The 461,373-nt window shown below is 39.9% G+C and carries 357 protein-coding genes, 3 tRNA genes, 4 pseudogenes and 1 riboswitch (2 of these 365 running past the window's edge); of the genes and pseudogenes, 226 read left to right on the forward strand and 138 right to left on the reverse strand.

Annotation, left to right across the window (positions count from 1 at the left end):
- The 13 genes from CA265_00235 to CA265_00295 form a co-directional block, all read left to right on the forward strand.
- Positions 1-196 carry the 3' portion of a hypothetical protein gene (locus CA265_00235; protein ID ARS38202.1) on the forward strand. The gene continues 53 nt to the left of window position 1, outside the view, so only the last 196 of its 249 coding nucleotides appear in the window; its start codon lies beyond the left edge, outside the window; the stop codon is at positions 194-196.
- Between the two features lie 5 nt (positions 197-201).
- Entirely contained in the window at positions 202-1,332 is a 1,131-nt protein-coding gene (locus tag CA265_00240; protein ARS38203.1) for a histidine kinase, read from the forward strand.
- A 78-nt stretch (positions 1,333-1,410) separates the two neighbouring features.
- Positions 1,411-1,773 (forward strand): hypothetical protein, encoded by a 363-nt coding sequence (locus CA265_00245; protein ARS38204.1) that lies wholly within the window; start codon positions 1,411-1,413, stop codon positions 1,771-1,773.
- Between the two features lie 203 nt (positions 1,774-1,976).
- The gene (locus CA265_00250; protein ARS38205.1) at positions 1,977-2,771 is read left to right on the forward strand and encodes an oxidoreductase; all 795 of its coding nucleotides are present in this window, start codon (positions 1,977-1,979) and stop codon (positions 2,769-2,771) included.
- A gap of 158 nt (positions 2,772-2,929) precedes the next feature.
- Entirely contained in the window at positions 2,930-3,751 is an 822-nt protein-coding gene (locus tag CA265_00255; protein ARS38206.1) for an alpha/beta hydrolase, read from the forward strand.
- A gap of 226 nt (positions 3,752-3,977) precedes the next feature.
- Entirely contained in the window at positions 3,978-5,027 is a 1,050-nt protein-coding gene (locus tag CA265_00260; protein ARS42829.1) for a hypothetical protein, read from the forward strand.
- 62 nt (positions 5,028-5,089) lie between these two features.
- Positions 5,090-5,755 (forward strand): RNA polymerase sigma-70 factor, encoded by a 666-nt coding sequence (locus CA265_00265; GenBank protein ARS38207.1) that lies wholly within the window; start codon positions 5,090-5,092, stop codon positions 5,753-5,755.
- A 9-nt stretch (positions 5,756-5,764) separates the two neighbouring features.
- Positions 5,765-6,724 carry a hypothetical protein gene (locus CA265_00270; GenBank protein ID ARS38208.1) on the forward strand — a complete coding sequence of 320 codons (960 nt, stop codon included), beginning with the start codon at positions 5,765-5,767 and terminating at the stop codon, positions 6,722-6,724.
- Positions 6,724-8,460: a hypothetical protein gene (locus CA265_00275; GenBank protein ARS38209.1), complete on the forward strand. Its 1,737-nt coding sequence runs from the start codon at positions 6,724-6,726 to the stop codon at positions 8,458-8,460. Before CA265_00270 ends, CA265_00275 begins: the two co-directional genes overlap by 1 nt.
- 212 nt (positions 8,461-8,672) lie before the next feature.
- Positions 8,673-11,018 carry a mechanosensitive ion channel protein gene (locus tag CA265_00280; protein ID ARS42830.1) on the forward strand — a complete coding sequence of 782 codons (2,346 nt, stop codon included), beginning with the start codon at positions 8,673-8,675 and terminating at the stop codon, positions 11,016-11,018.
- A gap of 29 nt (positions 11,019-11,047) precedes the next feature.
- A complete protein-coding gene (locus tag CA265_00285; protein ARS38210.1) occupies positions 11,048-11,515 on the forward strand; it encodes a hypothetical protein in 468 nt (155 codons plus the stop codon).
- 140 nt (positions 11,516-11,655) lie between these two features.
- Complete coding sequence (locus CA265_00290) at positions 11,656-12,249, forward strand: hypothetical protein (GenBank protein ARS38211.1); 594 nt, start codon at positions 11,656-11,658, stop codon at positions 12,247-12,249.
- A 49-nt stretch (positions 12,250-12,298) separates the two neighbouring features.
- On the forward strand, positions 12,299-13,267 hold the full coding sequence (locus CA265_00295; GenBank protein ID ARS38212.1) for a hypothetical protein: 969 nt from the start codon (positions 12,299-12,301) through the stop codon (positions 13,265-13,267).
- A gap of 123 nt (positions 13,268-13,390) precedes the next feature.
- Here CA265_00295 and CA265_00300 read toward each other — a convergent pair whose 3' ends face one another.
- A complete protein-coding gene (locus tag CA265_00300; protein ID ARS38213.1) occupies positions 13,391-13,861 on the reverse strand; it encodes a damage-inducible protein DinB in 471 nt (156 codons plus the stop codon).
- A 149-nt stretch (positions 13,862-14,010) separates the two neighbouring features.
- Complete coding sequence (locus CA265_00305; protein ARS38214.1) at positions 14,011-14,403, reverse strand: transcriptional regulator; 393 nt, start codon at positions 14,401-14,403, stop codon at positions 14,011-14,013.
- A gap of 92 nt (positions 14,404-14,495) precedes the next feature.
- Between CA265_00305 and CA265_00310 the strand changes: the two genes are divergently transcribed.
- Positions 14,496-15,236: an oxidoreductase gene (locus tag CA265_00310; GenBank protein ID ARS38215.1), complete on the forward strand. Its 741-nt coding sequence runs from the start codon at positions 14,496-14,498 to the stop codon at positions 15,234-15,236.
- A 55-nt stretch (positions 15,237-15,291) separates the two neighbouring features.
- Here CA265_00310 and CA265_00315 read toward each other — a convergent pair whose 3' ends face one another.
- Together CA265_00315 and CA265_00320 are read right to left on the reverse strand one after the other, a co-directional pair.
- Complete coding sequence (locus tag CA265_00315; protein ARS38216.1) at positions 15,292-16,002, reverse strand: DNA-binding response regulator; 711 nt, start codon at positions 16,000-16,002, stop codon at positions 15,292-15,294.
- An 18-nt stretch (positions 16,003-16,020) separates the two neighbouring features.
- The gene (locus CA265_00320; protein ID ARS42831.1) at positions 16,021-17,082 is read right to left on the reverse strand and encodes a histidine kinase; all 1,062 of its coding nucleotides are present in this window, start codon (positions 17,080-17,082) and stop codon (positions 16,021-16,023) included.
- 231 nt (positions 17,083-17,313) lie between these two features.
- On the opposite strand from CA265_00320, the gene CA265_00325 reads away from it, so the two are divergent.
- Positions 17,314-17,769 carry a hypothetical protein gene (locus CA265_00325; GenBank protein ID ARS38217.1) on the forward strand — a complete coding sequence of 152 codons (456 nt, stop codon included), beginning with the start codon at positions 17,314-17,316 and terminating at the stop codon, positions 17,767-17,769.
- A 93-nt stretch (positions 17,770-17,862) separates the two neighbouring features.
- Here the strand turns inward: CA265_00325 and CA265_00330 are convergent, their stop codons facing one another.
- Positions 17,863-18,624 carry a helix-turn-helix transcriptional regulator gene (locus CA265_00330; protein ARS38218.1) on the reverse strand — a complete coding sequence of 254 codons (762 nt, stop codon included), beginning with the start codon at positions 18,622-18,624 and terminating at the stop codon, positions 17,863-17,865.
- Between the two features lie 89 nt (positions 18,625-18,713).
- On the opposite strand from CA265_00330, the gene CA265_00335 reads away from it, so the two are divergent.
- From CA265_00335 to CA265_00345, 3 genes are all read left to right on the forward strand, one after another.
- Complete coding sequence (locus CA265_00335) at positions 18,714-18,905, forward strand: hypothetical protein (protein ID ARS38219.1); 192 nt, start codon at positions 18,714-18,716, stop codon at positions 18,903-18,905.
- 52 nt (positions 18,906-18,957) lie between these two features.
- Positions 18,958-19,674: a hypothetical protein gene (locus tag CA265_00340; protein ID ARS38220.1), complete on the forward strand. Its 717-nt coding sequence runs from the start codon at positions 18,958-18,960 to the stop codon at positions 19,672-19,674.
- A 192-nt stretch (positions 19,675-19,866) separates the two neighbouring features.
- Entirely contained in the window at positions 19,867-21,993 is a 2,127-nt protein-coding gene (locus tag CA265_00345) for an alpha-galactosidase (GenBank protein ID ARS42832.1), read from the forward strand.
- Between the two features lie 630 nt (positions 21,994-22,623).
- Here CA265_00345 and CA265_00350 read toward each other — a convergent pair.
- Together CA265_00350 and CA265_00355 are read right to left on the reverse strand one after the other, a co-directional pair.
- Positions 22,624-24,165, reverse strand: coding sequence for an FAD-dependent oxidoreductase (locus CA265_00350; protein ID ARS38221.1), 1,542 nt, complete (start codon positions 24,163-24,165; stop codon positions 22,624-22,626).
- A 76-nt stretch (positions 24,166-24,241) separates the two neighbouring features.
- Positions 24,242-25,057 carry an AraC family transcriptional regulator gene (locus CA265_00355; protein ID ARS42833.1) on the reverse strand — a complete coding sequence of 272 codons (816 nt, stop codon included), beginning with the start codon at positions 25,055-25,057 and terminating at the stop codon, positions 24,242-24,244.
- 206 nt (positions 25,058-25,263) lie between these two features.
- On the opposite strand from CA265_00355, the gene CA265_00360 reads away from it, so the two are divergent.
- The gene (locus tag CA265_00360) at positions 25,264-25,593 is read left to right on the forward strand and encodes a hypothetical protein (GenBank protein ARS38222.1); all 330 of its coding nucleotides are present in this window, start codon (positions 25,264-25,266) and stop codon (positions 25,591-25,593) included.
- Positions 25,594-25,605: 12 nt separating this feature from the next.
- Here CA265_00360 and CA265_00365 read toward each other — a convergent pair whose 3' ends face one another.
- Genes CA265_00365 through CA265_00380 form a run of 4 tightly spaced genes read right to left on the reverse strand, consistent with a single transcriptional unit; the run spans position 25,606 to position 28,793 of the window.
- A complete protein-coding gene (locus tag CA265_00365; protein ARS42834.1) occupies positions 25,606-26,961 on the reverse strand; it encodes a two-component sensor histidine kinase in 1,356 nt (451 codons plus the stop codon).
- 1 nt (position 26,962) lies between these two features.
- Entirely contained in the window at positions 26,963-27,637 is a 675-nt protein-coding gene (locus CA265_00370) for a DNA-binding response regulator (protein ID ARS38223.1), read from the reverse strand.
- 5 nt (positions 27,638-27,642) lie between these two features.
- Entirely contained in the window at positions 27,643-28,494 is an 852-nt protein-coding gene (locus CA265_00375) for a hypothetical protein (GenBank protein ARS38224.1), read from the reverse strand.
- Positions 28,495-28,505: 11 nt separating this feature from the next.
- Positions 28,506-28,793, reverse strand: a complete 288-nt coding sequence (locus CA265_00380; GenBank protein ID ARS38225.1) for a hypothetical protein — start codon at positions 28,791-28,793, stop codon at positions 28,506-28,508.
- Positions 28,794-28,987: 194 nt separating this feature from the next.
- Here CA265_00380 and CA265_00385 point away from each other — a divergent pair, with 194 nt between their 5' ends.
- Complete coding sequence (locus CA265_00385) at positions 28,988-29,785, forward strand: hypothetical protein (protein ARS38226.1); 798 nt, start codon at positions 28,988-28,990, stop codon at positions 29,783-29,785.
- A gap of 30 nt (positions 29,786-29,815) precedes the next feature.
- Positions 29,816-30,322, forward strand: a complete 507-nt coding sequence (locus CA265_00390; protein ID ARS38227.1) for a hypothetical protein — start codon at positions 29,816-29,818, stop codon at positions 30,320-30,322.
- Positions 30,323-30,375: 53 nt separating this feature from the next.
- Here CA265_00390 and CA265_00395 read toward each other — a convergent pair whose 3' ends face one another.
- A complete protein-coding gene (locus CA265_00395; protein ID ARS38228.1) occupies positions 30,376-30,654 on the reverse strand; it encodes a hypothetical protein in 279 nt (92 codons plus the stop codon).
- Between the two features lie 45 nt (positions 30,655-30,699).
- Here CA265_00395 and CA265_00400 point away from each other — a divergent pair, with 45 nt between their 5' ends.
- The 3 genes from CA265_00400 to CA265_00410 are packed head-to-tail and all read left to right on the forward strand — an operon-like array spanning position 30,700 to position 34,729.
- Entirely contained in the window at positions 30,700-32,442 is a 1,743-nt protein-coding gene (locus CA265_00400) for a hypothetical protein (protein ID ARS38229.1), read from the forward strand.
- On the forward strand, positions 32,439-33,197 hold the full coding sequence (locus tag CA265_00405; protein ARS38230.1) for a DNA-binding response regulator: 759 nt from the start codon (positions 32,439-32,441) through the stop codon (positions 33,195-33,197). Before CA265_00400 ends, CA265_00405 begins: the two co-directional genes overlap by 4 nt.
- Positions 33,198-33,208: 11 nt before the next feature.
- Entirely contained in the window at positions 33,209-34,729 is a 1,521-nt protein-coding gene (locus tag CA265_00410; GenBank protein ARS38231.1) for a hypothetical protein, read from the forward strand.
- Positions 34,730-34,758: 29 nt separating this feature from the next.
- Here the strand turns inward: CA265_00410 and CA265_00415 are convergent, their stop codons facing one another.
- The 3 genes from CA265_00415 to CA265_00425 all read right to left on the reverse strand — a co-directional run bounded on the left by CA265_00415 (position 34,759) and on the right by CA265_00425 (position 36,659).
- A complete protein-coding gene (locus tag CA265_00415) occupies positions 34,759-35,250 on the reverse strand; it encodes a cupin (GenBank protein ID ARS38232.1) in 492 nt (163 codons plus the stop codon).
- An 86-nt stretch (positions 35,251-35,336) separates the two neighbouring features.
- Positions 35,337-35,588: an FUSC family protein gene (locus CA265_00420; GenBank protein ARS38233.1), complete on the reverse strand. Its 252-nt coding sequence runs from the start codon at positions 35,586-35,588 to the stop codon at positions 35,337-35,339.
- Between the two features lie 168 nt (positions 35,589-35,756).
- Positions 35,757-36,659: an AraC family transcriptional regulator gene (locus CA265_00425; GenBank protein ARS38234.1), complete on the reverse strand. Its 903-nt coding sequence runs from the start codon at positions 36,657-36,659 to the stop codon at positions 35,757-35,759.
- A gap of 149 nt (positions 36,660-36,808) precedes the next feature.
- Here CA265_00425 and CA265_00430 point away from each other — a divergent pair, with 149 nt between their 5' ends.
- The 11 genes from CA265_00430 to CA265_00480 all read left to right on the forward strand — a co-directional run bounded on the left by CA265_00430 (position 36,809) and on the right by CA265_00480 (position 46,799).
- Positions 36,809-37,660 (forward strand): 2,5-diketo-D-gluconic acid reductase, encoded by an 852-nt coding sequence (locus CA265_00430; protein ARS38235.1) that lies wholly within the window; start codon positions 36,809-36,811, stop codon positions 37,658-37,660.
- Positions 37,661-37,673: 13 nt separating this feature from the next.
- Positions 37,674-38,657 carry an aldo/keto reductase gene (locus CA265_00435; GenBank protein ID ARS42835.1) on the forward strand — a complete coding sequence of 328 codons (984 nt, stop codon included), beginning with the start codon at positions 37,674-37,676 and terminating at the stop codon, positions 38,655-38,657.
- A gap of 46 nt (positions 38,658-38,703) precedes the next feature.
- On the forward strand, positions 38,704-39,165 hold the full coding sequence (locus CA265_00440) for a DUF4440 domain-containing protein (GenBank protein ID ARS42836.1): 462 nt from the start codon (positions 38,704-38,706) through the stop codon (positions 39,163-39,165).
- A gap of 14 nt (positions 39,166-39,179) precedes the next feature.
- Positions 39,180-40,250: an alpha/beta hydrolase gene (locus CA265_00445; GenBank protein ARS38236.1), complete on the forward strand. Its 1,071-nt coding sequence runs from the start codon at positions 39,180-39,182 to the stop codon at positions 40,248-40,250.
- Between the two features lie 80 nt (positions 40,251-40,330).
- Positions 40,331-40,960, forward strand: a complete 630-nt coding sequence (locus tag CA265_00450; protein ARS38237.1) for a flavodoxin — start codon at positions 40,331-40,333, stop codon at positions 40,958-40,960.
- A 29-nt stretch (positions 40,961-40,989) separates the two neighbouring features.
- Complete coding sequence (locus tag CA265_00455) at positions 40,990-41,724, forward strand: carboxymuconolactone decarboxylase (GenBank protein ID ARS38238.1); 735 nt, start codon at positions 40,990-40,992, stop codon at positions 41,722-41,724.
- Between the two features lie 20 nt (positions 41,725-41,744).
- Positions 41,745-42,806, forward strand: coding sequence for an alpha/beta hydrolase (locus CA265_00460; protein ARS38239.1), 1,062 nt, complete (start codon positions 41,745-41,747; stop codon positions 42,804-42,806).
- A 2-nt stretch (positions 42,807-42,808) separates the two neighbouring features.
- The gene (locus CA265_00465) at positions 42,809-43,285 is read left to right on the forward strand and encodes a cupin (GenBank protein ID ARS38240.1); all 477 of its coding nucleotides are present in this window, start codon (positions 42,809-42,811) and stop codon (positions 43,283-43,285) included.
- Positions 43,286-43,428: 143 nt separating this feature from the next.
- Complete coding sequence (locus CA265_00470; GenBank protein ARS42837.1) at positions 43,429-44,016, forward strand: hypothetical protein; 588 nt, start codon at positions 43,429-43,431, stop codon at positions 44,014-44,016.
- A 29-nt stretch (positions 44,017-44,045) separates the two neighbouring features.
- Entirely contained in the window at positions 44,046-46,307 is a 2,262-nt protein-coding gene (locus CA265_00475) for an isoquinoline 1-oxidoreductase (protein ARS38241.1), read from the forward strand.
- 30 nt (positions 46,308-46,337) lie between these two features.
- Positions 46,338-46,799 (forward strand): (2Fe-2S)-binding protein, encoded by a 462-nt coding sequence (locus tag CA265_00480; protein ID ARS38242.1) that lies wholly within the window; start codon positions 46,338-46,340, stop codon positions 46,797-46,799.
- Positions 46,800-46,881: 82 nt separating this feature from the next.
- Here CA265_00480 and CA265_00485 read toward each other — a convergent pair whose 3' ends face one another.
- A complete protein-coding gene (locus CA265_00485) occupies positions 46,882-47,997 on the reverse strand; it encodes an acyltransferase (GenBank protein ID ARS38243.1) in 1,116 nt (371 codons plus the stop codon).
- A gap of 193 nt (positions 47,998-48,190) precedes the next feature.
- Here CA265_00485 and CA265_00490 point away from each other — a divergent pair, with 193 nt between their 5' ends.
- The 9 genes from CA265_00490 to CA265_00530 all read left to right on the forward strand — a co-directional run bounded on the left by CA265_00490 (position 48,191) and on the right by CA265_00530 (position 59,722).
- The gene (locus tag CA265_00490; protein ARS38244.1) at positions 48,191-48,508 is read left to right on the forward strand and encodes a hypothetical protein; all 318 of its coding nucleotides are present in this window, start codon (positions 48,191-48,193) and stop codon (positions 48,506-48,508) included.
- Positions 48,509-48,611: 103 nt separating this feature from the next.
- Positions 48,612-52,988 carry a CusA/CzcA family heavy metal efflux RND transporter gene (locus CA265_00495; protein ID ARS38245.1) on the forward strand — a complete coding sequence of 1,459 codons (4,377 nt, stop codon included), beginning with the start codon at positions 48,612-48,614 and terminating at the stop codon, positions 52,986-52,988.
- A 9-nt stretch (positions 52,989-52,997) separates the two neighbouring features.
- Positions 52,998-54,170: an efflux transporter periplasmic adaptor subunit gene (locus CA265_00500; protein ID ARS38246.1), complete on the forward strand. Its 1,173-nt coding sequence runs from the start codon at positions 52,998-53,000 to the stop codon at positions 54,168-54,170.
- Between the two features lie 108 nt (positions 54,171-54,278).
- A complete protein-coding gene (locus CA265_00505) occupies positions 54,279-55,124 on the forward strand; it encodes a xylose isomerase (GenBank protein ARS38247.1) in 846 nt (281 codons plus the stop codon).
- A 147-nt stretch (positions 55,125-55,271) separates the two neighbouring features.
- Positions 55,272-56,120, forward strand: a complete 849-nt coding sequence (locus CA265_00510; protein ARS38248.1) for a 6-phosphogluconate dehydrogenase — start codon at positions 55,272-55,274, stop codon at positions 56,118-56,120.
- A gap of 293 nt (positions 56,121-56,413) precedes the next feature.
- Entirely contained in the window at positions 56,414-56,902 is a 489-nt protein-coding gene (locus tag CA265_00515) for a hypothetical protein (protein ID ARS38249.1), read from the forward strand.
- Between the two features lie 117 nt (positions 56,903-57,019).
- Entirely contained in the window at positions 57,020-57,865 is an 846-nt protein-coding gene (locus CA265_00520; protein ID ARS38250.1) for an AraC family transcriptional regulator, read from the forward strand.
- A 72-nt stretch (positions 57,866-57,937) separates the two neighbouring features.
- Positions 57,938-58,909 carry an aldo/keto reductase gene (locus tag CA265_00525; protein ID ARS38251.1) on the forward strand — a complete coding sequence of 324 codons (972 nt, stop codon included), beginning with the start codon at positions 57,938-57,940 and terminating at the stop codon, positions 58,907-58,909.
- A complete protein-coding gene (locus tag CA265_00530; protein ID ARS38252.1) occupies positions 58,910-59,722 on the forward strand; it encodes an AraC family transcriptional regulator in 813 nt (270 codons plus the stop codon).
- A gap of 29 nt (positions 59,723-59,751) precedes the next feature.
- On the opposite strand, the gene CA265_00535 is transcribed toward CA265_00530, so the two are convergent.
- Positions 59,752-60,207, reverse strand: coding sequence for a hypothetical protein (locus CA265_00535; protein ARS42838.1), 456 nt, complete (start codon positions 60,205-60,207; stop codon positions 59,752-59,754).
- Positions 60,208-60,484: 277 nt separating this feature from the next.
- Between CA265_00535 and CA265_00540 the strand changes: the two genes are divergently transcribed.
- Together CA265_00540 and CA265_00545 are read left to right on the forward strand one after the other, a co-directional pair.
- The gene (locus CA265_00540) at positions 60,485-62,119 is read left to right on the forward strand and encodes a hypothetical protein (GenBank protein ID ARS38253.1); all 1,635 of its coding nucleotides are present in this window, start codon (positions 60,485-60,487) and stop codon (positions 62,117-62,119) included.
- Positions 62,119-64,317: a hypothetical protein gene (locus tag CA265_00545; GenBank protein ARS38254.1), complete on the forward strand. Its 2,199-nt coding sequence runs from the start codon at positions 62,119-62,121 to the stop codon at positions 64,315-64,317. Before CA265_00540 ends, CA265_00545 begins: the two co-directional genes overlap by 1 nt.
- A gap of 180 nt (positions 64,318-64,497) precedes the next feature.
- Here the strand turns inward: CA265_00545 and CA265_00550 are convergent, their stop codons facing one another.
- Entirely contained in the window at positions 64,498-65,268 is a 771-nt protein-coding gene (locus CA265_00550; GenBank protein ARS38255.1) for a hypothetical protein, read from the reverse strand.
- A 275-nt stretch (positions 65,269-65,543) separates the two neighbouring features.
- Here CA265_00550 and CA265_00555 point away from each other — a divergent pair, with 275 nt between their 5' ends.
- Positions 65,544-66,017: a hypothetical protein gene (locus CA265_00555; protein ID ARS38256.1), complete on the forward strand. Its 474-nt coding sequence runs from the start codon at positions 65,544-65,546 to the stop codon at positions 66,015-66,017.
- Positions 66,018-66,158: 141 nt separating this feature from the next.
- Positions 66,159-66,983, forward strand: a complete 825-nt coding sequence (locus CA265_00560; protein ARS38257.1) for a hypothetical protein — start codon at positions 66,159-66,161, stop codon at positions 66,981-66,983.
- Between the two features lie 147 nt (positions 66,984-67,130).
- Here CA265_00560 and CA265_00565 read toward each other — a convergent pair.
- A tRNA-Met gene (locus CA265_00565) sits at positions 67,131-67,204 on the reverse strand.
- Between the two features lie 1,154 nt (positions 67,205-68,358).
- Here CA265_00565 and CA265_00570 point away from each other — a divergent pair.
- From CA265_00570 to CA265_00580, 3 genes are all read left to right on the forward strand, one after another.
- Positions 68,359-68,739 (forward strand): hypothetical protein, encoded by a 381-nt coding sequence (locus CA265_00570; protein ARS38258.1) that lies wholly within the window; start codon positions 68,359-68,361, stop codon positions 68,737-68,739.
- A gap of 30 nt (positions 68,740-68,769) precedes the next feature.
- A complete protein-coding gene (locus CA265_00575; GenBank protein ID ARS38259.1) occupies positions 68,770-70,194 on the forward strand; it encodes a permease in 1,425 nt (474 codons plus the stop codon).
- A 139-nt stretch (positions 70,195-70,333) separates the two neighbouring features.
- Positions 70,334-71,545 (forward strand): bifunctional 3,4-dihydroxy-2-butanone-4-phosphate synthase/GTP cyclohydrolase II, encoded by a 1,212-nt coding sequence (locus CA265_00580; protein ARS38260.1) that lies wholly within the window; start codon positions 70,334-70,336, stop codon positions 71,543-71,545.
- A 1,212-nt stretch (positions 71,546-72,757) separates the two neighbouring features.
- Here CA265_00580 and CA265_00585 read toward each other — a convergent pair.
- The gene (locus CA265_00585; protein ARS38261.1) at positions 72,758-77,188 is read right to left on the reverse strand and encodes a translocation/assembly module TamB; all 4,431 of its coding nucleotides are present in this window, start codon (positions 77,186-77,188) and stop codon (positions 72,758-72,760) included.
- A 74-nt stretch (positions 77,189-77,262) separates the two neighbouring features.
- Between CA265_00585 and CA265_00590 the strand changes: the two genes are divergently transcribed.
- Complete coding sequence (locus tag CA265_00590; GenBank protein ID ARS38262.1) at positions 77,263-78,264, forward strand: tRNA (adenosine(37)-N6)-threonylcarbamoyltransferase complex transferase subunit TsaD; 1,002 nt, start codon at positions 77,263-77,265, stop codon at positions 78,262-78,264.
- A gap of 223 nt (positions 78,265-78,487) precedes the next feature.
- A complete protein-coding gene (locus CA265_00595; protein ID ARS38263.1) occupies positions 78,488-78,685 on the forward strand; it encodes a hypothetical protein in 198 nt (65 codons plus the stop codon).
- Between the two features lie 114 nt (positions 78,686-78,799).
- On the opposite strand, the gene CA265_00600 is transcribed toward CA265_00595, so the two are convergent.
- Both CA265_00600 and CA265_00605 read right to left on the reverse strand, forming a co-directional pair.
- On the reverse strand, positions 78,800-79,813 hold the full coding sequence (locus CA265_00600; GenBank protein ID ARS42839.1) for a recombinase RecA: 1,014 nt from the start codon (positions 79,811-79,813) through the stop codon (positions 78,800-78,802).
- Between the two features lie 135 nt (positions 79,814-79,948).
- Positions 79,949-80,614, reverse strand: a complete 666-nt coding sequence (locus tag CA265_00605) for an endonuclease III (protein ARS38264.1) — start codon at positions 80,612-80,614, stop codon at positions 79,949-79,951.
- Between the two features lie 355 nt (positions 80,615-80,969).
- Here CA265_00605 and CA265_00610 point away from each other — a divergent pair, with 355 nt between their 5' ends.
- Positions 80,970-81,446: a hypothetical protein gene (locus tag CA265_00610; protein ARS38265.1), complete on the forward strand. Its 477-nt coding sequence runs from the start codon at positions 80,970-80,972 to the stop codon at positions 81,444-81,446.
- Between the two features lie 15 nt (positions 81,447-81,461).
- Positions 81,462-83,753, forward strand: coding sequence for a copper oxidase (locus CA265_00615; protein ID ARS38266.1), 2,292 nt, complete (start codon positions 81,462-81,464; stop codon positions 83,751-83,753).
- A 1-nt stretch (position 83,754) separates the two neighbouring features.
- Here CA265_00615 and CA265_00620 read toward each other — a convergent pair whose 3' ends face one another.
- The gene (locus CA265_00620; protein ARS38267.1) at positions 83,755-84,714 is read right to left on the reverse strand and encodes a hypothetical protein; all 960 of its coding nucleotides are present in this window, start codon (positions 84,712-84,714) and stop codon (positions 83,755-83,757) included.
- A 205-nt stretch (positions 84,715-84,919) separates the two neighbouring features.
- Between CA265_00620 and CA265_00625 the strand changes: the two genes are divergently transcribed.
- The 4 genes from CA265_00625 to CA265_00640 are packed head-to-tail and all read left to right on the forward strand — an operon-like array spanning position 84,920 to position 88,324.
- Positions 84,920-85,567, forward strand: coding sequence for a hypothetical protein (locus tag CA265_00625; protein ARS38268.1), 648 nt, complete (start codon positions 84,920-84,922; stop codon positions 85,565-85,567).
- 8 nt (positions 85,568-85,575) lie between these two features.
- Entirely contained in the window at positions 85,576-86,673 is a 1,098-nt protein-coding gene (locus tag CA265_00630) for a hypothetical protein (protein ID ARS38269.1), read from the forward strand.
- Positions 86,663-87,721 (forward strand): hypothetical protein, encoded by a 1,059-nt coding sequence (locus tag CA265_00635; GenBank protein ID ARS38270.1) that lies wholly within the window; start codon positions 86,663-86,665, stop codon positions 87,719-87,721. Before CA265_00630 ends, CA265_00635 begins: the two co-directional genes overlap by 11 nt.
- Before the next feature lie 54 nt (positions 87,722-87,775).
- Entirely contained in the window at positions 87,776-88,324 is a 549-nt protein-coding gene (locus CA265_00640; protein ID ARS38271.1) for a hypothetical protein, read from the forward strand.
- Positions 88,325-88,589: 265 nt separating this feature from the next.
- Here CA265_00640 and CA265_00645 read toward each other — a convergent pair whose 3' ends face one another.
- The 3 genes from CA265_00645 to CA265_00655 form a co-directional block, all read right to left on the reverse strand.
- On the reverse strand, positions 88,590-89,774 hold the full coding sequence (locus CA265_00645; protein ID ARS38272.1) for an MFS transporter: 1,185 nt from the start codon (positions 89,772-89,774) through the stop codon (positions 88,590-88,592).
- Positions 89,775-90,118: 344 nt separating this feature from the next.
- A complete protein-coding gene (locus CA265_00650) occupies positions 90,119-90,313 on the reverse strand; it encodes a hypothetical protein (protein ARS38273.1) in 195 nt (64 codons plus the stop codon).
- 88 nt (positions 90,314-90,401) lie between these two features.
- On the reverse strand, positions 90,402-90,986 hold the full coding sequence (locus tag CA265_00655; protein ARS38274.1) for an RNA polymerase subunit sigma-24: 585 nt from the start codon (positions 90,984-90,986) through the stop codon (positions 90,402-90,404).
- Positions 90,987-91,244: 258 nt separating this feature from the next.
- Between CA265_00655 and CA265_00660 the strand changes: the two genes are divergently transcribed.
- The 5 genes from CA265_00660 to CA265_00680 all read left to right on the forward strand — a co-directional run bounded on the left by CA265_00660 (position 91,245) and on the right by CA265_00680 (position 99,382).
- Complete coding sequence (locus CA265_00660; GenBank protein ARS38275.1) at positions 91,245-94,058, forward strand: excinuclease ABC subunit A; 2,814 nt, start codon at positions 91,245-91,247, stop codon at positions 94,056-94,058.
- Positions 94,059-94,066: 8 nt separating this feature from the next.
- Positions 94,067-94,720, forward strand: coding sequence for a lysine transporter LysE (locus CA265_00665; GenBank protein ID ARS38276.1), 654 nt, complete (start codon positions 94,067-94,069; stop codon positions 94,718-94,720).
- A gap of 494 nt (positions 94,721-95,214) precedes the next feature.
- Complete coding sequence (locus CA265_00670; GenBank protein ID ARS38277.1) at positions 95,215-96,057, forward strand: metallophosphoesterase; 843 nt, start codon at positions 95,215-95,217, stop codon at positions 96,055-96,057.
- An 18-nt stretch (positions 96,058-96,075) separates the two neighbouring features.
- Complete coding sequence (locus tag CA265_00675) at positions 96,076-96,915, forward strand: hypothetical protein (protein ARS38278.1); 840 nt, start codon at positions 96,076-96,078, stop codon at positions 96,913-96,915.
- 25 nt (positions 96,916-96,940) lie between these two features.
- Positions 96,941-99,382, forward strand: coding sequence for a hypothetical protein (locus tag CA265_00680; protein ARS38279.1), 2,442 nt, complete (start codon positions 96,941-96,943; stop codon positions 99,380-99,382).
- Positions 99,383-99,753: 371 nt separating this feature from the next.
- Here the strand turns inward: CA265_00680 and CA265_00685 are convergent, their stop codons facing one another.
- The 3 genes from CA265_00685 to CA265_00695 all read right to left on the reverse strand — a co-directional run bounded on the left by CA265_00685 (position 99,754) and on the right by CA265_00695 (position 101,483).
- Positions 99,754-100,242, reverse strand: a complete 489-nt coding sequence (locus CA265_00685; GenBank protein ID ARS38280.1) for a peptide-methionine (S)-S-oxide reductase — start codon at positions 100,240-100,242, stop codon at positions 99,754-99,756.
- Positions 100,243-100,307: 65 nt separating this feature from the next.
- A complete protein-coding gene (locus CA265_00690) occupies positions 100,308-100,703 on the reverse strand; it encodes a hypothetical protein (GenBank protein ID ARS38281.1) in 396 nt (131 codons plus the stop codon).
- Positions 100,704-100,835: 132 nt separating this feature from the next.
- The gene (locus CA265_00695; protein ARS38282.1) at positions 100,836-101,483 is read right to left on the reverse strand and encodes a hypothetical protein; all 648 of its coding nucleotides are present in this window, start codon (positions 101,481-101,483) and stop codon (positions 100,836-100,838) included.
- A gap of 100 nt (positions 101,484-101,583) precedes the next feature.
- Between CA265_00695 and CA265_00700 the strand changes: the two genes are divergently transcribed.
- Both CA265_00700 and CA265_00705 read left to right on the forward strand, forming a co-directional pair.
- Entirely contained in the window at positions 101,584-102,771 is a 1,188-nt protein-coding gene (locus tag CA265_00700) for a hypothetical protein (GenBank protein ID ARS38283.1), read from the forward strand.
- Complete coding sequence (locus tag CA265_00705; GenBank protein ARS38284.1) at positions 102,753-103,580, forward strand: hypothetical protein; 828 nt, start codon at positions 102,753-102,755, stop codon at positions 103,578-103,580. The genes CA265_00700 and CA265_00705 overlap by 19 nt, the downstream gene beginning before the upstream one ends.
- On the opposite strand, the gene CA265_00710 is transcribed toward CA265_00705, so the two are convergent.
- Positions 103,577-107,698: a hypothetical protein gene (locus CA265_00710; GenBank protein ARS38285.1), complete on the reverse strand. Its 4,122-nt coding sequence runs from the start codon at positions 107,696-107,698 to the stop codon at positions 103,577-103,579. The two genes, CA265_00705 and CA265_00710, sit on opposite strands and share 4 nt — an antisense overlap.
- 270 nt (positions 107,699-107,968) lie before the next feature.
- Between CA265_00710 and CA265_00715 the strand changes: the two genes are divergently transcribed.
- From CA265_00715 to CA265_00760, 10 genes are all read left to right on the forward strand, one after another.
- Positions 107,969-111,028 (forward strand): hypothetical protein, encoded by a 3,060-nt coding sequence (locus CA265_00715; GenBank protein ID ARS38286.1) that lies wholly within the window; start codon positions 107,969-107,971, stop codon positions 111,026-111,028.
- 86 nt (positions 111,029-111,114) lie between these two features.
- Complete coding sequence (locus CA265_00720) at positions 111,115-112,797, forward strand: hypothetical protein (protein ID ARS38287.1); 1,683 nt, start codon at positions 111,115-111,117, stop codon at positions 112,795-112,797.
- A gap of 41 nt (positions 112,798-112,838) precedes the next feature.
- A complete protein-coding gene (locus CA265_00725) occupies positions 112,839-115,949 on the forward strand; it encodes a hypothetical protein (GenBank protein ID ARS38288.1) in 3,111 nt (1,036 codons plus the stop codon).
- Between the two features lie 97 nt (positions 115,950-116,046).
- A complete protein-coding gene (locus tag CA265_00730) occupies positions 116,047-117,798 on the forward strand; it encodes a hypothetical protein (GenBank protein ARS38289.1) in 1,752 nt (583 codons plus the stop codon).
- Between the two features lie 125 nt (positions 117,799-117,923).
- On the forward strand, positions 117,924-120,218 hold the full coding sequence (locus CA265_00735; protein ARS38290.1) for a hypothetical protein: 2,295 nt from the start codon (positions 117,924-117,926) through the stop codon (positions 120,216-120,218).
- A complete protein-coding gene (locus tag CA265_00740; GenBank protein ID ARS38291.1) occupies positions 120,218-122,338 on the forward strand; it encodes a hypothetical protein in 2,121 nt (706 codons plus the stop codon). The genes CA265_00735 and CA265_00740 overlap by 1 nt, the downstream gene beginning before the upstream one ends.
- A 61-nt stretch (positions 122,339-122,399) precedes the next feature.
- Positions 122,400-123,590: a glucuronyl hydrolase gene (locus tag CA265_00745; GenBank protein ARS42840.1), complete on the forward strand. Its 1,191-nt coding sequence runs from the start codon at positions 122,400-122,402 to the stop codon at positions 123,588-123,590.
- A 346-nt stretch (positions 123,591-123,936) separates the two neighbouring features.
- Positions 123,937-125,160, forward strand: a complete 1,224-nt coding sequence (locus CA265_00750) for a hypothetical protein (protein ID ARS38292.1) — start codon at positions 123,937-123,939, stop codon at positions 125,158-125,160.
- An 86-nt stretch (positions 125,161-125,246) separates the two neighbouring features.
- Positions 125,247-126,086 (forward strand): 5-dehydro-4-deoxy-D-glucuronate isomerase, encoded by an 840-nt coding sequence (locus CA265_00755; protein ID ARS38293.1) that lies wholly within the window; start codon positions 125,247-125,249, stop codon positions 126,084-126,086.
- A 71-nt stretch (positions 126,087-126,157) separates the two neighbouring features.
- Entirely contained in the window at positions 126,158-126,922 is a 765-nt protein-coding gene (locus CA265_00760) for a 2-deoxy-D-gluconate 3-dehydrogenase (protein ARS38294.1), read from the forward strand.
- 128 nt (positions 126,923-127,050) lie between these two features.
- Here CA265_00760 and CA265_00765 read toward each other — a convergent pair whose 3' ends face one another.
- From CA265_00765 to CA265_00790, 6 genes are all read right to left on the reverse strand, one after another.
- Positions 127,051-127,896, reverse strand: coding sequence for a hypothetical protein (locus CA265_00765; protein ARS38295.1), 846 nt, complete (start codon positions 127,894-127,896; stop codon positions 127,051-127,053).
- A gap of 32 nt (positions 127,897-127,928) precedes the next feature.
- Positions 127,929-128,333: a hypothetical protein gene (locus CA265_00770; GenBank protein ID ARS38296.1), complete on the reverse strand. Its 405-nt coding sequence runs from the start codon at positions 128,331-128,333 to the stop codon at positions 127,929-127,931.
- A 120-nt stretch (positions 128,334-128,453) separates the two neighbouring features.
- Entirely contained in the window at positions 128,454-129,080 is a 627-nt protein-coding gene (locus CA265_00775) for a carbonic anhydrase (protein ID ARS38297.1), read from the reverse strand.
- Positions 129,081-129,140: 60 nt separating this feature from the next.
- Positions 129,141-129,650 carry a hypothetical protein gene (locus CA265_00780; GenBank protein ARS38298.1) on the reverse strand — a complete coding sequence of 170 codons (510 nt, stop codon included), beginning with the start codon at positions 129,648-129,650 and terminating at the stop codon, positions 129,141-129,143.
- A 295-nt stretch (positions 129,651-129,945) separates the two neighbouring features.
- A complete protein-coding gene (locus tag CA265_00785) occupies positions 129,946-130,557 on the reverse strand; it encodes a hypothetical protein (GenBank protein ID ARS38299.1) in 612 nt (203 codons plus the stop codon).
- Positions 130,558-130,867: 310 nt separating this feature from the next.
- Complete coding sequence (locus CA265_00790) at positions 130,868-131,509, reverse strand: Crp/Fnr family transcriptional regulator (protein ARS38300.1); 642 nt, start codon at positions 131,507-131,509, stop codon at positions 130,868-130,870.
- A gap of 78 nt (positions 131,510-131,587) precedes the next feature.
- Between CA265_00790 and CA265_00795 the strand changes: the two genes are divergently transcribed.
- The 8 genes from CA265_00795 to CA265_00830 all read left to right on the forward strand — a co-directional run bounded on the left by CA265_00795 (position 131,588) and on the right by CA265_00830 (position 140,395).
- Entirely contained in the window at positions 131,588-132,283 is a 696-nt protein-coding gene (locus tag CA265_00795; GenBank protein ID ARS38301.1) for an HAD family hydrolase, read from the forward strand.
- On the forward strand, positions 132,280-132,924 hold the full coding sequence (locus CA265_00800) for a chloramphenicol acetyltransferase (protein ARS38302.1): 645 nt from the start codon (positions 132,280-132,282) through the stop codon (positions 132,922-132,924). The genes CA265_00795 and CA265_00800 overlap by 4 nt, the downstream gene beginning before the upstream one ends.
- A 71-nt stretch (positions 132,925-132,995) precedes the next feature.
- Positions 132,996-133,202: a hypothetical protein gene (locus CA265_00805; GenBank protein ARS38303.1), complete on the forward strand. Its 207-nt coding sequence runs from the start codon at positions 132,996-132,998 to the stop codon at positions 133,200-133,202.
- An 82-nt stretch (positions 133,203-133,284) separates the two neighbouring features.
- Positions 133,285-133,361, forward strand: a tRNA-Ala gene (locus tag CA265_00810).
- A gap of 220 nt (positions 133,362-133,581) precedes the next feature.
- Positions 133,582-133,681: riboswitch (SAM riboswitch) on the forward strand.
- A 242-nt stretch (positions 133,682-133,923) separates the two neighbouring features.
- Positions 133,924-135,051 (forward strand): hypothetical protein, encoded by a 1,128-nt coding sequence (locus CA265_00815; GenBank protein ARS38304.1) that lies wholly within the window; start codon positions 133,924-133,926, stop codon positions 135,049-135,051.
- Positions 135,052-135,494: 443 nt separating this feature from the next.
- Entirely contained in the window at positions 135,495-138,485 is a 2,991-nt protein-coding gene (locus CA265_00820) for a hypothetical protein (GenBank protein ARS38305.1), read from the forward strand.
- 16 nt (positions 138,486-138,501) lie between these two features.
- Positions 138,502-139,950 carry a hypothetical protein gene (locus CA265_00825; protein ID ARS38306.1) on the forward strand — a complete coding sequence of 483 codons (1,449 nt, stop codon included), beginning with the start codon at positions 138,502-138,504 and terminating at the stop codon, positions 139,948-139,950.
- A gap of 13 nt (positions 139,951-139,963) precedes the next feature.
- The gene (locus tag CA265_00830) at positions 139,964-140,395 is read left to right on the forward strand and encodes a hypothetical protein (GenBank protein ARS38307.1); all 432 of its coding nucleotides are present in this window, start codon (positions 139,964-139,966) and stop codon (positions 140,393-140,395) included.
- 166 nt (positions 140,396-140,561) lie between these two features.
- Here CA265_00830 and CA265_00835 read toward each other — a convergent pair whose 3' ends face one another.
- From CA265_00835 to CA265_00845, 3 genes are all read right to left on the reverse strand, one after another.
- The gene (locus CA265_00835; GenBank protein ID ARS38308.1) at positions 140,562-141,557 is read right to left on the reverse strand and encodes a hypothetical protein; all 996 of its coding nucleotides are present in this window, start codon (positions 141,555-141,557) and stop codon (positions 140,562-140,564) included.
- Positions 141,554-142,633, reverse strand: coding sequence for a hypothetical protein (locus CA265_00840; protein ARS38309.1), 1,080 nt, complete (start codon positions 142,631-142,633; stop codon positions 141,554-141,556). Before CA265_00840 ends, CA265_00835 begins: the two co-directional genes overlap by 4 nt.
- Positions 142,634-142,868: 235 nt before the next feature.
- The gene (locus CA265_00845; protein ID ARS38310.1) at positions 142,869-144,185 is read right to left on the reverse strand and encodes a hypothetical protein; all 1,317 of its coding nucleotides are present in this window, start codon (positions 144,183-144,185) and stop codon (positions 142,869-142,871) included.
- A 415-nt stretch (positions 144,186-144,600) separates the two neighbouring features.
- Between CA265_00845 and CA265_00850 the strand changes: the two genes are divergently transcribed.
- The 18 genes from CA265_00850 (at position 144,601) to CA265_00935 (ending at position 176,973) form a co-directional block, all read left to right on the forward strand.
- Positions 144,601-145,173, forward strand: coding sequence for a hypothetical protein (locus CA265_00850; GenBank protein ARS38311.1), 573 nt, complete (start codon positions 144,601-144,603; stop codon positions 145,171-145,173).
- 105 nt (positions 145,174-145,278) lie between these two features.
- A complete protein-coding gene (locus CA265_00855; GenBank protein ID ARS38312.1) occupies positions 145,279-146,436 on the forward strand; it encodes a hypothetical protein in 1,158 nt (385 codons plus the stop codon).
- A 146-nt stretch (positions 146,437-146,582) separates the two neighbouring features.
- Positions 146,583-150,161: a hypothetical protein gene (locus CA265_00860; protein ARS38313.1), complete on the forward strand. Its 3,579-nt coding sequence runs from the start codon at positions 146,583-146,585 to the stop codon at positions 150,159-150,161.
- An 18-nt stretch (positions 150,162-150,179) separates the two neighbouring features.
- Positions 150,180-151,934 carry a hypothetical protein gene (locus CA265_00865; protein ID ARS38314.1) on the forward strand — a complete coding sequence of 585 codons (1,755 nt, stop codon included), beginning with the start codon at positions 150,180-150,182 and terminating at the stop codon, positions 151,932-151,934.
- 95 nt (positions 151,935-152,029) lie between these two features.
- Positions 152,030-153,121, forward strand: coding sequence for a hypothetical protein (locus CA265_00870; protein ARS38315.1), 1,092 nt, complete (start codon positions 152,030-152,032; stop codon positions 153,119-153,121).
- Positions 153,122-153,677: 556 nt separating this feature from the next.
- Positions 153,678-154,646 carry an alkaline phosphatase gene (locus CA265_00875; protein ARS38316.1) on the forward strand — a complete coding sequence of 323 codons (969 nt, stop codon included), beginning with the start codon at positions 153,678-153,680 and terminating at the stop codon, positions 154,644-154,646.
- Between the two features lie 18 nt (positions 154,647-154,664).
- The gene (locus tag CA265_00880; protein ARS38317.1) at positions 154,665-155,594 is read left to right on the forward strand and encodes a hypothetical protein; all 930 of its coding nucleotides are present in this window, start codon (positions 154,665-154,667) and stop codon (positions 155,592-155,594) included.
- Positions 155,594-156,346: a hypothetical protein gene (locus CA265_00885; protein ID ARS38318.1), complete on the forward strand. Its 753-nt coding sequence runs from the start codon at positions 155,594-155,596 to the stop codon at positions 156,344-156,346. Before CA265_00880 ends, CA265_00885 begins: the two co-directional genes overlap by 1 nt.
- An 85-nt stretch (positions 156,347-156,431) precedes the next feature.
- The gene (locus CA265_00890) at positions 156,432-157,454 is read left to right on the forward strand and encodes a LacI family transcriptional regulator (GenBank protein ID ARS38319.1); all 1,023 of its coding nucleotides are present in this window, start codon (positions 156,432-156,434) and stop codon (positions 157,452-157,454) included.
- Between the two features lie 472 nt (positions 157,455-157,926).
- The gene (locus tag CA265_00895; protein ID ARS38320.1) at positions 157,927-159,228 is read left to right on the forward strand and encodes a hypothetical protein; all 1,302 of its coding nucleotides are present in this window, start codon (positions 157,927-157,929) and stop codon (positions 159,226-159,228) included.
- Between the two features lie 274 nt (positions 159,229-159,502).
- Complete coding sequence (locus CA265_00900; GenBank protein ID ARS38321.1) at positions 159,503-161,770, forward strand: catalase/peroxidase HPI; 2,268 nt, start codon at positions 159,503-159,505, stop codon at positions 161,768-161,770.
- A 195-nt stretch (positions 161,771-161,965) separates the two neighbouring features.
- Positions 161,966-167,104 carry a hypothetical protein gene (locus CA265_00905; GenBank protein ARS38322.1) on the forward strand — a complete coding sequence of 1,713 codons (5,139 nt, stop codon included), beginning with the start codon at positions 161,966-161,968 and terminating at the stop codon, positions 167,102-167,104.
- Positions 167,074-168,927, forward strand: coding sequence for a hypothetical protein (locus CA265_00910; GenBank protein ARS38323.1), 1,854 nt, complete (start codon positions 167,074-167,076; stop codon positions 168,925-168,927). Before CA265_00905 ends, CA265_00910 begins: the two co-directional genes overlap by 31 nt.
- Positions 168,915-169,610 (forward strand): hypothetical protein, encoded by a 696-nt coding sequence (locus tag CA265_00915; GenBank protein ARS38324.1) that lies wholly within the window; start codon positions 168,915-168,917, stop codon positions 169,608-169,610. Before CA265_00910 ends, CA265_00915 begins: the two co-directional genes overlap by 13 nt.
- A 429-nt stretch (positions 169,611-170,039) precedes the next feature.
- Positions 170,040-170,768: a hypothetical protein gene (locus CA265_00920; GenBank protein ARS38325.1), complete on the forward strand. Its 729-nt coding sequence runs from the start codon at positions 170,040-170,042 to the stop codon at positions 170,766-170,768.
- A 150-nt stretch (positions 170,769-170,918) separates the two neighbouring features.
- Positions 170,919-171,380: a hypothetical protein gene (locus tag CA265_00925; GenBank protein ARS38326.1), complete on the forward strand. Its 462-nt coding sequence runs from the start codon at positions 170,919-170,921 to the stop codon at positions 171,378-171,380.
- 88 nt (positions 171,381-171,468) lie between these two features.
- Entirely contained in the window at positions 171,469-175,833 is a 4,365-nt protein-coding gene (locus CA265_00930; GenBank protein ID ARS38327.1) for a CusA/CzcA family heavy metal efflux RND transporter, read from the forward strand.
- A 6-nt stretch (positions 175,834-175,839) separates the two neighbouring features.
- Positions 175,840-176,973 (forward strand): hypothetical protein, encoded by a 1,134-nt coding sequence (locus CA265_00935; GenBank protein ARS38328.1) that lies wholly within the window; start codon positions 175,840-175,842, stop codon positions 176,971-176,973.
- A 563-nt stretch (positions 176,974-177,536) separates the two neighbouring features.
- Here the strand turns inward: CA265_00935 and CA265_00940 are convergent.
- Entirely contained in the window at positions 177,537-177,773 is a 237-nt protein-coding gene (locus CA265_00940; protein ID ARS38329.1) for a hypothetical protein, read from the reverse strand.
- Here CA265_00940 and CA265_00945 point away from each other — a divergent pair.
- Together CA265_00945 and CA265_00950 are read left to right on the forward strand one after the other, a co-directional pair.
- A complete protein-coding gene (locus tag CA265_00945; GenBank protein ARS38330.1) occupies positions 177,736-180,867 on the forward strand; it encodes a SusC/RagA family TonB-linked outer membrane protein in 3,132 nt (1,043 codons plus the stop codon). The two genes, CA265_00940 and CA265_00945, sit on opposite strands and share 38 nt — an antisense overlap.
- Before the next feature lie 26 nt (positions 180,868-180,893).
- Positions 180,894-182,450 carry a RagB/SusD family nutrient uptake outer membrane protein gene (locus CA265_00950; GenBank protein ARS38331.1) on the forward strand — a complete coding sequence of 519 codons (1,557 nt, stop codon included), beginning with the start codon at positions 180,894-180,896 and terminating at the stop codon, positions 182,448-182,450.
- Positions 182,451-182,739: 289 nt separating this feature from the next.
- Here the strand turns inward: CA265_00950 and CA265_00955 are convergent, their stop codons facing one another.
- Positions 182,740-183,723 carry an aldo/keto reductase gene (locus CA265_00955; protein ARS38332.1) on the reverse strand — a complete coding sequence of 328 codons (984 nt, stop codon included), beginning with the start codon at positions 183,721-183,723 and terminating at the stop codon, positions 182,740-182,742.
- 520 nt (positions 183,724-184,243) lie between these two features.
- Between CA265_00955 and CA265_00960 the strand changes: the two genes are divergently transcribed.
- The 4 genes from CA265_00960 to CA265_00975 all read left to right on the forward strand — a co-directional run bounded on the left by CA265_00960 (position 184,244) and on the right by CA265_00975 (position 191,571).
- Positions 184,244-187,387, forward strand: coding sequence for a SusC/RagA family TonB-linked outer membrane protein (locus CA265_00960; GenBank protein ID ARS38333.1), 3,144 nt, complete (start codon positions 184,244-184,246; stop codon positions 187,385-187,387).
- 3 nt (positions 187,388-187,390) lie between these two features.
- Complete coding sequence (locus CA265_00965) at positions 187,391-189,280, forward strand: RagB/SusD family nutrient uptake outer membrane protein (GenBank protein ARS38334.1); 1,890 nt, start codon at positions 187,391-187,393, stop codon at positions 189,278-189,280.
- 128 nt (positions 189,281-189,408) lie between these two features.
- On the forward strand, positions 189,409-190,440 hold the full coding sequence (locus CA265_00970) for a hypothetical protein (GenBank protein ID ARS38335.1): 1,032 nt from the start codon (positions 189,409-189,411) through the stop codon (positions 190,438-190,440).
- A gap of 255 nt (positions 190,441-190,695) precedes the next feature.
- A complete protein-coding gene (locus tag CA265_00975) occupies positions 190,696-191,571 on the forward strand; it encodes a hypothetical protein (GenBank protein ID ARS38336.1) in 876 nt (291 codons plus the stop codon).
- A gap of 246 nt (positions 191,572-191,817) precedes the next feature.
- On the opposite strand, the gene CA265_00980 is transcribed toward CA265_00975, so the two are convergent.
- Entirely contained in the window at positions 191,818-192,984 is a 1,167-nt protein-coding gene (locus CA265_00980) for a hypothetical protein (GenBank protein ID ARS38337.1), read from the reverse strand.
- A 270-nt stretch (positions 192,985-193,254) separates the two neighbouring features.
- Between CA265_00980 and CA265_00985 the strand changes: the two genes are divergently transcribed.
- The 9 genes from CA265_00985 to CA265_01025 all read left to right on the forward strand — a co-directional run bounded on the left by CA265_00985 (position 193,255) and on the right by CA265_01025 (position 203,792).
- Positions 193,255-193,752 carry a phosphoheptose isomerase gene (locus tag CA265_00985; GenBank protein ID ARS38338.1) on the forward strand — a complete coding sequence of 166 codons (498 nt, stop codon included), beginning with the start codon at positions 193,255-193,257 and terminating at the stop codon, positions 193,750-193,752.
- Positions 193,753-193,893: 141 nt separating this feature from the next.
- Positions 193,894-194,622 carry an acyl-CoA desaturase gene (locus CA265_00990; GenBank protein ID ARS38339.1) on the forward strand — a complete coding sequence of 243 codons (729 nt, stop codon included), beginning with the start codon at positions 193,894-193,896 and terminating at the stop codon, positions 194,620-194,622.
- Between the two features lie 579 nt (positions 194,623-195,201).
- The gene (locus tag CA265_00995) at positions 195,202-195,531 is read left to right on the forward strand and encodes a hypothetical protein (protein ARS38340.1); all 330 of its coding nucleotides are present in this window, start codon (positions 195,202-195,204) and stop codon (positions 195,529-195,531) included.
- A gap of 92 nt (positions 195,532-195,623) precedes the next feature.
- A complete protein-coding gene (locus CA265_01000; GenBank protein ID ARS42841.1) occupies positions 195,624-196,421 on the forward strand; it encodes a hypothetical protein in 798 nt (265 codons plus the stop codon).
- 46 nt (positions 196,422-196,467) lie between these two features.
- Positions 196,468-197,499: an SAM-dependent methyltransferase gene (locus tag CA265_01005; GenBank protein ID ARS38341.1), complete on the forward strand. Its 1,032-nt coding sequence runs from the start codon at positions 196,468-196,470 to the stop codon at positions 197,497-197,499.
- 96 nt (positions 197,500-197,595) lie between these two features.
- Positions 197,596-198,843, forward strand: coding sequence for an NADP transhydrogenase subunit alpha (locus CA265_01010; GenBank protein ARS38342.1), 1,248 nt, complete (start codon positions 197,596-197,598; stop codon positions 198,841-198,843).
- Positions 198,844-199,071: 228 nt separating this feature from the next.
- The gene (locus CA265_01015) at positions 199,072-199,884 is read left to right on the forward strand and encodes a hypothetical protein (GenBank protein ARS38343.1); all 813 of its coding nucleotides are present in this window, start codon (positions 199,072-199,074) and stop codon (positions 199,882-199,884) included.
- A gap of 10 nt (positions 199,885-199,894) precedes the next feature.
- On the forward strand, positions 199,895-201,133 hold the full coding sequence (locus CA265_01020) for a cyclopropane-fatty-acyl-phospholipid synthase (protein ARS38344.1): 1,239 nt from the start codon (positions 199,895-199,897) through the stop codon (positions 201,131-201,133).
- Between the two features lie 208 nt (positions 201,134-201,341).
- Positions 201,342-203,792 (forward strand): TonB-dependent receptor, encoded by a 2,451-nt coding sequence (locus CA265_01025; protein ID ARS38345.1) that lies wholly within the window; start codon positions 201,342-201,344, stop codon positions 203,790-203,792.
- Between the two features lie 52 nt (positions 203,793-203,844).
- On the opposite strand, the gene CA265_01030 is transcribed toward CA265_01025, so the two are convergent.
- A complete protein-coding gene (locus CA265_01030) occupies positions 203,845-205,479 on the reverse strand; it encodes an ABC transporter substrate-binding protein (GenBank protein ID ARS38346.1) in 1,635 nt (544 codons plus the stop codon).
- 40 nt (positions 205,480-205,519) lie between these two features.
- Between CA265_01030 and CA265_01035 the strand changes: the two genes are divergently transcribed.
- A complete protein-coding gene (locus tag CA265_01035; protein ID ARS38347.1) occupies positions 205,520-205,978 on the forward strand; it encodes a hypothetical protein in 459 nt (152 codons plus the stop codon).
- Positions 205,979-206,066: 88 nt separating this feature from the next.
- On the opposite strand, the gene CA265_01040 is transcribed toward CA265_01035, so the two are convergent.
- Positions 206,067-207,404 carry a sigma-54-dependent Fis family transcriptional regulator gene (locus CA265_01040; GenBank protein ARS38348.1) on the reverse strand — a complete coding sequence of 446 codons (1,338 nt, stop codon included), beginning with the start codon at positions 207,402-207,404 and terminating at the stop codon, positions 206,067-206,069.
- A 190-nt stretch (positions 207,405-207,594) separates the two neighbouring features.
- On the opposite strand from CA265_01040, the gene CA265_01045 reads away from it, so the two are divergent.
- From CA265_01045 to CA265_01070, 6 genes are all read left to right on the forward strand, one after another.
- A complete protein-coding gene (locus CA265_01045; GenBank protein ID ARS38349.1) occupies positions 207,595-210,063 on the forward strand; it encodes a PIG-L family deacetylase in 2,469 nt (822 codons plus the stop codon).
- 100 nt (positions 210,064-210,163) lie between these two features.
- Complete coding sequence (locus CA265_01050) at positions 210,164-211,858, forward strand: sodium:solute symporter (protein ARS38350.1); 1,695 nt, start codon at positions 210,164-210,166, stop codon at positions 211,856-211,858.
- A gap of 179 nt (positions 211,859-212,037) precedes the next feature.
- Positions 212,038-212,556 (forward strand): hypothetical protein, encoded by a 519-nt coding sequence (locus CA265_01055; GenBank protein ARS38351.1) that lies wholly within the window; start codon positions 212,038-212,040, stop codon positions 212,554-212,556.
- A gap of 273 nt (positions 212,557-212,829) precedes the next feature.
- A complete protein-coding gene (locus CA265_01060; protein ID ARS38352.1) occupies positions 212,830-214,914 on the forward strand; it encodes an alpha-mannosidase in 2,085 nt (694 codons plus the stop codon).
- Between the two features lie 71 nt (positions 214,915-214,985).
- Entirely contained in the window at positions 214,986-215,177 is a 192-nt protein-coding gene (locus tag CA265_01065; protein ARS38353.1) for a hypothetical protein, read from the forward strand.
- Between the two features lie 312 nt (positions 215,178-215,489).
- Positions 215,490-215,948 carry an NUDIX hydrolase gene (locus CA265_01070; protein ARS38354.1) on the forward strand — a complete coding sequence of 153 codons (459 nt, stop codon included), beginning with the start codon at positions 215,490-215,492 and terminating at the stop codon, positions 215,946-215,948.
- On the opposite strand, the gene CA265_01075 is transcribed toward CA265_01070, so the two are convergent.
- The gene (locus tag CA265_01075) at positions 215,937-217,040 is read right to left on the reverse strand and encodes a DNA alkylation repair protein (protein ID ARS38355.1); all 1,104 of its coding nucleotides are present in this window, start codon (positions 217,038-217,040) and stop codon (positions 215,937-215,939) included. The two genes, CA265_01070 and CA265_01075, sit on opposite strands and share 12 nt — an antisense overlap.
- Before the next feature lie 173 nt (positions 217,041-217,213).
- On the opposite strand from CA265_01075, the gene CA265_01080 reads away from it, so the two are divergent.
- Positions 217,214-218,071, forward strand: a complete 858-nt coding sequence (locus CA265_01080) for a 6-phosphogluconate dehydrogenase (protein ARS38356.1) — start codon at positions 217,214-217,216, stop codon at positions 218,069-218,071.
- Between the two features lie 59 nt (positions 218,072-218,130).
- Here the strand turns inward: CA265_01080 and CA265_01085 are convergent, their stop codons facing one another.
- From CA265_01085 to CA265_01095, 3 genes are read right to left on the reverse strand one after another with little or no spacing between them, the layout of a single operon-like run.
- Entirely contained in the window at positions 218,131-218,532 is a 402-nt protein-coding gene (locus CA265_01085; GenBank protein ID ARS38357.1) for a hypothetical protein, read from the reverse strand.
- A gap of 12 nt (positions 218,533-218,544) precedes the next feature.
- On the reverse strand, positions 218,545-219,378 hold the full coding sequence (locus CA265_01090) for a permease (protein ID ARS38358.1): 834 nt from the start codon (positions 219,376-219,378) through the stop codon (positions 218,545-218,547).
- Between the two features lie 5 nt (positions 219,379-219,383).
- A complete protein-coding gene (locus tag CA265_01095; protein ID ARS38359.1) occupies positions 219,384-220,034 on the reverse strand; it encodes a transcriptional regulator in 651 nt (216 codons plus the stop codon).
- A 945-nt stretch (positions 220,035-220,979) separates the two neighbouring features.
- Between CA265_01095 and CA265_01100 the strand changes: the two genes are divergently transcribed.
- Genes CA265_01100 through CA265_01110 form a run of 3 tightly spaced genes read left to right on the forward strand, consistent with a single transcriptional unit; the run spans position 220,980 to position 225,775 of the window.
- On the forward strand, positions 220,980-221,369 hold the full coding sequence (locus tag CA265_01100; protein ARS38360.1) for a transcriptional regulator: 390 nt from the start codon (positions 220,980-220,982) through the stop codon (positions 221,367-221,369).
- 29 nt (positions 221,370-221,398) lie between these two features.
- Positions 221,399-223,297 (forward strand): hypothetical protein, encoded by a 1,899-nt coding sequence (locus CA265_01105; protein ARS38361.1) that lies wholly within the window; start codon positions 221,399-221,401, stop codon positions 223,295-223,297.
- A 30-nt stretch (positions 223,298-223,327) separates the two neighbouring features.
- Positions 223,328-225,775, forward strand: a complete 2,448-nt coding sequence (locus CA265_01110) for a hypothetical protein (protein ID ARS38362.1) — start codon at positions 223,328-223,330, stop codon at positions 225,773-225,775.
- A gap of 292 nt (positions 225,776-226,067) precedes the next feature.
- Here CA265_01110 and CA265_01115 read toward each other — a convergent pair whose 3' ends face one another.
- The 6 genes from CA265_01115 to CA265_01140 form a co-directional block, all read right to left on the reverse strand.
- Positions 226,068-227,066, reverse strand: coding sequence for a hypothetical protein (locus CA265_01115; GenBank protein ARS38363.1), 999 nt, complete (start codon positions 227,064-227,066; stop codon positions 226,068-226,070).
- A 64-nt stretch (positions 227,067-227,130) separates the two neighbouring features.
- Positions 227,131-227,310 (reverse strand): hypothetical protein, encoded by a 180-nt coding sequence (locus tag CA265_01120; GenBank protein ARS38364.1) that lies wholly within the window; start codon positions 227,308-227,310, stop codon positions 227,131-227,133.
- Positions 227,311-227,507: 197 nt separating this feature from the next.
- Positions 227,508-228,797, reverse strand: a complete 1,290-nt coding sequence (locus CA265_01125; protein ARS38365.1) for a gluconate permease — start codon at positions 228,795-228,797, stop codon at positions 227,508-227,510.
- A gap of 21 nt (positions 228,798-228,818) precedes the next feature.
- Positions 228,819-229,001, reverse strand: coding sequence for a hypothetical protein (locus tag CA265_01130; GenBank protein ARS38366.1), 183 nt, complete (start codon positions 228,999-229,001; stop codon positions 228,819-228,821).
- A gap of 118 nt (positions 229,002-229,119) precedes the next feature.
- A complete protein-coding gene (locus CA265_01135) occupies positions 229,120-231,654 on the reverse strand; it encodes an ABC transporter permease (protein ID ARS38367.1) in 2,535 nt (844 codons plus the stop codon).
- Positions 231,647-232,336 carry an ABC transporter gene (locus CA265_01140; protein ID ARS42842.1) on the reverse strand — a complete coding sequence of 230 codons (690 nt, stop codon included), beginning with the start codon at positions 232,334-232,336 and terminating at the stop codon, positions 231,647-231,649. Before CA265_01140 ends, CA265_01135 begins: the two co-directional genes overlap by 8 nt.
- A gap of 104 nt (positions 232,337-232,440) precedes the next feature.
- Between CA265_01140 and CA265_01145 the strand changes: the two genes are divergently transcribed.
- Positions 232,441-233,124: an arylesterase gene (locus CA265_01145; protein ARS38368.1), complete on the forward strand. Its 684-nt coding sequence runs from the start codon at positions 232,441-232,443 to the stop codon at positions 233,122-233,124.
- Positions 233,125-233,511: 387 nt separating this feature from the next.
- On the opposite strand, the gene CA265_01150 is transcribed toward CA265_01145, so the two are convergent.
- From CA265_01150 to CA265_01205, 12 genes are all read right to left on the reverse strand, one after another.
- Complete coding sequence (locus tag CA265_01150) at positions 233,512-233,712, reverse strand: hypothetical protein (protein ARS38369.1); 201 nt, start codon at positions 233,710-233,712, stop codon at positions 233,512-233,514.
- A 47-nt stretch (positions 233,713-233,759) separates the two neighbouring features.
- Complete coding sequence (locus CA265_01155) at positions 233,760-235,598, reverse strand: hypothetical protein (protein ARS38370.1); 1,839 nt, start codon at positions 235,596-235,598, stop codon at positions 233,760-233,762.
- 30 nt (positions 235,599-235,628) lie between these two features.
- On the reverse strand, positions 235,629-237,116 hold the full coding sequence (locus CA265_01160) for a hypothetical protein (GenBank protein ARS38371.1): 1,488 nt from the start codon (positions 237,114-237,116) through the stop codon (positions 235,629-235,631).
- A gap of 204 nt (positions 237,117-237,320) precedes the next feature.
- Positions 237,321-237,869, reverse strand: coding sequence for a hypothetical protein (locus CA265_01165; protein ID ARS38372.1), 549 nt, complete (start codon positions 237,867-237,869; stop codon positions 237,321-237,323).
- A gap of 6 nt (positions 237,870-237,875) precedes the next feature.
- Positions 237,876-238,970, reverse strand: a complete 1,095-nt coding sequence (locus CA265_01170; GenBank protein ID ARS38373.1) for a hypothetical protein — start codon at positions 238,968-238,970, stop codon at positions 237,876-237,878.
- Positions 238,971-239,014: 44 nt separating this feature from the next.
- Positions 239,015-239,656: a hypothetical protein gene (locus CA265_01175; protein ID ARS38374.1), complete on the reverse strand. Its 642-nt coding sequence runs from the start codon at positions 239,654-239,656 to the stop codon at positions 239,015-239,017.
- 6 nt (positions 239,657-239,662) lie between these two features.
- On the reverse strand, positions 239,663-240,259 hold the full coding sequence (locus CA265_01180; GenBank protein ARS38375.1) for a riboflavin biosynthesis protein: 597 nt from the start codon (positions 240,257-240,259) through the stop codon (positions 239,663-239,665).
- 135 nt (positions 240,260-240,394) lie between these two features.
- Entirely contained in the window at positions 240,395-240,823 is a 429-nt protein-coding gene (locus CA265_01185) for a hypothetical protein (protein ID ARS38376.1), read from the reverse strand.
- A gap of 24 nt (positions 240,824-240,847) precedes the next feature.
- Positions 240,848-241,291, reverse strand: a complete 444-nt coding sequence (locus CA265_01190; GenBank protein ID ARS38377.1) for a hypothetical protein — start codon at positions 241,289-241,291, stop codon at positions 240,848-240,850.
- An 18-nt stretch (positions 241,292-241,309) separates the two neighbouring features.
- A complete protein-coding gene (locus CA265_01195; GenBank protein ID ARS38378.1) occupies positions 241,310-241,723 on the reverse strand; it encodes a hypothetical protein in 414 nt (137 codons plus the stop codon).
- Positions 241,724-241,757: 34 nt separating this feature from the next.
- Complete coding sequence (locus CA265_01200) at positions 241,758-242,279, reverse strand: hypothetical protein (GenBank protein ARS38379.1); 522 nt, start codon at positions 242,277-242,279, stop codon at positions 241,758-241,760.
- 21 nt (positions 242,280-242,300) lie between these two features.
- On the reverse strand, positions 242,301-242,633 hold the full coding sequence (locus tag CA265_01205) for an import component protein (protein ARS38380.1): 333 nt from the start codon (positions 242,631-242,633) through the stop codon (positions 242,301-242,303).
- 203 nt (positions 242,634-242,836) lie between these two features.
- On the opposite strand from CA265_01205, the gene CA265_01210 reads away from it, so the two are divergent.
- Positions 242,837-244,714 (forward strand): LuxR family transcriptional regulator, encoded by a 1,878-nt coding sequence (locus CA265_01210; protein ARS38381.1) that lies wholly within the window; start codon positions 242,837-242,839, stop codon positions 244,712-244,714.
- Positions 244,715-244,831: 117 nt separating this feature from the next.
- Here the strand turns inward: CA265_01210 and CA265_01215 are convergent, their stop codons facing one another.
- Positions 244,832-245,794: a sterol desaturase gene (locus CA265_01215; GenBank protein ID ARS42843.1), complete on the reverse strand. Its 963-nt coding sequence runs from the start codon at positions 245,792-245,794 to the stop codon at positions 244,832-244,834.
- Positions 245,787-245,987, reverse strand: a complete 201-nt coding sequence (locus tag CA265_01220) for a hypothetical protein (GenBank protein ID ARS38382.1) — start codon at positions 245,985-245,987, stop codon at positions 245,787-245,789. The genes CA265_01215 and CA265_01220 overlap by 8 nt, the downstream gene beginning before the upstream one ends.
- A 2-nt stretch (positions 245,988-245,989) precedes the next feature.
- Here CA265_01220 and CA265_01225 point away from each other — a divergent pair, with 2 nt between their 5' ends.
- From CA265_01225 to CA265_01250, 6 genes are all read left to right on the forward strand, one after another.
- The gene (locus CA265_01225; GenBank protein ID ARS38383.1) at positions 245,990-246,250 is read left to right on the forward strand and encodes a hypothetical protein; all 261 of its coding nucleotides are present in this window, start codon (positions 245,990-245,992) and stop codon (positions 246,248-246,250) included.
- A 404-nt stretch (positions 246,251-246,654) separates the two neighbouring features.
- Positions 246,655-248,985 carry a hypothetical protein gene (locus tag CA265_01230; GenBank protein ID ARS38384.1) on the forward strand — a complete coding sequence of 777 codons (2,331 nt, stop codon included), beginning with the start codon at positions 246,655-246,657 and terminating at the stop codon, positions 248,983-248,985.
- A 26-nt stretch (positions 248,986-249,011) separates the two neighbouring features.
- Entirely contained in the window at positions 249,012-249,905 is an 894-nt protein-coding gene (locus CA265_01235) for a hypothetical protein (GenBank protein ARS38385.1), read from the forward strand.
- Positions 249,906-251,078, forward strand: a complete 1,173-nt coding sequence (locus CA265_01240; GenBank protein ARS38386.1) for a hypothetical protein — start codon at positions 249,906-249,908, stop codon at positions 251,076-251,078. It abuts the gene before it with no gap.
- A 171-nt stretch (positions 251,079-251,249) separates the two neighbouring features.
- The gene (locus CA265_01245; GenBank protein ARS38387.1) at positions 251,250-252,653 is read left to right on the forward strand and encodes a hypothetical protein; all 1,404 of its coding nucleotides are present in this window, start codon (positions 251,250-251,252) and stop codon (positions 252,651-252,653) included.
- Positions 252,654-252,659: 6 nt separating this feature from the next.
- A complete protein-coding gene (locus CA265_01250; protein ARS38388.1) occupies positions 252,660-253,091 on the forward strand; it encodes a hypothetical protein in 432 nt (143 codons plus the stop codon).
- Here CA265_01250 and CA265_01255 read toward each other — a convergent pair whose 3' ends face one another.
- Positions 253,092-254,063, reverse strand: a complete 972-nt coding sequence (locus CA265_01255; protein ID ARS38389.1) for a hypothetical protein — start codon at positions 254,061-254,063, stop codon at positions 253,092-253,094.
- A 152-nt stretch (positions 254,064-254,215) separates the two neighbouring features.
- Between CA265_01255 and CA265_01260 the strand changes: the two genes are divergently transcribed.
- From CA265_01260 to CA265_01315, 12 genes are all read left to right on the forward strand, one after another.
- Complete coding sequence (locus tag CA265_01260; GenBank protein ARS38390.1) at positions 254,216-254,572, forward strand: hypothetical protein; 357 nt, start codon at positions 254,216-254,218, stop codon at positions 254,570-254,572.
- A gap of 173 nt (positions 254,573-254,745) precedes the next feature.
- Positions 254,746-255,486: a GntR family transcriptional regulator gene (locus tag CA265_01265; GenBank protein ARS42844.1), complete on the forward strand. Its 741-nt coding sequence runs from the start codon at positions 254,746-254,748 to the stop codon at positions 255,484-255,486.
- A gap of 2 nt (positions 255,487-255,488) precedes the next feature.
- Positions 255,489-258,167, forward strand: a complete 2,679-nt coding sequence (locus tag CA265_01270) for a hypothetical protein (GenBank protein ARS38391.1) — start codon at positions 255,489-255,491, stop codon at positions 258,165-258,167.
- A 49-nt stretch (positions 258,168-258,216) separates the two neighbouring features.
- Positions 258,217-259,605, forward strand: coding sequence for a hypothetical protein (locus CA265_01275; GenBank protein ARS38392.1), 1,389 nt, complete (start codon positions 258,217-258,219; stop codon positions 259,603-259,605).
- Between the two features lie 3 nt (positions 259,606-259,608).
- Positions 259,609-260,424: a xylose isomerase gene (locus CA265_01280; GenBank protein ID ARS38393.1), complete on the forward strand. Its 816-nt coding sequence runs from the start codon at positions 259,609-259,611 to the stop codon at positions 260,422-260,424.
- Positions 260,425-260,451: 27 nt separating this feature from the next.
- Positions 260,452-261,432, forward strand: coding sequence for a phytanoyl-CoA dioxygenase family protein (locus CA265_01285; protein ARS38394.1), 981 nt, complete (start codon positions 260,452-260,454; stop codon positions 261,430-261,432).
- A 100-nt stretch (positions 261,433-261,532) separates the two neighbouring features.
- On the forward strand, positions 261,533-264,841 hold the full coding sequence (locus CA265_01290; protein ID ARS42845.1) for a glycoside hydrolase: 3,309 nt from the start codon (positions 261,533-261,535) through the stop codon (positions 264,839-264,841).
- 88 nt (positions 264,842-264,929) lie between these two features.
- Positions 264,930-267,089: a hypothetical protein gene (locus CA265_01295; protein ARS38395.1), complete on the forward strand. Its 2,160-nt coding sequence runs from the start codon at positions 264,930-264,932 to the stop codon at positions 267,087-267,089.
- Positions 267,086-269,794 carry a hypothetical protein gene (locus CA265_01300; GenBank protein ARS38396.1) on the forward strand — a complete coding sequence of 903 codons (2,709 nt, stop codon included), beginning with the start codon at positions 267,086-267,088 and terminating at the stop codon, positions 269,792-269,794. Before CA265_01295 ends, CA265_01300 begins: the two co-directional genes overlap by 4 nt.
- 40 nt (positions 269,795-269,834) lie before the next feature.
- Complete coding sequence (locus CA265_01305; protein ID ARS38397.1) at positions 269,835-272,180, forward strand: hypothetical protein; 2,346 nt, start codon at positions 269,835-269,837, stop codon at positions 272,178-272,180.
- 37 nt (positions 272,181-272,217) lie between these two features.
- Positions 272,218-273,492 carry a hypothetical protein gene (locus CA265_01310; GenBank protein ARS38398.1) on the forward strand — a complete coding sequence of 425 codons (1,275 nt, stop codon included), beginning with the start codon at positions 272,218-272,220 and terminating at the stop codon, positions 273,490-273,492.
- Between the two features lie 641 nt (positions 273,493-274,133).
- On the forward strand, positions 274,134-275,957 hold the full coding sequence (locus CA265_01315) for an alpha-1,3-galactosidase B (protein ARS42846.1): 1,824 nt from the start codon (positions 274,134-274,136) through the stop codon (positions 275,955-275,957).
- A 33-nt stretch (positions 275,958-275,990) separates the two neighbouring features.
- Here CA265_01315 and CA265_01320 read toward each other — a convergent pair whose 3' ends face one another.
- Positions 275,991-276,335, reverse strand: coding sequence for a hypothetical protein (locus CA265_01320; GenBank protein ARS38399.1), 345 nt, complete (start codon positions 276,333-276,335; stop codon positions 275,991-275,993).
- 239 nt (positions 276,336-276,574) lie between these two features.
- On the opposite strand from CA265_01320, the gene CA265_01325 reads away from it, so the two are divergent.
- The 16 genes and pseudogenes from CA265_01325 to CA265_01400 all read left to right on the forward strand — a co-directional run bounded on the left by CA265_01325 (position 276,575) and on the right by CA265_01400 (position 294,296).
- Positions 276,575-277,450: a hypothetical protein gene (locus tag CA265_01325; protein ARS38400.1), complete on the forward strand. Its 876-nt coding sequence runs from the start codon at positions 276,575-276,577 to the stop codon at positions 277,448-277,450.
- 41 nt (positions 277,451-277,491) lie between these two features.
- Positions 277,492-278,526 (forward strand): annotated as a pseudogene (locus CA265_01330) (alcohol dehydrogenase AdhP).
- 32 nt (positions 278,527-278,558) lie between these two features.
- Positions 278,559-279,014, forward strand: a complete 456-nt coding sequence (locus CA265_01335) for a pyridoxamine 5'-phosphate oxidase (protein ARS38401.1) — start codon at positions 278,559-278,561, stop codon at positions 279,012-279,014.
- A gap of 147 nt (positions 279,015-279,161) precedes the next feature.
- Positions 279,162-280,943: a hypothetical protein gene (locus tag CA265_01340; GenBank protein ARS38402.1), complete on the forward strand. Its 1,782-nt coding sequence runs from the start codon at positions 279,162-279,164 to the stop codon at positions 280,941-280,943.
- A gap of 57 nt (positions 280,944-281,000) precedes the next feature.
- Entirely contained in the window at positions 281,001-282,191 is a 1,191-nt protein-coding gene (locus CA265_01345) for a PAS domain-containing sensor histidine kinase (protein ARS38403.1), read from the forward strand.
- A gap of 23 nt (positions 282,192-282,214) precedes the next feature.
- Complete coding sequence (locus CA265_01350; GenBank protein ARS38404.1) at positions 282,215-283,246, forward strand: transcriptional regulator; 1,032 nt, start codon at positions 282,215-282,217, stop codon at positions 283,244-283,246.
- A gap of 773 nt (positions 283,247-284,019) precedes the next feature.
- A complete protein-coding gene (locus tag CA265_01355; GenBank protein ARS38405.1) occupies positions 284,020-284,448 on the forward strand; it encodes a hypothetical protein in 429 nt (142 codons plus the stop codon).
- The gene (locus CA265_01360) at positions 284,448-285,794 is read left to right on the forward strand and encodes an oxygen-independent coproporphyrinogen III oxidase (protein ID ARS38406.1); all 1,347 of its coding nucleotides are present in this window, start codon (positions 284,448-284,450) and stop codon (positions 285,792-285,794) included. The genes CA265_01355 and CA265_01360 overlap by 1 nt, the downstream gene beginning before the upstream one ends.
- Before the next feature lie 11 nt (positions 285,795-285,805).
- A complete protein-coding gene (locus CA265_01365; protein ARS38407.1) occupies positions 285,806-288,190 on the forward strand; it encodes a heavy metal translocating P-type ATPase in 2,385 nt (794 codons plus the stop codon).
- On the forward strand, positions 288,187-288,366 hold the full coding sequence (locus tag CA265_01370; GenBank protein ID ARS38408.1) for a cbb3-type cytochrome oxidase assembly protein CcoS: 180 nt from the start codon (positions 288,187-288,189) through the stop codon (positions 288,364-288,366). Before CA265_01365 ends, CA265_01370 begins: the two co-directional genes overlap by 4 nt.
- A gap of 73 nt (positions 288,367-288,439) precedes the next feature.
- Positions 288,440-290,581: a cytochrome C oxidase Cbb3 gene (locus tag CA265_01375; GenBank protein ARS38409.1), complete on the forward strand. Its 2,142-nt coding sequence runs from the start codon at positions 288,440-288,442 to the stop codon at positions 290,579-290,581.
- Between the two features lie 3 nt (positions 290,582-290,584).
- Complete coding sequence (locus tag CA265_01380) at positions 290,585-290,767, forward strand: hypothetical protein (GenBank protein ARS38410.1); 183 nt, start codon at positions 290,585-290,587, stop codon at positions 290,765-290,767.
- A gap of 187 nt (positions 290,768-290,954) precedes the next feature.
- On the forward strand, positions 290,955-291,722 hold the full coding sequence (locus tag CA265_01385) for a cytochrome C (GenBank protein ARS42847.1): 768 nt from the start codon (positions 290,955-290,957) through the stop codon (positions 291,720-291,722).
- Positions 291,706-293,085 (forward strand): cytochrome c oxidase accessory protein CcoG, encoded by a 1,380-nt coding sequence (locus CA265_01390; GenBank protein ARS38411.1) that lies wholly within the window; start codon positions 291,706-291,708, stop codon positions 293,083-293,085. Before CA265_01385 ends, CA265_01390 begins: the two co-directional genes overlap by 17 nt.
- A 39-nt stretch (positions 293,086-293,124) precedes the next feature.
- Positions 293,125-293,598, forward strand: a complete 474-nt coding sequence (locus tag CA265_01395; GenBank protein ARS38412.1) for a hypothetical protein — start codon at positions 293,125-293,127, stop codon at positions 293,596-293,598.
- Positions 293,595-294,296 carry a hypothetical protein gene (locus CA265_01400; GenBank protein ARS38413.1) on the forward strand — a complete coding sequence of 234 codons (702 nt, stop codon included), beginning with the start codon at positions 293,595-293,597 and terminating at the stop codon, positions 294,294-294,296. Before CA265_01395 ends, CA265_01400 begins: the two co-directional genes overlap by 4 nt.
- A 42-nt stretch (positions 294,297-294,338) precedes the next feature.
- Here the strand turns inward: CA265_01400 and CA265_01405 are convergent, their stop codons facing one another.
- The 9 genes from CA265_01405 to CA265_01445 all read right to left on the reverse strand — a co-directional run bounded on the left by CA265_01405 (position 294,339) and on the right by CA265_01445 (position 310,948).
- Entirely contained in the window at positions 294,339-294,917 is a 579-nt protein-coding gene (locus CA265_01405; GenBank protein ID ARS38414.1) for a hypothetical protein, read from the reverse strand.
- A 10-nt stretch (positions 294,918-294,927) separates the two neighbouring features.
- Positions 294,928-295,413, reverse strand: a complete 486-nt coding sequence (locus CA265_01410; protein ID ARS38415.1) for a hypothetical protein — start codon at positions 295,411-295,413, stop codon at positions 294,928-294,930.
- Between the two features lie 1,345 nt (positions 295,414-296,758).
- On the reverse strand, positions 296,759-298,357 hold the full coding sequence (locus tag CA265_01415) for a hypothetical protein (protein ARS38416.1): 1,599 nt from the start codon (positions 298,355-298,357) through the stop codon (positions 296,759-296,761).
- 33 nt (positions 298,358-298,390) lie between these two features.
- Complete coding sequence (locus CA265_01420; protein ID ARS38417.1) at positions 298,391-300,094, reverse strand: hypothetical protein; 1,704 nt, start codon at positions 300,092-300,094, stop codon at positions 298,391-298,393.
- Between the two features lie 22 nt (positions 300,095-300,116).
- On the reverse strand, positions 300,117-303,155 hold the full coding sequence (locus CA265_01425; GenBank protein ID ARS38418.1) for a hypothetical protein: 3,039 nt from the start codon (positions 303,153-303,155) through the stop codon (positions 300,117-300,119).
- Positions 303,156-303,176: 21 nt separating this feature from the next.
- Entirely contained in the window at positions 303,177-304,874 is a 1,698-nt protein-coding gene (locus tag CA265_01430; protein ID ARS38419.1) for a hypothetical protein, read from the reverse strand.
- Positions 304,875-304,892: 18 nt separating this feature from the next.
- Positions 304,893-308,015, reverse strand: a complete 3,123-nt coding sequence (locus tag CA265_01435; protein ARS38420.1) for a hypothetical protein — start codon at positions 308,013-308,015, stop codon at positions 304,893-304,895.
- A 29-nt stretch (positions 308,016-308,044) separates the two neighbouring features.
- Positions 308,045-309,229 carry a hypothetical protein gene (locus tag CA265_01440; protein ARS42848.1) on the reverse strand — a complete coding sequence of 395 codons (1,185 nt, stop codon included), beginning with the start codon at positions 309,227-309,229 and terminating at the stop codon, positions 308,045-308,047.
- Positions 309,230-309,631: 402 nt separating this feature from the next.
- On the reverse strand, positions 309,632-310,948 hold the full coding sequence (locus tag CA265_01445) for a hypothetical protein (protein ARS38421.1): 1,317 nt from the start codon (positions 310,946-310,948) through the stop codon (positions 309,632-309,634).
- Positions 310,949-311,125: 177 nt separating this feature from the next.
- Here CA265_01445 and CA265_01450 point away from each other — a divergent pair, with 177 nt between their 5' ends.
- From CA265_01450 to CA265_01460, 3 genes are read left to right on the forward strand one after another with little or no spacing between them, the layout of a single operon-like run.
- Entirely contained in the window at positions 311,126-313,501 is a 2,376-nt protein-coding gene (locus tag CA265_01450; GenBank protein ARS38422.1) for a hypothetical protein, read from the forward strand.
- A gap of 4 nt (positions 313,502-313,505) precedes the next feature.
- Positions 313,506-314,747, forward strand: a complete 1,242-nt coding sequence (locus CA265_01455) for an MFS transporter (GenBank protein ID ARS38423.1) — start codon at positions 313,506-313,508, stop codon at positions 314,745-314,747.
- Between the two features lie 54 nt (positions 314,748-314,801).
- The gene (locus CA265_01460) at positions 314,802-315,170 is read left to right on the forward strand and encodes a hypothetical protein (protein ID ARS38424.1); all 369 of its coding nucleotides are present in this window, start codon (positions 314,802-314,804) and stop codon (positions 315,168-315,170) included.
- A 338-nt stretch (positions 315,171-315,508) separates the two neighbouring features.
- On the opposite strand, the gene CA265_01465 is transcribed toward CA265_01460, so the two are convergent.
- From CA265_01465 to CA265_01485, 5 genes are all read right to left on the reverse strand, one after another.
- Positions 315,509-315,715, reverse strand: a complete 207-nt coding sequence (locus CA265_01465; GenBank protein ID ARS38425.1) for a hypothetical protein — start codon at positions 315,713-315,715, stop codon at positions 315,509-315,511.
- 262 nt (positions 315,716-315,977) lie between these two features.
- A tRNA-Ser gene (locus CA265_01470) sits at positions 315,978-316,065 on the reverse strand.
- 172 nt (positions 316,066-316,237) lie between these two features.
- Positions 316,238-316,684 carry a DoxX family protein gene (locus tag CA265_01475; protein ID ARS38426.1) on the reverse strand — a complete coding sequence of 149 codons (447 nt, stop codon included), beginning with the start codon at positions 316,682-316,684 and terminating at the stop codon, positions 316,238-316,240.
- A 69-nt stretch (positions 316,685-316,753) separates the two neighbouring features.
- Positions 316,754-317,578, reverse strand: a complete 825-nt coding sequence (locus CA265_01480; GenBank protein ID ARS38427.1) for a two-component system response regulator — start codon at positions 317,576-317,578, stop codon at positions 316,754-316,756.
- Positions 317,563-320,703 carry a hypothetical protein gene (locus CA265_01485; protein ID ARS38428.1) on the reverse strand — a complete coding sequence of 1,047 codons (3,141 nt, stop codon included), beginning with the start codon at positions 320,701-320,703 and terminating at the stop codon, positions 317,563-317,565. Before CA265_01485 ends, CA265_01480 begins: the two co-directional genes overlap by 16 nt.
- Before the next feature lie 745 nt (positions 320,704-321,448).
- Between CA265_01485 and CA265_01490 the strand changes: the two genes are divergently transcribed.
- The 7 genes from CA265_01490 to CA265_01520 all read left to right on the forward strand — a co-directional run bounded on the left by CA265_01490 (position 321,449) and on the right by CA265_01520 (position 332,992).
- The gene (locus tag CA265_01490) at positions 321,449-324,652 is read left to right on the forward strand and encodes a SusC/RagA family TonB-linked outer membrane protein (protein ID ARS38429.1); all 3,204 of its coding nucleotides are present in this window, start codon (positions 321,449-321,451) and stop codon (positions 324,650-324,652) included.
- Positions 324,653-324,671: 19 nt separating this feature from the next.
- Positions 324,672-326,576, forward strand: a complete 1,905-nt coding sequence (locus CA265_01495; GenBank protein ID ARS42849.1) for a RagB/SusD family nutrient uptake outer membrane protein — start codon at positions 324,672-324,674, stop codon at positions 326,574-326,576.
- A gap of 11 nt (positions 326,577-326,587) precedes the next feature.
- A complete protein-coding gene (locus tag CA265_01500; GenBank protein ARS38430.1) occupies positions 326,588-327,289 on the forward strand; it encodes a hypothetical protein in 702 nt (233 codons plus the stop codon).
- 246 nt (positions 327,290-327,535) lie between these two features.
- A complete protein-coding gene (locus tag CA265_01505) occupies positions 327,536-328,513 on the forward strand; it encodes a beta-xylosidase (protein ARS38431.1) in 978 nt (325 codons plus the stop codon).
- Positions 328,514-328,640: 127 nt separating this feature from the next.
- Complete coding sequence (locus CA265_01510; GenBank protein ARS42850.1) at positions 328,641-329,678, forward strand: glycosyl hydrolase family 43; 1,038 nt, start codon at positions 328,641-328,643, stop codon at positions 329,676-329,678.
- A 52-nt stretch (positions 329,679-329,730) separates the two neighbouring features.
- Positions 329,731-330,777 carry a 1,4-beta-xylanase gene (locus tag CA265_01515; GenBank protein ARS42851.1) on the forward strand — a complete coding sequence of 349 codons (1,047 nt, stop codon included), beginning with the start codon at positions 329,731-329,733 and terminating at the stop codon, positions 330,775-330,777.
- 364 nt (positions 330,778-331,141) lie between these two features.
- Positions 331,142-332,992 carry a beta-galactosidase gene (locus CA265_01520; protein ID ARS42852.1) on the forward strand — a complete coding sequence of 617 codons (1,851 nt, stop codon included), beginning with the start codon at positions 331,142-331,144 and terminating at the stop codon, positions 332,990-332,992.
- A 152-nt stretch (positions 332,993-333,144) separates the two neighbouring features.
- Here CA265_01520 and CA265_01525 read toward each other — a convergent pair whose 3' ends face one another.
- Positions 333,145-333,591, reverse strand: a complete 447-nt coding sequence (locus tag CA265_01525) for a hypothetical protein (protein ARS38432.1) — start codon at positions 333,589-333,591, stop codon at positions 333,145-333,147.
- Between the two features lie 536 nt (positions 333,592-334,127).
- Here CA265_01525 and CA265_01530 point away from each other — a divergent pair.
- The gene (locus CA265_01530) at positions 334,128-337,235 is read left to right on the forward strand and encodes a DUF5107 domain-containing protein (protein ARS38433.1); all 3,108 of its coding nucleotides are present in this window, start codon (positions 334,128-334,130) and stop codon (positions 337,233-337,235) included.
- A gap of 57 nt (positions 337,236-337,292) precedes the next feature.
- On the opposite strand, the gene CA265_01535 is transcribed toward CA265_01530, so the two are convergent.
- From CA265_01535 to CA265_01550, 4 genes are all read right to left on the reverse strand, one after another.
- A complete protein-coding gene (locus CA265_01535) occupies positions 337,293-338,114 on the reverse strand; it encodes an MOSC domain-containing protein (GenBank protein ID ARS38434.1) in 822 nt (273 codons plus the stop codon).
- Positions 338,115-338,203: 89 nt separating this feature from the next.
- Positions 338,204-339,316: a Fic/DOC family protein gene (locus tag CA265_01540; GenBank protein ID ARS38435.1), complete on the reverse strand. Its 1,113-nt coding sequence runs from the start codon at positions 339,314-339,316 to the stop codon at positions 338,204-338,206.
- Positions 339,317-339,545: 229 nt separating this feature from the next.
- Positions 339,546-341,894: a mechanosensitive ion channel protein gene (locus CA265_01545; GenBank protein ARS38436.1), complete on the reverse strand. Its 2,349-nt coding sequence runs from the start codon at positions 341,892-341,894 to the stop codon at positions 339,546-339,548.
- Between the two features lie 267 nt (positions 341,895-342,161).
- Positions 342,162-342,761, reverse strand: a complete 600-nt coding sequence (locus CA265_01550; GenBank protein ARS38437.1) for a hypothetical protein — start codon at positions 342,759-342,761, stop codon at positions 342,162-342,164.
- A gap of 450 nt (positions 342,762-343,211) precedes the next feature.
- Between CA265_01550 and CA265_01555 the strand changes: the two genes are divergently transcribed.
- Genes CA265_01555 through CA265_01570 form a run of 4 tightly spaced genes read left to right on the forward strand, consistent with a single transcriptional unit; the run spans position 343,212 to position 347,341 of the window.
- Positions 343,212-344,960: a KaiC 1 gene (locus CA265_01555; GenBank protein ARS38438.1), complete on the forward strand. Its 1,749-nt coding sequence runs from the start codon at positions 343,212-343,214 to the stop codon at positions 344,958-344,960.
- On the forward strand, positions 344,961-345,251 hold the full coding sequence (locus CA265_01560) for a circadian clock protein KaiB (GenBank protein ID ARS38439.1): 291 nt from the start codon (positions 344,961-344,963) through the stop codon (positions 345,249-345,251).
- Between the two features lie 2 nt (positions 345,252-345,253).
- On the forward strand, positions 345,254-345,568 hold the full coding sequence (locus CA265_01565) for a circadian clock protein KaiB (protein ARS42853.1): 315 nt from the start codon (positions 345,254-345,256) through the stop codon (positions 345,566-345,568).
- A 3-nt stretch (positions 345,569-345,571) separates the two neighbouring features.
- Entirely contained in the window at positions 345,572-347,341 is a 1,770-nt protein-coding gene (locus CA265_01570) for a hypothetical protein (protein ID ARS38440.1), read from the forward strand.
- A gap of 15 nt (positions 347,342-347,356) precedes the next feature.
- On the opposite strand, the gene CA265_01575 is transcribed toward CA265_01570, so the two are convergent.
- The gene (locus tag CA265_01575) at positions 347,357-348,106 is read right to left on the reverse strand and encodes a hypothetical protein (GenBank protein ID ARS38441.1); all 750 of its coding nucleotides are present in this window, start codon (positions 348,104-348,106) and stop codon (positions 347,357-347,359) included.
- Between the two features lie 275 nt (positions 348,107-348,381).
- On the opposite strand from CA265_01575, the gene CA265_01580 reads away from it, so the two are divergent.
- From CA265_01580 to CA265_01605, 6 genes and pseudogenes are all read left to right on the forward strand, one after another.
- Complete coding sequence (locus tag CA265_01580) at positions 348,382-350,268, forward strand: alpha-glucosidase (protein ARS38442.1); 1,887 nt, start codon at positions 348,382-348,384, stop codon at positions 350,266-350,268.
- Positions 350,269-350,580: 312 nt separating this feature from the next.
- A complete protein-coding gene (locus tag CA265_01585; protein ID ARS38443.1) occupies positions 350,581-352,902 on the forward strand; it encodes a hypothetical protein in 2,322 nt (773 codons plus the stop codon).
- A 3-nt stretch (positions 352,903-352,905) separates the two neighbouring features.
- Positions 352,906-354,357, forward strand: a complete 1,452-nt coding sequence (locus CA265_01590; GenBank protein ARS38444.1) for a sulfatase — start codon at positions 352,906-352,908, stop codon at positions 354,355-354,357.
- 9 nt (positions 354,358-354,366) lie between these two features.
- Positions 354,367-355,392 (forward strand): 6-bladed beta-propeller, encoded by a 1,026-nt coding sequence (locus CA265_01595; GenBank protein ARS38445.1) that lies wholly within the window; start codon positions 354,367-354,369, stop codon positions 355,390-355,392.
- Positions 355,392-357,554, forward strand: coding sequence for a cytochrome C (locus tag CA265_01600; protein ARS38446.1), 2,163 nt, complete (start codon positions 355,392-355,394; stop codon positions 357,552-357,554). The genes CA265_01595 and CA265_01600 overlap by 1 nt, the downstream gene beginning before the upstream one ends.
- Positions 357,555-357,605: 51 nt before the next feature.
- Positions 357,606-358,876, forward strand: a pseudogene (locus CA265_01605) (MFS transporter).
- Positions 358,877-358,998: 122 nt separating this feature from the next.
- On the opposite strand, the gene CA265_01610 reads toward CA265_01605, so the two are convergent.
- The 44 genes from CA265_01610 to CA265_01825 all read right to left on the reverse strand — a co-directional run bounded on the left by CA265_01610 (position 358,999) and on the right by CA265_01825 (position 400,069).
- A complete protein-coding gene (locus tag CA265_01610; protein ARS42854.1) occupies positions 358,999-359,694 on the reverse strand; it encodes a dipeptidase E in 696 nt (231 codons plus the stop codon).
- A gap of 101 nt (positions 359,695-359,795) precedes the next feature.
- On the reverse strand, positions 359,796-360,191 hold the full coding sequence (locus tag CA265_01615; GenBank protein ID ARS38447.1) for a hypothetical protein: 396 nt from the start codon (positions 360,189-360,191) through the stop codon (positions 359,796-359,798).
- A gap of 201 nt (positions 360,192-360,392) precedes the next feature.
- Positions 360,393-360,944, reverse strand: a complete 552-nt coding sequence (locus CA265_01620; GenBank protein ID ARS42855.1) for a colanic acid biosynthesis acetyltransferase WcaF — start codon at positions 360,942-360,944, stop codon at positions 360,393-360,395.
- 10 nt (positions 360,945-360,954) lie between these two features.
- Positions 360,955-361,551 (reverse strand): hypothetical protein, encoded by a 597-nt coding sequence (locus tag CA265_01625; GenBank protein ID ARS38448.1) that lies wholly within the window; start codon positions 361,549-361,551, stop codon positions 360,955-360,957.
- A gap of 21 nt (positions 361,552-361,572) precedes the next feature.
- Positions 361,573-362,427 carry a glycosyl transferase family 2 gene (locus CA265_01630; protein ID ARS38449.1) on the reverse strand — a complete coding sequence of 285 codons (855 nt, stop codon included), beginning with the start codon at positions 362,425-362,427 and terminating at the stop codon, positions 361,573-361,575.
- Complete coding sequence (locus tag CA265_01635; GenBank protein ID ARS38450.1) at positions 362,428-363,690, reverse strand: hypothetical protein; 1,263 nt, start codon at positions 363,688-363,690, stop codon at positions 362,428-362,430. It abuts the gene before it with no gap.
- The gene (locus CA265_01640; GenBank protein ARS38451.1) at positions 363,683-365,095 is read right to left on the reverse strand and encodes a hypothetical protein; all 1,413 of its coding nucleotides are present in this window, start codon (positions 365,093-365,095) and stop codon (positions 363,683-363,685) included. The genes CA265_01635 and CA265_01640 overlap by 8 nt, the downstream gene beginning before the upstream one ends.
- Positions 365,085-366,329 (reverse strand): hypothetical protein, encoded by a 1,245-nt coding sequence (locus CA265_01645; protein ID ARS38452.1) that lies wholly within the window; start codon positions 366,327-366,329, stop codon positions 365,085-365,087. The genes CA265_01640 and CA265_01645 overlap by 11 nt, the downstream gene beginning before the upstream one ends.
- 37 nt (positions 366,330-366,366) lie before the next feature.
- Complete coding sequence (locus CA265_01650; protein ARS38453.1) at positions 366,367-367,656, reverse strand: hypothetical protein; 1,290 nt, start codon at positions 367,654-367,656, stop codon at positions 366,367-366,369.
- Complete coding sequence (locus CA265_01655) at positions 367,657-368,790, reverse strand: hypothetical protein (protein ARS38454.1); 1,134 nt, start codon at positions 368,788-368,790, stop codon at positions 367,657-367,659.
- A complete protein-coding gene (locus CA265_01660; GenBank protein ID ARS38455.1) occupies positions 368,790-369,644 on the reverse strand; it encodes a hypothetical protein in 855 nt (284 codons plus the stop codon). The genes CA265_01655 and CA265_01660 overlap by 1 nt, the downstream gene beginning before the upstream one ends.
- A gap of 127 nt (positions 369,645-369,771) precedes the next feature.
- Positions 369,772-370,821, reverse strand: coding sequence for a hypothetical protein (locus tag CA265_01665; protein ID ARS38456.1), 1,050 nt, complete (start codon positions 370,819-370,821; stop codon positions 369,772-369,774).
- Positions 370,778-371,446 carry a hypothetical protein gene (locus CA265_01670; protein ID ARS38457.1) on the reverse strand — a complete coding sequence of 223 codons (669 nt, stop codon included), beginning with the start codon at positions 371,444-371,446 and terminating at the stop codon, positions 370,778-370,780. Before CA265_01670 ends, CA265_01665 begins: the two co-directional genes overlap by 44 nt.
- 4 nt (positions 371,447-371,450) lie before the next feature.
- The gene (locus CA265_01675; GenBank protein ARS38458.1) at positions 371,451-372,431 is read right to left on the reverse strand and encodes a hypothetical protein; all 981 of its coding nucleotides are present in this window, start codon (positions 372,429-372,431) and stop codon (positions 371,451-371,453) included.
- Positions 372,394-373,359, reverse strand: a complete 966-nt coding sequence (locus CA265_01680; GenBank protein ID ARS38459.1) for a hypothetical protein — start codon at positions 373,357-373,359, stop codon at positions 372,394-372,396. Before CA265_01680 ends, CA265_01675 begins: the two co-directional genes overlap by 38 nt.
- 3 nt (positions 373,360-373,362) lie before the next feature.
- A complete protein-coding gene (locus CA265_01685; GenBank protein ID ARS38460.1) occupies positions 373,363-374,247 on the reverse strand; it encodes a hypothetical protein in 885 nt (294 codons plus the stop codon).
- On the reverse strand, positions 374,244-374,999 hold the full coding sequence (locus CA265_01690) for a hypothetical protein (protein ARS38461.1): 756 nt from the start codon (positions 374,997-374,999) through the stop codon (positions 374,244-374,246). Before CA265_01690 ends, CA265_01685 begins: the two co-directional genes overlap by 4 nt.
- Entirely contained in the window at positions 374,999-375,868 is an 870-nt protein-coding gene (locus CA265_01695; GenBank protein ARS38462.1) for a hypothetical protein, read from the reverse strand. Before CA265_01695 ends, CA265_01690 begins: the two co-directional genes overlap by 1 nt.
- 38 nt (positions 375,869-375,906) lie before the next feature.
- Positions 375,907-376,740 carry a hypothetical protein gene (locus tag CA265_01700; GenBank protein ARS38463.1) on the reverse strand — a complete coding sequence of 278 codons (834 nt, stop codon included), beginning with the start codon at positions 376,738-376,740 and terminating at the stop codon, positions 375,907-375,909.
- Between the two features lie 124 nt (positions 376,741-376,864).
- Positions 376,865-377,848: a hypothetical protein gene (locus CA265_01705; protein ARS38464.1), complete on the reverse strand. Its 984-nt coding sequence runs from the start codon at positions 377,846-377,848 to the stop codon at positions 376,865-376,867.
- Between the two features lie 2 nt (positions 377,849-377,850).
- Complete coding sequence (locus CA265_01710) at positions 377,851-378,861, reverse strand: hypothetical protein (GenBank protein ID ARS38465.1); 1,011 nt, start codon at positions 378,859-378,861, stop codon at positions 377,851-377,853.
- A gap of 2 nt (positions 378,862-378,863) precedes the next feature.
- The gene (locus tag CA265_01715) at positions 378,864-379,613 is read right to left on the reverse strand and encodes a hypothetical protein (GenBank protein ID ARS38466.1); all 750 of its coding nucleotides are present in this window, start codon (positions 379,611-379,613) and stop codon (positions 378,864-378,866) included.
- Entirely contained in the window at positions 379,606-380,271 is a 666-nt protein-coding gene (locus CA265_01720; GenBank protein ARS38467.1) for a hypothetical protein, read from the reverse strand. The genes CA265_01715 and CA265_01720 overlap by 8 nt, the downstream gene beginning before the upstream one ends.
- Positions 380,271-381,152, reverse strand: coding sequence for a hypothetical protein (locus CA265_01725; GenBank protein ARS38468.1), 882 nt, complete (start codon positions 381,150-381,152; stop codon positions 380,271-380,273). The genes CA265_01720 and CA265_01725 overlap by 1 nt, the downstream gene beginning before the upstream one ends.
- Positions 381,145-382,140 (reverse strand): hypothetical protein, encoded by a 996-nt coding sequence (locus CA265_01730; protein ARS38469.1) that lies wholly within the window; start codon positions 382,138-382,140, stop codon positions 381,145-381,147. The genes CA265_01725 and CA265_01730 overlap by 8 nt, the downstream gene beginning before the upstream one ends.
- On the reverse strand, positions 382,137-382,487 hold the full coding sequence (locus tag CA265_01735; GenBank protein ARS38470.1) for a hypothetical protein: 351 nt from the start codon (positions 382,485-382,487) through the stop codon (positions 382,137-382,139). Before CA265_01735 ends, CA265_01730 begins: the two co-directional genes overlap by 4 nt.
- 110 nt (positions 382,488-382,597) lie before the next feature.
- On the reverse strand, positions 382,598-383,047 hold the full coding sequence (locus tag CA265_01740; GenBank protein ID ARS38471.1) for a hypothetical protein: 450 nt from the start codon (positions 383,045-383,047) through the stop codon (positions 382,598-382,600).
- Complete coding sequence (locus CA265_01745; GenBank protein ID ARS38472.1) at positions 383,044-383,943, reverse strand: hypothetical protein; 900 nt, start codon at positions 383,941-383,943, stop codon at positions 383,044-383,046. The genes CA265_01740 and CA265_01745 overlap by 4 nt, the downstream gene beginning before the upstream one ends.
- 3 nt (positions 383,944-383,946) lie before the next feature.
- Complete coding sequence (locus tag CA265_01750; GenBank protein ID ARS38473.1) at positions 383,947-384,159, reverse strand: hypothetical protein; 213 nt, start codon at positions 384,157-384,159, stop codon at positions 383,947-383,949.
- On the reverse strand, positions 384,147-385,331 hold the full coding sequence (locus CA265_01755) for a hypothetical protein (GenBank protein ARS38474.1): 1,185 nt from the start codon (positions 385,329-385,331) through the stop codon (positions 384,147-384,149). Before CA265_01755 ends, CA265_01750 begins: the two co-directional genes overlap by 13 nt.
- On the reverse strand, positions 385,318-386,439 hold the full coding sequence (locus tag CA265_01760; GenBank protein ARS38475.1) for an aminotransferase DegT: 1,122 nt from the start codon (positions 386,437-386,439) through the stop codon (positions 385,318-385,320). Before CA265_01760 ends, CA265_01755 begins: the two co-directional genes overlap by 14 nt.
- A 4-nt stretch (positions 386,440-386,443) precedes the next feature.
- A complete protein-coding gene (locus CA265_01765; protein ID ARS38476.1) occupies positions 386,444-387,199 on the reverse strand; it encodes a hypothetical protein in 756 nt (251 codons plus the stop codon).
- Positions 387,180-387,629, reverse strand: coding sequence for a hypothetical protein (locus CA265_01770; protein ARS38477.1), 450 nt, complete (start codon positions 387,627-387,629; stop codon positions 387,180-387,182). The genes CA265_01765 and CA265_01770 overlap by 20 nt, the downstream gene beginning before the upstream one ends.
- The gene (locus CA265_01775; protein ID ARS38478.1) at positions 387,626-388,651 is read right to left on the reverse strand and encodes a hypothetical protein; all 1,026 of its coding nucleotides are present in this window, start codon (positions 388,649-388,651) and stop codon (positions 387,626-387,628) included. Before CA265_01775 ends, CA265_01770 begins: the two co-directional genes overlap by 4 nt.
- A complete protein-coding gene (locus CA265_01780) occupies positions 388,648-389,508 on the reverse strand; it encodes a hypothetical protein (GenBank protein ARS38479.1) in 861 nt (286 codons plus the stop codon). Before CA265_01780 ends, CA265_01775 begins: the two co-directional genes overlap by 4 nt.
- Positions 389,498-390,268: a hypothetical protein gene (locus CA265_01785; GenBank protein ID ARS38480.1), complete on the reverse strand. Its 771-nt coding sequence runs from the start codon at positions 390,266-390,268 to the stop codon at positions 389,498-389,500. Before CA265_01785 ends, CA265_01780 begins: the two co-directional genes overlap by 11 nt.
- A 3-nt stretch (positions 390,269-390,271) precedes the next feature.
- Positions 390,272-390,886: a hypothetical protein gene (locus tag CA265_01790; GenBank protein ID ARS38481.1), complete on the reverse strand. Its 615-nt coding sequence runs from the start codon at positions 390,884-390,886 to the stop codon at positions 390,272-390,274.
- Positions 390,873-392,150 carry a hypothetical protein gene (locus CA265_01795; GenBank protein ARS38482.1) on the reverse strand — a complete coding sequence of 426 codons (1,278 nt, stop codon included), beginning with the start codon at positions 392,148-392,150 and terminating at the stop codon, positions 390,873-390,875. Before CA265_01795 ends, CA265_01790 begins: the two co-directional genes overlap by 14 nt.
- A gap of 58 nt (positions 392,151-392,208) precedes the next feature.
- The gene (locus tag CA265_01800; protein ARS38483.1) at positions 392,209-393,063 is read right to left on the reverse strand and encodes an ABC transporter permease; all 855 of its coding nucleotides are present in this window, start codon (positions 393,061-393,063) and stop codon (positions 392,209-392,211) included.
- A 5-nt stretch (positions 393,064-393,068) separates the two neighbouring features.
- Entirely contained in the window at positions 393,069-394,250 is a 1,182-nt protein-coding gene (locus tag CA265_01805; GenBank protein ARS38484.1) for a hypothetical protein, read from the reverse strand.
- Positions 394,240-396,027 (reverse strand): asparagine synthase (glutamine-hydrolyzing), encoded by a 1,788-nt coding sequence (locus tag CA265_01810; protein ID ARS38485.1) that lies wholly within the window; start codon positions 396,025-396,027, stop codon positions 394,240-394,242. Before CA265_01810 ends, CA265_01805 begins: the two co-directional genes overlap by 11 nt.
- Positions 396,028-396,192: 165 nt before the next feature.
- Positions 396,193-396,696, reverse strand: coding sequence for an antitermination protein NusG (locus CA265_01815; protein ARS38486.1), 504 nt, complete (start codon positions 396,694-396,696; stop codon positions 396,193-396,195).
- Positions 396,697-396,848: 152 nt separating this feature from the next.
- Complete coding sequence (locus CA265_01820; protein ID ARS38487.1) at positions 396,849-399,254, reverse strand: hypothetical protein; 2,406 nt, start codon at positions 399,252-399,254, stop codon at positions 396,849-396,851.
- Positions 399,254-400,069, reverse strand: a complete 816-nt coding sequence (locus CA265_01825) for a hypothetical protein (GenBank protein ARS38488.1) — start codon at positions 400,067-400,069, stop codon at positions 399,254-399,256. Before CA265_01825 ends, CA265_01820 begins: the two co-directional genes overlap by 1 nt.
- 497 nt (positions 400,070-400,566) lie before the next feature.
- Here CA265_01825 and CA265_01830 point away from each other — a divergent pair, with 497 nt between their 5' ends.
- From CA265_01830 to CA265_01895, 14 genes are all read left to right on the forward strand, one after another.
- A complete protein-coding gene (locus CA265_01830) occupies positions 400,567-400,941 on the forward strand; it encodes a hypothetical protein (GenBank protein ARS38489.1) in 375 nt (124 codons plus the stop codon).
- A 180-nt stretch (positions 400,942-401,121) separates the two neighbouring features.
- On the forward strand, positions 401,122-401,517 hold the full coding sequence (locus CA265_01835; GenBank protein ARS38490.1) for a hypothetical protein: 396 nt from the start codon (positions 401,122-401,124) through the stop codon (positions 401,515-401,517).
- Positions 401,518-402,086: 569 nt separating this feature from the next.
- On the forward strand, positions 402,087-402,428 hold the full coding sequence (locus tag CA265_01840; protein ARS38491.1) for a hypothetical protein: 342 nt from the start codon (positions 402,087-402,089) through the stop codon (positions 402,426-402,428).
- Between the two features lie 173 nt (positions 402,429-402,601).
- Positions 402,602-402,994: a hypothetical protein gene (locus tag CA265_01845; protein ARS38492.1), complete on the forward strand. Its 393-nt coding sequence runs from the start codon at positions 402,602-402,604 to the stop codon at positions 402,992-402,994.
- Between the two features lie 106 nt (positions 402,995-403,100).
- On the forward strand, positions 403,101-403,841 hold the full coding sequence (locus CA265_01850; protein ARS38493.1) for a hypothetical protein: 741 nt from the start codon (positions 403,101-403,103) through the stop codon (positions 403,839-403,841).
- A gap of 183 nt (positions 403,842-404,024) precedes the next feature.
- Complete coding sequence (locus CA265_01855; protein ARS42856.1) at positions 404,025-405,062, forward strand: hypothetical protein; 1,038 nt, start codon at positions 404,025-404,027, stop codon at positions 405,060-405,062.
- Between the two features lie 648 nt (positions 405,063-405,710).
- Entirely contained in the window at positions 405,711-406,697 is a 987-nt protein-coding gene (locus tag CA265_01860; GenBank protein ARS38494.1) for a type I glyceraldehyde-3-phosphate dehydrogenase, read from the forward strand.
- Positions 406,698-406,864: 167 nt separating this feature from the next.
- The gene (locus CA265_01865) at positions 406,865-408,190 is read left to right on the forward strand and encodes a paraquat-inducible protein A (GenBank protein ID ARS38495.1); all 1,326 of its coding nucleotides are present in this window, start codon (positions 406,865-406,867) and stop codon (positions 408,188-408,190) included.
- A gap of 35 nt (positions 408,191-408,225) precedes the next feature.
- Entirely contained in the window at positions 408,226-409,563 is a 1,338-nt protein-coding gene (locus CA265_01870; GenBank protein ARS38496.1) for a 2-methylisocitrate lyase, read from the forward strand.
- Positions 409,564-410,920: 1,357 nt separating this feature from the next.
- Entirely contained in the window at positions 410,921-411,358 is a 438-nt protein-coding gene (locus CA265_01875; protein ARS38497.1) for a hypothetical protein, read from the forward strand.
- Between the two features lie 5 nt (positions 411,359-411,363).
- Complete coding sequence (locus tag CA265_01880; GenBank protein ID ARS38498.1) at positions 411,364-412,557, forward strand: phosphoglycerate kinase; 1,194 nt, start codon at positions 411,364-411,366, stop codon at positions 412,555-412,557.
- Between the two features lie 289 nt (positions 412,558-412,846).
- Positions 412,847-413,821: a hypothetical protein gene (locus CA265_01885; protein ARS38499.1), complete on the forward strand. Its 975-nt coding sequence runs from the start codon at positions 412,847-412,849 to the stop codon at positions 413,819-413,821.
- A 188-nt stretch (positions 413,822-414,009) separates the two neighbouring features.
- Positions 414,010-414,663, forward strand: a complete 654-nt coding sequence (locus CA265_01890; protein ARS38500.1) for a hypothetical protein — start codon at positions 414,010-414,012, stop codon at positions 414,661-414,663.
- Positions 414,664-414,772: 109 nt separating this feature from the next.
- A complete protein-coding gene (locus CA265_01895) occupies positions 414,773-415,153 on the forward strand; it encodes a hypothetical protein (protein ARS38501.1) in 381 nt (126 codons plus the stop codon).
- 1 nt (position 415,154) lies between these two features.
- Here CA265_01895 and CA265_01900 read toward each other — a convergent pair whose 3' ends face one another.
- Positions 415,155-415,358 carry a hypothetical protein gene (locus tag CA265_01900; GenBank protein ID ARS38502.1) on the reverse strand — a complete coding sequence of 68 codons (204 nt, stop codon included), beginning with the start codon at positions 415,356-415,358 and terminating at the stop codon, positions 415,155-415,157.
- An 814-nt stretch (positions 415,359-416,172) separates the two neighbouring features.
- Here CA265_01900 and CA265_01905 point away from each other — a divergent pair.
- The 5 genes and pseudogenes from CA265_01905 to CA265_01925 all read left to right on the forward strand — a co-directional run bounded on the left by CA265_01905 (position 416,173) and on the right by CA265_01925 (position 428,961).
- Positions 416,173-418,608: a hypothetical protein gene (locus tag CA265_01905; protein ID ARS38503.1), complete on the forward strand. Its 2,436-nt coding sequence runs from the start codon at positions 416,173-416,175 to the stop codon at positions 418,606-418,608.
- Between the two features lie 47 nt (positions 418,609-418,655).
- Positions 418,656-421,586, forward strand: a complete 2,931-nt coding sequence (locus CA265_01910; GenBank protein ID ARS38504.1) for a hypothetical protein — start codon at positions 418,656-418,658, stop codon at positions 421,584-421,586.
- A 428-nt stretch (positions 421,587-422,014) separates the two neighbouring features.
- Positions 422,015-425,284, forward strand: a complete 3,270-nt coding sequence (locus tag CA265_01915; protein ID ARS42857.1) for a SusC/RagA family protein — start codon at positions 422,015-422,017, stop codon at positions 425,282-425,284.
- Between the two features lie 11 nt (positions 425,285-425,295).
- Positions 425,296-427,301: pseudogene (locus CA265_01920) on the forward strand (RagB/SusD family nutrient uptake outer membrane protein).
- 229 nt (positions 427,302-427,530) lie between these two features.
- Entirely contained in the window at positions 427,531-428,961 is a 1,431-nt protein-coding gene (locus CA265_01925; protein ID ARS38505.1) for an aryl-sulfate sulfohydrolase, read from the forward strand.
- Positions 428,962-429,067: 106 nt separating this feature from the next.
- On the opposite strand, the gene CA265_01930 is transcribed toward CA265_01925, so the two are convergent.
- Positions 429,068-430,639, reverse strand: a complete 1,572-nt coding sequence (locus CA265_01930) for a hypothetical protein (protein ARS38506.1) — start codon at positions 430,637-430,639, stop codon at positions 429,068-429,070.
- A gap of 438 nt (positions 430,640-431,077) precedes the next feature.
- Here CA265_01930 and CA265_01935 point away from each other — a divergent pair, with 438 nt between their 5' ends.
- The 22 genes and pseudogenes from CA265_01935 (at position 431,078) to CA265_02040 (ending at position 459,946) form a co-directional block, all read left to right on the forward strand.
- Positions 431,078-434,203: a hypothetical protein gene (locus CA265_01935; protein ID ARS38507.1), complete on the forward strand. Its 3,126-nt coding sequence runs from the start codon at positions 431,078-431,080 to the stop codon at positions 434,201-434,203.
- Between the two features lie 25 nt (positions 434,204-434,228).
- Entirely contained in the window at positions 434,229-436,091 is a 1,863-nt protein-coding gene (locus tag CA265_01940; protein ARS38508.1) for a hypothetical protein, read from the forward strand.
- An 83-nt stretch (positions 436,092-436,174) separates the two neighbouring features.
- Entirely contained in the window at positions 436,175-438,472 is a 2,298-nt protein-coding gene (locus CA265_01945) for a hypothetical protein (GenBank protein ID ARS38509.1), read from the forward strand.
- 178 nt (positions 438,473-438,650) lie between these two features.
- Positions 438,651-438,881, forward strand: a complete 231-nt coding sequence (locus CA265_01950; GenBank protein ID ARS38510.1) for a hypothetical protein — start codon at positions 438,651-438,653, stop codon at positions 438,879-438,881.
- Positions 438,868-439,259 (forward strand): annotated as a pseudogene (locus CA265_01955) (VapC toxin family PIN domain ribonuclease). Before CA265_01950 ends, CA265_01955 begins: the two are co-directional and overlap by 14 nt.
- A gap of 459 nt (positions 439,260-439,718) precedes the next feature.
- Positions 439,719-440,186: a division/cell wall cluster transcriptional repressor MraZ gene (locus CA265_01960; protein ARS38511.1), complete on the forward strand. Its 468-nt coding sequence runs from the start codon at positions 439,719-439,721 to the stop codon at positions 440,184-440,186.
- Positions 440,176-441,081 (forward strand): 16S rRNA (cytosine(1402)-N(4))-methyltransferase, encoded by a 906-nt coding sequence (locus tag CA265_01965; GenBank protein ID ARS42858.1) that lies wholly within the window; start codon positions 440,176-440,178, stop codon positions 441,079-441,081. Before CA265_01960 ends, CA265_01965 begins: the two co-directional genes overlap by 11 nt.
- Complete coding sequence (locus CA265_01970; GenBank protein ID ARS38512.1) at positions 441,078-441,500, forward strand: hypothetical protein; 423 nt, start codon at positions 441,078-441,080, stop codon at positions 441,498-441,500. Before CA265_01965 ends, CA265_01970 begins: the two co-directional genes overlap by 4 nt.
- A complete protein-coding gene (locus CA265_01975) occupies positions 441,490-443,586 on the forward strand; it encodes a cell division protein (GenBank protein ID ARS38513.1) in 2,097 nt (698 codons plus the stop codon). Before CA265_01970 ends, CA265_01975 begins: the two co-directional genes overlap by 11 nt.
- 74 nt (positions 443,587-443,660) lie before the next feature.
- Complete coding sequence (locus CA265_01980; protein ID ARS38514.1) at positions 443,661-445,118, forward strand: UDP-N-acetylmuramoyl-L-alanyl-D-glutamate--2,6-diaminopimelate ligase; 1,458 nt, start codon at positions 443,661-443,663, stop codon at positions 445,116-445,118.
- Positions 445,118-446,365 carry a phospho-N-acetylmuramoyl-pentapeptide-transferase gene (locus CA265_01985; GenBank protein ARS38515.1) on the forward strand — a complete coding sequence of 416 codons (1,248 nt, stop codon included), beginning with the start codon at positions 445,118-445,120 and terminating at the stop codon, positions 446,363-446,365. Before CA265_01980 ends, CA265_01985 begins: the two co-directional genes overlap by 1 nt.
- Before the next feature lie 188 nt (positions 446,366-446,553).
- Positions 446,554-447,942, forward strand: coding sequence for a UDP-N-acetylmuramoyl-L-alanine--D-glutamate ligase (locus tag CA265_01990; protein ARS38516.1), 1,389 nt, complete (start codon positions 446,554-446,556; stop codon positions 447,940-447,942).
- Positions 447,943-447,960: 18 nt separating this feature from the next.
- Positions 447,961-449,145 carry a cell division protein FtsW gene (locus CA265_01995; GenBank protein ID ARS42859.1) on the forward strand — a complete coding sequence of 395 codons (1,185 nt, stop codon included), beginning with the start codon at positions 447,961-447,963 and terminating at the stop codon, positions 449,143-449,145.
- A gap of 84 nt (positions 449,146-449,229) precedes the next feature.
- The gene (locus tag CA265_02000) at positions 449,230-450,333 is read left to right on the forward strand and encodes an undecaprenyldiphospho-muramoylpentapeptide beta-N-acetylglucosaminyltransferase (GenBank protein ARS38517.1); all 1,104 of its coding nucleotides are present in this window, start codon (positions 449,230-449,232) and stop codon (positions 450,331-450,333) included.
- 80 nt (positions 450,334-450,413) lie between these two features.
- Positions 450,414-451,769 carry a UDP-N-acetylmuramate--L-alanine ligase gene (locus CA265_02005; GenBank protein ID ARS38518.1) on the forward strand — a complete coding sequence of 452 codons (1,356 nt, stop codon included), beginning with the start codon at positions 450,414-450,416 and terminating at the stop codon, positions 451,767-451,769.
- A complete protein-coding gene (locus CA265_02010; protein ARS38519.1) occupies positions 451,762-453,012 on the forward strand; it encodes a cell division protein FtsQ in 1,251 nt (416 codons plus the stop codon). Before CA265_02005 ends, CA265_02010 begins: the two co-directional genes overlap by 8 nt.
- A 5-nt stretch (positions 453,013-453,017) precedes the next feature.
- Positions 453,018-454,376 carry a cell division protein FtsA gene (locus CA265_02015; protein ID ARS38520.1) on the forward strand — a complete coding sequence of 453 codons (1,359 nt, stop codon included), beginning with the start codon at positions 453,018-453,020 and terminating at the stop codon, positions 454,374-454,376.
- Between the two features lie 130 nt (positions 454,377-454,506).
- A complete protein-coding gene (locus CA265_02020) occupies positions 454,507-456,138 on the forward strand; it encodes a cell division protein FtsZ (GenBank protein ARS42860.1) in 1,632 nt (543 codons plus the stop codon).
- A 166-nt stretch (positions 456,139-456,304) separates the two neighbouring features.
- Positions 456,305-457,546, forward strand: a complete 1,242-nt coding sequence (locus tag CA265_02025; GenBank protein ARS38521.1) for an 8-amino-7-oxononanoate synthase — start codon at positions 456,305-456,307, stop codon at positions 457,544-457,546.
- Positions 457,547-457,808: 262 nt separating this feature from the next.
- Entirely contained in the window at positions 457,809-457,985 is a 177-nt protein-coding gene (locus CA265_02030) for a histone H1 (GenBank protein ID ARS38522.1), read from the forward strand.
- Positions 457,986-458,294: 309 nt separating this feature from the next.
- Complete coding sequence (locus CA265_02035) at positions 458,295-459,278, forward strand: hypothetical protein (GenBank protein ID ARS38523.1); 984 nt, start codon at positions 458,295-458,297, stop codon at positions 459,276-459,278.
- A gap of 185 nt (positions 459,279-459,463) precedes the next feature.
- On the forward strand, positions 459,464-459,946 hold the full coding sequence (locus tag CA265_02040) for an N-acetyltransferase (protein ARS38524.1): 483 nt from the start codon (positions 459,464-459,466) through the stop codon (positions 459,944-459,946).
- Between the two features lie 122 nt (positions 459,947-460,068).
- On the opposite strand, the gene CA265_02045 is transcribed toward CA265_02040, so the two are convergent.
- Together CA265_02045 and CA265_02050 are read right to left on the reverse strand one after the other, a co-directional pair.
- Positions 460,069-460,359 carry a hypothetical protein gene (locus CA265_02045; protein ARS38525.1) on the reverse strand — a complete coding sequence of 97 codons (291 nt, stop codon included), beginning with the start codon at positions 460,357-460,359 and terminating at the stop codon, positions 460,069-460,071.
- Positions 460,360-460,579: 220 nt separating this feature from the next.
- Positions 460,580-461,373, reverse strand: partial view of a 4-hydroxy-tetrahydrodipicolinate synthase gene (locus CA265_02050; GenBank protein ARS38526.1) — the 3' portion only. Its footprint extends 94 nt past the window's final position; only the last 794 of its 888 coding nucleotides appear in the window; its start codon lies off the right edge, out of view; it ends in the stop codon at positions 460,580-460,582.

Raw genomic sequence — 461,373 nt, forward strand, 5'->3', positions numbered from 1 at the left:
GTTGATGATCAGAAAGCTTAGTGCTTTGAAAAACAGCAGGAGTAGCAAAATCAAAAGAAGTTATGCAACAGAAAAGCAGAACAAGCTGCTTTCCAGGAAGATTTCACTTAAATTTATGTTGGTATTGTTTACGCTTATGATGGTGATCGCCGTTACCATATTGATAGAAAAAAGAATAATGACCGTTACCTGGTAAAGATCATGGAAGAAGAACAAAAAGAAGAATCGGTCAGGCACTTTTTGGATCTGGTTAAAAAATCCAGGCGTGGAAAGCTCAAGATTTATATTGGCATGAGTGCCGGTGTGGGCAAAACTTACCGTATGCTCCAGGAATCGCATGCCTTACTGCGGAATGGTGTAGACATTTGCATCGGTTATGTTGAAACCCACAAAAGAGCAGAAACAGAAGCGCTTGTTGCTGGTCTTCCCATTATTCCGCGACGGAAAATCTTCTATAGGGGCAAAGAAATAGAGGAAATGGATCTCAAGGGGATCATGAACCGCCATCCTGAGATTGTTATTGTTGATGAACTGGCCCATAGCAATGCCGAAGGCAGCAAAAACACCAAACGTTGGCAGGATGTTTTCGATTTGCTCGAGGCAGGAATCAGCGTCATTTCGGCCGTAAATATCCAGCACCTGGAAAGCATTAATGAAGAAATTGAACAGATTACCGGAATAGCGGTTACCGAACGTATTCCGGATAAGATACTGGAGATAGCTGATGAAATCGTAAACATCGACCTTACAGCAGACGAATTGGTTACCCGCCTTAAAGAAGGCAAAATTTACGATCAATCAAAAATCGAAAGGGCACTCGGCAATTTTTTCCAATCTGATAAAATCCTTCAATTGCGCGAACTGGCCTTAAAAGAGGTGGTGCACCAGGTAGAACGGAAAATCCAGACCGAAATTCCAAAATCAATTAAACTCCGGCCTGAACGTTTTTTAGCCTGCATTTCTTCTAACGCCGAAACCGCAGGGGTAGTAATCCGGAAAACAGCAAGATTGGCTTCCTATTACCGATCGCCATGGATTGTATTGTATGTGCAGAGCGATAGTGAAAGCATGGAACGCATAAAACTTGATAAACAACGTCATCTGATCAATCATTTTAAACTGGCTACCGAACTCGGGGCCGAAGTGATCAAAGTAAAAAGTAATGGCATCACCAAAACCATTATCGATGTGGCTACCGAAAAGGAAATTACCACCATTTGCATCGGCAAACCCCATCTTAATATTTTTCAGGTCATCCTGCGTACCGCAGTTTTTAATGGTTTGCTGAAGAATCTGGCGATGAAAGATATCGACCTGGTTATCCTTTCTTAAAATAATAAGGGCTGGTTACATCATTCTCAAATTAATCAAAACCATATCCCTTTATGCGGGGTTGAAATAATAGAACTTATGGAAAGCGATATGGAAAAAAAAGATACTCAAACACGTTTGATTAATGAGATTACCACTACTGGATTGCAAAGTGCGGCCAGGAAACTAGGTGCTTCGGCAAGTAAGGCTCAGATTAGGAAGGGTGTTTCTAAAAACATTAGTTTAATTGATGAATTACTGTGCATTGCGCTGATTAAAAACAAAGATTCGTCTAAAAGGGTACAACAGCGTATCGAGTTTGTTGGCCTGGGCGTTATTGCAGCCCATACCTTTTACCGCGGTTTTAAAAAGAAAAAAAGGTTATTGATTTTAGAAGGCGTTTTTCTCACAGCTGCGCTCGGAGGGGTAATATTGGCTACTCAGCTTAAAACCCTAAAGTAAAAGGTGAATTGATGAAACCATTTATTGAACAAACCTAATGCTGATCGTAAAATCATCAACGTACTGCAGAAATTTACTTTTACCCTTGCCTGGCTTCATTTTTAGCATATTTCTATGACACTTTTTAGCCAGAAAATTGTTCAGTTTGTATAACCCATAGGGCAATTGAAATTTTATCGTAAACATTATTTAAAAATCAAAAAATGGATTTACAGTTAAAGAATAAAACAGCTTTTATAAGTGGCTCTACAGCAGGTATCGGGTTTGCAATTGCCGAAAGTTTATTAAAAGAAGGGGTAAAAGTAATCATCAATGGGCGGTCGCAAAGCAGTGTAGATGATGCCGTGAAATCGTTGCAAGGTATTGCCGGAAACGAATTTATTTCAGGCATAGCCGCCGATTTTTCGAAAGCAGATGAAGTAAGCAACCTGATTGCTCAGCTTCCGGAGATCGATATCCTGATTAATAATGCGGGCATTTTTGAACCTAAAGCTTTTGAAGAAATTAGTGATGAAGATTGGTTTAGGTTTTTCGAAGTCAATGTGATGAGCGGAATCAGGTTATCGCGACAGCTTTTTCCTAAAATGTTAAAGAAAAACTGGGGCAGGATTATTTTTATTTCCAGCGAATCGGCCGTGTTTATTCCGGATGAAATGATCCACTATGGTATGACTAAAACTGCACAGCTGGCGGTTAGCCGTGGCCTGGCAGAATTAACCCAGGGTACGGCGGTAACCGTCAATTCAATTTTGCCCGGGCCTACCAAATCAAAAGGCGTTGGTGGTTTTATTGAAGATTTAGCCAAAAATGGAAACATCTCCATCGCTGAGGTAGAAGCCCATTTCTTTAAGAACATGAGGCCTACTTCATTACTGCAACGCTTTCTTGATGTGAGTGAAATTGCAAACGCCGTTACTTTTTATGTAAGTCCATTAGCCTCCGGAACCAATGGCGCTGCCATTAGGGTAGAAGGCGGCTTAGTAAGATCGATATTGTAATCGGTTAGGGATGATTTACGGGATCATATTAGGCTAATGAGCTTTTAATTTATTATTTTTAGGTTTTAATATTACGCCTCAGTTTTCATGGGGTGACTCATTCAAGAATCATTTTAACGTGCAAATCCAGAATTTTTTAACTACTAAAATCAAAAGCAATGAGTAAGATTACAGTAAAAGACGGAACCGAAATTTATTACAAAGACTGGGGAACCGGACAACCACTTTTTTTTCACCACGGTTGGCCATTATCTGGTGATGATTGGGATGGACAGATGATGTTTTTCCTTAAACAGGGTTACAGGGTTATTGCACACGATCGCCGCGGGCATGGAAGATCCAGTCAAACGGCTGAAGGGCATGAAATGGATACTTATGCCGCGGATGTGGCTGAGCTTACCCAGGCACTTGATTTAAAAGATGCCATACACATTGGCCACTCTACCGGTGGCGGAGAAGTGATTCGTTATGTAGCAAAATACGGAAAAGGCCGTGTAGCGAAAGCTGTGTTAATTAGTGCGGTTACACCCATAATGGTGCAGAACGAAAATAATCCTGATGGTATTCCACTTGCTGTATTTGATGAAATACGTGAAGGTACAGCTTTTAACAGACCGCAATATTTTCAGGATTTTACCATACCCTTTTATGGATATAACCGCGAAGGCGCAAAAATATCGCAGGGCGTTAGAGATAACTGGTGGCGTCAGGGCATGATGGGTGGTGTAAAAGCACATTATGATTGTATTAAAGCTTTTTCGGAAACTGATTTTACTGAAGACCTTAAAAGTGTAGATGTTCCAGTATTGGTGATGCATGGCGAAGACGATCAGATTGTTCCTTTCCCGCTTACAGGGGCAAAAGCCGTAAAACTCTTAAAAAATGGAACATTGATCTCTTATCCTGGTTTTCCTCATGGCATGCCAACCACCGAAGCGGCAACCATAAATAAAGACCTGTTGGCTTTTATCAAATCATAAACCGAAATAATTTTCCAATTAAAACAGAAGCCTTGAAATGTATTTTCAAGGCTTTTTTATTTCGCTTTAAGCTGGTTTCATGTGCGAATCAGCAAAGGTATTGATGGGTACGGAAATATTTTTTTTGCGGCACGTAGGGGTAAGTGCTGTATTGGTTGTCTCATTTTAAAATTAGACAGAAATGAATACAACTTCGACAAAAATTAAAAACAGCTTTTCCGCCAGCATCAGTTTCAAAAAAGCATCTGGTATTAAAGCATTAGGTTTAGCCATACTATTAAGCACGGGATTAAATGGTTTTGCACAAGAAGGCAAAAAAAATAAAGTAAATATTGGTTTGGTATATCCTGTAAGTACGAACGGAACCCACGCGGCGCTGGATACAAATGTATTTTCTTTAAATGCATTGGTTGGTGTTTCAGCAGCAGAAAAAGGGCTCTCCTTCGCAGGGCTCTCTAATATTGTGCGTAAAAATGCAAGCGGAACACAGTTTGCAGGTTTTTCTAACCACATTGGTGGACAAGCAAGTGGGGCACAATTTGCGGGTTTTATCAATACTTATGGTGGTGGAAATGGGGCTGCAATTGCAGGTTTCGCCAATATCTCAAAAGAAAACAGTGGTGCTCAGCTGGCAGGTTTTATGAACTGGACTTCGAAAAATGTTTCAGCCGTACAGGTTGGAGGTTTTATGAATAAAGCGGGTGATGTAAAAGGATCGCAAATTGCAGGTTTTATCAATGTGGCTAAGAAAGTGAAAGGCGTACAGCTTGCGGGTTTTATTAACGTGGCCGATAGCAGCGATTATCCGATTGGGATTATCAATATTGTTAAAAATGGCGAGAAAAGTATAGCCTTAACCACCAACCAGAATTTAACTACGATGGCCACATTCAGATCGGGTGGGAAAGTATTGTATGGTATTATTGGTGCAGGTTATAATTTTAAGAATAAAGAAGAAGTTTACGCTTTCGAAGCCGGTTTAGGGGCTCATTTTTTTCAGTCAGAACACTTTAGGTTAAATGCAGAACTTACCGCCGGCTCATTGCAAAACTTTAAACGGGGCAATTATTTCAAATCTACCTTTCAATTATTGCCTTCACTTAGGATAGGTCCTAATTTAGAAATATTTGCGGGTCCGTCGTTCAATTTTGTATCAACCAATACAGAAGAAGGAAAAACCTTACAGAAACACTACGTAAAAAGTTGGGACAGAAAAGACAATACTTTACATGCCCTGTTTTTAGGTTATACAGGTGGTTTGGCAATTAGTTTTTAAGATAAATGATTGAATGAGTGAGATTTGAATGATTGAATTGGTGCACGAGTTAACATTCGGTTATGCTATCATTCCATCCTTCAGTCATTCCCTTATTCAAAATTCAAAAATTAATAAACATATATTTGACTACAATTAAACCCGTGGAATTAACAGCAGTAGCTTCCGGAATTACAGATCAATACCATGATGATGCCGCATTTGAGCATTTGTTCAAAACGCATTACCATGCGCTGCACGCTTATGCTCAGGTGATTTTAAAAGATGAAGATGTTGCAGAAGAAATTGTTCAGGGAATGTTCTTAAAGTTTTGGGAAAAAAGGGAAAGCCTTAAAATACAATCTATAAAAGCATATCTCTACAAATGTGTTTACAACGATAGTTTAAACTACATTAAACAGGAAAAAACCAAAAGCAAATATCAGGAATTTACGGTACACAGCATGAATACAGAACATGAACCTGCCGCTGCAAAAGTAGAATTTACTGAGCTGCAGCAGCATTTAAGAGATGCCTTGAACCATTTGCCCGAGCAATGCCGCACCATTTTTCAAATGAGCAGGTTCGAAGAATTGAAATACCGCGAAATTGCCGATCATTTAGGTTTATCAATCAAAACGGTAGAAAATCAAATGGGAAAAGCGTTAAGGATTTTAAGATTAAAACTGGCTGATTTTCTGGTGTTTATTTTACTTGGATTATGGTATTATAATGATTTTTTTAATTAGAAGAAGCGCATGACTGATGAATTATTGATAAAGGTTCTTCTAAAAGAAAGTACTGAAGAAGAAAACGAAAAGGTAGAAAAGTGGTTAAATGCTGCCGAAGCCAACAAAAAACATTTCTCGGAGCTGGAAACCATCTGGCAGGTAAGCAACACCCTAAAAAACGAAAACAAGAGGGACGAAGAGCAGGCATGGACAAGTTTTAAGGCGAGAAGAGCAGATTTAAAACCACAGAAGGAAAACATCAGGCCCTTAAATGCCGGTAAAGTGTGGCTAAGGATTGCTGCGGTATTGTTTATTGCCCTGGGCGGATGGATCGCCTACAGTTTATATGGTCCGGGAAAATATACTGAACTCACCGCTACCGCTCAGGTTCGTACGGAAACCTTACCTGATGGATCAGCACTTACCTTAAACAAGAATACCAGAATAAGTTATGTCGCTAACTTTAAAAACAACAGAAAACTGAAATTAGAACAGGGTGATGTGTTTTTTGATGTAGCGAAAGATAAAACACATCCTTTTGTAATCGATATCGAAAAGATAAGTGTAGAAGTAGTGGGTACCTCATTCAACATTAAACATCTTAAAGAGGATACTGAAATTAATGTAGAAACCGGCATTGTGAAGGTTTGTCTGGCCAATGATGTGATTAAACTTTATAAAGGCGAGAAAATTATCATTAATGGCAATACCCGTAAACTGGTAAAAGAACAAAGTACCGATCAGCTTTACAACTATTACCGCAGCAACTTGTTCCAGGCGAATAACATTGCTTTATCCAAACTGGTAAATGCCTTGAATGAGGCCTATGGAAGCAACATCACTTTGGATGAAAAGATTAAGGGCTTAACCATCAATACCACATTAAAAATGGGATCGATCAACCAGAACCTTTACATTATCTGCCAAACCTTAAATTTACAGTTATCCCGTAACGGCAACACCATTTTGTTGTCTGATAAAAAATAATGAAGACAAGACTAATTATTTTATTGCTCTTTATTTCGGGCTATTGTAGCGCGCAGGTTACTACGGTCGATTACAGACGGAATTTGTCAAAAGGAGTAAGCCTGAATGTTAAGCAAGAAAAGGTTGGCAATGTTTTGCAGATGTTAAGCAAAGCCGGCGGATTTTATTTTTCTTATAATGGTGTGCTGTTCAGGCAGGATAGTCTGGTGAACCTGAATGTGAGAAATGTGCCGGTGCGTGAGGTTTTAGATCATCTGTTTGATGGTAAGGTAGATTATAAAGAAAATGCCGAATATATTATTTTACGCTATGCTGTAAATCATTTAACCATAGAAGCGGAACATATTGCTAATGGCGACAATGAATATGCAATAAGCGGTTATGTGGTTGATACCAGGACAGGGAATAAAGTGAAGCAGGCCAGTGTTTACGAAAAAAAACTGCTTCAGGCTGCGCTTACAGATAACAGTGGTTATTTTACATTACGTTTTAGAGGCGAGCACAGTGGTGTCATTTTAACGGCAAGTAAAGAAACCTATCGCGATACCGCCCTGGTTTTTTTGGCTGATATCAATATAAAACCCGGAAAATACGAAGATCCGGATAAAGAGAAAGGTGCATTTTTCTCCAATACTTTTGGCGGAAGGGGAATATGGCGTTTTTTGCTTTCATCAAAGCAACGCATCCAAAACCTGAATATCCCCGATTTTTTAGCGCAGACGCCTTTTCAGGCATCGTTTACGCCTGGCTTAAGCTCGCACGGTAGTATGAGCTCCAGTGTTGTGAACAAAGCATCGTTAAATATCCTTGGTGGTTATACCGCCGGAACAAATGGTTTTGAAATCGCTGGTGTGTTTAACTTAACCAAAGGGGATATTAAAAAGATTCAAATGGCAGGTTTGTTCAATGTCGTAGGCGGATCGGTAAAAGGTACGCAGTTGTCGGGGGCATACAATGATGTAAACCTCAATATGGATGGAGTACAGGTGGCTGGTTTGTTAAACAGAGTAGAAAGTAATGTCAGGGGTTTGCAATTGGCCGGGGCAGGCAACATCGCAGGTAAAGATGTTAAAGGAGCGCAGGTAGCCGGATTGATTAATGTGAGTAAGAATACCACTGGCGTTCAGCTGGCAGGGGTATTGAATAAAACCTCGGGGCGTTTAAAGGGTATGCAGCTTTCCGGATTGGTTAACCATGCTCAAAACATGGATGGTTTTCAGCTTGGCGTGGTTAACCTGGCTGATTCCTCCTCAGGGGTTAGTATCGGTTTAATCAACTTATCCGATAATGGCTACCGTAAAATAACCGTGTATAGCAATGAGCTAATCAATACCAACATCGCTTTTAAAACCGGAAATGCCAATCTATACACCTTATTAATTGCGGGTAAAAATTTTTCAGATACTGCCCGGCTATTTACTTTTGGATTAGGCCTTGGTCATGACTTTATCTTAAACAAACGCTTCTCCGTGGCCGCTGAGGGCACCATCCAATCGATATATCCTGGCCGTGTTGAAGAAGCAAATACCCTATACAGGCTACAAACACACCTGCAGTTTAATGTTTTGTCGAGGCTTGCTTTTTTTGCCGGACCAGCTTATTCGTATTACGTAAAGGGCGAGGCAATTCCTGGTGAAACAGATCAAAAAGAAGTGGCTCCTGCCTGGCATCGTCGCTTTAAAAATGGCACTCAAGGTTGGCTAGGCTGGAACTTCGGCCTTACGGTTTCATTGTAGGAACAGTATTTTACTGGTTTCGCTGTTTGAATTATGGGGCATTTTCTGTAATATTGATTAAGTTCATTTTATTTATGCCTTTGAAAATTTATCGTTTTTATCTGTTGACAGGTATTTTCCTGCTGATCTGTTTTGCCGTTCGGGCTCAAAAACAAGACAGTTCACCTCTTGGTGCATTAACCGATACTACAAAAAAAGGTTTTGTGGCCAAAATGCAGGAGTTTGGCCGTAGGTCGGCTATCAAGAGTAAAAGTGACTTCGATGCCGATAAAGCTACACTTGTGCAGACCAAAATCTTCGATGAAATCAGAACAGTTATGCAAAAGGCAAAAATGTATCTGAAAACCAGTGTGGATACTGTAGGGACAAAAACTGAATTGGAGCAGATCAAGGCAGATTTTATGCTTGCCGGAGATGGTGTTTTTACCAATAAAGGAACCTCGCAAACTTTTAGAAACCTTACTGCTACTTCAAAAATTATAAATGAACTGCTTAATAAAGCCAAAGTAAGGAAAACAAGTCTTGATTTGCGGCAACAGGAACTTGATAATTTCCGTTATCGTTTAGATTCTCTTTCGAGCGTGCCTGCGTTATTTAAGTTTCCAGCAGATTCTCTGGAATTGGCGGGATACCTAAAAAAAATCGCCGTAGTTGCCTATGAAATAGCACCCATTGATACAGCCCTTAAGCAGGCCAGCGGAAATATTCAGACACTTCTGAACCAGATTAATTTAGAAGTGTCGAGCCTTCAGGTCAGCCTGGATGAAATCGATATTTATCAACGTAAAATGGCTTACAATGTCCTTGGACGGGATTTCGGTAATATTTGGCAACCCGTGGGTTTTTACAGGCCATTTGGCGAAATTTTAAGTTTCTCCAAAATAAAAGGTCTGCTCACGCTAAACTTTTATTCCGAAAATAATTCAGGCAAACTACTCATCTTGGTTTTGCTGACAGCCATTTCGTTTATTTACCTGCGTTCATTGAAACGGATCTATACCGCAAGGGAACTTTTAAAAGCAGATTTTGAAGGTCAGCTTGTATTGCGCTACCCGCTGGCATCTGCAATACTACTGGTGCTCAGTCTTTTTCAATTTATTTTTATATCGCCTCCGTTTATCCTCAGTGTTATTTTCTGGTTAATCTCGTGCGTTTGCCTAACCATCATTTTTAAAGGATATATTTCTAAGTACTGGCTCCGTGTTTGGGCTGTTATGGTGCTGTTTTTTATTTTGGCTTCGGCTGATAATTTGATTTTACAGGCTTCCAGAACAGAACGCTGGTTGATATTAATTGCCGCTGTTACAGGCGTAGTGTCAGGGCTTATCATACTCCTCCAGAAAAAGCAACAGGAACTCAGAGAAAAATGGATTACCTATTCTATCAGTTTTATGGTCATCCTCGAAATCTTTGCCGTTCTGGCCGATATATTTGGTCGCTATAACCTGGCAAAAACACTTTTTATCGGCGGTTATCTTAATGTGGTTGTCGCTATTCTTTTTTTATGGGTAGTCAGGTTTATTAATGAAGGTTTATTACTGGCATTCGATGTATATACCGTTCAGGACAAAAAGCTTTTCTATCTTAATTTTGAGCGCGTAGGAAAACAAGCGCCATTACTACTTTATGCGTTGCTGGTATTTGGCTGGCTCATTTTAATGGGGAGGAACTTTCCTGCTTTCGAATATCTGGCAAAACCACTTGGTAATTTCTTTAGCCAGGACAGAACACTCGGTAATTATACCTTTAGTATTAATGGTTTAGTATTGTTTGTGGCCATTATGGCTATTTCGGTATTGGTATCTAAAATCGTTTCTTTCTTCGCATCTGATGAGCATTTAGCGGTTGATAAAGATAGCAAGCAAAAAAAACGCGGACTGGGCAGCTGGATTTTATTGATTAGGATTTTTATCCTGGGCATTGGCTTATTTTTAGCCATTGCAGCGGCAGGTATCCCGATGGATCGGATTACCATCGTACTTGGCGCACTTGGTGTTGGTATTGGTTTTGGCTTGCAAACGCTGGTGAATAACCTGGTGAGTGGTCTGATCATTGCTTTTGAAAAACCGGTAAATGTGGGCGATATTGTAGATGTTGATGGCCAGGGAGGAACAATGAAATCAATTGGTTTCAGAAGCAGCGTAATCTCTACCTGGGATGGGGCAGATGTAGTGATGCCTAATGGCGATCTTTTAAATTCACATCTCGTTAATTGGTCGCTGGCCGGAAACCGGAAGAGGGTATCGATAACATTGGGAATTGCCTATGATGCCGATCTGGAGAAATGCAGACGTGTAATCGGCGAAGTTTTAGATGCAGAGCAGCGGATTAACAAAAACCCTGGCCCGGTAATACAGTACGAACAGTTTGGCTCGAGTACCATCGATTTAAGAATTTATTTCTGGGCGAAACACATCCGTGAGGCGAATGCCACCCGAAGCGACCTGATTGTGGCCATTTCGGAAGCCTTTAAAGCCAATAATATTTCCATTCCTTTTCCACGTCAGGATGTACACCTGCATTATCCAGACAAAGAAGGCGAGCTGCCTCAGGCTTAATAAAGAATGGTTTAATACCTTAAAAATTTATGGCAACCATATCGAAAATTAAAATAGTTGATGATCGGGAACTGAGGGCTGAAATTGATCACCTTTACGAGAAAACAGATCAGGTGGCTTTAGCAAAGTGGGCAATCAGCTGTGCCAAAAATGTATTAACCTTTGTGCCGGACGAAAATATAAATTTATCCATTATTGAAACCGGATTCGAAATAAATAAACGTTGGCAAGCGGGAAAAGCAAGTGTTCATGAGGTTAGACAGGCTGGTTTCAAAATTCATGCGCTTGCCCGCACAAGTAGCACAGCAGTAATGACAAATGCGATTAGAACTGCTGGTCAGGCAGTAGCTGTTGGGCACATGAGAGAACATGCTATGGTATGCGCTGATTATGCCATTAAAACCATTGGCCTGGCTTTCCAAAATGATTTAAACCGGATAAAAGCCGAACGTACCTGGCAATTGGAAACGTTAAAGCATGTTTTAGCTGAAGCTTAAATCAGGTATTATCCAAAATTTTTTAAAAAATTAAAATCCACACTGACATAGGGTTGTCACTGAGGCTGCTAAATTTGTCCCATCATTTAAAATAATTTAAGGGCAATCTGTTTCATCAAAATTATTTTATTGATTGCGAAATGGTAGAAAACAAAGGAAAAGATATAGAAACTTTTTGCCCGGGCAGCATTAATGAATGGCGGAACTGGTTAGTTGAGCATCATGAGCTTAAATCGTCGGTTTGGCTTGTTTATAGCAAGAAAGGCACGGGTTTGCCAAGCATTACCTGGAGTGAAGCTGTAGATGAGGCCCTTTGTTTCGGCTGGATAGACAGTACAAAAAAAACGATAGATGAGAAGACGTTTATGCAGTTTTTCAGTAAACGGAAACCCAATAGCGTTTGGTCGAAAATTAATAAGGAAAAGGTAAAGCGACTATTGGCACAAGAACTGATGACCAAAGCAGGCTTAAAAGCCATTAAAAAAGCTAAACAAAACGGCTCATGGAAAGCTTTAGATGCAGCTGAAACACTTAAAATACCTAAAGATTTAGCTACAGAATTTAAAACCAGAAAAGACGCTAAGATTTTTTTTCTTGGCTTAAGTAAATCGGTTAAAAAATCCCTCCTGCAATGGATTGTGCTAGCCAAAAAAACAGAAACCCGGCAAAACAGAATTCTGGAACTCGTAAATTCTTCATCTGAAAACGTATTGCCAAAGCCATTTCGCCGCTAGCGTGCAAACCATCTAAATTACTGTTAATGTAAATACCTACATTTTAAAAATGGATATTACCAAAAGATTTGACCGGATACTACAGATATTTTTTCTGCTGCAATCAAAATCCGTAGTCACTACAGATGAATTACAAAAGCGGTTCGAAATCAGTTTAAGAACGATTTACAGGGATTTAAAAGCCCTGGAGATTGCCGGTATTCCGATCGTAAATGAATTAGGATCTGGTTATTCGATTATGGAAGGATTTAGGCTGCAACCATCGAGGTTTAGCCAGGAAGAAATTCTCAGTTTAATGGTTGCCGAAAAAGTGATGCAAAAACATGAAACCGACTTTGTTAAAAAACATTTCGAAGCCGCGCTGATCAAAATAAAAAGTTCGTTTCAGGTAAATCAAAAAAGAGATTTTCTACATTTAGAAGATACCGTACATCTTAAAAACGACTTAAAATCTAAAGATTATCTGCCCAATATTATTGATGTTTTACTCAATAGTACCTTAAAGAAAAAAATAACCCATATCAATTATCTCAAAAGTGGAGATATTCATGCGGTTAGCCGATCTGTTGAACCAATCGGTGTATTTTACGAACACAGTCTTTGGTATCTTTTAGCCTATTGCCATTTAAGGAAAGATTACCGCAATTTTAGATTAGACCGGATTAAAAAAGTTTCCATACTCGAAGAAAGTTTCACCATTACACACCCGCCAATTAATGAATTCAGGGATAAAGGCCTATCCGAAAATATGCTGAAAATCGAAATCAGGGTAGACCGGAAGTATGCGCATTTTTTATATTGGGAACGACAGATTTTCGGATTTACAGGCGAAGAAATTTCAGATGATTTTGTGGTCATGTACTTCGACTGTTCTCTTTCTGAAGTTTCTTTCGTGCGCTGGTTTGTTAAATTTGTTGATGTAGCCGAAATTATAGAACCAGCCCATTTGAATAATGAACTGGTTGAGATAATGGAATCTGGTTTAAAGAGATTAAAAAACAAAGAGGCTATATCATAAATATAGAATTGTCATCCTGAGCCTGTCGAAGGACTTATTTAAATACCTCGTAAGGTGTTTGACAGGCTCAACATGACAGTATCTGAGGTGAAATAGCCTTTATGATACAGCCTCTTGCTTTTTTTAATAACGGTCCCAGAAAAATGGAGGCTCAATACCTAAGGCCCTTAAATACACAAAACCCTGGCCGCGGTGGTGTATTTCGTTATCAATGAAATACAAGAGGTGGCTAATGATTGTAAACTCGTACTGCCCGAATAACTTAATGGTTTCTTGAAGCTGATCTTCGGAGATCTGGTTAAAGTATTCCACAATTTTTGGGGTATCCTCATCCCATTTTGTTAGGATCTCTTCCTTGGTATTCAGCGGAAGATCGTGACTAAATGGCGATGTTTCTCTGGTGACCATTTCTTTTAAACCAGGAACATCAATTGATAATAACTCTTTAATTAAGGCAGAAAAAGGCCTCATTCCACCGATCGAAAATTCGAATAATTCTTTTTCTGGAAATTTTTCAATGGTTTTTCTGGTTAGTTTTCTGTGGCCTAACCAATGCTGTAGTAATTCGTTTTTAGTAATCATAATTGCTGACATGATGTGATATTCATTTAATAAAACAAAGTTATATCCGCACTATGACAGCTGTTTGTCAGTCGAAAAACAACATGTTATTTTTTATTAAAATTTTTTGAATCGGGAAGCAGTATAGTCTTAAAAAGATCACAGGTTCACCAGATTTCCGCTTACTTATCCAGCACTACTGAAGCAGATGAATTTTGCATTTGGTTGATCTGTTCGCGGTACATATTGCCCCAGTCAGACATCGCATCCAGCATCGGTTTCATGGTACGGCCCAAATCAGTCAGGCGGTATTCTACCCTTGGTGGTACTTCCGGAAAAACAACACGTGTAATGATCTGGTCTTTCTCCAGTTCTCTTAACTGTGCCACTAACATCCGTTCTGATATGCCAATAATGTCTTTTTTAAGTTCGCCATAACGCATGGTGCCATAAGAAAGGCGACACAATATTGCAGGTTTCCACCTTCCGCCAATTACAGCCAGTGATGAAGACATGCCACAGCTGTCGATCATCATTTTTTCGTTCAAAGCATTAGTTGATGTTTCTTTTCTCATTTCTTACTTTTTTGTTAGTACCTAACAATTTGCTGCTTACCTGCAAATGTAAAGTATCTCTTTTACTTTAGCAGAAAAATTAAAAAATACACATGAAAAAATTAACAGATAAAATTGCGCTGGTAACAGGAGGAAGTCGTGGCATTGGCGCAGCGATTGTAAAAAGGTTAGCTGCAGAAGGTGCAAAAGTGATATTTACTTATGCCCATTCAGCTGAAAAAGCGTTGGCGGTAGTGGCTGAGGTTGAAGCTGCCGGTGGAGTTGCGGTTGCATTAAAAGCAAGCAGTACCATAGCCGGTGAAGTAACGGGTGCCGTGGCTAAAACCATCGCCGATTTTGGCCGTATCGATGTGCTGGTTAACAATGCCGGTATTTACATTGGCAAAGCATTTGAAGAACATACCCTTGAAGATTATAACGAAATTATGGCCGTTAATGTACAGGCGGTTTTTGTAGCTGCTTTGGCAGCTGTAAAAGCTATGCCCGAAGGTGGCCGCATCATTACCATTGGCAGCAACATGGGCGATAATGCTGTTGGTCCTGAAACCACATTGTATACCATGAGCAAATCGGCACTTCAGGGTTTTACACGCGGTTTAGCCCGCGACCTTGGTGCCAGAAAAATTACGGTAAACCTGGTTCAGCCCGGGCCAATTAATACGGATATGAATCCAGCTGATGCACCATTGGCCGATTTTCTGAGAACCCGTATGGCCTTGCCAGATTACGGTACAGTAGAAGATATTGCCTCATTTGTGAGCTTTATCGCAAGTGAAGAAGCGAGATACATTACCGGTTCGTTTTTAACAATCGACGGCGGATTGAATGCTTAATGCGATCTCCAATAAAACGGGACTTTGGTTGGGATAGCAAATCCCGGCCAAAGTTTTATCTGCTTAAATTAATCTTTTGCTCCAGTGTTTCGCGGTAGTTCCGCCCGATCGGGATCTGGTGAGTGCCGATCATGATCCTGTTGTGCTCTATCCGTTTAATTGCCTTATGGGCAACTAGAAAGGATTTGTGTACGCGAATAAAAAGCGGAGCAGGGAACATTTCTTGTACCATCTTTATCGAGCCTTTAATCACAATCCTTTCTATTGGTGTGTGAATAATAGCATAATCTTTTAAACCCTGGATATGCGTAATCTGATCGAAATAAAGTTTAATCCTTTTTATCCCGCTTTTAACAAAGATAAATCCGGGCTCGGGTGCATCCGTTTCCAATTTGTGATCTTGTAATTTAAGCGCAAGGAAATCTTTTACTTTATCCATTGCAGCCGAAAACCTGGGGAAGGAAATCGGTTTAAGTAAAAAGTCGATTACCCCAAGCTCAAATCCTTCAAAGGCATAGTTGCGGTAGGCAGTGGTAAAAATAGTAAGCGGCGGCTCTGATAAACGTTTTAGGAATTCAATTCCTGTCATTTCGGGCATTTCGATATCAAGCAACAATACATCGACCTTATTATTTTCCAGGTAATGTAAAGCTTCACCAGCATGGCTAAACAACGATACCGAATACAGATTTTCAGTTCTTTTCAGATAACCCTCCAATATTTCGAGGGCAAGAGGTTCATCATCTATAACAATAACGTTTAGCATGTTTTTTAATGGTTTAATCTACAGTTCAATGATCAATTTGACGCTGAAAATGTTGTTTTTATCTTCAATCTCCAGTTGATGTTGATTGGGGTAAAGTAGTTCGAGCCGGTTTCGCAAATTGATCAGGCCTATACCTCCATTCCTTTTGTCGCTTATTGAAGATGGTTTGGCATTTTCGATCAGGAAAGACAATATTGATCCTTTCAATCCGATATTTATCCTTAACCAGCTGCTTTCAGTTTGTTTGCTGAGTCCATGTTTAAAGGCATTTTCTACGAGTGGAAGGAGTAACAGTGGTGCAATCTCCTCTCCATTAAGGGTAGCATCGCTGTTCAGCACAATATTGGCCGCTCCACTAAACCTTAATCGCTCGAGTTCGATATAGTTATGAAGATAACTGATCTCTTTTTCTAACAATACCTTTTCGTCATTACTGTCGTACAACATATATTCCATCATCTCTGATAGTTTAAGTACAACATCCGGGGCAAGCTCCGATTTTTTAAGGGTTAGTGCATAGAGGTTATTCAATACATTAAACAGGAAATGTGGGTTGACCTGCGCACGGAGAAAGTTAAGCTCTGCGTTTAGTTTCTCTACGGTTATCTTCTGGATAATAAGCTGCTGGCCATACCAGTCGATACTTAGTTTTAGGGCGAGCATTAAACCCAGGTACCATAGTGTACTAAAAAAGTTGTATGATAAGCTCTCCATGAGGTGGCTGTTGCGCATGGGACCTACCACATAACCATATAAATAATAATCGAAAAGACTCTGAGCGGTTAAATACCCTATTACCGAAATGAGTACCCATCCAAAATAGGCGAAGTATCGTTTTTTAAGCAAAAATCTGGGTAAAAAGTAATGGAGATTAAGGTACGCGATGATCATCAGCAATACAATCCTACCACTTACGCAGGCCACAAAGTAGGGCATGCTGGCTTTATAGATGAGGTACTTTTTCTCATAAATAAAGAATCCTGTAATGAGCAACCAATACGCAACATGAATCAAAACATATTTTAATGAAACGCTGCGTTTAGAAAACGGCAGTTTAAGCGGTTTGTCCAGTGTGTCCATTTTTAGGTAATGATGAGTTGTTGGTACGGTTAATGCCGTTGATGATAAAGGAAACGAAAAGTATTTAGCCCGCAAAATTATATCGACAAACGACATAAATAGTAGATGAATATAATCATAAAAAGACTGATATCTATTATTCTGGTTGTTCGTCTATTATTTTTCTCTTGCCCTTCCCAATAACTTAATATTGTGTAGAAAGAATCAAATTTTTCACTAAAAACGTGTCACATGAAACAAATCAAATTCAATCAGGCGTTTATTAAGATGTTTGCGCTGATTACCCTGTGTTTTACCACCCTTGGTTTTACCGCTAAATTTGGGTTAGACAGTTACGAAATTTTCCTCAACAACAAACTCATTTTAAAGCAGGCTGTAAACCAGCCCCTGAGTTTAAGAATGCTTAAACTGGATGCGGCTAAAGAAAGCGATCAGTTGCGGATCAATTACAGGCATTGTACCGGAAAGGGTGTAGGTACCGATCGGATTATCTTTTTAAAAGATGATAAAGGAAATACGCTGAAAAAATGGGCTTTTGCCAATGCTACCGGTTCAGATCTGAATATGACGATAGCCGTAAAAGAACTGCTGCAATTGGAGAAGAAAAATGCCAACCGCGAATTGAGCCTCCAGTACACCGCCAGGGAGCTTCCTAAGGGCGAAACGCTGGCGATCCTAGACCTTTAAAATTATTTTAGCATTGTTAAATAGTAATGCGTTCAGGTTAAATTGCTGGGCGCATTTTTAGGTTAAGGCCTTATTGTTTGCTTTGCCACTTAATTAAATCATCTTGCTGTTAACCGCCCGAGAAAGCGCTTCAACCATATTACTCACTTCCAGCCGTTCAAAAATCCTTCGCCTGTAATATTTTACGGTATCGGGGGCAACAAATATTTTTTCGGCAATTTGATTAATGGTTAAGCCCTGGGCGTGCAGTTGCAAAATTTCGATTTCCCTTTGGCTTAGTTTTGGTTTCGCTGATTTCTGCCAGATTTTATTTTCGATATTGAGTTCCCACAGCTCATCGGTACCCTGTTTGTAAATACAGATATTACCCGCCTGCTGATGGTGCGAGATGGAGACAATACACATCGCTTTCCACAACTTCCCTTCACTGGTTAAAAATAAGGGGGTCAGTTTATGGTTAATCAGCGTGGATTTACCTTCCTGGTTTTTCAGATGAAAATCGTAAGTAATGCTATAGTGTTTTTTTTCTCCGCCAGGCAGTTTTGCGAAAAAATCGAATCCGGCTTCGTTAATCAGGCTCAATAAGGTGAGATCCTTTTCAGGAACATTTTTAAAATAAAATTCATAACCCAGACCCAATACTTCTTCGGGCGAATAACCACCTAAAAACAAGGGGTTTTCTGAAACATACTCAAATGCCATTTTTTCGTAATCGATCACATATACGCTTTCGTAGGTTAAACGCGCAAAAGCCTTTATCGCTTCCATGTAATTTTGCTGCTGGAGAAGGTCTTCGGCTGATACTTTTTCAACCTTATTCTTAGTCAGCAAAGCGGAGGTAATCGGATCTTTCATTTTGGGGATGGCTTAATCGCAAATTTACACTAAAGTGTAGCCTTTGAAAATATTTTTGTACTCACTTTTACAGCGAACATTTTTTGAACATGAAAAAATACCCCGAATTAAACCTTGTAGAACTAAACAAGCGTAAACTGGCTTTAAAGAGCGCTTTAATCGTGCTCGTCATATTGGGTTTGGTTTTCGTATTCACATTGGTTCTGCTCAAGGCAAAATTTTATTTTATTTATTCAGGTAATGGAGCGGTTTATCGCCTGGACAGGTATTTATTTCTTTAAAAATCAAATTATGCCACATACCAATCAATAGTTTTTTATGATACCCAATACCATGAACTGTAAAAATTGTAACCAAACCGTTAACACTAATTTTTGCGGCCATTGCGGTCAGCCCATGCAGATTAAAAGGGTAGATGCACATTATATCCTGCATGAAATTCAACATATCTTACATTTCGAAAAAGGAATATTGTTCACGGTAAAAGAACTGCTGATCAGGCCCGGACTAAACATCAGAACATTCATTGCCGATAACCGGAGCCGATTGGTGAAACCTGTTATATTTATCATTGTCTGCTCGTTAATTTATACGGTAATTAGTCATTTCTTCCATATTGAAGAAGGTTATGTTGAATTTAAAGAGGTAAAAAAAACAAGTATTGGTTTAATTTACGATTGGGTGCAGGGCCATTATGGTTATGCCAATATTTTAATGGGTGTTTGTATTTCCCTGTGGTTAAAACTGTTTTTTAAAAAATATAACTACAACTTTTTCGAAATATTAATCCTCCTGTGTTTTGTAATGGGCATTGGCATGTTAATCATTTCTGTTTTTGCCATTGCCGAAGGACTTAGCAAAATCAGTTTAATGAAAGTTTCGGGTATTACCGCGGCAGCCTACAGTACCTGGGCCATTGCACAGTTTTTTAACGGGAAAAAAGTAGTAAACTATGTAAAGGCAATGATTGCTTACTGCCTGGGCATGTTCATATTTGGAATTTTGTTAGTGCTTTTGGGCGTTTCAATCGATCTGTTGATCAGACATTAAACGCTCGTAAAATTTCCATATTTTAGCACAACCGAAACAAAGAATATGCTGAAACTAAGGAGGCTGAAAAGTATAACGGCCCGAAAACTAACCAAATTGCCGACGGGCAGCACCAATACATTTTATAAAGCCATTATTTTGCTGTTTGCATTCATTTTAACTGTTGGATGTACCGAAACCTTCGCCCAGCAAATGCCGGTTTGGAAAAGCAGCCAGGATCATTTAAGCACGGTTGATTGGCTGGTGCATGGAGAAGGCCACGTTGCAGCTGTTTTTAAAAGTGCAGATCAAAAAGACCTTATTTTAAGCAATGGGCTCCTTAAACGGGTATTCCGGTTATCGCCAAATGTGGCCTGTACCGATCTTCGTAATCTGAGTACCGGCGAGCAGTTACTCCGGTCAGTTAAGCCCGAAGCCCAGGTAAGCATTAATGGTAAAAAATACAATATCGGCGGTTTATATGGCCAGAAAGAGAATGCCTACATCACCACGGGCATGCTTGGAAGTTTGAGAGCCAGTGAAGGTGATTTTCAGTTCCAGGATTATAAAATCATGGCATTGCCCCAGTTTATCAAATGGAAACCGGGCTCCATGTGGACGGCCAATCAGAAAAATCCAACAGGCAAAACACTAACTTTTACCTATAAAAGTGCAGATGCTAAACTAAACGGTGTGCTGGTTAAGGTAAATTATGCGTTGTATGACGGAATTCCGCTGATGACCAAATGGGTTACCGTAGAGAATAAAACGAATGCTGCTATTAAGGTTGAACAGGTGGTAAATGAAATCCTGGGCGTGGTGGAAGAGGAAAGCGCTGTTGTGGGCAGTACCGATAAAATGAAAACGCCACATGGTATTTATATTGAGAGTAATTTTGCTTTTAACAATGCCATGAAGTACAGTTTAAGTGATCAGAGCACACATTGGAAAGCCGATAGCCTTTATACCTCGCAGGTGAATTACGATAAAACCACCCCTTGTTTATTGGAAGTATACCCAGATAAAGGGGTGAATGTTGAACTGGCTGCTGGTGAAGTATTCAGTTCTATCCGCAGCAATGAACTTTTAATGGATGGTTACGATCGGGAAAGACGAGGTTTAGCCATTCGTAAAATGTATAGAATGATTGCACCATGGACAACTCAAAATCCAATATTTATGCACCTGGTGAGCAAAAACGATCAGCAGGTAAAGAGCGCCATTGATCAGTGTGCGGCAACCGGATACGAAGCGCTGATTTTAAGTTTTGGAAGCCACCTGAATATGGAAGATTCTACTGCGGCTAATATCCAAAAGTGGAAAAACCTGACCGAATATGCCCATGCTAAAAATATAAAGATTGGCGGTTATTCGCTTTTTAGTTCCCGGAGAATTAGTGATGAAGATGATGTGATTAGTCCGCTGACGGGAAAACCCGGAGGTGCCTTTTTTGGTCATGCACCATGTTTTGGCAGTAAATGGGGTTTGAGCTACCGCGATAAAATCAAATACTTTTTTCAAAGAACAGGATTCGATATCTGGGAAAATGACGGGCCTTACCCTGGTGATGTATGTGCTTCGACCACGCATCCGGGACACAAAGGGCTGGCCGATAGCCAATGGACGCAAATGGAAATCCAAAAAGAACTTTACCACTGGTTAAGCGAAAGGGGAATTTACATCAATGCACCAGACTGGTACTTTTTAGACGGTACCAATAAAATTGCAATTGGCTATCGTGAGGTGAACTTTTCGTTGCCAAGGGCTAACCAGATGATCCTGAACCGACAGAATATTTTTGACGGGACCTGGGAGAAAACACCAAGTATGGGCTGGGGTTTTGTGCCACTAACTGCTTATCAGGGAGGAGGAGCTGAAGCCGTGCTCGAGCCACTCGCCGATCACCTGAAAGACTATAAACAATTGATGATGCAATATTATGGGGCAGGGGTGCAGGCCTGTTATCGTGGGCCTCGTTTGTATGATACCGAAGCCACCAAAGAAACCGTAAAAGGTGTAATCAATTGGTACAAACAATACCGCGAAATTCTCAATAGCGACATTATCCACTTACGCAGGGCCGATGGCCGAGACTGGGATGGCATTTTGCATGTAAGCCCAAGTCTGAAAACAAAGGGGTTGTTAATGCTTTATAATCCTTTAGATCAGGATATCGAAAGGGTAATATCGGTTCCTTTGTATTATGCAGGTTTAACCCGTAATGTGCTTGTAACCGATGAAGCCGGAAAGAAAACAAGCCATGTGGTAGATGCGGCAAATAAAATTCAACTTAAAATCAAAATCAAGGCAGAAGGCTATACCTGGCTTAAGATGGAGTAGGATTGTTGAAATATCCCAAAGAAAATGAGGATGTATCACAAAGGTGATTTTACCTCAAATGCTGTCATGTTGAGCTTCCCGAAGAATCGGGACAAGTAGTCGAAACACTTTAAAACGTATTTAAGCTAGCTTGCATTGACAGATCCTTAGAGAAAGGTCGTCATTGCGATAAACGAAGCAATCTTAATGCGTACGATGGTAGCGATCGTTGTAAGATTGCTTCCCCGAAAGGTTCTATCGTATGTACCCATCTTTTGATTTGGGTTTTTTATGCATTTTGCTAACCAACGTTAATAAAGTTTAGGCTTTGCCGAAGAACTTCGTCAATCCCAAGTGGCAGAAAAATCAAAAAAACAGTTGCAGAATAGAACAAATAGCACTACCAAACCTTAAGCGCAGTGGTTTTGTGTTCCATAATCATGATTCCCAGCCTATTAAGGTCTTGAACACAAAACGAAGTGCCGCTGTTTTTTTGATGAGCCTGGGGCAGTGAGAAGCCACCTTGCCGGATTGACAAAGCGCTTTGGGTACTTTGGCGCTCCAAAGTACCATGCCCCCGCGGCAGAGAGCGGAAAAAATAATATTTGTAACTAATTATGGTACAACCTCGTTAATCAAAATGCTGATTTTTTATACAAACCATTGTGCCATTGCTTTTTGCAGCTCGCTGTAATCAATATCATGCTCAGTAGCCCAGGCAACAATCCCGTCGGGGCGGATCAATACCGCGCAAAGGCCCAGTTGATTTTTTGCAGTTGCCGAAATATAATCGATCTGGTCGTTGTATTCATTAACCAACTTTTTGAGTGAAGTATTTTGGTCAAAATCGAGCAATATGCCCCGGCCACTGTGCATCAATTCACCAATGGTTCTCCCATCTTCAAATTCAAAATTAGGAACACTGCATCCAACCAGTGGATGCTTCCCATCGAGATTAATTTGGGTAGAAACGCCCCAAACCCTGCCCGCAAAATAGGTGGCACCATCAATGGTATTGATCAGGTCAGTAATAATGGCATGTAAAGCGCGGGCATTAGGTTCAGGTTTCATAATGGCTGCCTGGGCGCGCGACCAATCGAGTACCTGCGCACCAATGGGATGCCGTTCTGTACCATAACTATCCAGTAAACCTTCAGGCGCTTTTCCGTGGATAGTGGCTGCGAGCTTCCAGCCCAGGTTCATGGCATCGCCCAAACCCAGGTTAAGCCCTTGTCCGCCTAAAGGCGCGTGAATGTGCGCAGCATCGCCGGCTAAAAGTATGCGTCCGTTACGGTAGCTTGTGGCTTGCCTTGCCCGGTCGGTCCAGGTGCTGGCAATATGGAGCTTACTGATGGTGACATCGGTGTTTGAAACACGGCGCAGTACCTCTTGCAAATGTTCGCGCGTAATGGCCTTGGCCGAACCATGAAATGCACCGCCATCAAAATCCTGTATGGCCAGGTAACCCGGCTGCGATTGCATGTACATGCCTGTTGGCGTTACGTTTCGTCCGGGTTTAAGCAACTCTGGATTGGCGAGGTCTATTTTAGCTGAGTAACCGGTAAATTCGGGTTCAGTACCCGCGAATTCAAAACCGCCAGTCTTACGCACCACGCTTCGGCTTCCGTCGCAACCCACAAGCCATTTACTTTCGAAAGATTGACCAGCAGTTTGTACCGTTACACCTTCGCTGCTTTGATGGAAGCCTGTAACGGCAAAACCTCGTTTAATTTCAACGCCCAGGGTTTCTGCACGCAGGGAAAGTATGGTTTCCAGCTCCTCCATTTCCGTAATTAAACTGGTAGGTGTAGAACCTGGCAGGCGATATTTCCATTGTGTGCTATCAATATCGCCATCGTGAAATGGAATGCCAGCGAAATGCCCTGCCTGTCGGCGGGGTCCCTGAACGGCATTTTGATGTGGGTTTTTAAGGTGTTGATGTATTTTAAGTTCTTGCAGCAAACCACGGCGATAAAGTGCTTCAATGGTTGGCGCCGATAAACCCCGGATGCCAAAGGGAAGCTGTTTTAAAGGTGAGTGCGCCTCCACTGCCTTTTCGATTATCAGTACCGAACATTTGGCTAAAGCCAGTTCGCAGGCCAGGAACAAACCTACAGGACCAGCGCCTGAAATAATAACATCGTAAAAGGCATCTGGGCGTTCGAGAATTTTATTTGAATGTGTAGTGTTCATATCGTATGATTAAAACACAAAATTCTGGAATGCCCGGGTATTAGGCTTGTATAAACGCGACAATCGCTAGATGAGGTTAGGATGAGAGGTTAAGCATACCATTGCTTAATATCTGTTTGCCTTTTTTGGCTTTCCGGGCGAATGCTGCGGGGCTGGTGCCGCTGTAACGTTTAAATTCTCTGCTGAGGTGGGGTTGATCGGCATAACCAAACTCATGTGCCAAACTGGCGAGACTGGCATCCGGATCAAGCCACAATTGATTACGCACCTGTTCAAAACGCATCAGGCCGGATACATCTTTCACGGTATGGCCGGAAGATCGTTTAAAGTTTCTTTCCAGTGTACGTACGGTTACATGGGCTGCGGCTGCAACCTCGCTCACGGGTATGGTGCCTTTTGCTTCCTGCATCGCCATCCCGGCTTTGAATAACATGCTGTTGGGAGCAAGCTGCGCCCTGGCCTGTAAGAAATACGATTTAACCTTTGCCACAGCTTCATCTATCTGGCCGGCAATAACAAATGCATTCAGCTCAGCCTGAAGCCTGGCGATGGGGTGTTCGAACAGATGTAAGTCATGTTTTTCGGATGGGAGATCGAGTAAATCGAACACCGTCCATGGAAAACACCTGATCGCAATGATTTCAAAACGGTTTTTCGTGTAAAATATGGCCGGCTGATTAAGTAAACCCATCATAAAAGGGGAGGGTAAAGGCTGCAATTCTCCGTTAACCGAAATGCTACATCCGCCGCCAAAATGAAAAATAATTTCTGCATAACCATCAGGTATAACTTCAAAACCCGATAGTTGCGCTCCAGATACTCTTCTGTTGTACCAAAAGCATTTTATCGTGTCCTGCAGTTCCTCAGGAGCTTCGAATTCTTGATGATGCATTTTTAATAATGGCATATTCGAAGGTAGTGCTTATTACACTTATTTTCAATTGGCTAAAAGTTTGCAGGGGTTTTCAGTCGCTATTTTGTTGAAAAAGAATGACTAATGACTATCTTCGTTTATCAGAATAGCTAACCAAAAAGATGACCACAAGCCATTATTAAAAAATGAAACTAAAAATCATATCCATACTGCTTTTAACCTGCATGATCGGATGTAAAAAAAAGGATGTTTCTTATGATCAAAATACCACCGCCTGTGGAACAAAAAATCCTTTAGCGAATTTAGCCTGGCTTAAAAACGAATTTCAGGATATTGCCAATTATCCTGATATGAATGGTATTGTTTTGTATGAATATAATGGTGAAGAAGTGATCAATATTTATAAATCGTATTATAGCAGTACATACGGAAGACCGTTTTATTGTAATGGTAAACAAATGCAGTTTAATTCGGGTGACGATTTGAAAAACTACCTGGAAAAAAGGAAGAAAATAGCTGTTTTATTCGGTAAAAAATTTGATCTAACACCCTGATTTATGAGGACATTAAACCTCATCTGCTCCCTTAGCTTTCTTTTCGTTTCCGCCTTGTGCTGTTTCGAAAACCACTTTAAAACTTGTTCCTTCCCCTGGTATTGAGCTCACCTGAACTTTTAGGCTAAGGTAGCTGGCTATGCTTTTAACAATGGCAAGACCTAATCCGTAACCGGTATTTTCGGCATGTCCGGTTTTTTTAAAACGATCAAATACATGCGGTATATCTTCTGCTTTAATACCCTGGCCACTATCGCTAACCTGAATGGAATAATAACCTTTTTCAATAAGATCAGCAACCTGTATACTTCCATTTTCTTTGTTAAACTTAATGGCATTGTTAATGAGGTTGTAAAAAAGCTGAAATAAAAGATCGTGATTGATCTGGCTTAAACGCTGATTATGGCTGAGGTTGATGTCGATCTGAATGTTTTTCTCTTCGAGCCTATGGCCTATTTCTTCCACTATTTCATTCAGGAGTACTTGCGGTGCTATCTCTTCCTGTTTAGAGAACTGCTCATTTTCTATTCTTGAAATAAGTAAAAGCGATCGCGATATTTTCTTCAACCGCTCCAGTGTTTTCATCATATCCACAATGTGTTCCTGTACTGTTTCGGATGCTGATTCTTCAGTAAGCAGGTTTTCCATTTTGTTTTGTAAAATACTAATGGGGGTCATAAACTCATGCGAAGCATTCGCGGTAAATTCCCGTTCCTTTTCAAAAGCCTCATTAATCTGGTCCATTAATGAAATAAGGGAATGATCGAGGTATTTAAAATCTTGTGTACTGGTATTAATATGGCCATGTTTCTTTTTAAAAGGGAACCGGCTATTGCTTAGTCTTAATTTAATAATCTGCCCAAGTGGCTTGATTAGCTGCCGGGTAAAAATCAAATCTATAATAATGCTTAAGGCAATAAGAATGATGAGCACATATAAGGCAAAACGTTGTAATGCATCATTGTAAAGATTAATGCTGGCAGTGGTTTTACCGATTTCAAGGAGGTAGTTTTTTTGATTTTTTTTAAAGGTAAAACTGAGTACCCGATAAGCAATGGTATCTTGCTCTACAATACGTTTGGTGTCGCGTATGGTATCTAGTTTCAGGGTTTGCGCTACCGTTTCGAGTGCAATATATTCATCTTTAAGCATGGTGTAGCTGCCATAACTGTTATCCCCTTCGAAGTAATAATCTAATCCTTTTTTATTGATGTTTTGGATTACTTTTTTCTGCTGGTTCCGAAGTGAAAAATTGGTGTAGTTAGAGGCGATCTGCCGGATCAGAAAAGGGAGCAATAGAATAAACAGACCTACAATGGCAAGTTTAGATCCGGTAATAAATAAAGTGAGTTTAGTAGATAGTTTCAAATTATTTTTTAATTCTATAACCAACGCCCCGAACGGTTTCTAACCATTCGGTAGGGGCGTAAATGTTTAATTTCTTTCTGATATTTTTAATGTGTGCATCAATGTAGTTCGAATCGTAATCATCATCTACGAAGTTGCCCCAAATATGTTCGCTCAATTGTATTCGGGTAAGCACCCTGTTTTTATGCAGTAAAAGGTAACTCAAAAGGTCAAACTCTTTGCGCGAAAGCTCAATCTGCTCCTCCTCAAAAAATACAAAACGTTTTTGCAGGTCGATACTAAAGTTTCCGAGTGGAATTAATTCTTCGGTAACCTTAAATTTTCGCCTTGCAATGGCCTGCATGCGCGACTGGAGTTCGGGTAAGAAGAAGGGTTTCGCTAAATAATCGTCTGCGCCCATGTCTAAGCCCGCCACCCGGTCTTCTAATTTACCTCTGGCCGTAAGAATAATGTAAGCGGCATCGGGATTGCTTTTTTTTGCCTTGCCCAGCAGCTCAAAGCCATCCCCATCCGGCAAACCTAAATCAATAAGCACATAATCATATTGGTTCAGCTCCAGCTTATTAACGCCCTGTTTAAAGCTATGGGCCAGATCACATAAGAAAAAAGCCTTTTTAAGGAATTTTTCCATTTCAAAGGCTAGTGTTTTTTCATCTTCTACAATCAATACCTTCACGCCGATTAAAATTGATAGTAAACTGCTAAACCAAAAAAAGATTGCTGGTGTTTTACGTTCTCTTCTTTTCTGTTTCCAAGTATAGAGAACTGATAACTGGCCTCTGCAAGGAAATTTCCGTTACTCCAGTTTAAAGGTAACTTAAAATTGTACGACAATAGTTTAAACTGATTGACTGTGTTCTCCACTACCGATGTCGTATTTCCGTTAACGATTCCGGGGGCTATATCACTTTTTCCCTTTCCGTTTCCATTCGAATTCTGCCTTTTGTTTTTTTCGATGATATATGTTTCGTAAAAATGGGTAGTGCCCGCTGTAATCTCGATGGCTGGTGTAACTGAAATGAGGTTTTTCTCGTTGAACACCGTTCCCAGTTCGATTTCTTTTGAATTTCCAAAACTGATAAATCCATCGGTTTGCTTTCCGAAGGCCACATCTACACTAAGATCTGTTTTAAACCAGGGCCACTGGTAGGCTGCCGATGCATTGATGTTATTATTATTGGATGCCTGGAGCAAAGGAGAATTGGAAGGAAAAAAAGAATGGGTATAGGCTAGTCCTGCAGTGAGTTTTTCGTTAAAATCATAATCATAACCTATGCCTAAATCGGTTTCAGAAATGGCTGAGCCATAATTTAGCAGTTTATAACCACCACCCGAAAAATACAAACCGTTAGGAAATCGTAATGTGGCATTAAAGAGTACATAAGGATATTTTTCAGGGGTAACCTGTCCGTAATAGTTAATGTTACTATTATACATGGTCGCCAGTGTAAGCGTAGCTTTTGTCGAATCTTGCTGTGCCTTTACATTCGATATGACCAAAAACGAGAATAAAATTAAGAGACGTATGCGCATATATTTATCCTTTACGGCCTTTTAATCTTGGGTTTAATAATCTTGATGGGTTTTACCTTTACATTAGGCCTTACCGCCATGGGTTTTAGCTGCTTTTTGGCTTTTGGTACTTCTTTGATTTGAAGCGGCTCAGGTTTTTGATTTTCAGGCTGTTTGTCTTTTTTTCCTTTGTCCTGTTTTTTTATCACTTGTTCTTCTTGCAGATTCGCTACACTCAAAGTGGTAGAATCTTGGCGCATGGCGAAAACACCCGAAAGCGGGGCAATAACCAGACAAAAAATAACGGCGAATCGGATCATTTTATAAATATAAAAAAAGTTTACCCCCTAAGAGGTAAACCCTACCTAAAAACCACCATACATGGTGCGCTCACATTTCAAAAGTAGACTGGCAACATGAAAATAAGATGAAAAAAATAAATTTTAAATTTCATGTTGGTTTCATCTTCGGCCTTCAACTTTGAAGCGTAAAACTTTAAATAAAATCTATAGTTATGAAAACAAATTTTGTAAATACCATTTTGGCGGTCTTCGTTGTAATCGGGATGATTGCCTTTTATGGATGTAAAAAAAATGAATCAAGCCAGGGAACCACTAAAGTTCAGATTAAAATGACTGATGCTCCGGGTAACTTCGATAAGATTAATTTAAGTGTAAAAGAGATTGTGCTGGTATCGGGTGATAAACCTTATGTATTTGCGGCCAGTACGGGTATATTCGATATTCTTGATTTTAGAATCGGCACCAGTAACCCTGATATTTTGGTTGCTTCGGGCGAAATGCCATCGGGAGAAATTACTGAAATCAGACTGGTACTTAACGAAACCGGAAATACGATTGTGGTCAATGGCGTTCAGCAGGAACTTAAAACGCCTAGTGCACAAACATCTGGCTGGAAGGTGAAATTAACGGCTAATCCTGAACTGGTTGAAGGCGCTGCTTATACACTGCTGTTAGATTTTGATGCAGCGAAATCGATCGTCAGTACCGGAAACGGAAAATATTTATTAAAACCAGTAGTACGTGGAATTGCATCAGCAACCACCGGATTAATTTCAGGAACTGTTTTGCCTTTGGCCAGCCATCCTGAGGTATTGGTTATTGCAGGAACAGATACCGTAGGTACCGTTGCAGATCCTTTAACAGGTAAATTTACAGTGGGTGGCTTAGCTTCGGGTACCTACTCGGTTAAATTCGTACCGGTTGTGGGTTATAGAGATAGCACCATTACTGCTGTTAAAGTAGCTTTAGGGGAAAATACACTGCTCGGAACGGTTACTTTAAAACCGTAAAACGAATTGTTCACATCTAAATTTAAACCGATGAAAAAGTTATTCTTGTTGTTATTAATGGTGGTCAGCAGCGGCCTTATTTTTAAATCTCAAGCCCAGGTAAGTGTAAACATCAATATTGGCGCACAGCCTGCATGGGGTCCAACCGGATATGATTATGTAGATTATTACTATCTGCCTGATATTGAGAGTTATTATTATGTGCCTAAAAAACAGTTTATTTATTTAGGTAGCGGAGGATGGGTTTTTACCACAGCGCTTCCACCGAGATATAGGGGCTACGATTTATATAACGGTTATAAGGTGGTAATTAATTCTCCTCAGCCTTACCGTTATTTTGAAACCCACAAAGTAAAATATGCCAAATTTAAAGGCAATCATGGCCAATCGGCTATAGGGAAAAGCAAAGGGCTAAAATATTCGGCGGCGAAGGGTAATGCCAAAGTTTATAAAGGTGATAAGGGAAAATCCTCACCGCATTTTAATAAAGGAAACGGAAATGGCAAAGGCCATGGAAACGGTAAAGGAAAACATTAGTTGTTTGTGTAATTAAAGAAAGAAACCCTCCAGATTTTGGAGGGTTTTCTTTTTTAATTCCTTTTTTGTTGTCCTGGGGCAAAAGGTTTGGCCGATTTTGAGCCTGTTCCTTTTTTAGCTTGTCCTGGGGGCACTTTGCCGCTGTTACCAGCAGTTCTGGTGCTATAACAAGCACTGCTAAGCAGCATTACCGACAACGCTACAATAAGATATATTTGTTTCATAATGGGAACTAAGCGATAACTGTGCCAATTGCTCACCGCGCTTTCGGTGATCGAATTTACCTGATTCAAAATAGAATCTACCAGATTCAAATCAGCGTATACAAGCAATGATTGAAAGCCTTTACTTTGAACTTAATAATTTCAAACAAGCAGATGCGCAGTACCATCCTATTTATCCTTTTCTATTTTTGCCAGATCTTTTGCTTTGCACAAAAGCTGGAGATGAACCTGGATAGTGTCCACCCTGTTATAAAACATGATCAGCATGGTGATTCTATTCGTAAATATTTCTCCAATACATTTTACAGCCACAATTCTAGATTTACACAGCAGAATAACCTATTAATCTCGGCCTTTTATTCCAACAAACTGGCGGTAAACTACAAACATGTGCTGGAAAAAATACCACAATTAAAAACCTATTCCAATAAACAATCGGGGGTATATGCCCAGGCCAGAGATAGTTATGCCGGTGTATTTGCGGTGCCCATCTTTGACTCAACCGGGATTGTCATCACCGTAAATGGCATTAATGCTCAAAATGCGGCTAAATACCAGTTCAGGGTGCTGGAAAATAATAAAAAGGTGGTATTACCCTGGACCACGCCGAAAGTATTTACCAATACGTATTGGATGACCAAAATTGCCGACTCTACTAAAATTGATGATGTGACGGCTTATCTGGGGCAGTTTAAAGGCGCTTATGGCAAAGCCTTAACTTTTCAGGTGCGGCAAACAGACCAGCCAGACAGCATTAAAACTTCCTTATCTGCCTACTGGGTAAAATGGCAGCCCAGAGTGGTTGGTGTATTTACATTTTCGCAGCTCCCTGAGTTTCTAAGCATTTTTAAAGAACAATGGAAAGACCTGAGGATAAATGAAAAACCCATAGACTGGGCTAAGGATTCTACACTCCTAAAATTGAAAAAGGAATTCCGATCCAATGAAAATAACCTGATCTTTTATTTAGACGATATCATCAAGTCTAAAAACATCATCGAATACAACCTTGTAAAAGGTGCCGACAGTACTGGCTGGGCAGTAAACGATTTCGATTTTAACCTGGTTTGGCTCAAAAATCTTTCGCCAGGTAAATACGACTTGCTGATCCGCTACAGTGTGCAACGTACACATGTATGCAAATATACATTTACCATCCATCCGGCCTGGTATCAAACCCTATGGACCAAAATAGGTCTTTGTATGCTTGTTCTGCTAGCCGTTGGATTTATTGTGCTTTTGCGGCGCTCGGCTAAACAGACTGAAAAACTCAAAGCCCAGGATACCTTAAAGCAATTGGTACAAACCGAGCTCAAATCTATCCGCTCGCAATTTAATCCGCATTTTGTATTTAATGCACTGAGTTCGATCCAGGGGTTGATCACCAAAAACGATTCCGAAAATGCATCCAAATATCTGATCGAATTCAGTAACCTGATGCGCGAATCGTTAAAAGCCACTAACAACGAATTTGTAAGCATATCAAGTGAAATAAAGATTTTGGAGAATTATTTAAATCTAGAAAAATTACGTTTCGGGTTCAGTTATGAGATAAAAGCAAGCAGTCAGATAGACAGCAACGCCATAGAGATCCCGAGCCTCTTTTTACAACCGCTGGTAGAGAATGCCGTAAAACACGGAATATCTTCACTGCAGGAGCAAGGAAGACTTATGGTCTTATTTGATAAAACAGGCAACGATATGTCTGTTCAGGTGAGGGACAACGGCAGGGGATTCGATCAACATAATCCATCAAATGGATTTGGGCTGCAGCTCACTAAAGAAAGAATCAAACTATTGAACCAAACACTTAATGCCCAGCAGATTGAATTTTCTGTAAACCGAATACAAAACGAAACACAAGTTACCATCTACTTCAAAAACTGGCTAATATGATAAGAGCTGTAATAATAGACGACGAAAAAAACAATATTGAAACCATGGTAAGCTTACTCCGGAAGCATGAATTGCCTGTTACGGTTGTAGGTTCGGCCACCAATGCCGATGATGCCATTTCGACCATTGTCGCTACCAATCCGGATTTACTGTTCCTGGATATACAAATGCCGGAGAAGAATGGTTTTGATGTGCTCAAAGCATTACCACACTACCAGTTTGAAGTGATATTTGTAACCGCCTTCGATCAGTATGGCATTCAGGCGGTGAAATTTTCCGCTATAGATTATTTGCTTAAGCCGGTGAATCCAGAGGAGCTAAAAACATCAATTCTTAAAGTTGAAGCCAAGCTGAATCAGCGTAAACAAAACGTTCAGCTGGAAAACTTAATGGAGCTCATTAAGAATAAAGATGCCAAAAAAGACCACAAATTAGCCCTGGCCTCCACCAAAGAAATCAGGTTTGTCCATACTGATGAAATTATTCGCTGTGAATCATCCAATGCCTACACTCAATTCTATCTTGCTGATGGCAAAAATATTATGGTATCAAAGCCCATCTTCGAATACGAAGAAATACTTAGCAATTACGATTTTATCCGCTGTCACCAGTCTCATTTAGTCAATGCAAAATTCATAAAAAGTTTGGTTAAAGAGGACAGTGGTTACCTGTTATTAAACGACGATACACGCATACCCATTTCAAGAGGCAAAAAAGAAAACGTACTTAAAGCATTAAACACCATAAAAAAATAAAACCAATCAAAATGAAACGTATCTTATATTTCTTACTGTTATTTACCTGTGTCCAGGTGCATGCACAAAGCAGCGGCCCTCTTCAAATGGAGGATGAAAAAATGAGTAGCTACCTTGCCAACCGCAAGCCGGCAACATTAAGCATTCAGGTCAAAAACCTTCCTGATAGTATCAAAAAGGTGAACATCGAATTAACGCTGGTACAGATGGGCGTTGGTTTTCAGGTTAGCAAATTTGTAGAAACAGATGCCGCCGGCCTGGCAAAAGTTGTGCTCGATCAGAATTTACCTTATCAGCAAATCTGGTTAACTGTTGGTCCCTATCTCTACGCGGGCATTTATGTTAACTCAGGACTAACCGTAGTGCTCGATGCAAAGAAACTAGAGAAGCGGGCATTTATGATTGCCGACGGAGTGGAATACCTGGGCGATGACGGAAAGCTGAACACCGTAATGAATAAAAATGTCCTTTTTAAACGTAAAGAGAAATCAGATCTGGATAAAAGCCTCAACAATTTTAGAAAGCTGAAAGAACTACATAGCGAAGAATTCTTTCTAACGAAAATTGATTCTATAAAAAATGCGCTACTCCAGATTGATGAAGAATTTATTGCCGATCATTCCGATTATGCCTGGGCAATCAAAAACGAAACCCTATCCGGTTTTTACGGAAATATATGCGTAGCCTATCGGAACAATCTGATGCCAGTTAAACTTTTTAATGAGGTTAGCAATCACAAACCTTATTTTGTAAGTAATGATGGCTCCACTTTTTACCGATATCTGCAAAGCTATTCTACGAGTGAAAAACTGACAAAGGGAAAAGGGCTGCCGGGTGCGCTTGCCTTAATAGACAGTTTGTATAGCCCACAGAAATCGGATATATTGAAGTTGTTTCTTCTAGATGATTATAAAGACCTGTTTTCCACCGTTTATCCAAACATCATCAATAGTATAACAACGCCTTGGTGCAAAAGCGTATCAACAAACGAACTGGCCAAAGCTAATCTTAATCAAAAAAAGGTAGAAAACTTATTTGCCACATCAAAACAACCAGAAGATGCAAACATTGGCAAACCTTTAGTGAAATTACCTTTTGAGGCTGACCTTTATGAAGTAGATGAAAAAATAAAAGCGGAAGATTTACTGATTAATCTAAAATCAAAATTCCCCAAAAAGGCACTGATCATCGATATCTGGGCTACCTGGTGTGGACCTTGTTTAGCAGATCTGCCTTCGAGCAAAAGCCTACATGAGAAAAATAAGGATTTGCCAGTAGTCTACATTTATTTGTGTACTACTAGCGGTTCTAATACGGAATTGTGGAAAAAGAACATTGTCAAAATGGAGATTCCTGGTACCCATGTTTTCATCAATGAAAAAGTCTTGGCGCAGTTAAGAACGATCCTGAATGCAGAAGGCGGATTTCCAACTTATGTAGCTGTCGACATGAATGGTAAAGCCAATTCAAAAGTGATTAGCCACATGGGAGCTTTGAATAGAGAAAGCCTCAAAAAAGTAGCAGGGCTTTAAGCGATATATTAAGCACTGTAACGAACTTATTATCCCAGAAAATCCTTCGGATAGGTTTGCTGGTTGTATTTCAAATCCATCTCTTTTAATAATTGTTTTCGCTCTTCTGTTAATTCAGGAATGGGTAGCGTTTGTCCGGGAAGGACAGGCGCACCTATTTCCTGAAATAGATTTTCCAGTCCGGCGGGTACTACCGTGCAAAGCAGTCGTGCAGGTTTTTCAGAGATATTCTTAAAGCAATGAATGGCTCCGCCAAGGGGGATATTGACAAAGCCGTCTTTTGAAACGATTTCTTTGCCGCTTTCCGTTTTAAATTCAACTTCTCCCTCCAATACATGGAACATTTCCTGTGTATCCGGATGCGCATGCGGCGGTGGGCCGCCACCCGGAGGAACCGTCATTTCAATAACGGCATAGTTGCCACTGGTTTGCTCACCAGAAATGATGATCCTGTAATTACCTCCGGCTATGCCTAAATATTCGCCTTCATTTTTATTAATGATCCTGATATTAGATTCCATCTTTCTTAGATTTTTCGATGTATATTTTTACGCTTCAATCCATTTGCCAGGGTCAGCCATCAATTTCTGATCATCAGCCACCTTCCTTATTTCAAGCCTCTTTCTTTTAAAAGATTTTCTAATTCCTGGTTGTCATATTTCGAATTATTGACCAGTTTATAGATGAAAAATAAAGGGATGAGTGTCAAAAAACCTAAACTGTTTTTCATCACGCTGTAAAATACCACACCAGCCAGAAAACCAATTAATACGGCGTTGGTTATGGCTGCTGATTTCTTCTTTTTTGCTTCCTGCAACAATTCCTCATCTGTTAATTCCGTTAATTCTTTTTGTATCATTTTTCCTGTTTTTTGAGCGTAATCGTCTTGTCGGTCACGTTCAAATATACGCGATAGACTCAATTACTGAAAACTGTGAATTAGGTTTAATCAAAAAAAGCCCATCTATCGTGGAGCTTTTAATCAGAAGTTTTTCAAGAATGAATTTATTAACGATTTGGTTAAAATTTATGCTGTCTGGTTGCTCCGGTACTCGTTAGGGGTACTGCCAACCCTTTTTTTGAATAGCCTGATAAAATGCTGTGGATATTTGAACCCAAGCTCATAAGCAATTTCGTTTACCGTTTTACTGCTGTCGAATATTTTATTTTTGGCCACATCAATAATCTTAGCCTGAATAAACTCCTGTGCTGATTTACCGGTTTCTTTTTTAATCAGGTCTCCAAAATAATTAGCCGAAAAATGAAGTTCTTCAGCGCAATAAGCAACAGAAGGGAGACCAATTGAATAAGGTTTTTCTGATTTAAAATAGCCATTTAGTAACTCCTCAAAATTTTCCAGCACACCTTTGTTAACCGTATCGCGGGTAATAAACTGGCGGTCGTAAAAACGGTCACAGTAATTGAGTAACAGTTCGATATTGGAGGCAATTAGCTTTTTACTGTGTTTATCGATAGATTGCTGAAGTTCGTTGTCAATTTTAGCGAACAGATCCAATACCAGTTGCCGCTCTTTAGCCGATAGGTGCAGGGCCTCGCTGGTGTGGTAGCTAAAGAAATTATACTCACTTAAGGTTTTTCCAAGAGAAGTACCGCGGATCAGGTCGGGATGAAATACCAATCCATGCCCTATGGGCTGGTAATAATCTATTTTATTTTCCACATCGATGGTTTGTCCCGGCGAGATGAAAACCAAAGTTCCAGCCTGGTAATCGTAATAATGACGGCCATATTTCAGATCGCCACATTTCACATCTTTTAGAAAAATACAGTACAGCTCAAAATTCATTTTTGAACCTGTTCTTTCTTTTGCTTTTGAAAAATCGATTACACTAACCAATGGATGATGTGTTTCGTGGTTATTGAAATCATTATACGCACTGATTGTATTAAAATTAAATTCCTTTTCCATCGCCTTTTGTCTTTGCTCATACAAACTTAATCAATTCGCCGGGCTTATCACCGCGCGCAATCAGCGATCAGTAATATTGGTAGTAAAAGCAGGAATCTGTATACCAATACACTTACTTATTGAGCAGATATTTGTAATACAATCAGGATATGGAAACAGTTAAATTAAATAATGGCATTGAGATGCCGCTTTTGGGCTTCGGTGTATTTCAGGTAACAGACCTGGCAGAATGCGAACGAAGCGTATTGGATGCAATTGATACCGGATACCGTTTAATCGATACTGCTGCATCTTATATGAATGAGGAAGCAGTTGGCCAGGCGATTAAAAACAGCCATGTACCGAGAGAGGCGCTATTCGTGACCACCAAACTCTGGATACAATCAAACGGTTATACAAATACAAAAAAAGCTTTTGAAGCCTCGTTAAAAAAGCTAAAATTAGATTACCTGGATTTATACCTGATCCATCAGCCTTATGGAGATGTGTATGGCGAGTGGCGTGCGATGGAAGAGCTGTACAAGGAAGGAAAGGTAAGGGCCATTGGCGTGAGTAATTTTCATCCCGACCGTTTAGCTGATCTGATCATTCACAATGAAATTACCCCAGCGGTTAACCAGATCGAAACACATCCCTTTCATCAGCAGCTCGATACCCAGCGTTTCTTAAATGAGAATAAAGTACAGATCGAGTCGTGGGGGCCTTTTGCAGAAGGGAAACACAATATTTTTAATGATGAGCTGCTGCTTGCCATTGCCAGTCAGTACAACAAATCTGTTGCTCAGGTAATTCTCCGCTGGCTTATCCAGCGCGGTGTAGTGGCTATCCCAAAATCGGTGCGGAAAGAACGTATGGCCGAGAATTTAAATGTTTTTGATTTTAAACTGAGCGATGATGATATGAACTCGATTAAGAGCATGGATACCAAATCCAGCAGTTTTTTCGATCACCGCGACCCGGCAATGGTGAAATGGCTTGGAGAAAGAAAGCTGGGACATTAATAAAATGATAAATATGAACAGTAGAATATTAGGGAAAAGTGGATTGGAAGTATCTACATTGGGCTTAGGCTGTATGGGCTTAAGCTTTGGTTATGGTCCGGCTGCCGATCAAAACCAAGCGATAGAACTAATTCGTTCGGCATTTGAACAAGGAGTTACGTTTTTTGATACAGCTGAAGTTTATGGGCCATATACCAATGAAGAACTGCTTGGCGAAGCGCTGGCACCCTTTCGCAATGAAGTTGTTATTGCAACCAAATTTGGTTTTAAAAATGCCAGAACCAGTGAAGGACTTGATAGCCGTCCGGAAAATATCAGGGCAGTAGCAGAAGCTTCGCTGAAGAGGCTGCGTACCGATCGTATAGATTTGTTCTATCAGCACCGTGTTGATCCTGCAGTACCAATAGAGGATGTGGCAGGTACAGTAAAAGACCTGATTGCAGAAGGTAAGGTAAAACACTTCGGACTTTCGGAGGCTGGCGTAGTTTCTATACGAAAAGCACATGCCGTACAACCCGTAACTGCACTGCAAAGCGAGTATTCGCTGTGGTGGCGCGAACCGGAAAAGGAAATATTACCTGTATTAGCAGAACTTGGAATTGGCTTTGTCCCTTTTAGTCCGATTGGTAAAGGTTTTCTAACAGGTAAAATCGATCAAAATACAAGCTTCGATAAGACCGATTTCCGCAATACTGTGCCACGTTTTTCTGAGGAAAACCGGAAAGCAAACCAGGTGTTGGTAAACCTGTTGGGCAGCATTGCAACCAAACAGCATGCCACGCCTGCACAAATTGCGCTCGCCTGGCTGCTTGCTCAAAAGCCCTGGATTGTTCCTATTCCGGGTACAACCAAATTGTATCGTCTGGAAGAAAACCTTGGTGCCGCTCAGATTCAGTTATCCGCAACAGAACTCACCGAAATCGAAACTGCGGTAGCTAAAATTGAAGTGCAGGGTCACCGCTACCCTGAGCAGAGCCAGAAAATGGTTGGCAGGTAAATAAATCAAATTAATCAACAATCTTATAAACCCCTAAAACATGATCATGAGAACATCAATTATCGGATTATTTTTCTTCATCTTTTGTGTGTCATTATGCAAAGCACAAACAGATAACACGCCTACAAAAGCCCAGCAGGAGATCATTACACTTTCTAAAAGCAAGTGGGATTGGATGGCAGACAAAAATGTAGATGCGCTAAGCGCATTATTTGATGAAAAAGCTGTCTTCGTGCACATGGGCGGAAGCTGGGGAAAAGAAAGGGAAATTGCGGTGATTAAAAGCGGCGGCATCCATTATAAAAAAGCAGATATCCATGCGGTTTCCGTAAATATTATTGGGAATACGGCCATACTGTTAAATAACATTACTTTGCTGGCAGTGGTTGGTGGAAACGAAGTTACCAATCCTTTTATTGTCACCGAGGTTTATATAAAAGAGGGTGGAAAATGGAAAATGGGCTCGCTTTCTTTTACCAAAGTGAATAGCCCTGGCCCACAACGTTAAAACAAAGCCATACGATGAAAAAGTTATGTTTATCAGTTGTCGCGCTGTTGATGGGATCAACTTTATTTGCCCGACAAAGTCAAAAGCCACTAATGATTGCAGATCAGGGCAGTTTTCTGGTTGGCGGTACCAAAAGCATACAACCTGGGGTATTCGACATTAAGGATGCATTGAAACCTCAGGGGCAGACTTTTCATGGCGACCATGCTTATGCTTTTTATCAGGTGCCGGTAAAAGCACGTAAATACCCATTGGTTTTTCTGCATGGAGCCGGACAATCGAAAAAAACATGGGAAAGCACTCCAGATGGAAGGGCGGGTTTTCAGAATATTTTTCTAAAACGCAGGTTTAGTGTTTACCTGCTCGATCAGCCCAGACGTGGCGATGCAGGAAAGAGTAATGTTGCCGCAACATTAACACCAACTCCCGACGAACAGTTCTGGTTCAGTCAGTTTCGCATAGGTAATTATCCCGATTATTTTCCAAATGTGCAGTTTCCGAAAGATTCTGCTTCACTCGAACAGTTTTACAGGCAAATGACCCCGAATACAGGCGCTTTTGATGCCGTTGTGGTCAGAGATGCGGTATCGCAGTTATTCGACAAAATTGGAAAAGGTATCCTGGTAACACATTCACAAGGAGGTGGGCCTGGTTGGTTAACTGCCATTAAAAATGATAAAGTTAAAGCTATAGTAGCGTACGAACCGTATAGTGGTTTCGTGTTTCCGCAGGGAGAATTGCCAGCACCCATCAAATCTGCAGGTCTTTTTGGCGAGTTAAAAGGCGTTGAAATACCGCTCGAAGACTTTAACCGCTTGACGAAAATCCCCATTGTGGTGTACTACGGCGATAACATTGCAGCCCAGCCTACCACCGTATGGAACAAAGACCATTGGCGTTCAGGGCTCGAAATGGCGAAGATCTGGGTTGCAACCATTAATAAACATGGAGGCAACGCAACGGTAATCCATCTTCCCGAGATCGGAATAAAGGGAAATACGCATTTTCCTTTTGCTGATCTAAACAATGTGGAGGTGGCTGATGTATTGTCCAAATGGTTAAAAGATAAAGGATTGGATCAGTAATATTGGTTGTAATCTCTGTAATTCATCTACTCCAAAAGGCTTTAATCCTGTGAACTTTGTATCTACAGGAGATCAAGTAGATGAAAACGAAAATTACACTAAGTATCCTAATAAGTACAGCAATCTGTTTATTGTCTGGCTGTTCAAAAGCACAGTCTTCCGTTGCTGACCAGGGGGAAATGTTGAAGGACAAGAAAGTTTTGATCGTTTATTTGTCCCGGACCAAAAATACCAAGGCAATCGCAGATATGATACACCTAAAGGTCGGTGGAACATTAGTGGCGCTGGAATTGCAAAAGCCATATCCTGAAGATTATAAAACAATCGTTGATCAGGTATCCAGGGAAAATGAAACAGGGTTTTTACCACCACTGAAAACGGTTATTGATAGCATCGAAAAATACGATGTAGTTTTTGTAGGTTTTCCTACCTGGGGGATGCAACTTCCTCCGCCAATGAAAAGTTTTTTGAAACAATATAACCTGAAAGGAAAAATACTGGTGCCTTTTAATACCAATGCAGGTTATGGTACGGGTAGCAGTTTTGAAACTGTAAAAGAACTGGCGCCTTCCAGCAAAATATTAGCCGGTTTCTCTACGCAGGGAGGTAAAGAACGCGACGGAATTTATTTTATAATGAAAGGTGAAAAAGAAAAACAGGCGCAGGCCGAAGTTGTAAAGTGGTTGCAGGAGATTAAGCTCCTCAAGTAGGAATTAACCGGTTACTGAAAAAATAATCTATGAAATTATTCAATATAAACTTATTAACGCTCGTACTGGGTGTCACCCTTAGTTTACCTGCAAATCTGATGGCTCAATCAAGCAATGCGAAAAGTACTTTAAGTGCAAAACAGCAAAACCTCATTGCCATTGCAGGCCTCACCGCAAAAGGAGATCTGCCAGCACTGAAAGTAAAACTGAACGCTGGCCTCGATGCGGCTTTAACTATAAACGAAACAAAAGAAACCATGGTGCACCTCTATGCTTATTGTGGTTTCCCAAGAAGTATCCGGGGGCTTCAAACGCTAATGGCTGTTCTGGAAGAAAGAAAAGCTAAAGGCATCGCTGATCAGCGCGGAGCAGAACCTTCTCCTGTAAACGACAATAGGACTAAATATGAGCGTGGTAAGGAAATTTTGGGAAAGCTAACCGGAGCTTCACAGGATGGGCCACGAACAGGGTATGCGGCATTCGCTTCTGAAATTGAAGTTTTCCTCAAGGAACACCTCTTTGCCGATATTTTTGAGCGGGATGTATTGACTTATGCTGAAAGGGAATTGGTAACCGTAGCTGTACTGAGCAGCATTGGTGGGGCAGAGCCGATGTTAAATTCGCATTTGAGTATCTGTTTAAATGTAGGCCTATCGCCCGGCCAATTACAGCAGTTCGTTGGTGTTATCGCGCAGTCAATCGGGAAAAAAGAAGCTGATGCGGCACAAGTCGTTTTAAATGAAGTGCTGAAAAGCAAGAAGTAAAATTTAGAATAGTCATCAAAATGCAGAAAATAACCTCAATAATAGCCTTAGCCATCACAATGGCGGGCTTAGATAATGCAGAAGCACAAAGTAATACAAGAGCAGCTGCTCAAAACCCTTATACGCTGGTTTATGAGGGAGCCATTAGCAAGAATGAAGTTGGAAAAGTAAACATTCATCCCGTTACCTATAAACTAGATGGGATTGATATTGCTGCCAATATTTATACACCTGCCGGGTATGATTCATCAAAGAAATATCCTGCTGTAGTGGTGGCCCACCCCAATGGAGGGGTTAAAGAGCAAACAGCCGGATTGTACGCGCAACGTTTGGCCGAAGAAGGTTACATTACCATTGTTGCCGATGCGGCCTATCAGGGTGCCAGTGGCGGACAGCCGCGCCATGTAGATAAACCTACAAACCGCATCGAAGATATTCATGGTATGGCCGATTTTATTAGTCATTATGCAGGGGTAGATGTAAATCGACTGGGTGTTTTAGGTATTTGTGGTGGTGGCGGTTATACTTTAAAGGCCGCTCAATCCGACAAACGTTTTAAAGCTGTTGCAACCTTAAGCATGTTTAACTCTGGCGAGGTAAGGCGCAATGGCTTTATGAACACACAGCTAGCAACCATACAGGAACGTTTAAAGCAGGCTACCAATGCACGCGCGCAGGAAGCTGCAGGTGGAGATGTGATTTATGCAAGCCTGGCCAATCCAACAGATGAGGAAATTGCCAAAATCCCAACTGATTTATACCGTGAAGGATATGTATATTATTACAGAACACATGCACATCCCAACTCGACCTTTAAATATACCATGAGTAGCCTGCTCGACCTGATGACTTTTGATGCCAGCAGCAACATGGACTTAATCGATCAGCCTTTATTAATGATTGCTGGTAGCAAAGCCGATACTTATTATATGACAGCAGAAGCCTTTAAAAAAGCAACCAACGCCAAAAAGAAAGAACTATTTCTAATTGATGGCGCCACTCATATCCAAACCTATTGGAAACCGGAGTATGTATCGCAGGCGGTGAAGAAATTAACAGGTTTTTATCAAGCGAACTTATAATCATGAAAGATAATCTTAAATATTTCCTTCCCGCTATGCTGGCTTTGTTTACCGCCTGTGTAAGCAATCAAAAGGCAACAACAAAAACGGATTTGGTTTTTCCTAAAGGTGAAAAAGTTACGAACAATAATTTTACCGGAACCGTTTATCTGCACCCCATGGTTGAAGGCGACAGCATAAATCCGAACAGTATTGGTAATGTTACATTTGAACCTGGCGCCAGAAGCAAATGGCACCTGCATCCGGCTGGACAAATTTTATTAGCCACTGGCGGTGTAGGCTATTACCAGGAAAAAGGCCAGCCAAAGGTTACACTCCGCAAGGGCGATGTAATAAAATGTCCACCAAATGTGGCGCATTGGCATGGGGCAAGTGCCGACAGTGCTTTTGTTCAGGTTGCCATTACAGGACGCGAAAAAGGACCAACCGTTTGGCTGGAGGTGGTGAGCGATAGCGTTTACCTCGCTAAGGGAAAGTAATGAAGAGTTAAAGCTGAATGAGTGCCAAGTACATTGCTACAAATTTTAACTATATTTAGATATAACAACTAACAGCACAAAAGATGAATACCCAGCATATTAACAAAGGGAAACAGCGGGGAGCCCTTAGGGCCTTCCTGGTTATGGGAATCTTATCATCGTTGGTATGTATAATGGCTTCAGGTTTAGGACAGGGCAATAAACGCGCTGTGCCAAACCCATTGCAGGTGGTAAAGAAAGACAGTATTGCATCAGTTAAGGCTTTCGAAAAAGTATATGCTGTATTGATGAGTCCACGCTGCATGAACTGCCATCCCGCAGGCAACGTTCCGCTTCAGGGAGATGACAGTCACCTGCATGCCATGTTACCCAAAAGAGGAAGCGATGGTAAAGGCGTTTATGCGATGAAATGCACAAACTGCCACCAGCCTACTAACACACCTGGGCTTCATACCCCTCCGGGCAATCCCAACTGGCATTTACCACCCGCAAATATGAAAATGGTTTTCCAGGGGAGATCGCCACGGCAATTGGCTAAACAGCTTACCGACCTGAAACAGAATGGAAATAAAGATATCAAAAAACTGATCGAGCATGCCGATGACGGTCTTGTGCTAGCTGGCTGGAATCCTGGCGAAGGGCGAAAATTACCACCATTAAGCCATGCCGAATTTAAAAAGGCCTGGATTACCTGGTTGATCACAGGCGCTTATGCACCTCCGGAAAAATAATCAAATGTTCATTTATCAATACACCCAACATGGAAAAGATTAAGACTGACAACAGCAGACGCGCCTTTCTTAAAACCTCTGCACTTGTGGGCGGAGGACTGATGATCCATTTTAGCGGGCTGGCCAAATTAGCTATGCCTACCAACAATGGAGAAATAGAAGCAGCTGTGCAGTGGAGTGAAATAAACGGTTATGTGAAGATCACGCCAGATAATTTAGTCAAAATCATCTGCCCAAATCCAGAGTTCGGACAGAATGTAATGACCTCCCTTCCAATGATCGTAGCGGAAGAGCTGGAGGTAGAATGGAATAAAGTAGTGGTAGAAATGGGACCGCACGATAATGTGAAATTGGGTCCGCAATTTACCGGCGGAAGTAATTCGATGCGGATGTACTGGCGCCCCCTGCGCGAAGCCGGAGCAACAGCCCGCAATATGTTAATGCAGGCTGCGGAGCAGGAATGGGGTGTGCCTATAACAGAAATAACAACCAGGGCCGGAGTGCTTTATCACGAAAAAAGCGGTAAAAAAGGTAAATATGGCGACTTTGCTTCAAAGGCAGCCACTATTCCTGTCCCAAAAGGCGTTAAATTAAAGGAAGTAAAGAATTTTAATGTTGTCAGAAATTCGCAGAAAAATGTAGAAGGTAGTAAGATTGTTAGTGGTAAGCCACTTTTTGGCCTTGATTACCAACATGAGGGAATGTTGATTGCGATGATCCAGCATCCACCTGCTTTTGGTATGAAACTTAAATCTTTCGATGCCTCGCAGGCCTTAAAAATGCCCGGTATTAAAGATGTTTTCAGTTTAAAGCTATACGAAGATGGATTTGAACAGGGCGGATTCGATGTGCGCACTTTTAATGATTTGTTGGTGGTAGTAGGTAAAACGACCTGGGAGGTGATGAATGCCCGGAAAAAACTCCTCGTAGAGTGGATGCCTGCCGGTGATACCAAAGATACTATGGCAGGCAGGAACGGGGGCAGGCAAGTGATTGTCCCTGGAACAATCGAAAATACAACCGACCAATATGCAAAGATGTTGGAGAATGCAGCTAAACCTGCCCAGCAGTTAAGAAAAGACGGTGACCCAGAAACTGCTTTTAAAAATGCAGCACAGGTGATCGAGCGTACTTATACTGCGCCGTTTTTGGCCCATAACTGCATGGAACCCATGAATTTCTTTGCACATGTTACCGATGAAAAAGCATTGCTCGTGGGACCTTTGCAGGCTCCAGGATGGACAGAGCCTACACTCTCGAAAGTTTTAAAACTTCCTGCCGATAAGATCGAAATCCAGATGACCCGCATGGGTGGCGGTTTTGGCCGAAGGGCCTATGGGCACTACCTGGTAGAAGCAGCACTAATTTCCAGAAAAACAAAAGCACCTATAAAGCTGATCTACAGTCGCGAAGACGATACTACCTATGGCATTTATCGTCCAATGTATACCGCTACCTATAGGGCTGCCTTAGATTCGAATAAAAACCTAACGGCCTTTCATGTTAAAGGGGGCGGTATTCCCGAACATGCCATCCACGCGAATAGGTTTCCGGCCGGGGCGGTAGATCATTATCTTGCCGAGGGCTGGCAAATTCCTTCTAATATTACAATAGGGGCATTCAGGGCACCGAGATCTAACTTTAATGCGGCAGCTGAACAATCTTTCCTTGATGAACTGGCCGAAGCCATGGGCAAAGATCCGATTGATTTTCGTTTGGAACTGTTAAAAAGAGCTAAAGAAAATCCGGTCGGTAAAAACAATGAGTACGATGCAGATCGTTATGCTGGTGTGCTGAAACTGATTAAAGAAAAATCGGGATGGAATGGTGCCGACCATAAAAATTACAACCGCGGGGTTGCCGCATATTTCTGTCATAATTCTTATGCGGCGCATGTGGTAGATATGATCGTGAAAGACGGAGAACCTTATGTAGAAAGGGTATTCAGTGCTATCGATTGTGGTATTGTAATCAATCCTGATGCCGCTACCAACATGGTTCAGGGCGCAGTTGTTGATGGTATTGGAAACAGTTTGTATGGCGGTTTGACACATAAAAATGGTGTGGTAGAAGAAAACAACTTCCATAAATACCGGATCATCCGGATGCACGAAGCACCAAAAAAAATAGCAGTCTTTTTTGTGCAGAACGACATTGACCCAACAGGATTAGGTGAACCGCCTTTCCCGCCTGTATTTGGTGCCGTGGCAAATGCTTTACATAAAGCCACCGGAAAGCGTTTTTATCAGCAGCCTTTTGCGATGCCGCAAACAAATGCAGGTAGTGTTTAATCCATTTCTATTATCATTAATGTTTTTAATATGATCACGCTAAATATCAATAAGAAAAACTATAAGGTTGATGCAGACCCCAATACACCTTTGTTATGGGTGCTCCGCGATATCATTGGTTTAGTGGGAACCAAATATGGCTGCGGGGTGGCACAATGCGGCGCCTGTACGGTACATCTCGATGGTGAAGCTGTGCGTTCGTGCGTAACCAAAATAAGCAGGGCCCAGGGTAAAAAAGTGGTAACCATAGAGGGCTTGTCCGAATCGAATAACCATCCCCTGCAAAAAGCATGGCTCGAACTGGACGTATCGCAATGCGGTTATTGCCAGGCCGGACAAATTATGTCGGCTGCGGTGCTGCTCAAAGAAAATAAAAACCCTACTGATGAGGATATTAATGATGCCATGGCCGGTAATATTTGTCGCTGTGGCACCTATTTGCGCATTAGGGAAGCCATTCAGCTGGCAGCTAAAGAACAGCAAAAAGTATAAATGCCCTGTAAGCAACTTCAATGCATGGCGGCCTGTATGCGCACTGGAGGTTTGACCAAACCAGATGAGGTCTAGTCCAGATTTAGGCCAGCTTTTTCTGCAACCATTTGCGTACAGGCTCATCATACCATTTCAACACAGCATAGGCCAAAACAATACTGCCTGTTAAAATGAGCAGGGCATAAGGCCAGGCCTGCACGATTGTTGTGCCTTTATGATTGCTGATCCAGGCCACGTAAAAATAAACCAGTGGATAATGTACCAGGTATAAAGGATAGGATATATCCCCTAAAAATTTGCATAGCCTGTGCTCTCTTTGTGTATGCAGCACACCGCTGGCGCCCAGGTATACGATAAGCGGGAAAACAATGATGATACAAACGGATTCATAAATTCCGTTCATCCACAGGTGTTCCGCACCGCCAATCCGCGGCATATATAATACCATAGCGATTAAAAGGCTGCACCATAAAAAGGCATTTTTAATCCGGGTTGGTTTTGCGATACGCGAGAGTAACAGACCGGCAAAAAAGGGATACAGGGTGCGGGTAAAACCAATGCGTACCTGTTCAATATTCAGTGTCCAACCCCCGCTTACATCGCCGTTTGTAATGGCCAGCTGTGCCAATGCGATGGCAGCGATAACAACCAAAATACTTAAAGCCCTTTTAGAAAACTTCCTGATCCACACCGCATAAAGGATGTTGGCTATGTATTCAAAAAACAACGACCAGCCCACGCTATTCATGGGATGCATCTCCTGCCAGCCACGTATATCAAGCGATAAGGGTATAGGCAGAATCGTATAACCAATCAGCAGCACCAGCAGCATCTTCCAAAGCGGAATGGTATGAATCAATGGCCATATGGTAGAATCTGTAAAATAAAATCCGATAGCACCCAGTGTCATCCCCAAAATTACCATGGGTTGAAGACGGATGATGCGGCGTTTAAAAAAATTGCCAGCCGTCATTTTAGTCCACCGGTCGTCGTAAGCGTAGCCCATTACAAAGCCTGATAATAAAAAGAAAAAATCTACAGCCAGGTAACCGTGGTTAACCAAAATATCCAGGTGCCCGGTTCCTAAAGGCTCGGTGAGGTGAAAGGTAACAACGATGATAGCCGCGATACCGCGAAGACCGTCTAATATGGTATAGTGTGGCTTGGTGGCCAGCGCATTATTCAGGTTAGTTATCATGTAATAGCAGGTAAAATTGCAATGGGTAAAAATAACCAACATTCTTTACCTGATAACTTTGCATCCACAATAATACGTAACGTATTGAGGCTTGTTGAAAAGATAATAGTTTTTTGCCGATCAAAACAGAACACGATTTAAAATAAAAACGGGCTTTATGAATTAAAAACTTTAATCATTACATTTGCCCTTAGTGAAAAACCTGGTATTCCTTTTTTCTCTTTATCTGATCCTTCTGGGCCTCATGCCCTGCCAGGACAAGGAGGATATGGTTTCCAAATCACACACCGAAAGCACTGTGCACAGCGATCATGCAAAAGCTGAACATACGCACGGAGAATCCTGTCCGCCATTCTGCAGCTGTGCCTGCTGTTCTGTTGGTCAGCACTTCCCATCCGAAAAGTTAACAGACCTGATTGTTCCGGTATTCCGGAAACCCTACCCGGTTTTCCAGTGCTCGGCATTAAAGAAACAACCACTCGATATCTGGCAACCGCCTAAAATCGTTTAATCAATTTTTTGAGCTCATGGCACTGTCCATGAAAAGCATGCACATGTTGCACCACACGGTGCAATGTTATCCCGCTATTTATTGATTTTTGATTTAAACAACAATGCTGAACAGAATAATACAATTCTCCATCAGGCAGAAACTGCTGGTGGGAATTATGATGCTGGCGCTGATTGCCTGGGGAATCTATTCTCTGCGGCAATTGCCCATAGATGCGCTTCCCGATATTACCAATAACCAGGTCCAGATCATTACTTCCTCGCCAAGCAACGGCGCAGAGGATATTGAGCGCTTTGTAACCTATCCGGTAGAACAAACCATGGCCACCATTCCCGGAATAGAAGAAATCCGTTCCTTTAGCAGGTTCGGACTTTCTGTTGTAACGGTGGTATTTAAGGAAGATGTAGAGATTTACTGGGCGCGCCAACAGGTAAGTGAAAGACTTGCCGAAGTAGAAAGGGCCATTCCGAAAGGCATCGGTACGCCCGAAGTTGCGCCATTAACCACCGGGCTGGGGGAGATTTACCAGTACGTCATCCATCCCAAAAAAGGATATGAAAAGAAATATGATGCCACCGAACTCCGCACCATTCAGGACTGGATTGTTCGCCGCCAGCTGCTGGGTGTAGAGGGCATTGCAGATGTCAGCAGTTTTGGGGGATACCTCAAGCAGTATGAGATTGCCCTCAATCCCGACAAACTCAGGAGCATGGACATATCCATCAGCGATATTTTTAAGGCGCTTGAAAAAAACAACCAGAATACCGGCGGATCTTACATTGATAAGAAACCCAATGCCTATTTTATCCGAAGCGAGGGACTTATCAAAAGTATAGCGGATATTGAGAACATTGTGGTGCGGACCAATGAGAACAGCATCCCAGTGCTGATCCGAAATGTAGCTGAGGTGAGGATTGGTGCGGCCACCCGTTATGGTGCCATGACCAGAAATGATCAGGGCGAAGTAGTAGGGGCAGTAGTGATGATGCTTAAAGGTGCCAATTCTTCCAAGGTTATTGCCAACGTAAAAACCCGGATGGATCAGATCGCAAAGAACCTTCCCGAAGGAGTTGTTATCGAGCCATTCCTCGATCGTACCAAACTGGTAAACAGTGCTATTGGTACAGTGACCAAAAACCTGGCAGAAGGTGCCTTAATTGTGATCTTTGTGCTGGTACTGCTTTTGGGAAATTTCCGTGCCGGACTCATCGTAGCCTCGGTTATTCCACTTGCCATGCTGTTTGCGGTATGCCTGATGAACCTTTTTGGCGTCAGTGGAAACCTGATGAGCCTGGGTGCCATTGATTTCGGCCTGATTGTAGATGGTGCGGTAATCATAGTAGAAGCTTCCCTTCACCACCTGGGGATCCGAAAGAACAAAAACAGGTTAAGCCAGCAGGAGATGGATACAGAGATTTTTGAATCTGCATCCAAGATCCGTAACAGCGCCGCTTTCGGCGAGATTATTATCCTCATCGTGTACCTGCCGATTCTGGCACTGGTGGGTATAGAAGGCAAAATGTTCAGGCCTATGGCCCAAACCGTGGCTTTTGCAATCCTGGGTGCCTTCATCTTATCCTTAACTTATGTACCAATGATGAGTGCGCTGTTCCTGAACAAAACCATCAGCACCAAAAGAAATATCTCAGACAAAATCATGTCCTTTTTTCAAAGGGTGTATACGCCAATGCTCAATTTTGCGCTTCGGGTGCGGGTGGCCGTGGTGGGCATTGCAATCGGGTTATTTGTCATTTGTCTTATTATTTTCAATTACCTGGGCGCAGAATTTATTCCCACATTAGAGGAAGGCGATTTTGCCGTAGAAACCAGGGTGCTTACCGGAAGCAGTCTTTCTCAAACCATCGAAGCATCTACACGGGCAGCAAAGGTATTAAAGGCCAATTTTCCTGAGGTAAAAGAAGTAATCGGAAAGATCGGCTCCAGCGAGATTCCCACCGACCCCATGCCGGTAGAAGCCTGTGATCTGATCATCATCTTAAAGGATAAGGGCGACTGGACAAATGCTTCGACCAGGGATGAACTTGCCGAAAAAATGCAGGCCAAACTGGAACAGTATATTCCGGGGGTTACTTTTGGGTTCCAGCAGCCCATACAGATGCGCTTTAATGAACTCATGACCGGTGCAAGGCAGGATGTGGTGATCAAGGTTTATGGCGAAGATTTTTCGAAGCTGAGTGGCTACGCATCAAAAATCGGCGCTATCGCCGGAAAAATCGAAGGCGCTGAGGATGTGTATGTTGAACAGGCCTCCGGGCTGCCTCAGGTGATCATTAAATTTCACCGCGAAAAAATTGCGCAGTTCGGATTGAATATTGAGGATGTGAATACCGCTATCCGCTCGGGTTTTGCCGGAGAGGTTGCAGGTCTTGTATTTGAGGGTGAAAAGCGATTCGATATGGTTGTCCGCCTGGAAAAAGAAAACAGGCAGTCACTGGAAGATGTGAAAAACCTCTTCGTAACCGCACCCAATGGCAACCAGATCCCGCTTGAACAGCTGGCGGATATCGAGTACAAAGAAGGGCCAAACCAGATCCAACGCGATGATGCAAAGCGGCGGATTACCGTTGGTTTTAATGTGAGGGGAAGAGATGTGGAAAGTATCGTCAAGGAAATCCAGCAGAAGATTGATGCGGAGGTTAAGTTTTCGCCAGGCTATTACCCAACTTTTGGCGGTACTTTTGAGAACCTGCAGGCCGCCACTAAAAGATTGGGGATTGCCGTTCCACTGGCACTACTGCTCATTTTACTGTTGCTCTATCTTACTTTTTCATCCATTAAACATGCGCTTTTAATTTTTACGGCAATTCCACTGTCGGCTATTGGTGGCGTATTCGCGCTATGGGCACGGGCTATGCCATTTAGTATTTCTGCGGGCATCGGCTTTATCGCACTTTTTGGTGTGGCGGTACTAAATGGTATCGTGCTGATCAGTGAATTTAACAGGTTAAAAAAAGAAGGAATGAAAGATATGCTCGAAATTATTAAAACAGGAACTTCGGTCAGGCTTCGTCCGGTGATTATGACGGCACTTGTGGCTTCACTGGGCTTTCTTCCGATGGCCATCTCGGGTGGAAGCGGTGCTGAAGTACAACGCCCCTTGGCAACCGTTGTTATCGGCGGACTAATCTCTGCAACACTGCTTACCCTTTTGGTGCTTCCGGTACTTTATATCTGGGTAGAAAAAATAGGCAGGAAAAAAATAAAAATAACTCCGGTAGCGGGAATAATGGTGCTGTTTGTTGTCCTGTTTGGATTGCAACCTGCAAATGCCCAGACGGCATTAACCCTTGAGCAGGCCGTATCTTCGGCGTTGGAAAATAACAAGGCAATCAGCGGGGCGAACCTCGGCGTAGGGCTGCAGCAGGCGCTGCGGAAAAGTGCCTTTGAAATGCCCAAAACTGAAGTGTCTATGCTTTACGGGCAGTACAACAGTCTGGTTAAAAACGACAACAACTTTACCGTTTCGCAAAGTATTCCTTTCCCCACACTTTTTGCTGCAAATGCGGCACTCGGGGATGAACGCATTAAAGCAGGCCAGCTTCAGGTGGCTTCGGGTAAAAATGAACTCATTTTTCAGGTCAAGACCGTTTATACGAATCTTCAATACCTGTATTCGAAAGAAAAACTGCTGCTCGGGCAAGACAGCATTTACAAGGGTTTTGTGAAATCTGCTTCGCTGAAGTACAAAACAGGCGAGGGGAACCTGCTCGAAAAGGTCGCCGCCGAGACCCAGCTCAAGGAGGTACAGAACCTGCTCGATCAAAACCAGTCTGATATCGAAATTTATACCGCGCAGATGGCTACGCTTCTGGGCAGGAATGGAGCTCCCCTAATTGCCGACAAGTTTTTAAAAGAAACACCCGAAGTTTCGATTGGAGATACGGCGCTGTTAAATGAAAATCCGGCCATTGCTTATTTCAGGCAACAGATCGTGATCGCCGAAAAACAGCGGAAAGTCGAACTTGCCAAAGCATTACCCGATTTTACACTTGGCTATTTTAACCAGTCGCTAACGGGTTTTCAAAACGTTAACGGAAATGATGTTTTCTTTGGCCGTGACAAACGTTTTCAGGGCTTTCAGGTGGGCCTTTCTGTTCCGCTATTTTACAGGTCCCATGCTGCGAAGGCAAAAGCCGCATTGATTAACAGGGATATGGCCTCGAACGACCTGGAACTTCAGCAGCGAAAACTAACTGGCCAGTATCAGCAAGCCCTGGGCGAATACCTGAAAAACAGGAAACGTTACGACTATTTTCTGACTTCGGCGCTGGCCAATGCCGCACTGATTTTAAAAAACAGCCGGATTGCCTATCAGAACGGAGAAATAGGTTATTCGGAATACCTGCTGAACCTTAAACAGGCAAATGGTATTTACGAGGGGCGCCTGATGGCCCTGCTCCAGTTAAGCCAGAGCATCAATCAGATTGAATTTTTAACCGGTAATCACCAATCATTATAAACATAGCTCATGAGATCTATATATAAATATTTTATCCTGGTATCCTTTCCATTTTATCTGGCTGGTTGTAGCCGTCCCAATACGGAAAAGGAGCCCGAAAAAGAGGCCGTTCACGAAGCAAGTGATATCGTAAGCCTTACCCCGGAGCAGTATAAGTTATCGGAAATTACGCTGGGCGCTATAGAGCAGAAAGAATTAAGCGGAACAACCAAAGTAAATGGCATGCTTGATCTTCCTCCGCAAAGCCTGGTATCTATCTCCACACCGCTGGAAGGGATTGTAAAAAGCACCAGTATGCTGCAAGGAAAGCGTGTAGCCAAGGGGGCGCTTGTGGCGGTAATGCAGAACCCGGAATTCATTCAGATGCAACAAGACTATCTGGATTATAAAAGTCAGCTGCAGTTTTTAAAACAGGAGCTCGATCGCCAGGAAGAACTGGCAAAGGAAAACGTCAATTCTAAAAAAGCACTGCAGAAAGCAAGGAGCGAATACCAGAGTGTGAGCGCCAGATTACTGGGACAACGTTCAAAACTTTCGATTATGAATATCAGTTTCGCAGCACTTGAGAAAGGACAGATCCAGAAAACCTTTAACCTCTATACCCCAATGGCGGGTTATGTTACGCAGGTGAACACCAATATAGGTGCTTTTGCCAGTACCACTGATGTGTTGTTCAAAATTGCCGATACCGAGCACCTGCATGCAGAGCTTACGGTATTTGAAAAGGATGTTCCTAAACTTAAGCTGGGGCAGAAGGTTCGCTTTGTACTGGCCAACGAGGAAAAGGAACGCATGGCCACGGTTTACCTCATCGGCAGGGAAATTAGTAAAGAGCGTACGGTACAGATTCACTGCCACCTGGATCAGGAAGATACACAGCTGCTTCCGGGCATGTACCTGAAAGCTTATGTGGAAAGCGGCATGAATAAGGTAGAAGCCTTACCCGATGCGGCCATTGTTGAATTTGAAGGCAAAAAATTCGTGTTTATCGATCAGCCTGCTGCTAAGGGCACCAACCCTTACCGGTACCGGATGATGGAAGTAAAAACAGGTGTTGCCGAAAACGGTTATACACAGGTTTCTTTTGCGGAGCAGATCGGTGAGGGGAGGGTGGTGATAAAAGGCGCGTACGATCTGTTAAGTAAGGTGAAAAATGCGGAAGAGGAAGGCGAGGAACATTAAAGGTTCAAGTCGGGCTTCGATTTATGGATAAATTTTGTCATATCGGGTTCCCTGAACGTTGAACTACATCAATTTAAATATTAACTTTAGTCGCCAGATAAAATTAAGATGACCACAAGAAGAAATTTTTTACAAACCGGAATATTGGGGCTAACTGCAGCCTCGCTGACCAATATTCCCTCAGTTTTCTCGGAGCCTGTTCAACCAAATGTTGCGGCTAAAGATGCTTTTAAATTAGCCATCGCCGGTTATAGCTTTCTGAACTTTAACCTCGATGAATCACTTAAAATGATGAAAAAGGTTGATGTACATTACCTCTGCATTAAAGACTTTCATTTGCCTTTTAAAAGTACAGCAGAAGAAATTACAGCCTTTCATGCTAAACTGAAAGAAAATAATGTAGTTGGATATGCCGTGGGACCTATTTACATCAAAAATAAGGAAGAGATTGATCAGGCATTTGATTATGCAAAAAGGGTAGGTGTTGATTTACTGATCGGAATTCCGGCCCATGCCGACCTGGAGTATGTGGCCCAAAAGACAAAGGAATATAATATTCGTTATGCCATTCATAACCATGGCCCCCAGGATAAACTATATCCAAATGCGGAAAGCATTTATAATCTGATTAAAAACCTGGATCAACGTGTTGGAATATGCTTTGATATGGGACATAACAAAAGAGATGGGCGGGATTCTGTTGCAGACCTTCAGAAATTCTCGAAACGGATTTTTGATATGCATTTAAAAAATGTAACGGTAGCGGCAAATGAAGGTACCACTTGCGAACTCGGTCGTGGTGTAATTGATATCCCGGCCTATGTAAAAATGCTGAGAAAGGTGAATTACCAGGGCTGCTGTAGTTTGGAATACGAAAAAGACATGAAAGATCCCTTAGCCGGAATAGCTGAATCAGTCGGCTATTTTAAGGGAGTTTGCGATGCTACCCGTTAATATTTGAAATTGATGTAAATTCATGATTGATATGCGGTTTTTAGGCCGCATATCAATTTATATACCGGTATGGACAGGATCAGCCAGATTTTTCTTTGCCTGAAATGCCTGTCATTCGTTACCTTTATCAGATCAATAAAATATTCTATGAAAGCATTTTTGGGAACCGGCCTTTTGGGAACGGGTTTTATTAAAGCCATGCTGCGCCGTGGCGAAGCGGTACAGGTATGGAACAGGACTGCATCAAAAGCACAGGCATTGGAAACGGATGGCGCAAAAGCATTAGAAAATGTGGTTGAGGCGGTAAAAGGTGCAACTGTTATCCACCTTACCCTGAAGGATGATGCAATCGTAAATGAAGTACTGGCCGCTGCCAGCAAAGGTTTTTCGCCGGGCATCACCATTATCGACCATACCACAACCTCAGTGGAAGGCGCAATCGAAAGAACGGCACAGTGGAAACGTAATGGTTTTACTTATCTGCATGCGCCGGTATTTATGGGACCGCCAAATGCACTGGAAGGAACCGGGAACATGCTCGTGTCGGGCGATCAGGCTGTTATTGCGCATCTTGAACCTGAACTGGCCAAAATGACTGGTAAACTGATTAATTTTGGTCCTGAAGAAGGAAAAGCAGCCGGCATAAAGCTCATCGGTAACCTTTTTCTCATCTCGCTTACTGCAGGACTTGCTGATGCCCTTGGATTGGCCAAAGCCCTCGGCATTGATTCTGGAGAAGTGGCCTCACTGTTTAGCTCATGGAATCCTGGTGCAGGTGTTCCTGCCAGGTTCGATAAAATAAGGGCAGGGGATTTTAAACATCCCTCCTGGGAACTCGATATGGCACGTAAGGATGCCGGCCTGATGATAGATGCTGCAAAAGAAAATGGCGTAAACCTTACCGTTCTGCCTGCCGTTATAACACAAATGGATAACTGGATTGCAAAAGGCCATGGCTCGGATGACTGGAGTGTAATCGCTAAGGATAACCTCTGAAAGTTTTAGGTCGAATAAAATACCTCACTAGCGCAAGTCTTAGTGTAGGGGACAACGGGCAGGATGACTTGTGCATTCAGGATATTTGACTAATAAAATTCGTTAATGAGATTAATTTAATGAAAGCACAAGTCTGGCCAATGTTTCCGGCCAGTGACACTAAGACTTGCGCTAGAATGAGGCTAGAATGTAATTTTGAACGAGATTACCAATGAATTGAACGAATACACAAAACCCCTTAAGCTTACTATAGTCACTTTTGTAAACAATAATTACATAATTACAAAAAGACTATGGGACTATCAGGTTTAGGAATTTTTCATACCATCATTGGTATTGTAGCCATTGTAGCGGCAATCATTTCATTTGTACGCTTTGGCAAAATTGATTTAACGCAGCTTAGTGGTAAAATATACTTTTATACAACTAGCGTTACCGCTTTAACTGCATTAGGCATCTCCAAACATGGAGGCTTTAATGCCGGGCATATTTTTTCGGTATTCATTTTTATTTTAGTGGTGGTGGCTTTTTGGCTTTCGGTAAAGCGAAGCGGCAGTAACAGGGCCCGTTATATAGAGAATTTTTTACTCTCTTTCAGCTTCTTTCTGTCGCTCATCCCCACCGTGAATGAAACCTTTACCCGGGTTCCGCTGGGGCATCCACTGGCTAAAAACCCTGCCGATCCGATCATTGCCCAAACCTTGCTGGTGCTCTTAATCGCATTTATTGCCGGCGCCATTTACCAGTACATTAAACTACGTCAAGCGCTTAAAATACGGTAAAGTAAAGCTTGTGATTTTCGGATAAAAGATATTCTATCATATATCAACTAATGCATGGGGGCAGAAAGGCCAAAGCATGCATTAGTTTTGCTATTTTTATAGCTGAAGGTTTTTAATATGATCATTGACCATAAAAAATACGATTTGTTTGGTAAAGCCATTATCCAGAACATCAGGATCAAGGCACCTTTTACCTTCGATTTTCCCATTACCGATAATGCCTGTTTTTTATACATGTTACAGGGTGAAATGCAATATCACCGCAACGAAGATCGCGTAAATATACCGCATAAACACGCTTTGTTTTTAAATTGTATACAAGCCAGCAAAACCATCAGTAACTTAAATGAAGGAGGTGTTAACGAAATGATGGTCGTTAATTTTCATCCCGATATTTTAAAACGGATTTACGACCGGGAGATGCCCGCTATCCTTCAGGCAACCGGCCGTATGGTTTCGAACAAAAGTGCCGAAGTGTTAAGCAACAATTTTTTAATCGAAAAATATATCGAAGGTTTGCTGTTTTATTTTCAGCATCCCGCACTGGTTAACGAAGATATACTGGTTTTAAAGTTAAAAGAAATTATCCTGCTGCTGGCCCAAACTGCTAATGCTCGGGCCATACAAACCATATTTGCACAGCTTTTTTCGCCTGCTACCTATACCTTTAAGCAAATTATTGAGGCCAACCTGTTCGAACAACTCAATATCGATGCCCTGGCACAACTGAATAATTTGAGTTTATCGTCTTTTAAACGCGAATTTGCCAGACATTACAACGATACACCAGCCAATTATATCAAAACCAAAAGGCTCGAAAAAGCGGCCGAACTGCTCTTAATTTCAAACGAAAGGATTAAAGACATTGCTTTTAATTGTGGTTATAATGATCTGGCCAATTTTACCAAAAGCTTTCGCGATAAGTATAAGTGTACACCCAGTGATTTTCGGGAACGCCAGTAACTGAGCCGTACAGACAAAATATTTGAGCCGTAGAAGAAAGCCTCCGGTGTTTCGAATGCTGATCTTTGTTTCATGAACAACATCACAAAAATTCAGTTGGGTCAGAATGGCCCCTTCGTATCTAAACTTGGTTTGGGTTGCATGCGGATGTCTTCTATTTGGGGTGGTGCTACACCCAATGAAGCAGAAAGCATAGCTACCATTCACGAGGCACTAGATCGTGGCATTAATTTTTTAAACACAGGCGACTTTTACGGTGCCGGACATAATGAAATGTTAATTGGCAAAGCGATTAAAGATCGGCTCGATGAGGCCTTTATCAGCGTAAAGTTTGGTGCCATCTTTCACAACGGCCAGTGGCTGGGATTAGATCTGCGACCTTTGGCGATCAAAAATTTTATCAATTACTCGCTAACGCGTTTGGGTATCGAAACCATCGACCTCTATCAGCCTTGCCGAATGGACGACAGCGTGCCCGTAGAAGACATCATCGGAACGGTTGCCGACCTGATTAAAGAAGGTAAAGTGCGTCACATCGGCGTGTCTGAAATTACCGCTGATCAGCTTCGTAAAGCAAACAATACTCACCCCATCAGTGCGCTCGAAATTGGTTATTCGCTGGCCGACCGTCAGATCGAAAGCGAACTGCTGCCGGCAGCAAAAGAACTGGGCATTGCCGTAGTTGCCTTTGCCAATACCGCAGAAGGTTTATTAACCGGTGAAATGAAAGCACCGCTTGCAGCGAACGATTACCATAGCCATTTCTCCCGTTTTCAGGGCGAAAATCTGGTTCATAACCTCGAAAAAGTAGAAGTCTTGAAACAAATGGCCCGGGATAAAGGCTGTACACCTACGCAGCTGGCCATTGCCTGGGTAAAGGAACAGGGTGATCACATCATGCCTCTGGTGAGCATGAGTCGCAGATCGCGTTTACCTGAAAATCTTAAAGCAATGGATATTGTATTTAGCCCGCAGGAAATGAATACTTTAAATACTACTTTTGCAATAGGTGCCATACGTGGTGGTACTTACTTACAACGCTAAATGACCAGTCCAGCAGAAATCCTCCCCGGTGTCATCTTTTATTCATACCTCTCGGCCCAGCGGAAAGAGAAAGTGTGTTTCTGGAACCACCATACCCTGGTACTGCAGGTTTCGGGACAGTTTACCTTAGAAACCTCCGGTCAAAACCTTTCGATGACCGGAGGCGAAGTACTGCTGATTGGCAAAAACCAGCTGGGCACGCTCACCAAAACACCGCTGCCCGGAGGGAACTATGAAACCATCGTGATATCGTTGCAGGAAGAACTCTTACGTAAGATCGTATTGGAAGAAAAGTTAACGGCAGACCAGAAATACATCGGTCCGCCCAATATCCTGATTCCATCAAATGAATTCCTGAAAGGCTATTTTCAATCGATTATTCCCTATGCCCGAAGCTCGGGCGCCACCATGACCGATGAAATGGGCATTTTGAAAGTGAAAGAAGGCATTAAATTGCTGTTACTTGCCCTGCCGGCATTGCGAAACTTTTTGTTCGACTTTTCTGAACAGCATAAAATCGACCTGGAAAAGTTTATGCTGAGCAACTATCATTTTAATGTGCCCATCGAAAAATTCGCCCAGCTGACGGGTCGCAGCCTGGCCGGTTTCAAACGTGATTTTCTGAAAACATTCGGTGTTCCACCCCGTCATTGGCTGCAGGATAAACGGCTAAGGGAAGCCAAACACCTCATTGAAAGCAAACACCAGAAACCTTCTGCCATTTATCTCGATCTGGGCTTCGAAAGCTTGTCGCATTTCTCGCATGCCTTCAAAAAGAAGTTTGGTATGGCACCTACGGCGCTAAATGCGTAAGGTATACCAAGATGCACTAAATAAGTTTTTTATTTTGGTTCGAATTTCCCAAAAATCTTCTGGTCATAATCGTAGTTGCGCTCATCTGGAAAATTTCCATTTAAGTCCGGAAATATGAGTTGTAAATACTCATATTTTTCGTTCCCGTAATGCCTGATTGAAGATAACACATAATCAGATAAACTTTCATTGGTGACCTTGATAAAGTATACCGGAAATCTTTCTGTTAAGTCTGTAATTCTTTTATTTAGCGGAACAGCCCTAAGTTTATATTGATCTGCATAGTTTTTAATTAATTGCCCCGAAAGGTTTGGACCGAGACCCGAAATGAACAACTCCGGGATTTTGAAATACTCATAAATCCCTGTTGAATAAGCAAAAGGTGTAGAATTTTCTGCTTCCAATACTACAGTGGTATGATAGCCATATTTACGGATATCATCATTAACTTCTTTGAAATATTTTTTCCTTTGTGCTTCAGTTATCTTCATGACAAAACTTTTCGCAAAATAGCAGATAATCTAAATATGGGCAACTCCGGTTTTATTAGCTATTCGGATTGAATTTAGTGACACACGCGGCACGTGTACGTTAGCAGGGGGGATTTTTTTAAATAAAATGCATATGCCAATTAAATTTTGATATTTTAGATTATTGAATATAACTAATTTTCCCATTTGTATTGATAGGATTAAACTTAATGTCAGATAACAAGTGTTTTGAATTTTTTTATGTTTTAATGTTAATCCAATCTAAACTCTCATGCTCGACCAGTCCTTTTCCTATAATAACTTTCGCATTATTTTTGAAGTTGAAAACCGTAAAGCTCGGTTCAATACTAGCTTTTTGGATAATAAATACGTTGAAGCGGCAGAGGATGCTTCTGCGTTAAAAAAGGAAATAAGAAAACTGAAAAATGAGTTTGCGGATGATACTTCTATAGAAGAGCTGGAGACGCAACTTTTAAAAGCAGAAACTGAACGCGATATTATTTTAGAAAACTTTCTCTTTTACATAAGCCAACATGTTAATCAACGGGATTTTTCTTTGCGTTTAAATCAGTTTTTTGATAATAATACATGGAAGCAGATCTATACAATAGATAAGACGCCTGCAACTTTTTTTGTAATGAAACAACTGCAATATAATCTTCGAAAAACCTTTAATATTTCTCATTCGGAAAGACATTTAATCGTCAAACAGTTTAAGGATATACTTACTGATGATTTCCCTAAATATATCGTTCGTACTGATATTAAGAGCTTTTATGAGAGTGTTTCGCAAGAAAAGTTAATGTGGATTTTAACGAAAAATTCTCTATTAAGCCCTCAATCACTTAAAATTTTAAGAAATCTTTTCTATGAATACAATAAGCTGACAGGACAATTGAATAGTGACAATAAGAAGGGCATACCCAGAGGCGTTGGTGTTAGTGCTTATCTAGCAGAGCTCTATATGCGAGATATTGATGAAAATATACGACGTTTAGAGGGGGTTAGATATTACGCAAGATATGTTGATGATATAATAGTTGTTTTCACACCTACTTCAAAAAGTCATGTACCTGAAGCCTTTCTTTCTAGTGTTGAGGCGATAATAGTTGGTGAAAAACTAAAAGTTAATAAAAAGTTGGACGATGGATATGTTTATCGTTATTTAAAAACTATAGAAAAAGAAAGTGATGAGAATAAAAAATTCTTTGCAATAGCCAAATTGATAAATAAAGAGAAAGGAGAATTAGCCCCGCCGTACTTCGCAGCTATAGAGAAACAGATTTATAGCGTGTTTTTGCCCTTAAATAAAAGACTGAGAGAGATCGAATCCATTCTGAATCTCGAAAAACAGAATATTGAAAACAATAAAACCTTTCAGTGTGACTTATTTGAAAATAAAACTAATACGGTAATAACTTTTTTAGGTTATAAATTCATTATAAAAGACGGCATTTGTACAACTGTACTTTTGTCTGATAATAAAATGCGGAAATATGCCGAAAGGATCACTCTAGTATTGCAATCATTTATTGCAACGAGGAAATATAATTATCTGAATGCCCGTAAAATGTTACATTATCGTTTGGCATATTTAACTAGAAACACAAAACTTACTAAACCCAAGAAAGGTTTTATTGGAATTTTTTATGCAAATAGTCTTATTAATCCAGATTGTCAAAGCTTAGTAGAGCTAGACGAAATCTTAGGGACAAAAATAGATGAATATTTAAATCCTTTGACAGATAGAGTTTTAATGACAAGGTTGAAAAGATTCAGTTTTGCTGATGGCTTTAAGAACAAGACTTTTTATAATTTATCTACAAAAAAAATGCCCAAAATGAAAGATGCAGAAGGAAATGTGTTAAGATCAAATTTTGAAAAAATAGTAAATATCTGGAAGTGATGAGGTCAAAAAGAAAACAACTTAATCACTCAAGGTACAGAGTAGTGCTATCGGATACGCTTCCTTATGAAACGCCAATAATTTTTTCAAATAGGCATTTCTACAAGTTTTTAGATAGATATAAAGTGGAACTATCTGGTGATGAAAGTGCAACAACCATATCTTGGTCAAGAGTTTATAATGACAAGCCATTAGCACTCATAATGGAGATTTTGTTTGGTTTGGAAAAAGTAATCGGTGCAACTCACAAACTACCAAAAAAGGATCACATGAGAGTTCCATTCAAATACAATATCACTCATAAAGAAGCTGAGTATCGTGAACTTGCTCTTATGCATCCTAAAAATCAACTGGAAATCGTTGAGTTTTATGATAAATTTAAGGAGCTAATCATTTATTACTCCCAACAATCCCCGTTTTCCATTAGAAAACCTCAAGATATTGCAAAGTATGTATATGTGAAGGATTCTCTTCACGATAAACTTTTAGGTGATAAAGACGATTCTGTTGAGATAGGTGGTAAGGAGTATGATACGCTGAAAACCTTTTTTACTTATGAACGCTATTCTAACATTTATAAGTTTTATGAAGATTATTATTATCATCGGGCAGAAAAGAAGTTTGATCTGATGTTTAAATTTGACATCTCGAGATGTTTTACCAGTATATATACCCATTCCCTAGCTTGGGCATTGATTAACAAGGAAATGGTAAAGGATAAATTGAATGAATCCAAAATGACTTTCGGAGGTAGATTTGATCGGGTTATGCAAAATGCAAACTTTGGCGAAACAAATGGCATACTAATTGGCCCTGAAGCTTCCAGGATATTTGCTGAGCTAATACTACAACATATTGATGTCGAAGTTGAAAAGCAATTGAGAGGATCAGATATCCTACATAAAAAAGATTACGAAATTTTCCGCTATGTTGATGATTTCTTTATTTTTTATAACGATGAGAGCACAAGAGCGAGAATTTTTGAGCTTTATGGAAATATGTTTAAAGAGTATAAGCTATCAGTGAGTGAGATAAAGAATAAATTCTACATTAAGCCTTTAATCACTGAGTTGACAATTGCAAAATCTAGAATAGTTGAGCTTTTAGATGAAAGAGCAGGTATTATAATAGACAGCACAGAAAAGCTTAAGGATTATCAAGGTACTCTTAATACATATGTTAAAAATTTTTGCGATGCTAATTATCTAATTACTAGATTTAAAATAATTATAAGCGAAGCGGAGGTTGAATATAAAGATATTGCAAATTACACATTAGCATTAATTAATACGCGGCTGGAATATAGTATTCTTGCATTCGAGAAGCATTTTAAAGCGGTATCCAAAGATGAGTTTAAAAAAACTGAAAACCCAGATACATTCTCCAGTTTCGAAAAGCAAAAAGAGGAGTATACATTTATTCGATATTTAATTGAACTGCTAGACTTTACTTCTTTTATTTACACGGTTGCTCCACGAGTTAATTCTACGATTAAGTTCAGTACTATCTTGTCCACTGTGATAGATTATGTTAAAGGTAATTATAGATTTGACAGTTTGGTCATATCAACTGATGGGAAAAAGATTCGCAAAAAAGGACACTTTAAACGCTTTAGCTCAATTAATACGCACCTAGTATTTAAAAAAATAGAAGATGATATTACATTGGTTCTAGGGAAGCATAAAATGAAAGAACATGTTCAGTTAGAAACATTATATTTGCTTGTTGTTCTAAGAGAGCTAGGTAGGCCATATAGGTTGACTGTTGACCAAATAGCCGCTTTTTTTAGTTTTGAGAAAATATGGAAAGATGGCGTGGATACACAACATTTTTTGCCTAAATATAAATTGAATTATTTTGCTATAACGAGCTTACTGTTTTATATTGAAAACATTGCTATATATATAAACATTAAAAAAGCACTAGAAATCCATATTATTGAGAAAATTAAATGCGTTGCAAGTTCTAGAAGAAGGAGGAATTCAGAACTTACTCTGCTTTTTCTTGACCTGATGGTCTGTCCATTTTTGGATGCAGAATTTAAGAAAAAAATGATGCATATGTTTGGTGTAACTAAAAGAGATAAACCAATTTTGTTGAGTTTCAAAAATCACCAGAGATATTGGTTTATCAAATGGAAAAACTTTAATTTAGCAGAGGAATTACATGCGAAGAAACCATCTGAGCCGTATTCTTAAGATATTTAGGTTGTGCACCAATCAAATTAGAGGCTTTACTGCCACACACCAGCACAATCTGTAGCCTTAATCGGCGTCCATTTGGACTTAAGTAGCTTTGATTGGGAGCTGCTTTTTTATTACACTCCCTATGATCAAAATATTCACAGTAGGTTATTGTTTGATAATAACAAAGGTTATTTAACTATTTGTGATATTTTTCTCGGTTCTAAAGTCAATTTCTGTTTCATCGTATTGGATAACATTTTTCAATGTTTGTTTAATGCCTAAGAATTTAATTTCCTCCGTTAATAAATTTAGGTATTTTGAAAAAAGGGGGACAATATCTATGATTTTACGGTCAATAATATTTGCAAGGTCAGGGTAGTACTTTTTGAAATCTTCTTTGGTGTAAACCTCAATGCCATTAATTAAGCTTATCGTTTGACCTACACGAAAAATCAGACTTTTATACGTGTCTAAATTTCTTTGTGGATCATCAAACAACGATTCGCTAAAATTCAATTGATTTATCTTGTTTAGTATTTGTTCGAAATTTCCATTTATAACAATAGGTCGGAGATCATGTTTGTAGTATTCTTTTCGTTTCGTTATTTTGAAAATAGTTAGTAATGTTTTTGTGCATTTAATAATTGCCAAGAGGATATTTCGTTTTTGTCTACCAATTAAGGGAAAAGCATGAGCTTGTTTGTGTAGGGCATATGTATCGGCCAGACTATTGTGCACAGCATCTATACTACCCTTAGATGGAATTGATTTGGTTATTTTACCGTTGTCTATTTGAATGATATTAATATCCCAATGCGCTATTTCAGGGAATTTTCTTTTCAAATTCTGATACAATTCTTTGTCTGACTCTGCACCCAATGCTTGAGGATGGTCAATTAAAATGTCGATATCATTCGAACTGGCAGATCCAAATCTATAATAATTGTATAAAATGTCAACCATAGCTATTGTTTGAACGCAAAAATAGTTTTTTGAATTTAGATACAGATTAAATCCCAAAAAAAAGCTCCTCGTTGGCGCACACTTACCACGTGTGCATGTTAGCTCGAGCGGAAATTGAGGTTAGTTCAAATCCCTTTAAACAAAAAAAACAAATGTATCCATATAAACCTAGTACGTAGATTCCTAAACAGAGGTAAATTTTGAACTTTAATGTCAAAAAGTTACTTTAGAGCGCATGACGAATTCTTCTGTTCCTGAGGACTTAAACCAAATAAATGATTAATGTACATTTTGAATGTGAAATTTTAAGAGCTAGCAGGAATAGACTGTTGCGCTTAATTGAAACAAGTAATCACGAAATATTATTTAAAATTCCAGTAGGTTTTAACAATAATATCATCTGGCAAATAGGACATTGCATCACTTCTCAACAGCGGCATATGTATATGCGTAGTGGATTACCCATGTATATCTCTAAAGAATTTATGGAGTCCTTCAAAATTGGATCGTCTCCTCGTTCCTGGGGAGTTAATCCAGATGTTAATGAGGTAAAACATTTACTGATTGAGACCGTTAACCACCTTGAATCAGATCTGGAATCCAGATTATTTGTCAACTATGAGCCCTTTGACTTACCGGTCGGATTTCGAGTAAAAAATCATGTCGAGGCCCTGCAAGCCGCTAACTATCACGAAGCGGAACATAGCGGGCAGATTTTTACTTATTTGAAGCTGTTAGTCAAAGAATGAAGTCCATAATCTTAAACTATCTCCCAAAATTAGAAATATAGCTTTTATAGCTAACGATCTGAACGTTTGAAATTGCAACCGTTATACAAAATCCGAAAGGTTATTTATATTCACCAAATATTTATCAAGCGCTTCGCCTTAATGAAAAAACTGTTCACATTGATTACCCTGTTTATCCTGTTGCAAAACGCAACAGCACAAACAAATGCGCTGAAAAAGATTGCTGATAACATTAAAGCAGAGGGGGAAATGCTTTATCGTTCTGAATGGGCTTCAGGTCATAGTACACAGATTTTCAGCTCCAGGTTCGGCGGGAAGAAGCAATTATCCGGGGGATATTTTTCTTATGAGACAGCAAAAGAAATGACCACGATCTTTTTTTCTAAAAATGACGATCCGGTAGTATTGGCGACAGTTAAGTTCAACCGTAGTTTAGATTCGTCTAAATATCGTATAGACACCACAACAAGAAAATTTACCGGAGTTGAAAAAGATTTGTATGCCATCCGGTCAAAAGCTGCACAGGCTGTTTCAAGCGACACGCTTTTTAAATTTTATGAAAATACCAGTTTAAATCTTGTTCCGATCATAAAAAATGGGGCAAAAAAAGTATATGTCATCACCGGGCAAAGCGCACCGGATGAAGTGTTATTAGGAAATGATTACCTGATTAATTTTGACAAAGACAATAATATCATTAAAAAAACAAAGCTTCATAACAATCTTATTCCGCTGGGAACCGGTGGTATAGACAAGATAGAAGCATCCTCACATCAACACTTAGGTGAAACAAGTCCTTATATTACCGCGACAGATATTTGTGCATTTAAATTATGGAAGGGAAAGACCACCTGGGTGATCAGTTTCATTGTCTCAGCCGGATATGTATCTGCATGGCACTTTCGCGATGAATTTTTAGAAATTCTAACCCAGGCCGAATTTGAAAAAATAATGAAAAAGAAATAGTTTAAGGTGTTCACGCCCTAATGCTGGTCGTAGCCCTCGCTGGCGCAGGCCTACCACCTGTGTTTGTTTGCTAGAGCTTAACATTTGAGATTAATTAAAAACCTTTAAACAAAAAAAAAGCCCATCATTCGATGAGCTTTTTCTCAGTAGCGGGGAGCAGGATCGAACTGCCGACCTCAGGGTTATGAATCCTGCGCTCTAACCATCTGAGCTACCCCGCCGGGCTTAATATTTACTGTATAACGTAAATATCGATGTGGTTATTTTTAAGAGTTGCAAATATAGAATAAATATACATTCTATTAAAAAGAAATGTGAAAAATCCTTTAAAGCCTTATTGCTCAGTAAATTTAAATGATTTTAACTGTTTAAAATCAAGCGGATACCACCTTATTCAGGCTTATAAACTACCACGAAATAACCTTATTATGATGGCGGTTAGTCTGGAGTTGTTTAAAAAGAGGCGTTTAGCGTGGATTATTGAAATGATCAGTTTGGAGTCCGGAGTCCAGAGTCGGTAGTCCTGAGTCGATTAACCTACTCGCGTTCGTCATCCTGAATTTATTTCAGGATCTTTTGATAGGTATAAAATCAGTTTCATTATTCGATAAAGAACAACTGAGCTAGCGTTTGGCGCGTGGATGAAGGTTGTTAAAACAATTAGCCGCCCTGCGTTTCTTAACCACATAAGACATATAAGGTTCATATAAGCGCAATCAATACTTTGCGTTTGGCGATCGGCGTTTGGTGTGGATTATTGAAACGATCAGTTTGGAGTCGGTAGTCCTTAGTCGATTAATCCCAATGAACTAATGAACCAATGACTAATGAACCAGTGAACCAATGATAGTCCGAAGTCAATAGTCCTGAGTCCTTAGTCGGTTAACCTACTCGCATTCGTCATCCTGAATTTATTTCAGGATCTAATCATAGGTATAAAATCAGTTCATTATTCGATAAAGAACAACTGAGCTAGCGATTGCTACTCAGCGTTTGGCGATCGGCGTTTGGCGTGGATAGGAGATTGAAACGATCGGTTTGGAGTCCTGAATCCAGAGTCGTTAGTCCATAGTCGATTAATCCCAATGAACCAATGAACTAATGAACAAATGACCAATGACTAATGAACCAGTGAACCAATGATTGTCCGGAGTCGGTAGTCCTTAGTCGATTAACCGATTTAAACAATTAACCGATTAACCTCAATAATCAAAGAACGAATGACAAATGAACCAATGACCAATGACTAATGAACTAGTAAACCACCACCAAAATCCAATAAAAATTATATTGTTGCAGATATAGAATAAATTACCTTTCTTTAGAAAAATAATATTAAAAAATAGTCCGGAAATTATCCTGGTAGTGTACTAACATGGCAGAAAAGAAAAAATTTACACTAGAGTACGAAGTTAGATCGTCACCAAGAATATTGTATAGTTTTATTAGTGAGCCAAACGGCTTATCGCAATGGTTTGCGGACGATGTGAATTTCCGCGATCAGGTATATACTTTTACCTGGGACGATGAGCAGCAAAAAGCAAAACTGGTTTCCATTAAAGAAAATAAGCTGGTTAAATTTAAGTGGCTGGACGATGAACCTCAATGTTATTTTGAGATGGAAATTGTACAGGACGAACTAACAAATGATGTAGCCCTCTCGATTACTGATTTTACTACCGATGAGCTTCTTGCAGAGAAAAAATTAATCTGGGACAACCAGATCGATTATCTGATTAGCGTATTGGGTGCATAATATTATCTTCGTATTGTTTACCTTTGTAGGGTGAAAAAAATACATCTTCTATTAATAAAAGCATTTGTGAAGCCATTCATAGCAACATTTTTTGTTATGATGTTTATTCTATTAATGTTTTTTCTGTTTAAATGGATTGATGATTTAATTGGAAAAGGTTTCGAATGGTACACCATTCTGGAGCTGATGTATTACGCCTCGGCCGCCAACGTATCCATGGCGCTGCCACTATCAGTATTACTTTCTTCCATCATGACTTTTGGTACACTGGGCGAAAATTATGAGCTGGTGGCTATTAAATCGGCAGGGATTTCTCTGCAGAAAGCCATGCGCCCCCTGTTTGTGGTGATTTTGATCCTCACGGTATCCTCCTTCTTTTTCGCCAACTACATGCTGCCCAAAGCCAACTTAAAATTTGGTTCGCTGCTGTACGATATCAGGAATAAAAAACTTTCATTTTTAATTAAACCAGGGGTTTTTAACAATGCCATTCCGGGTTATGCCATCCGTGTCGATTCGAAAGAGGAAGACGGTACGCTGCACAACATCATGATTTACGATCACCGGGAGAATAACGGCATTCCGAAGGTGATTCTGGCCAGAGAAGGTAAAATGAATAAAACCTCCGACGGTAAGTTTTTGGTGCTTAACCTTAAAAATGGTGTGCAATACGAGGAGCAGGCTTCGAAAAACGGGATGTACAATCCAAGGCAGATTTTTACACGCAACCGTTTTAAAGAAACCTCGCCGCGTTTCGATATGTCTTCTTTTGACCCCAGTACCACCGATCCGAATGCTTTCGGAAACAGTACGCCCATGTTAAACCTGAAAGGCATTACAAAAAAGCGCGACTCGCTGAACAAGCAACTGGATACGATGAAGATACGCACCATTGCCAATCTCACCAGTAACTTTAAGCAGTTTAATGTAACGAAAGGTTATATGAAGGTTAAAGCCGTACCGAAAGAGATTGATGATGTCATCCTAAAGGACATCCCTAACGGATCGCGTAAAATGGCCCTCGATAATGCTAACAATACGGTTGCAAATATTATGCAGCACGTACCCAACTGGGGCCCGCGCCAAACGGATTTAACCGGTGAAATTATTTTTGCAACCGTTGAGTACCAGCGTAAATTTACCCTGGCTGCATCCTGTATCCTGTTGTTTTTTATTGGTGCACCATTGGGTGCCATTATCAGAAAAGGGGGCATGGGTTTACCCGTGGTGGTGGCCATTTGTTTCTTCCTGGTATACCACATTATTACCACGGTGGCCGAAAAATCAGCACGTGAAGGTAATCTAAACCCGATCTTCGGGATGTGGATTGCCGTGATTGTTTTATCGCCCCTGGCGGCCTTTTTAACCTATAAAGCTACAGTAGATTCGGCCTTGTTTGATGTAAATTATTACAAGCAGCTCTTCATTCAGTTGTTTAAAAAGAAGGAAAAATAGGCAGCTTTTCCTTTACTTACAGATGATATTTTAATCCAAATATTGCTCAATAAGGTTGTACATTTGTACGGGTTATTGTTTGTGGTATAAATTGATTTTAATACGCCTTACACACCATTTGCCCCATAATGTTTATAAAATGCAAACAAAATTAAACACAATAGAAGAGGCCATCGCAGATATAAAAGCTGGTAAAGTGATTATTGTTGTAGATGATGAGAATAGAGAGAACGAGGGTGATTTTTTAACGGCAGCTGAAAACGCAACGCCCGAGATCATCAATTTTATGGCTACTTACGGCCGCGGTTTAATCTGTGCGCCACTTACAGAAGAACGTTGTAAAGAGTTAAACCTTAACCTGATGGTGGGTAAAAATACGGCTGCTTACGAAACTAATTTTACGGTTTCAGTCGATCTGGTTGGTCACGGCTGTACCACAGGCATTTCGGCAAGTGACCGCTCTAAAACGATGTTAGCCCTGGTTAATCCTAAAACCAATCCTGAAGAGTTGGGCAGACCGGGACATATTTTTCCTTTAATTGCTAAAGATGGTGGCGTCATCCGCCGTGCAGGTCATACCGAAGCTGCGGTAGATTTAGCCCGCCTGGCCGGCATGAAACCTGCAGGTTTATTGGTAGAGATTTTGAAAGAAGATGGCGAAATGGCCAGACTTCCGGATTTATTTAAAATTGCCGAACAGCACCAGTTAAAAATTATATCCATCGAAGATTTAATTGCCTACCGTTTAACCATTGATAGTTTGATTAAACAAGAGGTGAGCATCGATTTGCCTACCGCCTGGGGCGATTTTAAAATGACCGCTTATACGCAGTTAGATAACAACGCCACCCACCTGGCCATTTCTAAAGGCGAATGGAATGCCAACGAACCTATTTTAGCGCGTGTACACAGCTCTTGTGTAACGGGCGATATCTTTGGGTCATGCCGTTGCGATTGCGGGCCGCAGTTGCACAAAGCACTAGAAATGATCGAAAAAGAAGGTAAAGGTATCGTGGTATACATGAACCAGGAGGGCAGGGGTATCGGACTGATTAATAAATTACGTTCATATAACTTACAGGATGCCGGTTTCGATACGGTAGAAGCGAATATTAAATTAGGCTTTAAAGGCGATGAACGCGATTATGGTGTGGGTGCGCAGATCCTGCGATCAGAAGGTGTAACTAAAATGCGTTTAATGAGTAACAACCCCACCAAAAGAGCCGGTTTAATCGGTTATGGTTTGGAAGTGGTAGAAAACATCCCAATCGAAATTGCCAGCAATGTGCATAACGAACGTTATTTGACCACCAAAAGAGATAAAATGGGCCATTCGATTATGAAAGGATAATTCAGTTGGCAGTTAGCAGTTGACAGTTTGCATGGTGCAAACTGAAAATTGTGAATTGAAAACTTATACAAGACCAACAATTGAACAAGTGTTCGATTGTTGGTTTTTTTATGCGTATTTGTAATCCTTCGGTTCATCCGCTTATGCTTGTCTCGGGATCTATTTTTTCTGGGATTCGTCCTCCTGAACTTGTTTCAGGATCTTTATAACCTAAGTCGATTAATATTAGCAGCAGCATATATCTGCTTTTTATCGCTTGCTAATCTAGGGGGCGTGTCATGCTGAATTTATTTTATTAGTAGACTTTATTGCTTCAAAGACGTAATAGGCTACAAGGAATCGTCATTGCCCGAAAGCTTTTTCAGCCGACAGCCTATTCCGATCTTTCCTGTCGTGTGGACTCATTTTTGTTAGCTTGTATTTTTTGGCATATTCTAAAAGCGATCGTCCTGCTGTCCTGAAGCTTCGGGGTCAGCATCTTTCCTGCTAGTAAGAGCCTCTTGTTCTTAAAAAAACTATCTTGTGGTCACAAATATCATTTTTTTCCGCTCTCTGCCGCGGGGGCATGGTAGTTTTTCGCAGATATGTTGTTTTTATTTGTGCTCAAGAATGCTGGCGCATTTTGGAGCGCCAAAGTACCCAAAGCGCTTTGTCAATCCATCAAGGTGGCTTCTCACTTCCTCAGGCTCATCAAAAAAACAGCGGCACTTCGTTTAATCAGGATTTGTTTTTATTTTCTTTGGTCTGATTGAGCCCTTCGGGTTTTGTGTTCAATACCTTTTAAAAGCTGGGAATCATGATTATTGAACACAAAACCACTGCGTTTAAGGTTTGGTAGTGCTATTTGTCCTATTCTGCAACTGTTTTTTTGATTTTTCTGCCACTTGGGATTGACGACGTTCTTCGGCAAAGCCTGAACTTTATGAATGCTGGTTAGCAAAGGGCATAAAAAACCAAAATCGAAAGATGTGCCCACACGATAGGATCTTTCTGGGAGCAATCATACAACGATCGTTACTAGCCTGCGCTTTAAGATTCCCGCCTGCGCGGGAATGACGATCATTCTATTGAAGTCTTACTTCGTTCCTGGCAATGACGATGGTTGGAAAAATGAAACAATGACTAATAAACCAATGGCCAATGAACTATTGACCAATGAACCAATGAACCAATGGCCAGAAAGAACCCCTTAACCCTAACCTCTAACCCCTTCTACCTCCGTTGGTTCCCTTTGCTCTGATTAATTATCGCTTCCTTATTAATCGATTTATTCGTTTTAACAGGGGCCTGACTTTGTTTCCTTTTCAGGTTCCGGCGGTAGGCACCCGAAATTTTCTGAATAAACTCTTTAAACGTATCAAACTGCTGGGTATACACCAAACCAAAAGAGGTTACGTTTGCAGTTGAGCTGATCCCGCTGTTTAAGAATATACTTTGTTGCGTAGGTGGTTTATTTGCCGCTTTTACGGTTAAACTTCCATCTTTTTTAATTAAGAAAAGTGCCTCAACCTCTCTGCCTACATTGTCTTTAGAGAAATCGATCACCGTAAAATCGTTCACACTGTTCCGGTCTACAATTCCTGCATTAATAATTAAACGATCGCTAAAGAATTTAAACGATGCATTGGCCTCGCTTAAAGAGCGTACGTTCAGATCGACAAAGTTTAAGTTTAAGGAAGAAAGCACATTGTTAAACTGGTTAAATACCAACTCCGTAGCGGTACTGGTTGCGGTAGAACTGAGCTGGTTTCCGATCGATTCGCCGCCATTTCCTGGCGCAAAACTTCTTCGGATAATCAAACTGAATGCCTGTAAGTTCAGGTTGTTCTGATCGCTTAAATAGGTTTGCAGTTCTTCTTTAATAGAAGGCTGTGCAGGGAAATTGATATCCAGTTTGATATCTGGTTTTAACAGTAATCCTGTTAATCCCATCTCTACCTCGGTATTTACCCTTTGGTTGGCGTTACTGCTGGCATCGCGGTTGGCGGCCTTGTAAAGGTCATTTAAACTCGCCCTCAATGCATATACTGCTTTTAAGTTGATCTGTGCAGCGGTAGGGTTACCCGTCCAGCGGATGGTTCCACCTTGCCTGATTTCGAATTTTTTATTGATAACCTCCTGGGCTGTAAAGTCGAAACTTCCGGTCTCGATGATATAATCGCCCGACATTTCGAAATCGCCGAAACTATTGATGTTTAAGTTCAGCTCGGCATTACCCTTGCCACTTAAATTACCCAGGGTAGTAAATATATTCGCCGTGGTATTCGGATCGATGGTTAACTTGAAGGTTAAGGTTAAACCATCAAAGTTGGTTTTTTTCTTCACCAGTACAGTCGAATCGCGGCTTACAAAATTAATGAAGTCTTTGTCCGATATGGTTTCAGAACTGTTTAAAGGCAGGTTAAATACGGTTCCCTTCTCCGTTTTCGCCTTAATATCAATCTTCATTTTATTGGTAGGACCAGTAAAGGTAAACACACCAGTACCGTAGGCACGGCCATAATATACCGAATTGTCTTTCGCGGTGGTATTTAAGGCCATTAAACTGTTTGCATTTACCTTAACGTTCAAGGTAGGGTAGTTAATGTCGTTTAAATCTACCGTACCATTTGCGGTGGCTTCGTGGCCTTCCAAATCGTTAAGGACAAAATCTTCGAGTTTAATGACGCTGTTATTGATTTCTACCTTATCGGTAATCACATATGTGGTTTTAAGGTAGTTTACCATCAGTTGTCCTTTATCTAACGATAGACTCCCATTAATTTCCGGTTTCTCTAATTTACCTTTTACGGTTAAATCAGCAGAAATATTTCCTTTTAAATTGGATACGAGTTGTTTCACAAAAGGCTCGAGAATGGTGAGCTTGCTTTCGTCCATTTTTACGTCAAGGTCGATTTCTTTTTCTTTTAGATCCAGATTTCCGGTCAGTTTAAAAGTCTCCGAACCGTCGGCCATGATGCGGGTAAATACGTTTATTTTTTTGTTCTCGTTGCTGTAAGATGAGGTATCAGTTAAGGTGCCGATATAGATATCGTTAAAGTTTAACGAGTCGATTTTTAAATCGTCGGTTACCCTGGGTGCTTTTAATACCCCATATAAATCGGTTGTCCCGTTCAGGTTTCCACCCAATTTAACACCAAAGCCTTTGGTAAAAGGGTTCAGGGTTTTTAAGTTGAAATCTTTAAAACCAACACTAATTAAATCTTTCGGATCTTCAGAAATTAATCCATCAATAATCACCTGCTGCTTTCCGTTGGTTAAATCGAAATTACTGATCTCGGTTTTACCATTGTTGAGCACAATGCGTACTTTCTCCTGGATGCGCCACTCTTCGTTATTAATTTTTAAGATCGAAGGTAATACGCTTAACCTTGCCGTAGTATCCTGGTTTTTGGTAAATTCTACCAAACCGTTTAAATCGAGCTGATTATCCTCTTCCGCGTTCGACATTTTTACGTTGAAAGCCAGACTGTCGTTCCGCAGGATATTGGAAATGTTTACATCTTTAATAAATAAACTATCGTTAATCTGCACACGATCGGAGGTGACAATCAGTTGAAGCTGTTGGGTGGTGGTATTTTCATCGAGGATAATATTGTTGACCACAATGCCATTGTATTTCAGTTTCTTCACAAAACCATTCAGCGTTGCGGTATTATTACGCGAATCGAAATCACCTGTTACCGTTGCACCTTCTTCTAATTCAAGGCCTGGTACAAATATCTGCGCCAGCGGTTCAAACTTTTTAACTTTCAGGTTAAACTGAAAAATCTGGTTTTTGTATTTGATGATATCGGCCTTTAAGGAAGGGATGTAGGTTTTGGCGATGGCTTTGTAATAAGAAACAATCGAATTTAAATCATATTCACCTTTAATGCTGGCATCTAAAATGTCCGAGCGGATATCGAGTACGCGGCTCGTACCGATACCGTTGGCCATTAACTGCACCGAATCGACACTGTAAACACCTTTCGGGTTTTGCAGCCTGATTTCTTCAATTAATAATTTGCCTGATATATTGTTCAGGTTGGTACCCGAGAAATTGGTGGTAAATTTAGCGTCAACCTGCAACGAATCTTTCAGCAGTTTTAAAGCCTTTAATTTTGCTTTAGAAATCGTGGCATTGAAGTTAAATACCGGCAGTTTTGGATTCAGGTTTACCCCGCCATCAAAAACCAGTTTCACATTGCGGTCGTTAATGCTCAGCTTACCGTCGAAATACTTTTTGTTAAAAGTTCCGTCAATTTTCACATTGTGGTAACGGTAACCATTAAAATCGATATAGGTTACATCACCGTTTATTTTCTCGGTTAACTCTTTAAGCTCCGTGCCACGGCCTTTAACATATAGGGAAGAACTGATGCGGCCAAGGCTTTTTTCATCAATCAGGTTACCCAGGTTAAAATCATAACTTTTTACGTTCCCGGTGTAAGAAGGAACATCGTTTTTATCGATTTTCATGTTCACATCCGAAACAATACGGCCCAGTTTGGTTTTAAATTCGCCATAGGCAATAAAGTCGTTCTGGAAACCGGTGAAACTTCCGTTAAAGTTAATGTTGCCAAATTTGTTTACAATTACCGGAACAATTTTTTTCTTGCTGTTGGTAATGCCAGCCAGCACTTCATCCAGATCGGTTTTATTCGTGCCCGCCATTTCAATGTTGAGGTCCATAAAGGTCTCTTTCCATTTCGGCAGCCCTTTTAAAATAAAATCGCCTTTAATGTGTGTGGCTTTTCCGGTTCTTAACGATAGCTTTTTGGCTTTAAGGTTATTCACCAAACCTGTAATCTGGCCATCAACATCCAGATCGAGTTTCATCGTGCTCAGCTCAGGCGCAAAGAAAGCAACATCCCTGGAGGTGATGTGGCTATCCTTAAAAATGGCTTTCATCCGCACATTATCTACATAGTGGTTAAAGTCTTTATAACTTTTAAACCGCATTTGGTAGTAATCGGTTAAACGGCTCTGATTGGTTTCGAGCAACAGGTTTTTCAGCTCAATGGCATTACTGTCTATCGTGGTTTGGGCAGTCAGGTTTTTCAGGTAAAATCCGCTTCTTTCTTTGAAAGTCAGGTTTTTGATGTTGGTTTTAACCAAATGTGTTTTGGTATCGAGCCCTTCAAAAATACCGCTGAGTTCTTTAACATCAACATTATCGAAGTTTACACTTTTGCCCTGAGTGGTATCTTTTGCTGCGTAATTTTTATACCTGAAGGCAAATTTGTTTAAAATAATACGGCTGATATTGATATCATATGGCTTACTTTTCTTTTTCTTTACAGTGGGTTTACCAGAATCGAAGTAGTTTATAATGAAATCGAGGTTAGAAGACTTATCTTTGAAATCCTTTAGGAAAAACCGCCCGTTGTTGATTTGAATGGTATTGATATCGATAATCTTTTTATCAATGGATAATTGATTAATATCGACCATGAACTCCGGGGTTCTCAATAAAGTGTCTTTTTGTAAATCCAATATCAATAAATCTTCCAGTACGATAGATTTAAAGGGTTTAATGTAAAGACTTTTGATGGAAACGGTGGTTTTAAGCTCTTTTGATAAGTACGCAGCAGTTTTCTGCGCAAAATAAGTTTGAACGGACTTAAATTGTAGCGAAAAAATAAGAAGCGCAAGCAGCAAGATTATTGATGCGATTACCCAAAGGAGTATTTTAAATAGTTTTTTAATAATTTTGCAGCTTAAATATTAATAATTTGTCTGTTATACTTGCTATCGAGTCTTCTTGCGATGATACATCCGTTGCTATTTGTAACAACGGCAAAATTACTGCCAATGTTATTGCAAACCAAACAATTCATCAAAATTATGGTGGTGTTATACCTGAATTAGCTTCAAGGGTACATCAACAAAATATTGTGCCTGCCGTACAGCAAGCTTTAATTAATGCTAAAGTTACAAAACAGGACATTAATGCCGTAGCTTTTACACGTGGTCCTGGTCTTTTAGGATCGTTACTGGTTGGTGTTTCTTTCGCAAAATCTTTTGCATTAGCTTTAAATATACCTTTAATTTCTGTCAATCACATGCATGCGCACATCTTAGCGCATTTTATTGATGATCCTAAGCCTAGTTTCCCTTTTATCTGTTTAACCGTTTCGGGCGGACATACGCAGATTGTGCTGGTAAAAGATTACTTTGATATGGAAATTGTAGGCGAAACGTTAGACGATGCTGCCGGTGAAGCTTTTGATAAAACCGCAAAATTACTGGCCTTGCCTTATCCGGGTGGACCACTGATTGATAAACATGCGCAACATGGAAATCCTTTTGCCTTTAAATTTGCCGAACCGCAAATTGCCGATTTGAATTTTAGTTTTAGCGGTTTTAAAACTTCTATTCTGTATTTTATCAGGAAACAGGAAAAAGAGAACCCGCATTTTATTGCCGAAAATTTAGATGATATTTGCGCATCGGTTCAACATAGTATTGTACAGATTTTGCTGAACAAGTTAAAGAAAGCAGCAAAACAATACGGAATTAATGAAATTGCTATTGCAGGAGGTGTTTCGGCAAACTCTGGTTTAAGAAATGGCCTGCAACAAACAGCCGATGAGTTGGGCTGGAAGATATACATCCCGGCATTTCAATACTGCACTGATAATGCGGGCATGATTGCCATAGCAGGTTACCAGAAATACCTGAAGCAGGATTTTGTAGGACAGGATGTTTCGCCAATGGCGCGGATGGAGTTTTAAAGGGATGGTTCATTGGTCATTAGTTCACTGGTCATTTGTGCAATCGACTAAGGACTTTAGACTCCGCACTGGAATAACGCATCATGAAGTTCCGTGTCTTCCTTGGCTAAGGATTGACGACTGAAAACTGAAAACTGCCAACTGAAAAATTAATCTGCTCTTAAACTTCCGACTTCGGACACCCGACCTCGGACTAATAAAAACTATTAAATTAAATATACATATGACTGGAGCATCGTTAATATTTTGGATTGTTTGTGCGATACCGCTGATTGGTATTTTATATTGGTTAATCAGAAATGATAAAAACAAACTGAAAGGGAGTTGGGGGGTAATTATCCTGGGTGCCTTGGTAATCGCTGCACTGTTGGTTATAGTGTATGTAACCAAAGATTTTAGCGCCATTTTTAGTCAAAACTAATAGCTGCGCTTATTCAGCAAAGCCTGTAAATAAATCAGCATAACGTATAAAGCAAAACGCCCTGCTAAGATAATTTTAGCAGGGCGTTTTAATATTGTAGCATTGAAGCCTGGCTTATTTCTCAGCCAGTTTATCGCCTGTTACTTCGGCTTTAATTTTAATTTCCAATTCTTCTGCAAGTTCAGGATTGTCGCTTAACAATTGTTTTACGGCATCTCTACCTTGTCCTAATTTGGTATCTCCGTAAGAGAACCATGATCCTGCTTTTTTGATGATACCAAAATCAACACCTAAGTCGATAATCTCACCGTTTTTAGAAATACCTTCACCAAACATCACATCAAATTCTGCAATACGGAAAGGAGGGGCCACTTTATTTTTAACAATTTTTACTTTAACGCGGTTACCGGAAACTTCATCAGAATCTTTGATCTGCGAAATACGACGGATATCTAAACGTACCGATGCATAAAATTTCAATGCATTACCACCTGTTGTGGTTTCAGGGTTACCAAACATGACACCAATTTTATCACGTAACTGGTTAATAAAAATACAGCAACACCCGGTTTTAGAAATCGTTCCGGTTAATTTACGTAATGCCTGACTCATTAAACGGGCATGTAAACCCATTTTACTGTCGCCCATTTCGCCTTCAATTTCACTTTTAGGAACCAAAGCCGCAACAGAGTCGATTACAATGACATCTATAGCACCCGAACGGATTAAGTTATCGGCAATTTCTAATGCCTGCTCACCATTATCTGGTTGAGAGATTAAAAGGTTATCTGTATCTACACCTAGTTTCTTTGCATAAAACTGATCAAAAGCATGCTCTGCATCGATAAAAGCAGCAATACCGCCTTTTTTCTGTGCTTCGGCAATAATATGTGTAGCTAAAGTTGTTTTACCAGAAGATTCTGGTCCATAAATTTCAATTACACGGCCTTTTGGAATACCGCCAATACCTAAAGCAATATCTAAGCTGATTGATCCGGTAGAAATAAAATCTATCGGCTCAACGGCAGAATCGCCAAGTTTCATGATGGTACCTTTACCGTATGATTTCTCTAGTTTATCTAAAGTAAGTTGTAAAGCTTTTAATTTATCTGGATTTGCAGTGCTCATGTCTTTTTTCATTGATTGCGTAAATATAATCGATTATCGGCTAATATGCTTAAATGTTGATATTTATAATACTAATATATTTAGCTAAGGTAAATGTTTTTTAGCTAATGTCAATAGTAAAGTGAAAATAATTTTTTAAGCTTTTAATTTATCTCTTTCGTTTTGAGCGGTTAAACGTTCGAAGTACCTGCACATGTAGGTAATTTCGCAAACCTCACATTTAGGGCTCCTGGCTACACAAACATAACGTCCGTGCAGAATAAGCCAGTGGTGTGCAATGTGGATATCGTGTTCGGGCAGGTTTTTAACCAGATCTTTTTCAACCGCCAATGGAGTTTTGCCATTGGTTAAACCCAAACGGTTGGCCACACGAAAAACGTGGGTATCAACCGCCATTGCCGGGGCGTTATAAATTACCGAGGCAATTACATTGGCCGTTTTGCGACCCACACCAGGCATTTTCTGTAAATCATCAATGCCCGAAGGCACTACGTCATTAAATTCGTTAAGCAAAATATTCGCCATGCCCACCAGGTGTTTTGCTTTATTGTTGGGATAACTGATGCTTCTGATGTAATCGAAAACAATATCGGGGGTAGCTTCGGCTAAAGCTTTGGCATTAGGAAAGCGTTGAAAAAGTGCAGGGGTTACCATGTTTACCCTTTTATCGGTGCATTGTGCAGAAAGGATTACCGCCACTAAAAGCTGATAGGGATTATGATAATGTAACTCGGTTTCTGCATCAGGCTGCTTGGCCGAAAAATGTTCTACAAAAAGTTTGTAGCGTTCTTTTTTAAGCATGTGCAAATATAGGGGAAAGATGGAAAATGTAAGATGGGAAATGTAAGATGGAAAATGTATGAAGGGTAATGGAAGATGGGAGAGGTAAAACTGCGATTTATTATCATGAGGAGATAATTTATTGCATAAATAAAGCTTAATTACTTCATTCACGCCAACCACCTAACGCCAAACGCATTACCCGATTGTAGGCGATAATTATATAAACATTTTCGGTAAAAGTATAACATCCCGAGAGGCTATGCCGCTAGCTTTGTTTAAAAATAAAACCCGTTCCGGTTTGGCGAGTTAAAGCAAAAAAGCAAGTTGCTGCCGGGTGTGGGAAAATACTGGTAACATTTAACTTAAACACAAAATGAAAAAGTTATTTAAATTATTTACGATCAATGTCATCGCGCTAATGGTGGCAGGCAGTGTATCGGCACAGGAAAAAGCAGCAGCGGTTAGTCCGCTTCAAGCCTATTACGATGTTAAAGATGCTTTAATCGGCAGTAATGCAGGCTTGGCCGGCACGAAGGCTACGGTATTAATTAACGCTATAAAAGCCAGCGAAAAAACCAACGCTTCAAAAGCATTGCGTGATAAAATATTATTTGATGCCGAGCACATTGCCGAGAGTAAAGATATCGAACATCAAAGAGATCATTTCACGTCATTATCAACCGATTTTTATGCACTGGTAAAAGCCATAAAACTTAACGATAAGCCTGTTTATTACGCTTATTGTCCGATGAAAAAAAGCTATTGGTTAAGCGAAGGTGAGGCGATAAAGAATCCATATTATGGCAATAAAATGTTAACTTGTGGTAAGGTTGCCGAAGTACTTAAATAAAACACACGCTACAAAATGAAGTTTATTTTAGTTTGTTGCCTTAGTATTTTGCTCAGCAGTTTTGCTTTTGGCCAACATCAGCACAACGAGGTAAAAGCAGCTGCCCCCAAAAAAAATCCCCAGAAAACAAGCGATATCGAAACTGTAGGTAACAACAAACTGCCAGGGGTTGTTCGTTATGATTTGTATATTGCTGATACAACCGTAACTTTTGGTGGAAAAGCTAAAAGAGCCATAGCGGTAAACGGGCAAATACCCATGCCCACGCTAACCTTTACAGAGGGCGATACCGCAGAAATACATGTGCATAATAGACTTAAAGAGTCAACCTCATTACATTGGCACGGGTTATTTCTGCCAAATCAGTATGATGGCGTTCCGTATTTAACCCAAATGCCTATTGAACCCAATAAGACCCATGTTTACCGTTTCCCTATTATACAGAACGGTACGCATTGGTACCATAGTCACTCTGGTTTGCAGGAGCAAATTGGAATGTACGGTGCGATGATTTTGAATAAAAGAAAAGAACCGGCTATACCTACAGTGCCTGTTGTTTTAAGTGAGTGGAGCAATATGATGCCCCACGAAGTGGACAGGAGATTACATAATGCCAATGATTGGTTCGCGATAAAAAAAGGCACTACCCAGAGTTATGCTGAGGCCATAAAAAGCGGACACTTTAAAACCAAGCTCACCAACGAACTGAAGCGGATGACCGCCATGGATGTGAGTGATGTATATTATGAAGCCTTTTTGGTGAATGGAAAAAATCAGTACCAGGTACCCAACAACCTTAAAGCAGGCGATAAAGTAAGATTGCGTATTGCTAACGGAGGAGCATCTACTTATTTTTGGCTCACTTATGCCGGTGGTAAAATAACGGTAGTGGCTAATGATGGTAACGATGTAACGCCGGTAGAGGTAGACCGGCTGATTATTGCCGTTTCCGAAACCTATGATGTAATTGTAACTGTTCCCGAAAATAAAAGTTACGAGTTTTTGGTAACGCCCGAAGATCGTACCAAATCGGCTTCGCTGTGGCTGGGCAGCGGGCAGAAAGTGCCGGCTCAAAAATTGCCCAAATTGAAGTATTTCGAAGGCATGAAAATGATGAACGAAATGATGGATATGAACGGCAATCTGGTGCAGATGGATGGGATGAAAATGCAGAATCAGGTGATGGATATGAATACGGTCATGTATGCTGAGCTGGATGACGCGGGGAGAGATACGGTTGTTTCGGATGCACACCAGGGTCATGATATGGGCAATGACAAAGGCATGAAAGGTCCGATAACAACATTAAATTACGATATGTTGCGCTCGCCTGAAAAAACGACTTTGCCTAAAGCCCCAACCCGGCAAATGGAGTTTCAGTTAACGGGCAATATGAACCGTTATGTTTGGACTTTGGACAATAAAACCATCTCAGAAGAAGATAAAATCCTCATCAAAAAGGGCGAAAACCTGCGGATCATTTTATATAACAATAGTATGATGCGTCATCCTATGCACCTGCATGGGCACGATTTTAGGGTAATTAATGGTCAGGGCGATTATGCGCCTTTAAAAAATGTACTCGATATCATGCCCATGGAGCGCGATACCATTGAGTTTAGCGCTTCTGAAAGTGGCGATTGGTTTTTTCACTGCCATATTCTATACCACATGATGAGCGGGATGGGTAAAATTTTTAGTTATGAAAACTCACCATTAAACCCCGAAATTCCGTACCCTAAACTGGCACAGCGAAAACTTTATGCTGATGACAGGATGTTTCATTTTATGGCCGAAAACGATTTTGCCAGCAACGGAAACGACGGTATGGCCATGTTGGCAAATACACGCTGGAGTTTTGGAACGGAGTGGCGCTTAGGTTATAATAAAATGCACGGCTTTGAAACTGAAACCCATATTGGCCGTTATGTAGATCGGATGCAGTGGTTAATGCCATTTGTGGGTTTCGACTGGCGCTACCGGAAAATGGAGGCTGGCGAACAGGAAAGTAATATTTTTGGCCAAAAAAGTACAAAGGATAAAAGAACCATGTTTAGTGTGGGGCTTGCCTATACTTTACCTATGTTGATTATTGCGCAGGCAGAAGTGTACCACGATGGCAATGTTCGTTTGCAGTTAATGCGGGAAGATATACCCATTTCTAAGCGTTTGAGGGCAAGTTTTATGGTAAACAGTGATAAAGAGTTTATGGGTGGACTTAAATTTATTACCACGAAATACATGGGCATTTCTGCGCACTACGATAGTGATATGGGTTTTGGCGCAGGTTTAACGCTTAATTATTGATCTAACCATTAGTAATCTCCCTCAACAATTTATCGCATTCGGCAAAGGCATTATATAAATATTTATTGCGGTGTTTTTCTCCCTGCCCGCTAAAAGAAACCGATTTCATAATCAGGCCCTGCATCCATTGTTTAGTTTGTTTGCAATAGGCCTGGTCTTCAGTTCTTAAATAGTTAAAAGTATTAAACCTGTTGTAGCAGGCCATACGGTCTTTAAAATCGACCAGGTAAGCGATGCTTCCCAGTACATCGCAGTTGTACCAGTTAAAAGTATGGCTAGGGTCGATGGTTTTTTTACTGCTGATTGCATACATATTCATATCGGTCAGGCAATACCTTACCTGTTCTACAATTTTCACGGCCAGTTCGGTATCTGTAAGGTGCCCGGCTTCAAATGCATACCTGATCTGTTCAAGTGTGCCTGTTACGGTATCTTTAGACCAAATTTCGGTGCTTGGTATTTCCAGGTAAGTGTTATGCAGCTCCTGCGAAATTTTAATAATTTCATCAGACAGGAAAGAAGAACTGAACGGCATCTCTAGATTATTGGCGCTGTTTGCCCAAAAGAAGAGTTTGAAACTTGTGAGTTCGGGATACTTGAAAAAATGAAATAAAGGAATATCGTCAGTGGTGATGGTGATGTGTTTTTTATGGCTGTTCTTGATGGCTTTAATGTTATCCAATAAATTCCGCAGATAGCCAACCATATCTAAATCTTCGTTTACACTTAAATAGCTAAAAGTAACAGATAACGATTGTTTCGGGCTGTACAGGAAAGGCACGTCAAAACAATCAGAAAGTTTGATGATTTGCTGGAAAGTAAGGTTGCTGTCGCCCCTGATTTTCTTATAGGCTTCATTGGTGCTTATTCCTAACTCTTCGGCTACACTCAGCGCCAGGTTCTGGTATTCAGGTAAGGCTGCTTTGATGGCCTGAAAAAATAATGCTTGCTGATTATCCATAAAGATTAATTTATAAATGAAATCTTAACGTTTTTAATAATCGAATGGATTATTGTCGACAGTTAATTTAATAATTATAATTTATAATCATATTATAGATTCATAAATTTCTTTAAAGGATATTTTTATGATCTATAGTAATCTTTAAGATTAATGGCGTAATGTTCAGTGTTTTAGATTTGATTAACAATTTAAAATACATCAAATGAATATGCTAAGCTCAACCTCCATTCAGCCTCATGCCCATTACAGTAGGCTGAATGATAACCCACGTTACTTTAAGCAGTCTGTCTGCATCATTACTTGTTGGCTGTTTTTTTCGGGCTGTGCTTCTTTCTCTGACAGGCCCATCAGTCGCCATAAGGTTAAACTGGATAAAGATGAAGTATCAAAACTTTCGGGTACCTACCAGTTATTTCCTGATTTGATTTATACCAAAAAAGGGGTAGCCGAAACGCTTGGTAATCAGCCTGCAACCGAGCGCTTTCATCGATACATCAGCAAACGCGAAATCGATTTCAAACCTTCTGAAAACCTCACTGTAGATCTAAAGGTGATGGAGGATAACCAAATCAGCTTTCATTTTAAAAAAGACAATTTGATTGTTGATAGCGTAACCTTATCGGCCAAACTGCAATCACGAGGCTTGTTGCTATTGGGGAATAAATATGTGGAATTTCACGGAGTGCCCTACATTTTAGGGGGTTCAAAGAGTGAAAAAACACGCATTGGTTTAGCAAGTGACGGAGGACTTATCGTGAATCATGCTTATGATAGTTCTGGTGCACTTTTACTATTTATAGGGGCAGGTCGTTCTTACGATTCTGCTTATCATTTTAAAAGGATTAAATAAATAACGACATGAACAAATTAAGATTTATAAAGGATGAAGGCTCAGCATTCTATAAAGAATTAAATGAGCAGGTAGAACTGTATTTTGTTCAAAATGGATTGAAGAAAACCGGGAACGCGAAGATGTTTTTTAAGATTTTCTTATACTTCGGATTGGACATCCTGTTTTATATTTTAATGATCACCAGCGATTCAGTATTGGCATTTTATGTTTTTTACCTGCTGATGGGGCTTTCTGTTTTGTTAACCGCTTTTAATGTTTCGCACGATGCTGCCCATGGTGTAGCGGTTAAAAGCAAGTTTTGGAACCGATTATTGTTCTCTCTCAGTTTTAATCTGCAGGGCAATAATGCCTATGTGTGGGGTAAAAACCATAACGAATCGCACCATTTATATACGAACATAGAAGGTAGCGATATTGATGTGCTGAACAATCCCCTGTTTAGGATGACCGAATCGCAGCCTTTAAAAGGGTACCACCGGTATCAGTTTATTTACGCGCCGTTTCTCTATCTCTTTTATTCTATTAACTGGTTCTTTTTTAGAGAAAGCCTATTGTTGTTCAATTTATCGAGCCGGACGATTAAAGTGGAAATTCCCCGCATTGAAGCCATAAAGCTGGTGGTGTATAAACTCTTGTATATAGGTTATATGATTGTGTTGCCAGTTTATCTGTTGCCTTTCGGCTGGGCAGTAGTTTTGATGGCATTCCTGCTGAATCATTTTATCATTTCGTTGTTATTTGTGGCGGTGTTGGGCGTTGCACACTTATCAGATTATGTGAGCCATCCGGTACCCGATGAAGATAATCAATTGAACATGAGCTGGCCGAAACTGCAGTTGCTTACTTCTATAGATTACCATGCAGAAAGTAAATTTCTAAACTGGACATTGGGTGGCTTTAACGCCCATGCCGTACACCATCTGCTCCCTAATGTTTGCCATGTGCATTACCTTCACATTATTCCAATTTTTAAGGCATTAGCTAAAAAGCACAAACTTACGTACATGGAAATGTCGTACGGTGAATCGTTGGCCTCGCATTTCAGGTTTTTGAAAATGATGGGTAAAAGTGAACATTTAATTCCGATGCGATATGAAGGATAAACACATTCATGTAGCGGCTGATAGTCGGTTGCTAAAAGCGATATACAAACGTGTAGAGCAGGAGCTGGTGATTGATAAACCTGCTTTTATGAGGATGATTGCCGCTAAGTTTCTGGTGTATTTTTCGCTCACGGTATTTGCCTATCTAACCTTGTATAAAATTACCGGTCCGATGAGTTTTATAAGCTGTTTTGTGCTATATGGTTTTATCTCTTTGCTCTTTGCCTTTAACTTTTCGCACGATTTTTCGCACAATACCATTTTTAAAAGTAAGCGGCTAAACCATATCTGCTTTGTGGCTATTTATACATTGGTTGGTGCGCATGCCGAAGCCTGGAAACTGCGCCATGTTAATTCGCATCATTACGCACCAAATGTAGAAGATTATGATTCAGACCTTAAAATATCAAAGCTGATCCGTGTGGTGCCTGATAGTAAACATTATTGGTTCCATGCTTATCAGCATTTGTATGCGCCATTGGCTTATACTACTTATTCGTTGTTCTGGATTTTTATTAAAGATTTTGTCATTCTTTTTAGCAATGATGGCTTTGCCGTTAAAAAGAGTTTTAAGTATTACCTGTCTTTTGCGCTTCAGAAATTAGTCTACATCAGTTTATTAGTGGTATTGCCCATGCTTTTTTCGGCTCAGCCATGGTACTTAGTTATGTTTGGTTTTTTGATGATGCATTTAAGTCAATCGCTATTTTTGTTATTCACGTTTTTTATGACCCATCATGTAGAGGAAACGCAATATCCGAAAGCAGATGCGGAGGGTTACATCAATGCTTCCTGGTTAATGAACCAGATTAAGAGCTCAAACGATATGCATCCTTTTAGTAAAACGGCGAACTTTATTTTAGGTGGTTTTAACAATCATATTGCCCACCATTTATTTCCGCATTATCACCATGTATACTACCCGCAGATCAGTAAAATATTGTACGAAATGTTAAATGAAAGTGGTGTAAAACCCAATTGTACCAGTTATTTCGGCGGGATAAAATCTCATTTAAAGCTGCTTAAAAGAATGGGAGCTGCCGCATAGTCCTCATACTCATCTAAATTGAACGTTATGAAATATTTATTGATATGCTTTTGTTTGTTAGGGTTTACAGCTGCGTCAGCGCAACAAGACACCTTACACAAAAATCATAAATTTTACTATGGTATAGCTTTGAGCGGAGGTAAAGGAACCGAAGATGGTGGTTATGGTGAGCTTCATCTTTATTTGCAGCGTAAAACCAATTACATTGCTTTTAAATCATCGGGTATTTCAGAATTCGAGCTTTTTGGAGATAAGCCTAATCCCAGTATTTCTGATGTTGGGATTATAGTAGGCAAAAGTTATAGTTTCGAACGCTATATCAACATCAAGCTTGGTGCAGGGCTGGCATTTACGGAACAGATATCAAGAGGCGCATTTTTGTACAATACCTGCAAGTCTATGTTTTGCCTGTTTGATCATGATGTTTATGAAGTTGTTACCACCCGAACTCTTGGCATTCCGATAGAAGTAAGGACCAGTTTTTTGGTTGGGAGGGCTGCAGCGTTAACCCTTGGAATAAGTGCCAATCTCAATAGCGCGAATAGCTTTTGTGGCTTCTCGGTGGGCGCTACCTTTGGGCGTTTGAGAGATAGAGTGAAGTGATTATTGAATGATGGAGTTTCGAATGAGCGAATGATTATATTTTCTCATTCACTCATTCAAAAATGGCGCACTGGGTTTTTAATTAACGGTATGACCCTTCATTTTAAACCTGATGGGAGCGGTCCCGATTTTTCATCGGGATAAGCGGACAGCAGGACTGACAATTTTTTCTTGCACTAACCTATGTTTTCCAAAAAAAATGCAATATTATAAATTGCTTCACTCCCATCACAAAATACCGCTTCGTTCGCAATGACGAATATTTTTAGTGAAAAGAAGCAGCGGGTACTTTAACCTGTTCGGTTAGCCCCTGGTTACTTTTGATCAGCCAAAATGCAAAGAAAGCACCAACCAAAGCCATTGCGGCACCAACATAGGCTGGCGAAGTATAATCGAAGCCATATACTAACGGAAGTCCACCGAAGAAAGCACCCAGGGCATTACCGATATTAAAACTCGCCTGACTGGCCGAGGCCGCCAGCATTTCGGAACCTTTGGCGCTCTGGATCATTAACATCTGTATAGGAGCAGCCAGCGCAAAAGAGACAGCGCCGGTAACAAAAGTCATAATTAAAGCTAAGGGCTGACTTGCCGATACGAAGTGCACAATGGTTAGGGTAATCACCATAGTTAATAACAAGGCTGCAGATGCCTTTGCCGGCGAAAATTTATCGGCCAGTATACCACCGATATAATTGCCACATAACATACCAATACCCGCTAACATTAATATATAGGTTACTGCATTTGGCGAAAAACCAGCAACGTCAGTCATTAACGGGGCGATATAACTGTACCAGGTGAATAAACCACCGGTTCCGATTGAAATCATAAAAATGATGATCCATGCTTCTCTTTTTTTGAAGAAACTTAGTTCGGCTTTTAAATCGCGGTTTTTAGTGGCTTCTAAAGCAGGTAACCATAACTTTAAACTTAATAAAGTAACCAGACCAACAAATACCACAACAGCAAAAGATATGCGCCAGGAGAAATTGTGACCAATAAAGGTGCCCAGCGGTACGCCGACAATATTGGCGATGGTTAAGCCCATAAACATGAGCGATACGGCCTGAGCCGCTTTCCCTTTTTCGGCGATTCTGCTGGCCACTACCGAGCCCACGCCGAAAAATGCACCATGTGGTAAGCCTGAAAGCAATCGGGCAATAAACAGGGTATCGAAAGTTGGGGCAAATGCTGAAAAAGCATTGAAAACCGTAAACATGATCATCAAAGCAATCAATATCATTTTTGGTGGATATTTACCCGCAATCATAATCAATAACGGGGCACCGATAACCACGCCCAAAGCGTAAGCTGAAATTAAATGTCCGGCTTGTGGAATGGTTACGGCTAAATCTTTAGAGATATCGGGTAACAAACCCATCATCACAAATTCTGTTATGCCGATGCCTAAACCGCCTAAAGTGAGTGGGAGCAAGTTCTTGTTCATAGCGTACTTAGTGTTAAAATTACACTATGTAAAGGTAAGGCTTTTTATTTAAGGGGATTGTAAAAATTAGGCCATTTATCCATATGTAAGATGGGAGAGGTAGGATGGAGGATGGGAGAGGTGAAATGGAAGAGGTAGGATGTTGTTGTAAAATAGCTTATGGTTAGAAAGTCAATAGCTCATGGTCAAATGGATTGATGGATTAAATTGCTGTCTGACGATCAACCATTAGATCAGCCCAGAATTCACACATCATCCATATTACATTTTCCATCATCCATAGGCACAAAAAAAAGCTTGTCCCACCCTGTGAAACAAGCTTTTTTGGCTCATGTAAAGATTTACTACTTTGTACGGCTGTAAGCTAAAATCTTGTTGATGGTTTCATCTTGAGGATTTTTAGCCAGTCTATCTAACTTACCTTTGATTTGATCATAAAATAAGTCGATTTCTGCGTCCGATTCAATATCAGTTTTAGGCTGAAACATGTTAGGTGTAGGTAAATTTACATTTGTTTTTGATGTAGAGGTTTTTGTCATAAGCAACTGAATGTGATAAGTTTTATAAACTTAACGATAGTTCAGATGCTTTATTTCAAGCCCTAAAAAATTTTATGTAACATTTTCACTACCCTTTGTAGGTCATCTCTTTTGTTTTAAGCATTTTACGCAAATTACTAAGGGCATAACGCATACGGCCTAAGGCGGTATTGATGCTCACGTCAGTTAAATCAGCAATCTCTTTGAAGCTTAAATCGGCGTAATGGCGCATGAGGAGCACTTCTTTCTGCTCATCGGGCAATAAATGGATCATTGCTTTTAAATCTTTATGGGTTTGATCGCGAAGCATTTTATCTTCTGCGCTCTCGTCATAAAAGTGTAGCATATTGAATACATCCATTCCATCAGCACTGGTGATGATTGGTGTTCTCTTTTCTTTTCTGAAATAATCGATAACCAGATTATGCGCAATACGCATTACCCAAGGCAAAAACTTGCCTTCTTCGTTATATCTTCCTGATCGCAGGGTATTAATTACTTTTATAAAAGCATCCTGAAAAATATCCTCCGCCAGATATTGGTCTTTCACCAATAAGTAGATAGAGGTATAAATTTTACTTTTATGTCTTCTTAAAAGTTCCTGCAATCCATTCTCGTTCCCGGTAATATATACCTTTACCAGGTCCTGATCATTATATGATTGTAAATTCATAGGTTTACCTACACTAAATCCCGTACTATTTGCTAAAAATTAATTTGTAGATGTTTAATTTCTATAGCTGCTCTCCTATGTTTTTTGAATGTGTCAGTTTGGTTTTGAGGTTGTTAATATTCAAAGAAAGTTATTTTTTTATCAAAAAACAAAAAATAAAATGTTAAAAAATAAATTAACCATCTCAGTACCCTATTTTTGTATGTTCTTAAAACCCTAACAACATTCTGGGGTTATACATTATATTCGTTATCATACATGAGCAAAAAAGAGGCCGAAAAAGATCCGCATAAAAATATTATCATAAAAGGTGCCCGTGTGCACAACCTCAAAAACATCGATGTTGCCATTCCAAAAAACAAACTTGTGGTGGTAACCGGTATGTCTGGTTCGGGGAAATCTTCGCTGGCATTTGATACTTTATATGCAGAGGGGCAACGCCGATATGTAGAAAGTTTATCTTCTTATGCCCGCCAGTTTATGGGCCGGATGAATAAACCCGATGTTGATTATATTAAAGGTATTGCACCGGCAATTGCCATCGAACAAAAGGTAATTACTTCCAACCCGCGTTCTACCGTCGGTACCTCGACAGAAATTTACGATTACCTGAAACTGCTTTTCTCCCGTATCGGGAAAACCATTTCGCCTGTTTCGGGAAAAGAAGTGAAAAAAGATTCGGTAAGCACGGTGGTCGATTATGTAAATGCCATGCCTGAAGATACAACGGTAACCATTTTTTGCCCGCTATATCCGCACAATAACCGTACGATTAAAGAAGAACTGGCTATTTTATTACAGAAAGGATTTTTAAGGGTCCTGATTAATGATAAAATAGAAAAGATAGAAACAGTTTTAGATGATGCTGATTTTAAGGATGCAGAACTTACAGATGATAAAACCGTTCAGATCCTGATTGATCGTATTGTAACCAATCAGGAGGAAGAAACTTTAAGCAGATTGGCCGATTCGGCGCAGACAGCTTTTTTTGAAGGTAAAGGCGATTGTTATGTAGAGGCCCAGGGTACTACGAAACATTTTAGCGATCGCTTTGAACTGGACGGAATAAAGTTCGAAGAACCTACGCCAAACTTTTTCTCTTTCAACAACCCTTATGGGGCCTGCAAACGCTGCGAAGGTTATGGAAATGTAATCGGCATTGATGAAGATCTGGTGATTCCTGATAAGAGCAAAAGTGTTTACGATAATGCCATTGCCCCCTGGCGTGGCGAAAAAATGAATGTGTGGTTGCAGAATTTTATCAAAGCTGCGCCAAAATTCGAATTCCCGATCCACCGGCCTTATAGTGCTTTAACCGAAACAGAGCAACAGTTGCTCTGGACAGGGAATAAATATTTTGCAGGCCTGGATGCTTTTTTCAAAGAACTGGAAGAGCAGACTTATAAAATTCAATACCGCGTCATGTTATCCCGTTACCGCGGTAAAACCACTTGTCCGGATTGTAAAGGTTCGCGTTTGCGTAAAGATGCTTCTTATGTAAAGATTGCTGAAAAATCGATTATCGATGTGGTGCTGATGCCTTTGGCAAAAGCCCTGGTTTTCTTTAACGAGCTGAAATTAAATACTAACGATACCAAAATTGCCAAACGTTTACTGGCAGAGATTGATAACCGTTTTCTTTATTTAAACAATGTAGGTTTAGGCTACCTTACCCTAAACCGTTTATCAAATACGCTTTCGGGTGGTGAATCGCAAAGGATTAACCTGGCCACATCATTGGGAAGTAGTTTGGTGGGTTCTATTTACGTTTTGGACGAACCGAGTATCGGATTGCACCCACGCGATACGAATAAACTGATTGAAGTATTAATCTCGCTCCGTAATGTAGGCAATACCGTTTTAGTGGTGGAGCACGAAGAAGAAATGATGCGCGCAGCCGATTACATTATCGATATTGGCCCTGAGGCTGGTACCCATGGTGGTAATTTAGTTTTCAGTGGTAACTACGAGGAGATTTTAAAAGATAAAAATAGTTTAACCGGCCGTTACCTGTCGGGATTGGAAAAAATTGCCATTCCGGATAAACGCCGTAAATGGAAAGACCATATCCTGATTAAAGGTGCGAGGGAAAACAACCTGCAGAATATTGACGTGAAGTTTCCGTTGGGTGTTTTTACCGCAGTAAGTGGTGTTTCTGGATCAGGAAAAACCAGTTTGGTTAAAAAAATCTTATATCCGGCATTGCAAAAAGCAATCGGAAATTACGCGGGTGAACAAACGGGTGCTTATGATGGCATTTTTGGCAATTACGATCTGGTCAGCGCTGTAGAAATGGTCGATCAGAATCCGATTGGTCGCTCCAGCCGTTCTAATCCGGTTACCTATGTTAAAGCGTGGGATGATATCCGTGCGCTGTTTTCTGGTTTAGCATCTGCAAAAGCTGCAGGCTTAAAGCCAGCTGCTTTCTCTTTCAACGTAGAAGGCGGCCGTTGCGATGTTTGCCAGGGTGAGGGCGAAGTGAAGATCGAAATGCAGTTTATGGCCGATATTTACCTGCCTTGTGAAGCCTGTAACGGTAAACGTTTTAAACAACAGGTTTTAGATGTGACCTATAAAGAGAAAAACGTATCCGAAATTTTGGATATGACCATTGAAGAAGCGGTTGAGTTTTTTAAGGATGAACAAAAGATCCTCAATAAATTAAATCCATTGGTTGATGTAGGTTTGGGTTATGTGCATTTAGGTCAATCTTCTAATACCTTATCGGGTGGTGAGGCGCAGCGTATTAAACTGGCGTCGTTTTTAATTAAAGGAAATAATGCCAATAAAACGCTGTTTATCTTTGATGAGCCAACAACTGGACTGCATTTTCATGATATTAAAAAACTGTTAAAAGCACTGAATACACTCATTGAACAAGGGAACACGATTTTGGTGATTGAACATAATATGGACATGATTAAATGTGCTGATTGGGTTATCGATATCGGCCCTGAAGGGGGCGATGGCGGTGGTCAGGTGGTATTTGAAGGCATACCCGAAGATTTAGTTCAGGTAGAAAAATCGTACACCGGAAAATATTTAGCATCGCATTTAAATTTAAATCCATAATTTCGGCAATGCTTTTTCTAACGTTTTTCATAGGCATCATTCTCAATGCCATGGGGTATATTCCTCCCGGCAATATTAATCTCACCGTTGCGCAGCTCGCCATTAACAAAGGCATGCGCCAGGTTTGGTACTTTATTCTTTCCTTCTCTTGCGTAGAAGTATTTTTCACCTTTGGGATGATGCGTTTTGCCCGCTGGGCCATGAGCGATATCAATCCGAACGAAGCGGTAAGTGAAGTGCGCTTAAGTACTTTGGTCGATTGTTTCATGATCGTGATGTTTTTGGTGATGGGAACGATTACCTGGAAAAACAGGAAAAAAGTACCCAAAACCAGCAATAAAAAAGAAGATAAACGCAGTGGGAGTGTGTTATATGGATTGATTTTAGGGGTGTTAAATCCTGTTCAGATTCCATTCTGGTTGTTTTTTGGTAACTATGTGATTTTACATCAATGGATCGAAACCGATTACCTGTCACTGGTAATCTTTAGTTTGGGCTCCGGTGTGGGTTCTACACTGGCACTTTACCTATATGCGCATTTTGCAACTTATATTCAGGAAAAGTTTGCGCTGAGCAGTTTAATTATTAATAAATCGATTGCGATATTTTTATATGCATTGGCGGCCTATCTGGTGGTAAAACAGCTGATCGTTATTCTATAGTCTAATCAAAGCGGTTGTATCATAAATATAGAATTGTCATCCTAAGCCTGTCGAAGGATCTACTTAAATACCTTATCCCAAGGTCTGTGTCTCCACAGACCTTTTGTTTTTTGGAAGTTTCCTGAATTGGTAATTTGTTTTTTTTGCCACGGAAACACGGAAAGCACGGAACAGATGCACTTGGTTTATTATCTTGGAAATGTTATCGGTCTGAGCTCGCTGAAGATCGAACAACCGTTTTCTTTCCAAGATCTATGGCCTCACAGACCTTCCAGTTGGCTTTTGTCAAGTATTCAATAGGAAGAAATTATTTGTTTTTCGTTCTGCGAGGACACAGACCGGGGAATATAGTAAAGGCAAGATCCACAGCATGTTTCTGTTATAAAATTGATACATAGTTATGCTTCGGTTAACCTAATCATAACATTAAATTTATGTTTAAGAAGCCTAACCAAGCTAATATTGGGCTTTGATACAAAACATATCTTATCCTTATGTCTAACAGACGATTTTTTCTGAAAAATAGTTTGGCCGCTGCTGTAGTAGCCAGTATTTCGCCGGTTCTTTCCTCATTTGCTGAAGAACACAGCGCTCCCGCCAGACCGGGCAAAGCACCTAAACTTCGTTTCGCCATTGCATCCGATGGGCATTATGGCCAGCCCGGAACAGATTATAAACTTCATCACGAAAATATTGTAAAGTGGTTAAATGAATCTCACGATAAAAATCCTTTAAACTTTGTGATCATTAATGGAGATCTGGTACACGATCGTCCGGAACTATTATCAGAAGTAAAAAAAGAATATTACGATAAACTTAAAGTTCCTTTTTATGCTATCCCGGGTAACCACGATCATGCCGACGCGAAGATCTGGAAATCGGTTTTTGGTTACGAGGATAACTTTTCTTTCGAAAAAAATGGAGTAGGTTTCGTTTTGGCCAACACTTCAGATACCAAAGGAACTTATTTATGCCCTAACAACGATTTTTTAAAACAGGAGCTCGATAAGTTTAAAAACCTAAAAACTGTTTTCGTGGTGCTGCATATCCCACCTCATTTCTGGGTGCCCGAAAGTCCTTTTGTAGAATGTCCGGATACGATTAAGCTCCTGCACAGCTATGCAAATGTAAAAGCCGTATTCCATGGACATGACCATAGTCTCGATGCTGTCTTTTATACTGATAAACTTCCTCATTTCTTCGATGCCCATATTGGTGGAAACTGGGGCACAGCCTACAAAGGTTACCGGATTGTAGAGGTTGATGAAAATGATAAGATCCAAACTTATCAGGTTAACGCAAGTGGATCACCACTGTTGAATGAAACGAAATTCTAACTGATATATTAAACTAAAATGAAAAAGATACTTTTAGCAATCACTTTTGCAGGTATTGCACTGAATTGTTCTGCCCAAAAGATTACAGAAGGTCAGTCGGAAGTTAAGATTGGGACAGACGCTGCACAACCCTTTTTGTTTTCTTTGAACACGCTAACCGCAGAAAATCCCCGCTGGAATATCCATTATTCAGGGAGTTATGGAGAAAGAACCAATGGACAGTTCGGTTATGATGGTTTAGGACAACAGTTTGGGGTTAAGGGATATTTGGGCAGCAGGTTTACTTTGTATGCCACTGCTGCAATCGGTTTTGCCAATTCAGGGGGCGTAACCAGTGCAGAACAAGCTGAAGTAATCAGAGATTTTGTGGGCGGTAAAGGCTTAGCTGGTTTTAGATTAGGTGCTGGTTTAGGCTTAAGTAGAGATTGGTCGAACGTAGGTTCTGCGATTAGCCGGATTACTGCTTCATTCGATCAAACAAACTGGAGAATGGCGGGTAATCTTCGCTTCGAAAAAGCTTTTGATAAAACAAGGGATAAGCTTGATTTTATTACGAGTTTTGGCTATCAGCACCGCGTTTCTAATGTTTTGTACCTTGGTTTCGAAGCCTTAGGACAGGATTTAGAAGGGTTTTGGGAAAAAGACGAGGCAGAAGGTGGTGCAAAGGTAATGATTGGGCCCTCAATCAATCTGGAACCAAACCATTCAAAACTTTCGTTCTCTATTTCCGGCGGACCTGTTTTTTATGCAACCCGCAGTCAGGCTATTCCATCAGAGGCTATACGCGAAATTGGTTCAGTAGCGTCTGGTAATGGTTATACCATCAGGGCCCTGGTTAATTTTAATCTTCATCGCTAGTGCTGCTATCTTCAATTTAAGAAAAATGAAAAAATCATACTTATTATTACTCTTGTGTTTCTTTTTTATCCAAAGAGGATTTGCACAATGGCCGGGCAAAAACGAAAGCACCCAGCAGATTTTATTGCCCAATGGATGGAAACTGAGTCCGGCGGGGCATTCGCTGCAATTGGGCGATTTGCCTTTAAACATGCAACTGAGCGCTTCGGGTAAATATCTTGCCATTACCAACAACGGACAAAGTACCCAGTCGTTACAATTGCTTGATGTCAAAACAGAAAAGATTATTGATGAAAAAGTCCTGAGCAAATCGTGGTATGGAATCGCATTTAGTAAAGACGAAAAACACCTGTATGCCTCAGGTGGTAACGATAACTGGATTTTGGATTTTAATATTCAGAACGGTAAACTGGGCAAAAGCGATACGATTAAACTCGGTCCGGTTTGGCCAAAAGGAAAAATCAGTCCGGCAGGGATTGTGGTAAACAAAAACAACAGTAAACTATATACCGTAACCAAAGAGGATAGCAGTTTATACATCATCAATCCAGCAGAAAAGCAGATCCTTAAAAAAATCCAGCTTCCGGCAATTGCCTACAGTTGTGTTTTATCAACGGATGAAAGTAAACTCTATGTTTCGCTCTGGGGCGGGAAATCAGTTGCGGTAATCGATCTGATATCAGAAAACATCTCACAGCGTATTCCGGTTGGCGATCATCCAAATGAACTATTGCTTAATAAAAAAGGCAATATTCTTTTTGTAGCCAATGCAAACGATAATACCGTTTCGGTCATTAATACCTTGAACAATAAGGTAATTGAAACCATTGCTACTACACTCTATGCCACGCAGTTAACAGGCTCGACTACTAATGGTTTAGCTTTAAGTGCCAACGAAAAAACTTTGTACATTGCCAATGCTGACAATAACTGTTTAGCCGTTTTTGATGTAAGTAAACCTGGACTAAGCCTGAGTCAGGGTTTTATTCCGGTAGGCTGGTATCCAACCAGTGTGAAGGTTCTGGGTTCGAAAATTCTCGTTACCAACGGTAAAGGGAATACGCCTATGGCGAACCCTCAGGGGCCACAACCCATTTCTAAAGTAGATAACAGCGGTTATCACATGGGCAGTACGGCCAATAGCAGACTGCAGTATATTGCTGGTTTGTTTAAAGGTACCTTATCTTTTATCGACGCGCCAAAACCTGAACAGTTAAAGGTATATACCAAACAGGTTTATGCCAATACACCTTTTACTGATAAACGGACGATTACTGCCGATGGTGAAGCCGGAAATCCTATTCCGCGTAAACAGAATGAAAAATCGCCTATTAAACATGTTTTTTATATCATCAAAGAAAACAGAACCTATGATCAGGTGCTTGGCGATATGCCAAAAGGAAACGGAGATTCTAAATTGACACTTTTCGGCAGAAAAATTACACCTAACCAGCATGCTTTTGCCGAAAACTATGTGTTGCTGGATAATTTCTATGTGGATGCGGAGGTAAGTGCCGATGGACACAACTGGAGCATGGCTGCTTACGCCACAGATGTAGTCGAGAAAACATGGCCAACCAGTTATGGTGCACGTGGTGGAAGCACCAGCTTCGAAGGCGGCAGGCCGGTAACCTATCCAAAAGGTGGTTTTATCTGGGATTACTGCCAAAGGGCCGGGGTAAGCTACCGCAGTTATGGTGAGTTTGGCGATTATGGCAAGGCAAATATTAAATCACTGCAAGGCCATATGTGTACCGCTTCGCCGGGTTTTGACATGGACATTAAAGATCAGGTGCGGGTAGATGCCTGGCAGCATGATTTCGATTCGTTATTGGTTGCGGGTGTTGTACCCCAGTTTAATACTTTAAGAATATCTAATGATCATACCAGCGGACAAAAGAAAGGTAAATACTCGCCACAGGCGGCAGTTGCCGATAACGATTTGGCGGTTGGCCGTATTTTGGAGCATTTATCGCACAGCAAAATCTGGAAAGAATCGGTTGTTTTTATTCTGGAAGATGATGCACAAAACGGTCCCGATCATGTTGATGCACACCGTTCGCCGGCTTATGTGGTTGGTCCTTACGTAAAAAGAAATACGCCTGTTCATACCATGTATTCTACTTCCGGGTTTTTAAGAACAATGGAACTTATTTTAGGATTGCCGCCCATGAGCCAGTACGATGCTGCAGCCATGCCTTTATACGAATGTTTTACGGCTACGCCTGATTTTACACCTTATAATGTGATTCAGCCGCTTATTGATTTAGATACGAGGAATGTGGCCGTAAATGAGAGCAGCAGACGTTCTGAACTGTTCAATTTTGCCAAGGAAGATTCGGCACCGGATTTAGATTTAAACGAAGTGGTGTGGAAATCGGTGAAAGGCGAACAATCGGTAATGCCGGCGCCAAAACGGAGTGCTTTTGTCATTCTCGAGAAGAAGAAAAAAGATGATGATGATTAGCGACCAGTCATGATTACATTTTAAACAAAAAGGCAATTTTCGATTCAGGAAGTTGCCTTTTTGTTTGAGTGATCTGCTTCCTTGGTCAGTGTCCTCACAGACCATTTTGTTTTTCTACGTTACATCAAGGATTTATCCAGATGAATTTATATCATCATTTCCTGAAGTGCAACGAAATGGATAAATTTTTTGCTAAAAATCTAGGTGGTCTGTGGGGACACAGACCACGGGGATCAGGATTGACGAAGTTCTTCGGCAAAGCCTGAACTTTATTAACGTTGTTTAGCAAAGTGCATAAAAAACCCAAATTAAAAGATCTGTCCACTATAAGAAGAGTCGAGGCAAGCAGTGCCTTGTAATAACGATCTTATTTATAATTTCCAGTCTGGTCTTTCGAAGTGGCAGGTATAACCGTAAGGGTTTTTCTGTAAATAATCCTGGTGTTCTTCTTCAGCATTCCAGAAATCGGTTTCAGGTACCACCTCGGTTACAATTTTTCCAGGCCACTTGCCAGAAGCATCCAGCTCGGCAATCAATGCATTTGCCGTGTTTTTCTGTTCTTCACTATTGTAGAAAATGGCAGAACGGTAGGATGTACCTACATCATTTCCCTGTCGGTTTCGTGTGCTCGGATCGTGGATCTGGAAGAAGTATGCTAATAATTTGCGATAGGTTAAAACAGTTGGATCAAAGGTAACTTCAATGGCTTCGGCATGTGTGCCATGGTTCCGGTAAGTGGCATTGGGAACATCACCTCCGGTATATCCAACCACTGTGGAGATCACCCCAGGATAATGACGGATCAGTTCTTCTACTCCCCAAAAGCAGCCGCCTGCAAGAATGGCTTTTTCAGTATTCATATATCTTTCCTTTTTTAATTAAATAAAGGTACGGCGAAGATGTGTAAAAGGAAAGTAATTAGTTATCAGTTGGCAGTTCTGTAATTGCAATAAGAAGTTCTGATCGAACGGTTAATCGTTTCATGTGTGCAGGCGGTGGTTTTGAAGTCGAAGTAGGAAGTTTTAAAGTCGCAGTAAGAAGTTTTAAAGTCGCAGTAAGGAGTTTTAAAGTTGCAGTAAGGAGTTTTAAAGTTGCAGTAAGAAGTTTTAAAGTTGCAGTAAGAAGTTTTAAAGTCGCAGTAAGAAGTTTTGAAGTCGCAGTAGGAAGTTTTAAAGTTGCAGTAGGAAGTTTTAAAGTCGCAGTAAGGAGTTTTAAAGTCGCAGTAGAAAGTTTTAAAGTCGCAGTAAGGAGTTTTAAAGTCGCAGTAATAAATTTTAAAGTTTTGGGCGTGCTTTTTATCTGGTTTTATCCCCAAAATCATTTAACCGCATTACAAATGCGAATCTCATCAATCCTCGTTACAAACGAGGACTATATGGTTCAGTTGGCAATTTGCAATTTTCAGTTTAGCTATAAATTGTTAACCGCCAACTGCGAACTGAAAACTGTTCTGCTAGATAATATTCCGTGTAATTTTTCCTTTGATGATGTAAAGTGCCTGAATACTTTTTTTGTGGATTACCGTATCGCCTTTGAAATTTGGATTTGAAGAACGGAGGATGAGTTTGCTCTCATCGGCGTGCTGAAAAATTAATTTTATGGTACGCAGACTGTTACTGTTTTCATCCGTCATTATCACATAAGCTTCGCCCCACTGTAAGATTTCGTAATTGGTAATTTCTTTTATGGCTATAATTTCACCTGCGGCATATTTGGGATACATACTATCGCCATAAACCGGTAAATAGGCGGTGCAATCGTTAAAGGGAAGGTAATTTACCAGGTATTCTGCGCGTTGTTCTTCTACGATGAGCTCTTTAGCATCAGATAGGCTCATGTCAAAATAGGGAACACCCTCTTTGCTTTCGCCAACGGCCCGTTTCTTTTTAAAGAAGGGTTCGCCGGTTCCATTTTCAAGCCAGGTTAAATTTACATCGAATTTAAGCTCGAGTTTATCTTTAATGGAATTGGATACATTGATCCTTTCTCTTAAAATATCCGAAAGAGAGCCTTGTTTGATATTCAACGCCATAGCAAAATCTTTTTGGGTTCTAAATCCCAACAAATCCATTAGTGTTTTTAAGCGCTGATTTTCATTCATAAGGTAAAGATGTTAATAAGTTTTATGTATAATTAATAGTTAAACTTATTTTGTTTTGCTAAATTCGTTAGCTAATATAATCATTTAAAAATATACGGCTATGGAAGGGATCTCAAATTTTAAAAAAGAAACGATGGCATTTATTGATGCTATTGAAAGCTTTTTTTTGTCAAATGGTATAGGCCATCATTTACAGTTTCTCAAAAACTGGTTAAACCCACCTCAAAACGAATTTGATTATTCGCCGCAAAAGCATCCTGCGCAACTGTTGGTTTTTTACGAAAAGCTGTTGCCGCTGTTCGATTATTCAGATTTAATTTTTAATCGGATTGAAACCGATACGGCCTTTGTAAAAGCGATTGAGGCTGATGAATGCAGCCTGGCACGCGAAGCGGTTTTGCTTGAATATTGTCCGAAATTATTGAGCAAAGTGGAAATGGAAAGTCCAAAATTTACCTTTCTCGATATTTTTATCTTCTTTGAATCGGAGAGCTATAAATTAATTTACAAAGAATGGTTACTGGCCGGATTGGAAAATAAGCTCGATCTGGATTGGGACCAGTATATTTTTCCGTTTTATGAAAACACTAAAAAAATGCTGGAGGCCTGCTGGCTCATCCACGAAAGGGTAATCACTAAAAATAGTTTTAAAAGTCTCGATCGCTATTATCACATGGCCATGTTCGAAAGTACATCGCCACTGGCTTTTGATCAGGAATTATTTGATGATCCATTTCAGGCAATTGAATTTTTCTTTAGTTTGGATAACCTTGCAGGTCACAAAGCCTACCTGAAAAAATGGTATAAAATAGCCTTGTCAGAAGATAACCGTGTAAGTGATGTTGCCGATTATTTTTTCCTTTATAACCAGTTTACAAAATTGCTTAATACCGGCTATTTAATTGCAAGCAAAAAACTAATTTATCAGGAAGACTTGCCCGAAGGCCTGGTTGCCACGAAAGGGCGTTTCATATCAAACGATGTGTATAATGAGGGGCTCTGCGAAGTAAATACACTCCCTGCCGAACATATCGAAAACCCTTACCGGTTTGTGGAGTCTTTTTTTGTTCCTGAAAAAATTAAACAGTTGCGCTTAGGGCTTTTAGAATGGCTGTATGCAGCATTTAGTACCGGGAGCAGCATTAAATTGATGGATAAGGAATTTTTATTTGAGCAGTATGAAGCCATGCTGATGATCGTGGAAGCTTTTTTTCTGATCATCGGAAATCCTTCACTAAGTGATGATGTTAAAGCGGAAAGGAGGCCTTTATGCGCAATAAATTTTTAAACCTTAGCCATTATGCCGTAAAAGAAGAAACTGTTATGCGCTTGTTAAAGGGTGTAACAGCGGCGGTACCCACTCAGTATATTTATCTCCACACCCACTTTTTTGCCGGTAAAGCGGTGCAGGAAATGCTGATTATGGTTTCGATTAAACATGTACGTATTTTGAACGAGTTAACACCAGTACTAAATATTGTATTTACCGGGCAAATGGAATTTAGTTACCGGGTTTTTCATGTACACGAGGTTGAGCAGGCTTTGCTGGATGGGAGTTTGTTTTTTTACTATGCCACTGGGGCTCAAAACGCTTTATTCAGTAAATCTGGAAGTTTTCTCGATCGTGGAACAGCTCACCTCCTTGCAGATCGGGTTAAAAGCATCTATCGACAAGAAATTAATAAAGCCAACCAATTTTTATCGGGTGCAAAGTTCTATTTTAAACAACAAAATTTCGAATACTGCACTTTTATGCTGCACGAGGTTTTCGATTTAACGTACCGGGCCGTTGAAGTTTTGGTGATGGGAAAGGATAAAAAAACACACCGCATCAAAGCCCATCAACTGTATATTAAAGCTTACGTAAAACAGCTGTCTGAGCTATTTAGCGATGATGAGGAAGAACTTTGCCTGTTGCATTTGCTTGATGAGGCTTACCTGGCTGTTCGGTATGAAAACAATTACCAGATTGGTGAACCAGATGTAATACGCCTGTTTGAAAAACTAGATTTATTGCACCATGTTGCAGAACAGGTATATCAGGCAATTATGAACAATCATTTCGATCAGCAGGTTACGGAAAGGTTTACTGGTTAATCATTGCTCATGAACTCACTCGGGGTTTTGCCGAAATGTTTTTTAAACTCTGAGCTAAAATATTTCCGGTCGTTAAAACCTACTGAATAAGCAATCTCGGCAATATTTCCTGTACCCTGTTTAAGTAATTGAGCGGCTCTTTTTATCCGCAACGATTTAATAAAGTCGTTTACGGAAAGGTCGGTCAGTGCCCTTATTTTTTTATATAACACAGGTTGGCTCATCCCAACTTCTGCTGATAAGGTAGGTACATCAAAATCAGGATCGGCAATCCGGTCTTCGATAAGTTGAATAATTTTATTTAAAAAATGCTGCTCGGTGGTATTAATCACCATGTTTCTGGGCTCGAGCGTAATTACCTGTGCAAATTTTTTTTTAACGGTTTCCCGGGCATTTAACAGGTTTTGAATGTTCAGTTCGAGTATCTTTAAGTTAAATGGCTTCATAATATAGGCATCAGCTCCGTTTTCGAAACCGTTTACCTGGTGTACGTAAGCCGATCTTGCCGTTAATAAAACTACCGGGATATGGCTGGTTCGCTCATCTGTTTTAAGTTTCCGGCATAATTCTAAGCCATCCATTACGGGCATCATTACATCGCTGATAATTAAATCGGGAATCAGATCTAAGGCGCATTCTAGTCCGGTTGCCCCGTTTTCGCGCTCATATATCTGATATGAAGGGCTTAAAGCCTGTTTAATAAAGGTTCTCACGTCTTCGTTATCTTCTACCAGTAAGATGCTGTTCTTTTTGTTTTTCCCTGAATCATCCTGCAGTACATCATCCTCCTTAATCTGTTCGGTTACCTGCGTTGTAGTACTAAGGCTGTAATTTAAGGCATCGTCGTAATAAACATAATCGGGAATAAAATCGGATGGATTAAAATGTTCTTTTCCTGTTTTTAAACTTACAGTGAAAGCCGTATTGCCAAAGGCCTTATCATTTTTAGGGGTACTTTCGAAACTAATCTGGCCATGATGCAGTTCTACAATGCTTTTAGAGAACGATAAGCCCAAACCTGTACCAATGGTGGTAGTGGCATTGGCCTGATAAAAATTGGTGAATAAACTGGCCTGGTTCTCCAAAGGAATACCCTTGCCATTATCGCAGATTTTAATATTAACCAATTGCTTTTCTGTTTCTATTTTTAGGCTGATTTTTCCGTTTACAGGTGTAAACTTAAAGGCATTTGAAAGTAGGTTAAACATCACTTTTTCCATTTGAACCTTATCAAAATAAAGCTCAATTGCTGCCTGTGTGGTTTCGAACTGGTAATCGATGTTTTTAGAAATCGCCATGTTCTGAAAAGCCAGAAATATTTCCCTGCAGAATTTTACCACATCACCAGGACTTACATGTAAGGCCATTTTTCCGCTTTCTGCCTTTCTAAAGTCGAGCAGTTCGGTAACTAAGTTCATCAAACGGTCGGCATTATTTTTTATCGGTTGCAGATCCCGGTTCAGGGCAGGATCGTCTTTAGCGTTTTCGATCAACTTATCTAACGGACCAACGATGAGGGTTAAAGGCGTGCGTATTTCGTGAGAAATATTGGTAAAAAACTCTAGCTTATGTTCATTAATTTCTTTTTCTTTTTTAAGTACGGCTTTTATCAACAAGTAACGTATAAATACAAAGGAAATGGCTGCAAAAGCACAAAAGTAAAACAGATAGGCCCACCATGTTCTGTAAAATGGCGGCAGAATTTTGATATCTAAGGTGCTGGTTTCATTGGTCCAAAGGCCATCGTTATTACTTCCTTTAACCATAAGTGTATAGTTTCCGGGCGAGAGGTTGGTATAACTGGCTGAGGGGATATCTACATAGTTCCAGTTTTTTTCAAAGCCTCCCAGTTTATAGGCATAACGGTTTTTATCGGATTTAATAAAGTTGAGTAGCGTAAAATCAATTGAAAATACATTCTGATCTGATTCGAAGGTAATTGATTTAATGGTGCTGATGTTTTGTTTAAGTAAACCATCTCCGGTATGCAGTGCTATGGGTTTATTAAACAGTTTTAATCCTGTAAAAATAACTGGTGGGGTGTTTTTGTTCTCTTTGATTTCATTGGGAAAAAAGCTCACCATTCCACTTAATCCACCAAAGAAAAAGGCACCTTTACTGTCTCTCAAAAATGACTTGTAATTAAATTCGTTGCCCGGCAGTCCATCTTTAATGTTGTATGTTTTAAAAGTTTTCTGCCTGGGGTTGTATTTACATAAACCTTTGTCGGTAGTTATCCAAAGGTTATTAAAATCATCTTCCAGTATGCCCATGATGTTGTTGCTGGGTAAGCCATCAAATGTGGTCATTCTAGAATAGCTATGGCGACCAGGGTTGAGCCTAAACAAACCGTTATGCGAAGTGCCCATGAGCAAATAACCAGCTTTATCGGTAGTTAAGCAAGTGATTTCGTTATATTTCAAAATTTCCGGATCGGCAGCAACGCGGCTAATAAACCGCTGGCTATCTTTTTTCAACTGGTAAAGACCTGAGTTGGTCGCTACCCAAAGGCATCTTTTGGCATCTTCAAAAATGTAATGCACCGCATCGGTTAAGCCGTTTACCCGGTTGCGGATAAATTTACCGGTAGTACTGTTAAAGCTATTTAAGCCACCGTTGGTGCCTACCCAAAAGCGCCCATAACTATCTTCAAAAAGGGCTGTAATTTCATCATTGCTAATGGATGAGGTATCGTTTTTGTGCTTGGTATATCTGACAAAAGTTTTGGTTTCTGGTTGAAAAAGGTTTAACCCTCCATAATGTGTTCCTACCCAAATTCTGTTTTTTTTATCCCGTATAACCGATTTTACCAAATTTGCACTTAAGCTTTTGGGATCGTTCGGGTTATTTTTATAACGGGTAAAAGTATCGTTTTTTCTATCGTAGTAATTTAACCCTTCGCCTTCGGTACCAATCCAGAGGTTTTGGTGCTGATCTTCCATGATCGAGCTGACTACGTTGCTGCTTAAGCCATTTGGCGCTGTAGTGCTTCTATAAACCTTAAAGGGTGTATAATTGGGATATACCATATTAATGGCTCCATAATAGGTGCCTACCCATATTATGCCCTGCCGGTCCTGATAAATATCGTAAACAGAGTTTTGGCTCAGGCTGGTTGGATCTTCGGGGATATTATGCAGGGAACTGAAGTTTTTAGTGGCAGGATTGTAGATGTTAATACCATGTAATGTTCCAATCCATAGTTTACCTTCCTGATCCATCATAATTTTGCGGACGTTATTGCTGCTAATTCCTGCTGGGTTAAGACTGGAGTATTGGTAGCTCGTAATGGTTTCCGTGCTGAGGTTTAACTTGCTTACACCCGTTTGTTTGGTGCCGATCCATAAATTATTTTCTCGGTCTTCAACCATGGTTGTAATGTGGTTATCAATCGCTTTGTTCAGCTCTTCGCTAAAATCTTTAAAATACCTGAGGTGTATTTTCCCATCTTTAAAGCGCATGTTTACTAAACCATAAGTTGTACTTAACCATAATGTTCCGTTATGGTCTTCTGTAATGGCATAAATTTGCTGGCGTTGCTTTTGCTTATCTAAAAAGCGTTTAAACTTATACTTTCCATTGGTGCTGAGCAGGTTTAAACCATTTGTGGTACCGATCCAAACGCGGTTCTTTTTGTCCTGAAAAATGCAACTTATTCCAGCATTACTAATGCTATTGGGATCTTTACTGTTGTGCACATAGTGGTCGAAGTTATCATCCCCTTCATTATATTTATTCAGCCCATTTGAGGTGCCAATTAATAATGTTCCATCTTTTAACGCTAAAATAGACGAGAGAAATGACGCATTGCTTAAACTTTTCTCATTATTTTCTTCGTGATAATATACCTTGAAAGATTTAGAATCGTATTTATTTAACCCGAACCGGGTGCCAAACCAGATAAAACCCCTGGCATCTTGAGCAATAGATAATACCGAACTTTGTGTGAGCCCGTTTTCTACATTGAGGTGTTTAAAAGCATATTTGTTTTGAGCATTACTTACAATGATAAAAAATACTAAAGTAAATGTTTGCAGGTATTTCATGTTGGCAGAAAGTGAGGGATGTTTAGCTTTTACCTGATTAAAAGTACAAAATGTTTCTATTATAAAAATCAAATACGTTTGGCAAAGCAATTTTAACACTTTATCTGATTATTTGCCTTGTTTAATGCTGTTTTCTGCCTTTATTTAGGATTTTTATACCTATTTGTTTAGGATTTTACCCCCTTCTTTTTTTCGCTTCTAAATAGATTTGACCCTATGCATTTGTAACTGATTGCATTGTGATAACCAAATATTTAATAACCAAAATTTATCCGTAAGTAAAGCGAATGCCCTGCCATTCCTTAACACCGGACAAGCAACTAGCCAACAAACAAGAACTATATGAGGAAAACTTACTTTAAGCAATTAATGCTTTTTTCGTTAACCGTATACGCTGTATGCCCAGGTGTGGCCAATGCAAATACCATACGAGTCAAAAGCCATGTAAAGGGAAAAATTGGGTTTACTAAAAACCATAGGTTGGAAGTAACTGGAACGGTGACCGATAACTTTGGTAATCCATTGTTTGGTGTAAAGGTTTCGATTAAAGAAACCGGAACCAGTGTTTCTACCGATAAAAACGGGAAGTATAAAATAAGTGCTGTAGAAGGCGATGTTTTAGTCTTTACGCTTAACGGCTATCTGGTAAAAGAGGTAGAAGCGAATCAGGCTTTATTGAACGTGAGTTTAGGCGAAAGTCAAAAACGCCAGGCTACTACACCCGTATTATATGGCGAACAAAGCGTAACAACCAACCTGCAATCTACTTCAACCGTTTATAACAGCGATTTAATTAAGGTTCCGGTAGCCGGAATAAATAATGCATTATCTGGTAGATTGGCTGGTTTGTATACTTTACAAAGCAGCGGCAGGCCGGGTGCCGATGGAACAAGTATTACAGTTAGGGGAAATGTACCATTAGTTTTAGTTAATGGCGTGCCGAGAGATTATCCTTCTATCGACCCTGAGGAAATAGAATCTGTAACTATTCTAAAAGATGGTTTATCTACGGTAATGTTAGGGCAGCAATCTTCTAACAGTGTAGTGATGATAACCACACGTAAGGGGGAAGTTGGAAAACAGCGGATCTCGTTAACCGCACAGGCAGGTTTACAATCGGCTATTAAATTGCCCCAGCCCTTAGGTGCTTTTGATTACGCTACTCTATACAATGAAGCATTGGCAAACGATGGAAAAGCACCACGTTATACTGCTGCTGATTTAAATGCCTGGGCAACCGGATCGGACCCTGTATTTCATCCTGATGTAGATTGGTATGGGACGATCTTAAAACCAAATACAGTTTTTAGCCGGTATAATTTAAATACCTATGGTGGAGGTAATTCTACAAGATATTTTCTTGACGTAGATTATCTCAATCAGAGCGGTATCCTTAAACAGGATGATCAAAATACTTACAGTACCAATACCGATTATAAAAGGTACTTGGTTCGTACGAATATCGATATAGATATTACGCCTACAACTTTATTAAACTTAAACTTATTTGGTCGCATCCAAAATGGCAACCAGCCAGGCGGAGCAGGGGCCAATACTGCCATTTTTACGACTGGTACAACCTTATCAAACTTTGGTGGTAATAATATTTTTGCGCAACTGGCTGCTACACCAAATAATGCTTATCCTGTTTTTAATCCTAATGGCTCGCTGGCTGGTAGTTCTGATTATCAAACCAATTTATGGGCAGCAACAACACGCTCTGGTTATTTTTATAACAGTACAAGAGATGTTTCTGCGGATATCTCTTTACGGAAAACGCTCGATAATGTAACCAAAGGTTTATGGTTAAAAGCCCTGGCCAGTTTTAATACCAGTGTATCAGAAAACATTATCCGCACCAAACAGTATGCGGTTTACAAACTGGCGAGTACCAATCCTGATGTATATCAGAAATTTGGTGTAGATGGTCAGCAGATTAATCTTTCTACCAATTCTGGTCAGAGCAGAAATTTATTTGTTGATTTTTCTGCCGGGCTAGATAAAACTTATGGTAATCACAGTATTAATGCACTTTTAAAATACAATTCGCAAAGTGCGCAAACGGCCAATCAAATCCCAATGATCTTTAGTAATTTATCCGGAAGGCTAGATTATAACTATAAAGAAAAGTATTTGGCTGAGGTTGCTTTAAGTTATAGCGGCTTAAACAGATATGAGGAGGGCAATCGCTTTGGGTTCTTTTATGGCTTTGGTTTAGGATGGAATATTGCGAAAGAGGATTTTTTAAAAGATACCAAATGGCTAAATGCGCTTAAAGTAAGAGCCAACTATGCCTATACAGGTAATGCAAATGCTGGTTATTTTGCTTATAAGCAATATTATGTAACGGGTGGTACTTACAATTATGGCACCACGCCAACAGCAATCGCCGGAACAACAGAAGGTACATTGGCTAACCTGAACATTACCTGGGAGAAAGCAAACCAATATAACTTTGGTATTGATGCAAGTTTGTTTAACAACAAGCTCTCCATCGCTGCTGATTATTTCAATAATGAGAATTTTGATCTGGTCCAAACCAGAGGAAGGAGTTCGGCATTATTGGGTACTTCCTATCCTGCAGAAAACATAGGCATCAACAGATATTCGGGGGTAGAGTTCGACCTGAAGTACAGCAATAATATCGGTAACTTTAACTATTACATTGCTCCGAATGTTTTCTCGCTCCAAAAAATCATTCAATATCAGGATGAGATCGATAGGCCATACCCATGGATGGTTAGAACAGGGCAGCGCGAAGATCAAACCTTTGGTTATATCGCCGATGGTTTGTTTCAAAACCAGGCCGAGATTAATTCAAGTGCAAAAATACAAGGCTACAGCCCGGTACCAGGCGATATTAAATATAAAGATTTAAATAACGATGGCATTATCAACGAGCTTGATATTCAGTCACTCAAAAACAATAATCCAATCTGGTTTTATGGTTTAAATTTAGGTTTTAGCTATAAAGGTTTCGATTTTTCTGCCCTGCTACAGGGTGTTCAAAACCGTTATGTTTATGTTTCCGGCTCAACAGAATGGGCATTCCAGAACAATGGTTTAGGACAGGCATTTGAACAAAATCTTGGCCGATGGACACCTGCCACGGCAGGCACTGCCACACAGCCGCGCTTAACTATTGGTTCAAACCCGAATAACGAAGCCGTCTCATCATACTGGTTGCACGATGGAAGTTATGTACGCCTAAAAAATGTTGAGTTAGGATATACACTTCCGAAACTGCTCACCAGTAAACTAAAACTGGCTTCAATCCGCTTTTTTGTAAATGCTGTAAACGCAGTTACATTATCAGCTTATAATAGGGTAGATCCTGAGGTTTACGGAAATGGTTATCCGCTGCAAAGAGTGGTTAACGCTGGTTTAAATGTGAAATTTTAATGCTGGGTTGATATGAAAGTTCACGGCGTTCAGGGGAATTCTGAATCATGAGCATTTCATCACCATTAAAAACAAATTAGAAACAGATGAAAATTAAGATAAAAGAAATAGTTGGTGTTTTAGCCATTACCATCATTGGTTTTACGGCATGTAAAAAGCCACTATACGAAACAGAGCCAACCAGTCAGGATATTACTTACGTTTTCGATAAAACAGACTCGCTGGGCATACAGGCCAAAACATTTTTAGCAGATATTTATTCTTATCTGCCAAATGGATACAATAGAATAGGCAATGATGTATTAGATGCAGCTTCTGATGATGCCATTAGTTCATCGCCAGCAAGCACCATCGAGTATTTTGTTAACGGCCGTATTTCTGCCGTGGCTACTGTAGATAACTCGTGGGACAATAATTACAAAACCATTAGAAGGGCCAATATATTCCTGGCCAATATTGATGTGGTGCCATTAAATCAAAAAGGATTAAAAGTGTTCTGGAAATCGGAAGCCAGAATACTTAGAGCAATTGCTTATTTCGAACTGATTAAACGTTTTGGTGGTGTACCATTATTGGGTGATAAGGTTTTAGGCCTAGATGATAATATTCAATTGCCCAGAAATACTTACGCTGAATGTGTAAAATATGTGGTTGATGAATGTGATGCTTTAAAGGCTATCGCCAGACCCGATAACACGCTGGCTGCTGACGAAGATTATGGAAGGGTAACCCAGGGCGTTGCACTTGCCTTAAAAGCACGAATTTTATTATACGATGCCAGTCCATTAAACAATCCAACTAACGATTTAACCAAATGGGCTGCGGCAGCACAGGCGGCTAAAGATGTAATGAACCTGAATATATTTTCATTAACTGCCGCTTATACTTCGGTTTTTAACACACGTAAAAATAGTGAGGTTATTCTTGCCTACCAGCGAGCAGTAACTTTCGATCTCGAAACCAGGAATGCACCTGTCGGATATACGGCTACCAATGCATCGGGTTCTGGTTACACCAGCCCTACGCAAGAACTGGTTGATGCTTTTGATATGGCTAATGGTAGAGCGATAAGTGATCCGGCATCAGGATATAATGCCGCAGATCCTTACACAGGCAGAGATCCAAGGTTTTACAGAACTATTTTTCACAACAACGCAAAATGGTTAAATAGAATAATCCAAACCTATGATGGAGGTTTAGACAGACCTGGAAGTGCGGTAAACGTGCAAACCCGGACCGGTTATTACATGCGTAAATTTTTGAACGAAACTTTTGAAAGTGCTTCGGTTTACAGCAATCAAACACACAATTTCCCGATTTTCAGGTATGCCGAAATTCTGCTCAATTATGCCGAGGCCATGAACGAAGCTGCAGATAATGCCGTAAACAGAACTGAAGCTTTTAACCAGTTAAAAGCTTTAAGGTTAAGGGCGGGTATTGCGATAGGCAGCACAGCAGGATATCAACATGGATTAAAAACCACTATGACCCAGGCCGAAATGAGAGAGGCGATCAGACATGAACGTAGGGTGGAAATGGCTTTCGAAGAGCAGCGTTTTTGGGATATACGCAGATGGAAAATAGCCGGAACCGTATTGAATGGCACTTTGCATGGCATGCAGATTATCAAAAATGCAAATGGCACATTCTCTTATACTCAAACAAATGCGCTCAATGTGTCGTTCGATGCCGCTAAGATGTATCGTTATCCAATTGCAGCCAGCGAGGTGAACAAGAACAGAAACTTAACACAAAACCCAGGCTGGTAATTGGAGATTCTAAAAATTGTTAAATGATAACCATACCTATTATGCAAAAAATATTATATAAATTATTAATCCTTTTTACCCTTTTGCCCGGCATTTCTTTGGCGCAAACGGTTATTAGAGGAACTGTAGTCGACAATTCGGGGCCCTTACCTGGTGCTACAATTGTAGAAAAGGGCTTAACCAATAATGGAGCCGTAAGTGATGGTGAAGGTAAATTTCAATTTACTTTAAAAGGCACCTCAAAAACCCTTATTGTTAAATCAATCGGTTACTTAACCCAGGAGGTTAATGTTGCTGGAAAAACAGTAGTATCCATCAATTTAAAGGCCGATACTAAGGGCCTGGATGAAGTGTTGGTTGTTGGTTTTGGTAAGCAAAAGAAAATTACCAATACCGGGGCTATCAGTTCGATTTCGGCATCAGAGATTAAACAGAATCCAAGTGCAAGTATCCAGAATACCCTCGCAGGGCGATTACCCGGTTTTACTTCACAACAAAGAAGTGGCCAACCTGGAGCAGACGGGGCAGCTTTCTTTATCCGTGGCGTAAGTACTTATGCCGGTAGTACCTCTCCTTTAATTATTGTTGATGATGTGGAATATGATTATAACCAGGTTTCCGATATCGATCCCAATGAAGTAGAAACTGTTTCCATTTTAAAAGATGCCTCCACCACTGCTGTTTATGGAATTAAAGGTGCGAATGGCGTATTGGTGATCACCACTAAAAGAGGATTAGCCGGTAAACCACGAATTAATCTAAAGTCGGAGGCAGGTTATCAGATGGATGTAAATACTCCTGAATTCTTAAATTCTTATGAGGCTAAATTATTAAACAATGAGGCACTCAGAAATTCGGGCGATTTAACCAATAAAGCTTATGCTACAGACGCCGATTTGGCTGCTTACCGAGATCATACCGATCCTTATGGACATCCTGATATTGATTGGTGGAAAACCATTTTTAAACCAGGTGCTATGATTACCAGGCAGAACCTCGATTTTCAGGGTGGTACAGAAAGTGTAAAATACTTTGTATCGGCAGGTTATTTATGGCAGAATGGTAATGTAAGGGATTTTAGTTCAGATAACGGTGTAAATAGTAATTTCTATTACAAACGTTATAATTTTAGATCGAACTTAGATATTCAGGCAACCAAAACCTTAAGTATCCGCTTAGATTTAACCGGACGTTTCGGCGAAACCAACCAGCCTTTTAATTCACAACAGGGCAATGCCTATTATGCAAACGGAAATGGTATTGTTGGCGAAATTTACAGTGGTGGTTATTTACCACCCTGGGCTTTCCCGGTTACCAACCCAAATGGCTCGTACCCATACAACCCTTTGTTAACCAATGCAAATACCAGTATTATTGGCCGTTTGGCAGAGTCAGGCTATTCGAGAACTTTTGATAATGACCTGAATATTGTTTCGAGCGCCAGTCAGAAGTTAGATTTTATTACACCTGGTTTGGCGGCTAAAGTATTACTATCATATGCAAGTGCCCAAAGTTATAGCGTAAGTGCAAGTAGGACCGCATTACCTTATTACTTATATAATTCGGCTACGGGGCTTTACCTGCCATTAAATGCTACGCAGTACCGTACTCCGCCATTTGCAGCAGGATACAGCAATACCAGTATTTTCCGTACCTTAAGTACACAATCATCTTTAAATTACGATCGCAATTTTGGCGACCACCGTGTATATGGTTTGATATTGTATAACGATAACCGTGTAATTAATTCCACTACTACAGGTGATGCCAATCAAGGTCCAGGAGTGCCAACAGTAATTACAGGAACAACGCTTAGGGGTGGTTACGATTACAAAAACAAATATCTGATTGAATTTAACGCCGCCTACAATGGTACCGACCGTTTTACAGGTTCGAAAACCAAAGGTTGGTTCCCTGCTGCATCGATAGGCTGGAATATTTCTGAAGAGAAATTTTTCTCGGATAATATCAAGTTTATAGATTTATTTAAAATCAGAGCATCATATGGTATGGTGGGATCGGATGATATTGGTGGGGCGAAAAAATTCCTTCAGCTATATACTTTAGGAACGGGTTCTTACAATTTTGGTACATCACCTACCTCATATAACGGCATTACCGAGGGTAGTTTAGGAAACCTGGATGTAACCTGGGAGAAAGAAAAGAAACTTGATGTGGGTATTGACCTGAACATGTTTAAAGGTAAGCTAAAAATTACTGCCGATTATTTCAACAACGACAGGTACGATATTTTAACCACCAGACAAAGTGTTCCCTTTACCATTGGGGTAGGTTTACCACCGGTTAACCTGGGTAAAGTAAATAACAGAGGTTTTGACGGAGAGGTAAGCTACAACGAAAAAATTAACGATTTCTCGGCAGGGGTTAGGTTAACCTTTTCTTATGCCAAGAATAAAATCCTGTATCAAGATGAAGCACAGCCTGCTTATCCCTGGTTAGCGGCTACAGGCAACCCAATTGGTCAGTATTTTGGATGGCACTTTTTAGGCTTTTATACTGCAGCAGAAATCGCCGATCCTAATGTGGCCAAACCAACAACAGCAGTCGGTCCAGGTGATATGAAATATCAGGATTTGAATGGGGATAAAATTATTGATGATACCGATAAAGGGGTAATTGGCAAACCAAACCTGCCAAACACTACCTATGGGGCAAACTTTAATTTCGGGTATAAAAACTTTTATCTGAATGTATTTTTCCAGGGTTCATATGGTTATAGTACCCGTTTCCACTCGGAGACTATTACTCCTGGAAACTCGAACTATCAGCCGATACATTTGCAACGCTGGACACCAGAAACAGCTGCTACAGCTATCTTTCCACGATTGGGTGGTAATGCGGTAACCAATTTTCCAAACGCAACCAACAATTTCTCTGATTTTTGGACGAGAGACAATTATTATGTGCGTTTAAAAACGGCAGAAATCAGCTACCTGTTTCCAAATGCATTGGCTAAAAAACTACGCCTTTCTGCAATAAGGCTATATGCCAATGGTAACAACCTGCTTACCTGGACCAACGTAACCGACCTTTACCAGGTAGATCCTGAAAATGGAAACAGTACCACAACGGTAATCAGTGTTTATCCAACCCAGCGTATTTATAATCTTGGATTAAATGTTACATTTTAATTAAATGATCATGAAACCATCATGGGCATGCTGTTTAAAAATAGTGATGAATATGCCCATGATAGCTTCATCAACTAGAAAATAAATCATTATACAGATGAAAAAGAAAATTTCCATCATAGCCTTATTTGCGCTTATCATCATCAGCTATTCCTGTAAAAAAGGAGGCTTATTGGATGAGAGTACTTTAACTACCTTAAACGAAGAAACTACCTTTGCCGACAGTATAAATACCCAGGCGTTTTTAACGCGCATCTATCAGCAGGTTGGCTTTCAATATGATATTCAGTACCTTGATGCCGGTGGGCATTCGGGTGCGGCTGATGAAGGTGTTGCGGGCCGTTACAACGGTACCCAAAATTCAGCAGTGGTTATTGCCTTTGGTCTGGTGTCTAAAAGCTCAACCAATAGCGATTTTACCGGTATGTGGTCGGTTCCTTATCAAAATATCAGAAGGGTAAATGTACTTCTGCAGAATATTGGTGGTGCACCATTAAGTGCAGCAACCAAAAAAGGCATGATTGCCGAAGCCAGGTATTTAAGAGCCTGGTATTATTTCCTGTTGATCAGGGCTTTTGGAGGTGTACCATTACTGGGTGATAAGGTTTATGATATTACCGAGGATTTTAACTTGAAAAGATCAACCTACCAGGAGTGTGTAAATTATATCGTTTCAGAATGCGACGCGGCAAAAGCAGATTTACCGACCAATGTAACCATTGTAACCTCTCAGCCCCAAAATTATGGTCGTATTACCCAGGGAACCTGCATGGGTTTAAAATCGCGTGTTTTACTATATGCCGCAAGTCCTTTATTTAACGGTGGTCAACTTGCTACGGGAGGTGAAGTGCGTGAGCTAACAGGTTATGCTGCTTACGATAAAGAACGCTGGAAAAAGGCTGCCGATGCTGCATTGGATATTATCAATACCGGTAACTATTCTTTATATGTAGATAATGGTGCGGCAAGCGGTACAACCAACAGAAACGGATATGGCTTTTATAAGGTTTTTCAGATGCGGGTAAACAGCGAATACCTGTTTGCGGCAATGAGGGGTGCACAACGTGAGTTTGAAACTTTTTTACTGCCACAGAGCAGATCTGGTGGTTATGCCTTTACGGTAAGCCAGCAAACAGTAGATAAGTTTCCGATGATTAATGGTAAAGCCATTAATGAAGCAGGTTCTTTATACGATCCGGCCAATCCTTACGCCAACCGTGATCCCCGTTTTGCCAATTCTGTCATTTATAACGGAGCACCCTGGATTTTAAGCGGTAATAATGCTGCTCCGGTAAATACTTATGTAGGTTCTGGCACAACAGACGCTGTAAGTGGGCCGCTTGGATTTAATACGGGTTACTTTCCACGTAAATATCTGTTAGAAAATTCTACAGGGAATGGAGAGCGGTGCTGGGGGCTAATCCGATATGCAGAAATTTTATTGAATTATGCTGAAGCCCTTAACGAGTATAGTGGACCAGTAGCAGAAGTGTACGCCCAGCTAAGGAAAATAAGAGAGCGTGCTGGTATTACTGCAGGTACAGATGGTAATTATGGAATTAAGGCCGATGCTACACAAGATGAAATGCGCACCATTATACAAAAAGAACGCGATGTAGAATTGTTTATGGAAGAACACCGTATGTGGGATGCCAGAAGATGGAAAACAGCTGCGGTTGATTTTGAAAAACCAATACGTGGCGTTAAGATTACCAAAACAGGCAATACTTATAGCTACGAATATGTAGATGTGCGTGAACATCATTTTCCAGCCAACTATGGTTTATTCCCGATGTTGGCTTCAGAAATCGCAAAAAATACCGCATTGATCCAAAATCCAGGCTGGTAAAAAATATGAAACATCAGTTCAGTCTGATAAAAAATGGTTAGTATCGTTAGTTTGGGGCCACCTTGCCTGGCTTGGTGGCTTTTTTAAATGTTAAAATTTATTATTGAAGCGAAAATTAAATAGAAATGCCGTTTAACAAATTAAGATACACCCGTAGCTTACTGAAAGCATACCTCTCTGTATCCTTGCTGATATTGCCTTTCATTACCTGTGTGGCGCAAATACCAGCTAATGAGGTAAACTGGCCTGTTTTTATGGCCAGGCAAAACTTAAAATGGGATCATCTTGGTAAAGATTATTACAGTGGTATTATTCTGGGTAACGGGTTGCTCGGTACCAATATTTATAAAGAAAACGACAGTCTAATCCGTTTCGATATTGGCAGGAGTGATGTGGTCGATCACCGCGAAAAACTGATGCCTGCCGCAGGTAAATTGTATACGCAATCGCGTCTGCCCATCGGTTATTTTACGCTTAAAACTGAAGGTAAAATAACAGGTGCCAAAATTGAGCTCGATATTTACAATGCCGAAGCCAAAGGCAGCATATCTACAACGCAGGGAACAATCTCCTTTACGGCCTTTGTTGCAGTCAATCAAAATGTAATTAGTATTTCGGTTAATGCCACGCAGCAAGAAAAAGTTTCAGCCTGGAAATGGAACCCGGGTAAAAGTATCAGCCCGAGATACCTGCAAGGCTACCCGACAGATAAACCTGCAAACTATCCCGAAAACCCGCCTGTAAAAATTTCGACTGAAAACGGTTATACTTTTTGTAATCAACCCTTATTCAATAATGGTGGTTATACCACAGCTTATCAAATTAGTGGTCATGCCAGTGCTGGTAAACTGCTGGTGAGTGTGGGCTACGATGGATATAATAATCTTGATGAAACTCAAGAAGCCTTAACTAACCTTAAAAACTTTAATTCCGGTAAGGAAGCTATTGTAGCACACCGCAATTGGTGGCATCGCTATTATCAGCAGAGTTTTGTTGCCCTGCCCGATAAACGCATGGAAAATTTTTATTGGATACAGCTTTATAAACTCGCTTCGATAACCCGTGCAGATAAACCCATAGCCGACTTAATGGGTCCCTGGACAAGTGCTACACCCTGGCCAGCCATCTGGTGGAATTTAAATACCCAGCTTACTTATTCGCCAATTTTTACGGCCAATCATTTAGAATTAGGCGAATCGTTGTTTAAGGCCTTAAATGTTCATCAGCAAAACTTAATCAACAATGTTCCGGCGCAATGGCGTAATGATGCTGCTGCCATAGGAAGGAGCTCTTCTTACGATCTGGTCAGCCCAATTACGGAAGCAGAGATTAACAAAGGGACTTTTGAGCCTGCAAACCTCACCTGGATGTTATATTATTATTACCAGTATTATGTCTATAATAAAGATGAGCAGACCCTCCGCACTAAAATTTATCCTTTATTAAAAAGATCGGCAAATTTTTTAATTCATCAGCTTAAGCAAGATGAAAAGGGGATTTATCATTTTCCAATGTCTCATTCTCCGGAATACAAAAATGCAGAAGATGCAAATTATACCTTATCGAGTTTAAGCTGGGCTTTGCAAACTTTAATTAAGGTAAATAAAGCACAGCAGTTAAAAGATGCCGACGCCGATAAATGGAACTTGATATTGAAAAACCTGGCACCATTTCCCGTTGGAGATACCGGGTTTTTGATTGGTAAAGACGTGCCGTTAAACAGCTCGCACAGGCATTATTCACACTTACTGATGATTTACCCATATAATCTGGTGAATTGGGAGCAGCCAGAAAATAAGGAACTGATCAGCTTATCTTTAAAAAACTGGCTTTCTTATAAAATTGCGCTTGCTGGATTTTCTTTTAGCGGTGCGGCCTCCATTTATGCCGGTATGGGAAATGGCGATATGGCTTACCAGTGGTTAAATGAACTGTTCGATCGTTTTATGCAGGTCAATACCCTGTACCGCGAATCAGGGCCGGTTATCGAAACACCATTGGCTGCAGCAACATCGGTGCAGGAAATGCTGATCCAAAGCTGGGGAGATAAAATCAGGATTTTCCCGGCCATTCCATCCAGCTGGAAAAATGTGTCGTTTAAGCAGCTTAGGGCAGAAGGTGCTTTTTTGGTCAGCGCAGATATGCAAAATGGCGAGACAAAAAACATTAAAATAAACAGTTTAAAGGGAGGGAGCTTAACATTAGTGAGCAACATGGGTAAATTCTCCATCCGGTCGAATAAGCGGAGTAAAGTAGGTTATCAGCTCTTTAAAGAAGGCGAAAGAATCAAAATTGAAATTAAAAAAACCATAATTGGAGAAACCATACAGCTGGTTTCTGCTAGCTTTGAAGAAAAACAAGCGCCAGATTTTCCTTATAGTCAATATCAAAACTGGTTCTGGGGCTTAAATAAAAAATAATGATGTTTGCCGTAAATAAAAAAACAAACGACAAAATAAAGTTTCACCAAAAAGTTAGACTTGGATTCCTGGCGGGATGCTTAGTGCTGATGAGTATATCATCGAAAGCACAAAACGAACCTTTTAATATTATTCTGCAACGGATTAATCAAGATTTGCAGACTTTTGTTAAAGATAAGCCCCTGGCTGATGAGGTTAGCCAGCACCTTAAAAATCTAAATACTGATGGCAGCTGGCAGGATGTTAATTATGCCGATGCCCAATATGATCCCTTAAAACGGATTAAAGATATGGCAACGGTTTATATCCGCCCATCGAACAAGCTGTATAATAACGCGGCGCTCCATAGCGCGATTGTTCAATCGTTACAGAACTGGCTGGATAAAAACCCGAAGAACAAAAACTGGTGGTACAACGATATTTTTTATCCGCAAGCGATCGGGCAAACCTTGATATTGATGCGCAGTGCAAAAACAGGACTTCCTCCAGCCTTAGAGAATGCATTGATTAAACGGATGATCAGAAAGTTAAGAGTTGGTGATGGTGCCAACACTTCTGATGAGGCGTTACATTATTTATACCGGGCCTGTTTAACCCAGAATAAGGCGACCCTAGATTCTGCGGCGAAATATCTCTTCGAACCTATTGCGATAATCGACGGAAAAGAAGGTGTTCAGGTTGATGGCAGTTATTACCAACATGGAAAACAACAGGCCATTGCCAGTTATGGAAGGGTGTTTGCCGGAAATTCGGTTAATGCGGCTTTTTATTTAAGGGAAACGGAATATGCTTTGCCGAAAGATCAGTTGGCTATTCTGGTCAATTACCTTAAAAATACTTTCTTAAAAACCATAAGAGGATCGTTCTACGATTTTAATGTACGCGGACGCGGGATTAGCCGTAAAGATTCGTTAAGCAGCGGTCTGGGTGGTATCGTCAGTAAAATTAAGCTATTCGATCCCGAAAATACGGCTTACTGGGATGCTTCAGCATTAAGAACGTCGGGTAAAAAGCCTGCCGGTTATGGGCTTACACCTGGTCACAACCAATACTGGAAAAGCGGTTATACACTGCATGTTCGTCCTGCATATACTTTTAGCGTCCAAAGCGCATCTACCCTAACCTTGCGTACGGAGCGTGGCAATAACGAAAATATATTGGGGAAATTTTTACCCGATGGGGCAACCAATATTCAACGCAATGGAGCTGAATATGCCAATCTGATGCCGGTATGGGAATGGGATAAAATCCCCGGAACCACCAGTAGAGATTATGCCGATGATCATGGCGCAACCATTAAAAGCGATTGGGGAATTCCGGGTACAACCAAATTTGTAGGCGGAGTTAGTGATGGTGTTTATGGCGTTTCGTGTTACGATTTAAACTACGATAGTGTTCAGGCCAAAAAAGCCTGGTTCTTTTTTGATCAGGAAATAGTTTGTTTAGGCGCTGGGATTAGGAGTGATTCGAAAGAAAATATCACCACCACCATTAACCAGACCTGGTCGAGGGGTGAGGTCATTTCATCAAATGGCGCACATGCTAATGGCAACAGCGAAATCTGGGCACTTCATGATAGTATTGGGTATATATTTCCCCAAGGTGGGGAATTAGAGATTAGCAATAATCCCCAAAATGGAAGCTGGTACCGCATCAATCAATTTCAGAGCAAAACCGAATTGCAACATAAGGTATTTAAAATCTGGTTAAATCATGGTCAAAATCCCCAGCATGCCAGCTACCAATACCTGGTTTTGCCGGGAATTGATGCTAAAGGTTTAAAGAAATACAACCGATCGATGATACAGGTATTAAAAAATACAGAAGAAATCCAGGCGGTAAAACATATAGGTTTAAATATGTTGCAGGCTGTGTTTTACAAGGCAGGCACATTATCGGTTAACGGATTATTCCTCCATGTTGATCAGCCTTGTACCGTTTACATTAAAGAGTTGAATACTAAAAGCCCAGTGCTTTACCTGGCAGATCCTGCACAGGAGCATACTACTGTACATGTAGAACTTAAACTGCCGGGTTTATCAAAACCAAAAAGCATAGCTTGTAATTTGCCAGATGGCGCTTTTGCAGGTGCTACAGCGAGTTTTAAAATAAAAGAATAATAATAAACAGACTATGATATGCGCTGCGAAGGAGCGCTTCATTACCTTTAAAAACACAAATATACAGATGAAAAAAATCAATTTAATTGCCGCATTACTCCTGCTTACGGGGGCTGGCTCATTTGCCCAAACCGCCAGGAAGCCAATGGCCCAGTTAATTAACGATGAATTTAAATTCGCCGCCGACCAATATAAAGTGCTGGCTAAAAATATACCTGAGGGCAAAACACCTCAAAGTTTCGACAAAGGTAAATCTATAAATTACGATATTAAGTGGTGGTGCAGCGGGTTTTATTCAGGCAGTTTGTGGTACATATACGAACAAACCAAAGATCAGAACATTAAAAAAGAGGCAGAGCTGGCCTTAAAAGTAATAGAACCCAACCAAACTTATACTGGAAACCACGATTTAGGTTTTATGATGTACTGTAGTTTTGGGAATGCTTACCGTTTAACAGGCAAAGCAGAATATAAAGCCGTAATTCAGCGTTCTGCTGAATCTCTTGCTACGCGTTACCGCCCGGTTGTAAAATCAATCCAATCATGGAACAAAAGCAAAATGTGGGAGTGTCCGGTAATTATTGATAATATGATGAATCTCGAAATGATGAACTGGGCAAGCGATAATGGCGGAGATAAAAAGTATAAAGAGATTGCTATTACACACGCCAATACTACTTTAAAAAATCATTTCAGACCAGATTTTAGTTCTTACCATGTGATAGATTATAACCCACAAACTGGCGAAATCATTAAAAAAGCAACCTGGCAGGGCGCTGCAAATTGCTCTGCGTGGTCGCGCGGGCAAGGCTGGGCCTTATATGGTTATACCATGATGTACCGTTTTACCAAAGATGAAAGCTATTTAAAACAAGCCAAAGGTATTGCACACTTTATATTAAACCATCCAAATTTACCGGCCGATAAAATACCATTCTGGGATTTCGATGCGCAAGGTATTCCTTTTGCCAAGCGCGATGCATCGGCAGGTGCATTAATCGCTTCGGCATTGTTAGAGCTGGGGCAGTATGCTTCTGGAAGCGAAAAAGCTGAATTCAAATCTGCGGCAGAAACCATGATTTATTCACTCGCGGGTAATGCCTACCATGCAAAATTAGGCGAAAACGGGGGCTTTTTATTAATGCATAGCACCGGTGCTTATCCGTTAAACAGCGAAATAGATGTGCCTTTGGTTTATGCCGATTACTACTATTTAGAGGCTTTGGCGAGATACAAGAAATGGTATTTGTAAAGATATTGATCATGACAGGATTTTAATAAAAAGCGTCGTCATCCTGAATTTATTTCAGGATCTTTCCTGCATTAAAGGATGCTGATGTTGATGCTTTGGGACAGCATGGCGATTCGTAAGGAAAAGAAGCTAAAAATTGATCAATACAAAATCATACAGATCGCTTAATCGGGTAAAATAGTAGCAGTTCACAGGCCACCTAGACCCGATTGAAGTGGACACGAGCCCGATTTTCATCGGGAGAGTAAAACGGAAAGCGGGAAGAAACTTGAATAGTAGTGCAGAGACCTGCTCTCCAAATAATTTAAAATTAACACTGAGTTTTAAGACTCACACTATAAAGAAAATGAAATACAAACTAATTTTTTCGGCACTGCTGATCTTCTCGCAGTTTGCTTATGCACAAAAGAAACCGGCCACCGGCGCCGAAGACCGTGCCTTTTGGGTTAAAACCTTAAACCGTATTGCGTACCCGGTAATCCATAACCTGGCTAACGAAACGTTAAAAAAGAACATGCCTGTAGAAAAAGCACCAGGTTATGGCTTAAATGCGGCTAAAGTTACTTATCTCGAAGCACTAGGGCGCACCATTGCAGGTGTTGCACCGTGGCTGGCTTTACCAGACGATGATTCTGCAGAAGGTAAACTTAGAAAAACCATGCGTACCGAACTTTTAAAAGGTTTGGCCAATTCGGTAAATCCCGAGAGTCCCGATTATATCAGTTACCGCTCAGAAAGTCAGCCTATTGTTGATGCGGCCTATGTTGCACATGCTTTCTTGCGTGCACCAAAAGCGCTGTGGGAACCACTTGATGAGCTCACCAAAAAAAGATTTATAGAAGAATTTAAATCGTTACGTACCCGTAGTGGTGCTTATAACAACTGGCTATTGTTTTCAGGTTTAACCGAAGGTTTTCTGTTAAGCATCGGCGAGCAGTATGATCCTGCCCGTGTTCAGTTTTCGATCAATAAAATGAAAGAATGGTACGTAGGCGATAGCTGGTATAGTGATGGTGAAAAATTTAGCATGGATTATTACAATTCTTATGTTATCCACCCGATGCTGGTTGATCTGTTAAAAGTATTGGTTGACAAGAAAAGAGCAGCTCAGGCCGATTATGATATCGCATTGAAAAGAATGGTGCGTTATTCAGAGTATTTAGAAAGGATTATTTCGCCAGAGGGCACTTATCCGGCTTATGGCCGCTCGATCACTTATCGTACAGCTGCCTTTCAGGCATTGGCCCAAACAGCCTTAATGGAAAAACTGCCTGAATATGTAAAACCATCGCAAGTTCGTGGTGGCTTAACCGCCGTCATGCATAAACTATATGATGGAAAGCAGAATTTTGACGATAAGGGATGGCTGGTGCTGGGCTTTAACGGTCATCAGCCGGAAGTGGCAGATACCTACACTTCAACGGGAAGTTTATATATGGCCACGCTGGGCTTTTTAAGCTTGGGTTTACCAGCCGATAGTAAATTCTGGACAGATGCACCTGCACCCTGGACCAGTTTAAAGGCCTGGAGTGGAGAAACCATAAAAAAGGATTATAAAGTTGAGTATTAATACAAATAATAAGTAAGGTATAAATATATTTGCGGATAGGATCTGATATCAGTTCAGGTCTTATCGCAAAACTCAATTTTTAACCAATGAATAAATTCGAAAGCCGTTACGCTCAAAGCCCTAAAGAAGTTAAACAAATGGATACCGCTGCTTTGCGGGATAATTTCCTGATTGAAAACGTATTTGAGGCAAACCAGGTAAACCTAACCTTATCTCATTTTGACAGATATATTGTTGGTGGTGCAATGCCTGTTGATCAGAAAATAGCACTTCCAAATCCAGATGATTTAAAAGCCACCTACTTTTTAGAGCGTAGGGAACTGGGTATTATTAATGTTGGCGGAAAAGCTATTGTTACTGCTGACGGCGAAAAATACGAATTGGATTATAAAGAAGCTTTGTATATTGGTAAAGGTACCAAAGAAGTGTTTTTTGAATCTGCTATCCCTGGCGAAGCTGCAAAATTATACATCAATTCTGCGCCTGCACACCATACTTATCCAAACAAAAAGGTAAGCAAAGCTGAGGCAGAGATTGTAGAATTAGGTACGCCTGAAACCGCAAATCACAGAATAATTAATAAGTTATTGGTAAATAGTGTTTTGCCTACGTGTCAATTACAAATGGGTATGACCGAGTTAAAATCGGGAAGTGTTTGGAATACCATGCCTGCGCATACACATGATAGAAGGATGGAAGCTTATTTCTATTTCGAAGTTCCAAAAGGACAGAGCGTTTGCCACTTTATGGGCCAGCCACAAGAAACCCGTCATATTTGGATGCAGAACGATCAGGCGGTTATTTCGCCAAACTGGTCAATCCATTCAGGTGCAGGCACAAGCAACTATACTTTTATTTGGGGTATGGCAGGCGAAAATCTTGATTATGGCGATATGGACCACTGTGCCATTACCGAACTGAAATAAATTCTTTTCGTCATCTCGACTGGCACAAAGCGAAGTGGAGAGATCTTTAAAATAGAACTTTAGAAAAAAACATGTCAAACATATTCAATTTAGCAGGTAAAACTGCATTAGTTACCGGCTGTAAAAGAGGGATAGGAAAAGCAATGGCTTTAGCTTTAGCAGAAGCGGGTGCCGATATTATCGGTGTTTCTGCAAGTCTCGAACTTCAGGGCAGTGCGGTAGAGAAAGAAATTTTAGCGCTGGGCAGAAAGTTTTATGCTTACCAGTGTGATTTTGGTAAACGCGAAAATACCCTGGCTTTTGCGGCTCAGGTAAAAGCAGACCATCCCGTTATCGATATTTTAGTCAATAACGCCGGAACAATTTTACGTCAGCCAATTGCTGAGCATTCTGATGAGTATTGGGATGAAGTCATTGCGGTAAACCAAACGGCCCCCTTTATTTTAACGCGTGAAATTGGTAGAGAGATGATTGCAAGAGGAAGCGGAAAAGTGATTTTCACGGCATCATTATTATCATTCCAGGGTGGTATTACCGTTCCTGGTTATGCAGCGAGTAAAGGGGCAATTGCATCTTTAACCAAAGCTTTCGCTAATGAGTGGGCATCAAAAGGGGTAAATGTAAATGCCATTGCGCCTGGTTATATTGCAACCGATAATACTTCTGCTTTACGCGAAGATCAGGATAGAAGCACCTCTATATTATCGCGTATCCCTGCCGGAAGATGGGGCACTCCGGAAGATTTTAAAGGACCAACCTTATTCCTGGCCTCACCAGCAAGTGATTATGTTCATGGAACAATTTTGACCGTTGATGGCGGTTGGATGGGAAGGTAGGTTAGTTCTGAGTCCTGAGTCAGAAGTCTTGAGTCAGAAGTCTAGAGTAGTAACCACAAAGTGTCTAGTCCTTGAAAAAGTTGACTATTTATTTTACTAAATTATAAAAATAAAAGAACCATTAAAATCTATTTTGATGGTTCTTTTTTCTTCCACCGTTTTACAAATATCTTAGGTTTTGAGTGCGCTTGCCTCGGCGTTAACATATTTACTGAAGAGTGTAATCTCATCTGGTTATATAATTCAATCGCCTGGTGCACTTGTTTATATAATTGGGCTTTCCCCTTAAAGACTGCATCCAATCCAAATTCGTCCTTTAAAATCCCATTGACTCTTTCTGCGACTGCATTTTCATATGGATCACCATTTTCAGTCATACTGATTGTGATGTTGTTATGCGATAAAAGCCTGATATAATCATAGCTGCAATACTGTAGTCCCCTGTCAGAATGGTGGATGAGCTGATGCTCATACTCCCTCTTGCTTATGGCCATCTCCAATGCCTTTTTCGTAGACACAGCCTTCATATCGCCACAGACTTCATACCCCATTATTAGCTTCGAGCCTGCGTCGGTAACCAGATGCAGATATTCATTTCCTGCAACCGTTTGTAGGTATGTTATATCTGAAACCCATAGCTGTTCAGGCATGGTTAGTTCCAGGTCCTTAGTTAGGTTGGGGTATTTCCTCATCCAGTGCTTCGAATCAGTTGTTCTGGTATACTTGCGTTTCCGTTGGACCAGCAGATGCTGTGATCTTAATATCCCAAAAAGTTTGTCGCGTCCAACCCACATGTTCTTGCGGGACATGCTTTCCCGTAACATCACATGCAGCTTACGGACCCCGGTCCGCGGTAGCTTATGTCGAATGTTCAGGACCATCTCTTTGATCTCCTGCTCTGCAACAGTCTTTTTTGAGCTATTGGATCTTGCCTTATAGAAAGCCTGTTTCGTGTAGCCAAACAGCTTGCACAACTTAGTAATAGTGTTCTTACTGGATAAAAGTGCTATTTCTTGAACTGCTTGGCGCCAGACTTTTTTCGGATCTCGATGTTCAGTTCCCGCTCCGCGATCTCAACAAATTTCTTGTACATGGAAAGCTGATGTTCTGCTTCCCTTAACTTCTTTTCCAATGCCTTGTTCTCTTGCTTTAACTCGAACTCAAGCTCTTTGAGTCGCTGTTGATCGTTGTCCTTCATAGGCCTGCCAATGCTTTTATATCTTGGATAGGCTAATTTACTATATTTTCGTAACCAATTCTGAATACACTGATTTCCGCGGATATCGTATTTACGTTGCAACTGGTCTTTATTCAAATGACCGTTCTCGTACTCCTCTACCACTAATCGCTTGAAACTTTCACTGTAACTCCGGGGTGAACGTTGCAATTTTTTTAAATTATTATTGACCATTTTGTTAAGATTTGGTCAACCTTTTTTAGGACTCCACAAAGATAATAAAACCCCGCAAGTTTTAAACCTGCGGGGTTTTTATGTCATTAGGACTAAAGACTTCGCACTTATGACTATGGACTAATAAAGGTTATAAATCTCCTTAATGTCTTTCAAAATCTTTTCAAAATCGATTTTTAGATCAATTAAACGACCGGTGTGGATGTCAAATACCCAACCATGAACGGTTAAGCCGCGTCCGGCAATTGCTTCCTGCACGGCTGCGGTTTTTAACAGGTTAACACATTGCTCCTGAACGTTAAGTTCTACCAATCTGTTGTAACGAAGACCTTCGTCCTCAATGGCATTCAGCTCTTCTTTGTGGATACGGTATACATCGCGGATATTTCTTAACCAGGGATTTAATATGCCCAAATCTGCAGGTTGCATGGCTGCTTTAACACCGCCACAATTGTAATGGCCGCAAACAACAATATGGTTTACTTTTAAATGGCGTACGGCATAATTTAAAACCGTCATTACATTTAAATCTACGTTGTTTACCAGATTGGCCACATTTCGGTGTACAAAAGCCTGACCTGGCTGTATGCCCATTAAATCTTCTGCGGTAACACGGCTATCTGAACAGCCGATGTACAAAAACTCAGGGCTTTGACCTTTCGATAATTCAGTGAAATAATCAGGATTAATGGCCAGTTTCTCGGCAATCCATTTTTCATTATTCTTAAAAACTTCTTCTACATTCATGCTTTTGCTTTAAATAGAATTTTTGGATATATAAATTATGATGCGTGCTAAACAAGGTGTTTATACAGCTATAAAACTAAAAAAAGATTTCCTGATTTCTGCATGTTCTTCCTCGCTAATTGTTAGATCCGAATTGAAATAAACATGGCCTTTAAAATCCATCTCCATGTAATTGGCCGTCATAAAAAATGGTGTTGTAAAACCGTCGGGTAAATCGCCATCCGTTCCTACGGCAATTAACTGTACTGTTTTTCCTTTTAGATTTCGGCCCACTTCTTTATTCAGGGTTACCCAATCTGTCAGGCGATCGAACAGGTTTTTCATTCGCCCGCTCATGCTGTACCAATACACAGGTGTTGCAAAAATAAGGTGTTTATGATATAGGATTTCTTTTGCAAAGGTTTCGAAACCATCTTCAACCGGATATTGGTTTTCGTAATTATACGGCAGAAAATAATGCTCCACTAAATTTAGCTGATCAAATGCAATTTCCTGAGTGAGTTTGCTGATAAACTTTTGTGTATTTCCATTCAATCTGGCGCTACCGTTTATAATTAAGATATCGGGCATACTGGTGTTCGTTTAATTAAACAACAAGTTTTAAGCCTTAAATGTTTAGTGTCCGCTCAGGCATTGAGAAACAAAGCGCAGTTGGGCGTTTGTGGAGAGATGTAGCTTAGATATCTCGCAGGAAAGCTATTAATCCTAAAGATTTGAGACTGTGTGATGACGCGTTAAATATTGATAACGACCAATAACTCCAGGGAGCGTATTAAAGTGATGATGAAGGTAAAAAGAAAAGCCAATATCAATATCTTAAGATATATAAGAAGCATTGATATTGGCTTTAGAAATTTAATTTTTTTTAGCTCGCAACGGCTACCGCATTTTTGTTGATGTGGTTAGGCAGTTCTTCAAGTGTATATAAGTTTACCAACGATTCTCTTAGTGCGTTTTTAGCATTGTACCACACATTCTCCTGGGTAAAATGACAAACGCCATTGGTTAATTCTGTAATAATCGCACCAATTAAAGTTGCAAAATGGTTTTCAAAAACATCACCTGAATGATATTTTAAAGAAAATACTTTATTGTACTGCTGTAATTGTGTTTCAACCTCTGCACTTAATTTTACAGGTTTGGCTACTTTCTTTTTTTTCTTCTTCTTAAATAACCCAAATATTTTTTGAACAGCGCTTTGTTTGATAATTTTTTCTTTAAAAAGCTTTTTCTTGTATTCTTTAAGATCGAAAGATTTTAGTGAAACACTAAAATTTAATTTCAAATTATTTTCGTTGAATATTTCCAGGCTTGGCTTGTCCCACTTAAAAACAATTGGAAGAGTCCCGTTTGTATTTCGAAATGAAAAGGATGAGTTAATGTCCAGAACATTTTCATGTTCGTTTAACCGTTTTAAAATTGTTGGAATTAGATCGTCTGTTAAAGAATTGGTGTAGATGTTAATATAAGCACTCATGTTTAATTAAGATTAGCTGAATCAATGTAAATGGCAGAGGTGTTGCCTGCGCCTTATTTAAATGATAATTAAGGATATCGTTTTATTGCAGAGTAAGCTGGTACTCCAGAATATCGATTAACTTGGGAATCTTAATGTGAATTGACGTTTGCAGTTTTTCATTATATATGTGGTTTTTTTGTGTGGCATTGTTTTCCGCAAAAATGCGGCCTTGTTAAATTTCAATTACTTAAACGAATCAAATTGCCGAAACGTTACAGTTAATTTTTAAATACCTTCGAAGCAATAATTATACCACAAATAACGTTGGTTATTTTAATCGTTCGAGTAGCTTTTTCATATTGGTGAGCTGGAGTACATGCTTAAATTCGGGGGTATCAAAACCTCCTTTATCAATCACTTGCTTTAAGCTTCTGTTAAAGCTTCTTACGGAAATGCCCAGATAGGCAGCCATGTCTTCTTTCGAGATGGAGATGTGCTCATCGGCCTGCAGTTTGAGCAATTTTAAAAGCGCATATTCTAAGGTATATAGCTGCTGGAAGGATGCCCGTGTACTGGTTTGTATAATTCTGGTAGACAATTCCTGGAGTAAGATTGTAGTAAATTCACTACTTTTATGAATCAGTGAAAGGAAAAGATGATCGGGAATAACGTAGGCCGAAACATCACTTATTGCCGCTACATTACATAAGCAATCTATCTTTTTTAAAGCCTCCAATTCGCCTACCACTTCGCCTTTACCTAAAAATTCGATAATAAAATCTTTACCGTTTTCTTCAGAAATAAAACACTTGCTAATGCCATCCTTAATGATGTAAATATTGTTGATTTTTTCACCCTGTTCAACAAAACGATGTCCTGCTTTAAAGTTTTTAAGTGTTATGGCTTCTCCTTTATTTTCGGAAGAAAAACGTTCGATAAAGGATAAGAAAGTAAGATTGGTGCGAAGCATATTTATTTAATCGAGACAAATGTCCTTTTTTAACGGTATCTGTTGCTTTACTTTTGTGCTACTAAAGTAAGCATAACCATGAAAAATCAAATTACTGTAATTGCTTTTGATGCTGATGATACCCTTTGGGTAAACGAACCTTATTTCCGCGAAACCGAAGAGCAGTTTGCAGGTCTTTTAGAAGATTTTATGCCCCGGCACAGCATCTTGGCAGAACTTTATAAAACAGAAATAGCCAATTTACCGCTTTATGGTTACGGGATTAAAGGTTTTGTTTTAAGCATGATCGAGACCGTTTTAAGGATAACCGAAGGTAAAATAGATCCTGTTGTGATTAGTAAAGCGATAACACTTGGACAGGAAATGCTCAATAAACCTGTTGTATTGCTTGATGGGGTAGAAGAGGTATTAAAAACCTTACATGGGAAATACAAACTGGTGGTCGCTACCAAAGGTGATTTACTCGACCAACAACGAAAACTGACCAAATCAGGGCTGGACCACTATTTTCACCATATCGAAATTATGAGCGATAAACAGGAAAAAGATTATCAAAAACTGATTAAACATCTGGATTGTAAACCTGAGGCCTTTTTAATGTTGGGCAATTCTCTAAAATCGGATGTTTTACCCGTATTGAATATTGGCGGCCATGCTGTTCACATTCCTTTCCATACCACCTGGGTGCACGAAAGTATCGATCATACCATCGAACATGCAAACTTTTATCAGATGGAAAATCTATCTGAGGTTTTACCAAAATTAATTGAATGAAAGAAAAAATAGATATAAACACCTGGATCAGAAAAGATCATTTTAAATTTTTTAGCGCCTTTGAAGAACCTTTCTTCGGCGTAACCGTAGAAGTTGACTGTACGGCTACCTACAAAGAAGCAAAAGAACATCAAGTTTCTTTTTTTCTGCTTTACCTGCACAAATCGCTTGTTGCTGCCAATCAGGTAGAACCTTTTCGTTACCGCATTATTGATGGCGAGGTTTGGAAGTATGAAAGCGTGCATGCTGCAGCCACAATTAACAGACCAAATGGCACATTTGGATTTGGCTACATGGATTTCTATAATGACTTTGAAGATTTTAGAACAGCGGCCAATAAAGAGATTGAAAAGGTGCAGGCCAGCACAGGTTTAATCCCTTCCTCATCAGGCGGAAATGTAATTCACTATTCGGCACTACCCTGGTTAAATTTCACTTCTTTATCACATGCCCGCAATTATGCTTATCACGATAGCTGCCCTAAAATATCTTTTGGCAAGGTTAGAGATGAAAACGGGAGAAAAATAATGTCGGTTTCCATACACGTAAACCATGCCTTGATGGATGGCTATAACGTGGCCCAATTTGTAGATTGTTATCAGGAGCTGTTAAACAAAAAAGAAGTTAACGAATATATTTAACTCACAACTTTACGCAATTAAACCTAAAGCATATTTAATGTTCGGTTAATATTAGGAATTTATTTTCGGCGATGTTTATAGCTGCCGTTATTATTCCTTTTTACCTTTTGGCTGTTGTAGCCATGTGTTATATGGATACCGCTTTTAAGGCCATTATGTTTTTTGTACTGTTGCTTATTGCCACATTTGTACTTTTTCTGTTCATCAATTATCCTATGCAATCGGTGTTTGCGGTAATCTGTTTAATGGCCTTGTTTGCTTTTAAACCTAAAGATTAATTAAAAAGTGAATTATCATTTGCATTCGAGAAAGTATTTGCTATTTTTGCTGCTCGGGCAGGAAGCTTGAAAATTTAAAATTGGGGGATTAGCTCATTTGGCTAGAGCGCTTCGCTGGCAGTGAAGAGGTGATCGGTTCGAATCCGATATTCTCCACCACATTAAAGGCTACCTGTAAGGTAGCCTTTGTCATTTAAAGGGTTTCTTCCCTGGCATAGTAGCTTAAATATCCACCAAAGTTTGTTACATCAACAGTCATAGATATGCAATTTTCATGAGTGTTTTTACAGGTATAACCACTTTTTTTAGACTTTAAATAAAAAGACTACAAAATCTATAGGAATTATATATATTTGCTCCTGCAAGGAATAATTTTGCAGACTTATCCAGAAAGACTGAGGGAAAGGCCCTGTGATGTCTTAGCAACCTGTTGCCAAATAAGGTGCTAAATCCTTCCTCTAACCAAGGAAAGATAAGAAAGATTTCGCTAAAGAATCTGAATGAGCCTGTGGTAAATTTTAAAGATTAAAAAATGAACATTTATTTAAACACCAGCGCTGACGATATCACTCCCGAAAAAGTTTTTGTAGGGATGAAACCTGATATCTTCCAGCTGAAAGGCAACAACTATTTCGAGCGTGTTTTCAGGTAGTTGAGCTTACATGCTGTTTCAACTTTGAACTTAATTATTTTATAAAAAGAACCCATAAAACCAAAAACCATGAAAAAATCACTACTAATTGCCATTAGTATCCTTCCGGTTGCAGCAATAGCACAGAAACCGTTCTCCATTGAGGGAACCCTGAAAAAATCATCAGCCCCCGAAAAAGTATACCTCAGTTATGCTCAGAATGGACAATCGCTTACCGATTCTACAGAATTAAAAAATGGATCATTCTCCTTTTCTGGCCATGTAGCCGATCCGGTTAGGGCATCGCTCTATAGAAAACCAGTTGAAAAAAACGGAAAAAGGGATGTATTGTCCTTTTATCTCGAAACAGGTACCCTTAAACTTGCCACGGCAGATTCTTTAAAAAATGCTTCAATTTCCGGATCGAAAGTAAATGCCGATAATGATAAGTTAAAAGCGTTAACCAAACCTGTACAGGATAAACTTGCAGCCATAAGCGGCGAATTTGGTAAACTTAGTCCTGAACAGAAAAAAAATAAGGCACTAACCGATTCGATTTATAAACGTTATGAAGCAGCAAGTAAGGCGCTGGAGCCAATATACCTTGATTTTGCAAGGAAAAACCCTAAATCTTACATAAGCTTAAACGCAATTCAGCAGATTGCCACCAGTGAATCCGTACAGGCAGAAGCGGAACAGGTTTATGCTGGATTAGATGGGACGGTAAAAGAGAGTAAAGCTGGTAAAGATGTTTCAATTTACTTCAACGCGGTAAAGAAAACCAAAATTGGACTTCAGGCAATCGATTTTACACAAAATGATGTAAACGATAAACCGGTAAAATTATCTGATTTTAAAGGAAAATATGTTCTGGTTGATTTTTGGGCTTCATGGTGCGGACCTTGCAGACAGGAGAATCCTAATGTAGTAGCAGCCTATAATCAGTATAAAGATAAAGGGTTTACCATATTGGGTGTTTCTTTAGATCAGCCTGGGAAAAAAGAGGCCTGGTTAAAAGCCATTGCCGATGACCAGTTGACATGGACACATGTTTCTGACCTAAAATTTTGGGACAATGCGGTAGCAAAACAATATGGAATCAGATCTATCCCGGCAAACTTTTTAATTGATCCAGATGGAAAGATTATCGCAAAAGGACTTCGTGGAGAAGCATTGAAAGAAAAACTGGCGTCGCTTCTGGAGGCTAAAAGTAAATAGATAAGAATACGGTTCAATAAAAATTAATTAATAAGTTTTAGAAATAATAAGAGAAAAAAGACAGCTGCCCTTTTATGCAAAGTGTACAAAAGGTTACCAGATAAATAATAACAGGGGCGATTGAGGCCGCCCCTGAATCAAGTGATTTATCACGGTATGTGACCAATAATGCGACTTAATGTTTAACCACTCAAACAAATATAATGAAAATATCCTAAAAAATTAGTTCGTCAATTAAATGGATGTCCCTTAGCCGTAAACGATTGTATTACTGCTTAAACTATCCTATTCTCCCAAATTACCCCATTTTTCTTCTTAAAGCATTGTGTTGATTTAAGGCTAGGCAGTTTTTCTGTTAGCAATGAAATCGCTGTGGGTAAAATTTCAATATCTGCCATGAATTGGGAACTGGCATCAACATTCATTAACTAAAACCATCATAAATGAAACGAAAGTTATTTTCGCTTATTATACTGTGCCTTTTTGCAGTCTTTAATGCAAGGGCACAAACCAAAGTTATTACAGGAAAGGTAATAGCTGTGGCAGACGGGCTGCCCATTCCTGCTGTTTCTGTAAGAATATCGGGCAGTAAAATTGCCACGCAAACTGATGCAGACGGGAGGTTTTCCATCGTTGCTCCATCATCGGCAAAAACAATTGAGTTTAGCTACCTCGGTTTTGTAACGCTAAGGGAGAATATTGGTGACCGTAAGGCAATCAATATCAGCTTACAAGCCGATCAAACAGGTTTAGAAGAGGTTATCGTAACTGGTTTCGGCCAAACGGTTAAAAAAAGAGACATTACAGGTGCGGTTTCCAGTATTTCGGCAAAAGAGATTGAAAAAGTGCCTTTAATAAGTTTCGATAGGGCCATGCAGGGTAGGTTACCCGGGGTTAGGGTAACCACCAATTCAGGAACACCAGGTGCTTCGGTAAGTGTATTGATCCGCGGAACGGGCTCATTTAACGCCAGTACTGCACCACTTTACATCGTGGATGGTATCCAGATCAATTCGGGAGATTTATCCAGAAGCTTATCTACATCTAATATTTTAAACAACCTGAATCCCGATGATATCGAAACTATTGATGTATTGAAAGATGCTTCATCTGCATCTATTTACGGCTCACAGGCCGCAAACGGCGTAATTATCATCACAACAAAACGAGGGAAAGCAGGGAAAACCGAATTCGATTTCAGTAGTTACTTTGGTTACGCAGAAGAGGTTAACAGACTTGATGTACTTTCTGGACCTGAGTGGCTATCGGTGTACACAGAAGAATATGTTAACCGGTACGGTGCCAATAGCAGCCAGGTTGTTGGTCCTTCTGGTATCAAAACGGTTTTTGGTTCTGATCCGTCTGCCGCACCATCTTATAGCTGGTATGATGCCGCCTACCGGAAAGGCCAGACACAAAACTATCAGTTAACTGCCCGGGGAGGTGACGCCAAAACCAAATTTTATATTTCTGCAGGTCTGTTTGATCAAAAAGGGCAACAGATTCAGCAGGATTTCAAAAGAGGTACCTTTAAAACCAATCTTGAGCACAATGTAAATGACCGGTTATCGCTGGAGGCAAATTTAAACCTGAGTACCTTTACCCAGAATGGAACGCTGAGTGGTTCAACATTTGCAAACCCTTCATTTGGAGCAAACTTTCTGATTCCAACCCAGGCCATATACACCGCCTCGGGCGATTACAATGAACCTTTGCTCGGTGCAGTAGCCACCAATCCAATCAAATCTGCAAATTACGATATTAACAAAGGGACTACCAACCAGCTTCAGGGGATTTTTGCCTTGAATTATAAAATTATTGATGACCTGAAGTTTAGGGCAACAGGTTCGATCGATTATGGAGATATCAAAGAGGACCGTTTTCAGGATCCAAGAACAAGAGATGGTGCCGCACCAAACGGAAGATATACCTTTTTAGATACCGAGTTTAAAAATTACCAAACCAACGCAACTTTAAATTACAGCCACCTGTATGGAGCTAAGCATAAAGTATCTGCTTTGGCAGGTTTTGAGTATCGCCATCAGGTAAACAACTCCGTAACTACCCAGAAAACAGGTTTTCCAAACTATTTATTCAGGACATTGAACGGAGGTACTGTTCTGGCTTCTATTTCGTCGAGCTTTACAGAGTTTAAAAACCTGGGATATTTTGCCCGGGCAGAATATGCTTTTGATGATAAGTATATTGTTAACGGAACAATCCGTTACGATGGAAATTCAAGGTTTGGTGAAAACCAGAAATTCGGGCTCTTTGGATCGGGATCACTTACATGGCGACTTTCAAGAGAGAACTTTTTAAAGGATGTTAAATGGCTGAATGACTGGAAAATCAGAACCAGTTATGGTAAAGTTGGGAATTCGGGTATCGGAAACTTTGCCTCTCTTTCCACCTTTGGTTCGAACTCAGGTTATAATGGTGTAGGCGGGATTTCGCCGGGCGGCCTTCCGAATGTAGAACTTACATGGGAAGACAGTTATACCCTGAATCTTGGTACCGATGTGTCAATATTGAACAATAGGTTAAGTTTTACTGCCGAATATTATAATAAACTGAATAAAAACCTGCTTTTAACGCGTACACTGCCCAGTACAAGCGGTTATAGCGGAGTGAGCGATAATGCCGGTAAAATGCGTAACCGGGGTTTCGAATTTCAGATAAATTCTGAAAACCTGGTCGGTAAATTTAAATGGAGCAGTTCATTCAACGTCTCGTTTAATAAAAACAAAGTACTCGAACTTATTACCGATGATCTTGATCCACGATTCCAGTTGGTTGGCAACTCCGTAAGCAGGATTCTTTCTTACCAGTATGCGGGGGTAAATCCGGCTGATGGAAGACCGCTTTGGTTAGATGCAAACAATAACCTGACCTATAACCTCACCACCAACGACAGGAAAATTATAGGCGACAGCCAGCAGAAATATTTTGGTGGGTTTACCAATAACTTTTCATACGGTGGAATTGGCCTTGATATCTTCTTCCAGTATGCTACAGGCTTTTTGCTGATCGATCAGAATAAAAACTTCCTGGATAGTTATGCAAATGCATCAAACCGGAGTACGGATGTTTTTAGAAGATGGACAACACCTGGGCAGATTACAGATGTGCCGCTTGCCTATACCGGAGGAAATTATGTAACCGGGGGAATTGCCTCTACTGCATACAGTACGCTATCAACCCAGTGGTATAAGCCAGGAGATTACCTGCGACTAAAAGAAGTGAGGTTGTCTTACAAATTTTCTAAAAATTTCATTTCCAAAGCAAAGCTTAATAATGTACTTCTTTATGCGACCGGTACCAATCTGTTAACCTGGACCAAATATACAGGGACTGATCCGGAAAGCGTACTTTCTGATAATGGGGGAGTACCGCAGGCGAGAACTTATACTTTAGGATTCCAGATCGGATTGTAGATAAAAATAAATCAAAATGAAAAAATACTTATATATACTTATACTAACCGGGCTGGTTGGGATTTCAGGATGTAAAAAAACACTGGAAACGGCGCCCAGAGATACTATAGCTGCGGCTGATGCCTTATCCAGTCTTACAGGCGTTAATAGTCTGCTCAATACCGTTTACAGTAATTTAAGGGGAACCGGATATTACGGGCAGTCGTTTAAAATCAATCCTGATATCATGGCTGATAATATTTATCCGATTCCCGGGCTTAATTCTAACCGTTTGATCACCAATTCGGTTAATGCAGCGGGCGCCCACATGAGCCTTTGGGGACTGTATACTTCGGGTATTAATCAGGTTAACCTGGTTATCGAAGCAACAACTAACCTGGCTGGTGCGCAGGCAGACAAAAATAAGATCTTAGGTCAGGCATATGGCTTACGTGCTTTATTTTACTGGGATCTGGTAAAGTTGTACGGCTATAATCCTCAATTTATCGTCAATGGATTTGATAAAGGTGTGCCGCTTGTTCTGAAGCCGACACCTACACTCGCAGCAGTTACTTTTCCTGCAAGGAATACAGTAGATGAGGTTTACAAACAAATTGAATTGGATTTATTGGCTGCAGAAAGTATTCTGGATAATGCCGCCGGGAACAGGTACATTACCAAAACGGTTGCACAGGCTATTTTGTCTAAAGTTTACCTTTACTGGGGTAAGTATAGTCAGGCCGCCACTTATGCAGATAAAGCAATTGCTGCAGCAGGCTCAACCTTTGTGAGCAATGCCGCATATACCTCCAGTTTTTACGCTGACAATAATCCGGAAGCCATCCTGAATATTGTAATCACTTCCGAACAATCTAATATCAATGAATCCTTACAGTCTTATTACGCCCAGTTTCCCGCTGATTACGGTAAGCGCCAGGATCAGACTGCTTTTGATAACAACAGTGAGCCAAAGGTAGGATATGGCGATTTTACGCCAACACCCGAGTTACTGGCATTGTATGAAACGGGAGATATAAGAAGAGGTACCATTACAACAGGCAAAAAAAGTAATGTAACGGTTAATTATGTGCGCAAATGGGTTCCGACAAATGGGGTTAACTTTTTACAAAATATACCCTTACTTAGGGTTTCTGAACTTTACCTGATTAGGGCGGAAGCCAATTTTAGGGCAGGTTCGGCCATTGGTGCAACTGCCCAGAGTGATCTGGATAAGATTAGAATAAGAGCAGGTTTAGGCAGTGTTCCCGTTTCAATAGCTGCAATTCTGAAAGAAAGAAGGATTGAACTTGCATTTGAGGGGGACAGGTGGTTTGATCTGGTCCGCCTTGGTTTAGATGTTCCAAAATCTACGGCATTGGGAACTATTGCGCCTATTGCCTATAATACCGATTATAGAATCCTTGCCCCCATACCACAGGCCGACCTGAGTGTGAACCCGAATCTTGTTAAAAACCCAGGCTATTAAAATAATAAATCATATGAAAAAAATAATATTTCCAGCCGCTATATTGGCAATACTGCTGTTTTTTGGATGTAAAAAATACAGGATAGAATACGACCAGCCATCGCAGGTAGAATTTAAGCCGGTTACCGTAACACTTGCGAAAGGTACAACGGCTGCTCCCGGAAGCACTACAGTACTTATCCAGCTGGTAGGGCCACAACAGGGTTCTGATATCAACATCGACTATTCGATAGATCCTGCAAGCACAGCTGTAGCAGGTACGCATTATACGATTTCGGGACCGGCAGGGAAAATTACGATTCCTGCCAACAGCAGTTCGGCCCAATTGGTCATCACTGCTATTCCTGCAAATCTGGCAACGGCTAAAAAGCTGATATTGACCTTGAAGGACGGTACCCTGCCGGTGAGCCAAAACTATAAAACCTCAACCATAACGCTTCAATAAATACCCGCGGGCAGTGTTATCTGTGCTGCCCGCATTTTTTGAGTTCCGATTTTATGTTACAGAAATCAACTAGATGGGACTCCAGAGTCAATTGATAATGTTTTTACTTGAAAAATTATAGAGTAAAATATTTCATCAAGCGCTCACAAGTTTGGTATTATAAGGTTTATTCTGCCCTGCCTGTAACGGTTATAGCCAATTTTGCCTTATCCCGACTTATTTTCCAGTTTCCTGAATAATCTTTTGCAAAAAATGTAGCCTCCCCATCTTTGATCAGCTCAAGTCCTACAAAAGGTTTGAAACCAGTTAGTTTGGTAGTGGAAAATGTGTTGTAGGCGATCTGACTTGCGTTTTCAATGTTGGGCAGCCATTGTATGGCGACAAAGAAATCGCCCTTTGGTATGATAATTTTATATTTTGAAATATTCGCCACGATCTTATATGAGTTTTCCGCAGTTACATTGATTTCCTCATTGCATAGATCTTCAGCAGGAAAACCGGCAGCATCGGCGCGATAGATCCTGACCCTGAAAGTGGCATTTTGCAAATCCTCGTATTTGTAAACTCTGCTGTTATCTCCGCCAGGAGCATCTCCATCTTTATAGTTTTTAGTTAAAAAAAGATTTTTATTCTCAGTAATCGCTAGCTCTGAGTTAAACAGGAGCTGGGCAACAGAAATTTTTTCCAGCATATAACGTTCTGCCGGATTATAGAAACGTTGCGCCACCTGTTGGTATGGTAACGGATGAAATGGGTCTGGAAAACCCACGTAATGTTTCACATGATCGATGTTAAACTCGTTAAGCGTTATTTTTTTGGTGCCTTTGATTTCCTTAAAAACGATACCTGTTGCCATTTTTAGCACCAGTTGCACCTTGCCGTTTTCTACGTCGGCTATCCTGATTTTTTTTGATATATAGTTTTGCTTCTCGAGATAAACCGAATCGCTTTTGGCAGCTAATAGGTCCACTTTCCCCTGCGTATTGGCCATGGTATAGGTCTGTCTGGTTTTACAGGACACCAGGGCGCCAATAATCGGTTTTTTTGTCGTACTGTCTGTTATAAAAATCGTAACGCGGTTGATTTCCTGTCCTTGTAAGGTTGGTATCTGTCCAAACAACCCATAACAACAGAAAAGAAGCAGGTGTTTAATCATTTTCATTTGTAGTATGAGATATTTATGGACAGTGCAATTTCCCTGGAAGCATCACCTGCGGGTTTATCCAGGGCATACCACTTTCCGTCTTGTCTGATAAAACGGTTACTCGTTTTATCAGCGGATTGTGGATATAACGCAATAAAAGGTTCGTAGCCAATGGTATATTGTGGGATGAAAACGTTCTGACTATTATATGTCACCATTTTATGGCCGATTTTATAGGTCTGGTTCTGGAGTTCATACAACCATTCTATAATGACAAAAAAACTTGAACCGGGAGGACGGATGTTCAGTTTCCGCAGATCAATCTGGTTCAAGGTCTGATAACTATCCAACATTACTTCTATCTTTTTGTAGTAAAGTAATGTGTCGGGACCATGGCTTATAGAATCTATTCCCGTTACATAAATATTGATCTTCGATGTATCGAGGTGCTTATTCCGGTTAAAATAAAGTTCGTCGTTAATTGGAAATAAAGTAGTACGACCATTTGGTGAAAAAAGTGGTTTGCTTGGTGGAGAATGTTTTTGCGCAAAACGGCCAAGGGTAATATACTCCAGTTTAAAATCGGTAGCCGTCGTCTCAAACATTTTTGCAATAGGCAGGGGTGAGGAAACGAATAGCTCCTGTATTTCCTTTTTAACGCTATAGTTGACCTGATCATAAGAAAATTTACCTAAAACCTCATATTGTTTCTTCACGCTGATCTGTACTTCGTTTAGCGTATAGTTATCTTCTTTCAGCAGTACAGTTTGCCCATTTTTAAAGTTAGCGGTAGGTATCTTTTGAATATTATAACCAATATAACTAAAGGTCAAGGTATCCGGTTGTTCATTGGTATGGATCTCGAAAATTCCTTTTTCGTTTGAAACGGTATCTCTTTGCTGTTGTTGAAGTTTTACCGTTACCAGTGCAAGCGGCTTCTTTTCGTTTTCGCTAATCACAATTCCCTTATAAGTTACCTGCGAGCGTGCAGTACTAAACTGAAATGAGAAGCAGAATAATGTTAGTACAAAAACCAGCTGTTGTAGTGAAAGTTTATTTATGAAGCCAGAGTTGAATGATTCAAGATTTTTCATATCCCTTTAGCGGAAAAGTTTTTAGGAAAAATGAGCTTTTTGGGATCAAGTTTGACCAAAACTAGATTATCCTGAGTGCTGATGTTTTTGAATAAACGATTAAAAATTTTGGCTAAATTCATGAGAGGTTCAGAAATGTATGGTTATCTAATATATATAATTCTGTTTTTAGATTGAAATAAATCTGCTAATCATTCGCTTCTGATGGAGTAATGACTATCCAGGTCTGGAGGAGTTAATCGTGGAGATTTATGGGTAGCTTATCTAAAATTCCTGTTATCGGCCCTTTTGCCCTTATTTTTCGGTTAAAGAAAATAGCGACGAAGACCAGCAGTAAAAGACATATTCCTGATAGCAGATAGCTGAATTGCATCAGTACTTTTGCCCAGCTGACGTTTTTCATGAAAAATTCTTTGTACAATAAAAGGCCTACACTGCCCAGGTAGCCCACAGCATCACAGATGTAAACAAAAAATCCGGCATTTGCTTTTATTTTAAAAAGGGCGATCATCCGTTCAAATAGCACGACCTGGATAGGCGTATAAGCCATAAACATCCCCATTCCTACCAGTAACATCCACCAAAAAGGACTGATGAGGTTAAACTGGAAACACAAGGTGCTGCCTCCACTCAGTATTAAACCTAAAGCAATCAGGTATTGAGTACCCCAAAAACCCTTAATATTATTTCTGATCAAAGATAAGCTGCCAATAAAAAGCAGTACGATCGTCCCTGAGATACCTTCAGTAATAGAAAAAACAGCCTTGTCCCACTGACTGTCAATCTCAGTCCAGATCTCGACCGAAAAATTATCCCGAAAGTCTCTCATCGTAGTAAGCATGGTGTAGATAATGCCAATGCCTATGATCGCAATGCCGTATTCACGCAGACATAACTTTTTGTCTTCCGTATTCATGGGTAAGCGCTCTACGCGGAGGAGTTTATCGGTTTCATTGGGTTCAGGAATAACATTCAGCATCCAAACGAACAGCAGGAAGAGGGGTAGAAAAAACAAGCCTACGGTAGCGGGCATCCAGAATTCTGAAACCCAGGGAAGCCACTCATGTATGGTGAAATATATGGTTTTAATTATTCCGGAAGATACAATAAGGCTAATGCTTAGCCCCATGGCCAGCATTTCTGTAAAACGCCTTCCTTCCAGATAGCTGAATATGATTCCCCAGACCATGCCGAGGGGAAGACCGTTTAAGCATAGAAAAATGAAATTGAAAGGGTATGGAACCAGGCCAAAGAGCAGCAAAGATGCTTCAGCAAAAAGGATAAGGCCAATAATGAGTTTTTTTCTGCCAGATTTTTTAAGCTCTGAGATCACTTTTATGCCAATAAATTTTGAAATCATATAGCCGAGTACCTGCGAGATGATTAAAACAGCCTTGTAATCAAGATTAAAAAACGTTAAACCTGTGTAGGTACCGCTGGTGAAGGGTTTTCTGAAAGCGTACATGCAGAAGTAAGTGCCAAATGCAGCTAACATACACCAGATAATGAAAAACAGCTTAGAACTGACGAGAAGGTGTTTAAGTTTGTTCATGCACGTATCAGTTTATTCGCTTCTAATTGGCTTTCTTAAGGCATATTATGCGCTTCGAGTTTCCGCTTATGGAGTTGAAAAAGTAATTCTGTTAGTTTAATTATACTGTACTTAGTTTAGTGTTTGTACAAACATAAGTGCTAATTATTAAATGAATTTATGTTATACGAAACTTTTTTTAAAATTAGGCGAATATCCATAATTTTAATACTATTGTTTGTTATTGGCGTATTTTCGAAATATAAGTTTACAGTTGCGTTGGTATGCAGATAAAGGTAGTTAATGGATTATGTTGCTGATAAACCATTATTGAAGAATAAAAAAGTATTTTTTTTGTTAAACTTTGTTTAGTATTTATATATTTGGTGTAGCCAAATATGCTGATCATTAGCAGGATTTTAACTTTACTGATGTCATGAAATTAAGTCTAGCCCAAGGTAGAAGTGATGCAGAATTATTAGCACTGATTAGCGTTTCTGATAATCTGGCTTTTAATGAGTTGTACGACCGTTATTGGAAACAGGTTTTTAATGCAGCATACAAACAAATTAAAGACATCTCTTCTGCACAAGACATTACGCAAGATATTTTTACTCAATTGTGGCTAAGGGATAAAGATTCCAAAATTGAAAACCTCAGCGCCTACCTTTTTACTGCCGTAAGAAATCAGTCTTATAAACTGATGGCCAAACAGAAACGCAGCAGCCCCATTCTGGATGTATTAATGGAATCGGAGGTATCTTGCTACCAGGCTGATGATCAGATTTTGTATAAAGAATTTCTCTGTGCTTATGAAGCCCTGATCGATAATTTACCCGAGCAACAAAAAATAATTTTCAAAAAGCGCTTTAACCAAGGCCTAAATACGCTTGAAATCTCCACTCAACTTTGTTTATCTCCTAAAACAGTACGTAACCATTTAGGAAGAGCCCTTGCAAAACTCAAAACAGCTTTGCTCATTATTCTTGTTTTATTCATGCTGGTTTAAGCACCAGGACTCATTTTCTTCCAAACCATAGGATTTAAAAAAATATTTTTATCCTGACTGGGCTTTTTCTCTTTTCGCGGGTCATACTGTTAAAGCAGCCACCTGATGAAACATATAAACGAAAAGCAACTTTTAAAGATTTTAGACAGATACAACAAAGGAACCGCATCTGATGAGGAAAAAAAATTTTTGGAAACATATTCGATGCTGGTTAATAATGAAACCGATATCACAGATGTGCTGGATGAGCAGGCAATTAAAAGTAATATCAAACAGCTTATAGATGCAAATGTAGGGGAGGGAAAGCTGAAGCAGAAGAAGGTTGGGAAGAAAATAGACTATAGATGGCTTTCTGCCGCTGCTGCGATCCTGCTCGTTGTTGCTATCGGTTATTTAAAACTAGATAAAAAACCAGCGCTCGCCGGCAGGCCTCAGGCCAATCCTCAAACCATTACACCAGGTGGTAACAAGGCATTTTTAATTTTAGCTGACGGCAGCAGAATCAATCTGGATGCTGCAGGCAATGGAAAGGTTGCCCAACAGGCAGGAATCAGTATTTCCAAAACGGCCAGCGGGCAATTAAGTTATACGGTTAGCGGTGCATCAAATCAGGGTTCAGCCAGTGCTTATAATACCATCGAAACACCTAAAGGCGGACAGTATCTGGTGAAATTACCAGATGGGACACAGGTTTGGCTAAATGCAGCCTCATCTTTAAAATTTCCACTTGCCTTTTCAGCTAAGGAAAGAAAAGTGGTGTTAACCGGTGAAGGTTATTTTGAAGTAGCAAAAGATAAATCTAAACCATTTAGGGTGATGAGCGGAAATCAGATGGTGGAGGTGTTGGGTACACATTTTAATATTAACAGTTACGCCGATGAAGGTAACATTAAAACAACCCTGGTTGAAGGCCGTGTAAAAGTTCATTCAGCTGCAAAAACCAATACAGATCTGATACTGGTTCCAGGTCAGCAGGCTATAAATACCGGACAACTGATGAGTTTAAATGCCAACCCCAATATTGAAGAAATCATATCATGGAAAGAAGGTTCTTTTCAGTTTAACGATAGCAGTTTATCATCCATTATGCGCCAGCTTTCCAGGTGGTACGATGTAGATGTTGAATTTGTGGGGCAGGTTCCCGATTATCATTTCCGCGGACGGATTTCAAGGGATACCCCGATAACTCAAATTTTTGAAATACTAAAAACCGGAGGCTTAAACTTTACGATTGAAGGAAGGAGGATTATAGTAAGAGACTAACTTGAAATAAAACTGCCAGGCAGTTTTAACCGGATTAAGCCAAAAAAACCGAATGTGTTTCGACCACATCCGGCAATAGTTTAGGCTGAATCTGAAAGAAAAATATTGGATTAACTTTTTACAAAACAACCAAACCAAACAAAAATATGGATTTTTTTACTCCGTACCTACCTATTTATAAAAATAGGCAGGCAAACAGAATTGCCCAGGCTTTTTTTGCCTGGTACATGGGGATAGACCTCGATAAAAAAAGAAGATTTATCATGCGAATCAAACTGACAGCCTTGATCTGTTTTATAACCTGCCTTCATATTTATGCAGCAGGTTATGGGCAAAGCATTACTTTATCCGTAAAGAATGCATCACTGCAACTTGTGCTGGATAAGATTGAAAAGCAGAGCGGATACAATTTATGGGTGCAAACCGAATTGCTTAAAAAAAGCAATAAAGTATCTTTAGCGGTTAAAAACAAACCGCTGGACGCCGTACTGAAAGATGTTTTTAAAGACCAGACACTTAGTTATGCCATTGTAGGCAAAACGATTGTAGTCAAAAACAAGGTTGAAGAGCAAAACAACATCTTCGGTGGCCCCTTGATGGTTTTTGTAAATATTGAAGGTAAAATAGTAGATAGCAAGGGAGCACCGCTTCCCGGAGCATCGGTGAAAGTGAAGGGCACCACAAAAGCCACTACTGCAAATACGGAAGGAAAATTTTCCCTTGTGGCAGATAAAAACGATGTCCTGCTGATTTCTTTTGTGGGTTACAAAACCAAAGAAGTTCCACTAAATGGACAAAGTACGCTAACCATACAACTTGAAGAAAGTGCAGCAGAGCTGAGCGACTTTGTGGTGGTCGGTTACGGATCGACCAAAAAAGTAAATTTAACAGGCGCCGTAAGTACTGTTAGTGGTGATGTATTAAAAGACCGCCCGATTTCAAACATTGCACAGGGCTTGCAGGGTGTGATTCCCAATCTAACCATCACCAATTTTAGCGGGCAGCCTGGCCGTACTTCTGATTTAAACATCAGGGGATATGAGTCCATCAATGGCGGATCTCCGCTTATTGTAATTGATGGCGTGCCAACCACATCAAACAGCAGCCTTTATTCCCTTAATCCACAGGATGTAGAAAATATCACGGTATTAAAAGATGCGGCCTCGGCGGCTATATACGGGGGAAGGGCAACCTTTGGTGTGATCCTAATCACGACTAAAAGTGGCAAATTTAATTCTGGTTTGAATATAGAATTTTCTTCTAATTTTTCAGATAAGCGATTGACCGAATTACCCAATATCGTAACCGATCCGGCAACTGTAATGCGGGTTAAAAATGAGGGTTATAAAGCTTATTACGGAACCGATTTATACAACCAAACTTTTATGGATTATGCGAACAAACGTTCAGCCGATCCGAGTTTGCCTCCTTATTATATAGATCCTGCTGATCCGACAAAATACGTATATGTTGGTTCTACCAACTGGTTTGATGAACTTTTCAGAAAAAATACGCCAACCTGGGATAATAATTTATCCATCAGGGGAGGCACAGAAAAGGTTACTTATAATGTCTCTGCCGGCTATCTGCGTCAGGAAGGATTGTTTGAAGGAAATCCGGATGTGTACAGCAGGTATTCATTGCGTAGCAAAACAGAATTTAAAGCCACTTCATGGTTGAAATTGGGTAATACCACACAGTTGAGCAGGACAGGTTACAAATATCCTACCCTGTGGAATGGCCCTTCGAGAGGTGATTTGTTCCACGCTATTGGTAGAATACCAAGCTTTGAGATTGTAAACAATCCAAATGGCTCCTATACCGCAAATGGCGTACTACTGGGCTATTTAAAAGATGGTGGACGCGGGGAGTCTCAGAAAAATGATTATTTAACCACCTTTGAGGCACAGACAAATTTTTTCAAGAATAGCCTGAGGGTGACCACCAATTATACTTTCCAAAGTGTAAATGGAAATTTTCTAGACCCATATATTCCTTTAGAATATCAGTATGCCAACCCAAATGTAAATATTCAGGATGGACAGAGCGGGCTTGGCCAGGGATATAATACCAGTAAATACAATGTATTTAATGTATTTGGAGAATATGAAAAGAATTTTGGCAAACACAATGTTAAAGCCATGGCTGGTTATAGCCAGGAAGGTTATCATGAAGATAGCAATTCGATATTCCGAAATGACCTGATCAGCTCAAATACACCAAACATTGGTCTTGCATTGGGCAATCCATCCTATACTTCAACAGCAGGTGAATGGGCCTTAAGAAGTCAGTTTTTCAGGGTAAACTATGCCTATGATAACAAATACCTGTTAGAGGTTAATGGACGGAGAGATGGTTCATCCCGTTTCCCTGTTGATGACCGTTATGTATTTCTTCCTTCAGGATCAATAGGATGGCGCGTATCTGAAGAAAATTTCTTCAAAGGATTAAAACCTGCCATCAGCGACTTTAAATTAAGGTTCTCTTATGGTTCTTTAGGTAACCAAACGGTAAGTAAAGCGGGTAGCAGTGACCCGGATTATTATCCATACATACCATTAATGTCAAGTTCATCTAAAATAACCAATATTTTAGGGGGTAACCAGCCACCTGCGGTATATGCGCCAGGTTTGGTTTCACCAAGCTTAACATGGGAAAGACAATACACCAAAAACTGGGGAACGGATATTGCCCTGATGGGAAATAAACTGAATATCTCTTATGACTATTACATCCGGGATGTTAAAGATATGCTAACCTCATCAAGGCAACTTCCCGCTGTACTTGGTACACCTCCCCCTAGAACCAATGCTGCTGATTTGAGAACAAGGGGATGGGAACTCTCCTTAAATTATAATAATAAGTTCAACCTCGCCAGTTCTGATTTTAAATACAATTTCAGATTCGTTCTGGCGGATAATTATACCGTGATCACCAAATTCGATAATCCTAACGGCAATATTGGAGAATATTATGTAGGTAAAAGAATCGGAGAAATATGGGGAATGGAAACTGAAGGATTATTTCAGTCTGATGCTGAGGTAGCTGCACATGCCGATCAGTCTGCTGTAGACGGTTACTATGGTTTTCATGCAGGTGATCCAAAGTACAGAGATTTAAATGGCGACGGAAAAATCAATATTGGAAAACTGACCCTTGGCGATCATGGCGATCTGAAGGTGATCGGAAATAGAGAAGCACGTTATACCTACGGTATTAGCGGTGGTTTTAACTGGAAAGGATTCGATATGAGTTTTTTTTTACAAGGTGTAGCTAAAAGAGATTTCTGGTTAGGTACATCAAGTTATTTCTGGGGTACCTATCGTGCCCCGTGGGAGCATGTTTATCAGCATCAGCTGGATAACATGTGGTCGCCGGAAAATCCGGATGCCTACTTTCCAAGGTATGCGGCCTGGAGAACAGGTGATATTGCAGAATGGCGGGATCTAGATGTCGTGCAGACCCGTTACCTGCAGGATGCTTCTTATCTGCGGTTAAAAAACCTGACCATTGGCTACAGGTTGCCGGAGAAGCTGGTAAAAAGAATCGGACTGAAGAGCTTTCGCTTCTATTTGAGTGGAGAGAATATTGGAGAAATCAATAACATTAAGTTCAAGGTGCTTGATCCCGAAACACTTGGCGGAGACGGCTCATCGTCATGGGGAACTGGAAAATCATATCCTTTCCAAAGAAGTTATTCAGCAGGTATTAATGTAACACTTTAAGATATAAAATTGAAGATCATGTTAAAGAATATAGGTATTTATTTAAGCATTGTTATAATTTTAATATGCTTTGGAAGTTGCAAAAAAGACTTTCTTGATAAACTCCCGATTACGGATATCGCTCCGCAAACTTTTTTTAAAAATGAAAAAGACCTGGAGTTATATTGTAACGGTTTGTACAGTCTGGTTCCTGGTGCAGGCATCATGACCGATGATACACAAAGCGATAATATGGAAACCCTACCTTATGATAAAGTAGTGGCCGGCGAATATCTGGTGCCAAGTACAGGTGGTGGCTGGAGCTGGAGTTATTTGCGGAGTGTAAATTATTTTCTCGAAAACTATGGTAAAGCAAATGCTGCTGCTGAGGCAAAGAACCATTATGTTGGCGTGGCCCGTTTGTTCCGTGCCTGGTTCTATTTCGATAAAGTAAAGCGGTTTGGAAATGTGCCCTGGTATTCGGGAACAATGAACATTAATGACGAGGCGCAGCTGTATAAACCACAAGACCCGCGTACGCTGGTAATGGATTCTGTATTAAAGGATCTTGATTATGCTTCAGCAAATATTCGGACATCTAAAACCCCGCTGTGGACAATAAACCGTTATGTGGCACTATCCTTAAAGTCGCGAATTTGTTTGTTTGAAGGTACCTGGCGCAAATACCGTGGAATTGCCGATGCAGATCGTTTTCTTATTGCCGCAAAAGATGCAGCTAAAAAAGTGATCGATGAAGGAGGTTATTCTTTGTACACTACAGGAAAGCCCGACGTAGATTACCTCAATTTGTTTGCCATGTCTGATGCGCCTCAAAACGAAGTCATATTGGCTTACGAATATAGTACAATATTAAACTTAAGGCATGCATTTAGTGCCGAATCTGGCGCTTATGGCAGGGGTTTTACCAAAGAGATGGTCAATTCTTACCTGATGAAAGACGGTACTCCATTTACTTCAGTTGCCGGTTATGCAACAAAAACCTATATGGATGAATTTGAAAACAGAGATCCAAGGTTGATTCAAACGGTGCTGAATCCACTTTATACCCGTACAGACAGAACAGATGCAAGCAAAAGATTTAGTCCCATTCCTAAAATTCCCGGAGGCACACCAACAGGCTATCTTCAGGTGAAATTTTACCAGGATGATCCGATTAAGGAGATTTACGGTCAATCTGATAATGATGCTCCGGTAATCAGGTATGCAGAAGTGCTGCTAAATTATGCTGAGGCTATGGCTGAGTTGGGAACAATTACCCAGGCGGACCTTGACTTGACCATCAATAAACTACGCGATCGTGTTGGAATGACCGGAGCTGCCCACCTTAACATGGGCGTGGCTATAGATCCGGTTTTGGCTGCGCAGTATCCTGATGTAAGCAGTGCCCTGATTTTGGAAATTAGAAGAGAGCGCCGTGTGGAGCTTGCAGGCGAGGGTTTTAGGTACAGTGATATCTTACGCTGGAAAGCTGGAAACCTGCTCGCAAAGAAGTTTTACGGAATTTATTTCCCTGGACTTGGGGAGTACGACCTGACTAAGGATGGCAAACTCGACTTTGCGATTGTTGCCGCTATACCTGCAGTAAAAACACCAGGCGTTACTTATGCTGTGATTAACAAGGATATCTACCTTTCCAACGGGAACTCAGGCAATATCGTTCCTTATCCAAATCAGACCAAAACATTTAACGAAAATAAAAATTACTTATTTCCGATCCCTACTTCAGAGTTATTACTGAATAAAAACCTTATTCAAAACCCTGGGTGGCAATAAAATTGGTTACCGGTTAGTTTGAGATAGCCCTCCTTCGGGAGGGCTTTTCTACAATTGTTTAAAAATGATCGTATACGATCGATAGAAAAAATAATATGAAAAAAGCAGGTATTCTATTCTTGTTTATAAGTTTGGTTAATCATTTTGCTATTGCACAGCATAGTAATAAAGCCGGGAACCTCATCATCATTTCAATAGACGGATTGCGGTGGCATGAGGTATTTCAGGGAGCCGAACAGCAACTTTTAACAAATAAAAAATACAATTCTCAGGATTCTACCGAGCGGATTAACAAGTACTGGGCCGATAATGAGCAAGACCGGCGGGTTAAACTCATGCCATTTGTATGGCGTACAATAGCAAAGCAAGGGCAGCTTTATGGCAACCGAAAAGAAGGAAGTTTGGTTAACGTTAAAAACACTTTTTGGTTTTCTTATCCTGGCCGAAATGAAAATTTAACAGGTTACCCTGATCCTAAAGTAAACAGTAACGACTATCCTGATAATCCGAATAAAAATATACTCGAGTTTATAAATCAGCAAAAAGGCTATAAAGGCAAGGTGGTGGCCTTTGCTTCATGGGATGCCGTGGCCAGAATTATTAACCGCAATAGAAATGGATTAATGGTGAATAACCCATTTGAGGATGTTAAAGGAAACAACCTTACAGAGGCCCAAAAACTGGCTAATGAAGTACAACATTACGAGCCGCAGTTATGGGGCAGTGGCGAGCGCTGGGATGCAAGTACTTATGCTATAGCAAAATCATATATCACAGCCAACCACCCTAAAGTAGTATATCTGGATCTGGCAGATACTGATGATCATGCACATGATGGTAAGTATGATTTCTATTTGGATGCCACCCATAATATTGATGCCATGATCGGCAGTTTATGGAATTACATTCAGAAGGATCCGTTTTATAAAGATAATACAACAATCATTGTTATGCCAGATCATGGCCGGGGCGAAGGAAAACAATGGACAAGTCATGGTTCCGGTACGCCACATTCTAATGATACCTGGTTTATGGCTTTGGGACCAAATATAAAACCGCTGGGCGAAGTGAAAAATAACGGACAGATTTATCAGGATCAGTACGCTAAAACAATTGTCAGGTTATTGGGCTTTAATTTTACTTCGGTAAACCCTATAGGCGATGTGATTGAATCTGTTGTGAAATAACAGGAACATGAAATGATAAGCCATTTTTTCGCTGTAGATACCCATTTGTCAAAAACCAGGCAAATGCACAGTTAAGCTTTAAAATATCGGCAGCCTACCATTGGCAGGATATTAGACCTCATATCAGCTTTATTTTCTATATGGGGAAAAACTTAACCCAATCCAATTAATGTTGATGCACGAGCTTCTATTATATTTTCATCAGATCAGGCAGCAGTAATACCCGGTTTTCAATTATAAGCTGACAGATTATTAAGCGCAAATTAAAACAATCGTCATTCTGTTTACCGGCTGATGTTTTTTTGTGTATAAGTTATTGTTAATCACGCAGGTAAGCAGGAGTGTGCATCATAAAATAAAATAAAAAATAAATTAATAGTTATAAACTTTGTTTAGTATTTGTATATTTGGTATGACTGAATATTAACTGATAGTAGTCGTATTTTAACTTGTTGATGAGGCGGGCTGGTTTTGAATAAATCCGCTTATCTCCAAAGATAACCCTGCGTTTGCAGCAGAAAAATATACCTAACAACTAAGCCATAATCTAAAAATAATGGACAGGAAAGAATTTTTAAAAACAACAGGACTAGCGGGTGGAACTATGCTTTTTGCCCGGTTTCCTGACTTAAGTCCGGCCAAAAAGAAAGTCAGGATTGGTATGATCACCGATCTTCATCATGATGTAATGCATGATGGCATATCGCGCCTATCTGCATTTATTGATGAAATGAACAGGGAGCAGCCCGATTTCATTATACAGGGTGGTGATTTCTGCTATCCAAAAAAAGCAAATAGTCCACTAATGGATGTTTGGAATCAGTTTAAAGGTCCTAAATACCATGTAATTGGTAATCACGATACCGATGGCGGATATACACGCGATCAGGTCGTAACCTTTTGGAATGCCAAAGCTAAATATTACGCTTTTGATGTTAATGGTTTTCATTTTGTCGTGCTGGATGGAAATGAGCATAACGAAAGTGCCGATCGGCCAAAAGGTTATGCCCGTTTTATTTCGCCTACACAACTCGACTGGCTCAGAAAAGACCTTGAATCAACTGATTTAGAAACCGTGGTTTTTTGTCATCAGGGACTGGATAATGATGCAGGTGGACTGGAAAACGGCACATTGCTGCGGTATACGCTGGAGCAGGCCAATAAAAAAGCAGGGAAACAAAAGGTAATTATGGTCATCAGCGGCCATCATCACCAGGATTACTACAATTACATTAATCACATCCATTATGTGCAAATCAACAGCGCATCATACCAATGGCTTGGCGATAAGTATAAAGAAAGCCGTTATTCGGAAGAGGTAGATAAAACACATCCATACATTAAATATACCGTGCCCTATAAAGATCCGATATGGGCGATGATTGAAATTGACCATAAAAACAGAATTACAATTAAGGGTAAAAAGACTGTTTTTGTAGGTTCCTCGCCCGAAAAATCAGGGGTAAATATGGACGATTACATATATCCGATCGTACCCTATATTTCAGACCGAAACTTAGGATAAATAAATTTAAACACACAAATGAAAAGAAGAGATTTAATTAAAACACTTGGAGCTACGATAGGAACGATTGCTTTGACGAGTGTTGCAGACACATCAGTTGCTGCGCCAATCAAGAAAAAGAAGGCTTTAAAAATTGCACACATTACCGATGTGCACATCAGACCTGAGCACAATGCTGTTGCCCGCTTTAAGAAATGCCTCGAAATGATTAAAAAGGATAAAGTAGAGCTGATTCTTAATGGTGGCGATTCTATTTATGCGGCTGATTACGATCACATTACCAAAGATCGGGTAGAGCAGCAATGGGCCTGCTGGAACGAAAGTGTGCAGGTTGTAAAAGGTATCCCCATGCACCACGTGTTGGGAAATCATGACATGTGGTGGAAAGGTAAAGATGATGAGTTGGGCGGTAAAGCTGGGGTATTAAAGATGCTGGGCATGAGCAATAATTATTATAGCTTCGATCAAAAAGGCTGGCATTTTATCATGCTGGATAGTAACCATCCAACAAATCCGGGTATGCTGGATGACGAACAATGGAACTGGTTTGTAGAAGATGTAAAAAAGAACAGTCAGGATAAGCCTACACTAATCATGTCGCATTACCCATTGTTGAGCTGTACCGGTATTGTAGATAACAAAGCAGATTTTAGAGGGCCATTTAAGGTTAGCGGGAGTTACAACCACCTCGATATTATGAAGTTTATTGAAGTGTTTAACCAGAATAAGAACATTAAACTTTGTTTAAGTGGCCACATTCATTTACTGGATAAGGTTTGGTACAATGACGTTGCTTATTTATGTAATGGCGCAACCAGTGGTTTCTGGTGGGAGCCGGGAGATGATGGTAAAAGTGCCTATAAACAAACCGTGCCAGGTTATTCTCTTCTCAATCTGTACGATGATGGAAGTTTTGAGCATGAATACATAAAGTACGAATTGAAGTAATGAAACGGATATTTACATTGGTTTTAGGTTTAAAGCTGATTTTAATTTCTGCTGATCTTTGCGCACAAGTTACCACTTACAATCAGTTTTGGAACGATTTCCAATTTGTAACACCGATAAAAGGCAGGTGGAGCAATGAAATAAATCTTGGCCAGGTATGGACGGGTGTGCCCGCAAATAACAATCCTTTTTATGCCAATGCACAACTTTATGCCAGAGTATGGATTCATTATTCACTTTCAAAAGCTAAATTTTCGGTGTTTACCGGCTATAACCATAACCCCGAAATTATACTTGCCGGACAGGATGGTCTTCCGGAAATCAGATCTGCCATTCAGGGTATTTATTATTTCAGAAAAACGCCTTTTACCTTATCTGCCCGACTGAGGTTAGAAGATCACCGTGACAAACGAAGTTTAGGTGGTTTTGATGAAAGTTACCGGGTAAGGAGTCAGTTGAAGCTGGTAAAGCCCATAAATGCATCACAAATAGTTAAAGGAGCAGTTTACATGGTCGCTTCTGAAGAAGTATTTACGCAAACTGCGCCCAATGTGTTTAGTCAGCCAAGGCTGGGAAGTAATAGACTGACCATTGGGTGTGGATATGCACTCACCGATGATTTTTTAATCGAAGTGGATTATGCTAATGATTACTACCCTGATAAAATACAGCAGCTTTCTTACCACAGTATGCAACTGAATTTAAGCTGTTATAATTGGGTGAAAAACCTAAAGGATGCTTTGCTGAAGTGAGATGAAATATGATACCAATAAAAAAATAAAATATCCAGTCTGGCATGCTGGAGTTACAATCAATTTACCTTCTAAATAAAATAATATGAAGTCGAAACCTGCAACATTAAAGGAAATTGCTGATTTACTTGGTCTTTCTATCAGTACTGTTTCACGGTCCTTGATTGATCATCCAACCATTTCTCTGGTGACCAGAGAAAGAGTGAAAAAATTAGCAAAGAAGGTTAATTACAGGCCAAACCATTCGGCTCTTTCTTTTAGGTCGGGACGTACATTTACCATTGGACTTATCCTGCCTGATCTTTCCGAAACCTTTTTTTCTACGGCAATGACTGCTATAGAGGAAATGGCAATGGCCAATAATTATGCGGTTTTTGTAGCCCAGTCTATGAATAGTGAAGAACAAGAAATAGCCCTGGTAGAAAAAATGATTGATTTTAGGGTAGATGGCTTATTGATTGCGCTGGCAAAAGAAACGCAGACTTTTGGTCATTTTTCCAGGCTTAAAGATAATGGTATTCCAGTTGTGTTTTTCGATCGCGTTCCCCCTTATTTCAGCATCAATTCAGTATGTTGTAACATCGAATTAGCCACCCAGCAGGCGGTTGATTTTTTATTAAAGAAGGGGCACCGGCGAATAGGCATGATTAACGGACCCGAAAGCCTGCTTTCGAGTACGGAGCGTAAAAACGGTTATATCAAGGCGCTGGAAAGAGAGCAAATCTCTTTTGATCCGTCCCTGTATACAGAATGCGACCTAACAGAAAGTGGCACCGAAAAAGAAATGGATAGGCTTTTAGCAGTACCCGGCAGGCCAAGCGCAGTGCTTGCATTTAACGACTATGTGGCCATTTATGCAATCAGGAAACTTAGGGCACAACACATTACTGCTGCTGAAGCAATAGACTTTGTCAGTTTTTCAAACCTTTCCGTTTTACGGTTTATGGATTACAGACCCATTGCCACGGTTGAGCAATCACCAGCCCTGCAAGGCAAAACCGCAATGCAGATCTTAATGGACCTCGTCAATTCCAGGTACAATGGCTCGGTATCAGAACAGCGGTTCAGAAATGTTGTTCTTGAAGGAAAACTGGTGCTTGATCAATAATTTTACATTACCATCTTAAAAGAATTAAAGTTCTGATATGCATTGGTGCATGTTAGATTAAAAGCCCTGCAAATTAATTGCAGGGCTTTCTGTTTATCTACGTTGATTCTATTAAACACCATCATTAGTGCGCATTTCGGCCAAATTTTATTTTGTATGTTTAATAATATTTGTCAGACTTATTTATTTGTATTTTAAAATCAAAATCCGGTATAATTTGGTTAATAAACGGCCGTTTTTGTGTTTAGCATTTGTTAACTTCGGTTATGTTATTTTATAAATTATTGTAAGGATTTTTTTTCGTGTTTTATAACGGTGAAAATGAATTGGAGGTTTCTTAAACACTGAATGGCTTTTTAATGGCGTAAAAACAATTAAAAGCAGATAAATCTTGGTTTGGGGCTTAACAGAGGCGTTAGGCAAAATATGCTGTCGCATTAAATCATTCAATCTAACCATAAAACAAAAAGTAATGAAAACAAACAAAAAGATTTACCTGGGCGTATTCACAGCCATCCTACTCAGTATTTCAGTTATAAGTTGTAAAAAACAGGGCATCGAAAACAATGCTGAAACCGATGTGAAAAAGCTAGACAACATGCATGAGTTTAATTTCGGAGGAAATAAAATCCTGGTGAAAGAAGATAAGGGCATCTATTACCTTTCAGACGATGTTATCTTAACCGAACAACAATTTAACTTGTTGAAAGCCAATAACAATGCCGCAATGTCTTCCACAGCAAGGGCGTTAATTATGAATTCGCTGGTTAAACGCTGGACAAATTCCATCGTATATTACAGTCTGAGCAATCTGGGGGCAGATACCGCTTCTTCGCTAAAAGCCATGCAATATATCGCCAGGGTATCGCCACTTACTTTTGTACAAAGAACATCGCAAACAAATTATATCAATTTTGTTAAATCTACCGGGAACAGTTCTTCAGTAGGTATGGTTGGGGGTGCTCAAAACCTCAATTTATACAATTATAATACACCTGGCATTATCATTCATGAGCTGTTTCATGCACTGGGCGTAATGCACGAACAATGCAGAACCGATCAAAGCAGTAATGTAATTATCCATCCTGAAAACATTCCCGATGATAAAGAATTTAACTTTAATCAGGTGTCGGCTACCAGTTATACCAATCATGGTAACTTCGATTTCGAGTCGATTATGATGTATGAGCCTTATGCTTTTTCGAGCAATGGTCAGCCTACCATTACCAAACTCGATGGTTCTACTTATCAAACCAGTTATCCGGCAGCTAACATGTCGCCAACAGATATCGCAGGTATCAACCAGCTTTACACGGGCTTTACATACGTAGGTTTACCGGCAAATACCAGTTACGAAATTGCTTCAGCATTGGATAATACCAAATTGTTAAATGTACCTGGCAGCGCTACTGCTGATGGGACACAGGTAATTATTTACACCGATGGAAACTCTAATAACGCAAGATGGAGTGTAACCAAAAATGCTGATGGATATTACAGGCTATCACCTTTACATGCACCTACTAAAGCGCTTACGGTAGTAGGCAGTGCTACAGCAAACGGAACCAAATTAGAAATCAGGACCCACACTGGCGCCACTTCGCAACAGTTTAACATTACACCTGAGGCTAGCGGTTATTATATTATTTCGCCTCGTAATGCCCCTTCAAAAAATGTGGATGTTCCGGGCAGTGCTACCGCCAATGGTACATTACTTAATATCTGGAGTTACGGTGGTGCCAATAACCAAAAATTTAAGTTTAATACTTTCTAACAAGTCATCTCCATATATACCTGTTTCATCCTGCCCCCCTAAAGTTAATGCTTTGGCGGGGGCATTTTATTTTAAGCAGGAATTAACCTAAGATTAAATTTTAGTGATTTAAACCCCATCACCCTTCTAAATTGCTGATATAGCACATTAATAGATTCTAACTATTCCATTATAGAATTAAATGATTGTGATTAGTTATTTCAATTCTCTAAATTTATAATTATCCGGTCAATCTGTTAAAGGATCAGAATTTCACTAACAAAATAGTATACATATGGAAAAAGAATCGAACGATATTAGCAAGTGCCCGTTTCATAATGGCAGCATGAAAAGTAATGTAGGTGGTGGCGGTACCAGAAATGGCGACTGGTGGCCAAAGCAGTTAAAGTTGAGCATTTTACGCCAGCATTCTAATTTATCCAATCCAATGGATGGTGAATTTAATTATGCCGAAGCTTTTAAAAGTTTAGATTTAGCCGCCTTAAAAGCAGACCTACATGCACTGATGACCGATTCGCAAGATTGGTGGCCGGCAGATTTCGGTCACTATGGAGGTTTATTTATCCGCATGGCGTGGCACAGCGCCGGAACTTACCGGGTAGGGGATGGTCGTGGTGGTGCCGGTGCCGGATTACAACGTTTTGCACCGCTGAACAGCTGGCCAGACAATGTGAGCCTTGATAAAGCCCGCAGGTTACTTTGGCCAATTAAACAAAAATACGGGCGCAAAATTTCGTGGGCAGATTTAATGATTTTAACCGGGAATATCGCTTTAGAATCGATGGGTTTTAAAACCTTTGGTTTTGCCGGTGGGCGCGAGGATGTCTGGGAAGCAGATGAATCGGTATATTGGGGTTCAGAAACAACCTGGCTGGGTGGCGATCTTCGTTACGCACATGGTTCTGACGGCGCAAATAAGGCACATGGAGTAGTGGTTACTGATGATGATGCCGATGGCGATGTGCACTCCCGTAATTTAGAAAAACCATTGGCAGCAGTGCAGATGGGATTAATATATGTAAACCCTGAGGGACCGGATGGAAATCCAGATCCAATTCTTGCCGCTAAAGATATTCGCGATACTTTTGGCCGCATGGCGATGGATGATGAAGAAACGGTAGCATTAATTGCAGGCGGACACACCTTTGGTAAAACCCATGGTGCAGCTTCGGCCGATCATGTGGGCAAAGAGCCTGAGGCCGCTGGTATCGAAAGCCAGGGTTTTGGCTGGAACAATAGTTATGCTTCTGGTAAAGGTGCAGATGCCATTACGAGTGGATTAGAAGTAATCTGGACCACAACACCAACGCAATGGAGTAATAACTTTTTCGAAAACCTGTTTGGATTTGAATGGGAATTATCGAAAAGCCCTGCTGGTGCACATCAGTGGAAAGCTGTAAATGCAGAAGCCATTATTCCTGATGCATTTGATGGATCAAAAAAACACCTGCCAACCATGCTGACCACCGATCTTTCTTTAAGATTCGACCCGGCATATGAAAAAATATCAAGACGTTTCTTAGAAAACCCCGATCAGTTTGCTGATGCATTTGCAAGAGCGTGGTTTAAATTAACCCACCGCGATATGGGACCGCTGGCGCGTTACCTGGGACCAGATGTACCTCATGAAGAATTGCTTTGGCAGGATCCAATACCTGCGGTTAATCATGCATTGGTCAATGAAAGTGATATTGCCGCATTAAAAGCAAAAGTACTGGCTTCGGGATTGAGTGTGGCCGAACTGGTTTCTACCGCCTGGGCATCGGCTTCTACTTTCCGAGGTTCTGATAAACGTGGTGGTGCCAATGGTGCACGGATCCGTTTGGCTCCGCAAAAAGATTGGGCTGTTAACAATCCTCCGCAATTACAAAAAGTATTGGGCGTATTAGAAGGAATCCAACAAGAATTTAATGGAGCACAAGTTGATGGCAAAAAAGTTTCGCTTGCCGATTTAATTGTACTGGCGGGTGCTGCTGCAGTAGAAAAAGCTGCAGGGCATTCAGTTACCGTTCCTTTTGCACCAGGCCGAATGGATGCTTCGCAAGAACAAACCGATGTAGAATCTTTTGGTTATTTAGCGCCTGTTGTTGATGGTTTCCGTAACTACCGTAATTCAAAATCTCCGGTTCCTACAGAAGAATTCCTGATTGATAAAGCCCAGTTGCTTACTTTAACAGCACCTGAATTAACGGTGTTAATAGGCGGCTTACGTGCGCTCGATACCAATTTCGATGGTTCTAAAAATGGGATCTTGACTATAAGACCAGGTCAGCTGACCAACGACTTCTTTGTAAATCTATTAGATATGGAAACCGCATGGAAAGCCATTGCTGAAGATAAGGAACTTTACATTGGAAGCAGTCGTGCTACGGGTCAGCCAAAGTGGACCGCAACCCGTGCCGATCTGGTATTTGGTTCTAATTCAGAATTAAGAGCAATTGCAGAAGTATATGCCAGTGCAGATGCAGCAGGCAAATTCGTAAAAGACTTTGTGGCTGCATGGAATAAAGTAATGAATTTAGATCGTTTTGATTTGAATTAATTTTAAATACAACGCAACATTTAAAGGCACCGGAAATTTCGGTGCCTTTTGTTTGAAATGGGAATCGCAATTCTTAAAATATTCGATCATTAAATTAGCTTATACCTAGTAATTTACATTGTTCGTACTATTGTTTTATTGGGGTAATAACTTTATTTTCGTCTTACCAAACAAACTGACACAGCGCTCCATTTAATGAAGAAATTTCTTATTTCTATTTTAATCTGCATTCTGCATTTTAATTTATCCTATTCGTTTGCCCAAGTACCTGTAATCAATAGCTTTAATCCCAAAACAGGGCCAGTTGGTTCTGATGTTGAGATTTTGGGGACAGATTTTAACCCTAATGCTGGATCTAATACCGTTTTCTTTGGAGCAACGCAGGCGCAGGTTAAATCAGCAACAGCAGGCAAACTTATTGTTAGCATTCCTAGTGGGGCCAACAATAAGCCGATAACGGTCCTCAACCGATCAAACGGTCTTCTTGCGCAAACCAAAACTTCCTTTATGGTTACTTCACCGTTTAATGGGAGCATTACAGCCGATGATTTTTCGTCAGGACAAAATTTTACCACAGGGAATGCCCCGAAAAATTTTGCCATTGGAGATTTTGATGGCGATGGAAAACCTGATGTAGCAGTTACCAATACTGAGCAGGGAACCATTAATGTTTTTAGAAATACCTCAAATAAGAATGAAAACATTGCCTTTGAAATGCAGCAATCTTTGTGGCTTGCTTCAACAAATGTAATCGTTGCAGATTTAAATGGCGACGGAAAGCTTGATATCGTTGCTACCGGGCAATACAACATAAATATTTTTGTTTTTATCAATAGATCTGCCCCTGGCAATGTACGTTTTGATTCTTTGTCAAGTTTTAGAGCAGCAGGCGAATGCACCCACATCGATGTAGTTGATTTTGACGAGGACGGAAAACCTGATATTGTAGCTACAACAGTTGCATATTATAACAAAACAATATCTATCCTTAAAAATACTTCAATAAACGAAATATTGTCTTTTGATAGTTTTATGGATTTTAACGGGACAGACAATGGTTATTATTTAAGCTGTAAGGATTTTGATGGTGATGGAAAGGTCGATATATCAGTAAGCAACGGAGGCTCGGTAATTTTTCTCCGTAATACCTCCAGTATAGGTAAGATAAATTTTGCTGCCAAGGTTAGTTTTAAGGCCGAAGGCTGTTATGATGCAGGCGACATCGATGGGGATGGAAAGCCTGATTTTATTAGTGTAACAAGAGAGCCTGGTGTTGTTAGTATTTTCAAGAATAGTTCTTCAGCAGGTAATCTGAATTTTAGCTTGGCGAAATCTTTTTCTACTTCTCCTTATCCTAGTACTGTGTTTATTCAGGATGTTGATGGAGATGGTAAGAATGATTTTTTTACCTATGATGGTATTGGAAAGCCTCGGGTCTTTCGTAATATCAGTTCAACAGTTATCGATTTTGACCTAACGAGTGGAATAGTAATTGACGGTATTGATATTGCTGTTGCAGACATGAATGCAGATGGCGTAGCAGATATTTTAACTTCGAAATGGTCTTCGGGTGTAATTTGTGCTTATTTAAACGTTAGTCAACGGGTAGTTAATACTTCTGTCCCCAAAATCACTTCCTTTAGCCCTCTAGCTGCCTCTAAAGATGCTTCAGTGCAGATAAAAGGTTCCGGTTTTTCGGCCGTTGCCGCAAACAACGATATTTTTTTCGGATCAACAAAAGCTGTTGTAACCAAGGCAAGTGGCAATGAGCTTACCGTTAAGGTTCCGCAGGGAAGTGCTTACGAACAGATTTCTGTATTGAACAGGGAAAGCCTGAATACCGGAAGATCTGCTTTTCCGTTTACTTATTCTCCATTCTTATCAAAGAAAGCTATCTATAGCTCAGATTTTGACCCAGAATTCAAAATATCTGGACCACAGTATTTCAATAATTCAAAGTTTGCCGATCTGGATAATGATGGGAAACCTGATTTAATTGTCTCAAATTCTAATACAAACGGAAACGGCATTTCAATTTATCGCAACATAGCTAGCCCTGGCGCTTTAAATGCCAGTTCCTTTGCTTCCAAAATAGATCTTGGTGTTAACGGAAAGGTTTACTTTGTGAGTACAGGAGATGTTAATGGCGATGGCAAAATAGACCTTTTGTTAACTATTGATCATAGACTGTTGATTTTTATCAATACAACAACCAATGGAAACATTTCATTTGTCAATAAAATCAATTTGGAATACAATAGCTCGGCCGAGGAAGTTTTGGTGAATGATGTTGATGGTGATGGGAAGGCAGATCTAATAGCTGTGGGCTCGGGTTATATAGCAATGGTTTTTAAGAACACCTCCATTATGGGGCAAATCGAATCAATATCATTCGCAAGCCCAGTAACACTTTACAGTAAAACCCGTATACACGATCTTAGGTTAGGCGATATCGACGGCGATGGAAAGATTGATCTTACATTTCTAGAAGAATACGTTGGCAACATGCCAGCAGGTTTTGTGATCATGTTGAACAAGTCTGTACCAGGCAATATCAGTTTCGATTTAGGTACAAAAATTACCGTTTACAATAATAGCTTATGTTTTAATCTTATTGATATTGATGGGGATAACAGGTTGGATGCTGTGGTAGGATGTGGCTCTGGTTCGGGCTTTCTCCTGTTTGCCCAAAATGCATCCACACCTGGTAATGTGAGCTTTGGCGGCCTGATGGTAAAGCCTTTGGAAAACAGTCTTTCAAAAATTGATATAGCTGATATTGATGGCGATGGCAGACCAGACCTTGCTTTTGCAGATAATAGTAAGAATTTTGTGGCGATTTTCAGGAATGCTTCGGTGAATGGCACATTTGATAAGGATGTTTTCGGACAATTGGCTAAAATACCAGTTAGTGCTGAAAACCCAAAAATAGTGCTTGCAGATATCGATGGTGATGGCCGGGTCGATATCCTCACAACCGGTTATACTTCGCTGTCGTTTTTAAGAAACAATCCAAACCCCTTACAGGCACCGCCAACTATTACCTCCTTTTCGCCTTTAAATGCAAAAACGGGCGCTTTGGTAAGCATTACAGGTAAATTTTTAAGTAATGCCACAAATGTAAGTTTTGGCGGCAAGGCTGCCCTGAGTTTTAAGGTTGTTTCCGATAACCTGATCGAGGCCACTGTAGCCAATGGTTTGTCTGGTGTAATACGTGTGGTAACACCAGATGGTGCTGGAGAAATCGATGGTTTTAAATATGATGCGCCACCGGTTCTGTCCTCGTTTTCTCCCGTACTGGCATCAGCGGGCGAAACCATTACCATAACAGGGAGCAATTTAACAGGTACAACCGCTATAAGTTTTGGTGGAGCCCCGGTAAAATCATTTAACGTAATTTCCGATCAGAAAATAGAAGTTGTGCTGGCTGAGCATACAAACTCAGGTAGTATTATCATCACAACACCAAATGGAACTGGAGCGATTTCCGGTTTTAAATTCCCCTTACCCAATATTTCTATCGATGCAAAAAAATCTTTTTTAGCTGGAACAAAAATTACACCTATCGAAATCAAAAATTCTGGTGGGCGTATTCCAAATGCCCTTTACTCTGAAGTATCCACTCATGCAGGAAGTGGTAACGAAGGACTCATCAACGGTACTGGACTGGCCGCATTCTTCAATCTTCCAAGCTCAACTGCCACAGATAAAGATGGAAATGTATATGTAACAGATAGTAAGAACAATGTCATCAGAAAGATTACGCCTGCAGGGCTAACTTCAACTTATGCGGGGAACGGTAAAGCAGGATCGGCAAACGGTACAGGTCTATCTGCGAGCTTCAATTCACCAATGGGTATAGCCGTAGATCTTAACAACAATGTATATGTAAGTGACTATACCACCAGCCTGATCAGGAAGATATCTCCAAGTGGCGAAGTATCTATTTTAGCTGGCGGGGGAGCAAGCGGTGCTGATGGACAGGGAACTGCAGCTGGCTTTAATAATCCCGCTGGTATTGTAACCGATTTTAACGGAAATATATTTGTTTGCGACGTTTCTAATCATAAGATCAGAAAGATAACGCCGGAGGGTTTGGTAAGTACCGTTGCAGGTAGTGGTATTGGCAGTGCAGATGGCGTTGGAAATGCTGCAAGTTTTAATAGGCCATACGGAATTTCGACAGATGGAATGGGCAATTTTTATGTTGTCGAATATACTGGGAATCTTTTGCGTAAAGTTACCGAGAATGGGATTGTGAGCACGATCGCCGGAACAGGCAATAGTTTTGCTACACTTGATGGGCAGGGAAAAGATGCCCGCTTTAATCAGCCTGCAGGGGTTGTAGTAGATGGCGGCGGCAATATTTTTGTATCAGAGAATTATAATTTTATCAGAAAAGTAAGTCCTTCCGGTTATGTAACTACTATTGCCGGTAATGGTAAGCAGGGCAATCAGAATGGGATAGGTACATTGGCCATGTTTAAACTGCCCTATCAGATCAGCGCCAATGGTTTTGGCGATATTTTCGTGGCAGATATGTATAATCATCAGATTAAAAAGATAAGTACTGTGGGCTACCAGGTTACGCCTACATTGCCACAAGGTTTAGAACTCAATGTTGATGGAACCATAACAGGTACTCCAACAGAAGAGGCTACGCTAAAAGAATATACTGTTACAGCCTATAACGTTTCTGGATCCAGTTCTGCAAAAATTACGATAGAAGTAACCATTCCAGGCGCGCCCATTATAACAGCATTCAGTCCGTTAACTGCAAAAGATGGCGAAACAGTCAAGATTTCGGGAACTGGTTTTACCGGAGCAACAGAGCTCTCTTTAGGTGGCATTTCAGTTGCTTCATTTATTGTAGATTCTGATAGCCAGATTACTGCAATTGTAGGCATGGGCAGATCGGGTGATGTGAAAATTATTACTCCCGGAGGAGAAGTAAGTAAAACTGGTTTTGTTTATTCTGGTCCGTATATCGAATCGTTTATGCCACAGGCAGCTGCTTCCGGACAAAGTATTACCATATCCGGATCTGGATTTTTGGGAACAAACCAGGTAAGTTTCGGTGGAAGGGCAGCTGCCAGCTATAATGTAGAATCGGATACCAAAATAGTAGCTGTACTGGGCATTGGAGGAAGTGGTGATATTTTGGTTAAGAACAGTATCGGAACAGGCAGAAAAATGGGATTTCTTAAGATCAAAGCAACCCCGGTTACGATCAGCTATGAGAATAAACATATTTTTAATGTAAACCGTACCGTAAAAGTATTGCTCCTACGGTTCAGGGAGGTGTGGTACCCGAAGAGATATATACAAACGTAACGACCTACGCCGGAACCTTTGAGTATGGCGCTACTGATGGCCCTATAAGCCAGGCATCATTTTTTTACCCATCTTATATGGCCATCGATCAGGCTGATAATATTTATTTGGTTGCTGGCCAAACTTCAGCCATACGCAAAATTTCGGCAGATGGGGTAGTTAGTACCTTGGTACCAACTGCAGCACTCAGTTTTCTCGGAAGTTCATACGTTAGTGCAATTGCGATTGATGCCAGCGGAAATCTGTATGTTGCTGTAGGTAACGGACTGATGATAAAAAAAATCAGTCCATCTGGGATGGTTACCCATTTTGCCGGCAGCGGTAATGTTGGTTCTAATGATGGAAGTGCCAACGACGCGAGCTTTAATAACATCATGGGGCTGGTGGTCGATTCACATGGCGACGTATATGCAAGTGATAATGGGAATAATATGATCCGCAAAATTTCCCAGACAGGGGTTGTAACAACCTTTGCCGGTAGTCCTTTTGGAGGAACCAGGGACGGCAACATTTCGCAGGCGCAGTTTTTAGGCCCTGCGGGTTTAGTCATTGATCCAATAGGGAATATTATTGTTTCGGATAGCAAAAACAATCTGATCCGGAAAATTTCTACCACTGGTAACGTAACTACGCTTGCTGGTAACGGAACAGCTAGCTATGCCGATGGCTTAGGCAACGCCGCTGCATTTAATAGACCAAACGGTATATCGGTAGATGATTTAGGCAATGTTTATGTGGCAGATTTCCTGAACTACCGTATACGTAAAATAAGCCCTGCGGGGCAGGTTTCTACATTGGCTGGAATGGGCACCTTTACCTCAAAAAACGGCGTAGGCACTGCTGCGGGTGTATTGACGCCGATGGGTATTGTGGTCGATCAAAAAGGAAGTGTGATTTTCAGCGAATATAACGGTTCGATGTTAAAACGGATTTCGCTCAACGGTTACACTATCAGTCCGGCCTTACCGATAGGTTTAGTGCTTGATAGCAAAACCGGTATCATAAGCGGTACACCCACCAAAGAATCTGCTGCTGCAGATTATATTATTACTGCAAACAACCAGGGCGGGGCAGGTACCTCAATAATTAATATTGCGGTAACCGCATTCAATTTGCCAATGGACAATTTTGTTATAAAAGGTACCTCTTCTACCTGTCCCGGTGCCAACAGCGGTTCAATTGAAATTACCGCAAAAGAGAAATTGCCTTACCGCGTGGCCATCACAGGATACGGTCCAATAAGCGGCCAATTTAATGATCGTATTGTTTTTAATGATCTTCGCCGATTTATATATACCGTTTGTATTACCATTGATGGACAACCTGATTTTAAACGTTGTTTTACCATTGCTATCGATGAACCACCACCACTAACCGTATATTCTGCTATTAACAATGATAATAAAATAGTGAAACTCCAACTTGCGGGAGGTGAAAATTATCAGATTACACTTAATGATAAAACTTATAGTACGTCCCAGTCAACGTACAATCTTAAACTGGTAAATGGTATAAACAACTTAAAGGTACAAACAGATATGGCTTGTCAAGGCATTTATACTGATAAGATACTGATAAGTAATAAATTAATGGCTTATCCAAATCCCTTTAGTGATGAGTTAAATATATTACTGGAAGAAGCAGAAACTGGCAAAGCCAATATAGAGATAGTAGATGCCTCTGGAAAAAAGGTTTACAATAAACAACACGATATTAATTCAGGCACCACTACATTACAGCTTTCACAAATGGTGCCTGGGGTATACGTGGTAAAGGTTCGTTTGGCGGCAAAAACAACAATATTTAAAGTATGGAAAAAGTAAGAATAGTAGTAATAGTTTTGGTAATTGCCATTTTTGCTGGATGTGCTAAAAACCCTGGCGAGCCTGATGTTTTGCTTGGGAAGGCAAATTTACTTCTTCCTTTAAAAGATCAACCATGTTTAACCGGAACCAATATTACTGCCACAGAAAGTACTGTTGCCTTTAGTTGGCAGCCAGCAGAAAATGCAGAAGGTTATGATTTGATCATAAAAAATCTGCTTACCAATCAAGTTATTACAATGCGTACGGCTTCGGTATCGCAGAACATAAATTTATTATTGAATACACCATATTCTTGGCAGGTAAAATCATTGTCGACAAGATCAAGTGAAACACCATTAAGCGAGGTTTGGAAATTTTTTAATGCCGGTCCCGGTCAGATATCCTTTTCACCTTATCCTGCAGATATGATTTCGCCTTATATGAACCAAAAAATCACAGCTGTTAATGGAAAAGTAAACTTAAAATGGTCTGGAGCAGATCCCGATAAAGATATTGTGGGCTATAGTGTTTATTTCGGTACAATTGCCAATAACCTGAATACGATTATCGACAATAAGATGGTTACGGAAGCTTCTGATATCAGCGTAGTTCCGGGAAATGTGTATTATTGGAAAGTAATTACCAGAGATGCAAGAAGCAATATTTCAGATTCAGGTACAATAAGTTTTACAGTAAATTGATATCAGCTTTCTGATGGATATAAAATCTGGTTTTAAATTTGGTGTAGGACTAAAACATATAGAATAAACTTACCTGGGCTACATTATTCTTTAGGTTAGGGCTTATATTGCCAGTGGTTTTTGCGCCATGAGTATAAAACAGAATTTCTTCTTTCTGTTAAATTCCGAAAATTTATTAACTTTGTGTCATCCTAATGAACAATCTTTTTAATGTTTAGGAATTATGACAGCATATATCTACATATCTTCCCCTTCCCAAATTGCCTAATAGGCGATAAAATACTATAATTTGTTTTTATTTGATTGGCTGCCTCAAAGGTATTCAATTTGCTATTGCACAATGTTTTATTTTCCAATCAAGGGGTATATCCTTACTCAAGGACGAATTGAGACCCACATTCAAGTTAAAGGAAATTAAATGGAAGTCCGATGGACACACATGAACTGCCATGCAAGATTAGAAGCGCACGGCAGAAAAAGCGGTTGGTAAAAACAGATCGCGACAAACAACTTATCCGGCTGAGTAAAAGAAGATCGGAGCTTTGGATACAAAGGCGTGCACTGCCGATGGTACCTCTAGATAAACCCTATCAAAGAGGCTGGAAAAGATATTTTGTACTCAGAGCAGATATTGCATTTAGCGTAAGAGCAGAGTTTTATACCGCATTACTTGCTAAGATCAATACAGTTGAATACCACCACGATAAAACATTCCAACGAAAAAAACGCCGTAAAGGAAGGTATGGATATGAAATCAAAAAGCAATTGCTGCGCGAACTCTCGTCATATTTATGGGAGAGCAGCAATTTAGACCTTACTGAACAGGAAAAAGCTTGCTTTAGCCAAGTTGAAATGTACAATGTTAAAACACGTCAACAAGAAATTAGGTATGTTTTTAACGAACCGTGGCGGTATAAGTTAAAAATCGCACCCAATATGGTTACACATAAAAAATTATTGGATACCGATCTTGTAAGGGAATTGGATCTTATTGATAGCCATATCGAACGCAATAACTTAGAGGGGCGCATACATTTGTTAACTAATGGCCGGAAGAATAATTTTTGGCGGTATTACCAAGGGTTGGCTAAATACAATATGGTGAAGAAAATCCCGAAATACAGATCGAAGGAAGCATATTTGGAATTATATTTTTAAAATTTAATCAATATTTAAAACAAATCTCAAACTTATTTGTCTTTTAATTTCATTAGTTTGTTTGGTTTGGTCTTATCCGTGGATGCTGATAAGACAAAATAATTGGCCTCATAGAAATATGGGGCTTTCTCATTTCTTAACCCGGCATTAATGAAAAGTGTTAGTGGTTTGGTAACAGACATGATAAACATTGCAGTTTGTTTTACACCAGCTCATCATTATATTTGCAGCGTGAACAAAGTTATCCTTTTCTTACTGTTCCCCATATTGATCTTTAACACGTCTGTTCGTGAAGTTATAAAGGCACCCCAACTTATTGTACATTTTATCCAGCATCATGATATCGATGCACAGATCAGTTTTATCGATTTTTTGCAGATGCATTATTTTGGACAGGATCTGAATGATAATGACGAAGAAGAGGATATGAAACTGCCGTTTAAAAAAATAGATGGCCACCATATCATCTCAATTGGTGTGCCGGCAGAAAAGTTTATTTTATTAAAAGCGGTGTGTCTGAGTCTTTTAGATGATTTTGCTTTCAGCTACCAGCGTATGCACCACAATCCTACATTCGGAAGCCTTTTCCGTCCGCCGATTCTTTCGGTTTAATCCCTACCTATTTTTATGCTAGTTTTTCCCTTGCCCTTTTTAAAACGGCTTTATGGGATAATATGTCGATCCTTTTAAAATAATTATCATGTTGAATAAGATCATTGGCTTTTCCGTTAGGAATAAGCTGATTATTGCTTTATTCGTGCTCTCGCTTGTAGGCTGGGGCGCATATGAAGTTACCAAATTACCTATTGATGCCCTTCCCGATATTACCGATAACCAGGTACAGGTCATCACCGTTTCGCCTTCATTGGGCGCGCCGGATATTGAACGTCTAATTACTTTTCCTATAGAACAATCCTGTAGCAGTATTTCAGGATTAAAACAGATCCGAAGTTTTTCACGCTTTGGACTTTCACTCGTTACTATTGTCTTTAACGAAGAAACTGATGTGTATTGGGCACGGCAACAGATTGCCGAACGCCTGCAACAGGTTCAACAGGAAATTCCGCAGGGTATTGGGTCGCCGGTAATGGCGCCTGTTTCAACCGGTTTGGGCGAAATTTACCAATACGTAGTAAGGCCCAGGAAAGGTTATGAAGGTAAGTATGATGCACAGGCACTCCGTACCGTTCAAGACTGGATTGTAAGAAGACAGCTTTTGGGAACACCCGGTGTTGCTGAGGTTTCTAGCTTTGGCGGACGGTTGAAACAGTACGAAGTGGCTGTAAAACAAGATCAGCTTAAGGCCTATGGATTAACTATTGCAGAGATCTTTGATGCCCTGGAGAAAAATAATGAGAATACCGGAGGGGCGTATATTGAAAAAGGCCCGACTGTGCTCTACATCAGGAGCGAAGGACTGACGACAAGTTTGGCTGATATTGAGAAAATTGTAGTGAAAACCCTTGATAACGGAATGCCCGTGCTGATGGGGCAGGTAGCCAAAGTACAATACGGCTCGGCAATACGTTATGGCGCAATGACTTATAACGCACAGGGTGAAGTGGCAGGCGCTGTAGTCATGATGCTGAAGGGCGAAAATTCTTCGGTTGTAGTAAAAAGAGTAAAGGATAAGATAGCCGAGATCCAAAAAATGGTGCCCGAAGGTGTGGTGGTAGAGCCTTTTCTCGATCGGACCAAGATGGTAGATAATGCCATTAGTACAGTGGAAACCAATTTAATGGAAGGTGCACTGATTGTAATATTTGTTCTGGTTTTTTTTCTAGGCAATCTGCGTGCTGGGCTGATCGTTTCGTCGGTCATCCCACTATCCATGCTGTTTGCCATTATACTGATGAACACCTTTGGGGTTGGCGGCAATTTAATGTCGCTTGGTGCTATTGATTTTGGGCTCATTGTTGATGGATCGGTTATCGTTGTGGAAGCTATTCTCCACCGGTTTTCGCACAGCAAACATTTCAGAACCCTTAACCGGATCGATCAGAACCAGATGGATGCAGAGGTTGAAAAATCAACTGGCTCAATGATCAAATCGGCCGTATTCAGTCAGATCATTATCCTCATTGTATATCTGCCTATTTTATCATTGGAAGGCATTGAGGGCAAAATGTTTAAGCCTATGGCCTGGACCATTGCTTTCGCTATTCTCGGTGCTTTTATACTCTCGATTACCTATGTACCCATGATGTCTGCATTGTGCCTGAACAAAGTAATCAGCCACAAAAAAAATCTAACCGATAAATTAATGGCATGGATAGAACGCCGGTATCAGCCTGTACTGGGTAAGGTGCTTTATTTCCCCAAAACCATATTGGCCGTTACCTTATCCCTTTTCGCCATTTCTGTTTTCATTATGGGCACACTGGGTGGAGAATTTATCCCACAGTTAGAAGAAGGCGATTTTGCAGTAGAAACACGTTTATTAACCGGGAGTAACCTGAACAATACCATCGAGACTACCCAGAAAGCTTCGAAAATTCTATTGGAAAAATTTCCTGAGGTACAGAAAATAGTGACCAAAATTGGAAGTGCTGAAGTGCCAACAGACCCTATGCCTTTCGAGGCCGGAGACATGATGGTTATTCTAAAACCTAAAAAAGAATGGACATCGGCCAAATCTTTCCCAGAACTCAGTGCAAAAATGACCGAAGCAGTGGAAGTTATCCCCGGGATTACCGTTGGCTTCCAATTCCCTGTGCAAATGCGTTTTAATGAACTGATGACCGGTGCACGGCAGGATGTAGTGTGTAAGATTTTTGGTGAAGACCTCGATTCGCTGGCCATTTATGCAAAGCGGCTGGGCGCTATTATCGGTACGGTAAACGGTGCCATTAATGTTTACGAAGAACAGGTTACCGGAATGCCCCAGGTGGTTATTAAGTACAACCGTGATGGAATGGCCAAATATGGTATAAATGTAGGCGATGTAAACCGTGTAGTAAATACGGCCTTTGCCGGACAGATTGCCGGGCAGGTGTATGAAGGCGAAAAAAGATTCGATATGGTAGTGCGGTTGGATGAAGCCGCCAGAAAGGATATGCGTGATGTAGAAAATCTGATGGTACTCACCAAATCAGGTAACCAGGTTCCCTTAAGTATGGTTGCCAATATCGAAGAAGTAGAAGGCGTAAACCAGATTCAAAGAGAAAATACCAAAAGAAGAATTATTGTCGGCTTTAATGTTAAGGACAGAGATGTGCAGTCTATTGTTGAGGAACTACAGCAAAAAGCCGGGCAAAAATTAAACCTCTCTAAAGGCTACACCATATCTTATGGCGGCTCTTTCGAAAATATGACGGCCGCTAAATCACGTCTGGCCATTGTGGTACCCATTGCACTGTTACTGATCTTTTTACTTTTATATTTCGCCTTCAGTTCAGTAAAGCAGGGTTTATTGATCTACACTGCTATCCCCTTGTCTGCCATTGGCGGAATACTTGCCCTTTGGATCAGGGATCTGCCTTTTAGCATCTCTGCCGGGGTAGGCTTTATTGCACTGTTCGGGGTTGCTGTACTAAACGGGATTTTACTTGTTACAGAGTTTAACCGTTTAAAAAAAGAAGGCTGGACTGATGTTAAACGCATTGTAATACATGCCACCAAATCAAAACTCCGTGCGGTGTTAATGACGGCCCTGGTTCCTTCCCTGGGCTTTATCCCGATGGCCATTAGCACTGGTGCCGGAGGCGCAGTACAAAAACCCCTGGCTACAGTTGTAATCGGAGGACTACTGGTTTCTACCCTGTTAACTTTGTTTGTTTTACCCATGTTGTATATATTATTCGAAAAAGGTTTCAGTTATTTCCGTCAGCAAAGAAAATTGGCCGTTATCGCCATTTTTATAATTATTGGTTTGCAAAATGCCAATGCCCAGCAGCAGATCAGTCTTAAATCAGCACTAGATACTGCAATGAAAAACAATGTGTTGCTACACATAGCAAAAACTGAAGTGCAATATTATCAGCAGCTCGTTAAAACCACTTTCGATGTACCTAAAACCGCGGTAAGTTTCGACTATGGCAAGTTCAACAGTCTTGCAAACGACAATAAGGTTTCTGTGGTGCAAAGTTTAGATTTCCCTACGGTTTATGCCAGGCAGCATGCGGTACATAAAATCAATGTAAAAATCAGCGAAGAACAGGTAAATGGAAAAAAACTTGACCTTAAAACGGAGATAAAGTCTGCTTATTACAATCTTATTTTATTGAAAGAAAAACGTAAACTGTTAATCTGGGCCGACAGTGTGTATAGTGCTTTTCTGAATAAATCTTCCCAGCGCTTTAAATCGGGCGATGTGGATGTGCTGGAACTGCGAACGGCCGAAAACCAAAAACAACAGATCGCCAATCAGCTCGAAGTATTGAAAACGGATTATGCACAAAACCTCAACCACTTTAGGTTTTTGCTGGATAGTAAAAGTTTGTTAGAACCTGCAACAGACAGTGCCATTTATCACGCAAATTTCTTGTTAAAAGCTGAGACAGATAACAGTCCTGCAATTAAACTGAGCGAAGCCCAGCTGGAACTTGCCCAAAAACAAAAAGCACTCGAAAAAAGCAAACTTATGCCATCATTAAATTTTGGCTACAACAATTCAAGTATTGTGGGTTGGCAGAGCAATAATGCAGGCGCTGAGCAGTATTTTGATAAGAGCAAGCGGTTTTCATCGGTTAGTGTAGGTGTGGGAATTCCTATATTTTTTGGGGCGCAGCAGTCGCGGATCAAAGCTTCGGAAATTTTAATACAGCAGAAACAGCGGGAACTGGAGCTGACTAAAAAGTCCCTAGATAACGAACTGGAAAATGCCAGGGAACGTTACCAGCAGCTGGAACGGTTGATCGGATCTTATCAAAAGGTTTCACTGGCCAATGCAGGCGACATTATCAGATCAGCTACAGCAAAACTTAATGCAGGTGAAATTGCTTATCTCGATTGGGTGATCCTGATCAACCAATCGATACAGTTAAAGGCAGAATATTATGATAAAGTGCAACAGTTTAATGAAGCGGCATTTGCAATTGAAAGAATTACAGCAACAGACAAATAAGATATAATGAAAAATAAACTGATAAGTGGATTGATGTGCATCGCTATTTTGATCGCATGTGGTAGCCCGGAAAAAAATGAAAAGGCAGCAGAAACTCCAAAAAACCTAAATACGGATGAGGTGCAGTTGAGTGCCGAACAGGTGAAAAATGCAGATATCCAACTCGGAAAGCTGACAGAAAAAGTACTGCGTAATACCATTAATGTAAACGGGGTGGTGGATGTGCCACCAGAAAATACCTACTCGGTAAGTGTACCAATGGGTGGATACATTAAAAAAATGACACTCATTCCCGGTATGATGGTTAAAAAAGGGAGTTTGCTGGCTATTGTCGAAGATCAGCAGTACATCCAGTTACAGCAGGATTACCTCACTTCAAAAAACAAGCTGAAGTTTAGTTCGGCAGATTATACCAGGCAAAAGGGATTAAACCAGACCAAGGCCACCAGCGATAAAATCTTTCAGCAGGCCGAAAGTGAGTTCAACAATCAAAAGGTATTGGTTAAATCGCTTGCAGAAAAATTAAGGCTCATAGGAATTAATCCCCTAACCTTAAACGAAGATAATATCAGCCGGAGTATCCGGATTAATGCCCCCATCAGTGGCTATGTAACCAAGGTAAACGTAAATACAGGTAAATATGTAAATTCTGCAGATATTCTGTTTGAACTGATCAGTCCGGACGCATTGCATGCCAACCTTACTGTGTTCGAAAGGGATGCTGCACAACTAAAAATTGGTCAGGAGATTTTGTGTACAACTACCGCAAATCCAGATCAGAAATATGTGGCCAAAATCCACCTCATTACACCAAATATCGAAGACGACCGCACTACCAGTGTGCATTGCGACCTGAAAAATGGAGATAGCAAATTATTGCCTGGAACATTTTTAAATGCCGTTATTTCGGTTTCCAGCGCAGCTGTACAAGCTGTACCGGAAGATGCTGTCGTGAAATGGGAAAATAAACATTATGTTTTTGCAGATCTTGGCCGTAACCACTATAAAATGATCCCTGTTGAGATTGGTACCAGCCTTGATGGGTTTACAGCAATACATTCGAAATCCAAACTGGATAATATCGTGGTTAAAAATGCTTATGCCATTTTGATGAAAATGAAAAATAGTGGAGAAGAATAAGGCTGATTAGGCAATAGATACCATTCATGATACATAAAACTACCGGGTTTTCACTGATAAACAGCTGAAAGCCCGGTTTGCTATTCAGAATTTAGGTGGATGATTTTCATTCGGTCAAGCATTTTTCATCCCAGCAACAATTAAGCCTTTTCTAAACCTGCAGTACAAATATAATCCAGATAAAAAAGCAGGTTCCACCTGAAAAAAAGTTAAAAATTCTGATTAATTCTGGTGTTTTATATTTAAGTAATTGATAGATAGGTCGTTTATAACGATTTTATGCGGCTTGTTTTTAAATATTAATTCAAAAAAAATATTCCCTGTAAAAGTAATCATACTGTAATCGGATTTATACGATTAAGTATTTCTAATCATCAAAATATTATTCTTGATTTTGTGATAAAATATTTAATATTGAGTTGATAAATCGTTTTATCAACAACCGAATATGATGATGAGCTTAGGTGCATTTATGCCTTATGGTGTAGTATATGTCTGTGTAGTTTATTTGCGTGTAGTTTTTAACCAATTTAAAAATACGATCTCCCATCACGCAATGGCCTTTAACCCCAAGCCTTCTGATTAACATGATTATTTGCCGTCAATTGTTTTTTATTGAATAATTGATAAAACGTTTTAGCTTCTAGCAGTTGAATTATATTATTAACTAACCATTTACTAAACCTAAAACCGATGAAAATCAATCTACTAAAGATTTCAGGGCTTACCGTGCTTTTTTTGCTCAATAGCCCTGTTTTTTCGATGAATCTGGTTGCTGAAAAATCCGAAGGGTTTTCCAAGCTAAGTATGCCTTTAGTGCATATCCAAAACCGAAAAATAATTACAGGAACCGTATCAGACGAAAAAAACATGCCTATTCCAGGAGTGGGCATCAAAAACATTTCTTCAGGTAAAACTGCTGTAACTGATGAAGCTGGTAAATTCAGCATTGAGGCCAACCCAAACGATGTGATCCGCTTTTCTTATGTGGGCTATCAAAATAAAGATGTTACGGTAGGCAATGAAGCCAATATTAGCGTTAAAATGGTACCTGCCGAGGCCAATAAGTTAGATGAAGTAGTGGTAATTGGTTATGGATCCGTGAAAAAAACAGATCTTACCGGTTCTGTTGGTGTGGTAAAAGCCAGCGAACTACAGGAACGCCCCTCTTCATCGTTAAACCAGGCATTAGCTGGCCGTATTTCCGGTGTACAGGTAAATACCAACTCGGGTAGGCCAGGCGGTCAGACCAACATTAAAATCCGTGGATTTAGCTCCATCAACACGAGTAACAATCCGCTTTATGTGGTAGATGGTGTGGCTTTGCCAGTGGGGTCGCAAACGCAGAACAGTAACGCTATCGATTACATTAACCCCAGCGATATCGCTTCAGTAGAAGTGTTAAAGGATGCTTCTTCGACCGCCATATACGGCGCAAGGGGAGCCAACGGCGTAATTTTAATCACCACCAAAAAAGGATCTGCTAATGCACAGCGCATTACCTATGATGCAGATTTTGGCGTAAATACGCTTGCCGCACACCATGTGAAGATGCTTGATGCGTTCGAGTATGTTAAAGTGCAGGACCTGGCTTACGAGAACATTAAAGTTTACGATCCGGTAGGATGGGCAGCAGGAAATTATGCATCTACACCTGTTCCAAAAGCATCGAGAATAGCTTTACCTCAGTTTTTCGATGGCAATGGAAACCCATTATATAACACCGATTGGTTAAAAGAATCTACACAGAACAAACTTTCGCAAAATCACCAGCTGGGTTTTACAGGTGGAAACGAAAATAGCACCTACGGCGTTTTTGCAGGTTATCGCGATGACCAGGGACTTTTATTGAACTCTTATTTAAAACGTTATTCGGGCAGATTTAATTTCGATAGCAAAATTAAGCCCTGGTTAAAAGTTGGCGGTAATTTGAGCTACAATAACCAGGATGAAAACATAGTTGATCAGGGAACAGGTGGTTTAAACTCAGTCCGCATGATTACCGAAGCATTTCCTTTTCTCCCGATTAAACTGGCAGATGGCAAGTGGGGCGATAATAAACTGATTCCTTGGGCAGAAGGAGGCTCCAATCCGGTGCATATCTTAACCGATCAAAAATATGGAATGATCACGCAAACTGCTTTGGGAAGCATTTATTCTACCATTAGCTTTAATAAAGATTTAGAGTTTCGTACCCAGTTAGGGGCTAATGTTGTAAGCCGTAACATTAACGAGTACAATGCCAAACAATTATACGGCATATCTGACGGGCAGAACGGTACAGCAAATGTGACCAATGACCGTGAAACTTTCTGGTCGCTAGAAAATTATTTAACCTATAACAAACGTTTTGCCGAATCGCATGCCATTAATGCCTTATTGGGTATCTCCTGGCAGGCCACCAGTTTCTTCAGCAATACCAGTCATGCGGAGAATTTTGTAACCGATTTTTACGGGAACAATAATATGGGCTCTGGGAGTAAATCGATTACGGTGGGCTCCAGCCGCAACAGATCGGCTTTTAACTCTTATTTTGGAAGATTAAACTATGCCTTTAAAGATAAATACCTGGTGACTTTTACGGGTAGGGTTGATGGATCGTCCAAATTCGGAGAGAACCATAAATTCGCCTTTTTCCCTTCGGCAGCACTGGCCTGGAAAGCTTCAGATGAAGATTTTCTGAAAGGGAACAAAACCATTTCAAACTTAAAACTAAGAACCAGTTACGGTTTAAGTGGTAATTCAGAACTTCCTGCTTATCAGTCTTTAGCCACACTGGTTAATAACTCTGCCATTATTAATGATGGTAAGGTAACCGGTATTGGTATAGGTCGTTTAGCAAATCCTGATCTGGTTTGGGAAAAAACAGCACAGGTTGATGCTGGTTTAGAACTGGGTTTGTTTAACAACCGGATTAATTTAGAGGCTGATCTTTATTACAGAAAAACAACCGATATGTTATTGGATGCTCCTGTACCACGTACCACAGGATACTCAGTAATCAGAAAAAATATCGGGTCTATGCAGAACAAAGGTTTGGATCTGGGTATCAATACCGTTAACATTCAAACTGACGATTTTACCTGGAAAACCAGCTTTAACATCTCCCTTAACCGCAATAAGGTACTTTCTTTGGCTACGCCTGACGATATTTTTGGTGTGGGTAATCCAAATTTCACCAACCAAACGGGTATTATCAGGGTAGGTGAGCCTGTGGGCTCATTCTGGGGACTGGTGCGTTTAGGAACCTGGAGCGAAGCCGAAAGGGCAGAAGCAGCTAAATATGTAAGTTACCGTGGCGGTAAAACTTTGCTTCCGGGCGATATTAAATATTTGGACGTAAACGGCGACCATGCCATTACAGATGCCGACCGTCAGATTATTGGTAACGGAACGCCAAAAGGCTGGGGATCGTTTGGCAACTCATTCCGCTATAAAAATTTAGAGCTGATTGTAGAGCTCCAATACTCTTATGGTAATGATGTGTTGAATATGACCCATCACTCCGGTGAAGACAGACAGGTACAGGCCAATAGTTTTGCCAGCGTATTAAATGCCTGGACTCCTCAGAATCAAAATACACCGATTGCCGCCATCAGGGATCAATCTGCCGGATATGTAACCAACGTGGATACCCACTGGTTAGAAGACGGTTCTTTCATCCGTGGTAAAAATCTTTTACTCGGTTATACTTTTGATAAAACACTTGTCGAAAAATTACGCTTAAGCAAACTCCGCGTTTATGCATCTGTTCAGAATTTCTTCCTGGCCACCAAGTATACCGGTAACGACCCTGAGGTAACCACTTATGGAAATGCATTTGCACAAGGCCAAACATTTTTCGATTATCCAAAGCCCACTACTTTCATGGTAGGCTTAAACATTGGATTATAAACATTAACTAAAGAAAGGATATCAAAATGAAAATAAACATAAAAAATATCGCTGCTTTGTTGTTGCTAAGCGGTGCTATCATCGGGAACTCGGGATGTAAGAAGTTTTTAGATGAAACAGATCCCACCAATCTTTCGCCCAGCAGTTTTTATACTTTACCAGAACATGCAGAAGCAGGTATTGCCGCGGTTTATGCAGAAATCAGGTTTATCGGGGCCGGTGCTGGTATTTATTCCAACAACTGGCAAATGCTGGATGCACCAACGGGGATACAATCAACTGAAACCGCGCAAAACTCCGATCTGAACAATTTATATTCTCTGATTTATGATGGAACAAACCTTCATGTTAACCAAACCTGGAACGGTTTCTATAAGGTAATTGCGCAAACCAATCTGGTGTTGGATAAAGTTCCGGGCATTAACCCGATGGATAATGCACAGAAAAAAAGGATTTTGGGCGAGGCATCTTTCATCAGGGCCTGGGCCTATTTTTACCTGGTGCGTTTATGGGGTGATGTACCTTTGATTACAAAACCAATTACCAGTCCTAACGACCCCAATTTTTCTCCTTCCCGCACACCGCAGGAGCAGGTTTACAAACAGATTGTTGATGATCTGGTGACTGCAGAGGCAGCTGGTTTGCCTTTTATGGATGCAAGTGGACGTGTTTCTACAGCAGCCATTAAATCTGAACTGGCAAAAGTATATTTAACCATGGCCGGACAGCCCCTTAACAAAGGTGCAGCTTATTATAAATTAGCTGCAGATAAAGCGAAAGAGGTCATCGATTATTCAACCGGAAATCCGGCATTACTCGGTTTGTTTCCAGCTTACGGAGCGTTGCATGATGCAAAAAATGACAATAAAGTAGAGCATTTATTCGGCATCCAGTACAATGATGCTGCCGGATTTGGCAACCCCTTACAGTCGTCATACCTGCCATTGCACCAGCCATTGGTTTCTAAAATTGATGGAATTGGAACTTCTATCCCAACTGCCAGTTTTTATGGCTCGTATGAGGCCGGAGATTTAAGGGCTAAAAACAGAGATGGTTATTTCTTTACCGACTATTATACCGATGGCTTTAAAATGCCGCTGATTAACCGTGGTAAACCTTATGTTTTTAAACATTTCGATCTGATTGCAAATGGAACGTTAGGGGTGGAGGGTACCAGCAGAAGCGATTTGAATATTCCACAGATCCGTTATGCAGAAACACTCTTAATTTATGCTGAAGCGCAGAACAGGGCAGATGGTAGTGCGAATGTTGCGGCCTACGCTGCGGTAAATGCTGTGCGGAAAAGAGCACAACTGGCTGATCTGGCAGGTTTGGGCCAGACACAGTTTGAAGAAGCCGTATGGAGGGAACGCTGGCACGAGTTATGTTATGAAGGCATTACCTGGTTTGATATGGTGAGGTTGCGTAAAGTATATAACGAAACCACTAATGGTTTCGATAATTTTGTTGGCCACATTAATAAAAGTGTAAACCAGCCTTTGCAAACCAAACATTTGTTGTTCCCGATTCCGACTTCGGAAATCAAAAATAATCCTAACCTGACTCCAAATCCAGGTTACTAAGCAGGTATTAAAGTGGTTGGTGGTACATCGACCATAAATAAAAAAACGGGTGTCCGATATGAGGCACCCGTTTTTGTTTCAATAACGTTATTTATTGTCCTTTCATTTCCTAAACCTAAGAATTATCATCTATATCGTTGACTGGAAATGAATGGTTCCTTGTTTTTGGCACCTTTTGTCCCGCTTTTCCTCCTGCCAATTTGAAGGAAATTGGCATCCGTTTCAATCGGGTTTATTTAACTCAAACCAGTGCAAGAACTGAAACTTTTCCTCCGCAGATAGATGAATCTCAAATTTTCCCAAGCTCACCATCAATAAAGGCAAGCTCTTCCTTACTGATCTCAAAGTCCATTGCAGCTGCATTTGATACCGCTTGCTCAGCATTCCTGGCACCTGCCAGTACAACGGTGATGCCTTGTTGAAGCGTTGTCCAGCGCAGGACCAATTGCGCAATGCTGGCATTTTTCTCTTTTGCCAATGGCGAAATGCGCTCCAGAAATGTTTTAACAGCGTCAAGATCAAACTGACTAAAATATCCATTACGGTGGTCGTCAGCTTTAAGTTTTTCTTTTTCAAAATACTTGCCCGATAACAGCCCTCTTTCCATTGGGCTATAAGCAATAATGCCGATATTATTTTCCAATGTGTAAGGGATTAAATCATCCTGGATAGCCCTGTTGAGCATGCTAAATGGTACCTGGTTTGATGCTGGCAGATTTACAGCAGCAGCTTTTTCCAGCAATGCATGATCAGCATTCGAAAGCCCGGCGGCCAGTATTTTACCATCTTTAATGAGCTGTGCCATGGCCTCCATTACCTCATCTATCTCGGTTGTTGGATCGGGCCAATGTTGCTGAAGAAGATCAATATAATCCGTATGCAGGCGTTTAAGGCTGTCTTCAACCTCTTTAATAATCGATGCCTTTGTAGCGTAGCGATAAATGGGTACCGCTTTACCATCGTTTTGTGCATCAAAAAAATGTTCGCCTGCACCATTATTGCTACCGTCCCAAACCAGGCCGAATTTGGTTAATAATTGTATTTTAGTTCGGTCGTACCCTTTAATGGCTTCACCGATTAGCGCTTCACTAAGTCCAAAGCCATAAAAAGGAGCCGTATCAATTGTCGTTATTCCATTATCTATTGATGCTTTAACTGACTCGATAGAATCCTTTTTTTCGTTTCCTCCCCACATATTGCCACCGATGGCAAAGGCGCCATATGCGATTGCTGATAACTCCAGCCTTGTATTTCCTAGTTTTCTGTATTCCATGATATGTACTATTTTTTGTGAGGCAAAATTTCACAAATAGCTGCTATTATCAAAATAAGTTAAATTGCATGATGGTATCAGAAAAATGATAGTATTGAGCGCTGTTCATGAAAGGGAAAGGTACTAGGCTCTGCTTTTCATGACAAATGTATTCGGTGTTCGTTGCGCTTCCGTGGCTAAGTAAATCACACTAACAAGAGCCGTGTTTAGCTGTGCCATCTGTGGTTCATCGTGCCCATAAATATAAAACCCTAAATTAATTACATCGTTGTAAATTCAATCTGACGCAGATTTAGGGCTTATTCTGATTATAGTTTTTTATATCTGGCGCTGCGGGTTTTTATATTAGATAAAATAAGTCTAACCAAATCATCCATGTTCAAGAGTCAAGCAAGGCAGCCATTTGCCAGCGTTATTCCTTTTTTTTCAGGCTAATATCCATTTCAATTTCAGCAGCCGATTTGCTATTAACTTATTGTGATCTGAAATTTCACAGGTAATCATTAACTAAACTATAACTATGAGTAAAATTTACAACCAAAGAGGAGTATTGCTATACCTCGGGCGTATCTGCGCAGGTAAAGCAAAAATTTTAGCGGTTTTGCTGCTGGTGCTGTCCGGGAGTTTTAGCGCTTTTGCCCAAACCGTTATTGTGGGTACCATTAAAGATAATAAAGGGATCACGCTTCCGGGCGTAAGCGTAAGGGTAAAAAATACATCGGTCGGAACCTTAACCGATGCTGCGGGTAAGTATAGCATAAAGGTTCCTGATGGCAACCAAACCCTGGTATTCACCTTTATCGGTTTTACCACACAAGAAGTGACCTTAAATGGGCGAAGCACCATCAATATTACGATGGATGACGGTGCACAAGGCCTTAACGATGTAGTGGTCATTGGATACGGTACTGCACAGAAAAAAGATGTTACCGGTGCGGTTTCGAGCATTAAAGCCACGCAGCTGGAAAACGAAAATCCAAATAGTGTTACCGATATCCTTCGTGGTAACATCCCGGGTTTAACGGTTGGTTTTAACAATAGCGCTAAAGGTGGCGGAGATCTGCTCGTACGCGGAAAAACAACGCTAACGGGGACCACAACACCGCTGATTGTGTTAGATGGGGTTATTTTTATCGGTCAGCTGTCTGATATTAACCCTAATGATATTGAATCGGTTGATGTACTTAAGGATGCAAGTTCGCTTGCGGTTTATGGAGCAAAAGCAGCAACCGGTGTAGTCGCCATTACCACCAAAAAAGGAAAAAGCGGTGCACCAACCATTACGGTAAATACAAACTTCGGGATGGCTACCCTGGCTCAAGATCAACCTGTGTACGATGGTCCAGGTTTTTTGAACTGGCGTGCCGATGTACAACGCAGTGGCGGGGTAAATCCACCTTACATTTATAACGATCCCAATAACCTGCCAGAAGGCGTAACGCTTACCCAATGGTTAAACGGGCAAACCACCACCAATCCAACCGATCTTTGGTTAAGCCGTCTGGGTCTTTTGGCTAACGAAAAGGCCAATTATCTTGCCGGAAAAACAACCGATTGGTACGATATGCTTTTTGTTACCGGCCAACGCCAGGATCATACCCTCAGCCTCAGCGGGAAAAAAGAAGAGGTTTCCTATTACATGTCCTTAGGTTATCTTAAAAACGAAAGCATTATTGCCGGAGGAGGCTTCAGTACCTTCCGTACCCGGTTAAATCTGGAAGGTAAAGCGGCTAAGTTTTTAACGCTGGGTATGAATCTGCAATTTGCCGACCGCGATGAGGGAGCTATTGAAGCCCAGTTTTCGCAACTGCCAGATTTATCTCCTTACGGCGATTTTTATAATGCAGATGGCTCTTTAAGAAGAATCCCTACCGATGATAACGGCCTCAATGCCCGTAATCCTTTTCTCGACCGGACTTATAATTCAAGGTTGCAAAAACAAAGCACTTTGTTCGGTAGTCTTTATGCCAAAGTGCAATTGCCGTTTGGGATCACTTACCAGGCAAATTTTAGTCCGGGTTTAGATCAGTACCGCACCTTTAATCACCAGTCTTCTAAAAATCCAAATGTAACCATACCTGGTGGTTCAGCATCAAGGGCACAGGAAACCAGATACAACTGGCAGCTGGATAACCTCTTAAAATGGAACCGGACTATTGCAAGAGATCATAACATTGATGTAACGCTATTGGTCAATGCCGAGAAATATTCTACCTGGTATACCATCGCCAGTAATGAAGGCTTTGCACCAACTGATGTATTGGGATTTCATAACATTCAAAGCGGTAATAAACCAACCGTAAGCAGCGATGATAAAGTTTATACGGGCGATGCTTTACTGGCCAGAGTGAATTATTCGTACAAAGGTCGGTATGCTTTAACAGGCTCTGTTCGTAGAGATGGGTATTCTGCTTTTGGAGCCTCTAAAAAACGGGCTAATTTCCCTGCAGCGGCGGTAGCCTGGACCGTAAGTGAAGAAAACTTTTTGAAACCGGTTAAATGGATCGACTTTTTAAAACTGCGTCTATCTTACGGTATCAATGGAAACAGAGAAATCAGGGATGCGAACAACGTCATTGATCCATATGTTGCCATCCAGACTTTAACCGGAGGCAAGTATCAATCCGTTAGCGGTAGCGGTACACCAGGAGAGGTGAATACCGTGGTAAACAGCCCGCGTTTGGGTAATCCAAACCTGGAATGGGAAAAGACAAAATCGTTGAATCTTGGTTTGGATTTTGGATTTTTGAACAATAGAATCAACGGATCTATTGAACTTTATGATAAGAAAACATCAGATCTTTTAATCGGCCAGTCCTTGTCATCTGCATCGGGTTATGCAAATGTTATTGCCAATTTAGGTCGTGTAAATAACAGGGGGTTTGAGCTGAGCATCACCAGTAAAAACTTTACAGGTGGAAATATTACCTGGAGCACTTCAGCAAACCTGTCGCTTAACCGCAATAAAATTGTTGGCCTGGCCACACCGAATGATGATCCGGGTAACGGATGGTTTATTGGTAAAGACATCGATGTAATTTGGGAGTATCAAATTTTAGGCGTATGGCAGGAAAATGAAGTAGCAGAAGCCAATAAATTTAACAAGGGCATTAAGCCAGGTGATTTTAAATTATTGGATGTGGATGGAAATTATGTGTACAACGATCTGGATAAACAGTTTATCGGCTACAAAAGCCCAAGGTTCAATTGGTCGTTCCGCAACGATTTTAATATCTATAAAAATTTCGATTTTTCATTCCAGCTTATCTCAAGCTGGGGACAGCTTAGGGCCGATAACCAGACCAAAAACCAGCCCGGAAGTGTAGGTTTTGGCCGATCGAGCTCTTATGTTATCCCTTATTGGACACCAGGTAATCCCCTTAATGATTATGCCCGCCTAAACTCGGGTTTAAGTGGGGTTAGTTTTAATGCTTACCGTAAAAGCTCGTTCATCAGGTTAAATACCATTGCACTCGCCTATAGCCTGCCAAAAGATTTTCTGGGCAAACTCAGGATACAAAATGCAAAAATATATGCCAATGTAAGTAATGCGGGTGTATATGCCCCAAATTGGAACCAATGGGATCCGCAAACTGCAGATAATAACGGAAATCCTGTTCCAACACCTAGAGTTTACACTTTCGGACTGAATGTTACCCTTTAAAAAATGAAGAAGATGAATATCACATATAAAAAAATAATTCCGTTTGTGGCCCTGGCCCTTCTGCTGTCGGCAAATGGATGTAAAAAATCAAATCTGGATTCAGAATTATTGTCGCAACTGGAACCGCAAACCGCTTTAACGAGTGTAGCGGCGATGAAAGCGGCTATTGCAGGCATTGGAGCCAATGTGAGGAGAGAATTTACAGGCGATATGGCACCGATCGTTACCGAATCTATCTTTTCGGAAGTTGCTGTAGATGGAACAACGGATAAAACCACACAAGCCCAGGATATGGATACCCGGATAACACCGGATGCCAACCTGGATAACCCCGATTTTAACAGGATCGGGTTTTACTGGACTGAAGGTTTTAGAGGGGTACGTATGGCCAATACCGTTATTACCTATATCGACAATGTAACCTATAAAGATGAGGCCGAAAAAAATGCTATTCTTAGTGCTGCCTATTTTTATCGTGCCTATTACTATTATCGTTTGGTACACCAATTTGGCGATGTGCCATTGAATTTAAAAGATATCACCTCCCCTAAACTGGATTATTTTTCTACCCGCCGTGAGGTGATATTAAAAAAAATGCAGGAAGATCTTTTATTTGCCGAAAAATGGTTGAAAGATAATGTAGATCGTGGTGATGTTACCAAAGGTGCGTGTAGCCACCTGCTGACCAAAGTTAACCTTGCTTTGGGTGATTTTGATGCAGCCATCACCTCAGCCAACAATGTCATCAACAGTGGGACGTATAGCTTAATGCGGAACCGTTTCGGGAGTACCGCTGGTGATGCCAGTAAAAATGTGGTTTGGGATTTGCACCGGATGGATAACAAGGCCATTCCTGCCAACCGTGAGGCACTTTTTTTAACCATCGACAGAGAAACGCTTGCAGGTGCTACCGATTTGGGATCGCAGGTAATGCGTAACTGCGTACCTGCCTGGCATTTTGCCAATTTGAAAACACCATCTGGTGCCACCCAGGCCATTGTTGATGGCGTTAATGTAGAAATACCCTTAACTTTAATGTACGGCAGAGGGATTGGGCGCTACCGTGGTACCGCCTATAGTACCAAAAACATCTGGACAGATAATACCGATTACCGCCACGCCCCAGGCATGTGGATGAACATGACCGACCTGGTGTATAACAATCCTGCTATTAAAACAGGAAGTAACGTTGCTGAAAGAGCGTTATATGGCAAACCTCTGGTAGATGTGACCCCCGGCAATGTAAATAACATGTTTCTGAACAAAGGTTTAGATACCATCCGCCATTTTTTCGGCTGGCCACACTATAAAACTTTTATCAATTCTACCAATGCACTTGCGGCTGATAAATATTGGACGCCGCCAAGAGGAACCAATACCGACTGGTATATCTTCCGTTTGGCCGAAACCTATCTGTTAAGGGCTGAAGCTTACTATTGGAAAGGCAACCTTGCTTTGGCCATGGCAGATTTAAACCAGGTACGCTCGCGGGCCAATGCAGCTTTGCTAACCGATGCTTCGGCAATTAACATCGGCACCATACTGGATGAAAGAGCAAGAGAGCTGTTTTATGAGGAGCCGCGAAAAACAGAACTTACCCGCATTGCCTATATCTTCGCAACGACTGGAAAGCCTGCCTACAACGGAAAAACCTATAACCTTGCCTCTTTCTCTGATAATAATTTCTTTTACGACAGGATTATCGAAAAGAATGATTTTTACCGCAACAAGGTGCCTACTGTATTGGGCGTAAATTTCAGGATTTCTCCATACCACGTGCTTTGGCCGGTTCCGGCAGCAGCGCAGCGTTTTAATACAGAAGGCCGCATCAATCAAAATAAAGGGTACACCGGTTATGAAAACAATGTTCCGGCCCTGGATAAGATTCCATAGATAGTTAATTGTTTAGCGGGTTAGTGCTTAGTTATATATAATAAACACTAACCCCTAATCCCTAACCTGTAAAAGGTTACGAGGCACCAAACGCTAACCACATTGTAACGCTTAAACATCCTTTACCTATGGAAAATAAACCTGTTACATTAAAATTAATTGCAAAAGAATTAAAGCTGTCTATTTCTACCGTTTCCAAATCGTTAAAAGATTATCCACGGATTAAAGAGAGTACCAGGCTTCGGGTAAAAGAACTCGCCGCCAGATTAAATTTTACGCCCGATATTTCTGCGCTAAGGCTTAGAGACCGTAAATCGAGGATTATTGGCATTATACTGCCCAATCTTTCCGACCATTTCTTCACGCGTAGCATTTATGGCATGGAACAGCTGGCTACAACAAACGGTTACAATATTATTATCAGTCAATCGCACGATAATTTTGAAATGGAGGTGACCGCTGCGGCCACGCTTTTAGGATCGAGGGTTGATGGGTTAATTGTTGCCATTTCCAAACATACCTCTGATTTCGCCCACCTCGATCAATTCGAGAAAATCGGGATCCCTGTGGTTTATTATACCCGCAATCCGAGCTTTAACCTTAACTGCCATAAAGTATTAGGTAATACCCACCAGGGATGTTATATGGCTACAGAGTACCTGATTAACCGCGGGCATAAAAGAGTAGCTTACCTGGGCGGACCAAAAATGGTTAATTTCAGTCACGATCGATTCTCCGGATACATTAATGCACTTAAGGATAACGAAATCCCTTTTAATGCCAACCATGTGGCCTATACCGATTTTGATGATGAAAATACCCTGGCGGCCATTAAAAACCTTTTTAACGATCCTGAAAACGGACCGACAGCTTTAGTGGCTTTTAAAGAAAAGTTGTTGTTCGATACGATTAAATTTTTGCGTTCGGTTGAGCATCCTTATGCTAAAAAACTCGAATGTATTGGTTTCGGTAACGATCCCATTATAACTTATCTCAGCACTCCGCCAATTGCTTCGATCGAAGAAAATCCCGAGGCCTTAGGCGAACAGGCTGTTATGTTGCTGGTGAAACTCATTAATGGCGATATTGAAGCCAGGGATTATAAAAAAGTAATTGTGAACTGCAGTTTAAAAATCCACGAATCTTACGCCATATTATAAAACAAGGTTTTCTAATACTTTAATCGAAAATATTTCAATCGTTGTAACATCAGTTAAACCCCATTTAGCTGTTTTTAAGGTCGTTGTCGTCTGTTTGGGATTACATTTTTGATTAGGTTAGGGTATCAGATCAAGCTAACCCAAGAATAAAAAACAGCGACCAAATTAAATCCGTAATAAACTATCAAGGATAGGATATTGCATTTCACCCGAAAAAAAATCACTAACCAAATTTAAATCTAAACTAAAATTAACATGAGTCAGAAAATGAATTCAACGCATTTTATTGCATCACTAGTGCTTATATTTTCCCTTAGCCTTTATGGTTGCCAGAAAGAAAAAGTAGCAGAATCAATCCCCGAAAACATCGATGTTGCCGCGCAATCAAATGCCAAAGCGACTACAGAAGCTATTCCAAGTAGCATCAATACCGGTTTTACCCATGCCGATGGGACATACACTTATGGCGAAGCCAGTGCCGATTTTGGTGGCGCGACCTTAACGGGCTGGAACGAAAGCAGGGCCTACATTTCGGGTAATTGGGCCAGGGCTACCCTTGCACCTAATTCTGTTTCAAATGGTTTAATCGCAGGTGCTGACATATCAGATGGTTCAGCATACGAGGCTACCTTTAAAGTACGTTTCCATAGCCAGTTCGATTGGAGCAGGGGTGGAAAAGTTGGCTTCGGCTTCCTGATTGGGGAGGGTAATACCGGATGCGACATTGCCAGCGACGGAAACGGAGGAAGTTTACGCTTAATGTGGTACAATACCGGTAGCCGTGTGTTTTTTCAGCCCTATGTTTACCACAGAGATATGGCTGGCCCTTGCGGCGATACCTTCGGCAAGTCTTACCCTTCATCGGGTAGCCTGGTAAAAGGCGATACTTATACCGTTCATCTTTATGTGAAAAGCAATACCGGATCGAATAAAAATGGACAGGTACAAGTAATCATCAATGGAACAACGGTATTGGATCAATCTATCCGCTGGACGACCAACGATGCACAACGTTTGATTAAGAGGTTATCATTCCACAATTTTAGAGGTGGAAAAGATGTAGCCGTTTGGGGCTCAAGCCAAACCAGCTATATTTATTTCGATGATCTTGTGGTGAATAAGATTCAGTAATTTAAAAGATTATCAAGTATAGAATCCTTAAATAAAGTCGTCATCTCGACTGAAGCGCAGCGAAATGGAGAGATCTATAGTATTTAGATTTAGCTTCGCTGAGCACTACGTGGTTCTCGGCTGCGTTGCACTCCGCTCGAAATGACGACCTTTTGCCAATTTTTAAACAGTTTATGTGCTTTAATTGTTTATCTCGACATGACAATCGCATCCAATGAGTAATTAAAAAATCCCTTTTTTAATCAATTACCGCTTTACCACTTCAGCCTTTACATTTTTAAAACGGTTCTCCCCAATGATATTGTCAAAAGGAGCAACACTTTGCATTACTGGTGAAGGGTATCTTTTAATATCGAATTTCCCTGTCCAGTCTGCATCCTTACTATCGCCAATCAATATCCCGGTTGTGGCATTCGATAGGGTGTTATTTTTTATCGTACAATTGCTTGCTGCGATATAAAAACCAATTTCTTCTTTTCCTTTTGCCATGCCATACATTAACCGAATGGCTGTTTGGATGCCATCAATTTTATTATTGATCACCATGTGCCCCGTTCCATTAATCCTAATGCCGCCTGTACCACCTTTAAATGTATTATCGGCAATTACACAATTATGTCCGCCACGCATCACCAGTTCCCCGTCGTTATCTTCGAAATAATTGTTCAGGTATTTATTGCCACTGCTTTTATTGCTGATCACTTCGTTTTCGCCATTACAGTGGATAAACCTGTTTTTATGTACAGTACTTTCGGGACGCTGATTTCCCAGCAATACCGGGTCTTGACCTACCTGTATGCACTCACCACCATTACCGTTTGGCCAGCTCACCTTCACTTTATCACTAAAAATATTATTTTCAATCAGCGTAAATTTCGGATAAGATTCTTTGGTGATTTTAACCTGCACATCCTGGTTATCGACATTTGCCACAAAACTACAACCATCTATAACATTATTGCTGCCATTACCTGATACGATTACCAAGGGCGTAAACTGCGATTGAACTTGATTTGCAGAAAAATTACAGCCTGATATCCTGCAATTATTGCTGGTGTTTAGTTCAATGAGCACACCCGTTTTGCTTAGTACCGCATTTTTGAAATTAATCCCCTTTATAAAAATATAATCTCCGGAAATTTTAAAAACCGGTTTAGTAATGCTCCCTGAAAAAGTAACCAATCCCGATTTCTCTGCACGGATAATAATCGGTTTGGCCAGGCTACCTTTAGCGCTGATGGCTATCGCCCAATTGTTATAATTTCCATTTTTAATTTCTACTTCATCGCCCGGAACCAAAATAGATTCAATTGCCTTCAATTCCTTTTCACTGCTGATAAGGTAAACTTTAGCAGCAATTTTTTGGGTAAAAACAAGAAAAAAGAAAATATAGGTAACGAATTTTTGGATCATTTTTAGCAGCTATTTATTGTTCATCAAACATACTAAAGCAAAGGGGGATATCACACTTACTAAAAGGTTTTTATCAGTAATTTTACAGCCTTTAACCAGTGTATAGGCGGGTTTTAAGACAATTCGTAAATTGAGTTTAAAAAAATAAAAGGCGCAAGAAGGCTTTTTTAATTTATTAGGCTTATTTTTGCGCCAAATTATAGAACCACACAGGCGACTAATTCATACCTGTGCGCCTCGACAATCATTAGAAAAACTAATATTTTACCAATGACAAACGACAAAAAAGAAATATTCGAAAGCGTAGCACAACGTTTAAAAATTGAAGGTTTTAATGTAGTAAACCGTGATGAAACCCGTCCTTGGGGTGGTTTCTTTGTAATAGACGAAGCGCAGGCGCAACAATTTGCCGATACTTATTTTGATGGTTTAAATGTTGAAGACCTTAAAATTGGTGGTAAATTAAGCCCGAAAATTTTAATCGTTGCACCAAATACACGTCTTTCGTGGCAATATCACCACCGCAGAGCTGAAATCTGGCAAGTGGTTACGGGTACAGTTGGTATCAAAACCAGCCAAACAGATGAAGAAGGTGAAGTGAAAAAATACGCACCAAAAGACCAGATCAAATTACAACAAGGCGAACGCCACCGTTTAATTGGTTTGGAAGACTGGGGTGTTGTGGCTGAAATATGGCAACATACTGATGCTTCAAACCCATCAGATGAAAGCGATATCGTACGTGTTCAAGACGATTTCGGCAGATAATAAAATAATTTAAAAATGGAATCCTGTTCTATACCCTGGAACAGGATTCTTTTTGTCTAAACGCTTAAACCAGCCTAGTTTTTATACACCATGAAAAACTAAACGCCCTCAAAATACGTTTATATAGCATACACCCCATACATGATCATCTTCATTTTTTTTCTTTGCCATTGGTTTTTATCCCTGTTTAGCCAAACCTTTTTCCTTCACCGTTACTCATCACACAAGATGTTTAAAATGGAGCTTTTTTGGGAACGGTTTTTCTACCTGGTATTGCTGATTTCGCAGGGTTCTTCATTTTTAAACCCGCGTGCATATGCCATTCTGCACCGGATGCACCACGCTTACAGCGACACAGAGAAAGATCCACATTCTCCACATTTTTTTAAGGATGTTTTCGGGATGATGATTGCAACGAAAAATATGTACATGAATTACCTGCAATTTAAGATACAGCCAGAACCAGCTTTTCAGGGGAATTATCCTGAATGGCCGATGGTTGATAAGATTGGAAATTCATGGGCCTGGAGAATTGCATGCGGGCTGTTTTATATCGGCTTTTATGTGGCTTTTGCCAATTACTGGTGGATGTATTTATTGTTGCCTATTCACTTTTTAATGGGACCGCTGCATGGCGCAATTGTAAACTGGTGTGGTCATAAATATGGCTATTCAAATCACGATAACGACGACCATAGCAAAAATTCATTACCCTGGGATTTCTTGCTGATGGGTGAGCTTTTTCAGAACAACCACCACAAAAAACCAAACAGTCCTAACTTTGCTACCAAATGGTGGGAATTTGATCCAACCTATCCGGTAATGAAGGTATTGCACTGGATGCGTATTATTAAGATCAGAAAGGTTTAAGGAGAGGTTGAAAACATATTTAGCTAATTAATTTGCTACCCTGAGCGTAAGCAAAGGGTTGCTACACAATTATAAGGTCTGTGTCTTCACAGACCATTTTTTTTGCCCTATTTGGTTCACTCAATAGGCCTTGTCTTTTTTCGCCACGGAACCATTGAAATCACGGAATTAACGGTGCAAATTGTCATCTTGAGCCCGTTAAAGGAATAGTATAAATTTCATTTGATGATTCTCCTTCGATGCTGTTTCTTGCACAGTTTTACCCCATCTAAACCCGACAGCAGCGAAAATCCTTTTTGTTTGCAGCAACTTTAATACGCGCCGATGCTGAGGCATGAAGCAGCTGTTCATAAGCGCCAAATACCTGGTGCCCGCGCAAAAGTACCTCAAAAAGATTGTAGCGAATGGCGGGACTGCCCTAGCCGAAACAAACAGCAACATGCTTTTCAAAACACACATTTACTTTTAGCTACGGATGCACGGAAATCACGGAGAATATCCCGGGGTTTTTACAATAAAATCCTTTTTGCTTATCTTACCGTATATAGGGCAATCTGTTTTAAATAAATTTCCATTCCGATGATCAACTTCCTCAAAATTGTTTTCTCAGCCTTGTTGGTTTTTATGTGTTATAAGGTAATTGCTACCTCACTGGAGAGTAACCTGTTCGATCAATGGGACTTTCTAGGCAGCATCCCCTGGATGCGCGCCACATTGTGGGATTTTTATGCTAACATCTTCATTATCACCCTTTGGATGTTTTATAAAGAAAAAAGCATTATTCTTAAAATCTCTATGACCATTTTGTTCGTATATTTAGGTAGCATAGCAACCTTAGCCTATGTTTTGGTGCATTTATTCAAACTAAAAGATGGCGAAGGTGTTAAAGAATTACTGATTAAGGCATAGGATGTAGGATTGAGGGTGTGGGGCTTTTGCTTTGAAGTTTAATAAGCTTGCTCGTTGGGCTTTTTGGCCTTAAACCTTTTACCTTAAACCTTATGCAGCAAACCAAACATCTACTTATTATAGCCCTCATCTCTCTTATTGCCTGTTGTTTAATTATGGGCCTGGTTTGGCTCTGGGCAAAGAAAATCAAAAATGCCGGAGTAGTTGATGTTTTTTGGGCGTTGAATTTTCCGGTAATTACGCTGATTACTTTTTTTCTGTCGGACGGATTTGATCCCCGCAAAATTTTAATCTGTGGTATGTTTTTAATCGCCGAGCTCAGGCTGGGTATGCACCTTTGGCAGCGCGTTATTGGTCATTTAGATGAAGAAGAGGGGCGGTATGCGCAACTTCGTAAAGAATGGGGCGACAAAGCGGACCGGAATTTCTTTATATTTTTTCAATTTCAGGCGATATCCAATGTTATCCTGGCCATTCCGTTTTTTATTATTACGGCCAATCCTTCACAAGCTATTTCTGGTTTAGAATATATTGGCGCTGCGGTTTGGGTAATTGCATTCTTTGGTGAAATGATTGCCGACAGGCAGCTTGCTGCATTTAAAAAAGATCCGGGTAACAAAGGTAAAGTGTGCGATACCGGATTATGGTACTACAGCCGGCATCCAAACTATTTTTTCGAATGGTTAACCTGGATGGCTTATTTCATTTTTGCCCTGGCCTCGCCCTGGGGTATTCTGGCGATCATCAGCCCTGCTATTATTTTGTATTTATTAACCCGGGTTACCGGCGTTCCGAATAATGAAGAGCAAAACCTACGGAGCAAACCTGTAGCTTATCAGAAATATCAACAAACAACGAGCGCTTTTTTTCCGTGGTTTAAGAAGAAATAATTGAATTCTTCAAAAACCCTTAAACCTTTTAACCTTCTACCTTAAAATGTGGTACGATAAACTTTTAGAAAACGACAAACTTCCGGATACGGCATTGCGTATCGGCATCAGAAAATTATGCAAACAACGCCTGGATGATGAAACGCTGGGCAACGAAGAATTACAGCAGGAAAAATTTATGGACCTGGTTGCCGAGCTTAAACAATCGCCTATCGCGGTAAATACGGCCGATGCCAACGAACAGCATTATGAATTACCTACCGCATTTTTTCAGTATTGCCTTGGCAAAAACTTAAAATACAGTAGTGGTTACTGGAAAGCAGGCGTTAAAGATATAGATACCTCGGAGGATGATATGCTGGCCCTAACCTGCAAAAGGGCCGACTTGCAGAATGGCCAAAATGTTTTGGAACTGGGCTGTGGCTGGGGCTCGCTTTCGCTTTATATGTCGGCAAAGTTTCCGGAGAGTACTTTTACCGTCGTATCTAATTCTGCTACACAGAAAATTTTTATTGATGAAACGGCGAAACAGCGCGGCATACAGAACCTAACGGTTTTAACTGCCGATATGAATACGTTTACGATAGCCGATACATTCGATCGGGTAGTTTCGGTAGAAATGTTTGAGCACATGCGTAACTATAAATTCCTGTTAAACAAGGTGGCTTCCTTTATGAAACCTGATGGCAAGTTATTCGTGCACATATTTACCCACAAAACCCTAGCTTACAAGTTTGAGGTGATTGACGAAACCGACTGGATGAGTAAATACTTTTTTACAGGCGGTATTATGCCTTCCAATCACCTGTTTTTTTACTTTAACGACGACCTCAAGATCGATAAACATTGGGTAGTAAATGGAACCAATTACGGTAAAACCTCCGAAGCCTGGTTAAGCAATATGGACAAACATAAAAAGGAAATCATGCCTATTTTAGAAACGACCTACGGTAAAGATCAGGCGGTAAAATGGTGGGTTTACTGGCGGTTATTTTACATGTCCTGCGCCGAACTGTTCAATTACAATAAAGGGAATGAATGGATGGTGTGCCATTATTTATTTGAAAAGAATAAATAATGTAAGAGGTAAGATGGAAAATGATGGCTGCTAAATTTCCATCTTCCATCTCACATCTTCCGTCATCAATATTACATTGTCCATCTTACATTTTTCATTATGAAAACTCTCGCCATCATTGGCTCAGGAATAGCAGGCATGGGTTGTGCCCATAAACTGCAACACAAATATGATATTACGCTTTTCGAAGAAGCCGGTTATATTGGCGGACATACCAATACGATCACACTAGAAGAGGATGGTAAACCTATTTATCTGGATACTGGTTTTATGGTTTTTAACTATCAGACTTACCCAAACCTGACTGAAATGTTTGCAGAAATCGATGCACCGGTCATTAAAACCGATATGTCTTTCAGTGTTCAGTTTCTGCCTAAAAAGTTAGAATATAGCGGTTCGGGTTTAAACCATTTATTTGCGCAACGCAAAAACCTGTTTAACATTTCCTACCTGAAAATGCTGATACAGATTAATCGTTTCAACAAACAAAGTGTCGAGATTCTCGATAATCCAGTATATCAGGATTATTCTATTGGAAGGTTTTTTAAGGAGTTTGGTTACAGCGATGATATGCTTTGGCAATACCTGATTCCGATGAGTGCTGCAGTGTGGAGTGCGCCAATGGAACAGATTCTGGATTTCCCTGCCGTTACCCTCATCCGTTTCTTTAAAAATCATGGCTTTTTGGGTTTAGATACCCAGCATCAGTGGTACACCCTGCAAAATGGTAGTCAGTCCTACCGTGAAAAACTGATTGCACCTTTCCGCGATCGGATTAAAATCAACCATAAAATTATTTCAGTCAAACGATTAGAGAACGGTAAAGTTGAAGTCGAAAACGATAAAGGTGAAGTATTCGAATTCGATCAGGTGATTATGGCTACTCATGCCGACCAGACTTTCGAAATTGTGAAAGATAAAACGGATTTAGAAACTGAACTGCTTTCTAAATTCAAATATCAATTGAATAAAGCAGTGGTACATACCGATGAAAAACAGATGCCTGAAGCCAGGTTAGCCTGGAGTAGCTGGAATTACCGCGTAGAAAAACAGGGCGATAAGTTATTGCCGAGTACCATTTATTGGATGAATAACCTGCAGGGTGTTTCTAAAAAACAAAATTACTTTGTTTCCATTAACCCGACCGGAACCTTAAACCCTGATAAGGTTATTAAAGAAATCGATTACCATCATCCTTTGTTTGATGTTTCGGCCATGCAGGCGCAAGCGCAATTGCACAAGTTAAACGATAAGGGACCGATATATTATTGTGGTAGCTATTTTAAATATGGTTTTCATGAAGATGCGTACAAAAGTGCGGTTGATTTATGCATAGAGTTATAGAGTAGTTACGTCATTCCCAACTTGATTGGGAATCACGATTGCCCATCGAAGATAATCGTAACGCTTTAGTCTGGCTTGTATCTTGTATTAAGATTCCCGCCTGCGCGGGAATGACGTTAAGTTAGCGAGCGCGCCCTGGATATAGATTTCTCGACTGCGTTGCACTTCGCTCGAAATGACGAACTCAAAATGGAGACATGAACTATAAATTTCGTAAATTGTAATATAATGGAATTCACATCAAGCATATATACCGCAAAAGTGATGCACCATCGCTTAGCGCCAAAAAAACATTCTTTTTGGTACAGGGTGTATATGTTCTATATCGATCTGGATGAATTGGACCTGCTGAGTAAAAAGCTTCGCTGGTTTAGCCATAATAAATTTAACCTCTTTTCTTTTCGGGATGCAGAACACCTTCAATTACCAAAAGATAATCCCGATCAAACTAAAAATACCCGTCAGCATTTAGAAGATTATTTAAGAGAAAACGGGGTAGATGGTGCTAGGCTGAAAATAAAACTGCTTACCAATCTTAACGTTTTGGGCTATAATTTTAATCCGGTTTCTTTTTACTATTGTTTCGACCAACAGCACAATCCGGTTTGTTGCGTGGCAGAAATTAGTAATACCTACCGGGAAATGAAACTTTTTTTCTTTGGAAAAGACGAATTGCAGGGCGATACTTTCAAAAAAATAACCACAAAATATTTTTATGTTTCCCCATTTATAGATCATGATGATACCTTCGATTTTAAATTAAAAGTACCGGTGGATACACTCGATATTAAAATTGATGACCTGGATAAAAATGGTAATCTGTTTTTTATCAGTACCTTAAAGGGAGCGAAAAAAGCCTTAACCAACAGCAATATGCTGAAGTATTTTTTCTCCATTCCACTAATTCCATTGCAGATAATGGGCATGATCCACTGGCAGGCTTTTAAACTTTGGGTAAAAAAAATACCTTTTCACCCAAAAGCCGAAAACCCTGAGCTACAACGTAACGTATATAAGCCCTATAAACCACAAATAAAATAGATTGAAGATTATGAATACGCTTACCGCTACCAAAACATCTACAGGTTTTTTTGAAAGAGTAGTGCTTAATGCACTTTCTAAAATGACCCTGGGCAAATTAGAGCTATCATTGCCCAACGGACAAATGCTGGTTTTTGGTAATGGTGAACATAAAATTGAAGCAAATATCCAGGTCAATCACCCCGATTTTTTTAAATCAATAGCACTTTATGGCGATATTGGTTTTGGCGAAGCTTATACAGTTGGTTTGTGGGATACGACGAATATCACTAACGTAATTAAATGGGTAATCCTAAATATCGAAAATGCACCTTCTGTTACCGGGAGCAAAGTAAAATCTATGGCATTAAACCTTTTTAAATGGGTGAATAAAATTTACCATGTGCGCAGGGCGAATACACTGGCCGGATCGCAAAAAAATATTTCAGAACACTATGACCTCAACAACGATTTCTTCGCTACTTTTCTCGATAAAAGCATGACTTATTCTAGCGGTTACTTTTCTCCGGAGCACTTAAGTTTAGAAGAATCGCAATATGCCAAGTACGATCGATTGGCGAAGCAGCTAAAAATCAAAGCCACCGACCATGTTCTGGAAATCGGAAGCGGTTGGGGTGGTAATGCCATTTTCTTAGCTAAAAATTACGGCTGCAAAGTTACTTCGGTTACGATATCGAAAGAACAGCAGAAGTTAGCGATTGAAAGAGTAATGGCTGAAGGTTTAGCCGATAAGGTAACTATCCTGATTCAGGATTACCGTAAAATTGAAGGTACTTTTGATAAGATTGTTTCCATCGAAATGCTCGAAGCGGTTGGCCACCAATACCTGGAGACCTATTTCGAAAAATGCCAGGAGTTATTAAAACCCGATGGAATTTTTGCCTTTCAGGTCATTACCTCGCCTGATAGCAGGTATGATAAATTAAGAAACGGGGTTGATTGGATTCAGAAGCACATTTTTCCAGGATCACTTTTGCCTTCGGTAGCGGCGATAAATAAAGCGATAAATGAAACCGGAGATTTAACACTTGTTGATTTAAAGGATATGGGCTTAGATTATGCCCGAACATTACATTTATGGTTTATCGAATTTAATAAGAACCTTGAGCGGGTTAAGGCATTAGGTTTTGATACCACCTTTATCCGCAAGTGGAATTATTATTTGAACTATTGCGAGGCAGCCTTTGCCATGCGGAATATTAATGTTATGCAAATGGTTTATTCAAGGCCGAATAATATTTCGAGATAATGTGTAAGGTAAGATGGATGAGGTAAGATGGAAAATGTAAGTTAACTTTCCCATCTTCCTTTTCCCATTTTCCATCCCCTATGATTCCTTTTACCGATAAAAGCGTAGTGTTTGCCGACTAATTAAAAGAGTTGGAGTGAAAAGTATAGGTTATAATTGTAACAAAATGCAATTTGCGTAGACTAATTACAAAAGACTAACTTTTAACATGAAAAAACTTCTACTACTTACCTTCACCCTAGGACTATTTTTTACCGCACATGCCCAGTTTACGGGTGGCGGCTTTGGTGGAGGAGCAAAAAAATCTACTGTTACCGGACGTATTACTGCTACTATACTCGATTCATTAACTAAAAAACCAATTGATTATGCAACGGTATCGTTAATTAATACAAAGGATAATAAATCTGTTAATGGTGGTGTAACTGATGAAAAAGGAAAATTAAGCTTACAAAATGTGTCACCTGATTCATATAAATTAATGATCGGTTTTATGGGTTACAAAACAAAATCTGTTTTGGTGACCACTACGCCATCAAAACCCGATAATAATATGGGTACAATTTATATATCATCAAGCGAAAATACTTTGGCCGATGTTCAGGTGCAGGGAACCAAAGCCGTTATCGAAAATAAAATCGATAGGATGGTTTATAACGCCGAAGCGGATGGAACAAATGCAGGTGGCGATGCTACTGATGTAATGCGTAAGGTACCAATGCTTTCGGTTGATGTTGACGGAAATGTTCAGTTACGCGGTGGCGCAGTTCGTGTATTAATCAACGGTAAACCTTCCGGAACCATGGCAAGCAGTGTTGCTGATGCTTTAAAAATGATCCCTGCAGAACAAATTAAAAGTGTGGAGGTAATTACCAGTCCATCTGCAAAATATGATGCAGAAGGTTCGGGTGGTATCATCAATATCATTACTAAAAAATCAAATGCTCAAGGGGTAAGTGGAACAGTAAATGTAGCTGCCGGTACTCGTCAAAATAACGGCGCTTTTAATTTAACTGCTAAAACCGGCCGGTTAAGCGTAAACGCAAGTTTGGGTACCAATTTAGCTTATGCTCAGGATTCGAGAGTTTTATTCGAAAATAATACACGTACCGACACTATCGGGAAAACAACCATCACTAACATTATTCAGGACGGGGTATCTAAATGGAGCCGTCAAGGATATAATGGTGGTTTTGGTGCTGATTATGATTTTAACGCCTACAATAATGTAAGTACCAATTTAAAATACAATAACTTTTCAAACGGAGGCCCGGGAAGCGCTGATTATGTTTTAAATGGCATGCCTTTTAAAAATAAAAGTGATATGGATATGGGCTTTAATAATTTCGATTGGAATGTTGATTATAAACATACGACCAAAAAAGAAGGGGAAGAATTTACTATTTCTGGTCAATTATCTTCTGGGAGGAATACAACAGAATTCCAGAATGAAATTATCGGTAGTTCGTTCCCTGCTGTAAATAATAACAATACAGGTAAAAATAAAGAATACACCATACAAACAGATTATACCTATCCGTTTAACAAATCCACTACTTTGGAGGTTGGTGCAAAAGGGATTTTCAGGAACATCAATAGTGAATTTTCTAATGATGCGAACCAGGATTTTGAATACAAACAAGATGTAGCCTCTGCCTATGGGGTAATCAGCTTTAAACTGAGCAAAAAATTAAATTTTAAAGGTGGTTTAAGGTCTGAATATACCAGTATCAATTTTAATACTGCTAAAGCGGGCATCCAAAAAAACGATTACTTTAACTTATTTCCAAGTGCAATCATTTCTCAAACACTTAAGGGAAATGCAACTTTAAAACTAAGCTATAACCGTAGGGTACAAAGACCAAGTTTAGCTTATTTAAATCCTTTCCGTAATGAGAGCGATCAGTTTAATATCCGTCAGGGAGAGCCGACGTTAAGCCCTGAGTTAAGTGATAATTTTGAGCTGGGTTATTCAACTTTTATTAAAGGATCTGTAATTAATGCATCAGTATTTTATCGTCGTACAGGTGGAGTAATCGAAAGTTCTATAATTCCATTAAAAGAAAACGGCTTTGAAAAAACATTATCTACCTATATTAATGTGGGCGTAGCGCAAACTTACGGAGCTAACGTTTTTGCTTCTTATAACCCAAAACCAAAATGGACTTTGATGACTAACCTTGGGGTTAATACCTACGAGGTGAGCAATTCATTAACAAATGTAAGCACAGGTACCTATTTAAATTATAACATCTTTGGCCGTTCTGCATATGGTTTTGGTAAAGGTTACAATTTCGAATTGTTTGGTGTGGTAAATTCACCAAGAAGAACTTACCAGGGTAAAACAGATGCCATGGTATTTTATGGAGCATCGTTCAAGAAAGATATACTGAATAAAAAAGGTTCAATAGGAATTAATACCTTAAATCCATTTACCCGCGATTTACATATTAAAACGGTAAATAACTCTGTAACTACGCTCGGCAATAAAACAAGTACACTTTATCAAAGTACCAATATTTATTACCCATTGCGTTCTTTTGGTGTTAATTTTAGCTACTCATTCGGTAAATTGAAATTTACAGAAAAGAAAAAGATCAAAAACGACGATGTTAAGCAGGATCAGCAACAAGGAGGTATGGGCGGCGTTCAACAATAAAACCCAATCTAAATATATAGTTCAGGCCTCCCGATCAAATCGGGAGGCTTTTTTAGTTTTTCTTTATCCGTTTTAAAATCATCAAACTCAATGGATTGAAAGAATACCCGCTAATGTTATTTTGAAGCATTACCACCGATTGATCATAGAAAAGCGGAACAACCGGGGCATAATCCATTACCATCTGATCCATTTTGCGGTAAAGCTCAAAGCGTTTTTCGTTATCGGTTTCGTAATAGCTTTTCTCGAATAACTGATCGAATGTTTTATTGTAAAAAGCGGTATAATTCGGTCCATAAGGGACTTTGTTTTTGGAGTAAAACATAGATAGGAAGTTCTCGCCATCGCCATAATCGGCCAGCCAGGAACCACGGAAAAAGTTTACACTGTTTTTCGACATTAAATCCCTTAGGCTGGCACTTGGGCTTACATCAATTTTAGCTTTAATGCCTACTGCAGTAAGCTCGCCCTGAATAAATTCGATCAGGTCTTTATATGTTGTAGTAGTATTTAAGGTTACCTCTCCCATGCCTTTCCCTTCCGGGAAACCTGCTTCTGCTAAAAGTTTAGCGGCAAGTTTTGGGTTATAGGCATATCCCCGAACGGCCAAGCTGTCAAAACCGGGCATACCCTTGGGAATGAAACCAGAGGTTGCCGCTACGCCAATGCCATTTCTTAGGTATTTTATTAATCGGTCACGGTCGATCGCATAGTTAATGGCCTGCCTGATTTTTTTTAAGCGCAATGGCGATTTCTTCACAATCGAAAGATTGGTATCTACCAATATCCCCACATATTCGGTACACAGGTATGGGCTTTTGGTTAATGTAAATTTTCCTTTGTATTTTGAAGTCATTTTTCCGCTTTTGGTCAGGATATCATCGCGGTAGCTGCCATCTACATTATAATAAAAATCAAGATCCTTTTTCAGGAAACTCATAAAACCACTTTGTTTATCGGTAATGAAACTGGCTTTAACGGCATCGAGATAGGGTAGTGCCATTCCTTTGGCATCTTTTTCAAAATAATGGTCATTTTTTAAAAGCACCAGTATCTCGCCTTCCTTCCAGTATTTAAATTTGAAAGGGCCTGTACCGACAGGATGACTCCTGAAATCTTTACCATAATGTTCTACAACTTCCTTGGGCACAACAGAACAATATTGCGTAGTGAGTAAACTCATAAACGGTGGGAAAGGACGGACCAGTCTGATCTGGAAAGTAGAGTCGTTTAAGGCGATAAAATTATGTTTATCCTTTACTTTATCACTAAAAATCCACCCGCCTGAGGAGGCTACTTTTGGATCAATTAAGCGATAAAAACTGTATACAAAGTCGCTTGCTATAACTTTCCGTCCTTTACCGTTCTTAAAAATAGGATCATCATGAAAGTAAACATCATTGCGCAGGTTAAAAGTGTAGGTTAACGCATCTTCCGAAACCTGCCAGCTTTTGGCTATACAGGGCAATGTTTGCAAGGAGGAATCGATTTGTACCAAACCATTAAAAATCTGGTTGGTCATCCAGATCGCATTCTGGTTGCGCGCAAATGCCGGATCGATGGAGGTTAGCCCCTGATCGAGATTAATATTGAAGACTTTTTTGTCTTGATGATCAGCATGCTCCTTACATGAAAAGAATAAGCTTATACAAAAAAGACAAAATATATAATTAAATGAGCCTCGCATGCGATCAGGAATGTTATTTTTGCACAAATTAATAAATTTAATGCAGATGTCTTTTTTAAACGATTTATTTATTGGCCTTGATGCGGCTAAACAGGAAGAATTACAGGAACGTTTAGATTTAGTGGAGCACAAGATTAAATTTATGGATAAAATGCCTGTCGCCTGCTTAGATACGGACAACAATCCGGCTTATTTTTTATCAGAAGAAATTTCGCTGGCTGGCGGAATGCTAGAGACTGACATCCTTAGTGCTGTATTTATTATTTATTATCAACCCGGTAAAACGTTAACCGATTTAATGAGAGAAGTGCCTACGGCATTAAATACCAATTGGCAAGCCGTGCAAAATAACCGTATCATTTTATTGAATGATGATGTTAACCGCGAAAGAACGGCCGAAAATGCGGTTTCACTCATAGAAGATATTGCCGAAATGTTACACCCCGGTTCTTTTATCTTTGGCCACGAAGGTGATAAATGGATCAGGTTTGGCGCATAGGAATAATGTAAAATGGATGATGGAAGAGGGATAATGGGCCAGTATTTCTACCCAAAATCTTTCAACTTTTCCAATCTCCAACCTTCGCTCAAATTTCCCTAATCTGGTATTCTTCTATTTTACGGTAAAGTGTGGTTAAGCCGATACCCAATAATCGTGAAGTTTCCGTTTTATTCCCTTTGGTATGGATGAGTACTTTTTGGATGTGCTGTTTTTCTATCTGCTGCAGGTTATAATCGTTTTCTATTGGTGCAAATTCAAAAAATTCAGGAGGCAAGGCTGTAACGCTTAAGGTATCGCCATCTGACAGGATGACCAAACGTTCAATCACATTCTTAAGTTCCCTGATATTTCCTTTCCAGCTATGATCGCTCAATAAGGATAAGATTTTATCATCCATTTTTGGTGTAGACCGGTTTACCTTATCCGCAAATTCTTTCAGGTAATACTTTGCCAATGCAGGGATATCTGCTTTGCGCTCGCGTAGCGGGGGTAAGGTGATGGTAAAAACCGAAAGCCGGTAATAGAGATCGGAACGGAATTTTCCAGATGCCGCATCAGCTTTTAAATCTTTATTGGTGGCGGCTAAAATCCGAACATTTACTTGTTGTGTTTGGGTATCACCCACCTTGATAAAAGTCTGGCTTTCGAGTACACGCAATAATTTTGCCTGTAAATCGAGGTTCATTTCACCAATTTCATCCAGCAACAATGTGCCCCCGTTTGCTTCTTCCAGTAGTCCTTTTTTGTCTTTATTGGCACCTGTAAAAGCGCCGGCTTTGTATCCGAATAATTCGCTTTCCAGTAAATCAGGACTAAAACCACTGCAATTTAGGGCAACGAAGGGTTTTGCAGCCCTCGGACTCTCGTAATGAATAGATTGCGCGAAAACTTCTTTTCCAGTTCCTGTTTCGCCCAATAACAAAACGGTAGTATCGGTTGCACTCACTTTTTTCGCCAGATCAATCGCTTCCATTAAAGACTTTGATTGACCAATAATGGTTTGGAAGCTATGTTTTTTTGCGATTTTGTTTTCCAGGTCAGAAACCCGGCGTTGCAGATTTGATTTATCCATCGCCTTGTACAAAAGCGGAATAATCTTGTCGTTATCGTCGCCTTTTACGAGGTAATCAAATGCGCCGTTTTTAATAGCCAAAACGCCATCGGCAATGGTGCCATAAGCCGTAAGATTTATAATTTCGACGTAAGATTTAATAGCTTTAATATCCTTAACCAATGCAACTCCATTAACATCAGGTAGTTTTACGTCACTGATTACAATGCTTACATCGTTGTTTTTAAGCAATTTAAGGCCTTCTTTTCCAGTGTTGGCCTGCAAGGTTTTGAAACCCTCTAATTCTATAATCCTGGAAAGTAAACTGCAGATTTTCTTTTCATCATCGATGATGAGCACCATGCCATTCATAGGTAAAATTTATGCTGCAATATTAAGTATAAAAATATCGAAAGATGATGAGGTGGATAAAATAAACGGCTTGGTGTTTAAGCCCCGGACTTCAGACTGCCGACTCCGGACTTATTTTGTACCTTTTTCGTTTCCGAAGCATTAAAGTAAAAGCTTTTTAAGCATATTTGGTTTTTGCAAAACAAATTCTATGTTTAAGAGACTAACCGCAATATTCATATTTTGCTTTCCGGCTGTTTTTTGTGCTGCCCAACAAGTACGCCCATCCAAATCTTCAGAAATTTATAGAGAGATAAAAACGTTAAAACATCTTCCGAAAGTTTTATATCTGGCTGCTCACCCTGATGATGAGAATACTGGTTTATTATCCTGGTTGATCAACGATCAAAATGTAGAAACGGCTTATTTGTCGCTGACAAGGGGAGATGGTGGACAAAACCTTTTGGGCACTGAACAAGGCGCAGCTTTAGGCCTGATCAGAACACATGAACTTTTGGAAGCCCGCAGATTAGACGGTGCGCAACAATTTTTCACCAGGGCAATTGATTTCGGCTTCTCTAAAAATACGAATGATACTTTTAAACAATGGGATGCAGATAGCATTACTGCCGATGTGGTTTGGGTGATCAGAAAATTCATGCCTGATGTGGTCATTTGCCGTTTTCCGCCAACTGCAGCTGCGGGGCACGGACAACATGCTGCTTCAGCGGTTGTTGCAGAAAAAGCATTTAAGGCTGCTGCCGATAAAAATATGTTTCCAAACCAGCTTAAATATGTTTCTGTTTGGCAACCCAAAAGATTGTTATGGAATACCTTTAGGTTTGGCTCTGTTAATACCACAGCCGAAAATCAATTAAAGGCCACAGTTGGTCAATACGATGCACAGTTGGGAATGGGTTATGGTGAATTAGCGGGATTAAGCCGGAGTTTACATAAAAGTCAGGGGGCAGGAACACAATCGGTGGCTGGTGTACGTTCCGATTATTTTACCCATGTTTTAGGCGATCCTGCCAGGAGAACGCTTTTTGATGGGTTAAGTGTCAACTGGTCAGACAAAGGTATAGGCGATATTGATGAACTGATTGATATTATACTATTATCGTTCAATTATAATCAACCTGATAAAAGCCTGCACGGACTGTTGATGCTGAGAAAGAAAATTGCAGAACTGCAGGATGTAGCGTTGAGAAAAGATAAACTAACGGCTATCGATAACATCATTTTAAGCTGTGTAGGTTTTATGGGCGAGGTGGTAACCAATCAACCTGAAGCGATTGCCGGTAACAGTTATAATTTCCGTTTAAACTTAATTTCAAGATCGGCTACTCCGATAACTGTAGAAAGTGTGAACTGGTTAAATCAAACGGATAATTTAAATAGAAAGCTTGCTAACGATTCGCTGATTACCATTGAACGTAAAATCCAGATTCCTGCAGATGCGGCGCTTACTGAACCTTATTGGCTGGCCCGGCCTGCAAAAAATGCGGCAACATTCAGTGTGGCTAATGATACTTTAATCGGACTTCCCGAAATGCAATCGCCCGTTAATGTGTTATTGTCGCTGAAAATCGAATCGGAAAAATTTGAGATCAGATTGCCTTTATCTTATAAAAAATTAGATCCTGTTAAAGGTGATGTTGTGGAAGCCCTGAGGATCATCCCAGCACTCGATTTAAGTTTTAGCGAGCCGGTTTATTTTGCTAAAGAAAAAGAAGTTTTAAATGTTAGCCTTCGCTTAAAGGCCAATAAGAACATTAATTATGGCAAGGTGAGTTTCAAAATTGGTAACCAGGTAGTGAAAACTTTTCAGGGGATCAACCTGGCCGAGAATACCATTAATACGATGAACTTTCTTCTCCCGGTTGAAGATTTAGCCAAAATTAAAACCAGCCAGAATAAGCTGGAAGCTGTTTTTTCATCAGAAGCGAATGAATATTCGAAAGGACAGGTATTAATTCAATATCCTCATTTGCCGACGCTGCAGTATTTTGTTCCGGCCACAACATGGTTGATTAAAGGCGATGTAAAAGTGCTGGCAAAAAAGGTTGGATATATTGAAGGGGCAGGAGATCTGATTCCCGAATTTTTAAGACAGGCAGGTTTACAGGTGGATGTATTGACCGAAGCAGATATTCTAAACACGGCCAAGCTGGCCAGCTACGATGCCGTGGTAACAGGAGTAAGGGTAATCAATACCGAAAAAAGAATTAAAAACTGGCAAACTGCTTTACGGAGTTACGTAGAAAACGGTGGAACGATTGTGATGCAGTACAATACCACACAGGATATGGCCCTGCAGGATTTTGGTATTTATCCGTTCAGTATCAGTGGTAAAAGGGTGACTGAAGAAAATGCTGAGGTTAAATTTTTGAAACCTGAGCATAAACTGTTAAACTATCCGAATAAAATTACCGCTGATGATTTTAAAGGCTGGGTGCAGGAGCGTGGTGCTTATTTTCCTGATAAATGGGATGCTAAATATGAACCACTTTTCGAGATGCACGATACGGATGAAGAACCGCTTCAGGGGTCGACACTTTATGCCAGATACGGTAAAGGGAATTTTATTTATACACCTTTAGCCTTTTTCAGACAATTGCCTGCCGGGAATGTTGGTGCAGCCAGGTTGTTCTTTAACTTTTTATCAGCAGGGAAGTGATGAAAAATCAATTTAAAAACTGGAATACCTGGTATATATTACTCGCTTTGGCGCTGGTATTTCAGATTGTATTTTATTACCTGTTTACTAAATTCTGGGCATGAGTAATATCGATTGGGCAGTATTGATATTTACCCTGATGGCTGTGGTAGCCTATGGCGTTTTTATTGGTCGTGGGCAAAAAAGCAACGCATCTTATTTAAAAGCCGATAATAAAATGCCCTGGTATATTGTGCTTTTGGGTATTATGGCTACACAGGCCAGTGCCATCACTTTTTTATCGGCGCCCGGGCAGGCTTATACCGATGGCATGCGCTTCGTGCAGTATTATTTTGGTCTGCCACTGGCCATGATTGTGATCTGTATTACTTTCATCCCGATTTTTCAGCGATTGAATGTATATACGGCCTACGAATACTTAGAGAACCGTTTCGATAAAAAAACAAGGGTTTTAACTTCATTGCTATTTCTGTTCTCGCGGGGATTATCGACCGGGATTAGTATTTATGCACCCAGTATTATTCTCTCCAGTGTTTTAAACTGGAATATTTATCTGACCAATATTCTTACTGGTGGGATTCTATTGATTTATACCTATGTTGGTGGCGCAAAAGCAATTGCACACACACAGAAACTGCAGTTTTTAATCATTTTAGGCACGATGGCCTTTGCCGGATACCTTTTGATGCAAAATATGCCCAATGGAATCGGATTTAAAGACGCGCTTTACCTGGCCGGGAAATCGGGTAAATTAAATGTAATTACCACAGAATTCGATTGGAAAGATAAATATAACATCTGGAGTGGTTTAATCGGAGGCTTTTTCCTTGCACTTTCTTACTTCGGCACTGATCAGAGCCAGGTGGGAAGATACATTACCGCCAAAGACAATACCAATGCTAAAATGGGTTTACTGTTAAACGGACTGGTTAAAATCCCAATGCAGTTCGCTATCCTGTTAATTGGTGCGTTATTGTTTGCTTTCTTTTCTTTAAAACCCGCACCGATTTATTTCAATGAGCGTTCTTATCAATATTTAAAAGAAACCCAGCCCTTGCAGGCAGCTGCTTTCGAAAAAGAACACCATACTTTAGCGCAGCAATTTAACCGGCAATCAAAAGATATCCTGCTAGAAAAGGAAAAGCAATCACCACATCTAAATTCTTCGATTGCGAATTTTAAATCAACTCAAAAAAAGGTGAAAGATCTGCATGGCAGGGTAGAAGAGGCCATTAACAAATCGAATTATAATGCAGAGAAAACTGATACCAATTATATCTTTTTATACTTTGTGAAGAATACCCTTCCGGTTGGGATGATCGGGCTGCTTTTCGCAGTCATCTTTTTGGCCAGCTGGGGGTCTATTTCAGCAGCACTCAATTCATTGGCTGCCTGTTCGTTAAAAGATGTACACCTCATTTTTAATAAAAAAGAAGTAGATGACGAAACCGAACTAAAATACAGCCGTTTGCACACTTTGGCCTGGGGCATTTTTTCAATAGCTGTTGCCATGTTTGCTACGCAAATGGGCTCGCTAATAGAAGCCGTTAATGTACTGGGCTCGCTTTTTTATGGACCAATACTGGGTATTTTTCTGGTCGCATTTTATTTTAAAAAGATAAACGGGCCTATTGTATTTATTGCGGCTATCTTATCCGAAATTGCTGTTGTCGCGGTGTATGAGTTCGATATTGTTTCATTTCTTTGGCTCAATGTAATTGGCGCAGCAGCAGTAATTATGTTTTCGGTAATTGGCCTCTTGTTTTCTAATCCAAAAGCCGTAGCCGACAGATAACATTTAAAATCAGATTTGTTGGAAGAAAGAAATAAGGCGGTTTTAATCTGTACGTAGAAATAAATTTAAAGTAACAAAAGTTCAGCTCAATTTTTTCGACACTAGGATTATAGTTTTTATCAACCTAAAGCCATAAATTCGTAAAATCAAAAACAACAAAAACAGATAAATATAATACTATGAAAACGATGATTAAATCAATCGCGTTGCTATTTACAGCAATTACTATTTCTGTAAGTGCAATGGCACAAGATGCTCAGCCTAAGCCAAGTCCTGCAGCTACAGCAACAGGAAAAGTAAAAGGTGCAACCATTACCATCAATTACAGCAGCCCTGCCGTAAAAGGACGTAAAATCTGGGGCGGTTTAGAAGCCTTTGATAAAGTTTGGCGTGCAGGTGCTAACGAGGCTACTACTTTCGAAACCGATAAAGATATCGTAGTTGAAGGTAAAGCTTTAGCCGCTGGAAAATACAGTTTCTTTTTAATTCCTAAAGAAAGCGGAACCTGGACAGCAATTTTTAACAAAGAACCAAAACAGTGGGGCGCTTACAAATACGAAGAAGCTAAAGATGCTTTGCGTGTTGATGTTAAAACCAAAGCATTAAAAGCAACACAAGAACGTTTGGTTTACAAAATTACCAAAAGCGGCTTCGCTTTAGAATGGGATAAAATTTCTGTTCCGGTTAATATTAAGTAAGAAGATAAAATTATTTAGCGCCGTTCCGATGTAAAATTGGAACGGCTTTTTTATGCCTTTTTCAATGATTGAATTAATAATGATATTGAAAAATAGTTTCATCAATAATGAATTGTAATGTTAAATTATTTTCAGCATCCTTATATAACTATAAAGACCCTGAAATAAATTCAGGGTGATGAACAGAAAAGCCCCTTTTGTAAAGAACCTAAAACATAATATCTACTTCATGTTAAAATGCTAATTTAGGCCGATTTAAAAACAACACAAATAATGAAGCTTTCCCTTAAACTACTGGCTTTACTGCCAATCTTTTCGTTAAACGTTTTAGCTCAGCAAAAAGCACAGAATTTTTCTGTTAAAACAGCTAAACCTGTAGATCAGGTGAATGTTTTTTTAGGTTCTTCTGCAGATCACGGGCAGATGTCGCCGGCGGCTTCGGCTCCTTTTAGCATGTTGAGTATTGGTCCTCAGACTTATCCTAAAACGCATACGGGTTACGAATACCTGGCGAAGAAATTTGAAGGCTTTACGCACAACCGTTTCGAAGGGGTAGGCTGTCAGGGCTCGGGTGGTAATATTTTCATCAAACCGTTTTTAGGGGGCGATCCGGCGAAGTCAGAACTAATCAAGGTTGCTGAAAAAGCAAGTCCGGGTTATTATGAAGTTGGTTTTGAAAATAAAATTAAAGCCAGTTTTACTGTATTAGGCAAAGCCGGGAAGCATGCCTATCAATTCCCCAAGGGAGCCAAAGGTTTTTATCTCGATTTGGGTTATGCTTTTAATGGTGCTTTTGTGGCCGAATCGCACGAGGTAAACGGTAATACCGTAAGCGGATGGATTAGCTCGAAAACAACTTGTGGTGCAGGTAAATACAAGTTGTTTTACTATATGGAAATCAGCGATAACGTATCGTGGAAAGTAATCGACGACCACAAAATGATAGCCATGCTCAAAGGAGAAGTAACTTCGGTAGGAATCAATATTGCACTTTCTGCAGTAAGTGAAGCAGCTGCAAAAGCTTCCATCAATAAAAACCCATTTAATACCGTAAAAGAACAAAGCAAAGCCGATTGGAATACAAATCTCTCTAAAATTGCCGTAAATGGAGATCTGGAAAGTGCAAAACTTTTTTACTCACTTTTATACCGTACCATGCAGTCGCCGTATGTGATTTCTGAAACCGACGGTACCTATCGTAATACAAAAGGCGAAATTCAGAAAGATAAAGAAATCCGTTATAACGGCTGGGCCATTTGGGACAATTACCGCACGCAATTACCTTTGCTGTCTTTAATTGAACAGGATCGATATGCCGGAATGGTGAGTTCTATTGCAGATCTCTATCATTCTGGCAAAAAAGATTATGCCGGGCAAAATGAGCCATCAAATACCGTGCGTTCAGAACATGCCATTGTGGTTTTGCTTGATGCCTACCGCAAGGGTTATCCGGTAGATTTTAACAAAATTACCGATTCGTTAGTGAAAGAGGTAAATGGCCTGGATTATAAATCTCCGGATAAAGCACTGGAATCGAGTTACGACAACTGGGCATTGGCGGAAATTTTTAAGATTTTGAAGCATAAAGAAAAATCTGATTTTTATCTCAATAAAGCGCTTGAATACAAGAAATATTGGAATAAAGATTTTAAAGATATGACGAAAAATGATGTCGACCGCATGCAGGCCCGTGGTTTATATCAGGGCACCATCTGGCAATACCGGTGGTTTGTTCCCTATGATTTTAAAGGATTGATTGAACTGGATGGAGGAGAGGAAGCTTATCTGTCAAAGTTGGATGAATTTTTTGCCCGCGATTTATATAACCATGCTAATGAACCGGATTTGCAGGTTCCATTGATGTATAATGTTACCAGGTCTGGTTATAAATCTCAATACTGGATGCATCAACTGGCTGCTGATACCGTAATCCAGAATTATTTTAATGATAACAGCCGCGGAATAGGGAGTTATATTGGTAAAATTTACCGAAACCAACCACATGCCTATCTCCGTACGATGGATGATGATGCCGGAGCAATGAGTGCCTGGTATGTGTTTGCAGCAAGTGGTTTTTCACCTGCTTGTGTAGGCTGGCCAATTTATTATTTAAATGTGCCTTTATTCCCATCGCTAAGTTATCACCTGCCAAAAGGAAAAACTTTTACCATTGAAACGGAAAATTTTAGCCTGAAAAATAAATACATCAAGGCTGTGTTCCTCAACGGAAAACTTTTCAATAAGAACTACATTACGCAAGAGGATATTAATGCCGGAGGCGTACTGAAAATTGTTGCTTCGGCTTTTCCCGTAAAAATTTCGGACACTAAAAACTGGATTTCGAGTCTTGAAAAATAATTTTAAAAATTTACAAAAAACAACAAACTTATTTCCGATAATCCTGTTGTTCTAGTATAAATTTCAAGATCATGGCACCTTTAAAATTAAGCGAAGAACAGCATGCTACATTAGGCAATAGAAGCACATCAGAACAAATTAACGAACAACCTTTAGAACTTCACCCCGAAGCCTATAAAGTGAAAGGCCCATCTCCGGATAAGATGAAGACGGTATCGTCCTCTTTAAGGAATTATGCCCATGGGTTGTACGGGTTGTTGTAAAACACCTCTAACAAAATCTCAACATATTAGATTATATAAAGCAGCCAGGATTTAAAAACCCTGGCTGCTTTTTTATTGCGATATACGGTAGTCTACTGTTACAGATGTTCGCAAGCACTTTTAGGTCATTGAAAGTAATCAAAGATATCCTGTTGCAAAACAGATGCTGAAACAAGTTCAGCAAGACGTAAGGTTTGTCGTTGTTAATTCCTAGAAAGTGTCGTCATCCTGAACTTGTTTCAGGATCTTTATAGAAAGATGTTAAAGCAAGCTAACTTTTAGTTTTTAATTACAAATCCCTACCTTACCCTTATGAAACAAAGCGCAGGAATATTGCTCTTCAGAAGAAAAAATCAGCAGGTAGAATTTTTTCTGGTTCATCCTGGCGGACCGTTTTTTGCTAAAAAAGATCTTGGCTTTTGGACAGTACCTAAAGGCGAATTAAATGAAAGTGAAGAGGCCCTAACGGCAGCTATCCGTGAATTTAAGGAGGAAACAGGTCAGGACATAGCCGGCAACTTCATTGAATTAGCTCCAATAATACAGAAGGGCGGCAAAAAAGTATTGTGCTGGGCCTTAGAAGGGGATCTTGATCCTTCAACAATCGTTAGCAATACCTTCGAAATAGAATGGCCACCCCGATCGGGTAAAAGGCAAAGTTTTGCGGAAGTAGATAAAGCTGAGTGGTTCACTTACAGTAAAGCCATTACATACATCAATGAAAAGCAGATTGCTTTACTCGATGAATTAAAATCCAAACTAAGCCTTTAATTCGAAGTGTGAAATTTCCTTTTCGGCACCATTAATAATTATCGAAATCTGGTGGTCGCCCAAATGGAATTTACGCGTGGTAATCAGCACGAATTTTTGTTTTCGGATCACGTTTATTGTTGCACCTGCAGGATAAATCCGCTCCGAAATCTTATACACTTTCCTGGTATTCTGCCCATTTTGTTTTTTATAATAAATAGCATATTCCAGCCTTACTTTTTGTTCAGTTGGATTTTCGTTGAGAATAGAAAAAGAAAATTCCAGGCTTTCGCCGATTTTGATCTCGGGCGTTAAAATTTTGAAATCTTTTAATAAAATCCCTGTGTCATCTAGTCCATAATGTTTAAGGATATCGGTATGGCCCTGTTTAAGTAAGGTACGGCTGCCATGTTTAATAATGGCATCTGTTTCGGTACCCAAACCCGACCAGTTTTTAGCCACATTTAAAACCACCTGAGGATGATCTTTGGCAATGTCGTTTAAGCTATTGGCAACGCTCCGCCTTACATATTCAGATGGATCTGTTTTAAGGTTTTCCAGTATGGGTAAAATAGATGTAGGATCTTTTTTCAGAAAGGGGATACCCATAGCCCAGGGCAACCGCGGACGGCTGCCTTCGCTGGCGAGCCTTCTTACTTTATGGCTTTCGTGTAACGACCATTGCTGCATTTTTAAAATCATTTCATTTTCGTATTTTAAAATGAAAGGACGAACGGCAAATTCGCAGCTCACAAACTGCGTCACAAATTCGAGCGCTTCTACAGAGTTTTCGAAATCATCAATGCCATAAGTTTCAATGTAATCAGGAAGGAACATATAAGCCAGGCCATCCTCCCCTATACCCTGAAGCCTTAACTGTGTGATTGTTTTTTTGATCAGTGCGATCGTTAGTGGATAATCTTCCGGTAAAAAATCGTGTAATACCTTCGAAGTATGTTTCATCCGCTCTTTCAATTCTTTTGATTCAAATTCGGGAGTGAAAATCTTTTTGATAAATTTCCCTTTGTCGAAACCCGGAATGGTAATCGCTAATGCATGGGTTAATCTATCGTAAAAGGCAGGTGAATATAAATCTTTAAGCGGGCTGGCCATATTGTTAGGTAATGAATTGAGGGATCAAGTGTATAATAGATTGTAAATTTACTAAAAAAATTAGTATTCCGATGTGCTTCAATCAAATAATTGTTTCATCGTATCATTTTTACCTGGCATTTAATAATTTCAGCTTTTTCTTTGCCACATTTGTTTAATCATAAAATAGCGAAATGAATCATACAAAAATAGGTTGGATCGGGTTAGGGAACATGGGTATCCCGATGGCAGAGCAATTGATAAATGCAGGTTATGCAGTTATGGTCTACAACAGGAGCAAGGACAAGGAAGCTTCGTTGAAAGAGATGGGGGCATCAATTGCCCAAACACCTCAGGATCTGATTACCACTACCGATGTTGTAATCGTTATGGTTTCTGACGATGCCGCCATAGCGCAGATTTTTAATGGAGAAGGAGGTCTTTTGCGTGTAGAAACTTCGGGTAAGATCATCATCAATATGAGCACGGTTTCTCCTTCGATTTCAAAAGAAATGGCTGCGCTGTGTAAAGCCAATGGAAATTTTTATTTAGATGCGCCAGTTTCAGGAAGTGTAAAGCAGGCAGAAACCGGTCAGCTGGTTATTATGGTGGGTGGTGAAGAAGATGTATTTAACCAGGTAAAACCGATTCTTGAAAAAATGGGCAAACTAGCTAAGCTTGTAGGCGAAAATGGCGCGGGTAACAGTGCAAAACTGGCCATCAATTCACTTTTGGCTTTATATGCCCAAGGCTTGGCCGAAACCGTTTTGTTTGCCAATAAACAAGGGATTAAAACATCGGATTTATTAGAATTGATCAATAACGCAGCCATTGGCAATATTTTCACTAAAATTAAAGGTGATGCTATTATTGCTGATCATTATAAAGCTGCTTTTGCGCTTAAACATATTGTAAAAGATCTGAACCTGGCTAAAGCAGAAGGCATTTCATCGCCTTTGGCTAAAACCGCACTGAATACTTTCGGCGATGCCGCTGCAAAATATGGAGAAGAAGATATTATTGCGATCATTAAACAGCTTAGCGGCAATTAATTTTGATAACTGAAAATGCTGTTTTTACCACAGCATTTTCAGTTGTTTTTATCAAAGGGTTAAATTTTTAATCCACCAAAAGTACTGCCTAATATAATTGCCAGTACAATTAAGGTAATGACCACATATAGTTTATCTTTTTCCTGGATAAAGGCAAATAGCGAAAATACGATCCGCATAATGGGGGTGATGATTAAAAGCAAAACGCCGAACTGAATAATTGCCATAGGTTTTAGGGTGAAAACACCCATAAAAATTCCTTCAAAAGTAATGTAGCTGCTTTCTTGCCCCTTGAAAATGTGGTAGTCGGGTCTTATTCCTGTTCCATATTGTATCAGGAAAAGTATGCCGCCTGATAAAACAATTAAACTGGCGGTTATTACACCAAACCTTAATAATTTTCCAACAATTTTTTCTATATCGCGGTCTTGTATGGGATGGGTTGAACTGATATTTTTCATTACTTTTTTTAATTAAAATTTATGTTGATATCCATTGTAAATCATTTCGAAGGCCACAAATGTGATGGCGATACAGAAAATGATCCTTAAGGTAGATGGATTGATGCGGGTCAATAATTTTGCGCCCGTAAATGCTCCTCCCAGTACACCCAGTACTACCGGAAACGCTATTCCCGGATCCATATAACCACGTTGCAGGTAAACTACAGCACTAGCTGCTGCGGTAACACCAATCATGAAATTACTGGTGGTTGTACTTACCTTAAATGGAATTTTCATTGCGGTATCCATGGCCAGTACTTTTAAAGCGCCGGATCCGATACCGAGCAAGCCCGACATTACTCCGGCTACAGTCATGATCGAAAAGCCTGCACCAATGTTCCTGAGTTTATACTCCACAGTGCCGGCTGGTGTAGGGTAACTGCTGTTCAGCTTCAGGATGGCGGAAAGTTTACTGCCCTCCGTTAAGGCTTCCTGGTTCTTTTTCCTCAGCGTCATTGCTGCAGAGAAAAGCAGTACACTGCCGAAAAGAATGGCAATGGTATTTGTAGGGGTGTAAACAGCAATTAAGGCACCAATAACTGCACCCACTGTGGTGGCAATTTCCAAAAACATCCCCAGGCGTATATTGGTAATTCCTTCTTTAATGTATGCACTTGCTGCGCCGGATGAATTGGCGATAGAGGCTAATAATGCTGCGCCTATTGCATAACGAATATCGACATGGAAAACGAGTGTAAGTAACGGAATGACAACTACTCCTCCGCCAAGACCGGTTAATGAACCAACCAGGCCAGCAAGGTAGGCGCCAAGGATTAAAATTAGGGTAAAAGTTAAAATTGACATGATATTTAGTGATTATTATTCAGTATTGTAACAGTTATTTCTCTGGCACGCTCTGCATTACCCTCTTTTATTGCATTATACAATGCCTGGTGCAAATGGTGACTCATGGCAAAATGCGCAATACCAGAGGGCGCACGTTTGGCAAAAAAATCGCGGATAATTACCGTAAAGCTTTCATAGATATCGGTTAGTACACGGTTTCCTGATGCCCGTGCAATAGCCATGTGAAATTCGATATCGGCATTGGTACATTCGGTTCTTAGTGCCTGTTCAATAGAAATTTTTCTCCTTTCGAGTGCCTCACTGATCAATTGGAGATCGGTTTCACTTCGGTTTTGCGTAGCCAAACGAACAATTTCCTGCTCAAGCAAAGCCCTTACCTGATTAATCTCTTCAAAATCAGAGCTGCGCAAGCGTTGTTCTATCGGTTCGGTAGGAATGGCATTTACCTTGGTGCCAAATCCTTGTTGAACGGTTAAAATTCCGGATAAAGTAAGCGATTTGATGGCTTCCCTGATGGTAGAACGGCCAACGCCATATAACTCCATTAGGGCAGGTTCCGATGGGATTTTTTCGCCCACTTTAAATTTTTCCTCTTTAATATCCTGACGAATTTTTGCTGCTATCTGCTCGAAAAGTTTGTGCTCCTGTTTCATGATGATGAATTTACAGCACAAACATACGATGTTTGTTTTGAACATCAGATGTTTAATGTCTTGTTAATATCATTTTGCAATTGGGCTAGTGTTTGAGGGCTTAATGATCGATATTTGGAGGTAAGCCCTTAGGTGCTGCATTAGCATCAACAAGCTATTGATGAAAGAGGTCTGGTTAAAATCTGGAAATGAAAGAATGGTGTTTCATGGGAGTGGGTTAGTCCTGCTTTGCATTACAAGCCCACGCTCGTGCCCCGCTTGCGGGCTTTTCATTACAATCAGTTTTATGAAGAAAGTATTGTAGCCTTGCAACCTAATAAATGAACTAAGTTTTCGCCATCTAGTCCCGGTTGCAGCGTTACCCTGCAGCAACGAGGTACGAGGAAGCGAAGCGTAAAAGTGTAAAACGGGAAGGAACTTTTTGTGGTGTACAGGCCTTGCGCTCCAAATGAAAATAGATGTTTTGGCTATTAGTTGGTGTCTCACCGACCGAAATTAAAGGCGTACCTATTCGCATAATCATGTTTTTATGGTTAGGAAATGAAGGGCTCGTGACTCTTGGCAATTTACAGCCCCGCTTTCGCTTATAGTCCTCGCTGCACTCCGGGCTATTCCGCTTTATCGGGTTTAGCAACCAGGGTTTGTGCGCCCTGCAACCTAACAAATGAACTATGTTTTCGCCATCTAGCCCCGGTTGCAGCGTTACCCTGCAGCAACGAAGCATCCCGAAGTTTCGGGAAAGCGTAAAACGGGAAGGAACTTATTGTTTTGCACAAGCCTTGCGCTCCAAATAATAAAGATGTTTTTCTTTAGAAAGAAAGAACTTACCGATCTCTTGTTAATTTATTTTTATTTAAATCGTTCAAAATGAGGTTCTTGTGTTTTTTTTATAAAAATATTTAACCTAATATTTGTATCGTACGAAAAATATCGTACCTTTAGAATATGAAAAGTAATCAATCCGAAAATAACCTGCCCGAACCTACTAAAGCTGAATTGGAAATTCTTCAGGTATTGTGGGAGTTCGGTCCATCTACCGTTCGGTTTGTAAACGATAAATTGAACGAACAGCGGGAGGTGAATTATACCTCAACTTTAAAGCAGATGCAGATCTTAACCGAGAAAGGGATATTAAAACGTGATGAAAGCCAAATGAAGCACATTTATATTCCTGTCGAGGCTGAAGAAAAAACCAAAGTGCAGTTGTTAGACCGTTTTGTACATACTTTGTATAAAGGATCTGCTTCACAGTTAATGATGCAGCTTCTGGGTAACGAAAAAACCTCAAAACAGGAAATAGAAGAGATAAAGCGGCTATTGGATAGCATGGAATAATTAATAACAGCAGATTCTAAAGAACCACAATGATGGAATTTAAGTTAATTAACCTTTTACCCGAAAACTGGCTGCATGCCCTCGGCGCAACTTTATTCCACTCGCTATGGCTTGGGGTAATTTTGGCTTTGCTGGCTGGCCTGGTGATGTTTACCACCCGAAAAGCAAGTGCTGTAATGCGCTATAACCTGCTCACCATTTGTTTAGTGCTGTTTGTTGTAGCCATATTCTTCACCTTTTGCAGAGAACTGCAAAAGCCTGTGGGTTCTGGTGCCGATCAGGTCGTAATTAATCTCCCTGAAACCGGACAACCTGTAATTGCAAACGTTCAGCAGGACATGTATTCGGGCCTGAACAAAATTCTTTCTTTGTGGAATGCATATGCTTATCAGATTGTACTGATCTGGTTTTTAATTATCTGTGGGAAAAGCATTCAGTTAATGGTAGGTTTAAATGGTGTATATCATTTACGTAAACATAAAACCTATGCTGCGGGTAAAAAATGGGATGAAAAATTAGCTGTGCTGGCCGAAAAATTAGGTTTAAGTCAATCGGTTAAAATCATGCAATCGGGTATTGCGCAGGCGCCAATGGTGGTGGGGCATTTCAAACCCTTAATTTTAATTCCTTTAGGTTTGCTTACCGGCCTGTCAGATGCAGAAGTTGAGGCGATTCTTGCTCACGAACTGGCCCACATTAAACGCAAAGATTATCTGGTAAACCTGTTACAAAGTTTTATCGAAATCGTTTTCTTCTTTAACCCAGCGGTACTTTGGGTATCACAATTAATAAAAACAGAACGCGAACATTGCTGTGATGATTTGGCCATTGCCAGTGTAAGCGATCGCAAAAACTACGTTCAGGCCCTCATCATCTGTCAGGAGTTTAAGCAGCGTGCACCTGCTTATGCTATGGCGATAACGGGTAAGAAAGGTAGCCTGCTGCACAGAGCAAGCAGGATGTTATTCAACACCAATTCAACTTTAAACAAAATGGAAAAGACAATATTAACCATCGCCCTGGTATCGGTAGTGGTTTGCAGTGCCGCCTTTAAAAGCGTGGGCCATGCAAAAACAGTTACCAGAAAAAAAATAGCTACTTCAATACAGGTTTTACAGGATACAGCTAAAAAATCTAAACCTGTTGAAGGGAAATCTGCCGATCAATTGGAAAAAGAAATCAATTCGAAAATGGATCGTCAATTGAAACAGCTAGCAGAAAACAAGCGAATTAAACGTAATGAAACCGCTGAAGATGCAAAAATGAGAATTGCTGATCAGCAGGCCAGAAAGGAAGATGTTAAAAAGGCATTAGAAGATGCAAGACTGCGGAAAGAAGATGCTAAAGCCAGAACTGCCGACGAAAAACTAAGGATAGCAGACGAGAAACTTGCAAAAGAAGATGCTAAATTAGCTAAGGAAGACGCCAAATGGGCAATAGAAGATGCCAAATGGGCACAGGATGATAAAGAAGGTAGAGGAAACCGTGTGCCAAGAGCACCTCGTCCGCCGCGCCCACCAAGAGCGCCAAGGGCACCCCGTGCTGCTACATATGCTGTACCGCCAGCCCCACCGCTACCTCCGGCTCCGCCAGTGCCAACTAATCTACCAGCTCCGCCTACACCACCAACACCTCCTGTGTATAACGAAAGAACAAGTACCAGAACTGGCGTGCAGCGTACAGTTACCTCGAAAAGTGTAACCAACGGAGATGGACGTGATTATACCAAAGAAATCAATCAGGAATTGATGAAAGACGGCATTATTACCAGTACCAATAAACTATCGTACAAACTCAATAAAAACGATTTAATTGTAAATGGCGTAAAACAAAGTGCTGATGTGCAGAAAAAATACAAGCAACGGTTTTTGAAAAACGAAAATCATTCGCTGATGTATAATTTCCTGGTAGAAAATCATAAACAATAGATTCTAAAAGCGCTAATCCAATCAACACCCATGAAATATAAGCTTGTGGCTTTTTTAGCCGTATGGATAAATATTGCCTTTACTTTTGCTCAAGCCCAAACCTCTCAATCCAGAATTTATGGTCGTGTATTGGATGCCGAAGGAAAAAATATAGAATTTGCCACCATTGCGCTGCTTAAAGATTCGGTGTTGGTTAAAACAACCTTCACCGAAAAGGATGGATTGTTTAGTTTTGATCAGCTCGCTTATGGAAAATACCTGATTAAAATATCGGTAGTCGGATCGCCAGTTTATCAAACCGATACATTGGTGCTATCAGCCAACCATGCCGTTATTGGCCTATCAGATATCAAGATCAAAGCCGTGGCCACCAATTTAAAAGAGGTAAACATTTCAGGGCAGAAAGCTTTTGTGGAGCGAAAAATAGACCGTACTGTTGTGAATGTTGATGCTTTGATTTCGAATGCAGGTACAACCGCACTGGATGTACTGAGTAAATCGCCTGGGGTTAATGTAGATCAGAACGGGGCAATTTCGCTGAAAGGTAAAAACGGGGTGGCCATTTTTATTGATGATAAACCAACTTATTTATCGGGTTCCGATCTGGAGAATTACCTGCGTTCGCTGCCTTCCTCTTCTCTTGATCAGATTGAACTGATGACCAATCCGCCGGCTAAATATGATGCCGCCGGAAACGGAGGCGTAATTAACATCAAAACCAAGAAAACCAAAACCGCTGGTTTTAATGGTGGGATTAACCTGAGTTTAAATCAGGGGGAGTTAAGCCGCTCGAACAATAGTTTCAACTTTAATTACCGCAAGGATAAGATTAATGTTTTCGGCAACCTGAGTTATAACCTCAATAACAGTTTTACCGATCTTGACCTGAACCGGAAATATAAAAATGCTGATGGTAGTGCCAAATCCTACTTTAATCAAAATTCTTATTTCCGCAGGCATGGCAATACTTTTAACCTGAAAACCGGACTTGATTATTACGCTTCAGACCGTACAACCTGGGGCGTGGTACTCACCGGAATGAACCGGATTTCTAAACAGGTAAATAACAATACCAGTAACCTGTCTAATGCTTCAATGCAGTTAGATTCGATCATCAGGGCCGAAAATATCGATCAGATTAAATACCAGAATGGGGGTGTAAATTTAAATTACAGGCACAAGTTTAAGCAGGCAGGGCGAGAATTAACCTTTGATGCGGATTACCTGCTTTATCGCAATCAAACCGATCAAACGTATTATAACTTCAGTTACCTGCCTGGAGGAGCCTTAAAATACCAGGATATTTTAACAGGTAATCTGCCTTCGAATATAGATATCTACACCGCTAAAGTAGATTATTCACATCCACTGGAAAATAAGTGGAAGCTTGATGCGGGGGCTAAAACGGCTTATACCAAAACCGATAACATTGCCGATTACTTTAATACTGCAAACGGAAAAACCAGTGCCGATTATGAAAAGAGTAATCACTTTTTATATGAAGAAAATATCAATGCGGTTTACCTGAACATCAGCAGGGAAGGAAAACGGTTTTCGCTTCAGGCTGGCCTAAGGTATGAAAACACAGTTTCTAACGGGCATCAATTGGGGAATCTGATTAAACCCGATTCGAGTTTTAAAAGAACCTATAACAGTTTATTTCCAACGTTTTATTTCTCCTACAAACTTGATACTGCAGGGAACAATCAACTGGGGCTGAATTATGGAAGAAGGATCGATCGTCCGTATTATCAGGACCTTAATCCATTCTTTTCTCCTTTGGATAAGTTTACTTATTATGTTGGTAATCCCTTTTTGAAGCCTTCTTTTACGCAAAGTGTAGAACTGTCGCATACGTATAAAAATAAGATTACCACTACATTTGGTTACAGCTGGGTGCGGGATGAGGTGAACGAAACCATCGAAATTTTAAACGGAACTTACTATAGCAGACCGGCAAATGTGGGGAAAACAAGAGTGGCCAATGTTTCGGTAAATGCAGAGATCGACCTCGCAAAATGGTTAAAATTAAATGCCTATATGGAATTTGCCAAAATAGTTTCAAAAACCGATTTCTATACTGGTTTTTTGGTGACCAATGGCAGTTATTTTAGAACAAACCCCAATCTGCAATTTAAAATCAGTCAGACATGGAATGCAGAAATGAGTATGAGCTACCAGAGTAAACTTTCTAATGTTCAGTTTTTACTCGGCTCGGTGCATGAGTTTGGTGCAGCAGTGCAGAAAAAGCTCTCGGCAAAAAGCACCTTGAAATTAACCGCAAATGATATTTTCAGAGACCGGATATTTAACGGTGTAATTAACAACCTGGCGGCAACCGAGGCCAATTGGAAAAACAAGCAGGATTCGAGAAACTTTGTTTTGAGTTATAGTTATCGTTTTGGTAAAGCTTTTTCTTCGCCCGCCAAACACGAATCTTCCGGTGCCGATGCAGAAAAGAACAGGGTGAAGAATTAAGGTTTTTTGATGGTTTCGTCATTGCGAGGAACGAAGCAATCCTATAGCCAGGGGTGGAAGCAATCATTCAGGTGGAAGCAATTTTTTTGTAAAGCATTACCTGTAGTGCTTCGGTTCCGCTAGTCCCGCCCTTTGCTTAATCCCTTTGAATCCCGATGTAAAATCGGGAGGGATAACGCTGTCGGTCGGGTTTATTTTACCCTGGATAGCAGTACTATTTAGGCCCACTAAACCCGTATTCTATGGTTTATGCAAATAAAAAGTTTTTTTTCTGAGAAGCATTACTTTAGATTTATGCAGCAGGCTCCAGGAGGTATGGCGTACCTCTTTTAACAGCAGCAAAAGCTCTGCTCAGTAGCTTATTTTTTATCACATTCAGTACACACATAGCGTTTTTTCCCTCAGCTTTTTTTCGATCATAGTATCGTTTGAATTCGTTATCTTTTTTTATCGTGTTTAGCGCACACATGGTCAGTAACGCCTTTAGTTTTTTATTGGCGAGGTTGCTTACCCGGTTTCTCCCTCGTATACTCGTCCCCGAGCTATGTGGAAATGGGACTATTCCACAATAGCTCGCAAACTTTCTGTAGTCTGAAAATGCAGCGAAGGCTTCAGTATGGATCAGGATAAACATAGCCGTCTGCTTTCCGATCCCATGCACGCTCTGCACAAGGCTGAACTGTTCGTTTAGTTCCTGGTCCTCTGTTATTAAGGCTGCCAACTCGATATCTACCTTTTTTATCCGTTCGGCGTAAAGGGCAAGCATTTCCTGGCTATCGGCTATGCAATAGCCAGCGTTCTCCCTATCAAATCCTTTAAGCTCTGAGCAAGTGCATTTAAAAGAGGTCTGGTGTCTTACCAACTGTTCGCGGTGTGCCAGCAGGTGTTTGAGTTTTGAGCTTGTTGCCGAAGGAAGGAGGTAAGGACGGGCTTTGTGCTGATTTGAAAAAGCATAGCTTGCGATTGCCTGTGCGTCAGCCTTATCAGATTTCCCCCGTTTAAGTCCAATGGAACGCTTAATGTGCAGCCCGTTTTCAACCCATATAGATAAATCATTTGCATGCATAAAGTTGGTTATGGGGCAGATATAAATACCTGTATGCTCGCAACAGAAAAGAACCTTCTTAGGCGCGATACCATGTATGGAAAGCCATTCCAGCATTAGGCCAAAGCCATCATAGCTGTTCTTAAAAACATGGTGAAGGGGCTTGTCGAAACAGGCCTGTGTAACAACAGCAACATCGATGGTTGATTTGGAAATATCTATTCCAACAAATAGTTCATAATTCATAACTTTACGGTTAAGTGAAATGGAAATCCTAAAGTTGAATAAAACTGAATCCCTTAATAGTCCGCTAGACTAAAATTCTATATGGTTCTTGTTCAACTAAAAAGCAGAGGTCTGTTACAGGTTCTAGATCGTAAGTCTGGATCGCAGCATAGTTCACCTCTGCTTTTAAGGTTTCCTTTGTCAAATTTAATTCTTTGATAATCTTTCTCAAACCTAAGGGATCGAAGTGGTTTCGATTCTTCATCGAAAAGAACGGAGAGTGGGCTGTTTTAACCTAAAAGCTTCTGCCATTGCTTTCCCGAAAAAAAAATACTACAGATGAATCGCCATCCCAATTGTAGTGCAATCCTGAACTTTCGGGAGAGGGATCTTTGAGCTTGATTTAAGTACAATAGATAGATTTCTCGGCTTCGTTTCACTCCGCTCGAAATGACGGGATCGCTACACAAATTGATTCAACACCAGCACCCCAACAAGCCCTAGAACAGAAACCAGGCTTTCCATCATTGTCCAGGTGCGAAATGTTTCTTTCAGGCTCAGGTTAAAATATTCTTTAAACATCCAGAAACCGGTATCGTTTACATGCGAAAACATTAAACTCCCTGCGCCAACTGATAATACCATTAACTCTGGTGGCGTGCCAGGCCCTATTAAAGGCAACACCATACCTGAAGCGGTTAGTGCAGCCACTGTTGCGGAACCTAGTGTTACCCGAAGTGATGCGGTGATTAACCATGCCAGTAATAATGGCGATAAATTTAGGCCGCCTGTAAGTTGTTTTACGGTTTCGCCCATACCACTATCAATCAAAATCTGTTTAAAGGCGCCGCCTGCTGCGATAATGAGGATAATCATGGCAATACTTTTTACTCCTTCGGCACAAGATTCCATTGCTTTCGTAATCGAAGTTTTTTGAACTACTAAAGCAATAATAACCGAGATTAAAAGGGCTGCAGTAGGATCGGCTAAAAATATAAATAGCGGTTTACAGATATAATCGATTTTGAAACTGCTTCCTATGGTTCCGGCGATGATTAAAAATACCGGCAGCAATGCAGTGATGAAACTCCTTGAAGCAGAAGGAAGGTTTTCTTCTTCACTGATACTAAAATGTTGAACAGTTACTGATTGATCTCGTTTAAGGATCAATCGTGGGAAATAGATTCCGGCAATAACCGCAATAGGTACACTTAAAGTTAATCCGTAAATTAATGTTTTACCAATATCGGCATGGAAAATACCAGCCAGTGCGACAGGACCAGGGTGAGGTGGTAAAAAACCATGTGTTACCGAAAGGGCTGTAGCCATTGGGATGCCAATGTATAATTTTGATAATCCTGTTGTGGCCGAAATGGCAAAAACCAAAGGGATCAATACCACGAAACCTGCATTGTAAAATAAAGGAATTCCGACTAGTAAACCGGTGAGAAGCACCGCCCATTGAATGTTCTTTTTACCAAAAGCACCGATCAAAATGAAAACGATCTTTTTTGCCGATCCGCTGTCTTCAATCAGTTTGCCCATCATCGCGCCAAGCGCCAAAACCATAACCATGCTGCCCAATGTGCTGCCAATCCCATTGCTGATAGAAGCCATTACTTTTGTAGCTGGCATGCCTAATAAAAGACCTGTAATAATCGCCACCGCAATTAGGGCAATCATGGGGTTGATCTTTTTTAAGATCAGCACGAAGAGCAAGAGGATACCGAAAAGCAGGATAAATAATGACATTTGGTTAGGGCTTAGGGTAATTTACTTTTTAATAGTAATGGTTCGTCCCGTTACCAGATTAAATTCGTAAACCCGGTACAGTCCATCATCACTAATTTCTATATTTTCTACCAAACCTGTTTTGCTAAAGGTATCGGTTACCATATCGCCGATTTTTACATCCTGAAGAACGTCGCTTGGCGTATCGTTGTTTAATCTAATCATGATGTAAATGTATTATAAATTGCTAAAAGCTGTATAAACAGTTTTCAGTTGGCGGTTCATAGTTTTCAGTTATATGCAAACTGCAAATTGAACACTTAAAACTGTCAACTGGACTCGCTTAACTTTCCGTCCTTAAAATCTTCAGCGGTGGCTGGTTCAGGATGCTTCTGGTACTTAATATTCCTGTAATTACCACCAGCAACACTATTGAGCCAAATAACAATATGGTTGGTATAAACGGAGGTACGAAGCTTGCATCGAAAGTAAATTTAGCTAATGCCCAGCTTCCGCTGATGGCTAAAATTAATCCTGCCCCGGCTGCAAAAGCCCCTAAAAAGAAATACTCAATGGCATTTATCGCTAAAATCTGTTTTCTGCTCGCACCCATGGTCCGCAATAAAATGCTTTCTTTTATTCGCTGGTTTTTACTGGTTAATACCGAAGATATTAAAACAATCCAGCCGGTAACCATGCTAAAGCCAGCCATAAACTGAATCACAAAACCAATCTTGCTTAGCAACTCATCTAAGAGTTTTAATACGAGATCTAAGTCAATGACTGAAACATTTGGAAATTTTTGCACGACTTCACCCTGAAAACGAGCTGAAACTTCGCCCGATGGTACCCTGGTCATTAATACATGAAACTGTGGTGCTTCCTCCAATACCCCAGCAGGAAAAACAACCCTGAAATTGGTCTGCATCCGGCTCCAGTTTACTTCCCTCAAACTTCCAACCACTGTAGGGATCATCATACCCTGCACATTGAAAAGGATTTTATCATTCAGTTTAACATGGATTTGCTGGGCATAACGTTGATCCAGAGAAATATAAACCGTTTCATTGGGTTTTATTTTTCCGATCCATTTTCCCGATGTAATTTTCTCTGCTGCGGTTAAAGTATCCTGATAAGTAGCCCTGATTTCGTTGCGATAAGCCCTTCTGTTATTGGTATCGGCACTGGCTTTCTTTCCGTTAATTTCTTCAATCCGCATCGTAATTACGGGAACCTGGTTCATTAACGGCAATTTGAAAGCTTTGGTTAAACTGTCTAATCCTTCCTTTTGCGTATTCTGGATGTCGAACATCACCATATTGGGCTGGTTGGCACCTGATGAAAGCGTAACACGACTCATTAATATCCCCTGAACAAAAAACAGTGTGCAGATAAATGCAGTGGATAAACCTATTGAAACGGTAAGCATCAAGGTTTGGTTATTGGGCCGGTAGAGGTTAGCAAAACCCTGTCGCCATAAATAAGGCGATGAATTAGGCAAGAGTTTTCTCACCAGAAACATCAATAGTTTAGACAGTATAATCAACAGCACAAAAGCGATGGCAATACTGGCGGTAAAAGCCAGCGTTTGGAACCATGTTTTCATCTGCAAATGCGTAAAAGCCGTAATAAAGACCGCCATAAGCAGATATACCAGCCAGGTTAGCGGATCTCTTTTTCCGGATGCTTTTTCGAAAGATATCCGGATGGCATTTAAAGGTGAAATCCTTCTAACGGAAAGGAGTGAAGGGAGGGCAAAGAGGACCGAGATGATGAGCCCCAATAAAACACCCTGACCCACCGCCAGCCACGAAACCTGCATGCTGATCTCGATTGGCAGAAAATCTTTTAACACCAGGGGAAGTAAAAACTGTATGCCTGTGCCCAAAGCTGCCCCTAAAACGGAGGCAATTAAGCCGATGAAAAAAACCTGGATCAGGTAGATTAAAAAGGCATGGCGTGATTTTAGTCCTAAACACCTCAGCGTGGCAATCGCGCTTAATTTTTCCTGAATGTACACATGGATGGCACTGCCTACACCAACGCAACCCAGCAGCAAGGCGATAAAACCAGATAAAGCCAGGAAACGGTTTACATCTTTAAAAGATCTTCCGGTTTGCTCTTTTCGCGATTCAACGGTGTCGGCATCAAAACCTTCTTTCTCTAATTTGCTGTCCTGCTTTTTTACCCATTCATCTATTTTGGAGGGATCATTATACCGGAAATAAAATTTATTGTTGATCCGGCTTCCGGTTTTAATCAGATTGGTTTTATCGAGTGTTTGTAGTGGAATATAAACGGTAGGCGCAATACTTGCACCAATACCGGTTTGGCCAGGGGCTTTGGTTAACGTACCCAGGATATTAAAATTGAGATCGCCTATTTTTACCGAATCGCCCACTTTTGCATTAAACTGCATCATGAGGGTTTGATCTACCAATGCATTTCTCCCCGATTGAAAATGTTTTGCGGCAGCCAGTGGAATGGTTTCTATGGTACCGTAATAAGGGTAGTTTCCCTCCAGGGCTTTCATTTGTACCAAACGGCTGCCTCCACCTTTCTGAAAATAAATCATCGAAGCAAAGGTTTTCTCCTGCGATCGCTCATCACCAAGTGTATCGAGCATTTTTTGTATGGCTTTGCTTACCCCTTTGCGGCTATCTAAAACAAGGTCGGCCCCGGTAAGCTCTTTTGCCTGTGCATCAATATCTTTTTGCAGGTTATCTTTAAAGGAATAAACGGCAACAAGGGCAGCAATACCCAAAACAATGGATGAGATGAAGAGCAATAAACGTGCACGGTTTTTCCTGCTATCGCGCCAGGCCATTTTAAACAGCCACGAAAACTTTATAGATTGTTTTGGGAGGTTATTAGGCATAAGTAGAATTTTCGTCTGAAATGATTACGCCGCCTTTAATTTTAATGCTTCTTGCCGTTCTGGCAGCCAACTCTAGATCGTGTGTTACGATAATCAAGGTGGTCCCTGCATCTTTATTTAAATCAAAAAGCAATTTGATTACCTTTTCGCTGGTTTCTGCATCAAGGTTTCCGGTAGGTTCATCTGCAAAGAGAATAGCCGGTTGATTGGAAAATGCCCTGGCCAGCGAAACGCGCTGTTGCTCGCCGCCTGATAATTGTACAGGATAGTGATGCGAACGATCGGCCAGGCCAACTTTATCCAGCAGTTCTAAGGCATGTGCACGGATGTTTTTTGCACCCCTTAATTCTAAGGGTACCATTACATTTTCGAGCGCCGTTAAAGTGGGTAAGAGTTGAAAATTCTGAAAAATGAAACCCACATACTGATTTCTAACCGCTGCCCTTTCATCTTCATTCAGTTTCTCTAAGGCTATACCATTCAGCTCAACCGTTCCGCTGCTGGCCCTGTCTAATCCGGCACATAAGCCGAGCAAGGTTGTTTTTCCACTTCCCGAAGGACCTGTTATGGCTACTGTTGAGCCTGCTGTGATCGAAAAGTTAATGTTATCCAAAACGGTGAGTTCCCGTCCGGCACTTTGGTAAATTTTGCTTACATTTCGGATGTTCAATATGCTTTCCAATAGCTGAATTTTTAAGGTTTGCGTATAGATGATGGCCAAACATAACAGGGCGCTGCCTGTTAAGGTAATGGTTTAAATAATAATTAGATATAGATTAAATAGATATGTTACGAAAACGATTAATGGGGCTATTTGTTTTGAGCCTTGTACTGCTAAGCTGCGGAAACCGTGAAAGTAAACGCGATACGGATAAAACTTTAGATTCGGCTGACCAAAAAACGGCAGTTACAGCCGTTAAACAGAAGAATATCCTCTTTTTTGGCACCAGTTTAACAGCAGGTTATGGGCTCGACCCAACAGAAGCTTACCCGGCATTAATTCAAAACCGGATCGATTCTTTACAAATGCCTTACAAAGTAATTAATGGTGGTTTAAGCGGAGAAACTTCTGCTGGTGGAAAAGGCCGGATTGATTGGTTACTTAAACAGCGTGTAGATATTTTTGTGCTCGAACTTGGCTCCAATGATGGTTTACGTGGCTTACCTGTATCGCAAACGATTAAAAACCTTCAGGCGATTATTGACCGTGTAAAAGCTAAATACCCGGATGCTAAAATGGTGCTGGCCGGTATGCAGGTTCCCCCAAATATGGGCGCAAAATATGCTGCAGATTTTAAAAACATGTTTCCTGATCTGGCAAAGAAAAATCAAATGGCGCTGATCCCGTTTTTATTGGATAAGGTAGGTGGTGTTCCGAAATTAAACCAGGCCGATGGCATACACCCCACCGCCGAGGGCGATAAGATCCTTGCTGAAAACGTTTGGGTGGTATTGAAGGATTTGTTGTAGTTTATGCATCGTCCTCGTTTGTAACGAGGATGGATGAGATAGGTGATTTTATCGCCACACAACTTTTTATTATGAGTTACAAATGCATGTCTCGCTAATTATGGTTAATTCCCTCATTCATCTTACATTTTCCATCTTTTAAGATCCTGAGCTAAACTCAGGATGACGCCAAGGGTATATGGGAGGGGGAATTTGTCGTCACTGAACACTTGTTGTGCATTACAAATGCATGTCTCGTTAATTATGGTTAATTCCCTCATTCATCTTACATTTTCCATCTTTTAAGATCCTGAGCTAAACTCAGGATGACGCCAGGGGCATATGAGTGGGGGAAAGCCGATTTTATCGCCACTAAACTCTTGTTGTGCATTACAAATGCATGTCTCGCTAATTATGGTTAATTCCCTCATCCGTCTTACATTTTCCATCTCTTTTAAGATCCTGAGCTAAACTCAGGATGACACCAGGGGTATATGGGTGGGGGAAAGCCGATTTTATCGCCACTAAACACTTGTTGTGCATAACAAATGCATTTCTCGCTAACATTGGACTCAAGGTTAATTCCCTCATCCATCTTACATTTTCCATCTTTTAAAATCCTGAGCTAAACTCAGGATGACGCGAGCATATTCTATTTATGGACGATCTTCCAGTGTGCCTAAAAATGCAATAATCTGTTTGATCTCCAGTTTGCTTAAGTTCAGCTTATCGGCTGATAAAGTCTGGTTTTGAACATCGATTCCCATGCCTGCGCCACCACCTCGATTATAAAAATCCATCACCTGTTCTAAGGTTTTATAAACACCGTTATGCATATATGGACCTGTTTTGGTGATGTTTCTTAAAGTAGAGGTTTTAAAAGCGTGTTTATATTGTGGGTACGCATAAAGGGCATACCGGCCTAAGTCAGCATCTATTTTAGGTTTTAAGGTGTCTGTAGTGGCGGGTACGCCTAAAACTTCTGCTTCACTTTTGATAAAGAGTGGTGCCTGTGTGCCATTAAATAAAGGTGCAAAATGACAGCTACCACACTTTGCTTTTCCCATAAAAAGATTAAAACCCGCTTTTTCTTCCTGATTTAACTGTTTTTTATCGCCCTGCATGTAGCGGTCAAACCGGGCGTTAAACGGAGATAAGGAACGGATATAAGATGCCAGTGCATGCTGGATTTTCCAGGGATCGGCTTTTGCAGTTTTATCCTGATAGGCTTTTTGAAATAAAGTTAGATAGTTTTTTGATGAATTAATTCTCGTTGCGGCCTGGGTTAGTGAACCATTCATTTCCTGTTTATGATGGACCACATCAAGCGCTTGATCTTCTAAGGTTCCGGCCTTTAAATCATAAAAAAATCCACGCTGTAACCCAGCATAAGTTAAGGTTGGTGTATTCCTCAGTAAAGATTTACCATTTGATATTCCTGTTGCTTTAGTTAAACCATCGGTAAAGGCAAGTGATTGCTGATGGCAGCTGGCGCAGCTCCGGTTATTTCCATTAGAAAGTATAGCGTCGTTAAACAAGATTTTCCCAAGTGCAATTTTATCATCATTAATAAATAGGGTACTGTTGCCTACAAATTTGTTTACATTAAAGGCATTTACCTGAAACATACTTGTTGCATCATCGCGTAACGCAGCCCCGCTGGCAGCAGTGGGTATTTTTTTTTCTAAACGAAGTAAATTGATGTGCTTGCTGATTGGATCAAGATATTCGGTAATAAAAGTCAAACGATCGAAATGATTAAAATCGGGGTTTTTATCCAGGTAGCTTATCGCTGAAGGTATCAATTTAGCTGATGCATTATTTTCATACTTTGCCAATACGTTTGCGATTCCCTGTAGTGCTGAAGCCGTTTCGGGTATCGATTGTAAAGCGTTTGGGGTATCAAAACCTGTAATGCCTAAACTGGTAATCCTGAAAATTTCTAAACGGATGGCATCAAATAATTGTGCATCGGTAATCTCGTACTGTTCATTAAAACGACTAACACGCTGCAGGTTGAGCTGCATTTTTTTTACCTCGTTCCCTAATTCTTTTCGGTTTTCTGTTGTTGGTTTTTCATAGATAATTTCTTCCATCACCTGAAAGCCTGTTGGATTTTCAATGAGATTTTCACCCAGTTCAATTTCATCTATGGGCGCTCCGTTTAGCAGGGCAGAAGTTGAAGGAAAAAAGTATTCGATATAATACTCCAGCTCTTTGTATTTTTTTCTGGCCTGTAAAAAAGTTTGTTTTATGGCTTTTTCGTCCCTGTTTTGAACTGCATTCGATAATTTTTGGTCAATAATGCTTTGAAATTCAGTGAGCTGCCGATCAAAATCTGCTTTTATCAGTGCTGCGTTTGATCTGTTTTCCGTTTTACAGAAAATGGACAACAGGCTAGTAAGGGTAATCAATACAACGAAAAAAACAATTTTTTTAAGGCTAAACATGCTTAGGAAGGAGTTGAAATAAAATAGAAAAATCCCTTCCAGCATTTGCCGGAAGGGATAGAGAGGTGATTTGAGTTATTTAGAAACGCCGCGAACAATTACAACTTGTCCGCCTTCGTTATTATTTACCAATCTTGTTGTACCACCATCCGCATTTTTGTATTTATCACTTGTCCAGGTGTGCGGGTGTAAATTAACGATGAATGTATCAGGAATGCCTGTCAATGCAGAGATATCATACATCGCCCCATATTCCCATGTACTTAATTGTACACTGTTTGATGGATTATATTTAGCGTTAAAAGTAGCATCTGTTCTGCGGTGGTTCATTTGTAACATCGGTTTTAACGATTTTGAAGCCATTGAAAATTGCCAGATGGTTCCATCATGATCATTGTTTTTATAGAACGAATCCCCATCTTCCTGGATGTACACATAGTTTTCAGTTACACATAAGTTATCGGGATTGACAATGCTTTTTCCAGGGTTGTCATTGCCATCAACCGCAACTTCTAATTTACCTTTTAACGGATTGCTTGCATCCAATACCAATTTGTATACACGGCCCCACATGGTTTTTCCACTTACGGGTGTAAGTTTATCGCCCTGACTAACACCGGTTGCGGTAAAATATACTTCGCGTCCGTTTGCTGCACTGCCTTTTCTGTAATCGATATCTTCTACACGAGCCAGCATTAAAGCTTTTTTATCGATCGTTTGTTGCTGTAATTGTGCGCCTGTACTGCTTTTTACATTGTCTAGCTCCACAAATTCAACATCATAACTTTGTCCTTTGTCCATGTTGGTTTCTATCGGATCGTTATTGCTGCGTTTCATCACATATAACTTTCCATTTTCTAAATCACCCTGGGTGTTAGATACATACATGGCCAATTGTCCATCTGTTTCATCCTCACCAATCAGGATAACGGTTTTGCCAGAATATGATGCTTTAGGTAGTGGTACCGCATTTTCAGCACTCCATCTGCCCAATGCACTGACTGTTCTTTGTTTGTTCTTTTTATCTGCAGCGGCAAGTGGATCGATCGCGTGGATCATTGATTCTGCACCACTTTCTCCTGCCGTTAAGAAAACTGGTTTAGAAAAGCCATGTTCTTCTGGCGTTACCATTGTAGCAGAACATAAACGGGTCATACCGCCATCAGAATCTACAATATATTCTCCTTTAACAGGTTTGAAATTTTTATCTAAATATACCCTCGATACTGATTGAAGAATTTCATGGTTATTAATCATGATAAAACCTTCGCCAGCTGGATTTTTAATAATTCCAGCTCCATCGGGTTGTGCGCCAAATATAAAATTTGGTGATTCTGCCAGTACATCATCCGAGCTAATTAAAGTAGTAATATTCAGACTTTCGAAACCAGGCATGGCTTTTACCAATGAAGGGTTTACCGAATAATCTTTAAGCGTAACCGGAGTGGTTTCAGGGCTTTCTGGCTCATTATTCTTTTTACAGGCACTGATCACAATTGCCGAAGTAACGAATGCAGCTACAGCAAGGGCTAAAGCCTTTTGCTTTAATAATGTTTTGTTCATAAGTTTTGTTTTCCGTTTGAGGCAAAATTACATGGCCCATGTTTCCGGAAATTAAAGTATATGTTAAGCTAATCTGCATTGTGTTATTTAGAATTGTTCTTGCGATCGTGAATTTATTTAAGACTCGTAAAAAATGGTGATTCACTCCAGGCATAATATTGTATCCTCTTACATAAACCGGCAAATATGGTTTTCAGCTGTTTATTATTTGAGTTGCTGTTTTTCGTAATCACTTCCTTTTAATGCTATGGCCATTGCCTGCCAATAAAAATTCCTTCCGAAAAAGCGATAAAATGGATTTCTGTATTGTTTCATTGCCAGTAAATCCCACAATCCGAGATAGGTCCATTCCATGGTGCCAAATAAAGTTGACTTAAGCGCTTTACTTATTTTTTTAAATTCATGCTGATCGATTCCAATATCTGTTAATTGCTGGTTCTGTTCCAACATTACTTTCGGATTAAGTTCAGTATCCAGATAATCCCTGGTCAGTATGGCCCAGGTATCGATATGCGTAGTTTGAGGGATTTTATTTCTCGCTGCAAATGCTGGTAGCAATTCCGTATCGCCATGATTTAGGAAAATAATTTCCCTGTTATCGATAATCAGCGAATGTGGTGAGGTGTTGAGATCGACAGCGTTTATTCTATCCCGGTTAACTATTCGGTTTTGGTGGAGCGTGCTAAAGAACAGGTTATACCATTCAAATTCAATACTGTGCGCTAATATGCTGTAGCTGCTCTCTTTTATCATCGTAGGCTAATTTTGTGTGTGATCAGTATTGCCTGATTGAAAACCTTTGATTACCTGATGTTTACTTTTTAATATTTGCTGATCTACAAACGCTTTACAGCCATTTCGGATGACATCGGGCAAAAGGTCAATACCATTTTTACGCCAGGCAATTTCTTTAATCGGCCAGTCGCAGTTTTCAGTATATGCTTTATGGGCTTTCAGCTTTTCGCTTGTTACTTTAAAGTCGTTAATCAGATAAGCGTGACCTAACCTAAAATTGTTATAAAAGCTATCCATGTCATCAAATAGCGCATGGATATATGCTGAAGTTTTTAATATATTTTGCCATGCCGTTTCTTCCGTAATTAAGCCTGCCATAAAAGAAGTTCGCGATAGTTCTATGATGCGCTGGAGGTCGAAACCCCAAAGTAACAATGGAGGTTGATCATCTTTTGTTTCCCAGCATGCTTGCACATAACTTTCGGGCAGTTGTGTAAGGTCGGCCAGGCGGGTGATCATTTTTTTGATTTCTTCTGCTGGCATCAGGTGTTTCTCGGTAGCAAACAGTTCGCTGTGCATGCCGTTAAAAAGGCGGTCAATAGTTTCATTGTACGATTTTTCTGACAATACGCCCCAGCTTTGGTCGTTGCCTTCCAGCCGTTCTTCTTTTGTGGTAACGATAAAGGTTTTAAAATCCACTTTTTTAGGCAACCTTATTTCGCAAGGCCAATACTCAAGGGTTTCAATCCATTCTCCATATTTATACCCATCAGGAGCATCTAACTGCAGCGCTTCCCGTTTTGGTTGAGGCAACCAGTTTGCACCCGTTAATTTGTAATATTTCTTCTGCTCGTTTATTCTTCTCCGCGTTATTTTCTGGATAAAAATTTTACCTATTAATCCCCCGAGAACCAATGCAATGGCAAGCCCCACATAATACATCCAGGTTTCTATTTTATTGATCTCTTTTAGCCTGGAGAGCACGGCATAAGTAATTATTACGGGTACACAGGCCAGTACCAAAAACGCCCAACCTGCACTATTGGTATTGCCATCCTGCGGATTGTACCTGGGCTTTGCTTCTGTTTCGCCGGGATGGTTCTGAATAAATTCCTCCATTATATTTTATGTATCCTGGTTATTGCTATTATTTTATTTTCCTGTTATATTATTTGCATGGTTTGATAGTCTAATAAACTTAGGCCTAAAGGTCTGGGGTGTTTTCTCCACATCATCGTTCTATTGTCTGTACTGCCTTCAGTAAAATCCTCGCAGATAAAAGAAAACAGGTAAATATTATGTTTTTGAAACACCAGTTCGTCATCTTTAATCAAGGGATTTTCCTGCAGCACAGAAGCCATTTTTTTGATTAAACTTAATGGGTTGGAGAAAACAGCAGTGCCCTGGAAATGAAGTTGCCTGGCCCTGTCATCGGCAAAAAATTCAGTCAGTTTGCCGTCTTCGTATTCCAGCGTTATCCCTGTTGCCCTGTGCTCCGTTTCTATAACCCCACGTTGTGCACCTGCTTCCTCTAAAGCTTTCATAGCTGTTTTTAGATCCTCTTCGGTAAAAAAATCCTTAAGCATATGGAAAGTGTCCAGCAACTGTTCTTTTTGTGACAGAGAATTTCTTTCGGCAGTAATCTCGCCTAAAATATTTTTAAATGCGTTTACCTGTAATCGGGTCATCTCAAATGCCACTTTGCCCAGCCCAACACCAGGTAACAGGGCCCAGTTATTATCGTATGGTATGTTTGTTGGCATGACATTAATTTTATTCTGATTACGTCCAGGCAAACTCACCATTAAGTTTTATTTCCTGTTCAAATCGGTTATTAATAATGGATTGTCTTGTTGTAAACGATCGATTAATTCTTTCACAGCTGCCATTGAAGGATTTTGCTTAAGTTGTTCTACTTCTGCATTGGTAATGTCCACCAACTGTAAAAAACTTACCTCGCCGTGTGGAGTATCTATTTTCCCCAGTTCTGGATCTAATGCAAAAACAAATCCTGTTATTTCAGTGTCGGCATTTAGTTTAATAGGGCCGTTAGCTGGGATAAAGTGGTTCTCTTCAAACCATTTCCCGCTCGAGAATACATACCTGGCCAGGTTATTCATCACGTTTATGGCCCAGATGGGATCATGCTCATCATCTTTGAATGGGACCAGCCTGAACGTAAATTCAAAACCCCATTTGCTAAATTCTCCGCCGGCTTTATCTTCACTATAATACAGTTCGCTCATACCATAACTGATGATGTGCCGATGAAAGGTTTGGTGGCTGCAATCATAAATACTGGCGCCATCTATCGGGTCTGTTCCACCAGCCATGTAATGGATTCCGCACAATGGCGGGTAATGGCGTGCCTCTAAATCACCGTATATCTTCTCCAATTGATCATCTATCGCCTGCCATCCTGGTGTATCTTCAGAGGTAAATTGTTGTTTAGAGTTCTGGGTTCATCATGTTTTTTTATTAAGCCAGTTCAAAGATTTTGCCATTTCTGCTGTTAGGGCAATTAATCACTATCTACGTAATTATTACAGCTTGTTCATTACATAGGTAAATGATTCTTCATAAGTCACATTGTTGATGGTTTCTGTTTCACGCTGCGATAATTCCAATTGCGTATCAGAATTAAATTTGAATTTAAAGAAAACAGCACCATTTCTATCTCCTCGCATGATCATTTCATCGCCCTCTATAGTAAACGAATAACGCTGTTTAGAACTACTTTTTTCGATATAATTTAGTGTGTTGCCCGCAAATTCAAAAATAGTCGTGCCACTTGCAATCTTTTCCTCATCTTCAACCTTTTTGCCATTATTAAAAGTAACGGACCGGGTGAGTACCAGATCCCATTTGCCTTGTATTTTTTGATTATTGATGTCGTTGTCGCTCACTTTATCTTTTTTACATCCGGTAAGTGCAGTTACGGTCACTAATAAAACCAATATATAAAGTTTCATAATTTTAAGTTTTGGTGCTGTTCGTTATTTTCTGCTATAAATGGTTTCTGTCACTTCTTTCATTTCAATAGCGTTGTTTTTATAATCATATTCTTCAGTATGGGAGTGCTGCGTATCAGAATAAAATTTCAATTGATAATAAACGCCACTGTTATCTTCTCTTAACCTTATTTCGGTACCAATAATGGCATAGCTGTAAGTATCTTCAGGGGTTCCGTTAAAGTAATAAGTTATTTCATTTCCCTTGTATTCAATTTCCCTTTGGTTGGCTATATAAGGGGTTGTTTTTTCGGAGACCAGCTTGTTGCCAGCCTTCTCGTAAACCTTTTCTACCTGTGAGGTAGCCATCCATCTGCCCTGTAATTTGGCTATAGTGGCCTGGCTGCTATCGGTTTCTTTATCTTTTTTGCAACTGGTTATGAAAACTGCAAATGCCATAATCAGCATGATCATTAGGTGTTTTTTCATTTTTATCTAATTTAATTGTTACCTGTTCAAAATCATGGTAAATCTTGAGGTTGTCGTATTGTTGCTTTGTACTGATTCTATTACGAACCTGTTGGCGGTCAGTTCTTTAATGTTATAAGTATAATCTCCTATGCGCATAGAAGTATTGCTGGTAACGGTATACGGTTCTTCTGCATCGCCCTCCAGATTATTGAAAGAAATCCCATTTGTGCGGAATTCAAAATACATACCCGGCCTGCCGGTAAGGTTTTCTGTTTTTTCTGGATTGGGCGGGTTTGTGGTAATGATAGTGCCTGATTCAAAATTCCATTTGCCTAATACCTTGGCTTTAACTGCTTCTGCTGGGTTTTCAGTTGGCGCTTTATCTTTTTTGCAACTGCTTATGGTGAGTGCTGATGCGGCAATAAGCAGGAGTAATATTAATTTTTTCATTGGTTTTGATGTAAAGGGTTTACAAATTGTCTACCTATTCACTTTTATCTGCTGGTTTTGCCATGGTAAAAATAGTGATGCCGTCTACCGTCAGTGATTTTACATAAATGCTGATTTGCGGAAAACTATTGGTTGTCGTGGCGGTGTAAAAGCTTTCAGATGAGCTGCCAGTCTTTCCATCGGTAAAGACAATTTTTCGTGGTTTTTTTACGCTGCCTATATGTACAATCGTAATTTCTCCAGAGGCATTTTTGATGGCTCCTGCAACCCATTTCAATAGAAATTCATCTGCTTCCTGCGCCATATCAATACTAATTCCACAGCTCCCATTATTTATCAGCTTACTTTCATCTTGCATGTAATAAGGGTTATTTACTGAATAATTGATGCCATAAAGTTTATAAGTCTGGCTTTTATTGCTTGCGTGATCCGTCAGTCTAAATTCAATTTTAATCGTTGAATCTTCTCCTCCGCGCTCTTCTACCTGGGCAAATACGCCGAACCCAGATAACAGCAACAATAGCATTAGCGCAGCGCGATACCATTTGGTTTTCATAATTTCTGGTTTTAGTGTTGTTTATGAAGCGAAATTGAATTTTCCCTCAAATACTTTCCCGATAAGCGGTAAAGGTTTTTCTACCTCATTATTGGCCGCTATAATGCCGAGCAAGAGTAATACAAATGGAATTAATAAAATGAGATAAAAAACACTTCCCAAAGATGGGATGATGGCCAGCACAACGCCACTTACAATACTTAAAAGGATAGAAGTGATGATAAGCCCGAGCGATTGGCCCAGGTGATAATTAACCAGCGTGCTTTTTTCTGTTGATTTTTTAAACTCGAGGTAAGAAATGATCCAACCGATCAATGTAATGTAGGCCAGGATAGCCATTGTTTTCTGTTTCATAGGATTAATTTTTTTGTTGAATTGAATAATCCAAAATTACCAGGGTATGGACGGGCAGCCAAGAAAAGTGAGACTACTCTGCGACTACCTGTTTTCATCAGAGCGACTACAAGGAGTCTACAGAAAGCGTTTAAACTGTTATATTCCAGTTATTTGTTGTAATTCTGCTTCCTCAAAAGTGTTTCTTTTTTCTATTTTTGATTATGCAGCTACCACTGAAAACATTATTAATTACCGTATCATTTGTCCTTATTTTTTTTAAAAGTGCGGATGCTCAGCAGATATACCTCGATTCGTTACGCGGCCTGCTTTCGAAGGATGGTGTTTCAAAAGAAGTACGTGTACAACTATTGTGTAAACTGGCTAAAGCGAATTTTGAAAAGAACCTGCCACTTTCTTTCCAGCAGGCCAATCAGGCGCTCCAAACCAGCGAAGGGCTAAAGGATGGAAAGAGTAAAGCCATAGCCTATGCAACCTTAGTTCACCTGTATGTTTGGAAAAAAGACTTAAAGCATGCTTACGAAAGCCTGGATAGTGCTATGTATTATGCAAAAAGAACAAAAGACCCGGTTGCTTTGGGCTTTGTATGGTTCAGGAGCGGTTGGTTAGACCTAATCAATGATGAAAGCGATAAATCTATAGCAAAACTGCTTAAAGCCCTTGATTTTTTTAAGGGACAACAGGCATATGAATACGAAAGCACCATCTATCACTATTTAGCCAGCTTTTATGGATATGGTAATAATCCTGCAAAACAAAAAAAATACGCCGATTTATGCTACTCCACTGCTGTAAAAAGCCAACAGGTTGATTTGTTAAATAATGCCTATTTTACTATTGGACAGACCTATTTCGACCGATTTAAGCTGGATACCATTAAGCGTAACCTGCTCGATTCGGCTTTATTGATTTACAAAAAGGCACTATTGCTGTCTAAAAAACAGGAAGGACGTCTGCTGATCCACAGCAATACAGCAGCAATTGCCTTAAACACGGCTAATACTTATTTTCAATATTTTCCAAACACCTACCGTGATAGTGCCGAAAAATATGTAGATATCGCGATAGAAATTGCAACAAAAACCAATTTACAAGAGGTGTTGTTAAACTGTTATGGTCTAAAGAGCGAATATGCGCTGCGTGATGGAAATTATGATGAGGCAGAAAAGACATTGTTAACCGGACTGAACAAAATTGCCGATGGCGTAGTAAAAATGCCACTTACCCAGGCCAGGATTTTCCAGGGACTTGCCAATATAGCCGAGAAAAAAGGAGATAAAGCAGCAGCACTAAACTATTTAAAGCAATATTTAACTTATTATAAAAAAGCTTTCGATGAAGAGAAAGTAAACAGTATAATAAGGGTAGAAGCACAATATCAGTCAGAAAAAAAGGAACAGGAGATTGCTTATCTCCATCAACAAACCGCATTTACCAAAAAACTGAATATTTTTTACATTATTTCTGGTCTAAGTGGAATAGCCGCATTACTTTTTCTGCTTATATCGTATAATTATAAACTTAAAGCATCGGTGAGGAAGCAGGAACTGATTGATCAGGAAAAAGATGCTGCTGAGCTGAGGGCACAGTTAAAAGAAGCAGAGGCTATTCAACTTCAAACAGAACAGGCCCTGCTTAAAGAACGGCAGGAACGTTTGGAGAAAGAGGTGCTGGCGGGTAACTTACAGATAGAGGAAAAAAATGAGCTGTTGGAATTATTGTCGGGTAAGGTAAATCACGAAAGCCATCTTTCGCTTGATGAACAGATTAAAAGAATTGTGAATCAACAGAAAAAAATGGATAAAGACTTTGAAGAGCATAAAACTGATTTTTTTGATACCAACCCTGTTTTCTTCGAACGTTTGCAACAAAAGGCTAATCATACGCTTACACGACTCGATTTAAAATATTGTTCGTACATGCTTATGGGTTTATCCAATAAGGAGGTTTCTATCCGTTTAGGTATCGAACCTAAAAGTGTGCGCATGAGTCGTTATCGCTTAAAACAGAAACTGGATTTAGGCAAAGACGAGGATCTGAATTTGTTTTTGCAGCAGGTGGCTAAGCCACAGGGGACGTAGGGGGAATGATTAGAGGTGTTGGATTTTGTCAAGTGAGTCCGGACGCTTAACCTAACAGCCCTTGTTTAGCCAGCCAGTAAATCAAAAGGCCAGGCTTTTATGCCCGGCCTTTTGATCTTAATTTTTAGCGAGTGTTGCACCCGGTCGGTAATAATATTCCTCTTCCTCAAAAACATCATCAGTTTTATGCTGAATATGGATTACAGGCGTTGGTTCGTCTAACCTCACCATCGGCCCGTTTTTTGCCAGTTCGCTACCAGGCACTTTCGATTTAAAGATAGGCCATAACAATTGTGCATACCATTGGTCGCCTTCATAGTGCGAAATGCCATAAGCCTTAGGGTATTTCCTGGTAATTAAAGCTGTACCGAAAATGATATCCCACAAGAAAAACATGTTGCCAAAATTTCCTTTGTAATAGCCAATGCCGTCATCGGTAGTAGCAGCATGATGTGCATGATGGGTTGCAGGTGTAGAAATTGTTCTTTCTAAAACCCAGGCCAACGGGTGCAAAATTTTGTATTTATAAAAGGGTTTATCCCATGGTATACTTGAGTGTGCCAGTGTAGTAATTGTACTTTTTATGCCTTTTACCACAATGGCTGGAATGCCCAGTCCTAAATAAACCAAAGCTGTGGTTAAATAAGTCTGTGAGAAAAACAAGGTATAAATGGCATTTTGCCGGCTCGCCATGGCCATGCCCATGTAAGATGCAGAATGATGTGTACGGTGAAAGCGCCATAACCAGGGAATTTCGTGATGTAACCTATGGTACCAGTATTGGGTTAGATCATCTGCTACGGCAATAATGAAACAGCCCCAGAAGAAAGGGACCCATTCAAATGCATTTTTAAGATCCGGCAATACAGCAGGCAAGAACTTTAATCCATAATAGGCAACAACTGGTCTGATAACCAGTCTTGGTAAGGTAAAGCAGGCTATATCTACAAAACGTTCATTTTTTGGCCATTTGCCCTTGTATAAACCAAATGAAAACTCCAATACGCCAATAAAGAATACTAAAAAAGGAAAACCGAAACCATTCAGGTTTTCAATAATGTTTTTGATAAAATTAATCACTTGTTCCATTGTTTGTCGCATTTTTAGGGGTTACAGATTTATTTTTTTCGGTTTTATGCTTTTGTTTTAGCCAGGGTCTTTCACCGGTTATGGTAAAAGTGGCAAACATAAGGGCGATGGGTAGCGCGTAGATAAAAAGGCTTAAAAATGCGTTTTTTATAATCCGCTTTCGGGTAGTTTCCTCAATTTTCATAGATGAGTTCTTATTTTGTATTAATGATGTTGGTTGATTTTTTATCGCTTAGTAAATGCCTGGTGAGGTATAACCCACCAAAAATGATAATGAAAGGAACTAAGGTTACAACAATGCCAACCAATATTTTTTTTCCCAAAATGGTAAAATCTGATAATGTCATTTTTTTAGGTTTTATAGAGATGATTAAAGTTTGGGTAATGCCTTGCTGTAAAAACAGGATGGATGTTTTTAATTTGACATTAAACCGCACTTCATTTTAATAAGGGTGAGTTCGATGCTACTGAATTAGCAACAACAGGGAGGGTACATGCGCATAGAAAAAATAAGTAAGTGTGACATATATTTTTATTAAGCGTTAATATTCAACGTGTTTTGACAAATATAAAAATTTTTATTAAAAGACTATAAAAACTATAGAATTTGTAGTTATTTTTTTGAACCCTGTTACAATGCCTTTAAAAATTGTTGCTAAAGACAATGCAAAAAGGAGATTAATTTCAGTTAGAGCCGATAAATCCTGTGGCAATCATTCAATTATTGAATTGATGATATTCTTGATGGTACATTCGGAGTGGTTTAATTTAATAACCTGCTGCGAAAAAAACATAGGTATTAGTTAAGTTAAGGGTAGTTTAGATTTGACCAAAATTGAACCTTTACAGGGATGAAATTAATGATGAGCATAAAGAACTTAAAAATAGCTTTAATCTGTTTGTTAGTGCCAGGCACTGGTATTGTTGCTGTTGCGCAACAACCGCTTAATAAATTATTGAAGAATTTGAATGGTTCTTTAAAAGTATCCGTTAAAGAATTCAATGGCACTGATTTATTAACCGAACATATTTTTCATAAAAATTTCCTTCAAACTAAAACAGGCAGCTGGGCTTTACAGTTAAAAACAACAAGCCCCCCCGGGCAGGGAGATGTTATAGAAGCAGTTGCCAGCTTTCGCCTGAATAGCGGCGTAGCAAAATCTACTGCAGTTTCGGTGTCATTTGATTTTAGCAAGTGGAATCCGAAAAACTACGTACTTGTTCCTGCTGCGGTATACAATGGCAACCGATACAGATCAATTGGTAATGGTTATAATCCAGATTATCCAAAGGATATGTATTATAATCCCCTGGTACCCCTTACCATTTCCAATAATCCCAGGCTTTCCAATGAAGATGGAAAAGCATCACTAATTGAGTTACAGACCGGCAATGTAGCCACACCAGCCATGTGCTTTTTTTCGGAAACCGAGAAAAAGGGTTTTATTGTGCTTACCGGGCAATTGACAAAATTAGGGGCTAATGGCTTAACCATCAGCGAAACTGCAAAGAAAGATAGTGCTTCGTTTGATATTTCAGTGCCTGCAGTACGTAAAATGGCTGCCGGATTCGGCGATTTTCATTTGAGCAGGGACCTTGCCCCAGACTGGAAACAGGGCGATGAAGTGGAGCTGAAGTTTAAGGTATTTGTGTTTAATGCGGAGAATATCCCTGCACTTTTAAAGAAATTTATGGAAGTGCGCAAAAGCCTGTCAGGTTTAAATCATCCACGCAATTTATTGCCCATGAGCAAAACTTTCGAAGTGGCTACAAATATATGTAAGGGCAATTTTGTGCAGGTAGAGGCCGGCTCCTATTATCTGCCAGAAAATAATAAGGATTTTCAGCTCGGCTGGGTAAGCGGGATGATGAATACCTATCCCATGCTGGCTTTGAATGATAAAAAAGAACGGGAGAGGGTGATGGCCGAATTGGATTTTGTCGTAAATAAACTTCAGGGGAAAAGCGGATATTTCTTTGGAGGCATTAAGGCCACAGGCGAGCTTATCCCCGAAAAGATGTCGCCGTATTTTAAGCCCATGCAAACCCTGGTGCGAAAGAATGCAGATGTGCTGCTTTGGTTAACCAAACACTTGTTGTTGTTAAAGGCACAAGGTTATGGAGCCAGTATTAAGCCGGAATGGGAAAATGCTGCAAGAAAGCTGGCTACAGCTTTCGTTCGTACCTGGAAAAAGGACGGTCAATTTGGGCAGTACATTGTTCCCGAAACCGGAGAAATTGCGGTATACAATTCAACTGGTGGAGCAATTGTGCCTGCAGGTTTAGCGATGGCCTCCGATTACTTCAGGGAGAAAGAATGGATGAAGGTAGCGGCTAATGCTGCAAAATTTTACTATAAAAGAGATGTAGAAAAGCAGGGTTTAACCGGTGGGCATTGTGGCGATATATCGCAGGATGCAGATTCTGAATCTGCCTTTGGATTTCTGGAATCATTAATGGCCTTGTATTATTATACCGGACAAAAGGAGTGGTTAGATAGGGCTGAGGTTCAGGCGGCTTTAGGTGCATCGTGGGTATTTTCTTACGATCCGGTTTTTCCACCAAACAGTGCGATTGGCGGTTTAACAAGTAATATGGCCGGAGCCATTTGGGCCAGTATCCAGAATAAACATGCTGCACCGGGTATATGTACGGCATCAGGCGATTATATCTTCAAGTTATTTAGGGCAACCGGAAATATGTTGTATGCCGACTTGATCAGGGATATTCAGCATGCCCATGCCGAGGCAATAAATATGCCCGGGCACATCACAACCAATTATCTTATTGGCTCTTCTATGGAAAGGATTCAATTGAGTGATGCCGAAGGAAAGGGAAGTATTGGTAACTTTATACAAACACGTAATTCCTGGACCGAAACCAACGGTATGCTGATGGCCCTCGAAATTCCGGGAATTTACCTGAATGTAGATACAAAGAATTTATACGTTTTTGATCATGTTAATGCCGAACTCCTTTCTGGCGATGGGTCTGGGATGATTTTACAGCTCCAAAATTCTACAAAATATGATGCTGATGTATCGGTGATGGCAGAAACAGAAAAGGAGAAACTAAAGCCGATGGCTTATACCGCATTTTTAGACTGGCCTAAAGTTAAGGTTAAAGCGGGCGAAACCATTCGGATTAAGATTAGCCCTTCAAAAGGCATTACAGTTTTATAGGTAAAAAAATCGTCGATAATTAAATCATGACAGGCTCAGTAATAGACAATGTAATTTTAGGGACTGCTGCCCTGGGTGGGATCTGGGGAAAGATTCGACCTGAGGAATCGGCTATTACCATTTTTACAGCCCTTGAACATGGGATTCAGGCAATAGATACCGCGCCGGCCTACGGCGATGCAGAAGATATATTAGGGAAAGTGCTCCGCCAGTGGGAAGGTAAACGCCCGCAAATCAGCACAAAAGTTGGGCGTAAGAAATGTTATGCAGTTGACGATGGTCACTATGATTTTACCCCTGATGGCATGTTAAGAAGTGTAGAAGATAGCTTAGAAACGCTCGGGATCCCTGAAATAGACATCCTTTTTCTTCACGATCCGGATGCCATTGTTCAAGCGGATATTGATGCCGTTTTAAAACAACTCGAATACTTTAAGCATGCTGGTTATGCCAAAAAGATTGGTTTAGGCGGAAATCCACCCGCGGCGCTTGAACCCTATCTTCAATCTGATCTGTTCGAAGTTATTATGGGCTTTAACCGGCTTAATGCCTGCAATATTGAGGCTTTGGATACCATCATTCCCTTTTGTGCACAAAATAATAAGGCCTATTACGCAGCCAGCCCCCTAAATATGGGGCTGCTGGGGGCTAAGTTTCCTGAATTTACGGCCTCTCCACCGTATTGGCTCGGTTTGGAAAGTGTAACACAGGCTAAAAAGATAAATGAGATCGCCAAAAAGTACCATATGCCCCTTCATGAACTTGCCCATCGCTTTCTTTTTACAATCGAAGGAAAATTTAAAGTGGTAATGGGGGCAACAGATAAAGAACAGTTAACAGACACATTGAGGGCAATAGAACAAGGCCGGTTGTCGCCGGAAGTATATACCGAGGTATTTAAAACGCTAAATCAACGATAGATGTATAATATAGATAACGAGATTTTTGATATAAAAAAGATTCGGATAAGAGTTTTAGAAAAGGTTAAAGCCATAACCCCATTTCAGGATGCAACTATGGGCCCCTTCCCGCATTATTCGATATCCATTATTACCATTGAGGATGTGGACGGAAATATTGGAGAGGCGCCCATATATAACAGCTATACCAATATATTAGAAACCTGCCTGTTTCCTATATTATTCCACAGTCAGGGCATGCCTTATCAGGAATTTTATCCAAAATTATACTGGTCTATCCGGAATGAAGGGTTTAAAGGCGCGGCTTCGGCTTTGCTGGGACAGATTGATATGGCGCTGTACGATTTGGCCGCCAGGCGAAAAAAAGTTCCTTTGCACCAATACATCGGGGGCCTTCGGGGCGATGTGAAAATGTATGGAAGCGGTGGCGGAACCAATTATAGCCTAAAACAATTAGAAACAGAAGCTGGCTTATTTATAGATGCCGGAGTTGACTGTTACAAAATGAAGGTTGGAAAGGATTTCGGTAAGAAATTGAAAGAAGATATTGAAAGGGTAAAATTTGTAAAAAGCCTCCTAGGTGATAAAGTTAAGCTGGCGGTAGATGCCAATCAAATCTGGTCGTGTGCCCAGGTGTTTAAGTTTATCGATGCCGTAGGAGAAGAAAATATCCATTGGCTGGAAGAACCGATTCATTCGGCCGCTTACGATCAGATCGAGATGCTTTGTGGAAAAACCTCCCTTACCATAGCTTATGGCGAGTCGGAGAGAACCTCAAAAATTTTCAGGACACTGGTGAATAGCGGAGTGAAACATTTGCAGCCTGTTCCCACGCAATTGGGGGGCATTAAAGAGTGGTTAGAAATAAGGGATCTTTGCGAAGCAGAAAAACTACAGTTTTCTTCAGGAGGGTATTCTTTGTATTCAACTTTCTTAATGACCACCGCCAATAATAATGCAATGATCGAATATTTGTATTCCATTATGTATGGACTGGAAAAATATTTTCTGCTTAAACCAGAATGGAAGAACGGCAGATTTTTCCTCCCTGAAATAGAAGGACTGCCGGTAAGAATTGACTGGGAATATTGTAAAAAAGAAAATAAGATCATTAGGGAGCAGTTATGGGAACAACAAGATGTTCCGAAATATGCGCCTGTGGTATCCATGTAAAAAAAGAACCCGACTGTGAGTTTATCATTCAACTATATAGATTATTTAATTTTAGGCCTTTACGCCCTTGTCTTATTTTTTGTTGGCTTTCGCTTTAGTAAAAAGGGAAAAAATGATGAAGATATTTTCTTAGGGGGGCGAAGCCTGAAATGGTGGCAGATCGGCTTTTCTATGTTTAGTGCAAATGCAGGCCCAATGATGTTAATTGGTTTTGCCGGCGTTGGTTTTTCACATGGCATTGTGGGCAGTAATTTCGAATTATTAGCCTGGATATTTTTAATGTTATTATCCATGGTCTTTCTGCCTTATTACCTTAAAGCCAAAATATCAACTATTCCACAGTTTTTAAAAATCCGTTTTGGTAACCGGTCTTATAACTTCCTGGTGATCTACAGCCTGATTTCGATACTGGTGGTGTGGCTTGGCAGTGCCCTTTATGCCGGAGGCCTGCTCATTTCTGGAGTATTTGATTGTTCGTTATTTACGGCAATTATCATCATCGCATTTGTAGCCACAAGTTTTACCGCCATTGGTGGCCTAAAGGCTGTGGTGCGTACCGGTATTTTTCAATCTATCATTATTATCATATCTTCTATAGTACTTACCTTTTTGGGTTTTCAGAAAATTGGAAGTATAGACGCATTGGTTGGCCAAACACCAGAATCCTATTGGAAACTTTTTCTGCCGGCATCACATCCCGAATATTCATGGGTTTCTATTGTTTTGGGCTACCCGGTTGTTGCTATTTATTACTGGTGTGCAGATCAGACCATTGTGCAAAAGATGTTAGCCGCTAAAAACCTAAAAGAAGGACAATATGGGGCTTTATTTATCGGTACACTTAAAATTATAATGCCCATCATATTTATTCTTCCAGGGGTGATGTGTTATGTATTATTTAAAGATTCGGCACAACCGGATACGGCTTATATCACCATGATCAAAAGGCTGATGCCGCATGGCCTGCTCGGCCTGAGTATTGCCGCATTGATTGCTGCATTAATTGATACGGTATCGTCGAGTTTAAACGCCTTCTGTACCGTTTTTACTTTAGATGTTGTTCCGCAGTTTACACCGCTTAATCAGAAACAGCAGATAAAAATGGGCAAATGGATTACCATTGTGGCCGCTATTGCCGGGGTGGGGATTGCCATGCTTTTCTCTTATTCGGGAAAAAACTTTTTTGAATTAAGCCAGGGCCTGGTTTCTATACTTTCGCCCCCATTGGCTGTGGTTTTTCTGGCCGGAATCATCTGGAAACGGGTGAACAGCATCTCTGTAGAAACTGTGCTTTACGGTGGAGGCCTGCTCTGTTTACTTTTGGGTACCTGCCACGTATTAAATTATCCGTACAAAGGATACTGGCCCCATTTTTTGCTATTATCATTTTATATATTTATAGCGCTAAGTGTTGCCATTGTGGTGTTAACCTTAATTACAAAGCCACCAGTGGTACAGGTACAGCCATCACTTCTTGAAACGAAACATCAGGTGGCCGATAGCACGAAACCAATATGGTTAATGTGGCTCGGCCTGGCGGTGATCATAGTTTTAATTTATTTACTTTTCAACTAAATCAACATGAAAAATAGCGTTCTTCTGTTTGTATGCATAATTTTTGGATGTACCTTGCTGGGCTGCGGTTTGGCAGGCAATGAAGGTAAAGCGGATGAATATGCCGAAAAAGTATTTGTTGTGAATACCGTTGATAATCAAAAAAAACTGAAGGAATACTTACAGTACCACAAGAATATATGGCCAGAGGTAGAGGGGGGATTTAAAAAAGCTGGATTTAAAAGTATCAGTCTCTACCGTTTTAACGACCTTATTGTGATGCGGGTTACCTTTCCGAAAGGTGCTGATCTGAATAAAATGAGCCAGTTGTCAGAATCTTTTAGTCCCCGCTGCGCCGAATGGAATAAATTAATGAATAATTATCAGAAGGGCGTTAACGGTACTTTGCCAGGGCAGAAATGGGTGGAGGTTATTCCTTTTTATAAGTTCAGTAACTAATTAAGCGCTGATTTTATATTGTTTAACAAATTCTCTTGGCGATAAGCCTTTTACATCTTTAAAGTGTTTGTTGAAATTGGAAATGTTATTATAACCACTCTGGTAACAGGTTTCGGTTACATTATAATTGCCTTCCATTAACAATTTGGCGGCGTGCCCAACCCTTATTTCTTTAATAAACTCTACTAAAGTGCGGTTGGTTTTTTGTTTAAAGAACCTGCAGAAGGCACCTGTAGACATGGGTACAATATCGGCCACATCGTTTAATGAAATATCTTTCTTAAAGTTTTTAAATATATAATCGAAAACGCGGTTAATCTTGTTTGCCTCGTTAGAGGTTTCAACAATACTGAATGATGGCGAGGAGAGTGTTTTATAAGAATCAGATCCGGCAAGCACATCTAAAAGCTGCAGCATTAAACCCGCCCGGTAAAGGCCTGTTTCAAACAACATCTCGTTCATGATGGTTTTAACTCTTGCAATGGTTGTGTCTGTAAATAAAATACCTTTTGCCGCATTTTTAAAAAGTTCGTTCAAACCAGCTGCCTCAGGTTTGGTTAAGAGTTCCTTCCCCAGGAAATCAGGGAAAAAATGTAACACAATTACCTTAGGCTGCAAACCAGGGTCTACAGTGCTGTAATATTGCCAGCAATGTGGCAAATAACTTCCCAAAAGAACGAGCTCTGTTCCGCTGAAGTCTTCAATATGATCGCCTACAAAACGTTTTCCACAGCAATTTTCGATCAGGGCGATTTCAAAATTAACATGTGATTTTAATGAGGCGTATTTTTTTATTTCCAGTATTTCCGAACGTACCGTAAAGGACTGATCGGGCGGAAAAGTGAAGTTCTCATAAATATACTGCATGCTGGTTAGTTTTTTTTGGTCAACCGAGAGCGTTTGGTGTATTAAATATACCCTAATATTTTCGCGAAAATAAGCAAATGCAAAAAAAACATCAGAAATAATCAAATTAATGGTAGTTGCGTCAGGTTATTCTCCTGAGTTTAGCCGCAAGAGGGAAAATCGTTGAAACTAATATTCAAAAGCATAATTATGGTGAAACTGGCGGAATCCTGCTAGCAATTTTACAAAAAAATTAATCCCGGCGACCGTTTATGTCAATGCAGCGGGATGAAATACTGCCTGCCTGCATTTTTAATTTAGCCGATAAGATCATATTGCTGAACTTCAGGATTCATCTACTTCTTTCTAACTTAACCAAACACATGATGAAAAGAGCAAAAAATACCTACACTACCGATGAGAACATCATAGAAAGTGCTATGCCTGCAGGAATAAGTATCAGTAGAAATTTATCTATTGACCAGCTGGAAGCTTTAAGAGAAGGGCAGTTAGTCACCGACGAAAAGGGGATGTCTGCCATTTTATTGAATGTGGAGATTAAAAGCCACCTAACCGAAAAACATGTATACCTCAAACTTTCCTCTTGTCCGAAAACGATTCTCATTATCAAATAACCATTTAACGATTGTTGTAAGTATTGAGCCTGGAAGCTCCGCTTAGATTTTCCGCTGGAGCGCTTTTCTATTTTATTAACACGCTTAAGGCCAATAAAAAGACCATTTTACAGGCTTTAATTTTTTTATTGAAATGTGGTAAAATGTTATAAATTTGTAATATGTATGAACATATGAACAAAATATCTCAGTTGGATCATGATAGTAAAGTACCACTGCATTATCAGGCAGAAGAGCAATTGAGAAAATTAATTCAGCTTCCTGAGTTTAGTAATGGAGAGTTATTTCCAAAAGAAACGGATTTGGCCATGCGATGGGGAATCTCCAGAAATACACTCCGACAGGCCATCAACAACCTGGTAAACGAGGGATTACTGGAACGGAAAAAGCGAGTGGGAACAAGGGTTACACAACGAAAAATAACGACTAACCTAACGAACTGGATGAGTTTCACACATGAAATGGAAGATATGGGATTGATTTTTAAAAATCTCGTACTCGATGTGCAGAAAAAAAAGGCCAGTGAAGAAGTATCAAAATATTTGCAGATCGAAGCCGATACCGATGTAATCTGTCTTAAACGTATCCGCAGTATTGATGAAAGTCCGATGGTGTGTTTCGAATCTTACTTTCATCCCCGTATCGGGCTCTCTGAAGATGAAGATTTTAAAAAGCCTTTATACGACCTACTGGATATGGACCACAATATTGTTCCCATGTATTCTCAGGAAGAAATAAAGGCGATCGCTGCTACAGCGGAAATAGCCGATCTGCTGGGCATAAAAAAGGGTTTACCTGTGCTGGAAAGGAAAAGATTGGTGCTCGATGCAGGCAGAAAGCCCATAGAGTACAATATCTGCTACTACCGTAACGATTGGTTTACCTATAGTATTGAAATTAAGCGTTCGGTGTAAAAATGGCAAACCATCAAAAATTTGGGATCGATGTAGGCGGAAGTCATGTCACAATAAGTGTCATTGATGTAAATAACCCATTGCAAACATCCTCGGCTCTGGTACGAAAAGATCTTGACGCATTCGATACAGGATTTAACATTGTAGCCACGATTGGTAAGGGGATCAGGGAAGTGATGACGAAAGCGGGGATTGTGCCTGATGCGGTTGGAATTGCTTTTCCGGGGCCTTTTAATTATGAGAAAGGGGTGAGCACCATAGCCGGCGTAGGCGGGAAATTTGAACATACATTCGGAATTCATCTGCAACAGGCATTAGCAGATTATACAGGTTTAACCCATACAGCATTTGTTTTTTCAAATGATGCACATTGTTTTGCTGAAGGAACTTATAACCGCCATCAACTGAATAGTAAAAAAACGGTGTTTTTAACATTGGGGACGGGTTTTGGCTCTGCATTTATGGAGAACGGAACACTGCTTACCCAACATCCGGCATTGCCTGCTTCGGGCGCTTTTTACGATCAGAATTTTTTAGATGCCAAAGCTGATGATTATTTTTCTGTGCGCTGGTTCCTGAATGAATACAAAACATTAAGTGGTAGAGAAGCAACATCCGTTAAAGATATTGCCTTCATGAACAGTGAACTTTCACTTTCTATTTTCGAGCAGTTCGGCACCAATTTAAGCGCTTTTTTACATAGCTGGTTAGCGCACTTCGAATGTGATGAATTGGTTATCGGCGGCAATATTGCAAAAGCCAGTTCACTATTTCTTACACCACTAAAAGAAGGCTTAAAGCACCTGAATAAAGCAATAAAAATTACTTTCTGCAATGATACCGAGGAATGTATTTTAACCGGAGCAGCTGTTATTGCAGGCAAAAAAACAAATATTTACATGGATACTGATCAGAAATTAAAAAGAAAAACAACTCAACCCGTTTTACCACTAAAAGCAGTTGTAACCAATCATTCGGGCTACGAAGTTTTTCCGTCATTTCATTCCGATGCCGGGGTTTACGCAGGTTTTGATACCCTTGCTGATAAAATAGATCAGGAAAAAACCATCATCATCGACGGGTTTGAAGGTGTTTTATGGGAGGAGTTCAGGACACAGTTACATGCATATTTGCTTTCGAAAAACAGAAAAGTATTTTGGTACGATATCAATTCTTGTCTCAAACCTACTGCGGAGATCGATGCGATGGTAAGCGCCAATTTAAATGGAACTGATCCGGTTTTTGGGAATAAATATCAGGGCAGTCTGTCTGATTTTTTTGATCTGCAGAAACTGGAAATGTTGCAGCCCGATCCATCAGTTGACCTGTGTATCCTCTATGGAACCGGCGCCGAACTGGCTAATTGGAAAGGATTATTGCTATATGTTGATGTGCCCAAAAATGAAATTCAATATAGAATGAGGGCTGGTGCAGCAAAAAATATGGGCTGTACAGAGTTGGCTGATCAGACGCAAATGTACAAACGGGCTTATTTTGTAGACTGGCCTGTATTGAATAAACATAAAGAACAGTTGCTTTCCAAAATGGATGTGATTGTTGATGAACAGCGCGTGACTGAAATTACATGGATGTGCGGTGATGATTTCAGAAATACTTTACATCAAATGCTCAAGCAGCCGCTTCGCGCACGACCTTGGTTTGAGGCCGGTATTTGGGGCGGGAACTGGATGAAAAAGCACATTAAAGGACTTAACGAGGAGGAAATAAACTACGCCTGGTCTTTTGAACTGATTACGCCTGAAAATGGAATTGTGATCGAGGGCAATCAATATCTACTCGAAGTATCATTCGATTTTCTGTTATTTTATAATAATGAGAAACTTTTGGGAAAAGCAGCCCGAAGGTTTGGAACAGAATTTCCGATCCGTTTTGATTTTCTGGATACCTATGACGGCGGCAATCTTTCAATTCAATGCCATCCGCGTACAGCTTATATCAAAGAGAATTTTGGCGAAAATTTCACACAGGATGAAACCTATTATATCCTGGATTGTGAGCCTGATGCCGATGTTTATTTGGGTTTTCAGGAAGATATTAATCCGGATGAATTTAAAACGGCCTTACTGGACGCACAAAATAAAGGCATCGAAATGGATGCCGAAAAATATGTGCAGAAATTTAAGGCCAACAAGCATGATCTCTTTCTCATTCCAAATGGAACTGTTCATGCATCGGGAAAGAATAATATGGTACTGGAGATCAGCAGTACGCCATACATCTTCACTTTCAAAATGTACGATTGGTTGCGACTGGGCTTAAATGGCAAACCCCGTCCAATTAATATAGAACACGCTTTTAAGAACCTTTATTTTGACCGAAAAGGCGATTATGTTTCGCAGGAGCTAATTTCTAAACAACAGGTAGCAACCGAATGGGATAATGGAAGGAAGTTATCACTTTCAACCCATCAGGAACATTTTTATGCGGTAGATCGATACGAGTTTGTTGGAGAAACGGTTATTAGCACCAATGGCCAATGTCATATTTGCATGCTGGTTGAAGGGGAAGCGGTAACAGTTATTACAGGCAATACAACCAGCCAGTTCAGCTACGCCGAAACTTTTGTCATACCTGCAGCCATAAGCCAGTATACCGTTCGGTACCAGGGAGTGCAAAAAGCCTTTTTGGTTGTGGCGTATGTAAAAGAAGATTGTTGTTGAAAGCTAACCAAATCATCAATTAAAAAAACAACCAAATAACCAAACCATTATGAGAAAACAAGGAGCAAATTATTTTATCTTCCTAATCACGCTTATTGCGGCATTAGGTGGTTTTTTATTCGGCTTTGATATGGCCGTGGTCAGCGGTATCATCGAGCCTTTAAAGTCGCAATATGGATTGTCGTCCGCACAGGAAGGATTATTTGTATCCTGCGCTTTATTGGGCTGCATTGTGGGGGTATCCTTTTCGGGTTACCTCAGCGATAAAGTTGGCAGAAGAAAAGTCTTGTTTTTGGCTGCCATATTATTTTTAGTGAGTGCGGTTGGTTTTGCATTTTCAGTAGCTTATCCTGTATTAATTTTCTTCCGGGTGCTGGCCGGTATGGGGGTGGGTGTGGCTTCTAATGTATCGCCACTGTATATTTCTGAAGTAGCCCCTTCACAAAAGAGAGGTCGTTTAGTCGTTTTTTATCAGCTGGCCATAACCATAGGTATTTTAGCAGCTTATATCAGCAATTTATTCTTGCAACGTTACGCCACTGTCCATGCGGGTGCCGGCGAGGGTATATTACACTGGTTATTTGTAGAAAATGTTTGGCGTGGAATGTTTATTGTTGGGGTTGTTCCGGCAGCTGCATTTTGTTTGTTATTGTTAATTGTGCCCGAAAGCCCAAGATGGTTGGTGCAATATGGCAGAAATGAAGAGGCTTTAAACACGCTGATCAAAATAAACGGAGCGGAAACAGGCCGTTTAGAACTCGATTCCATTAAAGAAATGGCCAGTCAAAAATCGGGTGGTTATAAAGAGCTGATGCGTTTGCCTTTAAGTAAACTGCTCGCACTGGCTACCATTCTTACGGCCTTATCACAGTTTAGTGGAATTAATGGCGTTATTTTTTATGGCCCGACCATTTTAAAATCAGCAGGTATTGTAACCAGCGACGCGCTGTTTTACCAGGTCATATTAGGATCGGCCAATGTGCTGTTTACTTTTATTGCCATTTCAAAAGTAGATACCTGGGGACGCAGGCCTTTATACATCATCGGTTCATTGTGTGCAGCAGGTGCTTTGGCTTTAACGGGTTTTTGCTTTTTAATGGACATCACCGGATGGTTCATGTTATTTAGTATTATTCTGTTTCTCCTGTTCTTCGCGTTCTCACTAGGTCCGTTAAAATTTGTAATCTCTACAGAAATATTCCCCACGCACATCAGAGGGACAGCTTTATCGATGTGTATTATGACCATGTGGGTTTCAGATTGGGTTGTCAACATGTTATTCCCAATCATGAGGGATGGCCTGGGTATTGCAACTACCTTTTTCATCTTCTCGTTCTTCTGTATCCTGTCCTTCTTGTATGCCAAGAAAAAGTTGTTTGAAACCAAAGGGAAAAGTCTGGAAGAAATTGAAAAAGCCTGGAATTCGGAAGTAAAATAGATCATGAAGATACAATTCTATTATCCGCGCTGGGGTTCTGAAAATATCAATTGGGATCAGTTTTGCCATGATGTAAAAGAGGCAGGATACGACGGTGTTGAAGCTCCTGTTCCTGAAAATTCAGATGAGCAAAACATCATGATCACTGCACTGAAAAAATATAAGCTGCTTTTGATTGCGCAGTATTATCAATCTTTCGAAAAGGATTTTGAAAAACATAAAGCTAACTATACAAAATATTTACGCTTTTATGCTTCGCTACAACCAGTAAAGATAAACGCACAAACGGGAAAGGATTATTTCAGTTTTGAGCAGAATGCCGAACTGTTTGCTATTGCAGATGCAGTAACTCACGAAACCGGGATTACCACATGTCATGAAACGCATCGTAATAAAGCATTGTTTGCCGCTCATATAACGCATGATTTTTTAAAAAAACTTCCTGATTTAAAAATAACAGCCGATTTTTCTCATTGGTGTAATGTAGCCGAGAGTTTATTGGAAGATCAGGAAGAGGCCCTTGCTTTGGCGTGTAAACAGGTTGAACATCTCCATTCGAGAATAGGTCATTCACAAAGTGCACAAGTAATAGATCCACGGCTGCCAGAGTTTAAAGCCGAGTTAAATGCCCATTTTAACTGGTGGGATGCCATTGTAAAAGCGTATCATGATAATAAAAAAGAGGTGTTAACCATCACCACTGAATTTGGTCCTGCTCCATACATGGTTCATTTACCCGCTACCAATATGCCGATAGCCAATCAGTGGGATATCAATTTGTATATGATGCAGTTACTAAAGGAGAGATATTGTAAATAGTTGATTTTAAGCTTTAAGAAAAATAATATGGAAAAGGTAAATCTCCATCTGTCTAATGATCTGGCCGATTATAGCCATCCAATCGCCAATATGTTTGTTCAACCAAAATCTGCAAAAGAATGGGAGCAATACATGTTGTCTGATGAACAGGTGGCTGCTTTTAAAAAAGATGGTTTCATCAAAGGGATTAAAATTCTGTCTGAAGAACAGGTAAATCTGCTTAATGCAGAGCTGATTAAATTACAGTCCTTAAATGAAGCCGATAAAAAACTATTTTATCACTATGAAAGCAACGAATCAGAAGATCCGGACAAAGTACTTTTTCATGCCATTGGCGCCTGGCGTTTAACGCCTGGCTTTCACGATTTATTATGGGCACCTGCCTTTCGCATGGCTGCTTATCAGTTGTTGGGGCAATCTTTTAGGATTTTTCATGATCAATTGTTCTGCAAGCCGGCTAAACATGGCGGCGTAGTGGCCTGGCATCAGGATTTTTCGTACTGGACGTTCACCAAACCCATGCATCACCTTACCTGCTGGATCGGATTGGATGATGCCAATACCGAAAATGGCTGCCTTTATTTTGTTCCCGGAAGTCATAAATGGGGACTGCTCCCGATTACCGGTTTAACAGGTGATATGGACGCCGTGAGAACGATATTAAATAAAGAACAATTGGAGGCATTTGAAAAACGGGTACCTAATGAACTGCCAAAGGGTTACGCCAGTTTTCATCACCCCCTGATGATGCATGGCTCTTATGCCAATACTGCTAATCGACCAAGAAGAGCAACAGTGCTGAATACAATGAGTGCGCATACGCTTGGAAACACTGCGGGGTACCACAGGCAGGAAGCCTTAAGCAGCTTTCCGCCAATGCCCCAGGATCAACAGCTTGATGGTAAATTTTTCCCCCTTTTATTTGATGGAGATAAAGAATTAGCAGCTTTCGGAAAAGCAATCCCTAAAGTGGATTATAAGGAGTTATACGATTACGATACCCAATAATTCGAACGATACTTTTCCCTTAAAAATGAAATTTTATATACCACATCTAAATCAATCAGATATGTTTTTAAATAACTTTTACGGCAGTCTTAAAAATGCAATGCTGTTACTGATCATTACCCTGTTTGCGCAAACAGCATTGGCGCAGAAAGAAGTGCCCTATTTTGGGAAAATCAACTGGATCAACGGTTTTGCAAAAGAAATAAGTGGCGAAAACATCACTTACTTTTCGGCTTTTCCGGATTATGCCACCAGTGCTTTGTTAACCCGGGCTACTGATGGAAAGAAAACCATCGAATGGGAAACCGCTAAAATCCCGCAAAACAGTAAAGGTGATTATGTTTATTTCAGTTGGGTAGCCGCACATTCTACGGCTACCAGTAGCGGTAACCGCAATTTTGATTTATATGTTAACGATCAGAAATTATTAACCTTTACTACACTACCAGGAAATAAGACACCCGATTGGATTTCCAAGGCAGAAGATGGTTCTGCATTGGTTTTTCAACAAACCAAAAGAGATGGTGCCAATGATGCCCACGGGCTGGCTTTCTTACGTTTGCCTGCGAGTAAGGTAAAACCGGGACAGGCGATACGGATTAAAGTGATTGGTCAGGCGCAAAATAGCAATGATTGGTACATGACCTTCAAATTTTCATTCGAAGAAAAAGTGGATATTAATCCCATGCCTTTTCTATTGAAAAATGGAAAACAGCCTATTGTATTAACCGCTTTGCATTTTGGAAAAGATGAACAACTTAAGGTTAAAGTAAATAATAGCGAATCTTATGCTTTCGTGATAAAAGATGGTGTAAACAATTTTGATATCCCTGTAAATGCCGTAAAAAAGGATGACAGTGTTCGGATTTTGGCCGTTTCGGCTGGAAAAACATTGGTTAATAAGTTTATCGCTGTAAAACCGGTTGTTTATCGCGAATTAAATTTCATACACCACTCCCATACCGATATTGGTTACTCGCACCTCCAACCTGAGGTTTTAAAAATTCACCTTAAAAATATTGATGATGCTTTGGCGATGATCGAAAAAACGAAAGATTATCCTGTGGAAGCCAAATTCAAATGGAATATAGAATCGTTATGGGCAGTCGAAAATTATTTGAAACAGGCCTCACCAACACAAAAGGAAAAATTTGTTAAAGCCGTAAAAGAGGGAAGTATTTGTTTATCGGCTTTGTATGCCAATATTCTTACGGGTTTAAGCCAGCCTGAAGAAATGTTTCACTACACAGATTATGCCGCTCAACTCAGAAAAGAATTTGGTTTCGAAATTAACAGTGCCATGATTTCGGATATCCCGGGTTTTGCCTGGTCTACAGTAACCGCTTTATCCAAAGGAGGAGTAAAATATTTTTCGAGCGGGCCAAATTTTATGGGCGAAGATCACCCTTACCTGGGCGATAGGGCAGGATATTTTGTAAAAGCCTGGGGCGATAAACCGGTATGGTGGACATCACCCTCAGGAGAAGAAAAAGTATTATTCTGGACGGGTGCCAAAGGCTATTCCTCCTGGCATGGAACAGCCATAGGTGGCGTATTTGATCGCGGACCAAAAAAAATAGCAGCCTATTTACAAGAGCTTACCGCCAAAAATTATCCTTATGAAACAGTACAATGGAGGTACAATATTGTGGCAGATAATGGACCAATTGATACCGGAGTTTCCGATTTTGTAAAACAATGGAATGAAAAATATGCTTCTCCAAAAATTGTACTCAATACAACCGAAAAACTTTTTGAAACTTTTGAAAAGCGATACGGAGCGCAGATCCCAACAGTTAAAGGAGATATTAGTCCCTACTGGGAAGATGGGGCGGTTTCTACCGCTTCTGAAGAAGGAAAAAACAGAACCAATAGTTTGCATTTGCAGCAATTAACAACATTGTATTCGATGTTAAACGCCAAGCAATACAATGCGCAGCAGTTTTACGAGGCCTGGACGAATATTATCATGTTTCATGAGCATACCTGGGGCGCGCACAACAGCATCACCGAGCCTGATGTACCATTTGTTACCGAACAATGGCGCATTAAAAAACAATTTATGCTCGATGGAGATGCGCAGATTAATAATTTGGAAGAAAATTTATTGCAACCATTAACCGATTCAAAGTCTAAAAAAATTGCGGTATTCAATACTTCATCCTGGAAAAGGACCGGACCGGTCGTACTATCGGGAACCATAGCAGGGCGATCAGTAAAAGATGCGGCAGGCAATAAAAAACCTTTACAAAAACTAAGTAACGGAAACTATGTGTTTATGGCCGATGTACCCGCTTTAGGTACCGCGACTTATGAAATTTCTAATGACGCGCCAAGTAGCTCAGCAAGTCAATTTACTGTTGCCGAAAATTCGATCTCGAATGGGAAAATTGGATTTACCTGGGACAAAATCAATGGCAGTATTACAGGACTAAAAACAGAAAATAATTTCAATTATGTTGGTGGTTTTAGCAATCAGGGATTAAACAGCTATTGGTATGTGCCGGGCATGAATCCACAAGAGGCCGTAAGTAATGGGAAGGTGCAGGTAAAAGTGATGGAGAACGGGCCGGTGCTGACCAAGGTGTCGATTATTTCGGATGCACCGGGCGCGAATAAACTGGAAAGAACATTGTCTTTATTCGCGGGGAGCGATGCCCTGTTGATCGAGAATATTTTAGATAAAAAATCAGTTCGTTCTAAAGAAGCCGTTCACTTCGGTTATCCCTTTGATGCCGCGCTAACCGAAACAACTATCGATGCCGGTTATGGCACCATGCGTTATTTAAAAGATCAGTTGCCAGGTTCGAATATGGATTATCTGTATGGCCGCAGATGGCTGGATGTATCAAAAGCCGATAAAGGGATACAATGGATGTTACTCGAAATGCCTTTGATAGAACCAGGAAATATGATTGATGAAAGGCAGACCATGCCACCGAAGCATAAAGAATGGAAAAAAGAAGGGCAACCCACTTCAACCTGGTTTAGTTATGTGATGAACAATTATTGGCATACCAATTACAAGGCTGATCAGGAAGGAGCAGTTCATTTTAAATATGCTTTACGCCCACACAATATGGTGAATGATGTTGAAATGGAAAAAGCTGCAGCCGAGTTTACGCAGCCTTTAATTGCCGTGCCAGTTAAAAAGGAGCAAACACTCCCGGCAACACTTTTCGAATTAAGCAATCCAAAAATTGTGGTGACCAGCATTACACCAAATGCAGATGGAACATATGTAGTGCGTTTGTTTAATCCGGAACAAGCTGTTCAGCAAACACAATTTGTGTGGAAATCATTGCAGCCAAAATCTTTTATCGAAATGAAATCAGGAGAGAACAGGTCAGCTACTACTAAAGTGAATATGGCCGCTATGGGCGTTTCGGAATTCTTATTAATCAAATAGATTTAGATCGGGGCATCATATGAAAAGATATCAATCAGGAGGAAATCACAAAAGCATAAACTGGAATTATAACTATGAATAAAGAATCATGAAAGTTATTAAGCTGTTTTTTTTATTGTTGTTAGGTAATAGCATGGCTTTTGCGCAAAGTTATGCCCCTGAATTTAAAAATAACTGGACAAAGCCACCTGTTCATATCCCAAATCATGTTTCTATTGATGCCCCTTTAATGGGAAATGGAGATGTGGAAATGAGTGTGGGGTATCAGACCAATCAGTTACGTTATTATGTATCGAAAAATGATTTTTGGAGGTTAAAATCACAATCGGATAATTTGTCCGGACCGCGTGTAGCCGGTTTTGTTGATCTTAATATTGAAGGTTTTGATGGCGCCGGTTTTTCTGCTGAACAAGGCCTCAAGAATGGTGTTACGACTTGCCTGCTTCATAAAAACGGGCAAAAAATTGAAATAAAATCATGGGTATCGGCAACTGATAATTTAATATTTATTGAACTCAATGCGATTAATAAAGCCGCAAAAGTCTCCATTAAGCTAACAGTGCCTGAATCTCCACATGCGAAACTAAAAAGCGGTAAGGTAAATGATACTTACTGGCTTACCCGTGCATTTGTCGACAGTGTAGATATCGCTACTGAAGTGGCTATTGCCTTAAAATCTATCAATTATACTGACAGTAACCTTGTAATACAGCCTGGGAAAAAAATGATTGTTGCCCTGGCTGTTGAAAGCAGGTTCAAAAAGAAAGAACCGCTGGGATATGTGCTCGGTCGAATCAAAAAAATCAATAAAAATGCTACGGTAACCTTGATGCAGCAGCATAATCAATGGTGGGATCAGTACTGGAATAAATCGGTCGTTTCTCTGGAAGATACTGTACTGATGAAAGCTTATTATCAGGGACTTTACACCATGGCTGCCTGCAGTCGTGATCCAAAATTTCCACCGGGAATATTTGGCTGGACAACTACCGATAAACCAGCCTGGAATGGGGATTATCATTTGAATTATAATTTTCAGGCCCCGTTTTACGCCCTGTATTCTGCCAACCGTTTAGCACAAGGAAAACCACATGATGCGCCGCTGATTGATTTTATGCAAAGAGGTGCATGGTATGCCAAAAATATAACACATACAAGGGGTATTTTATATCCTGTAGGCATTGGTCCGCTTGGAATCGAAGTAACCCGTAATCACCCTGCTCACCTAAACAGCAAAGATGAGGAACAGGGAGGTTTGTTCTTAGGTCAACGCTCTAATGCAGCTTATGGATTAATAAACATGGCACAACAGTGGCGCTGTACTTATGATGCGAATTACGGTAAAAAGATATATCCCTACGCACTTGCGGTTGTGAATTTCTGGGAGGATTATCTAAAGTCTGAAAATGGAAGATATGTCATCTATGGAGATGCAATTCATGAAGGTTCCGGAAATGATAAAAACCCGGTTTTATCGCTCGGGTTGATCCGGAATGCCCTGAACCTCATTATTGACCTGAGTTCTACATTGAAAATAGATGAAAACAAACAGGCAAAGTGGAAAGAAATTTTAGCCAAACTGAGTGCTTTTCCGGTTCAAATGCGGGAAGGAAAAAAGGTTTTCCGTTATACCGAAGTAGGTACGGCCTGGTGGAACGACAATGGTTTAGGTATACAACATATTTATCCGGCGAATGCAATTACCCTTGATAGCAGTGAAGAATTACTCACCGTTTCCAGAAATACTATCGGAGAAATGAAACGCTGGCAGGACAATAATACATCGAGTAGTTTTTTTGTAGCCGCCATTAGGGTAGGATATGATCGCGAAGTGATTCTGAACGAACTGCATCGATACGCTTTGCACACGCATCCAAACGGCTTCCAGTTAAACAATCCGCATGGTATAGAAAACAGTTGTACGGTAGCCAATGCAATCAATGAAATGTTTTGTATGAGCGCAGGAAATAACATTCGTTTGTTTAACGGCTTCCCCAAAAATAGGCAGGCAAGTTTTAAAAATATCAGAACATGGGGTGCTTTCTTGGTTTCCGCAAGTTTAAAGAATGAAATTATTGCTGACGTTAAAATTGTAAGTGAAAAAGGAAGGCTTTGTAACATCGTCAATCCATGGACTGATCACAAAGTACAATTGGTCAGAAATGGTAAAAAGGCTGAAATAATTGAAGGCGCTCAACTTTCTTTTAAAACAGCCGTAAATGAAACTGTAGAATTGAAATTTTTATGATAAAGAAGCTAAAGGCACTTTTTATTCTTGTCCTGCTCACTTCGGGATTAGCTGCACAAGAGCAGAAAACGGTGAATTCAAAAGTGACTGATGTATGGGTCGTATTTAAAACGCATTTTGATCTGGGCTTTACCGATTTACCTGAAAATGTTTTTAAACGCTACCGTGAAGAAATGATGGATAATGCGTTGAGTGTAATAGAAAAAAACACTGGAAACGGAAAACAGTTTGCCTGGACGGTACCTGGCTGGCCTTTGTATGCCCAAATTCTGGGGCCTTTACAAACTCCGGAACGTAAAGCTAGGATAGAGAAAGCAATTAAAGCAGGCTCAATTGTAGCTCATGGACTCCCGTTTAGTACGCATACAGAGTCATTAGATTATGAGGATTTAGTTCGAGGTCTTGGTTATTCATCCAAAATTTCACGCACCTATGGGATTCCCTTAACCATTAGTGCAAAAATGACCGATGTGCCCAGCCATTCCTGGGTATTGCCAACTTTATTAAGCCATGCTGGTATAAAATTTTTGCAGTTGGGCTGTAATCCCGCCAGTCAGTATCCGCGCTTTCCGGAACTTTTCTGGTGGGAAGGAGCTGATGGTTCAAAGATATTGTGCAACTATACCGCTTTATACGGATCGGATATTAAACCAACAAAAGACTGGCCCAGCAAAAATTATTTAGCCATGCAAATGACAGGTGATAACCATGGCCCGCCTAATGAGCAAGATATCGCCAGATTGTTAGCTTACGCAAAAAAGGAAATGCCAGGGATAAAGATCCATTTTGGAACCCTCGATGATTTTGCCAAAGCTGTTTTAGCTGAAAAACCAAACCTGCCTACGGTCAAAGGGGATACACCAGACACCTGGATTCATGGATTACTTTCAAATCCTCAGGAAACCAAAATTGCACGCAATATTCGTCCATTAGAATCAGCACTCGACGGACTGCATACACAAATGGGGATCTGGGGCATACCTGCTGGATCCATTTCCGAAAAACTGGCCAAAAGCTATGAGCAGAGTCTTTTATATGCCGAACATACCTGGGGTATGAATGCTGAATATGGTCCGCGTTATAGCTATGGTGAGGACTGGAAAAAGTGGATGGCGGAAGTTGCTGCAGAGCCTGTTCCTGAAAATGGAGATTATTCAAAACTGAAAAATAGCGACGCGCATAATACCAAAGTGGGGAGTAAAAGAAAGTGGCTGAATTCTTATGATGTAAAACGTCAGTATATCCTCAACACAAATGACATCGTAAGCGGCGAGTTAAAGACCCATCTCGATTTACTGGCGAATGCGGTGAATATAAAAGGAAAACGCATGACGGTATACAACCCACTGTCATGGGCCCGATCCGGAATGGTTGCGAATCCCTGGAATCCAGGGGAATCTATTTTTGTGAAAGATGTGCCTGCAGGAGGATATGTTTCCATATCAGCCTCAGAAATGAAAAAAGAAACCATTTCTACTGATGAAAAAACGTCGTTCAGTACGCCCTATTTCAACGTAGTTTTTGATTTAAAAAGAGGAGGCATATCGTCATTAATAGAAAAAAAGACAGGTCGTGAATTAGTTGATCAATCTTCAAAATATGTTGTAGGTCAGTTTTTACACGAACGCTTCAGTACAAATGAAGTAGATCAATGGTTTAATGCCTACAGCAGGATAAAAGACGGCTGGGGTTTAAATGATTTGGGAAAACCCGGCATGCTTAATGCTCAAAAAGCACCTTATGTTGCATTTACGCCAGATGACTGGAAAATCATAGTATCTCATGCTGACCTGGCCGATATTGCGACCCTGACCGTTTCTGATACAAAAGGTTTTGCCGGTAAATACACCTTAACATTTACCTTTCCCCGAAATGCGGCTTATGTAGATGTTGAATGGTCGGTTAATGCTAAAACACCAGACAAACAACCTGAAGGTGGCTGGCTTTGTTTCCCTTTTGCGGTTAAGGAACCGACATTTACGGTAGGGCGTTTGGGTGGTCCGGTAAATCCGGCAAGAGATATTATTTCGAGCACCAATAGTTATTTGATGGCTGTAAATTCTGGCGTTTCAATTACACAGACAGATCAGTCGGGAGTTGCCCTATCGCCAATGGATTCTCCTTTGATTAGTCTGGGCGAACCTGGGTTATGGAAATTTTCCCTGACTCATGTACCAAAGATTCCATCCATATTTGTCAACATTTATAATAACATGTGGAATACTAATTTTCCATTATGGCAGGAAGGTTCATGGACTGAACGGGTTCGCATATGGGCAATTGATCAGCATACACCAACCGTTCCAAATCTCACCCGAAATTCATGGGAGGCTCGTTTGCCCCTGTTAACGGGAGTTGCAAGCGGAGAAGCAGGGAAGCTACCCTTAAAAAATCAGGGCATAACAATTTCAAGGGCAAGTGTTTTAGTAACCGCCTTTGGCGAAAATCCTGATGGTAAGGGAACGCTTTTGCGCTTGTGGGAACAGGGAGGTATTTCGGGCAATGTCATCGTTACTTTACCGAACAGATCAAATTACACAAGTGCAATACCTGTAAATCTTCGTGGCGAAATAACCGGTAAGCCAATCCCTGTAAAAGGGGGCAGGCTGACCTTTCCGTTAAAAGCGTATGCACCTGCCAGCTTTATTTTGAAACCGGATTTTCATGAAAGGAAAGCCACAGTAGCCACTGCCATCAACCAGTAACAAGGGTTGTTTATTAATTAAAAATTAACCAATTGCATACATGAAAAAAATAACCACTATTTTTTTAATCTTCTTTATACCATTTCTGAGCACCTCGGCACAGCAGATCAGTCTAAAAAGCGAAGGTTTGAGCCTTAATTTGTCTGCTAAAGGACAAATAACTGCACTGTCGAACCCTGTTTCAGGTAAAAATTACCTCGCCACTGGCGAAAAAGCACCATTATTACAAATCCGGGTAGGCAAGGAGTGGTATCAGCCCGCTGAAGCTACTTTTAAATCGGGCATAATTACGTTCGTTTATCAGCCTGTAAAAGTTACAGTTCAGGTTAAAGTAGCCCAAAAGAAAACACACCTCACTTTTGAGTTGCTGAAAATGGAGGAGAAGGATAAAGTAAATGCAGTGGTTTGGGGATCTTACCCAACCATTATCAACAAAACGATTGGTGAAGTGGTCGGGGTGGTGCGCGATGGGGAATACGCTATCGGCATCCAGGCTTTAAATCCAAAAACAGTTGGCGGTGTTTTAAATAATGATGAAGGTGCCAATGAATTACGCGGTTCAACTGCGATTGCACAATCTTATGGAAGTAGTTTGCAGGCATTTAGTTTGGATCGTTCGAAAGATCGAAAAATTACCGTTTGGGGCCGCCCCGAAATGCCTGTAAAGGCCATTCCAAACGAAACCACCATAGGTTCTAAAATCGCTCTTTTTGGATGTGCTGAGCCACAGGTTTTATCACGCATTGGCGCAATTGAGGTAGCAGAAGGTCTTCCTCATGCACTGATTAATGGCGTTTGGTTCAAACAATCGCCCGAGACCGGAAGCGCCTATCTGATCTCTGATTTTAATGAAAAAACAGTCGATGCCATGCTGGATTATACGCAGCAGGCCGGTTTGGCTTCATTGTATCACGAGGGGCCCTTTAAATCATGGGGGCATTTTATTTTGGATGCTAATGCTTTTCCAAACGGACTAGCGGGGATGAAAGCCTGTGTGGATAAAGCCAGTAAAAAAGGTTTAAGAATTGGGGTACATACCCTGAGCACTTTTATTAATACCAACGACCCTTATGTAACACCAATTCCCGATAAACGTCTTTCCATAACAGGTTCATCGGTTTTGACTGAAAATATAAGTGCAACTGCAAATGAAATCCCGGTTTTATCTGATCAATATTTTAAAAATATAAAATCCAGTACGTTACATGCGGTAAAAATCGGAGATGAAATCATTCGTTTTAGAGAGGTTTCGGCAGCGGCGCCATATAAATTATTGGATTGCCAGCGGGGCATGTATGGTACAAAAGCTGTTGATCATCCAAAAGGTGAAACGGCCGGTATGCTGTTCGATTATCCATATAATACTTTGTTTCCTAATTTCGAATTACAACAGGAAATCGCGGGGAATCTGAGTCGTTTCTTTAATGAAACTGGTGTTTCTCATATGGATTTTGATGGCCATGAAGGTTGTTTATCGGCAGGTGAAGGTGAATATGGGATGCAGGTTTTTGCCGATAAAGTAATTAAGGATACCAAACAGACTTTGGTAAATGGCACAAGCCGCTCTTACCACTACTACTGGCATCTTTGTCATTACTGGAATTGGGGAGAGCCCTGGTATGGTGGATTCCGCGAATCTCAGGGCGATTACCGTTTAGAAAACCAGCCTTTTCTTGAGCGTAATTACATGCCCAATATGTTGGGATGGTTTTTACTTTCATCAACAACTACCGAAGAGGATATTGAATGGATGATGGCCCGTGCTGCGGGTTATCATGCAGGTTTTGCATTGGTAGCCCGATATAAAAGCCTTCAAACCAACCCGAATACGGGCAAGTTACTTGCATTGGTTAAACTTTGGCAGGAAGCCTACAGGTCGAACATTTTCTCTGCTGAACAGACTGCCCGATTGAAAAAACCGGAAAACGATTTTCATCTTGAAAAAGTAAATAACAGCTGGAAACTGTATCCCTTTAAGAAATACAAATTTGAACATGAGAAGAAAAACCTTCAACCGGGCGAGCCTACTTTTTCTCAATGGGAATTTACAAACAAAGAAGCAGAACAGCCGCTTAATTTTACCTTAACCTTTATGGGTAAAGAAGGAAAAATCAGCAATCCCTGGTTAGAATTAGATGGTTATTTTAAAATGGAATTACCTGGCGACTACGAAGCGGGAAGTTCATTGGTTTGTGATGGAACCAGCATCAAGTTGTATAACAAGAAAGGTGCTTTTATGAAGAATATTGCTTTAAAACAAACGATTCCTGTGCTAAAAGCTGGAAAACACATGATAAAATTTGATTGCCAGTTTACGGAAGATCAAGAATTAACCAATCGATTTATTATTAAAACCATAGGCAACCCGGAAATCATTTCGAAATAAATAATTTTTAATCAGCTGGTTCAAAAACTAAAAATATATGAGAAGTTATTATGCGTTAATAGGATTATTATTTGCCTTTGCAAGTAGTTCCGCACAAGTCAAAAATGGTGAATTTAAAATTCAGAACGAAGCTTATTTTCCATTTGTAAAAAACAAAGCCCTGGAAGTAATGAAATCAGGATTTAATGCTGGCGATGGCTATCGCGAAGTATGGATCCGCGATTACAACACTTTTATCGGACTGGCCGCCCAGGTAAATCAAAAGGAAGTTTTGAAAGAAAACCTGTTGGTTTTTTGCAGAATGCAGGGGGAAGATGGCAATATAATAGATGGATTTACCCCGATTGAAAAAGTAGGTACTGCTGCATCCGATTTTTCATATTCGAAATTAGAGTCTCGTTATGCCGCGCACAAGAATACCGTCGAAACCGATCAGGAAAGCTCTTTGGTTCAGGCCGTTTACAAATACATTCAACTAACAGGCGATCGAAGTATTTTGGACGAAAAAGTAGGTGATAAAACGGTCGGTAAACGATTGGAGTGGGCTATGGATTTCCTCATGAAAAACCGGTTTAACAAACAATACGGGTTAATTATAGGCGCTACAACAGCCGATTGGGGCGACGTACAACCTGAACACGGTTGGGGAGTTGATTTGGATCATAATACACACACGGCTATTGATATTTACGATAATGCCATGTTTCTGATCGCTTTAAATAACCTGACGGAAATGCTGCCGGCAATTCAGCAAAAATGGAATGTGATCAAAAAAGAAGTAGCCCAAAACTGCCGGAAGTATTTATGGGATAAAAAAGCGCAAAAGTTTATTCCGCATATTTATCTGAAAGGTTCGCCTTTCCCTGCGGATTTTGATGAGCATAAGATTTACTATTTCGGCGGGACCACCATTGCCATTGAAGCCGGATTGTTGAGTAAAAAGGAAGTAAAAGTATCGTTGGATGAAATGGTGAAAAGGGTAAAACAGGCGGGCGCCGGCTCAATAGGATTAACCTTATATCCGCCTTACCCGAAGGGATATTTTGAAAACAAAATTATGAACCCCGAGTACAGTTACCAAAACGGTGGCGATTGGACCTGGTTTGGCGGCCGAATGATTCAGCAGTTAATTAAGTATGGATTTGTTGAAGAAGCGTATGAACAAATGCTTCCGATGGTGAAAAGGGTAAAAGACAATAATGGTTTTTATGAATGGTATTCGGTAGATAATAAACCAAGAGGCTCGGGAACTTTTAGGGGCGAAGCCGGCGTTTTGTATACCGCCATTATGATGTTCGAAAAGCTGAAATAATCCTTCAATACAAAACCATCTGACAATTGGTTCAGGCTGGAATTGAAGGCTTATATAAGCCAATGCTGATGCATTGATATAAAATGCAGATACAATAATATAAAATGCAGGTGCGATAATATAAAATGCACATGTAATAATATAAAGTGCACATGCGATAATATAAAATGCACATGCAATAATATAAAATGCGGATGCGATAATATAAAACGCTGGTACAGTAATATAAAATGTAGATGCGATAATGTAAATTGCTTGCAATACATTTTTTGCTGCCATTTAGTTTTTTTCAGCAAACGTTTGTCTGATAATATATTTATAATAAACTCAACAATTCACAACTATGCCGTAACCATGGTTTTTTGTTTTGGTTAATAGCGCTTAAATCAGTTATTTGTTTATGAAATCTTATCAGACAGCTTTTTATTGGCACCTGATATTGTTGCGGTCGAACAAACGTTTGAGCTAAAATTAAAGGCTTTTATTTGGCTAATAATGATGCTGCTTTTATAACTTTAGAGAACAAATTTTTACCATAACAATTATGATGGCACAGGGTATATTAATAATATGCCTGTGGTCATTTCTAACCAAAGCCTATTTAATATTAAGATAATCATATGATGAGCTTACCGAATGCATTGAAGCGCTTAAAAATTATAAGCCTATCCATTATATTTTTCAGTTTAACCCTTTCCCTAAGTGCGCAGACAAAAGTGAAAGTTTATCATCTTTCTACTTACGGAATTATACCCAACAATGGAAAAAACAGTACATCAAAGTTATCGGAGGTACTTAAGAAGATTAAAAATGAAACAAAATACAATGACTCCGTAGTCGTAAAGTTTAAAAAAGGGCGATATGATTTTTATCCCGAAGGAGCCGCAATAAAAACGTATTACGTTTCCAATCACGATCAGAATAATCCGAAAACTGTTGGAATAGCACTGGAACAATTCAAAAACCTCACGATTGAAGGCAATGGTGCTGATTTAATGTTCCATGGGCGTATGCTTCCAGTTGCACTTGTGGAGGCAAGTAATGTAAAACTCCAAAACCTAAGTATCGATTTTGAAAAACCACAAATTGCACAGGTCAAAATTATTGAAAATGATACCATAAAGGGAAATATCGTTTTTGAAACCGCGCCATGGGTGAAATATTTGATCAAAGACAGCGTATTTTATAATACAGGAGAGGGATGGCAAATGCAACCAACATCGGGCATTGCATTTGAAGGCAAAACCAAACATATTGTTTTTAATACCGGAGATATCCGGGTAGGAACGAAAGGTGTTTCCGAAATATCACCAGGTAAAATAAGGGCTTACAACTGGAAAAACAAGAAGCTGGTTCCTGGTACTGTAATCGCCATGAGAAGCTGGGCGCGCCCTGCACCGGGTATCTTTGTGCATAAAGGTAAAAACATCAGTTTGGTGAATGTAAAAGTGCATTATGCTGAGGGCATGGGACTGTTGGCCCAGTTAACAGAAAATATTTATATGGATGGTTTCGGCGTGTGTTTAAGAGGCGATCATGATCCAAGATATTTTACCACGCAAGCAGATGCAACACATTTTTCTGGTTGTAAAGGTATTATTACCTCAAAGAATGGCTTATATGAAGGGATGATGGATGATGCGATTAACATACATGGTACCTACCTGAAATTAGTTAAAAAGATTGATAGCAAAACGGTTATTGGTAATTATATGCATAGCCAGAGTTATGGCTTTGACTGGGGTTATGCAGGCGACAGTGTACAGTTTATCCAATCCAAAACAATGGAGCTGTGGGATGTTAAAAATACCATTGCCGCTATCGAACCCATAAGGGGCAATGAAAGCGATCCGATCAAATCATTTAAGATTGAATTTACAAAGGAGCTGGATGCAGAAATAGATCCTTCAAAACAGGATATCGGGATTGAAAACTTAACCTGGACACCTGCCGTGCAATTTACCGGCAACACCATCAGGAATAATAGGGCAAGAGGAGCACTCTTCAGTACCCCCAAAAAAACATTGGTGGCCCGAAATCTGTTTGACCATACATCCGGAACTGCTATTTTGCTCTGCGGCGACAGTAACGGCTGGTATGAAACCGGTGCCTGCAGGGACATAGAAATCACAGATAATAAATTTGTGAATGCTTTAACCAGTATGTATCAGTTTACAAGTGCAGTTATCTCCATCTATCCGGAAATTCCGGATCTTAAGAACCAAAAGAAATATTTTCATTCGGGAATACGGATACATCATAATCAATTTGACACGTTTGACTATCCGATTTTATATGCAAAATCAGTTGATGGACTAACGTTTAGCGACAATAAAATAATCATGAACAAAGAATATCCGGCATTTCATGCCAATAAAAATGTAATCAGTTTTAATCGTGTCGTTCGCGCGGATATCAGGAATAATTCGGTTAACGGACAGGTAACAGATCTTTCCGTTAAATAATGCTCAAAGGAATCTTTACTTCCTAAAGTCAGATTACCTAAACTGGCCTTTTTCCAATAGTGAAATTGTACTGAGCTGAATCTTATTTAACCTTTCCTGAAGTTCGAGGGCTTTGTTCTTTTCAGTGAGCAAAGCCTTTAACCTATCAACCTCTGCTGTCAGCCGTTTTTTTTCCTGTAGCTCGATCTTGGAGAAAACCTTTCCGCTTTCGTAATAGCTGAAAAAATTGTAATTCAGGAATTCACTCACGCGTACCAGCGTCAGGATATCAATCGTTGCGGCATTCAGCATTTCCTGTGCCTTTGTTTTGCTGATCTCAAGCGCGGCAGCAATGTCTGAAACAGAAATATCTTTCTGCTTCATTTCCTTCCAGATCATTAAGCCTATATGCACACTCATCTTGTATAATTTTAAAACATTGAAATTACGGAAAGCATAACGATTTAATCTTTTTTTGTGGTAATGATAATTAGTCTAAATATTTATTTAGCGGCTTGTAATAACTACATCACTTTTTAACGGAAGCGTTTGGTAGACAATCATTTTAATAACTGATGCTGCTCATATTTTTAACCTCAGGTTTTTACAAACTTTATGCTAGTTAAACGGCATAGAATATGAAAAAGATCCTGGTAGCTGTTGATTTCTCTGCAGCGGCAGAGAACGCAGCTGATTATGCAACCAATCTGGCCCATGGTATAGGTGCCCGGGTAGAACTGTTAAATGTTTTTCAGGTTCCGGAGTTTTCTCCTGCCGCCGCATCTCTGGTATGGCCGCTCGAAGAATATAAACTTATAGAGCAGGAGGCTAAAAAAGCCTTAAACCAACTGGTTGAAAAAGTTGAAGAAAAATATAAAATGGCCCATCATGAGCCTGGTTTTAAAGCAGAAGTGTTTGGAAGATCTGTTCGTGGCGAAGTAGAACAAGAGGTGAGTAAATATTTTGCTGATTGTAAAATGAACCTCGTGGTGGCGGGATTAAACCGGGCAGATAAGTTAACCAAAACACTTATGGGCAGTGTGGCCCGAAAAATCATCGAACAGGAAATACCTGTTTTGCTTATTCCTGCGGGATATCGGTTTAAGAAACCAAAAAAAATCGCTTTCGCCACAGATTTTAGCCATAGCGATATCCCGGTTTTATGTACACTTGCCGAATTTGCAAAACCTTTTAATGCTGATATCCTCATTACACATACCGGTAATTCACAATCTGATCCGAGGCTTCACAAACAAGAAACCGAAGATTTTTTAAATCGGGTTGCCGATAGGGTTAACTATAGAAATATCTACCACAGGCATGTAAACAGTGAGCGGGTTCAAGATGGCTTAAACTGGATTGTCGAAAACGGACAGATCGATATTCTGGCCATGGTGCACCGAAAACACAGTTTTTTTCATCGCCTGCTTAAAGGGAGCTATACCCTGAACATGTCTGATCATATTCAGATCCCGCTTTTGGTTTTACCTCCCGAACATTGTACCCCAATGTAACAGCTTATCATTATAAAATTCAATTCTTAAACAGACTATATATGTATCCCAAAACAATGAAAGCCGCAGTTATTCATGAATATGGCGGACCACTGGCCATAGAAGAATTGCGGGTTAGACCGCTCAATCAATATGAGATTTTGGTTAAGGTAATTTCATGCGGAGTATGTCATACTGATCTTCATGCTTGTAATGGAGACTGGCCGGTAAAATCAAAAATGCCGTTGGTGCCCGGCCATGAGGCCATCGGACTGGTAGCGGCAATGGACCATGATGTTAAAAGTGTTCAGGAAGGCGATGTAGTTGGAGTGCCCTGGTTGTACAGTGCTTGTGGTTGTTGCGAATTTTGCTTAACTGGTTGGGAAACATTGTGCTACGAGCAACAAAATGGAGGATAAAGTGTTGATGGAGGTTTTGCAGAATATGTAATTGCCGATTCGAGATATGTTGCCCATTTCCCTTCGCATGTAAATTTTGCAGAAATGGCACCCATTATCTGTGCCGGCGTTACCGTTTATAAAGGTTTAAAAGAAACTGATGCAAAAGCAGGCGAATGGGTTGCCATATCTGGTATTGGTGGCCTCGGCCATCTTGGTGTTCAATATGCAAAAGCGATGGGCTTTCAGGTTGCCGCAATTGATATTTCCAACGATAAACTGGAGATGGCTAGAAAACTGGGGGCAGATATTGTGGTTAATGCACAGGAACATGATCCAGGCGAATTTCTTAAAAAACAAACTGGTGGTATGCATGGTGTATTGGTAACGGCGGTAACGCCTGTTGCATTTAGCCAGGGGCTTTCAGCCTTGCGCAGAAAAGGTACTTTATCCCTAAATGGCTTACCTCCAGGCAGTTTTGATCTGCCTATATTCGATACCGTGTTGAATAGGATAACCATTAGAGGTTCAATTGTAGGCACAAGAAAAGATATGCAGGAAGCCATCGAATTTGCGGTAGACGGAAAGGTAAGGGCGCAGGTTAAAGGAGCAAAATTGGAAGACATTAATAATGTGTTTGATCAAATGAAAAAAGGAGAGATTGAGGGACGGATTGTCCTGGATATTTCTGGTGATTAGGTGTTTATTAATCAATATTTAACGATAAGAAGATGTTAGGCATATTAAAAGAAGAGGAAATAGAAAAGCTCCTTAAAGAACAATATATTGGCCGTTTGGCCTGCCATGCCCATGGCGTAAGTTACATTGTGCCCATCAATTATGTGTACAATAACGGCACGGTTTACGCGCACTCTGCTCCCGGGCAAAAAATCAGGATGATGAAAAGTAATCCTCAGGTATGCTTTCAGACCGACCAGATCCGCGATACCTTTAACTGGAAGAGTGTAGTGTGCTGGGGCAAGTTTGAAGAAATCAATGATAATGCAGAAAAGCAAAGAGCACTTCAGGGGATTATCCACCGGATGATGCCTTTAACCAATACCCCTTCGGCACAGCCGTCACATGGTACGGGCAAAGCAGATACTTATGATGAAGATATTATCGTGTTTAAAATTATCTTACACCTTAAAACGGGCAGATTTGAGGTTCACGATACCGTAGAGTAAGTACTTTCCGTAAAATCATTAAAAAGTGATCTCACTCACTTTTCGTTTTGACTGGCATCATGCTTTGGTTGGTTCAACTGCGATAGTTTTGCTGTCGAAATCATCGGCTTTTTGTTATAAAAGGCCAAACCTATATCACAAAATATCATGCCACATTCATTCCATATCCCCGTATTAGGCTTAGGTTATTCTATTGATACCCCACTTAAAGTTGCCAGATACGGTATTTCATCCGTGCTTTCTATTGTTGATGACGAACTGATCGAGCGAATGCGTGCTTATCATTCAAAAAAACGCCTGATTCATTTCGATGCAATTCCAAAAGGAGAAACGGATAGCCGGAGTAAACGCATCACCGCCTACCTCAATTTTTTGTCGGATACCATCACCGACGATTTCAAAACTTTAAAACAACAGGATTTTTCAATTGGAAATGATATTTGCCGCTATTTCGAACTTTTGCCCGATACCGCTAAATTAAAACATGGGTATGATCTGATGTTGGAATATCCTGAAGGTGAAACCAAAAAGACCTTCCAGTCGCTTTTAAAAAATGCGATGCGGATGGGGGCTATTGATGTGAACATCATGGCCAAGGTAGATAAAATGAATTATGCAGATGGCGAATATTCCGGCGATATGAATACCGATGCATTGGCGGCACTTCGTGGTTTTGCAGAAAGTAAACTGAGCGCTTCAGTGGTGTTATCTGCAGGTATGAACCCGAAATTATACAGTTATATGGAAAATTTTGAAGACTTTTTTCCAGATGAAAATGGCAAGCTGAAAAAGAAAATCATCTTAAAAGTTAGCGATTTCAGGTCGGCATTGATCCAGGCTAAATTTTTGGCAAAAAAGGGTTTGTGGGTTTCAGAATTCAGAATAGAATCGGGCTTAAATTGTGGTGGCCATGCCTTTGCAACGGAAGGATATTTATTGGGGCCGATTTTGGAAGAATTTAAGCTCAAAAAAAATGATATGCTCATCGAGCTTTTTAAAATGTACCAATTTGCTTTGGCGCAAAAGGGAATCCAAACAGAAAAACAGCCTAAACAACGGATCAGTGTGCAAGGTGGCATAGGTACTGCAGCAGAACACGATTTCCTCCTTCAATATTATAATCTAGATGCCACAGGATGGGGAAGCCCTTTTCTGTTGGTACCCGAAGTAACCAATGTAGATGCCGAAACATTAGTAAAATTGGCCGGCTCGACAGAAAGCGATTTTTATTTAAGCGGGGCCTCTCCGCTGGGTATCCGGTTTAATAATTTTAAAAATAGTACAATAGATCTCCAGCGCACCGAGCGGATTAAAAAGGGCAGGCCCGGAAGTCCGTGTACCAAAAAATACCTCTGCAACAATACCGAATTTACCGAACAAGCCATCTGTACGGCATCCCGCGAATATCAGCACTTAAAGATCAAAAGCTTAAAAACAGCTAGTCTATCAGAAGATGAATACCAGAAACAGTTTAACCTGGTAACCGAAAAAGTTTGCCTTTGTGAAGGCTTATGTTCCTCAACTTATTTGAAATATAATATGGTTAAACCAAAAGAAAATACCGCAATAGCCATTTGCCCGGGACCAAACCTGGCTTATTTTTCTGATGTATATTCATTTGAGGAGATGGTTGGCCATATTTATGGAAAAATTAACCTGCTGAGCAAAGTGGAAAGGCCACATATTTTTATCAAAGAGCTTAACCTATACATCGACTATCTTCAGGAAGATATCAAACAGCAGCTTCAAAATTTTAGCGATAAAAAAAGAAAGCAATTAAACGGATTCAAACTCCAGCTGGCCGAAGGCATTAATTATTATAAAAAGCTTTTTGCCGAGGTTGCCGATCAGGCATCTGGTGAATTAAAAGGATTGTATGAGCAACTGGCGAAGTCGAAAGACAAACTGGATGGATTGATTGTTGAATAAGGGAAAAAAGATCGGGAATAACTTTTCTATATTTACAAGGATATACTGATGTGATACATGGATAGATCGAAATTTTTAGATGCAATTATTGAAAATGCCATTGATGGAATTATCACTATTGATGATAAAGGGATTATTGAACATTTAAACCCGGCTGCACTTGAGCTTTTTGGTTATGATAAAGCAGAACTGGTGGGAAAAAATGTTTCGGTTTTAATGCCGGAGCCCGACCATTCGCGCCATGATGGCTACTTATCCAGATATGAACATACCGGGCAGAAACACATTATAGGTGTTGGGAGAGAAGTTTCCGGAAAGCGTAAAGATGGTTCTGTTTTTCCCTTTAGGCTGGGCGTAAGCGAAATAGAATTTAGTGACCGTAAAATTTATACTGGTTTTATCCACGATCTGAGTAAAGAAAAAGCCAATGAAGAGCAGATTAGAAGTTACACCGAAAAACTAGAGGTTAAAATAAAAGAGCGTACACACGATCTGGTTAAACTGGTATCCGAACTCGAAATGGCCAAAGAAAATATGCAGGCGCTATTTCAGAAAGAGAAAGAACTTAATCAGCTCAAAACAAGGTTTGTTTCCATGGCTTCGCATGAGTTTAGAACGCCACTTAGTTCTATACAATTATCAGCTTCTTTAATAGATAAATATACTTCTAAACAGGATGTGGCCAGTGTAGAAAAACATACGCTGAAAATCAAAAATTCGATCAATAACCTCACTACAATCTTAAACGACTTTCTTTCGCTGGAAAAACTTGAAGCCGGAAAAGTAGAAGCATCTGCCCAAACTTTCAATATCATCAGCTTTGCAGAAGAAATTGCAGAAGAAATGCAGATGATGACCAAAGAGAACCAGCATATTATTTACGAACATACCGGTACAACTGCCGAAGTTTATCTTGATCCGAACCTATTGAAAAATTGCGTGATCAATCTGATTTCCAATTCGATAAAATATTCTGGTGCCGACACTTTGATCCAGTTCAATTCTATTTTAAAAGATGATGAGCTCCTTCTGGAGGTGAAGGATAACGGCATTGGTATTCCAAAAGTGGATCAGAATAACCTGTTCGAACCTTTTTTCAGGGCACATAATACAGGCGATATCCCTGGCACAGGTTTAGGGCTAAACATTGTAAAAAGATATGTAGGCCTGATGAATGGTACTGTAGCCTGCCAGAGTGAACAAAATTCGGGTACGGTTTTTACACTCCGCTTTACCTTCCGTAAATAATTTTACAGTTAATACCCATTCCCATGAACAAGAAAGTTTTGATTATTGAAGACAATGATGACATCAGGGAAAGTACAGCCGAAGTACTGGATCTGGCCGGTTACGAAACTTTTACCGCTAAACATGGTAAGTTAGGTGTAGAAATGGCACTGAACCATTTGCCGGATGTAATCCTTTGCGATATCATGATGCCGGAACTGGATGGTTATGGGGTGCTGTACCTGCTGAATAAAAATCAGAAAACGGCAAACATTCCTTTTATTTTCATTACGGCGAAAACTGAGCGGGCAGACATGCGAAAAGGTATGGAAATGGGAGCAGATGATTACCTCACCAAACCATTTGATGACATCGAACTCTTTAAGGCTATAGAAAGCAGGTTTAAGAAAAAACAACAATCATCGGGCTTTAATTCAGGCACAGGCAATAGCGAAACGGTGATGAACGAACTTCGCAAAAGGGGCAAATCAAGGCCAATTGCCAACAAACAAATTATTTATGTGGAAGGGGATGAGCCGACCCATCTTTATTATCTAGTTAAGGGCCAGGTAAAAACCTACAAACGTTTTAAGGATGGCAGGGAACTTTCATCCAGCTTGTATCATGACGGAGATTTTTTTGGATACGAAAGTTTATGTAATGGCGAGGTATACACAGACAATGCGGCAACCTTAATAGAATCAGACATTATCCAGATCCCCAAATCCGATTTTATGGAATACTTGCTCAACCATCAGGCGGTATCCAAAACTTTTATCGCTTTATTATCTGGAAATGTACGCGATAAAGGAAAGCAAATGCTCCAGCTGGCTTATTCATCCGTACGAAAACGTGTGGCAGAAGCATTGTTACAGGTGGCCGTTAAATTTGGCGACGGTACTGAAGACAGCTGTACCATCAGGATCTCGCGCGATGATCTTGCTGCATTGGTAGGTACAGCCAGCGAAACAGTAAGCAGAATGCTCGCTGATTTTAAAGATGAAAAGCTTATCGATAAAACAGGTAATGCCATTAATATTCTCTCCTTAGAAAAATTACGGAATATTAAACAGTAATTGGGTTGGTTGCCCAGGGGTTAATCGGTTAATTGTTTAAATCGGTTAACTGTAAATTGCAAACTGAGAACTGTTAACTGGTAGTTGATAAATTAGTCGACTCCAAACGCACAAGCCCAAGCTCCGAACCCAAGGTTTAATCGGTTAATTGTAAATTGCAAACTGAGAACTGTTAACTGGTATTTGATAGCCAGGTTGTTGATAAATGGTTGATTGCCCAGTGGTTAATCGGTTAATAGTTTAAATTGGTTAACTGTAAATTGCAAACTGAGAACCGTTAACTGGTATTTGATAGTCAGGTTGTTGATAAATGGTTGATTGCCCAGGGGTTAATTGTTTAAATTGGTTAACTGTAAATTGCAAACTGAGAACTGTTAACTGGTATTTGATAGTCAGGTTGTTGATAAATGGTTGATTGCCCAGGGGTTAATCGGTTAATTGTTTAACTGTAAATTGCAAACTGAGAACCGTTAACTGGTAGTTGATAAATTAGTCGACTCCAAACGCACAAGCCCAAGCTCCGAACCCAAGGTTTAATCGGTTAATTGTTAATTGCAAACTGAGAACTGAAAACTGGTAGTTGATAGCCAGGTTGTTCATGGATTAATCGACTATGGACTAAAGACTTCAGACTGTGGACTAATCAATCAGTTAATCGATCCCAGACGCCCAACTCCAAATTCAGAAATGTAACAAAAATCATTTTTTTCTCTAAGCATCCTCATCTGTTGCCGCTTACTTCCACTATAGTTTTGTGTAGATAAACTCTGTATATGAAAGCTATAGCTTATAACATCAAACCCGATGAAAAGGAATGGTTGGTACTGGCCAATTATAAAAAACACGACATTACCATAATTGCCAACAGTTTAACCGCCGATACACTTTCATTTGCAGCAGGAAAAGAGGCCTTATTGGTCTTTAATAATGATGAGCTGAGTGAAGCCATGATTACAGGCCTAAAAGCTTTGGGCATAAAATATATAGCCACTTCATCATCCGAAACCGATCATCTTGATTTAAAAGCCGCCGGTTCGGCCGGTTTAAAGGTAGCAAATGTTCCCCTGGCCGCTGGAGATGCAGAAGCTAAACTCCGCATGGAGCAGGTCATTAAAAACCTCGATCAATGGGCTGCAGGCAAATGTGTAGGTAAGGCATGTTGCTGCCAAAACGAATGTTCTACCCTTAAAATGCTAAAATAATGGAAACTTCGGCATTGCTTAAAAAATATAATGTTGCGGCCCCCAGGTATACCAGTTATCCAACTGTTCCCTACTGGGATAATGAAAGTTTTAATAAGCAAAACTGGTTAACAACCGTAGCAAAAACCTATGCAATACATCAGGAAGAAGGAATAAGTTTATACATCCATCTGCCGTTTTGCGAAAGTTTATGTACCTATTGTGGCTGCAATACGCGCATTACTAAAAACCATTCAGTAGAGCTGCCCTACATCATGGCCGTACTTGCCGAGTGGGAAATGTATGTTAAAGCCTTAGGTTGCAAGCCCAAATTAAAAGAGCTACACCTTGGCGGCGGAACACCTACTTTTTTTAGTCCGACCAACCTCGAAATACTCATTAGCGGAATTACCCTAAACTCAGCATTGGCTCTGGATATAGAATTTTCTTTCGAAGCGCATCCTGCAAATACTACTCCCGAACATCTTGAAACCTTATTCAAACTCGGCTTTAAAAGGTTAAGCCTGGGTATACAGGATTTTGATCCTAAAGTTCAGTTTTTAATTAACCGGTTTCAAACGCCTGAAGAGGTTGCACAGGTTACCATAAAAGCCAGGGAAATTGGTTATCGCTCCGTTAATTTTGACCTGATCTACGGTCTTCCGGGGCAAACCATCTCAGGCTTATCAGATACCATGCAAGAGGTTATTGCTATGCAACCCGATCGGATTGCTTTTTACAGTTATGCTCATGTGCCCTGGTTAAAACCCGGCCAAAGACATTATACCGAAGAAGATCTTCCTCTGGGCGACGAAAAATTTGCGCTCTACCAGTTGGGCAGGCACTTGCTCGATGAAGCGGGTTATAAAGACGTAGGCATGGATCATTTTGCACTGAAAAGCGATTCTTTGTTTAAGGCAATGACCGAACAGAAACTGCACCGCAATTTTATGGGTTACACTAACAGCCATACCCATTTATTGATTGGCCTTGGGGTGTCCTCCATCAGCGATAGCTGGACGGCTTTTGCACAAAACCCGAAAAAGGTAGAAGATTATCTTGATAAAATTGAACAAGGTGTACTACCGGTAGAAAAAGGACATTTCCTTACAGCGGAAGATCTTGAAATAAGAAAACATATCCTTAATATCATGTGTAAGGAAAATACCGTGTACAAAGAAGGTATCCCCGAACTTGTTTATGACAGGTTGTTGCCCTTATTACGCGATAAACTGATCTGGGTAACCGAAAAAGAAATCAGGATTACCACCAAAGGGCGATCGTTTTTAAGAAACGTGTGTATGGCTTTCGACGAGAAGCTATGGCTTAAACAGCCCAAAACCCAGTTGTTCAGTTCATCAATTTAAGTAAGGCAATAATGGAAGATCAAAATAAAACCGCAACACAGGCCCTTTGCTACCATTGTGGCGAAGATCTGCCCAAGGTAAAATACCATACAGCAGATAAAGATTTTTGCTGTGCCGGATGTATGGCTGTTTTCAAGATCCTTTCTGACAATAATTTATGCAATTATTATGTGTACAATAACAACCCGGGCAGGCAATTTAAAAATGAAAGTCATTTAGAATACCTCGACGAACCTAAAATTATTGAGCAGCTGCTGGATTATAAACAGGAGCGTTCGAGTATTATTACCCTCTATATCCCGGCCATCCACTGCAGTTCGTGTATCTGGTTGTTAGAACACCTCTATAAAATCAACTCCGCTATATTTAGCTCAAGGATCGATTTTCTTAAAAAACAGGTTACCATAAGTTTCAATCACACCGAAATCTCTTTGAGGCAGCTCGTAGAAACTTTAAACCAGATTGGTTATGAACCTTTAATCAGTCTGCAGGATGTAGTAAAGGAACACAGCAGTTCGGTAGATAAAGCTTTGGTATTAAAAATAGCCGTTGCCGGATTTTTAATGGGCAATGTAATGCTCTTCAGTTTTCCGGAATATTTTGGTTTATCTGGTTTTGAGAGGCAGTTTCAATCGCTGTTTGGCTGGCTAAACCTTGCTTTCTCTATTCCTGCGGCATTTTATTGTGGCCGCGATTATTTTACCTCGGCCATCACAAGTCTTAAACACAGGCATATTAATCTCGATACCCCTTTAGCGTTGATTATTGCAGTACTTTTCCTACGCACAGCTTTTGAGGTTGTTTTAAGCACAGGTCCTGGTTTTGCCGATACCCTAACTGGGTTGGTATTTTTGCTTTTAATGGGGAAATGGCTCAAACAGCGCACCTATCATCACATTTCATTTGATCGTGATTACCGCTCCTACTTTCCAATTGCAGTAACTAGCTTGTTAAATGGCAAAGAAAAGCCGGTATCGATAAACGAAATCAAGATTGGCGACAGGTTATGGATCAGGAACGGCGAACTGGTTCCGGCTGATGCCATTCTGATGAAAGGTGAGGCCTGGATGGACATGAGTTTTGTTACAGGCGAATCGGAACCCGTACACAAAGTTTTGGGTGAGATCATTTATGCAGGGGGCAGACAAACCTGTGAGGCCATAGAACTCGAGGTAATCAAACCTGTTTCACAGAGTTATTTAACTGGTTTATGGAACAACGATAATTATAAAAACAATACCGAAAAACAGAATTTTAACGATACTGTAGCGAAATACTTCAGCCTGGGTGTTTTCCTGACCGCATTTACAGCTACCACATATTGGTTGTTCCAAAACGATAGCCACAAAGCATGGTCGGCATTTACAGCAGTGATTATTGTGGCCTGTCCATGCGTACTGGCTTTAAGTACCCCATTTACCTTATCTGCCATTTTATCGGTTTTTGATAAAAAGGGATTTTATGTAAAAAATACAGATGCAGTTGAAGAACTTGCCAAATGTGATACCCTTATTTTCGATAAAACAGGTACGCTAACGAGTAACGAAAATGCCGAAATTGGTTTCAACGGATCTCTAACAGGCGAGGAAAAAAGTATGGTAGCCTCATTGCTGCGAAACTCTATCCATCCCCTAAGCCGGCATATTTTAAAAGCCTTAAATGTTGACCGGTTTTATTCGCTCAGCGATTATAAAGAGGTGGTTGGAAAAGGTTTGACCGCCTTAATAAACAACCACAGTATTTATGCCGGGCACCTGTCTATGTTACCGATTGCGGTAGAGTCTGCAAGTGAAAGTGGAGTGCATGTGGTGATCGACCATGTTTATAAAGGATGTTTTGACATCAAACAGCTGTGGCGTTCAGGTTTGGCTGGATTGATTTTAAAACTTTCGAAATTTAAGTTAAAGGTTTTATCTGGTGATACCGATAAAGACCGGTGGATGCTAGATACCATTTTTACAAAAAATACAAGTATCAGGTTCCGTCAGAGCCCGCATCAAAAACTGGATGCCGTTCTACAACTTCAACAGCAAGGAAATAAAGTAATGATGCTGGGTGATGGCTTAAACGATGCCGGTGCCTTAAAACAAAGTAATTTTGGAATCGCGATAACCGATAACATCAATAATTTTACGCCCGGCTGCGATGCCATTTTGAAAGGTGATGCCCTAAATTTTCTGCCTGACTTTATCCAGTTAAGTAAGGACGGGCTGAAGATCATTAAAACAAGTTTCGCTATAGCCATTGCGTATAACTGCATTGGTATTTATTTTGCCGTGCAGGGAACCCTTTATCCTTTGGTGGCCGCAGTGCTGATGCCGATTAGTACGGTTACCATTATCTCCTTTACCACCCTGGCAACCCGATGGTTTGCCCGCAAAAATAAATTGATATGAGCATCCTTTACTTTTTAGTGGGCTGCAGCGTTTTAATGGCACTCATTTTTCTTGCTGCGTTCTTTTGGGCCTACAAAACTGGTCAGAACGATGATGTACATACCCCAGGTATCCGTATGCTCTTCGATGATGAGATTGAAGCCGAAAAAAGTGAAGAAGATCACTTTTCCAGCTAATTGCTATCATACTTTGTCAGCCCACTGCCAAATACCTTTGGTGTACAAAACATACAAAAATTCAGCTTCTATTATGCAGTTAGAAAAATTTACTTACGATAACAAGATTGTCCGGAACTTTGGTATTGCCACCCTGGTGTGGGGAATTATAGGGATGACAGTTGGTTTGCTTGTTGCAATGCAACTGTTTAAACCTGCAATGAACATGGGCAGTCAGTATACCACATTTGGCCGGATCAGGCCGCTGCACACCAATGCTGTCATCTTCGCCTTTGTGGGCAATGCTATTTTTATGGGCGTTTATTATTCCCTTCAGCGTTTGTTAAAAGCACGGATGTTTAGCGATGCGCTAAGCAAAATCCACTTTTGGGGCTGGCAGCTCATTATTTTATCCGCGGTAATCACACTTCCGCTGGGCTTTACCACCTCACATGAATATGCTGAACTCGAATGGCCGATTGATATTGCTATCACCATTATATGGGTAGTTTTTGGGGTAAACATGTTTGGAACGATTTTTAAAAGAAGAGAACGCCATTTATATGTGGCCATCTGGTTTTACATTGCCACTTTCGTTACCATTGCGGTATTGCATATTGTAAACTCTTTCGAGTTGCCCATTTCTTTTATGAAAAGCTATTATGTGTATGCTGGTGTTCAGGATGCACTGGTACAATGGTGGTATGGACATAACGCGGTGGCATTTTTTCTAACTACGCCTTATCTGGGCATGATGTATTATTTCTTGCCAAAGATGGCCGGAAGACCCGTTTACTCCTATAAGTTAAGTATCCTGCATTTTTGGTCGCTCATTTTTATTTACATCTGGGCAGGCCCTCATCATTTATTATACACTTCACTACCTGGATGGGCACAGTCATTAGGTGTTGCCTTTTCGATCATGCTGATTGCCCCAAGCTGGGGCGGTATGATTAATGGTTTATTAACCTTGCGTGGTGCCTGGGATAAGGTAAGAGAAGATGTAACCTTAAAATTTATGGTGGTTGCCCTTACCGCTTATGGCATGGCCACTTTCGAAGGCCCGTTATTATCCTTAAAACAGATAAACGGTGTAGCCCACTTTACCGACTGGATTGTGGCGCACGTGCATGTTGGCGCTTTGGGTTGGAACGGATTTTTAACATTCGGTGTACTGTATTGGTTAATCCCGCGTATTTACAAAACAGAATTATACTCTAAAAAATTAGCGGGTTTCCATTTCTGGATAGGCACTTTAGGTATACTTTTTTATGCTGTACCCATGTATTGGGCTGGTTTTACCCAGGGTTTGATGTGGAAAGAATTTACGCCCGAGGGTTTATTAAAGTATCCGAATTTCTTAGCCACGACACTACAGATTATACCAATGCATGTTTTACGTTCAATCGGCGGGGCACTATATTTAATAGGGGTAATTGCCATGACTTATAACTTGGCGAAAACCATGTTAAGAGCTAAACTGCTGGCCAACGAACCGGCCGAGGCCATGCCTTTAACCAAAATCATTGTTGAAACTTCTCCAGCTGATAAAGCCTGGCACAGGGTTTTGGAACGCAAACCGATGAAATTTATGGTGTTATCGTTGATTATTATCCTCATTGGGGGCATGGTTGAAATGATGCCTACTTTTACGATTCAATCTAACGTGCCCACCATTGCCAGCGTAAAATCATATTCGGCGCTAGAGCTTCAGGGCAGAGATTTATACATCAGAGAAGGCTGTGTAAACTGCCATTCGCAAACGGTAAGGCCTTTCCGTTCAGAAACTGAGCGATATGGCGAATATAGCAAAGCCGGAGAGTTTGTTTATGATCACCCATTTTTATGGGGAAGTAAAAGAACAGGCCCGGATCTTCACCGCATAGGGGGAAAATATTCAGATGCCTGGCATTACAATCACCTGGTCGATCCTGCATCCATGTCACCAGGAAGCATTATGCCTCCATACCCATGGCTCATCGAACAGAAACTGGATATCACAACCACAGCCAGCAAGATCAGGGCCATGCAAACGTTGGGCGTTCCTTATCCGGAAGGCTATGATAAACGTGCTAATGATGATTTAAAAGTTCAGGCCGAAAAGATTGCACTCGAGCTAAAACAAAACAACATCAAGGTTAAAAGCGACAGAGAAATAGTCGCCATTATTGCTTACCTGCAACGTTTGGGTACTGATATCAAAGCTAATAAAGAAAACATTCCTTCAAATCAATAAAAGATGTTCAACCAGATCAAAGATTTAGCCGGTGGTGAACTGTACCTCATCACCTCATTGCTCATGTTCATGGTGTTTTTTGTAATTGTGGGTATTTACCTGCTCAAACTAAATAAAAAACATATCGAAGTGATGAGCCAGCTTCCTATTCAAGATAACCAACCTAATGCACATGAAGAAGATTAAACTATTGTTATTGTTCCTGTTCATATCAGTTACTGCCCTTGCTGCGGATGAGAAAACTGCAGAAACCATAACACCTGCTCAGGCAGGGTTGGGGTTAAACCAGTCGGAAATACTGATTATCATCCTCCTGGTTTTCGCAATTGTGCTGCTTTTCGTTTCTGTAACGCTGCTAAATGCATTTAAGGTCATGTATCAGGAACAGTTAAATCCTACACCATACACCGAACCGATAAAAGAACCAGTCTTAGATTACGATACCTGGTTAAAACAACAACCGGTTAAACCTTCCATCTGGACCAAAATTTTAAGTTTAAGGCCCATTGAAGAAGAAAAGGATCTGGTAATTGATCATGCTTACGATGGTATTAAAGAACTGAATAATCCTGTTCCCGCATGGTTTAACTTTCTTTTCTACGGGACCATGATTTTCGCAGCAGCTTATCTTTTTTATTACCACATCGGTGGATATGGAGATTTGCAGGACAAAGAATATGAAAACGAAATGGCCAAAGCGCAGGTAGAGAAAGCGGCTTATCTCGAAAAATCGGCCAATACTATTGATGAAAACTCAGTAAAGTTTGATAATACAGCAACTGTATTGGAAGACGGTAAAACTATTTTTAATACCAATTGTGTGGTTTGTCATGGCGATAAAGGCCAGGGCCTCATCGGGCCGAATTTAACTGATGAGTATTGGTTGCATGGAGGCGGTGTAAACAATGTATTCAAAACCATAAAATATGGGGTTCCTGAGAAAGGAATGATTAGCTGGGAGAAAAACCTGAACCCAAAACAGATCAGTGCCGTTACCAATTTTATCCTATCGCTAAAAGGAACAAACCCTGCAGGAGCCAAAGCGCCTCAAGGCGAGAAATACGAAGCAAAAGATTTAAAAGACAATGAAATGAAAGCGCCGAAAGACAGTGTGAACAAAGCCGATGTTATTAAAAAATAAAAAAGAAAATAAAGGCAAGGGCAGAAATTTTATCTATCCTAAAAAACCATCGGGCAGGTTGTATACTTACCGGAAATGGGTAAGTTATGTGTTGCTGTTGTTTTTATTCTCCTGTCCGTTTTTAAAACTTAACGGCGAGCAGTTGGTACTGCTTAATTTTATTGAGCGAAAATTTGTATTCTTCGGATTAATCTTTACCCCGCAGGACTTTTATCTTTTCGCCCTTGCCATGCTGATTTTCATCATGTTCATCGTGTGTTTTACAGTCGTGTTGGGCAGGTTATGGTGCGGATGGGCTTGCCCGCAAACGATCTTTATGGAAATGGTATTCCGCAGGATTGAATATTGGATTGAAGGCGATGCCAATAAACAAAAAAAACTAGACCAGGCCGATTGGAATGCAGAGAAAATATTCAAAAAAGGAAGTAAACATTTTATTTTTCTGGTGATTTCTTTTGCCATTGCGAATACCTTTTTGGCATACATGATCAGTTCGGATGTACTCCTTAAAATTATAACGGAGCCGGTATCAGACCATATTTCTGGCTTCGTATCCATCTGGCTGTTTACATTTATATTCTATGGCGTTTTTACCTATGTGCGCGAAGTGGTGTGTACGGTAATCTGTCCGTATGGAAGGCTGCAAGGCGTGCTGTTAGACAATCAGAGTTTGGTTGTTGCCTACGATTTTACCCGGGGAGAACCGCGTGGTCGTATGCAGAAACAGGAGTTGGCTTTAAACATGGGTGATTGTGTTGATTGTGGGCTTTGCGTACAGGTTTGCCCCACAGGTATCGATATCCGTGAAGGTACACAGCTTGAATGTGTAAACTGTACCGCCTGTATCGATTCGTGTAACGAGGTGATGCTTAAACTCAACAAACCCAAAAATCTGATTGGTTTTTTTAATCAGGATTTTATTAATGCGCGTAAACCTTATAAAATTGGCTTAAAATCATACGGTTATGCTGCGGTACTGTTTGTTGTAATGATGGTTTTTTCTTCATTGATTTATAAAAGAGAAGATATCCAGACTACCGTTTTAAGAGCAAGTGGCACCTTATACCAGAGCAGGGGAACAGACAGAACGAGTAATTTGTATAATGCAGAGTTGATTAACAAAACCAATAAGGCTGTAAAATTTACTTTCAGATCGAAAGATAAGGGAGACGAAATTAATTTTATCCAAAAAGCTGATGTTTTGCCAAAAGAAGGTTCAGCACATCTCACATTCTTTTTAATCAGAAAGAATAAATCCATCAAAAAATATAAAACCGATGCGGTTTTTGAAATTGTGGTAAATGGCGAAGTTTTAAGTACGGCAAATACAAGTTTTTTCGCGCAGCCGGAAGGAATGGAGTGATTGAATGAGAGATGATTGGCATGTGGAATTGCCGTTAACATGAAGTCATTCAAAATTCATGCATTCAAAATTAAAAAAAGAGATATGAACTGGGGAACAAAAATAGTATTGGGTATGCTTACATTCATGATGTTTATTGTGTGTATGGTGGTTTATATGTTTCATATACACGGACGTGACGCCCTGATCGAAGAAAATTACTATGAAAAGGGTATCCATTATAATTCAGAATACGATGCCAAACAGCGTGTTATAGAGGATAATGCCAGACCCAAAATTACCGTTACAGCAACTCAGATTATTATCGAAATTAAAGATAGTGCTACTTACCACCTCATTTTAATGCGCCCTGTTAATAGTGATGATGATGTTAAACTAAAAGGAAACACCTCGGGAACGGCGAATCTCATTCTGGTCGATAAAACTAAAATGGCCAGAGGAATGTGGTTTTTAAACCTTCAATGGCGCGCTTCAGGCAAAGATTATCTGTTTAAAGACAACATCACGCTATGACCAATTTTTTGCCACTGGCATTTTTGATGGGCCTTTTCGGAAGCCTGCACTGCGCTGTAATGTGCGGTCCGATTATGTTGGGTATGCCATTCGCGAAACAGAATTTCTTTCGAAGCGGGTTTCAGCTTTTGCTCTATCAATTTGGCCGCATTGCGATATATACCATTTTAGGGCTTTTAGTAGGCATCTTAGGAAACAGTATCCGCATATTTAGCGATCAGAAAACACTGAGTTTGTTAATCGGTTTTGTACTTATCCTATTCACTGCCCTTCAGTTCAGTCAGGCATACACCTGTAGGTTTTCAAAAATACAGTTAAAGCTATTACAACCACTTGCCAGGCTTATGGGTAAAGTATTCGGCATGCCATGTTGGGCGCTGTTTGCGGGGATGCTGAATGGCATCATCCCATGCGGAATGGTGTATCTGGCACTTGCAACTGCTTTAAATACGGGTAGCATTAAATCTGGTGCTACTTTTATGTTTCTTTTTGGTTTGGGTACCGTACCACTTATGCTCATGATTTCTCTTGGAGGAATTTTTCTGAAGAAATACATTCACTTTAATACCAACAAACTTATCCCCTGGTTTATGTTTTTTATGGGTGCCTTACTTATATTGCGGTCGGCCGATTTGGGTATCCCTTTTATATCTCCTAAGACTACCAGTGCCTATGGCCATGCCATAGACTGCAGATAAAATAATCCTAATAAAACCTAAAAGACTACAATAAACAAAACATTAGGTTAAGCGGAATTTACGCAGTACGCTGGTAATTTTCGTTAATATCTGTTTCTTCGACATCAACATCGTATGATAAGTCCTTTTATCTTTAGGTTGAGGCAATAGGTAGGGGGAAATGTCCGCAGGTATCCGCCAAAAATCGGGAGGTGGATTTTCTTTAAAAATCAAGATATAAAGTTTCAGTGTTTCCAGGTACCAATCCTGATGTTTATTATATTCCACTATACCGCCTACATTTGGGTAATGGTGTAATTCCCGCTCCAAAACCAAAGGGCAAAATTTTTTCCAATATTCCACCGTATAAAGCAAGTGCATGTGCCATACCTTATCTACCACAACAGAAGGTGATGCCCCGTTGCGTAATATGCAGCAGAGGTACACAAAACGCTTATATTCTTCAATTGCCAATAAGGTAAACCGCCTTGTCCAGCCTTCGGTAACCGCCAGTTTCCTGGAGAATGGGATCGCGAAATCATCATTATCCGGCGAATAAGCATCAAGTCGTTGCCACAGTGGATTTTGTGTATAATTTTGATGTTCCTCATCCGGTACTACAGTGGTGAATATAGGTTTCATCATGATTTATTTAACAGCCGCAGGAAGACCAGGTTTCATAGGTATAGATACTTTTGGGGTAGTAATACTTATTCAGTAACTGGCAGAAGTCGTCAAAATCGTACCCCAGATCTGTATCCAATAAATTCAGTTTAAAGTCTAACGCTGGCGATGTACCAATAGAAACTGAGAGCTCCCGGTTAATAATCTGAATATCTGTTATTGATCTCCATTCGATCAAGGTGACATGCTTATAATATTGGAGCCCCTCTTCAGATACCTTTAACCGCATGTTTTTTGCTTCATGTTTAGACTTATAAGCGATTAGTCTTATGCCCAATAATACCAATAGGAGCACCCCCATGGCGTAAAGCGCAATATGCAAGGCCCCATTCTCGTCCGAAAAATAGGAAATGATTATCATGACAAAAAATGTAAACAGTAGCAAAGATGCCATACAGGAATACCCGCCATAATCGTGCGATTTTTGGTGTAAAACCATTTCATCTTTCGTCATAAAACACATTAGTAGCTGTAAATATGGTGAAGATAAGGAAAAATATGTTTAAGATAGTTTGGTTCACTCCAGACGACTTTTGTGCAGGCTAATTTTCTTAAAGGCAAGCCCTGGGTCTTTTTTTCACAACCAATTCTAAATACACTGATTCCCGCGGATATCGTATTTAAATTGCAACTGGTCTTTATTCAAATGACTGTTCTCTTATTCCTCTACAATTAATCGTTTGAAACTTTCACTGTAACTCCGGGGTGAACGTTGCATTTTTTTTAAATATTATTGACCATTTTGCTAAGATTTGGTCAACCTTTTTTAGGATTCCAAAAGCAAAAAAAAAGGCCCGTAATCATACGATTTGCTGGTTTTGTAAGGACTTAGTACCATTTAGCGGGAGGAAGGCGTCCATAAAGATACCTTAGTGGTATTTTCTCGATTTTGAAGCGTATTTACTGAAAATATAACACTCTGAGTCGATTAGTGCTATTTCAATAAGTATTAATGGGCGGGAATTACATTAATGATCTTTCCATTCTTTTGGAATTGATCTTTTTGTGAAATAGTGACTATAATCCCTTCCTTAATATTAAATAATTCCAAGGCTTCAATCATACCATTGATTTCTCTATCCAAGTTATTTGGACAAGAGTTTTGGCTGTTAAAAAACTATTGTATTTTTATATCAATAGATATCTTCAATGTCATCGGTTTCAAATTAAATTCGAAATAAGCTTTGGCCTCATTCAATGCACATTTTCTTAGATATATAAGTGTAAGTGATTCTTATTATGGCTTGGAGTAATATTTAATAAAATTAAAGTAGAACTTGTGAGAAGTCAATCAGCATATTTGGAAGCATGGGAATCGGAATCAGCACAAAATAAATATCAAATCAAGACTAATTAAGCATCTATTAATTGCTGTCGCGAGGACTCTATATAAGAGATAAATTTAAAATGATTAATGGCGTTTTATGTTACTGGAGTAGTGCCAGGAAAGTCAAAGCCTAAGCTATTACAAGGCCTTCGAATCCTTGTAATTTTTTCGATAGTGGCAAATTGTTATTTCATGCATGTTTGGACAATTTATTCCTATCGATGTGCTTCCAATTAAAAAGCTTCAATATACTACAAAAATTAAGGGCCGCATCCCGATTAGCAACGGCTTAAAGCCCAATCGTCCCTCACCGATAGTCTGTCCTGTCAGATACAGGCAAGGATCGATACCAATAAAAATATACCTTTAATGATAGATAGCAGCATATTGAATTTTAGTTAATTCATCAATTGATGAATTAACTAAAATTCAATATATGAAGGCTGATATTGTTTTTTAATGGTTTCGTATGTTAAAACATTCCCACCTCTCCAATTCCGGAGTCGTTTGTACCGTCCCAGTTTGAAGTGACCACTAACCTAAAATATCTGGCCGTTTGTGGGGCGCTAAAGGGAAATTTTGTTTTGCGGTTATTGTTGGGAACTTCAAAAGTGCCAACAGTGACAAAATTCGTTGTAGGGTTATTACTTAACTGCACTTCGATATTTTTTACGGTTTTTAAACCATCTACGCGCTGGCTGAGTGTAAAGCCGTTCAATGTTTTTACACTTCCCATATCCACCCTAAAAGTATGCGGTAAGGATGCAGGAGAACTTGTATGCCTGGATCTCCAGTAAGTTGATTGGTTCTCATCAATCAGGTTCGTGGCAGGATATGAACCCTCCTGAGAGCTTTGACCAATTACGCTCCAGCCTGTTTTGTCCATATCGCTAGTAATATCGATAACCGGCACATTATTTACAAAATCGAAAGGATATATGGTTTGAAATACTGTACCGTTCTGGTGCACTAATTTAACTTTAAGTTCATAAGGGGTCGTTCCTTTTACCTGCATCTCGGCAATTGGAACCTGAACATAAAAACTATCAGTGCCAATTACATCACTCTTCCAGGTATTGGCATTATAATCTTTATTTGTACCTACACCTTCATTGTTCACGTTAGGATCCAGGTAATACACGATATTGGTTACAGGTGTATTGGATTGGAATTTTCCCGAAACGATAATATTGCCACTCGTTACATTGTAAGATGAATAAATTCTTTTGATTGTTGCGCTTACAGCGGTGTAGTATGTAATTGAACTACTGGTTTGAAAAACCTGGTTCACATTTAAGATAGCACAATCTGCCGGGCTTAGAAATGTTGGCGACTTTCCGTAGGTATAATTTCCGCCTCCCATGAGCGTAGTCCCAAAATTAGGGTCGTTCTTCTGAGATACCAGTTCTTTATTGTGCGGGAGGTTTAAGCCATGGCCCATTTCGTGGAACATACCACCGATCCACTTTGTGGCTCTGTTGCCCAGCGTGGTATTTTGTCCTAGGTATTGGAGATCAAAGTCTGGGTAATCCAAAGCGTAATCCCACCGACCTGTCCCATAAAAGGGTACACCACCAGGTTCGCCATTCGCATCATAACTGGCTGCTGGCATAATCACCAGTACATGGTCACTCGTAAAATCAGCGGGATGAGTGGCCTTGTAGGCATTAACTTCGGCAGCAACAGCTGTTGATCCACCCTCGTAAGGGTAATTCGCTTTAGGCTGACTACCATTTATAACGATAATTTTTACCTGCTTGGCCGCGGTATCCCTTAGAAGACCAAATGTTTTAAAACCGTACCCACGAGCCTGCATCTGCTCACCATAAAACTGCTGTGCACGCAACAGGATGGCGCCCAATCTTGTTTTCCAACCTGGAATGGTGTCGTTATCATTAGGTATAAAATATACTACGGTTAGGTTCTTGTCGTGATCGCTCGTAAAAACGGGATCAGCCACTAGTTTGGTAACCTGCCCATTTGAAGAACTGCTTTGCGTTTCCGCCATCTTTTTACAGGAGGAGCTGATGAGGGCTGCCAATAGCAAAACTAGTAATGTGTTTTTTTTCATGTTTTTTAGGTTGTCTTAAGTTGTGGTTCAATGTTATTTTGACCAACCAGGGTTCTGCACTAATTTCGGATTGGCTAAAATTTCACGCTGCTGTATGGGGTATAGGTTCATAAACTCCTTAAAAATCCGGTCTTCAATTTTATAAGGAGTATAGGTGAAAGTACTTCCTGTTTTCACGATTTTCATTCCCGTAAATGGACCATTGAATGCATCTTTGGCAATATTCCACCTTCTTGCATCCCAGTATCGGTGGCCTTCGAAAGCAAGTTCTACACGGCGTTCATTTCTGATCCGATCACGCATTTGCGCTTTGGTTAAGCCGGCAGGTAAGTTAGGCATGGTAGCCCTTGTGCGTATTCTGTTGATCGCTGTGTAAACATCTGCAACTGGCCCATCTGCTTCATTTCTGGCCTCAGCGTAGTTCAACAGCATTTCTGCCAGCCTGAAATAGATAAAGTTGTGCTGACTTGCCTGCGCTTGGGTAAGGTTCAGGTTAACATCCAGGTGTTTTTTCATATAGTATCCGGTTAATGAACCATATACTTTCTGCGGTCCATCTAATCCACCATCAAAGGTTTCGATGGATCTGCCCGTTTTAAAAAGTGCACCATTGTAAAAGATGCTAGCTGCCAACCTTGGATCTCTGTCGTTATAGGGGTTGGCAGGGTTGTAGCCGCTTGTGGGGTCGCTAATGGGTTTACCACTGGTTTTCATCTCATAGGCATCAACAAGCGCTTGTGAAGGGTTAATGCCACCTGTACTCCCGTCTATTCCAATAGGGAAATTAGCTGTTTCGAGGCTATTTGAATTTGTTGCGGGTCTGGACCAGATGATTTCGGTAAGGCTTGCAGTATTGCCCCTAAATAAGGCTTCGTAGCCAGCTATACCAGGGTTCAGTGTCATGGTTGGCGTTACAGGTGTAACATCAAAAAAGGGCTTTGCAGCGGTGTAGGCTGCTATCCACTTAGCCGCATCATTGTTAGGGTTATTAATCGCGCTAGCTGCATATAACAATGTTCTTGATTTAAGTGCCTGTGCAGCCCATTTCGTTGCTCTGCCGTAATAGTTTGATACTGATATACTTCTTGGACCTGCAATTAAATAAGACGTAGGTAGTTTAAGCGCAGCTGCATCGCAGTCATCTACAATCTGTTTAACGACCTGATCGTAGGTATTTCTAGCTAAGTCCAGGTCATCGTTAACGCCCAGTACCTGTGTAACCAAGGGCACACCGCCGTAACGTTTTAGCAGTTCTGCATAAAAATAAGCCCTCAGGTAAAGTACTTCACCAATCAGCCTGTCTTTTTGTTCTGTTGCGGTATAACCGTTTATTTTAACATCAGTGGTATGGTCTTTAAGTTTTACCAGATCAATTTTGCTCAAAAAAAGGTTGCATTTGCGAATGCCGGCATAACAGCTGGCATATTTATCATCTGAATTTACGGTAATACCCCAGCTATCGTTGGTGAAACGGTAGCTGCCATTACCCGGGTTACCATGACGCGCATCGTCTGTAGCGGCTTCATTAAATGTTGAAGCAAAATCGGTGTACCCACCAGGTAAAGTTGCATAAATATCGGTTACAAAATCTGTCGCGTAATTGATGTAGCCAAAAACCAGTGTGTCCTGAACCTCAATATCCAGAGGCCTGTCGAGCACACTTTTTTTGCAGGATGTTATGGTGAAAAGCAAGCCGAAGGTTAGGCTTATGCAGATCAGGTTTATTGTCGTTTTCATAAAATCTAATTATTTATGAGGGTTAAAATTCTACGTTAAGTCCAAAATTGAACGATTTGGTTCGTGGATAGCTTCCCAGCCCTGCGCCTAAAAATTCTGGATCAAGGTCAGATGGAAGATCGCTCCAGGTATACAGGTTAAAACTGTTGACGAAAAAGCGTGCATGAGCCAGTTTGACCTTGCTTACCAGGTTTTGTGGAAGTGAATAACCCAGTTCCAGGTTCTTTAACCTCAGGTAACGGCCATTTCTTAACCAAAAGGAAGATGCCTGATAGTTATTGGCGTTGGTACCTAATGATAGCCGGGGAGAAGTAGCAGTTTCTGCAGTAGCTGGTGTCCACCTGCCCAATATAAAGTCGGTAGGTTTATTGCCATCGCTGAATCCCTGCGTGGCAGAATTGAGTATGCTTACGTTTCTGCTGCCAGCACCCTGAAACAGTACCTTTAGGTCGAAACCTTTAAAGGCTAAATCTAAACTTGCCCCATAATATAATTGCGGAAGGTTTGGGTTGCCCAGTTTAACCTGGTCGTAAACATCAACCACGCCGTCGTTGTTCTCATCTTTGTACTTAATATCACCAGGTTTTACAGTACTAAAATTCTGTTTAGGACTATTGTTGATGTCGTTCTGATCTTTAAAGAAACCGATTGAGGTTAAGCCAAAAGGTGTTCCTAAAGCATTTCCCGTACGGTACAGGTAATCGTATGGCTGAATTTGTTCTTCCTGGTTGATGACCTTATTTTTTACAAAAGAGCCTAAAGCATGCAAGGCAAAAGATAAATCACCGATTTTCTGCTTATAATACACATCCCACTCTATACCCTTGTTTTCCATAATACCTACATTAAAGGGTTTGGTGGTAAATCCGCCGAGGCTTGAAATTGATGAGGGGAAGGCGAGAATGTCTTTTCTTCTTTCCATGAAAGCATCAACGCTACCACCAACAGAATGCTTAAGTATTTCGAAATCAGCTCCAATGTTGGCCATTTTATTGGTTTCCCAGGTAATGTTCTCATTGCCCAGCTGGCCTTCTCTTCTTCCTCCGGCGCTTGCAGGATTATTACCAAAGACATAACTGCCTCCGGTTTCGTAATTGCTGAGGTAAAGGTACCTTGCCCTGGCATCTCCGCCGATTCCAAAATCGGTATTGCCAAGTATGCCATATGATGCACGAAGTTTGAGCAGATCGACATAGTCGCTTTTTGCGAAAGCCTCGTTACTGATGATCCAGCCCAAGGCCAGTGATGGGAAGAAACCATAACGTTTTCCCTTTGGCAGGTTTTCACTCCCATTATAACCAATATTTAGTTCGGCCACATACTTTTTATCGTAATTGTAAAAAGCCCTGCCAAAAAAGCCTTGTGTAGCATAGGGATAATCATCACCCGATGGTGTATTTACACTTTGGTTAAAGCCCACACTTGCATCAAGTTCGTGTTTAGTGCCGAATGAGTGCTGGTAATCGGCCTTGGCCCAAAAGATGTTCAACCTGTTCTGCGTAGCCGTTCTCGCTCTTACGGCAAGGGCAACATCGTTACCGAATTTCTGATAAGTGCCGTTCGGCTGAAGTTCGTATGTGGCAAAATCCATAGTTCTGCCTTCGATGTTGTTATAGTTGTTATAATATGAAAAAGCACCGGTTAAACTCAGTCCTTCTATTACTTTATTGAGATTTTGGGTTATGCGCGTAGTACCCAGCAGGTTGCGTGTAGCAATATTGGTATAGCCTGTGCGGGTAATAATGCCATACGGGTTACGAGCATACTGGCTGTTACCACCGATGTTTCCATTGCTGTAAATCATTGGAAAAAGGCCTGAAGGGTAGCGGGAAAGATTTAACCAGATACCATTTGTACCTGATGTTCCGGCACCGGGCGACCTTTGGTTTTCTACCCGTCCGCCCAGATCTACTGAGGCGGTAAGACTAGGGGTGATGGCAAAATCGATATTTGTTCTGAAATTATACCTGTCGAATGAGTTATTGCTATTGAATTGATATACTTCTTCATTATAATCACCATATTTGAAAAGCCCGTCTTGTTTGGCATAACCTAATAATACAAAATAGCGCACGGCATTGGTACCGCCTGAAAAGGTAAGGTTATATTTTTGCTGAACCGCTTCAGTTTTAATCAGCTCTCCATACCAGTTTACATCAGGATATCTATCCATATCTCTGTTGGGGTTATCGTAAGCCGCAATTTGGTCGGTGGTAAACCTTGCAGGCAGACCATCATTTGCAGCAGCTTCATTATACAAATTCATATAATCTTTAGCACCTAAATAATTTTGTGGCGCATTAGGTTTAATAAAGCCAAACTGTGAATAAAAATTAATCTTGTTCTGGTAAGCCACACCTCTTTTGGTCGTTACAATTAACGATTTGTTTGCTCCTGCGATACCGTAGGTGCCATTAGCACTGGCGTCTTTTAAAATGGATAACTGATCAATTTCGAGCGGATCTAGCTGGCTAAAAGTTAATGGTACATTGTCTACATAGGTAGTGATACTACCAAAATTATAAGTATTGGTTCCTCTGATATAAAGTGAGGAACCGTCGTAACCTGGCTCATCACTTCCTTGTACAGTAATTAACCCGGCCATACTGCCTGCAAGAGAATTGGAATTGTTGAGGTTATGGTACCTCGACATGGCTGCACCAGTTGTGGTGCTTATTGCGCCGGGATAATATTTCTTCTGTACGCTGGAATTCCAGGGCAGGGTAAGCGTTTCATCGAAATGTTGTTCAGCTTGGAGAACAATGGCATTATAATCTTTTATCGCTTTAACGGCCTGTTTATAAGTTTGGTAACCTGGCTTGCTGATGTAAATGGTATCTGCATTTTTGTCGCCTATCGAAAAAGCACCTTTACTATCTGTGATAATGGGGTATTTTGATGTTCCTGCATCTACCCGTGCACCCGCAACAGGTTTTCCCGATCGGTCGGTAACGGTGCCTTTTGTTACTTCCTGCGCCAGCGCGCAAAAAGTCATAGAAAACAGGGCAATTACAAATAATAAAGCCTGTTTTTTTATCTTGTTATAGAAATTATTCATCATAAAAATTGTTAGCGTTAGCAATTAATAACCTGGATTTTGGACAATGTTTGCCCCCTTAAAAATTTCTACATCTGGTATTGGGTAGAGGTACATCCTTGGTTGAAACTTTCTAACTTCGAGCGTATAACGGTTGTGGGTAATGGTGCTGCCATTTTTCTCAATCACAAAACCCTGAAATGGGCCGTTATCGGTTTGTTCTGCAATCTTCCATCGCCTCACGTCAAAATAACGCTGGTTTTCAAAGGCCAGTTCTACTGCGCGTTCGTTCTGTATACGCAACCTCATCTGGTCTTTTGATAAACCTGCCGGAAGGGGAGGCATCAATACGGTAGCCCGGTTTCTAACCGTATTAATGGCAGTATAAACCTCAGCGGTGGGTCCACCAACTTCATTTGCAGCTTCGGCAAGCATCAGGTATACATCGGCTAGCCTGATGTAATGATATTTGGTTACAATGGTTCCATTGTCTGGCCTTTGGAATTTTTTTATTGTCATCCCGGTCTGGTTCTGGCTTCCCCAATCCAATCCTGGTAGATTTTTGTTTGAAACATCTCTTGCCCAGAATTCCATGGTATTTCCTCTCCACAAATCACCGTTCCTTAGCACACTAAAGGCAAGGCGTGGATCGCGGTTTAACCACCATTGCTGTTCGTTATAACCTGAACCCGCATCATTGATGGCCAAACCTGATTTCATTTCGAATTTATCTACCAGGTTAAGGGATACATCGTAGCCTGTAAAGCCACCCAGCCGGTTTGGCGGATTAAAATAAGTAGGATCGAAATTTCCTGTTGTTACGCCCGAGCTTTGTTTATACCAGATAATTTCCCTGTTATTTGGATCTCTCGACTCGGTGAAGAGCTTGTCGAATCCACCGGCGTAAAGTGAATACCAATTGGCACCTGCTGTATTTTTGGTGAAAAAGCTGCGCGCAGCATCTAAGGCCAGCTGCCATCGGGCAGGATCTGCTGTTGGGTAGCCCGTTAACTCGTTGCCTGAGCCATTGAATAACGGACTTGCAGCAACCAATAAAACCCTTGCTTTAAGTGCAGCACATGCCGCTGCAGTAACCCGCCCTCTTTCAAGATCGGAAGGTGGCGACCAGGGAAGCACAGTCGCTGCGGAATCGAGCTGTTTCACAATAAAATCTACGCATTCTGCATAAGTATTGCGTTTGATGCCTTTTTTTAGTTCGGCCTGGGCATCAAAATCCTTGATCTGCTCATAATCTATTGGAGAGGTGATTATGGGCATGCCGCCAAAGCGTTTTAAAAGTTCGGTATAAAAGAATGCCCTTAAAAAACGGGCTTCTGCAATATACTGGTCTTTCAGCGCAGGGGTAAAGGTCATCAGGTCTTTATTGGCAAGCATTACATTGCATTTGCGAATTTTCCGGTAATTATCGTTAAGCGAGGCATTATCGGGATTGTTACTGCCGTTAAAAGAGCCTACGTTACTGGCATTTGATGCATAGTAAGCATAACCTGCTTCTGCTTCATCGCACATGTTGGTAAAACCAGTACCAGCTCCAAACTGGTCTGGGCTGCCGGATAGTTCTGAATAGATATTGGCCAGAAAGCCAGCAGTTTGTAACGGATTGCCAAATATGGCCTTTGCATCAACCACGCTTACTGGTGGGGATGATAAAAAGTCTTTTTTACAGCTTACTACGTTCGCTATAACAATAGCTGCCAGAATATATAGATATGCTTTTTTCATTTTTCTTGATCTTTGGGGTTAAAAAGAAACTGTTGCGCCGAAGTTAAAAATGCGCTGTTGCGGATAATACCAGGCCCTAACGTCCCTATTTTCAGGGTCTAAGTAATTTACCTTGTCCCAGGTGTATAAATTAAAGCAGTTGGCATATAACCTGGCATTAGTTAGTCCTATTTTCTGAATCCATGAAGTTGGGAGTGTAAAGCCCAGTTCTGCCGATTTAAGGCGTAAATAACTGGCATCAATTAAGAAAAAGTCGTTATCGACATAATTATGCTGACTTTGGTTAGGCGAAGATGATAATCTCGGGTAAGTTGCTGTAGCTGCCGTTTCAGGGGTCCATCTTCCTAAGTGGAGATCCATTACTTTGCCCTTGTTAAAAAATTCGTAACCAGCTTCCAAGGTTCTGATCATTGAAGTTTTTTCTGCACCCTGCAGGAGCAGGCTAAAATCAAAGTTCTTATAACTTAGTGATAGGGTACCTCCAAAGGTGAAAACGGGGATTAGGGGATTACCTATAGGCACCTGATCGTAAATATCGATTATACCGTCAGCATTTTGATCGATGTATTTAAAATCGCCTGGTTGTAATTTGCCAAGTGGACCTGGATCGAAGGATGATTTTGCCCAGTTATCAATTTCTGCCTGGTTATTGAAAAATCCTGCAGTCTGGTAACCCCATTGCTGACCTATTGATTGCCCCGTACGGCGCATCCAGGGATATTTTGTGCCTGCTTCATCCCTAAAAATAATTTTATTGCGGGCATAGTTCAGGTTTGCTTTAATTGTATAACTAAAATCGTTTATCCTGTTATTGTGCCCCAGTTCGATCTCGTAACCCTTATTCTCAACAATACCAAGATTTACTACAGGAGAGGTTTGTCCAAAAGTGGTTGGAATATTGCCGTATCTGCTTAAAATATTACTGCGCTTATCGTAGAAGAGATCAACGTTTAGCGTGATTTTATTTTTTAGGAATGCACTCTCCAGACCTATGTTGGCTTTGTTTGCCTTCTCCCAGGTGACAGTTGGGTTACCAAAAGCGCCTTCTACATAACCGGTAACTGCACTATTGTTCGTGAGGCCAAATGAGTAACCGGTACCAGTTGCATAAGAGTTTTGAATAAAGAGAAAACGATCAGTTGTATTGGTCTCACTTCCATATTTGTCATTGCCCACCTGGCCATAAGAGCCTCTGATTTTTAATAAACTGATCCATTTGGCAGGCTTTAAAAAACCTTCATTCGAGGCTACCCAGCCGCCCGAAATAGATGGAAAGAAACCATACTTTTTATTGGTAGGAAAGTTTTCTGAACCATTATAGCCTAAATTTCCTTCTATAAAATACTTATCATCATAATTATAAGTAACCCTACTCACGATACCCTGGTAAGAAAACGGCCAGTCATATGCGGCATTATTCCTGATTTTGCGGCTTCTATTACCCAATATCAGACCCGTTACCGTGCTTTTACCAAAAGTGTTGTTGTAATTTAATGAAGCCTCTAAGTAAGTGGTTCTGGCAACGGCAGGATCAAATGTCTGCGAAAAACCCAATGTTGGGTTGTATGAGCCGGCAGCCTCACTATAAATATAAGTGCCATCAGTATTTTTACCCAGGATTTTATATTTTAGGTAATCTGCATAAGAACGGGTGATGGTATGCGTATATTCATTGGTAAAGGAAACATTGGTTTTAAAGCTCAGGCCCTTTAATAGTGATCCAAGTTTATAATCCAATACCACAGTACCTTCGAGTTTGTTGTTGTATTCTTTTGAAAAGCCAGATTGAAACTGTGCCAATACATTTGCCTGCCTAAAATTATAACCATAAGTGCCATCAGGATTGGTAAGCGGTGCACTATTTGGCGGAAAAGCAACCAGCGAACTAAATAGCGTAGATGTTGAAGTAGCCGGACCGTTTCGCGTTTCTGCTCTTGCGGCCAGGTTTGTAGATATGCGCAGGTTTGGCGTAACATCCAGATCTACGTTCGACCTGAAGTTGTAACGACTATAATTCAAATCTCCGTTAAAAGCATTTTCATTCGTACCCGTATGTTTATAAAGTCCATCTTGTGAAAAATAGCTGCCCGAAACGAAATACTTTGCAATCCTAGTACCTCCCGATACGTTGGCATTAAAGTTATATTGCTGTGCAACCGGTTTTAAAAACTCTTTCATGTAGTCTACATCCGGGTAGAGATATGGGTCAGTATGGTTTTTAAAACCATCTAAGTCTGCCTGAGAATAAGCGTAAAAGAGCCCTTTACCTTCATTTGCATAAGCCTCATTTAAGAGCAGCGAGTAATTGTAGGCATCAAGGTAATTTGGCAGGCGGGTAGGCTGTTGTAGTGCATTATTTGCTGTTATACTCACCGTGGTTTTACCAAGGGCACCACGTCGCGTGGTAACAAGAATTACCCCGTTTGCTCCCCTTACACCATAAACGGCTGTTGCAGAAGCATCTTTGAGGATACTGATATTTTCTACCTCATTTGGGTCGATGGTACTAAAAGTACGTTCCACACCATCCACCAAAACCAGCGGTGATGCATTGTTATAAGTTCCCTGTCCCCGAATTAATAACGTTGCTGCATCTCTTCCCGGGTCGCCGGAAGTCTGTTGCCCAATTAAACCTGGTAACCTGCCCACCAGTGCATTATTAAGGTTGGCAACAGGTGATTGTTTAAGTTCTTTTGACGAAACAGTAGATATAGCTGCGGTAACACTGATTTTTTTCTGCTGACCAAAACCTACAACCACGACTTCTTCGAGATCACTATTGTTTTCTTTCAGCACCACATTAATGTTATCGGACGATGAAACGGTCACCTCACGGGTGGTATAACCGGTAAAAGTAATCACCAGTACATCTCCCGGATTGGCTTCAATGCTGAACTGGCCGTTATTGTCAGTGCCGGCGGCTTTTTTGGTGCCTTTTACAGTAATGGTTGCCCCGGGGAGGGCCAGTCCTTTTTCATCAATAATTTTTCCCTTGATCGGTTTGAGAGATCTTTCTCCAGGAATATTGGCCGTGCTTGCTGTAACTGGTACAAAATGTGTATTTCCGTAAGCCTGAAGCCCGGATGACACCATCTGCACAGTTACCAAGCCAGTTAAGCATTTGGTAAAAAATTTATTCATTTGTTTAAAATTGTTTGGTTGGTATTGTTTTACTTTATGGTTTCTAGATCTCTTTCGGTAATTTTTTTATCCCCTTCATCTCTAAATTGCATGTAGGTTTTGGTGTTCAGTGTTGGGAAACCTTCTTTTCTTATTTTTAGTCCGACTTCAGTTAAAGCTTTTTTATCCACGGGTACAATGGCGCCATCTGGATAGGGGCCAATGTTAAGTAGTAAGTTTGCGTTGTTTTTAGCCGTGTTTTCTAAGAGTTTCCAAACATCAGCTGCTGATTTATGCGTTGAATTTTCATCGTAGCCCCAACCTTTATTTTGCATGGTGGTACACATTTCTGCTTTTTTAGTGCGGTTGCTTTGCCAGGCTTTTTCAGCCATTTGTGCAGTTTTTTCTCCTTGTACCTGACGCATCAGGGTGGTTAACGATTTTACTTCATGCTCGCAGGAAATAAAATCTTCATTACCATTAAAACCAGTTTTGTAAGAGACCAATGCCTGCGGCTGCAATCTTTTGATCATGTCATAAATATCCTGTACCTGAAATAGTTCCGGATTGGTGTAGGCACCTCCGATTGGATCGAACCAGAAACCAGCGATGTCTCCATATTGTGTAGAAAGCTCAAAGATTTGGGCTTTAACGGTATTCCAGTAATAAACAAAGTCGGATTTATCTTTAAACCTGATCTCTGGTTGCTCTGTTTGGTAAGCGGGGCGTGCTTCGTTATAATATTTTTTGCTCAAATAGAAGGGATGCGTCCAGTTAATGCCCAACGAATAGTAGATAAACAAGCCCAAACCTGATCTTTTACAGGCCACAACAAGCTCTTTTAAATAATCGCGGTGTGCATTGGCATTCATACTGTTAAATGGATTTGCCTTGCTATCGTACATCGCAAAACCATCATGATGTTGTACCACATAGGTGATATATTTCATTTGGGCTGTTTTGGCCAATGCGACAATACTATCTGCATTAAATTTCTCTCCGGTAAATTTCATCGCCTGTTCTTTATACTCGGCAATAGGGATTTTGCTGTAAAACATATTCCATTCTCCTTTTTTGTAAAAAGTAGATGGTCCCCAATGAATGAAAAGGCCAAATCGGGCATCGTCAAACCACTTTAAGGCTGCTGCGTGCGGATCTTTACGATACAGTTGCTTATACGATTGGAGGTAATTAGGCACCGCCTGTTGGGCAATTGCACCGCTTCCAATAATCATTAAGCATAGCACTGATAATAATTTATATCTCATAGTTTATATTTAATCGTGGTTAGTATCCTGTAAGTAAAATGGCATTGCTTACAGGGTTAAGGATGGGATCAGTTGCTCGGTTAATGTAAATTTATCGCAATAGGGAGGCGATATGTTGCATTTTCACATTGCAAAATAATTGCAAAAGAATGTATAACTTAAATAGCTGTTAGCTAGTTGTTTATGTGTTTATTCTGGTTGCTTATGTACAAGCCTTTGGCATAGCCATAGCCGCTTTTACAGGGATGCCTAAAAAGATGAGATCGTGTAAAAACTATTTTCTGTGCTGAAAATTAAAATTTTTATAAACTGCTGGTTTCTTTGCAGGTCATTATGGGGAAAGAAAGATGCAACTTTTAATCGCTTGCTTTAAAAGCTTTGACCTGTTTTAAGATCCTTTAGCTCCAGGTTTTGAAACTGACCGAGGCCAGCAAATAAGATTTTTACACCCATTAGCTTCCCAATTGGTTTTTTATACTGGGTTTGAAAAACCAATTGTTTATTGATATATAGCTTTACTTTTTTGTCTGCAATGTTTAATGTAACATTTGCTCCAGCGGTAAGATCGTGACCTAGTGCCCTTAGGTCACTTATTTCTCCATCTTTTTGAATTTCTGAAAATTGATAGCTGGCCCAGGCTACGCATTCGGGTTTAATCACATCGATGAAATGTCTATCCACTTCTCCATATAGGTATATATTAAACTGTGAACACCTTACTCCAGGTCTGTTTGCCGAGGTTTTTACATTTACTTTGAGCTTCAGATTATCTGCATTGATAGTTGTTGGCTTAATATTAATATATGATACATAAAATGTTTTATTGGTATCGATTCCTGCTGCTGAAATCTCTGCCGCAGTTGCTCTAAAAACACCATTTTGACCATTAATTTTGGAGTAAACGGAATAAAATCTTGACGTATCTGCAGGTAGGCTCGTTAATATTGACCAACCTTTTGTTTTAAGATAAACTACTGCAGTATCCACTACTACATCCTTAGCATGAAGGGTGGGATAAAAGCGTCCTGGCAACTCATAATAATGATTGACTGCCTGATTGGGCGCGATATTTTTTTTGCGCTTTCTGTCTCCAAAATCTATGGTAAAATCTGAGGGGATATCAGTTCCTTTTCCCTTTATAGCTAAATTGAATATGGCCGAATGTGGTGTTCCACCTTCGGGATTTATACAGATGAGTTTAATCTGTTCAATTTTATTAAAGTTTGGATAGAAAAAATAAAAGCCAAAACCAAGCGATAGAATAAGCAGAAATAATGTCCCAAATAAATAAGCCATCTTTGTTGCAGGTGATTTAGTTACGGGCTCGGTTTCTGGTTCCGCCATTGGCTGCTTTTGGACCGAATCTATTTTTTCGATCTGTAAGGGATTTAATAATTCAAATTCATGCCAATCGCGGTAACCTATAAATTGAGCCAGCGCATCTCTTGTTGCTTTTTGAGGGAAATAACGGGTAGAGGTTTTTAGTTTTCCAAAGATTCTTTTTAGGGTATGATCGCTTAAAGTAACCTTGGTTTGATCGTGTAATAGCTCACTTAGTTTGATGAAATCGCTATTTTTCCACTCCGAAATATCCTTCTTGCCGACCTTAACCGCTACTTTTTTACAACAGATATCCAACTGCTGAAAAAAGACTGAATTCTCCCCTTGTACAGAATCATTTTTCATACAATATAACAGTTTGTTTTTGAGTAAGATATCTTGTACATAACATTGGTTCAGAATTGCATAGTTCCTTAATCAACTTTAGAAGCGGCACCTGCTAAATTTACATAATTGCTCAATATTTCAAAATGATTGAGAAACTAATCAAATAAAACTTTATCAACAAACCAATAACAATTAATGAAGATCAAAAAAACATCCCTGCTATTTGCGGTAACATTGTTTGTATCAGCTCATATTAAGGCGCAGAACCCTAAACCACTACAAGTGAGTGGTATTTACCCACATTTAGCCACTTTTAACGAAGGATGGACATCGGGTAGCAAAAAAACCAGAGATGATGGTTTCGAAAATGGTATTGGTGCCATTACACCCTGGGCAGGACAGTTATGGATGGTCACTTACTCACCGCACGATCCAAAAGGGAGCTCAGACAAATTATATAGTATTGATGATAAGCTAAATGTAACCATTCATCCGGAAAGCATTGGCGGGACACCCGCAAACCGGATGATCCATAAAGAATCTAATCAGCTTATCACCAGTAATTATTTTATAGATAACAAGGGCAAGGTTAGGGTAATTCCATTTTCAGTGATGCCGGGTAGAATGACGGCAACAGCACGCCATTTAACAGATCCGGGAAACATGGTTTACTTTTACGATATGGAAGGCATGCTCTATGAAACTAACGTGCATACACTTGCGGTAAAAAAACTTTTTAATAAGCCAGTACCCGGATGGCATGGTAAAGGTGCCTACACAGCTCAAAAACAATTGGTGGTAGCCAATAATGGGGAAGATGCTGTTTTTAAGCTGAAAAAAGAAAATCTTGAGGCAGGCGATTTACCCCAGAACGCAGAAGAAAAAGGTGTGTTGGCCAGTTGGGATGGAAAGGCATGGAAAATTATTGAACGCCGCCAGTTTACCGACGTAACAGGTCCTGGTGGCATCTATGGATCGCCAAATGATAAAAGTCCGCTGTGGACGATGGGCTGGGATAAACGTTCGGTAATGTTAAAATTATTAGATAACGGCCAGTGGTATACTTACCGCCTGCCAAAAGCAGCGCATACCTACGACCATAGAGGAGGCTGGTATACCGAATGGCCGCGCATAAGAGAAGTTGGCAATGGTAAAATGATTATGGATATGCATGGTATGATGTATGATTTTCCAAAAACCTTTTCGAGAAACAATAGTGGTGGCATTGCGCCTGTAAATAGTCATTTGCGCTACATACCTGATTTCTGCAGTTGGAATAACCAAATCGTCATTTCCACAGATGAGACTACCGTTTTGGAAAACCCAATGGCTGGGCGTGCTCAATCCAACCTTTGGTTTGGGCAATGGAATGATTTAAAAACATGGGGTGCCGCGACAGGTTGGGGCGGCCCCTGGGAGAACGATCAGGTTAAAGCAGGAGTTGCATCCGATCCTTTTTTTACCAAAGGTTTTGAAGAGAAAGTGCTCCATCTCACACAGAAATCAGCTCAAGCTGTCAATTTTACCATCCAGATTGATAAATTGGGTAACAACAAATGGGAAGATTTCAAAACCATTGCTGTTCCGGCAAATGGTTATCAGTATGCCATATTTCCGGCGGGTTTTAACGCCAATTGGGTACGTTTTAAAACCAATAAAGATTGTACAGCTTCAGCATTTTTTCATCTTACAAGCAAAGCACAACAAAGCCAGCCCTCAATGTTTAGCAGTATTGCCGGGATTAACGATCAAACCGCTGTTAACGAAAACCTGATCCGTCCTTCTGGATATAATAAGAACCTGCAGGTATTAAATATTTCAAACGGCAAAAAATACAGTGAAGTTGATGAGAAACTAGCGTTTGTCGCCAATGCGCCAGATAGTACCGCTCAGGTGGAAAAATTATTAACCTTAAAGAAAAACTATACCATTGATGAAGCATCGGTAATTATAAAGGATAAAACAGGTACGTTCCGTATACCTAAAAATGCTGCTGCTTACGAAACATTTGCTTCACGCGATAAACGTGAAACGGAATCAGAGCGCTTTATGTTAAATATTCAGGGTACTTTTTATGAAGTTGGACGTGAATCTGGATTTATTGCTGTTCGCCCGGTTACTACCCACCATAAAAAGATAATTGATTTTTGTACCTGGAGAGGTTTATTGGTATTGAGTGGTACAAAAAAAGATGCTAAAGCCGATGGTAATTATTTTGGCACGGGCACCAATGGCTTATGGTATGGCGGTATTGATGATTTATGGAAGATGGGTAAACCTGTAGGTGAGGGCGGTGTTTGGAAAAATACTGCAGTAAAGGCCAATGAAGCATCTTTACCGTATTTGATGACTGGTTATGACCAGAAAAAGGTATCGATTACTTCTGATAAGGACGTGAACATCACTTTAGAGATCGACTTCGACTTAACAGGTTTTCATCAATATAAAACCTTTGCTATAAAAGCCGGCCAAAGCATTAATTATGAATTTCCAAAAGGCTTTAGCGCGCATTGGGTAAGGGCTATAGCTGATCAGGATTGCCAATCGACTGTAATGTTTACCTATCTGTAGCGAAATGAGCATTAACGAGAATAAAAAAACATGGCAGTACTTGTTTAGTGCTGCCGTGATTGTTGCCGCACTGGGTTATTTTGTAGATATCTATGATCTCTTACTCTTTGGAATTGTAAGGATACCCAGTTTAACCGACCTGGGTTTGAATGAGGCACAAAGATCCATAGAAGGCGCCAGTATTTTAAACTGGCAAATGAGCGGTTTGCTGTTAGGCGGTATCCTGTGGGGTATTTTAGGTGATAAGAAGGGAAGACTTTCTGTTTTATTCGGTTCTATTATTACTTATTCGATAGCCAATTTTGCCTGTGGTTTTGTTCAGGATGTGACCTTGTATAAAGCACTTCGTTTTGTGGCGGGGATTGGTTTGGCTGGCGAACTCGGCGCAGGCATTACATTGGTGTCAGAAAGTTTACCGAAAAAATTAAGGGCTATTGGTACTTCGGTGGTGGCAGGTGTGGGGCTTCTGGGTGCCGTAGCTGCCTATTTTACCGTAGAACTTTTTAGCTGGAGGTATGCCTACTTTACTGGGGGCGGACTGGGGGTATTATTATTGTTTTTAAGGATAGGGGTTTTTGAGTCGGGGATGTTTAAGCATATGGCAGAAAAAAGCCACCTGAAAAAGGGCGACTTCTTATCGTTTTTTACCAATAAAAGACGTTTAAAACTTTATGCTAAATGTATAGGGATTGGACTTCCGACCTGGTACGTGATTGGTATTCTGGCAACCTTTAGCAATGAGTTTGCTTTAGCTTTAGGTATTACCGAGGCCGTAAAACCTGGCCTGGCCGTAATGTGGTGTTATATCGGCTTAGCTGTAGGCGATTTATTGAGCGGAGTAATCAGTTATTACCTTTCATCGCGTAAAAAAGCTGTAGCTATCATGATGCTTTTTACCCTGGCAGGCACTGTAATTTATCTGTATGCGGGGATTGAAAGTGCCAAAGCGTTGTATCTGATGTGTCTATGGTTAGGCTTTGGAATTGGCTACTGGGCCATGTTTGTAACCATTGGCGCAGAACAATTTGGCACCAATGTACGCGCTACAGCAGCTACCACAATTCCAAATATGGTACGTGGTACTGTAGTGCTAATGACGACTTTTTATGCCTATCTCAAACCTGAGGTACTTGAGCTGCATGCTGCTGCTATATTGGGATTGATCTGTTTTGGGATAGGGTTTTATTGCATTCTGACCATACCTGAAACACATGATAAAGATCTCGACTTTACTGAGCCAGAATAAATCCAAATACCAGCAGCCTTTTAAATTCAAAGAAATTAGAGAGAATAATCTGCAATGGATATGATTAGCCATGAGGAATATCTGGAGGCACTCAAAAAAGTGAAGCTTTTTCACCTCCAATTGGAAAAGGAAATAGTAAAAGTGAAAATTACTGATAGCAATGCAGCAGGAAAAGGGATTTTAGAACTTTTAGCGCAGAATGCGAGTAATCGGTTATTTCATGCAGTGAAGTATTTTTTAGAGCTTGAAACCTCCTATCGTAAAATACCCTACCCATCTGCAGAAGATGTTCCAGTGATTTTTTTTACAGAGGAATATACCATAAAACAGTTAAAACCTGTTCGAAACTTGGGTAACAGTACCCTAGTGTTGCTCAACAGCATTTTAAGAAATGCCGGATACAGTACCCTGAGGGAATTTTAGCAACAGCGATAATTTTAGTTATCGCCAACGCCGGATAGTATGTGATAAGGGTTGAGGGTAGTCGGTAGTCTTTTAACAACATCAAATAGGAGAAGAGTGTATATGGAACCAAAATGAGATGGGTACTATGTTTCAGAATGGGTAGGTGTGCCTTTTAAATCGACTGAAAGCCGAAAATATAAATATACGATGAATTTGTACAGATTAGTCGACCAAAATGTTGGAGCAAAAGGGAGTCGAACTTGCGTATTTCGGCAAAAGTGGTTCTTCCCCACTTTTGGTAGTAATTACAAGGATTGAAGGTGAATGTTCGTTAGAAGTTTATGAACATTACGAACCTAATCTTCTCTTCCGCTGACGTATTTAAAGTTATTTCGGTAGATAATAATGCTGATCGGTAAATATATACGAGCAAAGCCGGCAGAAGACATGTCTGTATCCAAAATCTGTTTTTCTTCTTTTCCTAGAAACTTACCACGTATGAAGCCAGCTGTAATTGTTTCTTTCCGAAGGGTCAATTGCCTATTGATCTCAAAAATTTTCATTTGAAGGTCTGTCAAATAGTCATTTAACGACTTTAGATCTTCCTTTTTCCGTTTACTCTACCTGCAAAAATGATCCATTTCTTAGTTCACATGATCTTTCTGCAGTGATTTCGGATCTATTTGCATCAGCATAAATCTGCATGTAGATGGCTTTTCAATTACTCACCGAATCACTCATCTGAACCATGCAAATTCATGCATATTTGAGTATACCGGAAACTAAAAAAGCCTGAAATATCTCTATTTCAGGCTTCAATTTTTTCGGCGGAGAGCGAGGGATTCGAACCCCCGGACCTGTTACAGTCAACAGTTTTCAAGACTGCCGCATTCGACCACTCTGCCAGCTCTCCGCTGCAAAAGTACGAACTTGGCGCAAATCTGCAAATGATTTCGAATCAAATATTTGCATAAATATTTTAAGCGTTGCTAATCATTTAGTTAGCTCGCGTAAAAACGTTCAAAAAAATAAATAAAGGGCCAATATTGGCCTTTTTAAGCGAAATTTTGGACTTCAGCTTTAAGCTAAAGCGCCTGTTTAGGGTAAATTTTTTCCCGATCTACCGATAAAACGCCATTTCCCTCAATTGCAAAACAAACGAGTCCGATTAATACCGAGACCGAAAACCAAAATTCTGAATAGGGTTTAAAAATACCACCGGAAATATTCACAAAGAATACCGCCCCGATGAGTATGGGTAAATTAACCAGGCAAAATATGCGGGTATGGGTGCCCAGTGTAATGGCTAAACCCCCGATAATATGTAGCATGATAATCAGGTGAGCCAGCAAACTTATGCTCACCGCTGTGCCTAAGAAAGCGCCCCTCATTAAATTACTAAAGGCTTGCATATTGATGTAAAAATCAATGCCCTTCCAGATTAAAATAAGGCCTAATAAGATTCTAAAATAGTCTAACCATTTTGGGTGATGGTGATCGCCCCAGTGCTGGATTTTCTTAAGCATGTTCATAACTTCTATATTTTGGTTATGACAATTTACGGAAAAATAAAGAAAATAACAATGCTTAACTCTTTGATTTTAAGGCTTTTTTTTATCGGCGGTTTTACTGTTTACATAGTCGGTAGGCGACATGCCGAACTGCTTGGCAAAGTTTCTTCCAAAGTGCGATTGAGAGCTGTAACCTACCATCTCGGAGATTTCATAAATTTTTAGTACCCCTTCATTTAGAAGTTCGGCAGCTTTTTTTAACCTGGCCAAATTAATCAGTTCATTCGGACTCAGGTTAGAAATAGATTTGATTTTCCGGTATAAGGTTGGCCGGCTCATGTTCATCTTCTCAGCCAGATGTTCTACATCAAGGTCCTGATTGCTGATGTTTTTGTTAATGGTATCCTGTAATTTTTCTAAAAACAATTCATCGGCCTTAGAATAAGCAATGCTTTTAAGGTGAAGGAGGGGAGAGCTGGAGAAATATTCCTTAATCTTATTCCTGTTTTTAATCAGACTGGAAATCTGTACCTGCAGAAATTCTGGCGAAAAGGGTTTTTCCACATAAGCATCGGCACCCAGCTCTAAACCTTCAATTTTAGATTGCAATGAATTTTTTGCAGTAAGCAGGATCACGGGGATGTGGCTGAATTCTAAGGTGGATTTTACTTTTGCGCAAAATTCGAACCCGTCCATTTCGGGCATCATTACATCACTGATGATGAGCTGAACAATTTCACGCTGTAATATGGCTAATGCTTCTAATCCATTTCTGGCCTGTAACACCTGGTATTTTTCTTCCAGATCATCTGAAATGAAATCCAGGATATCTTCGTTATCATCAACCAATAACACTACAGACCTTTCCATATCTTCAGTATCTTTTATGGTATATGTGCCTACAATTTCTTCCATTTTCCGTTCAGGTTAAATTCTATAAGTTGATGGATAGGCAGTTCTAATACAAATATATTAAAATCACGGTCATTAAAATCTAAATAAAGCTCTCCTCTATGCAACTGCGCAAGCGATTTTGAAATCGATAAACCTATTCCGGTTCCTGCCTTTATTTCTGTTTCTTTGCCCCTGAAAAAAGGCTCGAATATTTTATCCTTAATTTCAATAGGGATTCTATGCCCATCGTTTTTTACCATCACCGCAAACTGATCACCTTCCTGTAAGGATAAGTTAATTTGTACCGTGGTTTTTCCATATTTAATGGCATTGTCGATCAAATTGCTGATCATTTTGTAAAACGCCTCTACATCGATATAAGCATGGAGCTTTTTTTCGGGTAAATGCAGGTTATACTTAATGTCGTGCTGTTCGGCAGCGGGTTGAAACTGAAGAAATACATCTTTCAGGATTTCAGAAATATCGGCTTTTACAAAGTTTAATGAAAATTCGCTGGTTTCGGTTTTTCTGAAATCCAATAACTGATTGGTCAGTTTGAGCAACCGATCGGTATTTCGCCCCATAATCCGTAAATTCTTTTCTATCGCAGGTACGGCATCGGCCTGCTTAATCAGTTTCTCCATCGGACCGATAATCAGGGTGAGTGGCGTTCTGATTTCGTGCGCAACATTAGTGAAAAATTCAATTTTAGCCTGATAAACTTCTTTTTGTTTTTCATGCTCAAAAACTTCCATCCGCCTGCTGTTTTTTAGCGCAATTTTTCGGTGGTACCTTCGCACCAGGAAGAAAATAATTCCGCCGGCAGCGATCAGATAAAGCAGGTAAGCCAACGGGCTGAGGTAAAAAGGAGGATGTATTTTAATCAGGAGTTTGGCATTTTTGGTGCTCCAGGTACTGCTTCCTTCAACCAATGCTTTCACTTCAAAAATATAATTCCCCGGGGCAAGTTTGGTGAAATAAACCTTCCGGTTGGTTTTTAAATATTCCCAGTTTTTATAAAGCCCGGTCATTTTATAAGCATACTCTGTCATTTCGGGCGACAGGTAACTTAAGGCGGCAAAATCGATACTAAAAGACGATTGGTTATAGTTCAATTCGATGGTATCGGCATAAACAATCGATTTGTTGGCAACAGAATCAGTCCCGTTTAAACCTATTTCAGAACTGTTAATCTGAAATCCGGTTAAAAATACCGGGGTTTCATAGGTCGTTGCCTTTAAATTGGCCGGATTAAAGCTCACCAGCCCTTTTACGCTCCCAAAATAGGTTCGGCCAGTTTCGTCCTGATAGGCAGAACTGTAGTTGAACTGATCGGTAAGCAATCCGTTGGCTTTAGAATAGGTTTTGCTCAAACCAGTGGTGGGATCGAAATGGATAAGTCCCCTGGTGCTGCTTATCCAGAACTTATTTGCCGCATCTTCTTCAATACGGAACAGGTAATTGCTTGGAAAACCATTCTTGATGCCGTAACGCTTAAACTGCTGTGTTTTCTGATCAAACCTGCAAAGTCCGCCACCATCGGTGGTTACCCAAATTTGTTGTTTGCGATCTTCAAAAATACTATTTACAGTGTTATGGCTTAAACTTTTAATAACTGTTGGATTATTCCGATAGTTCACATAACCGGGTTTGGATAAGTTAAACTGAAATAAACCATCGTTAAAGCTGCCTGCCCAGATATTGCCCTTGCTATCTTCAATAACCGAATCGTAAAAAATAAAGGGGAGGCCGGCAATGGGTTCAAAATCGTCGCGTTTGCGGTTGTAACGATAAATCCCGTTAATGGTTCCAACTAAAATTTCGCCCGACCGAGTTTTACAAAAAGTAACAATAAAATTGGTGCGTAAAGCATTTCCGGCACCTGCCTGATAATGTTTAATTACCTTTTCTGTTTTCAGGTCTAAAACATCCAACCCATGTTCGAAAGTGCCAACCCAGAGTTTGTCGCAGTCAACCAATAAACCGTGGATGTTGGAATAAGCAATGCTCCCGGGTTTTCCGTCCGGTAAAAAGTGTTTAAATAACCCTGTTTTGATGTCGAGTTTATTCAGTCCGGCATCTTCCGTACCGATCCAGAAATTCCCGTTAGCATCTCTGGTAATTTCCCTTACATCACTTCCGCTAATCGAATTGGTGCCTTTTTGCGGAAAGTATTTAGTGAACAAAGATGTGCGACTCGAATAATAATTCACCCCTCCAAAATAGGTGCCTGTCCAAACCCCGCCTTCACGGTCAAGGCAAATGGTATAAACGGCATTATCACTTAAAGAATAATCATTGTTATATTGCTTTTTGATGTGGATAATCGTTTCGTTTTCATCATTATAAATGTATATGCCCGATTCTGTGGCAATCCAAAACTCATGAGCTCCTGTTTTTTTGATGTCCCGTACAAAAATTGGCGTTTGGTCGTCATTTAAGCTGAGTATATTTTTTGAGGCTAAGGTAACCGGATTAAAGAGTTTAACCCCTTGATTGGTGGTGCCGACCAATAAATTGCCATTTTCGGTTTCAGCAATTCTCGATACCCAGCCATATTCGGTTTTGGCATTTTTTCCATTGATATTAAACTGTTGAAAATTATTTTCCCTGGGATTGTATTTTTCGAGCGTTCCTTTTCCGGTACTGATCCATACACTACCATCCTTTAAAACCGTTACCAGCGAGGCATCGAAAGGTGCATTATGGGTAAAAGCCTGTATTTTCCTGGTACGCTTTTGATATAGGTATATTTTGAATGAAGATAAGATCCATAAATTTCCACGCTGATCGCTGGCCAGATCGATAATCCGCATGCCTTTGGTTTCTTTGATGATGGCGAAGCTTTCTTTTGCAGCATTGTATTGGTATACGCCATTATTTGTGCCTACCCAAAGGCTTTGTTCCTGATCATGGTGCAGCGCATAAATTAAATCGTTGCCTAAACTGCCAGCCTGATCCGGATCGTGTCGGTAGGTTTTAAAAGAATAACCGTCTAAACGGTTTAAGCCATCTTTTGTGCCAAACCACATAAAGCCCTTTCCATCCTGTACACTGCAAAACGCTGTATTGTTAGAAAGCCCGTTTTCTACCTGATAATGCCTGAAATAATAGGGTTGCGCCCAAAGCAGGTGTACCGTAAACAATAGGAATAAAAGGGCGAAGAGTTTTTTCAAGATATCTTGGTCAGCTGCATCAAATATATTAAAGAAATGCTTTGCTTTCAGGCTAAATTGAATTTGAGCAGATTAGTAGAAAGATTGAGACAGATCGTTGTATGGGTAAAGAATACTTTTTCTAAACTGCAAACTGCCCACTGCAGACTGATTTGAACGCTATCCATTTTTATAGACCTGAAAACTGCGAACTGTTAACTGATATGGGCGTTCCCCAATCCCGTGAAATACGGGAAAGGGTCGGGCTTTTCAGGGCTGCGCTTCGCTCCGGTACCGATGAAGGATCGGTACTGAACCCTTACAATCCCTAACGCAAAAAAACCGTGTACAAATCTGTAAGTCTGATTTCAATATTGCTACTGGCCTTTGTTAAATAAACCTGATAGAACGATCCCGACGTAAAAAGTCGGGAGAAGAGATAGCAGGGCTTCCTCGAAAGGTCGATTTCATAGAAAGGTCGTCATTTCGACTGGAACACAGTGGAATGGAGAAATCTTTGGACTATATTAAAAGATCTCTCCACTACGGTCGAGATGACGATACTCAGCGTTGACGACCACCTTAAAGTAACAGCTGTAATACAAATCGAGACAAAATGAAGAAAGATTGATACAAATGCGTATCCCTCTGAAAAGCTAAAAACCGAATCTTTGGATAAGAATTAAATAGAACTAAATCCATTTACTTCTATAACTAACCAAATCCCTAACCTAATATGAAAAGAAGTTTATTCTCTTATGGCGGCTTTGTCCGCCTGGATGGGTACCTGCTTCAAAAAATGTTTTTGAAACGCAAAGTCCTCTCCGTTATTTTTACTTCCATCACCTTAATTTTACTTTCCTTTCAGCTCAGGGCTCAGGAGCAGACAGCCGTTACCGGAACAGTAACTGATGAAAAGGGCGAAACGGTTGTTGGCGCCAGTATTAAAGTTAAAGGTACCAGCACGGGCGTAACTACTGATGGCAATGGAAAATTCAGGATTCAGGTAGCCGATAAAAATGCCACACTGATCTTTATTTACGTGGGTTATGTTAATCAGGAAGTTGCATTGGCTGGCCGTACGCAAATCAGCGTTCAGCTTAAGCCATCTAATAATGACCTGACGGAAGTTATTGTGGTGGGCTACAATACACAGAAAAAGGAGGCCATTACAGGTGCTATTTCATCAATCAGCAGCAAAGACCTTGAAAAAGTGCATGGCGGTTCTACCGTGAGCACAGGTTTGGCAGGAAAGTTACCTGGTGTATCTTTCAGGATGCCTGACGGAAGGCCGGGTTCGAGCGCCAATATCCAGATCCGTAACATGGGTAATCCACTTTATGTTATCGACGGTATTCAGCAAGATGCCGGCCAGTTTAATAATATTTCACCTAACGATATCGAAAGTATCAGTGTGCTTAAAGATGCATCGGCTGCGATTTACGGTAGCAGGGCATCAAATGGTGTAATTTTGGTAACCACCAAAAGGGGAAAAAATAGTACACGAAATACCTTTAGTGTTGATGCTTATACTGGCTGGCAGAACTGGGTACGTTTTCCGGAAACGACTGATGCTTACCAGTGGAAAGTAGGGCAGGCTACTGCAGAAATGAATCAGAACGGATCAACCAGTATTACCCAGGCCGAACTGGATAAATGGAAAGCAGGTACAGAATATGGTTACCAGAGTCAGAACTGGAAAGATATTATTATTGCGCCAAACGCACCACAAACTTCAGTAAACTTAAGTGCTTCGGGTGGAAGTGACCGGGTAAACTATTACTTTTCGGCTACCCGTTTAGATCAGAAAGGTGTATATGGAAAAGCAAGAGAATTCGATTTTAACCGGACCAATATCCAAAGTAATATCGAGGCTAAAATAACCGACCGTTTTAAGGTGGGTATGCTCATCAACGGGCGTATCGAAAGCCGCGACCAGCCAGGCGTACCGGGTGGAGATGATTACTGGGCCGCCCGTTTTGCTTTGTTGAGAAACAGACCTACTGAACAGGCTTACGCCAATGGCAATCCAAATTACCCGAACGATATCGGTCACAATACCGAGCAGTTTGCTGTACAGAGCAAAGCTCTAAGCGGTTACTGGAAATCAGACTGGAGAGTTTTGCAAACCAATTTATCGGCCTCTTATGAAACGCCAATAAAAGGTTTGGAAATAAAAGGTTTATATTCCTATTACATTGCCGATAACGTAATCAATGGACATGAGTACACTTATAATGTATATACCTATCATCCGGAAACAGGCATTTACGAAGAAAAAGTAGGCAGTTCAAATCCTTACAGAGAGCGCAGAAACGAAAAAGTATATACCAATACCTATCAGCTACAGGCGAATTATAACCGCACTTTTGGCAAACATACGGTAGGCGCTGTATTGGTGGCCGAGCGTTTAGACCGTTTTAGAACCTATACCTTTCAACATGCGGTACCACAGACTAATATTTTGCCTGTGCTGCAGTTTGCCGATATGGATGGGCAGGATTTTGCTGATATACAGGAAGAGCAGGCCCGTATTGGTTATGTGGGCAGGTTAAACTACAATTACGACAATAAATATTACCTGGAGCTTTCCGGTCGTAGAGATGCTTCATGGAAGTTTGCGCCAGATAGACGTGTAGGTTATTTCCCTTCAGCATCAATTGGTTGGAGAATTACGCAAGAGAAATTTATGAAATCGCTTTTGGGTGAAAGCAATATCTTAAACGATTTGAAACTCCGTGCTTCTTACGGACAGCTTGGGGATGATGATGTGGGTATCGATCCTTTTGCCTATATCCCAGGTTATAACTACAACCAGGGCAGTGTGATATTGGATGGAAAAAACATTACCACTTCAAGGGATAAAGGTCCTATTATCAATAACCTGAGCTGGTTTAAAAGCAAAATTACCGACATCGGTCTGGATTTTACGATGTTCGGCAGTAAACTTTCCGGAACTGCAGATTATTTTTATAGAAAACGTTCTGGTTTACCGGCCATTAAAAACGACGTCATTGTTCCAATAGAACTAGGATATCCTTTAAATGTTGAAAACCTGGAGAGCGATGCACAGTTTGGAGGTGAATTCTCTTTAAACTACAGAGATAAAATCGGTGAGTTTAATTACAATGTTGGTGGAAACATTTCCATTAGCAGAAAGAAACTTTTAGAAAGATATAAACCACGTTTTGGCAACTCATGGGAAAATTACAGAAGTAATGGTACCGATAGATATGCCGATATTTTTTGGGGCTATGAAGTAACCGGTCAATTCCAGAGTATCGATGAGATCAATAACTACAATGTGAATATTGATGGAAAAGGCAACCGTTCTTTATTGCCGGGCGATTTAATTTACAAAGATCAGAATGGCGATGGAATTATTGATCCTTTAGATGAGAGACCAATAGGATATACCACAGCAGGGCAACCAAATGTAGGTTTTGGATTTACCATTGGCGGTTCTTATAAAAACTTCGATTTTACGGCCGATTTTTCTGGCGGTGCCATGTATTCCTGGAACCAGAACTGGGAACAGCGCTGGGCATTCCAGAATGGAGGGGCTTTGCTGCAGAATTTTGCTGACGACAGCTGGCATCGTACTAATCTCTATGACCTGAACAGTCCCTGGGTGGCTGGTAAATATCCTGCAATCCGTTTTAATGACCGCGATCATAGTAACAACACCAGAAATTCGACTTTCTGGTTGCACAACGTGAGGTACCTGAGGGCGCGTACACTTGAGATTGGTTATACCCTGCCAAAAAGATGGGCAGAAAAAATCAAGATCCAGAATGCAAGGGTATATGTAAACGGATACAACCTCTTCTCGATCGATAACCTGAAAGATTATGGTGTAGATCCTGAAATTGCAGACGATAATGGATTGCAATATCCACAGAATAAGTTTTTTAACATCGGTCTTAAATTATCGCTATAACATGAAAACGACTAATCAAATGAAAAAATATATATACACATTTGCTGCCATTGCATGTTTAAGTTTTGCGCAGTCATGTAAAAAAGATTCTGAGTTTTTAGATAAACAACCCACCAGTACCTTACCCATTGATGCGGTATGGAAAGACCCCAATCTGGTGCTTACCGTAGTTGGTGATCTGTACGATCGTTACCCTGATTTTCAGCGCATCGAATCGTGGTGGCTTTTTGCCGATTTTGATGAGGGTTTTGCTTCAGCAAGTGGTGACTATGGTCGCCACCAGAATTTGGAATACGGATATGATGCCTGGAGATACTGGGATATGGGCGTTTACAGGCTCATAAATGACCTGAACCTGTTTATTAAACGCGGGCAGGAAGCGACCGCTTTAAAAGCTGAAGACCGCGACCGTTTTTTAGCCGAAGCGCGTTTTATCAGGGCTGGTGTATACTTCGAGATGGTAAAAAGAATGGGCGGTGTTCCTTTGATTACAGTTCCCCTGGCCTACGATTATAGCGGCGATCCAAGTTACCTGCAATATCCAAGGGCTAAGGAATCAGAAATTTATGATTTTGTGATTTCAGAATTGGAAGCCATTAAAACCATACTTCCTGATAATGCGACCATCCAGAGCAGGGCTACAAAAGCTGCGGCGCTGGCCATGGAATCCAGAGCTGCTTTATACGCTGGTTCGATTGCCAAATACAGCAATGCTCAATTAAGCCTTCCGGGTGGAGAGGTTGGCATTCCTGCGGCAATGGCTAATGGTTATTTTACCAAAGCCTTAAATGCGGCAAAAGAAATTATCGATGGCGGTAAATATTCACTTTACAAAAAGAACCCAAACCTATCCGATAATTTTGCGGCCCTTTTTACCGATAAAGGCAGTAATCCGGAGGTGATCTTTGCTAAAGATTTTAAATTGAAAACCAATAAGGTTCATGGTTTTACCATCGATAACCAGCCGCGTTCTTCTGCCGAAGAAGCACAAGGTGGAAGATTAAACCCATCATTAAATCTGGTTCAGTCTTTCGAAAAACTGGATAATACCTATGCCTCTTTGGCTTCGGTTGATGGCAGTGGAAATCCGGTTTATTATACTAACATCACAGATATTTTTGCTGACCGCGATGCGCGTTTAGCCGGAACGGTAATTCTCCCTGGAACACAGTTTAAAGGGAAAACGGTAGACATCTGGGCGGGCTACCAATTAGCCAATGGTACCATCATTACCGGAGATAATTTCGGGCAGAGCAAAAAAGAGGTACTGCCAGATAATCCGGCATCGGTACAGGTGGTGGGAAGAGATGGCCCTGTTGATGGTTTAGAATTCAGTGCGCAATCAGGCTTTTACGTGCGTAAATATTTAGATCCTGCTACAGGTTCGGGCCAGATTGGGACCCGGAGCGATGTATGGTGGATCCGCTACCGTTATGCAGAAGTATTGTTAAATGCTGCCGAAGCCGCTTTTGAACTGGGTGATGCCGCTACAGCAGCCAATTATATCAAACCGGTAAGAGACCGTGCAGGATTAACCGTTGCATTAAGTCCGGCAAATATTACTTTCGACCGTATCGTACACGAACGAAAAGTAGAATTTGCTTTTGAAGGACATCAGCTTTGGGATATGAAACGCTGGAGGCTGGCCGACAAGGTATGGAACGGCAACAACATGTCGGCCGCCGATTTTATCAATGCAGCCAATATTGGAAGCGCAACGCGCACCAGTACACAGGTGTTTGGCTTGTGGCCATATAAATACTACAACCCGGGTAATGCCAATCACCTGAAGTATATTTTTAAGGTCATTAAACCCAGCCGTGTTACCGCGGCACACCGCTTCCGCATCGGTAATTACTACTCATCTATCGGGCAGGATGTACTTAACGGCAATCCGAAAATTATCAGAAACCCTAATCAATAATCATATATAACATGAAAAATAGATTTTATTTCATCATAGGGGCAATTATAGCCATGTTTTTTTCCTCTTGTAAAAAGGATAATTACGAGGCACCTGCAGCCGATTTCACAGGCAGGATCGTATACAAGGGCGAAGCCATTAATGTTCAGTACGGCCAGGTAAACTTCGAACTTTGGCAGTCAGGCTTTGGTAACTACTCCGCACTTAACGTAAATGTAAGTCAGGATGGTAATTATTCAGCTAAATTATTCGATGGGAACTATAAACTAGTTTTCTCACCCAACCAGGGTCCGTTTTTATGGAAAAAGAATGCCGCAGGTAAACAGGATACCCTGGCGGTAAACATTAGCGGGAACAAGGTAATGGATATTGAAGTCATGCCTTATTACATGATCCGCGGTGCTAGCTTAACTGCCGCTTCCGGCAAAGTGAATGGATTCTGCAAACTGGAAAAAATCATCACCGATGCCAATGCAAAGGATATAGAAAGTGTATCGCTGTATATCAATAAAACACAGTTTGTAGACGGAGGCAATAACTTGGCAATACAACAACTCACCGGAACGGCAATTGCCGACCTGAATAACTTAAATATGAGTGTAAATATCCCTACGATTGTACCGGCACAAAATTATGTTTTTGCCAGAATAGGGGTTAAAATTGCAGGAGTAGACGACCTTATTTTTACGCCTGTTACTAAAATAAATTTTTAGTTAATGACAGTATCCACAAAAAAAAATCGTCATCTCGACTGTAGCGCAGCGAAATGGAGAGATCTAATAGATTTAGCTTCGCTGAGCACTACGTGGTTCTCGGCTACGTTGCACTCCGCTCGAAATGACGATCTCTTAAGTTGATATTTATACTTTAAAGTTTCGTCATTCCCGCGCAGGTTGGGAATGACGATCAATCGAAATATTATTGATATCAATATCTTACCTTTAATTAATCATGATTAAATGAAATATCTTTTTGCCTTTTTTTTATACTGCTTCGTATTTTCTATTGGTAAAAACGCATTTGCCAAGCAATTAAACGATACCATTTACCTGGCCGATCCAACTATTTTTTTAGACAAGGGTATATACTATTTATATGGTACCAGCGGCGATGAAGGCTTTATGGTTTATGCTTCCCGCGATCTTAAAAACTGGACTAAACCGGCCGGAAAAAATAAGGGATTTGCCTTAAAAAAGGGCGATGCCTTTGGAACTAAAGGGTTTTGGGCACCACAGGTATTTAAAAAGGGTAAAACCTATTTCATGGCTTATACCGCTGATGAACAGATTGCTATTGCCCATAGTAATAGCCCAACAGGTCCTTTTGTTCAGAAAGAATTAAAAGCAATATCAGGTATAGGGAAACAGATCGATCCATTTGTATTTACCGATACCGATGGAAAAAACTACCTCTATCATGTAAAGCTTGATCAGGGTAACCGGATTTTTGTAGCAGAACTGAAGCATGATTTTTCAGATGTAATCCCTGAAACAACAAAATTTTGTTTATCAGGAACTGAGCCCTGGGAAAATACGGCAAAAACCGATTGGCCGGTAACCGAAGGCCCAACGGTTCTAAAAAAGAACAATCTTTATTATCTTTTTTACTCCGCAAATGATTTCAGGAATCCGGATTATGCCGTGGGTTATGCTACTTCAGGCTCAGCTACAGGACCTTGGTTAAAATATACAGGCAATCCGATCATCAGCAAAAAGACCTTACAGCTAAACGGAACCGGTCACGGAGATTTTTTTACGGATAAAAGTGGTCAGCTGCAGTATGTATTTCATACCCATTACACGAACCACAAGGTATCGCCGAGGGCAACCGCTGTTGTCAAAGCGGCTTTTGTAAAAGATAAAAATGATCGCTACCATATGCAAATCGACGCTGAAAGTTTTCGGTTTTTAAGGCAAAGTGTTGCAAAAACATTCTAGGGTTAAATTGATTGCATTTGTAGAAATATTGAGATGAAAATGAATCGGTTTAAGAGAAGAAATTGCTTTTTTTAAGGATTGGCGAATGCCACTAATCGAAAAACATAAAAGATGTAAAGCTTTAAAAATGAACGCTTTGAAAATAAGATATTTGCTGAGTACTTTATGCCTGTTATGGGCAGTGGGCTTGCCTGCACAAACATTTACCAACCCTTTATTGCCATCCGGGGCCGATCCTTATAGTTATTATAAAGATGGTTATTACTATTATACCCATACCACTGGCAACCGGGTAGATCTTTGGAAAACCAAAACCTTAGATGGCTTAAAAGATGCAGAGCGGAAAACCATCTGGCATGCACCTGCAGGCACCATGTATAGTAAAGAAATCTGGGCACCGGAAGTCATGTTTTTAAGAGGCAAATGGTACGCTTACTTCGCTGCCGATGATGGAAGAAATGAAAACCACCGCATGTATGTTTTAGAAAATGCTTCAGCCGACCCCATGAAAGGCGAGTGGGTATTTAAAGGTAAAATTGCCGATCCAACTGATAAATGGGCCATTGATGGGGATGTAATCGATTTTAAAGGCCAGTTATATATGATCTGGTCTGGATGGGAGGGTGATGAAAACGGCAAACAGGAAATTTTCATCGCCAGGCTTAAAAATCCATGGACGGTAGAAGGAAAAAGAGTGAAGATTTCTACACCAAAATTTAACTGGGAAAAAATAGGGGATTTGGGTGGAGGAGCCCATGTGGATGTAAACGAAGGGCCTCAGTTTTTGCCGCATGGAGATAAAATATTTGTCATTTATTCAGCCAGTGGCTGTTGGACAGATTTTTATGCCCTGGGTATGCTTTCCGCGTCGGCTAAAAGCAATCTGCTCGATCCTGCTTCCTGGGCAAAATCTGATCAGCCTGTTTTCCAGCAGTCGCCAAAAGACAGCATCTACGCGCTGGGTCATAACTCATTTTTTAAATCGCCAGACGGAAAAGAAGACTGGATCCTATATCATGCCAACGATAAACCGGGTCAGGGTTGCGGAGGTTTCCGCTCACCCCGTGCCCAAAAATTCAACTGGAATACCGATGGTACACCAAATTTTGGAACTCCGGTAAAAGCAGGACTGAGCATCACCTCACCATCAAACCGAAATAAATAATAATCAGATAAATACCGATATGAATTTAAAAAACTATGCGCTTCTTGCTGTACTGAGTTTGAACATCAGCCTGGGTTTCGCGCAAAAAACAAAAAAAAGTACTGAGCCTGCAAAAGTTTGGTCAGTAGAAAAAGCCAATGCCTGGTACAAGGAACATAAATGGTTAACAGGTGCAAACTACATTCCTTCCAATGCCATCAATCAGCTGGAAATGTGGCAGGCCGATACTTTTTCACCCGATCTGATTGATAAAGAACTGGGCTGGGCCGAAGGAATTGGTTTTAACACGCTGCGTGTATTCTTGTTCAGTAAGGCCTGGAGTCAGGATCCTGAGGGTTTTAAAAAGAGAATGGATCAGTTTTTAACCATTACCCAAAAACATGGTATTAAACCGATGTTTGTCTTTTTCGACGATTGCTGGAATAAAACTTCAGCCATTGGTAAACAGCCGGCACCTAAAACAGGTGTTCACAATTCGGGCTGGTTGCAAGATCCCGGTGATCCTGCTTTTAAAGAAGAAGCCAATTTCCCTGAACTCGAAAAATATGTAAAGGATGTACTTAGCCATTTTGCACACGATAAAAGAATTTTACTTTGGGATTTGTACAATGAACCCGGAAATAGTGGAAAGTTAGAGGCTACCATTCCCTTGTTAACCAAAACCATCAGCTGGGCAAGAGCAGTCAATCCCGATCAGCCGATTTCTATCGGATTGTGGAGCTGGGGTTTCGAAAAGCTTAACGAAATACAGCTGGCCAACTCAGATATTGTAACCTACCATAACTATGAGGCACCAGACTGGCACCAAAGAACCATTGATCTGTTAAAAGCCAGCGGCCGGCCACTGATCTGTACCGAATATATGGCCCGATCACGCAACAGCCGCTTTTCAAACATTTTGCCTATGCTAAAAAATGAAAATGTTGGCGCCATTAACTGGGGATTTGCTGCGGGTAAAACCAATACCAAATATGCCTGGGATACCCCGCTTGCCGATGGATCTGATCCGATTGAGTGGTTCCACGAAATCTTTCAGCCCGATGGCACCCCATACCGCCTGGATGAGGTAAACCTGATTAAAAAACTCAATAACAAATAAATTTTTTTCAGTAGGAAGATCCGAAGAATGGATTCATAAAAATTATTGTCAGTCTGAGCGGAGTCGAAGACCCTTAGTTGAAAATTGAAATATTTGTCTTTCCAGAGGCTATCATTGATAAACCCCAATAGAATAGTCGTCATCTCGACTGTAGCACAGCGAAATGGAGAGATCTATCTAGACAGATTTCTCGACTGCGTTGCACTTCGCTCGAAATGACGGTAACTATGGGGATTTTAAGCGTAAATTAATTGCTGTCATTCATATTGACTTTTATGAAACAAATAAGCCCTCAGGATGAAACTATTCTTTGCTTAAATTAAAAACATTGCCAAACCCAACCTTAACACACAAATTTAAACCAATGAACAAAAAAGTATCCATCCTTATCTCGCTGCTGGGGCTCTCGTTATCCCTTTCCGCGCAACAGGACAAATCGTGGTCGATGGTAAAAGGGAAAATCTCTTCACCATGGGCACAGGAAGTTAATCCTAAAAATGTTTTGCCAGAATATCCACGCCCACAGTTCGAGCGTGCTGGTAACTGGAAAAACTTAAACGGACTTTGGGATTATGCCATTTCCGGAAAATCGCAACAACCGGCAATCAATCAGGGTAAAATTCTGGTTCCTTTCGCGGTAGAATCTTCACTTTCGGGTGTGGGCAAAACCGTTGGTAAGGATAGCCTGCTCTGGTACAAAACCAGCTTTACCGTACCGGCCAATATGAAGGGTAAAGAAATTTTGCTTCATTTTGGCGCGGTTGACTGGAGAAGTACCGTGAGCATCAACGGTAAAGTGGTAGGTAAACATGAAGGCGGTTTCGATCCTTTCAGTTTCAATATTACGCCGTTTCTGAACAAGAGTGGAAACCAGACTTTAACTGTAGAGGTCTGGGACCCTACAGATGAAGGCCCTCAGCCAAGAGGAAAGCAGGTGAAAAAGCCTGAAGGCATCTGGTATACCCCGGTAACCGGTATCTGGCAAACCGTTTGGATTGAAGCGGTAAATAAAGTACACATCGATCACCTTAAAATAACACCAGATATCGATCAGCAAACGGTAGCGGTTACCCCATTTTTAACAGGCGCTGGTACTGGCGATCAGGTTAAGGTTTCGGCATGGGATGGCACTACGAAAGTCGCTGAGCAGATTGCTGATGGTAACGGTGCAATCAATTTAAAAATTGCGAACCCTAAACTTTGGAGCCCTAAAAATCCGTTTTTATACGATTTAAAAGTTGAACTGATTGCTAAAAATAAAAAGGTAGATGAGGTGAAAAGTTATTTTGCCATGCGCAAAACCTCAATGGGCAAAGATGAGAATGGTATTCAGCGTATGCTGTTAAACAATGAATTTGTTTTTCAGTACGGTCCGCTAGATCAGGGCTGGTGGCCAGATGGTCTTTACACTGCACCAACGGATGCAGCCTTAAAATTTGATGTCGATAAAACCAAAGAAATGGGTTTTAATATGATCAGAAAACACATTAAGGTAGAGCCCGCACGTTGGTACTACCATTGCGATAAAGCGGGTATGCTGGTTTGGCAGGATATGCCAAGTGGCGATTTGGGTAATGGCTGGGAGAACCGTCCGGGTATTTTAGACCATGGCTCAGATCAAAACAGAAGTGCAGAATCTGAAGGCTATTATAAAAAAGAGTGGAATGCGATTATCGATGCGCTTTACAATGTGCCTTCAATCGTCGTATGGACACCTTTTAACGAGGCCTGGGGCCAGTTTAAGACGGTAGAAATTGCCAAATGGACGAAAGAGAAAGATCCTTCAAGGCTTGTAAATACGGCTAGTGGAGGTAATTTTCATCCGGTAGGCGATATTATCGATCTGCATAATTATCCACATCCGGCTATGCCGAGCCCTGATTATTTTGGGAAAGATTATGTGCTTGTGCTTGGTGAGTTTGGCGGACTTGGCCTGCCTATTGATGGCCATGTTTGGCAACAGAAAAACAACTGGGGTTATCAGAGTTTTAAAAACAAAACCGATCTGTTTAACAAATACGCCCAGTTTATGAAACGTTTGGAAGAATTAATCCCCTTAGGACTTTCTGCCGGCGTGTACACGCAAACGACCGATGTGGAAGTAGAAACCAATGGATTAATGACCTATGATCGAAAAGACATTAAGTTTTCGGAAACACAGATGAAAGCATTACATGATAAATTGTACAATATTAGGATTCCAATTAAAAAGTAGATTCCTATAAATGCAATTTGTATTTAGCGCTAATAAAAAGACCGCAGCATTAACTTTCTGCGGTCTTATATGTAATAGGCCCTACTAAATAACTCCTCTGACTATAAATATTAGAGATAAATCTTAATTCAGATAAGTTAAACGATAAAAATTTAATTCATCTTTTTAAAATAAAAAACAGGTTTTGGCATTTCATCTGGCTGTGAAACCCAACCTCCTGATAGTTCTTTATCATTTAATAAAAGTATTCGAAAACTATTTCGATTCGATTGTGCACCTACAAACGAATAAAAAAACTGACCACCAACCTGACTTTGGTTTATTAAATAAGCGTTTGGTAAGCAATACCACTTGCTTTTATTTGTGCGATACGAAATACTTGAAAAATCGAATATTTGTCCTTGCATCAAATCGATTTCTTTATGTTTCTGCGAACCATTAAAATTTCCGTGTGAAAATTTCCATCTTCCAATTAGCAGGGATCTTATTTCGGCAGTCTTCAAGTTTTGGTTTGATTTATTATAAATGGCTATGCCGAAAGGCCATGATATCATCGCAAGACCAATACAAATAATAGCTATAATGATGATCTTTTTCATTTGGTAGTTTTAAGTTGCTTAAAATCGATTCCGTCAAGTATTGAGGGTTGTGCATCTTTGTAGCGTACTGTTAAAGATTCTGATGAATCAGGAAAAGAGCGCTTATTATCTTTTAATTTTTTCAAAATCTTGTTTTCAAATGCTTATTAATCTTGATTACAGTAAATAGAATCAAAAAATAAATATTGCTAAAATAAATTACACTTTTTATTAAAATGGCAATTTGGAAGAATTCTTTTCTTTAATCAAGCGATTATCAAAATACACATATGGATGTTCCAGGTATGCGCTGCTATATTCTTACTTCAAAGGACTAAATTTTGGCTATTGGCCTTACAGATTATCATTACTAAAAACCATCCCTACGGTTCATTGCTGATACGATAAAATGAACAGGAAATTCTATCTTAGTTAAGTTCAACTAAAAAGGCTTAAAACAAGTCAGAATTAACGATTTGAAATAGTCGATCTAGTTATATGCTAGCCAGGAAATGTTTCAATAGTGGTTCAGGTTATTTCATCACATAAAGGTTACAATGAAAAAATATTTATGCTTCGCATTTTTAATCTGTGTCGTTACAGTCAATGCTTTTGGTCAGGAGGCTGCCCGTATCCGCGAATATAAGAAGGCATTTAAAACTTATCCCTTTTCTGATCCTAATCCAATTCCTTCGTTTACCCACATTTATCCTTATTTCCGCTACGATGGATTTACCGATAAACCCGTACAAAAAGAATGGAAAGTTATTGAGCTGGAAAATGCCTATTTAAAACTGACCATCTTACCAGAGATAGGAGGAAAGATATGGTCGGCCATTGAAAAATCGACAGGAAAATCTTTCGTTTACGATAACCATGTGGTGAAATTTAGGGATATAGCCATGCGCGGCCCCTGGACCAGTGGTGGAATTGAGCCGAACTATGGCATTATGGGGCATACACCTAACACGGTAACGCCGGTAAACTATTTGACCAGAAAAAATGACGACGGCAGTGTAAGCTGTTTTATTGGGGTACTGGATCTGCTAACCCGGACAAACTGGACAATGGAAATTAATCTGCCCCGGGATAAATCATATTTTACCACCAAATGTTTCTGGTTTAATTCAACACCTGTTGAGCAGCCCTATTACCATTGGATGAACACGGGGATAAAGGTGAGTGGAAATTTAGAATACATTTATCCGGGCACCCATTATCTGGGGCATGAAGGCGAGCACAGCGACTGGCCGATAAATAAGGAGAATGGTAAAGACATTTCTTTTTATGATAACAATAATTTTGGTGGGTATAAATCTTACCATGTATTTGGCAAATACACTGATTTTTTTGGGGCTTACTGGCATGATGACGATTTCGGAATTGCAAGATATTCTGGTCACGATGATAAGGCAGGTAAAAAGATATGGATCTGGGGACTCTCAGATCAGGGCATGATATGGGAAAAGCTGTTGACCGATACAGATGGTCAATACTCCGAAATCCAATCCGGAAGATTATTCAATCAAACTGCTGATAAGAGTACCTTTACGCCATTCAAACATAAAAGTTTTTCACCTGGCGCGGCTGATTTATGGACAGAATACTGGTATCCTGTTTTAAAAACGAAAGGTTTTGTAAAAGCCAATGAGTATGGCGCATTGAATGTGAAACATGAAAATGGCTGGTTTAAAATTTATTTGAGTGCTGTACAGCAGATTTCAGAAACACTAAAGGTGACGCAGGGAGGGAAAAATATTTATGATAAAAAAATAGCAATCGCCCCATCCAAAACTTTTACTGATTCTATAAAAATGGATGTGAATCCTGGAGATCTGGTTGTTACTTTAGGCGATAATAAGCTGATTTACGAGTCTAAACCGGATGCCTATAACCTGAGCCGCCCGCTTGAATCGCCCAAAGATTTTAACTGGAATTCGGGCTATGGCCTTTATTTGCAGGGTAAGGCGCTGATGGATCAGAAAATGTACGCCGCTGCAGCAGAAAAATTAAAATCATCGTTAGCTAAAGAACCTAATTTTTTACCCGCATTGGTTAAAATGGCCGAATTAATGTACCGCAATATGCAGTATGCCGAAGCTTTAAAAGTGATAAAAAAAGCATTAAGTATGGATACGAATGATGGTGCAGCTAATTATTATTATGGCATCATCAATGCAGAAATGGGCAATGTAATTGATGCTAAAGACGGTTTTGATATTGCAAGTTTGTCCATTGAGTACAGAAGTGCAGCTTATAATGGTTTAGGTAAATTATATCTGGTAGAAAAAAACTGGAACAAGGCAATGGAGTATGCAGGCAAAGCGATTGATTATAACCGTTTTGATATTGCTGCACTACAAGTACAGGCTATTGCCCTTCGCTATCAAGATAAAAATGCTAAACCGGTATTGGATACGATTTTGTCATTTGATCCACTTAATCATTTCGCACGTTTCGAAAAATATCTGGCAAAGCCTTCAGCAGAAAACAAAACAGCATTCACTTCAATGATCCGCGATGAGCAGCCAACCGAAACCTTTTTAGAATTGGCTGTTAGTTATTACAAAAGCGGGTGTTATGAGGAATGTGAAAAAGTATTGAACCTGGCGCCTACAAATGCTTTGGTAAATTATTGGCTGGCATTTTTGCAGTATAAAAAAGGATTGTCTTCCTCTCTACTATTAGAACAGGCCGATGCTACCTCTCCCGCATTTGTATTTCCGTTCCGATCAGAAGACCTCGAAGTATTGTTATGGGCAACACAAAACAGCAAAAGCTGGAAACCAAAATATTACCTTGCCCTTTTATATAAAGACCGGAATAACATCACTGAAAGCAAAAAGTTGTTTACCGCATGTGGCGATCAGCCAGACTTTGCAGCTTTTTATGCCGCCCGTGCCGCAATGCTAATGGGGAACTCAGATCTTGCTGATCTTAAAAAGGCAATTGCATTAGATAAAAATGACTGGCGTTACATTAAACTATTGGGCGATTATTACATTAGCCATAAGCAGAATGCGCTGACGGTAATTGAACCTTATTACAATGCACACCAGGACAATTATATCATCGGTATGTTGTATGCAAAAGCGCTGTTGCTTAATAAGGATTACCGAAAATGCACTGAACTTTTATCAAAAATCAATATCCTGCCGTTCGAGGGGGCTACAATCGGGCGCGAACTATATCGGGAGGCAGAGCTGATGCAAGCCATTGAAAGGATACAACATCACGATTATAACACCGCAATTACTTTCATTGATGAGGCAAAGAAGTGGCCGTTGAACTTAGGGGTGGGTAAACCCTATCCGGAAAATCTGGATGAACGTTTAGAAGATTGGATGAGTTATCTGTGCTATAAACAAATGGGAAAACGAGCAGCCGCAAAAGCCTCTTTACAAAAGATTATTCAGTTCAAATCTAAAATTGAGAATACCGTGAATAATTTTATCGCTTCCAATCATCTGGCAACGGCCTGGGCACTTGAAAAACTTGGAAAAAGAGCAGAAGCCAGCAAATGGCTGAAGGGGCAGGTTAAACAATATCCCGACAATAAAATAATAAATTGGTGTTTGCAGGTATTCGAAAATGAACAATTGCCGAAAACCGACATAGATGATGCGGGAATACGCTTACTGGAAAAGCTAAAACCGTTTAAATAAAGTTACCACAATGCAAATGAAATAGGTCTGCATTTGCTTATGGAATAGGGAAGCGTGTTAATGCGCTTCCTTCCAATCTTTAACTTTTAATTCATCACCAACACGTATTGTACCTAAATGATGATGAAGCAGGTTTTGTCCGAACATGATTTTTTTGCCTGCTGTACGGTAACCGGCCAGCGTTCTCAATGGTTCCTGGCCTTTTTCGCCGGTTTGCTGATCGATCGTGATTAATACACATCTTGCACAAGGTTTTACCGCAGAAAACAGTACCTCGCCAATATGAAAACTTTGAAAACCGTCCTCCACATGAGGCTCGCCACCCGTAAAAACAAAATTTGGACGGAAACGGTCCATCAGAATGGGTTGGTCTAGCTTGTTGTTAAGGCCATCAAGCGAAGACTGACCGATAAGCAAACAGGGATAACCATCGGCAAAACTCACTATTTCATCATTCAAAGCATAATCACGGTCTACCCATCGTTTTTCAGTTAAAGGCATTTTTACCAGTCTAACCTTAAAGTTCAGGAAATCAGAAAACCAGTCGCTTACCGTTTTATTTACTTCAAGTGCTGTAGCGGTATCGTTCCAGATTACAACTGAAATTTGCTCCCCGGTATCTTCATCCAAAGAAAAGAATATACTTTGCTCAGGTAATTTTTTATGGGAAACTGTTAATTTACCATCGCTAATATTTACCTGCAATAGTGCCAGTTCAAAGTGTTTCCTTTGGGTAATAAAGATACCTTCCTCGTCAACAAGCATCCATCTTCTATCATATTGCAGGCCCCTTTCTTCGAGTTGCGCTTTTTCAAGGCGTATTCCACCCAGCGATTTGATGGGATAAATATTGATTTCAGAAAGGATAAACTTGTTCATGCTTTAAAGATAAATACACTTTTTTGATTTATCCTACTGGTTTGGACAAATGAAAAGTCATTGTTCTTCAGTACGGCCTAAAGTGTCTTTTATCCCTTCAAAATTTGAATAAGATCATCATTAATATAAAATACTTCTCTACCATCTTTAGCTGCACTCACTATTTTTGCATCTTCAAGTTCTCTGAAGTATTTAGTAAGTGTCGTTCTTGAGCTAACACCAAGCAGATCTCCAATAAATTTAGGTCTAATATAGGGCTGGCTGAAAATAGCTTCATTAATTTCTTTATTATACCATTTGATCTTGGATTTTCCATAAGATAGGGTAGCTTCCATCTGATTCAGAATACTTATGATCAACTGGTTAGTTAATACAGCAGTTTTTTCTACAGCATCAAGCATATATAGGAGCCAGGGTTTCCATGAACCTCTCTGGGTAACTACCCCTAGGTGATAGTAATAATCATCTTTGTTTAGGATAATGTATTTGGACAGATATAATATAGGTTGTTGTAATAAATCTTTGTTGACTAAATATAAAAGGTTTAGAATTCTTCCAGTTCTTCCATTTCCATCGGTGAATGGATGTATTGCTTCAAATTGATAGTGGGCGATGCACATTTTTATCAGTGGGTCTGATGGGTACTTATTATCATCGTTTAGATATTCAATCAAATTGTCCATTTTTGCTTCAATTATGCCCTCTCCTCTAGGTGGGGTATATACAATCTCGCCTGATCTAAATTGACTTTGCCCTCTTCTGATCACTGTTAAACTTTGTTGGGGCCTGAAACCTGCCGTTGTATTTTTAATCTGTCTGAATGTACTGATGATACAATCCTTATCTATTTTTCCGTTTATTACAATCAGTTTATACCCTTCCCAAAGTGCCTCCCGGTACCTTAATACCTCTTTCGTTGCGGGCTTAATGTTATCTTCTCTAAGCGTATCTGAAACGGCCTTATATAATTCATCTTCTGTGGTGAATATATTTTCAATCGCGGTTGAGGTTTGTGCCTCCTGTAGTGCAATAGTGTTGACTAACATTGTTGGATTGGGCAGGCGATAAAGGCTGCTATTTGTTGTAGCCAATGCTCTTGAAGCTGTTACTAATTTTTTTAAAATATCTATATCCTCCTCAATACTTTCTAAAGGAGGTAAGAGTGGGAGATCATTGAAAGGACGTGTTCTATCATATACCATAAATGTTCATTTTTATTATATCCTTAAGCGTATGTGTATAATATTAATTATTAATGGACAGACTTTAGGCATGTGTTCATATTTTACGAAATATTGAACATATCACAAAAATATGTAATATTTTGAACAGAAAAGCATAATATGTTCATTTTTTTAAAAATAATGAACATATTATGCCATTTGGTGTAGATTACTGACTTTATAATTCTTTTAGTCTATAATATTTGGATTATAAAATGTCGATGTTGTTCTGCTCAAACACCTCAAATATCTGCGCATTGATCATGCTTCTTGTGAGATCAGCTTTAGAAATATCCTTACACCAGAAATAAATGTTGATATTGCTGTTGAGCTTACTTATCGGGCTGATCATAATGATCGGTTCTTTGCTGATAAAAACATTGCTGTTCTCTACAATAATTTCTCTGATCAGGTTTACCACTTCAGTTGAATTAAAGGGTTTGGCAATTGATAAAGAAATATCTACCCGCATCTGGTTATTACTCAGTGTCCAGTTGATGATGTTGTTCGATAAAATGGAGCCGTTAGGAATAATAATTTCGGCGCCTTCGTCGCTAAGTAGGGTACTGGCGCGTACGCCGATTTCCTTTACCCTTCCTTTTTTATTGCTCAGTTCTACAATGTCACCTATTCGGATCGTCTTATCAAAAATAAGGATAATGCCCGATACAAAATTGCTTACGATATTCTGTAAACCCAAACCAATTCCCACACCTAATGCACCCAGGATCACCGTTATTTTATCGATTGGCAGTCCGGAGGCTGCAACGGCGATTAAAAAGCCGCCAATTAATAACACCAAACGGGTAACCAGTAATTTAGATCGCTCTCCTTTGTTATCATCAAAGCTATCATCGCCGGTATCGCCAAAGAAATAAGCAATGTATTTCTGCAAAAAGTTGGCAATCCAGATAATACCCAAAAACAATACAATGCCACCAAAAGTAAAAGAGAAACTGCCTATCGTTCTTTTCTCAGTCAGGATTTCCATTACCGATTCATACAGCCCGTTAAAAATATTCAGGTTGGTAGTAAAGATGACAAACCAGATTAGGGTAGCGCCAATACCCGTGAGCCTTTTAAGTCCGGCAATTACTGGCTGCCAGTCGAAATATTCCGGAAATCCCTTTCTGATCCTGCTGCTTTTCATCTGTAGCAAAAAGGCTTCTACCAATACTTTGGCCAGGATGGTTAACGATATGGCGTTTAAAAGCGAGCTTACCCCGGCAGAATAAAAAATCTGCGTGAGGGTAAAGCGGCCAAATAGATTACAAAAGGTAGCTATGATGGCAAAGACAACATAAATAAAACCCGTGGTCAGGATCATTTTATATCGTTTGGTTTGCTCATCGAGCATTTTCCATACCATAATGCCATAGGCCACCGAACTGGTCGTGAGGAACAGCAGGAGCCAGCGCTGGTATCTTGGTGGCATACCCAAAAGGCGTAAAAAAACCGGGGCAAGAAGGAGTACCACAAATATGCACCAATAGTAAAATAACTTTGCGCTTAGCTTTTTGCGGAAAAATACCGTGAGCAAAATAGCCAGTATAATCTCCACCGCTTCTATGTAAAGTGCAGGCGCCCGCAGATCAAAGATTGGCGCCAGTGCAAAGAGCATAATAAAGGTGATGAGGTAAGGCTGCGGACTGATCAGCGAAAAACCATCAAGGGTTTCTAAACGGCCACGCTGTTTTACACTTCTGAAATTGAAGAATACCCAAAAGAAAAATATGGTACAGGTGAACAGCAATAAGAGCCGGCTGCTTCGGGTATATACAAAATAATAGCCTGATATTTCCTGCTCTCCTTTGATAAACCTGCGAAAGCCCATGCTTTTATTGGCCCGTTTGTTTACCGATTCCCATAAGTAACGGCGCTCTTTACCAAAAGCTTTAATGCTCACCGCATCGAGCTGACTATCGGTCAGGTACATTAACTCTTTAATATTGATCAGGTTAGAAGAGGTTCTGGCCTGCAGGTTGTTAATTGATAAGGTAGTTGTTTTCAATAAACTATCCATCACTATCCGTTTCTTCTTTAACTCTGCAAACTGATCTTTAAACATCACCTGTATGGCAGGCACCGTAAATATTTTAATCAGTACGGTATCTTTACGCAGGTTCAGAATCTCGGTTTTTAAAGCCCGTAGCTCCTTTTCATATTCATCAAGGTCTGATAAACAATCTTTGTTATTGCCTTGTAGTTCTTCCAGCAGGGTTTGGTCCATCTGCAGGTTTTGCAGGTTTGGAGACCTGTCACTTTGTGTTAAACGGCTTTTAAGCAGTGCCAGTGCAGCTTCATCCTGCGTTAAATGTGCTTCTATGGGCTTAAGTTTCTTAAAAGAGCCAACAGTAACCGGAACTTTATTAACGGTTTCAAATACTTTTTCCAGATGCGTGAGATAATCACCCCTGGTCAAGGTAGCAGAATCGGAAAGAATAGCTACATCCTGACCTTTATCTTGCTGCGCAAACACATGAGCAGAAAAAAACAGGATAAAAAGTAACGATATGGAGTTCCGGATGGCCGGGTAAAAAGAATTTCGTGTTATCATCTAGCTTAAGCAGTATTGAATATTATCTTTTATTGAAAATATGGGTTTTCAAAAATAGGGATTAGAATTGATTTTCTGAGCGTATCACTTCGGCCACATTCTTTGGCCATTTCTTAAATTGCCTTACTGTAAAGCGAAATCAGTTTCAGATCAATGGTGAAGTTATGTGCGGATAAGACCAAAGGAAGACTTATTTCTGAACAAAAATTTCAACAAAAAAAGGGCGGCAAAATATTTTTGCCGCCCTTTACTAATATTGTGATGAACTTATTTTGCTAATGAAGCTGTTTGTTCTGTACCAGTTACTGGAGAGCTCATTTGTGTTTTCAATGCTGCAAACCTGTCAAGATTCAATTTTGGAGTGCTTCCCATTACTAAGATGTGTTCTCCTGTAGCTCCGCTTAATTTTAAATCGGCACGGCCTTCAATTACAGTATATAAACTTTCTGTATCTGAATCGATTTCAGCAACCGCATTTCCTTTTAAGAATAACTGTAGGTATTTAGCATCTAATTTACCAGCTGTTTTTACTACTGCATTTTCAGAAGCCTGTACTCTGTAGATATTGTTTACATAAACAGTAATCTTAGCGGTATTTCTATCTGCCGAACTAATTTTTAATGCATGTCCATCCTGGATTACTTTTACTTTACCAGTGTTATCATCATTGTAGCTTACGCCTTCTTTTTCTCCTTGTATCAATGTAATTTCTACATTTCCACTTACGATAACCTGGCTGATGTTTTTAGGTGCCGACATTTTAACTGGCTGTTTTTCGCCTGCCATTACACTTGTTGAGAAAATAGCAGAACTTAAAACGATAGCTGCTAATACTGATTTTGTTAGGGTTTTGATTGAGGTTTTCATAATGCTGTTATTTATATTTTTAATTAATATTTTGTGATTGTTTTGTAGATAAGACGCCACTATGGGCAAAACGTTGCAGCAGAAAATGCTCAATTATACCAACGCAGTGTAATTCTCGACGAACAGGTTTAAAAATCGGGCGAAAAGGAGTTCGTTTTTAGAGATCATTCTGGTTCGGGCGAGAATTCTCCCAATGATTTGGGATCAACATGGTAATAATAGGGGCTATCAATAATTGCAGGGCAGACCTGAAATGATCAGCGGTACAACGATGAATCTTGCATCCTGCCGTGATAACTTATGGTGAAAGTTATTTCAAAAGCGCTACGACTTTTAGATGGGATATATGTGCGCTGGTGGCAAACATTTTTTTATATTCCCTGTTTGTTTGAAAAGAGCTGATCTGAGGTTATAATTAATTAATAGATTTAGGCTTTAAAATTTAAATGAATGGCTAAAGTAAAAAAGCAGTCGGAAACGCGCTCATCAGGTACAATTCCTAAAACACTTACTGGTATTTCCGGACTTGATGAAGTCACGCTGGGGGGACTACCCTCGGGAAGGCCTACACTTGTCTGCGGCGAAGCGGGTTCTGGGAAAACACTTTTTTCCATAGAGTTCATCGTAAAAGGGGCACTGGATTATAACGAACCCGGCGTATTTATGGCTTTTGAGGAAAAAGCTGAAGAACTTAAAGCGAATGTAGCCTCACTCGGATTTGATCTGGATCGCTTAGAAAAGGATAAGAAAATAAAGTTGGATTATGTACACATCGACCGTTCGGAAATAGAAGAGACCGGGGAATATGATCTGGAAGGACTTTTCATTCGTTTGGGTTATGCCATTGACAGTATAGGTGCTAAAAGAGTTGTGCTGGATACCATCGAGAACTTGTTTTCGGGGCTAAACAACGCTGCAATATTACGGGCAGAGATCAGGAGGCTTTTTCAGTTTCTAAAATCGAAAGGGGTTACTGCAATCATCACAGGGGAGCGCGGTGGAAATGGGCTCACCCGTCAGGGACTGGAAGAGTATGTGTCAGACTGTGTGATTTTACTTGACCATAGGATTATTAACCAAATCTCCACCAGAAGGCTTAGGATTGTAAAATACCGCGGATCGGTTCATGGAACCAATGAGTACCCTTTCCTGATCGATGATGAAGGTATCTCGGTACTTCCGGTTACCTCTTTGGAACTGAATCATGAGGTTTCTTCGAAAAGCTTATCTTCAGGTATTCCTGCACTTGACAAAATGCTGGGAAATTCTGGCTTTTATAAAGGAAGCAGTATATTGGTTTCAGGTACGGCTGGAACGGGCAAGACCAGTATAGCGGCCACATTCGCCAATTCTACCTGTGCGCGAGGCGAAAAATGTCTTTTCTTTGCTTTCGAAGAGTCCCCAAAACAAATTATCAGGAACATGCGCTCTATTGGTGTTGATCTTCAAAAACATGTAACCAAAGGGACCCTGGAGTTTTATGCTTCACGCCCTACTTTATATGGCCTGGAGATGCATTTGGTGGCAATTCACAAGGCGATCAAAAAATTCAAACCCTCCGTGGTTGTGCTTGATCCGATCACTAACCTGATCACGATAGGATCTGTAAGTGAGGTGAAAACCATGCTTGTGCGTCTGATCGACTTTCTACAGGCTGAGCAGATTACGGTAATGTTTACCGCACTTACCCTCAATACTATCGTGAACGAACAAACCGACGAGGGTGTATCTTCGCTTGTTGATGCATGGTTATTGATCCGGGATATCGAGAGTAATGGGGAAAGAAACAGAGGCCTGTATATCATGAAATCAAGGGGCATGAAACATTCCAATCAGATTAGGGAATTTGTCATTACCGATCAGGGGCTTAACCTGATGGACGTATATCTTACCGAGGATGGTGTGCTTACCGGATCGGCAAGAGAGGCACGGGTATTGCTAGAACAAACCGGTGAAGTGATCCATGCACAGGCAGTCAGCCGGAAAGACCGTGAACTGGAACGTAAGCGGAAAGTTTTGCAATCAAAGATTGAAAGTTTAAGGTCAGAATATGAATCTGCAGAAGAAGAGCTTAATAAAGTTTATGTAGAGGAGGCCTTAAAAAAACAGATTATGGGCGAAACCATAAGCAAAATTGCCGACATGCGCAGGGGAAATACGGGTAGAGAAGAACAAAATAGAAATAAAAAAAAGAAATAAATAGTGGGTAAAGCATACGAACTCCGGCTGTATGTAGCCGGTAAAACGAGTAAATCGGTAGCGGCACTGGAAAACCTGAAGAAGCTCTGCGAAGAACATCTGAAGGGAAAATATAGCATTGAGGTGATCGACCTTTTGGAAAAACCACAACTGGCTGAAGGTGATCAGATATTTGCAATTCCGACACTGGTGAAAAAAGTGCCTGAACCCGTTCGCAAAATTATAGGTGACCTTTCAAATGAGGAAAAGGTTTTAGTGGGACTGGATATACGTACAAAGGTTAATAATTAATGATGTCTACAGGAAATCCAGATCATCCAGATAGTACCCCAAGCGCAGAATTTTTTTCGCTTAGGCTTTTCATTGCAGGTGCATCACCGGTTTCCGCAAGGGCCATTGTTAATATCCGTGCAATCTGCGAGGAATTTATTGCCGGCAGGTACGAGCTGGATATTATTGATGCACATCAGCAACCCTTACTGGTACAGCATGAGGACGTTACCGCCATTCCAATGTTGATCAAAAAATCTCCTCTTCCTACCAGAAAGCTTATCGGTGATTGTTCCGATCGTGAAAAAGTATTGAAGGGCTTGGGTATCAGGTATTAAATTATGCAGAAGACAAGTGAACATATTCAGCTTGAACGTGCCTATGAGGAACTTCGTCTCCAGCTGGAAGAAGCGAACGATATCATCCAGGCCATCCGCTCGGGGGAAGTTGATGCCCTGATTGTAAATGGTGAAGATGGACATCAGCTCTTCACGCTCAAGAGTGCTGATCATACCTACCGGATTTTTATCGAACAGATGACCGAAAGCGCACTCACCCTTGATGGGTTTGCTCGGATATTGTATTGCAATTCGCAGCTGGCCAGGCTTTTAGAACTACCTTTAGAAAAAGTTATCGGCCGAAACTTTTTGACATTTTTTTCAAGAGAAGACCAGGCGATTGTACAAGAGCTGATTAATAGTGCCTGGCAGGCAGATACTAAGGCAGAAATCAATATTATAAGCAGTTCAGGCATCTATTTGTCCGTACAGCTTTCTTTGAAAGTGCTTAATCTTGATGAAGGTACCGCGCTAAGTGTCATTGTTACTGATCTGAGTGAGTTGAAGAAAAACCAACTGCTTTTAGAAACCAGGAATAAGGAGCTTGAAGCAGCAAGAAGAACGGCTGATGAACTTAATGAAAATCTTGAAAATACCGTTAGGCTAAGGACAAGAGAACTGGAAGCGATCAATGAAGAGCTCGCGGCAGTTAATGATCTTCAGACAGAAATCAACGATAAACTCAATGATGCACTTCACGCCTTAAAGGAAAGTGAAGATAACCTGCAATCGGCCTTCGATGCCGCTGAGCTGGGTAGTTGTAACCTGGATATTAAAACAGGACGGGCAGAAGTGTCACAAAGATTCAGGGAACTTTGCGGCATGCCTTTGGAAGAAGAGGTGAACCGGGCAATGGTGCTGGCTTGCGTTGATACCGAATACCTTTCCGATCTCGAGCAGGCTTTTCAGGATTGTATCAATCTTAGAAAACCATTGGATTATACCTATCCGATCAGGCAGCTTATTTCAGGCGAGCGCCGTTGGGTAAGAATAGTTGGCAAGGCTAAAAAAGGCAGTAATGGCGATTTTGACAGCATTTATGCCGTGCTGATGGATGTAACAGATCAAAAACGCGATGAACAGCGGAAGAATGACTTTATTGCAATGGTGAGCCACGAACTTAAAACACCGCTTACTTCCATGAAAGGTTATATCCAGGTTATGCAACTGAAAGCCAGAGGTAATCAGAATGGCTTTGAAGATAAAGCCCTGCAGCGAGCTGAACGCCAGGTGAATAAAATGACAAGCATGATCAATGGTTTCCTTAACCTGTCACGTCTGGAGTCAGGCAAAATGTTGATGGATTTTCAGCCCGTAGAAATGTCTGTACTGCTTGAAGAAGTGCTTGAAGAATATATGGCCACAGTAAACAGCCATAACATAAAATTTGCCTTCCAGCCAGGGTTTTTTGTGAGCGTGGATAGAGACAAGCTTGGACATGTGGTTAATAACCTGATCAGCAACGCGGTGAAATACTCACCTGTGGATAGTGAAATAAGTGTAGACTGTTATCTTGAAGGTGAGACTGCCGTATTCCGGATTAAGGATCATGGAATGGGAATAGATGAAAACGATATTCCAAAGCTTTTCGAACGGTTTTACCGGGTAGAAAGTAACCGGATGAGCACTGTTGCCGGTTTTGGAATAGGACTTTATCTGTCTGCGGAGATTATTCACAGACATGGCGGGAAGATATGGGCAGAAAGCCAGATAGGAAAGGGATCTGTTTTTTATTTTAGCTTGCCTTTAATTAATTCTTCCATAAACCTTTAGGCTTAAATCATAGCACTAAAATTTAATTGATAGTTTCTCCGAAACAAGAATATTGTTTTTGTAGTACTCGAAAAACCAGCTTCCATTCTTTTTTAAAACGACGCCATTTGCACTCCCATTATTCGAAATATAACAATCCTCTGCTGAAGTTTTGAGTAAGGTCATTACAATTTTAGGCGTCGCGTCTATCAGTTGATAGCCATTGCTGATGGGTTGTGCATATAATAATCCTTCTTGTTGTTCTGTTTTGACAGCTACTGGCTCATTAACGGGTACAGGGGCGGTTTTAGCTGCTGTATTTACCGTGGCTGGTGCCGGGCTGGTAACCACAGTCGGGTTGCCCGCTATATATTTAAAATCGTTGAAGGAGGTGAAAGCATCTCTCAGCGCCAGATTATACGAAGTTTCATATTCTTTTTCCCTGCTTTTGCCTGCCTTGCTTTTGATCACTACAGCGCCCTTACAATCTTTAAGCAAAAGCGTAAGGTTGGTCACAAACATGCTGTTGTTTTCCTGCAGTTCTACAATCAGGGCCTTGCATCTATCGCCTGCAATTTCTTCAGGTATCTCCGAATTATCAAAATATACCGTAAAACCTTTCTCCTCAAAAAATGACTTGGTCAGGGTATTTAAGCCATATTGATTAACCTGCTTTAAAAAATTGAATTTCTCGGGCACGATAATGTATTTGTAATTGCCTGCATTAGACTGTGCCTGTACAGAAAAAGAGATGGCTAAAAGGATAATAAAAAGATACCTTTTCATAACGGTTAATGGAGTTTGGATAAGATTCCGCCTCAATTTATAGAATGAAACGGAGAAAATCAAATTTTATGCTCCACATCCAATATTATCTAGAAATTAGCTGCAGATTTGTTATCATTGAGCTGGCCAAATATCTTATTGACATGAAAATCATCCAAACCAACCAGAAAACCCATCTGTTTAAAGAAATCGTAATACGGTATTGAGGCTTCATTGCTCGCCGCTAACCCACCATACAAATTAAATGTTGATCCCGATCGCACAGACAAAATAACATGAATAAGTTTCTTACCATACTGTTTTTGATAACACTAAGCCGGTTTGTACAGGCAAAAGAAGTTAAGATTTTGAGCCCGGACAAAAAAATACTGGTGACCCTCAATACAGAAATGCATAATAAATCTGCATTAAACTATAGTGTTATGTTTCAGGGAAGTGTAATAATCGCTGCATCACCGCTTGGGCTTGAACTTGAAGGAGAAGATCCTTTGTCTGCTCATCTGGAAATTGTTTCAGTTAGCCAAAAACTAGTGAATGATACCTGGAAACCGGTTTACGGAGAGAAAAATATATATGCTGATCACTATAGGGGACTAACCATCCGGTTTAAGGAGAATACAAAACCTTTTCGTTCTTTTTCGATGGATTTTCGCTTATATAATGAAGGATTGGCCTTTCAATATAACATCGATAACAAGAAACCGGTAACGATTACCCGTGAGCTTACTGGTTTTCAATTTACCCGGGATCATGCTTCGTGGATAGCCAGGGAGTCGCAGGCAAGTTATACCAGGGAGCGTGTGAGCAAAACACCAAACGGTACTGAGCGTCCTTATGTGATTGAAATCGATCCAAAATGTGTGGTAGCATTGGGTGAGGCTGCTTTAACTGACTATGCACAAATGAAATTTGACCGTTCTCCAAAAGACAGCTTGTTGATAACAGCAGCACTAAAAGGAAAATCGGTTTTTGATAGCAGTTTTTCAACACCTTGGCGTTATGTAATGATTGCAGAATCACCAGGCAGACTATTAGAAAATAACTATTTCATACTAAACTTAAATAAACCATCTTCATTGAAGGATGTATCTTGGATAAAACCTGGAAAGGTAATCCGCGAGGTCACTTTAACAACAGCTGGAGGCAAGGCCTGCATAGATTTTGCTGCCAAACATCATCTCCAGTATATAGAGTTTGATGCCGGCTGGTATGGTCACGAATATGATAACGCATCCAGCGCGCTTGCCGTAAATGTAGACGCTTCAAGGTCTCCAGGTCCATTGGATCTAAAGGAAGTTATTGCTTATGGAAAAAGCAAAGGTGTTGGGGTAATCCTCTATGTCAATCAAAGAGCGTTAACAAAACAGATCGATACAATCCTGCCTCTGTATAAATCCTGGGGCGTGGCAGGATTAAAATATGGCTTTGTAAATGTAAATTCACAGCAGAATATGAAATGGCTTCATGAGGCCATCAAAAAAGCAGCAAATCATCAACTGATGCTGGATATTCACGACGATTACCGCCCAACAGGTTATTCGAGGACTTATCCGAATTTAATGACCCAGGAGGGCGTGCGTGGTGATGAAGAAAGTCCTGATAGCAAACAGGCATTAAGCACCATGTTTACCCGGATGCTGGCTGGTGCTGCCGATGCTACAAATTGTTATTTTGCGCCAAGGGTAGATCAAATGGGCTCGCATGCCTCGCAAATGGCGAAAGCAATCTGTTTATATAGCCCATGGCAATTCGTTTATTGGTATGACCGTCCTGCTGATGCACCCAGGGCTAAGGGAGGGGCAGGATCGGCCGCCTCCGTAATAGATGAAATACCTGATCTTAGTTTTTATGATGCTTTGCCAACCGTTTGGGATGATACCAGGGTATTCGATGGGAAGATAGGTGAATACGGTACTATAGCCAGAAAAAATGGAAACGATTGGTACCTGGGTACAATGACCGATCAATCAAGAAGTTTCACTTTACCGCTTAATTTTCTAGACAGAAAAACAAAATACGAAGCCACGATTTATACCGATGATTCTTCACTACAAACGGCCACAAAAATTCTGATCAGGAAAATAGAGGTAAATTCTTCAACCGTGCTGTCGTTTGATTTAAAAGCAAAAGGTGGAGAGGCTGTTATTTTCAGGGCATTATAAAAATAGCCGATTACGATACCATTTGGTTTTACACCTGCAAAAAAAACATAAGTAATTGTCAAATTACTTGTAGTGGGGCGCCCATTATATTTGAACCTTTATAAAATTAAGAATACCGGATGTTTTTTCTTTGGCATTTATGCTGCTAATAAAGATTGCAAGTTTTTGAGCTTACCGTGCTGTTTTATAGTAAGATAGTCCATTGTAATGAGTAGGATAATCCATTGTGTTAATCGTTTTAGTTATTTATTATTATACCAGCCCTACCGATGATCATCTCATCAGCGAGGACCGAAACCAAATATAATCAGTATGAACCGCAGGCTTATTTATTTAATGCTGTTGTTTTCGGCTATTGTGTATGCGATACAGGCATGCAATAGCTCATCAACGAGCCAGATCGCCGAGGAGCAGGTGCCTGATAGCATCAGTTACAATTTTCATGTCAGGCCGATTCTGTCCGATAAGTGTTTTATCTGCCATGGCCCCGATGCCAATAAACGTGAAGCAGATTTAAGACTGGATATCGCTGAAGAAGCCTATAAAGCTTTGAAAGATAAACCTTCAGCGCACGCATTAGTCCCGTTTAAGCCCCTATCCTCTGAACTTTTTTTGCGCATATCTAGTCAGGATTCAACGCAGCTTATGCCTCCTAAATCCTCTAATCTCAAATTAACCGCACATGAAATTGCCGTCATTGAGAAATGGATCAAGCAAGGCGCTAAATATGAGCGGCACTGGGCCTTTACGCCCCCAAAAAGTCCGCGGATCCCAAAAGTAGAAAATAAAGCGTGGGCAAAAAATGAAATCGATTATTTCATCCTTCAGAAACTGGAGCAAAAAGGGTTAAAACCAAATGAGCAGGCAGACAAAGAAAGGTTATTAAAACGCGTCAGCCTCGATCTTACCGGCCTGCCACCGGACATGGAGACAATGAATAAATTTATGGCCGACAATAGTAGCGATGCCTACGAAAAAGTTGTAGAATCGCTCATTCAGCGCCCGGCATATGGGGAGAAGATGGCATTACATTGGCTGGATGTAGCCCGTTATGCCGATTCACACGGTTATCAGGATGATAACTATCGTAGTCAATGGCCCTGGAGGGACTGGGTCATCCATGCATTCAATACCAATATGCCCTACAAGCAGTTTATCACCTGGCAATTGGCGGGAGATCTGATGCCCAATGCCACCAAAGAGCAGCTACTGGCCACAGGCTTTAACCGCAACCACAAAATCACCGAAGAAGGTGGAGTAATAGATGAAGAATACCGCGTTGAATACGTAACAGACCGGGTGAATACCTTTGGCAAAGCCATGCTGGCCGCAACTATTGAATGTGCGCATTGCCACGATCATAAGTACGATCCCTTCTCTCAAAAGGAATATTATCAGCTATATGCTTTTTTTAACAATGTTAAAGAAGTCGGACTTCAATCAACTGTAGGTGGTCCCGAAACCTATGCGAAAAAGCCACTGATGGAAATCAGCAATGAGGACATCAAAAAGATCCTAAGCTTTGTAAATAAGAAAGATACCAATAGACTGATTGTATCGGTAATGGGTGATAGAGATACGTTGCGTAAAACCTACATCCTCAACAGGGGTGTTTACGATGCGCATGGACAAGAAGTACAGGCGGGCACCCCGAAATCGTTGCTCGCTTTCAGCGATAAATATCCCAAAAACCGCTTGGGTTTAACCCAATGGCTTTTCGATAAGCAAAATCCACTTACCGCAAGGGTATTTGTGAATCAGATCTGGCAGGAGTTTTTTGGACGCGGCATTGTTAAAACCTCAGGTGATTTTGGGATGCAGGGTGAACTTCCCTCTCATCCGGAGCTGCTGGATTGGCTGGCTGTAGATTTTATGAACCATGGCTGGAACATCAAACGACTGGTTAAACAGATGGTATCCTCAGCAACTTATCGCCAGTCGGCAATCGTATCCAAAGAGAAATTAAAAACCGACCCTGAAAATATTTTGCTCGCACGGGCGCCGCGTTACCGCATCCCGGCGGAATCTATTCGAGATGTGGTACTCGCCAGTAGCGGCTTATTGGTGAAAACCATAGGTGGCCCGAGCGTAAAACCTTATCAGCCTGCCGGGCTTTGGGAAGGAGCAACATCCGGGCGGGGTATATTGGCCGCTTACCGGCAGGATCATGCTGAAGATTTGTACCGCAGGGGCATGTATACCTTTATCAAACGTACAGTTCCACCACCTTCAATGGGTATTTTCGATGCCAGTAACCGCGATCAGTGCGAGGTGAAACGCTTAAACACCAACACCCCGCTTCAGGCCCTGGTGATGTTAAATGACCCTACGGTACTGGAGGCTTCACGCGTTCTGGCAGCAAAGCTTTTACAGGAAAAGAATACGACTGAGGCAAAAATCAGGAAAGCATTCAGGCTGATTGTATGCCGCATGCCGAACGAAAAGGAAATAAAACTGCTCATAGCTTATTATGCAGATCAGCAAAAGGTATTTGAGCAGGGGAAAGATGCAGAAAAAGTACTGGCCGTGGGCGAATATCCCCTTGCTAAAAACGTCAATAAGGTCACACTGGCCGCAATGATGGAGGTGATTACCACCATTTATAATCTAGAGGAAACGATTACAAAAACCTGATATATGGAAAAGGATTTCTTAGAACATGGCCTTAACTTTAACAGGCGTCGTTTCCTGTCCAGGCTAAGTTTAGGACTTGGAAGCGTTGCCCTGGGCTCCTTATTAATGCCCGATCTTTTTTCAGGGGCCCTAGATGATGGCGATATTTTAGCCGGTCTTCCTGATTTTGCACCAAAAGCCAAAAGAGTAATCTACCTGTTCCAGAACGGGGCACCCTCACAGCTGGAGTCTTTTGATTATAAACCCAAACTCAGGGAGATGATGGGGCAGGAACTTCCGGCATCCATCCGTGCCGGACAGCGGCTTACTGGGATGACGGCCAATCAGGCATCCTTTCCGCTGGTGGGATCCTATTATGATTTTAAACAATATGGCGAATCCAGGGCGTGGATAAGCGACCTGTTTCCGCATACAGCAAAGGTAGTTGATGATATCTGTATCATTAAATCCATGTTTACCGAGGCGATAAACCATGATCCGGCTTTAACTTTCTTTCAAACCGGTGCACAACAAGGCAATAGGCCAAGTATGGGGGCCTGGCTGAGTTATGGGCTGGGCAGTGAAAATAAGAACCTGCCCGCTTTTACCGTTCTGCTCTCGCGTGGCAAAGGTAACGGGCAAGGGGTATACTCGAAATTATGGACTAATGGCTTTTTGGATTCAACCCATCAGGGGGTACACTTCAGCAGTGGTGAAGATCCAGTACTCTACCTTAAGGATCCTGAAGGACTGAACAGGTTTGAAAGGAGAAAAATGCTCGATAAGCTGGCGGAGATGAACGATCTTTCCTACAAAGAGTTCGGAGATCCGGAGATCAATGCAAAAGTGCAGCAATATGAAATGGCCTACCGGATGCAGACTGCGGTACCCGAAATCACCGACCTTTCCAAGGAACCGGATGATATCATCAAACTCTATGGATCAGATTGCCTGGTACCGGGAACCTTTGCAGCCAATTGTCTGCTTGCCAGAAAACTAAGTGAAAACGGTGTCCGCTTTGTACAGCTCTACCATCAGGGATGGGACCAGCATGGAAACCTGCCTAACGAAATGGCCGGGCAGGCAAAAGATGTAGATCAGGCTTCTGCTGCATTGATTACCGATTTAAAGCAACGCGGGTTATTGGACGAAACCCTGGTGATTTGGGGAGGTGAATTTGGCAGAACCAATTACTCTCAGGGTAAAATGACCAAAGATAATTACGGACGCGACCATCATCCACGCTGTTTTAGCATATGGATGGCCGGTGGAGGGGTAAAACCCGGGATCGTGCATGGCGAATCAGATGAATTTGGTTACAACATCATTAAAGACCCTGTACATGTGCATGATTTTCAGGCTACCGTTCTGCACCAACTCGGATTAAACCACGAGAAACTGATATTCAAACATCTGGGCCGCCGTTACAGGCTGACCGATGTATCCGGTAAGGTAATCAATGACATTTTAATATAGACTCCGTTTATGGACAGAAGAAAATTTATAAAGCATACTACAGTAGTTTCAGCAAGTTTTTTTATTGCCAAAGATCTGCTGGCAAAACCTAAAGGACCTGTATACGGACATAATACCATGCGTTATATGCTGGATACCAAGTGGGGACAATTGAATCCTCTGCAACATCCGGTAAACGATTGTCATGAGATGGTGCAGGATGCTAAAGGAAGGATTATCCTGCTGACCAACGAGACCAAAAACAATATTCTCATTTATAATAAATCAGGAAAACTGCTTGACTCATGGGGACATGAATTTCCTGGTGGCCATGGGCTTACCCTGGCAAAAGAAAACGGGAAAGAATTTCTTTTTATCACCGATACAGCGCGCCATCAAGTCTATAAAACCACATTGGATGGCAAGATCCTGATGACTATTGACTACCCGATGGAAACCGGGCTGTATAAAAAGAAAGAGGAATTTGTGCCTACTGAAACCGCAGTAGCTGATAACGGCGATTTTTTTATTGCAGACGGTTATGGTCAGCAGTATGTATTTCATTATAGTGCCGATGGTAAATTACTCAGTTATTTCGGGGGCAGGGGAACGGAAACCAAACATCTTGACAATGCACATGGTGTGTGTATTGATAAACGAAGTGGAACACCATCGTTACTGGTCACAGACCGTACCCGCAACTGTTTTAAACGTTTTGATCTGCAAGGTAACCTGAAAGAAGTTATCACCCTCCCGGGCGCCTGTGTTTGCAGACCGGTGATCAAAAATGATTACCTGTATGCAGCGGTATTACGCTCACCTGATCTGGGTAAGGATGGAAGCGGCTTTATGACCATTTTGGATAAAAACAATAAAGTGATATCCAATGTTGGCGGAACGCTCCCGGTTTACAAAGATGGTGTATTGCAGCCAATGGCCCAGGCCGAAAAGATATTGTTGAATCCACATGATGTCTGCGTGGATAATGATGAAAACCTTTATGTAGCGCAGTGGGCATCAGGAAAAGTTTATCCTTACAAATTCACACGCATATAATGAAGATCACACTCAAGGGTTTTGCAGAGAATGTGCTGTTCATGGCAAATGCCTTTATTATTTTTCTGCTGGTCTTTGGCAACAGGATTGCAGTGCCGTATTGGTTACAGCCTCTGGGAAGAATGCATCCTATGGTATTACATTTTCCGATCGTTATTTTGCTATTGGCGATGCTGCTGGAGTTTTTCCGTTTTAAAGATACCTATGCCAAAGAAAAACTCTACCATGATTTTACTTCCTGGCTACTGCTTGCTGGTACCCTTTTTTCTGCAGTAACCGTTATCATGGGGCTATTCCTCTCTAAAGAGGAAGGGTATTCCGGAAATATATTGCAATGGCACAAATGGACGGGTGTTAGTATCGTTTTCATCACCACCTTTATTTATTACTGCAGGAATGCTGCCTGGTATAAACTGCCCGTGGCAAGAGGCGGTGCTGTGCTTACCATACTTTCTGTAATCCTAGCGGGCCATTATGGTGCGGCGTTGACCCATGGAGACAATTTCGTGCTCGAACCGGTAAGTAGCCCTGCAGAAAGCGCTAAAGTTCCACTGGAGCAGGCAAAAGTATTTGAAGATGTGGTGATGCCGATATTTTCTCAGAAATGTCTAAGTTGTCACAATATCGAAAAGGCTAAAGGCAATCTGATCATGGATAATGCCCAGGCAATTCTTAAAGGCGGGAAAACGGGGAAGCTGTTTGTGCCCGGCAAACCCGAGCTTAGTTTGCTAATAGAACGGATACACCTGCCATTGGATGAAAAAAAACATATGCCTCCAAGAGGAAAATCCCAATTGACCGAAAAAGAAATACAGCTTTTGAAACTTTGGGTAAAAAACAATGCCGAAATGAAGAAGAAAGTCGTGGACTTGCCTGCAACTGATTCTTTAAGGTTATTGGCAACGACCTTTTTGGCTCCTGTTGAGACTCCCGAAGAGAAATTCGAATTTGCTGCAGCAGATGAAAGCACTGTTAAAAAGTTAAACAATAACTACAGGAATGTCTATTCCTTAGCGAAGGAATCACCGGCACTGGCGGTGAATATTTATAATAAAAGTGTTTATAAACCGTCGGTGTTAAAGGAACTCAGTGAGGTCAAAAAACAGATCATATCCTTAAACTTAAGCGGCATGCCGGTAAGCGATGATGACCTGAAAATCATCTCCGGCTTCGAAAACCTGCGTAAATTGAACCTGAATTTTACGAACATCACAGGAACGGGATTAAAACATTTGGTCATCTTGCCTCATTTAAATGCATTGTCGCTCTCTGGTACCAAAGTCAGTTATAATCTTGTCAAACAGGTTTTGAATATGGGTGGACTCAGGCAGCTGACTTTATGGAACACGGGTTTAAGTGAGGCAGAAGTGTCTCAGCTACAAAAAATAAACAAGAACCTGACTGTAGTAACTGGTTTTAAGGATGATGGAAAACACCCCGTTAAATTAAATAAGCCACGCCTAAATACGGATATAACAGTTTTCAAAGATGCCATTACCCTGCAGATGAAACACCTGATCAACGGGGTTAAAATCAGGTATACTACAGATGGAACTGAACCTGACAGCCTGAAATCTCCTATCTATAACAAGGAAATTGTCCTGAGCGGGAATACAACCATAAAGGCTAAAGCATATAAAGCCGGCTGGTATGGCAGTGATGTGCTGGTCGCTAATTTTTACAGGAGCACCTATAAACCCGATAGCATATCATTTTTATTGCCGGCCAATGAGAAATACAGGGCCGGTGGAGCAAAGGTTTTGATCGACAATCAATTGGGAGATTATGATTTCAACCTGGGTAAGTGGATCGCTTTCAGGGAAAATAATATGGAGGCGATGCTGTATTTTAAGCAACCCGTAACCCTGCAGTCGATAACCTTACATGTGATGAAGCAGATACAACCGTACATATTCCCACCTACCGATGTGGAGGTATGGGGTGGGGCAACTCAGAATAAACTGCATTTATTGGGAAGGTTAAGACCCGATATCCCCAAAAAAATGGAGGAACGGGAGTTCATTAAAATTGAGGCTAAGTTCAAGTCTCAGCGTATTTCCTGTCTGAAAATTGTGGCCAAAAACCTCAAGAAACTACCTGAATGGCATCCGGCTAAGGGACAACCAGCCTGGCTCTTTGTAGATGAGCTATTTCTGAATTAAGAAAAAAACTTTTGTTCATTCCAAAATTAAAACCAATATAAACCTAAACATATGCTTAACATTCAAACGACCAAACTATTCTGGGCAAGCTGCCTGGCATTATTGGTAACTTCCCTTTCCTTCGGTATCCGTGCGGGGATCATGAACCAGCTGGGGACCGATTTTCAATTAAGTACCAGCCAATTGGGCACCATTACAGCTGCGGCCTTCTGGGGATTTCCGCTGGCTATTGTGGTTGGAGGATTTGTAGTTGATATGATCGGCATGAAACGTTTGCTGGTGATGGCCTTTATCTTTCATCTGGTCGGAATCGTCCTCACTATTTTTGCCCAGGGTTACTGGAGCCTGTTTTTATCTACCCTATTGATCGGTATAGCCAACGGTACGGTAGAGGCCGCCTGTAATCCGCTGGTTGCTGCTTTGTACCCGGAAAATAAAACCACTCGCTTAAATCATTTTCACCTGTGGTTTCCTGGAGGTATTGTGATTGGCACTTTGCTGGTGACCTTGTTTGTCCAACTCGGACTGGGCTGGAAAGTGCAGGTTGCCATGATGATTATCCCTACTTTGATTTACGGGTACCTGTTTTCAAAACTGGATTTTCCGGTTACCGAAAGGTATCCTCTGGTTATTCCAGTTCAGATATGTATAAAGCAGTACTTTCGCCATTGTTTATCTTTATGTTCATTTGCATGTTCGGTACCGCCATTACCGAGTTGTTTACTGGTCAATGGATCGGTTTACTACTCAAAAACGTAACGGACAATGCTATTTTATTACTCACCCTGACTACCGGAATTATGGTAATCGGCCGCGGTTTTGCCGAACCTGTGGTTCACCGTCTTGCTCCTCAGGGTGTATTGCTCTTATCAGCAATATTTGCTGCGGCTGGGCTTTACATGTTGAGCACTTTTACCGGAAATTCCGTTTTCTTCGCTGCCATTATCTTCGGTATAGGTGTTTGTTATTTCTGGCCAACGATGATCGGTTTTGTAGCTGAGAATGTTCCGAAATCGGGAGCGCTGGGCCTAAACCTGATGGGCGGGGCAGGGATGTTTGCGGTTTCTATTTATACGATGTTTATGGGAAGTTTTTACGATAACCTGATCGTTAAACATTTACCTTCCGGAGCCTCGCTTGACACTTATTTAAAAGCGCCGGAAAGTTCTGCATCAGGGCAGGCGCTGGCCAATGCTAAAAATCTGGCAGGCCCTGAAATCCTGCAGGCTACACTAATTATCCCTGTAATATTGATCGTAGCTTTCGGCGGACTAGTGATATATCTTCGTTCACGAAAAAAGAGCAGATCCTTAGCTTTATAATTAAAATGTAATTGACTTTATAAGATCACCGTTCTTATCGGTGAGAAACATAATGGCTACAAGTCGATGATCCTAATTCCATCCTCACTTGTAGCTATTTAGCGTTTTATTTAAATTGCCAATTACAATAACGAACTACCTGGTGAAAGCTCATATGGGGCTTTGCCTGTTTCAAAAATCCTGGTATCTTCACTTCCCTGCGTAGTAATTTCCTTTCCCAAAATCCTGATCCAGTTGCCCTCGCGTAGTCCAACTACCTTTATTTCGTTCTGCGTTAGAAACTCCATGATCCTGGTTTCTCTGGTTTCCCCGTTATGTTTTAACTCCGGATTTGGATCAAGGTAATGCGGGTTAAGGTTGAAAGGAACCAGGCCCATGCAATCAAAAGAAGGAGGATACACAATCGGCATATCATTGGTGGTTTTCATATTCAGGCCGCCAATATTGCTTCCGGCGCTACAACCCAAATAAGGTTTGCCCAGTTTAATGTTTTCACTTAAGGGACTCATCAGTCCCAACTCATGCAGGGTTTTGACCAGCAGAAAAGTATTACCACCACCGGTAAAAAAGCCTTTGGCAGGATGGATGGCCACAATAGGGTCATTAAATTCGTGCAGGCCTTTAACGCTGATATTAAGTTTTGAGAAAAAATCGCGGGCTTTGGTTGTGTATTCTTCATGCGAAATACCTCCCGGCCTAGCAAAAGGAATAAATATAATTTCATCTACCCCGGAAAAGAGCGTAATAAGCTCATCTTTTAGGTATTCCAGATAATTGCCGCCAAACAGCGTAGAGGTAGAGGCCAGGATAACATTCATTTTGTTTTGGATTGCTTTCAGCAATTATACTATTTTTCCAATAAAATAGTTGTCCTTTACAATATGCTTAAAACGTGTTCTCTTGATGCTTCAAATAAAAACTAATGCTGGGTGTTAGGCAGCCCTGTCGCAGAAAAATATCTCCTTCGCTCATTTATCCACCCTTTTAGCTTTGGGAAAACATACAGGATTGCAAATGCCAGTATGGAAATAACCACCTGTAGTGAGAGGTTTATCTTGGTCACCGGGCTAATATCTGCTTCACCCATTACAATGAACAGGCGGTATATGCTCCTGATAATAATTAAGACCAGCAAATATTTGCTCCATTGGAACCTGCGTTTGATTAGGATAAAAAGCAGATAGCGCGTGATAAGGATCGATATAAAAATAACCAGTTCCTGCGTACTCTTATAATCGTAGAAAAAGAGATTTACGATGCCGATTAAAAAAGTAATTAAAATAAGATTTGAAGATAAGGAATACTTATTCTTCATTAATTTAAAATTTATCACTTAACTAGGTTTAGGACGACAGACTGTACAAATGTCTAGATAATTTTTTTATATCAGGTAATTTCTTGTGCCAAAGAAATGTAAATCTGTTGATATTTATCAATATAATGAGTTGACGACAAAAAAAAGCGGATTACTTTTTTTGTAATCCGCTTAAGCTATTCTGTTTAGGTTAAAGTATTATCAGTTCATTACACGGCCTTTAACCTTCAGGGCAGGATTGCCCTGGTAAATAACATAAGGCAACAAATCTTTTGTTGCCATGCTTCCCATCGTTAAAACTGCATGACTGTGCAAGGTTACCCCGGGGCCAACTTTAGCTGCGGCACCTATCCATGCTCCATCTTCCAGCACAATAGGACCAGTCATTAAGTCAAAATTTGTGCTGCTATAATTGTGATTTCCGGTAATCAGAACAGCCTGCTGCGAAATACAGCAGTTTTTGCCGATTTTTACCTGGTCCAGGTTGTCTATATAACAATCAGCCAGCCAGCTATAATCGCCAATTTCCAGTTTCCATGGATATTTAATGTGGATACCAGGTTTGATGCGTACCTCTTTACCCACCCTGGCACCGAATAACCGTAACAAAGCAACCAATACCGCGCTGACTGGCATGATGCGGCTCTTAAAAAAGATAACATCTGTAAAGTACCACAAAAACTGCTTAACAATAGAAGCGCCCACCTTAAAATTGCCGGTATCAAAATCTTTATGTAGCTGTGTTTTTAGCAAAATTTCCGCTTTATCTGTTGTTGGCAATGGTTTGATTTTTAGCTAGTTTGTTGCTTTTTCTGATCCACAAATATAACATCGCGAAAATGCAGATGTATACAATAATATTGAAAATTTCATGGTGATAGGTGAAATTGTTCCGCTGCGATTTAAAGAATCCGAGTAATACACCCAGACCTGCAATACGTAATACATTCAGAACGTAAATCGCAATAAAACCGATGATGAGCATTTTAAAAGTCGATTTCCATGATGCAGGAAAAGCAAGTACGAAAGCGGCTAAAAAACTCATCACACCAAGGCCAAGGCAGGAATAATTGACGCGGAGATAGGGGCCGGCTACAACCATTACATCCATTTCGTTATAAATGGCGTAAAAGCCGAAAGCTTTAATAATCCATACCGCTGGTACTATTAATGCTGTTTTCAAACCCTGGATATAATCAAAGTGATCAGCAATATAGGCATTATGAAATCTGGAACCAGGTGTCATTACACTATTCATAAACAGATTTCCCTGGCTGAACAGGATATATAAGATAAACAGGGCAACCACAAATTTGATGGCCTTTTTATTCGCTTCTTTTTTTGCTTCTTCTGGAGTCATATATTATCGGCATTTATAAATTTAACTTCTGTTTTTTTGAATGACTTTAATTTTTTTATCTACCAGTTTTCTAAACCAGAAACCTTGAAGATAATGGAATTTGATACCTGTGGCGCCCTCAAATATACCGAGTTTAAAAAACATCCGGTAACTAAAGTAAAGATAGGGGCGAAATCCAAGAGGGAGTTTCCACCACAATTGTTTTAACCATGCCCGTTTTTCGTCAGGGCTGCCCAATAGGTTGGGCTTTAAACTTTGTGTACGCAGCTTTAACATCCTTTCTACTTCTTCCTGCGCAACCAGATCACTGTAGCGTTCGTGTTTAGCTTTCCAAAAGGTTATATCGTTTTCTTTTAAGTTTTCTTCTAAAATCCATCCTTTTTTCCAGATTTCGGTTTTCCCCGGTACAATAAAACGGTGATCCATATTCTCGTTCAGATCAGAAAAACCGACCCCAGTCCTGAACATTTTTAAAAGGTAAAAGGGATAGAAGGTGCCAAACCTGATCCAGCTTCCCTGAAAGAAATTTTTGCGGTTAAAGTAAATACCATTAACATCAGCGTGGTCTTCCTCTTTAAAGTTGGCCAGCATTTCGAACAGCTCAGGGGTAACTGTTTGATCCGCATCGAGGCCAATCGTCCATGGTGTTTCTACTTTAAAATTTTTTAAGGCAAAATCCCATTGTTTTGGGTGATTTATAAAAGGATTTTGTTTTACCTCAGCGCCATAGTGCTCGGCAATTTTCAAGGTTTCATCAGTGCTTCCACTATCTAAAATAAATACCTTGGCATTTAGTTTTTTAATCGATTCCAGTAATCTGGGCAGATGTATCTGCTCATTAAAGGTTAATATGATAAAACTAAAATTTTGATTCATTTAAGGATTAATTGCTGATGGAGTAGCTAAAATTTCTTCGTAAAAGTCGACGTATTGTTTAGCCAAAACATCATCGTTAAAATCAGTATTGATTTGTAATGGAGCAGTCGTCCTGATTGCCTTTCTTTTTTCAATATCCAGCTGGGCCGAAATTATTCCGGTTTTGATCTCTTCAATGTTTAGCCCCGTGATCCATCCCAGGTTTTTATCTGCCACATAATCAGCAAGACCAACAAATTTGCTGATCAACACAGGTGTGCCCACGCTTAAACTTTCAACCACCACATTAGCGAAATTTTCGTTATAAGAGGTGAGCACAGTTAAATCATGAGCGGCCATTAAGTTAAACTTCTCCTCATTACTGATCAGTCCGAGCCAATTAATTCGTGCGCTAAGTTTTAGCTTTTCAGCCTTGTCTTTTAAACCTTGTATATATTCTTCCTGCCCTGTGCCTCCAATAGTTAATCTCCATGGAATATCGACAAGAGTTAAGGCGTCAAAAAGTAATTCAAGCCCTTTCTTCTCTTCAATACGGGAGAGGAAGAGTAAGCGAAATATGTCATTAGTTGATATCTGAAAACTGGAAGTTGAAAACTGAAAACTGACCAAATTAGGAATGACTTTGATGCTTTTTGGCGTAATTATTTTAAGGATATCTGTCTTCTCCTGTTCGCTAGTGGCGTGAATATGGCAATATTTTAATAACTGTTTACCCAGTAAGTTGTGAATGATTTTTTTCGAAAAGGAATTCCGGTTACCAAATGTATAAGAGGTGAGCATTCCACGCGGTGACAAAAGCACGGGGACTTTATACCATCTGGCCACTAAACAGCTTAATACCGAAACCAAATTCCACCAGGCATGAATGTGGATAATGAGTTTGGCGTTTGGGGTTTGGCGTTTAGTATTACTGTCATTCTGAGCCTGTCGACGGATCTCTTTCCTTAGTCTCAGTAACAATCCCGGCGAAAAATGACTGTGATCTTTTGACCAGCGTTTAAAATATGTAACCTTTACACCCTCAACCAGTACAGGTTTACCTATTGCCACATCGAGCTCATTTGTTCCATTTGCCGTTGTCGTTAATATCTGCACATCATTAATGCCTAACTCCTCACCGCTCACCGCTAACCCAATTAAGGCTTCGCACAACTTCCCAACACTCTGTATAGGCCCGCCGTAAATGTACGCAGGTTTGTAAGAAGCAGTAATGTGAATAATTTTCAATGTAAATTCTTTAAAACAACTAACCCTCTTAATCAAACACAGGCTTCAATACCTTTATGGTTCTGAGCAGGTAAAACAGGAACCACATAATTACATAACCCCAAAAAATATTATTGAACATAAATTCGAAGTTATTTCCCCGCCAAAGGCCTTGAAAAATACTGTTAAACATAATTACACAGCCCAGTTCGTAGCCACCGAATAAACTTTCAGCTAAATCAGAAAAATGTTGGACCATCATTCCATATAAGAGCATGAAAAACAATACCCCAACAATCCCCCAACTTAAATAGGCATCAACAATTGGGCGGGTTTTAGCTGAAACTGTCGACAGAGGATGTGCAACACCGGCATCATAAACGCGTTGCATCGAAACTGTTTCCATATTGGGTTTCCCTGACCAAAAAATCCGGGGTATGAGTCCTTCCAAAGAATTTTCAACTATTTCCCAATCATAATAAGGATGATGGTCAGGTACATAGTCTACAAATTGAGTAAACATCTCAATCTCACTCAGCCTTTTGGTAAGGAAGCCCCAGTTAGTATCCTCAATTTGTTCCTCGTTTTTAGACTCAAGGTTTTCAAAAGCTTGGTTTTGTGCTTCCTCCGCACTTACTTCTCCACCCCAGCTCTGTCTTACAGTGTTATTATAAGTTGGTAGGAAATAAAGTAATATGTAAGCGACAGGAATGCTCAAATAAAGTATGGCCTTTTTATAATAGGGAAAAAATACACAAGCTATAAGGATCACATTGATAATGATTGGTTCTTTATATCCGGATAGAGAGGCATGTATAAAATTAAGGATGAAAATAGTAGCCCCTATACTAAGATATCTGATATTTTTTGCCGTAAATCCCTTAACGAATAGTACGGCTGCGCATGAAATTCCGATAATGGTAAGGGGAAGAGAAATTTGACTAAGTCCGGAAAAACGTTGGCAGATTGAACCAATCCCGAAAACAATAATACTGAGCCAGATTAAAAAATCATCATTTTCAAAAGTTTTAGCACTTTTAATTATGATGGTATTCTTTCTTACCAATAGCATGCCTGCAACCAACGCAGCATGTCCCAATAAACTCATCCGTTGGCAACTGGCAATGAGTGAGGTTTGTTCACTTTCTTTAAATTGTGCGCCATAATTAACTTCTGTTAGATACCGGTAACCTAAATGATCCATAAAGTAAAATATAGATGTAGTACACATAAAGCCTGCAAAAATCAGCTGCGTTAAAAAGATGGGTCGCATAATTTGCTTATGGATGGGTAAGTCCTTATTAATAATTGCAGCTGGTGACAAAATGGTAGTATAAAAGATAAAGAGTGAACCAAACCAGGCTACAAAATAAGATATGATCGGACTATTTACCAATAAATAGGAAATTAATACCGGGAAGAATAAAGTTAATATAAGTCTGGTAGGATTGTTATTTTGCATCAATGTTATTATTAATCGTATTAACAATTGCTTCTAACTGTTTTTCAAACGACCAGTTTTGAATTATTTGCTGGGATGCTACTCCCATTTGTGCTAATTTTTCTTTATCATCTGTTAATGTGCTCAATTTATTAATCAGATCTTCAATATTTCCTGATTTGAATATTTCTCCATTTACAGATGTTTTGACCAGATCTATTGCGCAGCCAACCATAGTTGATACCAGAACAGCCTTTCCAGCTGCCATCGCCTCATTAACAGCTAAACCCCAGGTTTCAGCAGGTCCTTGAGAAGGTAAACAGAATAGATCACAGGCCTGATATACGACTGGCATTGTACTTTGATTTTGAAAATCCATAAAATGAATTCTTCTTTTGATACCGTCATTCAGAGTATAGTCTAAGGAGGGCTTAGTTTTCATTTTCTCCGCTAATCCCTCGCTGCTAATTCCTAAACACTCAACCTTCGATTTCAAATTTTCCTCTAGTACTCCATTTCCTACAAAAAGCAAATGCGTGGTTTTTACATCCATTTTTATAAACGCATTCAATAAAAGTTCTGGATTTTTTTTTTGCTCAAGTTTGCCTGCGAACAGGATAAGTATTTCTTCAGGTCTGATACCCAGTGTTTTTCTGAATTGTTCTGCCTCCATAGAACGGTTTTCTGCAAAACGCTTATTATCAACGGAATGAGGAGCAAAGATTAACTGATGATCTTTAATGCCAAATTTTTTATAATAAGCCTTATTTGCCATTCCAACGTAAAGTGCCTTATCAATATGCCGATAAAGCCATTTTAGAAAAAAATACCTTAAATATTTTTTGAAATTATTATTGCCCTCATCGAGCAAATTAGAATCACCTCTAAACCAAATTGGGATTTTATTTTTGAAATAGCGCATTGCCGATAGGTGGCCATGATAAGCCCATCCATAAATTAAAATAATATCAGGATCGAATTTGTTAATGTTATTAATCAGGCTGGGATTAACAATTCCCTTATAGCTATGCGAACCTGGATCTTTAGACGTATTGGTTACAAGCTCATAAGCATAATCATTTAATAAAGGAATATCCCACTTAATTTCTCTTTTAAAATTAGGATCAAAATAGCTAAGGGCTTTATCTTTTCCGATAGTATAAAAAACCTTTAACTCACATACTTTAGCCAATAGCACAAAGAAAGGTGAATAATATTGTATAGGATGTGTTATAATAATGGCTAACCTTTTCAATTAAAAACTTCGTTAAAATAGAGATGTATTGTTATGGTTAATTGTTAATTACTTGATTAAACAATTCGCACTGACTTTTACACATGTTTTCGGCAGAATATAGATTAATGTTGTCCCAATTTACTTCATTTTTTTTTCGCTGACCGCCAGCAACACGCAAAATATACTGGTAAACCTGTTCTGTTAAATCTTTCATTTCTAAACCTAAGGGAATAACTATTCCGGCATTATTGTCAGCTATAATTTGATAAGCGCTGCTTTTCACATTAAAAAACGCTAAAAGCGGCCGCTCAGCTAAAATATAAGGAAATATTTTTGATGCAGTGTATTGTGGGTCGTTCGAACCAATGATCAATAAATGATCTGCTTCTAGCAATGAATAAATACCCTGATAAAAGGAGATGCGATCGGTCTGCTCATGCACATATTCTAAAACTCCCATTTCAAGAGCAATAGGCATAATGCTAGGAATGCCTTGTCCATTAGGTGCATAACTTGTGCCAATAAAATGAAACCGGATCTTATCAAAGATTTCAGGCTGCTTAGCTAGCCCTTTTTTAAATGCGGTAAATAACAGTTTTAAAGAATCTTTCATATCTGCTCCCCCTCTGCCAATATACACGAAATTGAAAATACCATTTTCTTTAAGATAAGGTAGATCAAAAGAATCATAATTTTCTTTAACCAGATCAAAATCCGGTTTGAAAAATCCAAAAGTTATTACCTTTTTCGGAAGGTGGGTTAAGCGGGGGTAACGTACGGTTAAGGTGTCTAAATAGCTTTGAGAAACACTGATTAAACCGCCTACTCTTTTCATGGCTATGGGTTCTAGAAATTTATTTAATCTATATGAGAACCAATGTTTAGAAGGTCTTTGGTTTTTAGGTTTATCCTGGTAGTAATTAGAATGCCAGGGGTCCTGCATATCAATAACGTAAGGAACGCCGTACTTTTTTTTCCAATAATTGCCCAAAACCAAAACTGGAAATTGCGTAGTAGAAAAATAGATTAGGTCAAAGCACTCTTTTTCTAAAATCTGATTAACTTTTTTCCAATAAAAATATAATGATCTTAAGGCAATGCTTCCTAAACCGAATTTACCTGTCCAACTTTTTTGCCAGGCGCTAACAGTATGTATTTTTATCTTTCTTGGTATTGAATTGAGCAGAAGATTTTCTTTTACAAGATCAGCAAAGTTAGCATTCACCGTTACAATTTCAGCAGTCCAACCGTAATTCTCGAAGTAAGGTAGGCTCATTCTTACCCGCTGCATATCGGGTGCATTACATGGTGGGAAATAAGGAGAAATAATAAGAACTTTTTTCAATTATATAAAAGGATTGCCTGTTAATAGAGCCCTCAGCTTTTTGCCCTGCTGTAATGCGGTAGGGGTACTTTGTTTTATTTTGTTGATTTCAATGGCTAAGGTATTATAATGAATTGAATCGGATTCAAGTTTTAACATTTCATTGGCGAATTCAATAGGAGTATTTCCAGTTTCGATCAAACTTCCTTCTTGCCAAACGTATCCTCTTTTACCCGCAATTGTGGTAATAATTGGTATTTGCCATTCTATAGCTTTAGCTAGTTTCATGGATGCACCCCTGGAATAATAAAAGATTGGATTAATAAAATATTTCCAGTTTTTAACTTCAAGCAATAACTCATCATCTTTTAATCCACCCAGGTATTTTACAAATGAATATTTCGCTTCCAGATTTTTTCCAATATGGATGGGTTGTCCAACAATTCTAATTTCCGAATTTATTCCTGTTTTTTTTAAAAGATCAAAAAGCTGGGTTAAAGCCAAAATATTTGGCGTGTGGTTGAGGGTGCCAACATACCCAAATATATTTTTTGTGGGGTTTCTAATTATATTTTCTTCTTTATTTATAAGTCTTGATATATAAAATGGATTATTGATACCCAACCACTTTTCGATAGCACTTTCTTCTTCAGACATTGTACAAACCAGATCAACATAGTTTTTCCTGTATAGAGATTCTGTATAAAGATTTAACCCTAATTTAATTTTACCAAAAAAAGCATAAAACCGGTTAAAAATTGAATTAGGATTGGTCAAATTTCCCAAAAGATCTCCACTTTCGTTACCATGAGACATGATAATAATTTTAGGGATAGTTTGGAGCTGAAATTCTTTAATCAACTTAGAAAAACGAAGTAATTCTGACTTATTTATAAAAACATGAGAAATTTTGTTGTTTTCTAGTACGGCTTTTAATTGTTGCTTGTAATGATGAGGCTGATAGCTCAAATAATTATCGAGATTTAATTTATAAAGGATTCTGAACAATATTGATTTGCTATGCCTCACCTTAAAAAAATGAAGTTCGTCAACCGTATTTTTAATAATTGATAAAAACTCTTTAGAGCAAATTTGGACTCCACCTGCGATTTCAGCGTTTAAATCAACTTCATTATATAAAAATAAACCTATCATTATTTATGAAGTGTATTGGCTAATGATGTGTAAATATGATAATATTCTTGTGCACATTTTTCGAGTGTAAGATTTTCTAAAATATAATCAAGTGGTTTAAACTGATTTTCGTTTTTTTTGGAAACAAATTCTAAAAGTTTTACTTCAAATTCTTCAATTTTTTTAAATTTTACACCACATCTATTATCCCAATAGGGGACAGAACTTACAGGGCCGAATTTAACTTTCTCGGGATAATAGTATGGATCCAGCCAAAAATCTTGTTGGTCGTATGCTAAAATGGGTGTATTGGTAGCCAAAATCTGTTGATAAGCCAGACCCTGGGTTTCGTGTTCGCATAAAAAAATTACAGCCTTACTTTTAGCCAGTTTTTCTAACAAATCTTCATGCTTGTACTCACCATAAACGATAGATGTAAAAGTTAAGTTGTTTTTTGTTAAGGTTTGTTCTATTGGTTCAACAAGTTGTTCTTTGAAATGTGTTTTCTGCCAGCGTATTTTATTATAAATTAAAAAATCATACTTAAATTTTTCCTTTATTTTGGGATTCCATTTTTCCGTATCTATGCCCACAGGCCAGGTTTTTACTTTTGCTCCATAATAAGGCTCAAACATTTTCCTCATCCAATCTCCCGGAACAAGCACTTCTTTAATGTTACTATATTTTTGTAATAAATCAGGAGATTCAATAGCATGTGAAAATATACTTGCTCCGAATAAAATTGGATTTTTAAACTTTTTCTCAAATATTAAATGAGATTTACCAATTACTCCTATTAATTCATGAGGATGTTTCCTTGCATAGCTATAATCATTGAATCGATATGGTATTTTTAGCTTATCCAGGCCCTTCATCAATTCCAAAGCGACCATCATTTGACCGCCAGGTTTATGTTTCCCTCTTATTATACGTCTAATTAGTTGACGAGGATATCTGTCGTATTTAATCCAGCGGTCTGAGTTTGGTTCAGAATAAAAAATATTAATAGCTGGCATAATTAGGGTCTGTTAACATTTTTGCTTTCTTATGATAGCTGATTTTTTTTGACTTTTCTGCAAAATATTTTTCAATAAATAAGTAAAATATATAGGCAATTATAATGCAGATCATAAACGACAATAAGAACAAAATGACATGAAAATTGGGATTAATGCCGATTGATTTAACAAGAAAATAACTAATCAAGGGTAAAAAGGACCAATGTGAGATATATAGCGAATAAGATATTTTCCCAAAGAAATCGGTTATTCTATTTAGAAACGATGCAAAAGCCAGATAAAATGCTGACATTATTCCAACCAGTGCAAACATTGTACTGATTTGAAATTTTAGCAGGATCCCTAAGGCAAGGATGGCAATTATATACTCATTTCTATTTATTTTATTTATCTTAAAATAAAATGTAACAATCCCCATTACGAAATAAGTAACCCACCTGGGTAAAAAATCCATACTATGGCTTATCAAATTAAGACTTAAAATTGCAGAAATTGTAAATAGTATCACCCATCTGTTTTTATGTATAAGCAGGGGAAATATGAAGGCAATAATAAGATAGTATTGAAATTCTATTGCTAAGGTCCAGAAAACACTGGATATCCATTTTTCATGTGTGAATGGGATTAAATAGGCAACATGTAAAAGGAGATTATTAAAGCTAATGACGTTTGATCTGTTTAGTGAAAAATTAATGATTAAGGTAATGGCAATCATCACTAAATATGGAGGATCGATTCTTAAGATGCGTTTCCATAAAAATAAGCCAATGTTTTTTAGTTCATATCCTGCAGCAAACATGGAGTATGGTATGATGAATCCCGAAATGACAAAAAATACTTCAACACCCAAATACATCTTTTGCATAGCCAGGTATAGAAAAGGGATTTTAGGGTAAAACATCCAAATATGATGAAGTAAGACAAGACAAGCAGCAAAACCCCTTAGGGTCTGTACAGCGTTCAAATACGGTATTTGTGATTTTGTCACACTATTTAATATCAGCTTCCATTTTCTTTTTGGCAACAAGGCCATAGCTCATCCCACAGGCCATAGGTGACCTAAGCTCTAAATATCTTTTTGCTAACCGTTTAAAAATTCTAAATGGATTTTTAATTAGATTCCTGTCGAAAAGAGCGGTTTTTCCATCAAGCATGTTCCATTGTTCAATTACAAAACCATTATCAGTTAATAATCGCTCAATAACATGGGGCCAGGGTGTAAACACATGATGGTTTAATTCTAAATCTGCAACTGTAAAACAGGGCATTTTTCCCTCTGCAAATAAGGTAAATCTCGATTCGCTCCAAAAAGGGTTTGGTGTGGTTAATATTAGCTTTCCGCCCGGTTTTAATACTTTGGCTAAGTTTGATAAACAATTCCATGGATTTGTTAAGTGTTCAACAACTTCTAATAATAACACATAATCAGCGCTATTAGATAGTTCAGGTAGTTCATTATTAATATTCCATGTTTTTATAGAAGTTATTTCGGGTGCCATATCAAATCCCTGATATTTGATCTTTTTTGTAATGGAGCTTGTAATTATACTATCTTTTGCGCCTATATCGAATACAACTGGCTCAACTTCTGTAAGGTTATTGATAAATGATGAGGCCCATTGATAACGGTTTAAACTTAATGTTTCATTAATCACCATAACTTTAAAATAAGGCTTTAATTGAGCGGTTTAGGTTTAATAACTGATGTGTAAGCTTAAAACCAAAAAATGTATATAGTTTTCCAATGTTATCTTTTCTGTTGATACTAAAATCCGGGTTCAACTCTTTTGCCCAGTTAATCATTGCGATGGATGTTTTTAAATCGCTTCGGGCAATCCATTCTGCTAAAGAAAAAAGACTTTCGCTAGTTGCAATTTTTCTTGAAACTGTCAGGTCATTTGTTTCACTCAACCTCATTATTATTTTTTTATAAATGTTTAAGTGTTGATAATTTGCTGCTTGAGAAGATAAGCCATTATAGCTATTATTCATCTGGTTATGGTGTTTAACCCAATAACCAGCGCAACCTGATAAATAGGCGATTCGTGGATTTAACAGCCCATATTCTAAAATAAACATTCTGTCTTCCCGCAATGCAAAATCTGGTCGGCGGGGAACAAGTTTAACCCAGTCGGTTTTAAATAACATTCCTAAAAAATGGCTGCCGTAAGTATTACCCAATTGAACAGTTAAAAAATCATCCCAGTTGACATCAGCATGTTCAATTATCCTGCCCGTTTCTTGGAAATAATCATCAACCCTATTACAAACCAAATCTGCATTTTTCAATTCAGCTTCTTTAAATTGAAGATCAATGATTCCATCTGCAAGAAAATCATCGCTATCTAAAAAACGTATATATTTCCCTCTGGCAATATTAGTCCCGGTATTAACAGCATAAGTCTGGCCTTGATTTTTTTGATTGATCTTAACAATATCATTTTGAGTTTGCAGCCATTCCCATGTTTCATCAGTACTTCCGTCATCAACAACAATAATTTCAATCTTACAAAAGTTCTTCCTGCAACTTTCAATAGCCCTTGGTAAAGACCAGAATCGGTTATAGGTAGGTATAATTATCGAAACATCAACCATGGATAAACTTTTAAAGTCGTTCTGATTTTTTAATTGTATTTGTACCAAATAATAACCTATATAAAGGTCTTAGCATACTTTTGCCAAAGATTTTAATTCGCTCACCATATTCAATTTTAATGATAGTGAAAAAATTAGAGATGGGATTAAGTTTATTCTCCATTTTTAATTTTAATCTTAACACTTCTCTTTCATAAGGATAATGTTGCGTGTAATAACCTAAAAAATGAACGATTAGTGGCGTTACTGTAGTGAACGGATACCAGTTTTGGTGCAGTGGACTAGGTGCAGGAGGATTAATTAAATACCTCGAGCCATTAATTAAATCAATTTTGTAACCTCCAGGACAAGCTTGTGGATCGCTCATTATTGTCCCATCATCAGGTATTGTATGCATTCCATTGAGTTGCATGGCTAAAGCCATTATTACTTCATCGTTGGGTTTGTTTCTTAATCTTTTAAAGCCAATAGCATCATATTCTTTTTCTAATCGGCGCGCATCTTCATATACTTTAGATGCATTTTGACCTTTTTCTAAATAATATATGCCGCCATTAAATTTTGGAAGACAAGGGACATTAAATTTTTTACAGATGGATTTAATATCTCCAAACCATTCACCCTCATTAATATATCCGCCAATTACACTTACATCCTTACCTTTAAATCTATCAAAGATCCCATCTATATTGCCAAATATTAAACAATCACTATCAATAAACAAAGTTTGTCCGGACGGGGCTAATTTATCTAAATGCAATTTCGTTGAAAATCCCTCGCCCAATTCTCCAGATTTTATTTTTATGATTTGTATATACTCAAGAATGTCTTTCGGAATTAAACTGGCTTGGTCGGTAACCATATAGAATTTAATGGTTGTGTGCTTGTTCCAGTAAAAAAAGGAACGGGCTAAGTTTACAGCAAGGCTTATATATAAGCTTTTACCGGTTGCAATTGTTATGATGTTTTTATTCAAGCGTTATTTTTTGAGTAATCCAATTCGCATAAAAAACGCATCTCGCCAAAATAAATGTCGTACGGGGCCAATGTAGTGCCTGGCAATGGGGTTGTTTTTATTTGGAAAAAAATGATATTGATCTTTCAGGCTAATTTGGAATTCTTGTTCGTCCATTCCGAAGCCTCCGCAAATTTTGTTTAAATATGAAAAAATAGTTTGCTCGGAAAAATGATTTGATTCTTTTGCAACCAGTGGTAATATTCTCGCCAGATTTTCTTCAATGGTCTTAGTTGTTAATTTATACAACAAAATGCCGGCGCAAAAATAGGGCGGACTATTTAATATGGATAAATTCCCTCTTTCTACCAAAGCCTGATCGTAAGCAGGTTGAAAATCATAAGATAAGCTAAGTGATATTTGATCATTGGCCAGCATCTCATTAATCAGATGTTTTGGGTCGCCAAACCATAGTACATCCGTGTCACAATACAATACAGGCTTGCCCTGAGCGGCTGTCTGTAATATTGCAGCGAGCTTTAAGCCCATTGGATTCATTTTTGCGAAAGATACTAAATCTTGATTTTCTTTATGAAAGGAAATACAGTCATTGGCGCTGATGATGTTTATCGAAGTTTGTTGCTGCCAATTTAAAACTTTATAACATTCTTCAGGACTTAAATTATTATCAGTAAAAATGAAAATAGATGGAATATCCCTGAAATTTTTAATGATGCTGTTCAAAGTTTCCCGAAGCATTGATAGCTGTGCTTTTCCAACTAATATTGTTAAATTAAAGTCTTGATCCTGAACTTTATTCTTTCTAATAGCTAAGCTGTATTGTTCTATTATTTTCTTGTAAACAAGTGGTAATCTAAAAACCAGGCTATTTTTAATTCTTCGAATCATGAACGGATTTTCCTTCCCAGATAAATATGAAAACTTTTTAAAAGTTGTAGAAAGGGATGTATAACAGCTAGCCTGAAAAATTGATTTCCATTTAATTTAATGAGTTTTGTGTTGATAAATAAAACTTCCCGCCAGTCTTGATTTGAGATTTTTAATGTGAAAAAATGATTTTTCTTTAATTTACTAACCATTCTTTTTACACTTGTTACATCATGGTTGAGAAAGTCATGAAATTCAACAGATATCTGCGCAATTTTAGTTAATGTTTGGGCAGATAAATCATCTAACATTGCAATTTCTGCGCCTTCAATATCTATTTTAACAAGGTCGATCTGTTTTTGGATATTGAGTTTTTCAATTAAGCTGTCAAAGGTTATTCCTGATACGATTTCATGATTTTCCGTTCCCCACACTCCGGCAATATTCTTGTCCATACTGTTCGCTTCATTATTACTCGAAAGATAAAAAGTTACATCATCATTTGTATTTCCCAGCGCATAGTTGTACACATCAACATTGTTAATTTTTGGGAGTACTTGAAATAATGATAAGGATGCTTCTACTGCGATATAATGACCTCCAAATCTTTGTTGCATATTGCGGTAAAAATTACCTTTGTTGGCGCCAAGGTCAAAAATCAAGCTGTTTTGATTAATTTTTTCTCTTAAGATATAATGCGAACTCACCTCAATAATTTTAGCCTTATTTAAATTTGAAACCAATAATTTGTTGATTAATGAAAATAGGCTCATTAAGATTTGAATTTTTTTAGTTTAGCGGTATAGATTCTGAAAGCAAAATCGTAGGCTTCTCTATCTTTAAAAAGCTTTACACTTAGTAGCAGTGTAGCATACCAAAGTTTTAATAAAATATTAACTTTATTTTTGTAAGTTATTTTTTTATCGGATCCAAAGCCTGATATATAGCTTTTCTGATTTTCTGAATCATTGTCTTCAAGTGAGTTAATCATATGGAATTTTCGATTAGTACTTTCCAGTGCACCCAGATGGATGGCATGAGGGATGGGCCCGGAATCCATTAATGCAAACGGAAAATTATTTTGAATCAGATAATCTGAAATAAATGTTTCAAATCCATAGGTTGTTGTTTTATCAGATTTGGGAAAATCTATCATTTGCTTAATTGCATCAACTATATACTGCGTGCGGCATAATGAAGGAGAAACCGATAACCCATATTCGGGCAAGTAAAACTCATCAAAATAATGCTTTAGCATCTGTTCCTCTTTCAAGGGTTCAATTTTTGTTAAAAAAATGGTCGACCAGTTTTTATGTTTGGTTAACACATCCACTATCCGGTTAAGATTTACCGGCTGGTTAAAATAATAATCGTCTTCTAACCAAAAAAAGAAATCAGTTTTAATACAGTTAAGCGCATTAATAATGTTAAAAACATATCCCTTTCTTTTAAAGTTTTGAACAATCAGATCTGGTTTAATACTTCGTATTACGTTCTCATCTATTACCCCATCAACGGCTAAAATTGTTTGCGAAAACGTATAATCACAATTTTGTATAAAACTTTCATAACACTTTGGGAGAAGATGTTCCTTGCCCTCACATGTAAAAATTACTAAAGTAGTCTGATTTGGAGTAATCATGTTTTATCTTAATGATTTTGAGATATTACTTTTCATCATTAGCTTAGGGGCTTTTTGAAAAAGCTGTTATTTAGGTTAATCTTAACTGAATTATGAATGGCTAGTATATTTTGATATCTAAAAATCTCATGAGATGAGGTATATTCTCCCAATGGATATAAATGACCTGAAGCCATAATCCTAAAGAAAGAATAGTTTGGTAAAGTGTTATAAAAGTCTTTCATAAAGCTTTTTGAAATGATATTAAATTCATTAAATTCAAATTGAATTAGCTTTACAACATCCTTTCTAATGGTTTCAATGGCACCCCTTAGCACTTTTAATTCATGACCCTCAACATCAATTTTTAAATAATCGATGGAAAGAATTTTATTCTCTGTACAATAGTGATCAATTGTAATAAACTTACATCTTGTTGGTTCGATCTCTGTTTCTTTAAATTGTTGAAATATCGACCCTAGCGCTTCAGGATAAAGGGTTGCCATTGCGCTATTTTCATTATCTAAACTGATAAAAAGTTCGAGCTCTTCGGCTTTTTCCCCGAAGCCACAATTGTTTAAAATAATATTTGGATGGTCTACATGCTGTTTAAGCTGTAGAAAAGTTACTAAAACTGGTTCAAATGAGTGTATTTTAGCATTCGGAAACTTAACATTTAGCATTTTTGTATACTCTCCAATATTCGCACCAACATCAAATATTATACTTGGCGTATTACCTAATAGTTTAGCAATAACAACATCGGCAACAAAGAATTCTCCAGATTGATAACAATTATGACCAGCACCAGCTTGAACATGTGCATGTGCCAATAAATCAACGTTCATCATCTTCAATGTTTTTACCAGTAATCTTTCTACAGTTTTTTTCATTTAAATAATTGCGTGAGCTTAAATACCAACTTCTAAACTTCTTAAGCTAAAAATTAATAAAGGTTCGAGATTTCGTTTGCCTACTGTTAAACCCAACAGATGAAAGGTGAAAATTATTAAATTGTTATTTATTAAAATTTTTAAGGTAGCTAATCCAGGCAGCGGTTTTCCAACCAAATAGTTTTGAAACTATTTTATAAAAAGGGGTATGCTGGTAATAATTTTTAGGGATCGAAGCTAAATTATCTGCTTCTCTCATTGCCTGGTTTGCAATTTTTATTGATCTAGGGTAGGCTGCAAGTGCAACTTCACCAAAGTACCTGCTAATTGCTTTTTTTGCTCCAACGCTATCGATTTTGCTTAAAAGGTGGTTTTTCTTTAAAGTTATGCTATTGAAAAAACTAGTTAAAGCTCGAATGTTTTTTTTACTACTTAAGCTGTTTTTTTGCTTTCTGTAGTAAGCAATAGCTTGAGGCGCATATTTAATTTCTACTGCATTTAAAACAACTCTGCAAAAATACTCTCCATCATCATTATAGCTTAGGTCTTCATTCCAAAAACCAGCTTTATTTATAACCTCACGAGGTGTTAACCAGGCATGTATAGTAATCATTCCTCCATAATTTGGACCTATTAAATCACCGCCATACAATTTTATTAAAAAATCAGGCATATTGGATGAGCCTTCTTGGTACCATTCATGATTTAGTTGATTTGCGTAGGGGCTTGTTCCATGTTGGAAATACACCGTGGGGCCTATAGCTAACTTTTCGGTATTGTTATTTAGTAATTTTACCTGTGATTCTATTTTATTTAAAGAAAGTAAATCATCAGCATCTAAAAACTGGATATAATGGCCTTTTGCATTTTTTAAGCCAAGATTTCTGGCTGCAGATGCTCCTTTATTTGATTGTTGAAGAATAATTACATGCTCGCACTCAAATTTCTTAGCAATTTGTAAGGAATCATCTGTCGAACCATCATCAACTATGATTATTTCGATCTTTTTCCAGGTTTGATTAAGGGCACAATTAATGGTCTCTGCTATATATAATTCTGAATTATACATAGGGATAATGATAGAAACAAGTGGTTGATTGGTGATCAATATTATTTGCGATTAAATATGGTCATCCAATGTTCTTTATTAGTGGTTCCCATATCAACAGTATTGTTTTTAAACCAGGGTTGCCTTAAATATGTGGCATACAAATCTTGATTTTTATCTATCTCGATAACGCTGTCAATTACTTCTGAAAAATCCAGGTTATTGAATTGTAGTTTCATTTTTAAATTTCTTCCCTGGATTTTTATTTTTCTTATCGCTTTCTGCATGAATCCATTATGTGTAGCAGGCCGGTAATCGGTAAAACTTTGCTGGGATAAACGTTCCAGTGTTTTAACCATAATGCCAGTTTTTTTTTCTAGATAATCGGAAACATTAACGAAACTATCAGTATTAAAGATTTTGTTAATATTAGGGTCCCCACAATATATTGGCAAACTATTGCAAAGCATAGCATCATATAATTTTTCGGTTTGATAACCGGGATAAACATAATTTTCAAAGGCAATGGTAAATTTATAAGGAGATAAAAATTGCCTTTTAATGTCCCAAATGCCTCCGGTAAACTGATTATCTATTGATGGCATATTGTTCATCGATTTACCCGGTGCATCTACTTTTTTGTATTTCGATAATTGTTTAAAAAATGCTTCACGATAACTCACTTTGTTTGAATAGAGAAAGTTGCAGAAACTGGTTTTTTGACTAATGATTTGATCTATATCATTTTCGGTTAAATGTTTTATTAATTTATTTGGATTTAAGCCATGCCATTGAATCCGATAATATCGTTTATTTCTAATTTCATCCTCTGATGGAATACCAAATGCATAATCACAGATAGAAAAATCGGGTAAGATGTTTTCACAGAAATAGCCAATTCTGATGTATTTACCTGGTTTAGGTATATCATTTCCGTATGGTCCAAATAAAATAAAATCGGGTTGATTAGATTCAACGAAATGAAATTGGTCCATTAATTCAAAAAAAATATCGTCAACTGCATCAGCTAAATTAATTCCGTTTGTGCATTTTATTTTAATTATTTTAGCCAATTTTAATGCGCTTTAAGTATTAATCTAAGGTAGTATTTAACTTTAGCCGCTATAAATATGAGTTTATTATGATGGCGCCATTTATAATTGTAGTAGGCCTTTGCACTTTCCTGAAGTTTAAACTGACTGCGGCTTTTTTCTGAACTCAAAGTTTCACTTCTGATATGTGTGACTTTGGCATTTTTAATTAACCCATGTTTAATAGCATGTTTTTCTAAAGAGAGTCTAAAATCATCATCTGCAAACCAAAAATTAAATTTTTCATCAAACTTTCCAACCTTATTAAAAACTGATCTTTTTACAAGGAAACACCAACCTGTAAATAATACGCCATTTTTATATCCGTAATTGATTTCATCAGGAATTTGGTCTAATTTATCTGCATGAAAATTTGGACAGAACATGCCAACACTGTCTAATCCGTTATCATCCTGCATTGATTTAACAATTGCTGACGCCCAGCCTTTATGAAATATTAAATCATTGTTGCAAAAGCACACTAAATCTTTACTGGTTTCGTCCAGCCCTATATTTAAGTATTTATGAAAACCAAATTTAGTTTCCGGATAAATTGTTTTGGCATTAGGGTACTGATATGGTTTAATGGATGTGCATGATTCAATAACCAAAATCTCAAACTTAATCATTGAGTTGTCTTCCGATTCCAATAAACTCTGTACGGTTTGCCTGGTGAGATCGATTAACCTCTTGCTTTTTCCATTACTAAGAATTATGATATCAATATTAATCATTTAATTGAGCCTGGGTAGCGAACTGTTGAAAAGAAGTATCCTCAAACTTTGTAATTCTTAAAAAACTTAAAATCTTAAAAGGAATTGAAAATTTTTTGGGTACAAACCGGTTGATTCCCTCATGTTTTATGATCTTGAAACCAAGTTTGCTAAAAAGATTAATAATACTTTTACTGGTAAAAAACCTGAGATGTGTATTGTCCATTATACCAGCGTCTTCATATTCAAATTCTCCTTTGTACACTAATCTGTATAGGTAGGGAATATGCCTCATATTGGGAATCGAACTTACAATGTACCCGTTTTTGACTAAAAGACTTTTACAGTTTTCAAGTGTTAAAAAAGGATCTGTCAAATGTTCTAATACATCATTGAAGATGATGCAATCAAAATAATTATTAGGCAAACCATCACACTTATCTAATGTATTGTTAAAGAACTTGTCTATATTTTTTTGTGCAATTGTAGCAAATTTTTTTTCTGGCTCAATTCCCCAATAAATGCAATTTTGTCTTTCTTTTATCAATTTACCAAAAGCACCATTTCCGCAACCAATTTCTAAAATATGTTTGGCATCTAATGGTACAAATGCCATCATTTCACGTCTTTCGTGCTGATAATAGCTTTGGTCTTTATCTTTAATGTTCAGTATCTCCATTATTTAGTAATGAATTGACCGTCGCTTTCTGAGTTGATTTTATTTATACGCTCGTAAAAGTGATTGTAAATTTCAGTCAGATTAATTTCGTGGTAAGTATTTGTATTTGCCGGCTTAGCATAAATTATTTTACCGATGGCAATTTTTATTTTGCTCCAAAAACTAATGCTCTTGTTATCTCCGGGATAACCGTATAAGGCTTGACCAATTTTGGCTTCATTCTGGAGTGTTTTTTTAGAAACTGTAGAAGAAACATTATTTGGTGAGCCGACATTTAGCGCGTTGTAACCAGTATAATAGCTGATATTTACATTCAAAAAGCTCATTCTTAAGCTATATTCCCAGTCAATCATCACAAAAGATGTGTTATATAAACCTATGTAGGGCAAAATGCTTTTTCTCACCAGCATGTGTACATCAGAAAAAGAAAAGCAATTTATTTTTCCGGCTCTCCAGTCTTTGTAGTGCTTAAGTCTGGATGAATTGACATCAATATTATTATAATTTAATATCCCTGACGATAAATCGCTGGATATCACAACATCAACATCAGGATTTTCAAACATATAATCAGCACATTTCCTTATTTCATTATAATCAAAAACATCATCGTCAATGATTTTTTTAAACAGAATCCCCCTGGCCATGAGCATAGCCTTATTCCAGCCATGGGCCTGATTTTTATCTGGTTCTGATATAAATTGATGAATTTTTCCTTCCTTTAAAAGTTCTTGTAAGTATAATGTTGAACCGTCTGTACTATTTGCATCAACAACAACTATTTCCTCATCCGGTAAAACCTTAGCGATAAGCCTTTCCAGATTTATTTTCAGGTAGGGAAGTCTGTTTCTGGTTGAAATAAGATATGACAGTTTAATCATCGAACTTTAGTGTGCTTATATCTTTATACATTTTTTTGATTTGTTTATTATATCTTAAAAATTCAAATCCCAAGATCATCCAGCTTTTAATATGGATGGTTTTAACATCACCTTCCTTATTTTTGATAATATTGTGGAAGTGTAAAAAGCTATACTTTATGGTGCGCGCGAAATATAAGAAGCTTTTTTTTAGCCAGTAAAATTCAGGTAATTTACTTCCATTTAAAACTAAATCATAAACGTGGAGTGGTACAAAAGAATAACTAAAACCAATATGAAGATTTTGTAAGTATTTCCAGGTTAGCCGGTTCGTTGTTAAAAAATGATAGAAGGTTAGTTTTTCTGAGTAAAAAATTTTTCCACCCAATAATTTTACGCGGAGACAAGTTTCGGAGTCTCCTCCTGAAGATAATCTTGTACCAACTCTATCATTTAAAAAAAATGGTATAGCATAAAACTTCGGATTTTTCAAAATGGTTTTCCGAATTCCTAATCCTGCACCATATACCAAACTTACAAACCCTGATTTTACTTCCTGTTTACCAACAGCATAACTTTGGTAAAAATTCTCAAACCAAAATGGCTTATCAGATTCGAAAACAGGATTTCCTTGGCCTCCTAAAATCATAATTTCTTCATCGGCGTCAAAAAGCTGCATGGTATTTATGGCATAATTTTCGTCTAACCAGTTATCATCATCGCAAAAAATCAAATAATCGTATAGTGCAACTTCAATTCCTTTTTCTCTGGCCTTTGTTAAACCTGGTTGAGCTTCAAAAGCTATTCTTAAAGGAAAGGGATTATTGAGTTCTTCCCATAAACTTTTGGCAACTTCTGCCGTATCATCCGATGAATTGTTGTCAACAATAATTACTTCAATTCCTTTTGTGATATTTTGTTTAGCTAAATGAAACAAAGTTTTGGGTAACCTTTTAGCACTATTATAACAACAAACTATTATAGAAACACCTGCGCTATTTTGCATCATGATCTTCGAACAATCTTTTTTGTTGTTAACTTAATGAAAAGATAAAATTGGTGGGGCCAGCTTATTGTAAGGTTTACAAATGCAGTTGCCATAAGAGTTGGAATTCCAGTTCTGTTGAGTGTTAATAATGTTTTTTGCGCGATATATAATGGAGAATTCATGTTTTCTCCGCCAAAATGAAATAAAAGGGGCGATTTTATTTTAAAGTCTTCAGTTTTTCCACTGGTGGGAATAGTTTTTTTAATTTTACCTGTTAGTACGTTTAAATTATTTATTTCATTGGCTTTTGAAAATCCTGCAACAATTAAACCACCATCATCAATCGGTCGTTGTTTATGAGCCGTCATTGAAACTGAAACCAGTTCTTCCTCATTTTTCCAGCCATTCTGTATCCTAACGAAACCATATTCATCGTATTTTTCAGAAAGTTTTCTAGCTTCACTATATATTTTCTTTGTTAATTCAGTTTTTTAAGATAGTACAGCCCGCCATTAAATAAAATAGACTGATCTATATTAAATTGTTTTCTAGCAAATACAGCACCTTCTTCGCCCCAATAGTCTTCAAGTTTAACAGGAGTGCCCAAGACAGTTACATCCATAGAACTGCAGAGGTCAAAAACTGGGCTAAGATCACCAAAGCAAAGCATGTCAGAGTCAATGTAAAGTGTTTCTTCTGTTTTTAAGAAAACATCTAAATAAAGCTTGGTTTCAATAAATAGCTTGGCAATATCGTTTTCAATTTTTATGAAATCTATGGCATCGGTATTTTTCTCTGGAATAATATTAGTACCGACAAATATTTTTAAATCTGGATTATATAACCTGATTGACCTGGCACAATTTATAGCAAAATTTAAATATTTTTTGCTATTGGTTCCTAAAATTAAAACAGAACGATCCTTCATTTATTCTCTGAATTAATATATTCTATTTGCCAGTTAGAAGGGTAAATATCTGGTGGAATTGTTTGCTTGATATGAAAACCAAGAAAATATTTTGGACAATAAATAATCTTATCCGGTTTGGCATTTAAATAGGCACCCCACCAGCTAAACGTGCTATTGCTGGTAATGCAAATATCTGCATTCATCAGGAGCTGAAAATCAATTATTTCATTTTCTGTAGAAATATATTTGTTTTGCACGTAGCCAAATTCATTTTCAATAAATGAAATGTCATCGCCAATAAAAATAAACTGGTAGTTGTTGGCTGATTTCTCTAGTTTATTGATCAGCTGATGATAATATGTTGCAGGAAGTCTTAAATCGGCATTACCCAGGTCTAATATTTCTAAATGCTGATAATCAGTTCTTCTGATATGAACCACAACCGTTTTATAACCCGGCTTATAGATTTTGCTAAAATTATCTTTAAAATCATTAAGGTATTTTTTTTTGATTTTTAACAAGTTTTTAATTTCTCTTTTGTGTGGTTCGAAATATAATTCTGATTGAAAATAACCCTCAAATGATCTGTGATTATTTATCGTTTTAATCGCATTGAGGTAAGGTTCGTCAAATGGTATAAATTGGCTGTTTGTTTTGAAAAAGCCATCAATGAATTTATAGAATGATCTTCGAAAATGATGATTAAAGATGTTTTTAAATCCTTTTATGGAGAAAAGATAAGTATCTAGTAGATGAAAGGGGCCCGTGCTGATATCAAAAAACTCTATCAGGGAGCACCGTTCAACTTTTTGATTTAAGCAATAATTGGTTTTTTTTTGTTTTGAGATATGGTAAGCAAAGGCAAATTGAAATAACTGATTACCTAAACGTCCATTTAAAACAACATTAATCATAAATTAAATTTCATGTTTAATTAACCAATTCTCCCAAATGAAATCGCAAAGGTAAGTTGGGTGATGTGTTTTTGATAATAAAGTCCGTAGTTCATACATCTTATTTCCCGCATCAGGTACAAAATCATGGAATTGGATTTGAAGATTTATAATGTTAGGACCAGTAAATAATAACTTATCGCTAAGCCATTTTGAAATATTAATTAAGCGCCCCATGTTCGTCTTATACTTATACTTTTAATCATAATATTTTTAAATGATTCAATTGCATTCTCTATTGAGTAGGCAGTGATCTGATGATTTGTTTTAGAAATAATTGGATCAATTGCTTTATCTTTTAAACTATCCAAAGCTTGTTTAATTGCTAATGGCTCTAATGGATCAAAATATATCGCTAAATCTCCAGCCATTGCAATATGCCCCTTTAAATTTGAACAGGCTACATTGCATTTTAGAGCTATTGCCTCTAAAATAGGCATGTTGGTAGGTCCTAATAATGATGGAAATACTAAGCCAATTGAGTTAATATATAACCATTTTAGTTCTTGATCAGAAATAAAACCTGGTAATATGATTTGCTGAGCTAAGCCCAATTCTTTAATTAAAGAATTGATATATTGTCGATTACCCTGGTCACTTCCTGGTAATACTAGAATATAATCTTTGTTTTCTTTAACGAAATCTTTAAAGCCTAAAATTAAATTGTAATGATTTTTGTGTGCCCAAAACTGCGCAGGATAGATAAAGAATTTTTTATGATTATTCATCCATAAAGGTTTTTGCACCTCTACTATTGGATTAACAATTTTGCTTGGAAAGAGGGGTAAAATTACAATTTTTTCTTCCGGTAACTGATACTGCTTTATAATCTCATTTTTCCCCGATTCGGACTCTGCACAGACTAATAAAGCTTTGTGTAGGTTTTTTAAAATATGGCTTTCCCTGCTTTCCCATTGACCATCCATCGCTATTTCCGGAAAGGCATAAGTAGTTCGATGACCCAAATCCCAGTTTACAATTATGTATGGATAGTTTTCAATAAAAACTTCGGGGGTAGGATAGAATATAATATCTATTTTATGTTCTCTGAGTAGATTTTTTGTATTAATATAGTTTTGTTCGATATCTTTTCGGGGAATTGATGAGCCAAAAAACTTATGATAGAAATTTACTTTTTTCTGGTATAAAAAACTTTTCTTAAAAGGGAAACTTATTGTTTTCTTTTTAAACTCGACGCTTAAATTAAACCCAACAAAATAAATTTCTATTTCAGGGCCAAAATCTTCATTATCAATTCGTTCTACAAGCTGAGATAAAAATGAATACCCTCCTCCCGATTCTGGTACAAAAGCTTCATTAATCCATATGGCAACTCTATAACAACTCATAATCTAAAACTGCATTTATCACTAAATCTTGTTCAAAATCTGTTAAACCCAGTCCGCTGGGAAGGTAAAAACCATTTCTGGCTAATTTTTCTGCATTTGGATAATTTTCTCCAGTAAAAAGCTGCATTTCTTTAAATACCGGTTGCTCATGCATGCACCAAAAGAAAGGGCGGGTGCCAATTTTTTTTGTACTTAAATAAGATGTAATTTTTTCTTTTATTTCTTCTGATGGACATACAATTGCAAATACCCAATAAATATTTGTAGCATAAGCTGTTTTTTCAAGAGAAAGCAAAAAACCTTTAGTTTTAAGTTTTACCAGATTTTTTAGGTAGTTATTGCCAATTTTCCTTTTTAATTTAAGGAAAGATTCTAGCTGTTCTAATTGTGCTAAGCCCAGGGCGGCTTGTAAGTTGGTCATTCTATAATTCCAACCCAATTCATAATGTACAAACCGTGGTCCATTAGGTTCAAAACAAAGATTACGTAATTTTTTACAGCGTTCTGCCAATGCCATGTCGTTAGTTAAAATCATGCCACCTTCACCAGTTGTGATGTGTTTATTGGGATAAAAACTAAAGATACTGATGTCGCCAAAACTACCACACATTTTACCATTATAGGTTTGTCCGTGCATTTCTGCCGCGTCTTCGATAATTTTAAGATGATGCTTTTTAGCCAATGTTAAAACAGGGTTCATATCTACAGGTAAACCATAAATATGAACCACTAAAATGGCCTTTGTTTTTGATGTGATTTTGGCCTCGATCTGGTTAACATCCATATTCCAGGTTAGTGGATCGCTATCAACTAAAACTGGCGTAGCACCTGCATTAATTACTGATTGAGCAGGGGAGATTATGGTAAAAGTTGGCATTATTACCTCGTCTCCCTTTCCAATATTTAAGGCTTTGATTGAAATATCGAGTGCTGCTGAGCCGCTAGAAACTGCAATGCCATATTCTTGACCTATGTATTGGCTGAATTTTTCTTCGAATTTTTGAATAAATGGTCCTTCACTACTTATCCAGCCCGTTTCAATACATTCTGTTATATATTTTAACTCATTGCCATTAAGTAAAGGTGTGTTAACCGGTATTGGATTCATGAGTTTATAATTTTCTTAAAATATAGCAAACACCCCAGGTATGATTTGAAGCGGGTGCAGATGTTAAAAATTCTTCTGAATGCAGTATCTGGAAGCCTGTTGCGTAAGCTAAAAGCTCTATTTCTTGCTTACTGAAATGTCGCATTGGATGTATTTCTTTAATGTTGATTTCTTTATTGGTTTTTAAGTCTTCAACTTTAATATCATAGTTAACTTCTACAACATTTTCTTCGTACAGGATAGTCGGATTGGCTTTTCTGGTAATCCTTATTTCTGCATTTTCAAGTCTCTTTGTTCTTTTTTCCGGAACTTGAAAATTTACTGCAGGACTGTGCCAGACATCAAAAATAAATAACCCATTAAGATTTAATGATTGATGAACATTTAAAAAAGTTTTTATTAAATCCTTGTTATTAGTCAAATAACTGATTACATGAAAAATTGATAATGCAATATCAAAAGATTGATTGGTTTTGAACTTAACAATATCGCCAATTTGAAAATCAACATTTTCTGTTTTAGTTTTATTTGCGATCTCAATCATTTGTTCACTGCGCTCAATGCCTAAAATCGTATATCCTTTTTTCGCCAGAAGGCTAGCGTGTTTTCCTGTCCCGGAACCTAATTCGATAATTTTACTGCTTTCTGGCCGATATTTTTTTATAAGATTAACGATATATGCTGTTTCGGCAAAATAATCTTTGTCCTGATAGAGCAGATCATAATATTGACTGTAAAGTTTAAAATTCTGAATTGTCATTTTTATCAATCAATTTAATGGGCACAGGCTTATGGTCAAATCTTACTTTATCTTCATCTCCACAATAGGGGCCTTGTTTTATTTCGATCATTTCAGCATCTTCTAACATCTCAAATCCATGTCCACCTGCGGCTAAAAGAATCACATCTCCTGTTTCAACAATCCTGCTTTCCAGGTATTGTTTATCCTCATCATAAAAATCTACCCTAACTTTCCCCGATTTAATATACAATACTTCTTGTGTTAGTGTTACTTTTCTTTCGACCAGGTTATGTACATGTGGCTCTATCACGTATCCTTTCTGCCGGTTCATATAACCTAATTGTTGTGAGAAATCTCCAGGTGTAAAAAAAGCAATGCCTTCTTTTTTGTATGCAGCTCTAATAATGATGGCCAATGTTTGATCTAAATACTTTACCTCTTCAATCATTTTGGTAGTTTAAATGTCCAATAGTTTTTTCTTAAAACCCATTCTTTAACTAAAGGATCGTTTTTAAAGGCTTCCTGATGGTAGTTGTAGCCTGCTAACTCGGCAGCTTTTAAATCTGACAGTATTGAATTTATTTCATCCGGCAATTTTTTCACTTCTGTTTTACTGGATTTTCTTATCCATTTATAATAGGGATGCAAAGCATTTCTAATCTTTCTTGAAATCGAAATTTTTGATGAATCCTTTATTGGTTTGAACAATATTTTAGTTCTTATTTCTGTAAATGAATTGCAAACTCCTTGAAAAAATGCCCTTTTATTGAAGTAATTTTTAGTGCATCTTTCTTGATTAACATGATGATAAAGTGATAAACCTGGGACATAAATCGCAGTACATCCTTTCAGTGCAGCCTTTAATGTTAATCCTGTTTCGCCATCGCCCTGAAATTTTTGCAATCGCTTAGGCATCGAATCTGGATGAAACCCACCTAGTTCAATAAGTACTTCTCTCCTGATGCAGAAGTTCAGTCCCCACACAAAATTTGGATGAATGGTATGTTTCTGATTGCCAAAATCCAGCAGACTTAACCAAGCGCAAAATCGCCCTTCATTAGTTTCATCCCACATATAGTTTAACCATCCGGGAGGTTCAGCTTCGTATCTGGGAAGGCATGGGCCTGTTGCCAATTGAATGCGCTCATCATTGAACGTATGAATAAGATTCTCAATATAATTATTGTTAATTTCTACATCATCATCTAAAAAGCAAATAACAGGTGCTCTGGATTTTGAAAAGCCCACATGCCTTCCGGTAAGTAAGCCAGGTGTTTCATCATATAAATAAACCAAATTAGGTTTAGCACTGAAAACTTCGCAAACTGACCTGGTACTATCTGTTGAGCCATTATCTACAATGATCAATTCATAATTTTGAAATTTATTGGCAAAAACACTCTCAATAGTTTTCTTTAGTGATACTGCTCTATTTAACGTAGGAATGATTATAGAAACTTGTGGTGTCATGCTTCAATTTCAGTAAATTCGTTGGGAATAATTCCATTCGGAAATTCTTCTTTTTCTACGAAACCCAGCCAATATTTTGGAGCATATATTTTTGGTTTTTTTTTGTTTAAATATGCACCCCACCAGCCAAATGTACTATTAGATATAATGCAGATATCGGCATTCATAAGGAACTGAAAGTCGATAATTTCATCATGATTTGATATATACTTATTGGTTAAATAGCCAAACTCTTCATTAATGAATTTTTTATCATCAGAAATTACAATATAGAAATTGTTCTCATTATAAGTTTCTTTTATGGCGCTGTGGTAATATGTAGCAGATAAACAAATATTTAATTCTATATAATCTGTTCTTCTTATCTGTACTACCACAATCTTTTTGTCTTTCGGAATGGTATTAAAAATTTGGTTAAAGGATATTTGATGCCTTTTTTTAATTTTAAACTCTTTTGTTATTTCTGCTCTGTATTGCAAAAAGTAATCTTCAGATTGAAAAAAACCGTGATATTTTGTATGGTTATTTATTTTAATTAGCTGCTTACTTGGTGCTTCTGTATCTGAAAAGAAAGCCTCATTTCTGATGGTTTTTCTTTCAATTAAAGCATAAATCCCAAGCCGTAAAAATGAGCTAAAGAATTTTCTAAAGCCCCCGATCGAAAAAACGTATCTATCTAGTTTAGAAAAAAAATCATTTGATAACTGAAAGTATTCAGATAGCACATATTTCTCATACCGTTTATCGATATAAAAATTACAGGAGAGCTTTTTTGCACTGGCATAAGCAAAAGCATATTGGAAAAGTTGATTTCCTAATCGTCCTTGCGCAACAACAGCGATCAAATTATAAATGATTTAAGATTTGTTTTAATTTGTTTTTTATTTGTTTCAACCAGCTTGTTTTTATTTTTCTTAAATGATTGTGGCCACCATAATTGTTCTTGTCAAGAATAATTATCTTTTTTTCATATGGTAAATCCCAGCCTTCGGGATAACCATATGATGAATCTAAGATTTTAACAGACTTACCAATTAAGTAATTGTTTAAATGAGATTCATCATGCCAAACCGCAATAATTTTATTCTTTAAATCAATTTGAATTCTATCGGCAAGTTCTAAAATTAAGGCAAGGTAATCTGCTGATTTTCCACCATTGAGTCCGCCCATGAAATAATCAGATCCTTCATTTTCTGCAATGTAAGCGGTTGATTTAGGGTTTGTTTCATAAGTGAAATTAATGCGGTCTTTTTGATAGAAACTTGGGTGAATAACGGCTAATAAGCTTTCTTTCTCTGGCAGAAATGAGCCATCAATTTTTTTACGAAAGATCATATTCGAATTGAAGAAAAAAATGTAATCGAAGTCCCTAAGCTCCCCGGCTATTTTTTTAAACATTTCGAACCGCAATAAAGTATCGTATGGCCAACCCAATTGCTTTTGATGAATTTTATGGACCTTCGCATTATCTTCCTGCTCAATGTTTATGGCATCTGTAAAAACAAAATATTCTTTACGGTAATCGTTAAGGAAATTTTCCTCACAAGAAGAATAAAAATTCTTCCAAAATGAGACGTATTTTCCTGTACATATGTAAAGTATGGCAATGTTTTTCAAGTTTTAAACTTTAGTGCATTCGCAGCAAACCATCGTCTCATCTTCTAATAGATATACATGATCAACTTTAAGGTTAGCATATTTGGTAATCACATTTTTGAGCGTAAAAGGGCTAAACCAACAGTTGTGATCGGGATGAACAATTTCTACAAATAGATTGTTACTTGCTATATTTCTAGACATATGCTCGGGAGCAAAACAATTAGGTCCTGTGATAATGAATTTTTCAGCATTAACTTTTCCCAGGCTTGAAAGAAACGTCCCTATATTTTCAACATGTTCGATTGTTTCGGGTACCAGGCATACATCAAATTTTTTATCACTCAATTCAGCAAAATCTGAAAAATATGGCTGGTTTACATGCTTCTGTAGTTCTGCTAATCCCTGAACATCAATATCAAAGCCGCTTAATTCTTTGCAAATTCCTGCTAGCCAGATGTGTAGGTTTGTAGCTGGATCGAAAATTGGCCAATCGGTACAACCAAAATGTAATATATTTTTAGCCGAGCATGTAGCTTTAAAATAGTCGTACTTGCTCATTATTTTTGTTAATTCAACTTTTTGACTCCAGAATTCGCCTGGATCTTCCTGTTTCTTTTTTTTACTAAATAATTTCATTTCGCTTATTTATTTGCCATTCAAAATTGGGCCTAATCATTCCTTCATATCCTCCTATATAGTTTTTTCTTATGTTAATGCCATCTTCAACCTTAATTGTCAAAACATCATTTAACAATTGTGGATTTTCAAAGTTCCTGCCGTATATATTTAAAGATATGGAGTAGTTTATGTTGTTTAAAAAACTCCTTTCAATTTTACAAACTGACTCATAAAATCCTGGTTTCTGAACATCAAATGGGGTAGGATTACTAATGGAAATAAATACTATTTCAGCATGTTGATTCCAGAAGCCTAAAGTAAAACCAACTGTGTTTTCTTTTTTTAGTTCGTAGGCGATTTTCACATAAAATTCGGTATCAGTATCTATGTAAGTAAGGTTTATGTTTTGGTGATCAAAAACTCCTATAGAAATTAGTCTGACATCATTAATTTCTTCTAAGCTTAGGTTGTGATTATAATAATTTTCTTTATTGTTATTTAAGTAACGAACAATACAGCGATCTACTTCATCCTTTAAAGAAATTAGTCCATTTTCTAGCACGATTCCTTTTGTACACAGGTTTTTAATGGATGCCATATTGTGGCTCACAAAAAGTACTGTTCTTCCTTCGCCTTTGCTCACTTCGCCCATTTTACTAAGGCACTTTTTCTGAAATTCTGCATCCCCAACGGCAAGCACTTCATCTACAATTAGTATCTCGCTTTCCAGGTGAGCTGCAACTGCAAAAGCGAGTCTTACATACATCCCAGAACTATACCTTTTTACTGGTGTATCCAGGTATCGTTCAATTCCTGCAAAATCCACAATTTCATCCAATTTGCGTTGGATTTCCTTTTTGCGCATGCCCAAAATAGCCCCATTTAAAAAAATATTTTCTCTACCGCTGAGCTCTGGGTGGAAGCCAGTACCTACTTCCAATAAGCTTGCAATTCTGCCCTTGCCAGATATTTTTCCGGTGGTAGGGGCTGTAACCTTGCTTAATATTTTAAGTAGAGTGCTTTTTCCTGCTCCATTTTTTCCAATAATACCGACTGCATCACCCTGCTCAATTTCGAAATTGATATCCTTTAAACTCCATACTACATCGCTTTCACTTTTGGTATTTTGATTATTGCTTTCCCCTATACGTAAAAAAGGATCTTCCTTACCACGAATTCTCGCATACCAACGTTCTAAATCGCGGCTGATCGTTCCTGTACCTATTTGGCCCAATTGATAAGCCTTACTGAGATTTTCTACTTTTATTGCAATGTTAGACATTTAAAATATGCTTAAAGTTATGCTTTCCATTATCCATATTACATCTTCCATTTCCCATTTATACGGTGTCAACAAAATTCCGTTCTACTTTATTGAAAACTACTGTGCCAATCAACAATAAAAAAATCGTAACAATTGTAGCATAACCTAAACTAAACCAGCTAAAGCTTCCTTGTCCTAAAAATCCATATCTAAAAGTTTCAATTATTGGCGTCATCGGATTATACTCGATAATCCAGGCATAAGCCGGATATTTGTTAATAGCCTCAGATAAGGGATAGATTACAGTAGTCGCATACATCAATAGCTGCACACCAAAACCGATGAGAAAAGCCAAATCCCTATATTTCGTGGTCATAGCCGAGATAATCATCCCTGCACCCAAACCCAATAAAGCCATTAATATTACAATTACCGGGAACAGGCAAATTGCCCAGCTGATGTTGAAGTTTGCGCCTGAGAAATAATAATAGGCCATTAATATGAGAAATAACAGCATCTGTACGCCAAAGCGCACCAGATTGCTTACCACAATACTTAATGGCATAATTAACCTGGGGAAATATACCTTGCCGAAAATACCAGCGTTATCCCTAAAAACAGATGATGTTTTGGTTAAACAATCAGCAAAGTAATTCCAGGCCGTAATTCCGGCCATATAAAATAAGGGCTTCGGTAGGCTATCGGTAGAGATACCTGCAAGGTTGCCAAAAATAAAGGTAAAAATGATGGTGGTAAACAGGGGTTGAATAAAAAACCAGAGTGGCCCCAAAATGGTTTGTTTGTAGAAAGAGACAAAATCCCTCCTGACCAATAATACCAACAAATCCCGATAGGCCCAAACCTCATGCAGTTTTAGGTCAAACAAGGATGATTTAGCCTCAATGGTCCACTGCTGTTCTTCCTTAACCATAAATATTAAGCTTGTTTATCTGCATGTTTTTTTTGTTGATCGCTACTTGATGCTGTATGATTAATTGAGCCTTTTAAAATCAAGTTTTTTACTGATTGAAGATAGTGGGTATATCCAAATGCTTTCATACATTTCTCTTGTAGGCTGTTTTTCTGCTTTTCAGTTTGACGATGTTGTAGCAGTTTGAATATGCTGTTTAGCATTTCTTGTTGATCGTCAGGATCTACTAATAAACCAAGTGCTCCGTTTTGAAGTGCATCTACGCTGCCATCTTTATTGCCGGCAATTACCCTAAGGCCGCTTGCCAGGGCTTCGATAAATACAATTCCGAAACCTTCTTTTTTACTGGGTAAAATAAAAATATCAGACAGTAAAAAATGTTCGGTAAGTTCGGCTTCATCAATAAAACCGATCATTCTGATATGCTCCTGCAGTTGATTCTTTACAATTAAGTCATCTAATCTTTTCTTTTCTACAGCATCCCATTTACCGCCCAATAGGTAAACGAGGTTAGGGTATATCTCCAATAGTTGCGGCAATAGCTCAATGGTATGGTCGTATCCTTTATACTTCTCTGAAGAGGATAAACGGGATAGTGAAAAAAGGATTAAATTTTCGCGGTTTAGATGATACCGATCCAATAAACGCTGCGGTTTTTCGAACTGTGTAGATAAATAATAAAAAGGATCAAGACAATTGTTTAATACTTCAATCCGATCTGCAGGAATGTGATGCATCTCCATAATTTTATCTGCAGTAAAATGACTTACACAAATAATCTTATCCAGCTGGTTTAACATTTTGAGTTTGGAATCAGATAACTTTTTCCAAATTTCTATACCATGTGCCAACAAATAGATTCTTTTATGGGGATGTATTTTCTTGATGAAATAAACAATGTTGATTAAATGGATATGGCTCAACAAAATCACATCAGCTTTTAAGCCACTTAAAAAAGATTGTACTACAAAGCGTTCTTTTTTTCCGTTAAAACCATGAAACTGCTGTTTGCTCAGGTACCTGGAATCACGGTCAGCATTTTTATCATACATGGAATATACCGTCGATTGAACAAGTTCTTCTTCACTTAAATCGTATAATACACGGGATAAACTTCGGCAAACTTTTTCAATACCACCAGTAAAACTAAACGTTTTAAGTGTTAAAAATAGAACCTTAACTGGCATGATATATTCTGTATAAGGCTAGGGCAGAACTCCAGTGCAATTTGTTTTCTCCAAAGTTCTGCATGAGTGATTTCGCCCTTTTATTTGCATAACGGGATGGATCGGCAATGTCGGAGCTTTTTCTCATCCATTCTTGAAACGGGAAAGTGAAACCCATTTTTGATCTTTTCCAGGTTTCTACGGGTAGATCTTCTTTGTAAGCCTCTACCAGGAGTTTTTTCTTCTGTTCGTAACTGAACTTTATTTCTGTTGAGATGGAAAGAACCAGATCAACAAAATTACGGTCCAGGAATGGAACCCTCACTTCAACACCATGGCTCATGCTCATAAAATCGGTATCTTTTAATAACTGATTTTGCATGTACATGTTAAATTCGAACCAGCTCGCTCTTGTTTCGTTACTGGTTTTCTTAATTCCGGGGTGAAGGGGGATGTCTTCCAGGCAATCGATAACGGTTTTCATATCGATGTCTAACAATTCGGCGATCACATCAGGAGAGTAAACTCCTCTCAAACATAGGTATTCGCCAATGGGTGAGTTTAAGCTGAGGTAATATAAACGTTTAAATTTGGTGTTATTGGAAAAACGCGTACTGCGTAAAGCGCTTTTACTCAACCAATTTAGATTTTGTATTTTATGGATCCGATCAAAAGATGGGTATCCGCCAAAAAGCTCATCAGCGCCTAAACCCGATAGCACCACTTTTATCCCGTTCGCTTTTGCTGTTTTACATACAAACCAGGTATTGATCCCATCATTTGTGGGTTGATCCATATCTGCTAAAACGGTTTCAAAATTCTGCACGAAATCGCGATAGGTAATCAGCTGTTCAATTTTTTGAAGATTTATTTTTTGAAGTAAACTATTCCGCTGTTTTTTTTCGGAAAAATCTATCTCATTAAAATTGGCAGAAATACTAGACAACTGTTTGTTATTATATTGATTAGCCAGTATCGTAATGATGCTCGAATCGAGCCCACCACTGAATAATACGCCAATATCAACATCAGAAATCATTTGCTGTTTGATAGAGTGGCCAAGTTGTTCGCGGATTCTTTCAATCGCATAACTTTCGTTATGAATATAAGAAGTGCTTTCAAATTCATGGTACGATTGAATAAGATGCTGAGCGCTTCTAATGTTGTATTTCAGAAAAGAACCTTTGCCCAGGCTACATACATTTTTAAGTGTAGTATAAGGTTCGGGGATATGGCCAAAAGCAAGGTAGTAAATCCGCCAGTTATCATTTTCCTGGTCAATATTAGCGTGTTTAAATGCTTTTACTTCTGATGCAAAGGTTAAAGTTTCGTTAGCAAAATGATAATAAAGTGGTTTTATTCCGTTTTGGTCCCGGACCAGGTACACACATTGTTCCCGTTTATCAAAAATGCAGAAGGCAAAAATACCATCAAGTTTTTCGAATGCTGTTTCTCCCCAATGCTGATAGGCATAAAGGATGACCTCTGTATCTGTTTGTGTTTTAAAAATATAGCCTAAATTGATTAATTCAGTTCTGATCTGCTTATAATTATAAATCTCGCCATTGTAAGTGATCACCAGATCTTCTTTATGGCTTAGCATCGGTTGATGTCCAGTGGAACTAAGATCTAAAATAGCCAACCTACGGTTACCAAGGCATAGCGGTGTTTTTTCAGCCGTATAGATACCATGATCATCAGGGCCACCATGTTGCATACTATCGCACATGGCTTTTACCTGTTGATTGACTTTTTCGAATGAATTTTTGCTATTAATGATGCCTGCTATGCGACACATTGATCTTTTTTTACTAAAATTTGGGCTACTTATTTTGCACCGGATACAGCTTCGCCCGCTCAGTCACATTTTTATTTTCAAAATGTACTGATCACTTGTTATATATTTTGCTGAGTCCTACATCACATTTCAGGACTCAAATCTCATCTCACACATCATCCGTCCCTAGATTGGTTCTACAAAAGCTATCGATGTATTAATATTTATCGAATAACCCATGTTTTGTAAACGTAAAATAATACGTTGCTTATTATGTACCGATACCAATTCGGCAATTACACCTTTAAAAGGTCCGGCTTTAATCAATACCCTTTCACCTGGTTTAATGTCATAATCAATGAGTTCCAGATCGGCATCTGTAGCGAGCAAGAGTTTAAGATCATGGATTTGTTGGTCAGGGATAGAAGCGATTTGGCTGGAGAAATAAATAAATCTGGCAACACCATTGGTCATCAGAACTTCAGCATATTCTCTTGCCGAAATATAGGCAAATAGATAAGATTTAATCAAGGGCTCTTCTACGATTTTTTTACGGTCGCTCCATTGCTTAACTGCCTTTTTAAGAGGTAAATAAGTTTGGATTCCTTTCCTGTTCAATTCCTCATTCGCTTTTTTTTCTGCTCTCGAACGCGTATAAACCGGGTACCACCTGTAATTTTGATCTATCATGAATTATACTATATCAACAATTAATCTCCATTTGCATCTTGTCAATCAACCAATTTAAACTTTAAGCGATTAAGCCATCCATTCTAAACCATTAACCATTAACTACTAAGCTAACCCTTCCATCATCCATTTTCCATCTCACCTTTTCCATTCTATTTTCTCTTCCAAAATTCCCACCAACTCTTCTCATCATCATAATAGCCACTTTTTCCATAGCCGGTATAGTTAGAGTAGTAATACGTTCCGGTATTGCTATGGGCATAATTGGTGGTATAAATGTTGGCATGCAGCTTCTCATCACCAAATGAATTTAGGATAATTGCAATGTTGTTAAGGCCATATTCTTTTGATAAACGATCGGGAATGGTGGCGGCCCTGAATTTAGAAACGCCTGAACGGATAATAAACAGGTTAATATCTGCTTTCCGGATGAGCGGAACAGAATCTGAAACTAGGCCTACAGGAGCCGTATCGATAATAATATATTCATAACTTTCTCTAAGCTTTTCAATCAATGTTCCCATGGCCTTGTGGTGTAAAAGTTCAGAAGGATTTGGAGGAACCGGGCCAGAAGTGATATAATCAATATTATGTCGTTCATCAGTAAAGATGATATCTGCTAAATCAGCCTGTTTTGATAAATAACTGCTTAAACCAATGTGGTTGTCCGAGCCAAAAGCATAGTGGAGTTTAGATTTTCGTAAATCCGCAGCAATTAAAATCACTTTTTTGTCAATAATAGATAAAGTACCGGCAAGATTTAGACTTACGAACGATTTCCCTTCTCCTGAAACCTCTGAAGTAATACAAATTACCTTAGTTTCCTGATCACTGGCCATAAAACTTAGGTTCGTTCGCACCGACCTCACCGATTCGGCAAATATAGATTTTGGGCGTTCTATCGATAAAACGCTTTCACCAAGGCCAACTTTTTTAGGGTATTTTAAAATTACCCCAATAATAGGAGTTGCGGTTAAGCCCTCAATCGTCTCAATATCGTACAGATAAGGATTTAATATTCTGACCAATAAAATTAAACCCAGGCCCGAAAACAAACCCATAAATAAATAAGAAGAATAAATTTTCTTCGGCACAGGAGAGATCGGGAAAAAGGAAGGCTGTGCGACACTGATAATGGTGGCGCCCGAAATTACGGCTGCTGAGCTAATCTGCGCAGAGAGTTTTCGTTCAAACAGCATCGAAAACATACGCTGGTTGATGTCGAAATTGCTTTGTAATTTTGCAAAATCATTTTGTTTGGCTGGTATACTACCCAGAGCCTGATTGGCCAGGCCAATTTGTCCGTTAATGTAACTGATGGTTTTTTGATTACGCTCGTGCAATAACCGGATATTGGTTACAATAGCCTGTTTCACTTCATTAATTTGCCGGTTAATATCTTGTATGGGTTGAGCATCAGCATTGAAATTCTGTAACTTATTTTCTCTATTAATGATAAGTGCATTGAGTTGTGCTATTAAACCAGTTAAGAGCGTACTGTTGGTGCCCTCTAAGTTAAGGTTAAGCTGTATCCGATCCTTATTGTTTTTTACTTGTGTTTCTAATTGCTGAATACCCAATTCTTGCAGTTGTAATTCAGCAATCTGGTTTTGTAGATTGCTGATTTTCGAATTTCCCAGTTCCCTATCGCTAGTTGGATCGATGAGTTTGTTACTGCTTTGAAAGGTGGAAAGTTTGTTGCCCGATTTATTTACCTGGGCATCTAAAAACGCAATCTGACTATCCAGATAGTCTATAGTTTGTTTAGCTGACCTTTTCTTAAGCCTTGCATCATTTTTTACATATTGTTTGATAATCTCATTCAATACATTGGCGGAAAAAACCGGATTACTATCGGTATGTGTAACCCCCATAATATTGGTGTTTTTCTCCTGTTCGAACACATTTAAGCCACCAGCAGCCCGGCCATACAGATCTCTGGTTCCATTAAATTTGAAGCTATAATTACCAGTAGCTGGGATTTCTGTTTTAACGGTAAAAACCATATTCCCCATGCTTATGGCCTGCCCATAACGATATTTTTTCAAATGCTGATTATTATCGTCGCTGCTTGATAGTTCGAAAGTCCGGTTATCAACAGGTTTAACTGCATAGGTAGCCCTGCTGAAATTAACAGAATCTTGCGTTAAAATATCAACCTGAAATGGCTGTGTGGGATAAAGTTCGGTTACCCGTACTCTCCCTTCCAAATAATAGCTAATTTTATAATCAAGATTCTTTAATGCATTTAAAATTACATCTTCCGATCGCATAATAATACCTTCGGTTTGAATCTGATTCTGATTAAAAGGACGATAATTTACAGGAGAACCAGGCAGAGAAGTCATTTGTTGCTGCTGGTCGCTGTCTAGTTTTAGCGAAGCCGAAGTAATATAAATAGGGGTAATGCTCCGCACATAAAGCCAGGCCATTACAAAGCTGATCAATACTGTTCCGGCAACCCAATACCATCTACTCAAGAAAATCAATACGATTTTCCAATAGTTAATGGTCTGGCTGGCTAACTTTCTATTTTCGGTTGGTGTAGTGTTATCCATTAGCGGGTTAAGGTAAAGATTAATACAGCCAGATTGACTACCACCAGCAAGGGTTGTACAATGTTATTCACACTGGTTAGCTTTTCGCTCAATGCCGAGCTCTTGGTTTGTTGCAATACGATAATATCGTTATTTTGAAGAATCAGCTTTTTACTGGCTAAACTGTTAATGTCGTTTAAGTTAACGTAGATAATTTCAGGATGGCTTCTGTCGCCACGAATAATTTTTAGGGTCTTAGGATCAGCGGTTTTGTTAATACCCCCTGCTTCACCAATAATATCAATTAAGGTGGTATTTTCCCGCTCGAGTAAAAAATTCCCTTGTTTGCCAAACTCTCCTAATAAGGTCACTTTTAAGTTTACTACACTTAATTCGATAATGGGGTCGCGAAGCAGTTGTTTTGCATATAAATCCTGAATTTTAATGGCCGCATCCCGTCTGCTTAAACCGATCACATCCACCTTTCCTATAGCTGGCAGGTTAACTTTACCATCAATATCTACCGGATAAGAAAGTATATTATTTATGGAACCTCCTGCATTTTGGGAGTTGTTCGAACCTGATCCAGATGATGCAGTAGCCCCAAATTCTTTGTTCTGTACATTTCGGATGGCCAATTGATCATTCACCTTTATTTTATAATAGGCATCACTAATACCCTGATCGTTTACCACATACACCTGCTTAATGGTATCGGTAACGACATCACTTGGGGCGTTAAATAGACTATGCTCTTTTCTGGCGGCACAGCTGGCAAGGGCAATAGTAATAGATAAAATACAAAGAAATTTTAAAATTGCTTTTGTCGGGATCATATTTAATTCGGGATGTAGGATGTAAGCTTAGGGCTTACGTACAAAAATATGGGTTAAAGATGCTTAAAAAAAATTAAATTAGAATTAAGGCTCGTCGATTGCCTTTTATGTACCTAATGGGCTCACTTGATTTTTTTAATCATTAATTCCAGATATACTTTGTAAACAACACTTTCCGATTTTTAATTGTGCTGTTTTTAACTCATGATGAGGCGTGTCTGAATTCAAAGCCATTTTTTGTGTTGATATAAATCAACGTAAAAGTTTAACTGTGTAGTTTTGATACTACAGTTATAAGGTATATTTGTCCATATTTATTTAAGCTATAAAGCTGGTTTATTGTTTTTATGCTTATTTAAAAAGTCGCTATCCCTGTAAGTATAATTCAAGTTGCATATCGCCTGCAGGCGTGTTGTTATTCGGATTTGCCACTATTTTAAGGTTGTTAGGGGCTGTTATTAACCTAAAATGAATAACAACTTTAAGATAATTGGTGTATGAGGTGTTTAAGATTTTCTCTGCTGGCTGTATTTATTTGTTTTATAGGAAATGTTCAAGCTCAATCGGGTTGCATAAAATATTATGGGCCGGGATTCGAAGCAATTTATTACCCAACTAACTTAGGTACTACCGGTGTATTTGGCCCTGATTATGGAGGAAGTCCCCTTAGCATTCCTGCTGGTTGTTCTCCAACCGAACCAGCAAGCACACTCACAAGAGAATGTACTATAGGAGGGATTTACGGAGGCCTGCTCTTGCAAGATCATATTCGGTGTCCTATCGATGATTATGTACCTTTCTTAACATTGTTAGCCAGTTGTGCCGGAGCAATGTTTATCAGGAACAGGTTATGGTTTAGTGAAGGTGAATGAATATGAAATCGTTGATCGGTAAGTTTTGAATGCTGCACGTTTTCTTTTTGGTTAAAAGGTTAACAGGAGGTATGGCGTACTCATAATTGATACCGTAAATATTTTATTTGTATTATTTTATCTACATTTAAGTATTTTTGAGTTGCTTTTTTTAATCTTTGCGAGGTAATGCTCCCGAAGATGCTCAAGATCCTTTTATCCTTTTTAATTTCACTGGTCATTTCGCTGACTGCGGCTGCCCAGACAGGCTGTTTAGTGCTGAATTTTGATACCTATAATAAAGTTTTTAATAACCATGAAACGGCTACCCAATTTTATACCGGAGATGGGAATAACTTTGTATGGTGGGAAGGAGTATGTGGTCCACACACCTACTTGGCAACATCTGGCTCTCCGCAAGGTACCTGTACTTTAAATGGTTCTTCAAAAACTGGCCAGATTTACACCATTTCAACTACTTTTGAAGCGCCATGTGGTTTACCACTAGATGATCATGACATTTTCTTGTTAGCTTTTGCAGGGCTTTTAGGAGCCTGCATGCTGAGGAGTAAATGGAGGTTAAAATATCTGTCGTAGGCCAGGTCCACAATCTATAGATCTTTTTTCTTTTGTTGGTGCAATTAGCTTTTAATATGTTCAACAACCTTGCTTTGATTTTCACCTTTATCAAAGCATATTGTTTAGGGGCTTCGAAATTTTGGGTAAATTACTTAACGTTTATGTATTGCTTCTATAAAAAGAACGTTTGAGTGAGTCGAAATTTTAGCTCAAAATTTTTATTAACCTTGCGATTTCTACAGTTACTGTTGAAACTAATCTTTTAATAATCTCCTGTTCACTAAGCAATTTTCAATTTACTCGTTCATTTTGTTCATGATATTTATCAATAAGTTGATTTGTACTAACTAAAACGTTTTTTAACTGAAAATAGCGCTAATTGTAGTTTTAAATGAGATTTCTTATCATTTGTCATTAATTCTATTCCTTTAGTAGTGTTTTTTAATTGTCTTTTTTGAAAACCAAGCTGAAAACGCCATCGTATATAATTCATTTATTTTCAATATTTGTATTTATTGTAGTTTTTATAATACGTTTTTATGCGCTTCCTGTTCATTTTTACAGTCTGTTCAATAGGTCTTTTTTTTATGCACATACCCATAGCATCTTCACAATCAGGTTGCATTGATAATAATCATGGCGGCGATTATATTTATACCGTTATAATTTCAGGAACAGAGTATGATGGCAATAGCGCGAAGGTGCCGCATACTTATAACAGCACTACTGATTGCAATGCTGTAATTTTACCTTCTTCACCATATAGTAGCTGTACCATTACTAAAAATGGTATGCTTTATGGTACTGGATCTTTGGTTAATTATTCATTGGAAAATTGCCCTCTGGATGATTACAGTATTTTTTCGCTATGTCTATTAGGAGGAGCTGGATATTATTTAATTAAACGAAAACACTTAATACTTTGTTAAGATTTGTTTAACTCTTTAATGTATAAAGATTGCAACTGAGTTTAATAATTTACTACTAATGTAGTTTTTGTCTAATAGCCTAGACATAGATGGCACCTATTTATTGAACAAAAGGAACAACGAATCCATAATGCAAGCAAGCTAATTTTATATCGAATCAGTACCGATATGAAATGAAGGAATGTTTGCTAGCCATCATATTACTTTTTACTTTAAATCCTTTAAGTGTAACTGCTCAGGGAACAGTAGACGGCTGTTTGCTTTCTGATAATTTAGTTTACACAGACTATACTTCACTATTAGGTGCACGACTCTATAGTTCAACACCGACTACGTCTCTGTCGGCGAATTATTGTTCGTGGACAGCTTCCTCCACTGTTTCATGTAATGTGTGCTTTGGGGCTATAAATGCCCTTGCATTGTTATGTGTGGGTGGACCAGTGGTTGGTGGGCAACGAGGCGTTTATACCATGGTAGAGTGCAACCTCGATGACCATTCCTGGGTTTTAGGTGCAGCGGCAGGCCTATTTGGTCTCTTCATTATCAAAAGAAGAAATAAACTGTAAATCATCTTTGTGCGCTTGATAGAAAACCATTCGGCATATGTAAGGCTATTGTTTATCTTTACCCAATTTTTAAGCTTAAAAAGCCAAAGAATCCCGTTTGGTAAACATGAAAATATCCCTAATCACAGTCGTTTACAACGGCGAAGCCTTTTTGCAACAGTGTTTTAGTTCGGTAATGGCGCAAACTTATGCCGATATAGAATATATTGTGATTGATGGAGGATCGACAGACCGAACCCTGAATATTATTCAGGAAAACCAATCTGCCATTGATTATTTTATTTCAGAAAAGGATAAAGGTTTATATGATGCGATTAATAAAGGAATTAATAGGGCAACAGGAGAAGTAATCGGGATTTTAAATGCCGATGATTTATTTGCACATCCTGATGTATTGGCTTCAGTAGCCAAAACCTTTATCGATCAGCCAGAAATAGATGGACTTTATGGTGATCTGAATTATATCCATCCCACAACGCATAAAATTATCAGGACCTGGAAATCACGTCAAAACACAGCGGAAGATCTTAAAAAAGGCTGGATGCCCGCACACCCTACGCTGTATTTGAAAAGATCGTTGTTTGAAAAGAATGGAAATTATGCCTTAGATCTGGGCACGGCTGCCGATTACGAATTAATATTACGTTACTTTTATACCCATAAAATCGAAGCGGTTTATTTACCCATCTTAATGGTGAATATGCGCACAGGTGGTGTAAGTAACCAATCTTTAAGGGGCAGGATCTCTGCTTTTGTTAATGATTATAAAGCGCTGAAGAGAAACAGCATACCATACCCGCTTTTTGCCCTCATGAGGAAAAAGCTGAGTAAACTCAGTCAATTTTAAATCTTTCCTGATTAATTTGGCTACAGCTCCGGTTGAATCATTCTAAAACTGCTTCTCTTTGATTTATGTCATGTTAAACATTTATAAACGACAGTTTGTTATGGGGACATTACTTATATTTGTGTATCAAGTCATCCCGTTTTGCTTAAAGATATCCTGAATACCAATCCAAACTATTTCTGTATGGCCATATTTATTTTGGCCTTTTCTATCGTGGTGATCAGTATTCCAAGTGTAATCTATACCTCATTAAAATATGGCCTTTTTGATAAAAACGACCTGCATCGTAAAAACCATAAACGTAATATTTCACGCTTAGGTGGCCTGGCCATTGTAGGTAGTTTTACCGTAAGCATCTTGCTTTTTTCTGCCATTATTAATTTTAAAGAAGCTAATTTTTTAATTGCGTCGTGCATTATCCTTTCGGCGTTGGGGTTAAAAGACGATGTTTATGGTACCAATACCAGTACAAAATTTATTCTGCAGATTGTGGTGGCTTTTATTCTGGTTTTTTTTGGTGCTTTCCGTTTAACCAGCCTTTACGGTGTATTGGGCATAGGAGATATGTTACCTTTATGGGGAAGTCTTTTTTCAATTGCATTGATTATTTTCCTCAATAATGCATTCAATTTAATAGATGGTATTGACGGGTTGGCAGGTGGAATCGGCATTTTGACGAGCCTGGTTTTCGGTATTTTGTTTTCTTCTATGGGGCAGATAGCATATGCATTTATTGCCTTTGCCCTGGCGGGTGCCATAGCTGGTTTTTTAAAGTACAATTGGTTTCCAGCTAAAATATTTATGGGCGATACGGGTGCATTAATCATCGGACTTATTTCTGCTGCGCTGGCCATTAAATTTATAGAGCTTAATAAGTTCACCGGTGGGAGTAAGCCTGCTTTTTATTCTGCACCAGCCATAGCGGTAGCCATACTCATTGTGCCGGTTTTCGATTCTTTAAGGGTGTTCACTATTCGTATTTTAAAGGGCGGATCTCCGTTTAAGGGCGACCGTAACCATATTCACCACCGTTTAGAGCAGTTAGGCTTAAAGCCCAGCTGGATCGTAATTTCGACTGCGGGGTTTAATCTGGCTACGATAGCGGCTACCATTATTCTACAGCATCTTGGAAATTTTGTGCTGATTCTGCTTATTATTGGCCTCTGCATTGCCTTCAATAGCCTGCTCACCTTAAGTCTGCTTAAAAAGAAAGGCAGGTAGTCGTCTAATTGTTTCTGTATTGTGCAGATCAGAAGTTTCTAGCCCCGGTCGCAGCGGCATCCCCAAAGTGCAACGAAGGGATATAGCGGAGAACGGGAGCCAACACTAATAGTAGCTCAGTCTTTGCGCTTCAGAAAATAAATTTTATTTTTTTGTAAAGCAGGTGTTTGCCTATCGGTTACGGCAGTCCTTCTTTCCGCTCCTATCTTTTTGTGATGGTTAGTGAGATGTTTTTAGATTGGTAGAACAAAAAGGATAGCCGCTACAATAAGGTTTATTTAACGGAGGTTTGTGAAGCAAAACAAAGTAGTATTTCAACTATAAAATGGTGAGCAGTTTTGTGTTTGCCTCCTTGCAAATCAGAAATGCCTAGCCCCGGGCGCAGCGGCATCCCCAAAGCGTAGCGGAGGGATATAGCGAAGAACGGGAACCAACACTAATGGTAGCTCAGCCTTGGCGCTTCGAAAAAAAAAATATTTTTTTAAAAAACGCGTGTTTGTTACCCGGCTAACCTTCATCATTTTGTAAGAATATTAGCACATTTTTGGCCTTACAACCAAAAAGCATCATCCCTTTTCCATCTTATATAATCAGGTCTTTGCTTTGATAAATAAATACTAATTTTGCGCTCTAATTTTTATAATAACAATGAGGCTGGCAATAAATGGTTTTGGTAGAATAGGAAGAACATTTTTACGCTTGGCATTGGCTGAGGGATTTGAAGTAGTGGCCATTAACGACCTGGCAGAAGCCAAGACGATGGCTCACTTATTTAAATACGATACTGTTCATGGTGTTTTCGCGGGTAATGTTTCAGCAAAACCCGATGCCTTGGTGATCAATCAGCTTTCTATTCCGGTTTTCGCCATTAAAGATGCCGATGAATTACCCTGGTCGGCACTTAGGGTAGATCTGGTTATCGATTGTACAGGCAAAAATTTAACCAAATCGCTCGCTGAAAAACACATTACCTCAGGGGCTAAACAAGTGCTGATTTCAGCGCCGGCAGCCGAAGATATTCCGATGGTGGTATTGGGGGTAAACGATCATCAGATTGATTTAACCAGTGCTGTACTATCAAATGCGAGTTGTACTACAAACAATATTGCCCCGATGATTAAGATTTTGAACGATAACTGGGGGGTTGAGGAAGGTTATATTACCACCATCCATTCCATGACCGGCGATCAGAACCTGCATGATGCAAACCACAAAGATTTGCGCAGGGCAAGGGCAGCCTCATCTTCCATTATTCCAACCACAACTGGGGCAGCAAAAGCCATTACCCATATTTTTCCTGAACTGGATGGTCGTTTAGGTGGAGCAGGGATCAGGGTTCCGGTTTTAAACGGATCGTTGACCGATTTTACCTGCCTGCTCAAGAAAAAGACAACCATCGAAGAAATTAATGCTGCTTTTAAACACGCTGCCGAAAATGAATTAAAAGGCCTCCTGGAGTATACTGAAGATCCAATTGTATCTGTCGATATTATCGACAACCCGCATTCTTGTATTTTCGATTCGCTATTAACTTCTATTGTTGGCGATCTGGTTAAAGTGGTAGGCTGGTACGACAACGAATTTGGTTATAGCAGCCGTTTAATCGATGTGGTAAAGAAAATTGATCGATTGTAAAATATAAGGTTTTAAGTAATTTTAAAAAAGGTTTAGCTTTTGCTAAACCTTTTTGTGTTTTATTGGTTTTATCTGCCAATAGCTGGTCAGATTTTGCATTTCCTAAATGCAAGGACTTCAATCTGGACAGGAAGAAGAAAAGAGACTAAACGTGTAAACTGAATCGCTTGGAAACACAAAAAACACACCTTAAAGAGCGGAAGTCTTTTCTTCCCAAATTATTGCTCATCCTCTCACTAGCCGCACTGCTGGTTGCGGAAGGATATTTCGGACTGAGGCTGCACCAACTTTCCGATCAGCAGGAACGCATAAAGGAAGATTATTCCAATATCAATAACATTACCTACGGACTGTTTTCTGTGCAGCAATGGAAAGATAATGTTTCAAGGATTGTGCACCATCAGGTACGCAACCTGAAAATGACCAAAAAACAAAAGAAAATATTACAAACAGAAGTGCAAAATGTGCTGCTCGCCCTTATAGACAAAGCTGAGGCACTGGTTAATAAACCCAAAAAAACAATCAGTGGCAAGATTCAGAAATTTGCGATACGCAATTTTGTAAACTCCGACAGCATCAGGGCACAGGTGCCGGCTTTTGCCAAAAAGATTATTGCCGAGGTAGATAATCCCAAAAACAAGCGGCAACTGAGTAAAATGGCCATGGGCGAGTTTAACGAACTGGCCAATGAAGAAAAGCTCGATAGTGCATTTGTGGCCAACGGAGCTTCTGTAAGGGCATTGTACAAAAAATATCATGTAAGCTCTACCGATGCATTGAATAAAAACCTTGTTCAAACGTTATCCGAAATTCGTAGTAAAACCTACAGTTATTCATTTGGTATGCTGGCTTGCGTGGTGGTGGTGCTGGGTTTTTGGTGGGGGCTTCGCAAACGCCGTGATCTGCATACCACACTCTTTGTCATGTCGTTGCTCTTTGCATTTATCCTCCTGGCTGTCGGCCTCACCGCATCAATGATAGAGGTTGATGCCCGTATCCGTTCGCTGGATTTTGTGCTGCTCGGCGAGCATGTGGTTTTTAAAGATCAGGTGCTGTTTTTTCAGAGCAAAAGTATCATGGACGTGGTAAGCGTACTCATCAGTCAGCCTGGCATCGATTCTATCCTGGTCGGTGTGCTGATATTGGTTTTTAGTATTCTGTTTCCGGCAGTCAAGTTAAGTTCGACGGGAATACACCTCCTGGGGAATAAAAAGCTGGCCGAAAATAAGGTAATTAAATACTTCGCATTCCAATCGGGTAAGTGGAGTATGGCCGATGTTATTGTCATTGCCATACTCATGGCTTATATCGGGCTGAATGGCTTGCTCGAAGGGCAACTTCAGGCACTTAATATCAAAAACGATTCGCTTACCATTCTAACCACCAACAATACGGCATTGCAGCCCGGATATATCATATTCATCAGCTTTGTGTTATATGGCCTCATTCTCTCAACGATATTGAAGTTCATTACACCGCACGATGCCCATTAATCCAATTTAATTGCAGCTGTTTGATTCATTTTTTTATGGCAACAACAACACATAATCCTAAAAATACTCCGGCAAAAAAGAACTGGTTAGCACCTTTTGTGCTAATTACAGCACTTAGCCTGCTTTTAATTGGAGAAGCCTATTTCGGTTACCGCTTCCACCAGCTTTCTTACGAACAAAAACGGATTAAGGAAGATTACAGCCTATCGAACAACATTACCTTTGGCATCTTCTCGGTAGATCGATGGGGAGAGAAGATTTCGGCTGTGGTAGACCGACGGGTAAAAGGCTTCAAGTTAACTGCCAAACAGAAAATAGAGATGCGCAAGGGCATTGAAAAGGAGCTGCACGGATTGGTTAATCAAGCAGTTTCCGAAGTAACCAAGCCTCAGAAAACCCTTGGTGGCAAACTCAAAAAACTAGCCTTTAACAGCTTTGTAGACGTTGATGAACTCCATGCACAGGTGCCATCTTTCGCCAAAACTATTGTAACAAAGATCACAAGTCCGGCCAGTTTAAAGCGGCTCAAAAACGTTGCGGCGAGCAAAGTAGACGAGCTGGAAGAGCAAACCTACGATAGTACCGATACCACCATTACCACGGTAGAACATAATATTTATCAAAAGTACCATGTTGCCGGAGCAAGCGCTTACAATCGTTTGGTAGAGGCCAAACTTGCACAAATTAAACACGATACTTTTCAATGTGCATGGGCGATGCTGGCTTGCGTTGCCATTGCATTAATGCTCTGGCTCTTTTTAAGAAAACGGGTGCAATTGCACGTTCCATTGTTTGTGATGTCGCTGCTCTTTGCTGTTGTTTTGCTTACAGTAGGGGTTACCTCCCCAATTATTGAGGTTGATGCACGTATAAAAACATTAGAGTTTGCATTGTTGGGCGATAAAATCGCCTTCACTAATCAGGTGCTTTTTTTTCAGAGTAAAAGCATACTGGGCATTATCGGAACATTAATCGAACAGCCGAAACCAGATGCCGTGCTCGTTGGTGCATTGTTGCTCTTATTTGTTGTGGCATTGCCGCTACTCCGCATCGTGGCAAGAGGTGTACATGTATCCTGCGGACATCTTTTCGGAAGTCAGAAAGTATTGCGCTTTATGGCATTCGATCTCGGAAAATGGGATATGGCTGATGTAATGGTGGTGGGCATTGCAATGACCTATATCGGCTTAAACGGAATATTGAAAAGCCAGCTCTCCGGCCTGAACATCGAAAACGATACGCTAACCACTGTTACGGCCAATAATTCGGCACTGCAGCTCGGGTTCTTTGTGTTTGTGGCTTATGTGGTTTACGCAAAGGTATTGTCCTTTTTACTTAAGCGGATGGATGAGCGAAACGGCTCGTGTGAGTAGAAAGGGAATATGGTGCTTTCTTAAAAAAAAAAAACGTGATTATGCATTTGTCTAATCTTTTTTAGAAGCGCAGTGCCTGTGCAGCTATTCAAGTTTGTTCCCGTTCTCCGCTATATCCCTTCGCTGCGCTTTGGGGATGCCGCTTCGCCCGGGGCTAAACACTTCCTTTTTGCAAGCAAGCCGATGCAATTCGCCTATTTATTTGGTTGTAATGTAGTTCTGTTGTTTAACAGGCCTTTGTTCAATAAACCTTATTGAAGCGGCTATCCTTTTTGTTCCACCAGCCCACAATATTCCACTATACGATCACAAAAAGATAGGAGCGAAAAGAAGGACTGCCGTAACCGATTAGCACATCACTCGCTTTCCTAATAATGATATATGATCGATTGTTTTAATCTTTTTAGGAGCGCAGCGCCTGTACAGCTATTAAAGTTTGTTCCCGTTCTCCGCTATATCCCTTCGCTGCGCTTTGGGGATGCCGCCTCGCCCGGGGCTAAACACTTCTGATCTGCAAGGAAGCCGATGCAATTCGCCCGTTTATTTGGTTGTATTGTAGTTCTGTTGTTTATAAGCCCTTGTTCAATAAACCTTATTGAAGCGGCTATCCTTTTTGTTCCACCAGCCTACAACATTCCACTTAACGATCACAAAAAGATAGGAGCGGAAAGAAGGACTGCCATAACCGATTAGTACTTCACTCGCTTTCCTAATAATGATATATGATCCATCATTTTAATCTTTTTTGGAGCGCAGTACCTGTACAGTTATTCAAGTTTGTTCCCGGTCTCCGCTATATCCCTTGCTGCACTTTGGGATGCCGCTTCGCCCGGGGCTAAACACTTCCTTTTTGCAAGCAAGCCGATGCAATTCGCATGGTGATAATGTCGTTTTTCTCTTCCACAAGCCTTTGTTCAATAAACCTTATTGAAGCGGCTATCCTTTTTGTTCCACCAGCCTACAACATTCCGCTTAACCATCACAAAAAGATAGGAGCGAAAAGAAGGACTGCCATAACCGATTAGCACATCACTGGCTTTCCTAATAATGATATATGATCCATTGTTTTAATCTTTTAGGAGCGCAGTGCCTGTGCAGTTATTCAAGTTTGTTCCCGTTCTCCGCTATATCCCTCCGCTTCGCTTTGGGGATGCCGCTGCGCCAGGGGCTAAACGCTTCTGATCTGCAAGGGAATCGACACCAAGCTGTCCATTATCCCTTTCTTTTTAATTCAAACCTAACGGTAGCTAAAATGTTAGAACTTTCTGACGGATATTATTATTGGGTTTCAATTGCTTTATTAACTTTGCAAGCGTTGCGGCGCTATGTCTTCAGATATAGCTAATGATAAAAAAATATGGTGAAATTTATTCTTCCAGAAGAAGTACTGCCCTTAAGAAGCCTGGTTTTACGCAATGGCAAACCGTTCGAAGCATGTGTTTTTGAGGGCGATCTTGCCTACGATACTTTTCATCTTGGTTTTTTAAAAGATGGAGAAATAAAATCCATTGCTACTTTTATGCGGAACGATTTTTTTCCGGAAGAGGGAGAGGGCTATCAGCTAAGGGGCATGGCTACACATCCTGATGCCGTTGGCAATGGCTACGGCGCTGCATTGGTTACTTTTGCCATCGAATATTTAAAAGAATATAAAACCGATTATTTATGGTGTAATGCCCGTTCAACAGCGGCAGCTTTTTACAAGAAAATCGGCTTCACGACCGAATCGCCGGAATTTGATATCCCTGGCATCGGTTTCCATTACGAAATGAAATTAAACTTAAATCAAAAATAATTAACATGAATACAATTGACCAGTTTGACTTTAAAGATAAAAAAGCATTAATCAGGGTAGATTTTAATGTGCCTTTAGATGATGAATTTAAAATTACTGATGATAAAAGAATCAGGGCGGCTTTGCCAACCATTTCTAAAATCTTAAAAGATGGTGGTGCGGTTATTTTAATGTCTCACTTAGGTCGCCCGAAAGATGGCCCTACTGATAAATACTCTTTAAAACACATTTTATCTGATTTATCTGCACTTGTTGGTGTTGAAGTTAAATTTGCTGATGATTGTATTGGTGAAAGCGCCGTAAAACAGGCAGCCGATTTAAAATCTGGTGAAGTTTTATTGTTAGAAAACCTTCGTTTTTACAAAGAAGAAGAAAAAGGTGATGTTGCCTTTGCAGAGAAATTATCAAAATTAGGCGATGTTTATGTAAACGATGCCTTTGGTACGGCTCACCGTGCACATGCCTCCACTTCAATTATTGCCCAGTTTTTCCCGGATGCGAAATACTTCGGTTATTTAATGGCCTCGGAAGTTGAAAATGCCGAAAAAATATTAAACCACGCAGAAAGACCTTTTACAGCCATTATGGGTGGTGCTAAAGTATCTGATAAAATTCTTTTGATCGAGAAATTATTGGATAAAGTAGATAATCTGATTATTGGTGGTGGTATGGCTTACACCTTTGCCAAGGCACAAGGTGGAGAAATTGGTACCTCTTTATTAGAAGCCGATAAACAGGAACTTTCTTTAGAACTGATCGAAAAAGCAAAAGCAAAAGGGGTAAACCTGATTTTACCTGTTGATACGGTAATTGCAGATAAATTTGCAAACGATGCCGATAAAAAGGATGTAACATCAGGTCAGATTCCTGCAGATTGGATGGGATTGGATATAGGTCCGAAATCAGTGGCATTATTCCAGGATGTAATTAAAAACTCTAAAACTTTATTGTGGAATGGCCCAATGGGTGTTTTCGAAATGGAAAGTTTCCAGGTGGGTACTAAAGCTGTGGCTGAAGCTGTTGTGGCCGCAACTAAAGATAACGGTGCATTCTCATTGATTGGTGGTGGTGATTCAGCTGCAGCAATCGCAAAATTCGGTATGGAAGATGAAGTAAGCTACGTTTCTACAGGTGGCGGTGCTTTGCTTGAATATATGGAAGGTAAAGAATTGCCGGGTGTTAAAGCCATTAATGGATAAAATGTCATTCTTCACATAAACAGGGCCCTTGCAGATCAATTTGCAAGGGCTTTTGTTTTTAAAATTATTTTCAACACATACACCTTTTGCGCTTGGTGTCAACTCTGCTTTTTTACAAAGTCTTATTATTATTGTAGTGCAGTATATCTTGTAACGATACTGTTCAGCAGCCAAAAGGCACTTGCGCTTAAAACAAATAAGTCCTACCTTACTGGCAATTTACCTTGGTCTGTAACGTAGTGGTGGTCTTGGGTATAAAACATCAATTCATTATAAATCAAATTACAATATGAGAAAAGAAATCTTTTCGTTTGGTATAAGCTGCCTGCTCCTTGCTGCACCGTCTCTAAAAACATCAGCTGCAACAGTTACTAAAACTGATCACCTTCAATTGGCGGTTGAGCCTGCAGCACTGATCGGCCGTTGGGACATTACAGTCGATATCAACGGAAAACCGGCACCAGCATGGCTGGAAGTAAAACTGTCTGGTTATAAAACCTTAGTAGGATATTTTGTATCTACTGCCGGTAGTGCGCGTCCGGTAGCGGAAGTAAAGTTCGACAATGGAAAGTTTAGGTTCGAAATCCCGCCACAATGGGAAAACGGGTCATCGAATTTAATTATCGAGGGCACGGTAGCCGATGCAGGGATCCAGGGGACAATGACCAATTGCGATGGTAAACAATATAGCTGGAAAGGTGTTAAGGCACCTTACCTGAAAAGGACTACTGCACCAACCTGGGGCAAACCTGTTAATTTGTTCAATGGTAAAGACCTGTCAGGATGGAAAGCCAGCGGACAAAATCAATGGGTCGTAAAAAATGGCATTTTAACCAGTCCGAAAGCAGGTTCAAACCTCGTTACCGAAGAAAAGTATAATGATTTTAAGCTCCATGTCGAATTCAAATATGCTAAAGGAGGAAATAGCGGGGTATACTTAAGGGGCCGCTACGAGGTGCAGATTGAGGATAGCAAAAAAGATGCACACCCTAACAGCGTACTTTTTGGTGGTATTTACGGTTTTTTAACGGCCAATGAAATGGTTACCCTCGGCCCCGGCGAATGGCAAAGTTACGATATTACCCTCGTGGGACGTCTGGTAACTGTGGTAGCCAACGGCAAAACCATCATCAGTAACCAGGAAATTCCGGGCATAACGGGTGGCGCGCTGGATAGTAATGAAGGTGAGCCCGGACCTATTTACCTTCAGGGAGATCACGAACCGATTGAATACCGGAAAATCGTGATTACACCCGCAAAATAATGATGTACATTTCATCATGTTAGATGCTACTATCTGGCATGATGAACATTCAGTTATCATTTAATAAATTGTTTGATCAAGTTTTTTATTAAGTCCAAATAAAAAAATACAAATACAGGCAAACGTACATTATCATACTATGTTTCTACTGAAAATAACTTATCTACAGTGCTAAATAGTTGGCAAAAATGTATAAAAAGAAAATTTATTTGATTATAGCTTTTTTTGTTGTAATCATTTCTCTCCTCAATATAAAAGATTTTTACACGAAAATAGCCGTTCCGGTAGATGGTGCTAAACCGATCATCAATTGGAATCAGAAAAGTTTTTGGTATTACCCTTGGGGAGAATTAGGTAGCCACCGGGGCATTGATATTTTTGGCGAGTTGGATGCGCCAATTTTAAGCCCAGTCAGCGGTATCGTCATCAAAAGTGGGTTTAGTACCAATGGCGGTAATTATAATTATTTAGATCAAAAAGATTCTATCTCCATAATTGAAGAATCATTGCATCATATTTTAGGTAAAAAAGTTTTACCAAAGGAATATTATAATCAACCTTTGCAAATTATCATACCTGAAAATTTACAGCATACCGAAATCTTTATAGATGGAAAGAAGTGTATTCTTTTGCCCATAAATACAGATGTGAAACAGCTCATGAAAGGGATGGATATTTTTAAACCAATTACATTGGTAGAATTGGGGGATTTGAAATTAGATAATAAACTCATTTTTATTGAACTAATTTTCAGAGCCACTGGACATAATTTTTTATTAGAACTTAAAAAAGATAAAAGTGGAAGGTTCAAAATTATAAATGTACGTGAAAGAACAATATAAAATATAATGACCTTATTAATCTATTGGATTCGACCAATGTTTTTAATACTTACAAAAAGCGATGATAATAGCTTAAATACTCACCATAGAAAGAAATTGATTTAAAAAGATGAAAAATAGAATAATTTTTGTGGTAAATATTGTTTTTGTGCTTTTTCTTAGTAATTGTGCTATAAACAGAAATAATTATTCAGTAAGTAAATTCAAAACAACTTCTAATAAAATTATCATTACCGGATTAGTTTCAGATGGAAAAAGCAAAATAAGCTTGGGCGGCTCTGGAATTCAATCAACAAACTATGAGTTGTTAGGTAAGAGTGATTATCTAAGTGGAAAATATAAAATTGAGGTATCGAAAGGTACTTATATTTTTCGTGCAGTTGCAATCGGATATAATCAATTATCAACTAGAAAAATTACTATTGTCGAAGGAGATTCTTTAGTCATAAACTTTAGGTTAAAGGAATCACTTCAACAAACTGTAGATTAAACTATCTGAAACCAATCAAATACCGGAAAATCGTGATTACACCCGCAAAATAATGATCTAATTTTAGAGGCCTGGAAAAACCCAGGCCTTTTTTATGACCAAAGTTTCCAGTTTTCATGAGCTGGCCTGTAACTTTGAATGGTAAGCAATAAATAACATTAAATTTATAGCTAACGCTGTTTATTTGAGATTGAAAGATCTCCATTGCAAAAACTACTTTAGAATAAATGCTTAAAATAATTTTGTTATTCTATTATTAGTTATTAAATTAGTTTCTACGATTGCATAATCTATTAAATCCCTTTAATGGTAATGGCAATCTTTCTTTATCAGGTATTTCAACCTGAATCACATCCCAACTGAGGACGGAAGTCCAATCATCCCACATTTATATTGCTTTGGCCAGTGGGCCCGGAGCATGCTGTTTTTATATTTTATTATGCCGTAGCTGACCGAATGTTGGCTGTAGCAAATAATTTGTAGTAAACTGACAATTGATCGTGGAAGCCAGGAATTATTCCTGTTGCTTTCGCATTTGATAAGGTCAGCGTAGAAATTGATGCTGAAACTGTAGAAATCAATGCTGGAAAACTGATACAGGTGCGCGCATAGCGCATACCTGGCGGCTGGAAATTCGATGGAGCAACAGCGCATAAGCGTGATTAACAAAAGATAACCATTTATAAACCTTTATATAAAAATAGAATGATGACTCAGAAAGATGAAAATACTTAGCCCTGGCGATCATAACACTTCTAAAAATTCAGGCAAACAGACCTGCTTGAACCAAACAAGACCATTACCGAGATCCAATAATGTGAAAAAATTACGGCCTGACTGGCTGTAAACTGCTGGTTATAGCCTGATGTATTGTATGTGCCTCAATTCCTTTAAAGGACAGGAATACAATGCGATCAGTTGTTTTGCCAGTTGCTAAGAGATTTAGGTTACCAAACGAATTTCATCCAAATCTTATACGCTGCCAGTCAGTCCTCCTGAAAATATTAAAACATATAAAAATGAAAAATTACATTGCTGTACTGGCAATATTTATTCCATCACTAACTTTTGCGCAGGACAACCTGAAGCTTTGGTACAAGCAACCTGCCAAAGAATTTACAGAAGCTTTGCCGCTAGGCAATGGCAGGCTTGGTGCTATGGTATATGGCGGGGTAAAGCATGAATTGATCCAGTTGAATGAAGCTACTTTATGGTCGGGCGGCCCTATGCGTACCAATATGAACCCGGGAGCTTACGCCAACCTGCTGCTGGCACGCGAGGCCCTCTTGAAGAATGAGGATTATGCGGCGGGAGATCAATTAGCCAGAAACATGCAGGGCAATTACAGCGACTCCTATTTCCCTTTGGGCAATCTTTCCATCACGCAGGATCTCCCTGACAACGATCCATCTGCCTATTACCGCGACCTGGATATCAAAAATGCCATAACGACCACCAGGTTCACTATCGGTGGAATAACTTATACCCGGCAAATGATCAGCTCAGCACCCGACCAGGTAATGGTGATCCGCTTTACGGCAAGCAGGCCAGGCGCCCTAGGTTTTAAGCTGGCCACCAGCAATGTATTAAAGCACCAAAACGTAGCCATCTCCAATAATGGATTAGCCATGAGGGGCAAAGTACCTGCGCATATCCAACCCAATTATATCAATACCAAAAACCCGATTGAGTGGGACGACAGTCTGCATCAACGCGGCATGCGTTATGAACTATTGGTGAAAGCGATAAACAAAGGCGGCTCGGTAAGCACCGATACATCAGGCATCACTGTAAAAAATGCCGATGAGGTGCTGGTTTACCTTTCGGCAGCGACCAGTTTTAACGGCTTCGACAAAAGTCCGGTTACCCAAGGGAAGGACGAGAATAAACTCGCCACAAAGTACCTTGCCAAAGCATTGATGAAAGCATGGCCTGCTTTGCTGAGTGCGCATACAGCAGATTATCATCATTATTTTAACCGGGTAAACTTCAACCTGGCCGTTCCGGCAGATAATTCAAATGCCACGCTACCTACTAACGAACGCCTGATAAAATACACGAATGGTGTACAAGACCCATTGTTCGAAACATTATATTTTCAATACAACAGGTATTTGCTGATATCCTGTTCGCGGCCGGGTGGGATGCCAGCCAATTTACAGGGGATCTGGAACAAGGACCTCCGCCCCGCCTGGAGTGCAAATTATACCACCAACATTAATGTACAGATGAACTACTGGCCCGCAGAGGCAGCCAACCTGTCGGAAATGCAATTACCATTTATTGATTATATAAAAAATGCGGCCGTAACCGGCAAAATAACGGCTACCCAATATTACCATGCACGCGGATGGGCGGTGCATCACAACAGCGATATCTGGGCCATATCTAACCCGGTGGGCGAGGGTACAGGAGATCCAAGGTGGGCTAACTGGGCCATGGGTTCGCCATGGCTGTCGCAGCATTTATGGTGGCATTACCAGTTTACACAAGATAAAAACTACCTGCGCCAAACTGCTTATCCTTTGATGAAAAGTGCAGCACAGTTTTGTATGGACTGGCTGGTGCCTCATCAGGGTTACCTGGTAACGGCCCCCTCGGTATCGCCAGAGAATGCTTATCGTGATCAGAATGGAAAGGAGCAACATGTGTCTATCGCCACCACTATGGATATGTCTATCATCCGGGATCTGTTCACCAACGTTATTAGCGCTTCTAATATATTAGGTTATGATAAGGCTTTCCGCGATAGCATTATAGCTAAACAGGCTTTGCTTTATCCGCTGCACATCGGCAAAAAAGGCAATTTGCAGGAATGGTATAAAGATTATGAGGATATCGAACGGCAACACCGCCATGTATCGCACCTGTTTGGATTATTTCCCGGAGCCGAGATATCGCCTGTTAAAACACCCGAATTTACGGCAGCAGCCAAAAAAGCACTGGAGTTAAGAGGCGATGGCGGTACAGGCTGGAGCCTGGCCTGGAAGATTAACTTTTGGGCACGGTTGCTGGATGGTAACCACGCTTATAAAATGATACGTGCGGTGATACACCACATCAGCGGAGAAGGTGGATCCTATCCTAACCTGTTTGATTCATGTCCGCCATTCCAGATAGATGGCAACTTTGGCAGCTTATCCGGTATGTGCGAAATGCTGTTGCAGAGCCAGTCGGATGAGATTAATATGCTGCCCGCCCTGCCCGATGCCTGGGCTGAAGGCAATATTAGCGGACTAAAAGCGCGTGGCAATTTCACGGTGGATATGGATTGGAAAAATAAGCGGCTCGTGAGCGCTTCTGTATTATCAGGAGCGGGCGGCGCATGCCGAATCCGTACGGCCAACCCTGTTAAAGTTGCGGGTATTGCGGCCAAATCAACAAAAACTGCAAATGGCTATATCACTACGTTCACTTCAAAGAAAGGGCTAAACTATCGCATTACAGCAATTTAATTTGAATTAAAATAGATAAAAAACCATCACCTGCAACAGTTGACCAAATGTTATTTTCTCATACCATGAAAAGAAGTACAATGTTTAATTTCTGCAAGCGCATGCCTGTATTTACTTTGTTGTTTTTCAACTTAAGTGTAGCTGTTGAGCTGTATGCACAGGCACCTCTCACTCAAAAATCTTCTGCTGATATTTCGAACAAATTATCCTTAGCAGGAAATTGGCGGGTATTACTCGATCCGATGGATGAAGGAAAAAAAGCCATGTGGTTTTCAAAAGATATTGACACTATCCGTATAGAAAAATCCCTGGCAGAACGGTTTATCAAATATCATGGAGCAATTACACTCCCCGGATCACTTGAACAGGGCGGTTATGGAGAGCCTATAGGACAAGAGAATTTTAGCTTATTTGAACATAAACTCCCGGGTCCGCTGGCAAGATTAAACAGAACCCGTCGCTACACCGGTAAAGCCTGGTACCAGCGGTCGATAGTTGTTCCCGAATCGTGGAAAGGCAGCCAGTTGTCGGTTTCATTGGAAAGATGTATGTGGAATACCGAGTTATGGGTAGATGGCGCATCCTTTGGTTCACAATCGAGCCTCTTGTCACCTCACGATTATCAACTGGGGCAGTTGACTCCGGGCAGGCATACTATTTCCATCTGTATTGATAATGCAAGAATTTTTAACATAGGGGAATGGAGCCATGCCTATTCCGATGAAGTACAAACCATTTGGAACGGTATCATCGGCCGGATGGAAATGTCTGCACATAAAAGTATGGCTGTTGAAAGTATAAATGTTTATACCAATCCTGATCTAAAACAATTTGAGGTACATGTAAAAGCGCATAACTCGCTTGACAAAGGAGTAAACGCCAATATTGAACTGCGTATTTCAGGTTCTAAATCAAAGGATATCATCTATAGCATAAATCTTCAGCCACATTTAAAGAGCGGGGATACTACACTAAAAGTTGTTGTGCCCATCGCAAAGGGCTTTAAGTTATGGGATGAATTTCATCCGAATCTGTATATGGTGCAGGTCAGTCTGGCAGCAAAAAATATCAGGTGTGTGAGCACGCAGTTATTCGGCTTACGGTCATTTGAAACCAGGGGCGGCAATTTCGTGATCAATAAACAGCCTGTTTTTTTAAGGGGGACACACGATGAAGGCGCCTTTCCGCTAACCGGTTATCCCTCAACGGATAAAAAAGACTGGATTAGAATTATGGGGATCATCAAAAGTTACGGCTTGAACCATGTAAGGTTCCATTCTTTCACCCCGCCCGACGCAGCCTTTGCAGCGGCAGATGAGCTTGGAATCTATCTTCAATGCGAGCTGCCTTTGTTCAATATCAATGCGCCGCCTATCGGTAAAGATGCCGCCCGCGATCAATTCCTGAAAGATGAACTGAAGAGGATACTGATCACCTACGGAAACCACCCTTCTTTTTGCCTGATGAGCATGGGAAATGAATTAACCGGAGATTACGGGATATTGGATCGGCTGGTGGTTTATGGGAAAGCCATCGACAATAAACGTCATTTATATACCCGCACCACAAACCCAGAAGCTGGGGGTGCTTTAAAGCCGGGCCAGTTTGATCAATACCTTGCGCTTCATGCCGGATTGGAAAATGGAAGGCGGATAATGAAACGAGGCGAAGATGTTTTCGATCGTTCTGTCCCTCAATCATCTTCAGATTACCGAAATGCACTCTCTTACTTAACTATACCCTGCATTTCCCATGAGATAGGACAATGGTGTGTGTACCCTAACTATAATCAAATAAAAGATTATACGGGTATACTCCGTCCATTAAACCTGGAGTGGATGCGACAATCCATGCAGCAAAAAGGCCTGCTGCCATTAAATCAGGCTTTTTCGGCCGCATCGGGTAAGTTCGCCCTGTTACTTTACCGCGAAGAAATAGAACGTTCTTTGCGTACCCCGAATTATGGTGGCTTTCAACTCCTCGATCTGCATGATTATCCTGGACAGGGCACAGCACTTGTTGGGATTCTTGATGTTTTTTGGAAATCAAAAGGCATAATCTCACCTGCTGAATTCAGGCATTTCTGCTCGCCGGTTGTACCACTCTTGCGATTGGAAAAATATGTTTGGCTGAATACTGACACCATAAAGAGTGTGGTAGATTTTGCGAACTATTCAATGGAAAATATTACCCTCAAGCCCTATTATGTAGTTCTTGATCAGCAAAAGAAAATAATCGGACAAGGGCAGTTGCAAAACAAGCCCATTCTATCGGGTGGGTTAACACGGGTTGGAGCCGTTCATTATTCGCTAACAGGTGTAAAAAAAGCACAGCAACTAACCATTCAGATTCGTACCTCAAATGCAACAATTGTTAACGAATGGAATATTTGGGTTTATCCTTCAGATCAATCAGTATCGGTAACGGGTTTATCGGTAACCAGGCGGTTGGATGCTGCAGCCATGAAGCGTCTTGAAGATGGCCAAACGGTAGTTTTATTGCATCCTGAACTAAAACAGGCACAGGCAATACGATTCCCGACGCCGTTTTGGAATGTACTTCTTTTTTCAGCTCAACCTAAAACCTATGGGATATATTGTAAGCCTAAAAATCCTGTTTTTAATTATTTCCCAACCGCAGATCATTCCGAATGGCAATGGTGGAATTTAACCCATGCCGATGGCAGGACAGACAGTTTTAGTAATGGTGCAATGGTACTGGATGAACTTCCCCATGAGCTAAATCCATTGGTTTACGTGATTGACGATCCTACATTAAACAATAAACTGGCCCTTTTATTTGAGTGTAAGGTTAAGAAAGGCAAATTAATCGTCTGCTCACTCGATTTGCAAGGCAGACTTAAGCAGGATATTGTAGCCAAACAACTTTACAAAAGTATAATGATGTATGCACAGTCAGCGGCATTTAATCCCCCGGTGACCTTAACTAAAGCACAACTGGATTTAATATTGAAATGACAAGCGCTTTGCTAAACAGCTAATAAACAACTAACACAAATGAGTTGAAACACCAAAGGGATGTTGGGCAGCAGCAGTTTGAGAAGTTCTGAATGTTGCCCTCTCCCCTAGGTTGGGTAGGCCTGAGTGACTTATTTATAAACCAAGAATAAACCAAATAATAATAAACTAAAAATTAATGTATGGAGAAAAAATACAACAGACATGAAAAAGTGAGTCCGTTACAGGGTTAGCTCCGCAGGCCTTGAAAATCTTTCGTTTTTCCTGAAAAAATAGGTGACAAATAGCCTGAATGACGCTGTTGTATGCTGTTTTCAGGTTCTGAAAAGGCCTTAATTAAAAAAAATGATTACTGATTAAAAAAATTAATTATGAAAAAAAAATCTCAGACCGCACTCTTTTTTAGTGTTGTGGTTATAAATACTTTCATGGTATTTTTATATGGTGGTGCAGAAGCACGTGCGCCGATCCATATTGATGCTTTTCGAAATACTTTGGGATCTTATAGCCCTGGTGTATTGGATCATTCAAAAATGATCAGTCGGGAAATCCCAAAAGACAAAATAATCACCGGTAAAGTTACCGATGATAAAGCAAATCCACTTCCTGGAGTGGGGGTAACGCAGCGTGGCACAGGGAAGGGTACAGTTACCAATACAGATGGCAGCTATTCATTAACCGTATCGGGAGATGATGCGGTGCTCGTATTTTCCTATATGGGCTTTGATACACAAGAAATCCCTGTAGGTGGTCGAACAGTGATTGATGTGAAGATGCAATCAGATAACCGGGTACTTAATGAAGTGGTGGTGGTAGGATTTGGTACCCAGAAAAAAGTAAATTTGACTGGCGCCGTTGGAACCGTTAGTGGTAAGCAACTGGAAAACCGGCCCGTTATTAATGCCTTACAATCATTGCAGGGCATTGTACCGGGATTGAATATTACGCAATCAAACGGTGCATTTAATACACCGCCGTCTATCGATATTCGTGGAACCGGTAGTATTAGCTCGGCTTCGAGTGCAGCGCCGCTGGTTTTGATCGACGGTATGGATGGATCATTAACCGCACTTAACCCCGCAGATATAGATAATATATCCGTTTTGAAGGATGCTTCCGCCTCTTCTATATATGGCTCAAGGGCAGCCTTTGGCGTAATTTTAGTCACTACCAAAAAAGGAAAGATTGGTAAAGTATCAGTGAATTACAATGATAATTTCCGCTTTACGAGCCCTGTTACATTGCCAAAAACGGTCGACTCCTACACCTTTGCGCTGGTTTTTAATGAAGCCAGCAGAAATGGAAATTCTTCGGATATATTTCGGGCAGATCAATTGCTGCGTATACAGGATTATATGAGCGGCAAGATTACTACAGCTATTATTCCTAATCCAAATAACCCATCACAATGGGGTGATGGATACGCGTATGGCAACGATAATATTGATTATTTTAAGGTGGTTTATGCCAATTCTGCCTTTTCACAGGAACATAATTTAAGTTTAACCGGTGGCGATGCGAAAACCACCTATTACTTATCCGGAAACTATCTGGGCCAAAAGGGTTTGCTGGCCTTAAATCAAGATCTGTATAGCCGTTACAGCGTTACCGCCAAGATCAGTACAAAAATTTCTGATCATGTTACGGCTAACTACACTACCCGTAACGTACGCGAACAGATACAGCAGCCCAGTGCATTGGGCGGTGGGCTTTATGAGAGTTTGGCAAGACAAGGCTGGCCAACATTACCACTTTATGATCCCAATGGCTTTTTATTCGAATCTCCCTCATTTGCAGCACCCTTACTAAATGGAGGGTTATATAAACACCAGCAAGATCTGATGGTGCATCAATTGCAGTTAGTGGCAGAGCCAATAAAAGGCTGGAAAACCTTTGGGGAATTTAATTTCCGTACGATGAATTATTTTGATCATACCGATTATCTGCAAAGATATAACCATGATGTAGCGGGCAATGCCATCATTTATTCAACAGGTTCAAGCGTGAATGAAAAAGGATATAAAGAAGATTACCTGGAAAGTAATATTTATAGTTTTTATGAGAAGAATATTAAAAATCATTATTTCAAGATAACCTTAGGTGCACAAACGGAATCTTTCAAGTATCGCGATATATATGCTTCGAGAGATGGAGTTATTGTACCAGAGTCACCCACAATCAATACCACTTCGGGTTTAAGCTACACCGGATTGGTAATTCCTCCAAATGTTAGTGGCCAATATCAGAAATGGGGTACAGCCGGATATTTTGGACGGATCAATTACAGTTATGACAATAAGTATCTGTTCGAAGCAAACTTAAGATACGATGCTTCATCAAGGTTTCGTGAAGACAAACGCTGGGCTTATTTTCCTTCTTTTTCTGCAGGATGGAACGTAGCAAATGAAGATTTCTTTAAAGAGCATGCCAAATTTTTAAATACTTTTAAATTTAGGGCTTCGTACGGCAGTGTAGGCAACCAGAATACAAACCTCTTTTATCCAACCTATATTATCATGCCGGTAGGCACTGCTAATGGCAGTTGGTTAGTGAATGGCATACAGCCCAATACCGCGGGCGCTCCCAGACCTGTAAGTACAACGCTCACCTGGGAAACGGTTAGAACATTAAATTTAGGTATTGACTATGGATTTCTTAATAACCGGCTAACAGGTTCTTTCGATTGGTATAACCGCAAAACTTTAAACATGCTAGGCCCTGCAGTAGAATTGCCGGTGACTTTTGGTATTGAAGTACCTCCCACAAATAACACTGATTTAAAAACAGAAGGCTGGGAGTTAACGGTTGCCTGGGAAGACCGTACAAAGGGTGGACTTGGTTATGGTTTTAACCTTGGTTTATCTGATGATCAAACGACCGTCACCAGGTACCCCAATATTACTGGTACAACTAACACCTATATACCAGGGCAGAAAATCGGAAACATTTATGGTTTCACCACAATAGGAATAGCCAAAACCGAGGCAGAGATGGATGCACACCTGGCTAGCAGCAGCAATGGCCAAAGTTATTTTGGTTCTTCCTGGGGCGCCGGCGATATTATGTATGCCGATTACAACAACGATGGCAAAATAGACGCAGGCAATGGAACAATAGGCAATCTGGGCGATCGGCATGTTATTGGTAATACAACACCACGTTATAAGATTGGATTTAATATGCATTTTGACTACAAGGGTTTTGATATGAGCGCCTTTTTTCAAGGGGTATTAAAACAGGATTTCTGGCCTGGTGGTACTAATATTGACAATTATTATTATTGGGGAATCACGGATAATGTATACTATTCTACAGTTCTTGAAGGAGAGCAACTAGATTATTTCCGTGCTGATCCTAATAACCCTTTAGGCCAAAATTTAGATGCTCATTTTCCGAGACCAGTGTTTGGCACAAATAAAAACCACAATATGCAAACCGCTTATCTACTTAATGGCGCCTATTTGAGGTTGAAGAATCTTCAGCTGGGATATAGTTTATCGCCATCATTAACCAAACGTATCGGCCTGCAAAAATTGCGAGTGTACGTTTCAGGTGATAACCTGTTTACCTTAACCAAAGTTCCGTCCCAGTTTGATCCCGAAACTATAAACGGAGGTGCAAAGGACACGCCCAGAGCGAGAGGAAACGCATATCCGTTAACAAAAGTTATCTCCTTCGGTTTAAATGTTACATTTTAAATAAATAAGAAATGAAGAATTTAAGAAATAAAAACTATGCCTGGTTTATCATCATTGCGTTAGCTGTGTTAATAATTCCATCGTGTAAAAAGAATTTACTTGATGTAACTCCCCCCTCTGATATTACACCGGATGATTATTTAATTGAGGAATCCCAACTGGGCGCTTATGCCATTGCCCGTTATGGTATGCTACCATCGCACGCGCAGGTGGGTAATTATACTTTTGGAACTTTTTCACTTGATCAGGCAACCGACAACCAGGTGGGCACTTCTCAGGACAACAGATTTGCACCTGGTTTAGTGAAAGTTCCTTCAGGTTTGGATGGCAACTGGAACTTTACTGATATATTCCAGTGCAATTACTTCCTTCAAACGGTTATACCGCGTTGGAAAGCCGGAAAAATAACCGGCAGCCAAAACAATATAAACCAGTTCATTGGAGAAATGTATTTTTTACGGGCTTTCGCCTATTTTAGCAAGCTGCGGAATTTAGGCGATTTTCCCATTATAAAGACAATATTTCCCGATGATAGCCAGATATTAACGGAGGCTAGCAAACGCGCGCCACGTTCGGAAGTTGCCCGCTTTATTTTGTCGGACCTTGATTCTGCAGCAATGTTGATGCAGCCTCAGTACAATGCCGCAAAAAACAGACTTTCCAGAAATTGCGCATTACTGCTCAAATCTCGCGTAGCCTTGTACGAAGGCACATGGCTTAAATATTTTAAAGGTACAGCATTTGTGCCAAACGGTCCAAACTGGCCAGGCGCAGCAAAGGCTTATAACGCCAACTACCAGTTTAAATCAGGAAGCATAGACAATGAGATTCAATATTTTCTGGGAGAAGCCATGACCTCGGCAAAAGGAGTTGCTGATGCGGTAACGCTGGTAACAAACACCGGAACCATCGTTTCTCCCAATAATGAAAATCCATATTTTAGCATGTTTGGTGCGCTGGACATGTCGGGTTATAGCGAAGTGCTGTTGTGGCGGCAGGCAACAAACGCTGTAGGGACACATAACGTACCGGTATATGCGCAATTGGGCAACAATGCAATTGGCCTGACGCGCAGTATGGTAGAAAGTTTTCTGATGGCCAATGGATTACCAATTTATGCCCCTGGAAGCGGTTGGGCCGGTGATGACTATATTACCAATCAGCGAACAAACCGTGATGGCCGTTTAAATCTTTTCTTAAAAGAGCCTGGACAGTTAAATGTGTTGATAAACAAAGGCAAAGGGAGTCACGAAACCGATGTTGAACCTACCCCTTTGATATATGCTTCGAACGCAGAACAAAGGTATACTACCGGTTACACCATCAGGAAAGGTATAAGTTATGATGGAGCCCAGGCAAATAATGGTGGAGGTTATACCGGCAGTATTGTTTTTAGGGCTGTTGAAGCTTATCTGAATTATATAGAGGCCTGCTATGAAAAAAACGGATCTTTGGATGCAAGCGCTACAAGTTATTGGCAGAAAATCAGGGCAAGAGCCCAGGTTAACCCTGATTTTAATATCACTATCGCAGCGACCGATATGTCTAAAGAAAAATTAGATTGGGGGGCATATTCGGCCGGTCAGTTAATTTCGCCGACATTATATAATATTCGCCGTGAACGACGTGATGAGCTAATGGCAGAAGGCTTAAGGTACATGGACCTGAGGCGCTGGAGAGCTATGGACCAAATGATTACTACGCCAGCCCATATTGAGGGATTTAAACTATGGGGACCTATGCAGAACTGGTACACCCCTAAGCAAATCGTTTATGGGCTTCAAATAGTGACGCAGTTGTTTCTGACCCCGCATTGAGTGTTTATTTAAGGCCGTTTGAAGTAAAAAGTAATGCCGATTCTTATAAGGGGGTGCGTTGGGCAATGGCACATTATTTAAGCCCTATCGGTATTCAAAATTTTTCCATTACTGCAAACGGCGGAGATTTAGCCTCATCTCCCATTTATCAAAATCCTGGTTGGCCACTTAGCGGGGGGGGCTCTCCAATCGGATATTAAAAAAATCATCATTACATCGGCAAAATGATAATGATTGATAATGGGCCTGGGTTTACCCGGGCCTTTTTATTATGGCTTTAATTCGGGGGCGCTCCAATTGACAATATATCGTTTAAATGAGTTAATAAACTGTTATTATATTTGTTTGGTATTGATGAAAATTGTTGATGTTAAGAAGACGAAGGTCTGCTCATTAATCATTAGTTAAAATCCATTTAAAAACATCCCTATGAAGACATTCATTAAAATATTTTCTTTAGCCGTGTTAATAAGCTTTTCCTGCTTAACCCTTTATTCCCAGAATAAACAGGTGAAAACCAAACCCAACATCCTGCTCATTTTTGCTGATGATCTTGGATATATGGATTGTGGCTTTACCGGCAGTAAGCTTATGGAAACACCAAATATTGATGCGCTTTCGAAAAAGGGAATGGTATTTAATAATGCTTACGCTGGCGCAGGCAACTGTGCACCCAGCCGTGCTTCGTTAATAAGTGGTCATTATACGCCCAGACATGGCGTTTACGCAGTAGGAAGTACCACCAGAGGTCCTGTAGATCAGATGAGGCTGGTTCCGGTACGCAATAATACGGAGCTGAACCCCACATTTGTAACCATAGCCGAGGGATTAAAAGGGCAGGGCTATGCTACAGCTATTTTTGGTAAGTGGCACCTGGGCGAAACGCAGGAAACTCAACCGGAAGCACAAGGCTTTGATCAGTATTTCCGTGGACCAAAAACCAATATGGGAACCGACGGGCAGATTGATCCAAAAGGGGTGTCTACCTTAACTGATGAGGCCATCAGGTTTATGCAAACCAAACGGGAAAAACCTTTTTTCGCTTACCTTGCGCATAATGCCATTCATTCTAAACTGGAGGCAAAACCAGAAACGATAGAGAAATTTAAGCAAAAAGGTTTAAAAGGCAACATGGCACTCTATGCCGCCTGCACCTACGATTTTGATGCCAGCATCGGGGTATTGATGGATTTTATGAAAAAATCAGGGCTCGATAAAAATACCCTGATTATTTTTACAAGCGATAATGGTGCTACACAACAATCTTCGCAAGAACCTTTAAGAGGGAATAAAGGATCCTATTACGAAGGAGGAATAAGAGAGCCTTTTATCGCTTACTGGCCCGGTCACATCAAACCGGCAGCTGTAAATTCTGCACCAATTATCAATTTAGATTTTTACCCTACTTTTATGGCCATCGCTGGCAACAATACATTCAAAGGTGATGGTGAAGACCTGAGTCCGCTTTTATTTGGGCATAAAACAGAAACAAGCAGAAAGGCTATATATTGGTATTTTCCTGGATACCTCGATAATCCGGTAATCAGAGGGCGCGATAAAGTATTTAGAACTCGGCCCGTTGCGGTAATTAGAAAAGGCGATTTTAAATTGCACCTCTACCTCGAAGAGTGGTTGTTGGATGGAGGAAAAGCCAAAATTAACAGTAACCATGCCGTAGAATTATATAATATCAAAACAGACGAGGGCGAACACAATAACCTGGCGGATGCTGACCTGAAAAAAAGAGATGAACTATTGGATGATCTTTTAAGCTGGATGAAGAAAACCAAAGCGCCACTCCCAACCAAAATTACCGCGACCAATAAACCTGTTGAGGGCTCGGTAGCTGGCGAAAACTAGCAATGAAACTGAAATGAATAGCTTGATCTGGGGTAACCTGGTGCGTTATTCCATATTACGATATGTTGTCAGATCTTTCCATCTGACAACATTATATAAATTCCTTTTAGAAAACCTCAAAACCTGTATTGAGCAATAGCATATAAACTGCCAGATAACAGACCATAAATGCGGTTGATAATGCGAAGTAGCGGGTTACCTTGTGGCTTCCTTTTTTAAATGGAAGGAGGAACAGGATATTGAATATTTCTGACAACAATGCACATATAAAATTCAAACAGACCATCACGCAGCTAAAAGCCACTACAAAAATAGCAGGTTGGATAATGATTCCGGAAGGAAGGCCGTAGAGTGCACCCATCATAAAACTGAGGGGAAGGATAATCAAAGCATATTTCAATCCCGATTTAAACTGCAAAAGAAAATACCTGCCTAATTTCGGAAGTGGTGTTTTAATTTTCACTGGTTTTAATTCCTTTTCAACTATTGGAGTTTCCAATGCCTCATTCAATACGGCTTCACTGGTTTTTCGTTTTTTACCTCTCTTTTGTTTCTTATAACGTGGCCACCAAATGATAAAACCTGTAATAAAGAGGGCCAAAGGTATTAATCCGGCAATAATGGCGATAACCTGTGTCGGCCTGCCACCAAAGCTTCCATAATGGATGGGTGTTAACCAGCTGAGATAAGCATTGCCAACATTTGGGAAATCCTTCCGGCTGTTCAGTAACACTTTGCCCGTATATTGATCAACAATAAGCATTTCTCTTTTTCCAACCTTAGGTAGGTTTCCGCTCACTACATCCAAACGATAAGTTCCCATTTTATCGGCCGGAAAGGCAATCCCGCCAATATAACCGTTTGGCATTTTTTCTTTGGCTGCGGCAACAACCTGTTTAAGCGGAAGTGGCACAGCCTGTGCATGCCATGCCGATTTTGCCCCTAACAATTTGGCAACTCCTTGCGGCGACTTCCCGCTAAGCACGAACAACAGTGGAATAATAAGTGTAGAAAAAGTAATCGAAAAACCGGTAAGACTCAGTATTGCCACAATGGGAGAGGAGTAAAAACCGAGTGAATTGTGCCAGTCGTAATTTTGCCGCTTAAGTGATCCGCTAAACCTTACGGTAAGTACCGATTTTAACTGTTTCCATTTCTTAGGGATCCATAAACGTAAACCTGAAATGGTTAAAATTAAAAGACAGAGTGAAGCTAAACCACAAATGTAACGTCCCGCAACAGGAATAAGCAAAGTCCGGTGCAGTTCGGTAACTATATGAATAAAAGAACTGGTGTGTATTCTTTTGCCAGTTGTTTTTCCTGTATAGGGATTAATAAAGGTTTCTCCGCCAGTTTTTAAATTCAGAACGCTATACGCTTCATTAGGATTTTTGAAGTTATTGAGCATCAGGTAATCGATTTTTAACCTGGGGTAATTCTTCTTAATTAAAGGCACGATCTCCTCAACAGGCAACTTTTGTTTCTGTGCAATCACCTCGAACAGCTTAGGGTTTAGTGCACGGTCTATCTCATCCTGAAAAACCAGGATACTGCCGGTAACACCAACAAAAGCAACAATTGCCCCGGCAATAATACCAAGATAAAGATGCCATTTACCAAACCACCTTTTTTGATGTTTTGCCCAGTTTGGCCTTCGAGGAGTATGTTCAGATTTCATTTTTTTAGCTTGGTTTCCTACCCGGGTATCACGATAGGGAATTTGGTTTACGCTTACAAAGAAATTGTTTTAATTGCTTTCATCCAAATTATATTTAATAAGTCTAAATAATAATTCATCAGATATTCTCGAAATGGAAATTGCTATCGCTTTTTAATTCAATACGTCTGGCTTATACGCTCAATAGTTGATTAGAATGGGAAATCGAAATTTTAGCGTATGGCCCCTGCTGCGGGTTTAATTGATGATTCAGGTCATTTTATCCGTAGGAACAAGGGGAAAAGAGGGCAAAAAAAACATTGTAAACGATCAAATTAGTGGTAGTTGCGGCTAGGTATTCTTCTGAGATTTATCCTAATAGCATGGATGGTTTGGTTGGGCTCCAAACCATCCGGCAAAAAACCAAACAAGAAAACTAACCAACCAAAGAATTAGATTATGAAACAGGTATTACAAATGCACTTACGGGTGCTCGGAATCGTCTTCATTTTACTGCAGTCCTATCATGTTTTTGCTCAGGTAAAAATATCGGGAACGGTAGTAGATGCAGAAGGAAAGATCCCATTGGCGGCTGCCACAATTTCCGTTACAGGGAGCGCTGCATCCTCGGTAAAGGCAGACGAGTCGGGTAAATTTACAATTGCTGTACCCAGTGGCGCGATGCTAAGGGTTACCATGACCGGCTATAAAGCGATAACTGTTGTGCCTAAACAGGGAATAGTAATAGAAATGGTCTCTACTGCGATCAATTTAAACGAAACGGTGATTGTCGGTTACACCAAGCAAAAGAAAGAACTTTTGAGCGGGTCTGTCGCTTCTGTTAAATTTAAAGAGACAGACACCGAAATCCCGACTACATCAGTGGGTAACTTATTGGCAGGTAGAATGCCGGGCTTATATGTCTCCACGCCTAGTGGGATACCAGGAGCACAGCCCAGCATTCGCATCAGAACGCCAAGCTCATGGAATACAGCGCCGGTTTTATATGTAATTGACGGAAAAGTAACCAGTGATGCGGCAGAATTCAACAATTTAAGCCCTAATGAAATTGAAGATGTAACCATTTTAAAAGACGCGGCGACTACAGCTGCTTATGGTGCCCGTGCAGGCGGGGGAGTGATGTTGATTACCACCAAACGTGGTAAGGCCGGAAAAGCATCTGTAAACTATTCGGTGAACACCGGAAAAGATGTCCGTGGAAATAACATGGAGCTAACCAGTATCATGGAGTGGGGAGCGATTCAAAACAGAATTTGGGGCGAAGCTGGCGGACCGGCAAATACTCCCTGGACTGCGGATGCAAAAGCATACTTTCAGGATGCGGATTTTGGTGGCGGCAAGGGCTACGGGTTTAATGCCTTAAAAGATGTTTATGTCGATCCCTCTATTACTACGCATAATTTAAGTGCTTCGGGCGGGACAGATAAACTTCAGTATTTTATCGGCGGCTCTTATGTAAACCAGGAAACTTTTATCAAAAACACCAACGAAAAAAAGTACAACGTCAGGGCAAATATAACGGCTAACCTGACCAAAGATGTAACGGTTTTCGCTGGCTTTAGCATAAACAATAATAAATTTAATGCCCCTCAGGGCGATTGGTCGGGAGATATGTTTCCTAAACTTTTGGTATGGCAGCCATATATGCCATCCTTTACGGCTTCAGGCGACCCAGTGTATTACTTCTGGATTACCAATAAACCAGGCGAAGCGCAAGGACTGGCAGGTTACAATAAGTCAGAGGCCATCAAATCTGTTGCGAATTTAAATTTAACGTATAAAGCCCCGTTTTTGGAAGGATTAAGTGCTAAAGTGGGCTATATAAAAAGCTTTACGAACACCAATCAAAAAATATATTCACATCCTTTTACCTATTACGAACTGAAACAGATTACACCAGTTATCTGGGATTTAAATACTGTTGTAGGGAAAAGTCTTACACAACATTCGAATTCTATAGAAAAACTATCTGCCTGGAACCAGGAGGAGCAATTGAACTTTCAGTTAAACTTTGAACGAAATTTTGGCAAACATCACGTAAACGCGGCACTGGTGTACGAACGTCAGGAACGTTCCGGCGACGGTATTGATGCGACCATCAATGGTTTTCCTATTTATACAACTGACCAGTGGTGGGCCTCTACCGGAGGAGCAGGTGTGGTCAACGGTACGGCAACAAAAAGTATCAGCAACACCTATGGTTTCGAGGTAACAACTGGTCGTAAATCGTATGTTGGACAATTTGCTTATGATTATGGAGATAAGTATATCGCTACTTTCACCTATCGTTATGATGGTTCGGTAATTTTTGCCCCGGATAAACGTTGGGGATTCTTCCCTGCCGGTTCTGCAGCCTGGGTGATCTCTAAAGAAAACTTCTTTAGAAATGTAAAAGGAATTGAATCATTAAAATTAAAGGCTTCTTTCGGAATAACAGGTAATGATAACGTTGCACGCTGGCAATATGAAGATAAATATGTTCCGGGAGGCAGTGCATTTTTTGGCGAATCGCCTGCACTTAACCCTGGGATACGATATGATGTATTGCCCAATCCCGACATTACCTGGGAAAAATACCAGAACAAGAATATAGGGATCGATATCAGTTTCTTAAAACATTTTACGGCCTCAGCTGAGTATTGGCATAACCTTACCTACGATATCCTGGCTGCAAAGATCCAGTCTACCCCACCAACCTTTAGCCGCCCATTACCATCTGTGAATTACGGTAAAATGAAAGCTAACGGTATTGATATCGGCCTGAACTACAACAACAGGGTTGGCGAATTTAATTATAGCGTAGGTGCGAATTTCACTTATGGCGATTCATGGTATGTGATGAGGGATCAGAATGTAACTTACGATTATCAGGATATACTCAAAGAGGGACGTTCTGCGAATATGATTACTGGTTACACTGTTGATAAGATGCTCAGGTCGCAGGCGGATGTGGATGCTTTATTGGCGGCTAAACCTGGATATACTTTCAATGGCATTGCGCCTAAACCCGGACAGCTGGCCTACGTGGATTTTAATGGTGACAATAAAATCAACGACAATGACATTACCGTGCTAAACAATAGCAATAATGCCAAAGTAGTCGGTTTAAATTTAAGTGCAGAGTGGAAGGGAATAAGTGTGAATGCCAATTTCAACGGTTCGTTCGGTTATAAAAAATCTTTCAATGACTTATCCGGAGGAGTAGAATGGAACAGGATGTGGCGTCCTTGGTACGATGAGTCATGGAGCCCGGAAAATCCTGATAACTCCTGGTTGCCTTATCGCTACAGTGCAAATGATGCCGTAAGAGGTGTTAATACAGCAGGAAGTAATTTCTGGCTGGCAGATGCAAGTTTTCTACGCCTGAAGTTTTTGAATGTTGCTTATAATGTTCCGCAAAAATTATATAAAAAATACGTAAACAACATTCGTTTTTATGTATCCGGATCTAATCTTTTTGTGATCAGCAAATTCAACAAAAAATTCTATGATCCTGAAATGGGTGGAGGTACGGCTTTCCCAATTGTTAAATCCTACAATGCCGGTCTAAGCGTAACGTTCTAAATTTTAACATTAAAAGGAAATCAAAATGAAATATCTAAATCAAAATAAATTTATCCTTTATATCGCCCTGATTATTGCCCTGGGCTCGTCTTGTAAAAAAGGATTGGATTATGAAAACACAGGAGCGATAAATCCAAAGAATGTATGGACAGATTCTGTTTTAATCAAGTCCTATTTGAACGATGTATACAGCGGCCTTATGCCCGGATGGCCGCTTGGAAGTGGTGCGAATGCTGATGAGGGCATTAATGCATCAGGAGGGAACTTGAGTGGTTTCCAGCGGGGTATCGTCGATTTAGTAGCAAATGCGACCAATCTCAATTATACGAATATTGATAAAACCAATTATTTTATGGATCAGGTGAGGGATTTGCCTGAATCGGTAATCAACCCAAATACCAAAAACAGGTTAATCGGCGAGGCTAAATTTTGGCGTGCCTGGACTTACTGGGGGATGGTCAGCTCGGTAGGTGGGGTACCATTGATCTTAAAGACGCAAAACGGGAACGATGTAAACTCGCTGAAAGTAGCACGGAGCAAAACATCTGAATGCGTTGCACAGATTATAAAGGATCTGGATGAGGCGGCTGCCGTTTTGCCTCCCAACTACAGTGGAGTTGATTACGGCAGGATTAACCGCGCTGCTGCGCTTGGTTTTAAAGCAAGGGTACTTTTATGGTATGCCAGTCCATTATTTAACCCTTCAAACGATCAGGTCAGGTGGGCAAATGCCTATAATGCTGCCAAAGCCGCTGTACAGGCTGCAGATGCAGCGGGTTTTGGTTTGTTTGCCGACTACAAGTTAATCTGGTATTCGAGGAACAAAGAGCATATTATGACCAGGCAATACTATTATCCGGATAGTTACATGAACTTTAACGCCATCAGGCCCCTTCCTTTTACAAATGGAAATACCAATACCGATCAACCCATATTACCTCTACTGATCGCTTATCCAAAACGTGATGGTAGCCCTATGCAGTTTGATAAAAACCAATTATCTAATGCAGCTTATAATCAGCAGTTTCTAACTGATTTTTACACCAACCGCGACGACCGGTTTTATGCAACCATTTGGTGTGGTGGTACAGTGTACCCAACGCCTGATGTGAATACAATAGGTATGACCGCGCCAAGATCCCGTACTTACTGGCAAGCCTGGACCTGGAAAGCATCGGCAACGCCCAGCACTGTGCTCCCGGAGAAAAATACGACCTTATTCTCGGGTATTTCTCCGCTTGTTCAAAATGGAGATGAAAATGGCGTAACAGGTTTTTTTCAGCGTAAAGGTTTAGATACACTTATAGACAGGGCAGCGCTTGTAGGCGTAGCAGCCGGTGCTAAAAGCTGGTTCTCGCCTATGCGTTATGCTGAACTTCTCTTAATGCTTGCCGAAACTGCAAACGAAACAGGTAACAGTAACGAGGCCGTAACGGCTTTATCTTCCATCCGTAAACGTGCGGGTATTGCCGCTGGCGTATCCGGGAAATATGGCATTACAGCAACTTCACAGCCCGATCTTCGTACAGCGATCATGAACGAACGCCAGGTGGAACTCGCTTTTGAAGGTTTTAGATTTAACGATTTAAGAAGGTGGAGACGTTACGATATCCTGAATACCCAGACCACCAGGAGAGGTTTATTCCTGATGCTGAATAAAGGTGAAGCTTTGCCTGGAAATACAGACAACATTATGACTGCTGCGGTAAGGGCTAAATTCTCTGCAGTGATCGTAGAAAATCTGGATAAGACGGCCTCGGCTAATCAGACTTATAACCTTGATCTTAATCATTGGTTTAATGCTTTGCACCCAACGCAGATATCTGCTGAACCTGATCAGTTGCCACAGAACAAAGAATGGGGCGGCCCTTTTGACCCGCTACAATAAAATACAAATAATCAAGTAGGCGGATAAAGAAAGTTCGCCTACTTTTATACAACACAACACAAACACACAAATAGATACCTGAAATGCAAAATAATTCTTTAAATATCGCCGCAAAAGCTACTGTATTGCTAATGGTGATCACCTGCTGGTTTTCGGTGAAGGGATATAGCCAGACCGAGTTTTCGACTGATTATTTTAAAATCAGGGTGGATAACAAAGGTTTCGTCACCAGCATGAAAAATAAGACTAAAGCCCCTTACCGGGAGTTTAGTCCTGCTGACAAACCTTCACCTCTACTAAGTTTATATAGTGATACCAAAAAAAAATACTTTGAACCCACTAAAGCGGTTTATATAAAAGATAAAAAAACACTCGCACTATATTATGCCAATGGTTCGGTGGCAAACGTTAAACTGGAGCCTAAGGCGAAATATTTTAAATTAACCTTGCTCTCACTCACTAACCGAAAAGGTATCGATGTGATTGAATGGGGGCCATTACACACTCAGATCAATAATCTATTAGGCGAAATCATCGGTGTAGCCAGGGATACAAGTGCTGCCGTAAACTACTCTATTGGTATGATGGCATTAAATGATAATACCTTGGGTGGAAAAGCGGAAACCATTGGCGATGCTGCACCGTTTCAATACATTGTTCATACTCCTGATGCTAAGCGTTTTCCTTTGCCCTCGAACCTGCATGAAGGTCAGGTATTTACATTGGGCGGAAACGGGGTCAGCGATGTTGCTTTTTATGCACATAAAGAACCCTGGTACCGCATCATGTATGGTAATGCGGCAACTGTAGATAAAAACGGGAGGATATCACTCGCTTATCAGTCAAGAGACCGTGGTTTTGAAAGAGAGGTTTACTTTTCGCTCATTCCTAATATGGCTGCGAACACGCCCAACCATTTACAGGTACAACCGTTACCAGGTGTAGATTATATCGGATCATCGGTCGCCTTGTGGGGAAGCCCTGACAGTACGGCTTTGCTGGATGTGATCCAGGATATTGTCCTGAAGGAAAAGCTCCCGCATCCAACCATTAATGGAAAATGGATAAAAGACCCGGCTGCATTTGTTCCTGACCTCCTAACAAGTGGTAATTTAAATGATAGCACCATTTCTTATACATCCAGATTGGGCTTTAAAACCATAAGTTTATACGATCAGGGCTTCTTAAGAGCCGACCGAGGCAATAACGGTTATATCGACGGAAAGAATTTTGAGAAAAAGCCGATTAAATTAACAAACGGAAGTGTTTCGCATAAGGAGTTTTCTGATATGGCAGCCAAACTAGGGATCAGTATCGGCAGGACTCCAATTACAAATGCTTTGGCCCCAGGCACCCTGGATGCAAGTCCAATCCCGAGCGACAGCCTGTGTTATCAGCAAAAACGCTTGTTGGTGAAAAATATCAGCGCAACCGACACGGTTATTTTGGTAGACAATCCCACTTATCTTGATGAGATTGCCAGTTGGGAAGGTCATTGTGCCAACTTAAACATGATCAAAATCGGTAAAGAACTTATTCATTATATGGGCGTTTCAAAGGAGAAACCCTACAGGCTGTTGAATGTGAAGCGGGGATACTGGAAAACCACTGCCTCAAACCATGCCAATGGCGATACCATTTACAAACTTCAGGTAACGGTTAATTATGGATACGATGGTCTTATTCCGAATATGCAGCTGCAGGACAAAATCGCTGAACACTTTGCTGAAGTCTGCAAAGTCAATGGCATTTCTTATTACGATTTCGATGGCCAGGAGTTTTTGTTTAATAACGGACATGGTTATTATTCTACTAAACGTTTCTTTGGTAAAATGTTCGAAAAGGCAGCACAGTTAGGTGTCCCATATATCCGTTTCACAGGTGCTACCTTGTCTGAAGGATCCTGGCATTATCAAAGCATCTGGAATGTTGGTGGTGGGAAAAATCTATACGACGCTGAAACCCGCGAATGGGGCAGTACCACCAGTCAGGGAAAGGATCTCCGTGATGTATGTTATGCTAACTTTTTTCCTGTGGGTATGGGGGGCAACTTCCCGATCAATGCCAAATCCAAAGTTGAAGAATATGAGCATATACAAGCCATTTCAGTAGGTGTTGGTACAACATATAGTTTAAAAATGAACCAAAAGGACGTTGAAAGTTGTCCGCAGAAAGAAGCTATTTTTAAAGTAATAAGAACCTGGGAAAATGCAAGAGCCGCCAACGCTTTTCCACGAGCGGTAAAAAGACTGCTGGCAGACCCTGCAAATAGCTGGCAGCTGGAACAGGTTGACAACAATAAATGGAAACTTTATCCAATTGTCAAAGGAGAAAGAAAAACTGTGATCAACTTAAACAGAGATGTGGCAGGAGGGTATTAAGTATTTCCAACGAATTTTGAAGTTCCCATCTTTAAGAGAATACGTTCCGAATATGTCCTCCTCTTTTGATTCCATCAATGGAGAGCGAAATGGACAACCTTACCACCCTCAATTTGAGGATGGTAAGGTTATTGTAGAAATAATTCTTTATTTTTGTGTTATACTTAATATCACATCCATGCACATAGAAACACGTAAATTACTTTTGATTGAAGAAATGCTCAAAGTAAAAAGTGAAGCTACTTTAGTTGCTTTGGAGAACCTATTAAAAGTTGCAAATAATAAAACGGTTAAAAAAACACCAAGCGTAAGAGATTTTTCGGTAATCTGGTCTAAAGCTGAAGCGGAAGAAATGGAACGTATTATCGCAGAATCCTGTGAAACAATCCACCCGGATGATTGGAAATAACCTTTTAGACACTAATATAGTGATCGAGTTATTTAAAGGAAACCCGACGATCACAGCATTTCTTGAAACCTAAAGGAGGAAATCAATATTCCTTTTGCTGTATTGGGAGAGCTTTATCTGGGTGCCTACAGATCGGCTAATCCAAAGAAACACATTAAACAAATCAACTTTTTTCTGGAAAAATGTAATGTCCTTATTGCTGATGATGAAACGGCTAATCATTATGCTTTAATCAAAGCAGCATTATTGCAAAAAGGTAAGCCAATACCGGAGAATGATATATGGATAGCAGCAATAGCAAAGCAATTTGACTTAAAATTGCATACAAAGGATAGGCATTTTAACGAAATTGATCGCCTTAATTTACAAAGCTGGTGACAGATTAGCCAAAAAAAAAATATATATTATTTTTCCTCCTACCGCTTGATTCTCTCGTGACATTCTCGATGTCGTCTTTACGGAGTGGTATTTTTCGGTTTCCTGTCAGACCTAAGCGCCCTACTTTTTGCTATTTCCCTTGCCCGCTCATTAAAGCTGAGATTTTACAGGAACGGTCATTAGCTGAATAATTGTGGCTTCTTTAATACGCTCATTTTTAGCGTTATTTAAATTTTATGGGAAAAACTGGGCCAAGGTGACACTTTTTAATAATCTATTTTTAACCTGCTAATTATCAGTGGATAAAGGTTTTTTGCTTGTGCGGTTAGGCTTATTCTGACTATATTGTGAGACCATTATTGTAACAAAAAGGATGTGGAAAACTTTTTTGTGGTAAAAAGTGGTAAAAAGTGGTAGAACTATTTACTTTTACACTAGATAAAAAGTGTAGATACCACTATGACCCAACTTTTAGGAGAATTCGATTGTAAACTTGACGCAAAGGGCCGCCTTATGGTTCCCGCTGCGCTTAAGAAACAATTGCCTGAATCTGAGAAAGAAGGGTTGATTATTAACCGTGGTTTTGAGAAAAACCTGGTGATCTATCCAAAGAAAGTTTGGGATGCTATCGTTACCGATTTAAGCAAACTGAACATCTACGAAAAAAATAACCGTGAATTTATCAGGTCGTTTACCCGTGGTGCAACCGAGCTTTCGCTTGATGCGGCTGGTCGTGTGCTTTTGCCTAAATCGCTGGTTGATTATGCGGGTATCGGAAGCGATCTTGTACTGGCTTGTCAGTTAGATCGTATCGAAGTTTGGGATAAAAAATCTTACGAAGATATTTTTGATGACGTACCGGAGAATTTTGCAAACCTTGCCGAGCAGGTGATGGGTGGTAAGAAAGGAGGTGCTGATGGCGAATAATTACCATGTTTCTGTAATGTTGCAGCCCTGTATTGATGGGTTGAATATTAAACCTGACGGCGTTTATGTTGATGTAACCTTTGGTGGTGGCGGTCATTCAAAAGAAATTTTAAAACATCTAGGACCGAAAGGGCGTTTGATTGCTTTTGATCAGGATCCTGATGCGCAGGCAAATATCCCCGCTGATGATCGTTTTATTTTTATCGACCAGAACTTCGGTTTCCTGAAAAATAATCTCCGCTTAAAAGGATTTAAGCAGGTTGATGGTATCCTGGCTGATCTTGGTGTTTCTTCGCATCAGTTCGATGTGCCGCAACGTGGTTTTTCGATCCGTCATAATGCCGATCTGGATATGCGTATGGATCAGCACCGCGATTTAACCGCTGCCGAAATATTGAATACCTATACCGAAGATAAGCTGCATAAAATATTTGGGATTTATGGTGAAGTGAAAAATGCGAAATCTTTAGCGCGTGCTATTGTGACTTCGCGTTTGGAGCAGCCTTTTACTGATATAGATAGTTTGAAATCAGCTATTGCTGGTTATATCCCGAAAGGAAAAGAAAATAAATATTTAGCGCAGGTTTTTCAGGCACTGCGTATAGAGGTGAATGCCGAAATCCAGGTGCTTGAAGATTTTTTACAGCAAGCTGCTGATGTGTTAAAACCTGGTGGTCATTTAGTGGTGATGTCTTATCATTCTTTAGAAGACAGGCCGGTTAAAAACTTTATGGCGAAAGGTAAATTTCAGGGTGAGGTAGAAAAAGATTTCTTCGGAAATCAGCAAAAGCCATTTAATGTAATTACACGCAAAGCGATAATTGCCACTGATGAGGAAATTGCTCAAAACAACAGGGCTCGCAGTGCGAAACTAAGAATTGCAGAAAAGATATGAACAGGTTTAGGGAAGAGATAGAGGAAGAAGAGGTTGGGCCTGAACCAGAGTTAAAAGCTGCGCCCAGAAGGCCAAAAACTGCCGAAGAAAAAATGGATAGTAATTCATTTATCAGTAAGCTTTTTAATGATGGATTAGTAAGTAAAGAGGCGGCAACTGATGCTTTGCCTTATTTGTGTTTTCTGGCCCTTTTGGGGATGATTTATATTGCCAATAGTCACTTTGCGGTAAACAATGTTCGCCGCATTGATAAATTAAATAAAGAAGTAAAAGAATTAAGATGGGAGTATAAATCCCTTAAAGCTGACCTGATGTTCAAGAGTAAATTGACGGAGGTTGCCAAAAAGGTAGATACCCTTGGGATAAAAGAACTGATTGAACCACCAAAAAAAATAATTGTTAAAAGCGATGAATATTAGAGCAAACATCTTGCTTCGTGTATATCTGGCATTTGGCTTAATTGTGCTTTTTGCTTTCGCGGTGTTTTTACGCCTCGGTCAGGTACAGTATGTGCAAGGGAAAAAATGGAAAGCTATGGCAGATAGTCTTTCTACACGATATGTAAGCGTGGAGGCTACCCGTGGGAATATTTATTCGAACGATGGTAGTTTACTGGCTACTTCTATACCGGAATACGAACTGCGTATGGATATGTTTGCCGGTGGTATTGCCGAAGATAAGGTATTTAATGAAAAAGTAGATTCGCTGGGTTATAAATTAGCGCAGCTCTTTCAGGATAAAACCGCTAAAGAATATGCGCGTTACCTGCGTAAAGGACGTCAGGATAGTGCACGTTATTTGCTGATCCATCGTAAAGTAGGTTATGCTGATCTGAAAACCATCAGGACTTTTCCTTTATATAACATCGGCAAGTTTAGCGGTGGTTTAATTGCTGTGCAGCAGAACAAACGGATCCTTCCTTTTCAGGCTTTGGCGGCCCGTACCATTGGCTATAAAAACGAAAATGTTAAAAACGGTGTAGGTTTAGAGGGAGCATATAAAGAATACATCAACGGCGAAACCGGGAAAAGACTAATGCAGCGCATTGCCGGTGGGGTTTATGTTCCGGTAAATGAAGAAGCTGAGGTGGCGCCGAAAGATGGTGCAGATATCATTTCGACCATTGATGTAAATATGCAGGATCTGGCCCAGAGTGCATTAGAGAAACAGTTGATTAAGTACGATGCCGACCATGGAGCGGTAATTGTAATGGAGGTTGCTACTGGCGAAATCAGAGCAGTAGCCAATTATTCTAAAGTAGAAGAAGGGGTGTATAAAGAGAAATTTAACTACGCTATTGCGGGTAATCAGGATCCAGGTTCAACTTTCAAATTAGCTTCTTATATGGCTTTACTTGAGGATGAACTGGTTGATACAAACATGATGGTTGGAACAGGAAATTATAAAATTCCTGGTCACATGATCAAAGATTCGCACGGAAGTATTGGTGTTGTGACAGTGAAAAAAGCATTTGAGCAATCATCAAATGCCGCTATCGCTTATTTGATTAATAGTAAATATGGTGCTAATCCTAAAAAGTTCACCGACCATTTGTACAACTGGCACTTAAACGAAAAAATGGAATTGCAGATTCCGGGTGAGGCCAAGCCAACTATTAAAAATCCATCTAATAAAAGCTGGGGCAAAATGACCTTACCACAAATGGCGTATGGCTACGAGATGGAGCTAACGCCGTTGAAAATGCTTTCGTTTTATAATGCAGTAGCCAATAATGGAAAGTATATCGCTCCAATTTTTGTGAAAGAAATCAGGCGGCTGGGCAACCCGATTGAGCAGTTTAAAGCCAGGGTAATTAACGATAAAATATGTTCTGATGTTACACTTAGTAAAATCAGAAGCATGTTGGAAGGAGTAGTTACCGAAGGTAGTGGGAAGCAATATGTACATAACCCGCTTTATAAAATTGCCGGAAAAACGGGTACAGCTCAGGTAGCTGACGCAAACAAGGGTTACAAGGCTAAAAAGCAGTATCAGGCTTCTTTCGTAGGTTATTTTCCTGCAGATAAGCCGAAATATTCAATGATTGTGGTAATCAATGATCCTAAAGGGGGTTATTACGGTGCCTTGGTTTCAGGTCCGGTGTTTAGGGAAGTGGCTGACCGCATCTACGCCAGTGATATGCAGATGTACAACGATGTTCCTACCCGTTTGGTTGGGAATACCGGTACGCCGCCTACAAAAGCCGGACAGAGTAAAGCTACTCAGAAAGTGTATAAAGCATTTGGTTTTAAACCGCTTTTTGCTTCAAAATCTGAATATTACAACATTATAGATACCAGTGCAGGAACAATTTTTCAGGAAAATAACGAACGTAAAGGTGTGATGCCAAACGTGGCGGGTATGGGACTGAAAGATGCATTGTATCTGTTAGGAAATGCAGGCTTAAAAACCAAAGTTTTTGGTTCTGGAAAAGTAGTGAGCCAATCTATTATCGCCGGAACCAAGGTGGGTAAAGGATTGGGTGTACAAATAGAGTTGAATTAAGGTGTAAGGTAAAAGGTATAAGGCTTAAGGTCTTGCTGCTTGATATTAAATACCTGATACTAAAAGAATAAAAAATGCAATTACAAGATTTACTTTACGGCGTAACGATTAAAGAATTGGTTGGTAAAACCGATAGGGAAATCAATGCGCTGAATTTCGATTCGCGTAAGGTAGGTAAGGATGATGTCTTTTTTGCAATTGTGGGTACTTTGGCTGATGGGCACCAGTTTATCGGGCAGACCATTCAACAGGGAGCAGCGGTAATTATCTGTGAGAATTTACCAGAAATCCAGGATTTTACAATTACTTATATTAAAGTAGAAAATACATCGGTTGCTTTGGGGATCATTGCTGGTAATTATTTTGGAAATCCATCAGCAGATTTAAAACTGATCGGTATTACCGGAACCAACGGGAAAACCACCATTGCCACTATTCTTTTTAAATTATTTAAAGATTTAGGGTATAAAACCGGGCTCTTGTCAACGGTAGAGAATTACATCAACGATACGGTAGTGGCAGCAACACATACAACACCGAATCCAATTGCGCTAAACCAGCTTTTAAGAGAAATGGTTGATGCAGGCTGCGATTATTGTTTTATGGAAGTGAGTTCGCATGCGGTATCGCAACACCGGATCGAAGGATTGACTTTCTCTGGTGGGGTATTTTCGAATTTAACACATGATCATTTAGATTTTCATAAAACTTTTGACAGTTACCTGAAGGCTAAAAAGGCATTTTTTGATGTTTTACCTAAATCGGCATTTGCACTAACCAATATCGACGATAAAAACGGTGTGGTGATGTTGCAGAATACCAAAGCGCATAAAAAGACTTATGCACTTAAACAACTGGCCGATTTCAAAGCAAAAATTATCGAAAACCAGTTCAGCGGGCTGCATTTAGATATCGATAACGAAGATGTATACTTCAAATTGGTAGGTTCTTTTAATGCCTATAACCTGCTAGCCGTTTATGGAACTGCCATCTTGTTAGAACAGGATAAATTAAAAGTGTTGACTTTGTTGAGCCGTTTATCAGGCGCTGAAGGAAGATTTGATTATATCACTTCTGCCGATAAAATTATTGGTATTGTGGATTATGCCCATACGCCAGATGCGGTGCAGAATGTGTTGAGTACCATTGCCAATATCCGCAAAGGAACTGAACAGGTAATTACGGTAATCGGATGTGGAGGAGATCGTGATAAAACCAAACGGCCGATTATGGCTCAGGTGGCCTGCGACTGGAGTGATAAAGTAATTCTGACCTCTGATAATCCACGGACAGAAGATGCACAGACCATAATCAACGATATGGAAGCTGGGGTTTCGCCGACAAATAAGCGTAAAACCTTGTCCATTTTAGATAGAAGAGAAGCCATAAAAACAGCCTGCCATTTAGCGCAGCCAGGAGATATTATTCTTGTTGCAGGCAAAGGGCACGAGAAATACCAGGAAATTAATGGTGTAAGGAACCATTTTGATGATAAAGAAATTTTACTTGAACAATTAAAACCAATCAGCTAATGTTATATTTATTATTCGAATACCTGCATAAGCATTATGATATACCTGGGTTGAGGTTGTTTCAGTACATCACTTTCCGTGCATCTATCTCTATTATTTTATCGTTGATCATTACCACCGTTTACGGACGTAGGTTGATTGATTACCTGCATAAAAAACAGGTTGGAGAAACGGTAAGGAATTTAGGTTTAGAAGGACAGATGCAAAAACAAGGTACACCAACAATGGGGGGTATCATTATTTTGCTGGGTATCCTGATTCCAACCCTGTTATTTGCCAATATTTCCAATATTTACGTCATCCTGATGATCATCACAACCATTTGGATGGGTGCAATCGGGTTTCTGGATGACTATATCAAGGTTTTCAAAAAAAACAAAGAAGGTTTAGCTGGCCGGTTTAAAGTGGTTGGTCAAGTAGGTTTAGGTCTGATTGTAGGCACCACCATGTATTTCCACCCCAATATTGTGGTAAGAGAAACGGTTCAGGATAATGTTAAAAGCACTTCTACGGTTCCGATGGTACTGCGCCAAAAAGGCGAAACCTTTTATTATACGCAAGATGTAAAATCGACCAAAACCAATATGCCTTTTTATAAGAACAATGAGTTCGATTATGCCAAGGTATTGAAGTTTTTAGGTGGCGATTATCAGAAATATGCATTTATCATATTCCTGATCTTTACTGTGTTTATCATTACAGCGGTTTCAAATGGGGCCAATATTACCGATGGTATTGATGGCTTAGCCACCGGAACATCAGCTGTAATCGGGATTACCCTTGGTATTTTAGCCTATGTTTCTGGTAATACCATTATGGCCGATTACCTCAATATTATGTATATCCCGAACTCGGCCGAGCTGATGATTTTTGCCGGTGCCTTTGTTGGGGCCTGCGTTGGTTTTCTTTGGTACAACTCTTATCCTGCTCAGATTTTTATGGGCGATACCGGAAGTTTGGCTATTGGGGGTATCATTGCCGCATTTGCGCTCATGATCCGTAAAGAACTTTTGATCCCGATTTTATGCGGAATATTCCTGGTCGAACTGGTGTCGGTAATTATGCAGGTATCTTATTTTAAATATACCAAGAAGAAGTTTGGCGAAGGGCGAAGGATTTTCCTGATGTCGCCTTTACACCACCATTACCAGAAAAAAGGATATCACGAAGCTAAAATTGTAACCCGTTTCTGGATTATCGGAATTATGCTGGCCATTATGACCATCGTAACATTGAAACTAAGGTAAGTTAAGGTTGAAGGTCGTGGGTTTGAAGGTTTAATAGAAAAGCTCAAAGACTAAAGCTGAAAGGTAAAAGAGAGCGTAATAAATAAAATGACCTAGTGGTAAATAAAAAATAAGTAAAAAGTTAAGTGTGATGGTATTAATGTCTTGACTAGATACTCACCACTTGATACTAAAAAATAAAAAAAATAATGAGCACGAATAATATCACATCAAGCAATACGAAGTCAGCAATGACCGGGCAGGGCCGTGTGGTTATTCTTGGGGCCGGCGAAAGTGGCGTTGGCGCCGCAAAACTGGCTCAGGCTAAAGGTTTCGATGTTTTTGTTTCCGATTATGGTGTAATTACCGATAAATATAAGGCTGCTTTAGAAAAACTTTCCATTCCCTTCGAGTCTGAAAAACATACTGAAGAGTTGATCTTAAATGCTAGCGAAGTCATTAAAAGTCCGGGCATTCCACCTACCGCACCAATCATTAAAAAATTGGTGGCCAAAGGGATTTCAGTGGTTTCAGAGATTGAGTTTGCCAAAAGATATACCCATGCTAAAACCATCTGCATTACGGGTTCCAATGGTAAATCAACGACGAGTTTATTAACCTATCACATCTTAAAAAATGCGGGGTTAAATGTAGGCTTGGCGGGTAATATCGGTCAGAGCTTTGCCGCACAGGTGGCTACAGAAGATTACGAATATTATGTGCTGGAAATTTCAAGCTTTATGCTTGATGATATGTTCGAGTTCAGAGCAGATATCGCTGTTTTACTTAACATTACCCCAGATCATTTAGATCGTTACGATTATAAACTGGAGAATTATGCCGCGTCAAAAATGCGCATTGTTCAAAACCAGACAGCAGAAGATGTTTTCATTTATTGTGCAGATGACGAAGAGAGCTTAAAAGCCATCGCACTGGCTAAACCCCTAGCGAAAGCTTTTCCCTTTTCAATTACTAAAAAAGTTGAACCGGGCGCTTATTTAGAAGAAACTACTATACATATCCTTACAGAACCAAATAACCAACTAACCATGTCTATTTCAGATTTAGCCTTACAGGGCAAGCACAACATTTACAATTCTATGGCCTCAGGCATTGTGTCGAAAGTTTTAGAATTAAGAAATGAGTCCATTCGCGAAAGCATGGGGAATTTCAAAAATATTGAGCACAGGTTAGAGCATGTGGCCAAAATTTCAGGGATCGATTTTATCAACGATAGTAAAGCCACCAATGTAAACTCTACCTGGTATGCTTTAGAGAGTATGACCAGCGATGTAGTGCTCATTATGGGCGGTGTTGATAAGGGGAACGATTATAACATGCTTAAGGATTTGGTTAAAAGTAAGGTAAAGGCCATTGTTTGCTTAGGTAAGGATAATAAACGTATCCACGATGCTTTTGAGGATGATGTAGAAGTAATTGTAAATACTTTTTCGGCTGAGGAAGCGGCACAGATTGCTTTTCATTTAGCTAAACGTGGCGATGCGGTATTGTTATCGCCTGCTTGTGCAAGTTTTGATTTGTTTAAAAATTACGAAGACCGCGGTAATCAGTTTAAAGCGGCAGTTAGAGAATTATAATAGGAGGCTCAATATATGTTGCAGGCACTACTTAATAAAACAAAAGGCGATAGATGGATCTGGTTGATCATCATCCTGCTTTCGCTTATATCTGTAATGGCAGTGTACAGTGCAACAGGTACCTTAGCCTATAAAAAAGGAGAAGCCGTAGAGAAGCTTTTGCTCACCAAGCACTTAATTTTTGTGTTGATGGGTATCGGGATGATCTATATCGCCCACCTGCTCGATTACCGCTATTATGCAGGTATTTCGAAGGTGCTGATGATTGTAACCATTCCGCTGTTGTTTTATACGCTGATATTCGGAACCAACTTAAATGATGCTTCCAGGTGGGTTAAAATACCGGTAATCGGATTAACTTTTCAAACTTCCGATTTAGCCAAGCTGGCCTTGATTACTTTTTTGGCCCGGATGCTGACCAAAAAGCAGGAAAATATTAAAAATGTTAAAGAGTCATTTATACCAATTATGGGCTCGGTTTGTGTGGTATTCGTTTTAATCGCACTGGCTAACCTGTCTACAGCATTAATGCTGTTTGGTGTAAGCATATTGCTGTTAATTATTGGTAGGATCAGTATTAAACAGATCGCGATTGTTTGTGCAGGCGGTTTCGTACTGCTGCTGTTTGTTTTCTTTTTAGGACCAAGAAGGAAAACCTACATGTCGCGTATCAATACGTTTATACATCCCGAGATGCAGCATTCAGATAAAACTTTCCAGGCAGATCAGGCAAAAATTGCCTTAGCTACTGGTGGTGTTTTTGGTAAAGGACCAGGTAATAGTACGCAGCGCAATTTCCTACCACACCCGTATTCCGATTTTATTTTCGCCATTATTATTGAAGAATGGGGAACTGTGGGAGGAATTGTAATCATGATACTATACCTGGTGCTTTTATACCGATGTATCAAGATCGTAACCCGAGCGCCCAAGGCCTTTGGTGCGCTGCTTGCAGCCGGACTGAGTTTCAGTCTCACCATTCAGGCCTTCGCCAATATGGCGGTAGCTGTAGGGCTGGGGCCGGTAACAGGGGTTCCGCTTCCATTGGTTAGTATGGGTGGTACATCCATGATCTTTACAAGTGTGGCTTTTGGGATTATCCTCAGCGTAAGCCGTGATGTAGAAGAAAATGCAAAACTCACACCGAAAGAAGAAAAAATAAATAATAAAATAATTGTTGGAGAGATTCCAGCGATAGCGTAATTAATGATTGTATTATAGAATGTAATGATTGCTGTTAAGTACTCACTCAATCAAAATTCACTCATTTAATAATTAAGAAATAAAATGAATAATTCCCCAAAAATTATCATATCAGGTGGTGGCACCGGCGGGCATATTTTTCCCGCCGTGGCCATAGCCAATGCGCTAAAACGCATGGTGCCAGCCTGTGAAATTTTGTTTGTGGGTGCTATAGGTCGAATGGAAATGGAAAAAGTTCCTGCAGCCGGATATAAAATTATAGGATTGAATATTAGCGGGATGCAACGTGGCTCGATTATTAAAAATCTGGCGCTCCCCTTTAAGGTAATCGGTAGCGTGCGCAAAGCCATGCAGATTATTAATGATTTTAAACCCGATGCCGTAGTAGGTGTGGGTGGTTATGCCTCAGGGCCGCTATTGTATGCAGCCTCTTTGAAAGGAATTCCTTACCTCATACAGGAACAGAATTCTTATGCCGGAATAACCAATAAGTGGTTAGGTAAAAAAGCTTCGAAAATCTGTGTCGCCTTTGATGACATGGATCAGTTTTTTCCGGCGGATAGAATTTTGAAAACAGGGAATCCTGTCCGCCAGGAAGTGGTGGATATAAAAGGCAAACATTTTCAGGGCGCCGAACTGTTAAAACTCGATCCATTGAAAAAGACCATTATGGTTACCGGTGGAAGTTTGGGCGCAGGCACATTGAACAAAGCAATTGAAAAACATTTACCAGCTATTCTTGCACAAGATGTACAGGTGATCTGGCAAACAGGTAAATATTACTACAAAGGGATTATAGAAAGATTGGGCTTAGACTATCACCCCAATGTTCGCATCCTGGAGTTTTTAAATAAAATGGATCTGGCTTATGCCGCAGCGGATGTGATTGTGAGCCGGGCAGGTGCCGGAACCATAGCAGAACTTTGTTTAATTAAAAAACCGGTGATACTGGTGCCTTCGCCAAATGTAGCAGAAGACCATCAAACTAAAAATGCGATGGCCCTGGTTAAAAACGGAGCAGCAATATTAATTAACGACCGCTCTGCAGAAGATACCCTGGTTAAAGAAGCATTAGCCCTGTTAAACAATAAAGAGCAGTGCGAAACGCTTGCCGAAAATTTAGCTAAGATGGCATTGCCAGAAGCAGATGAAATTATTGCGAACGAAGTATTGAAATTGATTAAGTAAAGATATGAGAAACTAGATGTAGGATATGAGTTCAGACTATTTGTCTAGTGCCTCAAATCTCCCATCTCAAATCTAATAAAATGGAACTAAGTAAAATAAATAGGGTTTTCTTTGTAGGTATCGGTGGTATCGGCATGAGTGCGCTTGCCCGTTATTTTGCTAAACGCGGACAGGTAGTTTGTGGTTACGATAAAACCAGGACCAGGCTGACCGAAACCTTAGAGCAGGAAGGCATTCTCATTACTTATCTTGATGAAGCCTCTTCGCTGCCTTGTGCATTTTTGGATAATCATGATGATACCCTCGTGGTTTACACCCCGGCGATTCCAAAAGATTCCAAAATTTTAAACCATTTTATAAGTAAAGGTTTCGCGCTTAAAAAGCGTTCTGAGGTTTTAGGGATTATCAGTAAAGGGATGTTCTGTATTGCGGTTGCGGGTACGCATGGCAAAACTACGACATCTTCTATTGTTGCACATATTTTAAAAGATACCGGCTACGATTGTACGGCCTTTTTAGGCGGGATAACCAGTAACTATAACAGTAATGTGCTTTTTGGGAAAAACAACGTGGTAGTGGTAGAAGCTGATGAATATGATCGTTCGTTTCTAACCCTGCACCCGGATGTGGCCGTAGTAACCTCAATGGATGCCGATCATTTGGATATTTATGGCGATAAAAGCCATCTGGAAGAATCTTTCCGTTTGTTTGCCGGCCAGTTGAAAGCCGAAGGGGTACTTTATGCACATGAAGGATTACCGCTGGAAAAAAGCATCAGTTATGCCGCAAGTTCAACAGCAACAGCGAGGGCGGAAAATTTAAGGGTAGAAGGATCGAAATTTGTTTTTGATTATACCGATAGCACCCAAAGTGTCAAAGACATCAGTTTAATGCTTCCCGGTAAGCACAATGTCGAAAATACAACGGTTGCCATTGCTATTGCCTTACAGCTAGGTATCGATGCTGAAAAAGTAAAACAAGCGGTTGCAAACTTCAAGGGTGTTAAACGCCGCTTCGAATATATTGTGAATAATGGCAGTCAGATTTATATTGATGATTATGCACATCATCCTGAAGAACTGAGGGCTTGTTTTGATGCCGTGAGGCAGTTGTACCCTGATAAAAAGTTAACCGTAATTTTTCAGCCGCATCTGTTCACACGGACAAGGGATTTTGCAGATGAATTTGCAAAAGTTTTAAGCACTGCCGACGAACTGATGTTACTGGAGATTTATCCGGCGAGAGAATTGCCCATTGAAGGGATAAATTCACAGTTTTTATTGGATAAAATCACTTTAGCAGATAAGAAAATATGTGGAAAAGATTTTGTGGTTCAGCAGGTTAAGAACACAAAACCTGAATTAATTTTAACAGTGGGTGCGGGAGATATCGATACGATTATCGAGCCCCTTAAAAATATATTAAACAATGCTTAAACGGATAAACTGGAGCGCAATTTTTACTGGCTTTGTCTGGCTGATCAGCCTGGCAGGGGTGGTGGTGCTTTTGAGTTTTATCAATGTGAAGAAACAGACGGTTAAATGTACCGATGTTAAGATTTTAATTCCAGGCGCTGATAATTTTATTGAGCGTGAAGAAATTGATGCCATTTTAAAAGAAGATCAGGGTGTGCTTTTAGGGCGTAACCTCGAAAACATCAATATTCATAAGATCGAGAAAAAACTGCAGTCTAATCCTTACATCGGCTTTGCCAAGGTATATGTAGATATGGATGGAGTACTGCACATCGAAGTAAAACAACGCCAGCCTATCCTTCGTATATTGAACGAAAACGGGCAGGACTTTTACATTGATAATGATGGATTGAAAATGCCTATTTCTTCAAACTTCACTGCTAATGTACTTGTGGCAACAGGACATATTACAGAAGTTTTTGGAAGTCGTGTAGATACCCTGCATACCCAACTGGCAAGAGATTTATATAAAACTGCTCAGTACATTAAAAAAGATACCCTTTGGGATTCGCAGATTGAGCAGATTGTGGTTGATCAGAAAAACGACATCGAACTGATACCAAGGGTCGGTAATCAGCGGATTGTTTTGGGTAATGCCGATTCGCTGGAGAAGAAAATGAAGAACCTGTTATTGTTTTATAAAAAAGCAATGCCTCAGGTAGGCTGGGATACTTATAAAACCATCAATATTAAATATACCAACCAGATTGTTTGCGAAAAAAGAGATTCGACAGAATTAGGAAAAAAAGCAAAAACAATTTCTGCCGCCGATAGTTTGAGGATACAGCGAAACGTGACCGATTCATTAATCAAGAGTACAATTGTTGCTGCGATGGATGACCGGCCTGAGGCAGATGAAGCAGAGAAGGAAGCGCCCAAAAAGCCCGAACCTAAAAAAGTGGAACCAAAAAAGGTAGAAGCACCTAAAGCTGAAGTGAAAAAGGCAGAGCCCAAAAAAGCTGAAGTAAAAACAGTAGTGCCTAAAAAAACGGAACCCATTAAAACAGAAGTAAAAAAGCCGGCAGTTACGCAGGCCACTAAACCAAAGGAAACAAAACCTGCGGATAAAAAAGAAAAACCGAAGCAAACGGTAACAACACAGCCAAAGCCGGCAAAATCTGAGGCAGATTTAAAAAAACAGAGAGAGGCAAGAGAGAAAGAAATCAGGGCCCTGGAAAAACAGTATAAAACTCAGCAAAATTAACGAATATGGACAAGGCAAAATTTACCAGTCAGTCGCCCATTGTAGTAGGATTGGATATCGGTACTACAAAAATTTGTGTTATCGTTGGTCGTAGAACACAACACGGTAAGATAGAAATCTTAGGAATAGGCAAAGCAGAATCGGCGGGTGTGACACGTGGAGTGGTTTCTAACATTCAAAAAACCGTGCAGGGTATTGCTCAAGCAGTTGAAGTAGCAAGCGGACAATCTAATGTAGAGATACAGGTGGTGAATGTGGGTATTGCTGGTCAGCACATTAAGAGCTTACAGCACAGAGGAATTTTAACAAGAAGAGAATTAAATAACGAAATCGGTAAAAAAGATATCGATAAGTTAATTGATGATATGTTTAAACTGGTAATGCCACCGGGTGAGGAGATCATCCATGTATTACCACAGGAATTTACCATCGATAACGAGCCGGGAATCAAAGATCCGATTGGTATGGCAGGGGTTCGCCTTGAAGCTAACTTCCATATCATTTCAGGTCAGGTTACGGCTGTAAAAAATATTATCAAATGTGTAAACAATGCAGGCTTGCAAACTCAGGATTTAATTCTTGAGCCATTGGCTTCTTCTGAATCGGTGTTGAGCGAGGAAGAAAAAGAAGCTGGTATTGCATTGGTTGATATTGGTGGTGGTACTACAGATATTGCCATTTTCCACGAAGGTATTATTCGTCACACAGCAGTGATCCCTTTTGGTGGCAATAGTGTTACCGAAGATATCAGAGAGGGTTGCTCTGTTATGCGTAACCAGGCTGAGTTGTTAAAAACACGTTTTGGTTCGGCATTGGCTGAGGAGAATAAGGAAAACGAAATTATTTGCGTTCCGGGTTTACGTGGCCGCGAACCAAAAGAAATTTCGGTTAAAAACCTGGCTTACGTGATTCAGGCCCGTATGGAAGAAATTATTGAACACGTATATTACGAAATCAAATCTTCCGGATACGAGAAAAAACTGATCGGTGGTATTGTAATTACCGGAGGTGGTGCTTTATTAAAACACTTGTCTCAGGCGGTTGAATATGTAACCGGTTTAGATTGCCGTATTGGTTACCCGAACGAGCATTTATCTAAATATGAAGATATGCCTAAAGCCATTTACGATGACCTGAAAAGCCCGATGTATGCAACCAGTGTTGGCTTGCTGATCAAAGGAATCCAGAAAGCAGAAGAGTTAATTGAAGAAATGAAACAGCCCGGTGTTTTTGTAGAAAAACCAAAAACAGCAAAAGAAAAAGAGAAACGAGGACCAGGTTTGTTTGATAAATTACTGGCAAAAACAAGAACTTTCATTCAGGATGACATGAATGTAAGCGATGAAGATTACTTAAAAAGTTAATTATTTTTCCACAAAAGATGAGTTTTCCACATTATTAACAGTTGTGGAAAACGTCTGTTGAAAAAGTGTTAATATTACATTGAGTAATGAACAGAATTTAAAAATTTTTAAACAACTGATTCATAAAGATATGCAGTTCGAAATGTTAAAAGATAAGTCTTCAATCATCAAGGTAATTGGTGTTGGAGGCGGTGGCGGCAACGCAGTGAACCATATGTACCTGTCTGGTATTACTGGTGTGGATTTTATTATTTGTAATACAGATGCCCAGGCTTTGGAATCTAGCCCTATACCTAACAAGGTACAATTAGGTGCTAGCTTAACCGAAGGAATGGGGGCTGGTTCTATTCCTGAGGTTGGTAAAAACTCAGCTATAGAGAATATAGATGATATTAAGGCAATGTTAGGTAGTACAACCAAAATGCTTTTTATTACAGCAGGAATGGGTGGTGGTACCGGAACAGGTGCTTCTCCAATCATTGCAAAAGCAGCTAAAGAACTTGATATTTTAACTGTGGCCATCATTACTACACCATTTTCTTTCGAAGGAAAAAGACGTAGACTGCAGGCCGACGAGGGAATGGAAGAGTTGAAGAAATACGTAGATTCTTACCTGGTGATCTCTAACGATCGCCTGCGCGAAATCTTCGGAAACTTAACCCTGGGTTCTGCATTTGGTCAGGCCGACGATATTTTAACGACGGCAGCAAAAGGTATTGCAGAGATTATTACGGTGCCAGGTTATATCAACGTGGATTTTAAAGATGTGCGTACGGTAATGAAAGATAGTGGCGTAGCCATTATGGGTAGTTTTGCCGCTGAGGGCGAAGACCGTGCATTACAGGCTGTAGAGGGCGCTTTGGCTTCTCCATTATTAAAAGATAACGAAATCGAAGGTGCCCGTTACATTTTATTGAACATCAGCTCTGGTTTACGTGAAGTAACCATGGATGAGGTTTCGATCATTACGGATTACATTCAGGAGAAAGCCGGTTTGTCGGCTGATTTAATCTGGGGTAACTGTACCGACGAATCTTTAAGCGATAAACTTTCGGTAACCATTATTGCTACAGGTTTCCAAACATCAGAAGAACGCGTAAACGAAGAAAAAAATAAAAAGAAAATATCACTTTTAACACCTGAAGAAGCGCCGTTGGTTCGTCCCGTTGAACCAGTAAATTCTTTCATTCAGCCTAAAACAACGCCATCTTACGAGCCTGTTTTAAAAACGAAGGAAGAAGTTTCGCAGGCAGATCTTTTTGGTGGTATGTTCAATAAATCTGAGCCTCAAAAGGTTCAGGAGCCAGAAAATAACGTGGTTCGCCATACTTTGATGGAGGAAGAATCTCAGGTAGAAGAAGTACAGGAAACTGGTTTTGAGTTTGAAGTAAAATTAGCTGAAACTAATTTTGTATTCGAAACACCGGTTGCCCAAATGCCGCCAATGCCTGAGCCTGAACCAGAAATCGAAATGCCGGTTGTAGGTTTAGACGACGACAAAAGTGATGAATCGATGGAAGAGCAATTAAAAAAATCTAAAGAACGTATCTTACGTTTGAAAGATTTAAGTATGAAATTGCGTACCACCAATGGTTTACAGGAATTGGAAAACGAACCTGCTTACAAACGCAAACAAATGCAGTTGCAGCAAGTTCAGCATTCTTCAGAATCGCAGGTGAGCAGGTTTACTTTAAGCAACGATCAGGACGGTGGTACTGAGATCAGACCGAACAATTCTTTCTTGCACGATAACGTTGATTAAAACAAACCAAATATAATTTTAAAGCCCCGATGTAAAATCGGGGCTTTTTTGGCATAAAATTGGAGTGTTAAAAAATCTTAATTAACACCTAAAAGATCATTAGGTTGATTTTAAGACGAATAAAGCTTAAATTCGCAAAATTTTATTATAAAAAACACATAATACATTGGATATATTTGATAAGATAGCAAAGCACATGGGGCCACTTGGCCAACACCAGAAATGGTCTCATGGGTATTTCTCATTTCCAAAATTAGAGGGAGAAATTGCACCTCACATGCAGTTTCGTGGAAAAGAGCATTTGGTTTGGAGTTTAAATAACTACTTAGGCTTAGCCAATCACCCGGAAGTTAGAAAAGCAGATGAAGAAGCTGCTGCAAAATTTGGTATGGCTTACCCGATGGGTGCCCGTATGATGAGCGGTAACTCAAACTATCACGAACAGCTGGAGCAAGAACTTGCAGAATTTGTAGGCAAACCTGATGCATTTTTATTAAACTACGGATATCAGGGTATGGTATCTATCATCGATACCTTAGTTGATCGGAATGATGTGGTGGTATATGATGCAGAATCGCATGCCTGTATTGTAGATGGATTACGTTTACACATGGGTAAACGATTTGTTTACAAACATAATGATATTGAAAGTGCCCGTAAGCAATTAGAGCGTGCAACCAAACTGGTTGAAGAAACTGGTGGCGGTATTCTTTTAATTACGGAAGGTGTTTTCGGAATGAGCGGTGCCCAGGGTAAATTAAAGGAAATTGTTGACCTTAAAAAAGATTTCAACTTCCGTATCCTGGTTGATGATGCACATGGTTTTGGCACAATGGGTAAAACCGGTGCGGGTACACACGAAGCACAAGACTGTATTGAAGGAATTGATGTTTACTTTGGAACCTTCGCCAAATCAATGGCAGGTATTGGTGCTTTCGTTGCTTCAACAGAACAAATTACCAACTTCTTAAGGTATAACATGCGTTCTCAGACTTTTGCTAAGGCATTACCTATGCCAATGGTAATCGGTTTGTTAAAACGCTTAGAATTGCTAAAAAGCAAGCCTGAATTAAAAGATAAACTTTGGGAAATTGCAATGACCTTGCAAAAAGGATTACGCGAACGCGGATTCGATTTAGGGGTTACCGATTCAGTAGTTACGCCTGTTTTCTTAAAAGGTGAACTTTCTGATGCGACTGCAATTACTTACGACTTACGCGAGAACTACAGCATCTTTTGCTCAATCGTAGTTTATCCGGTAATTCCAAAAGGCATGATTGAACTGCGTTTAATTCCTACAGCTGTTCACACGCTGGAAGATGTACAACGTACTTTAGATGCTTTTAGCGAAGTTGCTGAAAAATTAGAAAACGGATATTATAAAGAGAATCTATTCGCTACCGTTTAAGATCAATGAAAATTTTACAAAGCCCTTTAAATGCGTTTAAAGGGCTTTTTTATGGAGTGGTTTTTTGTAAAAACCTGTATTACAGCTGTTTGAGCTGGTTATTTTTCAGGTAATATGTTTATAAATGCATAGAATGTGGAAAAAAACGGCGTAGAAGGCCGTTTTTTATTCTTCTAAAAATTTTTTTATTTCATCAAACCCTTTAAATTAGAGTAGATAATTAAAAACTAAAAACCTTAAAGAACCATAGGAGTAATTAAAAATGAAAAAATTCGAAGAAGTAAAAAGTTTAGTGGCAGCTTTAGAAGCTGATGCAGACAAATTTTATAACAAAGGTAACAGCGCTGCTGGAACCCGTATACGTAAAGGTATGCAGGATTTGAAAAACTTAGCTCAGGCCATTCGTTTAGAAGTTCAGGAAACCAAAAACAAAGCTTAAGCGACCAAAATATTATAATGAAGAGCCTCAGGATATTTCTGAGGCTTTTTTTGTACACTACATTTTCCTATTGCTATTTATCACTAAATATCATCTTTACTGTAAAATATATAAGACAAATTATCTTTCATTGCTTAACTTTCCTTAGCTTTCTATTTATTTGCTCCAGCCAGCCTTTTAGGTACAAACATTAAACGAAAATTTTGATTTTAGGGTATATGGAAAGCTTTGTGTTCAGTCAAAGTAGATAAAGCATACCAATTGCGTCATTCATTTGGTATGAAGTGCTAACATTATTAACGGTATAAGGTGTCAAAACATTTGCAATACAATAAAGCAGAAAGTAAGGATGTAGGGTATGTGTTGAATGTGCTGGGTAGCGTGCATCCTGTAGATACTAAATTGAAAGAAGAATTTGAGCAACACCTTTTAACGCTAAGTATTAAAAAAGACCAGATACTGTTCAATGAGAATGAAGTATGCGAGTACATCTATTTCATTGTTAAAGGCGCTGTAATGGGTTGCACCACCCATAATAAACAGAAAATAACAACCTATATCTCAGTCGAAAATGATTTTGTAAGTTCTATATCAGGTCTTCATGGATCGGGTTATTCGGAAGAATATGTGGTAGCTGTTGAAGATACAGATCTGTTGGCCATCCACAATAATGAACTCAATCGGCTTTTTGCACATCACTTCGAGCTCAATTATATCTTTAGGGTTGTTTTAGAAAAATATTACAAAGATGCCCAGCACAGAGCACATATTATACGTGTGGGGAATGCAAAAGAAAGGTATCTGTATTTTGCCAAAACTAATCCGGGTTATTTAGACCGTCTGCCTTTGGAACTGGTGGCTTCTTTGCTGAATGTTAAGGCCTCTACACTTTTATCCATCAAGAAAAATTTTTCAAAACCTAAAGAGCGTAGCAGAGACCTGGAAGAATGTGGGCGAAAATTGGAACTCTACGTGAACAAACATCAATTGTTCAGGCAAAAAGATATCAGGCTCCATTCTCTCGCTCAGAAAATAGGGATAAGCAGTCATCAACTTTCTGTTGTATTAAACAGCTATTTCAATAAAAGCTTTATTGATTATATTAACCAGTATCGGGTAACCTGGATCAAGGATAGCATCCGCAATCCGGAGATTATGCAAAATTTCACGCTGGAGGCATTGGCTTACAGTGCAGGTTTTTCTTCCAGGAGTGCTTTCTATAACGCTTTTAAAAAAGTAGTGGGAATGAGCCCTGTTGAGTATTCAAAGAACATCGGGAAAGAAAAACGTTAGCTTAACGTTTTTGTTACAGAAACGTCGCTTTAAGCTGCTTTTTGCCGGCTAGTTGTACTGATTTATAATATAGGACAAACTTGGTCCGGTTATCTTCGCCAGAAGTGGCCTGAATAGCTAATTTCGTTCAATAAACGTTAACGATATAGCTTTCACTGGCTTTTTAGCCACAATTGATTAAAACTATGATAAGAATAATGCGTGCTGCAGACTGGAGTGAGGTTAGTGCTATTTATCAGGAAGGAATCGATACAGGTACGGCGAGTTTTAGAACCCCTGATATTTCCTGGAAAGACTGGGATTCATCACACCTTAAAGCTTGCAGGTTTGTGGCCTGCAAAGGTAAAGAAATTATAGGCTGGAGCGCGCTTTTGCCGGTATCTGCAAATTACGATATTGGTAGGGTAGGCGAGATAGAAGTGTATGTTAAACATGGCTCCAAAGGCCAGGGGATAGGCTCCTTATTATTGGATGCCTTGGTTAAAGAAAGTGAAAATAAAGGCATTTGGATGCTTCAGGCAGGAATTTTTCTACAAAATTCAGCCATATTGAAAATCCACGAAAAAGCGGGCTTTAGGGTAGTAGGATACAGGGAAAAAATAGGCAAAGCCAAAGGCGTATGGCAGGATAACCTGCTGATGGAACGCCGGAATAAATTAATTGCTTAATATTTTTATAAGAGAGATTGTATTATAAATGCAATCTCTCTTCAAATGCTTTCATGTTGAGCTTGTCGAACATATTTCAACAGGCTCAGGATGACAAATCTTATAAAAATCTCCTTTTCTACTTAACGGATAAATTTATAATCGTCTAATCGGTCTGATTTTACAAAACGCGTAAGTTTTCCCTGATAAAAATAAAAGAATGTAAATGGTTCCGGTTTGGGAATAAACGATGTGGTGATAATGCGATAAATACTCGTTCCATCATCATTGGCCAGCATCAGTTCTGCAGAGCGGTTAGCACGTTTAAATTCATTTTCCGGCATACCGATCGTAATCGACGATTCCTGGTAGGATCTGCTCTTGCAGCCCATAGCCATTACCGCCACCAGGGCGATTAATACTAATTTTTTCATTGTGTGTTTAATTTGTGTGTATCGAAGCCAATTCAATAATGATGCCCTTAATATGCTTAAAACGCTTGTAGGATTGCAGTTTTTAGCGTTTGTTTTAAGGTGTTGATTGTCAGAATATTAATTTGCGTAATTTTTTATTTACACACAAAAAAACAGATTGTCTTCATTTACTTTTCAGCAAAATCAAACAATCTGTTCTAAAATATGATTATGGAGCAGTTTAAGCTACTTCACTCAGTTTTTCTATTTCTGCTATAATTGATTTTTCTAATGATGCAGAAGCTTTAACCAATGGTAATCTTACCGTATCGCCACAAACACCTAGATGTTTTAATGCCGCTTTTATTCCTGCCGGATTCCCCTCAGCAAAAGCCAAACGGGTGAATTCTATTAAGCCTAAATGAGCAGGCAAAGCAGCTTTATAATCGCCAGCTAAACATAGTTTTACCATATCAGAGAACTGTTTAGGTAAAGCGTTTCCGATTACTGAAATAATCCCTGCAGCACCTAACGCGATCATGGGCAAAGTAACCGGGTCATCACCAGAGATTAAAAGAAAATCTGCTGGTTTATCTCTCATTATCTGGTTAAACTGATCAAAACTACCTGAAGCTTCTTTGGTAGCAATAATGTTTTTAAAATCATGCGCCAGTCTGCAGGTCGTTTCCGGACTCATGTTGCTTCCTGTACGACCTGGTACATTATATAAAATCAAATCTAAAGGAGAAATTTCAGCTAAATATTTATAATGCTGATAAATTCCTTCCTGAGTAGGTTTATTGTAATAAGGACTAACCGATAAAATTGCGCTATAACCAGCAGCATCCAAAGATTTAATATCTTCAGCCACGGCTAATGTGTTATTGCCACCTATGCCGGCAACTAACGGTAATCTGTTGTTATTAATTTCAGCAGTATAGGCCCACACCTTCTTCTTCTCGTCCTTGGTCATTGTAGCGGTTTCGCCGGTTGTACCTAAAGAAACGAGGTAATCTATCCCTCCGTCTACCAAAT

This window comes from Sphingobacteriaceae bacterium GW460-11-11-14-LB5 (assembly GCA_002151545.1).
Classification (GTDB): Bacteria; Bacteroidota; Bacteroidia; order Sphingobacteriales; family Sphingobacteriaceae; genus Pedobacter.

What these genes read in the sequence shown, in the direction of transcription:
- CA265_00240 (ARS38203.1), top strand. Translation starts at nt 202, where the DNA reads ATGGAAGAAGAACAAAAAGAAGAATCGGTCAGGCACTTTTTGGATCTG.
- CA265_00245 (ARS38204.1), top strand. Translation starts at nt 1,411, where the DNA reads ATGGAAAGCGATATGGAAAAAAAAGATACTCAAACACGTTTGATTAAT.
- CA265_00250 (ARS38205.1), top strand. Translation starts at nt 1,977, where the DNA reads ATGGATTTACAGTTAAAGAATAAAACAGCTTTTATAAGTGGCTCTACA.
- CA265_00255 (ARS38206.1), top strand. Translation starts at nt 2,930, where the DNA reads ATGAGTAAGATTACAGTAAAAGACGGAACCGAAATTTATTACAAAGAC.
- CA265_00265 (ARS38207.1), top strand. Translation starts at nt 5,090, where the DNA reads ATGCTATCATTCCATCCTTCAGTCATTCCCTTATTCAAAATTCAAAAA.
- CA265_00270 (ARS38208.1), top strand. Translation starts at nt 5,765, where the DNA reads ATGACTGATGAATTATTGATAAAGGTTCTTCTAAAAGAAAGTACTGAA.
- CA265_00275 (ARS38209.1), top strand. Translation starts at nt 6,724, where the DNA reads ATGAAGACAAGACTAATTATTTTATTGCTCTTTATTTCGGGCTATTGT.
- CA265_00280 (ARS42830.1), top strand. Translation starts at nt 8,673, where the DNA reads ATGCAGGAGTTTGGCCGTAGGTCGGCTATCAAGAGTAAAAGTGACTTC.
- CA265_00285 (ARS38210.1), top strand. Translation starts at nt 11,048, where the DNA reads ATGGCAACCATATCGAAAATTAAAATAGTTGATGATCGGGAACTGAGG.
- CA265_00290 (ARS38211.1), top strand. Translation starts at nt 11,656, where the DNA reads ATGGTAGAAAACAAAGGAAAAGATATAGAAACTTTTTGCCCGGGCAGC.
- CA265_00295 (ARS38212.1), top strand. Translation starts at nt 12,299, where the DNA reads ATGGATATTACCAAAAGATTTGACCGGATACTACAGATATTTTTTCTG.
- CA265_00300 (ARS38213.1), bottom strand. Translation starts at nt 13,861, where the DNA reads ATGTCAGCAATTATGATTACTAAAAACGAATTACTACAGCATTGGTTA.
- CA265_00305 (ARS38214.1), bottom strand. Translation starts at nt 14,403, where the DNA reads ATGAGAAAAGAAACATCAACTAATGCTTTGAACGAAAAAATGATGATC.
- CA265_00310 (ARS38215.1), top strand. Translation starts at nt 14,496, where the DNA reads ATGAAAAAATTAACAGATAAAATTGCGCTGGTAACAGGAGGAAGTCGT.
- CA265_00315 (ARS38216.1), bottom strand. Translation starts at nt 16,002, where the DNA reads ATGCTAAACGTTATTGTTATAGATGATGAACCTCTTGCCCTCGAAATA.
- CA265_00320 (ARS42831.1), bottom strand. Translation starts at nt 17,082, where the DNA reads ATGGACACACTGGACAAACCGCTTAAACTGCCGTTTTCTAAACGCAGC.
- CA265_00325 (ARS38217.1), top strand. Translation starts at nt 17,314, where the DNA reads ATGAAACAAATCAAATTCAATCAGGCGTTTATTAAGATGTTTGCGCTG.
- CA265_00330 (ARS38218.1), bottom strand. Translation starts at nt 18,624, where the DNA reads ATGAAAGATCCGATTACCTCCGCTTTGCTGACTAAGAATAAGGTTGAA.
- CA265_00335 (ARS38219.1), top strand. Translation starts at nt 18,714, where the DNA reads ATGAAAAAATACCCCGAATTAAACCTTGTAGAACTAAACAAGCGTAAA.
- CA265_00340 (ARS38220.1), top strand. Translation starts at nt 18,958, where the DNA reads ATGAACTGTAAAAATTGTAACCAAACCGTTAACACTAATTTTTGCGGC.
- CA265_00345 (ARS42832.1), top strand. Translation starts at nt 19,867, where the DNA reads ATGCCGGTTTGGAAAAGCAGCCAGGATCATTTAAGCACGGTTGATTGG.
- CA265_00350 (ARS38221.1), bottom strand. Translation starts at nt 24,165, where the DNA reads ATGAACACTACACATTCAAATAAAATTCTCGAACGCCCAGATGCCTTT.
- CA265_00355 (ARS42833.1), bottom strand. Translation starts at nt 25,057, where the DNA reads ATGCATCATCAAGAATTCGAAGCTCCTGAGGAACTGCAGGACACGATA.
- CA265_00360 (ARS38222.1), top strand. Translation starts at nt 25,264, where the DNA reads ATGATCGGATGTAAAAAAAAGGATGTTTCTTATGATCAAAATACCACC.
- CA265_00375 (ARS38224.1), bottom strand. Translation starts at nt 28,494, where the DNA reads ATGCGCATACGTCTCTTAATTTTATTCTCGTTTTTGGTCATATCGAAT.
- CA265_00380 (ARS38225.1), bottom strand. Translation starts at nt 28,793, where the DNA reads ATGATCCGATTCGCCGTTATTTTTTGTCTGGTTATTGCCCCGCTTTCG.
- CA265_00385 (ARS38226.1), top strand. Translation starts at nt 28,988, where the DNA reads ATGAAAACAAATTTTGTAAATACCATTTTGGCGGTCTTCGTTGTAATC.
- CA265_00390 (ARS38227.1), top strand. Translation starts at nt 29,816, where the DNA reads ATGAAAAAGTTATTCTTGTTGTTATTAATGGTGGTCAGCAGCGGCCTT.
- CA265_00400 (ARS38229.1), top strand. Translation starts at nt 30,700, where the DNA reads ATGCGCAGTACCATCCTATTTATCCTTTTCTATTTTTGCCAGATCTTT.
- CA265_00405 (ARS38230.1), top strand. Translation starts at nt 32,439, where the DNA reads ATGATAAGAGCTGTAATAATAGACGACGAAAAAAACAATATTGAAACC.
- CA265_00410 (ARS38231.1), top strand. Translation starts at nt 33,209, where the DNA reads ATGAAACGTATCTTATATTTCTTACTGTTATTTACCTGTGTCCAGGTG.
- CA265_00415 (ARS38232.1), bottom strand. Translation starts at nt 35,250, where the DNA reads ATGGAATCTAATATCAGGATCATTAATAAAAATGAAGGCGAATATTTA.
- CA265_00420 (ARS38233.1), bottom strand. Translation starts at nt 35,588, where the DNA reads ATGATACAAAAAGAATTAACGGAATTAACAGATGAGGAATTGTTGCAG.
- CA265_00425 (ARS38234.1), bottom strand. Translation starts at nt 36,659, where the DNA reads ATGGAAAAGGAATTTAATTTTAATACAATCAGTGCGTATAATGATTTC.
- CA265_00430 (ARS38235.1), top strand. Translation starts at nt 36,809, where the DNA reads ATGGAAACAGTTAAATTAAATAATGGCATTGAGATGCCGCTTTTGGGC.
- CA265_00435 (ARS42835.1), top strand. Translation starts at nt 37,674, where the DNA reads ATGAACAGTAGAATATTAGGGAAAAGTGGATTGGAAGTATCTACATTG.
- CA265_00440 (ARS42836.1), top strand. Translation starts at nt 38,704, where the DNA reads ATGAGAACATCAATTATCGGATTATTTTTCTTCATCTTTTGTGTGTCA.
- CA265_00445 (ARS38236.1), top strand. Translation starts at nt 39,180, where the DNA reads ATGAAAAAGTTATGTTTATCAGTTGTCGCGCTGTTGATGGGATCAACT.
- CA265_00450 (ARS38237.1), top strand. Translation starts at nt 40,331, where the DNA reads ATGAAAACGAAAATTACACTAAGTATCCTAATAAGTACAGCAATCTGT.
- CA265_00455 (ARS38238.1), top strand. Translation starts at nt 40,990, where the DNA reads ATGAAATTATTCAATATAAACTTATTAACGCTCGTACTGGGTGTCACC.
- CA265_00460 (ARS38239.1), top strand. Translation starts at nt 41,745, where the DNA reads ATGCAGAAAATAACCTCAATAATAGCCTTAGCCATCACAATGGCGGGC.
- CA265_00465 (ARS38240.1), top strand. Translation starts at nt 42,809, where the DNA reads ATGAAAGATAATCTTAAATATTTCCTTCCCGCTATGCTGGCTTTGTTT.
- CA265_00470 (ARS42837.1), top strand. Translation starts at nt 43,429, where the DNA reads ATGGGAATCTTATCATCGTTGGTATGTATAATGGCTTCAGGTTTAGGA.
- CA265_00475 (ARS38241.1), top strand. Translation starts at nt 44,046, where the DNA reads ATGGAAAAGATTAAGACTGACAACAGCAGACGCGCCTTTCTTAAAACC.
- CA265_00480 (ARS38242.1), top strand. Translation starts at nt 46,338, where the DNA reads ATGATCACGCTAAATATCAATAAGAAAAACTATAAGGTTGATGCAGAC.
- CA265_00485 (ARS38243.1), bottom strand. Translation starts at nt 47,997, where the DNA reads ATGATAACTAACCTGAATAATGCGCTGGCCACCAAGCCACACTATACC.
- CA265_00495 (ARS38245.1), top strand. Translation starts at nt 48,612, where the DNA reads ATGCTGAACAGAATAATACAATTCTCCATCAGGCAGAAACTGCTGGTG.
- CA265_00500 (ARS38246.1), top strand. Translation starts at nt 52,998, where the DNA reads ATGAGATCTATATATAAATATTTTATCCTGGTATCCTTTCCATTTTAT.
- CA265_00505 (ARS38247.1), top strand. Translation starts at nt 54,279, where the DNA reads ATGACCACAAGAAGAAATTTTTTACAAACCGGAATATTGGGGCTAACT.
- CA265_00510 (ARS38248.1), top strand. Translation starts at nt 55,272, where the DNA reads ATGAAAGCATTTTTGGGAACCGGCCTTTTGGGAACGGGTTTTATTAAA.
- CA265_00515 (ARS38249.1), top strand. Translation starts at nt 56,414, where the DNA reads ATGGGACTATCAGGTTTAGGAATTTTTCATACCATCATTGGTATTGTA.
- CA265_00520 (ARS38250.1), top strand. Translation starts at nt 57,020, where the DNA reads ATGATCATTGACCATAAAAAATACGATTTGTTTGGTAAAGCCATTATC.
- CA265_00525 (ARS38251.1), top strand. Translation starts at nt 57,938, where the DNA reads ATGAACAACATCACAAAAATTCAGTTGGGTCAGAATGGCCCCTTCGTA.
- CA265_00530 (ARS38252.1), top strand. Translation starts at nt 58,910, where the DNA reads ATGACCAGTCCAGCAGAAATCCTCCCCGGTGTCATCTTTTATTCATAC.
- CA265_00540 (ARS38253.1), top strand. Translation starts at nt 60,485, where the DNA reads ATGCTCGACCAGTCCTTTTCCTATAATAACTTTCGCATTATTTTTGAA.
- CA265_00545 (ARS38254.1), top strand. Translation starts at nt 62,119, where the DNA reads ATGAGGTCAAAAAGAAAACAACTTAATCACTCAAGGTACAGAGTAGTG.
- CA265_00550 (ARS38255.1), bottom strand. Translation starts at nt 65,268, where the DNA reads ATGGTTGACATTTTATACAATTATTATAGATTTGGATCTGCCAGTTCG.
- CA265_00555 (ARS38256.1), top strand. Translation starts at nt 65,544, where the DNA reads ATGATTAATGTACATTTTGAATGTGAAATTTTAAGAGCTAGCAGGAAT.
- CA265_00560 (ARS38257.1), top strand. Translation starts at nt 66,159, where the DNA reads ATGAAAAAACTGTTCACATTGATTACCCTGTTTATCCTGTTGCAAAAC.
- CA265_00570 (ARS38258.1), top strand. Translation starts at nt 68,359, where the DNA reads ATGGCAGAAAAGAAAAAATTTACACTAGAGTACGAAGTTAGATCGTCA.
- CA265_00580 (ARS38260.1), top strand. Translation starts at nt 70,334, where the DNA reads ATGCAAACAAAATTAAACACAATAGAAGAGGCCATCGCAGATATAAAA.
- CA265_00595 (ARS38263.1), top strand. Translation starts at nt 78,488, where the DNA reads ATGACTGGAGCATCGTTAATATTTTGGATTGTTTGTGCGATACCGCTG.
- CA265_00600 (ARS42839.1), bottom strand. Translation starts at nt 79,813, where the DNA reads ATGAGCACTGCAAATCCAGATAAATTAAAAGCTTTACAACTTACTTTA.
- CA265_00605 (ARS38264.1), bottom strand. Translation starts at nt 80,614, where the DNA reads ATGCTTAAAAAAGAACGCTACAAACTTTTTGTAGAACATTTTTCGGCC.
- CA265_00610 (ARS38265.1), top strand. Translation starts at nt 80,970, where the DNA reads ATGAAAAAGTTATTTAAATTATTTACGATCAATGTCATCGCGCTAATG.
- CA265_00615 (ARS38266.1), top strand. Translation starts at nt 81,462, where the DNA reads ATGAAGTTTATTTTAGTTTGTTGCCTTAGTATTTTGCTCAGCAGTTTT.
- CA265_00620 (ARS38267.1), bottom strand. Translation starts at nt 84,714, where the DNA reads ATGGATAATCAGCAAGCATTATTTTTTCAGGCCATCAAAGCAGCCTTA.
- CA265_00625 (ARS38268.1), top strand. Translation starts at nt 84,920, where the DNA reads ATGAATATGCTAAGCTCAACCTCCATTCAGCCTCATGCCCATTACAGT.
- CA265_00630 (ARS38269.1), top strand. Translation starts at nt 85,576, where the DNA reads ATGAACAAATTAAGATTTATAAAGGATGAAGGCTCAGCATTCTATAAA.
- CA265_00635 (ARS38270.1), top strand. Translation starts at nt 86,663, where the DNA reads ATGAAGGATAAACACATTCATGTAGCGGCTGATAGTCGGTTGCTAAAA.
- CA265_00645 (ARS38272.1), bottom strand. Translation starts at nt 89,774, where the DNA reads ATGAACAAGAACTTGCTCCCACTCACTTTAGGCGGTTTAGGCATCGGC.
- CA265_00650 (ARS38273.1), bottom strand. Translation starts at nt 90,313, where the DNA reads ATGACAAAAACCTCTACATCAAAAACAAATGTAAATTTACCTACACCT.
- CA265_00655 (ARS38274.1), bottom strand. Translation starts at nt 90,986, where the DNA reads ATGAATTTACAATCATATAATGATCAGGACCTGGTAAAGGTATATATT.
- CA265_00660 (ARS38275.1), top strand. Translation starts at nt 91,245, where the DNA reads ATGAGCAAAAAAGAGGCCGAAAAAGATCCGCATAAAAATATTATCATA.
- CA265_00665 (ARS38276.1), top strand. Translation starts at nt 94,067, where the DNA reads ATGCTTTTTCTAACGTTTTTCATAGGCATCATTCTCAATGCCATGGGG.
- CA265_00670 (ARS38277.1), top strand. Translation starts at nt 95,215, where the DNA reads ATGTCTAACAGACGATTTTTTCTGAAAAATAGTTTGGCCGCTGCTGTA.
- CA265_00675 (ARS38278.1), top strand. Translation starts at nt 96,076, where the DNA reads ATGAAAAAGATACTTTTAGCAATCACTTTTGCAGGTATTGCACTGAAT.
- CA265_00680 (ARS38279.1), top strand. Translation starts at nt 96,941, where the DNA reads ATGAAAAAATCATACTTATTATTACTCTTGTGTTTCTTTTTTATCCAA.
- CA265_00685 (ARS38280.1), bottom strand. Translation starts at nt 100,242, where the DNA reads ATGAATACTGAAAAAGCCATTCTTGCAGGCGGCTGCTTTTGGGGAGTA.
- CA265_00690 (ARS38281.1), bottom strand. Translation starts at nt 100,703, where the DNA reads ATGATTTTGGGGATAAAACCAGATAAAAAGCACGCCCAAAACTTTAAA.
- CA265_00695 (ARS38282.1), bottom strand. Translation starts at nt 101,483, where the DNA reads ATGAATGAAAATCAGCGCTTAAAAACACTAATGGATTTGTTGGGATTT.
- CA265_00700 (ARS38283.1), top strand. Translation starts at nt 101,584, where the DNA reads ATGGAAGGGATCTCAAATTTTAAAAAAGAAACGATGGCATTTATTGAT.
- CA265_00705 (ARS38284.1), top strand. Translation starts at nt 102,753, where the DNA reads ATGCGCAATAAATTTTTAAACCTTAGCCATTATGCCGTAAAAGAAGAA.
- CA265_00715 (ARS38286.1), top strand. Translation starts at nt 107,969, where the DNA reads ATGAGGAAAACTTACTTTAAGCAATTAATGCTTTTTTCGTTAACCGTA.
- CA265_00720 (ARS38287.1), top strand. Translation starts at nt 111,115, where the DNA reads ATGAAAATTAAGATAAAAGAAATAGTTGGTGTTTTAGCCATTACCATC.
- CA265_00725 (ARS38288.1), top strand. Translation starts at nt 112,839, where the DNA reads ATGCAAAAAATATTATATAAATTATTAATCCTTTTTACCCTTTTGCCC.
- CA265_00730 (ARS38289.1), top strand. Translation starts at nt 116,047, where the DNA reads ATGAAAAAGAAAATTTCCATCATAGCCTTATTTGCGCTTATCATCATC.
- CA265_00735 (ARS38290.1), top strand. Translation starts at nt 117,924, where the DNA reads ATGCCGTTTAACAAATTAAGATACACCCGTAGCTTACTGAAAGCATAC.
- CA265_00740 (ARS38291.1), top strand. Translation starts at nt 120,218, where the DNA reads ATGATGTTTGCCGTAAATAAAAAAACAAACGACAAAATAAAGTTTCAC.
- CA265_00750 (ARS38292.1), top strand. Translation starts at nt 123,937, where the DNA reads ATGAAATACAAACTAATTTTTTCGGCACTGCTGATCTTCTCGCAGTTT.
- CA265_00755 (ARS38293.1), top strand. Translation starts at nt 125,247, where the DNA reads ATGAATAAATTCGAAAGCCGTTACGCTCAAAGCCCTAAAGAAGTTAAA.
- CA265_00760 (ARS38294.1), top strand. Translation starts at nt 126,158, where the DNA reads ATGTCAAACATATTCAATTTAGCAGGTAAAACTGCATTAGTTACCGGC.
- CA265_00770 (ARS38296.1), bottom strand. Translation starts at nt 128,333, where the DNA reads ATGGTCAATAATAATTTAAAAAAATTGCAACGTTCACCCCGGAGTTAC.
- CA265_00775 (ARS38297.1), bottom strand. Translation starts at nt 129,080, where the DNA reads ATGAATGTAGAAGAAGTTTTTAAGAATAATGAAAAATGGATTGCCGAG.
- CA265_00780 (ARS38298.1), bottom strand. Translation starts at nt 129,650, where the DNA reads ATGCCCGATATCTTAATTATAAACGGTAGCGCCAGATTGAATGGAAAT.
- CA265_00785 (ARS38299.1), bottom strand. Translation starts at nt 130,557, where the DNA reads ATGAGTGCTTATATTAACATCTACACCAATTCTTTAACAGACGATCTA.
- CA265_00790 (ARS38300.1), bottom strand. Translation starts at nt 131,509, where the DNA reads ATGCTTCGCACCAATCTTACTTTCTTATCCTTTATCGAACGTTTTTCT.
- CA265_00795 (ARS38301.1), top strand. Translation starts at nt 131,588, where the DNA reads ATGAAAAATCAAATTACTGTAATTGCTTTTGATGCTGATGATACCCTT.
- CA265_00800 (ARS38302.1), top strand. Translation starts at nt 132,280, where the DNA reads ATGAAAGAAAAAATAGATATAAACACCTGGATCAGAAAAGATCATTTT.
- CA265_00805 (ARS38303.1), top strand. Translation starts at nt 132,996, where the DNA reads ATGTTTATAGCTGCCGTTATTATTCCTTTTTACCTTTTGGCTGTTGTA.
- CA265_00815 (ARS38304.1), top strand. Translation starts at nt 133,924, where the DNA reads ATGAAAAAATCACTACTAATTGCCATTAGTATCCTTCCGGTTGCAGCA.
- CA265_00820 (ARS38305.1), top strand. Translation starts at nt 135,495, where the DNA reads ATGAAACGAAAGTTATTTTCGCTTATTATACTGTGCCTTTTTGCAGTC.
- CA265_00825 (ARS38306.1), top strand. Translation starts at nt 138,502, where the DNA reads ATGAAAAAATACTTATATATACTTATACTAACCGGGCTGGTTGGGATT.
- CA265_00830 (ARS38307.1), top strand. Translation starts at nt 139,964, where the DNA reads ATGAAAAAAATAATATTTCCAGCCGCTATATTGGCAATACTGCTGTTT.
- CA265_00835 (ARS38308.1), bottom strand. Translation starts at nt 141,557, where the DNA reads ATGAAAATGATTAAACACCTGCTTCTTTTCTGTTGTTATGGGTTGTTT.
- CA265_00840 (ARS38309.1), bottom strand. Translation starts at nt 142,633, where the DNA reads ATGAAAAATCTTGAATCATTCAACTCTGGCTTCATAAATAAACTTTCA.
- CA265_00845 (ARS38310.1), bottom strand. Translation starts at nt 144,185, where the DNA reads ATGAACAAACTTAAACACCTTCTCGTCAGTTCTAAGCTGTTTTTCATT.
- CA265_00850 (ARS38311.1), top strand. Translation starts at nt 144,601, where the DNA reads ATGAAATTAAGTCTAGCCCAAGGTAGAAGTGATGCAGAATTATTAGCA.
- CA265_00855 (ARS38312.1), top strand. Translation starts at nt 145,279, where the DNA reads ATGAAACATATAAACGAAAAGCAACTTTTAAAGATTTTAGACAGATAC.
- CA265_00860 (ARS38313.1), top strand. Translation starts at nt 146,583, where the DNA reads ATGGATTTTTTTACTCCGTACCTACCTATTTATAAAAATAGGCAGGCA.
- CA265_00865 (ARS38314.1), top strand. Translation starts at nt 150,180, where the DNA reads ATGTTAAAGAATATAGGTATTTATTTAAGCATTGTTATAATTTTAATA.
- CA265_00870 (ARS38315.1), top strand. Translation starts at nt 152,030, where the DNA reads ATGAAAAAAGCAGGTATTCTATTCTTGTTTATAAGTTTGGTTAATCAT.
- CA265_00875 (ARS38316.1), top strand. Translation starts at nt 153,678, where the DNA reads ATGGACAGGAAAGAATTTTTAAAAACAACAGGACTAGCGGGTGGAACT.
- CA265_00880 (ARS38317.1), top strand. Translation starts at nt 154,665, where the DNA reads ATGAAAAGAAGAGATTTAATTAAAACACTTGGAGCTACGATAGGAACG.
- CA265_00885 (ARS38318.1), top strand. Translation starts at nt 155,594, where the DNA reads ATGAAACGGATATTTACATTGGTTTTAGGTTTAAAGCTGATTTTAATT.
- CA265_00890 (ARS38319.1), top strand. Translation starts at nt 156,432, where the DNA reads ATGAAGTCGAAACCTGCAACATTAAAGGAAATTGCTGATTTACTTGGT.
- CA265_00895 (ARS38320.1), top strand. Translation starts at nt 157,927, where the DNA reads ATGAAAACAAACAAAAAGATTTACCTGGGCGTATTCACAGCCATCCTA.
- CA265_00900 (ARS38321.1), top strand. Translation starts at nt 159,503, where the DNA reads ATGGAAAAAGAATCGAACGATATTAGCAAGTGCCCGTTTCATAATGGC.
- CA265_00905 (ARS38322.1), top strand. Translation starts at nt 161,966, where the DNA reads ATGAAGAAATTTCTTATTTCTATTTTAATCTGCATTCTGCATTTTAAT.
- CA265_00915 (ARS38324.1), top strand. Translation starts at nt 168,915, where the DNA reads ATGGAAAAAGTAAGAATAGTAGTAATAGTTTTGGTAATTGCCATTTTT.
- CA265_00920 (ARS38325.1), top strand. Translation starts at nt 170,040, where the DNA reads ATGGACACACATGAACTGCCATGCAAGATTAGAAGCGCACGGCAGAAA.
- CA265_00925 (ARS38326.1), top strand. Translation starts at nt 170,919, where the DNA reads ATGAAAAGTGTTAGTGGTTTGGTAACAGACATGATAAACATTGCAGTT.
- CA265_00930 (ARS38327.1), top strand. Translation starts at nt 171,469, where the DNA reads ATGTTGAATAAGATCATTGGCTTTTCCGTTAGGAATAAGCTGATTATT.
- CA265_00935 (ARS38328.1), top strand. Translation starts at nt 175,840, where the DNA reads ATGAAAAATAAACTGATAAGTGGATTGATGTGCATCGCTATTTTGATC.
- CA265_00945 (ARS38330.1), top strand. Translation starts at nt 177,736, where the DNA reads ATGAATCTGGTTGCTGAAAAATCCGAAGGGTTTTCCAAGCTAAGTATG.
- CA265_00950 (ARS38331.1), top strand. Translation starts at nt 180,894, where the DNA reads ATGAAAATAAACATAAAAAATATCGCTGCTTTGTTGTTGCTAAGCGGT.
- CA265_00955 (ARS38332.1), bottom strand. Translation starts at nt 183,723, where the DNA reads ATGGAATACAGAAAACTAGGAAATACAAGGCTGGAGTTATCAGCAATC.
- CA265_00960 (ARS38333.1), top strand. Translation starts at nt 184,244, where the DNA reads ATGAGTAAAATTTACAACCAAAGAGGAGTATTGCTATACCTCGGGCGT.
- CA265_00965 (ARS38334.1), top strand. Translation starts at nt 187,391, where the DNA reads ATGAAGAAGATGAATATCACATATAAAAAAATAATTCCGTTTGTGGCC.
- CA265_00970 (ARS38335.1), top strand. Translation starts at nt 189,409, where the DNA reads ATGGAAAATAAACCTGTTACATTAAAATTAATTGCAAAAGAATTAAAG.
- CA265_00975 (ARS38336.1), top strand. Translation starts at nt 190,696, where the DNA reads ATGAGTCAGAAAATGAATTCAACGCATTTTATTGCATCACTAGTGCTT.
- CA265_00980 (ARS38337.1), bottom strand. Translation starts at nt 192,984, where the DNA reads ATGATCCAAAAATTCGTTACCTATATTTTCTTTTTTCTTGTTTTTACC.
- CA265_00985 (ARS38338.1), top strand. Translation starts at nt 193,255, where the DNA reads ATGACAAACGACAAAAAAGAAATATTCGAAAGCGTAGCACAACGTTTA.
- CA265_00990 (ARS38339.1), top strand. Translation starts at nt 193,894, where the DNA reads ATGATCATCTTCATTTTTTTTCTTTGCCATTGGTTTTTATCCCTGTTT.
- CA265_00995 (ARS38340.1), top strand. Translation starts at nt 195,202, where the DNA reads ATGATCAACTTCCTCAAAATTGTTTTCTCAGCCTTGTTGGTTTTTATG.
- CA265_01000 (ARS42841.1), top strand. Translation starts at nt 195,624, where the DNA reads ATGCAGCAAACCAAACATCTACTTATTATAGCCCTCATCTCTCTTATT.
- CA265_01005 (ARS38341.1), top strand. Translation starts at nt 196,468, where the DNA reads ATGTGGTACGATAAACTTTTAGAAAACGACAAACTTCCGGATACGGCA.
- CA265_01015 (ARS38343.1), top strand. Translation starts at nt 199,072, where the DNA reads ATGGAATTCACATCAAGCATATATACCGCAAAAGTGATGCACCATCGC.
- CA265_01020 (ARS38344.1), top strand. Translation starts at nt 199,895, where the DNA reads ATGAATACGCTTACCGCTACCAAAACATCTACAGGTTTTTTTGAAAGA.
- CA265_01025 (ARS38345.1), top strand. Translation starts at nt 201,342, where the DNA reads ATGAAAAAACTTCTACTACTTACCTTCACCCTAGGACTATTTTTTACC.
- CA265_01030 (ARS38346.1), bottom strand. Translation starts at nt 205,479, where the DNA reads ATGCGAGGCTCATTTAATTATATATTTTGTCTTTTTTGTATAAGCTTA.
- CA265_01035 (ARS38347.1), top strand. Translation starts at nt 205,520, where the DNA reads ATGCAGATGTCTTTTTTAAACGATTTATTTATTGGCCTTGATGCGGCT.
- CA265_01040 (ARS38348.1), bottom strand. Translation starts at nt 207,404, where the DNA reads ATGAATGGCATGGTGCTCATCATCGATGATGAAAAGAAAATCTGCAGT.
- CA265_01045 (ARS38349.1), top strand. Translation starts at nt 207,595, where the DNA reads ATGTTTAAGAGACTAACCGCAATATTCATATTTTGCTTTCCGGCTGTT.
- CA265_01050 (ARS38350.1), top strand. Translation starts at nt 210,164, where the DNA reads ATGAGTAATATCGATTGGGCAGTATTGATATTTACCCTGATGGCTGTG.
- CA265_01055 (ARS38351.1), top strand. Translation starts at nt 212,038, where the DNA reads ATGAAAACGATGATTAAATCAATCGCGTTGCTATTTACAGCAATTACT.
- CA265_01060 (ARS38352.1), top strand. Translation starts at nt 212,830, where the DNA reads ATGAAGCTTTCCCTTAAACTACTGGCTTTACTGCCAATCTTTTCGTTA.
- CA265_01065 (ARS38353.1), top strand. Translation starts at nt 214,986, where the DNA reads ATGGCACCTTTAAAATTAAGCGAAGAACAGCATGCTACATTAGGCAAT.
- CA265_01070 (ARS38354.1), top strand. Translation starts at nt 215,490, where the DNA reads ATGAAACAAAGCGCAGGAATATTGCTCTTCAGAAGAAAAAATCAGCAG.
- CA265_01075 (ARS38355.1), bottom strand. Translation starts at nt 217,040, where the DNA reads ATGGCCAGCCCGCTTAAAGATTTATATTCACCTGCCTTTTACGATAGA.
- CA265_01080 (ARS38356.1), top strand. Translation starts at nt 217,214, where the DNA reads ATGAATCATACAAAAATAGGTTGGATCGGGTTAGGGAACATGGGTATC.
- CA265_01085 (ARS38357.1), bottom strand. Translation starts at nt 218,532, where the DNA reads ATGAAAAATATCAGTTCAACCCATCCCATACAAGACCGCGATATAGAA.
- CA265_01090 (ARS38358.1), bottom strand. Translation starts at nt 219,378, where the DNA reads ATGTCAATTTTAACTTTTACCCTAATTTTAATCCTTGGCGCCTACCTT.
- CA265_01095 (ARS38359.1), bottom strand. Translation starts at nt 220,034, where the DNA reads ATGAAACAGGAGCACAAACTTTTCGAGCAGATAGCAGCAAAAATTCGT.
- CA265_01100 (ARS38360.1), top strand. Translation starts at nt 220,980, where the DNA reads ATGAAAAGTAATCAATCCGAAAATAACCTGCCCGAACCTACTAAAGCT.
- CA265_01105 (ARS38361.1), top strand. Translation starts at nt 221,399, where the DNA reads ATGATGGAATTTAAGTTAATTAACCTTTTACCCGAAAACTGGCTGCAT.
- CA265_01110 (ARS38362.1), top strand. Translation starts at nt 223,328, where the DNA reads ATGAAATATAAGCTTGTGGCTTTTTTAGCCGTATGGATAAATATTGCC.
- CA265_01115 (ARS38363.1), bottom strand. Translation starts at nt 227,066, where the DNA reads ATGAATTATGAACTATTTGTTGGAATAGATATTTCCAAATCAACCATC.
- CA265_01120 (ARS38364.1), bottom strand. Translation starts at nt 227,310, where the DNA reads ATGAAGAATCGAAACCACTTCGATCCCTTAGGTTTGAGAAAGATTATC.
- CA265_01125 (ARS38365.1), bottom strand. Translation starts at nt 228,797, where the DNA reads ATGTCATTATTTATCCTGCTTTTCGGTATCCTCTTGCTCTTCGTGCTG.
- CA265_01130 (ARS38366.1), bottom strand. Translation starts at nt 229,001, where the DNA reads ATGATTAGATTAAACAACGATACGCCAAGCGACGTTCTTCAGGATGTA.
- CA265_01135 (ARS38367.1), bottom strand. Translation starts at nt 231,654, where the DNA reads ATGCCTAATAACCTCCCAAAACAATCTATAAAGTTTTCGTGGCTGTTT.
- CA265_01145 (ARS38368.1), top strand. Translation starts at nt 232,441, where the DNA reads ATGTTACGAAAACGATTAATGGGGCTATTTGTTTTGAGCCTTGTACTG.
- CA265_01150 (ARS38369.1), bottom strand. Translation starts at nt 233,712, where the DNA reads ATGGAAAATGTAAGATGGATGAGGGAATTAACCTTGAGTCCAATGTTA.
- CA265_01155 (ARS38370.1), bottom strand. Translation starts at nt 235,598, where the DNA reads ATGCTGGAAGGGATTTTTCTATTTTATTTCAACTCCTTCCTAAGCATG.
- CA265_01160 (ARS38371.1), bottom strand. Translation starts at nt 237,116, where the DNA reads ATGAACAAAACATTATTAAAGCAAAAGGCTTTAGCCCTTGCTGTAGCT.
- CA265_01165 (ARS38372.1), bottom strand. Translation starts at nt 237,869, where the DNA reads ATGATAAAAGAGAGCAGCTACAGCATATTAGCGCACAGTATTGAATTT.
- CA265_01170 (ARS38373.1), bottom strand. Translation starts at nt 238,970, where the DNA reads ATGGAGGAATTTATTCAGAACCATCCCGGCGAAACAGAAGCAAAGCCC.
- CA265_01175 (ARS38374.1), bottom strand. Translation starts at nt 239,656, where the DNA reads ATGGTGAGTTTGCCTGGACGTAATCAGAATAAAATTAATGTCATGCCA.
- CA265_01185 (ARS38376.1), bottom strand. Translation starts at nt 240,823, where the DNA reads ATGAAACTTTATATATTGGTTTTATTAGTGACCGTAACTGCACTTACC.
- CA265_01190 (ARS38377.1), bottom strand. Translation starts at nt 241,291, where the DNA reads ATGAAAAAACACCTAATGATCATGCTGATTATGGCATTTGCAGTTTTC.
- CA265_01195 (ARS38378.1), bottom strand. Translation starts at nt 241,723, where the DNA reads ATGAAAAAATTAATATTACTCCTGCTTATTGCCGCATCAGCACTCACC.
- CA265_01200 (ARS38379.1), bottom strand. Translation starts at nt 242,279, where the DNA reads ATGAAAACCAAATGGTATCGCGCTGCGCTAATGCTATTGTTGCTGTTA.
- CA265_01205 (ARS38380.1), bottom strand. Translation starts at nt 242,633, where the DNA reads ATGAAACAGAAAACAATGGCTATCCTGGCCTACATTACATTGATCGGT.
- CA265_01210 (ARS38381.1), top strand. Translation starts at nt 242,837, where the DNA reads ATGCAGCTACCACTGAAAACATTATTAATTACCGTATCATTTGTCCTT.
- CA265_01220 (ARS38382.1), bottom strand. Translation starts at nt 245,987, where the DNA reads ATGAAAATTGAGGAAACTACCCGAAAGCGGATTATAAAAAACGCATTT.
- CA265_01225 (ARS38383.1), top strand. Translation starts at nt 245,990, where the DNA reads ATGAGTTCTTATTTTGTATTAATGATGTTGGTTGATTTTTTATCGCTT.
- CA265_01230 (ARS38384.1), top strand. Translation starts at nt 246,655, where the DNA reads ATGAAATTAATGATGAGCATAAAGAACTTAAAAATAGCTTTAATCTGT.
- CA265_01235 (ARS38385.1), top strand. Translation starts at nt 249,012, where the DNA reads ATGACAGGCTCAGTAATAGACAATGTAATTTTAGGGACTGCTGCCCTG.
- CA265_01240 (ARS38386.1), top strand. Translation starts at nt 249,906, where the DNA reads ATGTATAATATAGATAACGAGATTTTTGATATAAAAAAGATTCGGATA.
- CA265_01245 (ARS38387.1), top strand. Translation starts at nt 251,250, where the DNA reads ATGTTTAGTGCAAATGCAGGCCCAATGATGTTAATTGGTTTTGCCGGC.
- CA265_01250 (ARS38388.1), top strand. Translation starts at nt 252,660, where the DNA reads ATGAAAAATAGCGTTCTTCTGTTTGTATGCATAATTTTTGGATGTACC.
- CA265_01260 (ARS38390.1), top strand. Translation starts at nt 254,216, where the DNA reads ATGCAGCGGGATGAAATACTGCCTGCCTGCATTTTTAATTTAGCCGAT.
- CA265_01265 (ARS42844.1), top strand. Translation starts at nt 254,746, where the DNA reads ATGAACAAAATATCTCAGTTGGATCATGATAGTAAAGTACCACTGCAT.
- CA265_01270 (ARS38391.1), top strand. Translation starts at nt 255,489, where the DNA reads ATGGCAAACCATCAAAAATTTGGGATCGATGTAGGCGGAAGTCATGTC.
- CA265_01275 (ARS38392.1), top strand. Translation starts at nt 258,217, where the DNA reads ATGAGAAAACAAGGAGCAAATTATTTTATCTTCCTAATCACGCTTATT.
- CA265_01280 (ARS38393.1), top strand. Translation starts at nt 259,609, where the DNA reads ATGAAGATACAATTCTATTATCCGCGCTGGGGTTCTGAAAATATCAAT.
- CA265_01285 (ARS38394.1), top strand. Translation starts at nt 260,452, where the DNA reads ATGGAAAAGGTAAATCTCCATCTGTCTAATGATCTGGCCGATTATAGC.
- CA265_01290 (ARS42845.1), top strand. Translation starts at nt 261,533, where the DNA reads ATGCTGTTACTGATCATTACCCTGTTTGCGCAAACAGCATTGGCGCAG.
- CA265_01295 (ARS38395.1), top strand. Translation starts at nt 264,930, where the DNA reads ATGAAAGTTATTAAGCTGTTTTTTTTATTGTTGTTAGGTAATAGCATG.
- CA265_01300 (ARS38396.1), top strand. Translation starts at nt 267,086, where the DNA reads ATGATAAAGAAGCTAAAGGCACTTTTTATTCTTGTCCTGCTCACTTCG.
- CA265_01305 (ARS38397.1), top strand. Translation starts at nt 269,835, where the DNA reads ATGAAAAAAATAACCACTATTTTTTTAATCTTCTTTATACCATTTCTG.
- CA265_01310 (ARS38398.1), top strand. Translation starts at nt 272,218, where the DNA reads ATGAGAAGTTATTATGCGTTAATAGGATTATTATTTGCCTTTGCAAGT.
- CA265_01320 (ARS38399.1), bottom strand. Translation starts at nt 276,335, where the DNA reads ATGATCTGGAAGGAAATGAAGCAGAAAGATATTTCTGTTTCAGACATT.
- CA265_01325 (ARS38400.1), top strand. Translation starts at nt 276,575, where the DNA reads ATGAAAAAGATCCTGGTAGCTGTTGATTTCTCTGCAGCGGCAGAGAAC.
- CA265_01335 (ARS38401.1), top strand. Translation starts at nt 278,559, where the DNA reads ATGTTAGGCATATTAAAAGAAGAGGAAATAGAAAAGCTCCTTAAAGAA.
- CA265_01340 (ARS38402.1), top strand. Translation starts at nt 279,162, where the DNA reads ATGCCACATTCATTCCATATCCCCGTATTAGGCTTAGGTTATTCTATT.
- CA265_01345 (ARS38403.1), top strand. Translation starts at nt 281,001, where the DNA reads ATGGATAGATCGAAATTTTTAGATGCAATTATTGAAAATGCCATTGAT.
- CA265_01350 (ARS38404.1), top strand. Translation starts at nt 282,215, where the DNA reads ATGAACAAGAAAGTTTTGATTATTGAAGACAATGATGACATCAGGGAA.
- CA265_01355 (ARS38405.1), top strand. Translation starts at nt 284,020, where the DNA reads ATGAAAGCTATAGCTTATAACATCAAACCCGATGAAAAGGAATGGTTG.
- CA265_01360 (ARS38406.1), top strand. Translation starts at nt 284,448, where the DNA reads ATGGAAACTTCGGCATTGCTTAAAAAATATAATGTTGCGGCCCCCAGG.
- CA265_01365 (ARS38407.1), top strand. Translation starts at nt 285,806, where the DNA reads ATGGAAGATCAAAATAAAACCGCAACACAGGCCCTTTGCTACCATTGT.
- CA265_01370 (ARS38408.1), top strand. Translation starts at nt 288,187, where the DNA reads ATGAGCATCCTTTACTTTTTAGTGGGCTGCAGCGTTTTAATGGCACTC.
- CA265_01375 (ARS38409.1), top strand. Translation starts at nt 288,440, where the DNA reads ATGCAGTTAGAAAAATTTACTTACGATAACAAGATTGTCCGGAACTTT.
- CA265_01380 (ARS38410.1), top strand. Translation starts at nt 290,585, where the DNA reads ATGTTCAACCAGATCAAAGATTTAGCCGGTGGTGAACTGTACCTCATC.
- CA265_01385 (ARS42847.1), top strand. Translation starts at nt 290,955, where the DNA reads ATGTATCAGGAACAGTTAAATCCTACACCATACACCGAACCGATAAAA.
- CA265_01390 (ARS38411.1), top strand. Translation starts at nt 291,706, where the DNA reads ATGTTATTAAAAAATAAAAAAGAAAATAAAGGCAAGGGCAGAAATTTT.
- CA265_01395 (ARS38412.1), top strand. Translation starts at nt 293,125, where the DNA reads ATGAAGTCATTCAAAATTCATGCATTCAAAATTAAAAAAAGAGATATG.
- CA265_01400 (ARS38413.1), top strand. Translation starts at nt 293,595, where the DNA reads ATGACCAATTTTTTGCCACTGGCATTTTTGATGGGCCTTTTCGGAAGC.
- CA265_01405 (ARS38414.1), bottom strand. Translation starts at nt 294,917, where the DNA reads ATGAAACCTATATTCACCACTGTAGTACCGGATGAGGAACATCAAAAT.
- CA265_01410 (ARS38415.1), bottom strand. Translation starts at nt 295,413, where the DNA reads ATGACGAAAGATGAAATGGTTTTACACCAAAAATCGCACGATTATGGC.
- CA265_01415 (ARS38416.1), bottom strand. Translation starts at nt 298,357, where the DNA reads ATGAAAAAAAACACATTACTAGTTTTGCTATTGGCAGCCCTCATCAGC.
- CA265_01420 (ARS38417.1), bottom strand. Translation starts at nt 300,094, where the DNA reads ATGAAAACGACAATAAACCTGATCTGCATAAGCCTAACCTTCGGCTTG.
- CA265_01425 (ARS38418.1), bottom strand. Translation starts at nt 303,155, where the DNA reads ATGATGAATAATTTCTATAACAAGATAAAAAAACAGGCTTTATTATTT.
- CA265_01430 (ARS38419.1), bottom strand. Translation starts at nt 304,874, where the DNA reads ATGAAAAAAGCATATCTATATATTCTGGCAGCTATTGTTATAGCGAAC.
- CA265_01435 (ARS38420.1), bottom strand. Translation starts at nt 308,015, where the DNA reads ATGAATAAATTTTTTACCAAATGCTTAACTGGCTTGGTAACTGTGCAG.
- CA265_01440 (ARS42848.1), bottom strand. Translation starts at nt 309,229, where the DNA reads ATGATTATTGGAAGCGGTGCAATTGCCCAACAGGCGGTGCCTAATTAC.
- CA265_01445 (ARS38421.1), bottom strand. Translation starts at nt 310,948, where the DNA reads ATGAAAAATGATTCTGTACAAGGGGAGAATTCAGTCTTTTTTCAGCAG.
- CA265_01450 (ARS38422.1), top strand. Translation starts at nt 311,126, where the DNA reads ATGAAGATCAAAAAAACATCCCTGCTATTTGCGGTAACATTGTTTGTA.
- CA265_01455 (ARS38423.1), top strand. Translation starts at nt 313,506, where the DNA reads ATGAGCATTAACGAGAATAAAAAAACATGGCAGTACTTGTTTAGTGCT.
- CA265_01460 (ARS38424.1), top strand. Translation starts at nt 314,802, where the DNA reads ATGGATATGATTAGCCATGAGGAATATCTGGAGGCACTCAAAAAAGTG.
- CA265_01465 (ARS38425.1), bottom strand. Translation starts at nt 315,715, where the DNA reads ATGAAAATTTTTGAGATCAATAGGCAATTGACCCTTCGGAAAGAAACA.
- CA265_01475 (ARS38426.1), bottom strand. Translation starts at nt 316,684, where the DNA reads ATGAACATGCTTAAGAAAATCCAGCACTGGGGCGATCACCATCACCCA.
- CA265_01480 (ARS38427.1), bottom strand. Translation starts at nt 317,578, where the DNA reads ATGGAAGAAATTGTAGGCACATATACCATAAAAGATACTGAAGATATG.
- CA265_01490 (ARS38429.1), top strand. Translation starts at nt 321,449, where the DNA reads ATGAAAAGAAGTTTATTCTCTTATGGCGGCTTTGTCCGCCTGGATGGG.
- CA265_01495 (ARS42849.1), top strand. Translation starts at nt 324,672, where the DNA reads ATGAAAAAATATATATACACATTTGCTGCCATTGCATGTTTAAGTTTT.
- CA265_01500 (ARS38430.1), top strand. Translation starts at nt 326,588, where the DNA reads ATGAAAAATAGATTTTATTTCATCATAGGGGCAATTATAGCCATGTTT.
- CA265_01505 (ARS38431.1), top strand. Translation starts at nt 327,536, where the DNA reads ATGAAATATCTTTTTGCCTTTTTTTTATACTGCTTCGTATTTTCTATT.
- CA265_01510 (ARS42850.1), top strand. Translation starts at nt 328,641, where the DNA reads ATGAACGCTTTGAAAATAAGATATTTGCTGAGTACTTTATGCCTGTTA.
- CA265_01520 (ARS42852.1), top strand. Translation starts at nt 331,142, where the DNA reads ATGAACAAAAAAGTATCCATCCTTATCTCGCTGCTGGGGCTCTCGTTA.
- CA265_01525 (ARS38432.1), bottom strand. Translation starts at nt 333,591, where the DNA reads ATGAAAAAGATCATCATTATAGCTATTATTTGTATTGGTCTTGCGATG.
- CA265_01530 (ARS38433.1), top strand. Translation starts at nt 334,128, where the DNA reads ATGAAAAAATATTTATGCTTCGCATTTTTAATCTGTGTCGTTACAGTC.
- CA265_01535 (ARS38434.1), bottom strand. Translation starts at nt 338,114, where the DNA reads ATGAACAAGTTTATCCTTTCTGAAATCAATATTTATCCCATCAAATCG.
- CA265_01540 (ARS38435.1), bottom strand. Translation starts at nt 339,316, where the DNA reads ATGGTATATGATAGAACACGTCCTTTCAATGATCTCCCACTCTTACCT.
- CA265_01545 (ARS38436.1), bottom strand. Translation starts at nt 341,894, where the DNA reads ATGATAACACGAAATTCTTTTTACCCGGCCATCCGGAACTCCATATCG.
- CA265_01550 (ARS38437.1), bottom strand. Translation starts at nt 342,761, where the DNA reads ATGAAAACCTCAATCAAAACCCTAACAAAATCAGTATTAGCAGCTATC.
- CA265_01555 (ARS38438.1), top strand. Translation starts at nt 343,212, where the DNA reads ATGGCTAAAGTAAAAAAGCAGTCGGAAACGCGCTCATCAGGTACAATT.
- CA265_01565 (ARS42853.1), top strand. Translation starts at nt 345,254, where the DNA reads ATGTCTACAGGAAATCCAGATCATCCAGATAGTACCCCAAGCGCAGAA.
- CA265_01570 (ARS38440.1), top strand. Translation starts at nt 345,572, where the DNA reads ATGCAGAAGACAAGTGAACATATTCAGCTTGAACGTGCCTATGAGGAA.
- CA265_01575 (ARS38441.1), bottom strand. Translation starts at nt 348,106, where the DNA reads ATGAAAAGGTATCTTTTTATTATCCTTTTAGCCATCTCTTTTTCTGTA.
- CA265_01580 (ARS38442.1), top strand. Translation starts at nt 348,382, where the DNA reads ATGAATAAGTTTCTTACCATACTGTTTTTGATAACACTAAGCCGGTTT.
- CA265_01585 (ARS38443.1), top strand. Translation starts at nt 350,581, where the DNA reads ATGAACCGCAGGCTTATTTATTTAATGCTGTTGTTTTCGGCTATTGTG.
- CA265_01590 (ARS38444.1), top strand. Translation starts at nt 352,906, where the DNA reads ATGGAAAAGGATTTCTTAGAACATGGCCTTAACTTTAACAGGCGTCGT.
- CA265_01595 (ARS38445.1), top strand. Translation starts at nt 354,367, where the DNA reads ATGGACAGAAGAAAATTTATAAAGCATACTACAGTAGTTTCAGCAAGT.
- CA265_01600 (ARS38446.1), top strand. Translation starts at nt 355,392, where the DNA reads ATGAAGATCACACTCAAGGGTTTTGCAGAGAATGTGCTGTTCATGGCA.
- CA265_01610 (ARS42854.1), bottom strand. Translation starts at nt 359,694, where the DNA reads ATGAATGTTATCCTGGCCTCTACCTCTACGCTGTTTGGCGGCAATTAT.
- CA265_01615 (ARS38447.1), bottom strand. Translation starts at nt 360,191, where the DNA reads ATGAAGAATAAGTATTCCTTATCTTCAAATCTTATTTTAATTACTTTT.
- CA265_01625 (ARS38448.1), bottom strand. Translation starts at nt 361,551, where the DNA reads ATGACTCCAGAAGAAGCAAAAAAAGAAGCGAATAAAAAGGCCATCAAA.
- CA265_01630 (ARS38449.1), bottom strand. Translation starts at nt 362,427, where the DNA reads ATGAATCAAAATTTTAGTTTTATCATATTAACCTTTAATGAGCAGATA.
- CA265_01640 (ARS38451.1), bottom strand. Translation starts at nt 365,095, where the DNA reads ATGCAAAATAACAATCCTACCAGACTTATATTAACTTTATTCTTCCCG.
- CA265_01655 (ARS38454.1), bottom strand. Translation starts at nt 368,790, where the DNA reads ATGATAGGTTTATTTTTATATAATGAAGTTGATTTAAACGCTGAAATC.
- CA265_01660 (ARS38455.1), bottom strand. Translation starts at nt 369,644, where the DNA reads ATGAAGGGCCTGGATAAGCTAAAAATACCATATCGATTCAATGATTAT.
- CA265_01665 (ARS38456.1), bottom strand. Translation starts at nt 370,821, where the DNA reads ATGGCCTTGTTGCCAAAAAGAAAATGGAAGCTGATATTAAATAGTGTG.
- CA265_01670 (ARS38457.1), bottom strand. Translation starts at nt 371,446, where the DNA reads ATGGTGATTAATGAAACATTAAGTTTAAACCGTTATCAATGGGCCTCA.
- CA265_01685 (ARS38460.1), bottom strand. Translation starts at nt 374,247, where the DNA reads ATGATTCGAAGAATTAAAAATAGCCTGGTTTTTAGATTACCACTTGTT.
- CA265_01690 (ARS38461.1), bottom strand. Translation starts at nt 374,999, where the DNA reads ATGAGCCTATTTTCATTAATCAACAAATTATTGGTTTCAAATTTAAAT.
- CA265_01695 (ARS38462.1), bottom strand. Translation starts at nt 375,868, where the DNA reads ATGATTACTCCAAATCAGACTACTTTAGTAATTTTTACATGTGAGGGC.
- CA265_01700 (ARS38463.1), bottom strand. Translation starts at nt 376,740, where the DNA reads ATGAAAAAAACTGTAGAAAGATTACTGGTAAAAACATTGAAGATGATG.
- CA265_01715 (ARS38466.1), bottom strand. Translation starts at nt 379,613, where the DNA reads ATGATTAATATTGATATCATAATTCTTAGTAATGGAAAAAGCAAGAGG.
- CA265_01720 (ARS38467.1), bottom strand. Translation starts at nt 380,271, where the DNA reads ATGGAGATACTGAACATTAAAGATAAAGACCAAAGCTATTATCAGCAC.
- CA265_01725 (ARS38468.1), bottom strand. Translation starts at nt 381,152, where the DNA reads ATGATTAAACTGTCATATCTTATTTCAACCAGAAACAGACTTCCCTAC.
- CA265_01730 (ARS38469.1), bottom strand. Translation starts at nt 382,140, where the DNA reads ATGATGCAAAATAGCGCAGGTGTTTCTATAATAGTTTGTTGTTATAAT.
- CA265_01735 (ARS38470.1), bottom strand. Translation starts at nt 382,487, where the DNA reads ATGACGGCTCATAAACAACGACCGATTGATGATGGTGGTTTAATTGTT.
- CA265_01740 (ARS38471.1), bottom strand. Translation starts at nt 383,047, where the DNA reads ATGAAGGATCGTTCTGTTTTAATTTTAGGAACCAATAGCAAAAAATAT.
- CA265_01745 (ARS38472.1), bottom strand. Translation starts at nt 383,943, where the DNA reads ATGATTAATGTTGTTTTAAATGGACGTTTAGGTAATCAGTTATTTCAA.
- CA265_01750 (ARS38473.1), bottom strand. Translation starts at nt 384,159, where the DNA reads ATGGGGCGCTTAATTAATATTTCAAAATGGCTTAGCGATAAGTTATTA.
- CA265_01755 (ARS38474.1), bottom strand. Translation starts at nt 385,331, where the DNA reads ATGAGTTGTTATAGAGTTGCCATATGGATTAATGAAGCTTTTGTACCA.
- CA265_01760 (ARS38475.1), bottom strand. Translation starts at nt 386,439, where the DNA reads ATGAATCCAATACCGGTTAACACACCTTTACTTAATGGCAATGAGTTA.
- CA265_01765 (ARS38476.1), bottom strand. Translation starts at nt 387,199, where the DNA reads ATGACAATTCAGAATTTTAAACTTTACAGTCAATATTATGATCTGCTC.
- CA265_01770 (ARS38477.1), bottom strand. Translation starts at nt 387,629, where the DNA reads ATGATTGAAGAGGTAAAGTATTTAGATCAAACATTGGCCATCATTATT.
- CA265_01775 (ARS38478.1), bottom strand. Translation starts at nt 388,651, where the DNA reads ATGACACCACAAGTTTCTATAATCATTCCTACGTTAAATAGAGCAGTA.
- CA265_01790 (ARS38481.1), bottom strand. Translation starts at nt 390,886, where the DNA reads ATGAAATTATTTAGTAAAAAAAAGAAACAGGAAGATCCAGGCGAATTC.
- CA265_01795 (ARS38482.1), bottom strand. Translation starts at nt 392,150, where the DNA reads ATGTCTAACATTGCAATAAAAGTAGAAAATCTCAGTAAGGCTTATCAA.
- CA265_01800 (ARS38483.1), bottom strand. Translation starts at nt 393,063, where the DNA reads ATGGTTAAGGAAGAACAGCAGTGGACCATTGAGGCTAAATCATCCTTG.
- CA265_01805 (ARS38484.1), bottom strand. Translation starts at nt 394,250, where the DNA reads ATGCCAGTTAAGGTTCTATTTTTAACACTTAAAACGTTTAGTTTTACT.
- CA265_01810 (ARS38485.1), bottom strand. Translation starts at nt 396,027, where the DNA reads ATGTGTCGCATAGCAGGCATCATTAATAGCAAAAATTCATTCGAAAAA.
- CA265_01815 (ARS38486.1), bottom strand. Translation starts at nt 396,696, where the DNA reads ATGATAGATCAAAATTACAGGTGGTACCCGGTTTATACGCGTTCGAGA.
- CA265_01820 (ARS38487.1), bottom strand. Translation starts at nt 399,254, where the DNA reads ATGGATAACACTACACCAACCGAAAATAGAAAGTTAGCCAGCCAGACC.
- CA265_01825 (ARS38488.1), bottom strand. Translation starts at nt 400,069, where the DNA reads ATGATCCCGACAAAAGCAATTTTAAAATTTCTTTGTATTTTATCTATT.
- CA265_01830 (ARS38489.1), top strand. Translation starts at nt 400,567, where the DNA reads ATGAGGTGTTTAAGATTTTCTCTGCTGGCTGTATTTATTTGTTTTATA.
- CA265_01835 (ARS38490.1), top strand. Translation starts at nt 401,122, where the DNA reads ATGCTCAAGATCCTTTTATCCTTTTTAATTTCACTGGTCATTTCGCTG.
- CA265_01840 (ARS38491.1), top strand. Translation starts at nt 402,087, where the DNA reads ATGCACATACCCATAGCATCTTCACAATCAGGTTGCATTGATAATAAT.
- CA265_01845 (ARS38492.1), top strand. Translation starts at nt 402,602, where the DNA reads ATGAAGGAATGTTTGCTAGCCATCATATTACTTTTTACTTTAAATCCT.
- CA265_01850 (ARS38493.1), top strand. Translation starts at nt 403,101, where the DNA reads ATGAAAATATCCCTAATCACAGTCGTTTACAACGGCGAAGCCTTTTTG.
- CA265_01855 (ARS42856.1), top strand. Translation starts at nt 404,025, where the DNA reads ATGGCCATATTTATTTTGGCCTTTTCTATCGTGGTGATCAGTATTCCA.
- CA265_01860 (ARS38494.1), top strand. Translation starts at nt 405,711, where the DNA reads ATGAGGCTGGCAATAAATGGTTTTGGTAGAATAGGAAGAACATTTTTA.
- CA265_01870 (ARS38496.1), top strand. Translation starts at nt 408,226, where the DNA reads ATGGCAACAACAACACATAATCCTAAAAATACTCCGGCAAAAAAGAAC.
- CA265_01875 (ARS38497.1), top strand. Translation starts at nt 410,921, where the DNA reads ATGGTGAAATTTATTCTTCCAGAAGAAGTACTGCCCTTAAGAAGCCTG.
- CA265_01880 (ARS38498.1), top strand. Translation starts at nt 411,364, where the DNA reads ATGAATACAATTGACCAGTTTGACTTTAAAGATAAAAAAGCATTAATC.
- CA265_01885 (ARS38499.1), top strand. Translation starts at nt 412,847, where the DNA reads ATGAGAAAAGAAATCTTTTCGTTTGGTATAAGCTGCCTGCTCCTTGCT.
- CA265_01890 (ARS38500.1), top strand. Translation starts at nt 414,010, where the DNA reads ATGTATAAAAAGAAAATTTATTTGATTATAGCTTTTTTTGTTGTAATC.
- CA265_01895 (ARS38501.1), top strand. Translation starts at nt 414,773, where the DNA reads ATGAAAAATAGAATAATTTTTGTGGTAAATATTGTTTTTGTGCTTTTT.
- CA265_01900 (ARS38502.1), bottom strand. Translation starts at nt 415,358, where the DNA reads ATGGAGATCTTTCAATCTCAAATAAACAGCGTTAGCTATAAATTTAAT.
- CA265_01905 (ARS38503.1), top strand. Translation starts at nt 416,173, where the DNA reads ATGAAAAATTACATTGCTGTACTGGCAATATTTATTCCATCACTAACT.
- CA265_01910 (ARS38504.1), top strand. Translation starts at nt 418,656, where the DNA reads ATGTTATTTTCTCATACCATGAAAAGAAGTACAATGTTTAATTTCTGC.
- CA265_01915 (ARS42857.1), top strand. Translation starts at nt 422,015, where the DNA reads ATGGTATTTTTATATGGTGGTGCAGAAGCACGTGCGCCGATCCATATT.
- CA265_01925 (ARS38505.1), top strand. Translation starts at nt 427,531, where the DNA reads ATGAAGACATTCATTAAAATATTTTCTTTAGCCGTGTTAATAAGCTTT.
- CA265_01930 (ARS38506.1), bottom strand. Translation starts at nt 430,639, where the DNA reads ATGAAATCTGAACATACTCCTCGAAGGCCAAACTGGGCAAAACATCAA.
- CA265_01935 (ARS38507.1), top strand. Translation starts at nt 431,078, where the DNA reads ATGAAACAGGTATTACAAATGCACTTACGGGTGCTCGGAATCGTCTTC.
- CA265_01940 (ARS38508.1), top strand. Translation starts at nt 434,229, where the DNA reads ATGAAATATCTAAATCAAAATAAATTTATCCTTTATATCGCCCTGATT.
- CA265_01945 (ARS38509.1), top strand. Translation starts at nt 436,175, where the DNA reads ATGCAAAATAATTCTTTAAATATCGCCGCAAAAGCTACTGTATTGCTA.
- CA265_01950 (ARS38510.1), top strand. Translation starts at nt 438,651, where the DNA reads ATGCACATAGAAACACGTAAATTACTTTTGATTGAAGAAATGCTCAAA.
- CA265_01960 (ARS38511.1), top strand. Translation starts at nt 439,719, where the DNA reads ATGACCCAACTTTTAGGAGAATTCGATTGTAAACTTGACGCAAAGGGC.
- CA265_01965 (ARS42858.1), top strand. Translation starts at nt 440,176, where the DNA reads ATGGCGAATAATTACCATGTTTCTGTAATGTTGCAGCCCTGTATTGAT.
- CA265_01970 (ARS38512.1), top strand. Translation starts at nt 441,078, where the DNA reads ATGAACAGGTTTAGGGAAGAGATAGAGGAAGAAGAGGTTGGGCCTGAA.
- CA265_01975 (ARS38513.1), top strand. Translation starts at nt 441,490, where the DNA reads ATGAATATTAGAGCAAACATCTTGCTTCGTGTATATCTGGCATTTGGC.
- CA265_01980 (ARS38514.1), top strand. Translation starts at nt 443,661, where the DNA reads ATGCAATTACAAGATTTACTTTACGGCGTAACGATTAAAGAATTGGTT.
- CA265_01985 (ARS38515.1), top strand. Translation starts at nt 445,118, where the DNA reads ATGTTATATTTATTATTCGAATACCTGCATAAGCATTATGATATACCT.
- CA265_01990 (ARS38516.1), top strand. Translation starts at nt 446,554, where the DNA reads ATGAGCACGAATAATATCACATCAAGCAATACGAAGTCAGCAATGACC.
- CA265_02000 (ARS38517.1), top strand. Translation starts at nt 449,230, where the DNA reads ATGAATAATTCCCCAAAAATTATCATATCAGGTGGTGGCACCGGCGGG.
- CA265_02005 (ARS38518.1), top strand. Translation starts at nt 450,414, where the DNA reads ATGGAACTAAGTAAAATAAATAGGGTTTTCTTTGTAGGTATCGGTGGT.
- CA265_02010 (ARS38519.1), top strand. Translation starts at nt 451,762, where the DNA reads ATGCTTAAACGGATAAACTGGAGCGCAATTTTTACTGGCTTTGTCTGG.
- CA265_02015 (ARS38520.1), top strand. Translation starts at nt 453,018, where the DNA reads ATGGACAAGGCAAAATTTACCAGTCAGTCGCCCATTGTAGTAGGATTG.
- CA265_02020 (ARS42860.1), top strand. Translation starts at nt 454,507, where the DNA reads ATGCAGTTCGAAATGTTAAAAGATAAGTCTTCAATCATCAAGGTAATT.
- CA265_02030 (ARS38522.1), top strand. Translation starts at nt 457,809, where the DNA reads ATGAAAAAATTCGAAGAAGTAAAAAGTTTAGTGGCAGCTTTAGAAGCT.
- CA265_02040 (ARS38524.1), top strand. Translation starts at nt 459,464, where the DNA reads ATGATAAGAATAATGCGTGCTGCAGACTGGAGTGAGGTTAGTGCTATT.
- CA265_02045 (ARS38525.1), bottom strand. Translation starts at nt 460,359, where the DNA reads ATGAAAAAATTAGTATTAATCGCCCTGGTGGCGGTAATGGCTATGGGC.